Here is a 400,533-nt window from a genome sequence, read left to right as displayed (position 1 = left end):
TGACACGTGCAGCTGACGGATACTAATCAATCGAGGACTTAACTTATACGAAAAGCGCAGGCGACTGTTCAGGTCATGCGGGATAAGACGAAGACATGGAGTGGCATGGTTTTGGCCACGGAATGGCTTTGGCTTATATCCGCCTTGACCTAGGAGCCGGAGCTGGACAATACGAAAAGCGTAGACGGACTACTAGCCAATAACTGCTTACATGATTGCCTTTCTTATCTAGTTTTGAGGGTGCTAGTCACCAAAGCTAATAATGATAAGGAATTATAAGGAAGTTCTGCTAAGGGCGCTCACGTCCTCGAAAAAGCAAAGCTTTTTCTGCGAGGTAATGCTCCCGTAGTATTCCCTAGTGTGAGCAACGCAGAACGACCTACATCCTGTAGGCCCAGTGGCGATGGCGGAGAGGTCACACCTGTTCCCATTCCGAACACAGTAGTTAAGCTCTCCAGCGCCGATGGTAGTTGGGGTTCTTCCCCTGCGAGAGTAGGACGCTGCTGGGCAATTAAAGAAATCCTCAGATATCATTAATGATTCTGAGGATTTTTTATTTTTCACGCATTAACTGGCGGTAATACCGCAACTTCAATTCTTGAGGGTAACCCAAACAGGACTAAGTGGGGGATGAACGGCCAGTAATTTCCTCAAGGATACTCTTTTCTTCATAGCTGACAGACATAAAAAGGAGCGATACCATTGGCTAACACACACACTTTCAGTAAAGGTGAGGAAGCTGCAAATTCAATTACACATGCTATAGGGATTCTTTTTAGTATGGTGGCATTAGTATTATTGATTGTCTATTCTTCAATGTATGGATCCGTCTGGCATGTTGTAAGTTTCACTATATTTGGGTCTACAATGCTTCTAATGTATACATCCTCAACTCTTTTGCATGCATTTCCAGAAGGCACTAAGGTTAAAGATATTTTTGAAATCTTTGATCACTCATCAATCTACTTTTTTATCGCAGGGACTTACACTCCATATATGTTCACAGCAGTTCCCGGCTGGCTGGGGTGGACGATTTTCGGGATTGTGTGGGGAATGGCCATTGGTGGAACAGTTTTTAAATCTTTTTTCGTAAAAAGATTTTTATTTACATCTACCGGGTTATACGTTTTAATGGGTTGGCTCATTGTTTTGGCATGGGGACCACTAACGGATAATCTGGATCCAAAAGGTTTAAACTTCTTAATTATAGGTGGATTACTATATACATTAGGGTCTGTTTTCTACATTTGGAGGGGATTCAAATATCATCATGCAGTGTGGCATCTTTTTGTTATTGCCGGTAGTGTGATGCATTTTTTAAGTGTGCTGACCCTTTTGTAAACAAAACATATTGCTCTGATTATTCAGAGCAATTTTTTATATTAAAACATGGAAAATGAATAAATTACAAATTATGGTTAATGATATAGTTAAATCCCATGGAAAGGAGGTAAGGAGAATGGATGTAAATATGACTTCTTTCGAGGTGTTGTCAGAGATCAGACAATTAAGTGAAAGTGGACATAGTTTGAGTAAAAAGAAGGTAAAGAGTACCAATCCACAATTAATGAGAAGTGCATTACATTATTTTCCGAATTGGGATTCCGCTGTAGAAAAAAGTATTGTTGATTTATGAAGACTTTCCTTATCCAGTTACATAACCCCCTTCCTGAATTATAGGAAGGGGGATTTTTAATAGAAAAGATGTTTGGTTTTATGGATCTGTACGTTTTGCCAGGTTCTGTCTAAACCTGCATGTATTGAGTATACTCAGCTGCACTTTTTCCGGCTACATGGCCGGTTGAAAAAGCCGCGGTAATGTTAAATCCACCTGTATAGCCATGAATATCGAGAATTTCACCGCAGAAATAAAGGCCATGCATTTTTTTCGACGCCATTTCATTTGGAACGACTTCTTTTAATGAAACCCCGCCTCCTGTGATAAAGGCCTTTTCAATGGAGAGTGTTCCGTTTACTTTGACGGGGAATGCTTTTAGAAGCTGAGCCATTTTACGTACCTCTGTTTTTACCAGGTGGCTGTAGGTTTGTCCCGGGTCAATATCGGTTCTGGATAAAAGAAAGTAGAAGTAGCGTTCAGGTACCAGTCCACTCCAAACGTTTTTAATGGCCTTTTTTGGTGAATCCTTAGCCAGCATTATGAGCTTTTGAAAAACTTCCTCCTCATTCTGATCCGGAAAACAATCTATGGTTACATCGACAGCTTCCGTTTTGAATTTTTTTAATGCCTTAACCACAAATTGACTAAGTCTTAGGGCAGCCGGGCCGGATATTCCCTGATGGGTAAAAAGAATATCCCAACGATGTGTTTTAATGGCTTTCCCTTTAGGATTGTGTACAGTGATATTAATATCCCGTAATGAGAGGCCCTGCAGTGTACGATCTCCTATAAATTTTTCATTGGATGTGAGCGGGACTTCAGTTGGATAAAGGTCTGTAATAGTGTGGCCGGCTTGTTGTGCCCATGCATAGCCATCTCCAGTGCTTCCGGTTCTTGGTACGGATTTTCCCCCTGCAGCAAGAATAACAGCCTTTGTTTCAATGCCCTCGCCGTTTTTGAGAGCAATTTGATGGGTATGTTCTCCATAGTTAATGGTATCTACAGGCGTGTTCATTCTCACTTCAACATTAAGCCTTTTCAATTCATTAATCAGAACTTCTACTACCTGCTTTGCGGAATTGCTGACAGGAAACATTCTTCCTTTATCCTCTTCCTTTAATTTGACACCCAGATTTTCAAAAAACTCAATAATACTTTCGTTATTAAAAATCGAGAAGGCACTGTACAAAAAGCGACCGTTACCGGGAATATGCTCGATCAATTCGGATTCGGGCAGTCGATTGGTTACATTACATCTCCCACCGCCTGAAATAGCAAGCTTTCTTCCTAATTTATTTCCTTTATCAATGAGTAATGTTTTCGCTCCGTTTTTACTTGCAGTGATGGACGCCATTAATCCTGCAGGTCCACCACCAATGACAACAACATCATATGCCAAAATGAATTCCATCCTTTCCGTACTATTTCCCTGCTGTATCGACTATGAATAGAAATGTGATAAAATAAATTTGTCTATGTATACGAAATAAATACAGGGGAAGTCAAAACATGTCAAAAATACTACGCGGCACCTTGCTTATAACAGGTGCGAATTATTTATCAAAAATTTTAGGAATCTTATATGTCATCCCGTTTGAAGCATTAGTAGGCGGGACGGCATTTTCGTTATTTTCCTTTGCATATACACCCTACACTATTTTAATTAGTATATCCACTATGGGCATTCCACTTGCGATGTCCAAGTTTGTTTCCAAATATAATACGCTTGGTGATTATCAAACCGGACGCAGGATGTTCAGACTGGCGATTAAAGTGATGATGATTACGGGCATTTTAGCCTTTTTACTATTGTTTTTCAGCTCAGAGTTTATAGCAAAAATCGCTATATCAGGTGAGGGAACGAACTTTCCTTATTCCGTTGACCAGGTTTCCTTTGTTATTAAAATGGTCAGCTTTGCCTTGTTAATTATTCCAGCCATGAGTATTGTGCGTGGTTTTTTTCAGGGCTACGGATCTATGGGGCCTTCTGCTGTTTCAACCGTCATGGAGCAGATTGTCCGAATTATTTTCCTGCTTGGCAGTGTTTTTCTTTTACTTAAGGTTTTTGATGGGACCATTACGAATGCAATTGGTATGGCTACTTTTGCGACCTTTGTAGGTGCATTGGGTTCCCTGTTTGTATTAGGCTACTTCTGGAAGGTGAGGAAGCCCTATCTGGATCAGCAACTTCATACTCAAAAGGTAAAAACCAGACACTTTGATTCAAAGCAAATGTTTAAAGAGCTCATTAGTTATGCCGGCCCCTTTGTTCTGGTTGGGCTGGCAACGCCTGTTTATCAATTAATTGATCAGTTAACGTTTCCGCGAGCGATGTCAGCGATTGGTATGGGCGAGGATCATGTAGGTTTGGCCTATTCCGTTATCGTCATATTGGGACATAAATTAGTCATTATTCCTGTTACATTGGCCACAGGCTTATCCTTAGCATTGCTTCCGGTTATTACAAGTTCTTTTACTGCACAGAAAAGAGATTTATATATTCAGCAAATTAATCAGGCTCTGCAAATTATTATGCTTATCATTATTCCGGCTGGTGTTGGCTTATCCATACTGGGCTACGAAGCATATGGAACATTCTATGGCATTGATAAGTATTCGGAATTTACGGGACAGCTATTAAGCTGGTATGCCCCTGTTTCATTGTTTTTTGGCCTATTTACTGTCAGTGCTTCCATATTGCAGGGAATTAACAGACAAAATTTTGCACTGATATCATTAAGCGTCGGGGTTGGCATTAAGCTTGTGTTAAATATGCCTTTTATTTTCCTTTTTGAAGCTAAAGGTGCGATTTTTGCCACCGGCCTGGCAGTGCTTACTGCATCTTTCCTGAATGTATGGAAAATTAAACGGACAACCGAAATGCCATTTAAGGCTCTGTATAAGCGTACATTATTAATTTTAATCTTCACAGCCGTTATGGCATTGGTGGTACTGCTTATCAAATGGCTGCTTTCTTCCTTCATTTTTATGGAAGATAATCGGTTCTCATCCATTATGATTACGTTTATAAGTGCAGGTATTGGTGGATATTTATACTTATGGTTATGCTTCAAATCAACTCTTTTAGAAAGAGTCCTGGGCAGTCGTGCAAATAAGTTAAAACGCATATTTATATAAGAAAATGGCCTTTGGAGGTAAAAAACGATGCGACTAGACAAGGTTTTAGCAAATATGGGATTTGGCAGTCGAACAGACGTTAAAAAGCTGATGAAAAAGGGAGTCGTACAGGTTGATGGGACCACAGTCAAAGACGGAAAAACACAGGTCAACCCTGATCAGCAGGAGATTCTGATCAATGGAGAACTGGTGGAATATAAAGAATACATTTACTTAATGATGAATAAACCAAAGGGGGTGATATCTGCTACTGAGGATCATGTTGAAACAACGGTTGTCGATCTGCTGGAGATGGAAGACCAGATTTTTGATCCATTTCCAGTGGGCCGTTTAGATAAAGATACTGAGGGGTTATTGTTGATCACCAATGACGGCAAGCTGTCCCATGAACTTCTTTCTCCAAAGAAAAAAGTCGGTAAGAAATATTGGGCGAAAATTGACGGGAATGTATCAGAAGAGGATGTACAGGCCTTTGCAAATGGAGTGGAACTTGATGATGGATATATCACAAAGCCGGCAGAATTAAAAGTCCTGTCAGCTGGTGGGGTTTCGGAAATCGAATTAACCATTATGGAAGGAAAATTCCATCAGGTAAAGCGGATGTTTCTTTCGACAGGAAAAAAAGTGTTGGAGTTAAAGAGGCTGCAAATGGGGCGGCTGCACCTGGATGCTGACCTTGAGCCAGGGGAATATAGGGAGTTAACCGATGAAGAGCTCAGCCTGCTTGGAAGACAGGCTGATTCTAATTAAATATCTTTTATTATATAATTTAGGCATAAGCAAAATCTCCTCCATGGCCAAAAAGCGGCCACTCCGGAGATTCTGCTTATGCCGTCGGGTCTAAACGGTCGCCTGCGCTTTTCTGTCCAGCTACAGGGTCTAGACCCTCGCTGATGTAAGCAATCCCTATTGCGCGGCTAAAGTCAAGCCACTCCATAGGGCTTGCTTACACAGTCGGGTCTGAGCAAGGCCCTTCCGCTTTTCTGATTTTCTATGAAATTTTTACTTTCTTTTTTGTTGTGGTCCATTTTCCTCTACTTGGGCTTCTGACAAGGCCATTATAGGATAATACATGAAGGTCTCTTTGAACGGTTCGATCTGTTATGCCAAACTCCTCTGCTATATCTGTTGTTGTAACTGTCCCATTCTCCTTTATGTAAAGATAGACAGCTTTTACCCTCGCTAGCATTCGGGAGGTTGAACGATTCAAATAACCACTCCTTAAGGGATTTTAAGATCTTCTGTGCTGTTTAGGGATCGATGTTGTGTCCGTTTGTATTATTATTATACCAAAACACAAAAATTTTTCGTAATTTTTATCTAAATATTTATAAAAAATTTAGATAAGACGATAAAAAACGTTAGAAAGGAGGGAAGGAATAATGCTTATCTTGCGCAAGCTTTTTATCAAAATGGTAGATTTGAGTAATCGTCTGTTATTCCTGTTCAGCTTCTTACTGGTTGTCTTTAGTACGATTTTCATTATGAAATTAGATCCGGAAACCTTTACAAACTGGTTTGAAGCACTCTGGTGGGTGATGACAACCGTTACCACAGTCGGCTATGGGGACTATGCTCCCATAACGATGGAGGGAAGAGTTTTTGCTATGGTCCTCTATATATTGGGAATAGGCCTCATTGGAGTAGTGATAGGAAAAGTTGTGGATGGTCTGTCAACTTTCCGGATAAGAAGAGAGGAGGGAAAAATTATGTATAAAGGAAAAGGTCATTATATTATTATAGGATGGTCAAAGAAAGCTAATTATGCCCTTCAGGAAATGCTGAAAACGAATGAGGATATCGATATTGTAATCATTGATGAACAGGAAAAAGCCCCTGTTCTTAGTGAACATATTTATTTTGTTCGAGGATATGCTGCCTCAACAGAAACCTTGGATAAGGCGAATATAAAAGAAGCTGAATCCGTACTGATTTTCGCTGATGATTCGATTGAAGAGACTCAATTAGTAGATGGGAAGACGTTGTTAATTGCATCGACCGTTGAATCTATTGCTCCTGACGTACATACCGTGGTTGAAGTAATGGATGAATCTCATATTAAAAATTTCAAACATAATCAAGTGGATGATTTCATATTTTCTCATGAAACCATATCCTCATTAGCCGTTCGAAGTATATTCTCAAGGGGAATTTCCGAGGTATATGATCAATTGCTGCAAAGAAAGCATGGAGACGATTTATATCAAATCCCTAAAAAGCCAGAGTGGCATACTTATGGCGATGCTTTTCAGGAACTGTTAAAGGAAGGTGCAACGTTAATAGCGGATGGTAACAATTTAGGAATTAACCGTATGCTAGGATCACCAATCAGGGATCATGCCAAGTTATACGTAGTTTGTGATAAGACGACCTATGATAGATTAATTTCTAAGTCATAATGTAAAAATGCATATAGCTCAGAATGAACCGGTTTCTCTTAGGCAGGATAACTAAGGAGAAATACAATACAGAAAGGAATTTGATTATGGGACAACATCCGCATTATTTTATCGGAATCCCTATTCCAGAAGAACTAAGGAGCTGGCTGAGCAGCTGGCAGGAGGAAATCTCCAGTGCTGCAATGTATAAAACATGGACGAACGAAGAGGACTTTCACATTACCTTAAAGTTTTTAGGTGGGATGAATACGGCTCAATTCGATCGGGTGGCTGAGCTCATTGATAACCTTGAACCTCCTGAAGTATTTTTTACCGAAATTGGTGACCTGGGCTTCTTTGGAAAAAAGTCTCAGCCAAGAGTTGTCTGGGCAGGTGTTGATCCCTCTCCATCGTTACTGGGCCTGCAGAACCAAATTGAAGAAAAGCTATCCGAATTAGGAATTGAACAGGATCACCGGCCGTATAAGCCTCATATAACCCTGGCAAAAAAGTGGGCGGATCCTGATTCTTCTTTACCTTCTAGAGAAGAGTTGAAAGGAAATCTGCCAGGACCGATCACACAAAGGATGCTCATTGATGAATTTCACATCTATCAGATTGAACCACAAAAAGAAGTGAAATATAAGCCCATTTTGACGAAAAAATTAAAAGAATAAGGTCTGATAATCATGGCACAATTAATCAAACTTCAAGATTATATTTCAAGGTATGAAACAGATATATATCGATATCCTGGACAATTTATCCGGCTAAAGCAGGAGAACTGGAGGAAGCTTCTGGAAAGATGGGAACAGGAATATGCTGCCGGAACAGTGGATCTCCAACAGGAAAAAACAGAAGAGTCGAATCACACTAAAAAGCGATTTTCTATTAAAGATTTATTCAAAGGGAAAAAGGAAGAGAATGTCTTTACCCCATTCCCCGAAGAGCATCAGGATTTCTATCTTCCTCCTAAAGATAAAGAAACATTGAAGTATGATTTTCTGGATCATATCTTTAAATTTCAGCTTAAGTGGGCTTCAAGTACAATCCGGGAGTATTCCACAGTGGATGACAAGTTTAGAACAGATGCCAGCCTAAGGTATTTTTTGCAAAGGTTTCCTGATACGTTCCTCGTTATGTATAAACCAGTTTTTCAGCTTCAAAAAGCATCGGTAGAAGCGGATATCATTCTCATTACCCCTGTCCAGGTGATTTGTCTTACGGTTATCGAAGAAAATGATAAGGTTACATTTCTGCCTGAGGATGGAAGGACATGGTTCAAGGAGCTTGAGGGTGTTCAGACACGGATGTTAAGTCCGATGATTGGTCTGAAGCGTACGGAAAACATCGTGAAAAGTATACTAAAGAAATACAGCGTCGACATTCCTGTTTCAAAAGTCATTTTATCCAGAAATAATAAAATAAAATTTCAAAGTGAGCCCTATAAAACAGCATATATAGGCAGAGAACAATATCAGGAGTGGTTTGAGCAATTAAGATCATTTACATCTCCTTTAAAGCATATACAACTAAAAACAGCTGAAGCTTTATTAAAGGATTGTCATTCCGTATTTACCCAGCGGCCTGAATGGTTTTATGAGGATGACCCATCTGTATTTAATTTTTAACGGTTTTGCAGAATAATCGTGTTCCATTGTGAATGATTAAGGGGAATGGTTATGTATCTATTCATTGTAAACCCTGTGTCAGGAAGTGGCAGGGGAAGGAAAGTCTATGAAAAAATTAAGCAGGAACCTCTTTATATGAAAAAGGAATGCCGTGCATTTTTTACCGAATATGAAGGTCACGCCCGCTCTTTGGCCAGTCAGCTTGCAGAAATGTTTAAAGATCGCGTGAACGCTATTCTAGTCGTAGGCGGAGACGGTACCTTGCATGAAGTAGTTAATGGACTCCAGCGGTATCCAAATGTGAAATTAGCGTTTATCCCCGCTGGTTCAGGAAACGACTTTGCCAGGGGCTGTAAGCTGACTTTAAAAAATGAGTCCCTCTTTAAACAGATATTACAATCCCCATCATGGAGACCTTATTGGCTTGGCAAGATTAAAAATATCAGATCTGAAAACCAAGCCCTGTATTTTGCTAATAGTATCGGATTTGGCTTTGATGGTGAAGTGGCAAGCGCCACCAATAAGGCAGGCTATACAAAGCTTCTTAGTCTGTTAAAGCTGAGCAGGCTTCAATATGTGATTGCTCTATTGCAGGTTTTACTTTCCTATCAGCCTAAAAATTTAGAACTTGAATTAGATGGAAAAAAGAGAAAAGTAGAAAATGCTTTTATGGTGACGATTACCAACCATCCGTATTTTGGTGGTGGAATGAAAATTGTACCAGACGCGTCCATTCATCCCCATCATCTATACGTCATTATTATTGAAAACATATCCAAGTTAAAAGTACTCTTTTTATTCTTCACAGTCTTTTTTGGAAAACATTTGTCCTTTAAAGAAGTGAAAGTCTATCAAGCTGAAACGATTCGGGTACAAACAAATGAAAAGATTGATTATCAGGTTGACGGAAATTCAGGAAAATGCACGAACTGCACGGTTTCTAAAGAAAATTCGACAAGACAAATTCATAGATTTTTATAAATGGGTCTTGAAATCAGCTATGAATATGCGTTATTCTAAAAAAATTCGTCTATTTTTGAAATATGAATGAAATATATGTCACATCGTTGAAAATAATATCGATAAACATAAAAATTGCTCTAAAACAAAGCAAACGTATACAAGTCTGCACGATGATAGGTTTGCTGATAGAAGGTGAATGAGATTGGAACAAATACTAGGTAAAGAGTGGACAATAACACCAGCAGGAGGCTCAACAGGTGAAGCCTACTATGCCCAGCACCAGGAAAAACGACTATTCTTAAAGCGAAATTCTTCTCCTTTTATTGCAGTTTTATCTGCGGAAGGAATTGTTCCAAAACTCGTTTGGACAAAGCGTCTGGAAAATGGCGATGTCATTACAGCCCAGCACTGGCTTGAAGGCAGACATTTAGAGCAAACAGAAATGAAGCATGAACGGGTTGCCTCTTTGTTAAGCAAAATTCACCATTCTTCAGAGCTGCTTCACATGTTTATGCGAATGGGAAAAAAACCACTTGAACCTGAAAGTATTTTACAGCATTTAAAAGATATTCATCATGATCAGAGTAAGTTGGATACAAGTCTTGATATTCATAAGGGATTAAAGTTTTTACAGGAATATTTGCCTTATGTCCGGAATCAGAAAAAGGTGGTCTGTCATTGTGATGTCAATCATAACAACTGGTTACTGGCAAGAAATGATGAACTTTATTTGATTGACTGGGAAAATGCGATGATTGCTGATCCCGCCATGGACATAGGATTGTTATTACACAACTATGTACCTGAGGATGAGTGGCAGGAATGGCTGAATATATACGGTATTGAACTGGACGAACAATTACGATATCGTATGAATTGGTATGTTGTCGTCCAATCCATCTCATTTATTCAATGGCACTTTGAACGAAATGAATTCCAGGAAGTCAGTAACTGGATGAAAACTCTCCAGACTTTTTTCCGTAAAATAGGCTTTTAAAAATTATATGAAAAGCATCATAAATTCCTTATTGTTTGCTGCAAAATAATAGGGAATTTTTTTATCACGTATTAACTGGCCGTAATGCCCCCCACTTTATCACTTTTAAACATAATTAAAATCCGTCAGATTAGGATGTGAAGAAATGAGACTAAGAAATAAGCCCTGGGCAGATGACTTTATAAAGGAAAACCATCACATAACAGAATTATCACCTCTTTCTCATAAAGGAAGCTGGAAGGATCTATTTGAAAATCACCAGCCTATCCATTTGGAAATTGGCACTGGAAAGGGGCAATTTATTGCGAATATGGCGAAACAGCATCCTGATATTAACTTCATTGGCATGGAGCGGGTGAAAAATGTCATTGTTGGTGCTATCAGGAAAGTGGACGCCGCGTATGTGAGAAATGTGCGTCTTATTAATGAAAATGCGAAGGACTTAAGAGACTTTTTTGCCCAAAATGAAATCGACCAAATCTATTTGAATTTTTCTGATCCTTGGCCAAAGAACCGGCATGAAAAAAGACGGTTAACCTTCCATACGTTTTTAGAGCAATATGAGGATATCCTGAGACCTGATGGTGAGATTGTCTTAAAAACAGATAACCAGAAGTTCTTTGAGTATTCCCTCGTGTCTTTTTCCCAATATGGAATGAAACTTGAGGAGGTAACACTGGATTTACATGCTGTTGAAGATCCTTTAAATGTTATGACTGAATATGAAGAGAAGTTTTCGGAAAAAGGCCAAAGAATATACCGTTGTCGTGTGCGTTTTTCATGACGTTATGTACACATAGGAAGTATTCATTATTCTCAAAAAAACGAACAAGCAGTCATCTACTGCTTGTTCGATACACTATATGTTAAACTTAATCTGGGAGGGGATATTTTGGAAACGTTAGAGGTAGGTCGTGCTAAGTTAACGTGGTTAAATGGTGGTGTGAATCATCTTGATGGCGGAGCGATGTTTGGGGTGGTACCGAAGCCTTTATGGACCAGGAAGTATCCTGTAAATGAAAAAAACCAGATTGAATTGCGAACAGATCCGATTCTATTACAGATTGATGGGAAAAACTTTTTGATAGATTCAGGTATTGGTGTTCACAAATTTACTGAAAAACAAATTCGGAACTTTGGTGTTTTGGAACAGTCAAACGTTGAGCAGTCTTTACAGGAATTAGCCATGACAACACTGGATATTGATGGTGTACTCATGACTCATCTTCATTTTGACCATGCGAGTGGGTTAACGAAATGGCAGGAGGAGAATTTGGTGCCTGCCTTTGAAAACGCAACCATTTACACTACAGAGGTGGAATGGTATGAAATGAGAAACCCCAATTTACGTTCACAGAATACCTATTGGGAAGATAATTGGAAGCCCGTACAGCAACAAGTGGAAACATTCTCCGGTGAGTTGGAAGTTGTACCAGGTCTTATGATGATACATACAGGTGGACATAGTGATGGTCATGCCATACTTGTATTTGAAGAAGGGGAAGAGGTGTTTATCCATATGGCCGATATTATGCCGACCCATGCACACCAAAATCCATTATGGGTTTTAGCTTACGATGACTATCCAGTAACGTCCGTACATCAAAAAGAGAAGTGGATGAAGACTGGGTATGCTAAAAAGGCCTGGTATACGTTTTATCATGACGCACATTATCGGGCTTTAAAATTTGATACTAAAGGTGAATTGATAAATCAGGTACCCCGTCAACGGTATTCATATGAGTAGTCATGAACACCCCCTTGTTTATTCTTCTTCAGGCAAGGGGGTTTCTGTATTTAATTGAATTCTGGAAATATCAATAATAGAGCCTGTTCGCGCATCTGCGTAAAACTCATATTGAATCGTTTCTCCATCAATTTCCCGTGAGATCCCACCTCTGTAAACCTGGTCGTTTACATCTTCTCTGGTTAATCGTTCAGGCTTCATGTAAATCCAGGAACCTGAAATAGTACCTGCCTCTCTAAACTTTCTCTTCGTCATATTAAGGACTTTCTCAGGTGATAAAGAAGGATCAGGGATGGCTTTCCCCAGAGCAAATCCAATGGAAGTGCCGACTCCAAAGCCTATAAGTAAATTCCTGAAATTCATATATTTTCACTCCTTATCCATAACTGTAGTCAGTCATTCAGCCTAGCCGGTCGCCTTTGCTTTTCACTGTCCAGCTACGGCTCCCAGGCCAAGACGGATATAAGCCAAAGCCATTCCGCGGCAAAAGTCATGCCACTCCATGTCTTCGTCTTATCTCGCATGACCTAAACAGTCGCCTTCGCTTTTCTTCATTATAACGGATTTTTTCCGGTTTGATAAATTTGATTGGAAAGTTTGAATATGTTTCGTTAGAATATAGGGGACATGGTTTTTCTGTTAGGTTGTGGAATCGTTACATACTTATCACAGGATTTCATTTCATGATTTTTTGTAAACGTGAAAGTATATGCATAATTACGGATAATACGATCAACAAAGGGTTAATTTCTGATTGTATAGATTGATGAATTGGAGCTGATACATAATGAACCAAGAGACAATGGAATTATTTCGTACCTTAACTGAGCTTCCGGCAGCACCTGGAAATGAACATCAGGTACGTAAGTTTATGAGACAGGAACTTGGAAAGTACTCCGATGAAGTTATTCAGGACAATTTAGGAGGCGTATTTGGCGTCAAAAAAGCCAAAGGCCCGAAAGTGATGGTGGCCGGTCACATGGATGAAGTAGGATTCATGGTCACGCAAATCACCAAAAATGGTATGCTCCGTTTTCAAACCTTAGGAGGCTGGTGGAGCCAGGTTTTACTCGCTCAACGTGTTGAAGTGATCACGGAAAATGGTCCTGTTACAGGGGTGATTGGCTCAACTCCTCCACATAATCTGACACCGGAACAGCGGAAAAAACCTATGGATGTGAAAGACATGTTAATTGATATTGGTGCAGATGATGAAGAGGATGCCAAAATTATCGGAATCAAACCTGGGCAGCAAATTGTTCCCGTTAGCCCATTTACGCCAATGGCCAACGACAAAAAGATTTTAGCCAAGGCCTGGGATAACCGTTACGGGTGCGGACTTTCGATTGAATTATTAAAGGCATTGCAAAATGAGGATTTACCAAATGAATTGTATTCAGGTGCTACTGTGCAGGAAGAGGTGGGATTAAGAGGTTCAAAGGTTTCAGCAAATATGATTAACCCGGACCTTTTCTTTGCATTGGATGCTTCACCAGCGAATGATATGTCGGGGGATGACAGTAAATTTGGACATATTGGTAAGGGGGCACTATTACGAATTTATGACCGCTCGATGATTACGTTACCTGGTATGAAAGATTTTATCCTGGATACAGCAGAAACAAACAATATTCCTTATCAGTATTTTGTATCGAATGGTGGTACGGATGCAGGAAGTGTTCACTTGTCAAATAACGGGATACCTTCAGCTGTAATTGGAGTCTGCTCAAGATATATTCATACTCATTCATCCATTCTTCATGTAGATGACTATGCAGCTGCCAAAGAGTTAATTATTAAATTGGTGAAATCTGCTGACCAAAATACAGTGGATACGATAAGTAACAAATAACTTAGAATGATACTTCAGCTTAAAGGGATGATCTCATGAAAATCATTGTAGGCTCCACGAACCCGGCTAAATTAAATGCTGTAAAAAAAGCTTTTTCAGACATCGATGTTGAAGGGTTCGAAGTAGAAACCCGTGTATCTTCGCAGCCCTATTCAGATGAAGAAACTCTTGAAGGCGCGATCAACCGTGCTAAAGAATGTGTAAAAATTGAAAAGGGTGTCATAGGAATAGGTCTGGAAGGTGGTGTCATGGAATTTGAGGATCGTATTTATTTATGCAATTGGGGCTCCTTGATTGATGAACAGGGGAATGTATTTACAGCAGGTGGTGCACGAATCCCTCTTCCAGATGAAATAAGAAGAGGCCTTGAGAAGGGAAAAGAACTGGGCGATTTGATGGATGAATATACCCAGAAGCAGGAAATTCGTAAAAATGAAGGGGCAATCGGTATATTTACCCATCAGCAGGTTAGTCGAGGTGACATGTTTGCACATGTTGTAAGTCTGTTAAAAGGGCAGTATGAATTTTTTAATAATAAAACGGATGGGTAAACCATCCGTTTTGTTGTTTTATTGATAAATATAGTGTAATACGTCCAGGGCCTGATCAACGGTTTCTACAGTTACATTTGCACGATTGGATAATTCTTTAAGAGGGTGGACCAGTGACTCTGGCCGAATTAAGATTAAAGGTTTGTTTAATGTTAAGGCCATGCTGGCATCCATAGCTGTATTCCATTGTTTATACTTCTCACCGAAGAGGGCGATAACCAGATCTGCTTTTTGCATAAGAACCTGTGTACGCAGATTGTTAATACCGGAAGCGGCATCGTCTCTGGTAACGTTGTTGGGTTGACTTCCAATAATTTTTTCCCCAATAGCATCTGACAAGTCATGGTTTTCCTGGGGTCCTACAAAAGTTAAAGGAAGCCCGCTTTCCGCTGCTTTTGATTTTAATTGCTCACGCCAATCACTATGAATTTCCCCAGCTAAGTAGACAGTTAATTCCATCCTATACCTCCTCTTATATATATCTACTCATATCTTCCATTTATTACTACCACTTGTCAAATTTTATATCCATAGTATGATAATAAGAGAGAGATTTCGACATAAAAATGGTCAGGAGTGGAAAATCGTGAATTTAAGAAAGGTTAAACGTCAATTCTTAATTCTAGTAAGTCTGGGTTCCGTTTTATTTTTAAGTGGTTGTTTATTATCTGAAGAAAAAGCTCTTGAGAATGCTGCTCAGGCAGCAGAGGAATCCTTTAATTCTGAGTCTGCAGAACCGAATCAGAAAATCGACGTGATTTCATTACATTTACCAGATGATGTGAAAATTGAAGGCAGTTCTAATAATAATGTCTTTTTAAAGCAGGGAGATCAGCAATACTTATTATTTTATAATCAGTTTGAAGGAGCAGAAAGCCGGCATCTGTTTGATGGAATTAAAGCAAGAGAAGATAGCCTTCTGCAGGAGTCCTTTGAAGCTGACAGTCGTTTTGGTTACATTGCTGTTTTTCCGAATTCAAAAGAGGAACAATATGAATTACAGGTTGGTATTGGCGGCGTAAAAATTACCACAATGACAACAAAAGAAGAATTGGAGAATAAAGCCGCAGAAATGATGGACATTGTAAATTCCGTTGATATGAAGGTTCAGGAGACTCAAGAGTAAATAAGAGGGCTTTTGCATTAAGCAAAGGCCCTCTTTAATTTATCACGCATTAACTGGCCGTAATACCCCCACTTCAAGTTTTGAGGGTAATCCAACAAGACTAAGTGGGGGATAAACGGCCAGTAAATTCCTGATAAGTTCAACTAACCATCAGTGGGGGATGGAGAACCCCCACTGATGGAAGTTTCACTTTATACTTCACCATTTACGTTCTGATCTGATGACTCACTGAGTCCATGAAGATTTGTCTGAAGAGTTTCTCTTTGATACTGCTCCTCAATGGTTTCCTTTTCTTCCTGTTGATCGATGTCCTGTTCAAGCGGTTCATCATCTGTTTCCTGGTGGATTGAAAATTCATGGACTTCAGCTTTCAGCTCCTGCGACAGAGCGTGTAAATCAAGGGATGACTGATTTAGCTGATCAATGGTTTCTGCCTGGTTTTCACCCGATGCAGCGACTTCCTCAGCAGTAGCTACTGATTCTTCAGCAATCACACTAACCTCGTTAATTTTATGTCTCAAATCAGCGTTGGATTGACGGATATCACTGACAGACGAGGAAACCTCCTCCATTTTGTCATTTATGCCATATACCTGTTCGGTAATGCTTGTAAATGCTGTTTTTGTTTCATGCACAGATTGTGTCTGTTGCTTTTGATAGTCGCCAAACTGATTTGCCTCCTCAGAAAGATTGGCCATTTGTCTGTTCATATTGTTGATTAATTGGTAAATTTCCTCAGCTTCTTCCTTTGAACGCTCGGCCAGTTTTCGGACTTCATCTGCTACAACTGCAAAGCCTTGGCCGGATTCACCTGCTCTTGCAGATTCTATGGCAGCATTCAGGGCTAACAGATTGGTGTTATCTGCAATCTCCTGGATTGTAGAGACTATTTGGGTAATTTTTTGGGATTGTTCCGCAGCTTCACGTACTTCATCTGTTAAATGATTGGCCAGATCAATAAACGAAGATGAGGTTTCTTCCAGTGTTTTTACTTTTTCTATCCCCAATTGACTATCCTGCTCTGCTTTCTTTAGTTCTTTCAATATTTCACCATTTGCTATGTCAGTCTGATCAATAGCTTCTGTAACATGATTGATTAAGGTTGTGCTTTCTTCAATTTGACTTGCCTGTTCCTGTGCACCAACAGCCACCTGATTGATGGCTTCTGCTACCTCATTCGTCTGAACAGAGGATTTTTTTGAAATATCGGTTAGTTCTCCTGATGAATGACTTAGGATATTGGCTGCTTTTAATACTTTAACAAGGGATTGATTCATTTTATCGGCCATCTTATTAAAGGATTCAGCTAAATCAGCCATTTCGTCCTTGCCCTTTATGTCAACACGATAGGTTAAATCGCCATTTTCCATACGATTGGCTCCATATTTTAAATGATTGATAGATTGAATAATTGATCGATTTAAGATGTAGCCAGCGATTAGGATAATAAGAAGGATGAACACCCCTGTTAGGATAAATATCGTAGTAATCAGTTGCTGGGATTTTTGCTGCTGACGAATCATTTCCTGACTCTGCTGAACCGTTATATCATTAATGGCTTGTACCTCTTCATTAATGCTGCCAGTTAATTTACTCATTTCTTCTGTAATCTGCTCGCTCTGGTTCAGTGTATTTCTAACACTTTCAATCGATTCCTGATAATTGTTGAGGACTTCCTCAATATCCCCTATTGCGTTTGTTCCTGTGTTCTCATTGTTTAAATTTGCTAGAAGGCTATTTTTTTGTGATTCAAAATTTGAAAAGTTAATCACGTTTCCGGTTGAAAGATATTTACTTTCATTTAATCTCATGGATAAAGCTGTCTGTGTAAATTCTGGATTATTGAGTTCTCGTAACAGAGAATAAAGATTGCTATAATGAGAGGCTACGTCCTGCATTTGACCATCTGCCTCTGTAAAACCTATCCTTCTTTGTAACTCGATCCATGTTTCTAATTGATTTTGATATGTATCTATATTTTCCATGATGACACCAAAGCTTGCTGCAATATCTTCGTTCCCCTGATTTTCTTTTTCATATTGTGCTGCTTTGGAAGCTAAAGATTCAGCGGAAGAAAGCAGTATTTCAGCCTGTTCCTCCGATGGCTGATTGGAAAATACCTGCTGCTGATAGCGGGTATTGGCCATTTCAAATTTTAATTCCTCGCTTTGTGCGAGAGTGGCCTGTATGTCCTGCATATCAACAGTCATTTTGCTCTGTTCATTGAAGTAGTAAATAGAAAAAAGAATAAATGCAGATAAACTTAAAATCGATAAAATCAAAATAAAATAAACTTTCCCTTTAATTGTCTTCATCGTCCGTATAACCCCTTAAGTTTTAATAGTTAATAAAATAAGAAAAATGGTGAATTTTGTAGAAAATTATAACTTTATTATAGATTTATTTGGATATATTTACAATCACTATGCGTAAATTCCTGATAAGTTTCGCTGACAATCAGTGGGGGAAGGCCCCCACTGATGGAAGTCTCACTTTCATTAGGCAGATGATTCGTTTTATTCCATGAGATTTGGTAATATCTATGATTAGAGAAGATAAGTAAACGATATTGTCGTCAGTTACATGAAGGAGGAACAACCATGATTGAATTAAAATCAGAACAACAGTTAAATACAGACTTTGCAAATGACCATGTAATTTTGCTATTTTCCGCTGACTGGTGTCCGGATTGTCGTTATCTGGAGCCATTCATGCCAGAGCTGGAAGAAAAATATGAGAAGGACTTTATTTTTGTTTATGTCAATCGGGATGAATTTATCGACTTATGTGCCACTTACAATGTTTTTGGCATTCCAAGCTTTGTTGCCCTTGAGGATGGAAAGGTCGTTGACGACTTTGTAAGTAAGAATCGTAAAACAAAAGAAGAAGTGGAAGAGTTTCTGGAAGGTGTAAAGGAAAAAATGAAAGGAACCAGAGCTCAATAAACTAAGGAAACAGGTATTAGAAAAAGGTTGCTTATCTGAAAGCAGCCTTTTTCATTGTACTGCAGGAAATTAGGAGAAAGCTGATTTGCGGTTAAGAAGTCAGGAGAGGTATATCCGGCTCAGGGCTTGGACTATTTCCTGTCACACATGTTTCATGGTAAAATAAACGTTGGTTTGATTTTGTACGAATAAAAGATGACAGAAGCGAGCTGAGGCAGATTCAGATTTGTGTTTGCTTTAGGAGGATTAAATATGAAAATGACCAGTCTTAAAATGAAAAAGAAGCTTGAGGAAATATTCGCAAATCCTGAGTGGAATACTTCCTTTGATCGTGATAAAGATTTGTTCCGTGTTGAGTGGAAGGATAACAAAATGGGGGTGAATATCTCACTACCAGGGGTTATATCAAAATGGGAAGCGAAAAAAGATCAGGCCCTGGATGAGCTGTCCGGTCACATCCATGAGGCGTTACGAATTATGCATGAAGAACAGGATTTACAGGGGAAGGAAAAGAACATATTTCCTGTGATTCGTTCCGCTTCCTTCCCGACTGAAACCAAGAGTGGAAAAGCCATGATCTACGAGGAGCACACAGCAGAAACACGAATTTATTATGCATTGGATCTTGGTAAGTCCTATCGGCTGATTGATGAGGATTTAATGGAGACGGAAAATTGGTCAGCGGATCGCCTGAAGGAAATAGCAAGATTCAACCTTCGTTCACTTTCAACGGATTATAAAAAAGATGAGGTTGCCGGAAACACGTTTTATTTTATTGCAACTAACGATGGATACGATGCCAGTCGGATCCTGAATGAAGCCTTTCTTGAAGAAATGAAAGCAACTTCCAAAGGAGAATTGGCATTAGCTGTTCCGCACCAGGATGTGTTTATTTTAGCCGATATTCAAAATCCCACAGGCTATGATGTACTGGCACAAATGACAATGAAGTTTTTCACAGAAGGTCATATTCCGATTACTTCTTTATCATTTTTATATGAAGATAAGAAGCTCGAGCCGATATTTATTATGGCGAAAAATAAAAAGAAGGATGACCAATCTGGAAAGGAGTAATAAATGATGCAAATTTTTTATAATAAACAGGGTATTGGCGATGTACTTATGATTTCATTTAAGCCGGCAGGACTGAATCATCAGTTTTCCAAACATGGTGATGTTGTGAAAATTTATCAGCAAGAAACTAGTGAAGTTCTTGGTTATAATATTTTTCAGGCATCTCAATATATCACAATTGATGAACAGGGCTCTTTATCCGTCACACAGGAATGGGTGGATCAAATTCATGAGATTTTCCAAAATAATTCATTAGAGGATAAATTAGATGTGGATTTGTCTCCAAAGTTTGTCGTTGGATATGTGAAAGAAAAGCAGCCGCACAAAAATGCGGACAAACTTAGTGTCTGTCAGGTAGACGTTGGTGGCGAGGAATTGCAGATTGTTTGCGGGGCACCAAACGTTGATCAGGGTCAAAAAGTGGTTGTGGCCAAGCCTGGAGCAGTTATGCCTGGTGGGATGCTTATTAAAGAAACGGAATTAAGAGGAGTTCCATCTTCTGGTATGATATGCTCGGCAAAAGAACTGGAACTGCCTGATGCACCAAAAGAAAAAGGAATTCTGGTACTGGATAACGACTACAAAACCGGAGAACCATTTGAGTTTTAAGAAAAAACCGCTGCCAAGCGGTTTTTTTGTTAAATAAATATCTTTATTTCCCAATAAGGGTTATCGATTTCTATAAGTATCAAGTATAATGAATGATAGAATATCTATAAAGAATGTGAAACTATGAAAGAAAGAGTGATACATCAATGTTAGATCGATTGAAAAAATGGCTGAAGGAAATCTTTGCAGAGGATACCACAGCCACAGAATCAGATATGTCAGAAAATCGATTGCCTCATCAGGATATACATTCATCACCTTCATCATCTCAATCTGTAAGAACGAAAATGTCGTTCCAATATCCGGAGCAGACTTCTATTCAAATTCCGACGATTCCGGAACACTCTGGCCGGTCACCACGAAAGGAGAACCGGTCTGTACGAAAGCGGATGGATGAGAAGGAAGATAAGAATCACGAATTATATGAAACTCAGAATTATGAAACACCAAAAAAAGTACAGGAAAATTTCAGGGCTAATTTTCAGCCAACCGATGTACCATCACCGATTTATGGATTTCAAAAACGCAAATCAGAAGATACAAATGATCAGATAAATGAAATTCCGGCATACAAAAGAAGGAATGAAACAAATTATGAAAATGTTCATGAATTAAAAGCAGAGAAAAATAAGCATCGTTCTGATCATACGGATTTGAAAGAAGAAAAGGCTTCGGATAAGCAGTCGCCGCAGGGAACGTCAAATTCGGAAATACATAAAAATATAATTCCGTTTCAAGCCAGAAAAGATAGAGAAACGACAAGTTTAACAGATACAGAAGATGGACCAGGTACCAGACAGGAACAAAACAGGGAGGAACAACCCTGGGAACATACACGAAAACCTGAGGAAAAGAAAGAAGACATTGCACGAAAAGAAGAATCCGGTTCTTTTCAGTTCACTTCAAGACCAAAGTCAGCAAGGCCCTTTAATGTAATGATGACACCGAGTGACAAAAGAAATCTTCAGCGGCATCAGCAGAAGGAAGAGCAACAGGAAGAGCAACAGCATCAGGAGGAAGTGCAAGGTCCAGGGGCTCCTCCGCTCCATCTGTTAAATGATCTCCCAGTCAAAGCAGCTGATGATACAGAATGGCTGGAAAGTCAGCAGAAAAAGCTTGAAACGACTTTAAACCAGTTTAAAGTCAGGGCACAGGTCACGAATGTTAAAAAAGGACCTTCTGTTACGAGATTTGAAGTACAGCCCGATGTTGGCGTGAAAGTAAATAAGTTCACCAACTTAACCGATGATATTAAGCTGAACCTGGCTGCTCAGGATATTCGAATGGAAGCTCCAATCCCCGGGAAAAGTGCAATTGGAATTGAAGTCCCCAATCAACAGCCTAAGATGGTCAGTATGCTGGAAATTTTGCAGGATGACACTTTTCAGAATCATTCATCCCATTTAGCCGTTGGTTTGGGACAGGATATCGAAGGAGAGGCTGTAGTTACAGACCTGAAAAAAATGCCCCATGGTTTGATTGCCGGCGCTACTGGTTCGGGTAAAAGTGTATGTATTAATACTGTGCTGGTAAGCTTACTTTATAAAGCATCTTATGAGGATGTGAAATTTCTTCTCATTGATCCAAAAGTGGTTGAATTAGCACCTTATAACGATTTACCTCATCTTGTTGCACCGGTTATAACCGATGTAAAAGCAGCTACTGCCTCCCTGAAGTGGGCTGTGTCAGAGATGGAGGATCGGTATGAGAAGTTTGCTGCAGAAGGTGTACGTGATATTGACCGCTTTAATGAAAAAATAAAAAAAGACGATCGGCAATCAGAAAAAATGCCTTATATTATTATAGTCATCGACGAGCTCGCTGATTTAATGATGGTTTCACCACAGGATGTGGAGGATTCGATAAGTCGTATTGCACAAAAAGCAAGGGCGTGCGGAATTCACTTGCTTCTTGCAACACAGCGACCCTCTGTAGATGTTATTACAGGTTTGATTAAAGCAAATATTCCAACCCGTATTGCCTTTAGTGTATCCTCTCAGGTTGATTCGCGGACCATTATAGATTTAAGCGGTGCGGAAAAGCTATTAGGAAAAGGGGACATGCTTTTCCTGCCAAATGGATCAGGAAAAACGAGACGTATTCAAGGTGCCTTTGTTTCTGATGAAGAGGTGGAAAGAGTAACAAGTTATGTGAAAAAACAGGCATCCCCACAGTATTTGTTTGATCAGGAAGATTTAATACAGCACCACTCCCTGGAAGAGCATGAGGATGATCTGTTAAATGAAGCGATTGAATTGGTCGTGGAAGAAGGTCGCGCAAGCACATCCTTGTTACAGCGAAAAATGAGTATTGGATATAACCGGGCAGCACGAATGATCGATCGCATGGAAGAAATCGGTTTAATCTCCGCTCAGAATGGAAGCAAACCGAGAGAAGTATTGATGAACCAGGAGCAGGCTCAGGAAATGTTTTTAAATAAATAGACATATAGAAGCCCCCTGCTTATTCCCTGAGCCGGTTTGTGGTATAATAGTCGGGATGATGAAACCGATTAAGATAACAACCATATTTCGTGATAAAGAGGGATTTTATATGAAGGAAATCACACGTAAATTAAATGGGGAAATCAAAAGATTAACAAACAAAACCTTTAAATTCGATGAACGAGTCGGAGAAGGCTGGTTTTCAGCAGTATACTTTTTAAAAACGAGAGATATTGTCCAAAATGAAATGCCCGAGAACAGGGTTACCATGCAGTTTTTCCAAAAGCAGCATGCAGTTTTATGTGGAACGGATGAGGCCATTGCTCTTATACATACCTTTGCGGAAAATCCGGAAGAACTCGAAATCTATTCTTTGAAAGATGGCGATAAAATCAGCCCATTTGAAACAGTCATGACAATTTCAGGTCCATATCAGAGCTTTGGCTATCTGGAAGGAATCATTGATGGAATTCTAGCCAGAAGAACTTCCGTAGCTACGAATGTTTATAATGTTGTGAAAGCAGCAAGAACCTCAGGAAAACAAAAGCCTGTCATTTTTATGGGGGACCGTGATGATCATTATACGCAACAGGCCGGTGATGGCTACTCAGCGTATATTGGCGGTTCTACTGCACAGGCTACTCACGCCATGAATGAATGGTGGGGAAAAGAAGGGATGGGCACGATGCCACATGCACTCATTCAATTATTTAATGGGGATATTGTAAAAGCAACCTATGCTTATCAGAAGACCTTCCCGGATGATGAACTGATGGCTCTTGTTGACTATAATAATGACGTCATTACGGATGCCCTTAAAGTGGCCAGAGAATTTGGTGATGAACTTAAAGGTGTCCGGGTTGATACATCAGGAAATATGGTGGACCAGTACTTCTTCCGTAACTCAGATGTCATGGGAACCTTTGATCCAAGAGGTGTAAACCCCGAGTTGATTTTCGCCCTGAGAAGAGCTTTAGATGATGAAGGATTTAATCATGTAAAGATTATGGCTACAGGCGGATTTACACAAGATAAAATCACTAAATTTGAAGAAGCAAACGTACCTGTTGATATGTATGGAGTCGGCCGGAGCTTATTAAAAATGAAAATCGGATTTACCGGTGACAGCGTCATGTTAAACGGAGAACCAGAAGCAAAAGAGGGACGAAAGCTTCAGTACAACCCACGTTTGGAAAAAGTTGAATATATTCCACAGGACGAGTCATAATTTTTATTACGCATAAACTGGCCGTAAAACCCCCACTTCAGGTGGTGTCGAGAGTACCCCAACAAGACTAAGTGGGGGATAAACGGCCAGTAAATTCCTGATAAGTTCAACTAACCATCAGTGGATGGAGATATCCCCGACTGATGGAAGTTTCTCTTTATACGAACCCTTGTCTAATAAATAGAGATAAGGGTTTTTTCGTTCAAATGGTTTTACAGTCTGGATAGAAATCATACATTCACTCTCAGATTGGAATCTGTTATACTTTTAGAGGAGCTTAGGATCTTTTGTAACATGAATTTGGATTGTTACGATATAAATGAATAGCAAGTGAATAGGCAGATACATATAGTAAATTAGAATGACGTATGTGGAGGTTCAATTTATGACAACATACCACTTCATTGGTATAAAAGGAACAGGAATGAGTGCTTTAGCACAGATCCTTCATGATACAGGAGAGAATGTGCAGGGCTCAGACGTTGACAAACGTTTTTTTACTCAGGAAGCTTTAGAAAAGCGGAACATTGAAATTATGACATTTTCAGAGAATAATATTCATGAAGGCCTAACAATAATAGCTGGAAATGCGTTTTCGGATGATCATGAGGAAATTCAAAAAGCTAAAGAATTAGATTTACCTTTTTATCGTTACCATAATTTTTTAGGAGAATGGCTGAATAGTTATGTGAGTATTGCGGTAACCGGATCCCATGGCAAAACATCAACCACAGGGCTCCTGGCCCATGTACTGCAGCATGTTGAGCCTACATCTTATTTGATTGGGGACGGTTCCGGATCAGGTCATAAAGATAGTAAATACTTTGCTTTTGAAGCCTGCGAATACAGAAGACACTTTTTGTCTTATGAACCTGACTATGCAATCATGACGAATATCGACTTTGACCATCCGGATTATTTCACCAGTATAGATGATGTATTTGACGCCTTTCAGGAAATGGCGATGAAGGTTAAAAAAGGGATTATTGCCTGCGGAGACGATGAGGAACTTCAGCATATACAGCCAAAAGTTCCTGTTGTTTATTATGGACTTTCGGAAGGCAATGATTTTCAGGCGAAAAGTGTGGAAGAAACAGAAAATGGAACAAAATTTGATGTGTTTGTCCGTAACACTTTTTATGATACCTTTGAAATTCCCACTTATGGAACGCATAATGTTTTAAATGCACTATCAGTAATTGCTTTATGTCATTATGAAGATATTTCCTCTGAAAGAATTAAAGCAATAAAGACCTTTAAAGGTGTAAAAAGAAGATTTACGGAAAAGGAATGGAAGCATAAGCAGATATTAATCGATGACTATGCTCATCATCCAAAGGAGATTGAAGCGACCATCGATGCTGCACGAAAGAAATATCCTGATAAAAAAATTGTGGCCATCTTTCAGCCTCATACGTTTACAAGAACGAAAACATTTTTACAGGAGTTTGCGGACGCATTGGAACTTGCCGACTATGTATATTTGTGTGATATATTTGGTTCAGCACGGGAAAAGTCGGGCAATTTAACCATTAATGATTTACAGGCGAAAGTTAGTGAGAGTTCCATTCTGAATCTGGAAAATACAGATGGATTAGCCGACCATGAAAACAGCGTATTGATTTTCATGGGGGCCGGAGATGTTCAGAAATACCAGGGGAAATACGAAAATGTTTAAACAGGGAAGCTGCTCTTAAGGAAAAAATTTAAGAGCAGCTTTTTATCACGCATTAACTGGCCGTATTTCAAGACTTGAACGTAACCCAACAAGACTTAAGTGGGGGATAAACGGCTAGTAAATTCCTGATAAGTTCAACCACTAGTCATAAATCTTTAGTGAATTGTATATAATGGTAGGTAGGAATTTTGCTAATGTTTGACGAAATATTTATTGAGGTATAGATTAGATGTATAAGGAATCATTGGTAAATGAAGTTACATTTCCCAATTAACTTCCAAATAGTGAAAATACATAGTAAGGAGCTGTGCGGTAAGATGGAAATCCTACTTTATATTGCTGTACTAATAGCAGCGGTTGCTTTTGCTGTATTAGTCATTTATCTGGCGGGAACATTGAAAGAGACAAGAAGAACCTTGCACAATGTGGCAAATACGCTGGAGGGACTTGAACAGCAGATGCAGGGTATAACAACCGAGACGACAGCATTATTAAACAAAACGAATCAACTGGCTGAAGATGTTCAGGAAAAATCAAAAAAACTGAACAATTTAGTGGAAGGGATTCAGGGTGTTGGGGATTCCGTAAAACAATTTAATGGTTCATTGCAGAAGATATCAGACGAGATTGTAAAGGAATCTGAGGAGCATAAGCAAACAGCAGCCCAGACAGTTAAATGGGGACAAGCCATTTTAGACTTATGGAAAAGATATAAAAAATAAAGTCTATTGCTAAAATCTGAGGAGGTATGATTCATATGAGTAATCAGGAAGAAAACCAGAACATTAACAGTAAGGACTTTTTACTTGGAACATTAATTGGAGGAATTGTTGGCGCGTCTGTTGCATTATTATATGCCCCGAAGCCAGGGAAGGAATTGCGCCAGGATTTAAACGAGGGAGCAAGTATGGTAAGAGATCGTGCAGGAGAATGGAAGGATGCCGCTTATGAAAAAAGCTCTGAGTGGCGCCAGTTGGCACAGGAGAAGTCAGGTGAATTCTCCACAACACTTACGGATCGTACAAAAGATTTAACCGACCGTGTCCGAAACACAAAAGATCAAATTCAGGACAAGGTAACTGATTTCAGGAGTCAGAAAAATGCAGATGAAACCCTCGCCGATACAATAGAAGAAGCGGCCGACGCTATCGAAGAGGATACTAAAGAATAGAAAGGGAGGGCAGATGGTATGGAAATTTTGGAGGATAACAGGGACTTTCAAGAGGTTCTGCAAAAACAGGACCGTTTTTTCCTTCTTAAACATAGTCTTACGTGTCCAATCAGTGCTGAGGCTAAACAGCAATTTGAAGCATTTTCTGAGACGACTGAACTTCCTTTATATATATTACATGTGCAGGAAGCAAGGCCATTATCAAATGAAATTGCAGATACTTATGGAATAAAGCATGAATCTCCCCAGGCGCTGTATTTTAATCAAAATCAGGTGGTCTGGGATGCATCTCACTGGGATGTTACAAGAGAAGCTCTGACGGAAGCGGAAACTAAATATGCAAATAAAAAAGAGCCAAATTCATAATTTGGCTCTTTATCTTTTTGTATAACTTTCAATCCATTGAATTCGAACCTCATCATGGGGGGATAGCTGATCTGTAAAACTGGCTTCCTGATCGTTAATGTACAGCTTGAATTGTTTTCCCTTTACATTCGTGACATCAATGTCGATATAACGGAAAATATCCTGAAAAATAAAGGGTTCAGGTGTAAATTCCTTCATTGTTAAATGGTCACCGGCTGTTACCATACTGCTATCCTGCAGTTTTTCAGCATCTTTGAAGAATTCCCGTTTCTTTTTTTGTAACAGAATGGTTTTTGCATCAAAAGTAATCGGAATTTCTTCGTGCATCGTTAAATCTAATTTAATTAAAAGCTCTTTTAACGGGAGTTCCTCAGTTAACTCAATGGAAACATCATCTCCATCATGGAGCGTAGAAGTCGGGGTTGCCTTTTGACCGTTAATAAATAAAGTACAAACCTGTTCATCCGTCATATGTAATTGACCATTGATATAAACAGTAAAAGGAGTATTTTTATCTGTATATTCCATTTGATGAATGCTCTTCAGAAACTCACCCAGCGTCTCAACCCTCTGAATATCAATAGAATCCCCATCGTTAACGATGTAATCATGGTCTGCTTTCTTACCATTTAGGATAATCTCGGGATGGATTTTATAAGGCTGATTCTGAAAGGAAATGTTTTGGGTGCTGTATCCTTCTGTTAACTCCTTAATGCTTATTTCCGGTGATTTTCCGTCGTTTCCAGCTTCAACTGTCAGTTCATCTCCATGTTTGATCGGACTGTTTACATCCGCATGTTCATGATTCCGTTTAATCAAAGGCGGTTCTCCAAGAGTTCCCGGAATGGAAAGCTGTCGACCATTAACTTTTACCATAAGAGCCATTCCGGGTTTTCCATGAATTTTATTTACTCTGATCCCGGCAGCCAGCAGACAGTCTCCCACAGTCAGTTCTTTAAGATCAAACAGACGAACATTTCGTTCATTCACTTTAACGCTGATATACTGTATAGGAGATTGCTTGGCTGCAATGGCAATACCGATCGGCGTTACAAAGGAGGGACCTTTAATGAGATCATGTTCTTTTTTAAGGTTCTGTATGGCATCCGTCCCTCTCACGGCTACACGATTCTCCGGAAGCTTCAGATGATGAGCAATTCGTGATGTCAGTTCAGGGGTCAAACTTCCTCCCCCTACGAGCATAACAGCTTGTGGTGACTTATGGTTCAGAGTGAAAATTTCTTCACAAATGGAATTAGCTAAATGATTGATGGTATCTGAAATCCGCTCGACCAGTTCCTGATCATGAATTTCTGTCTCCATTCCTAAAATATCTTCTGCAACTGCTTTTTGGTGTTCAGTTATTTGGCGTTTCACTTCCTCCGCCTGTGGAAAATCAAGTAAATAAGCCTGGCTGATCGCATCGGTAATCTCGTCTCCGGCAATAGGAACCATGCCATAACCAGTAACAGTCCCATGGTTAGTAATGGCAATATCACTTGTTCCAGCACCCACATCAACGAGAGCAACATTTAATCGTCTCATAGAAGGAGGGATTAAAACATTGATGGCTGCAATGGGTTCAAGTGTTAATGCATCCATTTCCAAGTTGGCTCGTTGAAGGGCAGAAATTAAAGATTCGACGACTACTTCCGGGAGAAAAGTCGCAATGATTTTAACCTTGGCTGTGGTTCCCTGCTGATCAATTAAAGACCCAATTTCATCCCCGTCCAGTTGATAATGGAGAACGGAATATCCCACACAGTAATATTGGGTGGTTTCTTCCCCCTGTTCTGCTAATTCATACTGGGCCTGCTGAACGGCGCTTAATTCGAGATGGGAAACGTCATTATTCGTCAGGATGGGGTGCTGACGCAAATCTGTTTCAATCTCTGTCTGCTGTGTTTTTAATGCTCTTCCTGCAGCTGCCACACAGACCTTTTTAATGATTCCGTGCTTCTCTTCCAGCTTTTCCTTTACACTGTTGATGACATTGGAGACGGCAACAATATCATGGATTTGACCGTCCAGCATCGATCTTTTCTGATGCTCCTCCGTTACAATATCGATCACTTCAAAATGGTTCTCTTCCTTCTCCAGAATCATACCGACCACAGAGCGTGTCCCGATATCAAATGCAAAAATTCTCTCTCCCATAATAACCGTTCCTTTCCTTACTCTCTGGAAGCAAATATGTATAAAAATGCAAATTAATTATAAAAAATTCAAAAAACGGTGATGACAATCTCAAAAACATTCGTTATAATAATGCCTAATTATTTATATTCTATTTTAACAAAAAACCACCGAACTTGCGTATTTAAAGTAAAGAATGGGGGATTAATTATGAGTAATGAACAGTTGGACCAATTAAGAAACGAATTGGATAAGGTGAATCTGGATCTTTTGTCACTCATCAACAAGCGGGGAGAGCTTGTTCAGCAAATTGGTGAAGTCAAGGAAAAACACGGAATGAACCGTTTTGATCCAGTACGTGAACGGGAAATGCTTAACCATATATTACAGGAACATGATGGTCCTTTTGAATATTCAACAGTTGAGCATTTATTTAAAGAAATCTTTAAAATGGCTCTTGAACTCCAGGAAGATGACCATAGTAAGGCGCTCCTTGTGTCCAGGAAGAAAAAACCTGAGGATACCATTATTAACATCAAGGGTCAACATATTGGTAACGGTGAATTACAATATATTATGGGTCCATGTTCGGTTGAAAGCTACGAGCAAGTGGCAGAAGTCGCGGAAGCCGTTAAAAAGCAGGGTCTGTCATTGCTGAGAGGTGGAGCGTTTAAACCAAGAACCTCTCCTTACGATTTCCAGGGTTTAGGGATTGAAGGATTAAAGATTTTGAAGCAGGTTGCCGATGAATATGACTTAGCCGTAGTCAGTGAAATTGTAAATCCTGCCGATATTGAAACGGCCTGTGATTACGTTGACGTTATCCAGCTTGGGGCAAGAAACATGCAAAATTTTGAGCTGTTAAAGGCAGCAGGATCTGTGAATAAACCTGTATTACTAAAAAGAGGTTTAGCTGCACAAATTTCTGAGTTTATTAATGCGGCGGAATATATTATCTCCCAGGGCAATGAAAATATTATCCTTTGTGAACGCGGGATTCGAACCTATGAAAAGGCTACACGTAATACGCTGGACATCTCAGCCGTCCCTATTCTGAAAAAAGAAACCCACTTACCTGTATTTGTGGATGTCACTCATTCAACAGGTCGTCGTGATTTGCTTCTGCCAGCGGCTAAGGCAGCTGTAGCCATTGGAGCAGATGGAGTCATGGCCGAGGTTCATCCCGATCCAGCGGTGGCATTATCTGATTCTCAGCAGCAAATGGATATCCCTACATTCGAATCGTTTATGTCAGAATTGAAGAAAATGGAACAACGTTAATATACAATTCCTGATAAGTTCAACTAACTATCAGTGGGGGATGGAGAACCCCCCCACTGGAAGTTTCACTTTATCTGGATCTATTAAGAACCCTTCATTCTTAAATAAGAGAGTGAAGGGTTTTTATGCTGTTACACAATACTTTTTATGGTGCAAAGAGAATGTTTATGGAAAATTTTTGACAAAATAGATGATAAATAGGCATCTTTGTCCTTTCTTCATTGCTTGAAGCTTTAATCTGTCGTATGATATCTATATAATAAATGAGTATCGGTATTTTTAAGGAGGATAAATGAAATGAATGTGACGATATACGATGTAGCAAGAGAAGCGAATGTATCAATGGCTACAGTTTCCAGAGTTGTGAACGGGAACCCGAACGTAAAACCAGCAACAAGAACAAAGGTGTTAAATGCCATTGAAAGTTTAGGGTATCGTCCTAATGCGGTAGCACGTGGACTGGCAAGTAAAAAGACAACAACAGTTGGTGTCATAATTCCGGATATCTCAAGTATTTTCTTTGCTGAACTAGCCAGAGGAATAGAAGATATTGCTACGATGTATAAATATAATATTATATTAAGCAATTCAGACCAGAATAAAAATAAAGAACTCCATCTGATTAACACAATGCTGGGGAAACAGGTAGATGGAATTGTCTTTATGGGTGGAGATATTACGGAGGATCATATTAAAGAATTTCAATCAGCACCTGTCCCTGTAGTTTTGGCTGCAACCATTGATCCAACAAATACGGTTCCTTCTGTAAATATAAACTATGAGCAGGCCGCATTTGAAGCCATTTCCAGACTGATTGAAAATGGAAATCGGAGCATCGGTTTTGTATCTGGACCATTAGATACGGCGATGAACAATCAGAAAATGGAAGGCTATAAACGCGCATTACAAAAGGGTGGCCTTGAGGTAGACGAAGACCTTATTTTCCGGGGAGATTATACATATCAATCAGGTCATGATGGCTTTACCAAGCTTATAGAGCAGGACAAGCAGCCATCTGCTGTGTTTGTTGCTTCGGATGAAATGGCTCTGGGTGTAGTACATGGAGCTCAGGACAAAGGATTTAAAGTTCCGGATGATATAGAGGTTGTCGGCTTTGATAATACACGGCTTGCCACGATGGTTCGTCCAACCCTATCCACGGTTATTCAGCCGATGTATGATATTGGTGCAGTTTCTATGAGATTATTAACGAAATTTATGAACGAGGAAACTGTAGATGAACAAAATGTAATTCTTCCTCATCGATTGATTGAAAGAAACTCAACAAAATAAAAAAAATGCCGATAAAGAATATAAGAGAAGTTTTTGATTAGGGAGAGAATGATTTTATGAAGCGTAAGGATATTTTAACACCCATCGGTATTTTTTTAGGCCTGACAATGGTTCTTTTCGGTATATATACAAATGGAGGGATTGGAGGAGTCTCCTCATTTGTACAGGCGTCTTCAATACTTGTAGTATTAGGAGGTCTTTTAGGAGCCATTCTTATTAATTTCAGTTTGAAGGATTTGAAGCTGACACTAAGAGTATTTAAGGAAGCCTTTAACAATGAGAGCTATGATTTAAAAGAGTTAATCCGTTTATTTGTCGGTTTATCGGAAAAAGCCAGAAGAGAAGGTTTACTGGCACTTGAAAATGAAGTGGATAAAGTAGAAGATCCATATATTCGAAAAGGTGTGCTGTTAGCGATAGATGGATCTGAACCAGAAGTAATTAATGATATTATGAATGCAGAAATTGTTGCCATGGAAGAGCGGCATCAGCGGGGAAGAGCTATATTTCAAAAGGCGGGTGAGTATGCACCTGCCTGGGGAATGATTGGAACTTTAATTGGTCTTGTTTTGATGCTTAATAACTTATCCAATCCGGAAACGATTGGTCCAAGTATGGCTGTCGCATTACTTACGACTTTTTATGGGACTTTACTTGCTAACTTAGTCTTTAATCCATTAGCAGGAAAATTGGAAAATAAAACGGATGAGGAAACCTTTTTAAAGCAGGTAGTCATTGAAGGTGTGATTGGGGTTCAGTCCGGTCAGAATCCGAAAATACTGGAGGAAAAGCTCAGTGCATTCTTATCCAGTGAGGAAAGAAATGATCTTGAGAAGGACGAAGAGGAAGATGTAGAGGAAGAACAGCAATTTGCAGGTGAGTCTGTCAATGGACTATAAAAAATTTCAACGCAGAAAAAAGAACACGGGCCAAGGCAAAAGCAGCTGGTTAAATACCTATGCTGATATGATCACTTTAGTTTTAGTTTTCTTTATATTGCTGTTCTCTATGTCACAAATTGATGTGAAAAAATTTAAAGCTGTGGCTGACTCCTATCGTGAAAGAGCAATCTTTGACCTGCAGCCTTCCATTATCCCTGCAGATCAACCGGCTGAAAATGGTGACGACATGGATAATCAAAGTAATAACGGGGAACTTGAAGATATGCCAGCATCCGAGAAGGAGGATGAACGTGACGCTGGACAATCAGGCGAAAATGAGGATTCGCTTGATAAGGTTTTGAATGAAGTACAAAAATATCTGGAGAATGAAGGATTGACTGACGTCGTTTCTGCCAATCGAACGGACCGCGGGGTTGTATTAATCCTCCAGGAGAATGTTCTGTTTGAAACAGGTGAAGCAGAAATTATAGATGAGGGTAAACCATTTCTGGATAAAATAGGCGTACTGTTAAACCGTATCCCTAATCATGTAAGGGTAGAGGGACACACCGACAGTCGTCCCATTGCCACCTATCGATACCCTTCCAACTGGGAGCTTTCAGGAGCAAGAGCAAGCAGTGTCATTCGGTATATTATTGATCACAATAATGTTAAGCCTAATCGCTTTCAGGCTGTTGGCTATGCCGATACGAGACCGAAAGCAGAAAACACATCTCCTGAGAATTGGCAAAGAAATCGCAGGGTGGAAATGATTATATTGGAGCCAAAAAACAATTCATAACAACACGAAAGACTCAATGACAGGTAAACAGGTCATTGAGTCTTTTTGATAGTCTGGAAAATTATAAATAAGCGATTTGTGGATAAGAAAAACAGGAGAGGCCACGTCCGGCTCCAGCGCCCAGCGACTAGCGAGACTTCCTTCACCTCCGTCCGATAAGTCAACATCGACTCACGCTGTTCGTCGTGTTTCCTTTTCCGCGTGTTAACTGGCTGTAAGACCCCCTGTAAGAAATAAATGGGAGTCAAAAGCCAGTAAACACCCGATTTGTTCAACTAACAATCAGCGGGGGATGAACCCCCACTGATTGAAGTTTCAATTTATCTCCTCCGGCTCAGTCCAGTCCGTACGTCGCTAATAAGAAAAGCGGAGGCGACTGTTCAGGTCATGCGGGATAAGACGAAGTCATGTAGTGGCATGGGTTTGGCCACGGAATGGCTTTGGCTTATATCCGCCTTGACCTAGGAGCCGCAGCTGGACAAGAAAAGCGTAGGCGACCGTTTAGGCCTGGGAGCCGTAGCTGGACAAAAGGGCGCTTCCGCCTTTGTTCTTGAGTGATTATTGAAATAGACCATTCTTAAATTGTTTTTGGTTTTCAATAAACTGCAAGGCTTTTTTTAAGGTTTGATGGTTCTTTTCACTAATATCGTTTTTCCTTGGAATAGGCTGATAGATATCATTATCATCCTGCCATTTCTGTGGTAATGTGACAGGTGCCTCCTGTTGAACCTTTTCCAGCCATTTTTCCGGCAGCGGACCTTGACCGGTTTGATTGAAAGACATAACGTTCCATATTTGCGCCCATGCTCGTGGAACCACACGCCAAATGTCATAGCCTCCGCCACCCAGAGCAATCCATTTTCCATTACAATATTCATGAGCTAACTCATGAGCCAGGGCGGGGATCGATTCATAAATGTGCATGGTTCCGCATAAATGAGTTAAAGGATCAAACGCATGTGCATCAGCACCATTTTGAGTCACGATAATATCAGGTCTAAAATGCTCTGTGATTTCCTTCATGGCAGTTTCATAGATTTCAAGAAAGGATTCATCTTCCGTAAATGCGTCCAGGGGGATATTATAAGAATACCCATATCCTTCACGTAAACCTCTTTCGTTTACATTTCCAGTGCCTGGAAAGAGATACCTTCCTGTTTCATGTATCGAAAGGGTACAAACATTCGGATCATCATAGAAAGCCCATTGTACCCCATCCCCATGATGGGCATCGGTATCAACATAAAGAACCTTCAGATTATAATGCTTTCGAATATACTGAATCGTAATAGCTGCATCATTATAAATGCAAAACCCTGATGCTTTTCTCTGGAAGCCGTGATGGAGACCGCCACCTAAATTTAACGCATGCTTTGACTGGCGGCCTTCTAATACGGCGTCAACAGCTGAAAGCGATCCCCCAGCCATTAATGCAGCCGCCCGATGCATGCCCTTAAAGATAGGGGTATCCTCTGTGCCTAAACCGAATTCAACCGCTTTTTCTTCTGATAACTCTCCCTTTTCGGCAGCTTTTACAGCTTTTATATAAGCCTCGTCATGGATCATAGCTAACTCCTCATCCGTAGCGAGTCGCGGTTGGATTATTTGTTCATCCGTCAATGCATTTGCTTCCTTTAAGAGATCAAAGGTGAGCTGAACCCGTTTTTGATTAAAAGGATGATGAGTATGAAAATGATATTGTGTATATTCATCTGAATAGATAAAGGCAGCTGAACACTTCATTTTGTCACCCCTGGTATATTTGGCCATAGCACCTCGTACCCATGGTTTTTAAGAGATTCTATGACCGGGATTGGGTTCATCGTCTGGATACGGAAGACAATGATTTTTTTACCTGAATGACGTTTATCCGGATAGATGAATACCGATGAAATATTTACTTTATGTTCTCCAATAAGGTTGGTAATTTTTGGGAGAGTTCCGATTTTGTTCTCAACACGTAATTCAATCTGTGAGCTTTGTTCATGTATGCCGGTTAATTGAATAAGCGTATAGAGGACATCTTTTTCGGTTACAATTCCAATGAGTTTCTGGTTATCTGTAACAGGTACACAGGCAATCTCATTCTCATAAAAAATTCCTGCAACTTCTTCGACAAAATCTAGAGGGTGAACGGTGATTACAGGGCGGGACATAATGGTCTGGATTTCATTGGTGAGTTGTTCGGAATGGTTCTGATCAAAGATAGACGGACTGGCATCACGTACGTCCCGATCGGAGACGATGCCAAGCACTTCATAATGATCATTTACAATCGGAATGTGCCGAATATGATGTTTATTCAGCAGCTTTAAAGCGGTTTCAATTTTTGCATCTGGAGGAAGCGTAATAACTTCCTTTTTCATGACTTCTTCCACTAACATGAACAATCCTCCTTATAACCATCTTTGCTGGTACTTACCCAGAAATCTAAGCTTGTCAAATTTTTGAATCGATTCCTCTGGTACATTTTCACCAATATAAACTAATAAGCAGTTGGCCGGATGGGAATTGATTTCGGGATCGTCGGTAGGGTAAGGCTTAAGCCCGCCAGCACCCATCATTTTCTCCATTACATAACGATAATCCCAGACACTTAACCCCGTTTCTTTTAAATCCCAATGCCAGTAATACTCAGTTGTCAGGATGATATAGTTTTCCATATAGTCATCCATCATAGCTACCTTTAAAAGTGTTGAACCGATTTTGTAATTGCGAAATGGTGAGGCAACTTCAATGGCCCCCAGTTCCAGTAAATCTTCCATTTTAAATTCAGACCATCTTTCAAGTGGATCAGGATAAAGAAAGGTGACATAACCAATGATGGTATCCTGTGTTCGTGCAATAAGTATTCGTCCTTCTTCAAAATCTGCAATATCCAGCAATGCCTCAAATTGCCTCTGGGGAGGGCGAAATGCCTTTAATCCCTCATGGAATTTATATTCAGATAACTGATCACTTGAAATTGGCCCTTCTATTGTAATGGGTTCGTTTTCTGTTTCAATTTTAGTGGAATGATAAGTCTTTTCATGTTTCATTCCAACACCACCTAAGTCATAATAAATGTCTTTGCTTAGTTCCCATTATACAGAAAAGTGAGACGTTTTAAATGTGAAATATCATCAAATTTGTAACAGATAACGGACTTAGAGATAAAGTGAAACTTCCATCAGTGGGGGTTTTCTCCATCCCCCACTGATGGTTAGTTGAACTTATCAGGTTATTACTGGCCGTTTATCCCCCACTTCGTCTTGTTGGGGTACCCTCAAAACTTGAAGTGGGGGTATTAGGGCAAGTTAATACGTGACAAAAAACCAGCATACCAGTTGACGGAAGCTGGTATGCTGGTTCTCTTGCTTATTTAATGTTTTTCATAGAAGGAATAGGGAGCTTAAGGTCAGGTTCCTTCATTATTTTTATCCTTATCATTTCCGTTCCCGTTCCCATTGCCATTATTTCCATTATCATTATTGCCATTGTCTGAAGGTGGTTGGTCCACGGGTTTTGTCGTTACATTAATGCTTTTCCCCTGACTCTCATCTCCATCCTTATCAACAGCAATAACGGTGTAGGTATAGGATTTATCAGGCATAATATCTTTATCTACATAAGAATTCCCTGTAATTTGGTTCCCTGCAACTTTGGAATCTTTGGTAACCTTCACGTGTGAAAAATCGTCTGATTGAGGATTATTCCATGTCAGTCGCAGCACGTCCTTGCTTACGGATGCGGATAAATTATTGATATTTAATGGATTGTTGTTGATATCCCCGTGCACAGCTGGTTCTGAAATTGCTGATTCCTGACCAAAGTAATCGATAGCCGTAACATAATAAACCTGGTTCTTAGAAGGAAGAGTAAAATTCGTCTTCTTTGTATTTCCAATCGCTTCACCAGGTTCGCCTGGCTCTCCTGCCATGTGAACACGATAACCAATGACATCTTTTTCAGGTGATGCCTTCCAGCTTAATGTCTTTCCGGAAATCGAAACATTTGTTGGTGCTGATGGTACCTTCCCATCATTAGAAAGCTCTTCCATCTCAGGGATTTGTATTTTTTCCCACTTTTTATTATTAGGAATGATTTTTTCTAAATTAGATACATCATCCCAGCCCTTTTCTTCTAAAAATTCAGGGTTTAACATAAAGCCTTCCTCTGTAAATTCCTCTGGTGTACCTTCTGCAGCCGGATAAAACTTGCCATCGACCTTAACGTAATCACCTTTAATTAAGCTGTTGTCTTCTTCAGTCGGGACATATTTAGCATTAAATAGATCTGTTGTAATTAATCCTGCTTCTTCACAGGCCTCGCTAGGAAGTAATCCTGAAACTGCACAGACACTTCTGGTAACAATGCCTCCAGGATTTCCAAACCTTTGATCCGGTGCCATTAAGTCAGGACGGATTTCAGTGGCGGCATTGACAAGCTGTCCCCAGAAAAGAATGTTCCGATTACTATAACTTAACCCTGATCCTGTACTATAATTCAGATGAATCAGACGGTCAGGATCGTTCCATTTGTTATCATTTGGATGTCCGTACCCGTCTCCGTCACCGTCTTTGTCATAGGTGTCATAGCCTATACGGGTACCAATGGTTACATTAGGATTTGTAGCAACAAACCAGGCATCCTGAATATTTTCTGTAGAACCGGTTTTTCCGGCCCAATCAACACCAGGATTGTTTAGAACACTGTTTACGTATGTTCCTGTTCCTGATGAAATTACGTCACGCATAAGGTCCAGCGTTAAATAAGAGGTCTGAGGACTAAACACTTCCTCTTTTTCCGTTTCATGTTCATAAATGACTTCTCCGTCTTTGGTTTCAATTTTTTCGATCATATAGGCATCCACAAACGTTCCCATATTGGCAAAGGTAGCAAAGGCATTCACGTTTTCTTCTACAGAAACCCCGAGTGACATACTGCCAATAGACATAGATGGATTTTCATAATCGCTTGTGTATTCATTCTCAATAAGAGTTGAGAAGCCCATACGATCAAGATAGGTTGCTGGTGGTGGCTGATCGCCGAGCATTTTTTTGTAAATTCTTGCTGTTGGTATGTTCAGGGACTTTGTCAGTGCTGTACGTGCTGTTGTAATCCCTGATTCAGAGCTTGCCACATAGTTGCTTGGATACCAGCCATCCTCACCCTTTGCGTCCAGAACCGGTGAAGCGGGTTGAATCATTCCCTTTTCCATAGCAGGTGCAAAATCCAATAATGGTTTCATTGTACTACCATTTGGACGAGGGGTATCCAGCGCATGATTATTTTGATTTTGCTGGTAATCACTTCCGCCAACAAAGGAAAGAATACGTCCGGTTTTATTTTCTATTAATATTGCACCTGGCTGTACTTGAATTTTCTTCTGTTTCATCTCTCCTGTTTCCGGATCTTTCACAAGTATGGTGTGAGATGGTTTGAAGTGTTCATATTTCTTCGCTATTTCCTGATGAGCATCATAAATTTTCTTATCGACGGTCGTGTGAATTTTATAGCCTTCCTGCTGTAAATTTCTTTTGGCTATAATGTTGTATTGTTCCTTCAGTTGATCGTTATTTTCTAAGTCCTCTTTTGTATAGCCGTCCTCTTCAGCGAGTCGCTCAGCCAGAATACCTGCTGCTTTTTCTTCAATCTCAAAGGTTAAATGAGGATACTCCTGAACCGGAGAAGGCTGTGGATCAATAAAGTCTTTCGTTAAATCATAGTTTAATGCATCCTGGTATTCCTGCTCCGTTATATAGCCTGTTTCAAGCATCCGGCTTAACACGGTTTTCATTCTGTTAAACCCTGGCTCCAGACCTTCTTTACTCTTTAACTCCCCGCCGTTGGAAAATGGAGAATAACCGAATGGGCTTTGTGGGAGCCCGGCTAAAAATGCGGCTTGAGGAATATTTAAGTCCTTGGAGTCTACACCAAAAATTCCCTGTGCCGCTGTCTGAATACCCGCGATGTTCCGACCTGATGAATCACGGCCATAAGGTACAACATTTAAATAGGCTTCAAGGATTTCCTCTTTTTTAAAGAAGTTTTCAAGCCTTAAAGCAAGCAGAATTTCCTTAGCTTTACGCTCAAATGATACTTCATTCGTCAAAATCTGGTTTTTAATGAGCTGCTGTGTCAGCGTACTTCCACCCGATTGGGTCGTTGAGTTCGTGAATTCCTGGAATAATGCTCGTAAGATTGCTTTAGGAACGATTCCCTGATGATCTTTAAACAGTTGATCCTCAGTGGCAATCACAGCATTAATCACGTGATCGGATACATCTTCAACATCCACCTCTTCACGATGCAGATTCGAGCGCAGTTTACCTAAATAGTTATTATCAGCAAAATAAAGTTCGGTCGTCTCTTCGTAGTTATAAATGTCCTGTCTCATATCTGCATAGCTTCTGATAGGCTCATCTTTTACCAGTGAGGCAAAATATCCTACTCCTAATCCTCCGACAAAAAATGCCCCAATTAATCCAAAGACTAAAATGATCAATATAATATTCCAAGTTACATCACTGGTGATACGTGAAAACCGCTGCAGTTTTCCTGCTTGCCACCATGATTTAACTTTATGTACGAACTGGCTAAATTTCTCGTTCATAATACACCCCCTAAAATACCATGAATATTATATCATACTGTTGCTTTAATGAGGGAGGAAAAAATGGTGATTTTGTCGAGGTCGGAGCACGTATGAAGGAATGCTGTCATACAAAAAACAAATGGCATTTACTTGATTTTGAAAAAGCGCATATGTGAGTGATGTTTTGTGATTGGGTTTAAGTATAATATTTGTGGATGATTCGAATTTTACTAGTTCTGTTCGGTAAAGTTTTGCTCATTTCCGCTGCTTTTCTGTACTTGACATTATGTTTCCTATTGTGCTATATATTAATAATTAACAACAACTAAATGATCAATGCTGGGAAAGGATGCAGTAGTGGTCTGTTTCTGTTGCAGAGAGCTGGCGGCTGGTGTGAGTCAGTACAGGACAGGTTAACGAATTACGTCTGGGAGCATTTTTCTGTTAATAGCAGAAAACGGAGACCAAACCGTTATGATTTGGCAAAGTGGCAGTCTGTTGTACTGCAACTAGGGTGGTACCGCGGGAAACCTCGTCCCTGTCTATTGGATAGGAACGGGGTTTTTTTGTGCACACATTACTTAAAATATAATTTTGAGGAGGATTTGTATGGATATCATACAGGATTTGAAAGACCGGGGACTTGTAAACCAAATTACCGATGAAGAAGCCCTGAAAAAACATTTGGAGGAGAATACAGTAACCCTATACTGCGGCTTTGACCCAACAGCTGACAGTCTTCATATCGGACACCTCGTTCCATTACTGATGCTGAAAAGGTTTCAGAGGGCAGGTCACCGCCCTATTGCACTTGTAGGTGGCGGAACAGGAATGATTGGGGACCCAAGCGGTCGAAATACGGAAAGACAGTTGAATGAGGAAAATACAGTAAGGGCGTGGAGTGAAGGACTTAAAACGCAGGTGAAGCGGGTATTAAATACAAATGAAAAGGAAGCGGATGTCATTCCTGCTGATAACTATGACTGGTTATCCAGCATGAATATCATTGAATTTTTACGTGATATTGGGAAGCACTTTGGGGTTAATTACATGCTGGCCAAGGACTCCGTTGAATCCAGAATCGAAAACGGGATTTCGTTTACTGAATTCAGCTATATGATTCTTCAATCCCTTGACTTTTTAACTTTATATAAAGAAAAAGGGTGCACACTGCAAATTGGCGGCAGTGACCAATGGGGCAATATTACAGCAGGTCTGGAGTTAATTCGTCGAACCTCAGAGGATGGAGAAGATGCCAGGGCATTTGGTCTGACCGTACCTCTTATAACAAAGGCTGACGGAACTAAATTTGGGAAAACAGCAGGTGGGGCAGTTTGGTTAGATCCGGAAAAAACCTCTCCATATGAATTCTACCAGTTCTGGATTAATACTGACGATCGGGATGTCATTAAGTTTATTAAATACTTTACATTTATGGAGCAGGATGAAGTGTCTGAGCTGGAAAAAGAGGTGGAAACACAGCCGGAAAAACGTGTGGCACAAAAGCGGCTGGCAGAGGAAATGACCATCTTAATTCATGGCGAGGAAGCACTTGCTCAGGCTCAGAGAATTTCCCAGGCTCTCTTTAGTGGAGATATCAAGTCCCTGAATGGAGCAGAAATTGAACAGGGCTTTAAAGATGTACCTTCCTTTACGTTGGATGAACAGGAAAAAGGTTTAATTGACCTGCTTGTAGAAGCGAAAATCTCCTCATCCAAGCGTCAGGCACGAGAAGATATCAGTAATGGAGCTGTTTACATTAATGGAGAACGGGAGCAGGATCTAAAATATACGGTTACTTCAGAAGACAAAATTGACGGTAAATTTACCATTATTAGAAGAGGAAAGAAAAAATACTACCTTATCCGTCACAGTTCTTAATATAAAGCTTAAGTATTTCCATGATTGCAGCGCTGTTCTCCATTAAATCACAGCAAACAGGCGAATCTGGACTTGATGTTGTTTATGGTATTATTCTTACAAATATCGCCATAGTCATTATTTTGATGATTATTGGTGACAGTATCGGAAACCTGATGGAACAAATGAACCCAATGAATCAAATGCAACCAGGTTCAAACTTTTATAATGGATTTTAGATAGGTATCGTTTAGAGCAGGAGTCTTTATTAAGACTTCTGTTCTTTTTATTAGATTATAAAAATGGGCAGGGCGTGTAAATCTAAAAATATGTGTTTTTTTGTAATGTAGAAAATCAGGAAGGTGGTTTGATGCTTATCTTTATTGGTAAGGTAGTCTTTCTCTTTCTTCTATATATAGGTGCGATACGATTTCTGGGTAAGACTGCTTTAGCTCAATTGACCCCTCATGATTTTGGAGCCATATTCTTTTTAGCCTATATACTATTTGGTGCAATTAAAATAGACGGGATATTCGAGGGACTTATTGCAGGAATTATGATTGTTGCCGTTTACTTACTCATTGCCAAACTAACCCTTTGGAACAAATTAAATAAGCTATTAGTTGGACAACCTACATTCATCATTCAGAAAGGGGATATATTAGTCGAAAATTTAAAGCGGAGTCGTTATTCCCTGACAGAATTACTGTCAGCGATTCGTACGGCTGGCTATTTTGATATCAGTGAAATTGATTATGCTATCTTAGAACCGAATGGGGAAATCAGTATCCTATCGAAGCAAAATAATCATAAAGGACTCGCTGTCCCTGTGATCATTGAGGGGGAAATTCAACATCAGCATTTACATCTTGCTAATATAGATGAACAATGGTTAAAACGTGAATTGAATCATAAGGGCTATCGTCGCCTCAATGACATCTTTTTAGCTACCATTCGCGACAAGGATTTAATATTAAATGTTTATACATAAGGCTGTGGTCTAAAAAATCCATGAAATGATGCTAAACCAACTAAAAATTCATTCGACATTATTTTAACATCAAACGGTGAATGGAGAAGAGCGGAAAGGTGTACAACTCAAATAAGAATTGTATACCTTTTAGTTAGTTATTAGGTTAAATAGACTCGCTAATTGCTTGAAGAAGTGAGTACAACAATCTGGTCATTCTCTTCAATAATTGTATTTTTCGGTTTAATGATTACTTCCTGATTTTGTTTGATACCAATCATCTTTTTCCTTTTTTTTTAATAAATAATTGGAACAATATGTTTCCTAATAATTCATTAGGTACTTGAATGGCTTCACAATTTTGTTGTGTTATCTGTGATAGAATGTAATCCCTTGACCCTTGCTAATAAAGTTGATGGAATATAAGGAGTGTAAAAATGTCTGAAAACCCCGGCAACACATATTCGGTATAGACTAGCTACTTCCAGTGAATGGAAATTTTTTCGATTGTTTGGGAAGGTTCACTAATAAACAAAATTTTATGGAAAGTATCTGTCATAACGCAGGTTTGTTCGCTGGTATTGGAGATAATAGACCAAATGGCTTTGGACGTTTTAAAATTAGTTCCTTTAAAGTTCAGAGAGGAAGGAACGACAATAGTGCCTAAAAGTCGTCAACCTTATAATGTTTGGGTGAAAAAATTCGCCCTATTATATGGAAAAGGGATAAGAGAAGATGTGTTAAATGTCAGGAAAAGGTTGCTTTAACTGATTGCCATATAGATCATAAGAATGCAGGCATTATGGGTTCAAATAAGATTTCTGAACTAAGAACACTATGCAAGAGTTGTCATGCATTAAGAAGTTGCTATTTACATCGTGGTCTAACAGCAAGGGCGATTGAAGTAGGAATCATTCCACCTAATTAGAGAGAAATGACTTGGGAGGACGAAAGGGTATAAAATTCGAAACTAGGATTCCCCTAGTCTAATCAAGGAATATGTACCTCCTTGATCACTGATGAGAAACGGGTTCATGCAGGTTAAACCTGAATACGGTCAGGTTCAGAACGGTCTAGTGGGGTATAGTACTGTTCGGCAAGGTTTTGTTAGGTGTGGTTTGGAATAAATGATCTTGATGCTCAATTAGGTCATACAATTTTAGAGTGCAATTATAAAAAGAGGTATGCTACGTCATTTGTAAACTTGCATATCTCTTTTTTGTATTGACAGTCTTTTTCATATTTACCAAGTGAAGTCGTAATTTTAAAAGGGTTAAGTGTCTATTAGATTGAATAAATAAATAGATGAATAAATAAATGAGGTGAGTTATGTGAGGCGACAAGAACATATTAATGTAGAAACAATTAAGGACATTGTTTACAGAAAGGCAAATACTAATGACAAGGAATATTTATATGTGTTAGCGAAGAGTTTAGCAACAAGTTTTGATGTAAATGAATTTGATTTTTTAGATGTTTTCAAATCACTTTTAGATGATGAAAATGTTGATTTAATTGTTGCTGAAAAGGAACAAAAGCTTATTGGTTATGTATTGGTCTTTCACCATTCAGCTTTTTATGCAAACGGACTAATCAGCTGGGTTGAAGAACTTTTTGTGTTAGAACAATATAGAAGAATGCATATCGGAAAGCATTTAATGGAAGAAGTAGAGAAGCTATCTAAAGAACGTGTTTCTAAATTGGTTGCACTTGCTACAAGAAGAGCAGATAAGTTTTATAGGTCGATAGGTTATAGTGAATCCGCAACTTATTTTAAGAAAACATTTTAAAGGTACATTATCTTTAGTTTTATTCAATTAGGGAGGTTGTAATTATTCAAGAAGAACAGCGCTTCTGTGGAACGTTGGTAGTTTGTTGAATAATGGCTTTGAACAAGAAACGGTAGCTAAAATCATGTCCGGCAAGATGGACTACCACTCAAATACAGATCGATATTGAATTAGTAAGGAGGAATATTTTTGAGGAACTTTGAAAAGGAGTACCTTACATTAGCAACAGGGCAATTTAAACACTTTAAAGAACGTGCAGAAAAGGGCATACAGCAATTGACAGATGACGAAATACACTGGAAGCCAAGTGAAGAGTCCAATAGCGTTGCAATTATAATCAAGCATATAAGTGGGAATATGAATTCACGCTGGGTAGATTTTCTAACTAGTGATGGAGAAAAGTCTTATAGAAATAGAGACTTGGAATTCGTTGATCATAATGAATCAAAAGAACACCTAATGCAAATTTGGGAAGAAGGCTGGAATCTACTTTTTAATACAATTGAAAACCTTAATCAAGAGGATTTAAATAAAACTGTTTTTCTGAGACAGCAGCCATTAAGTGTACTTCAGGCAATTCAGACTGAAGTAGCCCATATAAGCTATCACTTAGGGCAAATTATTTATATTGGAAAACAAATAAAGGACAAAGATTGGACTGTTTTAAGTATCCCTAAGAACGGTTCGAGAGAATTTAATCGGAAGGTATCAGCCCAAAAAGATATGGAATAATTTATTGGAAATTTTAGGTGGATTGATAGAGGTTATCTATTCAACATCAAATGGCAAGCTTGTCAATATTGCACTTAAACTATTTGGGAGCATCTCTTTATTCACTCCCCCTTAAAGAGCGAGCACCTTCTTCAATATACATCAGACCATCCGGAAGGGATGTAAAGGCTGCCCTAATATATAGTTTTGATGATTTACATTCAGTTAAAATCAACCCCAACTCTTCGCTGTTAAGAATGTTCATAACTAAATAGTTAGTGAGCATTCCCCTGTATTAACTAATAAATAGATCTGAGGGTGATACTTCTGGATGTTTTTCTAGAAATTCTTGCTCGGCTTTATCCATTATTTCTTTATTATCTATATAAGTCCCTTGTTTTTCTTCTTTATTCTTCAATACCCACTCTTCATTTTGTTTATGTAAAGTCCATATCCGATAAGTTCCATCATGCTCCAAAAGTAATATGTATCCTTTATCCTCTTTTGTAAACCCTAACGGATAATAGTCACCAACATCACTAGATAAAGAAACAGCTTCCGCGACAAATTCACTAGGAAATGTATTTCCTATATCGCTATATTTAAAATCTTTCATGTCTACATTAAATAAGGATTCAAATTCTTTTCGTACAGTAGATTGTAAAACATTTTTTTTATAATCTTTGAGGTCCTCTAAATGATCTTCCACAGACACTTTTTTCTCGTTCTGTGCTGATTCGCTTTCATTCATGTTGTTTGTAGTAATATAGACAGTTAAACCAAAAGCAATTACCACTAATAAAACAATAATATTTTTTTTCATTCAAAATCATCCTTACTTTTGTATGATTATGTATGATAAATGCCCCAAAATACAGGGCATCTTAGAATTGTAAACGGCAGATATTAGAGATTTTAATATGAGTAAATAACCAATTCACCAGTTTCAGCTATTGGACTTTCAGAATCACTACCATCCTCGTATGATACATAGCCCGATATCAAAGTGTGTGAAAAAGATTAGCTTCATAAAACTCTTCTCGAACACCGAAATCAAGTTCAGATTGGCTAGAAGCTGAGTGATCATCAGAGCCAACAGAAGTTCCATCTTCATACAAAGTTAGTGTATTGCCAATCTTCAGCAGCAAATGCACTGGTAACAAATAACGTTGAGAGCTTTAAAATTGTTGTGGTCAAAGCTACAAGTTTATTAAAACATTTTAATCAACCTTTTCCCATAGATATTTAGATTTGGACAAATCTTTCGAGATATCTCTTATTCAAATTATATAATTTTTCCAATATTTTGTCTCCAGTTTAAAGGAAATACAAAAAAATAATCTGTTCAGCATTTGTTTAAATAAAGACAAGAATTATTTTGAGATTAGTCCATAAAATTAGATTAAATATTATTAGATTTTTATAAATTTTTGGAGAATAATGGTTAGAATATCCTGATATATTTTGGAAGTTAATATAGTCAAAATAGATTATTACTCAAGTTGATAGATGATAAAATGGCCATATTCATTCGGAACTAGTGTAAGCTTTTAGTTGCCTTATTCCTAATTATGAAATATTTAATTTTACAAAAGTGTATCTCAGAGTTTATTGTGTTAACGGGTGCGAGAGTTGAAGAAATGAAAAGTCAGGATTTGATAAAGAGGGCTTATTTAGAGACGCAAGAAAAATAGGTGATGAGTATTGGAATTTATGGGAAATGAGTATCTTAGAAACTGAATGGATTGAAAGAAATAAAGTTTAGCCTTATTGTGCTAAAAGGGGCTTATGTTGAACAAGAACTCCTATAAAAAGCAATTACACAGTACAAATATGATAATCTTCATCAAAGGTGTAATATATGTGATTTATTCTTTATAGTGGAGAAAAATGGGGAATAACTGAAAGGATATGAATGGATGAAGAGCAGTAAAGAAAATTGTCCGCATTGTAAAGCTGATCTGCAAGGAGTGCTCGTTTCGGTATTGAAATTGCTGGTGACCTCTATATGCCAAATGATGCCGATCTTACACAAAAGTATCCTGCATTAGTGATTGGTCCTCCATTTGGAGGCGTCAAGGAACAGAGCCCCGGCGTTTATGCGAATCAGTTGGCACAGCGTGGATTTATCGGCTAGCTTTTGATCCTTCTTATCATGGATATAGCGGTGGGGAGCCGCGTATGGTCGGTTCTACAGATATTTATGCGGAGGACTTCAGTGCCGGAGTGGACTTTCTTGGATCGCAAGCATATGTTGACAAAGAACGAATTGGTGCAGTCGGTATCTGTGGCAGTGGTGGTTTTGCCCTTTCTGCAGCGGCTATGGATTCACGAATTAAGGCAATTGCTACAAGTGTAATGTACGATATTAGTAGTATGGGGAATGATATGACAGGTGAGGCTCGTTTTGAGATGTTGGATCAACTGAGCCAGCAGAGATGGACGGACTTTGAAAATGGAAAGCCGGCATTTCAGCCTACTTTTCCAGAAAAGCCTGTAGATCAAATTCCAGAAGGACTTGATCCGGTTTCTGAGGAATTTTTTACCTTTTATGGAATGGACCGAGGCTGGCATCCTAATGCATTTGGCAATGTGACAAGTACATCTATGCTGTCTCTGATGAATTTTCCTTCTTTGGCACATATCAATGAAATCGCTCCACGTCCGATTTTGTTTATCGTGGGTGAGAATGCACATTCTACACATTTCAGTGAAACTGCCTACGATAATGCGGCAGAACCGAAAGAGATCTATGTCGTTCCAGATGTAAATCATGTTGACTTGTATGATCAGGTGGATAAAATTCCTTTTGATAAGCTCGAATCATTTTTCACGGAAAAAATGTAAAATGAATAACTTAATTGATGTTAAAGAGTTGATGGACAGTGAAAAGGCAATACTTATAAGATAACATGAATTAAAAGAACTATGTAAATCTTAGAGAACAAGATAAGTTTTGATTTTGTGGAATAACTGGTAAATGATATAACCTTAATTTGAATTAAAGGTGTCTTAAAAAGCTTGCTTTTAAGACACCCTTTTTTATACTATAAGAGTTTATAAGTCCATAATACTAGGCTTTCGCCGTAAGGACTTAGCGACAAATCCTGGTTTTATAACTTTAGGTATATGAGAAAATGATTAATCTTCTTGACTTATAGTTAACTATAATTAGTAAGTTTATTATAGAAAAGGTTATTTTTAGAAGTGTGAATTTCTTTAAAATATCTGAATATTAGAGGTGAATAGTAGTGAGAGAAATTCTGGGTATATATTTAGCAGTTAGTTTCATATTAGCTGGCTGTTCTTCAAGTAATCAACAAGATTCAATCAATAATGAAGAAAATAGTCGAAATGAACAAGGGAATGAAGAATTAGAAGTGATAGCTGAGGATCTTAATGTTCCCTGGTCGATTGAAAAACTTAACAACACATTCTACCTGACTGAACGCCCCGGAACCATGTCAAGATAGAAAATGGAGAAGTAGAGAGGCAAAGCGTAGAACTAGAAAAGGAAGTTTCGACGACTTCAGAGGATGGGGTATTGGGTTTTGTACTCGCGCCTTATTTCCAAGAATCAAATCTTGCATATGGGTATTATACATACGAGGACAACACCGGACAGTTTAACCGTGTCATAACACTTCGTTTAGAGGGTAACGTTTGGAGAGAGGAGAGCTTGCTTCTCGATAAGATTCCAGGTAACTCCTGGCATAATGGTGGAAGACTTAAAGTTGGACCTGACGAAAAACTTTATGTGACAACCGGGGATGCATATGAAAGCAGTATTTCTCAAGAACCTAATACATTAGCTGGAAAAATACTAAGAATGAATTTAGATGGAACGGTTCCGAGTGATAACCCGTTTCCGAATTCATACGTCTATAGTTATGGTCACCGAAATCCTCAAGGGATTACTTGGTTACCCGACGGAACGCTATACGCTAGTGAGCACGGGAACGATGCAAATGATGAAGTAAATAGGATTGAAGCCGGTCAAAATTACGGCTGGCCAGTTATTGAAGGCTATGAAGAACAAGATGGTATGGTTTCACCTCTATTCACTTCTGGAGATGCATCAACCTGGGCACCGTCCGGAATCGATTATTATAATGGCAAATTGTATGCTGCCGCTTTAAGGGGATCTGCTGTTTTAGAATTTGAACTTGAAACAGGTGAATACCGTGAAGTGATAACCGGACTTGGAAGAATTCGAGATGTACACATTGAGGATAACTATCTTTATTTCATTAGTAATAATAGAGATGGGCGAGGTAATCCACAGGAGAATGATGACAGGTTATACAGAATTTCGCTTTCTGAACTAGACTAGCTATGGGAGAACGAATTGTTATTACCATATTGAAACATTAGTAAACGGTAAGAAACTTACATGAAAACAGAACGGCTACTTGCCTAGAAGGTCTAATAAAAGAAAGAACCAAGATAATAAGATGAAATTAGGAGGAGAACCAAATGAAACGATTCATTATGACTCTTGGGTTACTGCTAGCCCTTACCCTTACTGCTTGCAACAACAATGATAATGAAACTATGGAAACTTCACAACAGATGCAAGAAGAAACGTCTGAACAAAACCAAGAATTCGCTGAGATTGGCTCTGGAGCTCATCTTGTTGAATTCCCAGAAAACCTTGAAGAAGGAATTGTGTTTGCAACATATGATCGAGGAAGTATTCATGAAGACATCTATATAAATAGTGAGGAATCTGCGCAGTACAACGATACTGGCTAACTTAGAGACGATTACCCCAAAAGTAATCGTCTTTTTCTTATTCAAAGGCTAAAAGTATAGAAATAAAGAAACCACCCATAATTAGTTGGTATCTTTGGTGTTTGAATAGGTAATCCTTAGTTTACAAATCAAAACTAAGGTGGAGATAATTGTTATGAACTTCGGATAATAAGCGGTAAAGAAAAGTTCATTATAGAGAAATAATTTTCTGAACATTTGAATCGTTTCGCATTGGAATCCTTCTCTTTTAAAGTAGTCAAAGTACCCTTCTTCGTTTTTGATAAAAAAATCCATTATCACTTTTATCCATGATACCTTGTTGCTAATTTTACTTTTCTTAGAGAAGCAAGGCTCAATTGCTATTATTCTCCCACCCGGATCAATTTCTACATATTTGCCAGGTTTACAAAGATTACAGTTCGCACCTGTTCCTGCTCCAAAATCAAGTACATTTTTGTCGTGTAGTTTTAGATGCTTTTGAATTCTATTATGAATATACATATGATTAATCCATTTAGGTCGAATTAATCGATGATATATCGCTGGAGAAAGCTCAAATTTAATCCCACTTCCTTTTTCTTTATTACGTGACATTTCATTTTCATGACATTTTAGAAAGTCCATAACTTCCCCTACCTTTAAAAAAATAAACCGATGGAAATTAACTAAAATTTAGTATGTGAACCATGTATTTTTCTTAATTGATTACAAATACTGAGGTTAAGATTTTGAGAAAAAGGGGGTACATCCTTGGGAATTGAGATGATGGATGAAAAAAATGAATATTATGACAAGGTGATAGATTTAAAAGGAATGGCAGAACTAAAGAACAAGCAATGGAATTATCAAACAACAACAATTCAGAAAAGAAGTAACTCGCCCTTAAAGCAATTAAAAGACCAAGTTATTGTTGTTACGGGGGCATCTAGTGGCGTTGGGCTGGTCACTGCAAGAATGGCGGCTTCTAAAGGAGCTAAGGTCGTATTGGCTGCTAGAAATGAAGAGGCATTAAAAAAAGTCACAGAAGAACTGAGAGAAAAAGGGTATCCAGCGACTTATGTAAAAGCGGACGTGGGACGTGAAGAGGATGTCCAAAAAATTGCCCAAAAGGCAATTGAACAATTCGGACGTTTTGACACATGGGTGAATAATGCTGGTGTTACGATCTATGGCTATGCGATGGATGTAACAATTGAAGACATGAAGCGGATGCTCGATACCAACTATTGGGGTGTCGTTTATGGGAGTAGAGTTGCTGTGAATCACTTTAAAGAAAGAGGAGTCACAGGTGCTTTAATCAATGTTGGTAGTCTTTTCGGCGATCGAGGGACAATCATTCAATCCACATATGCCCCTACTAAATTTGCTGTGCATGGATGGACAGAAAGTCTAAGAATGGAATTAGAAAAAGAAAATGTCCCTGTCTCCGTTACGTTGATCCATCCTGGAAGAATCGATACACCGTATAATGAGCATGCCACCAGTTATTTAAACGAGCACCCGGTACATAATGGGATGATTTATCCACCAGAAGCTGTTGCAGAAGCAATTCTATTCGCTGCGGAACACCCAAAAAGAGATATATACGTAGGCTCGCAAGCTAAACTTCTAGAACTGATGGGCACACTTCTTCCAAGACTCACTGATCGACTCATTGAATTTTTGATGCCACCTACTCAGTACGCAAACAGACCAGCTTTGAATAGAAATAGTGCCATATATCAAGCTGGTTACGGATTACATGAACGGGGAACGAATACCGGCTGGATTCGTTCAGAGAGTCTTTATGTGAAAGCTAGTAAACATCCGATCCTTTCTACCATGGCAGTTATTGGATTAGGGGCATTAGCATTAGCAGCAACTAAGCGAAGATCATGAATCATTACGATAACACGAAGGAGAGAACGAAAATATGGTAACGAATCAATCGCTTCCGCATGATGACAGTTTAGATAACAGTCTAGCGTTATTAAGAGAAGGCTATCTATTTATCGAGAATCGAGTAAAACGATATGAATCAGATATTTTTGAAGCTCGTGTACTAGGCAAAAATGCTATTTGTATGAGAGGGGAAGAAGCTGCAGAAGTGTTTTATGATCCAGAAAAGTTCCAACGAAAAGGAGCGGCTCCAAAACGCGTACAGGAAACGTTGTTTGGAAAAAATGGTATTCAAACGATGGATGGGGAAGCGCATCTACATCGGAAATTACTTTTTATGTCCTTATTAACTCCGCCTAACCAACAACAGCTTGCTAAGCTTACTCGTGAGCATTGGGAATCTGCCTTAGAACGATGGGAGAATGCGGAAAGGATTGTACTTTTTGAGGAAGCGAAGAATATCCTAACTAATGTCGTATGCCAGTGGGCTGGGGTTCCTCTAGCTGAGTCAGAAATAACGGACCGTGCCAATGACTTTATTTCGATGATTTATGCCTTTGGAAAAGTTGGGCCAGAACATTGGCAAGGTAGAAGAGCACGTAATCGAGCAGAGGTATGGATTAGAGGAGTCATCGATAACGTCCGAACTGGAAAATTACAATCGGAAAAAGGGACAGCCCTTTATGAAATGGCATTTTTTAAACAACCCGATGGAACACAATTGGATACCCAAATGGCAGCAGTAGAACTCATTAACGTGTTACGACCAATTGTGGCGAATGCAACGTTTATTACATTCGCTGCCTTAGCTCTTTATCAATATAGAGATGAAAAAGAAAAGCTTGAGACTAGTACCAGTGACGACATGGAAAGTTTTATTCACGAAGTTCGACGTTTTTATCCTTTTGGCCCATTTGTAGGTGCTAAGGTCCGAAATGATTTTACTTGGAAAAACTTTCAATTTAAAAAAGGAACAGTTGTATTTTTAGATATGTATGGAACAAACCATGATCCAAGGTTATGGGAAAAACCTAACGAGTTTAAACCAAGTCGGTTCAAAGATTGGAATGGCAGTCTTTATAATTTTATTCCACAGGGTGGGGGTGACCCTGCTAAAGGGCATCGTTGTCCTGGAGAAGGTGTTACGCTCGAGGTAATGAAAGCAACGTTAGAGTTTATAGTTAAAAGAATTAATTACGACATCCCGAACCAAGACTTAAACTATAGCTTAGATGAAATGCCAACCCTACCCAAAAGTGGATTTGAAATGAGCAATATCAGACGGAGATAGGCACATGTGGACGGTTCTTGCAGCACATTAAAAGTGAATCTGTTGACTTAATTTATTTAGATCCTGTAACTGGTATGTTATTTACAACAAGTAATATTCGATAATTCTTATTACAAACGGAGTGTAATAATACAAAGTCATTTGCTGCGCAGTTCAAGGATACTACGTAATTAACGACATCTATTTGTATATAACTATGTGAAAAAATGTACTTAAAGTAAAGATGAGCGTTTCTGAAACAAGTAGGAACGCTTGTTTCTTTTGCCTAAAAGGGGAGGATAGAAAAAAGCTATCTAAGCTTGAAAATGGAGAGTAAAGTATGCGTCATTAGCTGTAGCAATAGGTTGCTTATGTAGTGTTGTTGCCACTTTTGGAGAATATTGGTTTATGGCAACGTTATTAATAGTAAGTGTGATAATTTGTGGAACGATTACTTTCTTTGATTTAAAGCGTATCTTTAAAAAGAACACTTAGAGTTTGTTCAAGTTACGGGTAACGATTGTTGAAAATCGAACCGCATTTACCAATAGGGTATTATTTAAAATAACGGAAGGATTAAAAGTCTAATCTCCCCTTACTTTATTAGGCCGTAACAAGTGGCAATCACCGATAAGAAAAATGCCAGCAGTGGTATATTTTTATGGCCGTAATCTCAAGTAGTATTTGTTTTTCCTTCTTCCTTCCATTCCTTCACCCATGCTAGTAATTTTTGTTGGCCCCAGTTGGCCCCAAATCAGTGCATTGTCCTGCATTATTTTGCAAATTAAACAAAAATAAAAAACCCCTGAAAACGTTGATTTAACAACATTTCAAGGGTTTTTTGTGTGTTAACCTGCAAACTATATAGATTAACGAGAGTAGTACTCAACGATAAGAGCCTCGTTAATTTCAGATGGCAATTCTGAGCGGTCAGGGTAACGATTATAAGTTCCTTCAAATTTATTCTCATCAAAGGAAAGGTATTCCGGAACAAATGTGTTCACTTCCATAGCTTCTTCGATGATAGCCAAGTTTTGGGATTTTTCTCGGACACCAATTACTTGACCAGGTTTAACACGGTAGGATGGAATATCAACACGTCCACCATCTACAGTGATGTGACCATGGTTAACTAATTGACGAGCTTGAGCACGAGTTCTGGCTAAGCCCAGACGGTAAACAAGGTTGTCAAGGCGGGATTCAAGAAGAATCATGAAGTTCTCACCATGAACACCTTTCATTTTACCAGCTTGATCAAAAATGCTGCGGAATTGACGTTCATTCAATCCGTAAAGGAAACGAAGCTTTTGCTTTTCCTGCATTTGCAATCCATACTCTGATTGCTTCTTACGTTGATTTGGACCATGCTGTCCTGGTGCGTAAGGACGTTTTTCCAATTCCTTACCTGTACCGCTCAATGAAATGCCGTATCTACGAGACTTTTTCCAAGTTGGACCTGTGTATCTAGCCACTTGACATTCTCCTTTGATATAAAATTTTGCATAAAATAAAACTGTGTTCCTAAACGATGCTCATTTTGTTTTCATGTACCTTCGCCCCAGCAGCCGAGAGTTACGCGATACACCTCTTCGTTTAAGAGGAACAAAATGATAACAACGCCGGTTCACCTAAGCTACCTTTTATTTTACACAAAGAGTATTATAGAATTTATTTACAAATAAGTCAAGTAAATTCATCATCCTTCCGTTATTACTGTGGATTTTTTATTTTTTAATCCGATTTATGAACTTTTTTCATTTTTTAGCATGAGAATATGTTAGAATGATAATGGGTAAAATTTCCTAATGATATAAAAAGTTCAGGTGATGAGTAATGACGGGATTCCAATCTGTCAACGAACTTAGAGACATTCTTAAAGCAAAATTTTATGATCTAATGATTCATCATCAAAATAGATCTTTTCCATCCATGATGTTGGAAATATCTAAGCAGCTAAAAGACGTTTTGGCTGTTAATGAAAGCAATATTTATCTCTTGAATGAATCTTCACAGCAATATCAGTTATTTTCATCCAATGCTGATGCTCCAGCTAACACGGATGTCTTCACTATCGAAACGTTTAAAAAAATGACCGAGTCTGTACCCGTTTATTTCCAAAAGAACGGGGGTTCCATTTTAATGTCTTCGGATACTGCCATTTCGACTGTTATTATACCTTTACATATCAAAAAAGAAAATGATGGTTTTATCCTATTGATTGTCGATGATGATTCTTTTCCTGACTCAGACTTTTTCTTAGAAATAGCTGAGCAGACAGGCCCGGTTATCCATACGCTCATGAGCTATTGTCAATCCATTGATGAGGAAGTCAAATATGAACGACTGTATCAGGTCACGTCTAAATTTCATTCTACAATGAACATAGAAGACGTCCTTCGGGAAGTCATTAAGACCTTAACGGATCTCTATCCTGAGCTTGATTTTTATTTGCTTTTGATGCAGGACAACCTCCAGATTGAGGATTTACCCATTAAAGAGCTCATCTATGATCGGTATGAAAAGGATGCCGTAACAACAGCCTTTCTTACCGGGCAAATTCAGTTCGAGGATATTTCCGGTGATACTGCTTCTTTATATGCACCTTTAGTTGGCAGGCAGGCAACATATGGCGTCTTACAGGTACTGAAGCCTAATACGCTATTCTTCAGCGAGAATGATATTGAATTTATTTCGATCCTTGCCAAAACTGCCGGTAATGCCCTGGAAAATGCACGTCTGTATCAGCAATCCCAAAGATACATTACAGATTTGCAATTAATTAACCAATCGTCGCAGGCCCTTAACTCTAAAAGGACTTTATCCGCAACATTTACTTATCTGGAAGACTTAATGATAAGTAAATTTAATGCAGAAGAGGTAGGGTTTATTCTTTATGATGAGAGAAATAATCAACAGGATTTCCGTGAATATAAAGTGCTGAAAGAAAGCACATCCTTCTTCTCGACTAAAGAGGGAAAATGGTTCCTTTCCTTTTTAAACAGCAAAGTGAAACAAAACATCCATACGATTTTTATTGGTGATTTTAACAGCACTCATTCAGATCATGATATCCCTTATCAGTCCGTGATGGCAGTGCCGATGATTCATGATGAAAAAGTGATTGGATTCGTTGCAGTACTGCATCCAAATGAGTATTTTTTCTCATTTGAAACCTATAAGCTGCTTCAATCCCTTGTCCAGCATTCAGCTTTAACGGTTATTAATTACCGGTTAAAAGAGGAGTTAGAACAATTAGTTCGAACTGATTATTTAACAAAACTGTATTCCCGCAACTATTTGGATAAAATGATGAATAAACATCTGAAAGTAGGAAAGCACGGAACGTTTATTCTGATGGATATTGATAATTTTAAACAAATTAACGATCAATATGGGCATGATACCGGGGATGAAATTATATGTCAGGTTGCCGAAATTATCCGGAAAAATATTCGCGCAAATGACATAGCTGCAAGATGGGGTGGGGAAGAACTGGCAATCTATTTACCGAATACAACCATGAAGGAAGCTCAGCATGTGGCTGAACGGCTGGTGCATACAGTGTCGGAAAAAACATATCCAAAAGTGACCATATCCTGTGGTGTTTCTTATTGGGATGATAAAATACACGGGGAAACCAAAAGTCTCTTTTTAAGAGCAGATAAGGCTTTGTATCTGGCTAAAGAAAAAGGGAAAAATCGAGTTGTAAAAGAAAACGAAATCGTGCTTTAATAACGATTTCGTTTTCTTCAAATATTGGGTTAATTACAAATGATTGCTAAGAATACTGGCAAATTCTTCTAAACCTTTCTGATCTGTTTCATCAAAGCGATTCAGATTCGGACTGTCAATATCCAGTACACCTATAATTTCATCATTCTTATAAATAGGGGTGACAATTTCTGATTGACTGGCTGAATCACAGGCAATATGTCCGGGGAATTCATTAACATTTTCCACTCGAACGGTCTGTCTTTCTTTTAGTGATGTGCCGCATACTCCTTTGCCATATTCAATTCTTACACATGCCGGAAGACCCTGGAAAGGCCCAAGAACAAGCTCTCCATTTTTGTAAAGGTAAAAACCTGCCCAATTAACGTCATCTAAAAACTGAAAGAGGAGAGCAGATGCATTGGCTAAATTGGCAATAGTATCTGACTCATCTTCAATTAAGGCTTTCAATTGTTTATTGACTAACTCATAATCTTTTTCAACTTGCCCTGTATAAGCTTCTTTCTGGAACAAAACAATGACCTCCCCAAAATAATTTGTGATCTTATAAGAGATTCTGTCGGAATTTCTTTTAAACTCATAAAAGGAATTCCCCGGCAATAAAAAGAAAAAATAAAACAGGGGGGAATAGGATGAGTCAAAAAACCAAAGAAAAGGTTGCGAATGCCGCTGTGCACTTGTTTTATTTAAAAGGGTTTCATGGTACCTCTGTACGGGATATTGCCTCCAGTGCAAAGGTGAATGTTTCCATGATCAGTTACTACTTCAAAAATAAACAGGGACTCCTGGAGCACCTTATCATTGACTACTATGAAACCTATTTGCAGGAGCTGGAAGATACACAGGCAGAATTCGACACAACAGATTATCCCGAAGACCAGCTGAATCAATTAATTGATGTTATTATACATTACAAGTATGAACATCATCAATTTACAAGTTTTATACAAAGAGAACTATCTAAAGATAATATTTTAGTAAGAGAGTTATTGGTTACCTATCTTGCTAAAGAAAAGTTTATACTTGAGGAAGTCTTTCTTCGTTTATTCACCTCATCTTCCCGCTCAACTATAGAAAAAGAAATGTTATTCTTTCAATTGTATGGTCTGCTGCATATTCCTTTTAATATGTCATACGAATGGAAGAACGTAGTAGGGATGAACCGATCTACAGACGTATACATAGACACCTATAAACGATCCATAAAACAATGGCTGGAGACACTTATGGTATCTGAAAAAGATACATAAGTGTCTTTTTTCCGGCGTAAAAATTCGGCCGATGTTACGGGCAGCTTACACACCATCTCAGTTCATTTTACGGACACTTAAAAAGGGAAATCGTTCATTCATGACAAAATTGGATTTTATGGCAAAGAAATTTGAAAAAATTTAGCAAAAACAGGCGAAGACATGATATTATAGTAGCAACACAAAATTTTTAAACGGAACGGTAAATATAGAAAGTGGAACCTGAGATGGGAGGCTTTTTAATGGAATACATCATTGGAGCCATACTTTTAATCATCATATTCATTATAATAGGTCTCATCCTGCGAAAGAAAGTCTATGATCGTGTTGATGAGTTAGAAGAATGGAAATTGGCCGTTATAAATAAAGATGTGACTAAACAATTATCAAAGATTAAAGATCTGAATCTGTCAGGAGAAACCCAGACTCGATTTGAAAAATGGAGAGATGACTGGGATTATATCGTGACGAGAAAAATGCCTGACCTGGAAGAGGATCTGTTTGATGCTGAAGAGGCTGCTGACCGCTATTTGTTCCGTAAAGCAAAACGTATTTTAGACCATACTCAAAAAACCCTAGAAAAAACGGAACAATCAATAGACCAGATGTTTGATGAAGTGGAAGAATTAGTAAGCTCTAAGGAAGACAGCCATAAACAGGTAGAGGAAATCCGTCCGCGTATTAAAGAAACAAGAAAGTACCTTTTACAAAACCGTTATCAGTTTGGTAAGGCTGATATTGTATTTGATGTGGAATTAGATGAAATTGAAGAGGAAATTTCACAATTCGACGATTTAACGGTTGATGGGAATTACATAGAAGCCCAAAGCCTGGTGCAACAGGTGAGTGAACGGCTAAACCTTCTTAATGATAAAATGCAGAGTTTTCCTGCACTATATCACGCCTGTAAAATTAAGCTTCCCCAGCAGTTAGATGAGTTAACGAGTGGTTTAAAAGAAATGAAGGATTCAGGCCATGAATTGCAGCATTATGGGTTTGAAAAAGAAATCCAGGACTATCAGGAACGTCTTCTTTTATTATTGGATCGATTAAACCAGGGGAATCTTGAAGGTGTTGATCAGGAAATTCTTGAAGTGGAAGAACGCATTCAGGAAATATATGATCAATTAGAACAGGAAGCATTAGCCAAGCAGTTTACGGAGAAGAAATTAAAGGTTATGGAAAATGAACTTTTTCAAATGGACAAAAACCTGCAGGAAACCAAATCGGATGTGAAGACCCTGCAGGAGAATTATGAGTTTACTGAGGAAGAACAGGAAACACTGGTTTCATTGGAAAATCAAATGAATCAGCTGAAGCTCTTAGCGGATAAAATTCAAAGCGAAATGGAAAAGGATAAAAAGCCTTATGCAAATATTCGCGGGGATCTGGAAAACTGGTTATCTCAATGGGAAAACATTCGTCAGGAGCATGAGTCATTTGTTGTGAGAATTCAGTCCTTAAGGCATGATGAAATTCAGGCGAATAAGCAAATAAATCAGCTTCTGGGAGAAATGGGACAGATAAGGAGAAATCTGCAGAAAAATAACCTTCCTGGTGTCCCTGAATATATTTACGAAGCAATGAGTGAAGTGGCTGTAAACATAGATGAAACTTCAAAACAGTTAAACCAGCACCCTTTAAATATGGAAAAGATTAATCATCTATTGGGCAAAGCAGAAAAAGACACAGAAATGGTAAAGGAACAGACAGAATATTTAATTGAGCAGGCGAAGTTGTCTGAGTATGTTATTCAATATGCGAACCGGTACAGAAGTCAATATCCGCTGCTGGCCGCTAAATTATCAGAAGCAGAGTCTGCCTTCCGCAATTGGGACTATGAAGTGGCTCTGGAAACAGCCTCAACAGCACTTGAGGAAATTGAACCAGGTGCACTGCAACGCTTAGAAGGGTTCCTGAACGAGGAATTAACGGCTGCGAGGAATTGAATAAGATGAAAAGAATTCTTATGATCATCCTTTCCATTTTCGCTGTTAGCATATGGATATTTACCATAATGGTTATAGCTGCACCTGATCAGGAACCTAATCGTTTTGCTTCATTCCATGAAAAAGTTAAGATGAATCAATCTCATAAAATCATAACTGATCGTTTTCAAAATACCTTAAAATCGTCTGCTGCGGGTAGCGAAGATTCCTCTCCTGATAACCCTGCATTAACGTATGCTTGGGTTGAGGAGCAATCAGTAGACCGGGTGGCTTCTATCGATCAGGTGTTACGTCTTTTAGATGAGCGTAAATGAAAGAGTCTGACCTTGTAACATCACAGGTCAGCTTTTTTATGGCTTAGGGAATTGTAATATTGAAGCTCTGGGACAAATGAGTTTCAGCTTTTGTGCACTCCTTTTTTACTTTTATTGTTAACAAGGGTGTGGTAAGATTAATGATTGCAAAATTGGTTTAAAGGAGAAATGACTCATGATTTATTTAGATAATAGTGCGACAACAAGCCCTTATCCTGAAGTGCTGGAGAGTTTCAGAAAGGTTTCAGAAACTTACTATGGGAATCCGTCTTCCATTCACCAATTTGGAGGAGAGGCAGAAAAACTGCTGAAAACATCTAAAAAACAAGCGGCTGACCTTTTAAAAGTAAGTGAACAGGAACTGTTTTTTACATCAGGGGGTACAGAAAGTAATAATACGGCCATAAAAGGGATTGCGCTCAAGCATCAGAACCGTGGACGCCATATTATTACGTCCCAGGTGGAGCATCCTTCCGTCCTGGAGGCCTGCGCGGCATTGGAATCATTGGGCTTTCGTGTCACGTATCTATCTGTAAATCATGAGGGAAAGATAGATCTGGATGAACTGAAAAGAACCATAGATGGTGAAACGATTTTAATATCAATCATGCATGTAAACAATGAATTGGGTACCATTCAGCCGATTAAGGAAATTGCAGATTTGGCTGCTAAGTATCCTAAACTGTTTTTCCATGTAGACCACGTGCAGGGGTTAGGAAAGGTGCCTCTTGACCTGTCCCATCCCGGAATTGATTTATGTTCCATGTCCAGTCATAAAATTCATGGTTTAAAAGGGACCGGGGCACTATATATTCAAAAAGGAACGACGCTATTTCCACTATTACATGGAGGAGGACAGGAATCCTCCCAACGTCCAGGTACTGAAAACCTGGCGGGTATAGTGGCCATGGTAAAAGCAATGAGATTAACTATGGAAAAACAAAGACATTCTTATCAGCATCTTGAGAAATTGTCAGCTATCATTCGCACGGCTTTACATCAGGATCATCGAATTGTGATTAATTCCCCAGAGGATGGAGCGCCGCATATTTTAAACTTTTCGGTACCCAATTTTAAACCTGAAGTAGTGATCCATGCTTTGGGAAAGGAAAATATATTTATATCCACAAAGTCGGCCTGTTCTTCAAAGCACTCGGATGAAAGTGCAGTCCTGGCAGCATGTGGATGGGGAGAGGACCGTTCTCATTTCGGATTAAGAATCAGCCTGTCCTATCAAAATACAGAAGAAGAAGTCCGTGAATTCTGTAAAACATTTATTCATGTTTTGGATCAATTAAACAATGTAATGGGGTAGATAATAATGCAATATGATCATATCGTCATCCGTTATGGCGAATTATCCTTAAAAGGCAAAAACAAAAAGCAATTTATTGGCCAGCTTAGAGAAAATCTAAAGCAAAAGCTAAGGCCATTTTCCAATATAAAACTGTTTCAGACACGTGACCGAATGTATATAAAATTAAATGGGCAGGAACACGAGCCTGTGATTGAAAAGTGCCAGGAGGTTTTTGGTATTCAATCCCTGAACCTGGCGATTCGGGTCGAAAACTCCATAGACCAAATAAAAGAAGGCGCTTTGTGGGCTCTTAGGGAAGAAAAACAGGCTAAAACCTTTAAAATTACTACCAAACGTCCAAATAAAAACTTTGAAGTTTCTTCACAGGAAATGAATCAGATTCTGGGAGGTCATCTTTTATCCAATACAGATAACCTTACCGTTGATGTTCATAACCCTGATGTTGAAATACGTGTGGAAATTCGGCACGACGCTGCGTATATTATGGCTGGAAAAATTCCTGCTTCCGGTGGGTTACCAGTAGGCACAACAGGTAAGTCTCTTTTGCTGCTGTCAGGTGGAATTGACAGCCCTGTAGCTGGGTATCTTGCGATGAAACGAGGCGTACAAGTGGAGGCTATTCATTTTCATTCTCCACCTTATACCAGTGATCGGGCCAAGCAAAAGGTATTGGACCTGGCTAGGGAATTAACAAAGTTTGGCCATGAAATTCGTGTACATGTTGTACCGTTTACAGAACTTCAGCAAAAAATATTCCGTGAAGTTCCTGAAAATTACGGAATGACCGTTATGAGAAGGCAAATGATGAGAGTCAGTGAGCGACTGGCCGAGAGGGAAAACATTCTTTCATTAACAACAGGGGAAAGCTTAGGTCAGGTTGCCAGTCAGACAATGGAAAGCATGAATGCGATTAATGAAGTGACCAATTATCCGGTTATCAGGCCGCTGGTAACCATGGATAAAGTGGATATTATTGATATCTCCAGAAGGATTGGAACCTATGAAACGTCGATCCTTCCTTATGAAGATTGCTGTACCATTTTTGTTCCTAAACAGCCAAAAACAAGACCAAGCCGGGAGAAAATTCATCAGTTCGAGCATCATGTGGATTTCACTCCGGAGATTGAGAAGGCGTTAGATGGCATAGAGACCATTACATTAACTGAACACGACCAAACAAAATCAGAGTTTGAAGATTTATTATAAGGCGCCAAAGTAAGAAATAAATACCAGTACTTTTTTTGCATGAGGTTCACCTTACCTTCACATCATAATGGGTGACAAGGAGGTGATTCCATCATGGCAAATAACAATAGCCAAAACTCAAACCAACTTGTTGTACCTGGCGCTGAACAAGCACTTAACCAGATGAAAACAGAAATTGCACAGGAATTTGGTGTACAGCTGGGAGCTGATACAACCTCCCGTGCTAATGGTTCTGTAGGTGGTGAAATCACAAAGCGCCTTGTAAGTGTAGCTCAACAGCAATTTAGCGGACAACAACCACAATAAAATAGGATATAGCTACGAAAGGGGCAGGTTTACTGCCCTTTTCTTGTGTTTAAAATAAGAATATTATTTATCCGTAACAGCTAAAAGTTGCGACTTCTATGATTGTTTTACTATACTTTAACCAATGTTTTATCACTTTAAGCAGTTTAATGGATATTCAAGTGAAGGAGAGGAGAGACACGAATGGGAAAGTTATGGTTTGGTGGTACCATTTACACCATGCATGATCCAGGTGAAACCGTTGAGGCCGTTTTCACCCAGCAAGGTCAAATTGTTGATACAGGGACAAGGGAATATCTGGAGAAACTTTATAAAAATCAGATAACTGACAAGCATAACTTAAAAGGTCATGTGATGTATCCTGGTTTTACAGACAGTCATCTACATATTATTGGCCATGGTGAACGATTGCTTCAACTGGATTTAGCGTATGCAAAGTCACCTGAGGAGGTCCTGGAATTAGTACAGAGAAAATCTGAGGAACTTCCTGAAGATCAGTGGTTAATTGGTGAAGGATTTAATGAAAACAACTGGAGCGATCCCAGAATCATACATCGATATGAGTTGGATGAAATTTGCCCGGACCGGCCGGTTATGCTGACGAGGATTTGCCGACATGCGATTATTGCAAATACGAAAGCGATGGAGATAGCAGGTATTACATCTCAAACTCCAGAACCGGATGGTGGCATCATTGACCGTGATCAGCAGGGAGAGCTGACTGGATTTTTTAAGGACACGGCCCAGGAGTTAATAAAAAGCCATATTCCTGAAGTAACGACAGGATATCTGGAAAAAGCCATTCACGCAGCAGTAGAAGATTTGGTGAGGCATGGAATTGTCGGCGGACATAGCGAGGATTTGAATTATTACGGAGGCTTCAAACGAACCTATGATTCATTTGCAAGAACCATTGATGGAGAAAGACACAAGTTTCGGGCAAATTTATTAGTACATAATGGTGTTATTGAAGAAATGGATGAAAATCATTTGAGTTTTAACCAGGGGACAGACTGGATTGAATTGGGAGCCATGAAGATTTTTGCTGACGGAGCATTTGGCGGAAGAACGGCCTGGCTGTCAGAGCCATATGCTGATCAGCCTGATGAGTTTGGGGTTCAAATCTACTCCGAGGAGCATATGAAAAAACTGATGAAAAAAGCAAGGAAACGGGAGATGCCGGTTGCGGTCCATGCCATTGGCGATCATGCTGTTGAAATGGTTGTGGACATGATTGAACAGTTCCCGCCACCTGAAGGAGTTCGTGACCGTATTATTCATGCTCAGTTAGTCAATCCCGCATTAATTGAGCGAATGTCAGCTTTAAATATCATTATAGATATTCAGCCAACCTTTGTTGCCTCAGACTTTCCGTGGGTTCTGGAGAGAATTGGAGAAAATCGATTGCCTTTTGCATATCCATGGAAATCCTTTATAGATGCAGGAATTGTCTGTGCAGGGGGCTCCGATGCACCTATAGAAGAAATTGACCCATTAGAGGGGATGGCTGCGGCAGTAAACCGGGTTTCCACTTTAAATGGACAGGTTTATGGTGAACAGCAATGCTTAACACCATTCGAAGCTGTATCCTTATATACCACAGGGGCAGCTTATGCCATTGGAATGGAAAATCAGCAGGGGAAGATTGGGCCTGGTTTTAAGGCAGATTTTACTGTTCTGGATAAGGATCTGTTCTCTATTGATCCGAGGGAAATTCCAAACGCCAAGGTTCAGCAGACCATTATAGACGAAACCGTCGTTTATGAACGGCATGAATAATCACAGCGAAACAGTCCTTCACCCTCTGTGAAGGACTGTTTTGCTTCCAATAATATGCTATTGGGCCTTCATAACGTATGAAGGCCTTACAGAAACGTTCTTTTTACTCGATCCCAAAATGTGTTGTTTTTTAGCTTGATGGTCTTTATGTGTTTCTTGCTCAGGGACATATCCAGGGTTTTAATGTTGCGAATGGAATAGGCTTCATTGTCCAGGCCGATAATAGGGTAATCATTTCCGTCCTGGATAATTTCAAAACGTAACGTGCGGTCTCCGCTAAGAATAAAGGAAGCCCCCAAAGTACGGTAACGATTGTTGTTCAGTGAAGCGAGCTCTGTGACTTGAAAGCCCTGAAGCTTAGGGTCCATAACTGCTCCGTTTGAGGATTTGTTATAGCCTGTACTTCCTGTTGGAGTAGAAACAATTAACCCATCTCCCCGAAATGTTTCAAAGAATTGATGATCAATAAAAACATCCAGTACGAACGATTTTATGATGGAAGAACGAATACTTAATTCGTTTAAACAATTAAACTGTGACTCATCATTATTTACGGATACGTTCAGAATCGGGAATCTCCGTACCTCCAGATCCTCGTTCATCATGATATGCACCATTTCGTCAAAAGAATTCAAATCAAAATCACAGTAAAGTCCAGCTTCATCATCATTCTTTATGCCCATGTATAAACAATCCTGACGAAACCCGGTTTGACGAACAGCTTGTAAGAATGCGCCATCCCCGCCAATACTAATGATTATATTGGCATCCTCAGAATTTTTGACAATCTCAAATCCATTTTCTTCTGCAATCTGAACGAAGGGCACAAGCTTCTTTTCCACGGAACTGTCCTTTACATAAAATAAATAAATATTTTTTCGTGTATCCATAAATCTCCCTCCTGCTTCTATCTGTCCTATTTCCATGATACACCATAATAATGAAATAAAACCAAATAAAACGAGTATTCGTTTAAATCCGTCGTGAATGGAAAAGAATAGTAAAGAGGTGAGTATGGTGAACTGGTGGGTACTGATCCTGATTATCCTGGCTGTTTTGGTTTTATTGATGATTTTATTATTATGTACAAGGATTTACATTTCGATTAGCTACACCCATGAGAAGGATAATGACCTTTTAACGATACAACTGCAATTCTGGAGGTTCATCCGTATTCACCGTCAGATGTCTTTTGATGATGTGAAGGAACAGCCTGCTTCGTTTCAGAAAAGGAATCAGGATGAAGAGGAAAATGGTGAACAAAGCAAGGTATTTCATCGCTTTCAGAAAGTGAAGAACCGATTTGAATCCATTAAACAGGCTTTTCCCATTGCAAAAGAGTTTGTTCAGAAAATCAGGATTTCCGAATTTTACTGGAGTACTCATATAGGTATTGAAAATGATGCTGCCATAACTGGCGTGATTTCAGGGTTATTATGGAGTGTAAAAGGCAGTTTAGCCGGTTTAATGTATCAGCATATGAACGTATTAGCCCCGCCTCAAATTAATATTCAGCCGAATTTTCAAAGGGATTTAATCAATACTCACCTGCAATGCATGCTTTCCTTCCGAATTGGGCAAGCTATGTACGCCATACTGCAAATTGCCCGGAATCAAAATCAGAATGAACAAATGAAGGAATAGAATGTTCAGAAAGGAGTCGAAACAATGGCAGAACATCCAATTCAGGGACTCATGACAACTGCTATGGAAAATTTAAAAGAGATGGTCGATGTCAATACCATCATTGGCGACCCGATTCAAACTCCGGATGGGAAGACAGTCATTCTACCTGTTTCAAAAGTAGGCTTTGGATTTGCAGCGGGTGGCAGTGAATTTAATGCACAGTCATCTTCTCAATCTGACTCTGATGACGAGAGTGATAGTGAGAGTAGCAGCGGTGGAAGCAGCAGTGGCAGCCTTCCTTTTGGGGGTGGAAGTGGTGGAGGTGTTTCAATCACCCCAATCGCCTTTGTCATTGTAAATGAAAATGGTGCACAAATGGTTCATTTGGATCAGCAGACACATCTCTATGAACGTATTCTTGATTTAGCACCTCAAGCTGTTGACAAAATTCAGAGTTTATTAAAGTCTCAATTAGGCAGCTCTGATAAAAAACAGGGTGACAAAAAGAAGCAACAGAACAGTAAGCAAAAAGGCGAAGAGGATAAACAAAAAGATGAGGAAAAGAAACAAGGAGAAGAGGAAAAAAGCAAGGAGGACGGAGGCAGTAATACACCGCCAGATACGTTATAAGTTTATGATTAGACAAATGAGAACCATGCCTTCATAATAAATATTGAAAAGAAACTTTGATGAGGAGGAGAGACGAGATGGCAAATGTTACGTTTGGTGGAGACCCCGTTACTTTACTGGGGGAGGAAGTGAAAGTAGGAGATCAGGCCCCTGACTTTACAGTGTTAAACAATGATCTTGAGGAAAAATCTTTAAAGGATTTTGCCGGGAAAAAGATTATCACTGCAGTTCCTTCCCTGGACACGGGCGTATGTGATGCAGAGACCCGTCGTTTTAATGAAGAGGCAAATAACCTGGGCGATGTTACTATACTGACCATAAGTATGGACTTGCCTTTTGCTCAAAAACGCTGGTGTGGTGCTGCAGGAGTTGAAAATGTCATCACGCTGTCTGATCACCGGGATGCTTCTTTCGGTCAAGCTTATGGAGCATTAATCAAAGAGCTTCGGTTATTAGCAAGATCAGTATTTGTTGTGGACGAGAACAACAAAGTAACATATGTAGAATATGTTTCAGAAGTAACTGATCATCCAGACTATGAATCCGCTTTGAAAGCAGCAAAGGCATAATAAAGCATTAACATACATAGCTCCCGGCTCTTGGTTAAGGCCGGGAGTTGGTCTGTCATTATACATAGAATCAGAAGTGAATTGAGGGATAGGATATGGATCAGGAAAAAGTAGAGAAGCTGTTTAAATGGTTTGATGAAACAACCACGATCATTGAAAAAGAAGAGAACATTCCTTATTTAGATGGATTGGCTGAAGCATGCGGGCTGCTCTTTAGCGGGGATGTAGCTGAAGAGATCGAGGAGCCTTTTAAACAGACCCTGCTTAAACAAATTCAAGCTGAGAAGTTAGATGATTATTCTAAAGAGGAAATTCGAAAAGCACTGCAATTAGCGATTCTGAAGGGAATGAAAGGAGCAACACAGCAGCAGCATTATATTACACCGGATGCAGTGGCCATATTCATGGGCTATTTAGTGAACAAATTTATGGGCCATAAGAAAGAACTGAGAATTTTTGACCCTGCAAGTGGAAGCGGAAATCTGCTGACTGGTGTCATCAACCAGCTTTCACAAAAAATTGAGGCATATGGCAGTGAAGTGGACCCAACACTAACTGAACTTGCTTATATGAATGCAAATTTACAGGAACATGAAATTGAGCTGTTCCATCAGGACAGTCTGAGAGACCTGTTACTGGAACCTGTGGACGTCGTTGTTTCGGACTTGCCTGTAGGATATTATCCTGACGATGACAATGCTAAATCCTTTCAATTAAGAGCAGAAGATAACCAGCATTCCTATGCGCATCACCTGTTTATTGAACAGTCCTTACATTATACATTGGCCGGTGGGTATCTTTTCTTACTCATCCCTAATTTTCTGTTTGACAGTGATCAATCAGACAAGCTTCACGAATATTTAAATGAACAGGCACATATTCAGGGAATCATACAATTGCCTATGTCCATGTTCACCAGTGAAAAAAATGCAAAAAGTATTTTTATCCTGCAGAAGAAAGGAATTGAGACAAAAAATCCAGGCAAGGTTTTAATGGCTCAATTGCCGTCATTTAAAGATGTACATGCGATGGATCGTAAGCTAAATGAAATTGATCAATGGTTTAAAAATGACAGAAAATAAAAACATTCGGCTGAAAGCGTACTCAACAAAGGTTCTTTCTTGTGCTTAGAATATTAGTATTTTAAAGTATGTATGGTACCTGAATAGAATAGATTCCTTATTTAGCTTTTTCTTCCATCAATGGAAAAAGGTTAAATGGGAAAGGTAAAAGTGAATTTCTAATTACAAGAGGAGTTGAGTACTGTGAATAAGGTGTTAGCCATTAATGCTGGCAGCTCTTCGTTAAAGTTCCAATTAATCGAAATGCCAGATGAAACGGTTTTAACGAAAGGACTTGTGGAGAGAATCGGGCTGAACGATTCCGTCTTTACAATTGAAGTAGATGATGAGAAGGATACAGAAACAAAGGATATTGCAGACCATGAAGTAGCTGTAAAAACCTTATTAGAGAAGCTGCTCAATACTGGTGTCATTCAGTCCTATGATGAAATTGAGGCGATTGGGCACCGGATTGTACATGGTGGTGAAAAATTCAATGATTCCGTCCTTATTACGGAAGAAGTGATAAAGGAAATAGAAGAGGTATCTGAACTGGCTCCATTGCACAATCCTGCTAACTTAGTAGGAATTCGTGCCTTTCAGGAAATTTTACCGAATACGCCTGCAGTGGCTGTATTTGATACTGCTTTTCACCAGACTATGCCAGAACAGTCTTACCTGTATAGCTTACCTTATGAATATTATGAAAAATATGGAATCCGTAAATATGGCTTCCATGGTACATCCCATAAGTATGTATCACAACGAGCTTCAGAGCTATTAAATGTACCACTCGAAAATCTTCGTCTGATTTCCTGTCACTTGGGAAATGGTGCAAGTATAGCAGCTATTGAGGGTGGAAAATCCATCGATACTTCAATGGGCTTCACACCATTGGCAGGTGTAACTATGGGAACCCGTTCTGGTAATATTGACCCTGCTCTCATTCCATTTATCATGGAAAAGACAGGAAAAAGTGCGGATGAAGTCATTAATGTATTGAATAAAGAAAGTGGTATGCTTGCTTTATCCGGTTTTTCCAGTGATTTAAGAGATATTGAAGAAGCTCAGAAAGAAGGCGATCATCGCGCAGGTTTAGCCCTTGATGTCTTTGCAGGTCGTATCCATAAGTATCTCGGTTCTTATGCGGCTAGAATGTCCGGTGTGGATGCCATTATCTTCACTGCTGGAGTAGGTGAAAATAGTGTAAGCATAAGGGAGAAGGTCCTGAAAGGTTTAGAATTTATGGGTGTTTATTGGGATCCGAAATCAAATGATGTACGCGGCAAAGAAACGTTTATTAATTACCCTCATTCTCCAGTAAAAGTGATCGTCATTCCGACAAATGAAGAAGTGATGATTGCAAGAGATACAGTACGCTTGTCAAATCTTTAGGAAAGATGATAAATTTCCCCGGAAATAAAATTGGATTTACAGAAATAGGAATGGCTTACTCAGGGTAAGCCATTCCTTTTGTTTAAGGACGTACAACTAACACCAGAGGACAAAGGAGATCGAAAAGTGGACTGAGTAAAACAGACAGATAAATGTATCAGTTATCGTTCAATTTCCGTCCGTAAAACACTTTTCCCGGCCTCACTTGTTTTCTTCTGTTTCAATATAATGATAAAATAGTGATACAGAGTAAATTTTGGAATTAGAAATTGTAAGTGATGGAGGATGAGTATGAGACATGCCATTGTTACAGCGGGAACAAAGGGCTTAGGAAGAAAAGTAACAGAATCCCTATTGGAAAAGGGCTATTCTGTAACGGCAACATACCGCAATGATAAGGAAAAAGCTAATCAGTTAGCTCAGCAATATGAGTCATGTCAGGATCGATTGCAGATTGTGCAGACAGATGTTCAGAATCCTGATCAGTTATCCCTGCTGATACAGCATGCTATGGAGCGTTATGGAAGAATTGATTTTCTTATTAATAATGCGGGTCCTTACATATTTGAGCGAAAAAAGCTTGTTGACTATGAGATAGAAGAATGGAATCAGATGATCAGGGGAAATCTTGATGCTGTTTTTTATTTGTTAAAAGAGGTGTTGCCGATTATGAGAAGACAGCATTTTGGCCGCATCATCAATTATGGTTTCCAAGGGGCAGCTGATGCACCTGGCTGGATTTATCGGTCTGCATTCAGTGCGGCTAAAGTGGGCCTTGTTTCATTGACCAAAACGATTGCTTACGAAGAGGCTGAAAACGGAATTACATCGAATATGATTTGTCCGGGAAATATCATGGGTAAAATGAAAGAAGCCACTATTTCGGAGAGTCGTGAATCGTTTGATGAAAATACCCCGATTGGACGCTCCGGTACAGGCGAAGATATTGCCAGAGCCATTTTATTTTTGTGCGAGGATTCATCAGATATGATTACAGGCTCTGTTTTTGATATAACGGGCGGAAAGGACGTTATTCACCGGCATTTATAATCTATTTATTTTCAAAGAAATAAATGGTAGACTTCATATAGTGAAAAGGCTTACAAAACATAAACATTTTACGCTCCAAGTCATGATGGTAAGCTGAAAGGACTATAAGTAAGGGCTTAAGGAGGAAGAGGAAAAAATGAAAATTGCTGTACCAAAGGAAATAAAGAATAATGAAAATCGGGTAGCATTAACCCCGGCAGGTGTTTTAGCATTAAAGAATGCCGGCCATCAAGTATATATTGAAACGAATGCAGGCACAGGCTCCGGTTTTTCAGATGAGGAATATGAACAGGCAGGTGCGGTTATCGTATCTTCTGCAGAGGAAGCATGGAATAAACAGATGGTCATGAAAGTAAAGGAACCGTTACCGGAGGAATTTGACTATTTCCATGAAGGGCTCATTTTATTTACATACTTACATCTTGCGGCAGAGCCCGAGGTAACAAAGGCTCTTATTGATAAGAAAGTCGTGGGAATTGCATACGAAACGGTTCAATCCAAAAATGGGTCCCTGCCCCTTCTTACACCTATGAGTGAAGTTGCAGGACGTATGGCAGCACAGAGTGGTGTGCAATTTTTAGAAAAACCTAAAGGAGGAAAAGGAATTCTGTTAGGAGGAGTACCAGGTGTAAGCCGTGGAAAGGTGACCATTATCGGTGGTGGTGTTGTAGGTACGAATGCTGCGAAGATTTCCGCTGGTATGGGAGCCGATGTTACGATTCTTGACTTAGATCCTGAACGCTTACGTGAGTTGGATGACATTTTTGGCAGTTCTGTTCAGACCTTGATGTCTAATGAGCTTAACATTGAGGAAGCTGTAACAAAATCTGATTTAGTGATTGGTTCTGTCCTGATTCCAGGCGCAAAAGCACCTCAATTGATTTCAGAGGATACGGTGAAATCAATGAAAGACGGCTCAGTTATTGTTGATGTTGCTATTGATCAGGGAGGAAATGCTGAAACGTCTGACCGGATTACAACTCATGATGATCCTGTATTTGAGAAGCATGGGGTATTGCACTATACAGTGGCTAATATGCCGGGTGCAGTTCCAAGAACATCAACCATTGCTTTAACAAATGTTACTGTACCGTATGCTCTTCAAATTGCGAACAAAGGATATGTTCAGGCTTGCCAGGATAATCAGGCTTTACAAAAGGGGATTAATACATTAAAAGGATATGTAACCTATGAAGCCGTAGCACAGGCACATCAACTGGAATACTCTCATATTGATAATTTATTAAAGTAAGGGAAGGAAGTCACGGCTAGTTGCTGGGCGCTGGAGCCGGACGTGGCCTCTACTGATTACTTATTCACAAAACAGCTAATTTATAATTTGCTATACCAAATACAAAGGCTGACCTGGGGAACAGGTCAGTCTTTTTAACCTTCATATTTTGCTGAGTGTGCGCCTCCGCTTTTCTCTGTCCAGCTATGGGGCCTAGACCCTCGCTGATGTAAGCAAGCCCCACTACGCGGCTGGAGCCGCTCCATGGGGCTTGCTTACACAGTCGGGTCTGGACAAGGCCCCTCCGCTTTTCTACCTCTACCCAATAATTTGCAGGTCTTTTGGATAGGATGTTAGAATTTCGGGGCCTTTTTTTGTCATGAAAATATCATCTTCAATTCTTACGCCACCAACTTCGGGAATATAAATCCCTGGTTCTATGGTAAAGCACATGCCTTCCTTTAATGGAAGAGTGTTATTTCCGCTCATGGAAGGATGCTCATGTACATCAATTCCCAGTCCATGGCCAATACGGTGCATGAAGTACTTCCCATAACCTGCCTGCTCAATTAAATGTCTCGATGTTTTATCTATATCACCGACGGGTTTTCCAATTTCGCAGGCATCAATAGCTGCTTTTTCAGCCTTTAGAACGGTGTTGTAAATCTTTTCCTGTTCAGCAGTTGCATGCTTGTATGCGACCGTTCTGGTGATGTCCGAGCAGTAGCCTTCGTATACCACACCTAAGTCAAACAGGACAAAGTTGCCAGGCTCAATTTTTTGTTTGCCTGGATTTCCGTGAGGGGATGAGGTTTTGTCCCCCGCTAACACGAGTGTGGAAAAGGACATTTCTCTGACCCCTTCACGTTTTAAGGCATATTCAATCTCAGCCACAATTTCCATTTCAGACTTTCCTTCTTCAATGGCCTTAACTCCGGTTTTCACTCCAAAATCGGCAAGCTGTGCTGCCTGCTTCAATAACTGAAATTCCTTTTGATCTTTTTGTACACGCAGCTGATTCAGGAGTTCGGTTGCATCCTTTATTTCAGTATTCGGAAAGGATTGGGCAACAATTTCGCCACGGCTCAGGGACAGGTTCTCTTTTTCTACTGCTATACTTCCAGGTACATGCCCGGTTTTTTCTACATAGTTTTTTAAGAGTAACCATGGGTCTGTGTCATCGTTATAGGATAAAATATCTTTAGACCAGCCGGCTGCTATTGCATCCTTTTCCTCCATTTCAGGAAGGATAAGCAGAGTATGACCCTTTTGATCCACATATATGGCAACTAACCTTTCATGTGGGTCGGTTAAGTAATTGGAAAAATAATAAATGTTTGCTTTTGATGTAATCAATGTACTATCTATTTGCTCCTGATTCATTTGCTTCAATAGATGATCGATTCTGTTATTCATTGTGTATCCTCCTTCTTAATTAGACTTTATCAATGATTCCTTAAAAAATAAAGGCTGGCCGATTACGTTATGTTGCAATATGAACGATGGTGAACGAAAATTGTTACAGGATTTGTTACTCATCAGTGGGGGATGGAGAACCCCCCCACTGATGGAAGTTTCACTTTATAAAAAGTTTAGTTCTTTTGAAACCATGATGGATTTTAAACCGTATATGAATTGTACGACTGTTAAAGGTCCCCTGATCACAGTTAAGTGAGGTGAAAGGTTTGGGAATCTTTTCTAAGCTATTTGGAAAAAAAGATAATAAACCGGAAATTGAAGAAAGAACCGTCCTGAATATGAAGGTTGGTGATATTGTTACTTATGACCTGGAAGATTATGAGGTTACCGGTAAAATTGATTATCGGGATTCCGGCTATAAATGGACGGCTTACCAGCTCCTTAAGGGAAGAGATTCTATCTGGCTATCGGCTGAAATGGATGATGAACTTGAAGTAGGCATTTATAAAAAGATTCAGCTGCCTGTGACGGAACCTTTTCCAAAAACATTGGAGTATGAAGGAACGACTTATTATTTAAGTGAAGATGGTCAGGCACAGGTGACAGGTTTTGGCAGAAGCGAACCTTTAAGTGGTCGTCAGGTGCATTATGGGGACTATATTGACGATGAGGAGGAGAATTTTTTAAGTGTAGAGAATTGGGGACCGGAAATCGAAGTGAGTGCAGGCTATCCAATAAAGGAATACGAAATTAAAATTATTGCTGGTTCCCATTAGGAAAATGATCATGATTATATAGTCATATAAAGATTTTGAAGGAGGACTTGAAATGTTTAAATTTTTTAAGCGTATGAAAACCGTTGTTAGTTCAGAATTAAATTCCATGTTAGATAAGGCAGAGGATCCGGTTAAGATGCTGGATCAGTTTATGAGGGATATGGAAGAGGATATTCGGGAATCCGAAAGTGCCATTGCGAAACAGATTGCGAATGAGAAAATGCTGAAAAGAAAATATGATGATGCACAGGCAATGGTGGATAAACGCCAAAATCAGGCTGAAACGGCTATTGAGTCAGGAAATGAAGATTTAGCACGCCGGGCATTGGAGGATAAGAAGAATCATGAACAGCAGGCCGAACAGTTAAAGGCTTCCTGGGAAAGGGCCAAACAGGATTCCGACAATTTACGTTCCAAGCTTGACGAGATGAAAAGTGAGTATCGGGAAATGAAGCTTAAAAAGGATACCTTAAAAGCCCGTGCAGAATCAGCGAAAACTCGTACAAAGATGAACAGAACCATGTCTTCTGTGGGGAGTGATGAGTCGAGACAGGGCTTTGAGCGAATGGAAGAGAAGGTACTGAAATATGAAGCTGAAGCGGAAACAAGTGAGGACCTGTCCTCAGAAAGCCGCTCGCTGGATGATGAGTTCAAAGAGCTTGAAAAGAACAGTGATGTTGATGACGAGCTTTCCGCTTTAAAAAAGAAATTAGGCAAAGAATAAGACATCAGGTTTAATAGCCATGATCACTTTAAGTGGTCTGGCTATTCTGTTTTCAGTGTGATACGTTCTATTTAAGCAAAATTTTACTTAAGACCTGTCTCATGTGATGAAAGGACTTATTTCATAGAAAGGAGGGGATGTTTTGAAACGGTATGTGTTTTTAATTATCCTGAGTCTCCTTTTTCTTTCCGGATGTGGAAGCCTTGGACTTAATCGGGGAATGTCAGGAGCTGAACTGGATCAGCAGTCCAGGGAGCAGGTGGAAGAAAATATAGGAGGACAAACATATGCGGATATCGAAAGTTTGTTAGAGGATAACTTTACACTGGTAGATGTTATTTCGGAAGGCACAAATGAGAGTACAAGAATCTATGCGACCAAACAATTTACAATGGATGAACTTTCATCATTAGTACAGCAGGGATCAGATCCTGAAGAGGTCAGTGATGTACAGGATCAAAAACAGATTTTTATTTATCAGGATGATATACTCACCCTGCAAATGGATGAAAATGAAGATGGTTTATTACTTATGGAGCTTGCAACAACCGAATTTGTCCGTAATCATTATTCTCCTAATTTTTTCAACGGATTTTTTGCCTTATGGTTACTTGATGATGTTTTAGATGTGGATGATTGGGCGAAAAAACGTACCAGACGCTGTGCTGGGGGAGACTGCTATGGCGGATATATGAATTCGAAAAAATATCGTTCAGGAGATGTTGGATCATTCCGGGGCTTCTTTTCAAGAGGTGGAGGTCCGGGCGTAGGAAAATAAAAGGAGGAGCGTTCATTATGGAACCTTTTTTATACACTTTTTTATACTTTGTCATTGCAATTCTGGTTGTCATTGTTGGTCTTGTAATTTTTGAACTGGTCACAAAATATAAGGACTGGGAAGAAGTACAGCAGGGAAATAAAGCAGTTGCCTTATCTATATCAGGTAAAATCATAGGGATATGCATTATTTTAGCCTTTGCGATTTACGAAAGTATACATATAGGGGAGACAGTGATCTGGGGAGCCTATGGTGTGCTGCTTCAATTGATTGCTTACTTTATTTTTGAGGGATTAACACGTAAGTTTTCAGTTGAGGAAAAGCTGAAGGAAGGCAACGTGGCTGTAGGAATTGTTTCCTTAGCCGTTTCTATTGGACTAGGATTTACCATCGGAGCGTCAATTACGTAATAGTGTGGTGGAACAATTGAATGCAGAAAAAAAGAGCAAAATGATCTATTGGGCATCAGGTATCGTGTCGATTTGCGGGATTATATTTGAGGTTATATTTGGTGCCCTGGGTTCTTACATCATAGGAGATGGCGTAAAACAATACACCCTGACGATTTCATTGTTTTTAACAGGGATGGGGATTGGTGCAAGCTTAAGTGAACGACTGAATAAAAATTTAATTCTCTCCTTTGTATGGATAGAATTTATGGTAGCTGTATTTGGTGGCTTTTCCAGCTTCACAATGTTTGGAGTTACAGCCTTTCTTCCTAATGGAACGGAGTCGTTATATTTATATTTAATTACCCTGATTGTCGGAGGGTTAACAGGTGTCGAACTCCCTGTTTTAATTCGTAAAGCCAATCAATTGGGGGTAACATTAAATAAAAGTACCGCCCGAGTACTATTTTCCGATTATGCAGGAGGACTTATAGGCGGACTGCTATTTGTCTTCTGGTTACGCCCTGGATTAGGGATGGTAAAGAGTGCATTTTTCGTCGGCTGTATAAACTTAGGTGTAGCATTATATATTTTATGGATTTTCAGAAATGAAATCAAAGGCTGGAAAAAGCATGGATTCGTGGGTGTTTTTATCGGAGTACTGCTGGTTGGGGGCTTATTTTTTGGCGAAAAATTAGCTTTTTCGTTTGAGCAAAAGATGTATAAGGACCCGATTATTTATATGGAAAATACCCAGTATCAAAAAATTGTGTTAACCAAAGAGCAAGGAGATACCCGGTTATATCTTAATGGCAGTCTTCAGTTTAGTTCTGCAGATGAATATCGTTATCACGAGGTGCTGGTTCATCCGGTGATGTCCCAGGCAGATCGCCATGATGATATTCTCGTTTTAGGTGGTGGGGACGGATTAGCCATTAGAGAACTATTAAAGTATGAGGAGACAGGAGACATTACATTAGTAGATTTGGATCCGGCAGTCGTTGAATTAGCCAACAGCAGCTATCATCTGCTGGAGCTGAATAAAGGGGCATTAAAGGACGACAAAGTAACGGTCATGCATAGGGATGCGTTTGAGTACCTGGAAAAATCAAAGGAATTTTTTGATGTAATCATCGCTGATTTGCCGGATCCGAATAATGAGAGCTTAAATAAATTATATACCAAAGAGTTTTATTCACTCGTCCGGAATCATTTAAAGCCGGATGGAGCAATGATGGTTCAGGCTACAAGTCCTGTGTTTGCACCTGAAGTATATTGGACCATTTCAGAAACCCTGTCGGCTACAGGGCTGAATGTGGAAAACTTCCATGTGGATGTTCCAAGCTTTGGTAATTGGGGATTTGTCATGGCAAGCAGGGAAAATATAGATGTGAACCAGCTCCAGGTTAAGGCTGATACCCGCTTTTTAACAACGGATATGCTTTTAAGTCTTACCCGATTTGGCAAGGATGAAGATCAGGAAATCATTGAAAATGGAAAACCTGTTACATTGGAACCAAATACTCTGATTGATCCTCATTTACTTGAAAAATATGAAGAGGCATGGATAAACTATTAATAGGGAATGTTTTCCTTAGATATTAAAGAGAAGGAGTGGTAAAATGAAAGTTTCATATCATGGACATTCAGTCGTAAAACTGGAGGTTGGAAACAAAACCATTTTAATTGACCCATTCATCTCAGGAAATGACCAGTGTGATTTAAATGCAGATACTGTAAAAACCGATGTTATTTTACTTACCCACGGACATAATGACCATGTGGGAGATACCGTGTCTATTGCAAAGCGCAATGATGCCCTGGTTCTTGCTCCCGTAGAACTTGCGGATTATTTGAGTTCACAGGGGTTAAACACTCATCCTGCTAATTTAGGGGGAAGTCAAAGCTTTGATTTCGGAACTGTTAAATTAACGAAGGCCTTTCACAGTTCCAGCTATACGGATGAAAATGGAACCGTCCACTATACCGGAATGCCTGCAGGAATATTATTTTATGCAGAAGGAAAAACCATTTATCATGCCGGAGATACGGGCTTATTTTCCGATTTAAAATTAATAGGAGAATTAAACGATATTGATTTAGCCTTTTTACCTATTGGAGATAACTTTACAATGGGTCCTGATGATGCTGTTATCGCTGCAGAATGGATTCAGGCCAAACAGATCGTTCCAGTACATTACAACACCTTCCCGGTTATTCAGCAGGATCCAAACGCTTATGTAGAAAAACTCAAGTCGGGTACTGGTAAGGTAATGAATGCCGGAGACGCGCTGGAATTATAGGACTTTTCCCTCTTGCTAATAGCAGGAGGGATTTTTCTTACATTTTTTCAGTGCAGATGTACATATAATGAATTAACAAATGCAGAGGGAGGAGATGGATTATGGACAAGCGGAATGCGTTGTTAAAGCTGTTGATGGCCTTTTATTTTTTGTACCTGGCATTGCCTTCCATTCGTGAGATGACAACCCCTGCAAGCTCCATATTCTGGGCAGCATGGATCGTGTTTTTTCTGCTCGTGGCAGGTGCAAATATCGGGACTTTATTAGATATAAAGAAAAGACAATTTATAAATATAGAAGAATACAGTGAAAATAAGCGAATTTTTCTAAAACAAAATTGAAGGTCCCAGCTTTCACAGGTATAATAGGACTAGACGTCTAATTTGATAGTGAAAGTTTGGTGAACCCAATATGGCAACTAAACACGAGCAAATATTAGAGTATATCGAGTCATTATCCATTGGCAGTAAAATTTCAGTCAGAAGAATTGCAAAAGAACTGAATGTTAGTGAAGGTACAGCTTACCGTGCGATAAAAGAGGCTGAAAATATTGGGTATGTGAGTACCATTGAACGTGTTGGAACCATTCGAATTGAAACAAAGAAAAAGGATAATATTGAACAGTTAACGTTTGCGGAGATTATAAACATCGTTGATGGACAGGTCTTGGGCGGCAGAGAAGGCCTTTATAAAACGTTAAATAAGTTTGTTATAGGTGCGATGAAGTTAGAAGCCATGATGAGGTATACAGAGGCAGACTCTCTTTTAATTGTAGGAAATCGAATTCGGGCGCAGGAACTGGCTTTACAGGCAGGAGCAGCTGTGCTCATTACCGGGGGATTTGATACTGAAGATCATGTGAAAGAACTTGCAAATGAAAAGGATCTCCCGATTATCTCAACAACCTATGATACGTTCACCGTTGCCACTATGATTAACCGTGCCATTTACGATCAGCTTATCAAAAAAGAGATTATCATTGTCGATGATATCTTTACACCTCTCGATCAGGCCCACTTTCTAAGATCATCCGATTCTGTGAAACAATGGTATGAGTTGAATGAACAGACAGGCCACAGCCGTTATCCTGTGGTTGATGGAGAACAGCGTGTGGTGGGAATGGTAACCTCTAAGGATGTAATCGGAAAGGACCAGGATCTCCCTATACATAAGGTAATGACGAAAAATCCAATGACTGTACAAACCCAGACTTCTTTGGCTAATACAGCCCACTCTATGGTGTGGGAAGGGATTGAGTTAATTCCTGTCGTTGACTTTCAAGGACATTTTCAGGGAATTATTACCCGTCAGGATGTCATTAAAGGGTTACAGCAGCTCCAAAGACAGCCGCAAATTGGGGAGACCATCGATGACCTTGTGTCGAATCAAATGGAACTCCTGGAGGATGGAACGAATACAACCTACTTTTCTGAAGTCACCCCACAAATGACGAATCATCTGGGAACACTTTCTTATGGTGTGTTTACATCATTTGTAACAGAGGCCAGTACAAGAATGCTGAGACAGTATAAAAAAGGCGATCTGGTCGTAGAAAACTTATCGATTTATTATATGAAACCGGTGCAGCTGGGAAGTATGCTGGAAATTAAACCGAACCCGCTTGAAATCGGACGTAAATTTACGAAAATAGATGTAGAAATTTATTCGGATGAAGTCCTTATGGGAAAAGCACTTATGCTGGCACAATTTATTGATCGGTGATTAAGAAAAGCGGAGGCGACCGTTTAGGCCCGACGGCATAAGCAGAATATCCGGAATGGCCGCTTTTGGCCATGGAGGGTATTCTGCTTATGACCGCTTGGGCCTGGGAGCCGCAGCTGGACAGAGAAAAGCGGAGGCGACTGTTCAGGTCATGCGGGATAAGGCGAAGACATGGAGTGGCATGGGCTTGGCCACGGAATGGCTTTGACTTATATCCGCCTTGACCTAGGAGCCGCAGCTGGACAAAGAAAAGCGGAGGCGACTCGAAGCAAGAAAGTACACTTGCTTCTGCGATGATAATTCATTGGAGCATTCCTTAGTGTTCAGGTCAACAGCAGAGTGCAGTCTATCCGCAAATTAAAAAACGCTCGGAAATGAGCGTTTTTTAATGTCTTTGGGTTTATCCGGTCACTTCTCCTCTTCTAACTATTTCTTTACGGTAGTGTTTGAATAGTTTCACTCCGTATTGGGCCTGGATAAAGCCAAAGAAAAGGAAGATAATCCCTATAAATAAAGACAATCTTGTCTCATAAAATAAATATTGGTTAATACCGAAGAAAAATAAGAGTACCCCTAAAGAAATACGGGCTTTTGAATTTGTATACCGCATCAGCAGCTCATCTTTAAGGCTGAAGATTCGTACTTTAAAGAAAATGTACAGCACTAATGAAATGACGATTATGAATGGAAAAATAATCATATTCTACGCTCCTATGTTTATGTATATTCATTAAAACTTTCTTACCCTATTCATTTTAAAGGTTCAGCATAGATTTTGCTACTATCTTATAGTATGATATGGTAAAAATAAGAAAATTGAAGAAGTGAGGCATCCGTCATTGTCTAAAAAAGAAATTATTTCCGCCATTAAACAATATGATCAAATTATTATCCATCGTCATGTCCGTCCTGATCCTGATGCCTATGGATCCCAGGCAGGATTGGCAGAGCTGATTAAAGCCTCTTTTCCTGAAAAAACGGTTTATATTACCGGGAAAGAGGACCCTTCGTTACGTTTTTTAGCGGAGCTTGACGAAATTGAAGATGATCAATATAAAAATGCCCTCGTTATTGTATGTGATACGGCTAATCAGGAGCGCGTCTGTGATCAGCGTTATGCTCAAGGTGATAAACTGATAAAGATTGATCATCATCCCAAAACAGACTCCTATGGTGATGTGGAGTGGGTAGATACAGAGGCATCTTCAGCAAGTGAAATGATTTATGAATTATATCTAGAGGGGAAAGAGGATGGCTTTAAGATGACGGCCGAATCAGCACGGCTGATATATGCCGGGATTGTGGGAGATACAGGCAGATTTTTATTTCCCAGTGCATCCGCAAAAACTTTCCAGTATGTGTCTGAGCTTGTAAAGTATCCATTTGATCGTTCAAAGCTGTATGATGATCTTTATAATACGAAGCATAATATTGCGCGATTAAAGGGATTTATTCTGCAGAACTTTACGGTAACAGAAAATGGATTAAGTACTGTTAAAATTACAACGAATATTCTGGAAGAGTATGGGATAACTGTTGCTGAAACGTCCCAGTTAGTCGGACTGCTCGGTGATATAGAAGGAATCATTACCTGGGTGTTCTTTATTGAAGAGCCGGACGAAATTCGCGTAAGATTACGTTCCAGAGGACCAACCATTAATCATATAGCAGCAAGGTATAATGGGGGCGGGCATCCACTGGCTTCTGGTGCATCGGTCAATACTTGGGATGAAACGGCTGATGTTGTGCGTGAGTTGGAAGAGGTATGTAAGGAGTATCACCAGGGGAGCCATTCGGACAAATAAGGCTTTGCGTAAGCTTATTAATAAGGAGTGCCATTGGAGAAAATGGCCTCCTCATGCTCATTAAACGAGTTCATCATGATTTTTTGGAATAAACCAGCAGCCAATATCTGTTCTATCGCAAAATACATCAAGATTGTGACGTGAAATATTTCGTTCAAGCAGTCGGATGAGTTCATCATTGTCAGAATAAGCGGAATAGCCATTTAATAATTGATTTGTTTTTTCCTCAACAAGTTTTTTTCTGCTTAGGACCAGCATATCGTACTCACCCCTTCATAAAATGTCTTCTTATTATTATATTACCCAATATCAGCAAAAAATGAATAAAATGGCAGTTTTTTTCAGAAAAACGTCAATTTTAAAAGAAAAGCGGAGGCGACTGGTCAGGTCCTGCCGTATAAGCAAAAGACATGGAGTGGCGTGTTTTTTGCCACGTAATGGCTTTTGCTTATGTCGGCCTGGACCTAGGAGCCGCAGCTGGACAAGAAAAGCGAAGGCGACTGGTCAGGTCCTGCGGGATAAGACCAAGACATGGAGTGGCATGGGTTTGGCCACGTAATGGCTTTGGCTTATATCCGCCTTGACCTAGGAGCCGCAGCTTGACAAAGAAAAGCGAAGGCGACCGTTTAGGCCCGACGGCATAAGCAGAATATCCGGAGTGGCCGCTTTTTGGCCATGTAGGGTATTCAGCTTATGACCGCTTGGGCCTGGGAGCCGCAGCTGGACCAACGTGCGCCTCCGCCTTTGCTGCTAAAGAGCTTGCCATGCTTAGTTTTACTTTTACGTAAACGGTTTTGGAAATGATTAATCGTGTGATGGTTGCGCTATAGCTAAAGTCGGAAATATGGTAGGTTTTATTTTCTACCGAGGATTCAATTAATGACAGGTTTTCCTGCATGGTTTCAATGTTTCTGCCCTTTAGAGAACTCATTTCATCCTTTATATTTTCTTTTAACTCATGCTGGATAAACCGGTCGAGTTTCAATTTCTCAGCATTTTCCAATTCAACCTGAATTTCCTGAATGGTTAAATTTTGTTCATTTTGCTTCGATAAATTTTCTTTGTCTTCTGTAATATTTTCCAGGTCCTGTTCCAATTCAGCAATTTGATCTCGCAGGCGAATATTTTCCTCAATCCGCATCTCAGTGTATTCACCATAAAAAAACAGAAAGAGCAAGTATGCAATCACTGTGCCTGTAATCACACCTGCAAAAAAATATTGAAAGCCCCTGCGTTTATAATATGGTGGTATGTGCATTATGTGATATCCTCCTGAATCAGCCATTCAATACAGGTTACAGCCGTTTGTACCCCCGTCATAGCCGAAATAATATAGGCAACCTGTCTCACAATATCTATGGTTGATCCCTGGAGAAGCCCTTTTTCGAGCGTTTCAATCGTTGCAAAAGTACCTCCAATTGCCGCAACAATAGCCCAGATTCTCAGGCTTTTCGCCAATCTTGCCATAATGGTTAAAGGAGGTTCTCCAACGAAATAAGCGCCTATACTGCCAATTAGTGATCCTCCAGCTAACACCCCAAATGCAATAAAAAAACATTGAACCAAAGTTGGAATAAAGCGTTCTTCCATGTTTATCATCCCCATATTGATAGTAGAAGTCTATCTCTTATTCATTTTATGGACGAACTATTTGTAGTATGATTGGATTTATTGGTGAACACGTTTGGGATATAATAGAATGAGAATGTAAGAAGACATTAAAGGTGTGACGTTGAAATGGATATCATCCATCTTGAGGTACATAGTGGATATAGTTTTATGAACAGTCTTTTATCTATAGATAAACTTGTGAAAGCGGCAAAAGGAAAGGGTTTTGCTGCTGTTGCTTTAACGGATGATCATATTCTTCATGGAGCCGTTCAGTTCTATGAAAGATGTCGAAATGAAGGAATAAAACCGATTATAGGCATGAAAACGGATATCTTCTCTGAAGGAACCCTTTATGAAACGGTAGTCCTTGCTAAAAGTACAGAAGGCTATAAAAATCTCATTCATCTATCATCGGAATTGTCCAGGCAGGAGCAAAAATCGATATCCATGGAAGATTATCAGCACTATGCTGATGAGCTGATTACGATTTTACCTTCCAATCAGCCGGCATTTAATCATCTGCTGTTTGCTGAACAGTATGATGAATGGGCATTAATTGTAAAGAGTTTTTCGAATTCTCTCCCCGTTTCCTCATTTTTTATTGGCGTACGTCCACATCAAACAATCGATGAAAGACAAATGAACCGTGTATTAAAAAATATTTGTGACCAGAATCATCAGGCAGTTGTCGCTCTGCAGGATGTTCGTTATGAACAGTCAGAAGATTATATAGCTTTTGACTGTTTACAATCTATGAAAGCCGGAAAGAAATGGTCTCCCCAAACTGAACAATTTTCTAAGCAGAGAAAACATATGATGACCTCTGAAGAAATGATGATGGTCTTTGAAGAAGAATGGCCGGAAGCATTGGACAATATGAAGGTGATTGCTGATCAATGTGAGGTGGATATTGCCTCGGGACAGACGCTGCTGCCTCATTACCCGACACCGGATGGTCGAACTTCTGAAGAATATTTACGAAAACTTTGCTATGATCGAATTCCGGATAAATACGGTGAAAATTATGAGGATGTTCAGCATCGACTGGAGCATGAACTATCCATTATTGAACGGATGAAGTTCAGTGATTATTTTCTTATTGTTTGGGATTTTATTCAATTTGCCCGTTCACAGCAAATCATGGTAGGTCCTGGACGTGGGTCTGCAGCAGGATCGCTTGTAGCCTACTTACTTGATATAACACAGGTTGATCCCATACATTATGGGCTGTTATTCGAGCGGTTCCTGAATCCTGAACGAAGAAATATGCCGGATATTGATGTTGATTTTTCAGATCATCGAAGAGATGAAGTGATACAGTATGTACAGGAAAAATACGGCAGTCATCGTGTAGCACAGATTATTACGTTTGGAACTTTTGGACCAAGGTCTCTGTTACGGGAATTAATCAAAACGATGGGAATCGATGAACAGGATGCAGCTTTTCTAATAAAGCATATTCCCCAGCAGGCCTCCTCTTTAGCTAAAGCGCTAAAGGAGGCACCGGAGTTAACTGAATATGTAAAGCAATCAGATACATTAAAAAGGCTGTTTAAGATTGCCCATAAAATAGAAGGTCTTCCCCGCCATCACTCTACTCATGCAGCAGGGGTTGTCCTGAGTGACCGCAATCTTACAGAAATGGTGCCAATTTTGTCAGAGGATAATAAGGTGGCTTTAACACAGTATCCAATGGGGGACTTAGAACATATTGGACTACTAAAAATGGACTTTTTAGGCCTAAGGAATTTATCGCTGATGGAACAGATCATCAATCGCATTCGAAAAGGGGAAAACAGGTCGTTTACACTTGAGCAGATTCCTCTTCAGGATTCTGAAACCTTTACGTTGCTGCAATCCGGTCAGACATCAGGAATTTTTCAGCTTGAGTCATCCGGGATGCGCAATGTTCTGCAGGAGTTAAAGCCGACAGAATTTGAAGATGTTGTAGCGGTAAATGCTTTGTATCGTCCAGGGCCAATGGATTTTATTTCTACATTTATCAAACGGAAGCACGGAAAAGAAAAGGTAACGTATCCCCATGAAGATTTGAAGCCCATTTTGGAAAAAACGTATGGGGTTCTTGTTTATCAGGAGCAGATTATGCAAATCGCCCACCGTGCTGCAGGCTATTCCTTAGGAGAAGCAGACTTACTCAGAAGAGCAGTAAGTAAGAAGAAACGAGACATATTAGCTTCTGAGAGGGAAAAATTTATTGACGGATGCTTAAAAAATGGATACAGCCAGGACATTGCAGAGGAAATCTATCAGTGGATTGTTGCTTTTGCTAACTATGGATTTAACCGCAGTCATGCTGTAGCGTATAGTCTTATATCCTACCAGTTAGCTTATTTAAAGGCTCATTATCCATCGTACTTTTTTGCCAGTATCCTGAGCTCTGTATCCTTTGATCAGGATAAAGTTCAGCAATACATCCGTGAGGCAAAGAATTTTTCTATTCAAATTCTTCCTCCTTCTGTAAACCGAAGTTATGCTGGATTTTCAGTAGAAGGGAAAGATCGGATACGAATGGCGCTGACGGTTATTAAAGGGGTGGGGAAGCAGGCTGTTGATGCAATTTTAGATGCCAGAAAAAATGAGAAATTTCAATCCCTTTTTGATTTTTGCCAGCGTGTCCCACTAAGGGTATTGAACCGCTCTGTTATTGAAGCTCTTGTACTGGCAGGTGCCTTTGATGAAACAGGGAAACAACGATCAACATTACTTGCTTCCCTCGATCAGGCAATGGAGCAGGGCGAATTGTTTGGTGGCATGACAGGTCAGGAATCCTTTTTTGAAGATGGGCTGTTAGTTGAACCCTCTTATACTGAAACGGAGCCCTTCCCTATGTTAAAGCAATTATCCCTCGAAAAGGAAGTTCTGGGAATGTACGTTTCCAGTCACCCTTTGAATACATACAGGGAGCTGTTAAGAGCACAAGGTATGGTCCCAATTTCAAGGCTTAAAGAATTTCAGGCAGGGAAAAGGATGAAGGGGGTTGCAGCTGTCCAGTCACTGAAGGTTATTCGTACGAAACGGGGCGACCAAATGGCGTTTGCTACTTTTGGAGACGAAACCGATGAAATGGAAGCAGTCATTTTTCCAAATGTTTACCGGGAAATTAACCCGTGGCTTCAGGAAGAAATGCTGATTTATATTGAAGGAAAAATAGATACTCGTAATCATCAATTACAATGGATTGTTGAAAAGGCCGCTCCATTTGATCCTGATCTTCTGAAGACCGAAAAAGCGGACCAGCGTATTTATATTCAATTTAAAGACGAAGATGAACGTAAGCAGTTGAACTTTTTGCTGCAAGTGGCGAATGAGTTTCCTGGTCAGATTCCTATTTTGGTTTATTCCAGTCGAAAAAAGGAAACGTATCGATTAACGAGTCAATACCGTTTGAACCCTTCAAGTCCCTGTCTAAAGAAATTAAAGAATTTTTTTGGCTATTCATCCGTAGTTTTAAAACGTTAAACGGTCCAGCTTAGTTCTAAAATTCCATTCTTATGCTTTACACCCGTTTAGCATTTGTTATAATGTGAATATCCAGTGGTCAGACCATTTTGCATTTATAAGTTATCTTTTATTAAAGGAGCGATTCTGTTGGCTAATTTTAAGGAAGAAGCATTACATATGCACCGGGTAAATCAGGGGAAGCTTGCAACATACTCCAAAGTACCTATTAAAAACAAACAGGATTTAAGCTTAGCATATTCTCCATGGGTAGCAGAGCCATGTAAGTCTATCTATGATAAGAAAGAGGACGTCTACGAATATACAATGAAAGGCAATATGGTGGCTGTTGTTAGTGATGGTTCAGCCGTATTGGGGTTAGGGAACATTGGTCCAGAAGCATCTCTTCCCGTTATGGAGGGAAAAGCTGCTTTATTTAAAAGCTTTGCAGGAGTGGATGCCTTTCCGGTTTGTTTAGACACTCATGATATCAATGAGATTGTACGAACCGTAAAAACAATGGAACCAACCTTTGGCGGAGTCAACCTGGAGGATATCGCCGCACCTAATTGCTTTATTATAGAAGAAAGACTGAAAAAAGAAACCAACATTCCGATTTTTCACGATGATCAGCACGGAACAGCCATTGTAACGATCGCCGGATTAATCAATGCGTTAAAGCTGGTAAACAAATCGTTTTCTAATATTAAAGTTGTAGCAAATGGTGCTGGGGCTGCCGGTATTGCGATTATTAAGCTTCTTTATCATTTTGGTGTTCGTGATATTATCATGTGTGATTCCAAAGGTGCTATATATGAAGGACGAACAACTGGAATGAATGAAGTGAAGGATGATATTGCCAAGATTACCAATAAAGATAAAATCGATGGTTCTCTGGAAGAGGTTATCCAGGATGCTGATGTTTTCATAGGAGTATCGGTTGGAGGTCTGCTGTCTAAGGAAATGGTTGAGACTATGAAAGAAGACGCCATTATTTTTGCTATGGCTAACCCTGAGCCGGAAATTATGCCTGAGGATGCTAAAGAAGCTGGTGCACGTGTTATTGGGACAGGCCGTTCTGATTTTCCTAACCAGGTGAACAATGTTCTGGCATTTCCGGGCATTTTCAGAGGAGCTCTTGATATCCGGGCTACACGAATCAATGAACGAATGAAAATTGCAGCAGCTGAAGCTATCGCGAACCTGATTGAAGATCATGAACTTAACCCGGATTATGTGATTCCTGCACCTTTTGACCCGCGGGTAGCACCAGCAGTGGCTGCCAGTGTTGCAAAAGCGGGAATGGAATCCGGAGTGGCCAGAATAGAGCGAGATCCGGAAGAGGTAGCGGAAAAAACAAGACAATTATCGCTAATTAAGTAAAACAATAAGTCATCGTTATTGGACATAGTTGGAGGGGTATCCAGGTGACAAACTCAGAAAAGGCAAAAGTCTATCAGGAAGTGCTGGAGAAAATACGATTATTTATTGAGCAGCATCAGCTATCTCCCGGTGACCGCCTGCCTTCTGAACGTGATTTAACAGAGGAATTGAATGCAAGTCGATCCTCCATTCGCGAAGCACTCAGGGCTATTGAACTACTAGGTCTTATTGAAACCAGACATGGTGAAGGAACGTTTATAAAGACATATCGCCCCTATCACACGGTTTCACTTCTATCTACGTTTATATTAAATGGAACACGAACAAAAGAAGAATTACTTGAAGTGAAAATGCTGCTTGAACTGAATGCGGCCAAATTGGGAATGGAACACATTAATCAGACTTCTATTAAACGCTTACATGGAACCATTATGAAGTATTCAGGACATCATTGTTATTATTATTTCATACAGGAACTATTTCTATTATGCAAAAATGATTTACTGTTGAATATTTGGCAATTAATAGAGGGATTTTCCAAAACGGTTGATGTGGCAGACGAATTTCGTGACGGGATTTGTCAGGAGCTGTTAGCGGCGATTGAGAATAAAGATGAGCACGAAATCCAGTTAATTATAGGGAATTTATATCATTTATAAAATTTTATAGGAAAGATAGACAAGCTTTTACAAATTTCATCGAATGTTTTCTTTATGATAGAAGTAGTCTATTCTGTCTCATCGTCTACAATCGCCTGCGCTTTTCTATTGTCCAGTTGCAGGGCCTAGCTCCATGCCGTTATAGGCCAAACTCATTGCGTGGCAAAGAACGCCACTCCATGAGCTCGTCTTATCCGGTCGGAGCTGCCAAGGCCCTTCCGCTTTTCTATTGTCCAGCTCCGGCTCCCAGGCCCAAGCAGACATAAGCAAAATCCACTATGTGGCCAAAGACATGCCACTCCGTGAATTTTGCTTATGCTGTCGGGCCTAACCGGTCGCCTGCGCTTTTCTATTGTCCAGCTGCAGGGCCTAGCTCCAAGCCGTTATAAGCCAAACTCATTGCGTGGCAAAGAACGCCACTCCATGAGCTCGTCTTATCCGGTTGGAGCTGACCAAGGCCCTTCCGCTTTTCTACACACAAAAGGAGGTATTGGCTTGCTTGGGAATTTTTTTGGGAAGAAGAAGAGATACGCTACCATTCCCCGGGATGAAGCTAAGCAGGATATTCCTGAGGGGTTAATGAAGAAATGCCCACATTGTAAACAGATTTTTTATCGTAAGGAATTAGATAACCAATTGCAGGTATGTCCTAACTGTGGACACCATCATCAATTGAGTTCCCGGGAACGGATAGATATGTTATTTGATGCTGATTCTTTTGAAGAGTGGGATCACGACATGATTTCCGAAAACCCCTTGGACTTTCCGGATTATCTTGAAAAATTAGAGAAGGATCGGCTGAAAACAAATATTAATGAAGCTGTCGTTACAGGAAAAGGGAAAATAAACGGTTTTCCGACAGCGGTGGCTGTTATGGATGCCAGGTTTAGAATGGGAAGTATGGGCTCGGTAGTCGGAGAGAAAATCGCACGAGCAGTAGAGAATGCAAGAAAAGAAAATCTCCCGTTTATTATCTTTACCGCTTCGGGTGGTGCAAGAATGCAGGAAGGGGTTCTCAGTCTGATGCAAATGACGAAAACCTCTGTTGCAATTGAGCGTTTGAACAGAGCAGGTGGATTAATGATTTCGGTTATGACTCATCCTACAACTGGTGGTGTATCCGCAAGCTTTGCATCTCTGGGTGACTATAATTTTGCGGAGCCTCATGCACTGATTGGATTTGCCGGCAGACGTATCATTGAACAGACCATACGGGAAAAACTTCCGAATGACTTTCAGACAGCAGAATTTTTGCTAAAGCATGGTCAATTGGATCAAGTCATTCATCGTCACGATTTAAAAGATACATTAACCACCATTTTGGATATCCATCAGCCGGGAGGTGACACAGAATGAAAGACCAGGTACTCCCTTTTGAAGAGCCTGTAGTGGAACTGAAAAATAAGATAGCCGAATTAAAAAAATTCACAAATGAGAGTGAAGTGGACTTAACACAGGAGATTGAAAAGCTTGAAGGCCGACTGGAAAAGCTTGAGGCTGAAGTTTATGGCAACATGCAGCCCTGGGATCGTGTTCAAATGGCACGACATGCCAATCGCCCTACAACTTTAGATTATATTGCTGAAATTTTTGATGACTTTCTGGAAATGCACGGAGACAGAGCTTTTGGTGATGATGAAGCGATTGTAGGAGGCATTGCCAAGTATAAGGATAAGCCGGTAACGGTTATAGGACACCAGCGTGGGAAAGATACAAAGGAAAACATCCGCAGAAATTTTGGGATGCCTCATCCTGAAGGGTATCGCAAAGCACTGCGTCTGATGAAGCAAGCCGAAAAGTTTCATCGTCCCATCATTTCCTTCATTGATACAAAAGGTGCCTACCCTGGCAAAGCAGCTGAAGAACGGGGACAAAGTGAGGCGATTGCCAGGAACTTAACGGAAATGGCGGGACTTACGGTTCCCATCGTCTGTATCGTTATTGGAGAAGGGGGAAGTGGTGGTGCACTCGGGTTAGGAGTTGGAGATCGCATACATATGCTTGAGAATTCCACTTATTCCGTAATATCACCTGAAGGAGCTGCAGCGCTGTTATGGAAGGACTCCAACCTGGCTCAAAAGGCAGCTGAATCTATGAAAATTACTTCCTATGACCTCAAAGAGCTGGACATTATTGATGAAATTATTCCGGAAATCAGAGGCGGTGCACACCGTGATATTTCTGAACAGGCGAAAAAGATTGATATAGTCCTTCATCAATCCTTAGAAAACTTATCAAGATTATCCAAGGAGGAATTATTAGAAGGACGATGGGAAAAATATAAAAAGATTGGAACGTACACCTTTTCCTCTGATGAGAAAGGAAATAACGTGCAATCATAAGATTGCACGTTATTTTTTGAAGATAAAAACAGGAATTGACTGTGAAATCCTGAATATATGACAAAAATAAGTTTTTTAGCAGCTTTTCCTTCAAATTTACGAAAAAATTGTTTATAGTATCGGTTGGGACTAATTTAGTATAGTACAATTTACTCCTTAATTTATGCAGAGGTGATCAACATGAAAAAAATTGGAGTTTTAACAAGTGGTGGAGACGCACCAGGTATGAATGCTGCGATTCGTGCAGTGGCACGAAAAGCAATTTATCATGATATAGAAGTATATGGAGTTTATTATGGTTATCAGGGCTTAATTGATGGCAGTATCGAAAAGTTAGAGCTGGGTTCTGTTGGGGATATTATTCAGCGCGGCGGAACAAAGCTGTATACTTCCCGTTGTCCTGAATTTAAAACCAGCGAAGGTCAGCAAAAAGGAATCGATCAATTAAATAAATTAGGAATTGAAGGACTTGTCGTTATTGGTGGAGACGGATCCTTCCGTGGAGCAAAGAAACTTACAGAAAAAGGTTTTCCATGTATCGGAGTACCGGGTACAATAGATAATGACATTCCAGGAACAGATTTTACAATTGGTTTCGACACTGCATTAAATACAGTGATACAGGCAGTGGACAAAATCCGGGATACAGCTACTTCCCATGAACGTACATATGTTATTGAAGTTATGGGCCGGGATGCCGGGGACCTTGCACTTTGGGCCGGGGTTTCAGCCGGTGCTGAAAGTGTGTTAATTCCGGAAAAAAATGAAGATTTCCAGCAGGTTGTAGAGCGTATCAAACGTGGTCATGATCGTGGCAAACGTCATAGTATCATCCTTGTTGCTGAAGGTGTGGGCAGTGCTGTGGAATATAGTGAAAAAATCAAAAATGCCTTAAATATGGAAACACGGGTAACCGTCCTTGGCCATACACAAAGAGGAGGTACTCCAACGGCCAATGACCGAGTATTGGCCAGTCGTTTGGGAGCCAAAGCAGTTGATCTTCTAATGGAAGGTAAAGGTGGAAAGATGGTTGGGATTCAAAATAACCAGATTGTCGACCACGATATTATAGAAATACTGGATGCAAAGCGTACTCCTGAACTATCCATGTATCAGCTATCTAAAGAGCTTTCGATTTAATATAATTGTTAACAAGATAGTGATTTGGCTTCAATGAAAGAGGAGGATATTCATGAAGAAGACAAAAATTGTTTGTACAATAGGACCTGCATCAGAATCAGTAGAACAACTTGAACAGTTGATTGATGCAGGTATGAACGTTGCTCGTCTGAATTTTTCACACGGAGATCATGAGGAACACCGCCAGCGAATCAAAAATATTCGTCAGGCAGCAGCTAACAAAAATCAAACCGTAGCGATTCTCTTGGATACAAAGGGTCCGGAAATTCGAACAGGCAATATGAAAACAGAAGAAGTATATTTAGAGCAGGGTGAACAGGTGATTGTTTCAATGGATGAGACAGAAGGGGATAAGTCCCGTTTTTCTGTTACTTATCCAGGACTGATTAATGATGTTTATCCCGGATCAAAAATTCTTCTGGATGATGGACTTATTGAGCTTGAGGTAAAAGAAATCAGGATGGATTCAGGTGAAATTGTCACAGATATATTAAACTCCGGAGTTTTGAAAAATAAGAAGGGTGTAAACGTCCCTAACGTTAGTGTGAATCTGCCGGGAATAACAGAAAAGGATGCCCGGGATATCATCTTCGGAATTGAAGAAGGAATTGACTTCATCGCCGCTTCTTTTGTAAGAAGGACTTCAGATGTACTTGAAATCAGAGAATTGTTAGAGGAATATAAAGCCGAGAATATTCATATCATCCCGAAAATTGAAAACCGTGAAGGCGTGGACAATATTGGTGCCATCCTTGAAGTAAGTGATGGGTTAATGGTCGCCAGAGGGGACTTAGGTGTAGAGATTCCTGCAGAAGAGGTTCCTCTCGTACAGAAAAGCCTGATTGAACAGTGCAATAAAGCAGGTAAGCCAGTAATAACGGCTACGCAAATGCTGGACTCCATGCAGCGCAATCCACGTCCAACCCGGGCTGAAGCAAGCGATGTAGCTAATGCTATTTTTGATGGGACAGACGCGATTATGCTTTCTGGTGAAACAGCAGCAGGCCAGTATCCTGTAGAATCTGTTCAAACCATGTACAATATTGCTGTACATGTAGAGCGTTCTTTAGATAATGAACAAATTTCAGAAAAGCGGGCTAAAGAAGTAGAGGTTACCGTCACAGATGTCATCAGTCAGTCTGTATCCTTTGCCGCTGAGAATCTTAAGGCTGGGGCAATTATCACACCAACGGAAAGTGGTCATACGGCAAGAATGATTTCCAAGTATCGTCCTAAAGCCTCGATTATAGCTGTTACAGCTCATGAATCGGTTCAGCGCCAATTAGCCCTTGCCTGGGGTGTTCATGCTATACCTGGGCAAACCGTATCAAGTACGGATGAAATGCTGGATAGTGCAATTAATCGTGGACTTGAAACAGGACTGTTTAAACGTGGAGACAAGGTAATTATTACGGCAGGAGTACCTGTTGGTGAAAGTGGAACAACCAATCTCATGAAGGTTCATATCGTGGGAGATGTCATGGCAAAAGGACAGGGTGTAGGCAAGAAAAACAACTTTGGCAGAGCTTTTGTAACAAATAGTACGTCTGAAGGTAAAAACAGCCTTAGTGAAGGAGACATATTAGTTACAAACAGTACGGATAAAGAGATGATGCCGGCTATTGAAAAGGCAGGAGGTATTGTCACCGAAGAAGGTGGATTAACATCTCATGCTGCAGTTGTCGGGTTAAGCTTGGGGATTCCTGTGATTGTAGGTGTAAGTGAGGCAACCAAAATTATTCAAACCGGAGATGAAATTACAATCGATGCTTCACGCGGTGATATTTACCGAGGACATGCAAGTGTTTTATAATGCACTATAGAGGAGGGCTTTCCTCCTCTATTCTAAATAAAGGATGAGATGCCAATGTTCCGTTTTGTTTTCTTATTTATTGTCATAATGTCAGCCCTTGAAATTGGTGTCTTTATGTGGCTTGGCAATCTGTTCAGTGTGTGGTTTGTGGTTTTAGGTATTATTCTTACAGGGATTTTAGGTGCTCTATTAGCAAAGCAGCAGGGACTGGAAACCTTGGGAAGAGCCAGGGAACACCTTGAATATGGCCGATTTCCCACAGAAGAGATTTTTGATGGACTTGCTATTCTGATTGGTGCTGTCCTTCTTTTTACTCCAGGTTTTCTTACAGATACGATTGGATTTATCCTATTATTCCCTCTTACAAGAAAGCCGATCAAACGATGGATGAAGGATATATTCCGAACCATGCTTAATAAAGGAACCATAACTGTTTTTGGAAGGTGGAGGTAACTTCAGCATGAATCAGCTTCTCCACCTTGTCAATTACGTCTTTCCCCCCTTTATAAACTCCCAAAGCTCTCTGAAAACCCCTGTTTGATAAAAAGTATTAATAATGACCAGAGATACAGGCCCGATGATTAAACCAGCGAAGCCAAGTACCTGGAAACCGACAAATAAGGCGATTAATGTCGCCAATGGATCTAATCCTATGTTTGACGATAATACTTTTGGCTCCATTAGCTGCCGTTGCAGGATAACGACTCCGTATAAAATGGACAATCCGATTGTGAGAAAATAATTTCCGGTAAAAAACATATATAAAATCCAAGGAACAAACACTAAGCCCGTCCCTAAATATGGCAGCAGATCAACAGCTCCAATGATTAGGGCTAAAGTGATGGCGTAATCAATTTGCAGAATTAAAAATCCAATGAGAACGATAACGGCTGTGATGGAAATCAGAATAAACTGGGCCCGGATAAAACCGGTTAACGCCCGTTGCAGACCACTTGTGACATTTTTGGCAGAAACCGCTACACGCTCAGGTGTGACCTTTTTGATTACATCTGATAATTTATTCCAGTCTTTACTGATAAAGAATGTCCCTAACAATGAAAAAATCATGACTGTTGCCAAATTCGGGATCCCGGCAATCTGATTGGGAATCCATGTTAGTATACTCTTAATTATCTGCTGTCCGGTATTTGAAATGCTGGAACCCATATTACTAATCTGTGACATAATCTCAGCTCGATAAGATTCATCAAGGCTGTCCATCATTTCACTTAACCGCTCATAGATGGGAATGACCTGTGCTGTTATCAGCTCCTGGAAAAAGCTGATAAGCTCTTCAAAATATTTAGGAACTTCTTTAGCGAGATAGGCAAAGCCGCTGACAATTTCTACGATCAACACGGTAATGACAGAAATAATCATTGCCAGAATAATTAATATAACCAGAAAGACAGCCAATGGCCGGGGAAGTTTCATTCGTCTTTCCAAATAGTTCACAAAGGGATTCATAATAAAAGCAAATAAAATAGCAAACAGGAATGGATATGTATATTTGGATAAAACGATAAAAACAGCAACAATGGCGGTCAGAACTCCAATAACCGCAAAGATCCTGAGCAATCTTTGTACATAGATATTCTGGATCAAGCAATCACCTCCTTTTTTGTCAGGAACTTATGTCTTTCCTTTTCCTGTTGACGACTGTGTTAAAATCTTTTTGGAATGTGACAGTCATCGCGTTAAGTGAAAGGAAGGAAAAGACATGCTATCTCAATCTACTGTATTTTTATTTATATTATTGCTATTAGGATTTATTGCAAAAAATCAGGCAATTATGATTGCTGTATATATTTTGCTGGGGATTAAATTATTTAATGTTGAAGAAAAGGTACTCCCTTATCTGGAGGCAAAAGGAATTAGTATAGGGGTCATTGTGATTACGGTAGCTGTTTTAGCTCCCATAGCTTCAGGAGAGATAGGATTTAAGGAATTGCTGGAAAGCATCAAGGGCTATTATGCATGGATTTCTTTAGCTGCAGGAGTGTTTGTAGCCTATATTGCCAGAGATGGTCTTACACTCTTATCAAGTGACCCCCATTTAACAACTGCGCTGGTTATAGGAACCATTTTAGGAGTGGTTTTATTTAATGGCGTTGCTGTAGGACCACTAATTGGTGCGGGAATTTCATTTCTGGTTATAAAAGGGGTAGACTTTTTTATCCAATTATTAGCTTAGAAAAATAAGTGATCAATCTGTAAAGAAAAGAACGGATTCTGCTATTTATAAAAACAGAAGTCCGTTCTTTTTTGGTAAATGTTGCAAATATCCGTAACTTAAAAAATATTTGATTTAAAAAATTCTGATTCAAATGTACAAAATAATTTCACATTCTACTGAATTTTGTTTATAATTAGTTATAGATGCTGTTATAGTTTTATATGCATCTATGGATATATTTAAAAGCGTTTTCTTTTATTATACTTTTTTAAAATCTCTAAAGGTTTTAAAAGTATAGAAAAATGAACCTCCGTCATTTTTGTGACGTACTCATTTTATTTTTTGCTTTTCTCAAAACAAGTGGGGAAATTTTTACGTAAAGGAGAGAGTTTACATGGCAGGAACAAAGGGACTTGAGGGAATCGTCGCAACGGAATCTTCCATCAGTTCAATCATTAATGACCAGCTTACATACGTTGGTTACTCCATTGATGATTTGGCTGAAAATTCAAGTTTTGAAGAAGTAATCTTCCTTTTATGGAACAAACGTTTACCTATTTCAAATGAGTTAACGAATCTAAAAAAAGATTTAGCAGAGAATATGGCTATTCCAAATGAACTCATTAATCACTTAAAGTCCTATGATTTAAAATCTGTTCATCCAATGGCAGCTCTTCGTACATCCGTATCTATGCTTGGTTTATATGATGATGAAGCTGATGTAATGGATGAAGAAGCAAATCGCAGAAAAGCGGCTCGTATCCAGGCCAAAATGCCTGCAATTGTTGCAGCTTTTGCAAGAATACGTAAGGGTGAGGAACCTGTTGCACCACGTAAAGATTTGAATTTTGCAGCCAATTTTCTGTACATGGTCAATGGAAAAGTTCCAGAGGACATTGAAGAAGAAGCGATGAACAAGGCTTTAATTCTTCATGCAGACCATGAGTTAAATGCCTCAACCTTTACAGCTCGTGTCTGTGTAGCTACTTTGTCCGATATTTACTCTGGTATCACTTCAGCTATTGGTGCATTAAAAGGGCCTCTTCATGGCGGAGCAAATGAGCGAGTGATGAAGATGCTGACTGAAATTGGAGAACCGGAAAATGCGATCGATTACATTAAAGAGAAACTGGCAAATAAAGAAAAAATCATGGGAATGGGCCACCGGGTATATCGCCAGGGTGATCCCCGTGCTAAACACTTGCGTAAAATGTCAGAGCATTTAACGGAAATTACGGGTCAATCAAAGTGGTATGACATGTCCGTTTTAATTGAGAATTATATAAAGGAAGAGAAAGGCCTTCCAGCCAATGTAGACTTTTATTCAGCTTCTGTATACCATAGTCTGGGTATTGAACACGACTTATTCACACCTATTTTTGCTGTAAGCCGTGTATCTGGCTGGTTAGCTCATATTCTGGAACAATATGAAAATAACAGACTCATTCGTCCCCGTGCTGAATACGTGGGTCCTGAAAACCAGGTGTATGAGCCTATTGAACATCGATAAAGATTGATAGACAGGATTTATAAGAGTCTGACAAGAAGCCAAACACGTTTGGCTTCTTGTCATGAGCAAAGCTGGTCTATAGCAAAAGTCATGAGAAAATGGTGAATTCTGCTTCAGTGTTAAATAGGAAATAGAGTTCTTTTTGCATTGGAGCATGATGTAACATATTATAGAATTGGACATCAAGTATTCATTATAGGAGGTATAAACATGAGTGAAAAAATTACAGTAGAAAATGGAAAAATGAATGTACCGAATCAACCAGTAATTCCGTTTATTGAAGGGGATGGAACAGGCCCGGATATTTGGGCTTCAGCCTCCCGTGTTTTAGAAGCAGCAGTAGAAAAAGCCTATAATGGTGAGAAAAAGATTGAATGGAAAGAAGTATTGGCAGGACAGAAAGCCTATGATAAAACAGGAGAATGGCTCCCGGACGAAACATTGGAAACCATTCGTGAATATAAAATAGCTATTAAAGGTCCTCTGACAACGCCTATTGGTGGAGGTATTCGTTCTCTTAACGTTGCCCTTCGTCAGGAATTGGATTTGTTTACGTGTCTTCGTCCTGTACGTTACTTTGATGGGGTACCGTCACCAGTAAAGCGTCCTGAAGATACAGATATGGCTATTTTCCGTGAAAATACGGAGGATATTTATGCAGGTATTGAATGGCAGGAAGGCTCTCCTGAAGTGAAAAAAGTGATCGATTTTCTTCAAAATGAAATGGGGGTACATAACATTCGTTTCCCTGAAACCTCAGGTATCGGTGTTAAGCCCGTCTCGGAAGAAGGAACAAAACGTTTAGTCCGTGCTGCTATTGACTATGCTTTTAACGAAGGACGTAAGAGTGTTACTCTGGTTCATAAGGGTAATATTATGAAGTTTACAGAAGGTTCCTTTAAAAACTGGGGCTACGAGGTAGCTGAACAGGAATACGGAGATAAAGTATTTACCTGGGCTGAATACGATCGTATTGTAGAAGAAAAAGGGAAAGATGCTGCTAATCAGGCGCAGGATGAAGCAGAAAAAGCTGGTAAGCTTATTGTTAAGGATGCCATTGCTGATATTTTCCTTCAACAAATACTGACTCGTCCAAAAGAGTTTGATGTTGTGGCTACAATGAACTTAAATGGTGACTATATTTCAGATGCGCTAGCTGCACAAGTAGGCGGAATCGGTATTGCACCAGGAGCAAATATTAACTCTGAATCCGGTCATGCTATTTTCGAAGCTACACATGGTACAGCTCCAAAGTATGCGGGACTTGATAAAGTTAATCCTTCTTCAGTTATCCTGTCAGGTGTCTTAATGCTTGAGCATATTGGCTGGAGAGAAGCAGCTGACTTAGTAACAAAAGCTATGGAAAAGACCATTGCAAGTAAAGTTGTTACTTATGACTTTGCCCGTTTAATGGATGGTGCTACTGAAGTGAAATGTTCTGAATTTGGAGATGAGCTCATCAAGAATATGGATGAGTAATCAGGAGTAAGGAGGCATACGTCATGGCAATTAAGCGTAAAAAGGTTTCTGTAATAGGTGCTGGTTTTACTGGTGCTACAACGGCTCTTATGGTGGCTCAAAAGGAGCTTGCGGATGTCGTGCTTGTGGATATTCCGGATATGGAAGATCCAACAAAGGGGAAGGCATTGGATATGCTGGAGGCTGGCCCTGTTCAAGGTTTTGATGCCAATATCACCGGTACATCTAATTATGAGGATACAAAGGATTCAGATCTTGTCATTATTACGGCAGGGATTGCCCGTAAACCAGGGATGAGCCGTGATGACTTAGTGAGCACTAATGCAAAGATTATGAAGACTGTGACAAAGGAAATTGTAAAATACTCTCCTGATTGTCTGATTGTGGTATTAACGAATCCTGTAGACGCAATGACCTATGCAGTGTTTCAGGAATCAGGATTCCCTAAAAACCGTGTCATCGGCCAATCGGGTGTGTTGGATACAGCCCGTTTCCGAACATTCGTTGCTCAGGAGCTGAATCTTTCTGTAAAAGATATTACAGGCTTCGTATTAGGCGGACATGGCGACGACATGGTTCCGCTAATCAGATACTCTTATGCAGGAGGAATTCCTCTGGAGAAACTATTGCCACAGGATCGAATAAATGCAATTGTTGAGCGTACCCGAAAAGGTGGAGGGGAAATTGTAGGTTTATTAGGTAATGGCAGTGCCTACTATGCCCCTGCAGCCTCCTTAACTGAAATGACAGAGGCCATCTTGAAGGACCAGCGAAGAGTGTTGCCTTCCATCGCCTACCTTGAAGGAGAATACGGATACGAAGGTATTTACCTTGGCGTTCCAACCATTCTTGGCGGCAATGGAATTGAAAAGGTCATCGAATTAGACTTAACAGATGATGAAAAAGCCGATCTAGATAAATCAGCTGATTCGGTTAAAAATGTACTAAAAGTATTATCATAGCGTTAGAAAAAGAATTCGGGAAATACCCCGGATTCTTTTTACACCATTAAGGAAAACGCTTACATAGGAGGTGTTGAAATGTTCTTTAAAAAAAGAAAGCTGGGCCATTCAATCAATGACCTTAAAATAGGAGATAGCTATGAGACGAACGTTAAAATGGAGGATAAGGATTTATTGCTGTATTTAGGATTAACGAATGATTCTAATCCTTTATATATTCAGCATGATTACGCTTCGCAGACACCATACAAACGTCCTCTTGTTCCTTCCATCATGCTTAACGGATTTATTTCAACAGCAGTAACTAATCAGCTGCCCGGACCTGGCAGCCATATAACTGAACAACATCTTTCCTATCAGAAACCGGTCTATCATGATGATGAAATTCATCTGCAATTGGAAGTTATGGAAATTGATACAGGAAACCATCGTACCATCCTGCAAATCTATGCCACAGATTCAGAACAGGATATCGTTATAGAAGGTAGAATTGAAGTTTGTCCCCCTTATCAGCCGGAGTCGATCATCAGCCGTTCTTTGGAAAACTTTCACTAGGATAGGATGGATTTCTGAGTACAAACTAATCTTTATCGAACCAATGTAAATATCATGTAAATTTTTATTTAGACTTCTTTTTATTTTCTTTCGCACGGTATATGATGGAGGTAAATAGAAGTTGGGGTGGTTAAATGGGGAAACGAATTTTAATCGTAGACGATGAAGAATCTATTGTAACGCTCTTAAAGTATAATATTGAACAGGCAGGTTTTGAAGCAGAAGCCGTTTATGATGGAGAAGAAGCCTTGAATGCTGCTGATAAGGAAGATTTTGATCTGATTATCCTCGATTTAATGCTTCCTAAATTAGATGGGATGGAGGTGTGCCGCACTCTTCGTCAAAGAGGGCTGGAAGTACCGATTCTAATGCTGACAGCAAAGGATGAGGAGTTTGACAGAGTACTCGGACTTGAAATCGGAGCCGATGACTATTTAACAAAGCCCTTCAGTCCCCGTGAAGTAGTCGCACGTATTAAAGCGATTTTAAGACGTTTTAAGAAAAAGGATCATGATGACAGTTCTGATAAGATTGTTATCAGCGACCTCGTTATCTATCCTGATCAGTATGAAGCCTATATGAATCAGCAGTTGTTGGAATTCACACCTAAAGAGTTTGAATTGCTTTTATATCTTGCCCGGAATTTTGGAAAAGTCCTGTCGAGAGATCAGCTGTTAAGTGCTGTCTGGAATTATGATTTTGTTGGTGATACCAGGATTGTCGATGTGCATATCAGTCATTTGCGGGAAAAAATTGAACCTGATACAAAAAAACCTGCATATATTAAAACGATTAGAGGGCTTGGCTACAAATTGGAGGCTCCTAAATAAATGAATAAATCATCATCTCGTACGTTTATGATTTATGCTGTTTTAATTGTCGTCAGTATGGTCATTATTGGTTTTTTGCTTGTACAAATTACAAAGAAATTCACGCTGGATGCTGTTGATGAGAGAGTCAGCGCAGAAAGTGAATATATTGGTCAATTATTGGATGATACTGAACAGGCAGAAGGAAATAAAGCTAACTTGTTAAAAACGGTAAGTAATCAGCTGAAATTAGGCATTTTATGGTTTAATCATGAACAGGAATTGGTTCTGAATACTGCTGGACAGGTGACGGATAAAAATCCATCTGAGATTATTCAATTTCTGCAAGGCAACATGGCAGATTTAAAGAACGAGGATCACTCACTGCATGAAGGGCTGTATTATTCAAAAAAATCTCTGGATAATAACGAAGGCACGCTCATATTTGTGCTGCCCATAAAATCAGTGAGTGGGATTACAGCCAATATATGGCTGCTTATCGGTGTTGTTTTATTTATGGTACTTATTATTATTTTTATTATTGGCTATCACTTTATGGATAAATATGTTAGGCCTGTTCGGAGTGCATCCCATGTGGCTTACCAGCTTGCAGAGGGAAACTACAATGCCCGCACGTACGAAACGCAGTATGGGGAAACGGGAAAACTGACAAATTCAATCAACCTGCTGGCCAGAAATTTATATGAGATGAATTTGCAGCGAGAGATACAAAACGATCGTTTAATGGCTGTTGTTGAAAACATGGATAGCGGTTTGATTTTAATAAATGAGAAAGGGTATATTCAGTTAGTGAATCGTTCTTTTCTTAACACATTTAAAGGAGATTCTGCCTCTTATTTAGGCTATTTATATTATGAGGCTCTTTCCTATAATCAGGTACATGATACGGTAAGAGATGTATTTATGTTTGAAGAGAATATCCAGAGGACACTGGTTGTTCCTTTTGATATTGAACGACGCTTTTTTATGATTTCCGGGGCACCTATTTTCAACCACCAGAAAAGATGGAAGGGTGTTGTCCTTGTTTTTCATGATATTACTGATTTGAAGCGTCTTGAGGAAATGAGAAAGGACTTTGTTGCGAATGTTTCTCATGAACTGAAAACACCTATTACGTCCATAAGAGGATTTGCTGAAACTCTATTAGGCGGAGCACAGGAAGATCCTGAAGTACGAGAGAAATTTTTATCTATTATTCATAAGGAAAGTGGAAGGCTGCAATTATTAATCAGTGATTTGCTGGAGCTGTCAAAACTTGAAAAAGAGGATTTCCACTTAAATATAGACAGGATTAAACTAAAAAGTCTGATTGATGATGTCCTCTCCCTTGTACGTCATTCGGCTGAAGAAAAACAAATTCAAGTAAAAGTGGACGTTGCCCCTTCGCTGGAGCTTGAAGCAGACGCCACTCGTTTTACACAGCTATTATTAAATCTGCTGTCAAATGCAATTCACTATACACCAGAAGACGGTCAGATAAATATAGGAGCAGAAGAGAACAGGAATGAGGTCCAAATTAACATAACAGATACAGGTATTGGCATTCCACAGGAGCACCTTCCGAGAATTTTTGAACGGTTTTATCGTGTGGATAAGGCGAGAAGCAGGAACTCCGGAGGGACAGGATTAGGTCTAGCCATTGTTAAACATATAGCAGAGGCACACGATGGGAAAATTGAGGTAGAGAGTACAATTAATGAAGGAACAACATTTTCTGTCAGGGTTCCGAAGAAGTTTACAGAATCTTCATCTTAAATACATAGCAGCTAAATAATCGTCTGATAATCTATATAATAACCCTTTCATCCGAATTAACTGTTTGATAGAGATTAAAAGTCTCTATCTTTTTTTTGTTGTTATTGAAACCTTTTTGTACGTTAATCGTAATACAATTGTAAAAAAATATATAGGTACATAGGAGGGCACCACATGAGTTTACGTCGGATATATATGTGGATCGGAATAGTAATCATTATTATCATTCTAGGTTTGTCAGTTGCTACAAGCTGGTATACCGTTGACGAATCTGAGCAGGCAGTGGTCATCACTCTTGGGGAAGCAGAGGAAACGAACACGGAGCCTGGTCTGCATTTCAAATTGCCATGGCCGATTCAGACGGTAGAAACCCTGTCACAGGAAACCTTTAGCCTGGACTTCGGTTATGATCCTGACAGTGAAGAGGATGCTGATGTAATAAGGATGATTACCGGAGATGAAAATATTGTTCTGGCCGATCTGGTCGTTCAGTGGAGAATAATAGAACCTGAGAAATACTTGTTTAATTCAACCGACCCCAAAGGCGTCTTAGAGAACGCTACTTCAGCTTCTTTAAGAGGGATTATCGGAACATCTGAAATTGATGAAGCCTTAACTTCCGGAAAAGCGGAAATAGAAAATGACGTTCGGGATTTACTGACGAAGCTCATATCAGACTATGACATTGGGATATCCATACTTGATGTGAAGCTGCAGGAAGTAGACTTGCCCAATCAGGAAGTACGAAAAGCATTCACAAAAGTAACAGATGCCAGAGAAACGATGAATACAAAGATTAATGAGGCAAGGAAATATGAAAATCAACAGGTAGAAGAAGCATTAGGGGAAAAGGATGCAATCATTTCGCGCGCTGAAGGGGATAAAGTAGAAAGAATTGAAAAGGCCCGTGGGGATATTTCCCAGTTCAATGCCTTATATGAAGAATATGCAGACTCACCTGATGTAACCAGAGATCGCCTGGTCATTGAAACCCTTGAGGATGTATTGCCGAATGCACAGGTTTATATTCTGAATGAGGATGGAAATACACTTCAATATTTACCTTTAACGAATCAGGCAAATACCCAGACCATTCGTCCGGGCGATAGCGAGACATCGCAAAATACAGATGAGGCAGAAGGGAGCAATAGCAATGAGTGATGAAAATGTTTTTGACATGAAGACGTCAAAACCTGTGAACTTCAGAAAATATATGAAGGCTGGAATTTCCATCCTCATACTGATTATTCTGCTGATAACGATTTTAAACAGCATGATGATTACGAAAGAGGGAGAGTATAAAGTGGTCCGCCAGTTTGGAGAGGTTGTACATGTAGAAGGTGAACCCGGGCTTCACTTTAAGATTCCATTTATTCAGACGACAACAACATTGCCAAACAAAAATATGAGTTATGATATGGAAGAGCAGGAGATTAACACGCTTGATAAAAAGCGAATTATTATTGACAACTATGCAGTTTGGCGTATCACTGATCCAACCAGAATGATTAATACTGCAAAAACTGTCGTAGGGGCCCAGTCCAGAATGGGAGAATTTATTTTCTCCACGGTTCGAACGGAACTAGGACAAATGAATTATGAAGAAATCATTAATGATGAAAAGTCATCCAGAAGTGATTTGAATATCAGAATCACGGAGAGGGTTAATGAGTTATTAAGTGATTATGGTGCAGAAGTAAGGGATGTGCGAATTAAACGTACGGACTTACCAGAAGCCAATGAACAATCCGTGTATACGAGAATGATTTCTGAAAGAGAATCAACAGCACAGGAATACTTGTCAAGAGGTGAAGCGGAAAAGAGCCGTATCATGGCAGAAACCGACCGTGAGGTACAGGAAATGCTGTCCAAGGCAAGAGCAGATGCAGAACAAATTCGGGCGGAAGGAGAACAGGAAGCAGCTCAGATTTATAACGAAGCATTCTCCAAAGATCCTGAATTTTACCGTTTATATCGCACCCTTGAATCCTACAAGACAACGGTGGATGATCAGACGACCATCATTCTCCCTCACGACTCACCATATGCAAGGACATTGCTCGGTTATTTTGGGGAATAATGAATAAACAGACGTTTTTTTCCTTCTTATCCAATACGTGATAAAATAGAAGGAAAGAAACGTCTTTTTGATTGAATATGAGGAGTGGGAAGATGTCACAAAAATTAGTATTGATTGACGGGAACAGTATTTTGTATCGTGCCTTTTTTGCCTTGCCTTTACTGAACAATGAAAAAGGGGTTTACACAAATGCTGTGTACGGATTTACAACAATGCTTTTAAGGATTTTGGAGGAAGAAAAGCCGACCCATTTACTGGTGGCCTTTGATGCAGGGAAAACAACTTTTCGTCATAAAACCTATACAGAATACAAAGGTGGTCGTCAGAAAACTCCATCTGAGCTTTCTGAGCAGTTTCCACTAGTTAAAGAATTACTTGAATCCTTTGAGATTTCCCATTATGAAATAGATCAATTTGAAGCTGATGATATTATTGGCACCCTCTCTAAGTCTGCAAAGCAGGATGATATGGAGGTGAAAGTCATTTCAGGTGACCGGGACCTTTTACAATTAGTGGACAAGGATGTGAATGTTTCATTAACCAAAAAGGGAGTCACCAACATTGAAAATTACACACCGGATTTCTTAGAGGAAAAAATGGGGATTCGCCCTGATCAGGTCGTCGATATGAAGGCACTGATGGGGGATAGTTCAGACAACATTCCGGGTATACCAGGGGTTGGCGAAAAGACGGCAGTTAAACTGTTAAATCAGTTTGGTACTCTAGAATCGATTTATGAAAACATGGATGAAGTAAGCGGAAAGAAATTAAAGGAAAAGCTGGAAAACCATAAAGATGATGCATTTATGAGTAAGGAACTGGCTACGATTAATCGGGATTCTCCTGTAACTGTGAAATTGACGGATGTTACCTATGATGGCTATCCATCACAAAAGGTGCTGGGACTCTTTAAAGAACTGGGCTTCCATTCACTGCTGACCCGAATTGATGGAGGAGAAGCTGAGACAGAAGAGCAGGCCGACGCTCTTGAAGATATTGATTTTACAGTTATAGAAGACGTTAAGTCAGATATGTTTACAGGTGAAGATGCATTATTTGTTGAAATGCTTGAGGAACATTACTACTATGGGACGATTTTAGGTTTTGGTGTGGTAAATAACCAGGGCCATTATTTCATCCCGACCGTGGCAGCATTGGAATCCGACGTATTTAAAAACTGGGCTGAAAACAAGGATAAGAAAAAATTTGTATTTGATGCGAAACGGGTAACGGTAGCCCTTAAACGGAAAGGGATTGATATCAAGGGCTTAAGCTTTGATATGCTGCTGGCTTCCTATATTATTAACCCGGCAGAAAATCATCATGATGTTCCCTCCATCAGTCAGCGAATGAATTATCATAACCTTTCCTATGATGAGGAAGTATTTGGAAAGGGAGCAAAGCAGAAGGTTCCGGAGTCTGAGGTCTTGTCTGAACATGTGGTGAGAAAGGCGAACGCGATTTTTCATTTAAAAGACCAGATTGTAGAAAAGCTGAAAGAAAATGATCAGCAACGCTTATATACGGAGCTTGAGCTTCCGTTAGCTACCGTTCTGGGTGAAATGGAGTATTACGGGGTAAAGGTTGACACCAATCGTCTTAATGAAATGGGCGAGGAGTTAAAAGAGCGTTTGGACACCCTGGAACAGGAAATTTATGAATTAGCCGGCGAACGCTTTAATATAAACTCACCTAAACAGCTGGGCGTTATCCTATTTGAAAAACTGGAGCTCCCAGTGATTAAAAAGACAAAAACGGGCTATTCAACGGCAGCTGATGTACTGGAACAGCTGAAGGACAAACATGAGATTATGCCTAAGATCCTGCTATATCGCCAGTTGGGCAAATTACAGTCTACTTACATAGAGGGATTGTTAAAAGTCGTTGATGAAGATGAACAAAAAATTCATACAAGATTTAATCAGGCTTTAACACAAACTGGACGATTAAGCTCTACAGAACCAAACCTGCAAAATATACCGATTCGTCTTGAAGAAGGAAGAAAGATTCGCCAGGCCTTCGTTCCTTCAAATGAAAACTGGGTCATTTTTGCAGGAGATTATTCCCAAATTGAACTAAGAGTACTGGCGCATATAGCTGGTGATGAAAAACTGATTGATGCCTTCCGAAATAACCAGGATATTCATACAAAGACAGCGATGGATGTGTTTAACGTTAGCGAGGATGATGTGACGTCCAATATGAGGCGCCAGGCAAAGGCTGTAAACTTTGGAATTGTATATGGGATCAGTGATTACGGTTTAAGCCAAAGTCTTGGCATTACCAGAAAGGAAGCAAAGGCGTTTATTGAAGCCTACTTTGAGAGCTTTCCCGGCGTGAAGAAGTATATGGATGAAATTGTGAAGGAAGCAAAACAAAATGGTTATGTTCAAACCCTTATGAACAGACGCCGTTACTTACCTGAAATCAACAGCCGTAATTTTAACCGGAGAAGCTTTGCAGAACGTACAGCAATGAACACACCTATTCAGGGAAGTGCTGCTGATATTATTAAAAAAGCGATGATCGATTTAGCGGCTCGTCTGGAAGAGGAAAAGTTTGAGGCTAAATTACTGCTTCAGGTCCACGATGAGTTGATCTTAGAGGCACCTGAAAATGAGGTGGAACAGCTTCAGCAGACCGTGCTGGACGTTATGGTAAATACGGTTCAATTGGATGTTCCATTAAAAGTCGATTTTGCCCATGGTACAACATGGTTTGATGCGAAATAATCAGGGAGCGAAGCAAAATGCCAGAACTGCCAGAAGTAGAAACTGTAAAAAAAACACTGAAACAGATTGTGGTTGGTAAAAAAATACAGGATGTAACGATACGCTGGGAAAACATTGTACAATACCCAAAAGAACCTGAGGCGTTTCAGGAGGAAATCAAGGGTCAAACGATAGAGGGGCTGGGACGAAAAGGAAAGTTCCTGCTGTTTTATTTAGATCATCACGTGCTCATTTCCCATTTACGAATGGAAGGGAAGTACGCCATTTATGACCAGGGTGAGCCTGTAGATAAGCATACCCATGTCATCTTTCATTTTGCGGATGGAACCGAGCTGAGGTATAAAGATGTAAGGAAATTTGGAACGATGCACTTATACGAAAAGGGGAAGGAATGGTCACTTCCCCCTCTTAATAAGCTTGGTCCAGAACCGTTTGATGAAAATTTCAACTCTGACTACCTTTACCAGAAATGTCAGAGGACAACCCGGAACATAAAAAATACCTTGTTGGACCAGACCGTTGTTGCAGGACTGGGAAACATCTATGTAGATGAAGCCTTATTCAGAAGCAGAATCCATCCGCTAACCATTGCCTCAGAGCTCTCGAAAGAAGAATGCTCTGTATTAGCCGAGGAAATCGTTCATACGCTGAATGATGCTGTAGCTGCAGGAGGTACAACCATCCGATCCTATTTAAACAGTCTGGGTGAAATGGGTCTGTTTCAATTACAGCTCTTTGTCTATGGACGAGAAGGACAGGATTGTAAACGCCGTGGTCACTCCATTGAAAAAATAAAAGTTGGTGGCCGGGGGACTCATGTATGTCCCTATTGTCAGAAGCAAAAATAAACAGAATTGGCACGAAGAAGGGGCTCCCTCCATATAATAGTCTAGATATTTGCAGGAGGGAGCCGATCCTATGGCGGAATGGTTAACGTTAGGTTTGCTTAGTTTTGCCGTCAGTTTTGATAGTTTTGCTGCAGGATTTACGTTTGGTCTTCGTAAAGTAAGGATTCCTGTAAAATCACTGCTTTATATAGGGTTCGTTACAGCTATTGTTTTTACATTTGCAATGCTGATTGGAAAACAGGTCGTTGGGCTTTTTTCTCCTGCCATTGCAGATATTATTGGCGGAACGTTATTTATCGGGATAGGGATATGGGTTATTTATCAATTCTTTCGTGATCAAAAGGAAGCCAAAAGTCATTCTAAGGTATATCTGTTTAAGTGGGAAATAAAATCCCTTGGCATTGTCATCCAGATATTAAAGGATCCGAACCAGGCAGATATGGATTCTTCAGGAGATATTAAGGGGCTTGAGGCCTTTGTTTTAGGAACCGCATTATCATTAGATGCTTTCGGTGCCGGAATTGGTGCTGCTATATTTGGCTTTTCTCCTTTCTTAACGGCAGGCTGTATTGCCTTTATGTCCAGTCTGTTTCTGTTTATGGGTACCAAAAGCGGATACGTTTTATCGAAGTGGAAGTGGGTTGAGAAATTTGCGTTTCTTCCTGGTGTTATTTTAATTTTGCTTGGTTTTTTTAAATTATCATAATTAAAGGAGTTCGGAAAAGTGGCTATTGTTATCGGTTTAACAGGCAGTATTGCAACAGGAAAGAGCACAGTTTCCAGCATACTTAAAGAGCATGGATTGCCCATTGTCGATGCGGATCAGATATCCAGAATCGTTGTGGAGCCTGGTGAAAGGGCATATCAGGGGATTGTTGACACCTTTGGAGAGGAAGTTTTATATGAAGATGGGACGCTGAATCGAAAAAAATTAGGTTCGATTGTTTTTACTGATGAATCAAAAAGAGAGCAGCTCAATGCCATCGTACACCCGGAAGTACGCCGCAAAATGCTTGAACAGCGGGATGAGTATGTAAAGAAAGGATATAAGGCAGTTGTTATGGATATCCCTTTGCTGTTTGAAAGCAGACTTACCCATTTTGTCGATCGAACGATAGTAGTATACGTGGGAGAGGAAACACAGTTAAAGCGTCTTATGGAAAGAGATAATAGTTCAAGAGAAGAAGCCCTGCAGCGGATCCATTCGCAGCTATCTGCAGAGAAGAAGGCAGAAATGGCCGATGCTGTGATTCATAATGAAGGAACTATACAGGAGACGAATGAACAGGTTCATGAATTGCTGAGAAAATGGGAGATTATATAAAGAATGCTGACTCAATAAATAGGAGTCAGCATTTTTTCGTATAGAATGAACTTTTTATTTCATTATTTCTAACTAAATAGGAAGCTTCTCTAATTCTTTAATTAAGCTACATTTTCTTCACACTTTTTGAAATATTGTGTTATACTATTATTAAAAAGTGTAACATAAATAAAAGTCGGGGAGGAAAGGGTCCTATGGAAAAGCATCGGATAGCAATAAATGGATTTGGAAGAATCGGACGGATGGTGTTCCGGAATGCAATTATGGATAAAAGCTTTAAGGTTGTAGCTATAAATGCAAGTTATCCCCCTGAAACGATCGCTCATTTAATAAAATATGACAGCACCCATGGACGTTTTGATAAGGAAGTCAAAGCCCATGAGAATGGGATTGAAGTTGATGGAGAGTTCGTGAAGCTCATTGCTCAGCGTAATCCTGAATGGCTGCCATGGAAGGATCTTGAGGTAGATATTGTCATAGAGGCCACTGGAAAGTTTAAAACAAAGGAAACAGCCTCGTTACATTTAGATGCCGGAGCCAGAAAAGTAATCATTACGGCACCAGGAAAAGATATCGATGGCACATTTGTAATCGGTGTCAATGAAGAGGATTATCATCCTGATTATGACCACGTTATTTCGAATGCATCCTGTACAACAAACTGCTTAGCACCGGTAGTCAAGGTGCTGGATAACCATTTTGGGGTTGAAAATGGTTTAATGACAACTGTTCACGCTTTTACCAACGATCAGAATAATATTGATAATCCGCACAAAGATTTACGCAGGGCACGCTCCTGCACACAATCTATCATTCCTACTTCAACCGGTGCCGCTAAAGCCATTGGAGAGGTATTGCCACATTTAAACGGAAGGCTTCACGGAATGGCGTTGAGGGTTCCTACCCCAAACGTTTCACTGGTTGACCTGGTAGTGGATATCCGTAAGACGGCAACAGCTGAGGACATTAACAGAGCTTTTCAAATGGAAGCAGAAGGTCGTATGAAGGGAATTCTCGATTATAATGAAGAGCCCCTGGTGTCTATCGATTATACAACAACGTCCGCCTCTTCCATTATCGACGGTTTATCAACCATCGTCCTGGATGAAAATAAAGTGAAAGTGCTTGCGTGGTATGATAATGAATGGGGATATTCCTGCCGTGTTGTTGATTTAGCAAAATATGTAGGCAGCAGACTGGCAAATGAAACCATTCCTTCTGTGTAATCGTAAGAAATGGTAAGAACAAATAGTTACCCAGCTATTGCAATCTACCTTAGAACACTTTATACTATTTGATACTTTAAACATGCAAAACGTATGGAATCTATTTGTTTTAACTTTAATCTGCTGGTGGTTCGATTATTAAAAATAGATCCCGCAGCAGTTTGAAAATATGGTTTTGGTACAGGGGAATGGTAATGGATACAATAGGGACGCATGTGATCGCCGAGCTATGGGATTGCAGCATTGAAAAATTAAATAGTCTTGAGTTTAATGAGAAAATGCTTGTAGAAGCAGCTTTAATTGCCGGGGCAGAAGTACGCGAGGTAACCTTTCATAAATTTTCTCCACACGGGATTAGCGGCGTTGTGCTAATATCCGAGTCTCACTTAACCATACACAGCTTCCCTGAACATGGATATGCGAGCATAGATGTATATACCTGTGGAGAACGAATGCAGCCAAAAAGAGCCATTCAATTTATCACGCAGTCATTGGAAGCTAAGTCAGTTGAAAAGATAGAAATCCCCAGAGGCAAGGCGCCGATTCAGTTAAATTCAGAAGCTTATTAGATTTAGAGCACCTGGATGATTCGTCCAGGTGCTTCTGTTTGCTTATGCGGTCTCACCTAAGCGGTCGCCTCCGCTTTTCTACTTATGTTATAATATTGTAATAGATGTCGAATGAAATTTAATTCGGAGTTGATATAAATGAGATGTCCGACCTGCCATTATAAAAATACAAAAGTGCTGGATTCAAGGCCTATTGAAGAAGGTGGAGCGATTAGAAGACGCCGGGAGTGCGAAAAATGTCAATATCGCTTCACTACATTTGAACGAATTGAAGAAATTCCGTTAATTGTTGTCAAAAAGGAAGGTACACGCGAGGAGTTTAGCAGGGAAAAGCTTTTACGAGGGTTAATCAAGGCCTGTGAAAAAAGGCCGGTAGCACTGGAAAGAATCGAAAATGTTGTTACCGAAGTAGAGAACGAGTTGAGAAACCAGGGTGATTCCGAGGTTCAAAGTGAAGATATTGGCAGAATGGTTATGGACCGACTGAAAGAAATTGATGAAGTTGCATACGTTCGATTTGCATCGGTTTACCGTCAATTTAAAGATTTAAACGTATTTATGCAGGAATTAGAGGATTTGATAAAAAGGACAAATGGTCATGATAATTGAGATAAAGGAGCCTGTTCCTTATGAATGATCGTATAAAAAGTTTATTGCCCAATGATCGATATTACACCAAGCTTCAGGCATCTTGTCATGAGGACTATGTATTGGCTTTGACTCATTTGTATCAGCCGTTAATAGGTATACAAGCGGTTTCCATTTACCTTACGATGGTAAATGAAGCCAAGATGAATCGTGATTGTTCAACCCATCATCATATTATGAACATGGTAAACATTGATTTAGATGATTTTTACGAAGCCAGAATCAAATTAGAGGCCATTGGATTGTTGAAAACATATATGGCGGATACGGATGTACGCACTTATTATTATGTTTTAATCCCACCATTTTCTACTGCCGCCTTTTTTGAAGATTCCATGCTTTCTATTCTGCTGGAACATCATATTGGACAAAAACCGTACAATGATTTGAAACGAAAGCTCATCTCATCAACTATACCCGATCAGGTCTCTGATCAAACGAAGTCATTTAAAGATGTGTTTTCGACGGTACAAAAACCAGCTGCAGATTTGCCGGCATCTGATTCCACCCATGAACAGGAAAGCACTCCAGAACCTGCTTTAGAAGAAGAAATGAAAGTGGACTTTGAATGGCTCGAGCAAAGCCTGCGGAAAAATAATATGAATACCGCAAAAATATTTACCACTGAAAACCGGTCATTGATAAATAATCTTGCAGAAATCTATCAGGTTGATACAATTTATCTTGAGAAGGCCATTTTATGGTCTGTAAATGAAAATATGGAACTATTAAAAGATGAATTGCATGAAGTTTGCAAAGACTATTATGCTAAAACTTTCCATACAGAAAAACCAGAACTTCAACTCAAAATAAATAATAAAAAGGAACAAAGCAATGATCAAAAACCTGTTCCTCAATCTAAAGAGGGAAAATTAATTCAGCATTTTGAAAACATTACTCATCGTGAAATACTGGAGGATTTCTCCAGAACCGGTGTTGCATCCGAGCAGGAGGTTAAAATGATTACGAACGCCATGTTTCGCCATGGACTGCCTCAGAGCGTGATAAATGTTCTGGTTCATTATGTCCTTCAAAAATCAGACATGAAACTAACTCGGAATTATATAGAAAAAATAGCGACCCACTGGGCACGTAAAAATGTAAAAACCGCCAAACAGGCCATGCAGCTGGCTAAATCAGAAGCAAAGCTCTACCAGTCATGGGGAAAGAAAAGAAATACTCATAAGAAAAAAGAAGTTCTTCCTGAATGGTTCAAGAAAGAAAGTCAATCGGAGCAGCAAAAAACGAAACAGCCGGAGAAAAGTGAGCAGGACATCCAGAAGGAAAAACAGGAATTACAAGAAGCTTTAAAAAATATGTCAACGAAATCTTTTAATCATTAAGGGTGATCGGAAATGGAATCCATACAATCTGCTCTTCGAAGGTGGATGAGCGAAAGCAATAGCTTCCAGGAGTCCTATGAAAAAATGAAGAGCGAAATTTTACAGGCGCCTGAGATCAAGCAATTTTTAGATGAAAATCAGCATTTAACCCGAAGTGACATTGAACGTCAGCTGATTAAGCTTTATGAATATACATCCCAGTCAAAGGATTGTGAAAAGTGTTCTTCGTTAAATGAATGCTGTAATATCGTCCGGGGCTATGCACCCAAAATTTCTACGGAAGGGAATCAGATTAAGTTAACCTATGAAAAGTGTTCCCGTAAGATGCAGCAGGATGAGCAGCTTCGAAAAAAATCATTTGTACAAAGCTTATACATGCCTAAGCGATTATTGGAGGCACGACTGGACGAGGTTGAGCTGGATGACCCGGAGCGCTTCGAAGCTATTCGTAAAATTGAACGTTTTCTGCATGAAGCAGAGCATAATCCTTCAAAAGGCCTGTATTTATACGGTCCCTTTGGTGTGGGAAAAAGCTATTTATTAGGTGCACTTGCTAATGCGTTAGCTGAGCGCGAGATTAAAACTCTATTTATTTATATGCCGGAGTTTGTGAGAGAAATTAAATCCTCGATTAATGACTCGACCATTAATGAGAAAATTGACCGTTTTAAGCGGATACCAGTATTAATTCTTGATGATATTGGATCCGAGCATCAGTCACCCTGGTTCCGTGATGAAGTGCTGGGAGCTATATTACAGTATCGCATGATGGAGGAGCTGCCTGTTTTCTTTACTTCCAACTATAGTTTGAAGGAACTTGAAGTGGTGCTGGCCTCTGCCAGTAAGGTGGAAGCAGAGGAATTAAAGGCCCGTCGTATTATAGAGCGTATCAGGCAGGTAAGTGAGCCAGTGGCCATGCTGGGTCAGAATAGAAGATCATAATAAAAAAAATGAAATAACGAATGTTAGAAGTGAAACGGCTCATAGGAATCGGGGAAATTCCAATGATAGCTGTTTCACTTTTATTTTTTGTTCATTTTATCCTTGTTTGTCCCATATAATGTAACAGTTTGATGGGAAAGAGGGATGAAGTTCATGGGTTTGGTGATTCACTTTTTTAAAGAAGATGAAGCAGAAGCATATTTTCATAAGATCTACAGTGAAGATGAAATCAATCGTATTCAGTTTGAAAGGGGGGAAGGTCCATCTTATTTTATTAAAGCAGATGTTCAGCTGGACAGGAAAAGTGATATGTGGAGAAAGATGATTCATGCTCTTCTTTATGTGTTTATTCAGTACCGTTTACCGGTTCTGTCGAAGGATATTTTAAAAAAGGTCTACTACTTCTCGGATGAACACGAACTGATGCATATTATTCCTATATTACAATCTGTGATGCAAAATCCGAAAAGCTATGGTACACAGTCGGACCTTAAGGCAGCCGCTGAGTTTTATCAAATATTTGAGAACCATGTAAGCCGGAATCAGATTGTCTCGTTTGACTTTTTTATGGAAGATAATCAGCAGTTTTTTAGAGAGCAACTGATTGATATTACTGGATATGCCATTGAAGAGTGGAAGCGGGAGGAGGATTATCAGGATTTTATTCATCGATTAAGAGGGTACTTTAAAAGCAGAGAGCCGAGGACCGGCCTGCTTATTATTACATATCATCATGAATTTCAGTTTTTCAGAGAAACAGGAAAGCCATATACAACAAGTGAATTAAAGGCTTTGCAAAATAAGGAATCTTTACATTTTATTGATTTATTATCATCTGAATTTCCTTTATCCTGCCTGCTTGGTATTGCACCAGAGAAAATCGTCATTTACACATCAAAGCCTTCCGATCCGAAAGTGATTTTTCTGCAAAATATTTTTCAGGAGCATGCAAGCGTACAATCAATGGAAAAACTTCCTTTTATTATGAATTAACGTCCTTTACGAAAAAGACTTGACAAAGAAGGGAATTATCCATATAATTCATTCATAACTACAAAACAAGAAGATGATTGCGGTAAGGATAAGGACATGAACAATGTCAATCGGCTGAACAGAGAGGGAAGTCAAAGGCTGCGAGCTTCCTGAGTACGAGTCATTGTTTACCACCTTTGAACCCTGATTGTGAAAATAGAGTAATAATCAGCGCTGATCCACGTTACGGATCCCATTAAGTGCCGTTTTGAAAAGAACGGAACCAGGGTGGAACCACGGGTGAAGATAAGCTCGTCCCTTTTTGGAGGGACGGGCTTTTTTTAATGCCTTCCTTTTTATCACGCATTAACTGTCCGTAATACCCCACTGATGGAAGTTTCACTTTATCAGCATAAATAAACGATTTAGAAGGAGTGATTGCAGTGGCAGAACAAGTAAACATTACCTTTCCCGATGGTGCTGTAAAGGAGTTTCCCCAGGGCACAACGAGTGAGGATATTGCTCAGTCCATTAGTCCTGGTCTGAAAAAACAGGCAGTAGCAGGTAAAGTAAATGGAGAACTGTATGATTTACGCAGACCCATTGATAAGGATGCAAAGGTTGAAATTGTCACATTAAGAAATGAGGAAGGAATAGAAATTCTTCGTCATTCAACGGCACATCTAATGGCTCAAGCCATTAAACGATTATATAAAGATGTGAAGCTTGGTGTGGGACCTGTTATAGAAAATGGGTTTTATTACGACCTGGATATGGAGGAAAAAATTACTCCGGAAGAATTGGAAAAAATAGAAAAGGAAATGAAGAAAATTGTGGATGAAGCTCATGAGGTTCAAAGAGTGGAGGTTACCCGTGAGGAAGCTAAGGAAATGTACCGTGAAATTGGGGATGACCTAAAGCTGGAACTCATTGATGATATTCCCGAGGGTGATCCGATTACCATTTACAAACAGGGAGAATTCTTTGACTTGTGCCGTGGTCCCCACGTTCCCCATACAGGGAAAATTAAAGTGTTTAAGCTATTAAATATTTCCGGAGCTTACTGGCGCGGAGATAGTGATAATAAAATGCTTCAGCGTATCTATGGAACGGCCTTTGAGAAGAAGGGTCAGTTAGAAGAGCATTTGAAGATGCTGGAGGAAGCTAAAGAAAGGGATCACCGTAAGCTTGGAAAGGAACTCGATTTATTTACCGTTAATCAGAAGGTTGGACAAGGTCTTCCTCTATGGTTACCTAAAGGTGCTACCATCCGACGTACCATTGAGCGCTATATTGTAGACATTGAAGAAAGATTGGGCTATGACCATGTTTATACTCCAGTACTGGGCAGTGTAGATTTATACAAGACCAGTGGACACTGGGATCATTATCAGGATGATATGTTCCCGACATTGGAAATGGATAATGAGGATCTCGTATTACGCCCTATGAACTGTCCGCATCATATGATGGTTTATAAAAATGAACTCCACAGTTATCGGAATCTGCCTGTACGTATTGCAGAGTTAGGAACGATGCACCGCCATGAAATGTCAGGAGCACTGGCAGGCTTGCAGCGAGTGCGTGCCATGACTTTGAATGATGCTCATATTTTTGCCCGTCCGGATCAACTAAAAGATGAGTTTATCCGTGTGGTCAACTTGATTAAAACCGTCTATCAGGACTTCGGGATTAACGACTATTATTTCCGTTTATCCTATCGTGACCCTGAAGATAAAGAAAAATATGTGGATAATGATGAAATGTGGGAAAAGGCACAGGCACTTCTTAAGGAAACCATGGAGGAAATGGAACTTGAATATGTAGAAGCCGAGGGAGAAGCGGCTTTTTATGGTCCGAAGCTTGATGTACAGGTGAAAACAGCGATGGGTAAGGATGAAACCCTCTCAACTGTACAACTTGATTTCCATCTTCCAAATCGTTTTGACTTAACCTATATTGGTGAGGATGGTAAAGAGCATCGTCCCGTAGTTATTCACCGAGGTGTTGTATCCACCATGGAACGGTTTGTAGCCTTTCTTATTGAAGAATATAAAGGCGCCTTTCCAACCTGGCTTGCTCCTGAACAGGCAAGAATTATCCCGGTTTCTATGGATGCCCACTTTGATTATGCAAAAGAGGTAAAGGATCAGCTTCGCAAGGAAGGCTTCCGTGTAGAAGTCGATGAAAGAGATGAGAAAATCGGCTATAAAATTAGAGAAGCCCAAACCCAAAAAATCCCTTATGCGCTTGTCGTTGGGGATAAGGAAATTGAACAAAATGCCGTCAATGTACGTAAATACGGAGCGCAGGACTCCGAAACGAAAGAACTGCAGCAATTCGTTCAGGATATGAAAGAAGACGTCGAGCATATGTCTAAAAAATAATAGATGAGAGGGGGGGATTTCCCTCTCTCATTAAAAAGTGTTGACAAATACGTCTTGTCCGTCATATAATACTAAGAGTGAATTAAATAAGGTCTATGTGAAAGTAGAAGCACCCGCTTCTCGCCTGATCGACGCTTATTAGCAGTTGGCAGGCTAAAACAACTTTTCTTCTTTACCGAAGAATATGTGAAGTGTGGGTGCAGTATGTGTACCGACGCTTTTTTTATGGAAATAAAAATGTCGGATGCCGGACCTGATTTTCTCAAATATTTTTTGGAGGTGGCTTACGATTAGCAAAGGCGAAACATTAATTAATGAGCGAATTCGAGCACGCGAAGTCCGTTTAATTGGTGCAGATGGAGAACAGATTGGCGTAAAATCACGTCAGGAAGCTTTGAAGATTGCAGATCAGGCAAATCTTGACCTTGTATTAGTAGCTCCAAACGCAAAACCACCTGTTTGCCGAATTATGGATTATGGTAAATACCGTTTCGAGCAACAGAAGAAGGAAAAAGAAAAGCGTAAGAAGCAAAAGGTCATTAATGTTAAAGAGGTACGCTTAAGTCCTGCAATTGAAGAGCATGACTTCAACACCAAATTACGGAATGCCCGCAAATTCCTTCAAAAAGGTGATAAAGTGAAGGCGGCTGTTCGATTCCGCGGTCGTGCTATTACCCATAAAGAGCTTGGCCAAGAGGTTCTCGATCGTATGGCTGAGGAATGTAAAGATATTGCTACCCTTGAGACGAAGCCTAAAATGGAAGGTCGCAATATGTTTATGATGCTCGCACCTTTAAATGAAAAATAAGCTGGTCCAGCAGAGCAGTAATTAATCAAAGGAGGACACACATTATGCCTAAAATGAAAACCCATAAAGGTTCACAAAAACGTTTTAAGAAAACTGGTAATGGTAAAGTAAAACGTGCACATGCGTATACAAGTCACTTGTTTGCGAATAAATCCACAAAACAGAAGCGTAAATTGCGTAAATCCGCTCTTGTTTCTAGCAGTGATATGAAACGCATCAGCTCAATGCTACCTAAAAAGTAAGAAAAAACAACGATAGATAAGATTATTAGGAGGGAACAACTATGCCACGTGTAAAAGGCGGTACAGTAACACGCAGACGTCGTAAACGTGTTCTAAAGTTAGCGAAAGGTTATTATGGTTCAAAGCATGCACTATTCAAAACAGCAAAGCAGCAAGTAATGAAATCCGGTCAATATGCTTACCGTGACCGTAAACAAAGAAAACGTAATTTCCGTAAACTATGGATTGCCCGTATTAATGCTGCGGCTCGTATGAATGATATTTCTTATAGTCGCCTTATGCACGGTCTAAGAGAAGCTGGTATTGAAGTAAACCGTAAGATGCTTGCTGATCTTGCCGTAAATGATGAACAGGGCTTTGCTAACCTGGTTGCTAAAGCTAAAGACGCACTTAAATAATAACGGTTAAGAATGAGAAAGGCTGGCTTGATGCCAGTCTTTTTTCATGGTCTAGGAAATTATAAAATAAGCGATTTGTGGATAAGAAAAACAGGAGAGGCCACGTCCGGCTCCAGCGCCCAGCGACTAGCGAGACTTCCTTCACCTCCGTACGATAAGTCAACATCGACTCACAAGGTTCGTCGTGTTTCCTTTATCTCCTACGGCTCAGTCCAGTCCGTACGTCGCTAAACGGGCGCTTCCGCCTTTGTTCTGGTCCCAAATATCAGTTTTTGTTACAGCCTGGAAAGAAATTTTTTACGATTTTGAAAGAGGGAGAGAGCATTGCTTAAACAAGTTTTCATCATTTATCTGGTGTTGATGAATATTTTCGGATTTTTATCTATGGGTTGGGATAAACGGAAGTCCATGAAAGGAAAATGGCGTACCTCGGAGGCTAAGCTGTTTTTCATCGCCGTTATTGGTGGTGCGTTAGGAAGTACGATGGGGATGTATGTCTTTCGCCACAAAACAAAGAAATGGAGGTTCAGAGTGGGGTTCCCGCTTTTAACATTCTTAATAATAGCTGCACTTCTTTTTCTAACAACACTGTCATAAAGGCTCGTCTTATGTCATATACATAAAACAAACATCATCAGGGAAGGGGCTCCATCATGGAACAGCTTACTTCTTGGGTATTTACAATCGTAGAGTCCAGTGGAATGTTTGCTCCGGTACTATTTATTGGCATGCATTTATTAAGACCCCTTTTTTTCATGCCTGTAGCTTTCATTTGTATTTCTGGCGGGATATTGTTTGGAATGGTCTCGGGCACGATTTATTCGGTGATAGGCATTACTTTATCCAGTCTGTTCTTTTATCGTTTTCTCGTTTATATGCCCAAAACCTTTAAAAGGTTAATCAGATTGAAGGCTAAAATATTGGGAGAAAAAAGGCAGATTTCTAAAGGGCAGATTTTTCTGTTGCGTTTAATGCCCTTTATCCATTTTCATTTATTATCCCTTTGTATTTTGGAAATTTCACGGAATTATAAAGAGTATTTTAAGCTATCATTCCTATCTAATGTTCCGTTAGCCGTTGTCTATACAACGTTTGGTCAGTGGATTGCAAGCCTGTCTCCAATAATTATGGCAGCTGCTGTAATTGTTATTCTTCCGATGATTTACTTATTAAGACAAAAAGAGATTGTCGTCAGCTGGGAGGAATTTTTCCGTAAAGATCATCAAGTAAGCCAGGGATCCCCCTCCATGAACAGGGTTAGTTAGTATAAATAGAGAAATCCCCTTTGTCAGTGTTTGTTCTGAACAGGGGATTTCTGCTGTTTGCACAGTCACCTCCGCTTTTCGTTTAATCAAATATTTTTTTGATTGGGTGGCGCCATTCGACTTTTGCGTGGGGGTAGCGGATGAGAATTTCTTTTTCAATGAAATAGAGATCCTCCCGGGAAATCCCTACTAAACGATCAGGACTTCTGGTGCTTACCGATATGGTGACGACTTCAAAAGCATCCTCTGTGGTTCCTAAGTATTTCTCACCTTCAAATAAAGCTCCTTTATACGTAAGTAAAAAGTTCTTTTTTACATTTTCTTCATCATAGAAGTAAAAGGATTGATTTTCCTGAGCGATTTCAAGTTTACGTTTAGGATTTACGATATACTTATAAGCCGCATAGATAAAAAAGATAATAGCGAAAATGATCAATAAACGAAATAAAATGATGATCATGGTGAAATCGACTCCTACATATATAAATTTAGACCTGTTGATTATATTTGTTTACGACTGGTATGCAGATAAGGTTTCATTTTTGCTATAATTACATGAGAAATTTATCTTAAAAAGACTTAACCTCATCACTACATAAAAAGGAGATTGGAAGTATGAACTGGGATTTGTTATTTCAAATGCAAAATGAATTAGATCAGCGTATAAAAAAAGAACACAAGCTGGAAGATCAGAATATTGTTCAGGAAAAAATCCTGGCATTGCTTGTTGAAATTGGGGAGCTGGCCAATGAAACCAGATGCTTTAAGTTTTGGAGTAACAAAGGTCCGAATGATCAGGCGGTTATTCTTGAAGAGTATGTAGATGGCTTGCATTTTATCATTTCTCTTGGTCTTGAATTTGGATTTACCTATAATGGTCTACATGAAGGCGGACAAGCATTAGAATCCAGTACAACAGACCAGTTTCTTCTAGTTTACGAAAAGGCGATTACGTTTAAAAACGAGCAGAACCAGGAGCTTTATGACCAGTTGTTCGATTCCTTTCTGCGATTGGGAGAGGGTCTCGGCTTTGAGGAGGAAATGATTCAAAGGGCTTATGTTAATAAGAACGAAGTGAACCATCAGCGGCAGGATACAGGATATTAATCCTTCTATTTTGTTAAATGTATGAAAGACAGGTATAATAAGGAATGGATGTATACATATAAAGGAGGAGCAGACATATGGTAAAACTTGATGAAACACTGACCATGCTTAAAGATTTAACCGATGCAAAAGGGATTGCTGGTCATGAAAAAGAGCCAAGAGAAGTGATGCGTAAATACATAGCCCCATATGCTGACGAAGTATTCACCGATGGATTAGGCAGTCTGATCGCTAAAAAAACGGGCGATGAGAATGGCCCTAAAGTGATGGTTGCCGGCCACTTGGATGAAGTTGGTTTTATGGTTACCCGTATTGATGACGATGGATTTGTTTATTTCCAGACAGTGGGTGGCTGGTGGAGCCAGGTTATGCTTGCTCAACGCGTAACCATTTTAACGAAAAAAGGTGAAGTAACAGGCGTTATTGGTTCTAAACCTCCACATGTCCTTTCAGCTGAGGCAAGGAAAAAACCAATTGATATTAAGGATATGTTTATTGATATTGGAGCTTCCAGTAAAGAAGAAGCAGCTGAATTTGGTGTTGTCCCTGGTGATTCTGTAGTTCCATATTTTGATTTCACGGTTATGAACAATGAAAAGATGCTGCTGGCCAAGGCTTGGGATAATCGTATTGGTTTAGCTATTGCCATTGATGTATTAAAGCAGCTTAAAGAAGAAAAACACCCAAATGTAGTTTATGGTGTTGGAACGGTTCAGGAAGAAGTTGGACTTCGCGGAGCTAAAACTGCAACCCATGCTATTCAGCCTGATGTAGGCTTTGCAGTAGATGTGGGAATTGCTGGTGATACACCGGGTATTTCTGATAAAGATGCATCCAGTAAAATGGGGGATGGCCCGCAAATTATTTTATATGATGCATCGATGATTTCTCATAAGGGACTTCGTGATTTTGTTGTGGATACTGCTGATAAGAATAATATTCCTTATCAATTTGCTTCCATGGCAGGTGGCGGAACAGATTCAGGTTCCATTCATTTAACCGCTAACGGTGTCCCAGCCCTGTCCATTACCATTGCAACACGTTATATTCATACACATGCGGCCATGCTGCACCGTGATGATTTTGAAAATGCCGTGAAGCTGATTGTGGAGGTCATTAAAGGCCTAGACGCCGATACTGTAAAGGAAATCAAGTTTGACTAAGGATGTAAAAGCATGTGGTCTTTGTTTAAAAGATCATATGCTTTTTCCTTTTTGTTCTTCTTCAGGGTTAAGATGCTGAACAAATTATGATAGAAAGATGGTGGTTTGATTAGGAAATTATGGAAATGCGCTATATAAGGGGAGGCGAATATTTTGGAGGCAAAGGCAAAAACAAACAAAAGTTTATGGGGATGGATTGCTCCAATTAGGAGCACTTATTAATTTATTCACCTTATTTCCTGTTTGGATGGAGGACGTATTGTAACGGTTTTATCAACGAAAATCTGGCTGATTGGCCTGCTTATTCTGTTACCTGTTATTTTTATTTCGCCTGATCCGATTTTATTTTTAATTGTCATTTTCGGGGCTTTAAACTGGTGGGAGCGTTTTAAGGAAAGAGATCAAGTCAGTTTGTTATTGTCTGAACTCTCTATTTTAAATGAACTTGAGCATGATAGAAATCAGGCCTATGTACAGACAGATGAACGCAGTAATCAGATAAAAGTGCTGAGAATTCAGTTGTTAACCAAGCAGGAAGAAGTACAATCGTATTTTACAAAACAGCCGGAAAACGAAGAAAAATAAAATAAGCAAATTAAAGAAGTATGTGTTCAGCTTTCATGCACATACTTCTTTTTATAAGCCCAAACACCGACACTAGAACGTCCTGTTCGTCGTGGGAGGAAGGCCTAGCAAGGTGAGACCCTCAGTGCGATAGCATGAGGAGACTCACCAGCCGCCCGAACGCTCATTTTAGGTCATACTAATATTTATGGCACGACATACATCATAATTAAAGCGACAACTTATTACGAAACGAGGTTTCATTAAGATAAAATTTACTTTTATTGATTTTTCAACCCATCTTCAATTACCTGCAAAACATCCTCTTTTTCCGATTCATCGGCATTTTTCCAGTATACCTCAAAAATGACGCCCAGGCCTGGAAGGGTCTTTTCCTCTCCTCCCTGGATGGCATCAACAATGGTTGCCTCTAAATCATCAGCACTGTTACCTGAAATGTTGTGAAGGACAGCTTTTCGCAAATCTAAATCCATTTCGTAGTCACCTCATTTTTTTCAGCTTTGATAACCTTAGTTTGACCTTTTATTAGTAAAGTATGTATGATAAAGGGGATTCGTATGCAAAAGTACTGAAGATGCAGGTGAAAAATTCAATGATTGATTCTTTACAAAATAAAAAGGTGAAGTACTGGAACAAATTGAAAAGAAAAAAGGATCGCATGAAAAACGGTTCTTTTTTAATTGAAGGGGAGCATTTGCTGGAAGAGGCTATAAACAGCGATTGGACAGTTAAGGAAATCATTATCAAAAACGATTATGAGCGTTCTTTGCTTCAGACTGAGGCTATTCCTGTTACAGAAGTAAGTGAAAAAGTATTTACAACCCTGACAAGCACTGAAACCCCACAGGGAATTATGGCAGAAGTGGAAATGAAGCAATCCAAGGTACCTGAGAACGCCCGAAAGCTTGTGCTGCTGGATGCGATACAGGATCCAGGCAATCTGGGTACGATGATTCGAACGGCAGATGCCCTGGGATTCGATGGAATTATTTTAGGGAGAGGCTGTGTGGATCTGTTCAATGATAAGGTTATACGTTCCACCCAGGGTTCGTTTTTTCATCTTCCTATTTTGTTTAAGGACTTGTATTCAGAAATGGATGCTTTAAAAGAAGATGGATTTTCGATCTGGGCTACAGCATTACGGAATGCCGTGTCGATAGAAGAGCAGTCCGTACCGGAAAAGGTGGCAGTGATACTGGGCAATGAAGGGAATGGGGTACAGGCGAGCTTGTTGGAAAAGGCGGATCAAAGCGTCTACATTCCGATTAAAGGTGAAGCCGAATCTTTAAATGTTAGTATTGCTGCAGGAATTATGATGTACAAAATTCAACTCTAACTTGCAATTTTTTTGCTGATTTTCTATAATATCATCATAACTAAAGATGAGAAAAAGCGTGGAAAGAGTCCAGTAAATGATGACTAAGCGGCAGACAGGGAGAAATGCCACAGACTGAAAGCATTTTTGCCGCCTCATGATTGAAATTTCGCTCTGGAGCTGACACCAGGACCTTGCTTGATGCAAGTAAAGGTGTACCGGTTTATCCGTTATGAAAATGAAGTGGGCATACAGAATACGTATGTCAACGAGGGTGGTAACACGGAATGTAGAGTCTCGTCCCTTTTTAAAGGGGTGGGGCTTTTTTTAATGCGCTGGCCACGTCCGGCTCCAGCGCCCAGCGACTAGCGAGACTTCCTTCACCTCCGTACGATAAGTCAACATCGACTCACAAAGTTCGTCGTGTTTCCTTTATCTCCTACGGCTCAGTCCAGTCCGTACGTCGCTAAACGGGCGCTTCCGCCTTTGTTCACCGTCTCATTGTTTAAAGCAAATAAAGGAGGATGGAAAATGAAAGAACGTCTTGAGGAACTAAAACAGGAGGCTTTAACGAAGATTGCTGAAGCTGGCGATACCAGACAGCTGCAGGAAGTCCGCGTTTCCTATCTGGGAAAGAAGGGCCCAATCACTGAGGTACTACGAGGAATGGGAAAGCTGCCGAAAGAAGAGCGACCGGTGATTGGTCAGCTGGCAAATGAGGTTCGTGAAGTCATCTCCAAGGAATTAGATACAAAACAGGAGCAGTTGGAACAGAAGGCACTTGAAGCGCAGTTAGCAGAGGAATCCATCGATGTTACCCTGCCAGGCTATTCCCAGCCTACAGGAGGCCCTCATCTTCTGACAAAGCTGATTGAGGATATTGAGGATTTGTTTATTGGAATGGGCTTTGAAGTAGCAGAAGGCCCTGAAGTTGAACAGGATTATTATAACTTTGAGGCGCTTAATCTGCCTAAAGGACATCCGGCCCGTGATATGCAGGACTCCTTCTACATTACTGAGGAGCTGTTAATGCGCACCCATACGTCCCCTGTTCAGGCCAGAACAATGGAGAAGCATGAAGGCAGAGGACCCGTTAAGATTATTTGCCCTGGTAAGGTTTATCGACGGGATACGGATGATGCTACCCATTCCCACCAATTTACACAAATTGAAGGTTTGTATGTGGATGAAAATGTCCGAATGAGTGACTTGAAGGGTGTTCTAAATTCCTTTGCTAAGCAGGTGTTTGGCCAGAACCGCGAAATTCGTCTGCGTCCTAGCTTTTTCCCTTTCACAGAACCATCTGTAGAGATGGACATTTCCTGTAAAATGTGCCATGGAGAGGGATGCTCAGTCTGTAAGCATTCCGGATGGATTGAAATTTTAGGAGCAGGTATGGTTCATCCAAATGTTTTACGTATGGCTGGTTTCGATCCTGAGAAGTATTCCGGATTTGCATTCGGAATGGGACCTGAGCGAATTGCCATGTTGAAATATGGAATTGAGGATATCAGACATTTCTATACCAATGATGTTCGTTTCTTAAAACAATTCCATCAAGCATAAAGGAGGAAATGGAAAATGCTTTTATCATTAAATTGGTTAAAACAATATGTAGATCTTGATGATATATCTCCGGACGACCTGGCTGAGAAAATTACCAAAGGCGGAATTGAAGTCGATGGTGTTGAAAAGCTTGGGGAAGGGTTAAAAAATATCGTTGTTGGGTATGTGAAATCATGTGAACAGCATCCCGATGCAGATAAACTCAATGTGTGCCAGGTCGATGTTGGCGAAGAAGAATTACAAATCATCTGTGGTGCACCGAATGTTGCGGCAGGCCAGAAAGTAGTCGTTGCCAAGCCAGGTGCGAGACTTCCAGGCGGCATGAAAATTAAAAAGACGAAGCTTCGTGGAGAAGTATCCAATGGTATGATTTGTTCCCTGCAGGAGCTTGGAGTCGAGCAGAAATTTGTTCAAAAAGAATTTGAGGATGGTATTTTTGTCCTTCCTGAAGATGCGGAAACAGGTAGTGATGCTGTTGATTTGCTTAATCTAAACGATACCATTTTAGACTTAGATATTACACCGAATCGGGCAGACAGCTTCAGCATGATTGGGATGGCTTATGAAGTGGCAGCCATTTTAGATAAAGATCTGCATCTGCCGGACGTGAAAGCAGAGCGAACGGATGAAAGTGCTGCTGACTATGTACAGGTGAAGGTTGAGGACCCTGATTTGAACCCTTACTATGGGGCCTATGTAGTCAAAAATATACAGATTGGGCCTTCTCCATTATGGATGAGAAATCGCCTGATCGCTGCAGGAATCCGTCCGATAAATAACGTAGTCGATATTACTAACTATGTATTGATGGAATACGGGCAGCCGCTGCACGCTTTTGATTTGGACCGCTTCAATTCCAGTGAAGTAGTTGTCAGAAGAGCACGTAAAGGAGAAACCATGACTACCCTGGATGGTGAAGAGCGGGATTTACAGGAGGACCACCTTCTTATTACAAATGGTAAGGAAGGAATGGCCCTTGCCGGTGTTATGGGCGGTGCTGATTCTGAGGTGAAGGATGACACCACTACAGTCTTAGTAGAAGCGGCTTACTTCAACCCACTAACTGTACGAAAATCTTCTAAAGATCATGGTCTTCGCAGTGAATCAAGTATTCGATTTGAACGCGGGGTAGACCCTGAACGTGTAAAAGAAGCAGGACTTCGTGCGTGTCAGCTGATGGAGCAATATGCTGGCGGAGAAGTTTTATCAGGCATCGCAGAGTTTGATGAGCAGAAAATTGAACAATCCATTGTTGAATTTGATGCAGAAACCATCAATAGCCGGCTTGGAACGGATATTTCAGTGGATGAGATGAAGCATATCCTGCATCGTTTGCGTTTTTCATTTGAAGAAAAGGATGCCCATTTTACGGTTTACGCACCATCAAGACGTGGAGACATTCAGATTGTTGAAGATATGCTGGAGGAAATTGCCCGGATTTATGGCTATGATAATCTTCCTTATACACTCCCTGAAGGAGCGTCAAATGCAGGCGGCCTAACGAAAAAGCAGAAATTGAAACGTAGTATACATCGCTACATGCAAAGTGCCGGATTAAATGAAGCCATGACCTATTCCTTAACACGGGAAGAAAACACAGCTAAATTTATGGATCAAACCATTCGTGCACAAGAGCCAAAAGCTGTGAAGCTGGCGATGCCAATGAGTGAAGCCCATAGCCATCTACGGTTAAGTATTTTGCCTGAGCTGTTATCAAGTCTTCAATATAATTTAGCTCGACGTCAGCAGGATGTGGCCCTTTATGAATTAGGAGCCATTTATGTGAATACAGAAGAAAACCTTTCAAAGCAGCCAGATGAACAGCTTCGTCTGAGTGCTGCCATTACCGGTACATGGGTAAACCAGCAATGGCAAAAAGAAGTCAAAGCGGTAGACTTTTATGTGCTGAAAGGTGTAGCAGAAGGATTGCTGGACACCCTTCATATTCAGAATGCTTCATTTGAACCTCTGAAAATGGAGGAGATGCATCCGGGAAGAACTGCGGCGATATCGGTTAACGGTGAACATGTCGGCTTTATTGGTCAGATTCACCCTGCTGTGCAAAAAGAGATGGACCTGACAGACACGTATGTTTTTGATCTGGATGCTGATCGGTTATTAGAAATCACCATGGAGAATGAAGAATCCTATGAGCCTATTCCACGTTATCCATCCGTTACACAGGATCTGGCTTTTGTTGTTGATGAAGATACACTTGCAAGACATATGATGGATGTCATTGAACAGGCTGGTCAGCCATATTTGAAGGATATTCAGGTATTTGATATTTATCAGGGTGAACATATGGAAGAAGGAAAGAAATCCATTGCCTTTAACGTAAGGTTCCAGGACCCGGAGGCTACCCTGAAAGATGAACAAGTAGAGAAAGCGCGAAAACAAATTGTTGATGCCGTTGAAAATAGCTTCCAGGCAGAACTGAGAGGTTAGTCATAATTGAGAATGGTCCTGTTAAGGGGGAGATATCCCTTAACAGGACCATTTTTTTGATAGCTCATAAATTCACTTCATTCGTCAGATACTATCCTACATATAAAACATATAAAGAAACGATGGTGGATATGAAACGGAGCATGAGTCGGAATGCTGTGCCTTATCATATTTTAGTAACGATACATTTCATTCAGTTATTCTTTAGCTTCTACAAATATAAGAACAAAAAGCAACTTTTTATTCTCCTGCTTTCCAGTGCTGGTTTAGCCTGTTTATTTGAATTTTTGATCTTAAATTATTTGAGAGCTTATCAATATAAACCGAAACTTTTAAAGAATCCCTATCATGACAATGTTTTAGGCGGAATTCTCTCACAGGTGGTTTATATCCCATTTACCGCTGTTACTGGGAAAAGCCTTTACATGGCATAAACACTTCAAAGTGGAACCCTTATATTCAATGATTCTTTCCTTTATTTGTTCTGTATTCATTAAGTTCTTTAAAGGGACATTAACAGGCTATTTATCATCCTTCTTTGCTTTAAAAGTCCTGGATTACGGGATGAAGCAATTTCACATGTTTCAATTAATCAAAGATAAAGGATATCATCACATTTATCATCTGTTTGTTATTCTTATGACAAATTATTATTATCGCATGATATACAAGTAACCCAAAGATGATATATGCTTTAAAATTCACTGAAGAATGTTTGCAGGAGATTAATTCTGACTGATGAATAGACCCCATAGACTTGTCTGCAAAGCAGCTGTCATGGGGTTTCTTTCAATAGTCTTAACAGTTCACTTCCTTTTTCTTTGTTCATTTTTTAGTTTCAGTATTTGTTCTGCTTTTTGATAATTGGAAAAGTGAACTTTGGAATATTGATCAAGAGCCTGTTTTCCTCGACTTCGTATGATTTTCGCCGCCTGCTCATCTACTTTTTTACTGGCTCCTTTTTGAAGCTGGAAACCGACTTCACCGGATAGACGATCCATTTCCTTTACAAACTTGGCACGGGCAATAATCGATGCGGCTGCGACTGCGATGGAATGACTTTCAGCTTTGGTAATAAAATGAATTTTGTCAGGCATACGTTTTTGTTCAGACTTTAAATGGCGTTCAAACACGCTTGGCTGGCAAAACTGGTCAACGAGGATTCCATCCAGGGAGTTTGTACCTGTTCTATCTTTAACCTTCATGATTGCATGGTAGTGAAGCATAGCCTTCATTTTCCCCTGCGTCCATCCCTTTTGCTGCAGACGGTTATATTTCTCGTTATGTAAGACCATTAAACTATAAGGGATTTCAGCTAATTTGATTTGTTTGGCAATCTCCTGAATTTTATCATCGGACATGGCCTTTGAATCCTTAACCCCTAATTCCTTTAATAAGGGGATTTTTGACTCGGCTACATAAGCCGCAGCCGCTGTTAATGGACCAAAGAAGTCACCTGAGCCTGCTTCATCTGAGCCGATGTGACTCTGATTCACAAATGAAGGGGGCGTTGCATGGGATTGATTCTGGCTGTGCTGATTTTTATCAGGGGAATGCCCCCATTTCATAGCCTCAGATTCATGGCTTTTCCCTTGAAATAAAACTTTTCCGGATTTGTATGCAGTGATGGAACATCCGTTTACTTTGGCAGCAAAAAGGGTATGTACAGGGGGATTGGACTTTAACTGACCTTTATAATATTCTTCCATTTTCTTTAAAACCTCTTTGGAAGCTTTTATTACACTTTGTGACATATATTGAATCTCCTTTCGCTATCAGTCAGGGGTAACTTCCCTTGTTGAAGTCTCACTATATCACGTTAAAACGAACTGTATTTCTCCTCGAAGGCAATAGGGAGGAGAAACAGTTCGTAATGCCCTGATAAGTTTCGCTATCAATCAAGGGTTCCCCTTGATTGAAGTCTCACTATAGTATATCAAATGAAATCATTCTGCATATTCTTTTATTGTTTGATTTCCATCTATGAAAATTCGTGTTAATATAATTTTTAGGATGTTATATAAGGGGGCTTTGTAAGTGTCTCATTCAGATCAGAATAGAACAACCGTATACATTCTTAATAGAAAATATACAATTGTTGGTGATGAACCTCCTCATCACATAGAGCATGTAGCAGATTTAGTTGATCAGAAAATGAAGGAAATTCAGGAAAACAATCCGCGGCTGGATACAGCAAAACTGGCTGTGTTAACGGCGGTAAATACGATGAATGAATACATACAATTACAAGAGGAATATCGATTGCTAACGGAGCAAACGAGAAGAGGGGAACGGAGAAAAAATGGTTGACATCATACTTCTGGCTGTTTTGCTGGTTGGATTACTTGTAGGCCTCAAACGGGGATTTATCATGCAGGTGATGCATCTGACCGGTTTTATTATAGCCTTTATCATCGCTGCACTATACTATGACGAACTGGCACCAATTCTTACAATGTGGATTCCTTATCCTGATTTTGGACAGGAGGGCTTCGGGGCATTTTTTGACAATATGCCTTTGGAAACAGCCTTTTATAATGGAATAGCCTTTGTTATTTTGTTTTTTATTGTAAAAATTGTTTTACAGATTATCGCAAATATGCTCGATTTCATAGCCGAACTCCCTATTTTACATAGTGTTAATGGCCTTCTGGGAGCTGTACTGGGATTTTTCGAGACGTATTTTATTTTGTTTATACTTCTTTATTTTTCAGCACTTATTCCCATTGATTTTATTCAGCAATATGTGGGTGATTCATCTATTGCTCAATTTATGATCGAACATACACCGTTATTCTCTGAGCAGATTACGAATTTATGGGATAACCATATCTCTGAGGCTTTCTAAACTTCTCCTAATTTGAGAGAAGTTTTTTCTTTACTGGACACGATAAAAGTAGGTGATAAAAATGAATGTGAATAAAAAACAGGTTATTCAATTGCTTGAAAAGATTGCTGTGTATCTTGAATTAAAAGCAGAAAATCCGTTTAAAATTTCAGCCTATCGAAAAGCGGCACAGGCTTTAGAATCAGACGATCGTTCCCTATCAGAAATAGATGATTTTACAAAAATGAAAGGGATTGGCAAGGGAACGGCTGCAGTTATTCAGGAGTTCGTTGAAAATGGTCAATCTGAAACATTGAGGCAGCTTGAAGCGGATGTTCCTCCTGGCCTTATTCCGCTTTTGGATTTACAAGGGCTTGGAGGCAAAAAGCTTGCCAAGCTGTATCAGGAGCTGGACGTTGTCGATGCCCCATCCTTAAAAGAAGCATGTGAGAGTGGAAAAGTAGAAGGACTAAGTGGGTTTGGAAAGAAAACGGCAGAAAAAATACTGAAGGCTTTGGAGGATCACTCCAAAAGACCTGAAAGATTACCGATCGTGTTTATGCTTCCTATTGTGGAAAGGATAGAGGACGAGCTGGCGTCTTTCGGGCATATCATTCAATTTTCACGAGCCGGCAGTATTCGCAGATATAAAGAAACCATTAAAGATTTAGACTTTATCATCGCAACAAATCATCCTGAAAAAGTGAAGGAACAGCTGCTAAAGCTGGATCATATTGAGCATGTGGAGGCTGCGGGTACAACAAAGATAACCGTCATTTTAAATGAGGGCTATGAGGTATCTGTAGATTTCAGACTTGTTGAACCTCAGGAATTTGCAACCACTCTGCACCATTTCACCGGTTCTAAGGATCATAATGTTTCCATGCGTCAGTTAGCTAAGGAACAAAATGAAAAAATCAATGAATATGGCGTGGAGAATGTTGAAACAGGTGAGATTATCACCTTCGATAGTGAAGAGGAATTCTTCCATCATTTTGGTCTGGAATTCATACCCCCGGAGCTTCGTGAGAATACCGGTGAAATTGAAGAAGCCCGTGCGCCTCTTACCCTGATTTCCCAGGATGATATCCAGGGGGATTTGCATATGCACACAACCTGGAGCGACGGTGCCCAGTCCCTGGAGGAAATGGTAATCAGGGCGAGAGAAAAGGAGTATTCCTATATTGCTATTACCGACCACTCAAAATATTTGCGAGTTGCAAATGGACTAAACGAAGAACGGCTGCGGAAACAAAGAGAGGAAATCAATCGTGTGAATGAAAAATATGATGATATTCATGTGTTCGCAGGGATCGAAATGGATATTTTGCCGGACGGGACATTGGATTTTTCCGAGGATTTCCTGAAAGAAATGGATTTTGTTATTGCTTCCATTCACTCGAGCTTCACACAATCCAAAGACAGAATTATGCAGCGACTGAAAAATGCCATGGATTGCCCTTATGTAAATATAATTGCCCACCCAACAGGTAGATTGATTGGCAAAAGGTCCGGATATGAAGTAGACTATGAAGAGCTTATTCAATATGCAAAAAAGACAAATACAGCTTTGGAATTAAACGCGAATCCCAACCGGCTTGATCTGGCCTGGAACTGGCTGATGAAAGCACAGGAGGAGGGTGTCCGTATTGCAATTAATACAGATGCCCACAGCTATACTATGCTTGAGGATATGTCGATTGGAGTAAGCTTTGCAAGAAAAGGAAAACTAAAGCCGGAAACGGTATTAAATACATGGTCAACGGAAGAATTAGCTCAATTTCTTTCGGACGGAAAAACGTTAAAGGAGTAAATGGCAACATGAATGAAAGAGTCTTGAAAACACTTGAGTTCGATAAAATCAAAGAGCAGCTCATAGGCTTTGCCGGATCGTCCCTGGGAAAAGAAGAGGCATCGAAGCTTTACCCGTCGAATCAACTCCCGGAGGCTCAAAGATGGCAGGAGGAAACAGATGAAGCCAGACAGGTTTTACGGCTGAAAGGGCAAATCCCCCTGGGTGGAATTTTTGATATCCGCCCCCATGTGAAACGGGCAAATATCGGGGGTATTCTAACAGCTTTTGAATGTCTGGATGTCGCCAGTACGATGAGAGCCGGCAAAATCCTTAAGCAATTTATAGCAGATATTGAAGAGGAGGAGCTTGCCCTCCCAATTCTTAGAGAACGAACAGAGCAGATTGTTGTTTTGAACGAACTGGAGCGAAATATTAAGTCCTGTATTGATGATCATGGCCATGTCATGGATGGAGCAAGTGAAAAGCTGCGGTCAATCCGCTCCAAAATCCGCTCTCATGAAAACAGTGTCAGAGACCGCCTGGAACAATATACAAAATCAAAAAGTAAGATGCTGTCAGATGCTATCGTTACGATTCGTAATGATCGTTATGTGCTGCCGGTTAAACAGGAATATCGGGGTTCATTTGGCGGCATTGTCCACGACCAGTCATCTTCCGGTGCAACTTTATTTATTGAACCGCAATCAGTCGTAGAATCAAATAATAAATTGCAGGCGGCAAAGGTGGAAGAGAAACAGGAAATTGAAAAGATTCTCCAGGAATTATCAGCTCAGATTGCAGAGGACCAGGGATTTATCTTACAGAATACCGAGGTTTTACAGAAAATGGACTTCCTGGCAGCAAAGGCGAAGTTCAGTAAAGAAATGGATGCGGCTAAACCCGCGATGAATGATCAGGGTTATATAAAAATGAGGCAGGCACGCCATCCCCTCATTGATTCGGATGAAGTTGTTCCAAATGATGTGGAAATTGGCAAGGAATACACCTCCATAGTTATTACAGGCCCTAATACGGGAGGAAAAACCGTTACTTTAAAAATGATTGGCCTATGTACCCTTATGGCTCAATCGGGTTTACAGGTCCCTGCTTTAGATGGCTGTGAATTGGCTGTGTTTGATGATGTATTTGCGGATATCGGCGATGAACAATCCATAGAGCAGAGCTTAAGTACCTTCTCCTCTCATATGACCAATATTGTTGAGATACTAAAAGGTGTGCATGAAAAGACTCTTGTCCTGTTTGATGAGCTTGGAGCCGGGACTGACCCGCAGGAAGGGGCGGGACTGGCAATGGCTATTTTAGATGAAGTAATCTCCAGAAGAGCAAGAGTCATAGCAACTACTCACTATCCTGAATTAAAGGCGTACGGATTTAATCGGGAAGGAGTTATGAATGCGTCTGTCGAATTTGATGTAAAAACCCTGCGTCCTACCTACCGATTATTATTAGGTGTTCCAGGACGAAGCAATGCGTTTGAAATTTCCAGACGACTTGGTTTAGAAGAAAAGGTCATTAACCAGGCTAAATCTCTGACTGGACAGGATTCACAGAGTGTGGAAAATATGATTGCCTCACTTGAAGAAGCTCGTAAAAAAGCGGATGAAGACTATGAACAGGCAGAAGAAATCCTGAAAGAATCCTATCAGCTCAGAAAAGAGTTAGAAGAAAAATGGCGTCAATTTGAACAGCGAAAAGAAAAGCTCCTGGAAAAGGCGGAACAAAAAGCAGAAAAGGAAGTAAAGAGGGCAAGAAAAGAAGCCGAAGAAATCATAGATAAATTACAAAATATGAAAAACAGTGCTGAAATTAAAGAGCATGAATTAATTGATGCGAAAAAGCAGCTATCAGAAGCGAATGTGAATTTAACAGGCAGTCATCAGAAGCAGGAAATCGAACAGAAGGATACGAAAGAGCTTGAGCCGGGAGATGAGGTAAAGGTTAAATCCTTGAACCAGCAGGGATCCATTGTTGAAAAGATCAGTGAAAAGGAATATCAGGTTCAGCTTGGAATGATGAAGGTGAAGGCAAAACGGGAGAACCTTGTGTTCATTAAACGTCCGGAGCCACCTAAAGAGGAAAAGCCGACAACCAGTGTGAAGGGCCGAACCTACCACGTAAAAACAGAGCTTGATTTACGCGGAAAACGCTATGAGGATGCCTTACAGGAATTAGAGAAATATGTAGATAACGCCTTGCTGGCAGGCTATCCCCGGGTTTCCATTATTCATGGTAAAGGGACAGGTGCCTTACGTAAGGGTGTACAGAAATTTGCAGAACGCCATCCATCCATTACAGACCAGCGTTTAGGCGGAATGAGTGAAGGTGGATCAGGTGTTACCGTGCTGGAACTTGGATAGCGAGGGATGAGGAGGACACCTATTATGTTTTGGGAAAATCCATTAGTGGAAACAGCAGCCAGCTACAGTGTAGTCATACTATGTTTAATTGTTTTCATGGCTGTTTTTGAGTTAGTAACCCAATATAATAACTGGAAAGAAATCAAACAAGGGAATTTTTCGGTTGCCATGGCAACTGGAGGGAAGATGTTCGGGATTGTAAATATCTTTCGCTTTTCAATTGAACATAATGACTCCCTGGCTGAAAGTATCGGCTGGGGAATCTACGGTTTTGTTCTGCTATTAATCGGATATTTTATTTATGAGTTTTTAACCCCAACATTTAAAATCGATGAAGAAATTAAAAATGACAATCGGGCCGTCGGATTTATTTCCCTAATTATATCAGTCGGTTTATCTTTTGTTGTGGGAGCAAATATCATTTAAGGAGAGGCAAGGATGAAACAATTAGCCATCGTATTAATGATTGTGGGGATAATCTTTCTTGCAGTAGGTGTTGTATACCTCGTAACTGCCTAAAGATCTGTCAGTTAAAAATAGGTATAAGGAGATGAGATACCAAACGCGGGTTTGTGTATCTCTTTTTTAATGAAAATATTTTAAATTATCTTGCAATTTGTATATAATAGGAGTTGGAGATTAAAAAAGGAGGTTTTTAAATGGGGAAGGATACTAAGTTATGGTATCAGCATTATCCGGAGGAAATAGCTCCATCTATTGATTATGACGAAAAACCACTCCATGAATTTCTTCAGAACACCACGGAAAAGTACCCAAATCTGCAAGCGCTTCATTTTATGGGGAAAGAATTAACCTTCCATCAGCTATTGTTTCAGACAGAAAAAACAGCGAATTATTTACAGGGATTAGGGTTACAAAAAGGGGATCGTGTAGCCATTATGCTGCCGAATACACCCCAGTCAGTCATTGGCTATTATGCAGCGATGATGGCCGGAGCAATTGTTGTTCAGACGAATCCGCTTTATACGGAAAGAGAGCTCGAATACCAGTTAAAAGATTCCGGAGCCAAGATGATTATCTGTCTGGACGTTCTGTTCCCAAGAGTAAAAAAGGTGAAGGATAAAACAGATGTAGAGCATATCATTGTAACAGGAATAAAAGACTATCTTCCATTTCCTAAGAACATGGCTTATCCATTTATCCAGAAAAAAGAGTATGGAAAATTTGAAAAGCCTGCTCATAACAGCTATGGAGGTCATGTACATCAATGGGGAAATATATTAAAAGAGGCAGGACGCGATGTCAAAAAAGTGGAGATAGATCCAAAAGAGGATATTGCCCTGCTCCAATATACTGGAGGAACCACCGGATATCCTAAAGGTGTAATGCTTACCCACTTTAATTTAGTTGCTAATACACAAATGTCACAGCAATGGATGTATAAAATTAAGGAGGGTGAAGATATAACCCTGGGCGTGCTTCCATTTTTCCATGTCTACGGGATGACTGCCGTTATGAACTTATCCATCATGATGGCAACAAAAATGATTTTAATCCCGCAATTTAAAGCTGAGGAAATTTTGAAGACGATTGAAAAAGAAAAACCAACCTTGTTTCCAGGTGCGCCAACCATATACATTGGTCTGTTGAATCATCCCAAGCTTAAGGATTATGATGTATCATCGATCAAAGCCTGCATTAGTGGTTCAGCCCCTTTACCTGTAGAAGTACAGGAGCAATTTGAAAAAGAAACAGGCGGAAAACTGGTAGAAGGCTATGGGTTAACGGAATCCTCCCCTGTTACTCACGCAAATCTTCTTTGGGATAAGCGTGTCAATGGAAGTATTGGACTCCCGTGGCCTGATACGGATGCGAAAATTTTTGACAGTGCAGACAATATGGAAGAAATGAAGATAAATGAAGTTGGCGAACTGGCTGTAAAAGGTCCTCAGGTTATGAAGGGCTATTGGAATCGTCCGGAAGAAACCAATCAGGTATTAAAGGATGGCTGGCTGTTCACTGGAGATATGGGCTATATGGATGAAGAAGGCTTTTTCTATATCGTTGACCGTAAGAAGGATATGATTATCGCGGGCGGTTATAACATTTATCCACGTGAGGTTGAGGAAGTGTTATATGAACATGAAGCCGTACAGGAAGCTACCGTTGCAGGGATTCCTGATCCATACCGGGGAGAAACGGTAAAAGCTTATGTTGTCATAAAAGAAGGAAGCGGGGTAACCGAAGAGGAATTGGATAAGTTCTGCCGGAAAAACCTTGCTGCCTATAAAGTGCCGCGAATATATGAGTTCAGGGATGAATTGCCAAAAACTGCAGTTGGAAAAATCTTAAGGAGACAATTAGTTGAAGAAGATAAAGCAAAAGCAAAGCAGGAAAAACAACAGTCCATTTAGAATGAACCATACCTTTACAGAAATATTCCCCTTATTATTGACATGGAAATCAAATGCAATTAAAATGTAGTTAAAATGAATGACTATTCATTCAGTTTTTTGAAAAGTGTTTGTAATTCTAGTAATATTACGTTGAAATCACATGCACTTTTCTTAAATGAAGGAGAACATTATGAAAAAAAACAAACCAAAGTACAAACAAATCATTGATGCAGCAGTAGAAGTTATAGCTGAAAATGGCTATCATGCTTCACAGGTTTCCAAAATCGCTAAAAAAGCAGGAGTAGCCGATGGAACAATCTACTTATATTTTCGAAACAAGGAAGATATTTTGGTTTCCTTGTTTCAGGAGAAAATGGGAAATTTCATTGAAAGGATTAAAGAGGATACGGAGCAAAAGTCTAATGCTGATGAAAAGCTTCGTACCCTTATTGAAATGCATTTCAGCCGCTTAGCTAATAATTATCATCTGGCTGTTGTAACGCAGCTGGAGCTAAGGCAATCCAATAAAGACCTTCGTCAGAAAATTAATGAAGTTTTAAAAGGATATCTGGCTGTCATTGACGAAATACTTAAAGAAGGCATTGAAGAAGGCCTCTTTCATCCCGAATTAAATATTAAGCTCGTACGCCAGATGATTTTTGGCACATTAGACGAGGTTGTTACGAATTGGGTGATGAAGGAAGAGAAATATGATCTTATTTCACAGGCAGATGCTGTACACTATCTAATTACGAATGGATTAAAAAAATAGCAAGAGGGGGCGGAAATGGTGGATTATTTATCTTATCAGAAAGATGGGAATAAAGGATTTATTACCTTTAATAGTCCACCTGCAAATGCCCTTTCCTCAAAGCTTTTGGAGGAGCTGTCACAGACTTTGGATCAGATTGAGGAAGATCCAAAAGTAAAGGCAGTTATCATTCGTGGGGAAGGGAAATTCTTTTCTGCAGGTGCTGACATTAAAGAATTTACACAAGTAAAAACAGCAGAGGACCATGCTTCATTAGCCAGAAATGGTCAAAGTATCTTTCATCGAATTGAACACTTTCACGTTCCGGTTATTGCCTCGATTCATGGGGCAGCCTTAGGGGGAGGTCTGGAATTAGCCATGGCCTGTCATCTCCGGGTTGTTACGAAAAATGCAAAATTAGGGCTGCCGGAAACAACGCTTGGCATTATTCCTGGTTTTGCAGGAACCCAGCGCTTACCACGCTATGTTGGTTTACCTAAAGCTTATGAAATGATTTTAACAGGTACACCAATTAGTGGCGAAGAAGCGGTTCAGTGGCAGCTGGCCAATGATGCGGTTTCTGAAGAGGAATTAGAGTCATATACAGAGAACCTGGTTAATAGAATGGTAGACAAAAGTAGGCCATCTGTTCAGGCTGTCATGAAATTATTACCTTACGCACATACCTCTCAATTTCAGGGAGGGGTTGAAGAAGAAGCGAAGCAATTTGGACAGATTTTCGGAACAGATGATGCTCAAGAAGGAATTCAGGCCTTTATTGAAAAAAGGAAGCCCAATTTTAAAGATTAATAGATTAGAGGAGGTAATCATATGAACATTTATGTATTAATGAAAAGAACTTTTGACACAGAAGAGAAAATCATTATTGAGGATGGACGAATCGATGATGAAGGTGCTGAATACATTATCAATCCTTATGATGAGTATGCCATTGAAGAGGCCATCCAGCTGCGTGATGAACATGATGGAGAAGTCACCGTAGTAACGATTGGTGGCGAAGATGCAGAAAAGCAGCTGCGTACTGCACTTGCTATGGGCGCAGATAAAGCTGTTCTTATTAATACAGAAGAAGATGTTGAGGAAAGTGACCAGTACACAACAGTTAAGGTTCTGGAAGCATTTTTTGATGACAAAGATGCTGACATTATACTTGCCGGTAATGTCGCTATCGATCAGGCAAGTGGTCAGGTTGGCCCACGCTTAGCAGAACGTTTGGATATCCCATATGTGACAACGATTACAAATCTGGAAATTGACGGAGAAACCGCTCATATAGAACGGGATGTTGAAGGAGATGTGGAAAAAGTAGATGCACCGGTTCCATTGCTTGTCACCTGCCAGCAGGGGTTAAATGAACCACGATACCCATCTCTGCCTGGTATTATGAAAGCAAAGAAAAAGCCTTTAGAGGAATTGGAGCTTGATGATTTAGACCTGGATGAAGATGATGTAGAAGCGAAAACAAAAACTATTGAAGTATTTCTCCCTCCTGAAAAGGAAGCAGGCAGAATACTTGAGGGTGAAATAGATGACCAGGTGAAAGAATTAGTAGATCTGTTAAGTAATGACGCGAAAGTGATATAAGAGAATTGAAAACTGAACATCTTCGGAAAGGGGAATAAATAATGAGTAAAAATATCCTTGTATTTGGTGAAGTTCGTGATGGTGAGCTTCGTAATGTTTCGTTTGAAGCGATTGCATTCGCCCGTAAAATCAGTGAAGACGGTGAAATTACAGCCGCTGTTTTTGGCAAAGATGGTTTAGATGAAGCTGCGAATGAAATGATTTACCATGGTGCAGATCGTGCTGTAACGGTGCAAGATGAAAAATTAGAAACGTATACTTCTGAAGGATATGCCCAGGCTGCTTTGGCAGTCATTGACGACGAGAATCCAGATGGTATTGTAATGGGTCATACATCTGCAGGAAAGGATTTAACACCAAAGTTGGCAAGCAAGCTTGAAAGCGGTTTAGTATCAGATGTAACAGATATCGAAGTAACTGGGGATAATGTTGTTTTTACCAGACCTATTTATTCAGGGAAGGCTTTTGAGAAGAAAATTGTGACAGATGGTATGATTTTTGCTACCATCCGTCCTAATAATATTGCAGCGCTTGACCGGGATGACAGCAGAAGCGGAGATGTGTCAAGCAAGGACGTGGAAATTAAAGATCTCCGTACTGTAATAAAAGAAGTGTTGCGTAAAACGACAGATGGAGTCGACCTTTCTGAGGCCAAAGTAGTTGTATCAGGTGGACGTGGCGTAAAAAGTAAAGAAGGCTTTGAACCGCTGCAGGAGCTTGCAGATGTACTGGGCGGTGCAGTAGGTGCTTCTCGTGGTGCATGTGATGCAGATTATTGTGATTACTCCCTGCAAATTGGTCAGACAGGAAAAGTTGTAACCCCGGATTTATATATCGCATGTGGAATTTCCGGAGCTATTCAGCATCTGGCCGGGATGTCCAACTCCAAAGTTATTGTAGCGATTAACAAGGATCCGGAAGCCAACATTTTTAACGTAGCTGACTATGGAATCGTAGGCGATCTGTTCGATGTGGTTCCTAAATTAACAGAGGAAATCAAAAATCTAAAAGTGAATGCATAATTTGTATGCCAGGAGCCTTTCTTAAAGGTTTCTGGCATTGTAATATGATTTTTACCTGACAAAAAACAATGGAAAAACAGAAAAACAGCTGTCATAAAAAGGTGTATGAGCAATATTTTTATGGAAATAGTAATAACAAACAAACCATTGGCAATGATTAGTTACTAGGTGATATACTTACAAATGAATGAAATAAGCTTCACTAGGAGGAATGAAAAATGGCAATTGCACATGCAAATGACCAGAGCTTCGGTCAGGAAACTTCAGAAGGGCTCGTACTCGCAGATTTTTGGGCAACCTGGTGCGGACCTTGCAAAATGATTGCACCTGTCTTGGAGGAATTGGACAGTGAAATGTCTGAAAAAGTAAAAATCGTAAAATTAGATGTAGATGAAAACCAGGAAACTGCTCAGAAATATGGAGTAATGAGTATTCCTACTTTGCTTCTTTTTAAAGATGGAGAAGTTGTTGACCAGGTTGTAGGCTATCAACCTAAAGAAGCACTAGTTGAACTTGTAAATAAACATGCATCTTAATCTGATATAAACAGAGAACTGTCCCTTGTCATTTTTGTGAATGACAGGGGATTTTGTTTTGGCGGCTTTATAGTATATTAATGTGTATTCCAGAGTATGAATGAGTAGGTTATTTTTCAAACATCTCCCATTAGAATATAATAGGAACTGTAGTGAATGATTAGGAGTGTACGAAAATGAATAAAGCCATTCAGGATAAATTAGCGGTTCTCCCTGATCAGCCAGGGTGTTATTTAATGAAAAATAAGAATGAAGAAGTTATCTATGTTGGGAAATCCAAAAAGCTTAAAAATCGTGTTCGTTCCTATTTTACCGGGGCTCATGATACGAAGACCCAACGGCTTGTTCAGGAAATTGACCATTTTGATTATATTGTAACGTCATCAGAAATTGAAGCACTTATCCTTGAAATGAATTTAATCAAAAAATATGATCCCAAGTATAATGTACTTTTAAAGGATGATAAAAGCTATCCTTACCTAAAAATAACAGCTGAAAAACAGCCAAGACTTATAATTACACGACAGGTGAAAAAGGACAAAGGGAAGTATTTTGGCCCTTATCCAAACGTTTCCGCTGCCCGTGAAACAAAAAAGCTGCTGGATCGACTCTACCCTTTACGAAAATGCAATAAAATGCCGGATCGGGTATGTCTTTATTATCACATCCATCAATGTTTAGGCCCTTGTGAATTCCATGTATCAGATGAAACCAATGAAGAAATTGTCCGGAGCATAACCAGATTCCTGGGTGGAGGACATGGTGAAATTAAGAAGGATCTTCAAAATAAAATGCAGGAAGCCTCAGAAAGCCTTGAATTTGAAAGAGCTAAGGAATACAGGGATTTAATTGAGCATATTGAGGCTGTTATGGAGCAGCAGAAAATGACGCTTAATGATAAGCAGGACCGGGACATCTTTGGTTATGATTATGATAAGGGATGGATGTGTATACAGGTATTCTTTATTCGGCAGGGGAAGTTAATCGAGCGGGACGTAGCCTTATTCCCGTTTTTTGATGACCCTGAGGATACTTTTTTGAGCTATATTGGCCGTTTTTATCTTCACCAGAATCATCCAAAGCCTAAGGAAATTCTTGTTCCGCTTGGGACGAATAGAGAATTACTGGAAGATTTGCTGAAGATTCATGTAAAAATTCCAATGCGCGGAAGAAAAAAAGAACTTGTAGAATTAAGTATGCAAAATGCCAAAATTGCCTTGAAAGAGAAATTTTCTATTATTGAACAGGACGAAGAGAGAACGATTAAGGCGGTGGAAGGACTTAGCGAGCTGTTAAATATAGAAACTCCCCATCGAATTGAAGCATTTGATAATTCCAATATCCAAGGGACAGACCCTGTATCAGCTATGGTTGTCTTTATCGACGGCCGCCCCAGCAAGAAGAACTACCGGAAATATAAGATTAAGGAAGTAGAGGGTCCTGACGATTACGATACGATGCGAGAAGTTGTGAGAAGAAGATATAAACGGGTTTTAAAGGAAAATCTCCCCTTACCGGACTTAATTCTGATTGACGGGGGTAAAGGGCAAATGAGTGCTGCTCTCGATGTTCTGGAGAATGAGCTTGGTCTGGATATACCTTTATGCGGGCTTGCCAAGGATGAAAAACATCGTACGAGTGAGCTGTTGTATGGAGATCCTCCTGAAGTCGTGAATATGGACAGAAAATCTCAGCCGTTTTATTTAATACAAAGAATTCAGGATGAGGTACATCGATTTGCCATTTCGTTCCACCGTCAATTAAGAGGAAAGAGCTCTTTCCAATCCAAATTGGATGAAGTAGAAGGAGTTGGACAAAAGAGAAAGCGCCTGTTGCTCCGTCATTTTAAGTCTATTGATGATATAAGTCAGGCAGACATTGAGGAATTAACAAAATTAGGGATACCTCACCCTGTTGCAGAAAAAATTCTGGATGCACTGCAGGCGGGAGAAGCAGACTCAACAGAATAATATATGAATTTATTTCCAGTATCCGCTTGATCGGATACTTTTTTCTTGGTATAAGATGCGGACATTACTCGTAAAATGTAATCATTACCATTTACAAATCGTAATGATTACGATAAAATAAATAAGTATTCCTTCATGAAGCATTTATATGAAATAGCATAGATCTTTTTTTATGAGTTCACTGCAGGTAATGATTAAATATAAAGGAGGTAACCTGATTGGCTAAAAAGTCAAAGATTGTTAAGGAAAAGAAACGGGAAGAGATGGTGCAAAAATATGCTGACCTTAGAAGAGAGTTGAAAGCTAAGGGGGATTATGAGGCACTGCGTAAGCTTCCGAGGGATTCTTCCCCAACACGTGTCAATCGTCGTTGTGAAGTCACCGGTCGTCCTAAAGGCTATATGAGAAAGTTTGGTATGTCGCGTATAGCTTTCAGGGAATATGCTCATAAAGGACAGGTTCCTGGTGTAAGAAAAGCAAGCTGGTAAATCTTTAGGCGGAAAAAGGCTGATTCAATGGTTCCATTTGAATCAGCCTTTTAAAATGGATTTTTTATTCAGGTGAAAGCGTCCGAAAAATCCCACTTAGTGAAGGTTCACTTCATATCGTTTCAACAGCATAAAAAGAAATCAGCTTCTTTCGTCTGTTTTCTTCATCAATACACTCGATTTCATCATTAAAGATTAAGGATAGCTGCTGGGCAATAAACCCGGCTTCTAACCGATAGGAAACAGGCTCCTCATAGGAAAAGCGCTCTTCAATTAATGGTCCTGTCAATTCAAATTCCAGCTTTTTCTTCTTTTGCTTCACCAGATTTAAGTGACCAAAACCTGCATTATGAAAAAAGACCTGAATATCCTCTATTTTCTGTAATGGATATTGTCTGGCTAACTTTTTCCCCAAATAATACAATACAAAACTGGTATCCTCGCCTAAAACTTCAGGTATGGTAAGCTGCCTCATCATTTCAAACCCAAGTGCGGGAATTTGGATGTCTCTGAGGCTTTCATTTTGAAGTAAAGATTTCTCTTTTCCCACTGTGCTCATCCCTTTCTATTATCATTATCATAGGGATTCATGAATATTGCAATACTTATATTTTCGTAAAAAAACATTACAATTATGGAAAGGATTTCCGGAAATTAATCACGCTTTAACTGGCCGTAATACCCCCACTTCAAGACTTGAGCGTAACCCAACAAGACTAAGTGGGGGATAAACGGCCAGTAAATTTCTGATAAGTTCAACTAACAAGAAAAGCGGAGGCGACCGGTTAGGTCATGCGGGATAAGACGAAGACATGGAGTGGCATGGGTTTGGCCACGGAATGGCTTTGGCTTATATCCGCCTTGACCTGGGAGCCGCAGCCGGCCAAATCAGTGGGGGATGGAGAAAACTCCCACTGATGGAAGTTTCACTTTATAAAATTTGCTGGAAAATTAGAATAAATTTGACTTTACCCAGAAGTTTCCTTGACGCTATGAATGGGTAGGAGTAAAATATTAAATGTTATGAAAGGATTTTTTAAAGCGAGAAGGGGGACTTTCCAGAAAATATATTTTTTTTGGAAAAATAAAAGCGCTTTACTTACTATTTTTGATCCAAACAATACTTTCATCAATTGAGGGGGGTTAAGATGGCGCAGGATCGTGAGTTTTTTAATCGGAGACTACATTCATTATTAGGGGTTATCCCAATAGGTTTATTTTTGGTTCAGCATTTAATGGTAAACCAGTTTGCCAGATGGGGTCCTGAATCCTTTAACACAGCAGCTGGAATTATGGGAAACCTTCCATTTGTTCTTGTTCTGGAAATTTTCGTTATTTACCTTCCGCTCATTTTCCATGCGGTTTACGGTGTCTATATTGCTTTTACAGCAAAAAACAACGTATCAAGGTATGGATATTTTCGTAACTGGATGTTTTATTTACAGCGTATAACCGGGATTATTACTTTAATCTTTATTGTATGGCATGTTTGGGAAACCAGAATTGCGCATGCGATTTATGGTACCGAAGTTAACTTTGACATGATGGTTAATATATTGGATCATCCTTTCATGTTCTGGTTCTATATTATTGGTGTAATTTCAGCAGTATTCCATTTTGCTAATGGTTTATGGTCCTTCTTTGTAAGCTGGGGACTTACCATTACACCACGTTCACAGCGTATTGTTACATACGTGACCATGATTATATTCGTAGCTTTATCCTATGTTGGTGTAAGTACATTATTTGCTTTCGTAAGTTAAGGAAAGAATCTTTATTGAACAGGGAGTGAATTTTATGAGTAACCGTAATATCGTTGTTGTTGGCGGCGGACTAGCTGGACTAATGGCAACAGTAAAGGCAGCAGAAGCTGGTGTACACGTTGACCTCCTTTCACTTGTACCCGTGAAACGCTCCCACTCTGTATGTGCACAAGGTGGAATCAATGGTGCCGTTGATACAAAGGGGGAAGGCGATTCTCCTTGGATTCATTTTGACGATACCGTATATGGTGGCGACTTTTTAGCAAACCAGACTCCTGTTAAAGCGATGTGTGAGGCCGCGCCAGGAATTATTCATATGTTTGATCGTATGGGAGTTATGTTTAACCGTACATCAGAAGGATTGCTTGATTTCCGTCGTTTCGGTGGAACTCAGCATCACCGTACAGCTTTTGCTGGAGCAACCACAGGTCAGCAGCTGCTTTATGCGTTAGATGAGCAGGTTCGCCGTCATGAAGTAAACGGTTTAGTAACAAAGCATGAAAATTGGGAATTCTTATCAGCTATGGTTGATGATGAAGGCGTAGCCCGAGGTGTGATTGGCCAGGACTTACATTCCCATGAAATTAAAGCCTTCAAAGGTGATGCCGTCATTATGGCTACTGGCGGACCGGGAATTATCTTTGGTAAATCTACCAATTCTATTATTAATACTGGTTCAGCTGCTTCTGCTCTATATCAGCAGGGTGCGATTTATGCAAATGGAGAGTTTATTCAAATTCATCCAACAGCTATTCCTGGTGATGATAAATTACGACTCATGAGTGAATCCGCAAGAGGTGAAGGTGGACGTGTCTGGACTTATAAAGACGGAAAACCTTGGTATTTCTTAGAAGAAAAATACCCTGCTTATGGTAACCTGGTTCCTCGTGATATCGCTACCCGTGAGATTTTTGATGTATGTGTAAACCAGAAGCTCGGTATTAATGGGGAAAATATGGTTTATCTGGATCTGTCTCATAAGGATCCTAAGGAATTAGATGTTAAGCTTGGTGGAATCATTGAAATTTATGAGAAGTTTGTTGGTGACGATCCAAGAAAAGTTCCAATGAAGATTTTTCCTGCTGTTCATTACTCTATGGGTGGTCTGTGGGTTGACAACAACCAAATGACGAATATCCCTGGTGTATTTGCTGCAGGTGAATGTGACTTTACTCAGCATGGAGCCAACCGTCTTGGTGCAAATTCCCTGTTATCATCTATTTATGGTGGACTTGTTGCCGGTCCAAATGCTGTGGAATACACTGAAGGTCTGGATAAGACAGCAGACGAAATTTCTTCTCAATTCTTTGAACAGAAGGTAAAAGAAGAGGAAGAGAACTTTGAAAAAATTATGGGAATGAACAGCGGTAATGAAAATGCCTATCAGATTCATAAAGAGCTGGGTGAATGGATGACGGATAATGTTACGGTTGTTCGTGAAAATAAAAAACTGTTAGAAACAGATGAAAAAATCCAGGAATTGCTGGAACGCTATGAGAATATTAATATCAATGATACATCCCGTTGGAGCAACCAGGGTGCAATGTTTACCAGACAGCTTAAGAACATGCTGCAGCTGGCCCGAGTGATTACACAGGGTGCCTATCATCGTAATGAAAGCCGTGGGGCACACTATAAGCCTGAATTCCCTGAGCGTAATGACGAGGAATTCCTGAAAACCACCATGGCAAAATATGATGCGGAAAACAATCAACCTGACTTATATTATGAAGATGTTGATGTTTCCTTCATCGAGCCAAGAAAGAGAGACTATACGAAAAAACATTAAGCATAAGTTAGGGGGAGGAGAACCATGAGTGATACAAAGAAGATTGATCTGATTATAACTCGTCAGGATAGCCCCGATTCTAAGCCATATGAAGAAAAATTCAGTATTCCATATAGAAAAAATCTAAATGTGATATCGGCTTTAATGGAAATCCGCCGAAATCCGGTAAATGCAGAAGGGGAAAAAACAACACCGGTATTTTGGGAAATGGGTTGTTTAGAAGAAGTATGCGGTGCCTGTTCCATGGTAATTAACGGCAAACCACAACAGGCTTGTACAGCATTGGTCGATCAATTGGAACAGCCAATCCGTCTGGAACCAATGACGACATTCCCGGTTGTAAGAGATTTGGCTGTTGACCGCAGTCGTATGTTTGATTCACTGAAGAAGGTAAAGGCCTGGATTCCTATCGATGGAACCTATGACTTAGGACCTGGACCACGTATGGCTGAGAGCAAACGTCAATGGGCCTATGAATTATCCAAGTGTATGACATGCGGAGTTTGTCTGGAGGCTTGCCCGAACGTTAACAGTGATTCAAACTTTATTGGTCCTGCACCATTGTCCCAGGTTCGCCTGTTTAACTCCCATCCAACTGGTGAGTTCCACAAGAGTGAACGTATGGAAACGATTATGGGTGATGGAGGACTGGCCAACTGCGGGAACTCCCAAAACTGTGTTCAGTCCTGTCCTAAAGGTATTCCATTAACGACATCCATTGCGGCCCTTAACCGTGAGGCAACTCTGCAGTCATTCAAGAGCTTTTTTGGCAGTGACAACATCAACTAATAGATTTGAGCCTCTTCTATTATTAAGAAGAGGCTCAATTTGTATACACGTACGAACTATTAGTAATAGGAGGAAGGAATGTGAAGACGGTTAATTATATATCAGTTAAGGAAACGTGGCAGAGGGAGTTCTCTTTTTATATTCCGGTAAAAATTCGCTTTTCTGAAACAGATATGTTCGGGCATGTGAATAATGTGTCCCCATTTATTTATTTTGAGGAAGCCCGTATTGCTTTTTTTAGTCATATTGGAGTATTCCAGGACTTGAGTGATCCACAGGACGGAATCCCGGTTGTAGCGGATCTGCAATGTGATTATCATAAACAAATTTATTTTACGGATTCACTGAAATTGTATGTGAAGGCCAATCATGTGGGAAATACTTCTGTCGACATTCATTACTTAGGAATCAACCAGGATAAAGACGTGTGTTTCACCGGACGTGGACGTATTGTCAAGATTCATCCGGATTCAGGAACGCCAGTACCTTTCACGGAAAAGGAACTGGAAAAGTTAAACAAATAAAATCCAGCTCTCATGGCCATTTAAACATATGACCATTTTTCTGAATATACGTGGTTTTATGCTCAAATGAGGGCACGGCAGTTTTGCGATATACATACTATACAGTGACTAAATAATTCCCCTTATTCCTTGTGGCTCATGTACAGCAAGGAGGGGTTCCCGATTGAATAATGAGGATTATAACACGAAGCAGCTACTAACAAAACGGGAAAAAGAAGTTTTTGAATTGCTGGTTCAGGACCGAACAACGAAAGAAATAGCTGAAGAGCTGTTTATTTCGGAAAAAACGGTTCGGAACCATATATCCAATGCAATGCAAAAACTTGGTGTAAAGGGGCGTTCACAAGCAGTTGTCGAGCTCCTTCGCATGGGGGAGTTAAAGCTTTAAACTTTGAGGCTGATCCAGGGACACCTTGGCATCAGCCTCTTTTTCTACCTGCAACAAAAACGTAACTTGATATTTTCAAAAAAAACATAGAAAATAGAATAGAAAAGCGGAGGCGACCGTTTAGGGTGACAGCATAAGCACGTCGACGAATATGTAGGGGGAAAAGAAGTGGCTAAAACTATAGATGCAGAAACGATTGCACATTTAGAAAAGGATTTGCGCAATATTTCCTATATCCTTAAACAAAAGGGAAGGGAAATTCTGACACATTATCCAATCACAACCCCACAGTTTATTGCATTACAATGGTTATTAGATGAAGGAGATTTAACCATTGGCGAGTTATCGAAAAAATTATTTTCAGCTTTTAGTACGACGACTGACTTAGTCGATCGTCTGGAAAAAAGTGAGCTTGTTAAACGTGTTCCTGATCCAAATGACCGTCGAGTTGTCCGGATTCATTTACTGGAAAAAGGAAGAACGATCATTGATGAAGTTATTTCTAAACGCCAGCAATATTTACAAGAGGTTTTACAAAGCTATGACCAGAATCAGGTTCATACATTAAAAAATGTGTTAAGTCAATTAAATAATGACATTTCTGATTACCAGAATAAATCTTAGCATTATCTTAAATCCAGAACAGAAAGGCGATTCACTGTGAAACAACCAATTGGAATTATAGACTCTGGGGTTGGAGGATTAACGGTTGCAAAGGAATTAATCCGTCAATTGCCTAAAGAAGAATTTATCTATCTTGGAGATACATTAAGGTGTCCCTATGGCCCGAGACCGGAAGAACAGGTCAGACAATATACGTGGGAAATGGTTCAGTACTTAATTCATTCAGATATAAAAATGTTAGTTGTGGCATGCAATACGGCTACGGCATTTGTGTTAGAGGAACTAAGAGTGGAGCTTGAGGTCCCCGTTATTGGCGTTATTCAGCCAGGGGCCAGAGCCGCTATTAAAACGACCAATAATTTAAACGTCGGAATTATTGGTACAGTAGGAACAATTGAAAGTGGAGCTTATCCAGATGTGCTGAAACAGATTAATTCATCCATTTATGTATACAGCTTAGCATGTCCAGCTCTGGTACCTCTTGTAGAAAGCGGGGTATTGGAGGGGGACAATGCCCGCCAGACTGTTTATGATTCTATATCACCGCTGTTAAACACGAATATTGATACGTTAATCCTGGGCTGTACCCATTATCCTCTTTTGAAGCCACTCATTCAGGAAGTGATGGGAGAAAAGGTGTCTGTGATTTCTTCAGGGGATGAAACTGCCAGAGAAGTGAGTACGATTCTGTCCTACAACAATCTTTTATATCAGGGGGAACGCATTCCTCAGCATAAATTTTACACAACTGGTAATTTAAAACTTTTTGAACAGATCGCTAAAGTATGGTTCGGGTATCCCCTTGCGTTTGTGCAAAGTATTAAATTATAAGAATAAGCCAACTTCCTCATACCATTGGGGAAGTTTTTTGATTATCCAAAGCTTTTCCCTATATTTTTTGGTCTAAATTTAAAAATAGCTCGTATAAATAATAGTACAAACCATCATGGGAGGGAAAAGCATGCAAAAACGATCAATCTGGATAGGAACGGCATTGGCATCCAGTATTGTACTGCTATCAGGCTGTTTGCAGGGAGAACAATCATTGGAGGAACTGATGGATCCACCTCAAAATGTTCAGACAGTCAATGATTTAGATAATGCAGAGAACAAAAAGGAAGCGTCGGAAAATAAGAAGGAAAGTGAGGAAACAACAAATAATAAAGATGCAAAAACCACTGAAACAACAAACAGAGAACTATATTTAATAGATGAGAACGGTATGGTGGTTTCGCAGACATTACCACTTCCTCAGGCAGATTCAAAGGAAGTTGCAAAACAGACCCTGGAATACTTAGTAAAGGATGGGCCGGTCTCTGATATTCTGCCTAATGGTTTTCAGGCTGTCATACCAGCTGGTACCAACATCAACAGTCTGAATTTACAGGATAATGGTACATTAGTTGTAGACGTTTCAAAAGAGTTCAAAGAGTATAAGGCAGAAAATGAACTGAAAATTATTCAGGCAATGACGTTTACCCTGACACAATTTGATTCGGTCGATCGGATTAAACTTCAAATAGATGGAGTCGAACAGAATGTCATGCCTGTCAATGGTACTCCGATTGGTAATGGGTATGCACGTTCAGATGGGATTAATTTACACGTTGGGGACGTTGCGGATTTAATGAATAGTGAGTCTGTGACGGTTTATTACCCTGCCCAGCAGGAAGAGCATTATTATTATGTTCCTGTTACAACAAGAGTAGAAGGCGAAAGTGATAGCAAATATGAGAGTGTAATTAATCAGCTTGTTGAAGGCCCTGACTATGAACTTACAGGTCTCGTAAATGTGTTCCAGAATGACGTAGAGCTGACGAAGAAGCCGGTGAATCAGGATGGGGTATTAGCGCTAACCTTTAATAAGTCGATCTTTAATGATGAGAAGAACCAGACGATTTCTGATCCGGTACTGAGTTCTATTGTGCTGACATTAACCGAGCATCCCAACGTAGAATCTGTACAAATCAAGGTGGAGGGAACAGAGCAGGTATTCAATGAAAACGGTGAAGCCTATTCTCAGCCGGTAACCAGGGAGGATGTTTCTGAACCTAGTGGTATTTAATCCAAAAGATGTATATAATAACATATGTCAGATAGGGGCTGGTCATCAGCCTCTTTTTTGTGGCCGGTGAAATGATTAAATAAATGATTTGTGGATAAGAAAACCAGAAGAAGCATGGCCCATTTAAGATTTGTTATTATAAGAGTAAAATGATAAGGTAAAGTCTCAGAAGGAGGATAATTCAATGAGAACAGATGGCAGAGAAGCAAATGAACTACGAAAAATACATATTGAAACCAATTTTACAAAGCATCCGGAAGGTTCCGTTCTTATTAGTGTAGGAGATACCAAGGTCATTTGTAATGCAAGTATAGAAGATCGTGTTCCTCCCTTTTTACGCGGTCAGGGAAAGGGCTGGATTACAGCAGAATACGCCATGTTGCCCAGAGCAACTGAACAAAGGAATATCAGGGAGTCATCCAAAGGAAAGGTTTCCGGTCGTACAATGGAAATCCAGCGTTTAATCGGTCGTTCACTGAGGGCTGTCGTTGACCTGGATAAAATCGGTGAGCGTACCGTCTGGATTGATTGTGATGTAATACAGGCAGATGGTGGTACACGTACAGCCTCCATTACCGGAGCTTTTGTAGCGATGGTTCAGGCCTTTGGAAAATTAATCGAAACGAAATCCATCAAGGAATTTCCGATTAACAATTATTTAGCAGCTATTTCTGTTGGAATTTTACCAGGTGGATCAGAAATTCTTGACCTTTGTTATCGTGAGGATTCAGAGGCTAAAGTTGATTTAAACATCGTCATGAATGGCAGTCGTGAGTTTGTTGAAATTCAGGGAACAGGTGAAGAGGACACATTTACATATGAGGAACTGAATAAAATGCTTCAGCTGGCCGATGACGGCTTAAAAGAGATTTTTGAAATTCAACGGGTAGCGGTTGGAAAATGGCATGAAGAACTTTTGAAAAAACAAAAATCGCCTCAGGAGGAAAAGAAGGAATGAAAAAGGTCATTCTTGCTACCAGGAACCAGGGTAAAGCTGCTGAGTTTAAGGACATTTTTTCAAGCATCGGGATCGAAATTGTCAGTTTACCTGAATTAGACGAAACCATTCCGGAAATTGAGGAAACAGGGGATACGTTTGAAGCCAATGCCAGAATTAAAGCCGAAGAAATCTCAAAGCGCTTTTCACTGCCTGTGATGAGTGATGATTCCGGTCTTGAGGTAGATGCCTTAAATGGGAGTCCTGGTGTATATTCTGCCCGTTATGCCGGACTCGAAAAAAATGATCAGAAGAATCTTGAAAAAGTCTTGGAGGAGTTAAAAGGAGTGGAGATGCCAGAACGTTCCGCCCGCTTTGTTTGTGTACTTGCGTTAGCCCGGCCTGAAAAAGAAACCATTGCAAAACGGGGTACTTGTGAAGGATACATTGGATTTGAAGAAAAAGGGGAGAACGGCTTTGGTTATGATCCTATTTTCTATCCTGAAAATATGGATCGAACCCTTGCTGAACTTTCTCCAGATGAAAAAAACCGTATTAGTCATCGTCGTCATGCGATTGACAGGATGCTGGATTACATGAAAACGAATGAAATAATGGAGTGATTGACGTTGTCTGTTGTTATCATTACCAGTGATAGTCACGGCTTAACCGAAGAATTGAATGTGATTAAAGAACGTCATCAGCATGAAGCAGATGCTTTTGTGCATTGCGGGGATTCAGAACTTGATTATCATTCAGAGGAAATGAGTTCCTTTTATAAAGTTCGAGGGAATTGTGACTTTGATCAGAATTATCCTGAAGACACGCAATTATCGGTGGATGGTCAGAAGATTTTCGTAACCCATGGACACCTTTATCAGGTTAAGACTAGTTTAATGCCACTCTCGTACAGAGCAGAAGAAACAGGTTCCAATATCGCCTGCTTTGGACACTCTCATCTGGCAGGGGCTGAAAAAGTAAAGGATACGTTATTTATTAATCCTGGAAGTATTCGTGAGCCTCGGGGCGGGGCTGCAGGTACAACGCCCACTTATGTACGCTTAGGATGGGAGAGACAGAATGAGCTTCAGGTTGAATTTTTAAATCTCCAGGGAGAAGTTGAAGCCACAACAGCTATTCATTTATAATATAAACCGATCTATCACCAGGAGAGAAATTTCTCCGGTGATAGAGGGTTTTTAAAATTTTTTTCGTAAAACTTATTGACATAAACATCAAATCTTCTTATAATAGGTTTTGTCTGTTGCGGGTGTAGTTTAGTGGTAAAACCTCAGCCTTCCAAGCTGATGTCGTGGGTTCGATTCCCATCACCCGCTCCATGTCCCAGTAGCTCAGCAGGATAGAGCAACAGCCTTCTAAGCTGTGGGTCGGGAGTTCGAATCTCTCCTGGGACGTTATCGAAAAAGACCTCAATCTCTTAAAGTGCTTGTTAGGAGATTGAGGTTTTTTTATTCTGAACCTGGATCACATGTCTGATAGGACTTCACTGTAAGCATGAGACATAAAACGGCCTCACAGGATAACCTGTTGAGGCCGTTTTAGGATAGTATTAATAGTTAACAGCGGCGTAAGAATCGATGAGGCCATGTTCAAAATAGTAGCCGGTTCCACTAATAGGGGCTGCTGTGTTTTCAATGGCCGAACGAATTTCATAGTGGCTTCGATTTTGTCCTGCCAATAGTCCTGCCAGACCTGCAACATGTGGCGAGGCCATGGATGTACCAGACATATAGGCATAGCCATCACGCTGGACTGTAGAGGCAATGTCAACACCTGGTGCAGCTACATCGACCCATGATCCATAGTTCGAGAAACTTGCCAGCTGGTTACTGCTATCCACAGCGGCTACTGAAATTACATTTTCGTAGGAAGCAGGTTCAAATGTCGTGGATACGCCATCATTTCCAGCTGCTGCGATAACTACTGAACCTTGATTCCAGGCATAATTGACAGCATCCTCTAAAGCCTGGGTATCACAGTTACATCCCAGGGATAAATTGATGACTTCAGCGCCATAGTCTGCCGCATAACGAATACCATCCACAATGTCAGCCAGCGAACCACTGCCTCTTGAATCGAGTACACGAACGGCTAAAATATTAGTTTCCGGTGCCATACCAGCAACACCAGTTCCATTATTGGTTTCCGCTGCTGCAGTTCCAGCTACATGAGTGCCATGTCCATTACGATCCATTGGGTCATAATCGTTTTGAACGAAGTCATAGCCCAAGATTGTTTTGTTATTTAGATCTTCATGCTGATAATCTACACCAGTATCGATAACCGCAATTTCCTGGTTACTGCTTCCACGGGCAATATCCCAGGCATGATCTGTATTTGTTGTAAATAGTCCATATTGATAGGAAGGGTTTGCATAGGTATCATCGGGAGTCCACGTAGCACTCATTTTATAATTGGGCTCTGCATACTCGACATTGGGATTTTTGTTTAATGCTCTGACTACCGCTTCTACATTGCCAACTTTAAGTACTTTAAAAGGAGATTTTACAATATCCTCTTCTTTGGCGACTTTTGCACCTGCTTTTTTTGCAACTTGCTTCAGTCTTTCTTTCGTTGTGTTTTCCTTAAATTTAACAACGACTTCCCCTTTGACATAATCGCCTGCATTTCCTACTGGCTGGACAGAATTTTGACTATCCTTAATAGGGGTCTCTGCACTTGCAGCTGCGGCTCCCATAACGGGAAAAGCTGTTAAAACAAAAATCGCAGCTACTGCATACCAAATTACCTTTTTCATATTATTCCTCCTTTTCAGAATATACATAACTATTTCTGAAAAAGAGGTGTTGATTCCTTTGGGAAAAAGGGTTCAAAATTTCACGTGCCGAATGAGAAACTTTTGCACTATATTATTATATTTCTGGGCTTGAAGTTTGATTTAATAAATGGTGAGTATTTTATTGGGTTCTGGTCATACTAAAAAGGCTACCGTATATTGTGAAACGATATGAAAGATTATTTTGGTAACCTTGAAGGAGAAGCGGACAGCATTTTAACAAAGACTATTCAGCATGATAATTTGCTTGTGGTGCTGAATGAAAACCTGACTGATGAAGAATTTAATCAGTTTAAAGAGACGCTTCAAACATTAGAATGAAATGAAATGGGCATTAAGCTGATTGACGCTTAATGCTTTTGTTTGCTTATGAGGGTGAAAGGTACAGAAAGGGGAATTAGATGAAACCTCGTTTTTACTCCAACATTTACTGGCACTTCACCGGGGGTCCTGTTTCAAAGGATGGTTCCGAGGTATGGCATCACTTCCGTTGTTTAAGAGAAGTGAAGGAAAATACTACGTTAAGACATCCCGAAAGAGCAATGGGAAATTTAAAAAATATCCTTCAAAGTAAGGTTTTACAGGCAACGACGACCGAAAAGGTTCTGGAAAAGGTAGAAACCGATGAATTTTGCTGTGTCTGTGACATCCCATTAAAGGATCTAGTATTCCACCGTCAGTATTATGGTGATTATGCCATCGGATTTAATGCCAGGAAAATTCATGAAAATTTCCATCCTGTATTATATTTTGAGCCTTATCCGACTAAAATGTTAAAAATGCAGCCGAAACAAGTTCAGAGAGAAGTAAAAGAGAAAGGCACTGAAAATCAGATGGATTTCCTGGAGTTATTGGGAATCAATCAAAATAATCCACTCGTAAACTTCCTGAAACTGACACATTTTGATTCTGATTATGATGATTCCTTTTATGGCGAAAGAGAGTGGAGGTGTCTGGATGATTTTTCATTTACAAATGAGGATGTCGAAGCGGTTATTGTACCGAAAGATCATGTGAATGAAATAAGTGAATATCTAAAAGGAGAAGGGTTTCTTAATATTAGTGTTCTAAGCTGGGATCTTATTGAAAATATTTAGTCATATAGATTTGCGGTGGTCAAGCAAATTTTATTGCTCGACCGCACCAAAATCCACTTTTATATTAAAAGTACTGGTGTGTTGTTTAAGATTCCGTTTTTGAAGCTCCTCCTCCAGAATTTGAATAAATTGGCTGGATAATTGTAACTCTATTGCTTTTTGATAAGCATCCAATAATTTTTCATCTGTTAAAAATGCAAAACGAATAAGTATCACTCCTACGAATAGCGGTAAAATTTATAAGACTTCCCCGTATATTCGCGGCTCTTTTAACAGAAAGAAATTTCTTAATTGTATTCAGCCTAAATACTTATTAAAGTTCTTCCCGTTCAAAATAATTTTAAACTTAAGAAAGGAAGGCTCGTAGCAGGGAGTTATCAAAAAGGTTTCATTATGGTATATTGTGGGAAGTCATCATAAAATGGACATACAATGAAGTTTTAAATCGTTGTTACAGGGTATGAATAATAAATACAACAACCTCAGCATAAAAGAACAGGAAGGTGTTTATGAAAAAGAAACATCAAGATGTTGTCATATTTCCTGGATGGAAAAGACAATTAGAGCAGGACGGTCTTGAGGCATTAAAGGAGAAAAGATATGAAGATGCATTAGAGAAAATTTTGCTTCTGGAGGAATTTGAAGCTGCATCCTATGAAATTTTAACAGGAAAGGTGATTTGTTATATAGAGTTAGGCCGTTTTGATGAAGCAATCGCCCTATGCCGAAAGCTCATGAAGGAAGATGAGGATAACTATTATAAATACTTACATATTTATATAACGGTTTTATTTCAAACCAGTCAGTATGGGGAAATCACCAGTTTGTTAGATGAGATTTTTGCGACTGAGGATGTCCCTTATACATATCGGGAACAATTTCAGCAGATTTACGACTTAAGTCAAAATTTCAACCAGGATCAGGATCATAATAAGTACAATGATAAGGAAATTGAATATTTTCTTCATAATTTAGATGGGGGAAGCTTTCAGGAACAATGGCGTCTATTATCCTTATTAAGAAAGAAGCCTCTGAAGGATTATGTGGATGATTTCATTCCCTTTTTTGGTGATTCAGAGTTAAACCCGGTCATGAAGACTGGACTTTTACAATGGTTTATGGAACAGGAAATCAATAAAGATATAGAAGTGGATAAATTTAATCAGATAAAGATTGTAAACCCGACAGAACTGGACGATATTATGGACCAGACGTTTGCAAAGGAAGTTATGAATTCCCTGGATTGGGTGGAACAGCAGGATCCTACTTTGTTTGAATTTACCAGACAGATACTCTTCCGCTTTCTTTATATTTATTTTCCATTTGTACCGGGGCAAAAGGATCAGACAGTCATTACAGAAGCAATATTATCGCTGGCTTTAGAGTACCTGCAAATGGATGATGAATATTCGATGGAGAACGAAGACAGTGAGGAACGGGAATATTGGAAAAATGAGATACAGGAGTTAGAAAAAAAGTACTTTTCCCAAATTGAATAGCGGTTCGAAGTGTTGGTAAATTTGTTGAAAGGTGTAAAGAATATGTTATAATATAATGGTTGCATTATGCATTCGTACTTATATAATTGAACTACTATCTTAAAATTAAATTTTAGTTCATTAAAGTTCATTAATTGAATAATAGATGTTGGAGGGAATTCTATGTCAGTAAAATGGGAAAAACAAGAAGGCAATGAAGGAGTACTAACCTTTGAAGTAGATGCGAAAGAATTTGATTCTGCTTTAGATCAAGCCTTCAAAAAAGTTGTAAAAGATGTACAAATTCCAGGATTCAGAAAGGGAAGAGTACCACGTCCAATTTTTGAAAAGCGTTTCGGAGTAGAGGCTCTTTACCAGGATGCTGTAGACCTGGTTCTTCCTGAGGCTTATACAAAAGCGATTGATGAAGCGGGAATTGAACCTGTTGATCAGCCGGACGTTGACATTGAGCAGATTGAAAAAGGAAAAGATCTTATTTTCACTGCTAAAGTAACGGTTAAGCCTGAAGTAAAACTTGGAGACTATAAAGGTCTTGAAGTAGAAGAGCAGGATACCAGCGTTACCGACGAAGATGTTGAAAATGAAATTAAACAGCTTCAGGAACGTCATGCCGAGCTCGTTGTTAAAGAAGACGGTAAAATTGAGGAAGGCGATACAGTAGTGTTCGACTTTGAAGGATTTATGGATGGCGAACCATTCGAAGGCGGCAGTGCTGAAAACCATTCCCTTGAAGTTGGCTCCGGTCAATTTATTCCAGGCTTTGAAGATCAGCTAATTGGTAAGGAAGCAGGAGAAGAAAGTGAAATTGAAGTAACGTTCCCGGAAGATTATCATGCTGAGGATCTTGCAGGTAAACCGGCAACCTTTAAAGTGAAAATTCATGAAGTAAAAGGTAAGGAACTTCCTGAGCTTGATGATGAATTTGCAAAGGACGCAGATGATGAAGCAGAATCTCTTGATGAATTGAAGGAAAAAACTAAGAAACGCCTTCAAGAGCAAAAGGAACAGGATGCTGACAATCAAAAACGTGAAAGCTTAGTGGAACAAGCCAGTGAAAATGCTGAAGTGGATATTCCTAATGCAATGGTTGAATCCGAGCTTGATCGTATGCTTCAGGAGTTTGAACAGCGCCTGCAAATGCAGGGAATGACGCTGGATATGTATCAGCAGTTCTCCGGCCAGGGTCAGGATGAGCTAAAAGAACAAATGAGAGAAGATGCGAAAAAACGTGTTCAGACCAACCTGACATTAGAAGCCATTGCAGAAACGGAAAACCTTCAAGCAACTGAGGAAGACATAAATGAAGAGCTTGAGAATATGGCTAAATCCTATCAAATGGAAGTAGAACAGATTAAACAGGCTCTTGGCGGAAACACAGACATGCTTAAGGATGAACTGAAGCTTAGAAAAGCAATTGATTTCTTAGTCGATCAAAGTAAAACCGCATAATTATTGAAGACAAGGTGCGAGAAATCGTACCTTGTTTTATACATACATAAAATGATTGAACAGGTTTAGTATATGCTGCATACATATAGGCTATACTGTATCTCCTGAGACCGAAATAAACATAAGGGTTTCATTATCATTGACTTATAAAGACATGACGTACATAATGATTACATATCTTTATAAAAAGGTAATCAAATGTAGATGTTTATTACTTTCTTCCACACACACATATTTGATATGATGTGCTAAAGACTAACAAGAGAAGAACTGAATTTATGGTAAAGAGATACAGATTTATTGGTGAGGTGATTGAATGCTTAAATTTAATGATGAAAAGGGACGCTTGAAATGCTCTTTCTGTGGGAAAACACAGGAGCAGGTTCGGAAATTAGTAGCAGGCCCTGGTGTTTATATATGTGATGAATGTATTGAACTTTGTACGGAAATTGTGGAGGAAGAATTAGGGAACGAAGAAGAAGTTGAATTTAAAGAGGTTCCTAAGCCAAAGGAAATTAACGAAATTTTAAGTGATTATGTGATCGGACAGGAAAATGCTAAAAAATCCCTATCGGTTGCTGTATATAATCATTATAAGCGAATTAATTCCAGCCAGAATAGTGATGATATTGAACTATCTAAAAGTAATATTGTACTTATGGGACCTACAGGAAGCGGTAAGACATTATTGGCTCAAACCCTTGCACGCATTCTGAATGTTCCATTTGCAATTGCGGATGCTACATCCTTAACGGAAGCCGGATATGTAGGGGAAGATGTGGAAAATATTCTGCTCAAACTGATCCAGGCTGCCGATTACGATGTAGAGAAAGCCGAAAAAGGAATTATTTATATTGATGAAATTGATAAAGTGGCCAGAAAGTCTGAAAACCCATCGATTACACGGGATGTTTCTGGTGAAGGGGTACAGCAGGCCCTGTTAAAGATTCTTGAAGGAACAGTAGCAAGTGTACCGCCACAAGGTGGTCGTAAGCATCCACATCAGGAATTTATTCAAATTGATACCAGTAATGTATTATTTATTGTGGGCGGAGCCTTTGATGGCATCGAGCAGATTATTAAACGCCGTTTAGGTAAACGTGTCATCGGCTTTGGTGCAGACAATTACGGTGAAGATTTAGATAAAGCGGAATTATTATCCAAAGTATTACCTGAAGACCTGCTTCGTTACGGATTAATTCCTGAATTTATCGGACGTCTTCCTGTTATTGGAGCATTGGAACCGTTAGATGAAGATGCATTAGTGGAAATCCTGACAAAACCGAAAAACGCACTAGTTAAGCAGTATAAGAAGTTATTTGAAATTGACGATGTAGAGCTTGAAATTGAAGATGAAGGACTGCAGGCCATTGCTCAAAAAGCGATTGAACGTAAAACAGGAGCACGTGGTTTACGTTCAATCATAGAAGGAATTATGATGGATGTTATGTATGAGCTTCCTTCCCGTGATGATGTTGATAAGTGTATTATCACCAAGGATACTGTTCAACTCGAAAACGGTAAACCAAAACTGGTCATGACAGACGGTTCTGTTGTGGATCAGAATGATGAATCACCGAAAGAAAGTGCATAAGCTTAGCAGAAGAAAGCCCCGAATGTTACCAGTAAGGTGACATTCGGGGCTTTTTTCGTTTAGGGCCTATCCGCTCGCCTCCGCTTTTCTCTGTCCAGCTGCGGCTCCTAGGTCAAGGCGGATATAAGCCAAAGCCATTCCGTGGCCAAACCCATGCCACTCCATGTCTTCGTCTTATCCCGCATGACCTAATCAGTCGCCTCCGCTTTTCTTTGTCCAGCTGCGGCTCCCAGGCCCAAGCGGTCATAAGCAGAATACCCTCCATGGCCAAAAGCGGCCACTCCGGATATTCTGCTTATGTCGTCGGGCCTAAGCGGTCGCCTCCGCTTTTCTGCGTTTATTCCATGTTTTTTCAGGAAATACTAGGGATAATGTAATTTGTATATGGGAGGATTTAGGATGAGTGGAATTGCCGGAGTAGCAATATTTATCCAGCTGCTGGTCGGAATAGTGGTTGGATTATATTTTTGGAATATGTTAAAGAATAACAGAACGAGTAAAGTTACTATTGAAAAGGAATCAAAGAAAGAATTGGAGGATTTAAGAAGATTGCGTTCGGTTTCTTTATCAGAACCTCTATCTGAGAGGGTACGGCCAAATAAAATGGAGGAAGTCATTGGACAGGAGGATGGCATCGAATCACTGAGGGCAGCGCTTTGCAGTTCGAATCCGCAGCATGTCATTTTGTATGGTCCGCCTGGAGTGGGAAAAACTGCAGCAGCCCGATTGGTCCTTGAAGAAGCAAAAAAGAGACCGGAAACTCCTTTTCGTGAAGGATCTGCATTTGTAGAGGTGGATGCGACAACCGCCAGATTTGATGAGCGTAGTATTGCGGATCCATTAATTGGTTCTGTTCATGATCCGATTTATCAAGGTGCAGGCGCCATGGGGCAGGCCGGGATTCCTCAGCCGAAAAGAGGAGCTGTCACAAATGCCCATGGAGGAATATTATTCCTAGATGAAATTGGTGAATTGCATCCGCTCCAAATGAATAAGTTATTAAAAGTATTAGAAGATCGAAAAGTATTTTTTGACAGCGCATATTACAGTGAGGAAAATGATAAAATTCCTTTGCATATTCATGAAATTTTCCAGCAGGGGTTGCCGGCTGATTTTCGCCTGATTGGCGCAACCACCAGAAACCCGGAGGAGATACCTCCAGCGATTCGGTCCAGATGTCTGGAAATCTTTTTTAAAGATTTGGAGGCAGAACATTTAATAGAAGTAGCCAAAAAAGCAGCGGATAAAGTCAATGTGAGCATTGATCGTGAAGCATTGGATCGTATTGCTGTTTACTCCAGAAATGGACGGGAAGCCGTAAATATTGTTCAAATTTGTGTCGGTATTGTTAAGAAGCAGCAAAAAGATAAAATAGAAATTAAGGATATTGAGTGGGTAGCTGAATCCAGTCAGCTGACACCGAAGTTAACGCCAAAGGTACCAGAGCATCCAGGAGTCGGTGTTGTTAACGGTTTAGCCGTCTTTGGCCCCAATACAGGCTCTTTACTGGAAATCGAGGTAACGGCCTTACCCGTAACAGACGGGGACGAAGGCGATGTAAGTATATCCGGTATTGTGGATGAGGAGGAGTTTAATCAGGGAAGTAAGACCATACGCAGAAAAAGTATGGCTAACCATTCCGTAAAAAATGTCTTAACCATGCTTAAAACCATCGGGGTACCTGTTCATCAATATGATCTGCATATTAACTATCCTGGTGGAATGCCTGTAGATGGGCCATCTGCTGGAGTCGCTATGGCTATTGGGATTTTCTCTGCCATTCATAAAGTACCGGTAAAAAACGATGTTGCTCTTACTGGTGAAGTCAGCATTCATGGAAAAATTAAACCGGTAGGAGGAATATTGCCGAAGATTAAGGGTGCCAAAAAGGCCGGGGCGACAAAGGTATTCATTCCTTATCAGAATCGCCAGGCGGGACTTGATCAGATTGATGGAATTGAGGTTATACCAGTACAGGAATTTGCCGAAGTACTGGATCATGTGCTAACAGGTGAGTTTCGTTCGATTACCCAGAATCAGGAATATACCTATCCTCAACGAAAATCCATTTAAACGTTGCTCCTCGGATTTTCCGGGGTGCTTTTCATTTTCCGGCCGGGCAGCATTCGTAGTAATTTGTTTACAAACGAAATGGATTTCTTTATGATGATAGTACAATATGGAAGTACTGGAGGTGTACAGATTATGGCAAAAGATACGATTACACAGCTTCCCCTCCTGCCTTTGCGCGGTTTAATTGTTTATCCTTCAATGGTGCTGCATTTAGATGTTGGCCGTGATAAATCAGTTAAGGCACTGGAGCAGTCAATGGTGGAAGATAACAGAATATTTTTGGCTTCACAAAAAGAAGTGAATATCGATGAGCCTGGGAAAGACGATATTTACCAAATCGGTACCATCGCTAATGTAAAACAAATGCTGAAGCTTCCCAATGGTACGATTCGGGTACTGGTGGAAGGACTGGAACGGGCTGAATTACTTCAGTTTAAAGATGAGGAAGAGGACTATTTTCTCGTGGATGTGGAGGAAATAGAGGAAACGCACGAGGACAAAGTAGAAGAAGAGGCATTAATGCGAACCCTTCTGGAATACTTTGAGCAATACATAAAAGCGTCAAAAAAGACAAGCAAGGAGGCGCTTTCCAGTGTCTCGGATATTGATGAGCCTGGCCGTCTGGCGGACATTGTAGCCTCCCATCTTTCATTAAAAATGAAAGATAAACAAAACATACTGGAAATGATCAATGTTAAAGAACGTCTTGATCATCTCATTGAATTAATTCATAACGAAAAAGAAGTCCTGAACCTCGAAAAGAAAATCGGTCAGCGTGTCAAAAAGTCGATGGAGCGTACACAAAAGGAATACTATTTAAGGGAACAGATGAAGGCTATCCAGAAAGAATTAGGTGATAAGGATGGCAAAACAGGTGAGGTCGCTCAATTACGTGAAAAAATTGAGGAAGCCAACATGCCTGAGCGAATTGAAAAGGTTGCGAATAAAGAACTTGACCGATATGAAAGGGTACCGAATAATTCAGCAGAGAGCTCTGTGATTCGCAATTATATTGAATGGCTAATCGCTCTTCCGTGGACCGAGGAAACAGAGGATATTTTAGACATCATAAGAGCTGAACGAACTCTGAATGAAGATCACTATGGTTTAGACAAGGTGAAGGAACGTATTTTGGAATACTTAGCCGTACAGCAATTAACGGAAAGTATCAAAGGCCCTATTTTATGTTTAGTGGGACCGCCTGGAGTAGGGAAAACCTCTCTCGCCCAGTCCATAGCTAAATCCATTGACCGGAAATTCGTGCGTGCTTCACTTGGTGGTGTTCGTGATGAAGCAGAAATAAGAGGGCATCGCAGAACGTATGTGGGCGCAATGCCTGGTCGGATCATTCAGGGAATGAAGAAAGCGGGAACCATCAACCCGGTATTTTTACTTGATGAAATTGATAAAATGTCCAATGATTTCCGAGGAGATCCATCTTCAGCTATGTTAGAGGTACTGGATCCTGAACAAAACAGCACATTCAGTGACCACTTTATAGAAGAAACCTATGATTTATCCAATGTAATGTTTATTGCTACAGCCAATACGCTGCAGACGGTACCAGGACCACTGCTGGATCGAATGGAAGTCATTTCGATTGCAGGGTATACAGAGATTGAAAAACTTCATATTGCCAAAGAGCATCTGTTACCGAAGCAAATTAAGGAGCATGGGTTAACAAAAGGTAAAATTCAAGTGCGGGATGAAGCCCTGCTCAAAATCATTCGTATGTATACAAGAGAAGCAGGTGTAAGAAACCTTGAACGCACACTGGCTTCGATTTGCCGTAAAGGTGCAAAAATGATTGTCTCAGATGAGAAAAAGCGTGTCATTGTAACAGAAAAAATGCTTGAGGAAATGCTGGGTAAGCCACGTTTTCGTTATGGTCAGGCAGAAGAGGAAGATCAAATTGGTGCAGCCACCGGACTTGCATATACCACTGCAGGTGGGGATACGCTATCCATCGAAGTGTCGATTTATCCAGGCAAAGGAAAGCTTACCCTAACAGGTAAATTGGGAGATGTCATGAAAGAATCTGCTCAGGCAGCATTCAGTTATATCCGTTCACGTGCGGAGGAATTAAATATTGACCCTGAGTTTCATGATAAAAATGATATCCATATTCACGTACCAGAAGGAGCAACACCTAAGGATGGACCGTCAGCAGGAATTACCATGGCTACGGCACTCGTATCCGCATTAACTGGACGTCCAGTACGTAAAGAGGTAGGTATGACAGGAGAGATTACCTTAAGAGGACGGGTGTTACCAATAGGCGGCTTGAAAGAAAAATCCTTAAGTGCCCACCGCGCCGGGCTGAAGACGATCCTTATTCCAGCAGAAAATGAAAAAGATCTGGAAAATGTGCCTGATAGTGTACGGAAGGATTTGAACTTTATTAAAGTCGATCATCTGGATCAAGTGTTGGAGCATGCACTAATGGAGGAGCCGGAAAATGAAAGTAAATAGTGTAGAACTTGTGATTAGTGCGGTTAAGGAGCAGCAATATCCTAATGATCCATTCCCGGAGATTGCTCTTGCAGGTCGTTCTAATGTGGGGAAATCGTCATTTATTAACCGGATGATTCAAAGGAAAAGTATGGCCAGAACCTCTGCAAAACCAGGGAAGACCCAGACCTTAAATTTCTATTTTATTAATGAAAATTTTTATTTTGTTGATGTGCCTGGATACGGCTATGCAAAGGTTTCTAAAAAGGAAAGAGAGAAATGGGGCACGATGATGGAAACCTATTTCTCCAGTCGTGAGGAATTAAAGCTTACGGTGCTCATCGTTGATTTAAGGCATAAGCCGACCGAAGATGATTTTCTCATGTATGATTTTCTTAAATACTATGACATCCCTGTGCTTATCATTGCCACGAAAATGGACAAGGTACCGAAGTCCAAGCGACAAAAGCAATTAAAGGTTATTTCTGAAACGCTGGATATTGAACCTGAAGATCGAATCGTTCCATTTTCAGCTGAAAGTGGAGAAGGGAAAGAGGAAGCATGGAAGGCCATACGTTCGTACATGAATGTATAAAGGGTTGTCCGGGACCAATCCATTCGCTTTAGAAATAAAAGGGGGGACTGCGTATACAAGCAGTCCCCCCTTTTATGACAAACTATTTACTGAAAAACAAAAGATATAGCCCAAACCCAATTAAAAGTAGTGGCAGCAGTGTAATTCCGTCTAATGAGAAGGATGGCAGGCTTTGAAACCAGGCAGGCTGCCATTGCAGGAGAATAAACAGCCCGGAAATAATCAATAATAAGATGCCAAGCTTGCGTCCACCCTGATTCTTGAAGAAAAAAGCCAGACCAATAATCAATAAATAAATACTCCAGTGTTGAAACCAGAATTCATACGTTAATAAACCATGATAATGTATACCAAAACCGAGAATCAGAACACCCGGGAAGATATGATCTTTTTTTCGGCCAATGAATGCTTCGGCCAAAAAGGATGCCCCTAAAATCATCAATATGGTCGGCCAGCTGCGGAAAGAGGACAGCATAGGTACAGAGTGACTCTGTAATAAAAAGTAGAGTCCCATCCCAATTAAAAATGTACTGATAAAAAGATTTTGCTTTTTCAAACGTTATCTCTCCCTTTCATGCTGAAAACAGTACTTTTCTTTACTTAAAAGTTTGAAATATGGTAAGGTACAAAAGGTAGTAAAATTTGACTAATAAATCTATGTAACACGAAGTCGCTGTTCTTTCCCGGCAATTGAGTATACCATTTTTGAAGGTTATTTGTATCGTATCATATATTTCAAAATATGTTCATTTTTACTTAAAAATTTTATGGGATGTTTCGTGTTATACTAATAAATAGTAGGCATTTTTAAATGTGACTGGATGATGGAGGGTGAGTTCCATGCACACACTAGTCATTAGTGTAAATTATAAAACAGCACCTGTTGAAATACGTGAGAAAATGACATTTTCTGAGGAGAAACTCCCTAAGGCTATGACGATGCTTAAGGATGAAAAAAGCATATTGGAGAATGTTATTATTTCTACTTGTAATCGAACGGAAATTTATGCAGTTGTGGATCAGCTCCATACTGGACGTTATTATATAAAACGCTTTTTAGCAGAATGGTTTTCACTGGAGCTGGATGAAGTTGCTTCCTATATTGAAATCAGGGAGGCAGATGAAGCCATTGATCATCTCTTCCGGCTGACTTGTGGGCTTGAATCCATGGTCCTTGGTGAAACGCAGATTCTGGGACAAGTGAAACAATCCTTTTTAACTGCACAGAAATACGGGACAACAGGTACCATCTTTAATCAACTATTTAAACAGGCAGTAACTGTGGCTAAGCGTTCCCATAAAGAAACAGAAATCGGCGAAAATGCTGTTTCTGTCAGTTATGCTGCTGTTGAACTGGCAAAGAAGATTTTTGGTGATCTGCAGAAGAAAAAAGTTGCTATTCTCGGTGCAGGCAGAATGGGAGAATTAGCCGTAAAAAATCTTCGGGGTTCCGGCGTTGATTCTATAGCGGTTGTGAATCGTACGAAAGAAAAAGCAGAGGATTTGGCAAGAACGGTTAAAGGTGAGTCCTATACTTTAGATGAATTAGATCAAGTCATTCAATCTGCTGATATTCTAATCAGTTCCACAGGTGCAGATGGATATGTTCTTACTCATCAAAACATGCAGGGAATGCTGAAAAATCGGAAGGCAGGACCGCTGTTTCTCATGGATATAGCTGTACCTCGTGATATTGATCCTGCTTTACATGATTTAGAGGACGTATTCCTTTATGACATCGATGATTTACAGGGAATTGTCGATGCCAACCTTGAAGCTAGAAAAGAGACTGCCGCAGAGATTGAAGCTATGATTGCCGGTGAAATGGATGAGTATGAGGAGTGGCTGCAGACGCTCGGAGTCGTTCCTGTTATCTCAGCCTTGAGACAAAAGGCCTTATCGATTCAATCCGAGACGATGAAATCGATTGAACGAAAAATGCCGGATTTAACTGACAGAGAACGAAAAGTGCTGAATAAACATACAAAGAGCATTATTAACCAATTGCTCAAACAGCCAATTTCTCAGGCGAAAGAACTTGCAGGTGAAGAAGATCGTGAAGAGTCCCTGGATTTATTTGTGAAAATTTTCGGGATAGAAGATGAAGTGGAAAAGGAAATAGAAGAGAAAAGTGCGAAGTTAAACCAACATTTATCAAAGGACCAAAAGACGAAATTTTCTTTTCCTGCAATAGGAAGGAGATCGTCGGATCACTCATAATATGAGAGGACTTGAGAGATATGGTTCAGTTTGATGTAAAATGGATGTATGAACTGATAACAGGAATTTATGCCTTAAGCATTATTGGCTATTTTTTTGATTTTATACAGCATAACCGGAGGGTCAATCGTGTGGCCTTCTGGTTGCTCACTACGGTTTGGGTATTACAAACCTTTTTTTTGTTTAGTAGGGCTTTATCAAATAACCGGTTCCCGATTTTATCGATTTATGATGGTCTTTATTTTTATACATGGATTTTGATTACGTTTTCTTTAATCATAAATCGTTTGTTTCGTGTCGATTTTTTTGTCCTTTTTACCAATGTATTGGGTTTCTTTTTCATGATGATGTATATTTTTTCAAAATCCCAGAATCAGTATGCAGCGGAACCGATTGATCTGGTAAGTGAAATGCTTATTACTCATATTACCCTGGCTATGATTTCTTATGGATTTTTTGCTTTGTCATTTATTTTTTCATGTATGTATCTTTTGCAGTATCGATTGTTAAAAAGAAAAAAATGGACCTTACGCCTGAAACGATTAGGGAATCTTGACCAACTGGAAAGACTCTCATTTTATTCTATTTTATTTGGTGTTCCTACTTTGTTAATTGCTATAATCCTGGGTATAATCTGGGGGTACTCATCCAGTGAACTTTTTCTTTGGCAGGATACAAAAACTGTAGGGTCTTTTATTGTTTTAATGGTATATGCCGTTATTTTATTTTTTAGAACAGTAAGAGGATTAAAGGGACGAAAGCTTGCAAATTTTAACGTTTATGCATTCCTGTTTTTGCTTGTGAACTACTTTTTATTTAGTACACTATCGGACTTTCACTTTTAGTATTGGAGGCTTAATGAATGAGGAATATTGTTATTGGCTCAAGAAAGAGTAACCTGGCTTTAACTCAGACGGAATGGGTGGTTGAACAATTAAAGCAACTGAATCTTCCTTACACATTTGAAGTCAAAAAAATTATGACAAAAGGAGATAAAATTCTTGATGTCACTCTTTCAAAAGTAGGGGGAAAAGGGTTATTTGTAAAAGAAATTGAGAAAGAAATGTATGATGGAGACATCGATTTGGCCGTACATAGCATGAAAGATATGCCTTCTGAAATGCCAGGTGGTTTGGTTATTGCTTCTGTTCCTGAAAGAGAGGATCATCGTGATGCATTCATTTCAGAGGACGGAAAAACGGGCTTAAAAGATTTGGCAGATGGCGCGATAGTCGGGACCAGAAGTTTAAGAAGAGCCGCTCAGATAAAGGCTGTCCGTCCGGATGTAAAGATCAAGTCAGTCCGGGGAAATATTGAAACAAGATTACGTAAGCTGAAAGAGGAAGACTATAACGCTATTGTACTGGCTGCCGCCGGGTTGAAGCGAATGGGATGGTCGGGAGAGATTGTTACAGAGTACCTGGAGCCGGATGTCTGTGTGCCTGCGGTAGGACAAGGGGCATTGGCCATTGAATGCAGAGAAGATGATACGGAGCTTAGAGAGTTACTGGAAAAAATTAATGATGAGAAGACAGCATTTACTGTCAAAGCAGAGCGCACTTTTTTAAACCGTATGGAGGGAAGCTGTTCGGTTCCAATTGCTGGATATGCTTATCTTGAAGGTGGAGAAGTCGTACTAAGTGCCTTAATTGCTAAATCAGATGGATCAACCGTTCTTCACGAAATGGTGAGAGGAAAAGATCCAGTATCAGTAGGGAATGAAGCTGCTGAACGCATGTTTGCTAAAGGAGGAAAAGAGCTGATTGATGAAGCAAAGGAAGAGCTTGATCAATGATGGCTGATCCATTAGAGGGAATGAATATATTAGTAACAAGGGAGCGGAGTAAGGCAGGTTTTTTATCACAATTGATCAGGGAATCAGGCGGGACTCCGATTGAAGTTCCTTTGTTAACTTTTGAATGGTCCCATGCTGATAACCATGATCAAATCTTCCGTCATTTAGGGCAATTTGACTGGATTTTTTTCACCAGTGGGAATGGGGTGCGATTCTTTATGAAAAGCCTTCATCAATATCCGGAGGCTTTTGATAACTTAAAGAAAGCATCCATTGGTTCAGTGGGGAAAAAAACAAGTGAATCATTAGAGCGGTATCAACTATCCGCTGACTTTGAACCTGGTCACTATACAGCTGAAGCAATGGCGGAAGAATTCCTGAAAGATTATCATCCGGAAAAGGTTCTCCTGGTAAGAGGAAATCGGTCCAGAGATGTTCTTCCTGAATTTTTTACTCAAAATGACATTCCTTTTGAATCCATCACGGTTTATACGACCAAAGTTAAAGCAGATGAGCAGAAGAATTTAAAAGTTCATTTAAAGGAGACGCGACTGGACGCGATTACATTTACAAGTCCATCAACCATCGGTGCTTTTTTCTCCCTTGGAGGAGAGGCAATCAGAAAAGATCATCTTGAAGACAGTATTTGTGTATGTATAGGTTCTACTACGGAAGCAGAAGCGAAAAACAGAGGCTTCAGAAACATTATCACACCAGAAGAGTATACAGCAGCTAATATGATTAAAAAGCTGAATACGTATGTTGAGAAAGGAAGGAAGACTCATGAATGATTTAGAGTTTAAGCGTCACCGCAGACTCCGCGTCAACGAAAGTATGCGCAGCCTGGTAAGAGAAACCCGTTTACATAAAGAAGATTTGATTTATCCTTTATTTGTAGTTGAAGAAGAAAACGTAAAAAAAGAAATTCCTTCTATGCCCGGTATCTATCAATTGTCTCTTGATCATTTAGTTGAAGAGATGAAAGAGGTAGAAGCCCTGGGAATTAAATCTGTTCTCTTGTTTGGTGTTCCTAATGAAAAGGACGAACAGGGGACAGGCGCTTTTCATAATCACGGTATTGTTCAGGAAGCGATACGTGTGATTAAAAAAGAAACCCCATCGATTATGGTTATTGCAGATACCTGCCTGTGTGAATATACCTCACATGGACATTGCGGAGTATTAGAAAATGGCTATGTTCAAAATGACCCATCTTTAGGTCTTTTAGTTGATACCGCTGTAAGTCAGGCGAAAGCAGGTGCTGATATCATCGCCCCATCCAATATGATGGATGGCTTTGTTACTGCAATTCGAAAAGGTTTGGATGAAGCAGGCTATGAAAACATTCCGATTATGTCCTATGCTGTTAAATATGCGTCTGCATTCTATGGTCCATTCCGTGATGCCGCTCAGAGTGCACCTCAGGAAGGGGATCGCAAGGCTTATCAGATGGATCCGGCCAATCGTCTTGAGGCGTTCCGTGAAGCCGATTCCGATGTGGAAGAAGGAGCTGACTTTCTCATTGTAAAACCGGCTCTATCTTACCTGGATATTGTAAGAGATATTCGGAATCGTCACGATGTACCAGTCGTCGCCTATAACGTTAGCGGAGAATACTCTCTTGTTAAAGGAGCTGCCCAGCATGGATGGGTAGATGAAAAAGCAATCGTCATGGAAAAACTCCTCTCCATGAAACGCGCAGGTGCAGACCTGATTATGACCTACTTCGCTAAAGATGTAGCCAAATGGCTGAGTGAATAGAAAATAATAGAAAGGATGATTAACATGCGTGAGAACGAGAAATCGGTTCAGGCTTATAAAGAAGCTGTTGAGTTAATGCCAGGCGGAGTGAATTCTCCTGTACGGGCGTTTAAATCAGTGGATATGAATCCGGTTTATATGGAAAAAGGGAACGGGTCAAAGATTTATGACATCGATGGCAATGAGTACATTGATTATGTCCTGAGCTGGGGACCATTAATCCTGGGACATGCCCATGAGAAAGTGGTTGAGTCCTTAAAAAGTGTGGTCGAAAACGGAACAAGTCTAGGCTCTCCAACTGAGATTGAGAACAAACTGGCCCAATTGATTATTGACCGGGTACCTTCCATTGAAATGGTTCGAATGGTGAATTCAGGTACCGAAGCAACGATGAGTGCGTTACGCCTTGCCCGGGGATATACAGGACGTAACAAAATCCTGAAATTTGAAGGGAACTATCATGGACATGGCGATTCCTTATTGATCAAAGCTGGTTCTGGTGTAGCTACACTTGGTCTGCCGGATAGCCCGGGAGTACCGGAATCTATCGCTAAAAATACAATTACGGTCCCTTACAATGATGTTGAGAGTGTCGAATATGTATTTGAACAGTACGGAGATGATTTAGCTGCCGTCATAGTGGAACCTGTATCCGGTAATATGGGTGTCGTACCTCCACGGAACAACTTTTTACAGAAGCTTCGTGATATAACGGAACAAAATGATACTTTGTTAATTTTTGATGAAGTGATGACAGGTTTCCGTGTGGGTTATCATTCCGCTCAGGGGCACTTTGGGGTTACACCCGATTTAACTTGTTTAGGAAAGGTGATTGGCGGTGGTCTCCCTGTAGGTGCGTATGGTGGTAAACGGGAAATCATAGAGCAAATTGCGCCTTCTGGACCGATTTATCAGGCAGGTACATTATCAGGAAACCCTCTTGCAATGACAGCAGGCTATGAAACCTTAAAACAGATGACTGAAAGTGCCTACGAAGAGTTAAACCAAAAAGTAGATCGCTTAGCTGAAGGAATCGAACAGCTGGCCAATGAATTTAACATCCCGCATACGATTAACCGTGCAGGTGCAATGATGGGCTTATTCTTTACAAATGAAGACGTTGTAAATTTTGAAACAGCCAAATCAGCGGACCTTGATTTGTTTGCCAAATATTATCGTTCGATGGCAGAAGAAGGAGTTTTCCTGGCTCCATCTCAATTTGAAGGAATTTTCCTATCAACGGCTCATACAGATGAAGATATCGATAAAACTCTGGAAGCATTCAGAAAGACATTTGAAAAAATTTCTAAATAACTGAATAACAGCAAGCACATGAATTTCGTTGTGCTTGCTGTTTTTTTGTGGGCCTAACCGGTCGCCTTCGCTTTTCTCTGTCCAGCTACGGCTCCCAGGCCCAAGCGGTCATAAGCAGAATTTCCTCCGTGACCAAAAAGCGGCCACTCCGAATATTCTGCTTATGCCGTCGGGCCTAACCGGTCGCCTTCGCTTTTCTATTGTCCAGCTACGGGGCCTAGACCCTCGCTGATGTAAGCAAGCCCCACTACGCGGCTGGAGCCGCTCCATGGGGCTTGCTTACACAGTCGGGTCTGGACGAGGCCCCTTCGCTTTTCTGGTTATAATTCTTTTCTTTTTTTCATATATTTTAGGGATAGATTTGATTGGAACTTTTTTGGGAAGGAGGAGTTTTTTTGAATCAGGATGATGAAAATGTACTTCGGTTTGAATTAAATGAGCAGCTATGGTTTCAAAAGGGACAGGAATTGCAAGAGTTAATCGGAATTTCCCTTGAACCGAATATTTCAATTCAGGATTCTGGTGAGTATGTATCGGTCAGGGGGGTTATAGAACTAACCGGTGAATACATGCCTTCAGTAGACAGTAAAGAGGACAAACAAGAAGATATATTAAATTTTCAGGATCGTACATCCCAAAACATTATCAATGACGTTCGTTCCTTTGAAGATGGCTTAAATGAATTTTATTATAATATTCCGGTTGAAATTACCATTCCGAAACATCGAATCACGGATTTAGATGACGTTATGGTTGAGATTGATTATTTTGACTATGAAATTCCTGATCCATCACAAATTAAACTTCAGTCCAATGTCTCGATTTCAGGCATTGCCGAGGAGGAGGAGGTTTTAACACAGGAACCTCAGGAAAATCGAAATGAAACGGAGGAGTCAACAACGGATAAGAACAGCTGGGAAGAAATGAATGAGCCGTTTTCGTTTGATGTGAAATTTGATGAAGAAGAGGAAGAGTCTGAAGCTTCAAGCTATCAGTCCGAGTCGTCTGTTGTAATAAATGAAGAAGACGAAGAAGACGAAGAAGACGAAGAAGACCGTCCGGAAACAGAATCCTATTCTTCCTACGAGGAACCAGTTACAGAACAGCCTCAGCCGGAAGAGGAGGAAGAAACCGAATCCGGAGAAGAGGAGAAAGGCCGGGATTTATGGTTTAAGAAAAAAACACAATCCTTTGATGAGTTCTTTGGTCAAAACCAACAGGAGGAACAAAACACAGAGCAGGAGGAAAGCTCCTACGAGGATAGTCCATATGAAGAAGCTCATAATGAAAGCCCTCAGGTGGAATATAATGTGGATGCACAGGCTGAGTCTTCAAACGAAGAAAGTCGTGAAGATGCTGGTTATTTAGTAAATATGTTTAGTCACAAAGAGGAAGATTCTTATACAAAACTTCGCATGTGTATTGTACAGGAAGTGGATACGATTGAATCCATTGCAGAACGGTATGAGACATCAACCGCCCAATTAATCCGTTATAACCGTCTTGAGGAACAGGAATTAAATGCAGGCGACATTCTTTATATTCCTGTCAGAAAAAAACAGATTGATCCATCCACAACATAAGTTAAGGATGAGCGACATTGGCTAAAATCAGTCGAATTTTACATCCATATGGGATGTATCCTTATCAGGGTGAAAAGATAACAAAAAAGGTTATCAAGGTTTTTACAGGAAGCAGGTATATTGCCGTCAAACAGTCCAGGGAAAAACATCTGACTCAAAGGTTCGGTTTTGTATATCATGAAGCAAAGGAGAAAAATTTAACCTCCATCGCTCCCCTCTATTTAACAGAGAAGGGCAGGCCGTACATAGAGGGGAGGCACCATTTTTATTATGTAGTTCCCTGGTTTAAAGAGAAAGAGGGGAGTTCATTAACATCATCCCTTCATCCTTTTTTAGGGGAATTAGCCCATATTCATAGAAAAACGTCCGTCACAAAACCAATTGAAATTCAGCAATTAAATGAGTGGTCCCAAAATCAAAAGGAAAAAATTAAGAAAAACTTTTATCAGTTTGAAAATTGGATTGATTTGTTCGAGGCCCAGCATTTTATGTCTCCCACTGCTTTATTAATCTGTCATTCCTATCGTATGGTCAGACAAATGTCTCACCTTCTGGAATACTGGTATGATGAGTGGCGGGCTCATATGGAAGAGGAAAAAGAGATGAAATATTGCTTATGTCATGGGAATTTATCACCTTCCCATTTTGTTTTGACTTCAAACGGTGTGATGTTCATAAATTGGGAACAAGCCTTTTATGGTCATCCTTCCAGAGACCTTTCCATGTTTTTTTCAACGATTTGTCAGGAGCATGATACACCACTGAGTCTTATCAAAGAAGGCTTACCTGTTTATTTTAAAGATGCAGGCTATACGAAAAGCGATATGGCTTTGTTAGCGATACATCTGCTGAATGTAAAAGATTTTCTGCTTGACGTTCAGCAATATGTGAAAGCCCCAAATCATCTTACAGAAGTAGAATGGATTCAAGTTTTCCAGCGCTATCAGTTTTATTTTGAACATGTCCTGGACATTCAGGAGTTTATCAAAAATGATCTGATGCTTACGGATGATTAAAATCTGACTTAAATCCATTCTAAATAAAAGGCAAAGAACAACCCGACAAATACACCGGTTAATAACACATCGAGCGTTGTTGGAATGATAAGCGTTCGTACAATTTGATAAATCATAAGCGGTAATGTACATTTTTCAATTGTAAAAATAATGTGTCTCAGCCACGGTGGAAGCTTGTAACGATAAAACCTTGCCATATGGATCCTCCTTCACTTTTTTACCGTTTGTTCGTATAATATGAATAGATATTGGAAAAAGTGTTAAAAGACATTTGACTTTTTACGTTTTGAATGGCTAAAATATATACTATAAAATGAATACTCGAAATGCTTGGATAGGGAGGAGTACAAGGATAAGACCTTCAGAGAGGAAAGCGATAGGCTGAGACGCTTTCCAGGATCCTTACCTTGGAATGTCGCCCTGGATGCAGCTTCTTTGAATCATGAGTAGAAGAAGCCGGTTGAACCGTTATTCTGATGAAGTGTACAGTCAGACAATGATGCTCTGCTGTAAATAAAGGTGGTACCGCGAAAGTAACCCTTTTCGTCCTTTTGACAGGATGAAAAGGGTTTTTTATTATCCTTTAAGAAAGTATAAGCTTGCCCTCTTAAAGGAAAAGAAAAAGCATCGATTTTCTCTATTGCCGGGGAAATTCGGGCTTTCCAAACTGACGGATGCCCTTTTATGTTCATGATGATAAAAAGTAAGGAGGAAGTGAAATGGAGAAGAAAGAGGTTTCAATGCCGCCAAAGTACGATCCGAATGAGGTGGAGAAAGGCCGGTATGATTACTGGGTAAATGGGAAGTTCTTTGAAGCAAAGGATGATGAGAGCAAAAATCCATTTACTGTGGTTATCCCGCCGCCAAACGTTACAGGTAAGCTCCACCTGGGTCATGCCTGGGACACAACTTTACAGGATATTATTACACGTTATAAGCGTATGCAGGGCTACGATGTTTTATGGCTGCCGGGAATGGACCACGCCGGAATTGCCACACAGGCAAAGGTTGAAGCAAAATTAAAGGAAGAAGGAAAAAACCGGTACGATCTTGGTCGGGAAAAGTTTATTGACCAGGTATGGGACTGGAAGGAAGAATATGCCTCCTTTATTCGAAAGCAATGGGAAAAGCTTGGTTTAGGACTGGATTATTCCCGGGAGCGTTTTACCCTTGATGAGGGTCTTTCCAATGCTGTTCGGGAAGTATTTGTTTCCTTATATGAAAAAGGGCTGATATACCGCGGACAATATATCATTAACTGGGACCCAGATACTCAGACAGCCCTTTCTGATATCGAGGTTATCTACAAGGAGGTTCAGGGTGCCTTCTATCATATGAAATATCCGTTAAAGGATGGTTCAGGCCACATTGAAATTGCTACCACTCGACCTGAGACGATGCTGGGCGATACGGCAGTAGCTGTCCATCCGGAAGATGAAAGATATAAGCATTTAATTGGGAAAAAGGTTATTTTACCAATTACTGAGCGGGAAATCGAAATTGTTGCAGATGACTATGTAGATATGGAATTCGGCTCTGGTGCGGTTAAAATCACCCCTGCACATGATCCAAATGATTTTGAAATCGGCAACCGTCATGATTTAGAGCGAATTCTCGTAATGAACGAAGATGGTACCATGAATGAAAACGCCATGAAATATCAGGGGATGGACCGCTTCGAATGCCGGAAACAGCTGGTAAAAGATCTTCAGGAAGAAGGGGTATTGTTTAACATTGAAGAACATACACATTCAGTTGGGCATTCCGAGCGAAGCGGAGCGGTTGTTGAGCCTTATTTATCCACTCAATGGTTTGTTCATATGGAGCCGCTGGCCAAAGGTGCGATTGATTTACAGGAGACTGATGACAAAGTCAATTTTGTTCCTGGCCGCTTTGAGAAAACTTATTTAAATTGGATGGAAAATATTCGAGATTGGTGTATTTCACGCCAGCTTTGGTGGGGGCACCGCATTCCTGCATGGTATCATAAAAAAACAGGAGAAGTTTATGTTGGAAAGGAAGCACCCGAGGATGCAGAAAACTGGGAGCAGGATGAAGATGTTCTCGATACATGGTTCTCTTCAGCTTTATGGCCATTTTCAACCTTAGGCTGGCCGGATGAAAACAATAAAGACCTGAACCGTTATTTTCCGACGGATGCACTTGTAACAGGATATGACATTATTTTCTTCTGGGTATCCCGTATGATTTTCCAATCCAAGCAATTCATGAACCGCAGACCATTTAAAGATGTCCTCATTCATGGACTCGTACGTGATGCGGAAGGAAGGAAAATGAGTAAGTCCTTGGGTAATGGTGTGGATCCAATGGATGTTGTAGAAAAATATGGTGCGGACTCTCTGCGTTATTTCTTAGCAACCGGCTCTTCACCCGGACAGGATTTACGCTTCCATTGGGAAAAAATTGAGGCTACCTGGAATTTTGCGAACAAAATCTGGAATGCTTCCCGTTTTGTGCTGATGAATCTGGATGATATGCAGTATGAAGATGTTGATTTAACCGGAGAAAAATCGGTTGCAGATCAATGGATTCTTACCCGTCTGAATGAAACCATTGAGCAGGTAACCCGGCATATTGATAAATATGATTTTGGGGAAGCGGGTCGTCATTTGTATAACTTTATCTGGGATGAATTTTGTGACTGGTATATTGAAATGGCCAAGCTACCTTTATATGGAGAGGATGAACAGGCAAAGCATACTACAAAATCGGTTTTAGTTTATGTTCTTGATCAGACGATGCGTATGCTTCATCCATTCATGCCATTTATTACCGAGGAAATATGGCAGCATTTACCACATGAAGGGGAATCCATCACAGTTGCAGATTGGCCATCTGTAAAACCTGAATTTACAAATCAACAGGCATCCTCAGAAATGAAGCTGCTTGTGGATATTATTCGTTCCATTCGAAATATCAGAGCTGAAGTAAATACTCCAATGTCCAAAGAAATCCAAATGCTCATTAAAGCAAGTGATGAAAACATTATGGATGGGCTGAAAAAGAACCGTCATTATCTTGAACGTTTTTGTAACCCGAGTGACCTGACGATTGATACAGACGTTGATGTGCCGGAAAAAGCCATGAGTGCAGTTGTAACAGGGGCTGAGGTTTATCTTCCTTTAGAAGGTTTAATTAATATTGAAGAAGAAATCGATCGGCTGAAGAAGGAATGGGAAAAGTGGAATTCTGAAGTTGAACGGGTTGAAAAGAAACTGGCGAATGACAAATTTGTTCAAAACGCACCAGCGGATATTGTGGACCAGGAAAGAGAAAAGGGCAGAGATTATAAAGAAAAACGAGAAAAGGTTGAACAAAGACTAAAGGACTTGCAATCCTGATTATTCTTCAGTGGGAGCCGATTATTGGGGCTCCCGCTTTCTATTTATTTTTTTTGCAGTTACTGAATCCACATAAAGTGAGGGAATGACCATGGAGTATAATGAGGCAATTGAATGGATCCGTGAACGTACAAAGTTTGGAATCAGACCTGGTCTTGAACGAATGGAGTGGCTGATGGAGAAATTGGGTCATCCTGAACAGCACATCAATAGTATTCATATCGCTGGAACGAACGGTAAAGGATCGACGCTGTCATTTTTGCGAAATTTATTTGAAGCACATCATTTTTCAGTAGGAACCTTCACCTCACCCTATCTGATAAAATTTAATGAACGTATAAGTGTAAACGGAATCCCGATAACCGATAAGGAAATGGTTAAGCTCGTTGAGAAAATAAAGCCACTTTGTGAAGACCTGGAAAAGACGCAATGGGGTCCTCCCACCGAATTTGAAGTGATTACGGCAATGGCATTTAGTTATTTTTCAGACCAATCCCTCGACTTCGTAATATGGGAAACGGGCTTGGGAGGAAGACTGGATTCGACCAATATTGTGCAACCAATTGCTACGGTTATAACGAATATAGGACTTGATCATACGCATATCCTTGGTGATACCTATAAACAAATCGCCGCTGAAAAAGCAGGGATTATAAAAAGGAATGTCCCCCTGATATCTTCTGTTGATCAAACAGAAGCACTTAAGGTTATTAAAGAAAAGGCTGAAAGTATGAATGCACCAATAAGTCAGCTTGGAGAGGCATTCACCTATATAGGAAATGATCATGTACATAAGGAAGGAGAAGTGTTCACCTTTCAGTCAGAACAACACAGCTTTCCTGAGCTAATGATTCAGATGAAAGGTCATCATCAGGTTCAAAATGCAGTCCTTGCTTTACAGACGTTTTTAAACGTATGTTCCAGGAATTCCATTAAACCGGATATTGCCTTAATTAGAGAGGGTTTAAAGAGAACAAAATGGCCAGGAAGATTTGAAGTTCTGGTCAGTAAACCTCCTGTTATTATTGATGGGGCACACAATAGGGAAGGGGTGGTTTCACTCATCCAGACGCTTCAGCGGTTTTATCCCAACCATAAGAAAAATCTGATCTTTTCCATGATGAAGGATAAATCCCTGGATGCTGTCATGCCTTTATTGGATAAAAGTTTTGAGAAAATCGTGTTTACATCCTTTTCTTTTGATCGTGCTTCAGAAGCAGACCATTTATATCATCTGAGTCAGCACCCCAAAAAGGAATATAGAGCAGATTGGAAGGAAGCGATCAGACAGGAAATCGGCCGTATTGATCCGGCTCATGAATTGATCATTATCTCAGGCTCTTTATATTTTATTTCAAAAGTTAGACAACATTTTGAACATTTTTCAAAAAATATGATAAAATAATTTTAATATTTGAAAACATTGAATTCAGGATTTTTGATTATTTAAAGGATCGAATTCGGGGTTTTGTTAGCAAGGTTTTGTAAAAAAGGGTCTGGGAGATGCTGTATATGACAAAACAGAAAAAATTATTGATTTGGATTCTTTGGCTCCTTATCTGGCCATCTCTGATTTTCTACATTTATCAAGTAACTGCCCCCATAATGAACCTGGATGGCAGATGGTTTGATATTGTTTCATTTGGCATTCTAATGTGTATCGTATCCCTTTTTCCCATCATTGTTGGAGGCACTCCCATATTCTTCATTCATGGAATAAGCTTTGCGGTTTTCTTACACTTTGGTTTATTTGCAGAAATTGTATTAACACAAATAGCCGTATGTGTCCTGCTCACTAAGCTTAGACCTGGTAAGGATCAATTATTTCGTATACCTGCCAACTTAACTCTGTTTCTATTAACCTCTATTATTGGGGCGGCCATATATTATTTATTAGGCGGAACTCATCAAAAAATAGTGGATTTTACTTTTGAGCAGCAGTTTCCTATCATTGGATATATTTTAGCGATTATTTTTGCGAATCAGGTATTATTGCACCTGCTCAAAATGTATATGACATCACAGCGGGAAAGGTTTTTTTCCAAGTCCTTATTTTGGGACATGCTGACTTCCGGATTAACGATACCTGTTGGATATGTACTGTATTTGCTGTATATCGAACTGGGAGCTGGAGCCATCTATTTTGTTGGAATTCCCTTTGTCACGTTTTCTGTCATTATTCAGAACTATTTCTCTTCCCAAAGAATGAATAATTATATGAGAAGAACGAGTCAAATTGGGCATAAGTTAACGGGGAAACTGAATGTAAAAGAGGTCTTGGATATATTTGTAGAGGAAGTAAGTAAGCTGTTGTATGTTGATTATGCTTACATTTATGATGTATTGAACTCAAATGAAAGTTTAACTCTCATTCGGGTAATGGGGGATACCCCGCAAGGACACCATACTTCATTCCATTTGAAAAAGTTTCAGGGAATCAGTGGAACCGTTTATGGTGGAGGAGAAGGTTTATATTATAAAAATCGGGCCAAGTGGGATATGATTCTTCCTGATCCTTCTTTGCCACATGACGCTGAAAGTATCATTTCCGTCCCTATCTGGAGAAATGAGAAAGTTGTAGGAGTCATTACAGTTGCTTCAAAGCGGAAAAGAGCTTATGAAAAATATCAGTATATGTTAGTAGAAATATTGGCCAATTATCTTGCTGTAGCCATTGAAAATGCCCGTCATTATGAAACGACAAAACAGAAGAGTGAACGGTGTCCATTAACAAAGCTTTATAATTACCGATATTTTGAGGAATATATTCAGCAGCTGTTTGAGGATATGGAAGCGAAAGGTCTGCATGAGGACCAATCTTTAATCCTGCTGGACCTGGATCATTTCAAACAGGTAAATGATACATACGGTCATGAAAGTGGAAATGAGGTTCTCCGGGAACTTGCTGCACGCTTGGAAAATACCTTTCCGAATGAAATTGTTGCCAGATACGGCGGAGAAGAATTTGTCATTCTTTTGAGAGGAAAGGGTAAGGATGAAGCACTCTTTCATGCTGAAAATATCCGGCGCGTGATCAGTGAGGAACCTTTTGAACTTAAGCAGCATATTTCAGACATTGGAAAGCCTATCAAGATTGAAGTTACAGCGAGTATTGGAGTTGCAACATTTCCAAATGATTGTGATGATCCACGTGAATTGATCCGTCATGCTGATCGTGCCATGTATGTCGGAGCGAAAAATAATGGACGAAACAGAGTGGCTACCTATGAGAAAGTCATTCAAATGTAACACCTGGTGCAGATACCAGGTGTTTTTTTGTCCATAAAAATAAGGTCTGTTCTTCAGAGTATTAGTAAGATGAATGAGGGAGGTGGGTGAACATCTCGTAAGGCCCTGGTAAGTTTCGCTAACAATCCGCGGGGGGATAAGGAACCCCCCACGAATTGAAGTCTCACTTTATGTAGATTTTTCAGGAAAATCTTTGATGAAATTCTAATCGGATTAGACAATCACCGACAACGTTTTTTTCATAGACGTGGTAAGGTAATAGATGCATAAAAAGATAACTCATCAGAGAAGAACTTTGATGAGTTTTGTATGCTGTATAATTTTGCTAGTCAAGGTGGGGAAAAAATGGACAAGAAACAGAACCATATTTCAATAAGAATTAATGGAAAAGAAAAAGAAGACCAAGATCAAGAGCATTTATCCTCCGTTGACGAGAACGTAAAAGAAGAAATGGCTGCCGCTTTAGATAAAACAAGTGAAACAGACTCCTTTAATGAAGGTCAAAAAACGGCCTATGACTTTGAACCGCCAAAAATAGAAGTTTTAAAAAGAAATTACAAAGGAAAGAAATCCGTTTTCTCAATGATTCCGAGCGTGAAACGGCTCTTAATTGCCGGCGCATCAGCGATTGTTGTAGGATCGCTTTTAGGATTTATTATGTTACGAGTTCTTTCAGGCGTTGGAGTTGATGAAAACGAGGAGGCTGGCGGTACACAAAATACAGATAATCCTTCAGCCGAAGAAACATCAGCTGCTGCTAATGATGCTGAAACTTCACAGGGGACAGTCGTCCAATTTAATGGCTATGAACCACAGGTTGTTCAGGTCGGCGTTTATTCAACACAGGCTAAAGCTGAGGAAAGACAGACAATATTTAAGGAATCAGGTGTACATCCATACATTTGGCAAAGAGAAGATCAGTATTATTTATTTGCAGGCGTAGCTATGACAGATGATGATATTAAAAACGTGGAGGCAAGCATGGACAGCCTTGGATTTGATCCGGAGAAGGATACGTACGTAAAGGCCTGGAACGTAGCCGGCGGTGAACATGAGACTGCTGAAGCGGAGGGTGCCTGGGTAAAAGAAGGAATGGGTTACTGGGAAGAAGCTCTTCCGCTTTTTTCACAACCTGATAGTAATCTCTCAGAATTAAAAACTAAAATGGAACAATGGTATCAAAAGAAGCCTGAGTCCATATCCAAAGAGGCTGAAGCATTATCCGTTTCCATTCAGTCACTGCTGAACCTTTCACAAGATGAAAAATGGCAGCAACAGCATCAGCTGATTCGCATCCTTCACGATTATGAGAAGTATTTGAATAAATAAGAAATGGCTGAATCAAATCCCTGATTCAGCCATTTCTCAATTTAACGTTCGACAAAATTCGGGTCGTGACAGACACCGCTAAAAACTCCCCGAAATTAAAAAACTCTTCTATATCTCAATAAATAAATGAATTTTTGAATCCGGTTTGATCGTTTTATTTATATCTAATCAGCTGATATGGGATTTTACCTTTTTGTAATGCTGAGCAAAATTGATTAAACTATATTTATCATCAAGTTCATTCGTTTTCCGGAGGTTTTAATTATGTCATTTCAACTTGTCTTAGCATCATCTTCACCAAGACGGCAGGAATTACTTAAACAGGTGAATATTCCTTTTATAATCCGAAAGCCGGAAGTCGATGAGTCTTCCATTCATTCCGTTTTGCCAGAGGAAAAAGTAAAGCAGCTCGCTCGCCTAAAAGGCAGAGAAACTGTACTAAAGGATGAGAAGGAAGTGATTTTATCAGCTGATACAGTTGTATCCTGTAATAAGCAGATTTTTGAAAAACCAAACGATACAGATGAAGCACACCATATGCTGTCCTTATTAAGCGGGAAACGTCACGAGGTGTGGACAGGCTTTATGATTCGGACGGGTAAGCATGAAGAGGTTTTTACCCAAAAGACGGAGGTCGAGTTCTGGCCACTTTCAAAAGAAGAGATTGAGTCCTATTTATCTACAGGGGAACCCTTCGATAAGGCTGGTGCCTATGGAATTCAGGGACCTGGATCCATACTTGTAAAAAGAATTATCGGTGATTATTACAATGTCGTTGGCCTTCCTATTTCGCTTGTTGTTAAAGAACTGAGAAAATACGATATTCTCCCTGTATTTCAATAATTTATTATTTATATAAAAATGTGAGAGGAGTTTGTTTATTGTCTAATGAAATGGTTTTTGTCAAGGATGTCCCTAAAAATGACCGGCCAAGAGAACGGCTCATGCAATTAGGGTCTGATCATCTATCAAATCAGGACTTACTGGCCATTATATTGGGTACAGGTACAAAAAATGAATCTGTGATGTCTCTATCCCATCGGTTACTTATACACTTTGAAGGCCTCCCGTTACTCAAAGACGCAACTGTAGAAGAATTGACAGCTATCAAAGGAATTGGAAAAGCAAAGGCAGTTGTGCTGATGGCTGCTCTTGAAATCGGTAAAAGGGTATATTCCTATAAGCCATCTGAACGATATGCTATCAGAAGTCCTGAAGATGGAGCAGATTTTGTCATGGAAGAACTTAGACATCTGAATCAGGAGCATTTCCTTGTTTTGTTTTTAAACACGAAAAATCAGGTAGTTCATCAGCAAACCGTTTTTATAGGGAGTTTAAACGCCTCCATAGTTCATCCCCGGGAAATCTATCGGGAAGCAGTTAAACGCTCCGCTGCATCTATTATCTGTGCCCACAATCACCCCTCGGGAGACCCCAGCCCTTCACAGGAAGATATTCATGTGACAAAAAGACTTTCAGAGTGTGGAAAAATGATCGGAATTGAGCTGTTGGATCATTTAGTTATAGGTGATCGAAAATATGTTTCTATGAAGGAAAAAGGCTACTTATAACACTATCTATTTTCTGGTTTTTTTCGTATAATTGAATAATAAAGAAAAAAGGGCGCCATTTGTACAAGTTAATTCTTGGATGGCGCTTATTAAGTGTATTTTTTGTAATACACTATACATAAGAGGTTATGTTTTATCCTAGACCATTACAGAGAGGAAGATTCAGGTGGCACGATTTGGGTTTGCACAGGACCTTGGGATTGATTTGGGTACAGCAAATACATTAGTATTCGTTAAGGGAAAGGGAATTGTATTACGTGAACCTTCCGTAGTGGCTAAAAATGTAACAACCGGGGAGACTGAGGCAGTAGGAAACAGTGCCAAGACGATGATTGGAAGGACGCCGGGCAATATTTCCGTAATAAGACCTATGAAAGATGGTGTCATAGCTGATTATGAAACAACAGCCATGATGATGAAATATTATATGGGAAAAACCCTTCGCAGGCGCTCCCCTTTTGCAAGAAAGCCAAATGTGATGGTATGTGTGCCATCAGGTATAACGATGGTTGAAGAAAGGGCCGTTATTGATGCGACAAGACAGGCGGGTGCAAAGGAAGCCTATCCAATAGCGGAACCTTTTGCTGCTGCTATAGGTGCGGGTTTACCTGTATGGGAACCTACTGGTAGTATGATAGTAGATATTGGTGGAGGTACGACGGAAGTAGCCATTATTTCCTTAGGTGGCATTGTCACAAGTGAGTCTATTCGTATTGCTGGGGATGAAATGGATGATGCGATTATTCAGTACATTAAAAAGAAGTATAAGTTATTAATTGGTGAGCATTCAGCAGAAGTTATAAAAATGGAACTGGGAACAGCTATGCGAGTGGATGAGGCTGTTGAAATAGAAATACGAGGACGCGATTTGGTTACTGGCCTGCCGCAGACCATAAAAATCTCAAATACTGAAATTGAAGAAGCTTTAAGGGATACGGTAGATTCCATTGTTGAGGTCGTAAAGAGTACATTGGAAAAAACACCACCGGAATTATCAGCTGATATTATGGAAAAAGGTGTTGTTCTGGCTGGTGGTGGTGCATTGTTATCTAACCTGGATAAAAGAATCAGTGAGGAAACGGAAATGCCTGTTTTTGTGGCAGAAGATCCGCTTGATTGTGTAGCCATCGGAACAGGTAAATCATTGGATTTTCTTCATCACTTTCGTAAAATTTCAAACAGGAAACGTTAATATTTAGAATTTATTGAAGTAGGTGTCATAGATGTGGTCCTTTTTAAGGAAAAGAGCCTTAATTATTATACTTATCAGCATTATTCTTTTAGTTTCACTAATTGGATTTTCAATCAGAGACAGAGACGATGTCAGTTTACCTGAGGAGCTGTTAAAGGATACAATTGGAGCGGTACAATCCATTTTTCAGGTTCCCATCGACTTTGTTGGTGGAATCTTTGAAGATGTGAGTGAATTAACCAATACTTTCGAGGAAAATCAGGTCCTGAAGTCACGTTTATCAGAGTATAAGGATTTGCTTTATGATGTTAAGGCTTTGGAAAAGGAAAATAAAGAATTACGCGCGTTACTGGAGAAAAAAGATTCAGATATACTTGAAAGCTATAATCTAATCGATGCAACAGTGAATGCTAGAAGCCCTGAACCAATGTGGATGCAGCAGTTGTCTATTAATAAAGGGAAACAGCACGGGGTTCGTGCAAATATGGCTGTTATAACAGCAAATGGAATGATTGGTAAGGTGAAAACCGCCTATCAATTTACTTCTGATGTTCAACTGCTTAGTGGGTTTGATCGGAATAATCGGATTTCTGCACTCGTCCAGAGTAATGGTGAAAAGGAGAATCAGCAGGATGTATTCGGCCTTATAGAGGGTTATGATGAGGAAAAGGAAGCTCTTATTCTGACCATTCAATCAACCGATAAGGAAATTAGTAAGGGGCAGTTAGTGGTAAGCTCTGGTATGGGCGGAGTGTTTCCCAGGGGATTAATTATTGGTGAAATTGAATCGGTTGAAATGGATTCCTATGGCCTTACGAAGGTTGCCTATGTCAAGTCTGCAGCTGATTTGTATGATATCAATCATGTAATGGTTGTGGACAGGAATATGAACTCACCGGAATCGGATCAATCTGAGGAGGAGGAATCATGAAGCATTTATTTCTTCCTCTTATATTATTAATATTGTTGGTGTTGGAAAGTACGGCAACCAGTTTGATTCCAGTACAGTGGTTATTAGCTGATATTCAGCCGATTCCCCACTGGATTCTGATATTCAGTATCATAATAACCATCTTTTTTGATCAGGATCATACCATTTATGGTTTAGTATATGCTGTTATTTTCGGGTTTCTAATTGATTTCACATATACCGATATTTTAGGTGTGTATATGTTCACTTATGGTTTGACGCTGTTTATCATTCTGGGACTGAAAAAGCTCCTGCACCCAAACTTTATTGTCACGCTTCTATTAACGGTTGTGGGGATTTGTTTTGCTGATCATCTCATTTACGTAATGTATTTTATGATTGGCTATGCAGATATGACATGGATGTCTTACCTGAATGATCGATTAATTCCAACACTCCTGACCAATATGTTATTTTTATTAATTACTTATCCAATATTTCGCCAAAGATTGGAAAAATGGGCTGATGAACAATTTTCAACATAGTTAAGAGGATTTTAAGCAGTGCCTATCGAAAAAGTAGTATTGAGGTGAACCTCTGTGAAAAACAAAAAACAAGCAGTTACAATAAAGGGAACAAAGGATGGACTAACGTTTACCATTGATGAGACAAGTTCAATGGAGCACATTCTTCAGGAATTAAAATCTAAGCTTTCCTCAAAGGTAATCGATCAGGATCAGCCGGTGATTAAAGTTAATATAGATGCAGGAAACCGATATTTAACGAGTGAAATGAAGGAACAGATGCAGGAAATTGTCAGGAGTAAGCCCAACCTTGTTATTAACGAAATCTATTCCAATGTTATAACCAAAGAGGAAGCAAAAGACTGGTATAAAGATTTAGAAATCTCTGCGATTACTAAAATTGTACGAGCAGGCCAGCAGTTACATGTACATGGAGATTTGTTGTTGATTGGTGATGTAAATCCCGGAGGCACGGTGTCAGCCACAGGAAACGTCTACATACTTGGAAAGTTGAACGGGATTGCCCATGCAGGTATTGAAGGTGATCCTAAAGCAATTATTGCAGCTGCGTATATGAATCCTACCCAGTTGAGAATATCCGGCTTTTTAAGTCGATCACCCGACTTTGAAACAGAAGGTCTTTATATGGAATGCGCTTATGTTAATCAGGATACAGATAAAATTTTAATTGATAGATTGCAGTCATTATCTACCATTCGACCTGATTTAGGTTCAATAGAGAGGAGAATGATCAATGGGTGAGGCAATTGTAATAACGTCTGGTAAAGGCGGTGTAGGAAAAACGACAACAACGGCAAATGTTGGTACAAGTCTTGCCTTATTAGGAAAAAAAGTATGTCTGCTTGATACCGATATTGGTCTGCGAAATCTTGATGTAGTCATGGGCTTGGAAAATAGAATTGTTTATGATGTGGTCGACGTTGTTCAGGAGCGCTGTCGTGTAAAACAGGCACTAGTAAGAGATAAAAGGTTTGATTGCCTTCATCTCCTTCCGGCATCACAAACGAGTGACAAATCGGCAGTAACACCTGAGGGTATTCAGAGAATCGTAGCTGAGCTTAAGCAGGACTACGATTATATACTTATTGACTGTCCAGCCGGTATCGAACAGGGATATAAAAATGCAATTGCCGGGGCTGACAAAGCTGTTGTTGTAACCACTCCGGAAAAATCCAGTGTGCGTGATGCGGATCGTATCATCGGATTATTGGAAAAAGAAGAGGGAATTGGATCTCCTCATCTTATCATTAATCGTATACGTACCCATATGGTCAAATCAGGTGATATGCTGGATATAAGCGATATAGTAGAGATACTGGCCGTAGATTTGCTGGGTATTGTGGCTGATGATGATGAGGTGATTAAATCGTCTCATCATGGAGAGCCAGTAGCGTTTCAACCAGATACAAAAGCATCTATTTCCTATCGTAATATAGCACGAAGAATTCTTGGTGAATCAGTACCCTTGATGTCCTTAGAGGATGATAAAGGCATCATGGCAAAAGTGAAGAAATTTTTCGGAGTGAAATCGTAATTGAGGATTGGCCCTGCCAGTCCTCTTTTTTCTTCATAAAATGAAAGCGCTTTATATAAAATATTAGGTTATCGAAAAGGAATATGATGTAATTTCAAATCATAGAATAGTTTTATAACAGTATAACGAGTTGTAATATTATCACCTCTAATTATTGGTAGAACAAATGTTGAGGGTGGGGGATCAACAGCTCGTAAATGGCTTGATAAGTTTCGCTGCCCATCAGGGTGCCAGATTGAAGTCTTGTTTTATACAGAAATAATATTTATGCATCTTGGGAAGGATGAAACTCTTATGTGTGGAATTACAGGAATGATTGACTGGAAAAAGGATTTAGAATCAGAGCGGTTCTGGTTGAAAAAAATGACAGATACGCTAAGCTTACGAGGACCAGATGACTCAAATGTGTGGATTAACAGACATGTTGCACTTGGTCATAAAAGACTGGCAGTTGTGGATCTTGAAGGTGGAAAACAGCCAATGATTAAGCAATTTAAAGAGAATCTTTATACGCTTGTTTATAATGGGGAGCTTTATAATACCGAAGATTTAAGAAGGATATTAGTAAAAAAGGGTTACTCATTTCAAACAACTTCTGACACAGAAGTGCTGCTTACAGCCTATATAGAATGGAAAGAAGATTGTGTGGAGTATCTTAATGGCATTTATGCATTTGGAATTTGGGACGAAGAAAAAGAACAACTTTTTCTGGCAAGAGATCGTCTGGGTGTAAAGCCCTTGTTTTTCTTAAATGAAAATAGTAAGTTTTTGTTTGGTTCTGAATTAAAGGCTCTATTGGCCCATCCAAACGTGAAAACTGAAGTTGATCGAGATGGGTTGAGTGAAATTTTTGGCTTAGGCCCTTCGAGAACACCAGGTCATGGCATCTTTAAAAATATACAGGAATTACGTCCTGGCCATGCGCTGATATTTACTAAAGATGGTGTGAAGATTACCCGTTATTGGAATGTCAAAAGCTATGAACATCATGATTCCGTTGAAGAAACGGCTCAAAGGGTAAGAGAACTATTTATCGATGCTGTGACGAGACAATTAATCGCCGATGTCCCTGTGTCTACATTTCTTTCTGGAGGAGTGGATTCCAGTGCAATTACTGCCATTGCCTCACAGTATTTTGAACGTAAAGGAAATGGACCTTTAACCACCTTTTCTGTGGATTATGAAGGGAATGATCAACATTTCCAATCTAGTCGTTTCCAGCCTTCCAGTGACGGACCGTGGATTAAAAAGATGGTCAGCCATTTCTCTACAGACCATCATAATGAGATCATAAGCGGTTATGAGTTGGCCAGTCTACTGAAACAAGCGGTAGAATTAAGAGATCAGCCAGGCATGGCGGATATTGATTCCTCGTTATTATGGTTTTGTAAACAAATAAAGAAACATACGACTGTAAGTTTATCAGGAGAGTGTGCGGATGAAATTTTTGGAGGATATCCATGGTTCCACCATCCAGAAACAAATGAAAATGCAGGATTTCCGTGGATGACTTCGCTGGATTCAAGGATTTCCTTGTTACATCCTGAATGGCAAAGAAAATTAGACCTCAAAACCTACGTTAACGATCGATATCAGGAAACGATAGAAGAAACCCCTTATTTAGAAGGGGAAAGACCGGAAGATACTAAACGCCGGGAATTGTTTTATTTAAATATGCAATGGTTCATGCAGCAACTGTTGGACCGAAAAGATCGAATGAGTATGGGAGCTAGTCTGGAAGTACGCGTTCCATTTGCTGACCATAAATTGGTGGAGTATGTGTGGAATATCCCATGGGATTTAAAAATGTATGGAAATCGTGAAAAAGGAATTTTACGTAAAGCGTTAGAAGGATTATTGCCAAACGAAATTCTTTATCGTAAAAAAAGTCCATATCCTAAAACGTTTCAGCCGGAATATACCAAAGCAGTTACAGAGTGGATGAAGGAAATTTTAGAGGATTCAGATGCTCCGTTATTTGAGTTTATACAAAGAAGAAAAATAGAAGACATTATAAGAAGTGAGGGGGCAGATTTTAAAGATCCGTGGTTTGGTCAGTTAATGAAGGGACCACAATTAATTGCACATCTATGTCAGATTAATTATTGGTTACGGACTTATGATGTAAAAGTAATTTGAATCATTTGCTTACCTGGATGGCTTTTAAACAAGAATTATTAAATATGACCGACAAAAGGCCCAGTGAATGTTCACTGGGCCTATATTTTTTCAATGATTTTATAAAGTTTCTTTAATTTTTAAGCGGATTTAATCCATTTTGATTGATTTTCCATGCAATTGATCCAGCCTTTCAACTAAGGTAGCTCCGGTAGGCCCCGTATTAGATTGTCTGGCTGGAGGAGTTGTAACCATGATATCCTTCAGTTCATACGCCTGCGATCCGTGCTCAGCAAAATCAAGTCCCGATATTTCCTCTTCTTCGGATACTCTTATACCGGCTACTGCTTTTATCACACCAAACACGATGAAAGTCATAATAAACGTCCATGCAAAAGTAGCAACAACTCCCAGAGCCTGGATCCCTAATAGAGTGGCACCACCACCATAGAACAGTCCACCATCAGTAGCGAAGAATCCAACGGCAATTGTACCCCAAATTCCGCATGCACCATGAACAGCTATAGCCCCAACAGGATCATCAAGCTTTAAGTTTCTGTCAACAAAAGCAACTCCCTCAACTAAAACGATACCTGATATAAGCCCAATGATTATCGAACCAGTTAACGATACAGCAGCGGTACCTGCAGTAATCCCCACTAGACCGCCAAGGGCACCATTTAGGGTTAATGATGCATCAATCTTCTTATATCTTAGTGATGAGTAGTAGGCAGATGCTATAACAGCGGCTGATGCGGATAGCATGGTTGTGGAAATAACGTGAGGTACTACAGTTACGTCAGCTGCTAAAGCACTGCCTCCATTAAATCCAAACCAGCCAAACCATAGTAAGAAGACACCCAATGCCCCTAATGGAACATTACTGGCTGGTATAACATTGCTCTTGCCATCTTTGGAATATTTACCAATACGGGCACCCAACAGCATGACTGCAGCGATGGCACCTGCAGCACCAGTAAAGTGAACAACAGTAGAACCGGCAAAATCAACAAAACCTAATTCAGAAAGCCAGCCTCCTCCCCATACCCAGTGACCTACAACTGGATAAATAAAAGCAGTCATAACGATAGTTAGTAAAATATAACTATTTAATTTGATGCGTTCTGCAACTGCACCAGAGATAATCGTTGCACATGTAGCTGCAAACATTGACTGGAAGATAAAAAATCCGATATCTTCCACGCCGTTTAATACGAATCCATCTGTACCAATAAATCCAAATGCATCGGTACCAAACATGAAGCCATATCCGACAATAAAGTATAATACAGCTCCAATGGATATCGTCAGGAAGTTTTTCATCAGGATATTTAAAGAGTTCTTAGAGCGGGTAAAACCCGTCTCTACCATAGAGAAACCAGCATGCATGAAAAAGACTAAAATTGTTCCGAGCATGACCCATGACATATCAACAGATTCCATTCCATTCATCTCCTTTTATTCTTTATATCCAAAGTCACTTTAAGAGCTTATTGCCCCAACGCCATTTTCACCTGTTCGAATACGAATCACATCTTCTACAGGCATGACAAAAATCTTTCCGTCTCCTACATTTCCCTCACCGCAAATTTCTTTAATTAATGTAATGACTTCACCTGTCATGTCTTCTGTAAGGACCATTTCAATTTTGATCTTCGGAAATAAATTAATCTCGTATTCATTCCCCCTGTACACACCTGTTTTTCCTTCCTGTAGTCCACATCCTGCTGCTTCCGTTACTGTAAGACCGTAAATACCAAAATCACCCAGTTTTTGACGTAGTTCAGAGAATTTTTCAGGTCGAATAATGCATTCAATTTTCTTCATATTTTTTCACCCCCACTTAATGTTAGGAAAATTAACATCTTGTGTAATATGATATAACGTAATTTTAGGAATTGCAAGATTATTTATGAAAATTATTTTTTTTAGTGCTAAAAAACGCACATTTTGAACATTTATCACCTGATATAGTCAAAGCGCCTCCGCTTTTCTATCTCCAAGTCATAATTTGCAAGGAATTGAATAGACTTGTACAAACACTTAATGTAAGGGATGAGGTAAATTGAGCCGTAAAAGTATTCGTGAAGTCCGTCAGAATATTGCTAAACGGAAAAATCTGAAAAAGAGAAATGGGACAAGCTCCCACTGGAGTGCTTCCATGGTTCAAGAAGAAGAGAAGCACGGTTATTTTCCTTCTATTCATTCAAATAGAAATCCTGATCATAGAAATGGGAAACAGCAGACAGAAAAAAATTGGATCCCATCTTTTGTTTTTAAGGCACTTCTGGCAGCTATCATCTTTTTTTCTACTGCTATTATTTTGAGAGTGGATTCAGAGGCATTCCAAAGACCAAAAGCCTTTCTTGTGAATGCTTTGACAGATGAATTTCCATTTGCAAAGGTTCAGGGCTGGTATCGGGAGAATTTAGGTACCCCTTTTGCATTTATGGAAAATGAAAAAAATGTTGAGCGGGCTGCAGGTGAAAATGGTCTGATTTTGCCCGTAAATGGTGTTATTAGTCAGTCCTTTCAGCAAAATGGAGAGGGGGTACTTATTGAAGTAGGAAATACAGATAACATGGAAGTTACCTCCATGAAGGCAGGCTCGGTGATATTCGCGGGCAATAAACGGGATACGGGGAAAACGATTGTTATCCAGCATGCAGATGGTACGAATTCCATCTATGGACACTTGAATGAAATTGACGTCTTTCAATATCAGTTTGTTTCCCAGAATGAAGTAATCGGCAGTTTGGATTCACAATCAAGTGAGGGACAGCCGACTTTATATTTCGCAATTCAGGAGGATCAGCGTTTTATAGATCCTGTGAAGGTGATGCAAGTTGATGACCAGGCCTAAATTTCTATCACAATTTCATATCCATCCTTTACTTTGGCTGGTCCTGTTTTTAGGGGTAATAACAGGATCTTTTGTTGAAATTGCCATTATTTTTTGTTTGATTTTCATTCATGAAATGGGCCATGTAGGAATGGCTCTTTTTTTTCGCTGGAGGATTACTAATGTCATGTTCTGGCCCTTTGGCGGCGTGATGGATACAGAAGAATATTTTACTCGTTCCTATAAAGAAGAGTTCCTGGTTGTTCTTGCAGGGCCTATTCAGCATATCTGGATTCATGTTTTATTAACACAATTGATGGCAGTAGAGCTGTTTCCGGTATATCTTCTAGAGTACGCGATCGTATATAATCTGCAGCTGTTATTTTTTAATCTCCTTCCCATTTATCCGTTAGATGGGGGTAGAATTCTATTATTGCTCTTATCCTATAAACTGCCTTTTAAAAAGGTATTGGGATATACAATTTATCTATCTGTTCTGTGTATTCTGATTGGATTATCGATTGCCACGGTAAATCATTGGCTGACCTTTCACACGTTGCTTCTGGCTGGTTTTCTTTTTATTGAAAATCGTCTAGAATGGAAACGAAAACACTATGTTTTTATTCGTCATTTAATGGCACGCTATCATCAGCCCCAATCTCATAGCAATCGAAACCTGCTGGTACCAGCTTCCTCTTCAGAAACCGTAAATGAGGTGCTACAGAAATTTTATAAAGGAAGACACCATCAAATTAATGTGCAATTTGATACCGACTCATCAGCTACTGTAGAAGAGGATCAATGTCTGCGGGCGTTTTTTGAACGAAAGTCTCCCCATATACAAATGAAGGAGCTTGCAAAGATTGGGTACACATAATTGGAGCGATCAACGTGAAAAAGCTGTACATTCAAACCGGAACAACTGAAAAAACAGCCCTGCTTATGGATGGTCATCAACTGGAGCATTTTTTTATTGACCGATCTGATCAGACATCGTTAGTGGGAAACATCTATGCTGGAAGGATAAGAAGAGTCGATCATGGTCTTCAGGCGGCATTTGTTGATATCGGACAGAAAAAGCTTTCCTTTTTACCGAAAAAAGAGATACCTGCTGCACGAAAAGACACAGGACAACCGATTGAGCACTATGTTCATGAAGGCATGAATATTATTGTTCAGGTGACAAAGGATGCTTATGATCAGAAGGGCCCAAGGGTAACCGCAAATGTAACCGTTCCCGGGCACTATTTCATTTATATGCCGTATAGCAGCTATTGGGCAGCCTCCAAACGAATCAATCAAGAGGAAAAACTTCGAGTGCAGTCAAGCGTTGAAGATTCGTCTGCTTCAAGTGAAGGAGCGATTATTCGAACATCAGCATTGCAGGCTGATCAAGACGACCTGGAAAAGGAATGGAAGCGACTGCAGGAAAAGTGGGAGAAACTATACCATCAGGCTAAGTCTGTTAAAAAGCCGGGTCTTTTATTCGCAGACAGGGAAATCCCTGAACGTGTGATTCGAAAATATGCAACCGTGTCAGTTGAGGAGATTATTTTTGATGACATTGAGGCTGCCCGCTCTATCAAACAGGAATACCCTTATGTAGCAGACCAAGTGCGCTGGACAGATAACCTGGATAAGGAAATGCCTCTCTCTGTTAATCAGGCAATCAATAATCTTACACAAAGGACGGTAAAATTAACATCAGGTATTGAGCTTATTATTGAAAGAACTGAGGCACTGACAGTGATTGATGTAAACACAGCAAAGTTTAAGGGCAGGTGGACAAAGGAGCGAACGGTTTTAGGTGCAAATCTAGAAGCGGCTAAAGAAGCGGCCAGACAGATAAAGCTCCGAAACCTGTCCGGGATGATTTTTATTGATTTTATCAGTATGAAAAACAAACAGGATGAGCAGCGGGTACTCGCAGAAATGAAGAAGCAGGCAAAACAGGATTCTGTCTATTGCGAAGTTTTGGGATTTACAAGACTGGGGATACTTGAACTGACCCGAAAAAGGGAAGGGATGGATGTCCCCTCATTGGTTTGTGAGCGGCAGGAAATAACATGGACAGCCCGAACGCATGCCTATCAATTAGAAAGAGAGTTATGTTCATACCGCAAAAAGGATTGTGAGGCCTTTCTGGTTGAAGTGAGGCCGGATGTGTTCGATGCATTTATTAAGCATGTTCATATCAAGGACCTGTCTAAACGAATGAAAATCCCGATTTATCTTGAAAAAAACCCTTTAGAAACTCGTGAATTTGTGATAAAGTTTATTGGTGACCTTAAATGGTTGGAACGTAGTCATACAATGGCAATCGCTATTGACAAATTCATATAAATGATGCTAATATTTTAATGTTGTATTTGTCGTAGCACCTGTATGCTACAACCGCTCAGAACAGGTTTTAAAACTCAGGTCAGCCTTGAGTACCTGAATGGCGAGTCTTAGTCTAAGAGGAGGTGCAAGTATGTACGCTATTATTGAAACAGGCGGAAAGCAGCTGAAAGTAGAGGAAGGTCAGGAAATCTTCGTTGAAAAATTAGGTGCTGATGCCGGCGAAACCGTTACGTTTGATAAAGTTCTTTTCGTTGGTGGAGAGGACACAAAAGTTGGCACACCATATGTAGATGGTGCAAGTGTTACAGCTAAAGTGGATAAAGAAGGCCGTGGCAAGAAAATTACGGTGTTCAAATATAAGCCAAAGAAAAACTATCAGCGTAAACAGGGTCATCGTCAACCGTATACAAAAGTGGTTATTGATAAAATTAATGCATAAGGAATTTTCTATATGATTCATGTTCACATTGATCGTAATGATCAAAATGAAATTCAATCGTTTGAATTAAAGGGTCATGCTGAGAGTGGACCATATGGACACGATCTAGTCTGTGCGGCGGTTTCAGCTGTATCCTTTGGTGCAGTCAATTCAGTCATTCAACTTTGTGATGTGGAACCCCGGATTGAGCAGGATGTAGAAGAAGGGGGCTATTTAAGAATGGAGCTTCCGCTGAATATCAATCAGGAAGCCTATCATAAAGCCCAGCACCTGCTTGAAGGCATGGTGGTTTCATTGCAGACGATTGAACGTGATTATCATGAACACATATCCATTAAATAAGGAGGTGCAGGACATGCTACGTTTAGATTTACAATTTTTCTCACAGAAAAAAGGTCAGGGTAGTACTAAAAACGGTCGTGACTCTGAGTCCAAACGTCTTGGTACAAAGCGTGCTGACGGCCAGGTTGTAACTGGTGGTTCCATCCTTTACCGTCAACGCGGTACAAAGGTTTACCCAGGTGTGAACGTTGGTATCGGAGGAGACGACACCCTTTTTGCAAAAATTGATGGTGTTGTTAAATTCGAGCGTTACGGACGTGACCGTAAAAAAGTAAGTGTGTACCCTGTTGCACAAGAAGCATAATACACACTTTTAAAAAGACTTCATCCTCATAATGAGGCTGAAGTCTTTTTTTATGGTAAACCAGCCTGGTCTGACTGGTCTTCTTCATCCATTCGTCTCCATCTTTATTTGCTACTGATTTGGTCAATCCACATCCCGTAACAGAATCTGTCCACTCCATGTGGCTATGCTATCCTTCATCCCCAAAATTTGCTATAATTTTCATTGATATGCTATTTTACGAAGGTGTATGAAAGGGGGAGTTCGATGAGAGACGAAGAGGTTGTTGATATGATTCGGCATTACAGACATGATTTATTGAATCATCTGCAGTTAATACAGGGCTATGCTCAAATGGATAAACTGGATAAAGTGAAGGAAAAAACAACGGAATTATTGGATGATTTATTGCAGGAACGAAAGCTTTCCAATTTGAATGGGCCCAATTTCACATTATGGATGATGAATTTTAATTCTACATATGACTCGTTTCGGTTATCCTATGAAATAGACCTTGATCATGCAGATTTTTCATCCATTGATCGAACTCTTACACATCATTGTGAAGAAATAATAAAGGAGCTACATAAACATATTTTGGACGAGCAAATCTATAATGGAAAACTGTCCATTTATAAACAAAATCATTCGGTTAGGATGATGATAAGATTTGAAGGGGAGTTTTTAAACCAGCAGGAATTAAAAAGCTCTCTGGTGAACAAACCGTTTATACAGGATGTTGACATGAATGAACAAGGCTGCAGCATAAGATTACGGCTAATGTAGAGGTGAGAGTATGTTTGTTGATCAGGTTAAAGTTTATGTAAAAGCAGGAGATGGTGGGAATGGCAGTGTAGCCTTCCGCCGTGAAATATACGAACCTAAAGGAGGCCCCGCTGGCGGGGATGGCGGAAACGGCGGTGATGTTGTATTTGAAGTTGACGAAGGTCTCAATACCTTGATGGATTTCCGCTATCAGCGCCATTTCAAAGCAAAACGTGGTGAAAATGGCATGGGGAAAGGAATGCATGGCAGAAATGCGGATCCTTTAAAAGTTTCCGTGCCTCCTGGAACAACGGTTAAAAATGCAGATACAGGAGAGGTTATAGCCGATTTAGTGACTCATAAACAGACGGCTGTCATTGCCAATGGTGGCCGCGGCGGTCGGGGAAATATACGATTTACCAGCGCAAGAAACCGTGCCCCGGAGATTGCCGAAAACGGGGAGCCGGGTGAAGAGTTTGAAGTACAGCTTGAATTAAAATTACTGGCAGATGTTGGATTGGTCGGATTTCCAAGTGTAGGGAAATCAACGCTGTTATCTGTCGTCAGTGCTGCCCGGCCGAAAATTGCCGATTATCATTTTACCACTTTGGCACCTAATTTGGGGGTTGTTGAGACAAGTGATCACCGAAGCTTTGTCATGGCTGATCTCCCTGGATTAATTGAAGGGGCTCACGAGGGAGTAGGTCTTGGCTATCAGTTTTTAAAGCACGTTGAGCGAACACGTGTGATTGTTCACGTAATTGACATGTCTTCCTTTGAGGGGAGAGATCCTTATGATGATTATGTCACCATTAACCGGGAGCTGGCCCAGTATGATCAGCGTTTAGAAGAAAAACCACAGATTGTGGTTGCGAATAAAATGGATATGCCTGAAGCAGATCAGCATTTGAACGCATTTAAAGAAAAAATAGATGATAAAATTCAAATTTATCCAGTATCAGCCTTTACAAAAGAGGGACTTCATGATTTACTATTTGCAATTGCTGATTTATTAGACAGGACACCGAAATTTGAGATGCAGGAAGAACAGGAAGAAGAGCGTGTGGTTTACCGTCATAAGCAGAAGGACGATGACTTCAAAATTACCAGGGATCCGGACGGTGCATTTGTTGTTTCAGGCAGTAAAATTGAAAGATTGTTTAAAATGACGGACTTTTCCCATGATGAGTCGGTGCAAAGATTTTCCAGACAGCTTCGAAAAATGGGAGTGGACAGCGCTCTCCGTAAAAGAGGAGCAAGTGACGGGGATACCGTGCGCTTATTGGATTTTGAATTTGAATTTATCGAGTAATACAGTAATTCTGTGAATAGGACTGTTTGAAAACGTTCGGTTTCTCAGATGGACAGCCTTTACAAAAGCCATAAAAAAGGGGAAGAAATTATGGCACAAATGGATGAGAAATTTTATTTAGTAAGAAGCGACGTTTTACCGGAATCTATGAAAAAAACGCTTGAAGTAAAGGAACTCCTCGAACGGGAAAAGGTTACTTCTATTCATGAAGCGGTTAAACAAGTGGATTTAAGCAGAAGTGCTTTTTATAAGTACCGGGATACGGTATTTCCTTTTCAGGCTATGGTAAAAGAGAGAATGATTACATTATTCTTTTACCTGGAGGACCGGGCAGGTACACTCTCAAACTTACTCCGTATCGTAGCGAATGCCGGATGTAATGTTTTAACTATACATCAGACCATACCACTACAGGGAAAAGCCAATGTAACGTTGTCAATTAATACGTCATTAATGAGTATAGAGATTGATCAATTGCTGCAGCAGCTTAAAAAGCTTGATTTTGTCATTCGGGTTGAAATATTAAGTTCAGGAGCTTAAGAATCAGGGGGAAAAACAGTGAATACAGTCGGTTATTTAGGTCCAAAAGGTACATTTACGGAGATGGCTGTAAATGGCCTGTTTGAGGATAAAGTTCAAAGTGTTAGTTATAAAACCATACCAGCTTGTATTGACGCAGTAGATAAGGGTGAAATAGACCTTGGAGTGGTCCCTATAGAAAATGCAATCGAGGGATCTGTACATTTAACATTGGATTATTTAATTCACCAGGTACCCTTGCCGATTGTTGCAGAAGCGATAGTCCCAATTAGGCAGCATTTATTAGTCCATCCTTCCTTTGAAGGTGATATGAAGGAAATTGATCAAATTTATTCCCATGCACAAGCGATTGCCCAATGTCATCAGTTCATACATCAAAATATCCCTCAGGCTGATTTAGATTATACAACTTCTACAGGTGAAGCGGCACTGGTCGTATATAAGCAGGGGGGGAATCTGGCTGCTATTGGGAATGAAAGGGCAGCAAATGAATATGGCTTAAAAATTCTGCAATCTGATGTTCATGACTATGCGAACAATCATACCCGCTTTGTCGTGCTGAGGAAAAGGGATGAAGCCGTGGATATTCCGGATATGGAAAAGCAGGGGGTTAAAACAACGATTATGGTCACCCTGCCCCGAGACTACGCTGGAGCCCTTCATCAGGTATTATCGGCCTTTTCATGGCGGAAAATGAATTTGTCCAAAATTGAATCCCGTCCGATGAAAACAGGTCTGGGTAATTACTTTTTTATCATTGATGTAGATCAGGAATATGACGATGTATTGTTCCCTGGAGTCCAAGCAGAATTACAGGCCCTGGGGTGTGAGGTAACGGTTTTAGGTACTTATCCTAAATACATGATCACAACAGAAAAAATAAAATCACTTAATAAGTAACAAAAGACTGTTCCAGATTTGGAGCAGTCTTTTGTTTTCTATGAGTTAGTTGTCTTTCACTGCGGTAGGATTGGCAATACCCCTTGGGAAAGCAGCCGTTTAAAAAATTTCCTCATAAATATAGACCAATGCCTCAACATTTTTCAATCTGTGCATATGTTGGTATTGATATGGGATTCGTGTAAGAGATTGTAAATTGAAAGAAAGGAGCCATTCAATTGAAAATTCATGTTGTACAAAAAGGCGAAACCTTAAGGGAGATTGCTCAAAAATATGATGTTAATCTTGAAACATTAAAAGAATTTAATACACAACTATCAAACCCGGAAGAAATTTTGCCGGGGATGAAAATTAAAGTACCTTCAGCAACAAAACCGGTTAAAATGGAACGTGCGGAAGAAAACGAAAGAGCAGAGAAACAGCCGGCCAAAAAGCCCGTTCAGCAGGCTAAGCCTAAGCCTGACACCCAGCCTGCCAAGCAACAGCCGGCAAAGCATCCTTACATTGATAAATCACCAGAAATGTCACCAGTCATCAAAGAGGATGAAAAGCCAATGGATAAGGTGATGATGCCATATGAGCAGAAGCCTCAAAAAGCTGAACAAAAGGAAATGCCGTTACCTTCGATGCCAAAAATGCCGATGATTGAAAATAACGAAGAGGAAAGTATCAGCGTGGAGACTTATCATTATAGCCCACAAACTTATATGCATCAGCAGGTTCACTATCCACAGGTACCACAGCAGCAATACATGGGTTATCATCATGTTCCAAAAAAGCCATGCGGCTGCGGAGGTGGTATGAACACCTATTATATGCCTGTGTATCCAACGTACTATCCCCAGCAGCAGATGAGTGGAATGAATCCTATGCAGATGCCATCTAATATGCAAATGCCGGGTTATATGCCGGGTCAAATGCCAGCACCTAGCCAGAATGTCCATCATACCGCAAATTATCAGGAAATGAATCTGGATATGAACGAGGAATCCTCTTCATTGGAAATACCGGAGTTGCCAGATGAATGGAACACAAATCAGTGGGTAACGAGCAATCAACAGCCAACCCCATATGGCCAGCAGCAGTGGAATAGTCAGCCGGGTTATCAGCAGCAACAGCCATGGGGATCAGGTATGAATCAGCCGGCACAACAGTGGGGTGCACCATATCAAGCACAAGGTCAAAGCCCTTTTCCGGGAGGAGCACCGTATGGCTACCCTTCCCCATATAGCCAGCAGGCTCCATACCAGCAAAACATGAGCCAAAATCCTTATGGCCAGGGGCAGTTTCCTCAGTCCTACGATTGGGGTCGGGATCATGAGGGGGACAAATGAAAGTAAACTCCTGGAGAGACGATTCATTTATGGATCGTCTCCATTATTTTTTAAAGGAAAAGGGCGATCTTGATTGTCAGGAAATGATTCCTGTAAAGAAAAACGTATTCAAGGTATATGCGGAGAGTCAATGGTGGATTGTAAAGTGTTATCACTCTCATGCGATAAAAATATGGTCATTATTTTTACAAATCGAGGATCAGAAAAATTTTGTCAGTTTTGTCCCCTTTCCTAATGGCGAAAGGTGGATTAAGGATTCGTTAGGACAATACTGGTGTTTAAGTCCATTTATAGAGGGCCGGAAGTTAAATTATACGTATCATGAAGATCGGTTAGCTGCTATAAATCTTTTACAGGACTTTCACGACACTGCAAAAGGATTACCGATCAAACAGACAAAAACGAAGCCCTTCCTGCAAAAATCCACGGAAAGATACCGGCGTTTTTTACGTACAAAGGATATTTTCACCCAGCATCAGGCAACGCTTTTTTACCAGAATATTGTTAAGCAGACCCGGGATATATTAGAGCGAATGGAAAAATTAAAGTGGAGAAAAATAGAGGAAAAGGCAAATAGAAAACGGTTTATTATTCACGGAGACAATGCGGGTCATAATTTTATCCGTAATCAGGATGGAATTTATCTGTTTGATTTTGATTTGATACAGTATGCGCCTTACGAATATGAATGGATTCAGTTAGCTCAGCGTTTCTTATTTGAAGGTTTGGACCAGTTTGAAGATTTATTTCAGTATCCAGTCTTTCAATCCTTTAAGGGACAGTCCTACTTTTATTACGGTACGATATTTCCAAGTGACCTGTTTCGGGAATGGCTTCATTTTTTGCGTAAAAATCCTTCTCAAGCTCAGGTTTCAAGTTATTTGCAGAAATTCCAGCAGCAGTGGCATCAACGTCAGAAATTTTTTGAACTGGCAACAAAATATGGTAAAATAAATCATTATAGCATTAAAGAGAGGAATCAGGATATGAAGAAACAGGTGGAGCATTTAACACAATGGTTGCAGAATCAGGTGAAAGAGGCAGGCGTTAATGGCCTGTTGGTAGGTATTAGTGGGGGAATTGATTCCGCTGTCGTAGCTCACTTGATTAAGCGTGCTTTTCCAGATGATTCACTAGGGGTTATTATGCCGTGTAAAAGTCATTCTGATGATCAGAAAGCAGCTGAAAAAGTAGTGGAAAGTTCAGGAATTAAGAGTATGACCATCGATCTGACCGAGACACATGAGGTTCTCTTTTCAACTGTTCAAAGCCAATTAAACGAGGCCAACGAATGGAATGAAGCTCAGGATCGTCTTGCAGATGCAAATTTAAGAGCCCGACTTCGAATGAGTACATTATATACGTTGGCTACAAATTATGGCTATTTAGTTACGGGTACAGACAATGCCGCAGAATGGTATACCGGCTATTTTACAAAATTTGGTGACGGTGGTGTTGATCTCGTCCCACTTCTTCACTTTACAAAAGGCGAAGTACGTGAACTTGCCAAAGAGCTTGGAGTACCTGATGAAATTATTCACAAAGCTCCAAGTGCCGGATTATGGGAAGGTCAGACCGATGAAAACGAAATGGGTACCACTTATGCCAAAATAGATCAGTATATACAGGGAGAACCCGTCCCGGAGCAGGATAGGAATACGATCGAAAATATGCATAAGCGAACAGCTCATAAACGTGAGCTGCCAAAATCCCCGCCAAAATTTTAGGAAATTCAGTCATGCAGTGAGTAAAAAGCACCTCCTTTTTGCACAATAAGAAGGAAAAGGAGGTGCTTTTTCTGGTGAAAAGAGTCCTATTTCTTATTTTAATGACAGGCGTCATGTTTTTAGCAGCATGTGGAGGAAACCAGGAAGAAAACGCTCAAAATAACACCATGAATACACAGCCGATGCAATACCGCAGTAATGATACAACTCAGCAGAACGATCCAAAGAGACAGGATAGTGTACGTGAATATACCAATATAGATGCACCTGACCGTAATATGAAGAAGGCAGATAATGAGACCTCGAAACGGTTAAAAGAGGAAATTATGAAGGTGGATGGAGTTAACCAGGCAGAAGTCGTATTCGAGGATGACCGTTTGGTTGTGGCTCTTGATATCGTAAACCGCCAAAGAGCCAATCCTGTTATCCCGAATCGCGTGCGTGATATTATTGAAAGATATGAACTGGATGACAAAAATGTTTCGGTTTACACTGACGAAGCTTATTTCAACCGCGTAAGAAATATGCTGACAAGACCATAAACTGGCTAATTAAGAAGCAGAGTCCCGGCACTCTGCTTCTTTTTCGATTTTAAGGAATATGATATAGTATTAATGAAAGTATGCATGAAGTGGAGAGGTGAGATGAACAATGGCTGGTCATTCAAAATGGAAAAATATTCAACGTAGAAAGAATGCACAGGATGCTAAAAAAGGTAAAATCTTTATGAAATATGCCAAGGATTTATACGTTGCAGCTAAAGAAGGTGGGGGAGACCCGGAAACCAACCCAAATCTTCGTACCGTGATTGAAAAAGCAAAGGCTAATAATATGCCGAATGATAATATAGATCGTGCGATTAAAAAAGCAACAGGTGGACTTGATGGTGTTCATTATGAGGAAACTGTCTATGAAGGCTACGGTCCTGGCGGTATTGCTGTTATGGTTGAGGTTCTGACCGATAATAAAAATCGTACCGCATCAGAAGTCCGTCATGCTTTTTCTAAAAATGGTGGAAATTTAGGGGAAAATGGCTGTGTTTCCTTTATGTTTGATCGGAAGGGATACCTGGTGGTCGACCGAAGTGAACATGATGTTGATGAGGACGATCTTATGATGGATGTACTGGAAGCTGGAGGAGACGAAATGGAAACTTCTGAGGAAGCCTTTGAAATTTATACAGATGCTGAGGCCTTTACAGAGGTTAGAGATACATTGCTGGAAAAAGGCTATCAATTTGATACAGCAGAAGTCACCATGTTTCCACAAACCACATCGGCCGTGTCTGAGGATCAGCAGCATAAAATGAATAAATTAATTGATATGCTTGAAGACAGTGAAGATGTTCAGGATATCTATCATAATATGGACGCTTAATATCTATAAATCCTAAGAAAATGATTAAAAGCTCTATTTCTGGAAAAAATGGAAATAGAGCTTTTTTCATTTTCCAGTAACTGATGTAACCATTAATGGTTAGCATCAGATATATTTTATGAAGAAGGGGTGATGGACATGAAATGGAAAAGTTCCATATTCCCTATGGTTGTATGTTTATTATTTTTCTTTACATTAAATGGATTAGCCGCCTCTGGCACAAGTGAAAACGTTACTTCTGCAGGTAAGCAGGAGAGTGCCGAAGAGAAGAAAGCCTGGGAGCAGGAACCTTTGGAACTGGAAGTCGTGTTAAAAAGAAAGTATCTTGATGGAAACATAGAAAAAGAAGTGAAAAATGAAACCATCTGGTCACTTCAGGATTTTTGGGCAAATTATAAAACGTGGAATCTTCAAAAACAACAGGAGGGGCGTGTTGTTTTCGAAAAAGAGATTGAAGATTTGTCACCAGAAGTTAAGAAGAATGGCTACTTTGGGTTAAATGAGGATAATGTCCTCTCTATTTTTAATGGGAAGCCTGAGAATAGTGAAGTGATTAAAGCGTTTTACCAAATTGATGTAGAGAAATTGGAAAGCTTTCGTAAAGACGAATTAAAATCCGGAATCAAAGTAGATAAGAAATCAACCTTTCAAACGGTTATTCAGACATACAAGGAATATGCAAGTTCAGAGCCTGTTGATGATTCGGTTGACTCATGAGATTTCAGATCTCCTGGGTCAGCCTTTTTGAACGTGTAGGAACAGCCACTGGAATCAGAGTTTTCCTTCTTTAATAAGCAATAATTATGATAAAATAAGAGGAGGCGTTTAGTATAGAGAGAAGGGAAAATAACGATGATTGCTTTTTTAGAGGGAAAAATTGATGCAATAGATGAAAGCTCGGTTTTTGTCGTTGTGAATGGTTTAGGTTACGAAGTGGTTTGTGCAAACCCCTTTCAGTTCCAGCATCTGCAAAATGAATTTGTCCGCATTTATACATATCATTATATACGGGAAGATCAACAGATATTATATGGGTTTAAACAATATGAAGAAAAGCAATTGTTTGCTAAACTATTGAATGTTTCAGGTATTGGACCAAAAGGAGCTCTGAGTATTTTAGCATCAACAAGTGTTCACGATATTGCTGTAGCTATTGAACAAGAGGATGAAAAGCTCCTGACACAATTTCCCGGCGTAGGTAAAAAAACAGCCAGACAAATGATTTTGGACTTAAAAGGAAAAGTGGCTGAATGGATGAATGGTTCGGCAGACATACCTCAAAATGCAAATGCCAAGGGCGAAGATAAACCATCAGATTCCAACCAGGAGGTATTAAATGAAGCCCTGGAAGCATTAAAAGCATTAGGGTATTCGGATCGGGAAATTAAGCGAATCACACCGCAATTAAGACAGTCAGACAGCACAACCATCGATGAGTATGTAAAAACCGGCTTATCGTTAATGGTACAGAAGAATTCGTAATTAAAGGAATAAGGAGAGGTCAATTTTATGGAGGAACGGATGATTTCCGGGGAACTTCAGGAGGAAGATTCATCAATTGAGTACAGCTTAAGACCTGAGACGTTAAGTCAATATATTGGCCAGGAAAAAATTAAAGAAAATTTAAGTATATTTATTGAAGCGGCTAAGTTACGGGATGAGGCTTTGGACCATGTTTTGCTTTATGGCCCGCCTGGTTTAGGGAAAACCACACTGGCTACCATTATTGCGAATGAAATGGGGGTGCAATTTCGTACTACCTCAGGTCCTGCGATTGAGAAAGCGGGAGATTTAGCAGCCATCTTAACCTCACTTGAGCCTGGGGATGTTCTCTTTATTGATGAGATCCATCGACTTCCCCGCTCCGTAGAAGAGGTGTTATACCCTGCGATGGAGGATTTTTGCCTGGACATTGTTTTAGGGCAGGGATCAAGTGCCAGGTCTGTCCGGCTTGACTTACCCCCCTTTACTCTGGTTGGAGCGACGACAAGAGCAGGGCTTCTGACAGCTCCATTAAGAGATCGGTTTGGCGTTTTAAGCCGCCTGGATTTTTACGAAACCAAGGATTTGCGAAATATTGTAGAACGAACTGCAGATATTTTTCACATCGGTATCGAATATGATGCGGCAACAGAAGTAGCCAGACGTTCAAGAGGTACACCGCGAATTGCCAACCGTCTGCTGAAGAGGGTCCGTGATATTGCTCAGGTTAGCGGTGAATCCACCATTTCGATGGAAACGACGAAAAAGGCCCTGAAAATGCTGCAAGTGGATGAACAAGGTCTCGACCACATTGATCATAAGCTATTATTAGGCATTATCGATCATTTCCAGGGCGGGCCTGTTGGTCTGGACACGATTTCAGCTACGATTGGTGAGGAATCCCAGACCATTGAAGATGTATATGAGCCATTTTTACTGCAAATTGGATTTATCCAGCGTACTCCAAGAGGACGAGTTGTGACGCCAAATGCTTACCATCATTTCAATCGGGAGGTTCCTGGTGTTGAATGATTTTGGGAAAATAATGATTGTGATTGGCATTGTTTTCGTGGTGATTGGCTTGATTTGGAATCTGATTGGGAAGCTTCCAGGTGATATTACCTTTAAAAAAGGCAATGTGACCTTTTCCTTTCCCATTATGACTTCCATCGTTGTCAGCATTGTTCTATCTCTCATCTTTTATATTATAAGTAAATTTCGTTAGAGGAGTTTGAATACATCATGAAAGTAGAAGACTTTGATTTTGATTTACCAGAATCTCTTATCGCCCAGACACCATTGGAAAACCGGGCAGAGTCCAGATTAATGGTTTTGAATCGTGAAAAACAGAGTATGGAGCATCGTCATTTTTACAATATTACAGAATATCTGAATCCAGGTGATTGTCTGGTATTAAATAATACAAAGGTGTTACCTGCACGTCTGTTTGGTACGAAAAAGGATACAGGGGCAAAGATTGAATTATTATTGCTGCACCAGATCGAAGGAGATCAATGGGAGGTTTTGTTGAAGCCGGCCAAAAAGATCAAAGAAGGGACCACCGTGGAGTTTGGAAATGGCCTTATGTCCTGCGTCTGCAAGGAAAAGAAGGAGCATGGCGGAGCGGTTGTTCAATTTCATTATGAGGGTATTTTTTACGAGCAGCTGGACAAGCTTGGCGAAATGCCTCTTCCGCCATATATTAAGGAACAGCTTGATAACCAGGACCGGTATCAGACGGTTTATGCAAAAGAGAAAGGCTCTGCAGCCGCACCCACAGCAGGTCTGCATTTCACGAAGGAATTGCTGGATGATATTGAAAAGCGCGGCATACATATTGCCTATGTGACTTTACATGTAGGGCTGGGTACATTCCGTCCTGTAAGTGTGGAGGATATTGAGAATCATGACATGCATGCCGAGTTTTACCATATGGATGAAAAAACGGCGGCGCTTCTGAATAAGGTTAAGCAGGAAGGAAATCGAGTGATCACGGTTGGAACAACATCTACTCGCACGTTAGAAACGATAGCCAGGGATCAGGATGGGGATTTTAAAGCCCAATCAGGCTGGACAGATATTTTCATTTATCCCCCCTACCAATTCCGTGCGGTCGATGCATTAATTACAAATTTCCATTTGCCAAAGTCAACGCTAATTATGATGATCAGTGCCTTTGCAGGTCGGGAATTTATTTTAAATGCCTATAAAGAAGCGGTAAATGAGCAATATCGGTTCTTCAGCTTTGGGGATGCGATGTACATCGAATAAACATAGGAGTGTATTGAATGGCAATCAAATATGAACTAATTAAAGAAGATAAACAGACTGGAGCACGTTTAGGACGGGTGACGACCCCGCATGGATCCTTTGAAACTCCTGTATTTATGCCGGTTGGGACGCTGGCAACAGTAAAAACGATGAGTCCAGAGGAATTGAAGGAAATGGGTGCTAATATCATTCTTTCCAATACGTATCACTTGTGGCTGCGTCCTGGAGAGGATATTATTAAGGAAGCTGGAGGTCTCCATTCGTTTATGAATTGGGATGGTTCCATCCTTACAGATTCGGGCGGTTTTCAGGTGTTCAGCCTCAGTGATATGAGGGATATAACAGAGGAAGGCGTACATTTTCGAAATCATTTAAGCGGAGAAAAGCTTTTCCTGTCTCCGGAAAAAGCGATGGAAATTCAAAATGCTTTAGGTTCAGATATTATGATGGCCTTTGATGAATGTCCGCCATATCCAGCTGAATATGATTATATGAAGGCGTCAGTGGAACGGACGAGCCGGTGGGCTGAAAAGTGTCTTAGAGCTCACAAGCGTCCTGATGAACAAGGTCTGTTTGGAATTGTACAGGGCGGGGAATATGAGGATTTACGGCGGCAAAGTGCCAAAGATTTAGTATCGCTTGATTTACCAGGATATGCGATTGGTGGCTTGTCGGTTGGTGAACCGAAGCATGTTATGAATGAAGTGCTATCTTATACGGCACCACTGTTACCAAAAAATAAACCGAGATATTTAATGGGGGTAGGATCACCTGATTCTCTTATTGACGGTGTGATAAGAGGGGTTGATATGTTTGATTGTGTGTTACCTACCCGAATTGCCCGTAATGGAACATGTATGACCTCCAATGGACGTCTTGTTGTGCGCAATGCGAAATTTGCCAGAGACTTTTCACCGATTGATGAACATTGTGACTGTTATACATGCCGTAATTATTCAAGAGCCTACATTCGTCATCTGGTCAAAACCAATGAAACTTTTGGATTTAGACTTACTACTTATCATAATCTATATTTTTTGGTAAAATTGATGGGACAAGTACGTCAAGCAATTAAAGATGATTGTCTTGGGGACTTTCGCGAACAATTTTTTGAACAATATGGTTTTAACAAGCCAAATGCCAAAAACTTCTAAGCCGAAAGGGGTGAAACAAACATGGAACCATTAATTATGCTTGTATTGTTCTTCGTTATCTTTTATTTCCTTTTAATTCGTCCACAGCAGAAACGACAAAAGAAAGTACAGGAAATGCAAAATAACTTACAAAAAGAAGATAAGATTGTTACCATTGGCGGAATGCATGGAACGATTCATGCATTGGATGAAGGTACTATTGTTGTAAGAGTGGATGATGGTACAAAGCTTACATATGATCGTTCAGCAGTTCGTGAAGTAGTAAGCAGTGAAGAAAAAGAAAATAACGAATAAAGAAAAAAGAGGATGGACCATAACTGGATGGCATCCTCTTTTTTATGTGCGCTTCCGCCTTTGTTTCATTCCTGATTTCCCTGAAAGTTGACTCCTGTAATGCCTCCTAAGATGGCGGCGGTTAAAAAGAGGCCGTGATAAAGCCATTGCTGTCCATCAAATAGCTGGTTGTAGGCTAAGAACTGATAAAGAAAGATAAATAGACTATAGCCTAATCCGGTTAGTGCTCCTAACATCCAGCCCTTTTCTTTTCCCTTAATACCAGCAAAAATTCCACCTGCAAAAACATATACAATACCTAATCCGAATGTCAGCCAATGCAGGGTTGATTCTCCCATTTCCGAAAAGCGTATGATTAACGCGAGAATAAAGCTGCTTACCAGCATCAATAGGAAAATGGTAATCCACCCATACAGTAAGGCCGTAAATCTTCTCATTACCATTTTACACTCCCCCTTGTTTGTCCACTTATTAAATGATTGTATTCATGAATATTTAAAATAGAATGAAAATATTTTGTATAAGGACAAGAATATATATAGATTTAAGGAATGATTTTCAGGAAGTAAATGTTCCAATTGTCAGAAAAGGGAAAAAGGAGAAATGGTATGGATGCTATATTTTCAATTGCGATATTTTTGATCAGTTATCTTTTTATCATTTTAGAAAAGGTTAACCGTGCATTGGTTGCTTTGACAGGTGGCATATTAATGCTGTGTGCAGGCCTGTTCACGTGGGATGATGCCTTTACGTCCTACATTGACTGGCACACAATTTCGCTGCTATTTTCCATGATGGTCCTTGTTTCCATCACGCAAAAGACAGGGTTTTTTGAATATATTGCTTTATTGCTGGCACAGAGGGTACAGGGGGAGCCTGTGAAACTGCTAATGGTGGTAGCCGTTCTTACAGCTTTGGGTTCCGCTTTATTGGATAATGTGACAACGGTATTATTATTTGTTCCTGTTATTCTGAATTTGACTTCTATGTTGGCACAACCCGCATTTCCTTATCTGGTTACGATTATTTTCAGCTCAAATATTGGGGGTACTGCCACGTTAATCGGGGATCCGCCAAACATTATGATTGGTCAAGCTGTTGAGCATTTAACGTTTGTATCCTTTTTAACCAACCTTGCACCGATTGTCATCATTATTTTTATAGGTACACTATTTTTAATGGTGATGCTGTTTCGAAAATCATTACTGTCAAATCCTGAAAACATCAGGAAGGTTCAACAGCTAAATCCGGAAGAATATTTAGTGAAATCCCCCCTGTTATATAAATCATTATCTGTGATGTCCTTAACTGTGGTGGGCTTTTTGCTTCATCCCATTTTACATGTGGATTTAACGACGATTGCTGTCAGTGGCGCTTTATTATTACTCCTGCTTACGGATCAGGACTTAAATGCAGAAGTGGTTTTTAAGGAAGTGGAATGGCTGACCTTATTTTTCTTTATGGGATTGTTTATTTTGGTTGGAGGGTTGCAGGCAACAGGTGTCATTGACGAAATATCGAAAGGCATTATCGATATAACAGAAGGGGATTTGCCCACAACCGCCTTACTGATCTTATGGATCGCCGGTTTATTTTCAGGGGTAGTTGATAATATTCCATTTGTTGCAGCTACCATTCCTGTAATAGAAGAGTTCAAAGATTTTGGGATGCTTAATTTGGATCCATTATGGTGGGCCTTAGCTTTGGGTGCCTGCCTGGGTGGAAATGGATCATTAGTAGGTGCATCGGCCAATGTCGTTGTTGCAGGAATCGCAGCCAGCTATGGGAAAGGAATTTCCTTTCTCCGTTTTATGAAGTATGGAGTCCCAATTGTTCTGTTTTCCCTGGTTATTGCAACCATTTATTTATTCTTGCGCTATCTTCTCCCTTATTTACATGGATCTATTGTATAAATAGCTGCATGATATCAAAACATAAAGGAAGTGTTATGTAAAGGGATGTGGGAAGTGTGGAATCTTTAGGAATTGTTGTGCTTAGAACCATAGGGATGTACTTTGTGATTTTTATTATTTTACGCTCCATGGGAAAAAGAGAACTTGCCGAGATTAGCATTTTTGATTTAGTCATTTTCGTGATGCTGGCTGAAATGGCCGTTATTTCGATAGAGGATTTAGAAAAAGGATTTTTTTCAAGTATCTTACCAATGATTATTCTGCTCATTATTCAAAGGATCTCTGCCAGGATTTCGTTAAAAAGTCAGAAAGTCAGGGAGCTTCTTGACGGAAAACCATCCATAATTATTCAAAATGGGAAAATTGATGAAAAAGAAATGAAATACCAGCGTTACAATATGGATGATTTGCTTATTAATCTCCATGAAAAGGGGATTCAGCTCGTTCAGGATGTGGAACTGGCCATTCTGGAGCCAAACGGCAAGCTATCGGTTTTTGAGAAAAAAGATAATCCTGTAAAAATTTATTCACCACTAATCTCGGATGGAATTATCCAGCACCATGTTCTGGAACAGATGGGGAAGGATGAGAAATGGTTAAGGGAGAAATTAAAGGAATCAGGTTATCATGAATTAGATTCCATATCCTACTGTTCGTTGAATAAAGATGGAACGCTTCACATTGATGAATCAAACCTTGATAAGTAGTCAAACAGCTTTTTAATGTGAACAATCCTGTGCAGCAATAACCCCGTACTGATAAACAGTACGGGGTTTATTTTGAATTTATTGATTTTTTAAGTCCGCAGGCAATGTTACTCTCATCTGCAAAATTTACCACTAAACTCGAAAGATTTTTCATTTATTTAAGCTTATTGAAAACAGGTAGCTGAGCTAATTCATCCTTTGTGATAAAGCGGAAAATAAATAACAGAATGATATAGAATACAGCTAAGATGATAAGAACTATGAATAGGGGAAGCAAATTCTGCTCTGCACCTGGGAATAGATTGTAAAGCATGTTTCCCATGTAATAGGTAATAAGAAGCAGACTCATCATCTTAACAATATCGCCAAATGGAAGTCTGAATTGAATATGTTTGAATAAAACAGCAAAATGTAAAAGAGTGACAAGGATTACTCCTACGATGATAGCCAGGACAACGCCCATGATTCCAAACTGCGGCTGTGAAGCCAGAATGATCAGCGTAGACAGCTTCACAACAGAGCCGATAATGCTGTTGTACATTGCCTGTTTGGCCAGATCCAAGGCCTGCAGAGCAGCCTGAAGCGGTGCCTGAAAGTATAACAGAATAAAGAACGGTGCCATTAATGTTACAAATCGACTAGCATCAGGATCATTGTACATAAAAGCAAGTATTGGTTTGGCGAAAATAAAGAGAATGATGGTTGCAAATGCGCCTGATGCAAAGGATAGCCGAATGGACTGGTGAATTCTGAAGTGAATCAGCTTTACTTGATTTTTGGCATCAGCTTCACTAATTGATGGAACAAGAGCAGTTGATAAGGATGTTGTAATGAACGTTGGCAGAAACAGCAATGGGAGCACATAACCAGTTAACTCTCCATATAATTTAGTGCTTTGAGTGACGGTATAACCAGCAATGGCCAGGCTTTGTGACACGAGAATCGGCTCGAGGAAGTGTGAAAGTCTTCCAACAATGCCACTGCCTGTTGTCGGGAGCGCAATTGACATTAATTCTCTTAAAGTTCCTTTGGCTTTTTGCAGAGATTGTCCAATGTTTCGTCTTAATTTGATTCGCTTTTTATTTTTAAATTGATAAATGATGAACATCAAAGAACAAAATTCGCCTATGATGACTGAAATCATGGCTCCACTGGCAGCGAATTCAACGCCGTATGGCAATAATAGCTTGGTCAAAAAAGCCACAAGTGTTATACGTACAATTTGTTCAATCACCTGGGAAATGGCCTGAGGCTTCATATTCTGCAGTCCCTGAAAATAGCCTCGCAGCACAGCTGATATCGCTACAATAGGTATAATAGGACTGATAGCGAGTAAAGGATATAAGGTTCGATGATCAGTTAACAGGTATTGGGCTACAACTGGTGATATGAGAATAAATATAATGGTAAATATTGTGCTTAGTATAAAGGTTAATGAAAAAGAGACGAGTAAAATCTTTTTTATTTTTTGCCGATCCCCATTAGCATCAGCTTCTGCAACTCTTTTAGAAATGGCCACAGGTAAACCGAAATGGGTAATGGTTATAACCAGAAATAGAGTAGGTAGGGCCATCATATAGAGACCCACGCCTTCTTCACCCATAATTCGTGCAACAACGATACGATTAATAAATCCTAAAAACCTTGTTATTAATCCAGCAATGATTAACACAAGAGTACCCTGTATGAATGTTTGTTTTGCCATATGTTTGCCCTGCCTTCTCAAAAATGTAAAAATCATATACAATGAATGTATATGCATGAAGGGTGGTCAAGCATGACAAGCCCGATGAAGCTTTTCGGTTTTATCATGATGCGTGAACATACGATATTTAACCATAACCAGTTCGTGGTGGTAATGAAGCCGTGGGGCAAAATTTTGGCTTAATGGTATAAATGAGCATAAACGCTATACACACGATTAAATTAGGGGGCAGGTTTATGAAAGAGGTCAGAAATGTAAAGGAATGGCGGCCTTTTGTCACACCCGTATTAACGAGTAAAGTTGATGAACTTCATGTATTAGGTTATGACAAAGCAACGGAACAGCAGGTGTGGGATTGCCTGGAAAAGAAAGTTTGGAAAAAAGAAGTCGAAAAAAGACTGTATGAGATCGTCCAGGATATTCTTCATTTAGATTCAGGTGTTTTTATGAGCTATTTAGCTCGGGAAATTTATCAGGAACGAAATGATGATTTAATGGCACAGATTGAGGCACTAACTGGAAAAGGAAATGCAGAATAGTCATTTATTTGTACATAATCATAGTTTTGTTTTTAGGTGTAATAGAAGGAGGAGCACGACACCATGGTAAAAAAAGGTAGAATTATTGCTTTTTTCCTGATCACATTTATACTGGCAGGAGTGATCGGGACAACGACAACAGATATTTCAAAAGGCATTCCATTGGGGCTTGATCTGCAGGGTGGATTTGAAATTTTATATGAAGTTGAACCTGTAGATGAAGACCAGAATATAACTGGTGATGATTTAAAAGCCACAGTAAAGGCGCTGCGTGAAAGGGTCGACGTACTCGGGATTAGTGAAACTCAAATCGATATTGAAGGGGATAACCGGATACGTGTTCAATTAGCTGGCATTCAGGATCAGACTGAAGCTCGTGAGCTGCTATCCACACAGGCACGCTTATCCTTTCGTGGTGTGAATGATAAAGAGTTTTTAGATGGCTCTAATGTGGTGGAGCAGAGTGCGAAACAGGATTTCCACCCAAGAACGAAACAGCCGATTGTTACCCTGGAAATGAAAAGTGCTGAAAGAGTTAAAGAGGTCACAACCAAGCTTTATGAACGGGGTGCCCCTAACGATAAACTAGTCATCTGGATGGATTATGAGGAAGGGGATTCTTATAAAGAAGAGGCCAAAAAAGAGGATCCAAAATATATCTCAGCACCAGGCTTATCAGAAGGTCCCATTAACAGTAAGAATATCATGATCACAGGTGAATTTACCGTTGATGAAGCACAAAGGCTTGCGGATATTATTAATGCCGGCTCCTTGCCTGTGAATATGACAGAACTATATTCAGTTTCTGTAGGTGCGCAATTCGGGGAGCAATCATTGGATAAGACCATTCTTGCCAGTGCAATTGGCGTTGGTTTAATTTTCCTATATATGATTGGCTATTACCGATTCCCAGGTGTAGTGTCTGTGATTACCATTAGTGCTTACATCTTCTTAATCTTACTCATTTTTAATCTTATGAATGGGGTTTTAACGCTTCCGGGACTGGCAGCATTAGTACTCGGAGTTGGTATGGCTGTCGATGCAAATATTATTACCTTTGAGCGGATTAAAGAGGAGTTGAAAGCCGGAAAAAGTATGCTGTCGGCGTATCGTTCCGGGAATAAACAATCCCTATCAGCCATTTTTGACGCCAATATTACAACATTAATCGCCGCGGCTGTATTATTCATGTATGGTACAAGCTCTGTAAAAGGGTTTGCGACCATGTTAATTGTAAGTATTTTAGTCAGCTTTATTACGGCCGTGTATGGAACCCGTTTGTTAATGGGGCTTTGGGTGAACAGTAAAGCCTTGAATAAACGACCGGGATGGTTTGGTGTTAAGAATGATGAAATAAAAGATATTAAAAAAGGTGAGGAAGTTGAACCGAGATTCCTCGGCAGGTTCTTTGATATTGTAAAACACCGGAAGAAATTCATTATGGCTTCAACCATATTAGTCGTAATAGGGATTATATTCCTTGCTGCTTTCCGGTTAAACCTGGGGATTGATTTCACTCATGGTTCCCGTATACAGGTGCTTGCCGATCAAACGATAACCGTTGAAGAAGTCGAAAATGGATTTGATGAATTAGGACTTGAACCTGTGGAATATACACGGGCTGGTGACCAGAACGAAATTGTAATGGTTCGTTTTGATTCGGTATTGTCTGAGGATACCATTGCAGATGTAAAAGCTCATTTTAATGATAAGTATGGAAATGAACCAAGTGTAAGTACCGTATCACCTGAGGTTAGTCAGGAGCTGGCCCAGAATGCCGTACTCGCTGTCTTATTTGCATCCATCGGAATTATTATTTATGTCACCATAAGATTTGAGTTTTTCTTTGCGATTACAGCAATTATTGCATTGCTCCATGATGCTTTCTTTGTACTCGCGCTGTTTAGCATCTTCCAGCTGGAATTTGATATTACCATCATTGCAGCCATTCTGACCATTGTGGGTTACTCAATCAATGATACGATTGTCACCTTTGACCGGATCAGAGAGAATTTGCGTTTGAAGAGACGAGTCAGGTCCTTTAAAGAGCTGGCGACTGTCGTTAATAAGAGTTTAATGCAAACCCTGACCCGAAGTGTAAATACTACAATTACAACCATGGCCGCTGCACTGATGCTGCTAATCTTCGGTGCAACAGCGATTACAAACTTCTCCTTTGCCCTTGTAGTCGGGTTACTTGTCGGAATGTATTCCTCCCTATTCCTTGCTGCCCAAATCTGGCTTGTATGGAGAGGGAAAATGCTTGATAAGAAGCCTATTCAATTTGAAAAGAAAAAACAAACCGGCGGCCCGCAGGTATAAAGAAAAGCGGAGGCGACCGTTTAGGTCCGACAGCATAAGCAGAATACACGGAGTGACACAGTTTTTGTCACGCAGTGGATTCCGCTTATGACTGCCTGGACCTGGGAGCCGCAGCTGGACATAGAAAAGCGGAAGGGCCTTGGTTAGCCCCGGTCGTATAAGCAAACCTCATGGAGTGGCGCTTTTTGCCACGTAATGAGGTTTGCTTATATCGACTAGGGGCTAGGCCCTGCAGCTGGACATAGAAAAGCGGAGGCGACTCGAGCCGCAAAGCACTATGAGCTGATATTTTTGCGTTCAAATAAACCCTTGTCCAATTGATTCGGACAAGGGTTTATATTATGTATGAACGGGGAAAAACAATAACAGTCTAATATATGAGGTGAACATGAATGAAAGCACAAACTTCTATTATACTTGCCATCATTTTTGCATTACTTGTTGCAACTTTTGCTGTTATTAATGTAAATGCTGTCCCTGTTAATTTTCTGTTTTTTACGAGAGAGGCCCCTTTAATTCTAATCATTTTAATTTCTGTTTTAATGGGAAGTATGATTACGGCATCTTTCGGATTCGTAAAAATTTACCAGTTGCAGAGAACCATTAGACAGTTGAAACAGGAGAAGCAGGAAAATACAGCTTATGGTGAACAGGAACTATTGGACTCTAATGAAGAAAGCAATGAAGATGAGGCAGACACGAACCATTCAAAACAATAGCAAGGAAAAATTCAATTTGCTACCCCTGACAACCTCTAGTATAATAGGTTCGTTAGGGGTGAATTTATGATTGATAGTAAAGCACAATGGCAGGTCATTGAAGAACAGAATGATGATGGTGTCATTGACTTACCTATATCAGACTTTACAAAGGATCTTTTAAAGAATAGAGGCATTAAGGATACAAATACAGCAAAAAGATTTTTATCACCTACCTTAGAGGATCTCCATGATCCCTTTTTATTTTCAGATATGAATAAAGCGATAGAAAGAATTGAAAATGCTATACTGAACAATGAAAACATATTGGTTTTTGGAGATTATGATGCAGATGGTGTAACCTCTACGACGGTTTTAGTGGAAGCCTTAAGAGAAAAAGGAGCGATTGTGGATTTTTACATACCCAACCGTTTCACAGAAGGCTATGGACCGAACGAAGAAGCCTTTCGTCAGGCAAAAGAAGCCAATGTTTCCGTAATCATTACTGTTGATACAGGAATCGCTGCGGTTCATGAAGCAAATATAGCGAAAGAGCTTGGCATGGATTTGATCATTACAGACCACCATGAAGCACAGGAGGAATTACCTGAAGCAGTGGCCACGATTCATCCAAAAGTGTCCGACACTTATCCCTTTGATGAACTGGCGGGAGTTGGAGTTGCCTTCAAGCTTGCCCATGCACTATTAGGTAAGCTTCCTCGGCATTTTTTAGAGCTTGCGGCCATCGGAACAATAGCGGATCTTGTTCCGTTGCAAAATGAAAATCGTGTTCTTGTTCATTATGGTCTTAAAGCGTTAACTTCTTCCACGCGACCCGGAATTAAGATGTTAAAAGAAGTATGTGGAATCGAAGGGAATGTAACAGAAGAGAATGTTGGTTTTGGGATTGGTCCGCGATTAAATGCTGTTGGCCGCTTACAGGATGCGAAACTTGCCGTAGACTTATTGCTGGAGCAGGATCTGGACGTTGCGCGGGAATTAGCTGAGGAAGTGCAAAACCTCAACCAGCAACGGCAGCAATTAGTGTCTGATATCACAAAGGAAGCAGAAAAGATGATTGAAGAGAGTCAGTTTCATGAGGACTCTGTTGTTGTTTTAGCCGGTGAAGGTTGGAATCCCGGTGTTTTGGGAATTGTGGCCTCTCGTCTCGTTCAGTCCTATTCAAAACCGGCCATCGTACTCGGTATAGACCATGATCAAAAGCAGGCAAAGGGATCCGCCAGAAGTATTGAGACCTTTAACCTTTTTGAAAATTGCATGGAAATAAAGGATCGTTTTATCAGTTTTGGTGGACATGCCCAGGCAGCTGGCATGACGGTTTCACTGGATGACATATCACTGCTTCGTCAGGATCTTAATGAATTAGCCAATCAAAAACTGTCCAGTGAGGATTTTCAGCCCGTACTAAGGATCGATAAGCAACTGGATATGGAGGATATCAGCCTTGAATTTATTCAGGAAATAGAGAAGCTGGCTCCATTTGGAATGGGCAATCCCAAACCTCTTTTTCAACTTGCGGAACATGACGCAAGTGAAATTCGTTTAATTGGATCCAAACAGAATCATTTGAAAATGAATTTTCAGAAGGATACAAAGTCCATCGACGCAGTTGGCTTTGGTATGGGGCACCTTTATCCGGGAATTTCCCCACATGCGAAAATGTCCATTGTAGGAGAACTGGGCATTAATGAATGGAATGGACGTAAAAAGCTCCAGATTATGATGAAGGATTTAAGCATCAAAGAATGGCAGTTGTTTGACTTTAGAGGCTCCAGGCATTTGCAGAAGCAGATTCAGGGGCTGGACACAGAAAAACATGTTGCCCTTTACTTTGATTCTTCAACTGAGATTGAAGATTGGATGGATGATCAATTACAAGTTATCCATATTGATCAATGGAAAAATCTCTCATCTGAAGATGTGTCCCATTTATGGTTTGTTGATCTTCCTCTATCTTTGGAACAGTTGTCAAATGTTTTAAATGAAGTGAAGCCAAAAAACATTTATGCGTATTTTAAGATGAATGAAGAAAACTACTTTAGTCAAATTCCCAACAGGGATCATTTTAAATGGTTTTATGGGATGATGATGAAAAGGGGAAGGCTGAATCTGGATAAAGATAGAGCTGCACTTGCCCGGTCACGCGGCTGGTCCTTAAATTTTGTGGACTTTATGATAAAAGTGTTTTTAGAGCTGCAATTTGTTAAAATGGAGGATAGAGAACTCATATATGTGACGAAACCGGCAAAAAAAGATTTAACAGAATCAGCAACCTATCAGCTAAAGATGAACCAAATTGAGGTTGAAAAGACACTCTATTATTCAACTTATATTGAACTGAAAAAGTGGTTGAACTCAAAGATGGGGGAAGGCCGCTTGAAGGAGGAAGTTGTACATGGATTATAAGAAATATATTACGGTTGTAAACGATTGGCCTAAGGAAGGAATCGAATTTAAAGATATCACCACTTTAATGGATAATGGGAAAGCATTTAAATCAGCCGTTGATGAAATCGTTGACTATGCAGATCGATTAAATATTGATGTGGTTGTTGGCCCTGAGGCACGCGGATTTATTATAGGCTGTCCTGTTTCCTATGCGCTTGAAGTGGGATTTGCACCGGTGCGTAAAGAAGGGAAACTTCCACGCGAGGTTATAAAGGTGGATTATGGTCTTGAATATGGAAAGGACGTTTTGACCATTCATAAAGATGCCATAAAACCGGGACAAAGAGTTCTGATTACGGACGACCTGCTGGCCACAGGTGGAACGATTGAAGCAACGATAAATCTCGTTGAGCAATTGGGCGGAGTTGTCGTTGGCTGTGCATTTTTAATCGAGCTCTCCTATTTACACGGCCGGGATAAGTTGCAGGGCTATGATGTCCTGACATTAATGGAATATTAGGGAAGAGTGCTCAGACAGAGTACTCTTCTTTAACTTGTTTTAAGGTTTTTGCTTTACAAAGTGTACGATATCAATAATAATGTATAAAACATCAAAAATTTTATTTTTTTGAAATATAAGGTGATTTCATGTCTACTGATAAGTTATTAAAAGCAGACGAAGTGATTAAAGGCGCTTCTGAATATATGTCCGAAATGGATGTTGAATTTGTCCGGCATGCCTACCAGTTTGCTGAGAATGCTCACAAAGAGCAGTTTCGCAAATCCGGGGAACCCTATATTCATCATCCGATTCAGGTTGCAGGTATCTTAGTTGAACTGGAAATGGATGTAGATACGGTTTCTTGCGGCTTCCTCCATGATGTAGTCGAGGATACGGATGTGACCATTGAAGACCTGGAAAATGAGTTTAATGCAGAAGTGGCTATGCTTGTTGACGGTGTCACAAAATTAGGGAAAATTAAATATAAATCAAAAGAAGCACAGCAGGCTGAAAATCACCGGAAAATGTTCGTAGCTATGGCGAAGGATATTCGAGTGATTTTAATCAAACTTGCCGATCGTCTTCATAATATGCGTACACTTAAGCATTTACCACCACAGAAGCAACGGAGAATCGCTAATGAGACGCTGGAAGTTTTTGCGCCAATTGCTCATCGATTAGGCATATCTACCATTAAATGGGAGCTGGAGGATACCGCATTACGTTATCTCAATCCACAGCAGTACTATCGGATTGTGAACCTGATGAAGCAAAAACGTAATGAGCGGGAATATTACATTCACGATGTCGTGGATGAAATACAGGAACAGTTAAAAGATGTACAAATAGAGGCGGAAATTTCCGGGCGCCCCAAGCACTTATATAGTATTTATCGAAAAATGGTTATGCAAAATAAACAGTTTAATGAGATTTATGACTTATTAGCTGTACGTGTCATTGTAAACAGCATAAAGGACTGCTATGCTGTTCTGGGGATTATTCATACCTGCTGGAAGCCGATGCCGGGGCGTTTTAAAGATTATATTGCCATGCCAAAACCGAATTTATATCAATCCCTTCACACCACAGTCATTGGACCAAAAGGGGATCCTTTGGAAGTTCAGATACGAACGAAAGACATGCATGATATTGCCGAATATGGGATTGCCGCTCATTGGGCTTATAAGGAGGAAAAGCAACCGGATAAACCCAAACGCTCCTTTGAAGATAAGTTAACATGGTTCAGAGAAATTCTCGAATGGCAGAATGATACACATGATGCCGAAGAATTTATGGAAACCCTGAAGATGGATTTATTTTCAGACATGGTTTATGTATTCACCCCAAAAGGCGATGTAATTGAGTTGCCTTCAGGTTCTGTCCCTATTGATTTTGCTTATCGCATTCATACGGAAATAGGGAATAAAACCATTGGTTCCAAGGTGAATGGCAAAATGGAGCCGCTTGATTATAAGCTGAAGACCGGCGACATCGTTGAAATTATGACCTCGAAGCATTCTTATGGTCCGTCAAGGGATTGGCTGACCATCACGAAGACATCACAGGCGAAGAATAAAATTAAACAATTCTTCAAGCGACAGCAAAGAGATGAAAACATCGCTAAAGGGAAAGAACAGGTTGAAAAGGAACTCCACAATCTGAATGTCAATTTAAAAGACGTTCTTACTCAGGAAAACCTGCGTAAAGTCGGGGAAAAATTCAACTTTAATAATGAAGAAGATATGTATGCTGCGGTTGGATATCAGGGAATTACCGCTGCTCAAATAGCCAATCGTTTAGCTGATAAAGTGCGGGAGCAAAAGAAAACTCAGGATTTTGAAGAAGCATTGGAAGAGGTTAAACAGGAGGTAGGGACTCAAAAGAAGCATAAAGCGGATTCAGGCGTTAAAGTAAAAGGAGTCGATAATCTATTAATCCGCCTTTCCAAATGCTGCAACCCTGTCCCTGGTGATGAAATTGTCGGGTACATTACCAAGGGGAGAGGTGTATCTGTTCACCGCGCTGACTGCCCGAATGTAAAAACCGAAGAAATTCAAGGAAGACTGCTGGAGGTAGAGTGGGAAGGTGCTGGTGAAAACAGCAAACAATTCAGTGTGGATATCGAGATTACAGGCTACGATCGCCACGGTCTGTTAAATGAAGTATTACAAGTGATTAATGAAACGAAAACAAGTATAACGGCTGTGACTGGTAAATCTGACCAGAAGCAAATGGCAACCATTAATATTACCATTATGATTCACAATATTAGTCACCTGCGAAAAATTGTGGACAGGATAAAACAAATTCATGATGTTTATACTGTACGGAGAAAGATTCAGTAAGGAGATTAATGATGAAAGCTGTTATTCAAAAAGTCAATCAGGCAAATGTAAAAGTAGATGAAGAAATAACCGGACAAATTGAGAATGGACTTGTGGTCCTCCTGGGTGTAACCCATGAGGATGATGAATCAGATTGTGAATATATTGCGGATAAATGTGTGAACCTGCGAATTTTCGAGGACGAAAATGAGAAAATGAACCTGTCTTTAAAGGATGTTAAAGGGTCCGTATTATCTATCTCTCAGTTCACATTATACGGAGATACCAGAAAAGGTAGAAGACCTAATTTTATGAAAGCAGCAAAGCCTGAGCCGGCTGAACAGTTGTATAATAAGTTTAATGCTCTTGTTGAATCTAAAGGTATTCCTGTAGAAACCGGTGAGTTTGGAGCAATGATGGATGTCAGCTTAACGAATGAGGGGCCTGTGACATTGATTATCGACAGTGATGACCGTAAATAAGCAGGAACATATAAAAGTAGCTTAATGAGCATCGAATTGGCTTGCAATTCGATGCTCATTTTTTTCGTAAATATTATAGAAATGTGGAGATAGTAAAGGGTAAAAGGATGGTGGAAAACATGCAGCCTTTTACTCACTACAAATTAAACGAAACCCAAAAATGGAATCGAGGTTGTCTCATTTGAAATACTTCCTTAATCCGCGGATAATCCCATTTGTTGCTTTTTCCTGAAAGGATTTCGTATTAACTTTTGCTTCCTCCTGTTGATTTGATAAGAATCCTAATTCGATTAATACCGCGGGCCTTTGATTTTCTCTGATGACCATATAGTTGCCAAACTTAACCTTCCGATCACTGGATCCTGTCGTTTTGAGAACCTCCTGGTGTATACTGGTTGCCAGGGGTTTTTGTCGATCGTGATAATAATAAGTTCCGATTCCGTTTACACTCGGGAACTGGGGTGAGCTGTTATAGTGTATGCTTATAAAAGCATGTGCCTGGTATGTCTGTGCGTGAGCCACTCGGTTTTCCAAAGGTAAAAATGTATCATTTGTTCTTGTCAGAACCGGACGGGCACCCAATGTTTCCAATTTATTTGCAAGCGTCCTGGCTGTAACAGTTGTAACAAACTTTTCGTAATCTCCTGAGGCACTGATTGTTCCTGTATCTGCTCCTCCGTGTCCGGCATCAACAATAATCACCTTGCCTTTTAACGGGTTCGTCTGCTCTTCATCCTGACGGTCTGAACTGGATTCAACAAGCCATTTTGCTACCCATCCACGATCCCCATTTGTGAATTGAATCTGATACCAATTCTTCTTTTTATCAGTAATAGGATAGGTTTGACCGGAACTGATTTTTTTAATAGTTGGACTGGTGATGGAAGGTTCGGTATGTACGACAATTTCCGTATCCTTTACTGAAATATGCAAAGTCTCCAGTGATTGAGATTGCTCAGGACTTTGACGAACATAATCCCCTGAAACCCAGCCTGCGAAATTCTGAAATTGCACCTTAAACCAATTCCCGGATTGTTCCAGAATTTGCACTGATGTATTTTGACTGGCTTGTCCGATAACGTCATATTCCAATCCTGGGCCACTTCTGACATTTAAATCATCTGCGGTAATTATTCCTTCCTCAGCGTATACATGAGACTCCCGGGAAGAAGGAGCAAGCTGCAAAACGGTACTGAGAACCACAATTATAACTAAGCTAAGTAGTATCATTCTTTTTTTCATCATTTTTCCCCTCACTATATGACGTATATTGTAAAACCACTTACTGATAGAAGTCTCACTAAGTATAAATCCTGTTTAAGGCTTGAATCACCTGGAAAAATTCCTAAATTTATTGTAAATAAATTCTCCTTATTGAACAAGCTAAGAACAAAACCAAAGAGTGGAGGTTCCTCACATGAGAACAAGCGGAAACCGTAATGCACTATCTTATTCAGATCAGGGAATTTTTCAAATCGATTTCCATCACTTTATGAACTCGGAAAAGGAACAGTCTTCAATGGAATTGGCGCAGGAATTTGGTTTATCCTTAAAAGATGTAAAAAACTTAAAAGAAAGGCTAACTCGTTCTTGACATTTAGTCTTCACAACATTATAGTTATAATCAATTCAAAAATTATAGTACGGAAATCCTGTGAAGGAAAGAGTAATTAAGGAAGAGGTGGCCAGAGAGGAAATGCCCCGGGCTGTGAGCATTTCTCCATACTCCCTTAATGAAAGACATTCTGGAGGTTCTGTATCGAACGGTGAGTCTTATTAGATGCAGACGTTACCCATGCGTTAATGGAAATTAAGGGGAAGCAATGATCCCAAGGATTATACTGCTTCAACTTAGGGTGGCAACGCGGGTGAAATCCCGTCCCTTTTCTTTGAAAGGGACGGGATTTTTTTATTTCTTCTAAAAGGATTCCAGCAGTTGATGTTTATACGACATTTTATGGTATGTATTTTACATATAACGAAGGAGGAGCAAGGATGATTAACGTACCAAGAGGGACAGAAGACATCTTACCAGAACAGTCCAAAAAATGGCAGTATGTCGAACAAAAGCTTCAGGAATTAGCGAGTTTGTATAACTACCATGAGATTCGAACCCCTATATTTGAACGCACAGAATTATTTCAAAGAGGGGTAGGTGACACGACAGACATTGTCCAAAAGGAAATGTACACTTTTACTGATCGGGGAGGAAGAAGCCTTACCTTGAGACCTGAGGGAACAGCGTCTGTAGTACGTTCTTACGTTGAAAATAAAATGCATGGCGCACCCCAGCAGCCAACTAAATTATTCTATTTTGGACCTATGTTTCGTTATGAACGTCCGCAAAAAGGGCGTACACGTCAGTTTGTACAGTTTGGAATCGAAGCTTTAGGAAGTGCTGACCCTGCGATTGATGCTGAAGTGCTGGCTTTCGCTCTGGACTGCTACAAATCCTTAGGGTTAAAATCATTAAAATTAGTGATCAATAGTCTTGGTGATATGGAGAGCCGGACCAACCATCGTAATGCTTTAATCGAGCACTTCACACCACATAAAGAGGAGCTATGTCAGGATTGCCAAAATCGTCTCGAAAAAAATCCTTTACGGGTTTTAGATTGTAAGGTGGACCGAAACCACCCGGCGATGGAAACAGCCCCTTCCATTATGGATTATTTGAATGAGTATTCCCATACCTATTTTGAACAGGTGAAAACCTATCTGGAGCAAATGGGAATTGATTATGTGGTAGACCCTAATCTGGTAAGAGGTCTGGACTACTATAATCATACTGCATTTGAAATCATGAGTGATGCTGAAGGATTTGGCGCGATTACTACATTATCCGGCGGCGGTCGTTATAACGGACTTGTTGAGGAACTGGGCGGTCCTGAAACCCCTGGTATAGGATTTGCTTTGAGTATCGAACGTTTATTGCTCGCTTTAGATGCTGAAAACATTAATCTTCCATTTGATGAAGCCATTGATTGCTATATTGCAGCGATGGGAGATCTGGCTAAGAAAGAAGCTGTGAAATTGCAGCTTTCCTTAAGACATCAGGGGATAAAAACGGATATGGACTATATGGATAAAAAGATGAAGGCACAATTCAAAGCTGCAGATCGGTTAAAAGCCCGTTATGTGATTGTTATGGGCGAAGACGAATTAAATGAAGGCAAAGTAGCCATTAAAAATATGGAAACAGGAGAGCAGAGTGATCAGCCATTAGATCAGGTTGCCTCCTACTTAAAAAAGGCTGTACAAGGAGGAACAGAGAATGAGTGAACGCTTTTATTGTGGAAATTTAACGAAAGCAAACATTGGTGAAGAGGTCCTGTTAAAAGGATGGGTACAGAAGCGTCGTGATCTTGGTGGATTAATTTTTATTGACCTGCGTGATGTTTCAGGATTGGTGCAGATTGTGTTTAATCCTTCCATCAGCCCAGACGCCTTGGCAAAAGCAGACTCAGTACGCAGCGAGTTTGTCATTGAAGTAACAGGGAAAGTGGTTGCGAGAGAAGAAGACACCATTAATGAGAATATGCCAACCGGTGCACTTGAAGTGGAAGCGAAGGAATTAACGATCCTGAATAAATCAAAAACACCACCGTTTACTTTAGAGGAAGAATCAGATACAACAGAGGAAGTTCGTCTGAAGTATCGTTATCTGGATCTTAGAAGGAAACCGATGCAGGAAACGTTTAAGCTCCGTCATCAGACCACACAGGCAATCCGGAATTTCCTGAACAATGAGGACTTCCTGGAGATGGAAACGCCTATGTTAACGAAAAGCACACCAGAAGGGGCAAGAGACTATTTAGTACCCAGCCGTGTACACCCGGGAGAATTTTATGCATTGCCACAGTCCCCTCAGTTGTTTAAACAGCTGATTATGATATCCGGCTTTGAAAAATATTATCAAATTGCCCGCTGCTTCCGTGATGAAGACCTGCGCGCAGACCGTCAGCCGGAATTTACTCAGGTCGATATTGAAACCTCCTTTATGTCTAAAGAGGATATTATGGACATGATGGAACGCATGATGAAGAAGGTAATGAAGGAAGTTAAAGGACTGGATATTTCAACACCATTTCCAAGAATGAAATATGATGAAGCTATGGAACGTTATGGTTCTGATAAACCTGATACCCGTTTTGGCCTAGAGCTCAATAGCGTATCTGAAGTCGTGCAGAACTCTGATTTCAAAGTATTCCGCACGGCTGTTGAATCCGGTGGAAAAGTCAGTGGAATCAATGTGAAAGGGCAGGCTTCTGCGTATTCAAGAAAAAATATTGACCAATTAACGGACTTTGTGAAAATTTACGGTGCTCAAGGTCTGGCCTGGTTAAAAGCGGAAGATAACGGGTTAACAGGACCTATCTCAAAATTCCTGTCTGAAGAGGAAGTAAACGGTATAAAGGAAACCATGGATGTCGAAAATGGCGATCTTCTTTTATTCGTTGCTGATAAAACAACGGTGGTTTATGAAAGTCTGGGCGCCCTTCGTCTGAAGCTGGGCCGTGAGCTCAACTTAATTGATAAAGCGAAATTTAATTTCCTGTGGGTAACCGACTGGCCATTACTTGAATATGATGAAGACTCTGAACGATATTTTGCGGCTCATCATCCATTTACAATGCCTGCCCCTGGCGCACTGGAAAAGTTTAATGACGCTCCTGAAGAAATGAAAGCAGAGGCCTATGATTTAGTTCTTAATGGGTATGAATTAGGAGGCGGTTCCCTTCGTATTCATGATTACGAGCTTCAGGAGAAGATGTTTGAAGCCCTTGGATTTACAAAAGATGAAGCCAATGAACAGTTTGGTTTTCTAATGGAAGCATTACAGTATGGAGCTCCGCCACATGGAGGAATTGCTCTTGGCTTTGATCGTTTTATCATGCTATTGGCTGGAAGAGATAATTTAAGAGATACTATTCTCTTTCCTAAAACGGCATCTGCATCCGATTTATTAACGGAAGCACCTTCTGAAGTGGATGAGAATCAGTTACAGGAGTTAAAGTTAAAGCTTTCTAATCGGGAAGTGAAATAAAATTGTTAAAAACTTGTAATCTTACCATAATATAATGCCTTGAAATAAACAGGGGTATTATGCTAAGATTCAATTGCAATAGAAATTAGATAGCAATCCTGATGTGTTCGTCACAACCAACCAGTTTTGACCGAACAACAACGTAAAAGGGAGCCTGGAGTTTCTGTGTGGCGTACATGCCTCCAACATGTGTGGAAGTACAAAGCATGGAACAGGGCACCCACCTGCCGAGAGCGGGTTCAAAACGTTACAGGGTGACGGCACGATTGGGATTGTAATACATAATACAGTGCTAACAAAAGCGTATGTTTTGTTATCTACAGACATCTTTTTTATAACTGACTGCACCAGGAAAAAAATTCCTCAGGGTATATACCCTGAGGAATTTTAACATGTGTGAAACTTAATGATTGCTCATGAGTGCGACCATCAATGCTTTTTGTGCATGGAGACGATTCTCTGCTTCTTCAAATACTACAGATTGCTCTCCATCAATCACCCTGGCCGTAACTTCTTCGCCCCGGTGCGCAGGCAGACAGTGCATAAAGATAGCCTCTGGCTTAGCCTTGGCCATCAGACTGTCATTGACCTGATAGACCTTGAAGATTTCAGCACGCTCCTTCTGTTCATTTTCCTGTCCCATACTTGCCCATACATCCGTATAGATAATATCTGTATCCTGTACAGCTTTTTGGATATCCTGAGTGACCATAACCGAGCTATTATTTTGTTTAGCTATTGCCTGAGCCTGATCTGTAATAGCAGAGTTTGGCTGGAACTCCTTTGGGCTTACAATGTGAACATTCATTCCCATTATTGCACTCCCAATCATAAGCGAGTGAGCCATATTATTTCCATCCCCGATGTAGGTTAACGTTAATCCACTCAGGCTTCCTTTTTGTTCCTGAATCGTCAGAAGATCTGCAAGCACCTGACAGGGATGATACAAATCCGTCAGTCCATTTATGACGGGAATGGCTGCATGCTCTGCCAACTGTTCAACAGCTGACTGGCTATAGGTACGGATCATAATCCCATCGAGATAAGAGGAAAGAACCTTTGCCGTGTCAGCTATTGTTTCTCCACGTCCCAGCTGAATATCCTGAGTGTTTAAAAACAGCCCTGATCCTCCTAATTGATAAATTCCTGCTTCAAAAGACACCCGTGTTCTGGTATAAGCTTTTTCGAATATCATTCCTAATGTTTTTCCTTCTAACATTTGAGGTCGTATATCCTGCTTTTGCAGTTGCTTTAATTCACTGGCTAATTTTAGTAAACTGTTTATCTCCTGTTTGGAGTAATCCTTTAATGTCAGGAAATCTTTATTCTTCATAGATTGAATCGTATTATCCAGGGCTATATCCAAAATTAAACACTCTCCTTCTCCGTTTGATTGTAATCTATCAGGTTATTATAGTTCTGTATCGAAAATGGCGGGTGAAGGGACTCGACTGATGCCATAAGAAAGGCTGTTAGGGTTTCCGGTGCTGTAAAACTCTTTATTCCTTTTTTTAAAGCATATTCCCGTAGCTCCCGCTGAAATGAGTCCTCCATTTGATTTGTAAAGAGAAGGGTAAAGGTTTTTTTCGAGAATCGATCTTTCGCTTCTTCTTTTGTCAGAATTTCAGCAACCTCAACTCCATAGTGTTTTAGTGTCTGTTCAGTTTCATGTGTTGCAGCAATATTGATGCCTGCCTTTCTTAAAAACGTACAGAGCTGACTGCTGTTGTTATCATCAGCCAGGCTGCCAGTCATGAGTATCCAGTCCTTTTCATCGGGAGCAGTTCCCTTGTTTTCTGACCAATGAAAGGCCTTGGCCATGGCCTGTGGGACGGTTTTTCCAATACCAATGGCTTCTCCGGTGGATTTCATTTCAGGCCCTGTAATTGGATCGACACCACTCAGTTTTTCCGTTGAAAAGATTGGCATTTTAACGGTGTAATAAGGTATATCATCGTGCAGCCCCAATGTGTAAGATTGTGATTGAAGAGGTTCTCCCAATTGAACCTTTGTTGCTAAATCAATAAGGGGAATCCCCGTAATTTTGCATACAATCGGAACAGTTCTTGAAGCTCGTGGATTTACCTCGAGTACAAAGATGTCCTTCGTGGCTTCATCCATGACAAACTGAATGTTCATCAACCCTTTGGCATTAAGCCTTGAGGAGATTTTTTGTGTATAGTTGAAAATGGTTTCCTTCTCCTTTTCCGTTAATGATGGAGCGGGAAAGATGGCCATACTGTCACCTGAATGAATACCTGCTTTTTCCACATGTTCAAAAATGCCGGGAATAATGATGTCAGAACCATCACAAACGGCATCCACTTCGAATTCCTTGCCTGTAATAAAACGATCCATGAGCAGCGGATAAATGGAATTTGCGGATAATTCATGTTCGAGCTCATGTACATATTCATCTAATTGATTTTCATTTTGGATAACTTTCATTCCTTTTCCACCAATAACATAAGAAGGGCGGACAAGCATGGGAAAACCAATCGTTTGCGCTGCATCATGTGCATTCTGAAAGGCATAAATGGTCTCGCCAGGTATATGTGGAATATTCAGTTCGGTAAGCATTTGATAAAACTGATCTCTGTCTTCCACCTTTTGAATGGAAGAAAGGGAGGTACCGGCAATATGGAAACCAGCGTTCTTCAAGTCCTCTGCCAGATTAATGGCTGTTTGACCACCGAATTGAACCATTACATGATCTGCTTGTTCTTTCTGCAGAATGTGAATGACATCTTCGGCGGTTAAAGGCTCAAAGTATAAATGATCAGCCGTATGAAAGTCAGTACTGACCGTTTCAGGATTGTTATTAATTACAATGGAATCGATTCCCTGATCTCTTAAAGACATAGCAGCCTGGACAGAGCAGTAATCGAATTCAATGCCCTGACCGATTCGAATTGGACCGGAACCAATCACAACGGTTTTTTGACTCCCATCTAATTCTTCAACCTCATCCATTTCATTCCAGGAACTGTAATAATAAGGAGTGTCCGCAGAAAATTCTGCAGCACACGTATCTACCATTTTATAGGCAGGGAGGTGAGAGATTTCAGCTGCTATTTCATGCTCGCTGACTTTGAATAGTTTGGCTAACGTTTTATTCGTGAAGCCAAGCTGTTTTGCTTTTAACCAATCCTTTTCCTCCATTTCTTCCCATACCCTATCGGAAAGATCATTTTCATGCTTGATGATGGCTGATATCTCATATAGAAAGTATGGATGAATGTCTGTTATCCCATGGATGGTTTCAATCGAAAAGCCCCGACGTAACGCTTCTCCAATGACAAATAAGCGTTCATCAGATGCCTCGGCTAACTGCAATTGCAGCTGTTCATTGGATAAGTGATGAACAGAGGGCAAATGCAATTGGTCTACATCAATTTCCAGCGAGCGTATGGCTTTTTGAATAGCTGCAGGAAGGTTCCGTGCAATTGCCATCACTTCACCGGTTGCCTGCATCTGTGTACCGAGCTTTCGGTCAGCATCCGTAAACTTATCAAAAGGCAACCGGGGAAGCTTCACGGCAATATAATCAATGGCTGGCTCGAAGCTTGCGTACGTATTTGCTGTAATCGGGTTCAGGACTTCATCCAGATGATAGCCCAGGGCCAGCTTGGCAGCAATTCTTGCAATTGGATAACCTGTAGCTTTTGAAGCAAGTGCACTTGATCTGCTCACTCGCGGATTTACCTCAATAATGACATATTCATCACGTTCAGGGTGAACTGCAAATTGGATATTACAGCCTCCCACTACACCAAGCTCCCTGATAACCTTACAGGAGGTTGTTCGAAGCATTTGGTACTGACGATCAGTCAATGTTTGGACAGGGGCCACTACCATACTGTCTCCTGTGTGGACTCCAACAGGATCAATATTTTCCATGCTGCAGACAATAATGCAGGTATCATTGGCATCACGCATAACCTCGAATTCAATTTCCTTCCAGCCTTTTACACTCTGTTCAATTAAGACCTGATGAATAGGACTTAATTGAAGACCGTTCATGACGATTGATTCTAATTCCTTTTGATTGGCTGCAACGCCACCGCCTGATCCACCCAGGGTATAGGCGGGTCGAATCATAATGGGATAGCCGGTCTGATCAGCAAACTCAATGGCTTCCTTCGTTGACGTTGCGGGAACACTGTGAGCAATAGGCTCATCTATATCTATCATCATAGATTTGAACCGCTCCCGGTCTTCTCCTTTTTGAATAGAGTTCAGAGGTGTTCCGAGTAACTCCACTTCATATTGGTCCAGAACCCCAGCCTCCGTTAAAGAAAGGGCCAGGTTTAAACCTGTCTGACCTCCAAGGGTAGGGAGGAGTCCGTCAGGTTTTTCCTGCTTAATAATTTTCGTTACAGATTCGCAGGTCAACGGCTCTAAATAAATATGATCGGCAAACTGTGGGTCTGTCATTATTGTTGCGGGATTATTATTCACCAACACAACCTCAATACCTTCTTCTTTCAGGGCTAAACAGGCCTGTGTACCTGCATAGTCAAATTCAGCTGCCTGACCAATAACAATAGGGCCGGAACCTATGACCAGAACTTTTTTAATAGATGGCAGTTTAGGCATGCTGCTTCTCTCCTTTAGTATGAGTCAAAGCTAAAAAATGTTTAAAAATATAAAAGGAATCCATGGGTCCCGGATGTGCTTCGGGGTGAAACTGTACAGACATAATCGGCTTATAGCGATGCATCATTCCTTCGACGGACTGATCATTAACATTGAGATGTGTCACCTTCCACTCATGCTTATGAAGCGATTTCTCATCTACTGTATAGCCATGATTTTGAGAGGTAATGAGAACTTTCCCTGTTGTTAAATCCTTGACTGGATGATTGCTGCCCCGATGACCGAATGGCAGACGCTTGGTTTGTGCTCCGTTTGCTAGAGCTATAATTTGCTGTCCCAGGCAAATCCCAAGAGTTGGGTAATGATTAATGATTGGTTTAAGGTTATCAAATAGATACATGAGGTCTTTTGGATTTCCTGGACCATTGGATAATACAACTGCATCAGGATTTATTTCCTTGATCTGCTCCCAGGTAACATGGAAGGGGACTACGTGAATTTCACAGTCTAATTTCCGGAATGTTTCTACGATGGAATGCTTGTAACCAAAATCAATCACAGCTATTTTTTGAGTACTGGATGAAGGATTTTCAGGTTTGACAATCAATGATTTTTTTATGGCTACCTTACGAACAATGTCCGATTCGATTTCTTTCATTGCCGGGAAATCGTTTGGGTCTGATGTGAACTTTCCATATACTTCTCCATGCTTTCGGATTATACGGGTTAAGGCACGGGTATCCATATCGTACAGCGTGGGAATATTATGTCTGTTCACCATTTCCTGTAAAGAGTGTTTCGTTTCTTCATGAATCGGATTTAAAAAGGGACATGCAATAATTAAGCCGGCCAATGAGGGCTTCCAGCTTTCATTATCCCAGTCATTACATCCATAGTTCCCGATTAAAGGGTAGGTCATGGTCACGATCTGCCCCGCATAGGATGGATCAGTCATGACCTCCTGATATCCGGTCATTGCTGTGTTAAATACCATTTCCCCCTCTGTCTGATCATCTTTATATAACCATTTCCCTTCAAAAACATGCCCCGTATTTAACGTTAGATAGCCCGTATGCTCATCCATAGACATCATCTCCTCTCCAAGCAAAATTCACAAGAATGGTATGAATATACATTTTGGTACATTTTTATACATTAAAACGATAAAAAATTAGAGTTCTCGGCACTCTGTTCATAACTCTGAATCCAGCTTTTATTACCATCGATAAAATGATACGCATGATGAAATTGCTCTTTGACTTGATCTCTGGATGTTGCTCCCTTAACATTTCTTGCATTTACAACGGATTCAGGTTTTAAAGCTTCATAAATATCTTCACCAATTGAACTTGAAAACTGCTGAAACTCATCTAATGTCAGCTGTAATAAGTATTTATTCTGCTCGATGCTGTAAAGTACAATTTGACCGACAATTGCATGGGCTTCACGGAAAGGAATATCCTGCTGTACTAAGTAATCTGCTAAATCTGTAGCATTGGAATAGTCCTTCTGTACCGCATCATACATTTCGTCCTTTTTCACTTGCATACTGGATATCATAGGGGCAAAGAGAGACAAAGCCCCTTTTAGAGTGTCCACCGTGTCAAACATCCCTTCTTTGTCCTCCTGCATATCCTTGTTATAAGCTAATGGCAGTGCTTTTAAAGTCGTTAGCATCCCCATTAAATGTCCGTACACCCTGCCTGTTTTCCCACGGACCAGTTCAGCCACATCCGGATTTTTCTTTTGGGGCATCATACTGCTTCCCGTAGAAAAGGCATCATCCAGTTCTATGAAATTAAACTCCGCACTTGACCATTGAACAAGCTCCTCGCATAACCTTGACAGATGCATGGAGATTAAAGAGGCATTCGACAAAAATTCAACAACAAAATCACGATCACTGACAGCGTCCAGACTATTTTCACATATTCCATCAAAATTCAGGCTGTCAGCTACCTGCTCACGATTAATCGGAAATGTAGTCCCGGCTAAGGCACCTGCACCTAATGGGGATTGATTTACGCGTTTATAGCTGTCTTTCAGCCGATCCGCATCGCGCTGAAGCATAAATACATAAGCCATTAGATGATGGGCAAAACGAACGGGCTGGGCACGCTGTAAATGGGTATAGCCTGGAAGAATGGTGTCAATGTTTTTTTCTGCCTGCCCAATCAGTGATTCCTGGACTTGAACGAGTAAATCAGTAAGCACAACAATGGATTCTCTTAAATACAGTCTCATATCCAATGCGACCTGGTCATTACGGCTTCTGCCCGTATGCAGTTTTCCTCCCACAGGGCCAACTTCTTCAATAAGCAGCTTTTCAATGTTCATATGAATATCTTCGTGATCCTCCGATAATTCAGCATCTCCGTTTTGTATCTTTTCTGCAACAGCAGTTAATCCCTTAGAAATGGTAGCTGCTTCTTCCTTTGATATAATCTGACAGCTCGCAAGCATGCCGACATGGGCAAGACTTCCTTTTATGTCCTGCTGTGCAAGCTTTTGATCAAACTGAATAGAGGAGGTATATTCATCTACAAGTTCATTGGTAGGTTTGGTAAATCTCCCGCCCCATAGTTTCATGGTTTAATCGCTTCTTTCTTTTCCATTTTTATATTGCTATTTTGAAATTCTGTATTTTGATATTCATTGGTTACAGATGAGTGGACTTTTGTTGGAAGCCCCCATAGCTGTATGAACCCTAAAGCTGCATTATGATCGAATTCATCGTCCGGCTTATAAGTTGCTAATCCGAAATCATAGAGTGAGTAATCAGACGAGCGTCCTGTTACCTGTGCCTGCCCCTTGTAGAGTTTTACTGTCACATTTCCTGAAACATAGATCTGAGTCTGGTCAATAAAGGCATGTAGAGCATTGGTTAATGGAGAATACCACAATCCGTCATAAATCGTCTGGGTAAGCTTCTGTTCAATTGTCGGTTTAAACTGGGCAACCTCTCTTGGTAATGTTAAGGCTTCTAATTCCTGATGAGCTGCAATAAGAGTCAGGGCTGCAGGGCACTCATAGACCTCGCGTGATTTTATCCCAACTAAACGACTTTCAATGTGGTCAATACGTCCGACCCCATGCTTACCGGCAATTTTATTCAGTTTTAAAATCAGATCATCTAAAGGTAACTTTTCATTATTGATTGCAACAGGCTCTCCTTTATCAAACTCAATGTCCACATATTGAGGTTCATCTGGTGCATCAACAGGATCAACTGTTAATTCATAAGCATCCTGAGGGGGTTCAACCGCAGGGTCTTCGAGAATCCCGCATTCATTACTGCGGCCCCACAGATTCTGGTCCACACTATAGGGACTTTCCAAGTCAACAGGGATAGGGATTCCGTTTTCTTTTGCATAGGCAATTTCTTCATCTCTAGACATGGCCCATTCACGTACAGGGGCTACTACATCCAGTTCAGGAGCCAGTGCTGTAAAGGATACGTCAAATCTTACCTGGTCATTTCCTTTTCCTGTACATCCATGGGCAACAGCTACTGCGCCTTCCTGTTTGGCAATATCAACAAGAATCTTTGCAATAAGCGGACGGGATAGTGCAGAGACAAGAGGATATTTCCCTTCATATAAAAGATTTGCTTTTAAAGCCTTCGCTACATATTCTTTTGCAAAGGCTGACTTGGCATCAACCACATAGGATTTAACCGCGCCAACATCAAGGGCTTTATTTTTAACAAATTCCAGATCTTTTCCTTCACCTACATCCAGAGCAACGGCAATCACATCATAATTGTATTTATCCTGAAGCCATTTGATTGCAACTGAAGTATCCAATCCACCGGAATAAGCTAAAACGATTCTTTTTTTCTCCATGAACAATCTCTCCCTTTATGACGAAATAGTGAAAAAATTAAAATGTTTATGAATTATTATGCATTATTAAGTATAAAAATTCAATGGTAAAAATGTCATTTTCCATAAAAAAAGATACTGTCTATGATAAAGACAGCATCTTTTATTTATCACGCATTAACTGGCCGTAATACCCCCACTTCAAGTCTTGAGGGTATCCCAACCCAGGATTAAGCGGGGGATAAACGGCCAGTAAATTCCTGATAAGTTCAACGAACCATCAGTGGGGGATGGAGAAAACCCCCACTGATGGAAGTTTCACTTTATCGGGCCACCTGCTCCAGGTTTCCGTTTTTATCCATTCGGAAGGCTTGAGATGGTTCGGCATCGTCGTCGAATACCACCATTTTTCTCGCCTTATCCATAATGGACATTAATACTTGATAGTCTTCCTGCATGGATTCGTATTCTTTTTCCACTTTTTTCAGTCGTTTTTCAAGCTCCTCGTTTTCTGCTCTTAATGTTTCATTTTCCTGCTGTAGTTGATCAATATTCGCATGCTTTTGATAGTTATGTTCAAAATTAGATTTAAATTCTTGTAAGCTTACTATAATATCATCAATAGACGGAACCGATTGCTGATTTGCAATAGACTGAGTTTGTTGCTTCTGCTCCATTGGTTCTGGTTGGGCCGTTGTTTCTGACTGCTGCGGCTGTAAATCCTGCTGTGCTGGAACAGTTCCAGCAGCCGGCTGGTACGCTGGTACGGATGGAGACTGAGTTTGCTGCTGCAGTTTTTGCTGCTGCGCAATTGCACGTTTTCTTTCCTTTCTCTGACGCTTGGCAATTTCAATCGCTTTCTCATACCGTCTTCTTACCTCAGCATTCCAGCGAAAACCACATGCTGCTGCAGTTCTATTTAATTGATCTCCTACTTCCTCAAAGGCATTTAGCTGGGTACTGCCTTCGCGTATATGCCGCAGAACGGTTTCTGCGAGCAGGAGGTCATCTTCATGGGACCATGCATCTTGTCTGACTTTCGCCATTGTATTTCACTCCTCTTTTATTCTTTTCATTTTTTAATAGTTATCATAATAGTTATTCATCACTGTTTTGTTTCTAGTCTGTTCAATAAAAGAGGAGTTTATACTCTATTTATTGGGAATTTCTATTTATTCCCTGAATTTTTTCATATACTTGTTTAAGAGATGCTTCAAATTTACTCGTTTTTTTCGGCTGATAATATTCCCTGTTTTTAATAGAATCCGGTAAATATTGCTGAGCTACCCAGCCCTGTTCATAGTTATGAGGATATTTGTACTCTACTCCCCGACCTAAAGATTTTGCACCACTGTAATGAGCATCTTTTAAATGCTTGGGGATGTCTCCGCTTTTTCCATTACGAATATCCTGGAGCGCTTCATCCAGAGCTTTATAAGCAGAATTTGACTTAGGGGAAAGACAGAGCTCTACAACAGATACAGCCAAGGGAATTCGGGCTTCGGGAAAACCAAGTCTTTCTGCAGCCTGTACAGCTGCAAGTGCTCTTTGTCCCGCCTGAGGGCTGGCAATACCAATGTCCTCATAGGCACATACCACCAGGCGTCTGCCAATGCTATCAAGGTCACCTGCTTCTATTAAACGTCCCAAATAGTGAAGGGCTGCATTGACATCGCTCCCTCTAATGGACTTTTGAAAGGCGGATAGAACATCATAATGACCATCACCGTCCTTATCATGTGAAAAGCTTTTTTTCTGCATGCATTCTTCGGCAGTAGCCAGGTCGATGGAGATAACACCTTCTTCATTTTTTTCTGTAGAGGTTACAGCAAGCTCCAAGCCATTAAGTGCCGCGCGCAGATCGCCGTTGGATGCGAAAGCAAAATGCTCCAGAGCCTCGTCTGTTAATGAAGTTTTATATCCGCCCATTCCCAGCTCCTTGTCTTCCAGAGCATGTACGATTCCATTTTTTATATCCTCCAGACCTAATCTCTCCAGCTCAAATAAATGACATCTGCTCCGTATAGCCGGGTTAATAGAATGGTATGGATTACTCGTCGTACAGCCGATAAGGGTGATTAGATTACTCTCTAAATGGGGAAGAAGAAAATCCTGTTTCCCTTTATCAAGTCGGTGTACTTCATCTAAAATTAAAATCATCTTGCCTGAAAATTTGGCTTCTTCCACAACGATTTCCATATCTTTTTTCTTATCTACTACCGCATTTAACTGTTTAAAAGGGTAATCCATGCTTTTGGCGATAGCCATAGCCATACTAGTTTTTCCAGTTCCTGGAGGGCCAAAAAGAATCATAGAAGATAATTTGCCTGCTTCAACCATTCTTCTAATCATTTTTCCTTGTCCGACTAAATGTTCCTGCCCTATAATATCGTCTATACTCTTCGGTCGCATTCGGTAAGCTAAGGGTTGTAAGCTCATATTTTCTCTTCTCCTTTAAAAACAAACATTGAAAGCGTGCTAATTTAATTCTACCGTAATCCTCGTGTGTTTAAAATGCAAGGGTGGAGGGTTTCATGCTATAATATCAATGGTTTACAGAAAAGCGGAGGCGACCGGTTAGGTCCGACCGCATAAGCAGAATCTTCGGAGTGGCCGCTTTTTGGCCATGGAGGAGATTTTGCTTATGACCGCTAGGGCCTGGGAGCCGCAGTTGGACAGAGAAAAGCGGAGGCGACTGGACATCAGTGAGAGGGAGTGGAGAATGAGTAAGCTTTCATACGAAGACCGGCAGCATTTATGGATGAGATGGTTCGTCTATTTTGTCGGGATTATCATATTGGCATTTGGGATATCATTAACGATAAAGGCAAAAGATCTCGGAATTAGTCCCTGGGATGTACTGCACTATGGACTCTACACACAATTCGGATTAACTGTCGGCTCCTGGAGTATTATTGTCGGTATTTTTATTGTAAGTCTGTCATGTGCTGCAAGAAAAACATGGCCAAAAATTGGTACGATTTTAAATATGGTCTTTATAGGAATATTTATCGATTTCTTTTTATTTATACTACCCGATCCGGGTGCTTTGTGGATGGATTTTCTTACGTTAATGGTGGGACTTCTGATTGCCGGCTACGGTATAGGCCTATATGTAGCGGCTAAATTAGGAGCCGGCCCAAGAGATACACTGATGCTTTTATTAACGGAAAAAACAGGCTGGAAAGTGCAATGGGTTCGTATCGGACTTGAGGTCATTGTTTTAATCCTGGGATATCTCCTTGGAGGACCGGTTGGAATTGGTACGGTGATTGCATCTGTATTATTAGGATCCATTGTCGGCTTTTCGCTGCCACAGTCTGAACGTTTATTGGAGTATTTGATTTGGAGGAGGAAATCTAGTGAAAATTTCAACGAAGGGACGGTACGGCTTAACGATCATGATTGATTTGGCAAAAAATTTTGGTGATAAAAAGCCGTTGTCGTTAAAGGCTATTGCAAGAGATCATGATCTCTCTGAACATTATTTGGAGCAATTAATCCCGCCCTTACGAAATGCAGGATTTGTCAGAAGTATCCGTGGGGCATACGGTGGATATCTGCTAACCAAGGCACCTGAAGATATAACTGCAGGTGATATAATTCGTATTTTGGAGGGTCCAATCTTCATCGTTGAAGGCATTGAAGAGGAAGAGCCAGCGAAAAAGGAACTGTGGGTACGTATTCGTAATGCTGTAAAGGATGTACTGGATACAACAACCCTTGCAGATTTGGCAAACTTTGAAGACAGCGGAGACCAGCATGGCTACATGTTTTATATTTAACTGTAATAAGGCAATTTTAAGATAGAAAAGAAGGTGAAACGATGGAACCGATATATCTGGATCATGCGGCAACCACACCTGTTCACCCTAAGGTCGTTAAGGAAATGGTTCCGGTTTTGGAAAATACCTATGGGAATCCGTCCAGTGTCCATCACTATGGCAGACAAGCGAGGAAAATCATGGATCAGTCCCGTTATACCGTTGCACGGAGTATTGGGGCAACTGAAAAAGAGATTGTATTCACAAGTGGTGGTACAGAAGCGGATAATATGGCGCTTATTGGTGTGGCCCGGAAGAGAGAGAACGAGGGTAAACATATTATTACAACTTCCATTGAACATCATGCTACACTACGTACGGCCGAATATTTAGAAAATGAAGGCTTTGAAGTTACCTACTTGCCTGTTGATGAGACCGGAATGGTGGCTGTAAGTGATGTTCAAAAGCACCTGCGCGAGGATACCATTCTCGTTTCGATGATGTATGTAAATAATGAAGTAGGTACCGTTCAACCCATCAAAGAAATCGGAGAACTGTTACAGGAGCATCCGGCTTATTTTCATACAGATGCGGTTCAGGCCTTTGGCACCCTTCCGATAGATGTGAAAGAACTTGGTGTGGATCTGTTAAGTGCCTCGGCACATAAAATATACGGACCTAAAGGGATTGGGTTTTTGTATATTCGTGAAGGTGTTAAACTTCAATCCTTGCAGCATGGAGGAGAACAGGAGCGTAAACGCCGGGCCGGAACAGAAAACACTGCGGCTGTAAAAGGCCTTCAGAAGGCTGTTGAACTGGTTGAACAGGAAAGAACAGATCGAAATCAAAGGTATCTTGCTTTTAAAAAACGTTTTTTGCAGATACTAGAAGAAGAGCAAGTGGAATTTTCTATTAATGGAAATAAAGATCATTGTGTATCATCCATTGTAAACATCAGTTTTCCTGGCACGAATGTGGAAATTTTATTAACCAATTTTGATTTATCCGGTATTGCCGCTTCAAGCGGATCGGCATGTACAGCAGGTTCTGTGGAGCCATCGCATGTATTGTCGGAAATGTTCGGCTCTGAAGATGAACGGACAACCAATTCCATTCGTTTCAGCTTCGGAAATGCAAATGATGAACAGCAAATAGAGACCAGTGCAAAGAAGGTTTCAGAAATTATCCATCGCTTAACTTAAGAGGGAGTGAAAACATGAAAAAGGAACCAAAAGATACAAGAGTAGTGGTCGGAATGTCAGGTGGTGTGGATTCCTCTGTAGCCGCTCTCTTGTTGAAAGAGCAAGGATATGATGTTGTCGGTATTTTTATGAAAAATTGGGATGATACAGACGAGTTTGGCGTCTGTACGGCAACGGAAGATTTTGAAGATGTGGTACGTGTCTGTAACCAATTGGATATTCCTTATTACTCAGTAAACTTTGAGAAGCAATACTGGGACAAAGTCTTTACGTACTTCCTGGATGAATATAAAGCCGGCCGGACACCAAACCCTGATGTGATGTGCAACAAAGAGATCAAATTTAAAGCCTTTTTGGACCATGCCTTATCATTAGGGGCCGATTATCTGGCTACCGGACACTACGCAAGAGTCCGTGAACGTAACGGCCGATATGAAATGCTTCGAGGTGTTGATGAAAATAAAGATCAGACCTATTTCTTAAATCAATTATCCCAGGACGTACTCTCAAAAGTTATGTTTCCGCTTGGTGAAATTGATAAAAAAGAAGTACGTGAAATTGCAAAGAAGCATAATCTGGCTACAGCAACCAAAAAGGACAGTACAGGCATTTGTTTTATAGGGGAGCGTAATTTCAAGGAATTTTTAAGTGAGTATCTGCCTGCCCAGCCAGGGAAAATGAAAACACTGGCTGGCGAAGTAAAAGGAGATCACGATGGTTTAATGTACTATACCATTGGTCAAAGACATGGATTAGGCATAGGTGGTTCAGGTGACCCATGGTTTGTGATTGGTAAAAATCTCGAGGAAAATGTGTTATATGTAGGTCAGGGCTTCCATAATGACCATTTATATTCTGATGCACTTGAGGCTACCGACAGCAATTGGATTATACCGATAGAATCCAATGAGCCTTTTACCTGTACGGCTAAATTCCGCTATCGTCAACAGGACAGTAAAGTTACGGTTTATCCGCGGGAAAATGGTGAGGTGCGGGTTGAATTTGCTGAACCAGAACGCGCCATTACACCAGGTCAGGCCGTGGTTTTCTATGATGGTGAAGTCTGTCTTGGTGGAGCAACCATCGACCGAGTCATCAAAAACGAAAAATATATTCAGCATTTGGCTTAAAATACAATAGGAAAAACTGAGGTCAGAATGGAAAACAAGGATGAACCCTGTTAATTCTGACCTTCCTTTTTTGAAACTTTTAGGGGGAAAGATTTATGGGTAAAATGGAAGAAGGAATTGAATATTTGAAAAATCAAAAATTTGAAGATGCTGCAAAAGCCTTTACAGAGGCCATTGATGAAGATCCCGGCAATCCGGTAGGTTATATTAATTTTGGTAATCTGTTGCTTCATCTTCAGGACTTTGAGCGGGCCAAAAACTTTTTTGAAAAGGCTATTGAACTGGATGAGAATGCGATGACAGCCTACTATGGCCTGGGTAATATGTATTTTGAACAGGAACAGTTTGGTAAAGCACAACAGAACTTTGAGGCCGCACTGCAAAAAGGGCTGGAGAATGGTGATGTTTACTTTATGCTGGGTATGACTTTGGTACAACAGGACAAGTCAAGATTTGCCCTCCCATATTTACAGCGTGCTGCAGAGCTTAATACAGAAGATGTCGATGCACAATTTCAGTATGGACTTGCCCTGGCCCAATCACAGCAAATTGATTTAGCTATGGACCAGATGAAAGAAGTGCTAAAATTAGAGACAGAACATAGTGATGCCCATTATAATTTAGGTGTGGCTCATTTATATTATGCAGATACCGATAAGGCACTGCATCACTTCGATGAAGCCTTGCGTATTCAGCCTGATCATGTACTTGCCGGGAATGGAAAGGAAAAAGTACTTGAAATGTTGAAACAGAATAATAACGAGAATGAGTAAAAAGGGAGTATATTCACATGGCAATGGATTTGGTAAATGAGGAAAAAGGTTATATAAAGGGGATACTGCTCCGTACAATTTTTCATAATGCGGAGGAGAAGTTTTCCATTGCCTTAATCCGGATTGTGGATACGAACGAACCATTTCAGGATAAAGAAATTGTTGTGAAAGGTCATTTTCCACCACTTGAACAGGAGCAGGAATATATTTTCTATGGGAATCTTTATCAGCACAACAGATTTGGACAGCAATATCAGGTTTTTACATATACAAGGGAAATCCCCAAAACAAAGGATAGTCTCGTACGTTATTTGTCCAGTGACATCTTTTATGGTGTAGGGAAAAAAAGCGCCCAAAAGATCGTGGATGTTCTTGGCGAAACAGCCATCGATCAAATTTTAAAAGATGAAAATGTATTAGCTGGAATCCCTGGATTTCCTAAAAATGTGATTTCATCCTTTAGTCAGACCCTTCGTGAAAATCAAGGGTTTGAGCGAGTGGTGATGGCCTTAGCTGATTATGGGATTGGGCTTCAGCTTACACAAAAAATTTATGCTGTTTATAAAGAGGATACACTGAAGCTGCTGGAGGAAAATCCCTATCAGTTTGTGTTTGAAGTTGAGGGATTTGGATTCAGAAGAGCGGATAACATTGCTAAGATGATTGGCATTGCGGGTGATCATCCTGCCAGAATACAAGCTGGCTGTATCCATATCTTACAGAAGCAATCCCAATTTGGTCATGTTTATGAATATCTTGAGCAGCTCTGTGATGACGTGCGGAAATTACTGAATGAAACGGAACCGTCTGTAACTAATGATCTGGTAGAACAGAAGATGATAGAGTTGTCAGAAGAACGGTACCTCATCATAGAAGATGACCGAGTCTACCTTCCTTCCCTTTATTTCTCGGAAGAAGGGGTAAGCTCTCAATTAAAAAGGATTATGGATATTGAATTGGACTCGGAATTCGTACAAGCTGATATTTTAAAAGCATTAGGCGAAATAGAAGAAAAGGAAACCATAAGCTATGGACGGGAACAATATGAAGCTATTGAGCAGGCCTTAAACTCAAAGGCTGTGATTTTAACCGGGGGTCCCGGCACAGGGAAAACGACGGTTATCAAAGGAATTATCGGAGTTTTTGAACGACTGAATCCGAAAAACAATAATGAGGAAAAAGATGAGTCTCCGATTGTTCTGGCAGCACCAACAGGCAGGGCAGCGAAGCGTATGACAGAAGCAACCGGTCATAAAGCACAAACCATCCATCGGTTGCTGGGCTGGTCAGGAAGTGAAGAATTCGAGTTTAATCAAAGTCACCAGTTGGATGCCAATCTGATCATTATAGATGAGTTTTCTATGGTAGATATATGGCTTGCCAATCAACTCTTTCGGGCAATCCCCAGTAAGGCACAGATTGTGTTGGTAGGTGATGAAGATCAGTTGCCCTCTGTAGGCCCTGGACAGGTGTTAACGGATTTGCTATCTTCAGGGGTTATTCCGACTTGCAAGCTTACCGAAATATATCGGCAAAAAGAGGGCTCGAGAATTGTAGAGCTGGCTCATGAAATAAAAAATCATCAATGTGATCAGCAATCCTTAAAAAGAGGTGAGGATTTTTCCTTTTTCCGGTCACAGGGAACAAATACACTGTCCTTATTACAGGATATAGTAAAAAAGGCTGTCGATAAGGGATATTCTATAAGGGATATTCAGGTACTGGCACCGATGTATCGTTCCAATGTCGGAATTAATAAATTAAATGAATCATTACAGGAGCTCCTTAATCCGGCGAATAGCCGGAAAAGAACGCTGAAATTTAATGAACAGGTGTTTCGCTCCGGTGATAAAGTGATACAGCTTGTCAATCAACCAGAGAAGGGTGTCTATAATGGGGACATTGGCCATGCGGTAACGATTCTGAAGGCAGATGAAACAGAGGAAAATCAGGAACAGCTGGTCGTTGATTTTGATGGTAAAGAAGTCCGTTATGTTCGTTCTGAGCTTCATCAGCTCATGCATGCATACTGTATATCTATTCACAAATCGCAGGGTAGCGAATTTCCGATTGTGGTCATGCCTGTAGTTCCGGAATTCCGGCGTATGCTTAAGAAAAACCTTTTATATACGGCGATTACGAGAAGTAAGCAGTCACTAATTATATGTGGAGATCAGCGAGCGTTTTTAGAGGGTGTAAGCACAGAGGACCAGAATGTACGGAATACAACTCTATCCCAACGTATTAAACAGATGTTTGCCGGTGAACCAATAGCGGGTGACGAAAAGGTAGAAGATGTGGAGGATGCAGACCAAGAAGAACTGTCTCCGTATGATTTTATGTGAAGTATGTATATTTAAGAAACACGTGGGGAACTCTTATACTAGATTATCTTCAAAGGAGTTGCCCGAAAAGTGAACTGTCCAAATTGTCAAGGTCAAAATTTAGGGAAAATAGGACATAACCAATTTTATTGCTGGAATTGCTTTATCGAACTTTCCTTGGACAATGATCGAATTAAAGTTCATGAAGTAGAAGAGGATGGAACTTTATCCTCTTTAGATGATTTGTTCAATGATGAAGAGCTTACGCCAAAATCTTATACATAGGTAAGATCTTTATCAGTTAAAAATGAAAAAGTCAGAAGAAAGGGCAGCTGCATATGCTGTCCTCCTTTCATTTTCGCGTAAATTAGTCCCGATTGAGGGGGTTATGGATGACGAATAGAGAGAAAAGACTGTTATATATACTCGGGATTGCGGTTATTGTTTCGATTCTGTTTTATTTATTATTAAAAACCTATCCTTTTTATCAATTTGCTTTTTCTTTTTTAATGACGATTTTAACTCCGATTTTAATTGCCGCGATCATTGCCTACTTACTCTATCCCCTGATCAATTGGCTTGATGGCTTTATGCCAAGGTGGACAGCCATTCTGGTCATTTATATTGTCATCTTTGGTGGGATTGGGGCTGCCATTTATAAAGCGATTCCCACATTTGTCAAACAATTAAAGGGTTTAATTCATTCATTGCCCCAATTGTTTGACACTTACCAGGAATGGATTTACAACCTTTATGTCAGTACTTCAGAATTCCCTGAAGATGTCCACGATAAAATGGACGAAGCATTTTTGAAGCTGGAAGAGGGACTTATAGATTTATTAACCAATATTGCCTATTCCCTTACCGGAATCACGGATGTAATCGTTATGATTGCGGTGATTCCCATCCTTGTTTTTTATTTTTTAAAAGACTTTCCAAAATTCAGAGCATCCTTTTTAGCGATTGGTCCAGAAAATAAAAAGGGACATTATCAATCGGTACTAAAAGATATTGACCGGAATCTTGGCGGCTATCTTCGGGGGCAATTTTTAGTCTGTTTATTTGTTGGAGTGATTTCCTTTTTATTGATGTGGCTGATCAATATGAAATATCCCTTATTGCTTGGTACCTTCATGGGAATCACCAATATTATTCCCTATTTTGGTCCGGTATTAGGCGCCATCCCAGCTGTTTTAATTGCTTTCACGATATCAGCCAATAAGGTGCTGTATGTGATTCTGGCCGTCGTCAGTGTCCAGCTGATTGAAGGAAATCTTCTGTCGCCGTATATCGTCGGAAGATCTCTGCATGTGCACCCTGTTTTAATCATTCTTGCTCTGTTAATAGGGGGAGAATCATTTGGTATTGCTGGAATGATTCTAGCTGTTCCTGTACTAACGGTCATTAAAGTTTTTGCAGAACCAACTCCAATTGTGAAAAATATGAAAGAAGCATGGAGGTCTAAGAAGGCCAATCGATAATCTTATAAGTCCCGCATGACCTTAACAGTCGCCTTCGCTTTTCTTTGTCCAGCTGCGGCTCCTAGGTCAAGGCGGATATAAGCCAAAGCCATTCCGTGGACAAACCCATGCCACTCCATGTCTTCGTCTTATACCGCATGACCTTAACAGTCGCCTTCGCTTTTCTATTGTCCAGCTGCGGCTCCCAGGCCCAAGCGGTCATAAGCAGAATACCCTCCATGGCCAGAAAGCGGCCACTACGGATATTCTGCTTATGCCGTCGGGCCTAACCGGTCGCCTCCGCTTTTCGTTCCATTTGACATGTTTTTGAAAGTTGTCTATAATATCGGCATAATCATACGAGTATAGGAAATCGTTGAAGGATCTGAGTACAGGATACTATCTAATGTTATGGGGATGATCCCATAATTAGAGAGAGATTCCCATTGGCTGGAAGGAATTTCAGATATAAGGTCCTGGAAAGCTAATCCGGAGTGCGGCTAATCCCCGCCGGCAGCGTGCCGTTAGAACGCAAAAGGTGATGGATGATAATCCATAATCAGGGTGGTACCGCGACCTCAGCTCTCGTCCCTGCATTTATTGCAGAGATGGGAGTTTTTTTATACTTGATGTTTTTTAAGTCCTTTTCAGAAAGTTTGCTGTTTCTTTTGAACACTTTTGTGGACGCACATATGAATTGGAATCGGATTTGCAACGAATGATGGAAACACAATCTTTATGGATAAAATTGAAGGAGGAAAAGAAAATGAAGCATTTAAAATCAGCTGAAGTAAGACAGATGTTTCTGGACTATTTTAAAGAAAAAGGTCACAGTATAGAGCCAAGTGCATCATTGGTGCCGGTTGAAGATCCAACGTTGCTTTGGATTAACAGCGGTGTCGCGACATTAAAGAAGTATTTTGATGGATCTGTTGTTCCGGAAAATCCAAGAATCTGTAATGCACAAAAATCAATTCGTACCAATGATATTGAGAATGTCGGGAAAACAGCTCGTCACCATACCTTTTTTGAAATGCTGGGTAACTTTTCTATCGGGGATTATTTTAAAAAAGAAGCTATTGAGTTTGCCTGGGAGTTTCTGACCAGTGAAAAATGGATAGGGTTCGATCCTGAACGTTTATCCGTTACGGTCCATCCTGAAGATGATGAGGCATATGAAATCTGGCTGAATGATGTCAAACTGCCGGAGGAGCGTATTATTCGTTTAGAGGAAAACTTCTGGGATATTGGAGAAGGTCCCAGTGGTCCAAATACGGAAATATTCTACGACCGTGGAGAGGCATATGGAAATAACCCAAAGGACCCGGAACTCTATCCTGGTGGGGAAAATGAACGTTATTTAGAAATCTGGAATCTTGTGTTCTCACAATTTAACCATAATCCGGATCATACATATACACCACTTCCTAAAAAAAACATTGATACAGGTATGGGACTCGAACGCATGGTAAGTGTGATCCAGGATACAAAAACAAATTTTGAAACCGACTTGTTTATGCCAATTATTGACCATACGTCTGATATTGCTGGGATAAAATATGGAACGAAGGATGAATACGACACAGCATTTAAAGTGATTGCAGACCATATTCGTACGGTAACCTTTGCGGTGGGGGATGGAGCCTTGCCATCCAATGAAGGTCGCGGCTACGTACTACGAAGACTATTACGCCGCGCCGTACGTTATGCGAAATACTTAGGTATAGAAGATCCGTTTATGTATCAGTTAGTGAAAGATGTAGCTGACATTATGATTGATTTCTATCCAAAGGTGACGGAAAAGCAATCCTTCATAGCCAACGTGATAAAGACAGAGGAAGAGCGATTCCATGAAACCTTAAATGATGGTTTAGCTATTCTGAAGGAAGTCATTGAAAAAGAGAAAACAAAGGGAAGCTCTGTATTTCCGGGTACAGAAGTCTTCAGGCTTTATGATACGTACGGATTTCCTAAAGAGCTAACCGAAGAATACGTAGAGGATGAAGGTTTCACCATTGATGAAGAAGGCTTTAATCAGGAAATGGAAAAACAACGCTCCCGTGCACGGCAGGCGAGACAAAAGGTTGAGTCCATGAAGGTACAAAGTGGTGTTCTTCGTGACCTGACCTTTGATAGTGAATTTACAGGATATTCCCAGCTGAAAACCCAGTCCACTATTGTGGAAATGGTTAAGAATGATGAACGGACAGACAAAGCTGAATCAGGCGAAGAAATTTATCTGTTCATGAACCAGACTCCTTTTTATGCGGAAAGTGGAGGTCAGGTTGCCGACAAGGGGACGATTAAAACCAGCGATGCTTCAGCACGTGTTGAAGATGTGCAAAAAGCTCCAAATGGACAAAACATGCACCGAGTCATCATTGAGGAGGGCACTTTACAAAAAGGTGATCAGGTTGAAGCAGAAGTGGATCAAAGCTTAAGGGGTCATACGATTAAAAACCATACGGCCACTCATCTTCTGCATCAGGCACTTAAAGATGTCATCGGTGACCACGTAAATCAGGCAGGATCGCTGGTAGCACCGGACCGTTTACGCTTTGATTTTTCCCATTTTAACGCTGTAACCGAAGATGAATTAAAGGAAATTGAACAAAAAGTTAATGAGAAAATATGGGAGTCAATCGCTGTTAATATCAATATCAAATCCTTTAAAGAAGCAAAAGAAATGGGAGCCATGGCTCTGTTTGGTGAAAAATACGGGGATACAGTCCGTGTTGTATCCGTTGGCGATTACAGCATCGAACTATGCGGAGGCTGTCACGTTTCCAATACTGCTGAAATTGGAATGTTCAAAATTACCTCTGAATCAGGAATTGGCGCAGGTACTCGGCGTGTAGAAGCATTAACAGGAAAAGGTGCTTATGAATGGGTGCAAGGCCGTGAACAGCTTCTTCAGGAAACAAGTTCAAAACTGAAAACAACCATTGAACAGATTCCGGTTCGTATTGACACATTATTTGCAGAAATGAAAGATGTTGAACGGGAAAATGAGTCACTGAAAGCCAAACTTTCCAGCTTAGAGGCCAAGAGTATTACCGATTCTGTTGAGGAAATTAACGGTGTCTCTGTGCTTGCTGCCAAAGTTGATGTTTCCGATATGAATGCTCTCAGAAACATGGTGGATGAAATGAAACAGACACTGGGTTCAGCAGTTATTTTACTGGGAGCGGTAAGCAATGGTAAGGTACAATTAGCTGCAGGCGTATCCAAAGATCTAATGGATCAGGGTTATCATGCAGGTAATCTGATTAAAGAAGCTGCATCCCGCTGTGGTGGAGGCGGTGGCGGCCGTCCGGATATGGCTCAGGCAGGCGGAAAACAGCCTGAAAAGATTGATGAGGCCATAGAATATGCAAAAGAATATGTTCAAACGGTTTCCTGATTGACCCTAAAAGCTTTATAATGAATATAAATGAATTTCTTTCCAATAAGGAGTGTCAATCGGCATGAGCTCAAATGATCAAACAATGAAGTTTAATTTTTCGGAAGAACCTTTTGAGCAGGATGTTAATGAAATATTATTGACGGTACATTCTGCTTTACAGGATAAAGGCTACAATCCCATAAACCAAATTGTCGGATACCTGTTATCAGGGGATCCGGCCTATATTCCTCGACACAAGGATGCCAGGAAGTTAATCCGCAGAATTGAGCGGGATGAGTTAATTGAGGAGTTAGTAAAATATTACCTGGAACAACATGAAGAGGCGAATAAATGAAAATATTAGGATTGGATGTAGGTGAAAAAACAATTGGCGTAGCTGTCAGCGATGAGCTTGGCTGGACAGCTCAGGGTATTAAAACCATACGCTGGACAGAAGAGTTTCATCAGGTAGTGGACGAGCTTCGTCAAATCATTACTCAGCATCAAATAAAAAAGGTAGTCGTGGGTCATCCTAAAAATATGAACGGTACAATTGGTGAGCGAGGAAAAGCCTGTGAAGATTTTGCCGGTAAAATGGAGGAAGAGTTCCAATTACCCGTTGAACTATGGGATGAGCGGTTAACAACAATGGCTGCAGAACGTATATTACTATCGGCTGATATGAGTCGGGCAAAACGAAAAAAGGTCATCGATAAAATGGCTGCCGTGATGATTTTACAGAGTTATTTAGATGCAAAAAGCTAAGGAGGACATTGGAATGGCTTTAGATGAGAAAGAGCGTATTATTATCCCTGATGAAGCAGGTGAAGAACATCTCTTTGAGGTACTATTCACATTCGATGTGGATCAGACAGAAAAATCTTATATGGTTGTTGTCCCGGTAGAACAGGCACAGGCAGAAGAGCAGGAGGTATTCGCTTTTCGATTTGAAGAGGATGAAAAGGATAATGATCTGACGCTCTATCAAATTGAGACTGATGAAGAGTGGGATATGATTGAAGAGATGTTAAATACATTTACAGAGGAAGATGAGGAAGAATCCTGAAAAAGAGTGTGAGAAGAAAAACTGCCTTTTAAGAGGCAGTTTTTTTTTGATCTTAGGAACCCATAATTTGATGAAAAGGGAATATGAGAATTTTATTAAAAAAATAGAATCATGCTATATTTTGTAGTATAATGTACCAGATGAAAGGAGGAGACAAGTGTCTACTTCGGATAATGATTTCAAAAAGAAGAAAAAAACTCAATATGAAGAGGCCAGAACGGTTCGGAAAATCGTTTTCACTGTATTAACTATAGCCGTTATTGTTATAGCTGCAATTGGATTTTCAGGATACTTCTATGTAAAATCCGCGTTACAACCAGTCGATCCTTCAAGTGATAAAACTAAAAAAGTGGAAATTCCATTAGGATCAACCGTTTCAACAATTGCAAGTACCCTGGAAGAAGCGGACATTATCAAAAATGATACCATTTTTCGTTATTATGTAAAGTTTAAAAATGAACATGATTTTCAGGCCGGGGAGTATGAGCTATCACCATCGATGACCCTGGATGAGATTATAGATAACCTGAAGACAGGAACAGTGCAGAAAGATCCTGTTATTACGGTAACCATTCCAGAAGGTAAAACCGTTGAAGAGATTGCAAATATCTACTCGAAACGTTCATCAGTATCAGAAAAAGAATTTCTGGAGAAGGTGAATGATAAAGAATTCGTTAAGGATCTGATTGATGCATATCCTGTTATACTAAGTGATGCAATTTTAAAAGAAGGCATTAAAGCGCCACTGGAAGGATACTTATTTGCCGCTACATACAATTTTTACACTGAGGATCCTTCTGTAGACCAGATTGTTCATAAGATGCTGGATAAAACGAGAGAGGTAGTGGTTCAATATATGGACCAATTTGAGGCTCATAATTTTTCTGTACATGAAGCCATAACCATGGCATCTCTTGTAGAAAATGAGGCCACTACTTTTGAAGATCGTCAAAAAATTGCCGGCGTATTTTATAATCGTATGGATGAAGGCATGCCATTGCAAACGGATCCTACTGTTCTCTATGCACTTGGAGAACACAAAGAAAAAGTTATCTATGATTATTTGGAAATTGATTCCCCATATAATACTTATATGTATGCAGATTTACCTATTGGTCCTATATCCAATTTTGCCGAGACCTCATTAGAAGCAGTGGTAAAGCCTGTTGAATCTGACTGGTTATACTTCCTTGCTGCAACAGACAATGGAAAAATTCACTATTCCAAATCCCTGGAAGAACATAATAGGAAAAAAGCTCAATATATCGATTAAATGTCGTTACATGAGCAAAACTTTTAAGTAGGGTCATGTGAATTTCATTCGCATACCCTACTTTTCTTATGATAAACTAATATCGTTATTAGCACTGCTCTTAGGAGGTCTTAGTGTGAGAGATGATTCTCTGGAAAGTTATTTGCAAGGGACGTTACCAGTAAAAAGTAATTTAACTAAAGAGATGGAAGCCTATGCGAAAGAACATCAGGTTCCCATCATGGAACCGTTAAGCATGGAATTTGTAAAGCAGATGATTCGTATAAAACAGCCGGAAAACATCTTAGAGATTGGTACGGCCATTGGTTATTCTGCGTTACGTATGCTTGAAGCTGCACCGTCAGCACATATTGTAACGATTGAAAGAGACAAAGATCGTTATGAGGATGCACTGTCAAATATACATAAGGCTCAGGAAGAGAACCATGTGGATGTTATTTTTGGAGATGCCCTGGAGGTAACGAACCTTGTTGAGAAAAAGGGACCCTATGATGTCCTTTTTATAGATGCGGCCAAAGGTCAATATCAGAAATTCTTCACCCTATATGAAAAATTTGTCCCTAAGGGTGGTATGATTATTTCAGATAACGTCCTTTTTAAGGGATATGTTGCTTCAACACCCGGAGAAAACACCCGAATGAAGAAAATTGGTGAGAAAATTCGTGTGTATAACGATTGGCTGATACAGCAGCCGAGTTTTTCCACAACGATTGTTCCTGTGGGAGACGGAGTTGCGGTGAGTGTGAAAGAAGATGAATGAAAAATTAGCTTATTGGGCGAGAAAGGAGCTTATACGGCATGTCAGAAAAACCAGTTGTGATCGGGGTTGCTGGAGGTACAGGGTCTGGTAAAACTACTGTCACAAGATCAATACACCAGCATTTTGTCGATAAGTCCATTTTAATCATTGAACAGGATTATTACTATAAAGATCAAAGTCATATACCGCTGGAAGAGCGACTAAATACAAACTATGACCATCCGCTGGCATTTGATAATAATCTGTTAATTGAACATCTTAAGAAGCTGATAAATGGTGAGTCGATTGAAAAACCTGTCTATGACTATAAACTTCATACAAGATCGGACAAGGTTATTCCGGTTGAACCAAGAGATGTTATTATCATTGAAGGGATTTTAGTTCTTGAAGATAAGGCCCTTAGAGATTTAATGGATATTAAGGTCTTTGTAGATACGGATGCTGATATTCGGATTATTCGTCGGTTAATGCGTGATATTAAAGAAAGAGGAAGATCCATTGAATCGGTTATTGAACAATATGAAAATGTTGTCAGACCTATGCATTTGCAATTTGTTGAGCCGACAAAACGCTATGCCGATATTATTATACCTGAAGGCGGTCAAAATCTGGTCGCCATCGATTTGATGACAACCAAAGTTCGTAGTATACTTGAAAAACGTTCGATTATATGAACATAGGTATTGAAAAAATCAAAAAAATCTGCCATAGTATAGAAGAGTAACTATAATTTGGTAATGAATTTGGAATACATTCATAAATGTTGATTGAATGGTTAATGATGAAGGAGTGTTTTGGGGTATGGCAACAGAAAAAAGTTATTACATGACAGAAGAAGGAAAAGAAAAAATAGAACAGGAACTTCATGAATTAAAAACGGAAAAGCGTCAGGAAGTCGTAGAGCGAATCAAGATTGCACGGGGATTTGGTGATTTATCCGAGAACTCTGAGTACGATGCAGCTAAAGACGAACAAGCTTTTGTTGAGTCCAGGATTGCCCAGCTTGAAAAAATGATTCGTAACGCTGTGATTATAGAAAATGATACCGAAAATCAGAATGTTGTTCAGTTAGGGAAGTCTGTCACATTTCAGGAACTCCCTGATGGAGATGAAGAGACATACACCATTGTAGGAAGTGCAGAGTCTGATCCTTTTGAAGGAAAGATTTCCAATGACTCTCCAATGGCGAAAAGCCTTCTTGGCCGCGAAGTGGGTGAAGAAGTTCCCGTAGCCACTCCAGCCGGGGAAATCAATGTAAAAATTATTAAAGTGGATTAGAGAAAAAAAGAGCAAGTGCGTAAACGCATTTTGCTCTTTTTTTGTTTTAATTGCAGTCCGCATGGGTACACTTTTACTGGGTGACAGCAATGAAAAAAAGACTCTATATTTTATTATCAATCGTCCTCATTCTATTTGGTATTCTTATATATCGTTTGGCAGATATTCAGCTGTTTTCAACGAAGAGTTTTGGTCCGGATAATGTTAATCTGTTAGAAAGAAGTGTAGCTCAGCGCTCTCATCAAATGGTTTTATCGACCGGCAGGGGACAAATACTATCCAGACAGGGAGAACCGCTAACCAATAAAAAAATATTTGATATCATCCTGTTTCCAAAGTTAAACGCTGAACAAACCTATAAAAAGATTTCCGGGGTATTAAATATTTCCGCCCAATCACTGCAAAAGAAGATACATAACCTGGATCAGCCTGCTTTTTTAACAAGTCTGATGGATACAAGCATAAAGTCCGAACAGTTTAATGAGTTAAAGAAAATGGACTTAAAAGGAATTCGCCTGATGGAACGTTTTAAAAATGAAGATCCTCAATTAGCTCAGCATCTGCTGGGATTTGTCAGGCAAAATCCCGCTCTTTATCAGAAAAGGTATGATGAAAATTCTCAAAAGGAAACCGTACCTGTTGGAATTTCAGGGCTTCAAGAGGCATTTGATCCTTTTTTGGTCGCGCAGGAACAGGAAAAGCTTTTGTTTCATGTTGATGGTCATGGAAGGCCGATGTTTGGTTTTGATTTAAAGTATGCCGGAGATAATAATCATTTTTATCCGGCTAAAATTAAAACAACCTTAGATGTACCACTACAGAAAAAAGCTGAGGATTTATTTAATCAGTATGAAGTGAATCAGGGCGGCCTTGTTCTGCTGGATGTTCAGTCCAGAGATGTGCTGGCGATGGTTAGTCGCCCGAATGTAGATACAGAGAATCCATACGGAAATGATAGTATACGAAACCACACGATTACGGCAGATTTTCCTGGCTCCGTATTCAAAACAGTGATTGCCGCTGCTGCTATAGAAAAGGGACTTGTTGATGAACCAAGAAGTTTTAACTGTTCCAAAGGTGTCTATGGAGAAGAAGAGGCTGACCGTGATTTAGGAAGGTTGAATTTTAAACAGAGCTTTGCTCAGAGCTGCAATCGTACATTTGCAAAGCTGGCACTGGAATTAATGGAGTCTGATAGACAGATTATTGATAAGTATGCGAAAAAATTAGGAATCATAGGTCCGGTTGGTTGGTCAGGTGATGTGTTTCGTTATGAGGATTTTACCCAGATTCCTGATGAAGAACAAGGAACAATCTGGGCAGATGAATCTGACCGTCATGTAAAAGACGCCATCTTTCAAACAGCTATTGGACAAAAAAATGTGAAGGTGACTCCTTTAGCAGCAGCCAATATGATGGCGAACATTGCAAACAATGGAAAAAGACAGGACGCACGCATAGCTGATCAGATTTTATATCAAAATGGTGCCGAAATGGCTTCATTCTCACAAAAAAATAATAAGGATAAGGAACAGCAAATTAGTCCCCTGACAGCTAAACGTCTACGCTCCTTATTAAAGCTGGTTACTGGAAATTCCGGAACAGCAAGTACACTAGGAGAATTGCCCATTGCAGGAAAAACCGGCACAGCCGAATTGAATATCGATGACGATGAAAAGATTGAATTTGAGAATTCATGGTTTGTCGGTTATTTTCCTGAGAAAAAACCGAAATATGCCATGGCAGTAGTAGATCTAAGACATAAACCTGGAGCACAAACACACCATTTACAAATTTATAAGAAAATGGCTGACGCTATTTTAAAGAAGAATGAATAACCTAATAACCTGTCACGTCCCTTTTCATGGAAACCTGCAGCCATGAAAAGGGAGTTTTTTATGACAATTTTCATTTTATCCTGAAAGTGCTGCCTGACTTTGATGGTGGACAAAAGGGAAACATTTCTTAAAGGCGTTTTCAACCAAGTCTTCCTTATTAGGGGAAGTAATGATTTTAAAGACATCCTCTTCTGTTACCTCCTGAAATTCGAGGATTGTTCCAGAAAAGTAAAAGATAAATAATTTACCCTGACATTTATCATAACCAATTTCATTAAATTGAGTGAGTCCCCACAAGTCCTGGTCAAAACTTGTTTTTTTCATAGTAAAGCCCCCTTTTCTCATAGAATATTAGATGTATATGTGGCAAGTCCTTCTCTTATGTCAAAACTAGAAGAATTTAGACATAAAAAAATGAAAATCGACGGACATTTGTCCATATGTCATGGAGTAAGGACTATAATACCCCTGCGAAAAGCGGTTGGTTACAAGCCAAAACCGTTGTATAATAAGGAAGAAGGGAGAGAGATACGGTGTCAAATTCATTTTTTGATGACGGTTCAAGAGTTGATCGTTTTAGTAAACGAAGAAAAAATACCAAACTGATGAATACTTTAATTGTACTAGCTGTACTGCTTAGTGTATTTTTAGTCTTTACGTTTGTCTTTAATGATGATGAAGAGCAGGCCAATAAGAGTGAGTCTGATACCAGGCAGCAGACAGAGTCAGAAGAAACAGGAGCTGATACTGGTAATGAAAATGATTCATCAGAGCAATCTGAAGCAGGAACCGAAAACGGGACGAGTGATGAAGGTCAGGAAAATGCTGACGATGAATCCTCTTCACAGACAGAAGAGAATTCAGATTTGAACACAGAAGAAGCTACTGTAACTGAAAGCGAAGATCCGAATGTATTAAAGGTCATTGAAAAGGACTGGGAACCTATTGGAACCGAGCAGGAGGAACCCCACGAAACAACATACGAAAAAGGTACAGCTGACTGGGAAGAAATGTGGAGTGCAGCGGCTTATGCAACCGGCCTTGGATCAGATTATATTTCCTGGTGGGTAACCAATGGAGGCGGTCCGCAAAGGGTGAAGATAACTATTTCAGATAAAGCTGAGACTCAAACCTACCGAGTCTATTTGCAATGGGTCCCAAATGAAGGATGGAAACCGGAAAAAGTCGAAGTATTAAAGGAAAATGATATCAAACAAAAGCATTTTAGTGATGACATTGAAGGGGAAGATACAGACCAGGAGGAAAGCGAAAAAGAGGAAGGTCAACAACAGGAAAGTGGTGAATGAACATGATGATCGGTATTATAGGAGCAATGGATGAAGAAATTGAACTTTTAAAGAGTCGTATGACAGTTGAACATGAAGAAAAGATAGCTGGTTCTTTATTTTATAAAGGTACTTTAGAGGGACATGGTGTCGTTCTGTTAAAATCAGGCATTGGAAAGGTTAATGCCGCAATGTCTGCAACCATTTTATTGGAACGCTACCAGCCTGATTATGTCATCAATACAGGTTCCGCCGGAGGGTTTGCCGAAGCATTGGATGTGGGAGATCTGGTCATCTCAGATCGCATTGTCCACCATGATGTAGATGTTACGGCCTTTAACTATGAATATGGACAAGTTCCTCAAATGCCTGCTTCTTTTAAGGCAGATGAGACACTTATTTCCCTGGCAGTTAATGCTGTTTCTAATTTGCAGGATGTAGAGTCTGTCAGAGGATTAATTGCAACTGGGGATTCATTTATGGATAAGCCTGAGCGAGTGGAGTTTGTTCGTCGTCAGTTTCCGGAAATTCAGGCATCTGAAATGGAAGCGGCAGCGATCGCCCAGGTATGCTATCAGTATGGAACACCCTTTGTGATCATTCGTGCATTGTCTGATATCGCTGGTAAGGAATCCTCTGTTTCCTTTGATCAGTTTTTAGATAAAGCTGCAAAAAACGCGGCAACGTTAATTATGAGTATGCTGAACAAATTATAAAATCAGGAGGGTGCTATGTTGGCACCCTCCTGATTAGTAATTGTAGTAGTAATATCCACCGAAAATGATTAACAGGATTAAAAGGACAACGGCTAAAGCCAGCCAGTATCCTCCACCGCTGTATCCGTATCCTCCGTAACTGCCATAACCGTACGGAGAGCCATATCCAAATGGGTATCCATAGGGATAGAACCCACCATAGAACATTTGCCCATCACCTCTAGTCCCTGGGTTTATTATAAATTATTCACGGGACAAACAAACTGTACAGGACATTCCCCCAATTGGTGAAAAATTACTTTGTATTACGGCTTTCCCGGTGAAAGGCATGGTAGATCTTCATTAATGCACGTTTTTCTATCCTCGAAACATAGCTTCTTGAAATCCCTAAGTTCCTTGCAATTTCCCGTTGAGTCAGTTCCTTATAACGGCCTAATCCGTAACGCTTCATTATAACCTCTTTTTCCCGTTCATCTAATAAGTTTAAGAATTCATGGACCTTTTGAATTTCCATGTTCGTCTGAATTTGTTCAACCATATCTGGATTATCCATTTTTAAAATATCCATTAATGAAATTTCGTTTCCTTCTTTATCCTGACCTATGGGATCGTGCAAGGACACATCCTTTCGTGTTTTCTTCAGAGATCTTAAAAACATAAGAATTTCATTGTCAATACAACGAGCTGCATACGTTGCCAGCTTTGTACCCTTATCAGGAGAATAACTTTCAATACCTTTAATTAATCCGACGGTTCCAATCGAAATAAGATCTTCCTGATCCTCACGGGAATTTTCATACTTTTTCACGATGTGTGCAACAAGTCTCAGGTTATGCTCAATCAGCATATTTCTGGCATGCTCATCTCCCTGCTTCATTAATTTTAAGTATTTTGCTTCTTCCTCCGAAGACAGTGGCTGAGGAAAAGCATTGTTTTTAATGTAGGAGGCAAAAAAGAACATTTCTTTTAAAAATACAGCGAGTGTTTTCAAGATACTTAACAAGCAAGACACCTCCATGAGACATTTAGGCAAAAGCCTATATTGTAAAGCCTATGAGGAGGTGTGCAATATTGTGTCTGTCCGACCTTTAATTATTTTTAACAATAGGTGAAAGTACCTGTTTTGTTTTGCCAGTGCTGAAGTATGAGCAATCAACTTCTATTTTTAATTAATCAAAAAAAAAGAGGCCGTGACATAACTAATTCGCCTTGTCATAAACCGAATTATAGAGTATAGGGTACCTTAGCGGAGGAAATATACGTAGACTCCTGGTCGGTTAAAACGGCACGTCCTGTGCCAACACCGACACTAGAACGTCCTGTTCGTCGTGGGAGGAAGGCCTAGGTGAGACTTCGCAATGAAAAGTGAAGGCGACCGTTTAGGCCCGACAGCATAAGCAATCCATGGAGTGACACGCTATCTGTCACGTAGTGGATTCTGCTTATGACTGCTTGGGCCTGAGAGAGCCGTAACAGGACAAGCGCGATAGCGCGAGGAGGCTCACCAGCCGCCCACGGCAAAGAAGACACTATGAAAACGACCTTTGGGAGTTTGAATAGATGTCGCACTTGTGCCCTTGGGTGAAAGCGAAGTATATTTCTGTAGCGGTGGTCCCTGCACCTATCATAATTCGAATTTACTTCAGCGAAAACTTTTATGTTCCAGCCTCATGTTCATTATTTCTTCTGATCTTGTTTCTCTTCACTGTAAGCATCTTTAATACTTCCATCCCAAAGCTCTACACCTGTATTATGGGCTGCCCTGGAAATCATATGCCCTGAGACAGGAGCAGTAAGTAAAATAAAGATAATACCCAGGATCAATTTTCCGCTGATGATTTCAACATCAAAGTACATAAATAAAAACGCACCGATGAGAATGCCGGCCACTCCTAATGTAGAAGCCTTGGTGGATGCATGTAGTCTTGTATAGACATCAGGAAAGCGTAAAATACCTAAAGAACCAGATAATGTTATAAAGGTACCGATAATCAGAAAGACACTAATCACGATCTCTGTCAATGATAACACCCTTTTCTAAAAATTTCGCTATTGCTATGGTACCAATAAATAATAAAATTCCAATGAGCAGAATAACATCATTAAATTGAGTAGTAACCAATAATATGGCCAGTAAACCAGCCAGAGCCATTAAATTAATACCAATAGCGTCCAGTGCAACAGCACGGTCAGGGTTAGTAGGCCCTTTTAGAACCCGATAAATTAAAATAAAAATGGAAACCGAAATACCAACTATACATATGATCGTTACCGCTCGTAACATTGGGGATAAAAATGCTTCCTCTCCCATTTATCTTGTCACCTCCAATATAGCCTTCTCAAACGTATCCTTAATTGACCGGATTTCTTTTTCTACATCTGGTATGTCCATAGCATGTATGTAGAGGTGTGAATAATCATGAGACACAGCAATTGTCAAGGTTCCCGGGGTTAAGGAAATTAAATTTGCAAGCAATGTTATCTCCCATTGGCTTTTTAATTCTGTAGGAAGAGCAAAAATCCCGGGCTTAACGTTGAATTTTGGCTTATAAACATGCTTTAGAATGTTAAAGTTTGATAAAATCAGTTCCTTAACAAACAAGAGAATTAAACGAATGACTTTAAAAACACGTTTCAGATAGAAGGCATCGGGAATAAAACGTCTTAAGAGAAACAATAGTAAAATCCCGACCAGATAACCTGAGAAAAACGTTGAAAATTGATATTGTTCCTCCAAAAACATCCACATAAAGGCAATAATTAAGTTAAAAAGAATTTGCAATGCCATAGTCGGTTACTCCTTTAACACAGAATCAATATAGATTTCAGGATTCATCAATTGGGTGGTTATCGTTTCTATGTGAGGCATAAACCACTCCGCGCCGACTCCTAAAATGACAGTAACGGACAATAATCCCAAGGCAGGAATCGTAAGTCGACGTGCCTTATTCAGCTGTATATTCGGATTCGTAAGCTCTGTTTTTTCTCCCCAGAAAGCTCTTGTAAAGATTCTCATGATGGATAGCAAAATGAGCAGACTTGAAAGTAAACCAATGATCACTATTCCATATCGACCTTCCTGAATACCTCCTTGTAATAAGAGCAGTTTTCCAATAAAACCGCTGAATGGTGGTACGCCTGCCAGGACAAGTCCCCCAATAAAGAACATCCATCCTAACAGGGGGTAATGATGGATCAGTCCTTTCATCTTCTTAAGATCAGAAGTTCCAGCTACATAAACAAGGGCTCCAACCATTAAAAAGAGGCCAGCCTTTATGATAATATCCTGTAACAGATAATAGACAGATCCTGCAAGTCCATCATGATTCAATAATCCGATTCCCATTAGCATCCATCCGACAGCCGGAATAATGTTGTATACGATAATCAACTTTACATTGTCTGTTGAAAGGGCACCAATCACACCAAAAATCATCGTAAGTGCAGCTAACCATAGGAACAGCTCATGAGTGATTTCAGGATTATGAGAAAATATTAATGTAAAGGTACGGAGAATGGAATAAATCCCCACCTTGGTCAGTAAGGCACCGAATAAAGCGGACACCACAGCATTTGGGACGATATAGGACTTGGGCATCCAGAAATAAAGTGGGAAAATTGCTCCCTTGGTCGCAAAAACAAAGAACAGCACTACCCCGATAGTCGTTAAAATTCCGGTTTGCTCAACCTCCTGGATGCGTTCTCCCAGCTGTGCCATATTAACCGTCCCCGTAACGGAATAAATGAAGGCGATAGCTGTGACAAACAGCATGGAGGAAAATAAATTCAGCAATACATATTTAAGCGACTCACGTAACTGAACTTTTTCTCCACCTAAGACAATTAAGCCATAGGAAGCCATTAGTAATACTTCATAAAACACGAACAGGTTAAATAAATCCCCTGTAAGAAATGCTCCTGATACACCACTTATCAATAAAAAGTAAAAGGTGTAAAAATAAAACTGCTCCTGCTTTTGGGACAAGGAATTTGGCGCAAAAAACACACTTGCTGTTGCAATAATATTTGTTGTGACCACCAAAAAGATGGCCAGTGGGTCAGCGACCAGAATGATCCCAAAGGGGGCTGACCAACCACCTGTTTCCAGAGTGACAGTTCCGTTTTGTATAACGTAAAGCGCAATTCCGACAGAAACGGCTAAATTGACAATTGTAAGTACCTGTGCAAAGACCCGGACAGCTATCGTTTTTTTGGCAAAAAATATAGCCAGAATTCCGGATATTAATGGAATGATAATTGGTAAAACGGCTAGATTACTCATGTTCACTTCCCCTTAATTCTTCCATATTGTCTGATCCGTTAAGCTTGGATGCCCGATAGCTCAGTACTAATAATAGGCTGGTTACACCAAAGCTGATAACGATGGATGTTAAAATAAGTGCTTGTGGCAAGGGATCGGTATATTGTTCAACCCCTTCCACAATAATAGGCGGTTTCCCTGCCTTTAGCTGTCCCATGGTAAGGATGAATAAGTGGGCACCATGAGACAGAAGAAGGGTTCCTATGATAATTCGCAGCATTTGTTTTTGTAACAGGTTATAAATAGCGGTTGCGAAAAGAATACCAGCTAAAATAGACATTAATATTTCCATGTTTATTTCGCCCCCTTGTCATGCCGTAATTTAATAAGTCCATATATGGCAAGGGCTGCTATACCTAAAACGGTAATTTCAAATAGTGTATCAAGCCCACGCATATCAACGAGGATCACATTGACGACGTTGTGTCCTCCGCCCTGAGGAACAGACTGTTCTAAGAAATAGTCGGAAATAGGACTAAACAGTTTTGTACTGTGTGCACTAATTCCAATTAATGTCATTAAACCTCCAAAACCAATGGCAATCAGGCTGTTTACAGATTTAACACCAGGGTGACTTGGAAGTTTTTTGAACTCAGGTAAATGCTTGAAACAGAGCAGAAATAATGCCATTGAAACCGTTTCTACGATCAATTGGGTAAGGGCTAAATCAGGTGCCCGATAAAGTACAAATAAAATGGATAATCCATAGCCAACAACTCCAGCCGTAATAATGGCAGCTAAACGATTGGTTGTAAAAATGGTAGCTATGGCAGCAATCGCCATGACTAGCCCAACCAGGATTTCCGGAATGGTAATAGCAGCTGTCTGGCTGAAATCAATGGCAAAACCATCTGACATAAGCATTATGATAAAGCTGATTACGAAAATTGTGCCTAAAATATAGGCCATATAGTGGCGTAAGGATCCTGTCATGTAGGTATTGGTGATCTTCTTTGATCCACTTTCAATCGAATCCACGATAAAGTTATAGAGCTCATTAAATCCTTTTCGCGGAAAGATGTTATAAACGGTGGACCATTTCTTCCGTGTTACAGCAAGAATGGTTCCGACACCCACGATAATCAACGACATAATAAAGGCTGGAGAGAACCCATGCCAGAATTTCAATTCATGCGTATGGATATCCCCGCCTAACACGGCTTCAGCAGTATGGACCAGGAAAGGCTGGTTCACTGCATTTGGGAATAAACCAATCAGGATAACTCCTAATACAAGTATAGCAGGAGGAATCAGCATGCCAACAGGTGCCTCATGTGGTTTCTTTTCCAACTCCTGTTCTTTATATTTGCCTCTGAAGGTTCCAAAGAAGAAATACATAGAATAAACAAACGTAAAAATACTTCCGATGACTGCTATGTAAGGTACGGCTTCCTGCAAGAATCCGAGAAATCCGCCTGTATATTCATTTAAGTCTACTGTGGCCCCTAAAAATTCTTCCTTACTGTAAAAACCGTTCAGGAATGGGAGAGGAAAACCGGCCATTGAAAAGATCCCAAATACAGCAAGTGTTGCTGAAATCGGCATAAAGGTCATAAGTCCACCTAACTTACGAATATCTCTCGTTCCGGTTTCATGATCTACAATTCCGGCAATCATAAATAAGCTTCCTTTAAAAGTGGCATGGTTTAAAATATGGAAGACAGCGGCAAATATCGCTGCTTCCGTTCCAAAGCCTAGCATAGCCATAATCATACCGAGCTGACTGACTGTAGAAAAGGCCAGAATCCCCTTCAAATCCGTCTGGCGTACAGCCATAAAGGAAGCCCAGAACAGAGTAATCAGGCCGACCGTAGTAATAACACCAAAGAATAATGGCTCCTGGCCCAGGATTGGTGAGAAACGGGCAATTAGAAATATACCAGCCTTAACCATTGTAGCGGAATGCAGATAAGCACTCACTGGAGTAGGAGCTTCCATTGCATCCGGAAGCCAGATATGGAATGGGAATTGAGCTGATTTGGTAAAAGCACCAAGAACAAGAAACACAAATAAAAGTGGAAAGAACGGATGGTTCACAATCACATCGGTCTGTGCAATCATTTCCTGAATGCTTGTCGTACCTGTTATAACGGATAACATAATGATTCCGGCCAATAGACTAAATCCGCCTAACACCGTAATTAGCATAGATTTGAGTGCTCCATACCTTGACCCTTCACGATGGTGCCAAAACCCGATTAAAAGGAAAGATGAAAGGGATGTAAATTCCCAGAATGTATAAAGAACAAAAACATTATCGGAAAGAACGACACCGAGCATGGAGAACATGAACAAGAATAAATAGATATAGAATTGCTTCAGTTGTTCTGACTTATGTAAGTAGTAAATGGAATAAAGTACAACAAGAGTGCCAATACCGCTGATCAATAAAACAAATAATAGACTTAAACCATCAAGATAAAAGTCAATGGAAATATCTAAAGAAGGAATCCATGGATAGACTTCAGATACAGGTGTAAAGTTTTCACCGGCGAATCGAATGAAATAAAGGAAAATGAAAAACGGTACAGGAAGAAGGAACCACCCTGTATGTATTTTTTCTTTCCATTTACTGAATAAAGGTATAAGTAATGTAATGATTAATGGGGCAAAAACTGCATAAATCATTGAATCGAAATCCTCCCTGCCAAAGATTGAACACACATATCTTTCTCATTTTATCATGAATCTATGACTCATATACCATTTATTCTACAAACAAAACCTGCAGGGTAGCAAATAAAATCCCCTGGGACAAAGTTATTTGTACCAGGGGATGAATATATAAACGGAGCATCCATATTAACTGGTTTGTCTAATTTTATGAGTAAGGGATCTCCTTTTTATTTCTTTTTCAATTAATGCAATAAACTCCTTGCTTAAGTCTAATTCACATGCCTTATAATAGGACTCAACTAATAGCTCGTCAGATAAATGTTCCATATGGGAAGCCAATAAAAGGCAGGTCACCTCCTAACATAAACTCCTGACATCCCTTGTAATAATATAAAAAACCAGGGACAAACGCTGTCACAGAGCGGTTTTCATGTGCTTGTCAATTTTATATTTTTACTTTATCACGAAAGAAAAGATTGCACAATCATTCACCTATCCACACAAAGATGTGTATAAGTTGTGTGTGAATGATAAAAAGTGCTGGTTTATAGCTGTTGATTGTGTGAATAAAGTTATCCACACTCGAATTTTTGTGGAAAATGTCGAAAGGTTTTTGGCAAAACTAAAACCGAACAGCATATAAATAGTTAGGTTAAATAGACGAATTTTCTTTGAACAATATGTATAAATTGTATATGATGTTATTGTTACTAGAGTAGAATCAGAGGTGAAGGTGTTGCTAAAGAAGTTCCTGCCGAATGAACATGTGAAAACGGTGTTTGAAATCACACCGGAAAATCTCAAGGAAAAGAACATTAAAGGGATTATTACAGATCTGGATAATACATTGGTAGCCTGGGATCAAAAGGATGCCACAGAAGAGATTGTCGCGTGGTTTAAGTTAATGAAAGATCATGGTATTCAGGTTACTGTGATATCTAATAATAATGAAGAAAGGGTTCGTCATTTTTCTACACCCTTAAATGTCCCTTTTGTATATAAAGCCAGAAAGCCATTATCCCGAGCTTTTAAAAAAGCACAAAAAGAAATGAACTTAAAAAAAGAGGAAATCGTGGTTGTTGGTGATCAATTATTAACAGATGTGTTAGGCGGTAATTCCTCACGTTTCTATACCATTTTAGTCGTACCGGTTGTAGAAACAGATGGAGCGATGACAAAGGTGAATCGTAAAATAGAGCGACTGATTTTAAATTGGTTCCGCAAAAAAGGCCTAATCACCTGGGAGGAATAACATATGGAAGAGATCATTTGTCAGGGATGCGGGGCAAAGATACAAACAGAGGATCCCAATGAGGTAGGATATGCCCCTGCATCCGCATTAAATCGTGAAGATATAACCTGTAAACGCTGCTTTCGATTAAGGCATTATAACGAGGTTCAAGATGTGTCTTTAACGGATGATGACTTTTTAAGAATGCTGAATGAAATCGGTCAATCCGATGCTTTAATTGTAAATATCGTGGACATTTTTGATTTTAATGGAAGCTTTATTCCAGGTCTGCCTCGTTTTACAGGAAATAATCCAATTTTATTAGTAGGAAACAAAGCGGATTTGTTACCGAAATCGACAAATCCGAATAAAATTAAGCAGTGGATGCGTAAAGAGGCCAAAGATTTGGGGCTTAAGGTTCAGGATGTTTTCTTAATTTCCGCAAAAAAAGGAATGGGGATTGAGGAAGTCAAAGAAGGAATGGAAGATCTCGGACGTGGACGGGACGTATATGTTGTAGGGGCTACAAACACAGGAAAATCCACCTTTATTAATTATCTGATACAGGATACCACAGGAGAAAAAGAGGCCATTACAACGTCCTATTTTCCAGGTACAACTTTAGGGTTTATCGATATTCCTCTTGATGACCAGGCATCCTTGTATGATACACCAGGTGTTATCAATCGATATCAGATGGCTCATTATATATCGGAACAGGATTTGAAGACGATAACACCGAAAAAGGAAATTAAAGCACGTGTGTATCAATTAAATGAACAGCAGACTTTATATTTTGGAGGGTTGGCCCGACTGGATATTGAAAAGGGGAATAACGGATCCTATGTCTGTTATTTTTCAAATGAATTAATGATTCACCGGACCAAAACGGAGAAGGCTGATCAACTGTATGCCGATCACGTGGGAGATATGCTGTCTCCACCCAATAACGAGACGTTGCAACATCTGCCGGAATTAAAACCGAAAACCTTTCATATTAAAGAAAAATCCGATATTGTATTCTCCGGGCTGGGCTGGGTCACTGTTACAGAAGGAAATACGACAGTTACGGCCTATATTCCGGATGGAGTACGGGTATCTGTACGTAAGGCATTAATTTAGAATGGATCGATGAATATTGCCTGCTGGCCCGGTAATAAAAGGGGAATCATGAACATAGGAAAAGTGAAACTTCAATCATAGGGAGAGTTTTATAGTGGGATACTTGTTAGGTGTGATTGGGAATCCGATAAAACATACGCTGTCTCCGTGGATCCATCAGCAATTTATGAAAGAAACCGGAATCAATGGAATTTATCGCCCTTATGAAATTAAGGAAGAAGAACTTAAGGAGAGCTTTGATACTTTCAGAAGGATGAATGTGGATGGGTTTAATGTTACGATCCCGTATAAGGAAACGATCACCCGGTTTACTGATATCCTGGATCCTCGTGCCAGAGCCATTGGTGCAGTCAATACAGTTGTAAATCAGGATGGGACATGGAAAGGGTATAATACCGATGGAAGAGGCTACATCAGGTCTTTAAAGCAAAGCTTCCCTGAGTTGGATACAAGTGTGAAATCTGTATTACTAATTGGTGCAGGGGGAGCTGCCAGAGGGATATACGATGCTTTAAATCAGGAGGCGTTTCCGGTTATCGATATAGCAAATCGAACAAGGGAACGTGCAGAAGGATTGCTTGATATCAGAGAAGCTCATGTAAAAACCAGCCTATACACCCTGATAGAAGCAGAGCAGAATCTTCATCAATATGATTTGATTATACAAACCACCAGTATTGGAATGGCTCCAAATGATGGAATGATGCCGCTTCAATTACAAACCCTAAAACAGAACACAATAGTTAGTGATATTATTTACAATCCAATCGAAACCTGTTTTTTAAAAACAGCAAAGGAAAAGGGTGCAAGGATTCATTATGGTCATGGAATGCTTCTATACCAGGCAGCCCTTGCATTTGAACTCTGGACAGGCAGAAGCATTCATCCAGCGCATATACTTCAGGAATTAGAGCAGAAATTGAAAGGTGGTTCACCATGTTAACCGGAAAACAGAAAAGATATTTACGTTCTCAGGCCCATCATTTAAAGCCAATATTTCAAATTGGAAAGGCCGGGATTAACGACAATTTAATTATTCAGGTAAAGGAAGCTTTGGAAAAACGGGAATTAATAAAGGTCAGTATTTTGCAAAACAATTTTGAGGATAAAAATGATGTTGCCAGGGAAATAGCCCAAAAATCTGAAAGTGAGCTCGTCCAGCTTATCGGCCATACGATTGTCCTTTACAAGGAATCATCGGAAAACAAACAAATTGAATTACCATAGAAAAGGTAGATGAACATGAGAAGAATCGGATTATTTGGTGGTACATTTGATCCCCCGCATATTGGGCACTTAATTATCGCTGAGGAAATTTATGAACAGCTTCAACTGGATGAAATCTGGTTTATTCCGACCTATGTTCCACCTCATAAGGACACAAAAACAACGGATTCAAACCATCGCAAAAATATGGTTGAACGATCAATACGCGGGAACCCTCATTTTCGCCTGGAAACGATTGAGCTTGAACGGGCAGGGATTTCTTACACTCTTGATACCATCAAAGCTCTAAAAGAGGATTACCCGGATGATGATTTTTATTTTATCATCGGTGGAGACATGGTGGAATATCTGCCTCATTGGCATAAAATTGATGAATTAGTTTCCCTTGTTCAATTTGTCGGGGTTGAGCGACAGGGCTATCCTTTATCGAGTCCCTATCCGATTAAATTTGTAAATGTACCCATTGTTGAAATATCTTCATCCCGGCTACGAGAACGACTGGAAGCTGGCAGGCCGGTTTATTACTGGATGAAAGAAGATGTATTAGACTATATAAGGGAGAAGGGTTTATATGGATTTGAATGATGCTTTGGAACAGGTTCGGCCGTATTTAAAACAGGAACGATTTGATCATACGAAGAGGGTAGTAGATACAGCTGTCAAGCTTGCACAGATTTATAAGGCTGATCAATATCAGACAGAAATAGCGGCAGCCTTTCACGATCTTGCCAAATACTGGCCTAAAGAAGAAATGAAACAAATCATTCAGACAGTAAGCTATCTGCCGAAAGATTTACTGGATTACCATCATGAATTATGGCATGGGCCTGCCGGGGCTTATTTAGTCAAGCAAAAGTACGGAATAGAAGACCAGGAAATCCTTGATGCCATCAGGTACCATACAACAGGAAGGGCTCATATGGGTAAATTAGAAAAAATCGTGTTTTTAGCGGATTATATTGAGCCTGGAAGGAGTTTTCCCGGAGTTCATGAAGTAAGAGAAATGGCATGGAAGGACCTGGATGAGGCTTGTCAAATGTCCCTGCATAATACAATTGAGTTCTTAATGAGTAAAGGGGCAACGATTTATCCTGATACATTCTATGCTTATAATCATTTTACAAAAATCTTGAGTTCATAATTGGAGGAATGGAAGGAATGGAGAGTAAAGATCTATTACAGATCGTAGCAGCAGCATGTGAAGATAAACAGGGCAAAGACATTGTGGCTCTGGATATGAAGGACGTTTCCCTCATTGCTGATTATTTTCTGATATGTCATGGGAATAATGAACGTCAGGTTCAGTCCATAGCCCGTGCAATCAAGGATAAAGTAGAAGAAAGTGGATTGGATGTTAAAAAGCTTGAAGGCTATGAGCAGGCTCGTTGGGTTTTAGTCGATCTGGATGATGTTGTTTGTCATATTTTCCATAAAGAGGAGCGTAATTACTATAACTTGGAACGTTTATGGGGCGATGCACAGAGGGTACCTGAAGAAACTTTATTTGTGAAGAGTGAAGAGTAGCCGATGTCTTATCAAAAATTTGCGTACGTTTACGATGAATTAATGAGTGAGGCCCCTTATGATTTGTGGATTCAATTTATCATGAGTACACTTAAAAAATATCGACCTGAAGCTCTTTCCATTGTGGATATTGGGTGTGGTACAGGGGAGATCTCCGTTCGTCTGGACGCTCTGAATTATGAGGTGACAGGGATGGATTTATCTGAGGAGATGCTTTCGATAGCTCAAAATAAAAGTACCGACGTGACCTGGGTCCACCAGGATATCCGGTCGTTTGAAAGTCCTGTGCAATATGATGTGGCGATAAGTTTTTGCGATGTACTGAATTATATTACAGAAGAAGAAGAGATCCAAAAGAGTTTTATGCAGGTCTATAAGCAGCTTCAAAAGGATGGATTATTTGTATTTGATGTACATTCGGAATTTTACATGAATGAAGTTCTTGCTAATGAGACCTTTGCCGAGGTACGGGAAGAGGTATCCTATATCTGGTTTTGTGATGAAGGTGAATATCCTTCATCCGTAGAGCATGATTTAACGTTTTTTATCAGGGATGATCATAATTCTTACAGCAGATTTGATGAGTATCACGTTCAGCGGACTTTCCCTATTGAATTTTATAAATCAAAAGCAGAGGAAGCAGGATTTAAAGTGCTCGGTATTTATAGTGATTTTTCGACTGAAGAATTGGATGAACAGGGAGACCGGATCTTTTTTGTCTGCAGGAAGTAGAAAGAGAGGCCTTTTATGACAGCAGCAATTACATATCGAAACGCCAGGGCGGAGGATTTGCCAGCCATTATTGATATTTATAATTCAACCATACCTGGCAGAATGGCAACAGCGGATACGGAGCCTGTGACTGTTAGTGACAGTTTGCCCTGGTTTGAGGAGCACACCCCTGACCGCAGACCATTGTGGGTGGCTGAATATGAAGGACAATTATGCGGATGGATAAGCTTTCAATCTTTCTATGGAAGACCAGCATATGATGCTACCGCCGAGATAAGTATTTATATTCACCAGGCATTTCGCGGAAAAGGACTAGGAAAGGATATGCTGAAGAAAGTTATCCGTACATCTCCAGAACTTAATATTGATGTTTTGATTGCTTTTATATTTGCTCATAATCAACGGAGTTTACGATTGTTTTCCCATTTTGATTTTGAAAAATGGGGACACTTATCAGGTGTTGCAGAGATGGACGGAACAAAAAGAGACTTAATGATTCTTGGTCGAAATATATAAACACAAAGGCACTTAGCAGCTCTTTTGCTAAGTGCCTTTGTACTGATATGGGAGATGATTTGAAAAAATAAAAGGATTTCCTCAGGTTATGTCGAATTATGATTTAGTAACCTGTTGTTCAACTTCTTTTCGGTCATGAGAATACTTAGTATGGGTTGCCTCATAAATATGATGAAATAAGTCCCCGACTTCTTTTTCCAGCACTTTAAGACCTTCGCCGGTAACTCCACCTTTTACAGTTACTTTTTCCTGCAGACTTTTTAGTGAATAGTGACCTTCTTCAATCAACTTTCCAAACCCTACAATCATTTGTTCAGCAAAAATCATTCCCCGTTCTTTGTCTAAATGAGCGTAGTCATTTGCGGCCTGAATAAACGTCTGGATTAAATAGCTAAGGAATGCTGGGCCGCATGACACAATATCAGAAGAAACTCTCGTTATGGATTCATCTATTTCAACCGGAACTGAAAATAATTTACAGCTTTGAATAAGATAGGCCTTCATGGTCGGCTGAATATCTTCAGGAAAGGTCAGTAAAGTTGCTCCTTGTAAGGCTCTGTTCGTAATACTTGGAATAATTCTGGCAGTCTGACATGGAACGGTATTATTCAGTTCTTCAACTGAAATTGGACTGGTAATGGACACAATACATTGTTCAGGGCGTAAATATTTATGGATTTGCTCCAGTAAAGGAATCACTTGTAATGGCTTTACACAGATAAAAATAATATCCGACTGCTTAACAACTTTTTCTGCAGTGGTCGATACATGAATGGAAGGATACTGGTCTGCAATGTCAAAGGCTCTGGATAATGTTCGATTATGAATCCACAAATCATCCTGTTCAATTACCCCGCTTGTTAACCATGCGTCAATGAGCACACTTCCCATGTTTCCTGTTCCGATGACTCCCCATTTCATTCCGCACCCTCCTTTACAGCCTATTGTCTTTTCTATTTGTATGATTATAAATCTTTATTTATGAAAAGAGGTCATGAAAATAAAAATGAAAGTGAATAAGCAAATTTTATTTAAAATATGGTTAGGTAGTATCATCGTCACTTTTATGCTGATTTTGATTTTTACAAGTAACAATCAGGATGATATGAAAGTCGTGAAGGAAGATACGGGTGTGGCTGATTCTGACAGCAATCTGGTGGAAGAAAAAGATTTGAATGCAGAAGAGAAAAAGAAGAATTCTGCTATAGTCGTAGATATAAAAGGAGCGGTTAAGAACCCGGGTGTTTATGAGCTGACTGCTAATGCCAGAGTAGATGATGCCATAACGATGGCAGGAGGACTATCTGAAACAGCAGATCCATTATCGGTGAATTTAGCAGAAAAAGTTTATGATGAGATGGCGATTGTCGTCCTGGAGGCCAATCAATACAGAGAGGCTGAAGAAAAAAGCGACGGTAGCAGTAAAATCCGTATAAACGATGCATCTGCGGAGGAACTGATGGAGTTAAGGGGAATTGGTGAGGCCAAAGCACAGGCAATTATTCAATATCGGGAAGAAAATGGCCGATTCCGTAATACCGAAGAATTAGTTAATGTTTCAGGCATTGGTGAAAAAACGGTTGAAAATTTTAAAGATGAAATTCTCATTCCGTAATTGCACGAATGATACAGAATAGGTAAACTTGTAAAAGAACATTAATCGACAAAAGGTGGGATACAAATGGAACGAATAGCATGGGATCAATATTTCATGGCTCAAAGTCATCTGCTTGCTATGCGAAGTACCTGTGAGCGATTAGCTGTCGGGGCCACGATTGTAAGAGATAAACGAATTATTGCAGGCGGATACAATGGGAGTGTGACAGGCAGTGTCCATTGTATAGATGAAGGATGCTATGTTATTGATGGCCACTGTGTCCGAACGGTTCATGCTGAAGTTAATGCTTTGTTACAATGTGCGAAATTTGGTGTACCGACAGAAGGTGCTGAGCTCTATGTTACTCATTTCCCATGCCTTCAGTGCTCGAAGGCTATTATACAAGGCGGGATTAAACGACTATTTTATGCAACAGATTATCATAACCATCCTTATGCTATCGAGCTTTTTAAAGAAGCTGGAGTTGAAGTAAAAAAAGTAGAGCTTGAATACTTAAATATTGATACAAAAGCACAGGAAAAGGTGAAGTTTTTATCCAGGATGCTGGACAAACTGGAGGCCTCAGGTGCCGGTAAAGAAGAGATGAAGGAACTGCGTGAAGAGGCCCATCACCTATTTACCACCCTTAATTAAGAAACCAGGTGAAGTTATTGAAAGGAAAATGGCATTATCTTTTGTTGATAGCCTTGTTTTCAATTTGGAATGAGTACTTATTATTATGGCTGGGATTGTGGGTTTTTTTATTTATTTCGTACATTCTGTATAAGAATAGACCTGGATCCTGGCTGTTTTTCTTTTTCTCCTCTGTTCTTTTGATCTACTTCTCCCTCTTGCCTCCCTTTGAATCCTCATTATGGAAAGACCATTCACATGAGGAATCCACCCTCATTCAGGGAACGATCACATCCAATCCAAGCATAAAGGAAGGCTACATCTCCTTAACTCTTGAAGAAACGAATACGTCTGAAAAGCTGCTAATTAACATCTATAGTGAGCAATCGGAATCCCTCCAAAAGTCTTCTTACCAGCACGGGGCCAAGTGTACGGTAACAGGAAAAATGAAGGTACCTGAAGAAGCACGAAATCCAGGGGCATTTGACTATCGTTCCTACTTAAAAAGTATGGGGATTTATCTGCAAATGAATATTCAGCAAAAGGATATCCATTGTGTGGGAAAGGACTGGATGGCCTATCCATTACAAGTCAAAAATCATCTTTTACAGTTCTTAAAGGAGCAGTACACGGATGAGAGCTATCATTGGATACAGGCTTTGATTTTCGGTGATAAGGATTTTCTTTCCGAGGAGATCATACAGGAGTTTCAGCACTGGAATTTGTCCCACTTGTTAGCCATCTCCGGCCTTCATGCAGGATTAATCATACTTTTTATCTATACAATCCTTAATCGAGTGTGTAAACTTTCCATCGAAACGAGCAGATATATCATCATGATTTTTCTTCCTGTCTATGCTGTTTTTGCAAGTGGAAACCCGCCTGTATTAAGAGCGGTAATGATGGCTGAGTTATTGTTTATTTTCTCAATCCTGGGACGCAGATGGCCAGTCACGGATGTTGTGAGTATAACCGCTATTTTATTATTACTGCAGAATCCACTGCTTATCTATCAGTTAGGATTTCAATTTTCTTTTCTGGTTACCTTCAGTCTAATCATGTCCGGAAATATTCTCCGCAGACTTCCTTCATACCTCTGGACGATGATTTATATCAGCTTTATCAGCCAAATGGTCTTAATCCCACTTCAAATACTCAACTTTTATTACATCAGCCCCTTGTCCATTTTTGCCAATTTGTTTTTTGTTCCTTACTTTTCCGCCCTGGTCATCCCTGTGTCTTTAATCGCTGTTTTATTTTCATGGCTTCCACCTCCTTTTACAGATGTGATTGATTTTTATTTCTCCAGGTTCCATGAGCCAATGCTGGTTTGGCTTTTGAATGAAGTTAAAGAAATTCAGCTTTTATGGGTGATTGGAGAAATATCAGTGATTGCAATAATAGCTTACTTTGCCGGTTTGTTTCTGTTTATGAAGCTGCTTGAGGTCAATCAGAAAATGAAAGCACTTTTTACAGCCACGTTGCTTATTGTTCTATTGATCGTGGTTCAGCTTCAGCCTTATCTGGACAGTAAAGGGACGGTTACCATGCTGGATGTAGGGCAGGGAGATACAATTGTGATTGAACTGCCTTATCGAGAGGGGGTTGTCATGATTGATGCAGCAAAGGAAATGTCTTTGAATAAAAGCGATGAAAAGAATCCTGGCAATCCAACGGCAGAATATGCGATAAAGCCTTACTTATGGTCAAAAGGAATCACAACCATTGATCATCTTATTGTTACTCATTTTGATCAGGATCACTTTGGCAGTTACACTTATTTGCAAAAGCATTTCAATATTGACCAATTGTATACAAACCCTGATTTTGAAGAATTTTTGCCTGCTCAGCCATCGTTGAACCCACACATACTCACAAAAGGGATGAAATTAATGATTGATGATTATATTTTTCATGTTTTATCTCCGCATGATGAGGGTACTTCACCATTAGATCAAAACAACCGCTCCATCGTTTTATATACCAAATTAGGAGATCGGACCTGGCTGTTTACCGGCGATATCGGCTCGGAGACAGAAAGAGAAATCATTGCAGACTATCCTGAGTTACAGGTGGATATTCTGAAAGTTCCTCATCATGGCAGTAAATATTCTTCATCTCAGTTATTTCTGGAGGCATTAAGACCTGATTTTGCCCTGATTTCAGCAGGTGAACATAATTTATATGGTCATCCCGCTCCTGAAACCCTTGCCCGACTTCAGCAAAATCATACGAAAATTCTGCGCACAGACATTCACGGAGCGATTCAGTATCGGTTTCATAAAATGGGTAGCACATTCCGGACCATGAATCCATAAAATATAATAGAACAAAGGCGGAAGCGCCCGTTTAGCGACGTACGGACTGGACTGAGCCGGAGGAGATAACGGAAACACGACGAACAGCGTGAGTCGATGTTGACTTATCGGACGGAAGTGAAGGAAGTCTCGCTAGTCGCTGGGCGCTGGAGCCGGACGTGGCCTCTCATGATTTCTTAGCCATAAATGGTTTACTTAATGAGGCCATAAAAAAAGAGAGACTGTAAAAACAGTCTCTCTTCTTAACCGCCTATAACTTGAAAAACAACACCAATAAAGAAAATTATCATAAAGAATAAAAATGAAAAGGTGAATCCTTTGATTGAGTCAATCACATCGTGGTTTTTAGATTGAACATTTTTTTCAAACTCGTTCACGATTACCCCTCCTATATCATTTCCTAGTATAAGCAAAATGCTCTGAAAAATCTATATGATTTAAAAAAAGTTCACAAATGATTTTCCAATTCCTGCTTTGTCAACACTTAACACCTATAAAACCATACTTAAAAACACATTCTAATTATGTAAGCAAACATCGTCTGAATGTCAGTTTCCCGGGACTGTGATTCAGACGTTCATATAGATTTTGGGGGAAATGGCCACCACCGTTTCCCTCTTTATCATATCACAAAGCGAGAGCTCTTGAAAATTTTTTCTCATCTCGGATTATAGTCATATAAATAAAAATTCTTTATACTTAAAGGACAAGCATAATATGAGGTGAGAGAGATGTCTTATGTAGAAGCTGTAAAATCCCTGAAAGAGTCAAAATATATTCCTCTTTATTTATTATTTGGTAATGAATCCTATTTAATACAGGATTTACAACATAAAATTATCCAGTCTGTTTTAGATGAAGAGCCTGAACAAGGTATGAATTTTAATGCCTTTGATATGGAGGAAACCCCGATACAGGAAGCAATTCTTGATGCCGAAACCTTTCCCTTTTTCGGCGATCGAAAGGTATTGCTATTAAAAAACGCTTCATTCTTTAAGGCTAAACTGGATAAAATCAAGGTGGAACATGATTTGAGTGTCCTGGAAAAGTATCTGGACCATCCGGTGGATCACACGGTTATCATTATCATTGCCCCATATGAAAAAATTGATGAACGAAAAAAAATCGTAAAGAAACTGAAAAAAACCGGACGTGTGGTAAAATGTGAGTCCCCAAGAGAATATGATTTGAAAACCTGGATTGATATGCTAGCCAAAGATTTAGGTATACATATTGAACCTCAGGCAACACAAAAGCTCATAGAGGAAATTGGTACTGACTTAATGTCTGTTCAAAAGGAATTGGAGAAGTTTTCTCTTTATGTAGATGAGGGAGAGCCCATTACAATTGAAGTGGTCGAAAAATTAGTGTCACGGCACACGGAATCATCTGCCTTTAAGATGATTGATGCTTTAATGAAAAAAGATATTACGGAGGCTATTGCGGTTTTTAAAGATTTGTCGAAGCGAAATGAAGAGCCGATAGCCCTCGTGGCTTTGCTTGCTTCCCAAATACGCTTAATTCTGCAATGTAAACTGATGAAGAATAAAGGCTATACCAAACAGCAAATGGATAAACAGATTAAGGCACATCCATACGCAATAAAGATGGCCCTTGATCGGGAGCGATATTTTAGTGTGGAGCAGTTATACGAAATGATGTCACTGCTGACCAATACGGATGAACAAATGAAAAGAGGAGAAATGGAGAAAGAGCTGGCATTCGAATTGCTGTTGTATCGTTTTGTCGAGAAAAGATCAGCGAAATAAGGAGATAATAAAAAGGAGCATTTCCCTTAAGGGAATGCTCCTTTTTTTATGACCATGTCCAGCCCGGCCCCCGATTGCTGAACAAACGGGCGCTTGTGCTTTGGAGACGGTTACGCTCCAAGCTCATTAATTTTTTTCGCTAGGTTGGCTTTCTTACGGTCTCCATTGTTTTTATGGATAATGCCTTTTTGAACGGCTTTATCAATGTTACGTGTTGCTTCTTTTAATGCAGCCTTTGCATCCTCTGCATTTTTCTGGTTAACAAGCTGTTCAACACGTTTAATGGAAGAACGCATTTCTGTTTTAAATGCCTGATTATGGTTACGTGATTCTTCATTAATTCTTACACGTTTAATAGCGGATTTAATATTTGCCAATTGATTCACCTCCTGAAGAAATATACGTTATTTCAGTTACTTTGTGAAGTAAACCTATCATCCTTTACCTATGAAATTCTGATAGTTGAACAAAAGCCATTTTACCAAAGCGAAGACAAGTTTTCAATAGATCAGTAAAGAAATTATGCTTGTCACATCAGAGGTCATGAAGTCTATCGTATAAGAAAGATTTCAGTTGGAAATCATGAGTTAATGAATGGAGGGACGTTGGATGGAAAAGAATGAAAAATTATATAAAGTTCGTACAGACCTTGCCATTGAAGCACGGGAAATGGTCGTCGAGCAGGAGGATAAAGAACAGGAAACGGAAGAGATCAAAGGGGTAAAGGTTAAGGAACGGGAAGAAGGCGACATGAAAATTACTTATGTGGAAATAGATGAAGAAGGCTCTGAAGCCATCGGTAAAAAAGCGGGCTCGTATTTAACCCTGGAAACACAGAGTATACGTACACAGGATACCCAAATGCAGACAGATACAGCGAATATCGTGGCACGTGAGCTTGAAAGGTATTTAGCCAAGCGAAATATAGACGATAGCGCTTCCTGTTTAATTGTTGGTCTGGGAAATCGAAATGTCACACCAGACGCCCTTGGCCCTTATACGGTAGATGATCTTCTTATAACCAGACATCTTTTTAAACTCCAGCCTGAGTATGTAGCAGACGGGTATCGCCCTGTTTCAGCTCTGTCCCCTGGTGTTATGGGATTAACAGGAATTGAAACGAGCGACATTATTTTTGGAGTCATCAATAAAGTTAAACCTGATTTTGTTATTGCTATTGATGCACTGGCTTCAAGGTCAATTGAGCGCGTAAATGCAACCATTCAGATTTCGGATACAGGTATTCACCCTGGTTCCGGGGTAGGGAATAAGCGAAAGGATTTAAGTGAAGAAACATTGGGCATTCCTGTCATTTCTATTGGAATTCCTACCGTTGTTGATGCTGTAACGATTACGAGTGACACCATTGATTTTATTCTGAAGCATTTTGGCCGGGAGATGAATGAACAGGGAAAACCTTCTAAGGCATTAACCCCTGCAGGTTTGAATTTTGGAGAAAAGAAAAAATTCACAGATGAAGATTTACCTGATGAAGAAAAAAGACAAACCTTCATGGGAGTTGTTGGAGGCCTGTCAGTAGACGAAAAACGCCAGCTAATTAAGGAAGTTCTTTCCCCATTAGGACACAATCTAATGGTTACACCAAAAGAAATTGATGGTTTTATCGAAGACACCGCCCATTTATTAGCATCCGGAATTAATGGAGCCCTCCACGAAGCCGTCCAAAAAGAAAACAAAGAAAACTTTACAAGGTAAATAGAAAAGCGGAGGCGACTGTTCAGGTCATGCGGGATAAGACAAAGACATGAAGTGGCATGTTTTTGGCCACGGAATAGCTTTGGCTTATATCCGCCTTGACCTAGGAGCCGCAGCTGGACAAAGAAAAGCGGAGGCGACTGTTCAGGTCATGCGGGATAAGACGAAGACATGGAGTGGCATGTATTTGGCCACGGAATGGCTTTGGCTTATCCCCGTACCTACCTGAAACCAAAAACATCCCACAACTGTAACCGCAATTTCCTTAGCATGACCTGGTAAATGTCTTTTCTATATTTTCAGGTTCTAGCATTTATCTCACTTACATATAGTCTTAATAGAGTTCATAGAATAGTTTTTTCGGATGATGAAGGAAATGGGGAGCTGATAGAATGATTCGGTTTACGTTAATCTTCTTTTTCATGATTATTTTGTTTTTAACAGGTGTCATTGTTGGTTTTGATCAGGCTGGAACAGGAATGAATAAATTAAGTGGGAATGAAACGGAAAACTATGATGCTCTGGTTGTTAATAACAATGAAGAACCCTACGAAGTTGAAGTGATGGGACAATCACTGGATAAAAAATCAATAGAGGAAAAAAAAGAATCTTATCAGGAGATTCAAGGAGGATCATTAACGGGAAAAATAGCTTCTGCCATAGAAACTGGGGTAAAATGGTTTTATAACCTGCTCGTCACAGGTGCTTATCAGATATCTGATTTGATTTACCGATTGTAACGCAGGTGGAAAAAGAAAAATCCTCCCGTATATGATGTTTGATTGAATGATTTTCCTCCTATTGCTATAATCAACATAGCATTGTGGTTGCAAAAAACAGGAGTGAGGATTTTGACTAACGTAAACCAGAAGAACATACGAAACTTTTCGATCATTGCTCATATTGACCATGGAAAGTCTACTTTGGCTGATCGAATTTTGGAAAAAACAAAAGCTCTGTCTCAAAGAGAGATGAAGGAACAGTTTCTTGATGGTATGGATTTAGAACGTGAACGGGGAATTACCATCAAGCTGAATGCTGTTCAATTGCAATACACCTCAAAATCAGGTGAAGATTATGTGTTTCATTTAATTGATACCCCAGGGCATGTGGATTTTACATATGAAGTATCTCGTAGTTTGGCAGCCTGTGAGGGTGCAATTTTAGTTGTGGATGCCGCGCAGGGAATTGAGGCACAAACGCTTGCCAACGTTTATTTGGCGATGGATAATGATCTGGAAATCATTCCGGTTATTAATAAAATTGACCTGCCAAGTGCGGATACAGAGAGGGTTAAACAGGAAATAGAGGATGTAATAGGAATTGATGCTGATGATGCTGTTTTAGCGTCTGCCAAGTCAGGTATAGGAATTGATGAAATCCTGGATCGTATCGTTGAAGATATTCCTGCCCCTCAAGGCAATCCGGACGAACCACTTAAAGGACTTATTTTTGATTCCTTATATGACTCCTATCGAGGTGTAATTTGTTATATCACGGTAAAAGAAGGCAGTATCAAGGTTGGCGATAAAATTCAAATGATGGCCAATGGGAAAGAATTTGAAGTAAATGAACTTGGTGTATTCAATCCCAATCCTGTTCCAAAAGATGAGCTGTCCGTTGGGGATGTAGGTTTCTTAACGGCATCTATCAAAAATGTAGGAGATTCCAGAGTAGGGGATACCATTACACTGGCGAATAACCCGGCTAAGGAGCCTTTGCCGGGCTATAAGCGGCTGAACCCAATGGTTTACTGCGGATTATTCCCGGTTGATTCGAATGCCTATAATGATTTGAGGGAAGCATTAGAGCGCCTGGAATTAAACGATTCATCCCTTCAGTATGAGCCTGAGACTTCACAGGCACTTGGGTTTGGCTTCCGCTGTGGATTTCTGGGGCTTTTACACATGGAAATCATTCAGGAAAGAATTGAACGGGAATTTAATATTGATTTAATCACGACTGCTCCAAGTGTTATCTATGAAGTAGAGGTAGAGAATGAAGAAGTAAAAACCATTGAGAATCCTTCTTTAATGCCTGATTCTCAAATAATTTCTGAAATTCGTGAGCCCTTTGTAAATGCTACAATCATGGTGCCGAACGATTTTGTCGGACCGGTGATGGAGATTTGTCAGGGTAAACGTGGTGAATTTATGGATATGCAATACTTAGATGAAAATCGTGTAAATATTGTTTATGATATCCCGCTGTCGGAAATTGTTTATGACTTTTTTGATCAGCTTAAATCACAAACGAAGGGTTATGCATCCTTTGATTATGAATTAAAAGGATATAAACCATCCAATCTTGTAAAAATGGATATTCTTCTAAATGGAGAACAAATTGATGCATTATCCTTCATTGTCCATCGGGATTTCGCTTATGAACGGGGAAAAAGTATTGTGGAAAAGCTGAAAAACATTATACCAAGACAGCAATTTGAAGTTCCTGTTCAGGCGGCGATTGGAAATAGCATTGTTGCACGTTCGACCATTAAAGCAATGCGGAAAAATGTGCTTTCCAAATGTTATGGTGGTGATATCTCCAGAAAGAGAAAGCTGCTTGAGAAGCAAAAAGAAGGTAAAAAACGCATGAAGATGGTGGGGAAAGTAGAAATTCCGCAAGAAGCATTTATGTCAGTCCTCAAAATGGATGATGATGATTAATGATAAGCGAAAGGAGCTGCCGCAGGATATATTCTTGCGGTTTTCCTATTAGAATAAATTATAACGAAGGGTGAGAGGCCAGTGGTCCAATCAGTTTATATTCACATCCCTTTTTGTCATGAGATTTGTCATTATTGTGATTTCACAAAAATTTACTATAATGAATCTCTGGCCAGCCAATATCTGGATGCCCTGCAAAAAGAGATTGAACTTTATATAGGGGAAAACAAACGAAAAGTCAAAACCATTTATATTGGAGGAGGGACCCCGACAAGTCTATCCAATGCTCAATTTGAAAGGCTCCTGCAAATCGTTAACAAATACTTTGATGTGAGCAGCAGTGAATTTACGCTTGAAGCAAACCCGGGTGAATTCTCCCTGGAAAAAGCAAAAATGCTTTCACATTATGGTGTGAATCGCATTTCCCTGGGTGTTCAAGTATTAGATGATGATTTCTTGAAAATGCTAAACCGAAATCATCAGGTAAAAGACGTTGATCAGACCGTACATGCGCTGCAATCGAATGGTTTGACAAATATTAGCATGGACTTTATTTATGCTTTGCCAAATCAGACCCGGGAGCATTTCGATCGTACTTTACAAGCGGCATTGGACTATCAATTGCCGCATTACTCGGCGTATGCTCTCCAAATTGAACCGAAGACGATTTTTTATATTCGATACAAAAAAGGGAAATTAAGCAAACCGCCTGAAGAGGTTGAAGCAGATATGTATGAAAGTCTAGTGAACAAAATGGAACGTCACGGTCTCTTCCACTATGAGATCAGTAACTTCGGGAAACCCGGCTATGAAAGCCAGCACAACCTCGTATACTGGGATAATGCATACTACTTTGGTTTTGGAGCCGGCGCCCATGGCTATATCGAAGGGAAACGGCTGGTTAATCTTCGTCCAGTTAACCATTACATTGATTCTTTAATGGAAAATAAAAAACCTGTTTTACATGAAGAGGTCATAACGAAAAAAGAACAAATTGAAGAGGAAATGTTTCTGGGATTACGAAAAGCCAGTGGTGTATCCAAAGCAGACTTCTATAAAAAATATGGAACAAGGATGAACAACCTTTATCACAAAGAAATGACGGAGCTAAAGGAGAAGGGCTGGTTAATAGAAGAAGAGGGTGCTGTAAAACTTACACCTCAGGGCAGGCTTTTCGGAAATGATGTCTTCGCAGCCTTTCTGCTTGATGATGACGTCATCTTCAGTTAACTTTATCACGCATTAACATCACTTTATGATGTTTCCTGCTATCAGCTTTATTATTGACAATCCTATATCCGTTTGATAAGTTATTATTAGAATTAGCACTCAATAAGAAAGAGTGCTAACAGAGGTGATCATCTTGCTTACAGAACGTCAATTGCTTATCTTACAAGTGATAATTGATGACTTTATCCAGAGTGCTCAGCCGATAGGTTCAAGAGCCATCGCCAAAAGAGATGATGTAAAGTATAGTTCCGCAACCATTCGAAATGAAATGGCTGATTTGGAGGATCTTGGATTTTTGGAGAAAACCCATTCCTCATCCGGCCGGGTACCTTCTGAACGAGGGTATCGGTTTTATGTTGATCACTTAATGTCACCATTCTCGTTATCAAATAAGGACATCAGACGAATTCATACGATGTTTGGCGAACAGCTGATGGAATTTGAACGAGTGGTAAATAAGTCTGCCCAAATTCTTTCTGATCTGACCAACTATACGTCGATTATTTTAGGACCGGAAGTATTTGAGACAGAACTCAAACAACTGCAAATTCTGCCATTAAATAAACATTCAGCTGTTGCGATTCTGGTTACCAATACTGGACATGTAGAACATCGCTCCTTTACAATTCCGGTTGAACTGGATCCATCTGAGATTGAAAAAACGGTTCGTATTTTAAATGAGAAGCTACAGGGTGTACCTATTTATAAATTAAACCAGAAGATTGAGAGTGAAGTGGTGACATTACTGAGGAAGCATACGAACAATTTTAAGAATACCTATGACTATATTCAGGCTGCACTATTCAGTGAGCAGCCCGCCAAGCTTTATGTGAGCGGCCGGACAAATATTATGAATCAGCCGGAGTTTAAAGATATCGATAAGGTGCGGGATTTATTTTCAGCGATTGATGAAGAAGGAGAAATTGCTCCTTTGCTCAGGTCCCACAATCAGGGAGTCAATGTTGTCATTGGCCATGAGAATGAACTGGAGGCTATGAAGGATTGCAGTTTAATTACTGCTTCGTATACATTAGGTGATGAGCACATGGGAACCATTGCTTTATTAGGTCCGACCCGTATGGACTATTCCAAAGTGGTGTCACTGTTAAATGTTCTTTCTGGACAAATGAGTAAAACCTTCAGAGCATGGTATCAAAACTCTTAGAATAGGCAATAGATAATAGATGGGGATGGCAGTTTTGCCCCATCCATCTTTTTGGTTTAACTAACTTGGTATATTACTTAGTATATTTTTATAATCAAGACTTACATCTCTATATGCTTTGTTCTTTAAATCTTTAATGTTTCATGATATATTCTAAAACGGTTATTTTGTTTGAGGGAAAGAGAGGTGACAGTAATGAGCGAGGAAAACAAAGAAGAAGCAGTGGAAAACATGGATGAACAGGAAGAACTCAGAACTGAAGATGACACTCAGGAGAACACTGCAGAAGAAGTGACAGTTGAAGATGCAGAAGTGGAAATACAGCAGGATGATACACAAGATAACAATTCTCAGGCACATGAGGAAGAGCTTGAAGCTGTAAAGAAAGAGAAAGATGAGATGCAAAATAAACTATTAAGAGTACAAGCTGATTTTGATAACTTTAAGCGTCGTGCAAAAAAAGATCGGGAAAATGACCTTAAGTATAAATCTCAGGAAGTGGTTACAGAACTTCTGCCAATATTAGATAACTTTGAGCGTGCCCTGCAGGTGGATGTTGATGGGGAATCAATGGAAAACTTCGTTGATGGCATGAATATGATCTATCGCCAGCTCGTTTCAACTATGGAAAAGGCTGGAGTTGAAGAAATAGAGGCAGAAGGAAAAACCTTTGATCCGAATATACACCAGGCTGTTATGCAGGACTCAAATGAGGAAAAAGAATCGAACACCGTTACGGAAGTTTTGCAAAAAGGTTATATGTTAAAGGACCGTGTCATTCGTCCGGCAATGGTGAAAGTAAACCAGTAACCTGTCTACATAAATAGAATTAAAGGAGGAAGAAGGATTATGAGTAAGATTATTGGAATCGACTTAGGTACAACAAACTCTTGTGTTGCTGTTATGGAAGGCGACGAATCAAAAGTAATTCCAAACCCTGAAGGAAACCGTACAACACCATCTGTTGTAGCGTTTAAAAATGGTGAACGTCAAGTAGGAGAAGTGGCTAAGCGTCAGGCCATCACCAATGAAAATACGATTATTTCTATTAAACGTCATATGGGAACAGACTATAAGGTAGAAATTGAAGGTAAAGAATATACGCCTCAGGAGATTTCTGCGATTATCCTTCAGCATCTAAAGTCCTATGCTGAAGATTACTTAGGTGAAACGGTAGAAAAAGCGGTTATTACTGTACCTGCCTATTTCAACGATGCAGAGCGTCAGGCAACTAAAGATGCAGGTAAAATTGCCGGTCTGGAAGTAGAGCGAATTATTAACGAACCTACTGCTGCCGCTTTAGCTTACGGAATCGATCAGGATAAAGACCAGACTGTATTAGTATATGACCTTGGTGGAGGTACTTTTGACGTATCTATTCTGGATATTGGTGACGGTACCTTTGAAGTTGTTTCCACTGCAGGTGATAACCGTCTTGGTGGTGACGATTTTGACCAGGTGATTATTGATCACATGGTTTCTGAATTTAAGAAAGAAAATGGTATTGACCTTTCCAAAGATAAAATGGCTCAGCAGCGCCTGAAAGATGCCGCGGAAAAAGCGAAGAAAGAGTTATCTGGTGTAAGTCAGACCCAAATTTCCCTGCCATTTATTACAGCAGGAGATGCAGGCCCATTACACCTGGAAATGAATTTAACCCGTGCTAAGTTTGAAGAGCTATCCAATGACTTAGTCGAACGTACCATGGGACCTACTCGCCGTGCGCTTCAGGATGCAGACTTAAGTTCAAGTGATATTGATGAAGTTATTCTTGTAGGTGGATCTACCCGTATTCCAGCTGTTCAGGAAGTTCTACGTAAGGAAATCGGAAAAGATCCTTCTAAAGGCGTAAACCCGGACGAAGTAGTAGCTCTTGGTGCAGCTATTCAAGGTGGAGTGCTGCAAGGTGACGTTAATGATGTTGTACTATTAGACGTAACCCCACTATCTCTTGGTATCGAGACGATGGGTGGCGTAACAACCAAACTGATTGAACGGAATACAACCATCCCAACAAGTGAATCTCAAGTATTCTCAACTGCCGCTGACAATCAGACTGCTGTTGATATTCACGTACTGCAGGGCGAAAGAGAAATGGCACAAGACAATAAAACTCTTGGCCGTTTCCAATTAACCGATATTCCACCAGCACCACGTGGTGTACCACAAATTGAAGTAACCTTTGACATTGATGCGAACGGTATTGTAAATGTTCGTGCGAAGGATAAGGGTACAAATAAAGAACAGTCTATTACCATTAAATCTTCTTCCGGTCTTTCCGATGATGAAGTAGAGCGTATGGTTAAAGAAGCGGAAGAAAATGCCGAGGAAGATAAAAAGCGTCGTGAAGAAATTGATCTTCGTAATGAAGCTGATCAGCTCGTCTTTACAACAGATAAAACCATCAAGGATTTAGGTGAACAAGTAACAGACGAAGAAAAGCAAAAGGCTGAAGATGCAAAAGAAGCATTGAAGAAAGCACTTGAAGGCGAAGATATGGAAGAGATTAAAGCGAAGAAGGAAGCATTGGAAGAACAGGTTCAAGCTCTTTCTGTAAAACTTTACGAGCAGGCTCAACAGCAAGCTGATCAGGCTCAGGGAGCAGAGCAGGGTGCTGCAGAAGGTTCAAACGATGATGTAGTAGATGCAGACTATGAAGAAGTAAACGACGATAATCAAAATAAGTAAGCTGAAAATGATAAAGCTTCCATTTAACTGATCTATTTATTGAAAAAGTCAAAGTCAGGGGATATCTTGGCTTTGGCTTTTTTACACGTTAAGTTCAGTAACTGTAAATCGCTGTTAGATTGCACATCATTAACCAGTAATGTTATGATAAACTTTATGTGAGAAGAGTCGGGAGAGTGATTGGCAAGTGAGTAAACGAGACTATTATGAAGTACTTGGAGTATCCCAGGATGCTTCAAAAGACGAAATTAAGAAAGCATACCGGAAGCTTGCAAGAAAATACCACCCGGATGTAAGTAAAGAAGAAGATGCAGCGGACAAATTTAAAGAAGTAAAAGAAGCATATGAAGTATTAAGTAACGAGCAGAAACGGGCTCAGTATGACCAATTCGGTCATGCAGGTGCCAATGGTGGTGCCGGTCAGGGTGGATTCGGTGGCTTTGGTGCCGAAGACTTTGGCGGATTTGGTGATATTTTTGATATGTTCTTCGGCGGTGGCAGACGTCGTGATCCAAATGCACCAAGACAGGGTGCAGATCTTCAGTACACCATGGATTTAACATTTGAAGAAGCTATATTTGGAAAAGAAACTGATATCCAAATACCAAAAGAGGAAAACTGTGATACGTGTAACGGAACAGGAGCAAAGGCTGGAAGTCATCCGGAAACATGTTCTCACTGTGGCGGTTCAGGCCAACTAAATCAGGAGCAGAATACTCCGTTTGGTCGCGTGGTTAACCGTCGTGTTTGTCATTATTGTCAGGGAACTGGAAAAATTATTAAAGACAAATGTAATACTTGCGGTGGATCTGGTAAAGTGAAAACCCACAAAAAGATTCACATTTCCATTCCAGCTGGTATCGATAATGGTCAGCAAATTCGTGTAGCGGGTCACGGAGAACCTGGTGTGAATGGTGGACCTGCGGGTGATCTGTTTGTCGTAGCAAGAGTACAGCCTCATGAGTTCTTTGAGCGTGATGGCGATGATATTCGCTGTGAGCTTCCTCTGACATTTACACAAGCAGCCTTAGGCGACGAGCTTGAGGTACCAACTGTCCATGGGAAAGTGAAATTAAAGGTTCCAGCTGGTACGCAAACAGGCACCTTTTTCAGGCTGAGAGGCAAAGGAGCACCGAATGTCCATGGACGTGGTCAAGGTGATCAGCATATTAAAGTTCGCGTGATCACACCGAAAAACCTTAGTGACCGTCAGAAAGAATTGCTTCGTGAATTTAATGAAATCAGCGGCAATGAAGCAACTGATGAGCAGCAGGACAATATTTTTCAACGTATGAAACGGGCTTTCAAAGGTGAGGCATAATACCGGTGGAAAAGGGTATAGTTAGTAAAATTAAAATAAAGTGAGTTGATTACCTGTGAAATGGTCTGAAATCTGCATCCATACGACAAATGAGGCAATCGAGCCCATCTCGAATATTTTACATGAGATCGGGGCTAGTGGTGTGGTCATTGAAGATGCGTATGATTTAGTGAAGGATCATGACTCGATGTATGGTGAAGTGTTTGAACTTGACCCGGAAGATTATCCGGAAGAGGGTGTTTACGTAAAAGCCTATTTGCCTGTCAACAGTTTCCTGGGTGAGACCGTGGATCAAATTAAACAGGCCATTAATAATTTGATTCAGTTTGACATTGACATTGGTGCAAATAAAGTAACCATCAGTGAAATTCATGAAGAGGAATGGGCAACCGCCTGGAAAAAATACTACAAGCCTGTAAAAATTTCAGAAAAAGTAACGATTATTCCTACCTGGGAGGACTATGAGCCGGTGGAAAGTGATGAAATTATTATTGAACTTGACCCGGGAATGGCTTTTGGTACCGGAACTCACCCAACAACGGTCCTCAGCCTGCAGGCGCTTGAACAATACGTTCAAAAGGATGACACGGTTCTGGACGTGGGTTCCGGCTCCGGTGTTCTAAGTATTTCATCGGTACTCTTCGGTGCTGAACAGGTTTACGCCTATGATTTAGACGATATAGCAGTAAAAAGCACAACCATTAATGCCAAGCTGAATAAAGTACATGAACAAATCGAAGCGAAGCAGAACGATCTGCTAAAAGGTGTAGATGTGCAGGCAGATGTTATTGTTTCCAATATTTTAGCTGAAATCATTGTTCAATTTACCGAGGAAGCCTTTAATCTTCTGAAGCCAGGTGGTGTCTTTATCACATCAGGTATTATACAAGGCAAAAAAGAAGAGGTTAGAAACAATTTAGAGTCGATTGGTTTTGAAATTATTGAAACCAATCAAATGGAGGATTGGATTTCATTTGTAGCAAAAAAACCTTCTGAATGAAAGTAGGTACGGTACTGTGCAGCGATATTTTGTTCCAGAGTCTGGATGGACAGACAGCAAAGTCGTTTTAAGAGATGATGATGCACACCATATATCCAATGTCATGCGGATGACAGCAGAAGACCAGATTATATGTAATCATCCAAAGGGAAGAGCAGCTTTATGTCAAATTGAAGACGTTTCACCAGAAGAGGTTTCTGCACGAATTTTGGACTGGCTGAATGAGCATAAAGAGATGCCTGTTAAAGTTACGATCGCCCAGGCTCTGCCTAAAGGGGATAAACTCGATTTAATTGTTCAAAAAGGAACAGAGTTGGGGGCACATGCTTTTATCCCTTTTAAAGGTGATCGTTCCATTGTAAAATGGGATCAGAAGAAAGCTGATAAAAAAATCAGACGCCTGGAAAAAATAGCAAAGGAAGCGGGTGAGCAATCACACCGGACTTCTATTCCATCGATTCACCATATGAAAAGTTTTAAAGAACTTTTGCTGGCTGCGGATCAATTTGATCACCTGATTGTTGCCAGTGAAGTAGAAGCAAAAAAGGAATCACCGACTCTTTTGGGGAATATTATCAGTACCATTCAACCTGATGAGCATGTTCTCATCGTGGTAGGCCCTGAAGGAGGATTCTCACAGCAGGAATTGGAACAGCTTATGAAAGAGAATTTTTATTTTACACGCTTTGGACCGAGAATTTTAAGAACGGAAACAGCTCCATTGTATTTTCTTTCTGTAATGTCGTACCAATTTGAGGAATTGAGGTGATGGTCGTGCCAACTGTAGCTTTTCATACGCTGGGCTGTAAAGTAAATCATTATGAAACGGAAGGTATTTGGAATTTTTTCAAGGAACACGGCTACGAACGAGTGGATTTTGATCGAAAATCAGATGTATATGTCATTAATACGTGTACAGTGACGAATACAGGTGATAAAAAGAGTCGTCAAACGATTCGTCGTGCAGTTCGTAAAAATCCGGATGCTGTAGTATGTGTCACCGGCTGCTATGCACAAACATCTCCCGGTGAAATTATGGAAATACCGGGTGTGGACGTTATTGTAGGTACACAGGATCGCAAAAAAATGATTGAATACATAGAGGAATATAAGAAAACCCGTCAGCCGATTAATGGCGTACAAAAAATTATGAAAACCCGAGAATTTGAAGAGATGGATGTACCCGCATTTACGGACCGGACACGAGCATCTCTTAAAATTCAGGAGGGCTGCAATAATTTCTGTACGTTCTGTATTATTCCGTGGGCCCGTGGTCTGCTCCGTTCCCGTAATCCGGAAGATGTTTTAACACAGGCGCAGCAGCTGGTGGATGCAGGCTATAAAGAGATTGTGTTAACGGGTATTCATACAGCAGGCTATGGTGAGGATATGAAGGATTATAACTTCGCCCAGCTCTTACGTGATCTGGAAAGCAAGGTGGATGGACTGAAACGAATCCGGATTTCTTCCATTGAAGCAAGTCAGATTACCGATGAAGTGATTGATGTGTTGGATAAATCCAGGAAAATTGTCCGTCACCTGCATATTCCATTACAAGCAGGTTCAGATACAGTCTTAAAGAGAATGCGCAGAAAATATACAACCGATTTTTATAAGCAGAGAATTGACAAAATCAAAAAAGCTCTTCCGGGGCTTGCGATTACTTCTGACGTCATTGTAGGATTCCCGGGGGAAACAGAAGAAGAATTTATGGATACCTATAACTTTGTTAAAGAAATCGGTTATTCAGAGTTGCACGTATTTCCATATTCAAAGCGTACAGGTACACCTGCAGCGCGTATGAAGGATCAGGTAGATGATGAAACAAAGCATGACCGTGTTCATCGCTTAATTGAGCTTTCCAATCAATTAGCTAAAGAATACGCATCCAAATATGAAGGGGAAGTACTGGAGGTTATTCCGGAAGAACACTCCAAAGAAGATCCCGACAGCAATATCTATGTTGGATATACAGATAATTATCTGAAAGTAAAAGTGGAAGCAACAGAGGACATGATTGGAAAACTTGTCAGAGTGAAGATTACCAAATCAGGCTATCCATATAATGAAGGACAGTTTGTCAGGGTAATGGATGATGCACCAGTTGATGATGAGGTTTCTTTATCTTCTTAAAAATTGTGGAGGTTAACTTTATAGTTAACCTCTTTTTTGTGATTTAGAAAGAACTACTCACTTAGCCGTCGTCTATTAAAGATGAACCAGGATCCCCCTAATAAAATCAACAAACTTCCTGAAATATAGTAAATCGCTGTTAATGAGTATAATTCAAGTATTAAATAGGAAACAAATGGTCCTAAAGCGGCACCTACATCAACCACAACGGTGTGGGCTGTAATCATTTTTACCCGATCAGTTCGTGCAGCGGCACTTGTAGCCAAGGTATCTGTTGTTGTAACAAACATCGTGGATATGAGTTGAAAAACCAATAGACCAACAATTAGTATAATGATAGATTCGATATTTCCCAAAAAGATGAGCAGTATTCCACCACCAAATAAGGGAATAAACAAAATGCTGACCATAGACTTGGCTGAATCCAGTATTTTTCCAACTAATGGAGCTATAAACGGATCCCATCCCCAGCGTATAGCTTGAATCATACCTGCAAGCGTAGCTGCCCCAAGGGTGATTTGTAAGATCGTCCATTCATCTGTATAAACTCGCTCAATAAGAGGACTTAATGTGGAAGCGAACAGTCCGAATACGATAAAACCCATGCTCATTCCTGTTAGTAAGACCATTCCAATATAAGGCGTAAACCAATTTGCTCTTTCGTAATCTTTTTCTTTTTCTTCCTCGTTTTTTGTGTGTTTTATCCCTGGTACTAAAAATGAAATCGCTGGTAACACCAATAATCCAACAAGAGCAAACAATGATGTAACAAAAACAACTGATGTTTGATCAACAAGGAGTCCGCCTGCGAGCATACCTACTAAGCCACCAAGGCCCCACAATCCATTATACAAACCAACATAATTTCCTCTATTTTGATGATTGGCCACATCAATGACGGTCAGATATCCACCTAAGCGAAGAAGGGACCAGGCCACTCCCCACAGAGCACGCATGATGACCAGTAGCCAAAATTGATGTAATAGTCCGTAAGACATAGTAGTAAGTACAGCTAATATTACAGCGAAGAACATACCTGTCCTGATCTGATAATGTTGATAAAATAGGCCAACTAAAGGGTTGATAGGTAACCGGATAAATCGGTTAATAGATAAAAGAATTCCGATTTGCCAGAGAGCGGTTAAGCCAAACTCTTCCCAGTAGATAGGGAGAACAACAAATAACATGGAGTCGCCCATTACTCCAATGGCTGTTATTAATGCAATACCGACAACTCTACTCTTTTGGGAAACCATCATTTGTCGCTCATGAAGTTCATTTGCTGTTTCTTATGGACTTTTACGGGTAATTGTACAAAATTCATAACATCATCCTCCTATGTGTTATTCTACGTTTTTAAAAGAGGAAAAAAAGTGTATAATTATTTTAATTCTATTTCACCTTTTTTTAAATGGAGGATTTTACGTTTATGAATTTGTTGGAACATTATGAAGTTTTAACTTACCATTTAAAAGAAATGAATAAAGATATCCCCATTACCATGAATACTCTGGCTAATGTATTATCATGCACACTTCGCAATGCTAAAGTTATTGTTCGAAACCTTGAAGGGGCGGGGTGGATTATGTGGAAACCAGGCCAGGGGAGAGGGCATTATTCTAAAATTCGATTATTAGCGAATCTGGATGATTTAGTTATGAATAAAGCGAAAGAGATTGCTTTAAAGTCAATTGATGAATCCATAACTTACATACGTAAGTTTAGTTACTACCCAAAAATACAACAAGAATTTATAGATTGGATTTTTTACTCCTTTTTAGATGAGAGTAACGATTATAAAGAGGGTGAAATCGACCGATTGCAGTTCCCCTCTTATCGAACGTTACCAGTACTGGATCCGGCTTTAATAAACCGTCGTACGGAAAACCATTTTATGAGGCATATTTTTAATCAACTAGTAACCTATGATGAGGAAAAGAATCAACATCTTCCTCAGTTGGCACACCATTGGCGGCATGATCATAACTATACTACGTGGATTTTTTATTTAAGAAAAAATGTTTATTTTCACCACGGTAAAGAAATGACAGCTGATGATGTTTGTTACAGTATTGAAAGACATCGAAATAATTTTTCAGGCTATCAATGGATGACCGATTTTATACATAATGTACTTCCTCTTAACAGGTATACAGTAAAATTTGAACTCGAATCCTCTGTTCCATATTTCCTGCATTTAGTAGCTTCCTTAGGAGGAAGTGTTGTTCCAAATGAAAAAATAAGGAACTTTAAACGTATTCCTATTGGTACAGGCCCATTCCAAGTAAGAGAAAATAATAAAGAAAAGCTTATATTGCAAGCATTCAAAAATTATTATGATATTCGACCGTTATTAGATGAAGTATCAATCTATTTTTTTCCATGGCTTTATGAAAATAAAGATACGAGCCCTTTTACAAATGAGAATGAATTGAACTTTTATCATTATCCATATAAACAAAAGAAGTTAGAGTATTTCGAACAATATAAAGTCATTGATCGGGGTAGCAAACAGTTGATTTTAAATATGAATCGGGGAATACTTGCTTATGATCCACTACTTCGAAAAGCAATCTTTCATTCTCTCTTACCTGAAAAGTTGATTCGTGATTTAAAGGGAAATCGATTTATTCCAGCTTCCCGAATGGTATCCCAATTTGAAGACGAAAGGTCTATAGACCGTGACTTTTCGATTGCAAAGATTTGCCTTAAAAGAAGCAGTTACAATGGAGAGCAATTAAATCTCTTCACTTATAATGGTGCCGGGAATGAAAGTGATGTAAAATGGATTCAAAAAGAACTGCAGCAATTAGGGATTAAAGTATCCCTTCACTTTTTACCTTATGAAGAATTACACAAGCAGCATTTAGTTGAACATGCAGATATGTTATTAGAAGAACAGCTTACTGATGAAAGCCTGCTCTATACTTATCTATCAACTTTCAAAGGGAATCAAAGTTTATTAAGGAAACACCTGCCTGATTGCTTTCTAAAAGAAATAGATTTATTGCTGCAATCAAGGAGAGAATATGATCTTTTAAACTCTTTAAAGGATTTAGAAGATCGAGTTCACAAACAAAACGGACTGAATCAATTATATCGCTTACAACAATTTGCTATATATCCCAGGAATCTAAAAGGCATACACATAAATGCGTTAGGATGGGTTGATTATACAAATCTTTGGTACCTAAATTCCTAGATTCCACATCCTTTAGAATTATAAAACATCCAAATGAATCGCGATGTTAACAGATATTGCTTAATGAAGTAAAGAAAAATAGCACAGGGGTAGGATAAAATGATTCATATTTTGTACATAGAAGATGAAGTTGAGATAGGTAGATGGGTCACCCGGAATTTAATGGAAAAAGGGTATGAAGTGAAGTGGCTCAAATCAGGGGAAGAGATTGATTTCTATATGATCAATGCCGATTTAGTCATTCTGGATGTAATGCTCCCTGGATTAGATGGCTTCTCCATTGGTAAGCGGATAAAAAATACGAGCAGGGATTTGCCCGTCTTAATGCTTTCCGCACGTACAGCCATTGAGGATAAAGTGGAAGGACTCAGCTTTGCAGATGATTATATAACCAAACCCTTTCATCCGGATGAACTAGCGGCACGAATTAAAGTGCTGTTAAGGCGCTTTAACAAAAGTGATGAGCATATCCATCTTCACCACCTAACGATTCATACAAAGGATTTACAAATTATAAATCGGGATTCGGATGAAGAAATTTTATTAACAGGTAAGCAATACCAGCTCTTTCAGTATTTTCTCCGTCACTTAAATCAGATTTTAACAAAAGAGCAATTGTATGAAGCGGTATGGGGCGAGGAGTTCTTAGAAGGGGATAAAACATTAATGGTACATATACGGTATTTAAGAGAAAAGCTTGAGAAGGACCCGGCCAAGCCTCAAATTATTGAAACCATTCGTGGCATTGGGTACAGGGTAAAACAATGAAAAAATTCTTTAAATCCTTACTGGCAAAGTATATATTAATCATCCTTACCGCTTTATTTATTATACAGATTGGCTTTTTTGTACCTGCCTTCCTGTTCATTTTTACCAGTAATCAAGAGGAAACGGAAAGGCAGGCAGCGTCAATCGAGGAACAGTGGCATAATGAAGCAAGTGATATAGAACGGATGACAAAGGGAACAATTCTGGACCATTTTAAACAATGGAAACAGCAGTATCCTCAATCATCCATGTTCTGGGTGGATAACCATGGTAATTTGTCTGCTCAACTCGACGTAACAGCAGAGTTGCCGGATGAATGGACACCTGCATTTACAGCGCAATTTATCAAGGAACGGTATGATGAGGATCCCTTTACAGTCATTGCTTTTGCAGGGAATAACCAGAATCATGGGTTTATTGTTTTTGAACTGCCCCGGTCAGCTTTATCTCAGGATACGAACCAATTCAGCCAATTAGGAGGCCGGACATTTTCCATCATTGCTTTAACGATTATTCTATTCTTTATAATGATCTCTCTACTATTTTTCAGAGGTATAAGAAAGCGGTTAGTTGCCTTGCAGGAAGCCATGGAGATTAGGGACACAGACCGGCTTCCTGTTTCGATTGATGTAAAAAAGAATGATGAAATCGGTCAGCTGGAATCAACCTTTAATCAAATGGTGAGTGAATTAAGGGAGAGTAAACAGCGGGAACAGGAGGAAGAGCAGCTTCGAAGGGAATTGATTGCGAATTTATCCCATGACTTAAGAACCCCATTAACGAAAATGAGGGCTCATCTATATTCAATTTCCAAGGAAACATTATCAGCGAATGGAGTACAGGCGGTACAGGTTATGGAGGAAGCCATGGAAAAGCTTGACCGGTTAATTGAAAATCTTATGTCTTACACGCTACTGACAGCGAGGAAAATGAATTATAAACCTGAAAGCATTGATATCATTCGTCATTTGCGAACTTCTATGGCATCCTGGTACTCTATTTTCGAAAAAGAAGGTTTTGAAATTGATGTAGAACTGAAACCATTTAATGAAACCGAGTGGAATGTGGATCCATTATGGCTGGATCGAATCATCGACAATTTACTCCAGAATGTTTTAAGGCACGCCAAAAGCGGTAAGTTTCTGTCGGTCAGAACCGAAGCCGGGAAAGATTATGAAGCCATCATCATAGCCGATCAAGGAAACGGAATGTCGGTTCATTCAAATGGAAAAGGAGCAGGGATTGGGTTAACGATTGTAGACTTAATGGTCAGGAAAATGGATCTTGAATGGGAAGTGGAATCAGGTCATCGGGGTACCGTAATTAAAATAAAACGCCCTAAAAAGCTGTCATGATAGCAATGATAGCAAAGCCGGTTGAACAGAGAATTCAATCGGCTTTTTTAAACGAATTTTAACCTTTGGTGATACCGGATTTTAACCTTTGTTATTTATGATAGATGTGAGGTGAGGTTAATGGATTATATTTTGGAGACAAAAGGGTTAACGAAACGGTTTAGCAGTGAAACCGCCGTAGAGAATTTGGAAATGAAAATACCAAAGGGGGAAATTTACGGCTTTTTAGGACCAAATGGAGCAGGAAAAACAACCACGATACGGATGCTGTTGGGACTAATGAAACCTTCATCAGGATCTGTGAAGATTTTTGGTCAGGACTTAAACAAGGAGAAAATAAATATTCTAAAAGGAATAGGTTCGCTGGTAGAAAGCCCTTCTTATTATCCCCATTTAACAGGTTATGAAAATTTAGAGGCTCTTCGGAAAATTGTAGGCGTTCCGAAATATCGAATGAATGAAGTTTTGGAGATTGTTAAATTAAAAGATGTTGCTCATAAAAAAGTGAAAGGTTATTCACTCGGGATGAAGCAGAGACTTGGAATTGCAGCTGCTCTATTGAACCACCCGAAGCTGTTAATTTTAGATGAACCTACTAATGGGCTTGATCCATCCGGAATTATTGAAATGAGGGATTTAATTAAACGATTACCAGCTGAGTATGGAATGACCGTTCTTATATCCAGTCATTTGCTGTCAGAAATTGATCAGATTGCAACTTCTGCAGGAATTATCTCTAAAGGAAAAATGATCTTTCAGGATACGATCGAAGCGATGAGGGAGCATGCTCAACAGAGGATTAGCCTGAAAGTAAATGATAGTCATCATGCCTATCAATTTTTAGCGGCCAAAGGAGAAAAGGCTGATTTCCAGGACGGTATCATCTATCTGGATGACCATACTGATAAACAAGTTGCCCGTGTGGTTCATTCCCTCGTACAGGAAGGTTATTCGCTTTATCGTGTGGAAGAGGAAAAACGATCATTAGAGGATATTTTCCTTCAGATGACGTCAAAGGAGGATGCCTAATGATCGGTAAGCTGTTGATGGTTGATTTCATGAAGATAAGAAGAAAAGGATTCTGGTTTTTAACCTTTTTAGGCCCCTTTGGTGTTGTAGCCTTACAGATGGTGAACTATGGGTTGCGCAAGGATTATTTATTAAAGCAGAGTGAGAATGATTGGCTCTACTATATGGGCAATGTTAGCGTGTTTACCCCGCTGGCACTTGTGTTAGGGATTGCGATTCTAACGTCTTTTACGGCCAGTGTCGAAAATGAAACCAATGCATGGAAACAACTGCTTGCTTTACCTGTTTCAAAAATGAGTGTTTATTTATCAAAATTCACAGTGCTGGCCACACTATTGTTTCTATCAACGTTTCTGCTAGCTGTATTTACATTGGCTTATGGGCTGTTTCTGGACTTGGGTGATCAGGTTCCATGGGTGGAAATATTAAAGTCCAGCTTCTTGCCTTTTTTTGCAGCATTACCCGTTCTTGCCCTGCATCTTTGGATTGCAACGGTCAGTACCAATCAGGGACTGCCGATTACTGCAGGTGTTTTAGGAACGATTTTAGCTTATTCTGCCTATGTGCTCCCGGACTGGGTGATCTGGAAATGGCCTTCTTTAAATAACCATTGGAATGATCCGATGATAAATGTCTGGCTTGGAATAAGCGTTGGATTTCTGCTTTATATGGCAGGAATGATGGATTTTGCCAGAAGGGATGTGAAGTAATATGCTCTATTCGATTCTCCGGTCTGAATGGTATAAGCTCAGAAAATCCAAAATAGGTTTTATTATATTGGCAGCTCCCTTAGTTGGATTGTTTGCTGGATTGTCGTCAGGTCTGGCTGATGGAATGGGGGAAATAAACGGATGGTATGCCAGTTTAATGGCGATGACACTGACGTATGCATTGCTGTTTCTTCCATTAGTTACGGGTGTACTTGCCGGATTTATTTGCAGATACGAACATCAGGAAGGTGGATGGAAGCAGCTGTTATCATTGCCTGTAACAAGAGGCCGTGTCTATATTGCTAAATTTTTACTGATCATGAGTCTTGTATTTTTTATTCAATTGTTATTTCTGGGTTCTCTTTATTTGGTTGGAACAATTAAGGGAATTACGGATCCATTTCCAATGACGATTGTATGGAAAAGTATATTGGGCGGTTGGGTTGCTACTTTTCCATTAGTTGCTTTGCAGCTCTGGATGTCCATGATGTGGAAAAGCTTTGCAGCTCCTTTTACCGTGAATGTTATTTTTACTTTACCGGCGATTTTAGCGGTGAATTCAAAAACATTTGGGCCTGTCTATCCATGGGGACAGCCATTTCTGATGATGTATGCCGGCGGGGGAACAGATGCTGTATTTTTTGTCCCGTGGGAACAGGTTCTCACTATAGTAGGGGGAAGCTTCTTACTGTTTTTCGTTGGAGGCCTGATTTACTTTCAGAGAAAAGTTGTATAAAAAATCTTACTTATGCCAGTATTTTTATTCTATGAAAAGAAATTGTAATGAACATGTTACGATTGCTTCATAGACATTTATCTCAATCATGGTAAAATAAAAGAAGGATCTGATAAAGGGGAAATTTACTATGAAACCCGAGATAAAGAAATTTCTATTAATTGCGATAACGATATTAACGTTAGGAATGTACACTCCGCCCGCCTTGCTGGAAGCCGATGCAGCGGAGAGTGAAGAGGTTGATTCCTCAAAGACGAAATCAAATAATGATACTCAGACAGAAAACGATACGATCACCCATGAAATCAATGACTACTTCGATTTAAGCAAGATCCCTGTTCCCCAAGCAGATGATCACCATACAACGCAATCAGCACTTACTGAAATTGCCAAGGAACAAACGAAAGCCAAGCTTGGGCCGAAAATTATGGATCAGGTTGAGGATGAGTTTATTACGGAAATTCTCCCAAACATAGAGAGGGCTATTCATACTCTATTAAAAAACATAAATGAACAGGATATTCGTTATTATGGAGTTTCCGAGGAAGCTGTGAGTGGCTATGGTGAGAAGATATTTGTTTTATATGATGTTCGGACAAACACTGAGATTGCCCGGTTTGATGTGAGAAGGGAAAATCGCCCTCATGAAGGATATTGGTTTAATTTTCACTATCATTTAAAAGAGGACCAATTTGAAAAGCATCATAACATCGGTGAAATCTATTATGATAAGAATACTCCTCCAAGATGGATGTCTTAAAACAGGCATCCATTTTTTTCGTTAAAGTGTTAAATAGCATTCATATACAGGGAATGTTATCATAAGAGGCAGATAAAATTTTATTTAAGCAGGTGAAAGATATGAACAAGGAATTAGCAAAAAAAATTGATCACACACAATTGAAGCCGGAAACACAGCAGGAGAAAATTGATCAGATTTGTGAAGAAGCTGCCACCTATGAATTTGCTTCTGTTTGTGTGAATCCATATTGGGTATCTTATTGCTATGAAAAATTAAAGGATACACCAGTTAAAGTATGTACAGTTATTGGGTTCCCTTTAGGGGCAACAACCACAGCAGTAAAGACTTTTGAATCAAAAAATGCCATTGAAAATGGGGCTGAAGAAGTTGATATGGTCATCAATGTAGGAGCCCTTAAAGATGGTGATCGTGAGACTGTTAAAAAGGATATCGAAGCGGTTGTAAACGAGGCGAAAGGAAAAGCGCTTGTTAAAGTAATTATTGAAACATCCCTATTAACCAACGATGAAAAAGTGCTGGCCTGTGAGATTGCCAAACAAGCTGGTGCTGACTTTGTTAAAACATCCACCGGCTTTTCAGGCGGAGGAGCAACGGTTGAAGATGTAGCATTAATGCGGAAAACCGTTGGCCCGGATATGGGAGTAAAAGCTTCAGGTGGTGTCCGTGATGGGAAAGCCACAAATGATATGATTGAAGCAGGCGCCACCCGTATCGGTGCAAGTGCAGGTGTAGCTATTGTGTCAGGTGAAGAAGGAACCGAAGCTTATTAACATTGTTGGAGAAAAGCCCTTGTATAGTAGACAGGGGCTTTTTTTAATGGCTTTTCTCCTACTCCACGTATCATTGAGGCTACGGCGGATGGATTGGTAGATTAGACGGATGGCTTAGTAATTTCGAGGGATTGAATAAGGAATTTAATTGATAAACGGAAGCTTTTGACGGATATATCCTGACTTGGTGGATAACATTTGCAATTTGACCGATAGAATATGATTACTGATGGATATATGGATCAAACAGCCTGATATCCGATAAAAAACGACAGATTCATCGCTCCCGCAGACAGATACTCTCCTCCCCCGAACTCCGCCAGTTGATAAAATCCTTCATTTGATTGATTCCGGCCAAAAACAGACGGATAAATCCGCCAAACAGACGGATTAAACACAAAATTCGTCTTTTATGTTAACAAAACAAGACTCCCACTCTAAAAATCTGCTTCAACATTAAGCTTTTCTGCTTGTCATTTTAATAAAGGCAGACAATGGCTTAATGAACAGCAGGAAGAAACTGCTTATAATAAGATTAAAAATAACCGAGGCATGCGCCAGTTGTCTTCCTGGTATTGCCGACAGGTGGCTGACGAAATCGCCTAACCAATTTATAAACGGGATGAAAAATAGAACGCCCAGAATATTGACCCATAAATGAGCATAGGCTGTCCATTTCCCTTCCATTTTACTTCCAATCGCTGCAAGCAGCGCAGTAAAGCATGTCCCAATATTTGCTCCCAGTACCATGGCAATAGCACTTGGCAGTGACAATAACTCCTGATTCATAAAACTCATGATCATACCGGTAAATGCACTTGATGACTGAGTAATTCCGGTTACAACCATGCCGAACAGAATACTATAGGTTGTCTCTCTGCTAATGTCGTACAAGCCCTCTTCCATGTAAGGAGTCTGACGGATGGGCTCTGCTAAACTTTCAAATCCATATAAGGCAGTGAATATTGTTCCTAATCCAAATAACATGCATCCGATGGAAAAGATTCGTTGTTTATGAATGCATAAAAGAATAAAACCACTGATTAATAGAATCCACATGAGCCAGAAGTTTGAAAAAGACAGAAGCTCGGCTGTGAGGGTTGTGCCAACGTTGGCCCCAAGTATAATGGCGATCGCATTTGGAAAATACAGCAGCCCTAGTGATGTAAGACTGACAATAATAACAATGGTTGTGGAACTGCTTTGTAAAATAGCTGTTATTACTACACCAATCAAAAATCCTTTTATTGGATTTGAGGTATATTTTTTAATCCACATTTTCATTTTATGGTAGGAAATTTGCTGGATACCTGTTTTTAAGATAAATAGTCCAAATAAAAAGATCCATATATAGACAATAAACATGGTCACGATACTTTCCACATCTGTTCACCTCAATACATTTTATGGACAAGTTGAACTTTCATGCCCGATTTTTATTTTATACGGAGTAAAATCATGAATTTAGGAAAGATAAAGTTGACCATAATCCTATATTCTAATATAATACAAGGAGATGTGTATCACCCTGGTACATATCATGATCTGTTTGTGTAGTTGGAGGGAGGGAAAAAAGCATGTCAAATACTCGCGTACGTAAAAATGAGTCTCTTGAAGATGCACTTCGTCGCTTTAAACGCTCGGTTTCTAAAAGCGGAACTTTATCAGAGTACCGCAAGCGTGAATTCTACGAGAAGCCAAGTGTAAGAAGAAAAAAGAAATCAGAGGCTGCCAGGAAGCGTAAAAAATAAAGAGGGTGTAAATAAGTGACTTTGCTTGATCGTCTTAATAATGATATGAAAGAAGCAATGAAAAGCAAGGATAAACAAGCTTTAAGTGTTATCCGCATGGTAAAAGCTTCCATTCAGAATGAAGCGATAAAATTGGGAAAAGACCAATTGACAGAAGAAGAAGAAATGTCTGTTTTATCGCGCGAGTTAAAGCAAAGAAATGATTCCCTCCAGGAATTCAAGAACGCCGGCCGTGAAGACTTAGTTGAAAAGATAAATGATGAGCTGAGTGTTTTACAAAAATACATGCCTGAACAGTTATCTGATGAAGAATTGACTGAGTTAGTGAAAGATACAATAAAGACTGTCGGAGCAGAATCAAAATCCGACATGGGAAAAGTAATGGGAGCTTTGATGCCGAAAGTGAAAGGAAAAGCTGACGGCTCAAAAGTGAATCAACTCGTTATGAAATATTTATCTTAAATCAGAAAGTATATAAAAATTTCTGTCTCAGAAAAATGAGGTCGGATAAAAAAGGTTGCCTATGGCAACCTTTTTTTATAGGCTGAGTATGAAGCTGAAATGGATTCTGATATTGTTGTTACAGCTTCAGTTTATGGAGGAACAATACATATACGTTCGTTATCATTCGAGCAGAAAAGCAAGTTTTCGATGATCTAAAGAATTTCCTGTATCTTTTTTGAAACCAATTTTTAAGTCAATCGTAAATCTTTTATAAGGCAAAGAAAGGAGGGCAAGAGTTGGCCAATTTTAAAAGAAGAAAGGGCTTACTCTTTTTCATAGGACTCATCCTTCTTCTGGTTCCCTTGCAAGCATCATTTGCAGAAGAAACCGGACAAGGGGATCTGGTATACGTGGTACCGGTAGAAAATGAAGTTGAGCGGGGCCTGGCAGCATTTCTGGAAAGAAGTATAACAGAGGCAAAGGAAAATGGAGCCGACCATATTATTTTTGAAATTAATACACCAGGCGGTGCTGTTGATGCAGCAGGTGAGATAGCTGATCTTTTATTAAACCTCGAAATCCCGAATACAGCTTATGTATTAAATGAAGCCTTATCAGCGGGTTCTTATATTGCTTTGAATGCTGGGCAAATTTATATGAAGCCTACAGCTACAATGGGTGCATCCGGAGTGATTAACTCGGATGGTACGGCTGCTGATAAAAAGGCACAATCAGCCTGGATAGCTGATATAACAGCTGCTGCTGAACATAATAACCGAAACCCTCTCTATGCAAGAGCCATGGCTGATGCTTCCATTGATTTACCAGAGTATCGTGCACCTGAAGGAGAATTTTTAACGTTAAGGGCGGATGAAGCCGTAGAGGTTGAGTATGCGGAAGGAATTGCAGAAGATCGTACGGAGCTTCTGAGTCAGTTAAATTTGGAAAAAGCAAAAGTGGAAACGATTGAACCGACGTTTGCGGAAAATGTAGCCCGGTTTATCACAAATCCTGTTGTTGTACCCATCCTCCTTTCGCTGGCCAGCTTAGGACTAATTGTTGAATTATATTCCCCGGGCTTTGGTATCCCGGGATCCATTGGGCTTCTATCCCTTATTCTGTTCTTTTATGGTCATATGATCGCAGGTTTAGCAGGTATGGAAGCCATCATCTTACTGGTGGCAGGTCTGATTTGTATCGTACTGGAGCTGTTTGTTCCGGGAGGCGTTTTAGGGATCGCCGGAACAGTGGCCATCATAGCCGCGTTATTTATGTCCGGTGCAGATCCGGGTCATATGGGAATGAGTATAGCCATTGCTTTGCTTGTCTCCATGATTGTGTCCGTCATTTTGTTTAAGCGGGTAGGCCTTGAGAAAGGAATATTCAGAAACATCATTTTAAGTGATGCTACAACGAAAGAGCAGGGATATGTATCCACTGAAAACCGGCTTGAACTAATCGGTCTTATAGGGAAAGCTTTGACCCCGCTTCGGCCATCGGGCACAGCCGTTTTTGAGGATGAAAGGTTAGATGTTGTTTCGGAGGGGGGGTATATTGAAAAGGATAAAAATGTTAAAATTGTGAAAGTAGAAGGCTCACGAATTGTCGTAAGAGAAAATGAATAGATACAAGGAGGAACTATTTATGGATATGGCAACTTTAATGCCGATACTAGGTGTAGGTATTGTAATTATTGCTATTATCGTATTATTTACATTTATTCCAGTTACGCTCTGGATTAGTGCGATAGCAGCAGGTGTGAGGATTAACATCTTTTCACTGGTTGGTATGCGGTTACGTCGCGTTGTACCAAGAATGGTAATTAATCCGTTAATTAAAGCGCATAAAGCGGGCGTAGATGTGAATACAAACCAGCTGGAAAGTCACTATTTAGCTGGTGGTAATGTGGACCGTGTTGTCAACGCACTCATCGCGGCCCAAAGAGCTAATATTGAATTAAGCTTTGAGCGTTGTGCCGCTATTGATTTAGCCGGTCGTGACGTACTTGATGCGGTTCAAATGAGTGTAAATCCTAAGGTTATCGAAACGCCATTTATTGCCGGTATTGCAATGGATGGAATTGAAGTAAAAGCAAAAGCAAGAATTACAGTCAGAGCTAATATCGATCGCCTGGTTGGTGGTGCCGGAGAAGATACGGTAATCGCCCGTGTAGGTGAAGGTATTGTTTCCACCATTGGTAGTTCAGATAAACATACAGAAGTATTGGAAAATCCGGATTCCATCTCTCAGACCGTTTTAACCAAGGGACTGGATGCCGGTACTGCATTTGAAATTCTGTCGATTGATATTGCAGATATTGACATCGGGAAAAACATCGGTGCTTCCTTACAAACGGATCAGGCAGAAGCTGATAAGAACATTGCACAGGCGAAAGCTGAGGAACGCCGTGCTATGGCTGTTGCACAAGAGCAGGAAATGGTTGCCCGCGTACAGGAAATGCAGGCGAAAGTTGTGGAAGCTGAAGCAGAAGTTCCACAGGCGATGGCAGAAGCTCTGCGTTCAGGAAATATTGGTGTGATGGATTACCAGAACCTGAAGAATATTATGGCTGATACAGATATGCGTGATATGATCGGAAAATTAAGCGAACAGGAAGATGAGGACCCTGGAAAGAATAAGAAGGAGTAATCATCGGTTAGGGGGGATATTATGGATTTAATCGCGATTATTGGTGCCATTATCTTTGGTGTCATTAGCTTTCTTACAGGACGGGATGAACAGAAATCAAAGCCGGTGGCAAAACCTTCTCCGACTCCATCCGGACCTGAGCCGACAGTTAGCAGTCATCCCTCACCAGAGAAGGAAATCAGGGAAGAACAATCTCCACGGGCAGAGGATATTCGTGAACAGAATCAACATCCTGATCCCAGTGAAGGTCGTCCTGTTTTTATGGATGATGATATTACGAAAGGAAATCCTGTCAATAGACCTCAGACCCGGCCACGTTCACCGGGAAAGGGGAAAAAATCTCTCCCAATAAAAAGTCCGATTTCCATGAAAGAGCAATTGAATCAGAAAAGGCTGGCTGAAAGTATCATTATGAGTGAGGTTCTGGGTTCGCCCCGGGCGCATAAGCCATACCGGCCTAATCAATATCGAAAATAACAGTTTCCTTTACTTAAAGCACGGAATGTAGTGATACATTCCGTGCTTTTTTCATACATATATATTCAGGGAGGGGGCTGTTTAGATGAAAAAGTGGCGAGGTCAATTAAAACAATGGGTCGTTAACTATTTTAATCTCCCGGAGGATGTTTTGCTGGACTTACCAAGAATCACAACGATAGGCCAAATCCATGCTTATATTGAAAATCATCATGGCCTCGTAACATTTTCTGAAAATGAAATCCTTTTGAGAATGAAGCAAGGCTATGTACGAGTGATAGGAGATAATTTTGTGCTGAAGACAATGCTTCAGGAGGAAATTATCGTTGAAGGTAAAATTAGGGAAGTTCAGTATCTGGAGGATAGCTGATTCAGTTTCTTTATTTATGAAAAGTGATGAAAAGATTTAAGGGGCGATAACATGAAGGAGAAAGAAGGTCTATTTCTAAAAGGATACATAACCTTGCAGGTGAGGGGAAAAAAGCCTGAACTATTTTTAAATCGATGTATGCGCGAGCATATCCCCATGTGGGATATTCGAAAGTTGGACGAGGATACCTATGAGTTCAAGGTTTATTTAAAAAGTCTGTCCATAATCAGAAAGATCCGCAGGCAAATGGGATTTAAAATATCCTTCAAAGAAAAATTCGGTCTGCCTTTTTGGCTTGCTCATCTCAAAATTCGTAAACCTCTTGTTATTGGTTTATTTTTAGGATTATTTTGCATCATGGTTCTTTCAAATATGGTGTGGCAGGTAAAAATTGTTGGAGTTTCACCGGAAGTTGAATACAAGATTCAGGAGAGACTCGATGACTACGGTTTAAAACGCGGAGTTTTTAAATTCAGCTTTCAATCTGTTGATGACATTGAGCGTACCATCACTAATGAACTTAAGGATGTTATGTGGATTGGTATCGAACAAAAAGGGACAACTTATATTGTACAAGGGGTGGAGAATTCACAGGCAAATGAAGAACAGGAAAAAGGCCCTCAGCATCTGGTAGCGAGTAAAGATGGTACTATATTGGAAATGCTAATTGAAAAGGGGGATCCCCAGGTCTCTGTGTATGAAAAAGTGCAAAAAGGGGATATCCTCGTTTCCGGCTTAATTAGAGAAGGGATAGGAAATGAAGATAATGAGAGTGACGAAGAGGAACAAGAGAGCAAACAACATGGTATTCATGCGGAAGGGTCTGTTATTGCTGAAACCTGGTACACTACGGAAACAACCGTCCCATTAAGCTATCAGCATCAGACGCTAACCGGAGAAAAAGATCAGCATTACAAGTTGAAGATTGGAAATTTTGCGCTTCCGATTTGGGAATTCATTCCACCTGACTATGATGATACCCATGTGGAAAAAAATGAGAAGCCATTATATTTTTTAAATTATAAATTACCATTTTCCATTGAGCAGAAAACCATTCATGAGAAAGAAAAAATCAGAGGAGAAAGAAGTAAGCATGAAGCAATCTCAGAAGGAATCGCTCAGGCTAAAAGAGAAATTAAAAGACATACCAATCATGATGCTGAAATCATTGACGAAGAAATTTTGCACCAATCTGTAGAGAATGGTAAAGTTAAACTAGAGTTATTATTTACAGTAAGGGAAAATATTGCTAAACCTCAACCAATAGATCAAGGAGAATAGATATGCAAGAAGATTTGAAAACCATTGATATAGAATTAGCTTCCCCTGATGAAGCTCTGTCATTGTTTGGGACAGAGGATCGAAACTTAAAACAGATTGAAGAATTCCTTCCTGTGACTATCGTTACACGTGGTCAAACGGTACAGGTATCAGGAAATGAAGATCATGTAAAAATCGTTGAAGAAGTACTTCATGCTGTTCTTCACATTATTCGGAAAGGGATTACCATTTCCGAGCGGGATATTATTTATGGAATTGAATTAGCAAAGTCTGGAGAAATACAAAATTTTGAGGCATTGTTTGAGGACGTTTTAACAAAAAATGCCAAGGGGAAGCCCATCCGTGTGAAAACACTGGGTCAACGGGAATATATATCTTCTATTAAAACCAATGATATGGTATTTGGTATTGGTCCTGCAGGTACGGGAAAAACGTATTTAGCTGTGGTAATGGCTGTACAAGCCTTACGTAACGGTGAGGTGAAACGTGTCATTTTAACCCGTCCCGCTGTTGAAGCCGGGGAAAGCCTTGGTTTTCTGCCAGGTGATTTGAAGGAGAAGGTGGATCCATATTTAAGACCCTTATATGATGCATTACATGATGTGATGGGAACCGAGCATACAGTGCGGTTAATGGAAAGAGGAACCATTGAAGTGGCTCCACTCGCTTATATGCGCGGAAGAACACTTGATGATGCCTTTGTTATCCTTGATGAGGCGCAAAATACTACACCGGAACAGATGAAAATGTTTTTAACCCGGTTAGGCTTTGGCTCTAAGATGATTATTAATGGCGACATTACACAAATTGATCTGCCTAAAGGGGTTCGTTCCGGATTAAAAGTGGCTGAGGATCGTTTGAATGCTGTGAGGGGAATTGCCTTTACGCACTTGAAACAATCGGATGTAGTAAGGCATCCTTTGGTACAGAAAATTATTGATGCATATGATGAGCAGGATAAATCCGGCAGGTAAGACCCATTTTCAGGGTCTTATTTCTATATAAATAAAGCTTTCACATACGGGAGTAGGGGAATATGAAAAGAAAGTTCTTAAGAAGTATCCAAGATCAAACCTTAATGAAGAGTCCGCTTGTCTGGATGGTCTTATGTGTCCTTTTGACAGGTGTATGTTTCTTTGTCATGGCTTCATCGAATGTTCAGCCTCAATCCTATGAAATAGAGCGATTTACAGAAGCGAAGGATACCATTTATTCTCCAGTAACCGTGGAAGATCAAAAGGAAACGGAAGCGAAAATTCAGCGCTCTGTGCAGGCAGTTGAAGAACAATACACAATCTCAGATAATGTAACTGAAGAACGGCTGGAATACATTAATGAAATCTTTGATGCAGCCGCTCGTGTTAATCAAAATGCAGCCGAAGAGCAAACAGATGGGGGAAAAGGTACATCTGAAGACAGTGAAAATCTTTTGATGGAATATGAATCTTTGCTTTCGGACACGATTCTGAAAAATATTAATTCGACCAGTCTGGCTGCGATTATAGGGATGGAAACTGATCAGCGTAAGAAAGCACAGGAATTTTTGAACAAACAGGTCCGCAGCATTTTGGAGTCCGGTGTAAGGAGCTCGAATCTAAATCAGAAGCAAATTGAGATGAACCGGCAAATTATGTATGAGGAATTTTCCAATTCAATCAAAACAGCTCTAAATGAAATTGCTGAATTTGCTATTGTTGAAAATTCTTTTTTTGACGCCGAAAAAACCGCAGAACAGAGGCAAAAGGCCGCAAGTAATGTCGAACCGGTAATGATTCGTGCTGGAGAGAAGCTGGTGGAAAAGGGTGAAATCATTACCAATGAGATTTACGATGATTTAATGCTTGTAGGCGTCCTGAAAAATGATCGTAATCTTCTTCCGTATATAGGTCTTGCATTGCTTATTTTGATATTGTGCAGCTTGTTATTCATGGAATGGTATAGGCAAAACGTTTGGCGCCGGAATGACGTTTTTATCATTTTTCTCATTAGCATAGGGACCGTAGCCATGATGAAGGTGTTTAGTCTGTTTGATTCAAATGATACACAATTATTTTTGGCTATACCGGCAGCTGTGGGCGTTATGATCGTGAAATGGTTAATCAGTGACCGTATGGCCATTATGCTGGCAGTTATCTTCGCTATTTTAGGGTCGATCCTGTTTAACTTTCATATGCCGGGTTACCTAAATGTAAAAGCTGGATTATATCTGCTTATATCACAATTAACAGGTATTTATTTATTTCAGAACTTTAAGGAAAAGGGCGAAATATTAAAAACAGGACTGGGTTTATTAGTCGCTAATGTCTTTGTCATTTCATTTTTCCAGTTCATTTCATTCAATCCAATAGAGTGGAAATCCTTCTTAACATTGATTGGCTTTGGGTTTTCATCAGCATTCCTATCCACAGTCCTGACTTTGGGACTTATGCCGATTTTTGAAACAGGACTGAATATATTAACGGAATCCAAGCTGTTGCAGCTATCGAACCCTAATCATCCATTGTTACGTAAAATATTGATTGAGGCTCCAGGAACGTATCACCACAGTGTTATGGTGGCCAACTTAAGTGAAGCTGCCTGTGAAGCGGTTGGGGCCAATGGTTTACTGGCGAGAGTTGCTTCCTATTATCATGATCTTGGCAAGACGGTAAATCCAAGCTATTTTATTGAGAATCAAATGGGAGAAAGGAACCCGCATGATTACCTGAAACCAGAGGATAGTGCGCATATTATCATTCGTCATCCTTATGATGGAGCCCATCTGTTAAGAAAGCAGAAAATGCCTGAGGAAATCATTCATATCGCTGAGCAGCACCATGGAAAAAGTTTGTTAAAATATTTTTATTATAAAGCTAAAGAGATGGATGAGGATACGAAAGAATCGGATTATCGTTATCCAGGACCAAAGCCTCAAACAAAGGAAGCAGCAATTATTTGTATATGTGATTCTGTTGAAGCAGCCGTTCGTTCAATAAATGAGCCTTCAATGGTTAAAATAGAAGAAATCGTAAAATCCATTATTCAGGATAAGCTCATGGATAATCAGTTAAACGACAGTCCACTGACATTTAAAGATTTACATAGGATTGAAATTGCCATTTATGAAGTTTTAAAGGGAATTTTTCACTCACGCATAAAATATCCGGAAGTAGCAGCAAGGGAGGACAAGTAGATGCAACTTGATTTATTTGATAAAACGAATACGATAAAAGAAGACCATAAGAATTTAGTGACTCGTCTTTTGGAGTTTTCAGCTAAACAGGAGGAGATTTCCGAACAGGCAGAGATGTCCGTTACATTCGTCGATAATGAAAATATCAGGGAGATTAATCGTGATTACAGGGGAAATGATTATGCAACAGATGTCATTTCTTTTGCTATGCAGGATGAGGGGGAGGATGAAATCGAAATTGTAGGAGATGACGCTCCTCTTATTCTGGGAGATATCATCATATCAGTCGATAAGATTACCGAACAGGCTGGGGAGTATGGACATTCATTTGAGAGGGAGCTTGGCTTTCTCGCTGTTCATGGCTTTTTACACCTGCTTGGCTATGATCACATGGAGCCCGAGGATGAAAAGGAAATGTTCGGAAAACAAGAGGATTATTTGAATGAATTCGGACTTAAACGGAAATAAGCGTAAAAAAGGAATAGGATTCAAGTATGCTTTTATGGGACTGAGACGGGTCTGGACATCAGAAAAAAATTTCCGTATCCATATATTTATATCCGGACTGGTTGTCTTCTTTGGGATTCTGCTTAATCTTTCTATGTCTGAATGGCTATGGACAGGTGTATGTATTGGTCTGGTTTTAATACTTGAGACCCTGAATTCTGCCATAGAAGCTATTGTGGATTATTTATTTCCCCACTATCATGATGTGGCGGCCAAAGCAAAAGACATATCAGCAGCTGCCGTTCTTTTATCCGCTCTGTTTGCCGTTTTTGTTGGATTGTTCATCTTTGTGCCTAAAATCATAAACCTGTTTTAAAACATGTCTGTTTGCAACCCAGGCATGTTTTTGTTCTTTGTCGAATTTTTTTATTTCAGTTTATTATACCGCTAGTTTCGAGAGATTTTGTCGTTTGTATGAAATTCACATCAATTTGTTGTAGAATGAAGATAAGAAAAAGGAATTTCGGCGATTCGTAAAGATACAGTAAATCGTATAAGCTAATCTTGTACAAGCAAATACACCTATGGAGGAAACAGTATATGGACAATCAATCCTTTCGTTCTGGTTTTATTGCTATTGTAGGAAGACCGAATGTTGGAAAATCAACTTTTATGAATCACGTCATTGGTCAAAAAATTGCAATAATGAGTGATAAACCACAGACAACACGAAATAAAATTCAGGGAGTACTTACAGATCATGATGCTCAAATGATTTTTATTGATACGCCAGGAATTCATAAACCGAAGCATAAGCTCGGTGATTTCATGGTAAAAACAGCCGAACAGACGTTAAATGAAGTAGATATGGTTATGTTTATGATTAATGCTGAAGAAGGCTATGGTGCAGGTGATCAATATATTCTGGACAGACTCCAGTCAATCAAACAGCCAGTATTTCTGGTCATCAACAAAATTGATCAGATTCACCCTGATCATTTGCTGCCATTAATTGAAGAATATCGAACCAAACTGGATTTTGCTGAAATTATTCCCATTTCGGCTTTAGAGGGGAATAATGTGGATCATTTAATGAATGTAATGAAGACGTACCTGCCTGAAGGACCACAGTATTACCCGGAAGATCAAATCACCGATCACCCGGAACGCTTTATTATTAGTGAATTAATCAGGGAAAAGGTTCTGCAGCTGACAAGAGAGGAAGTGCCTCATTCTATTGCGGTGATACTGGATAATATGGAAGTGAGAGATCAAAATAAAGCGGTTTATGTTCAGGCTTCCATTATTACTGAGCGTCCTTCTCAAAAAGGGATTATTATTGGAAAGCAGGGCAAGATGCTCAAGGAAATCGGACAATTAGCCAGGAAAGACATAGAATCCTTACTTGGATCCAAAATTTATCTGGATTTGTGGGTGAAGGTGCAAAAGGACTGGAGAAATCGTATGACACAATTACGTGAATATGGTTTCAATGAAGATGACTATTAATGATATGCATGGAAAATATTAAAACTCATGAACCTTTAGGACGTGGTCAACCTATAAGTAAAGCAGTTTTTTCAATTTTATATTGAGAAAACAGAAAGGTGGGTTTCGAATGATTGATCTTACATGGAAACTATTCAGTCAGACAGGTAATATTGAAACCTATTTACTTATGAAGGAGTTGGAAAATACCTATAAGGAAATACCGGAATCCGAAGAAGAACAGGATGCTATGGAATTTGACTCAAATTTATAGTTAACGCTCGTTTATAAAAGATAAGGTGAAAGATATGGAAAAAATAGAGGGTATCGTCATTCGTACGCAGGATTATGGAGAATCACATAAAATTGTAACCCTTTTTACCAGAGAAAAAGGAAAAATTGGATTGATGGCAAAAGGGGCAAAAAAGCCAAAAAGTCAAATGGCTGCTATTACGCAGCCATTTGTTTATGGTGAGTTTCTTATTCAGCCCGGAAGGAATCTGGGGACGCTTTATCAGGGGGAAATCACTCATTTTATGCGGCAGATACGTGAGAATATTGTTAAGACCGCATATGCCGCTTATTTAGCTGAATTGACAGATAAGGTTTTAGAAAATCATTCTCCTGATCTGTTTCTTTATGATCAGTTCATACATACTTTTGAACGCCTCCAAACTGAAGAGAATCCTGAAGTTATTGCCATGATTTATGAATTAAAGGTATTTGAAAAAGGTGGTTTTGCCCCTGAACTTAATCAGTGTGTGAGTTGCGGAAGAACAGAGGGAATCACCCATTTTTCTGTTGCTGAAGGCGGGTTTCTTTGTACTGCATGTGCCCATATAGATGGTCACGCGTTACATTTAAATGAAGCATTGTTTAAACTTTTACGCACCATCCGGTATGTTAAGGTGGAAAGGATTGGTAAGATTTCCATTAAAGAAGAGAATCGGAGAAAATTGCGACAAATTTTAGATGATTATTATGATTACTATGGTGGCTTCTATATAAAGTCGAGAAAATTTTTGAAACAGCTGGACAAATTTTAAATTGTCCCTGTTTCATTATTTTTGTCGTGAAATGTAAAATAAGATATAATATTCTCAAAGTGACACACTAATTTTTTATTGTGGTAACATCATAATCCGGAGCTGTATTTCCTTAATGGAGAAAGCTTCTTTGTTTTAGGCAAAGGTGGTGAGAGGATGGAGCTATCCGATCGTCAGGAACAAATTATCGAAATTGTAAAAGAAAATGGACCTATAACGGGAGAAAATATTGCTGATCGGCTGAGTTTAACGAGAGCTACGCTAAGACCGGACCTGGCTATATTAACGATGGCCGGCTTTCTGGATGCAAGGCCGAGAGTTGGTTATTTTTACACAGGAAAAACAGGCTCAGAGCTGTTAACGGAGAAGCTGAAAAAATTCAAGGTGAAGGAATTTCAATCCATTCCCGTTGTCGTGACGGAAGATGTTTCTGTCTATGACGCAATTACAACGATGTTCCTTGAGGATGTAGGAACGTTATTTGTCGTAAATAATCAATCTTATCTTGTCGGCGTTTTATCACGAAAAGATTTAATTCGGGCAAGTATGGGAAATCAGGATCTATCGGAAATTCCTGTACATATCATTATGACGCGTATGCCAAATATAACGGTTTGTACAAAAGAGGATTTGTTGCTTGAAGCAGCACAGCAATTAATCGAAAAACAAATTGACAGTTTACCTGTTGTCCAGGAAAAGGAAAACGGACTGGAAGTTGTAGGGCGGATTACAAAGACAAATATGACGAAGGTGCTGGTCGGATTAGTCCGGGATGATCTATAAAGGTAACCATGATGGTAGGGAGGAGTTATTGTGCAGAAACCGATTGTATATGTAGTATCTGATTCCGTTGGTGAAACAGCAGAGTTAGTCGTCAAAGCCAGTTTAAGTCAGTTTAATAATGGGAATTTTAGAATTCAGCGCATTCCTTATGTTGACGATGAGGGCACAATTCTGGAGACCATTGAACTGGCAAAGTCAAATCAGTCCATGATGGCCTATACACTTGTGAAACCGGAATATCGCGAATTTATCCGAAAGAAAACAGAAGAAGCCGGGATTACCGCTGTTGATATTATGGGGCCTATGATCGATGCGATGAAAAAGCATTTAAGCCGTGAGCCGAAATTGGAGCCGGGTCTTGTACATAAACTGGACGAGGACTATTTTAAGCGGATTGAAGCTGTTGAATTCGCAGTTAAATATGATGATGGCCGCGATCCACGGGGGATTCTATTAGCCGATATCGTATTAATTGGTGTTTCACGAACTTCCAAAACACCACTATCTCAGTTTCTGGCCCATAAAAAATTTAAAGTAGCCAATGTTCCTATCGTCCCGGAAGTAGAACCGCCTGAAGAACTATTTCGTATTAATCCTTCTAAATGTATTGCACTTAAAATTAATCCCGAAAAACTGAACCATATTCGCAAGGAGCGGTTAAAAGCATTAGGCTTAAACTCTACTGCCAATTACGCAAATATGGAAAGAATTAAACAGGAATTAAATTACTTTAATAATATTGTTGAAAAACTTGGCTGCAGGACGATTGACGTCTCAAGTAAAGCAGTAGAGGAAACAGCTAATTTAGTCCAAAATTTAATGAAGAATCAATCCACCGAAGGCTTGTAAGATCTCAATCTTACAGGCTTTTTTATTAGAAAAGCGGAGGCGACTGTTCAGGTCATGCGGGATAAGACGAAGACATGAAGTGGCATGGGTTCGGCCACGGAATGGCTTCGGCTTATATCCGCCTTGACCTAAGAGCCGCAGCTGGACAGAGAAAAGCGGAGGCGACTGTTCAGGCCCGACGGCATTACTGAGAATTGCGGAGAGTAGGCTTCTTTTTTCCAATCACTGGCATAGGTTGGATTGTGTAAAAATAGGATAAAATAATAGCAATTTTACACATTATGTATTATAATGTTCTATCTGTGGTAAAAATGGAAGTAGGTTTAGAATATCAGGTCAAAAATAAAAATAACTTTTTGTTCTTTTAAAAGAAGGAATGAACGTCATTTTGTCGAAGTATAATTTGGTATGAACGTCTTCTTTTTTACCAATATGAATCAATACATAAACCATATTCCTTATTTTACCCACTTGTTCAATTTATAACAAAACAGACTTTTTACGGATTTTTATAAAATTCCTGTCGATTTATGAAGGATTTTTATAAAATATCCAGAATCTAAAAAAATGGTGATGGAAATGCCAGAACAAATTCCAGAAGAATTTATTGAAGAAATAAAATCCGAAACCGATGTAGTTGAAATCGTCAGCGAGTTTGTCCAGCTAAAAAGAAGAGGACGTAACTATTTAGGGTTATGTCCTTTTCATAGTGAAAAAACACCATCCTTTACCGTATCACCTGATAAACAGATTTTTCGTTGCTTTGGTTGTGGTAAAGGTGGAAATGTCATCACCTTTTTAATGGAATTGGAAGGTATTTCATTTTTTGATGCAATTTCCAGGTTAGCTGAAAATACAGGGAAACCTGTTCCGAATCAGATATCAGCTAATCAGAATTCATCTTTAAGTCATGAAGACCAGAATATGCTTGAGGCTCATGAATGGTTAATGAAATTATACCATCATTTGCTTAAGCATACAAAAGAAGGAAAGGATGGGCTTGAATATCTAAAAAAACGCGGGATTAGTGATGAAACCATCGACCAATTTCAACTTGGATTTGCACCTGATATCGAAAACTTTACAGCCTCATTTCTTGAGAAAAAAGGTTTTTCTTTACAATCCATGATAAAAGCAGGGTTATTGGCCGATCATCGAGAAAATAAATATATAGACAAATTTCATGGAAGAGTAATTTTTCCTATCCGGAATCATCAGGGAAAGACGGTTGCATTTGGTGGAAGAATGATTTACCAGGGTGAACCGAAATATTTAAATAGTCCTGAGACCGGTATTTTTCATAAAGGGAATGTATTTTACAATTTTGATTTAGCCCGTCATGCGATCCGGAAATCCGGGGAAGCTGTTCTATTTGAAGGCTATATGGATGTAATTTCAGCATCCCAGGCCGGGATAGATAATGGCATCGCATCTTTAGGGACTTCCTTAACCGAGTCCCAGGCAAGACTTCTACGGAGATATGCTGATCGTGTGGTGATTTGCTATGATGCAGACTCTGCAGGTATAGAAGCCACCAGAAAAGCAGCAAATATCTTACAAAACGCAGGATGTTATGTTAAAATTGCACAGTTAAAACAGGGAATGGACCCGGATGACTATATAAAAAAATATGGCGGTGATTCATTCCGTGACCATGTAATTGGGGCAAGTATAACATACATGACGTTTTATCTGGATTATCTGAAAAGAGATTACAACCTTCAGATCGAAAGCGAAAGTATGCAATATATTGAAAGAGCATTAGATGAGATTGCAAAACTGCGAAAGCCGTTTGAAATCGACCATTACTTAAATGAATTAGGAGATCGATTTGATATTTCCAAAGAGGCATTGCAGCAGGAAATTGCATATCGACGAAGGAAGTTCGATAAATATAAGGATAATCAACAAACGAAAAGCCATACTAACAATAGGAAAAATACCTATAAGGAGAGTAAACTGCTTCCTGCATTTCAAAATGCTGAACGTCATTTGATTTCGCTGATGCTTAACAATCGGAATATTGCCGAAAAAGTTCAACAGGAGCTTGGGGGTACCTTCTTAATCACTGAGCACCAGGTATTAGTCACATACCTTTATGCCTTCTATGAGGAAGGTCATGAACCTGATGTAAGTTTATTCATGGAATATCTCCCTGAGTCAAATTTGAAGGATTTGACAGCACAGCTGGCCATGCAGACAGTTCCTGATGAGGTTACTGACATGGAAATAGAGGATTATATTTATACAATTAAGAGTGAGAGGCATAAAAAGAATACCATACAGACGCTCGAGTTAGAGCAAAAAGAAGCGGAACGGAGAAATGATCCGGTTACCGCCGCAAAGATTGCCATGAACATTCTTAATTTGAAAAAGGAATGGAAAAAAGCTAAGCATAGGTGAAGTTGTTTGTAAGGAGGGGTACTATGGCAGAGAAGCCATCTCGTGCAAAAGATACAGAGCAGGACCTGACCCTTGACCAAGTGAAAGAACAATTGGTGGACATGGGTAAAAAACGCGGCGTCCTTGCTTATGAGGAAGTAGCGGATCGTCTATCTTCCTTCGAATTAGATTCAAATCAAATGGATGAATTTTATGAGCATTTAAATGACCAGGGCGTAGAGGTCATTGGTGATAATGAAGAAGATCCAAATATGCAGCAGATTGCAAAGGAAGAAGAATTTGACTTAAATGATTTAAGTGTACCGCCTGGGGTGAAAATTAATGATCCTGTCAGGATGTACTTAAAAGAAATTGGACGTGTAGACTTGCTGTCTGCTGAAGACGAGATTGACCTTGCCACGAGAATAGAACAAGGTGAATTTGAAGCGAAACGCCGTCTTGCCGAGGCGAACCTGCGACTTGTTGTAAGTATTGCAAAGAGATATGTAGGCCGGGGCATGCTTTTCCTTGACTTAATCCAGGAAGGAAACATGGGTCTTATTAAGGCTGTTGAAAAATTTGATTATCGTAAAGGCTTTAAATTCAGTACGTATGCTACGTGGTGGATTCGTCAGGCTATTACAAGAGCAATTGCCGATCAGGCGCGAACCATTAGAATCCCAGTGCACATGGTTGAAACGATAAACAAATTAATTCGTGTCCAAAGGCAATTGCTACAGGATCTTGGTCGTGAGCCAACTCCGGAAGAAATTGCAGAAGAGATGGATTTAACACCGGATAAAGTACGTGAAATTCTGAAGATAGCCCAGGAACCTGTTTCATTAGAGACTCCAATTGGTGAGGAAGATGATTCACATTTAGGAGACTTTATTGAAGATCAGGAGGCCCAATCCCCATCCGATCACGCTGCATATGAATTGTTAAAAGAACAATTAGAGGATGTCCTGGATACACTGACAGATCGTGAAGAAAATGTACTGCGTCTTCGTTTCGGACTTGACGATGGCCGTACACGGACCCTTGAAGAAGTAGGTAAGGTGTTTGGTGTAACACGCGAGCGCATTCGTCAAATTGAGGCCAAAGCATTACGTAAGCTGCGTCATCCAAGTCGCAGTAAGCGTCTGAAGGATTTCCTTGATTAACAAATTATGATATGAGCCATGGTGTATATGTTCAGTCGTTATTTCCACTGCGTGATAGCGACTGTTCATGTTTTGTTTTTTCGACTAAGAGGTGGGGCTATGAATACTGAACGTAAATCTGTCATTGTAAAAGAGATTCAATACTGGAAAGATAAACGTCTATTACCGAGTGTCTACTGTGATTTTCTTCTCGCATTGTATACAGAAGGAAATGGATTTGAAAATGAGTCATCTAAAGCTGGCAATAAGAAAAAATTATGGCTTACGATTGACTCTGTTTTTTTACTTTCTCTGATACCGTTTTCAATTCTTATCACTCATTTTACTGAATTTGTGCTTGTATTGCAAATAGGTATAGCTCTTTTGTTTATTCTTATTGGACTATTTCACTTTACAGCTTTTAAAACCAGGAACTTGGAATATGCCCATGTGGCCTTAGTCTCCAGTCTCCTTATTCTTCTGATAATATCTGTATCCATAATCAGTGAACTAGCCATTTCTGACTTTTGGGTATATTTAACGATTTTTTTAAATGGCCTGATTTGGCTTAAGGCTGGTTTAATTTATAAATATAAATATCTTATCGTCTGCAGTCTTGTGAATGTCATGTTTGTCGGATTCTCTATATTTCAATAAATTTTCATTTTTACCCCTTTCCTATAAAGGGTTTTTCAAGTAAAATATGTATAGTCTGTATATACTTAACAATATTAACGAGCAGAGGGGATTACATAAGGAGGAAATAAATAATGAAAAAAAATCCAGTAATACCTTTTGGGATTATTGCAGCTTTAGGAATTGTGGCTATGATTATTTTATCGGGTGTAGGTGTAAACCAGATGGATGAAGCTGGTAAAGGTGAAAAAGGAGATTCAACCGAACAACAGGCTGAAGGCGGCGGAGAAACGACAGATGCGAAACCGGAAGATATTTTTCAAAACACATGCGCATCCTGTCATGGTGCTGATCTTGCCGGAACGGGTGCTGCCCCTTCTTTACAAACTGTAGGCAGCAAATATTCAGCGTCTGAGATAGAGGAAATTATTAATGATGGTACAGATGGTGGAATGCCTGGAGGATTAGTTGAACCTGAAGAGGCAACTAAAATTTCTGAATGGTTAGCTGAAAAGAAATAATAGTTCATCCAGGTGATTTTTACTGGGTGATGGAAGAAAAGCTTTCTAACTTGTAGAAAGCTTTTCTTATTGGATAAAATACATAAAGTGAAACTTCCATCAGTGGGGGGGTTCACATCCCCCACTGATGGTTAGTTGAACTTATCAGTAATTTACTTGCGGTTTAACCCTACTTAGTCTTGTTGGGTTACCCTCAAGACTTGAGTGGGGGTATTACGTCCAGTTAATGCGTGATAAATAACAAAAACATCACACGAAAAGTGAGGATAAATCTTAATGGCTGAGCTTCAATTATCAAATCGTTTAAAATCAATCACAAATTATTTACCGGAACAGCCCTTATTTGCTGATATTGGTTCAGATCATGCCTATTTACCCTGCTATGTCTGCTTACATGATTCAAAGGCGAGAGCTATAGCCGGGGAAATTAATCAGGGACCTTATCAGAGGGCCTATGAACAGGTGGAAAAGTGGAATTTATCGGACCGAATACACGTACGTCAGGGCGATGGTTTATCGGTTCTGGAGCCCAATGAAGCAGAACAGATTGTGATTGCTGGAATGGGGGGGACTCTAATCACGAATATTTTGGAAAATGGAAAAGAAAAACTTGCCGGTGTTAACCGAATTATTGCTCAGCCCAATATTAATGCGAGGTATATCCGAAAATGGTTTCATGCTCATTCATTTGTTCTGTCGGCTGAGGAGGTTATGGAAGAGGATGGGCGTTTCTATGAGATATTAATTGCCGATTATCAGCCTGATCTGGTAACAAAGGAAATAACTGAAAAGGAATATTATTTTGGTCCATTTAATTTGCAGGACAAAAATCAGGCCTTTATCAAAAAGTGGGAGCATGTACTGGAAAGAAAAAAGCAGATTATTGCTCAAATGAAAAATGCTTCACAGCCTGATGAAGAGAAGATAGCTGAATTTGAACAACAAATGAACTGGTTAAAGGAGGTTTTAAAAAATGAATAAAACGCTAACGGCTCAGGAATTGGTGAAAATGTTTGAACACTGGGCACCTAAGTCTTTAGCCATGGAAGGTGATAAAATTGGTCTGCATGTGGGGACATTGAATAAGAAGATCCGTAAAGTGATGGTCACGCTTGATGTCCTGGAAAATGTAGTGGATGAAGCTATTGAAAAAAATGTAGATTTTATTTTTGCTCATCATCCTTTTATTTTTAAGCCATTGAAAAAGGTAACCCAGGATGATGAAAAGGGACGGATACTTGGAAAATTAATGAAACACGATATTACGGTCTATGTTGCCCATACTAATCTTGATATCGCCAATGGTGGCATGAATGACATGCTTATGGACGAACTTGGGATAAAGGAACGTGACGTATTGATTGAAATGGGGAAAGAGGAATTGTATAAATTTGTTGTATTTGTTCCTGAATCTCATCAGGAAGAAGTCCGGGAGGCTCTGGGAAACAGTGGGGCAGGTCATATTGGCCTATACAGCCACTGTACATTCCAGACTCAGGGACAGGGTACCTTTAAACCTCTTGAAGGAACCAATCCATACATAGGCAGCCAGGGTGAGCTTGAGAAGGTTGATGAAGTTCGGATGGAGACGATTGTTCCGAAGCATTTGCTCACTCAAGTCCTGCGAGAGGCTGAAGAAGCACATCCTTATGAAGAAATGGCTTATGATCTATATCCATTGGAAAACGAAGGGTCATCATTTGGCTTAGGAAGAATCGGAACCTTAGACGAGAAGATGACTTTAAAAGAATTTGCTGAACATGTAAAAAAATCCTTTGATGTTCCAGCTTTACGGGTGGTTGGTGATCTGAATAAATCAATCCGGACCGTGGGAATCATTGGCGGGGACGGAAATAAATTTCTTACCCAGGTAAAAAGAAAAGGTGCTGACGTTTTTATAACAGGAGACCTTTATTATCATACCGCCCATGATGCAATGGGGATAGGACTTAATGTGATTGACCCGGGTCATCATGTGGAAAAGGTTATGAAAAATGGTGTGAAAAATTATTTGGAAGAGCAATGTCAGAAGGATAATAAGGATGTGGAAATTATTGCTTCTACAGCAAATACAGAACCCTTCCAATTTTTATAAATTATATGAATGAGGCCGGGTCATAACTAATTTGCTTGTCCATAAACCGAATTATATAATAGCCTAGCGGAGGAAATATACGTAGACTCCTGTTCGGTTAAGAGCGGCACGTCCTGTGCCGACACCGACACTTGAACGCCTGTTCGTCGTGGGAGGAAGGCCTAGGTGAGACCCCGCAAAGAAAAAGTGAAGGCGACCGTTTAGGCCCGACAGCATAAGCAGAATCCATGAAGTGACACGCTTTTTGTCACGTAGTGGATTCTGCTTATGACTGCTTGGGCCTGGGAGCCGTAACTGGACAAGCGCGATAGCGCGAGGAGGCTCACCAGCCGCTCACGGCAAAGAAGACACTACGAAAACTACCTTTGGGAGCTTGAGTAGATGTCGCACTTGTGCCCTTGGGTGAAAGCGAAGTATATTTCCGTAGCGATGGGTGCTACACCTAACATAATTCGGATTTATTTTTAGCAAAAGCACTTTTTTCCCAGCCTCGTTTTTGGTTTTGTATTTGCTAGGCTTTCTTTTCCTTTACTTTAGGAAGGATTTTTTGTTTCTCCACATTAGAAGAGGTGTCCCAGGTGTCCGGGTTAGCTGGGTTATATCCTTCAATAAATTTAATAACCTCTTTTGTAATCGGTGTTGGTGTGGAGGCACCTGCTGTTACTGCTACTGTGGATCTGCCTTCCAGCCATTCCAGTTTTAACTCGGATAAATCAGCAATACGGTAGGCTTTTGTGCCGGCAATTTCCTCAGATACCTGTGCAAGTCTATTGGAATTATTAGACCTTGGATCTCCGACAACAATTGTAAGGTCTGCTTCTTTAGCCTGTTCAGCGACAGCCTCCTGTCTCACCTGTGTTGCCATACAAATTTCCTGAACCATATCTGTCTGTGGATATTTTTCCTTTACTCTCTGCATGACATCATAAACATCCCACTGACTCATGGTGGTTTGGTTAGTCACTAGAATTTTGTCTGCATGAATGTCCAGCTGTTCTACATCCTCTTCTGTTTGGACCACATATACATGCTCAGGAGCCACACCGGCAGCACCTTCAGGCTCAGGATGTCCTTTTTTTCCGATATAAACGATTTCATATCCTTCCTTCACCTTATCTCGAATGAGGTTATGGGTTTTGGTCACATCCGGACAGGTCGCATCTAAAACGGTTAATCCCTTCTGTTTAGCACGTTCTTTAACTTCCGGTGACACTCCATGGGCTGTAAAAATAACGGTACCTTCGTTTATGTCTTCCAGCAAATCCGCACGATTTTTTCCGTCGAGAGTGATGACGCCTTCTTCTTTGAAAGCATCCGTGACGTGATTATTATGGACAATCATACCGAGAATATAAATAGGGCGAGGCAGGTTTTTATCTCTTGTTGCATTCTTGGCAATGACCATAGCATCAACAACACCATAGCAGTACCCACGCGGAGCAATTTTTATAACTTCCATAGATTGATTCCCCCTCAAAAATCTATTTGAAATCATGTATGTATCGTTTTAACCTGTTTCTTTCATTATAAAGGTTAGGAGTCATTAAGACAAAAGAATTCACGGGACATTGGCAAATTTATGTATACTTTAATATAATATATATGCACGAATGAAAAAGGAGACCACTTATATGAGTCAACGTACTTTTAAAGATTTTACATTTCAGCCGTTTTTGTATGAAGTTATTGATAAGCTTAACTTCAGAGAACCTACGCCTATACAGGGGGAGGTTATCCCTTATGCGTTAAAAAAGCAGAGTTTAATTGGCCAGTCACATACAGGTTCAGGAAAGACACATGCATACCTTTTGCCTCTGTTTAATCAAATAGATGTTACGCATAATCATGTACAAGCTGTGATCACAGTTCCAACTCGTGAGCTGGCCATGCAGATTTATGATGAGGTCAGGAAAATGATTGAGTATGCAGACGAGGAAGAAAGCATCCGGGCCAAACTGATCATCGGTGGAACAGATAAGCAGAAAATGATGGATAAGCTCAAGCGTCCGCCTCACATTATCGTTGGCACACCAGGACGTATTCTGGACTTAGTTATGGAGGGGGCATTGGATTTATATACAGCCTCATCCATGGTTATTGATGAAGCCGATTTGCTTATTGATTTAGGATTAATTGAAGAGACAGACCAGATTTTAGTCCGAATGCCTGAAAAGCTGCAAATAATGGTGTTTTCGGCCACATTCCCGGTTCAGCTTCAACATTTCCTGAAAAAATATATTGAAAATCCAAAGCATATTACCATTACGGGTCAGAGTCTTGTCCCGGAAACGATGGAACACCGGTTAATTCCATTAAGGCACAGGGAAAAGGCTGACTTAATGGTGGAAATAACAAACGTTATTCACCCATATCTTGCCTTAATTTTTGTCAACAAAAAAGAGCATGCAGACGAATTGGCGAATCAGCTGATTCAAAAAGGACTGGAAACCGGAATTATGCATGGAGGACTTACTCCCCGTGAACGAAAGCGGACGCTAAAGAATATTAAAAATCTGGAATACCAGTATATTGTCGCTACAGATCTGGCTGCACGCGGAATCGATATACCTGGGATCAGTCATATCTTTAATGCTGAATTACCCAAAGAACCAGAAGATTATATCCATCGTGTGGGCAGGACAGCTAGAGCAGGCCTGGAGGGGACAGCCGTCAGCTTCTATAAGGATAAGGATGAAAAGCTGATTGAAAAACTCGAAAGTAAAGGTATTGATTTTACCCATTATGATATTAAGAACAATGAATGGGTTGAAATTAAAGATTGGGATCAGCGCAGAAAAAGAGAAAAGTCTGAGAATGATCAGTTAGAAGCTGAGGCCTGGAAAAAAGTCCGGAAAAAGAAAAAAGTAAAGCCCGGTTATAAAAAGAAAATGAAAAAAGAAGCTGAGCAGGTGAAAAAGCAGCTGAAGAAAAAGCAGCAACAGCAAAATAAAAACAGAGGAAACAGGGGGAGGAGATAAGTATGCTTAAAATAGGGTCTCATGTATCCATGAAAGGAAAAAAGATGCTGGAAGGTGCAAGTGAGGAAGCCGTTTCCTATAATGCGAACACATTTATGATTTATACGGGTGCACCACAGAACACGAGGCGTAAGGCGATTGATGAACTTAATATAGAAGCTGGAAAAGCCCACATGAAAGAGAATGGAATAGAAGAAATTGTTGTTCATGCACCATATATCATCAATATTGGCAATACTACAAAGCCGGCGACGTTTCAGCTTGGTGTTGATTTCTTAAAATCAGAAATCGATCGGACAGAGGCTATTGGTGCGAAACAGATTGTTCTACATCCAGGGTCCCATGTTGGAGAGGGAGCTGAAAAGGGAATTGCCAAAATCATTGAAGGTCTGAATGAAGTCATTGATCCAAAACAGGATGTACAAATTGCATTGGAAACCATGGCTGGTAAAGGATCCGAATGTGGACGTACATTTGAAGAGCTCGCTCGAATTATTGATGGTGTAACTCATAATGAGAAATTGTCCGTTTGTATGGATACCTGTCATATCCATGATGCCGGCTATGATGTGATTCATGATTTCGATGGAGTGCTGGAAGAGTTTGATAAGGTCGTTGGACTCGACCGAATTAAAGTGCTGCACATAAATGACAGTAAAAATGTCAGAGGAGCACAAAAAGACCGACATCAAAATATAGGTTTTGGTGAGATTGGTTTTGAACCCTTAACTTATGTGGTCCATCATCCAGAATTCACACACTTACCAAAAATACTGGAAACTCCATATGTAGGAGAAGACAAGAAAAACAAAAAGCCACCATATAAGCATGAAATTCAAATGCTCCGCACCAAAGAATTCGATGAAGACATGAAAAATAAAATTATGGGTGATTAAGAAAAGCGGAGGCGACTGTTCAGGTCATGCGGGATAAGCACGCCCCATTGCGCACATTACTTGTGTTCAATGGGGCGTGCTTTATATAAAGCTAAAACAAATGATCAACTCCATATTTTTTAATTAAGTCGTTAAATAATCGGTTTGCTTTTTTGGCAGTCTCTTCATCTTTAATTTGTGCTATCTTTTTCAGGATTTTAATCCGATCCTTTTCGTTAAAGGGATCAAAGGATGTGTTCTTTATATATTTCGTCATTTGGTCTGCTTCACTGTGTGTCAGCGAAAATCCGTACTGTTTTCCATACTGAATCATTTCATTGGCAGTTAAACCTGCTAATTTTTCACGTATAATTTGACGAATAATATGTTTCACAGTTATCAACCTCAATTTTTTTTATTTCTGTATATTATATGTGAGCAGATTTGAATGTGAACACAAAAGATTGGTTAATAATGACACGTAAGATTTTTACCCATCTGCACATGATAAGATTGTACCTCTTCATTGGAAAGTGAGGGATAATCATGACTTCACATGACAATAAAAATAATCAACACAGATCCTATGCAGATGACAGCTGGCGTCCGGACGAAAGAAATACCAATTATTATTCTCAGGGTCAGCTGGGTGCAAATACCAATTTTGAATCGGCAGAAGACCGAAACTTTGACGAGCAGAAGCGTGAAGAAGAGTTTGCAGCTGAGACAGCTATCAGTCCCAATGAACTTGATGATCGCACGCAAATGGCTGAACGTGAAACACACATGGAGGAAACGGCAGAAGCCGGATGGGGATGGGCTGCAATTATCCTGTCCTTATTAGCCTTCTTCATGTGGCCGCTTGTCATGGGTATTGCAGGTATCGTGGTTGGTGTAATGGCAAAAAGAAGAGGTGCAGATACACTGGGTAATATCGCGATTGTTGCAGGTATAGCTGCTATCGTGATTAACTTATTCTTAGCTCCATTTGTCTGACGACTGGAGCCGGAAATATATCCACTACACAAAAGCCCCCGATTATCGGGGGCTTTTGTACTTTGTTTTAAACTTCTACCTTGTTCTGTTTTTGTTCCCTGGCATATTCTTCTGCAAGCTTATCAACTTCTTTTTTCAGCTCTTCAACCATGATGTCTTCAGGTACCTTTCGAATGATTTCTCCATGTCTGAAGAGCAGACCTTCACCTCTTGCCCCTGCGATGCCAATATCGGCTTCCCGGGCTTCACCTGGACCATTTACGGCGCAGCCAAGTACAGCAACCTTAATAGGTGCCCGTATTTCTGAAATATATTCTTCAACTTCATTGGCTATAGATATTAAGTCAATTTCAATGCGGCCACAGGTCGGACAGGAAATGAGTGTAGCTGCATTGGAAGCCAAACCAAAGGATTTTAGCAATTCACGGGCAACCTTCACCTCTTCAACAGGATCGGCACTTAATGAAATTCTTAAGGTGCTTCCTATTCCTTTGCTTAATATAGCCCCTAAACCAGCAGCGCTTTTTACTGTACCTGCGAATAAGGTTCCTGATTCAGTAATCCCCAGATGAAGTGGATAAGGAATCACTTTGGCGGCTTTTTCATAAGCCTCAATAGCAAGAGATACATCAGAAGCCTTTAGTGACACTATGATGTCATGAAAATCCAGGTCTTCTAAAATTTTTATATGATGCAATGCACTCTCGACCATGCCATCTGCGGTAGGATAACCGTATTTTTTCAGAATATGCTTTTCCAGTGAACCTGCGTTAACCCCAATACGGATAGGAACCCCTTTTTCCTTGGCTGCATTCACTACAGCTTCCACCTTGTCTCTTTTTCCAATATTACCGGGGTTAATGCGAATTTTATCCGCTCCACCTTCAATCGCTTTCAGAGCTAATCGATAATCAAAATGAATATCTACTACGAGTGGAATATTAATTCTTTTTTTGATTTCAGGAATGGCGTTGGCTGCTCTTTCATCCGGGCATGCTACTCTCACAACCTGACAGCCAGCTTGAACTAATTGACCAATTTGATTCACTGTAGCATCAACATCATGTGTTTTTGTTGTAGTCATGGATTGGATGACCACTTCATTTTTACCACCAATGGTTAAATCTCCAACTCGAACCTGTCTTGTATCCTGACGATGTATGACTTCGGACATAATAACGCTCCTTTACGTCTTACAATTAAAAATTTTTAAACAAACATCTACCATTATTATATCGGTTTATCCTGAACTTGAGAAGTAAATATGCCGGAAAAGTGTTTTTAAAATCATTAGTTACTCGTTGCTGTATTTAGGGAAAAAGTAGGTTTCGCCGATCTGAATCTCATTTGGATTGACTTCAGGATTCAATGTCTGAAAATCATCCAATAATGTCCGTATCTCTACCGGCTCTTCATTAAGGTTTTCAGATATGGAAAGGACGGTTTCACCAGGTTTGACAGTGTGTGTAACAGGTCTATATTCGGGCTCGTTTTCCTGGTCGATCTCACGGTCTGTGGATGCATTGGCTGGAGTATCCTCTTTGTTGTTCATTTCTGCAGCCGGGTTCTCCTGAAATTGAGACTTCGTAGCGGTACCTACAGTTATATCGTGAATAATACTCCTTATAAATAACAGGACAATGATAATAAGTACGAGCTTCTTTAAAAGCTTCAAGCTGTTCCCTCCTTTACTTAGACACTAAAAAATCATCCATAGAAATGAAACATTTTCGGCATTTATTCCGTATGTAAAGTAAGAAATCTGGTCGTTGATAATGGGGTGACTGGTTATGTTTTTAAGCTCAACGTTTGCTGGACTAATCTTAACTTTTTTTGGCTTTATGCTACTCATGGGTGAGTTTCTGGTTAAATTACGAGGGATTTCAGGTCTTTTAGGTTTCGGTTTTATATTCGTGTATTTTCAGGCTCATTTAGAAAGTATGAACACTTTTTTAGTTACGTTTATCTTTTTGCTGGCTCTTGCCTTATTGATGATTGACGGGAACATAACCAATGACGGAACATTGTCAGTGATCGCCATACTAATGATGGTGTTGATCATTGGACTAATTCCCGGACATTGGTTAACAGGTGCTTATGGTATTACAGGTTTAATTCTAGGCATAAGCTCCAGTTTCCTTTTTTTGAAGGTGTTCCCGTCAAGAAATATGTGGAATAAAATAACTCTGTTTGACCGTCTGACAAATGAAGCCGGGTATCATACTATGAAAAAATCCTATCGTAATCTTGTTCATGAGAAGGGAGTAACGGTTACACAATTGAGACCCGCAGGAACCATCCGTATAGGTGAAAATGAATATAGTGCAGTCTCCAATGGGAAATGGATTGATCGAAATACAGAGGTCTTGGTTACACAAGTGGATGGGACAAAAATAATGGTGGAACTGGCGGAATTGGTGGAAAATTAAGAGAGCATTAACAAAAACTTCATATCCCCTTAACAAAAGCATGTCATACTTGTGTTGGATAAAAGGGGGAACATAGGTGAACTGGAGATATTTACTAAAAAAGCAATCAAAAAATAAGAAAAAGATGACCTTTTTACTTCGAATTATTATTACGGTTTTTATTTTAATTATTATTTCTTTATCTACAATAGGTTTTTTATCTTATTCAAAAGTTAAAGAGAGTCATTATACTCTGGTACAGGAACGTGTGGAACGGGAAATCTTTATCATAAGGCAAACGGCCCGAAATTTAAAGTATGCTTATATCTCAAATAACCAATCTTTTGAAGAGCAGATGATAAATGCAATTGAGGATCAAAAGATTAAACTTATGCAAAATGATTTCCATGCAAGATTCTTTTTCATAAATAATAATGGGGAAAACCGGGAACTGGAAAACAGAAACCTTGAAGATGTGGAAATTAATAAAGCTATTATAGAAAATGTAAGGTCTCAGGAAGATAACTCCTTTATAGGGGAGATGAACAATCAAAACTGGTTATTTGCTTTTGCAGAAGTCCAGGAATTACAGGGTACAGTTTTAATTGCGATACCTGAACGGGACATACTGGCTTCTGCTAACTCATTAGCTAAATATTTTTTAACCGTTGGACTTATAAGTGTAATTGTCATTTCCATTGTACTTGCTCTGGTGATGAAGAAAATCACACATCCGCTCAGAGAATTGAGAAATGAAATGAGAAGAGCGCGTGATGGCAAATTCAATGAAGTACAACCGGTTAATAGCAATATTCCGGAAATTCGTTCGTTAAACAAAAGTTTTCAAATGTTAATTCATACGATTTCGAGTATGTTCCAAAATATTGAGAGTGCGGTTGCCCAACTTAATCATACAGGAGAGGAATTATCATCATCATCAGATAACTTAGCTGCGACCCAATTATCTATGAAAGATGACTTACTAAATGTTAAAGATAATGCCAAAAATATACAAGGGAACTTTTCAAACTATAAAGAAAGCTTCCAAAAATTGCAGGAATCCATGAGTATGCTCTTAAGTGAGTTTCATACCATGCGTAAAAAACAAGAAAAAATGAATGATGCAGTAGATGATGGAACGAGTAGTGTTCGGTCCATAATTCAAGTGTTGGAATCGTTCCATGACAGCATTGAAATTATGGGGCATAAAATTGAGGAATTTCAGGACTATACAAATAATATAAAGATAGCAGGTAGTATGATTCAGGACATATCAGAAAAAACAAGGCTTTTATCTTTGAATGCAACGATTGAAGCAGCAAAGGCAGGTGAACACGGAAGAGGTTTTGCCGTCGTTGCTAAAGAAGTGCGAAAGCTTGCAGAAAGTTCAAGGGAAGCAGCAATGGAAATTGATCAAAAGGTGATGGATACACTAAATATGGGTCAATTCTTTATGTCACAGTTTCATACGTTATCTAAGGAACTGTCAACACAATTAATAAATGCCAAAAATTCTAGTTATACGTTCAATGAATTGGCAAAGCAAATTGAGGAATTAAATGTACATATCAACCGTAGTGCTGAAGAAGTAGAAAAAACGGAAGTTGTTATTCCTGAATTAGAACAAGCTTTTGAGAATTTTAATCATAATACGTTTGAAACAATACGTTCAGTAAGTAAACTTTATCAAACGGCTGAACAGCAACAGGCTGTTATGAATGAGAGCGATGAAATCAGAATGCAGCTGCTGGTCCTTGGAAAATCATTATCCACAGTAATTACAAGTAAAAAGTAAAACAATAAAAAATCCAGGTCCATTTACGGACCTGGATTTTTTATATTTAAACGATAATGGGCAGGATAAGTGGAATAAAATGATTTTTATAACCTAATGTTAAGATAGTGTAAATTTTTTCGAAAATCCTTTACAAACCTCTGCGGTTTCATTAATAATGATATAGGCATTTTAAAGAAATAGACAACTTTGATTTTGGATAAGGAGTGTACAAACGTTGGAACTGGATGTACAAACATTAATATTTCAATTTATCGGTGGTTTAGGTATCTTTCTTTTTGGTATTAAATACATGGGGGATGGTCTTCAAAGATCAGCTGGAGATCGCCTTAGAGATATATTAGATCGTTTTACAACAAACCCTTTTATGGGCGTTTTAACAGGTATTATTGTTACCATTTTAATTCAATCAAGCTCCGGGACTACCGTTCTTGTTGTTGGTCTCGTAAACGCTGGGTTCATGACATTAAGACAGGCTATCGGAGTTATTATGGGGGCAAATATTGGTACGACGGTTACAGCATTTATCATTGGTATTGATATTGATCAGTATTCCCTTCCTATGATAGCTCTTGGTGCATTTTTAATCTTCTTCTTTAAAAATAAACGACTTACCTACGCAGGACAGGTATTCTTTGGTCTGGGTTCACTATTCTATGGTTTAGACTTAATGTCAGGAGCAATGTCTCCATTGCGGAGTTTGCAAGCATTTCAGGATTTGACAGTAAGCATGAGTGAAATTCCTCTGCTTGGGGTTGTGATTGGGGCAGTCTTTACGTTTATTGTACAAAGCTCAAGTGCAACGATTGGCATTCTGCAGGGACTGGCAGAACAGGGGGCAATTGGTCTTGATGCGGCATTACCAGTATTATTTGGTGATAATATTGGTACAACCATTACGGCTATCCTGGCTGCACTGGGAGCAAGTGTTGCGGCAAAACGTGCTGCACTTTCCCACGTTTTCTTTAACCTGGTAGGTACAGCATTATTCTTAATTTTGTTAACGCCTTTTACTCATTTTGTGGATTATTTACAGACACAGCTGAACTTAAATCCAAGATCTACAATTGCATTCGCTCACGGTACATTTAACATAACCAATACACTCCTTCAAATTTGGTTTGTTGGATTTATCGCGTATTTAGTAACCAAAGTTATCCCAGGCGAAGATGCAGTTATAGATTCCAAACCGATGCATCTGGATCCACTTATTATTCAGCAATCCCCATCGATTGCTATCGGACAGGCAAAGGATGAATCGATTCGTATGGGAGATCTTGCCCTGAAAGGACTGGAAGAAACAAGACTTTACTTGAACAATAATCATCAGAAGCATTCTGAACTTGCCCTATCCATGGAAGATGCTATCAATAATCTTGATAGGAAAATCACGGATTATTTAGGTAAGATATCAACATCTTCATTATCTACACCTGAAAGTAATCTGCATTCATCTGTAGTGGATAATGTAAGAGATATTGAACGTATTGGTGATCATTTTGAAAACATTGTAGAGCTTGTGGATTATAAAATCTCCAATAAGGTCCATTTAACGGAACAGGCACTGGAAGATGTGAATGAAATGTATAACCTTACACTGGTAACTGTAAAACAGGCATTAAAAGCATTTGAAGAACAGGATCATCAGGCAGCAATGGATGTGATTCAAAAAGAAGAACAAATCGACCAAATGGAGCGATCATACCGTAAAAAGCATATTTTGCGTTTGAATGAAGGAATTTGTTCCGGATCTGCAGGTATTGTCTTTGTAGATATCCTGAGTAACCTGGAACGAATAGGGGACCATGCCGTTAACATTGCTCAGGAACTAGTAGGAAAAGAAAATAAAATGAATGAGTAATACCCTTTTAAGAAAATATCCCGTTTTATGAATATACGGGATATTTTCTATTTTATAAAGAAAATCTTTAAAAACCCCTTGAAACATAAAGGGGGACATGCTATATTTACATATGTTCTTGAAATTAATCACGAAATAAATGTTGACACATTAAGCTAAACATGTTAAATTGTATCTTGTCGCTGAAATTCAATATTTATTTCAATCCATTATTATTATTCCACCGTAGCTCAGTGGTAGAGCAATCGGCTGTTAACCGATCGGTCGCAGGTTCGAATCCTGCCGGTGGAGCCATATGGCGGCGTAGCTCAGCTGGCGAGAGCGTACGGTTCATACCCGTGAGGTCGGGGGTTCGATCCCCTCCGCCGCTACCAATTACATATGGCGGCTGTGGCGAAGTGGTTAACGCACCGGATTGTGGCTCCGGCATCCGTGGGTTCGATTCCCACCAGTCGCCCCATTTAGAAAAGAATGATTCATAAGGACCCTTAGCTCAGCTGGTCAGAGCTATCGGCTCATAACCGATCGGTCGCAGGTTCGAATCCTGCAGGGTCCACCAAATTACGGAGGAGTACCCAAGTCCGGCTGAAGGGAGCGGTCTTGAAAACCGCCAGGGGCTTCACGGCCCGCGGGGGTTCGAATCCCTCCTCCTCCGCCATAAGGCTCGGTAGCTCAGTCGGTAGAGCAACGGACTGAAAATCCGTGTGTCGGCGGTTCGATTCCGTCCCGAGCCACCATATAAAAATGAATGTCTCCTTTCCGATAGAGTAATATAAAGCAAGCAGATTAAAATCTGCTTGCTTTTTTACGTTATTTAATATTTACGGTACTGAGCCGTTGGATTTTTGGTCATAATTAACATGTGTGGGAAAATATACAGCAAAATTGTTGCATCATGTGAATACGATTGTTAATCTTAATATAAAGGAATAACACTATATGGATGATGTTTTCCTTTGCATTACATATAATAAAAGGAGGAATTTATAATGGCTAATTTTGAACTTCCAGAATTACCTTATGCATACGATGCTTTAGAACCACACATCGATAAAGAAACGATGAACATTCATCACACAAAACACCATAATACTTATGTAACAAAACTTAATGCAGCACTTGAAGGACATGCAAATCTGCAGGACAAGTCTCTTGAAGACCTTCTTGGTAATTTTGATGCTGTTCCAGAGGATATCCGTACAGCTGTACGTAACAATGGTGGTGGCCATGCGAACCACAGTCTTTTCTGGACAGTAATGTCACCAAATGGTGGCGGACAACCAAAAGGTGAAGTTGCGGAGAAAATTAATGCTAAGTTTGGCAGCTACGATAAATTTAAAGAAGAATTTAAAGCTGCTGCAGCTGGACGTTTCGGTTCAGGCTGGGCTTGGTTAGTTGTGAACAATGGAGATGTTGAAATCACAAGTACGCCTAACCAGGATACTCCTCTAATGGAAGGCAAAACACCAATCTTAGGACTGGACGTTTGGGAGCATGCTTATTATCTTAAGTACCAGAATAAGCGTCCTGACTATATTGCAGCTTTCTGGAATGTTGTAAATTGGGATGAAGTTGAAAAGCGCTATCAGGCAGCAAAATAATAAAACTGTATAAAAAAAGCAGGGCATTGTGCCCTGCTTTTTTTATGACCTCTTTTCTCTGTAACCTGAATATCGTTATTGTTTCTGAAGAAAATAAGGTGTAGAGAAAAGGGGTTTGAAATATGAGCGAAAAACTAAAAGCGATTGTTGGTCATGTAGATGTTAATCGTGATTTGATTTTGCTGCTTACTATTGGTGGTTTATATTCCATTAGTATCTTTCTCTCCAACACATTTGTAAATATTTTTCTTTGGAAGCAGGCTGGTGATTATGCAACCATTGCCTTTTATAATTTGGCTGTTTATATAATGCAGCCGCTAACCTTTATTCTGGCAGGAAGATGGGCTAAAAAAGTCGACCGTGTAATTGTTTTACGACTGGGAGTAACTTTTTTATCCCTATTTTTTTTGACTGTATTAATTATGGGGGATTATGCGGAAAAGTACAACGTAATATTAGGAGGTATATTAGGCATTGGGTATGGTTTTTATTGGCTGGCCTTTCATGTGTTAACCTTTGAAATTACAGAACCGGAAACCAGAGACTTTTTTAACGGTTTTTTTGGATTGCTTCAGTCTTTGGGAGGAATGATTGGTCCCATTTCTGCCGGTTTCATCATTTCAAAAATGGAGGCTAACACAGGCTATACCACTATATTTACCATTTCTTTAGTTTTATTTGTCGTAGCCGTTATCTGCAGCTTCTTCCTTAATCGCAGAAGTGCAGAGGGAGAGTATAATTTTCGAATTATCTTAAAAGAAAGAAATAATAATAACAACTGGAAGCGGGTATTACAGGCTAATTATTCTCAGGGATTAAGAGAGGGGATCTTTTTATTTGTCATCTCTATCTGGGTCTTTTTAATAACCGACAGTGAATTTGCATTGGGAACATTTAACCTGATATTTTCCGGCTTTTCCTTTTTTGTCTATTACCTTGCGACCCGATTAATAAAACCTAAGTTCCGTAAAACCTCAATCTTAATTGGCGGGCTGATACTGTATACGTCCATTTACCTGATTATTTTCTTCAAAAGCTATACCGTTTTACTCATCTATGCAGCGATTATAGGTTTTGCCTATCCAATCATTTATGTACCTTATTTTTCGATTTCCTATGATGTCATAGGGACTTCATGGATGGCAAAAGAGAAGCGGATTGAATATATCGTAGTCCGTGAGTTGTTTCTGAATTCAGGGAGGGTAAGCTCTATTCTCCTGTTTCTTATTGTCACCTATCTGTTTGACACTGATAAAAGTATTCCTTACCTGCTCGCTACAATGGGTATCGGGCACTTAGCGATTTCTTATTTCTTTCGGGATATTCACCTCCCAGGGAAAAAACCGAATGAAGAAAATGTAGAAAAGGAAAATAAACCTTTAATTAATAAAGAGGTTGCAGAGGATGAGAATCGTTAATCAGGATAGAGAATGATTAGCCGATATAGGAAGGAATATTCATGTCAAAATCGCTCAAGTCATGCTATAATATAGAAAAACAACAGGAATAGGGGGAGGGGAACCCTTTGACTCCAAAGAAATCAAAATCACACTTACCATTACGTTTAAATATACTGTTTTTCTTAATCTTTTTGCTGTTTGCTTTTTTAATTATACAGCTTGGTGTTGTTCAAATTTTGCATGGGGATGCAGCACAGAGTGAAGTCAACCGGACGGAAGACACAACGATTTCTAATCCTGTACCAAGAGGAGAAATTTATGATCGTTATGGTCGTCTGCTGGTTGAAAATGAACCAAGATACGCCATTACCTATACCCCTCCAAAAAATGTTCAGCCAAAGGATAGACTGGAACTTGCAGAAAAACTGTCAAAATATATACAAAAGAAACCGGATAAGGTTACTAAAAGAGACAAACAGGACTACTGGATTATGAAAAATAGAAATGAAGCATACAGTCGTCTATCTTCCAAGGAAGAGGATTTAAGTGATGAGGAACAATACTATGCAGTCCTCGACAAGGTTACGGAAGAAGACTTACAGCAATTAAGTGAAGAAGATTTGGAAATTATTGCGATTAAACGGGAACTGGATCAGGCGCCCGCTTTAACACCGCATGTCGTTAAAAATAGTAATATTTCAGAAAAAGAATATGCAACGGTTGCCGAGCATTTAAGTGAACTGCCTGGAATAAATGTAACGACCGACTGGAAACGAAACAAAATATTTCATCCGACTTTCTCGAATTTTATTGGAGGTATGACCTCATTGGAAGAGGGACTTCCTAAAGAAAAACTGGATTATTATCTTTCCCGGCAATATGGTCGAAATGAAAGGGTTGGGGAAAGCTTTCTGGAAGAAGAATACGAATCCACCTTAGCCGGTCAAAAAGAATTGGTGGAATATGTTACGGATAAAGAAGGAAATATCATTGATTCAAAGCTTATACGCGAAGGCAAGCAGGGAAAAAGCCTGAAACTCACTATTGATATCGAGCTGCAGAATCGGGTCGATGAAATTGTAAGAGAAGAAATGAAAAAAATTATTGATAAATATCCAGGTAAGAATCAACACTTTAAGGACGCTTTAGTTGTCATGTCTGATCCTAATACAGGCGAAATTTTAGCGATGTCCGGTCAGCACTATGATCACAAGAAGGATGAGTTTTCAGATCAGTCCTATCGAACCGTCTATGATGCACACCGTCCTGGATCAGCTATTAAGGGGGCAACGGTACTTGCCGGTTTTGAATCAGGAGTCATTCGTCCCGGCACAACTTTTTACGATTCCCCGATTAAAATTGCAAGTACACCTGAAAAAAGTTCCTATCGTACACTGGGATATGTAAATGATTTGGATGCCCTTGCTAAATCTTCAAACGTTTATATGTATTATATAGCTCTCAGAATGGGTGGAGATTATACCAACTACCGATATGTAAAAAATGAATCATCTAAAGTTAAGAACAGTTCTAAAACTCTGCAGGATTTGCGTTATTATTTTAATCAATTTGGACTTGGTGTAAGTACAGGCATTGATCTTCCCTATGAAGCAACAGGCTACAAAGGTGATAATCCAGGTCCGGGATTGCTTATGGACTATGCTATTGGGCAATTTGATACCTACACAGCGTTACAATTAAACCAGTATGTTTCAACCATTGCCAATGGCGGATATCGACTTCAGCCACAATTAGTACAGGGAATATATAATTCAACCGCTAATGGTGAACTAAATCAATTGTATAAAGGGATTCAGCCAAAAGTCTTAAATCGAATTGATATGAATGACAAGTATCTGGATCGAGTTCAGGAAGGCTTCAGGAGAGTCTTTCAGCATCCGGACGGGACTGCAGATCATGTTTTTGCGAATAAGTCTTACAACCCGGCAGGAAAAACGGGAACAGCAGAAAATGAAATCTACGGCGAGAACGAAAAAGGTGAAATTGAAAAGGTTGCCGATGTGGAAAACCATAATCTTGTAGGTTATGCACCTTACGATGATCCTGAAGTGGCCTTTTCCATTATTGTTCCGAATGTCGGACTGGATGCCAGTGATGGTATAAACTCCAAAATTGGAAGCCGTATTTTAGATGCTTATTTTGAATTAAAAGAACAGAGAGAGAATAAAGGGATCAATATGGAACTGAATCAAATGATAAATGAAAACAGCAGTGAAACCGAGCAGAATGGCTAATGGCCATTCTGCTTTTTTTGTGCAGAGAACAAACAGACCTGTGGTTAAGAATTCAGGCATAATCACGTCTCGAACAACACTCAGCGATTAACGTTTTGCCTTATCCCGCATGACCTGAACACTAAGGAATGCTCCTAAGAATTAGCATCGCAGAAGCAAGTGTACTTTCTTGCTTCGAGTTGCCTCCGCTTTCCTATGTCCAGCTGCGGGGCCTAGACCCTCGCTGATGTAAGCAAGCCCCACTACGCGGCTGGAGCCGCTCCATGGGGCTTGCTTACACAGTCGGGTCTGGACAAGTCCCCTACGCTTTTCTTGTCCAGCTGCGGCTCCCGGGCCCTAGCGGTCATAAGCATAATCTCCTACATGGCCAAAAGGCGGCCACTCCGGATATTTTGTCGGGCCTAAACAGTCGCCTCCGCTTTTCTATTACCTTTACGTTTTTTTTACATTAGGTTTATATGAGGTTAATAGTTTTGGATTATTATTAGTTTTGTAGTTAGGAAATGAACTCAACAAATGAGGGGGAAGAGGAAATGTGGAAGCAAAAGAAGTTGGTTATTTTGATGATGATGGTTTTGACCATTGGGATTTTAGCAGCCTGTGGGGATAGTGGAGAACCAGACGAAGAAGCCAATGACACACAAAGTGCAAATGCAAATGAAGAAAATAGTGATGGAGAGGATAGTTCCCTGTCCGGTACTGTAAAATTAGCAGGATCTTCAACCGTATTTCCTATCATGGAATATGTAACTTATGAATTTACGAAGGAATATCCAGAAGTTGATACTCCGCTTGAGAGCATTGGTTCAGGTGGGGGATTTGAAAGGTCAACTAAAGGTGAAATTGACTTTAGTAATGCTTCCCGTCCAATTAAGGAAGAAGAAAAGGCAATTGCTGAAGAAAATGGAATTGAACTAATCGAAACGGTGTTAGCCTATGATGGTTTGTCCGTCGTTGTGAGTCAGCAAAATGACTTTTTGGATGAACTAACGGTTGAACAGTTAAGAGATATTTTCCTTGCAGAACGCGGAAATAAAAAATGGTCTGATATTGATCCTTCCTGGCCTGACGAAGAAATTGTGATTTATTCTCCAGGGCATGATTCAGGAACATTTGATTACTTTAATGAAGCGATTCTTGAAGAAAAACCAATGCGTGAAGGGGAAGGAGTAACCCTTTCAGAGGATGACAATCTACTGGTAAGAGGTATTCAAAATGATCCATATGCCATTGGATACTTTGGTTATGCTTACTATGTTGAAAACAAAGATACACTTAAAGCTCTAGCTATCGATAATGGAAATGGGGCCGTTAAGCCAACCCCTGAGACGATTCAGGATGGAAGTTACAGTCCTTTATCCCGTCCGCTGTTTACGTACATCAACCGTGCATCTTTAGAGGATAAGGAAACAGTACAAGCATTCACGGAATTCTTACTTTCAGGTGCAGCAGCGTCTGGTGCCGAAGAAGTTGGATATGTGGCGCTTCCTGAAGAGAAATATCAGTCACAATTAGAAGAGTTACAGTCCATTTACGAATAAGTAAGGGTATATAAAGAACAAGTGAGGACAGGAAGTTACTGTCCTCTATTCCGCTTTTAAAAGGATGAAAGGATGAAAGGGGTTCAAGTATGGCTATTCAGCAGACAGAATCAAACACGTGGACCATTCAGGATAAAATGAATGCCAGAAAAGAAAGACAAAAAAAGCTAAGAAAACTTGAAAAACTTGTTCCTGTATTTTTGTTTTTATGTGCAATTGTTTCCATTTTAACGACATTAGGTATTTTATATACGTTAATTAGTTCAGCTGTTACTTTTTTTAGTGAAGTATCGTTCTCTGAATTTTTTCTGAATACAGATTGGAAGCCGTGGTCAGGTTCATTTGGAATTTTACCTTTGATTACCGGAACACTCCTGATTACTGGAATTGCTATTCTGGTTGCTGTTCCATTGGGGCTGGCATCAGCTATTTTTCTGAGTGAGTATGCAAGTGATCGAACAAGAAGAATTGTAAAGCCTCTTATTGAAATCCTGGCAGGTATTCCTACTGTTGTTTACGGGTTTTTTGCTCTGACATTTGTTACGCCGTTGTTACAGAATGTGATTCCGGAACTTAAAATTTTTAATGCTTTAAGTGGGGGGATTGTAGTAGGAATTATGATTATTCCCATGATTGCATCCCTGTCTGAGGATGCAATGAGTGCAGTGCCGAATAGCATTCGTGAAGGAGCTTATGCACTTGGAGCTACACGGTTTGAAGTAGCCATGAAGGTTGTGGTTCCTGCTGCTTTATCAGGAATCATCGCTTCATTCGTGTTAGGAATTTCAAGAGCTATTGGGGAGACAATGATTGTTACCATCGCAGCCGGTCAGTCTCCAAATTTGACGCTTGATCCGACTCAATCCATCCAAACCTTAACATCGTTTATTGTGCAGGGTACCTCAGGGGATACAGCTTATGGTTCAACGATCTATTATAGTGTGTATGCAGTAGGAATTACACTATTTGTCTTTACGCTAGCCATGAATTTTCTGTCACAATATATTTCCCGTAAATTCAGGGAGGAATACTAATGTCTATACCAAATCAAGTGGATATGTACAAAAGAAGAAAGCGAAGAACAGCAAAAAATAAGTTATTTCATGCCCTGTTTTTTGCAGCGACTACTATTGGATTGATAGTTTTAGTGATGTTAATTTACCGAGTACTCTCACAAGGTATGGGGAGTTTATCGTGGGACTTTATTCGTAATTTTGCAGCACCTTACCCGGAAGAGGCCGGACTTTTGGCCGGCATCATCGGCTCTCTTTATCTAATGGTCATTGTTGCATTATGTTCGATTATCATAGGAATTGCTACAGCTATTTATTTAGAAGAATACGCAAAAAAAGGAAGGCTGACATCTTTCATTCAGATGAATATTCAGAACCTGGCAGGAGTACCGTCTGTTGTATTTGGCTTACTTGGGCTTACCTTTTTTGTCTATGTGCTGGACTTTGGCTATTCTCTATTAACCGGAGGACTTACGATGAGTCTTCTCGTTCTTCCTATTATAGTCGTTGCATCTCAGGAAGCTTTACGTTCAGTACCTGGTGAGTTAAAAGAGGCATCAGCGGCTATGGGAGCATCTAAATGGCAGACGATTTTCAGGGTTATTTTGCCTGCTGCCTTACCTGGAATGGTTACAGGCTCTATTTTAGCTTTGTCAAGAGCGATCGGAGAAACAGCTCCTCTTCTAATTGTAGGAGCGGCAACAGCTATCTACTCACTCCCGGATTCAGCGCTGGACTCGTATACGGTTATGCCTATACAGATATACAGCTGGATTAGTAAACCAGGAGATGAATGGCCTTTACTAGCGGCAGCCGGAATTATTATATTGTTAATCATTTTGTTAATCATGAACGCTATCGCTGTCTATATTCGAAATAAATTTCAACGTCGTTATTAATTACTAAGGAGGTACAGGATAAATGACTACGCTGGCAAAACCGGTAGTAAATAAACAAGTTGAAAAGAAGCCAATGGAGAAAAATTCTGTTTTTGAAGTGACAAATCTTAATTTATGGTATGGAGCAGACCAGGCTTTATATGATATTACGATGAATATAGCTGAAAATGAAATCACAGCTATTATTGGTCCGTCTGGATGCGGGAAATCAACATTTATAAAGACGTTAAATCGCATGGTTGAAATGGTTCCGATTGTGAAAACATCGGGCTCGATAAAATACAATGAGGAAAATATTTTTGACTCAGGATATAGTGTAGAAGACCTCCGAACAAAGGTAGGTATGGTGTTTCAAAAGCCGAATCCATTTCCAAAATCAATCTATGATAATGTTGCCTATGGACCACGAATTCATGGGATTAAAAAGAAAAAAGATCTGGATATCATCGTAGAGAAGAGTCTTAAAGATGCCGCACTGTGGGAGGAAGTAAAGGACCGTCTGGGTGAAAACGCCTATGGCTTATCAGGTGGACAGCAGCAGCGGTTGTGTATCGCCAGGTGTCTCGCTATCGAGCCTGATGTGATTTTAATGGATGAGCCGACCTCTGCATTGGACCCGATCTCTACACTGAAGGTTGAAGAGCTTGTTCAAAATTTACGAGAAAAATACAGTATCGTCATTGTCACCCATAACATGCAGCAGGCAGCGCGAATTTCAGATAAAACAGCCTTTTTCCTAAATGGTGAGTTAGTGGAGTTTTCTGATACCAATCATTTGTTTTCCAATCCGGACGATAAACGCACAGAGGATTATATAACAGGCAGGTTTGGATAATAGAGGAGGCTAATCAATGGCAATACGCGAGAACTTTGAAGGGGATGTCCTGAAAGTAAACGAGTTAATTCAGGAACTGGCTGAAATGAGTGATTCAGCATTAAAGAAAGCGGTTGAAAGCTTATATCAAAAGGATGTTAGTAAAGCTCAGGCAATCATTGAAGAGGATGATAAAATCGATCAAAAAGAAATGGAAATTAATGAAAAAACCATATTATTAATTGCGAAACAGCAGCCCTTTGCAAAGGACCTAAGAAGGCTTATTATTTCCCTCAAAATTTCATCGGATATAGAAAGAATGGCTGATCATGCTGTTAATATTGCCAAGTCTGCCATCCATCTGGGGGATGATCATCCATTGAGCATTCATTCAATGATTGCTGTGATGGCCGAGAAAGCAAGGGAAATGTCAGCGTTAGCCATAAAAGCCTTTAAAAATGAGGATATTTCACTTGCCAGAAAGCTTGCTGAAATGGATGATGAAATCGATGAAATGTACGGTACTGTTGTCAGGGAAATGCTTGATGAATCCGCATCTAATCCGCAAATCAACCAGTATATGATGCAAATGGCTTTTAGTGCAAGGTTTATTGAACGCTACGCAGACCATATTACGAATATTGGAGAAAATATCTTTTATTTAGTAAAGGGCGAAACCTATGATTTAAACGAATAATAGTAAAAACCACAGTCCTGCATACGGGACTGTGGTTTTTAGAGTTTAGTTTGTAATGGTTTCAGCAATCTGATAAAAGTCCATATCCGAATGAACCTCAAAACTGCCAATTTGGACGGCCTTTTCATAGCCGTGTTCAGCTAAGTAAGACTCAAATTCTCCAGCATTATCGATCATTTGCTTTTCTTTAAGTAAATTGGCTACCTCACTTGTCGCCATTCCTGATTCGATATCAATAGTAACGGTTATTCTGTTCTTGTTCTTTTCTTTACTGTCTTTATTCGTTTTCTCATCATCTTTTGCAGGATTGTCTATATTATTGACAATTTCCAGTTGTTCCTGTTGATCAGCTAAAGTCTGATTTAATTGTTTCCATTTTTTTTGCTCCACAACATGGAGCCCTTCATTTTCCAGGTAGGTTGTGGCCTTTTCTGTGGTCAGGGCAGCCTCTTCATTAGCAGAGCTGGAATCCCCCGCAAAATAAATAACCCCTATCAAAACGGTCGCAGTAAGAATTCCCAGAGCAAATGAGCGTAAAATATATTTCATTTTAAGCCTCTCCTTCCTGCTGGCCCAGTTCAACAGGATATAGCTGATGAATGATGGCTCGAACATCATGAACTTTTAAGTCTGTACTTTTGGCAATTTGATCGATGGAAAAGCCTACATCGTACAGTTTTTTAATTTGCTGATAAATGGCCGGCTGGTCATCATCATCAGAGGAAGGAGAAGGGATATCAGTATTTTCTGTAAATGCTGAATCTGTGAGCAATTCTTCTTCCAAAACTTTTATTTTGTTTTTTAAACGATAGGATTCCTGCAAAGACGTAATTGATATGTCTTCAATTTGATCCTCAAGATCCTTAATTTTATCATTTGTAAAAAAGGAGAGGATAAATAGTACAAGACTTACTGCTCCTAATGTAATTAATGCTATGATCATGATAGACACTCCTTTAGTTTATTTATACCATAGAATAATAGAATAGGGAATAAGGGATTATTACCAATTTTCCATGTAGAAAAATAGGACTTTTCCACGTTGTAATGGCAGTTATCACCTCTGCTTTAAAAAAATGGAATTGAAACTGCTTAACTAGGATAAAGAAGAATGAAGGGAAATTTTCTGACGTCCATACCTTGAATACCCGAGAAAGATTTGGTATTATAAATTAGTCTTATGATTATTATGACTTATGCACGAAGATGAATTGACAGATAGGAATGGAGGGAAAGAACCATGCGAGTACAAGTGACTTTGGCGTGCACTGAATCCAGTGACCGTAACTATATTACAACAAAAAACAAACGAAACAATGCAGAGCGTATTGAAATGAAAAAATTCTGCCCTCGTTGCAACAAACATACATTGCATCGTGAGACTAAATAAGTAAAAAAGAGTGTTGATGTCCTTTTGAGGATTTCAAACACTCTTTTTTTTCATGAACTGGCCGTAATACCTCCACTGACGGAAGTTTCACTTAATAAAAATGCATGTATTTAATAAAGGTGGTTCATATGGATAAAAAGGAGTTGCGCAGACAGGGAATTCAAAACCTGAAGAGTCTCAGTGAAACTCAGCGTGCACATTTATCAAAGAAAATTTCAAATCATGTCATCGATACCGAATGGTTTCACAAAGCTGATATTATAGGCGTAACTGTATCCAAATCCTTTGAACTGGACACGTCTTATCTTATACATAAAGCCTGGGAAACAGGGAAAAAGGTCTGTGTACCGAAATGCTATCCAAATCAGAATCATCATATGAAGTTCTTTATCATCACCAGCTTTGATCAATTGGAAAGGGTGTATGCAGGTCTTTTAGAGCCTGATCCTGATCAAACAGTAAAAATCCCAGGGGATCAGATTGATCTTCTTATTGTTCCCGGCATCTGGTTTGATCGGGAAGGCTATCGAACAGGCTTTGGCGGAGGGTATTATGATCGATTCTTAAAAGATTTTAAACATGTGACGATATCACTCGCTGCCAATAGCCAAATTCTCCCTGCTGTTCCAAGAGATGACTATGATATGCCTGTGCAGCATTTGGTTACAGAGGATGGTGTCCTGTTTTAATTATAGTCCCCGTTCATACCGAATAAACGAAAGGGAAAAACACATCCTAAACATAACGATTATGAAGGGGTGAAGGATGTGCGTTACTTAATCATCTTTTTATTACTGGGAGTACTGGGCGTTGGCATCTTCTTTATTTATCAAAACCGGATGAAAGTTATGAGGTTTATCATTTCCGTCGATGTACTACGAAAAATCTCCACACGTATATTTATGAAGTTACCGGGAATCAGGGAAAAATTTCTGGCTTCAGCCTTCTCACGTTCAGCAACCTAAGCTGAACGTGTTATTTTTTTATTTTTCTATTGTATTCATGGTATGATGGGCTTAAGGAGTGTGGGAGATGTATATTCACGATGAATATTATTTTTGGCGAATTGCTCAGCAGCTGATGATGAAGCATCAATTTGAGCTGCTGCAGGCAAATGAACAAACCCATGAAATCTGGTTTCATAAAACGATAGATAAAAAGACCGTGGTTGTTCGTTTGTTTTTGCAGAACTTTGATTGGGCCAATCACTTAAAACGGGATATTACTTCTGTATTAGGAAGAGTAAAAAATATTCAAAGTTCCCTCAGAAAAAAAGAGGTTATCATTCATAATCTGTACATATCTGAACTTGAGCCCGTTGATGATTGGGAATTTCTAAAAAAGCCGATGCAATTAAAAGATAAGAAAGGTCTTATCATACATACCTACTATCTTGATGAGCAGAATCGGATGGAAGAATTAAATCGATTTTTTACGGGTATAAATGCTGAATCACCGGAAGTTATTCTCCCTGAGGATGAAGAGACCACCGTTAATCAGATTCAGGAAATAAAAAGGCAGATGATGAACAATCATCGCCAACAGCAGAAAGAAATCGCCTCTCTTTTCAACCATGGCAAGCCGGTTCTAACCTATCTACTGCTGGTCATAAATGTACTGGTATTTTTCTTTCTTGAAATGCAGCCTGGCGGTTCACAGAATACACAGAACCTTATTGAATGGGGAGCAAAATTTAATCCTTATATGGTAGAAGGGGAATGGTGGAGAATCCTTTCCTCCATGTTTCTGCACATTGGTTTTGCCCATATTATTATGAATATGCTGGCCCTTTATTATCTTGGTAATACCGTAGAACGCATGTATGGATCACTTAAATTCTTTTTAATTTATTTTCTGGCAGGTATTTTTGGCGGTTTAGCAAGCTTTGCTTTTAATGATTCCGTAGCAGCCGGAGCATCTGGTGCTATTTTTGGTTTGTTCGGTGCTTTGCTGTATTTTGGATTTGAACATAAGAAGCTATTCTTTCAAACAATGGGGACGAATTTATTATTTATCATCGGCTTAAATATCGCTATGGGATTGTCTGTTCCCGGCATTGATAATGGAGCTCATATGGGTGGATTGGCAGGAGGATTTCTGGCTGCAGCCCTTGTACAAATGCCTGAACGAAGAAGAACGATGATTCGAATTGCATCCTTCATTGTATATGTGACAGTTGCATCCGGACTGCTCATTTATGGAGCTGAGCGGACGAATGCTTCCACCAATCCGCAGACGGCTATTATTAAGGCCAGTGAATATTTTGAAAACGAAAAATATGAAAAGGTCATTGAAGTACTGGATCCGGTTATTGAGAATGGCGAAACATCCAATGAAATTCTGTATTTTAATCGGGCGAATGCTCACTATTTATTGAATCATTTAGAGCAGGCAAGAAAAGATTTTGAGTCTGCCATTCAGATAAATCCCGAGCTTGCCAATGCTCATTTTAATTTAGCCTTGGTCTATAGTGATCTGGAACAGTACGATAAAGCCCGGGAGCATGCCGGAAAAGCTGCTAGTTTAAAGCCAAATAACCAGGATTTTCAAAACTTAAAGGACCGTTTAGGAGAATTCCGGAACTCTTTGAATTAAACGATGATTTTGTCCGCTTTCATCTCTGAATAAAACATAAATGAACTTTCCTTTTTTATCGACTAAAATTAGCGGCATATAGGTATTGATTGCATTATATTCCTGATCCTGGTGACTTTTAATACCGATAATATAATTCTGATAAAGGCCTTCCCACAATTGACCAATGACTTGATCTGTCTGTTTTCTGGTTAATGTCGGGAGGGTCTTTTGCTGATATTGCCACAGATCAGCAAGTGGAATTTCCAGATAATCCTCACTCGATAATTCGTAATGCCGCATCAATTCATTCCAATAGTGATTTAATGCCTGTGATTTGGTCCGGTTTAGTGTTTTTTTCCACTCTTTTTCATTTGAATTGCCCGGTTCTTTAAATGACTCCAGCGGTGAATGGGGGGAATCAATAACATAAAGTTCATCATGACTCATCTTCTGGATACTTTTTATTACATCATCGGGATAGTGGAGCTCGCCATGATGAAGGGTAATGGCTTCATAGTGACTGCTGTCTTCCCCGTTTAGCAAAGTTTCCTGTTTAAGCTCATTGGCTTTTTCCTTCCATTGATTCAAAATTCCTTTTAACTTTCCATCTACAAATAATAAGGAAACATCCTGACGCAAATAGATGTCCTGCTCCAGATTAGATTGAATATCCCACTGAAGCTTATAGGAATCTTCATCTGTCTGGGAAATCAGAGATAAATTTGTGGAGTGATCCGTGAATTTTATATCCTCATCAAAAGGAAAATATTTAATGACTTTTTGCTTAGGATCATCAAAATTCACAATAAGTAAGGAAAGAATCAGAATAATAAGGAAAAAATTACTGATTTTTTTCATAAAAAGTACCTTCCTTCTGAAAGCTTGTCTTCACTTAAATGTATGACAGACCGGTTTTTAATATGAAATGTATGTTAGGACAAATTTTACGAAGACTATATAAGGGCAGAATTTATTATATAGATTAGATAGGTGAGATTATGTCTGAAAAACAACCAATGATGAAGAGCTATGATCGCAATGTTAATTATCTGAAGGACCGATTAGCTGTTAACAAAAGCTTTGACATCATTAATTTGGATTTGGAATATGCAGATCGTCGAATGGCCATGTTTATGGTAGATGGATTTGTTAAAGATGAAATTTTACATTATATTATGAAGCTTCTATCCAGACTTGAACCCGAACAGCTGGAACCGGATCCTTTTGAAAAGCTCTTTAAAAAACATTTGCCATATATTGAAATTGACTACGAAGAGGATTTAAATAAGGTAGGCGATTTAGTTCTATCAGGCCCGACGGCATTAGTCGTGGAAGGCATGTCAAAAATTATCATGATTGATGCACGTACCTATCCAGTACGTGGACCGGCTGAGCCTGATCTGGAGCGGGTTGTGCGTGGGGCCCGGGATGGATATGTGGAGACAATCGTTTTTAATACAGCTTTAACAAGAAGACGTGTACGTGATCGCTCCCTAAGAATGGAATACATGCAAATTGGCAGACGTTCAAAAACAGACATTTGTTTATGCTATCTGGAGGATATTGCTGATGACAGAAATGTTCAGCATTTAAAAAAGACTCTGGGCAGTATTGATACAGACGGTCTCCCTATGGCAGAAAAAACCGTTGAGGAATATATAGGAGGCAGGCACTGGAACCCTTATCCTACGATTCGCTATACAGAAAGGCCGGATACTGCATCTGCTCACTTGTATGAAGGGCATGTGCTCATCATTATTGACGGATCTCCAAGTGTGATTATTACACCGGCGACCTATTGGCATCATCTTCAGCATGCCGAGGAGTACCGCCAGAAACCATTTGTCGGTTCTTATCTGAGATTAGTCCGGTTTGTTTCTGTTTGGCTATCATTGTTTGTTTTACCCTTATATTATCTTTTATCGACCTATCCTTCACTCTTACCAGAGGGTCTTGAGTTTATTGGCCCCAGTGAGAAAGGAGCCTTACCATTACTGGTGCAGTTTATTATAGCTGAACTGGGAATTGATATGCTCCGGATGGCTGCTATTCATACACCTTCCGCACTGGCTACTGCATTAGGTCTGGTCGCAGCTATTATGATTGGACAGGTAGCAGTGGAAGTTGGATTGTTTTCGAATGAAGTTGTGCTTTATTTGGCGGTAGCTGTTATGGGAACCTATGCCACCCCAAGCTATGAGATGAGTCTCGCTAATCGCCTGTCCAGATTGCTTTTTCTCATCATAGCGAGTATCTTTGGTCCGACAGGCTTTGTCGTAGGGATAACCATTTACCTTCTATATTTAGTTCAAATCAAGGCTTTCGATGTACCTTATCTCTGGCCGTTTATTCCGTTTGATTATCGGGCTATCCGGGATATTGTTCTCCGGGCACCTATGCCCCTTAAAAATCGCAGACCTACCTTTCTGCATCCTAAAGATCCTGACCGCTAATGAAAAGCGGTCTCTTTTTTTATTTCATTTTATCCCTGTCGTTGCTATAATAAAGTCAGGTGATTTTATGAATAGCATTTATGATGTAAGACAATTATTAAAAAGGTTTGGTACCATTATCTATATTGGGGATCGATTAGCCGATTTAGAATTAATGGAAGAAGAAATTAAAGAATTATATCAGGCAAAATGTATTACGACCAAGGAATATCAGATGGCTATCCTGTTACTTCGGCAAGAAATGGCTGAACTGAAGCAACCTGAATAATTACAGCATATAAAAGGATGAAGGAATATGCAGGAAACTTATATTATTGGTGTTGATATTGGAGGCACAGCAATAAAATTTGCACTTATTGAAGAAGATGGGAAAATCAATCATAAGTGGGAGATCCCTACAGAAAGAAAAGACCAGGGTTCCTATATCCCTGAACAAATTGCCAAGTCAGTAAAAGAAAAACTGGCAGAGTTACATATAACAGAACAGCAGATTTTGGGGATTGGAGCCGGTGCCCCAGGATATGTAGATGTACAAAATGGTGTAGTGTATGAAGCCATCAATCTAGGGTGGAAAGATTTTCACCTAAAGCAGCGGTTGGAAGAATTTTTAAACATGGAAGCCTACATTCTGAATGATGCCAATTTAGCTGCCTTAGGAGAACATTGGACAGGTGCTGGCCGTGATTCTGACCAGCTGATTGCTGTCACGCTTGGAACGGGTGTAGGTGGAGGAATTATTGTCAACGGTGAAGTGATTAATGGGGTTAATGGGACCGGCGGTGAAATAGGTCATATTACAGCAACCCCTCACGAAGGACCAAAGTGTAATTGTGGCAGGCAAGGCTGTATTGAAACCTATGCTTCCGCAACGGGGATTACCAGACAAGCTCTTCACGTAATAGAAACAGACCAGAACACAACTCTTAAAGATGAATATCAAGCGAAAGGAAAGCTTTCCTCAAAGGATGTATTTGAACAGGCGGCTAAAGGGGATCAGGCTGCACAGTCGATTATTGATTATACAGCAGATGTACTGGGAAAAATGCTGGCCGATCTTGCTGTATCTATTAATCCGTCCAAAATAATTATCGGCGGCGGTGTTTCCCAAGCGGGAGAACAGTTGTTACAGCCAGTCCGGAAGTCCTTTCACTCTTATGCATTGAAGCGAGTTGCAGATGTCTGTCAGATTGTTCAGGCTGAGCTTGGAAATGATGCAGGAGTTGCAGGTGCAGCCTACTATGTAAAACAACGGAAACAATTTTGAAAACATATAACAAAGACTTAATATTTGAATAACAAAGATGTGTCGTTCCAACATGGGACTACACATTTTTTTTAAGAGTGAATATCGTATTGGATGTTCATAACGTGATGAATGGATAAGAAAGTCATGAATTCTTAATCAAAGTGTAAAGGAATATAATGGAAAATATCCTTGACTTCAACACATAAAACGTTAAAATATAGTAGTTGAATTGTTGGTTAAAATTTTGCGGAAAAAATTCAATTCATAACGTAGGGCTTGATGAATTAAAAATCGTTTATAAGCTGGAAAGAGAATTCGGCAATAATATAAAAATTGATGAAACATTTTCTGTGCCTGTATCGTCATAATATACAGATAGAAAAACTAGGAATATATGAAATATATCAACTATAAATTGGGATATGAGGAGGGCAGTACCTATATGTTACAGCGTTTACGAGTGCCACTGTTTTTGATAGCGGCTTTAATGTTTGGCTTTAAATCGTACATTGTTTATAGATTTGTGTTTGATTTATCGATAGAAAATATGATGCAGGAAATTATTTTATTTATAAATCCGTTTGCAACAGCTATCGTGCTTTTTTCATTTGCGGTAATCATGAAGCCTAAGCGTCAGAAGAAGTATATTAAGTATCTTTCGCTTTTTGGAGCATTTCTCCTGTTTGCAAATCTGGTTTATTATCGTAACTTCACCGACTTTATAACCTTACCAAGTATTTTACAATTTAAAAACTTCGGTGATCTTGGAGCCAGTACAGCCAGTTCCATGAAGATATGGGATATCCTCCTGTTTGTTGACACGGTTTTAATCTTCTATCTCGCTAAGAAAAAAGGGGATGACCTGGTATTCTCTTATAACCGTAAGAGTAAATTAGCGATGATTGCATTATCCTTTTCGATATTATTAACAAACCTGGTGTTGGCAGAAATCGAACGTCCGATGCTCTTCAAACGCGGATTTGACCGTGAATATCTCGTGAAAAATGTGGGGCTGGTCAATTATCATATTTATGATGCTATTATAAATTCAAAAACAAAGGTTCAAAAAGTAATGGCAGATGGCAGCAAGCTGCATGAAATCAAGAAGTATACCGAAGAGAATATTAATGACAAGACCTCATCTGAAATGAAAGGAATCGCAAAAGGAAAAAATATCATTTATATCTCTGCCGAATCCGTGCAAAACCTTGTGATTAATCGTAAAGTAAACGGAGAGGAAGTTACACCTTTTCTAAACGATCTGATCAAGGACAGTTATTATTTTAACAACTTTTACCATCAGGTGAACCTGGGAAGAACCTCTGATTCCGAATTTTTAGTGGAGAATTCATTATATCCGCTTCCTAATGGTTCCGTTTTCTTCACTCATGGACAGAATGAATTTAATGCTGTTCCTGAAATCATAAAAGACCATGGGTATTATTCATCCGTATTTCATGCGAATAATAAAAGCTTTTGGAATCGGGATGTAGCTTATGAGAGTCTGGGCTATGATCAATTTTACTCTGAACGGTATTTTAATGTGACGGAGGATAATACAATCGGATGGGGATTAAATGATAAAGCCTTTTTCGATCAGTCCATGAAGTATCTGGAGTCAATGCCAGAGCCGTTTTATACGAAATTTATAACGTTAACGAATCACCATCCGTACGAATTAGACGAAAAATATGCATCAATAGATAAATTTGATTCCAATTCAAAAACCCTTAATCAGTACTTTCCAACAGTACGTTATACAGATGAAGCCATTGAACGGTTCTTTAAAAACTTAAAAGAAAGTGGCTTATATAAGGATTCCATCATCATTATATATGGGGATCACTTTGGTATCAGTGAAAATCATAATAAGGCAATGGGACAGTATTTAAATAAAGAAATCACACCTTATGATTCAGTTCAATTACAACGGGTACCGTTAATTATTCATATTCCTGGACATGAAGATGATCGTGTTATTGAAAAAGTCTCCGGTCAAATTGATCTTAAACCAACCGTTCTAAATATGCTCGGTATAGAAAATGAAGAGGATATTATGTTTGGGAATGATTTATTTGCTAATCAGTCAAAACGCTTTGTTGCGTTCCGTGATGGCGATTATGTGACCGAGGATTATGTATATACGAAGGACACGTGCTATGATCGAGAAACGGGAGAAAAACTGGAGAAATCTGCATGTGAGCCGATCAAGGATAAGGTGCTAAAAGAATTAAACTATTCTGATCAGTTGATCTATGAGGATCTCTTCAGGTTCCAAGATACAGCTTCCTCAGGAAAAGGAAAAGGGAAAGAGGAATAATAAAAAGCCTCGAATCATCTGGATTCGAGGCTTTTTTAAAACAAATTTTTAATTGTCTTACGCATCAGGAAACATTTCTGAGTAAATGGTCATCACAGAAAACCATCCAAAAACAAGGACAGATATTCCGGCAAAACCTGCTGCGAAGAGATTACGTTCTTTTAATCCGCGGATTACCGCAATTGCACATATTATTGTAACGACTAAGAGCATAATACCTAAAACCATTACAATAACCCCCTTTTTATAAATGAATAATGTGCGCTAAAATATACATGGATATGTTTAATATGTATGATATTGCCTACTCTCATACATTTTATATAATTATCGAAGCTTTGTCGAGTCATTTCATAAAATTTTAGGAGGATAAAGGATGAATGTCAAACAATTTTCACTGGGACCGTTAGGAACGAACTGTTATATCTTACATCAGGATGGAAAGGGCTTAATTATTGATCCGGGTGCAGAAGCAAACAAGGTAACACAGTATTTGAATGAGGAAAACATTCAGCCACTCGCTATTCTGCTTACCCATGCTCATTTTGATCATATAGGTGCTGTAGAGGATTTACGCAGACAATTCAAACTTGAGGTTTATTTACATGAAGCAGAACATAACTGGCTTAAAGACCCAATGCTGAACGGCTCACAGCTTTTTGGTGTTACGGAGCCTATCCGTGCAAATGCGGCAGAAAAGGCGCTAGTTCCTGGTGTTTTATCCATTGGAGATTTTACTCTTGCCGTACGTCATACTCCAGGTCACTCCCCGGGTAGTGTATCCTTTTTATTTGAAGATGAGGGGTTGGTTATAGCCGGAGATACATTATTCCAAGGAGGCATTGGCAGGACTGACCTGCCACATGGAAATGGAGAAGAGCTGCTAACCAGTATAAAAACTCATTTGTTATCTTTGCCAGGAGACACGATTGTTTATCCAGGTCATGGACCTCAGACAACTGTCGAAAGGGAGAAACAGACCAATCCGTTTTTTTAGAAAGGGTAAAAAGTCCGAAATGTATCACAGATAATGCGGAGAAATAGATTAAACCCCCTTCTTTTAAGAAGGGGGTTTGGGGGGATGTGCTCTGCTCATTTAAATTTGGTTAGGGATTAGTTAAGCTACTATTAAAACTATAAAGGTTAATTAACACTATGTCAATAGTGAAAACCTAAAAAGGAGCTAATAATGACAGGGATTTTTCAGGAAATCAGGGAAAAGGCCCGGCATGGTGTGATTCCGTATGATACTTACATAGAACTGGCATTATATCACAATAAATATGGATACTATCAGAAAAATGTCCGGATGCTGGGAAAAGAGGGTGACTTTTACACAGCTAATCATGTCGGCGGAATTTTCAGTGAGCTTATGGCAACGATATTTATAAAGGCGGCAAGGCAGTTAAAGCTTCCTTTACAAATCATGGAGCTTGGAGGAGGGGACGGACGTTTTTTCTTACAGCTGATGGACGCATTCAGGGAAATGGGTCTAAAACCTGACAAGTATGTCTTTGTTGAACATAATCCATACGTTAGAAAACAGCTGGAGAGGAAAGTCCCAGCAGATGTGAATGTTGACGTTTATGAATCACTTGAACACTATATGGAGCAAGGAGACAGGTTTACAGGTTTTATCTTTTCTAATGAATTTTTGGATGCTCAACCAGTTCGGGTTGTCGTTAATCGTGGGAAGGGACTTAAAGAGGTCATGGTAGCCGTTAATGACAAAGGAGAGCTTACAGAAATCGAGATGCCATGCTCCACTAATTTAATCAATTGGCTGGAAAAATGGAATTTACTCCCTTTGAAGAATGATCAAAGAATAGAAGTACCCGTATATATGGATACCATCACATCCCTGATTAATCAGTCTTTTATAAAAGGTTTGATATTTACATTTGATTACGGATATACAAATGAAGAGCGACTCCATTATTATCGGAGAAAGGGAAGTCTGCGGGGATACATGCAGCATCGGATGGTCAATAATCCATTACTGCATCCTGGAGATATGGATATCACTCATCATGTACCGTGGGATACATGGATAAAAAAAGGGCAGGAGAAACAATGGAAGCAGCATTTATTAACGAGGCAGAATCAATTTTTTGATCAGATTGGGGAACTGTTTCATTTATTCGCCGAGGTCGATCCGGGAGACCCTTTTTCGAAGGCGGCCAGACGAAATCGGGCGATTAGAACCCTGTTAAGCGATGACTGGATGGGTAGTATGTTTGATGTATGTATACAATCCAAAAATATGAACGAAAAAGATGTGGATCAGTTTTTGAACATATAGGAGGATTAAACGAGTAGAGGTGGAAGCACCCTTTCCTGATTTCTTATCCATTACAATTTCCCAGCCAAAAGAAAAAGGATTGGCGCCAATGCCAATCCTTTTTCTTTTACCTTCATTCCCCGTTTTTTTAATGTCCAAAAGATGGGACTAAGAGGAAGGTCGTATAGTACGTAAATCCAATGAAAAATACTGTACAATAAGCACCAAATATGTACATATACAAGCGTTCTGAAAGCTTTAAGTAACCTAATGTTAAAAAGAACACCGTTTGTGCTAAAAATAAAATGGAGGTATTATACATTTCCCCAACATAAAACATTACAGTAAATATACCAGTCCAGAAAGAAAGAACACGAAACATACGATCCATAATATCCCCCTCCTTTTCCGGGAAAGTCATCAAAATTTATTATAAACTACCTAAAATAGAAAGTAAATGAACTTTTTGGCACTTTTAGAATATACAGGGTGTATGACTCACTATGCATCGTCTTATACAGATAGCTTCGTTTTGTACATACAGGCCTCACAGCCATCAACCATGTTTGCTTCTTCTTCGAGTGTAACAGAAGGAAATAGCTGCTCAAACATTCCTCTTATAAAAAAGCGGTGCATTTCGCAAATATTGTCATTCTGTTCTGAAAATGCCAATTCCTTAAATGGACAATTAAAGATTTTAAAAGAAATCACCTGTGCTGTTTCATCATAGGTAAATTCAGGCTCAAGTCCCAGCGTAACTGAAGTTTCTCTCAGTATGTTTATTTTTTGTTCACTGGTCTGTTGATGAACGGTTACATTTCGATATTTAGAATTCAAAAAGTGTGAGCCGAATTTTTTTCCTGTTTCATAAAGAGCCTGTTTTCCGGCTTCTCCTAAACCTTGTGGAATCATTCAAAACATTTGTTATCTTTAATGTATCGTTCATGGTATGTTCCTTCCTGCTATTAGAGGTGGTACATACCTATCATACAAGAAGTTCTATGAATTGGGAATTGACTTAAGTAAAAATATTTGACATAAATATGAAAACTGGGCTAGCTGGATTCGAACCAGCGCATCACGAGATCAAAACCCGTTGCCTTACCGCTTGGCTATAGCCCAATTTACATTTATATATTTGCCGGATGATCTTTTTATTATTCATTGGATTCAGGATTTATTTTTGAAACGATCTCCTGAGTTAACCTTGAGTCATCCTTCGTTGTTACTCGAAATTGTGCTTCCAGTTCTGTGCTGCTCGAGAGAAAATGTGTAACTTTGACTTGTCCATCAGGATAACTATAGGTAAGAGTTTGTTTTTCAGAGGTTGGTTGAAGGGATGGCAAGTCAGCCTGAAAATCTCTATAGGCACTTAAGAGCAGTGTTTCCAAATGAATGTTCTCCTCCTGATTATATACATGCCCTGCTTCCAGTGTAAGTGCCTGCAGTGCATGGTGTGTAATAAGAAACAGAATCATAAAAAGAAAAAGCATATAAGGAAACATATATCCTCGTTCATTCTTTAACGGACTGAAGCTTATAAAGCGTCCGTTCATAGTTGTTCCCTCCAATCATCTGTAAGGAAACCTGAATGGTTCTCGGGTTATTTTGAAAGTGGATATCCTTTACATTAAACAAAAGAATTTCATGTCCAGTTAAATTCATTCGTCGTCTCACATTTTCCTTGTATTGCTCAATAAGAATGGATCTGTTGCTGCTTTCATGTATATATATTCCGGTAGCTGAAGATTTCAGACGATAGTCCTTCCCCTGATTCAGCTCCAGCTGCAGCAGGTGAAAAAATGTTGAAACGGAGGCTTGTTCATTCTCCGGATATTCCCTGATATGACTAATCTGTACCAGAAGCGGTGCAAGAGCAGGTAAAATCGTTAATAAAATCGTAAGGGAGATTAAAACAGAGACCAGTGTGAATCCTCGGCTAGAATCCTTTTTTAACATATATACACTTACTTTCCTGTTTTCTTTTGATATTTTCCCATGTTATACACCCGGAGGCAGATGAATCTGCGAGATTTATCTCAATCGATGCCGGAGTATGATTGATTTTAACTTGTTTATAAATTGGATATTCCTCCTGATCGTTAAGCATTTCATTATAAAGCTCCGTCATCATCTGCGAGCGGGTAGAAAGCAGATGATGTTCATCACGTGTGTATTGAATGATAGGGAGAAAGATCAGAATCATTGCGAGCAAGAAGGTCAGTGTTACCAGCATATCCATGAAAGCAAATCCATCAGGTTGAAGTTTTCGTGACATAAAATCGCCCTTTCCCAAGTGGAAATGTGACTTGAAAGGTATCCTCTTCCGTATGGATAAGCAGTACACCAGGCTGGTTTGGTGCCCCGGAAGGATAAAAGGAGAACGGAAGCTGAAAAGATTTTAATTCGACATCGATTTCAGAGCTGTACTTTCGTCTTACCACTAACTTTCCAAGTCCACTATGCCGGATTTCATATTTATGGGAATCCGGATGCCAGTGCAGTCTGTATATTTCATTCCTTGTAATCGCCTGATTTTGCATCCATAATACATCCTGTTCAAACAGACTGAAAAACTGCTGAACTTTTAATTCCTTCTGTACGTTTGTATTCACTGGAGCTGTAATAAAAACAAGGGTCATGAATATCGTTAGTACAACAAGCATTTCTATTAAGGTAAAGCCAGCTTCTTTCTGTTTTAATTGACACATTTCATTTTTCACCAAGCTTTTTTTCATTACTGTACTTTTGTAACATTGCCTTCAGCGTCTATTTCAACCCCGTTTGGACATGCGGAATCATCCTCCTTTATATAATCCCCTTCCAGGAGTGATAATTCTGTTGGATATGAATCATTTTCCAGCTTATAGACCTGTACCTGGGACTGAACCAGCTCCACATACGCTTCACATCCCTTATTATCAATGAGTGTATTGTGTTTTCCAATATTAGGGATGGTCAGGATTAATAGAACAGATATAACCATTAAAACAATGAGCATTTCGATAAGAGTGAAACCATTTTCATTTTTCATTAGATCACCTCCTTAAATTTGATCGATCAGCCCAAACATAGGCATTAGGATTGAAAGGTAAACAAAAATGATGATAACGCCAAACAGGATAAAGAACATGGGTTGAATGTACGTAATGGATTTAGACATTTTTTCAAGGAATGTTTCAACAAGTAAGTGAGCATAATTGTCTAAATCTTTTTCTAACGTTCCATCCTGCATGCTTCTTTTGAAAATCAATCCTAATTCTTTTTCAACCAGTGGAAACTTTTCAACGGCGGAATGAAGAGGCTGTCCGGCATAAACAGAACGCATCAGCATCACCGAATAACGTTTCAGTACGGGTAAATGGGTTTGTTCCGAAATGATCTGGAGAGCATTTTTCACGGACAGCCCACTTTGAAGTAATGAACTGAAGTGAAAGCTGAATAAAAAAGAGGTTTCCAGACTTTTTATTTTTCTGACCAAGGGAATATATGCGTATAATCGAATTTTTAAGTCTGTGGATAATTTTGATTTAATCACCGACCAGATTGCTGAAATGAGAAGAATGATTAAACAGGTAATAAAAAAGAGGTTAATAAAAAATTCAATGGATGTGAAGATTTTAGGTGAAAGGTTCGGGTCTGAGCTTTGAATACCCACGTATAATTCGCTTAATGAGGGTAAGAGAAAAAACTTCAAGCCGGCCATTAGTACAATTAAAAACATAAGAATTAATAAAGGATACTGCAGCACTTTTTTCAGCTGATCCTGAAACTGTTTTAACCGACCGAGCAAAGCACTGCCATTTGCTAAGCTGTCTCCTAATTGCCCTGTAGAACGCGAGAAATAAAGATAAGAGGTGACAATAGGGGAAAAACCAAGTCCCTGAAAGATTTTGTCAATATGTTTTCCTTTCATTAACTTATTTTGAATGTGCTCAGCTACAGCTCCCTGTTTAGGATCTAACGAAATCAACTGTAAAGCTTTATTTAAAGAGTACCCATTTTGCAAAAGGGCAGAAAGACGGCTGGTTAACAGAATCTGATCAGCTAATGTTACCTTGCTTTCCCTCGTGAAAAGGTTTCTACTGCGTATTTTCATTAGTAAAACCAAGAGCATAGGCCTTCCTCCTCAGATATTCAAATGAATTGAAACGATCATACTGACCAGGAGCAATTCCCTGTATGGCATTAGTGAGAACGTCTCCATCAATCAGTTCCAGGATAGCTGCACGCTTTTGATCTGTTATCAGACCATCTTCCAAAGGCAATAGCTGCTGAGAGGCAATGCCAATTAAGGCCTGATTAAGATCAGCTTTCGATATACCCAGATCCTGAAGACGAAAAATGGTACCAAAAGCATTTTTGGCATGAATTGTACTTAATACAAGGTGACCTGTGAAGGCAGCTTGAAGGGCAAAACGGGCTGTATGCCGGTCCCTGATTTCACCAATCATTAAGATATCCGGGTCATGTCTTAACACCGCTTTTAACCCGGCATCATAGCTCATGCCAGCTTTTTCATTAACCTGCACCTGTAAAATATTGTCTAATTCTCTTTCGATGGGATCCTCGAGTGTAATTGCCTGAAAGGGTCGGTTTTCAACAATGGACTGCAGCAAGGCATACATGGTGGTTGTTTTTCCGCTGCCTGTTGGTCCGGTAAAGAGAATCATTCCAAACCTTTGCTGTATCCAATTCTGGAGGATTTTTGCCTGGGAAGGAAAGAGAAATAGTTGCTCTAATTGTGGAACCATCTGTCGCGGTAAAATACGAATAGCGAGGCTTTCTGAAGATTCAACAGGTAAGATGGAAAACCGCAAATCATAAATGAGCTGGTGGTGATGATGGGTTAAGGTGCCATTTTGGGGCTTACGTGTTTCAGCTATATCCATCCCTGTTAAGAACTTATAATACGACACCAATGACTGATATTCCGTCTGAGAAATGGAAAACATGAAATTCCGTCTACCTCCTAATCGGAAGTAAATGTCCGTTCCATTCTCAGAAGGGGAAAAATGGATATCAGAAGCTGATTTTGAAATAGCACTTCTTAGTATTTTCTGTGACAACACTTCACATGCTTCCATTTAGATCCCTGCCTTATTTCATTTTTGTGAATTTAAAGGTATTCTACAATCATCTGACGAAAATGTCATATATTTAAAATGGCTGAATGCACCTGGTTGAGTGCAGTAAAAATGCAACTTACTAAAGGAAAATGGGATAATGAATAACTGATGTGAGAAAAAATTCAGGAGTGTACAAAATGAAAAGTATTTGTTTGATTGGATTTATGGGCAGTGGGAAAACCACATTAGGGAAAGAACTTGCTAAAAAATTGGATGCTGTTTTTTTGGATACAGATGAGGAAATTATAAAATGGAGGGAAATGGACATCCCGGAAATTTTTCAACTGGAGGGCGAAAAGCGCTTTCGGGAGTATGAAACAGAAGTGCTTAAAGGTCTTCCTCAAAAGAATACGGTTATAGCTACTGGGGGAGGAATCATTGAAGCCAAAATGAACCGGGATATATTGAAAAATGATTTTTTTACGGTGTATTTAAAAACATCTTTTGAAGAAATCAAGCAGCGGCTTGCTTCTAACAAGAACCGGCCTTTGTGGAATCAGGAAATGGAGAAAAAGGAGCAGTTATACGACAGCCGGCAGTACATTTATGAAGAGTGTGCAGATCAAATCATTCAAACAGATGATTATAGTGCAGAAAGAATCGTGCAAATGATTATGAAGAGTATAGTTCAGCAATAAACGGGAAATGCTATTATAAAACATAAAGTTTATGGGAGTGACCCCCATGTCTGGAAACGAAATTGTTAAATATATGACTCAGGAATTGACAAAGTACATGCAATTACCTAAAGATGAACGGGAACAAAGGAAGTCAAGAAGGAAAAATGAAAAAAGCAGCCGGTCCAGTCGATATTTTGGCATGCTCCCTGCGGCATTTAAAATGTTCTGGGATGGGAAGAGGAAGAAACAATAATCCTCTTCCTTTTTTATGCCCTCAAAGCTTTTTCGGTTTCTTCACTCATGTAAAATAGACCACCGTTTATCGGTTCAATATGAATCTTTGGCAGCAATCGTTTCTTGAGATGATCTAATTCGTTATCATACCTCTCTGTAAGCTGTTCCTGCTCTTCTTCATCCGCTGCCTGAAGATAGGATTCATAGAAGTGGGTTAAAATTTCCTTTTCCTGCTGAAATTTATTGTAGGAATGCTCGGCCCATTGGTGCTCCATTGAATCCAGGTACTGACGGATATAGCCTTCGATACGCCTATAGCCACTTTGAATTTTTATGATAGGAGAAATCGTAAAGCAATAATCGGGGATAATCGTATGAAAATGAATGGATTTGATCTTTTCCATAAGATCGAATACCATCACACCACTTATTAAGTGTAAACCAATGGACAAAATCTCATCCTTCTTCTGCTGACCAATGTAGCTTATTTTGATATTCGCCACAAGCCATGGATTTAGTGCTGCCTGACTGGCCTGTTCATAAAGCATTGTAAACTTGCCGTGTTTCAGCTGGTATTGAAAGATCTGGTGAAGTCTTGGTGACCCAAAATGAATCCATTCTCCTTTTTCCTCCCGTTTATCCGGGTTTGTGATAAATGTAAGGGTGGCGGGTTCTCCTTCCTGACCAATTTTCTTTATATATTCCCAATAAAAGGGACGGTTAAGAAGCAAACGATCCAGTTCCTCATTTAGCTTCACAGTTAAAACACCTGAATCATTTCCTTTCAGTTCGCATTCATTAAGCTCAAAGAATTTTTGAAGATAACTATGAATAGTCTGTTGCTCCATCCTCTGTCACCTCACCTTCTGCAGTATCCTGGAATGCTGCTGTTAGGTTTTCCAGCTTAATTCTGGCTTCCCCGGGAGTTTCTGATTCTGCATAGATATCCTTAATTTCATCCTCGAGATTCGGTATGTTTAATTGCTGCAAAATGATGTCAAGATCACCAATGACTCGTTCAAATAAATTTATTTTCTCATAAAGTAAGGACACTAAATGCTCATCAATTGTATTTTTAATGGCTAAATAATAAATATTGACATCATCCTTCTGACCAAAACGATGGACCCTTCCAATACGCTGTTCCAGTCTCATCGGGTTCCAGGGCAAGTCGTAATGGATCATATTACGGCAAAACTGCAGGTTAATCCCTTCTCCACCAGCCTCAGTCGCAACTAATACCTGAGCATGGTTTTCAAATAATTGAGTCATCCACTCTTTCTTGCTTCGCTTAAATCCACCTCTGAATGGAACGGACGAAATTCCATGCTGCTGAAGAAACCATTGGAGGTAATACTGGGTCGAACGATATTCCGTAAATACAATGAATTTCTCTGATGACTGCTGAATAATTTCTACCATTTGTTTTGCCTTGGAATGATGGGGGAGCTGTTCAATTTTTTCAATAATCTCCTTACTCCAGGAGTGACCGTCGTATTTTTCCTGATGTTCCTCAAACATTTTCTTTAAGGAAAGATAACAGGCTTCACGGCTCGAGCATAACTCTCTTTTCAAGGTAATCGATGTAAATGGGTCACTGGAGACCAGATCATGATCCAACTCATTATATACCTTTTGTTCCTCATCATTAAAATCAATCCACACCGTTTCGACGTTACGCTTTGTCCATTCTACACCTGTATCCTCTCTGCGATTCCGGACCATAACATTCTGGATAAGCTCTTTTAATTTATCATCCTGTTTAAGGGCAGTACGTTTATTCCCAAAGGTTTTAGTAAACTCGTCATAGCTTCCCAGATAACCAGGTTTAAGAATGGTGACAAGATTGAAAATGTCGGACAACTGATTTTGAACGGGTGTTGCGGTTAAAAGAAGACAATACGTTTTCTTTAAACTGTTGACAAACTGATAATTTTTCGTTTTATGATTCTTTAGTTTATGGGCCTCATCGATAATTATAAAATCATATTGCTGATCCAGTACAATATCCCGATGGGGGGGTCGTTTTGCTGTATCAAGGGAAGATACTACGACATCACATTGCTCCCACACGTACGTTTTTTTCTGGGAAACCGCTGGAATATAAAATTTTTCATTCAATTCCTTTACCCATTGATTTACGAGTGATGCCGGGACTAAAATTAAAATTTTCTTCGCTAATCCACGAATCATGTACTCTTTTAGAATTAATCCAGCTTCAATGGTTTTTCCAAGTCCAACTTCATCTGCGAGGATAGCCCGGCCATTCATGTTTTCAACTACTTGCTTTGCACAATCAAGCTGATGGTTCAAAAAGTCCATATGCGGCAAATGCTGAGGTGACTGAAGCCCTTTGAAATCGGGGACGGCCAGCCTTTTCGCAGATTCATAGGCCATTTCAAACATGTCATAACTGCAAAATGGACCGTGATTTTCGATTCGGTGATCAAATTCTTTTATAAATGGCTGATCGAAGTTATAATCTATATTCATGATCTCTCCCCCCAAAACTCCAATAATTTGTCTTACCATTATGAAAATTCATATGATATAATATCTTTGAATCGTTACGTATACATTTCAGTTATGTTAGTTTGTCCTATTTTATTTAAATCAAAACCATGAACATGAAAAAATCATAATCAAAGCGAATGATTGCAGGAGGAGAGACTGCAGTATATGCAGCGCCGAAGGAGCAAGCAATGGGAAGATTGTGAATCTCTCAGGCAAAAAGACTCCTGCATGACGCAGCTCTGGAGAGTGTTCACATAAGTGAGCCACCCAAGAGGCAAGTGACGTAGTCGTCATTAAACTTTCGGGTTCATTGACAGAGAATTCTCTTTTCATAATAAGGGGAATTCTCTTTTTTTGTTTGCTCATGGAAAGCAGTTCCAGATGAATGATAGCAGCAATAGAAGAAATCTAAGTTTATAGAAGAAACTAAAAATGTTGAGGAGGCTTTATATGTCGGAATTAAAGAAAACTCCCTTATTTCCGCTCTACAAGGAGTATGGGGCTAAAACCGTGGATTTTGGCGGGTGGGCGCTTCCGGTTCAATTCACTGGTATAAAAAAGGAACATGAAGCGACCAGAACAAAGGCGGGGCTTTTTGATGTTTCACATATGGGTGAAATCCTCGTAGAAGGGCCTGAAAGTGAATTATTCCTTCAAAAGATGCTGACTAATGACCTCTCAAAACTCACTGTAAATCGTGCCCAGTATACGTTTATGTGCTATGAAAACGGTGGAACTGTTGATGATTTACTCGTCTATAAAAAAGATGAAGATCAATTTTTATTAGTCGTGAATGCGGCCAATACAACGAACGACTACGAGTGGTTAAAGCAGCATGTAATCGATGGTGCCACGGTTAAAAATGTTTCAGATGAATATGCACAGCTTGCTATACAAGGCCCCAAAGCAGAACAAATTGTACAAAAGCTTACCCAAACAGATCTTTCGGAAATTAAATTTTTCAGGTTTCAGGATGATGTACACTTCGAAGGTTTGCAGGCTAAGGCGCTTGTTTCCCGAACAGGCTATACCGGAGAAGACGGCTTTGAAATCTATCTTGCTCAATCAGACGGACCTGTTCTCTGGGAAAAAATCTTACAGGCGGGTGTAGAAGAGGGAATTGAGCCTGTAGGACTTGGTGCCAGGGATACACTTCGATTTGAAGCGAATCTAGCTTTATATGGCCAGGAATTAACAAAGGACATTACCCCAATAGAGGCTGGATTAGGTTTTGCAGTAAAACCTCAAAAAGATGTGGATTTCATTGGAAAGGACGTATTAAGCAAACAAAAGGAAGAGGGACCTGAACGAAAATTAACAGGAATTGAAATGATTGATAAAGGAATCCCTCGTCATAGTTATGATGTGTTTAAAGGGGAAACAAAAATTGGTACGGTAACTTCAGGTACTCAATCACCTACGCTTGGGAAAAATGTGGGTCTTGCTTTGATTCATCATTCTTTTACTGAAGAAGGTGAAGAACTGGAAATACAAGTAAGAAAGCGTCGTCTAAAAGCAAAAGTTGTGCCAATACCGTTTTATAAACGTAAGTAAAAGGAGGGAATCTCATGAGTTTTCGTTATCTGCCTATGACTGAACAGGATAAACAGGAGATGCTTCATACAATAGGAATTGATTCCACAGAAGAGTTATTTCAGGATATTCCGGAAAATGTCCGGTATAAAGAAAGATTGAACATAAAAGAAGCCAAAAATGAATCACAGTTAAAGAAGGAACTTAAAGATTTATCTGAACAAAATGTAAATCTTAAGACCCATACATCATTCTTAGGTGCAGGGGTATATGATCATTACATTCCATCTGTAGTTGATCATGTCATTTCACGCTCGGAATTTTATACAGCCTATACACCTTACCAGCCGGAGGTCTCTCAAGGGGAGCTTCAGGCTATTTTTGAATTTCAAACCATGATCTGTGAATTAACCGGAATGGAAGTGGCAAATTCCTCTATGTACGATGGAGGAACGGCCCTGGCTGAAGCGGTGAATTTAAGTGCCGGTCAGACGAAAAAGAAGAAAGTGATTGTTTCCGGGGCTATTCATCCTGAATCCCTTGATGTCATTAAAACTTATGCTAAAGGGCCTGGTTTAGACATTGTTGAAGTAGACAGCAAGGATGGGATTACGGATTTAGATCAATTAAAAGAGGAACTTGATGAAGATACAGCGGGAGTCGTCGTACAATATACGAACTTTTTCGGACAAATTGAACCCCTTAAAGAAATCCAGAGCCTTGTCGATGGGTTCAGGAAAACGATGCTGATTGTTTCAACGAATCCGCTTGCTTTAGGATATTTAACTCCACCAGGAGAGTTTGGCGCCGATATCGTGGTGGGGGATACTCAGGTGTTCGGGATTCCTGCCCAGTTTGGTGGTCCTCATTGCGGGTTTTTCGCCACAAATAAAAAACTGATGCGTAAAGTACCGGGACGACTGGTTGGTCAGACCGTGGATGAAGAAGGAAAGCGCGGGTTTGTTTTAACTCTGCAAGCCCGGGAACAGCATATTAGACGGGATAAAGCAACCTCTAATATATGCTCAAACCAGGCACTGAATGCTCTTGGATCCTCCGTAGCCATGAGCGCCCTGGGTAAACAGGGATTGAAGGAAATGGCTGTAATGAATATGCAAAAAGCGCGCTATGCCAAAAGGAGGCTGGAAGAAGCCGGCTTTGCCGTACGCTATAAGGGTCCGTTTTTTAATGAATTTGTCATTGAGTGCAAACGTAATGTATCAGATATTAATCGGGAGTTGGCAGAACGCGGATTTATTGGTGGGCTTAATCTGGAAAATATGGATTCCAGCCGTAAAAACCAGATGCTGGTTGCTGTTACAGAGGTGCGCACTAAAGAAGAAGTGGATCAATTTGTAAAAGAATTGGGTGATATCAATGGCTGACCAAAAGGACTTTCCGGTAATTTTTGAACTTAGTAAGGAAGGACGTAAAGGCTGCAGCTTGCCTGACTTAGATGTTCCAGAAGTGGATCTTGCAAGCGAGTTTGGGGATGATTACATTCGTACAGATGAACCGGATCTGCCTGAACTGAGTGAACTGCAGCTCATCAGACATTATACAGCGTTATCAAGGCGTAATTATGGTGTCGATACAGGTTTTTACCCATTAGGATCCTGTACGATGAAATATAATCCGAAAATGAATGAGGATGTGGCGAGATTTGAGGGATTCAGTCACGTCCACCCATTACAGGAAACAGAAACGGTTCAGGGCTCACTGGAATTAATGTATGATTTACAGACATCTCTTGAAGAAATTAGCGGAATGAATACCGTTACTCTCCAGCCCGCAGCAGGTGCACATGGAGAATGGACCGGGTTAATGATGATTCGTGCCTATCATGAACAGAATGGGGATACGGAACGAACGGAGGTCATTGTCCCTGATTCTGCCCATGGAACGAATCCGGCTTCAGCTACAGTAGCTGGTTTTAAGGCCGTAACAGTAAAAACCGATGAAAATGGTCTCGTAGACTTGGAGGATTTAAAACGTGTTGTGGGGCCGAAAACAGCCGCTTTCATGTTAACAAACCCGAACACACTTGGCTTATTTGAAGAACATATTCTCGAGATGGCAGAAATCGTTCATGACGCAGGTGGCAAGCTTTATTATGACGGGGCCAACCTTAATGCAATTATGGGGTATGTCCGGCCAGGTGACATGGGATTTGATGTGGTTCACTTAAATTTACACAAAACCTTCACAGGTCCCCATGGTGGTGGTGGTCCAGGTTCAGGTCCAATTGGCATAACAGCGGAACTGGCTCCATTTCTGCCAAAACCTGTTCTTGTTAAAAACGGTGACTTTTTTGAATTTGACTATAATCGTCCGCACTCAATCGGACGTGTAAAACCTTATTATGGTAACTTTGGTATAAATGTTCGTGCCTATACGTACATTCGTACCATGGGGCCTGATGGCTTGAAAAAGGTCAGTGAATACGCAGTTTTAAATGCTAATTATGTTATGCGAAGGCTTCAAGAAAAATATGCCTTGCCTTTTGACCAGCATTGTAAACATGAATTTGTTCTTTCAGGAAAGAATCAGAAAAAGCTTGGTGTACGTACATTAGATATTGCAAAAAGACTGCTGGATTACGGCTTCCATCCACCAACCATCTATTTCCCGCTAAATGTGGAGGAAGCGATGATGATGGAGCCTACGGAAACAGAATCAAAAGAGACACTGGATGAGTTTATAGATGCAATGCTTGAGATTGCAAAAGAGACAGAAGACCAGCCGGAACTGGTTCAGGATGCACCACATACGACAGTTGTCAGCCGGTTAGATGAAACCCTGGCAGCAAGAAAACCTGTACTAAGATACATGAAAGAGGATTAAATAAAAAATGGATTGCCAGAATTGCTGGCAATCCATTTTATTTTTTGGTTTTAATTTTTCCTGTCCACTTTTTGAAGCCACCCTTAAGCTGGCTAATATCCCTGCATCCATTTTTATAAAGAATGTTCGCTGCTCTTCTTGACCTTGAACCACTTTGACAATATAAATAAACCGGTTTATCTTCACGAACCTCAATGAGCCGTTGCTTCAACTGGGATAAAGGAATGTTTCGGGCACCTAATATATGACCTCTGTCAAATTCGTTAGGTTCTCTTACATCAATTAATTGAGCTTTACGATATCCTTGTTTGAATTCTTCCTCGGTTAAGATTTTTAAAAATCGCCTTTGCAGTAGATATTTAGTAAGTGAATATACAATAATGGCTACGACTAGTATAAATATTATTTCCATCCTGATCCCCTTTCATTGCTTAAACCATTTACATCTATTATATGGTTGATTCAAAAAAGATTCAAAGAATTTTCTTCTATAAAATTCTGGAACAACTATTGAATGTTAAAGGAATAAAAAGCTGCTATATATTGATAAATTCAAAATTCCCCAGAAGATTTAATTTTGCAAGTAACAAAATTCGTCAATGTTTTCATTTACTTTATGCTATATCCATATATCTCTAATTCACGCAGGTTTTTACACAAATTCTAAGTTGACAAAAAAATACCTATTCGTTCTAAAATACAAGATGTTGTGCACTTTCATGAATTATTATACAATATCTTGAGTTTTTTATTGCGCTTTAACGGCTGGATATGATAAGTTAATTATAACATCAAAGAATAGATTACTAGATATGTTTCCTATCGTTTGTTACACTTTGTCGAACTAAGACGTTTATGCGACAAAGTGTCTTACTTTGTTGTAACGAACTCATTTATTTTAACTCAAATCTTAAAAATATGCACATCTTAATATCAGGAAAGGATGAGAAAGTTTGCAAAAAGTAAAAGAAGTAAATCTTCCAATGAATGTGGAGCGTCTGAATCAGGATATCAGGCTGTTTCCTCAGGTACATCCGGTAACGTCAGATATGAAAATCTTACATAAGGGTGTATCTAGACTTGTGATGCTGGACCGGTATGCTTTTAAGGATACAGAGAAGGTAACCTTAACAGATGGAGATTTTGTTGTCCTGACTGTAAAGGAAGATCCAAAATTTCCAGCGCGTGGACTGGGCGTTATTCAATCGATTGATTGGGAGAACAAGACTGCAAAGGTTCTTGTGGATGAAGAATTTCAGTCTGTTCTGGATAATGAAACAGAAGCAGAAACAGGGATCGTTACCAGATCATTGGATGTTATTGAGAAACCACTTGAAGTGTTTTATGAGCAAATTGCTTTACGAAATGCAACAGGGCTGTCCGCTGTAGAAGAAACTGAGGAGAAGCAGAAAGAATGGTTTGAAAAATATTATGAACAGCTGTCGAATCTGAACTTTGTCCCTGCAGGAAGGGTTCTGTATGGTGCCGGTGCAAATACCGATGTTACTTATTTTAACTGTTATGTGATGCCTTATATTCAGGACTCAAGAGAAGGGATTTCCGAACACCGGAAACAGGTTATGGAAATTATGAGCCGTGGCGGTGGTGTTGGTACGAACGGTTCCACGCTGCGTCCACGAAACACACTGGCTCGAGGGGTTAATGGAAAATCATCAGGATCAGTCTCCTGGCTGGATGATATTGCAAAGCTCACTCACCTTGTAGAGCAAGGAGGATCAAGACGGGGAGCACAAATGATTATGCTTGTGGATTCACATCCTGATATCATCGAATTTATTATTTCCAAGATGCAGAATCCAAGAATTCTTAGATATTTAATCGAAAATACGAACGATGATTTAATTAAAAAACATGCTGAGAATAAGCTGAAATTTACCCCGCTGACGGAACAGGAAGAAATGATGTACCAGGGAATAGCTAATTATAAAAATATCCCCGGTCTTGGTGGTTTTAATGAGAAGATTATCAGGGATGCAGAGCAAAAGCTGCGTGATGGTGGTACATTCTCAGTCAATCATCCCGAATTTTTATCAGGTGCAAACATTTCGGTGTGCCTGACAAGAGAATTCATGCAGGCTGTTGAAGAAGACGGCTATTACGAGCTTAAATTCCCTGATGTGGAAAATTATAATGAAGAAGAAATGGCCATTTATAATGAGAAATGGGCTGAAGTTGGAGATGTCCGTGAATGGGAAAAGCAAGGTCACAAAGTTCGTGTACATCGCAGAATAAAGGCAAGTGAATTGTGGGACCTGATTAATATTTGTGCAACCTATTCAGCTGAACCTGGCATTTTCTTTATTGATAACGCTAATGATATGACAAATGCGAAAAGCTATGGCCAAAAAGTAGTGGCAACGAATCCGTGCGGAGAACAGCCACTTGCGCCATACTCTGTTTGCAACTTAGCTGCTGTGAATCTTGCAGAAATGGCGGATAAAGAAAATAAAACTGTCAATTTTGATAAACTGAAGCGTACAGTAGAAGTTGGTGTACGTATGCAGGATGATGTTATTGACGCGACCCCATACTTCCTGGAAGAAAACCGTAAGCAGGCATTAGGTGAGCGCCGTGTCGGTTTAGGTGTGATGGGGCTTCATGACTTACTCATTTATACAGAGACGGAGTATGGTTCTGAAGAAGGAAACCAGGTCGTTGATCAGGTCTTTGAAACCATTGCGACAACGGCTTATCGTACGTCAATTGAACTGGCAAAAGAAAAAGGAAGCTTTCCATTCCTAGTGGGGAACACAGATGAGGAAACAGCAGAGCTGCGTAAACGGTTTACAGAAACAGGATATATGCAGAAAATGCCTGAGGATATCCGTCAGGGAGTTCTTGAGCACGGCATTCGCAATTCCCATTTATTAACCGTAGCTCCTACAGGGTCTACAGGGACAATGGCCGGGGTTTCTACAGGACTGGAACCGTACTTCTCCTTTACGTACTATCGCAGTGGCCGCTTAGGTAAGTTTATCGAAGTCAAAGCTGATATTGTACAGGAATACTTAGAGGAGAATCCGGATCAGGATCCAGACCAATTGCCAAAATGGTTTGTTACAGCTATGTCCTTATCACCTGAGGCTCATGCAGATACCCAATGCGTGATTCAAAAATGGGTGGATTCATCTATTTCTAAAACCGTAAATGCACCAAAAGGCTATACGGTCGACCAGGTCCAAAAGGTTTATGAACGCTTATATCGTGGCGGAGCAAAAGGTGGTACGGTTTATGTAGATGGAAGCCGTGATACTCAGGTTCTAACTTTAAAGGCAGAGGAAAATACTCGTGATGATATGGAAGCAGAAAGAGAAACAGAGAAAAGCAGTGAAGAGCCAATGGTTGTGTTGATGGATACAGTGCAGGAACTGGACAAAACAAGTGTCAATGTCGGTTCTGAGGTAGGAAATACATGTCCGGTGTGCCGTCAGGGTACCGTAGAAGACATTGGCGGATGCAATACATGTACAAACTGTGGTGCACAGCTTAAGTGCGGCCTGTAATAAAAGTTATGTTCAATAAGGACGATCTCACATAAGAGGTCGTTCTTTTATTGTGCAAAAAGATAGAACTGCTTGAATTCCGGTGTTCTAATGTACACCCTCTTCTGCTTATACATCTTATAGATACCCTTAAAAAGGTAAGGATGATTACTTTGAAGGTAGATGGTGTTTTTTCGGGTGGGGGTGTGAAAGCAATTGCTTTTATTGGTGCGCTGGAAGTTGCGGATGAAAAAGGATTCACTTTTGAAAGTGTAGCGGGAACGTCAGCTGGTGCCATATTAGCCACATTGATTGCAGCCGGATATAAAACCTCGGAGATAAAAGAATCATTTATGGAATTAAACCTAAAGTCTTTTATGCAGGAAAGTACTCTTGAAAAAATTTTTCCATTCTTAAAATGGCTGCTTATTTATCATCGGCTCGGGTTATATAAAGGGGATGCATTAGAAAAGTGGATCCAAGAGAAATTATCAGCAAAGGGAATTTACACGTTTCAGGATTTACCTCCGGGGGATCTGAGGATTATCGGCTCTGATTTATCTCTTGGCAGAATGGTTGTATTTCCGGATGACCTGGAAAGGTTATACGGTATCGATGGATTATCCTTTCCCGTTGCAAGAGCCGTTCGGATTAGCGCGTCCATTCCTTTCTTTTTTATTCCTGTAAAAAGAATAAGAGACAAAAGGCATAAAAATATTCTTGTTGATGGGGGATTATTAAGTAACTTTCCCATTTGGTTGTTTCAAACAGGAACAACTAAGCCAAAACGTCCTATTTTAGGGATGAAGCTTAGCTCTTCCTTTGATCAGCTGCCCAGACGAAACATAAAAAATGCCATTTCAATGTTTCAGGCTCTATTTTCCACAATGATACATGCTCATGATGCCAGGTATATTTCAAAATCTGTTACAGCCAATGTCATGTTTATCCCGACAAAGGATATTGATGCTACAGATTTCTCTTTATCAGATGAGGAAAAGTACAGACTTATGGAACTAGGCAGAAAAAGTGCTATCAAATATCTGAAAACCTGGACTTATTAAGAACTAAGTCAAAAACGCCTGTTTACTATAAAAAAACCGACCGTTTTAAAAAGACGCTCGGTTTTTTTTCTTATCCTTTTTTCCATCAATGACTCGCAGATGAGCTGCGTTTCTTTTGCTTTTGGATTTGCCGGGCTGTGCGTTTTGTTTTCGCTGTTTGCGTGCAGTTGCCTGATACATCCGTTTATTCGGTACGGCATTTCCGTATTTACGCCGGGACTGCTTCACTGCCTTACGATACTCTTTGGAAATGCCTCCAGTGCCTCTTTTTCTCATGAAAACATAGAATATACCGAACAAGATGGCTGCAAATCCAGCGGTCATAAGAATATATGTAAAGAGCTGGGCAGTATCAAATAGTAGCTGATAGAAAATACCGAAAACAGCAAGAGCCATTATGATATAAACAAATAGATTTCTTGCACGGAATCGCATGACACAGGCCTCCTTTCTCATTCGCAATTATCCCGAACTGAACATAAGAAAAGCGGATCACCTATAATTTCATTTATATTCTATGTAAAAAGAACCTGTTAAAAATTTTGCCCATTGGAAGGAAAAATATTCATATATTTTTGTTGTTTTGAGGAAATCAGGCATTTTTCCATCCATTATATCTATATATAGTTATGCTGAACATTCTATATTTATTTTTATTTTACTAGAAAATACCGTTAACGTATACATTTTATCAATGATTAGGCATGTCTTTTCGCAAATTGGTTAGGATAACAAAACGGAGGTGGAAAATATGGCAGAAATGAACCAGGAAAAATTGGAGCAAAATCAGCAGGAAGAACCGATGTCTTTGTTGCAGAAAGCCTTATTAACAGGTTTTATCGGCGGAATTTTTTGGGGTCTTTTAGGCTCTTTGGCTTATTATTTTAATTTCTCTGAAGTTTCCCATGCAAGTTTTATTTTACGCTCGTTCTGGCAGGCTGATTGGATTGATGGGTTTACAGGCGAAATGTTAAGCGTTCTGATAGTTGGCGTTATTTCCATTTTGGTTGCGTATGTTTACTATCTTTTATTAAGGAAGCGGGAAGGAATGTTGCCAGGAATTTTATACGGACTAGTTATCTGGTTTATTTTTTTATATTTTCTTAATCCGATGTTCTCAGCGGTTCCCGGTCTGGCCGATATGACGGTTGATACAGTGGTCACAACGATTTGCCTCTTAATTTTATATGGTACATTTATTGGCTATTCGATTTCATTTGAATATAAAAGCCTGCAGGAGATGAAGCAGCAAAGAAAGGAAAATGACTCCCAAAATGCATAAGTAGTATGGTACACTATTCTTTAGACAACATTCTGGGAACAAGGATGGGGAGAGGTATGAAACAATTGCTCCTGTTAAATGGACCTAATTTGAATTTATTAGGGACTAGAGAGCCCCATATTTACGGTAAGAGTGGGCTCGAGGAAATTGAGAGTGAATTAGCAGCGTTTTTAAAGGAGGAAGGCTGGGGGTTAAAAAGCTTTCAGTCCAACCATGAAGGCGCTCTGGTCGATGCCATTCATGAGGCAAATCAGCATTATGAAGGGATTATTTTTAACCCTGCTGCTTATACACATACAAGCGTTGCCTTGAGGGATGCAATTAGCGCAGTGGAAATCCCTGTTATCGAAGTACATATTTCAAATGTACACAACCGGGAGGCATTCAGGAGAGAGTCGTTACTTGCACCTGTTTGCTGGGGACAGATTGCCGGCCTTGGTACGCTTGGCTATAAAGCAGCAGCCCTGGCATTTCTGGAAGAAGATAAGAGAAAGGATGATAAGAGTGGAGAAACTGGACAAGTTTAGATCAGCATTAGCCGACCAGGAATTTGATGGTTTGCTAATCACAAGTGAAAAAAACCGCAGATATATAACAGGATTTACCGGTACAGCTGGCGTTGCTCTTATAACAGAACAAGCTGCTCTTTTTATTACTGATTTTCGCTATACAGAACAGGCAAAGGAGCAGGCTAAAGGATTTGAAATCATTGAACATAAAACCCCGATTCATAAGGAGGTAGCCAACCAGATCAAAAAGCTTGGCATTCAATCCTTAGGCTTTGAAAAAGATCACATGACCTATAGTACATATGAAAGATATAAAAATGAGCTGTCTGCTGAGTTGATTCCCTCATCAGGCCTAATTGAAAAGCTGCGCCTGGTTAAAACCAATGATGAATTGAAACTGATTAAACAGGCATGTGAAATTGCAGATGATGCCTTTGATCATATTCTTGACTATATTAAGCCAGGTGTTAAAGAAATTGATGTATCAAATGAACTTGAATTTTTCATGAGAAGAAATGGGGCGGAATCTTCCTCCTTTGATATCATCGTAGCCTCCGGCTATCGATCTGCACTGCCGCACGGGGTTGCCTCGGAAAAGACGATTGAAAGCGGCGAGCTCGTCACTCTTGACTTTGGAGCATACTACAAGGGCTACTGTTCAGATATGACGAGAACCGTGGCTGTAGGACGGATTAGTGACGAACTAAAGGAAATTTATGATACAGTTCTTCAGGCCCAGCTAAAAGGCGTAGAAGGAATTAAACCGGGCATAACCGGGATTGAAGCAGATGCTCTAACACGGGATTATATTAAAGCTAAAGGATATGGAGACTATTTTGGCCACTCAACAGGTCATGGAATTGGTCTGGATGTTCATGAAGGTCCGGGGCTTTCCTTCCGATCTGAGCAGAAGCTGGAGCCGGGCATGGTTGTAACCGTAGAACCTGGAATCTATATATCCAATGTAGGCGGCTGCCGTATTGAAGATGATATAGTGGTAACTGAAAATGGATATGAAAAACTGACATTTGCGAAAAAAGAACTTATAACTTTGTAGTGTGTGTTTAGAAAGGGGATAACATATGATTTCAGTAAATGATTTTCGTACAGGACAAACCATTGAGCTGGATGGAGATATCTGGCAGGTTGTAGAATTTCAGCATGTAAAGCCAGGGAAAGGTGCAGCGTTTGTTCGTTCAAAGCTGCGTAACCTTCGAAATGGAAACATACAGGAGCGAACCTTTCGGGCAGGGGAAAAGGTAAATACGGCTCATCTTGAGCGTAGAAACATGCAGTATTTATACGCCTCAGGTGATGTTCATACATTTATGGATCAGGAAACTTTTGATCAGATTGAACTTCAATCCTCTCAATTAGAGAAGGAACTAAACTACCTAAAGGAAAATATGCAAATTACCATGCTTATTTATGAAGGAGAAACGATTGGTCTTGAACTTCCAAATACAGTAGAATTGGAAGTCACTGAAACAGAACCGGGAATTAAGGGTGATACAGCCAGTGGAGGTACTAAACCTGCAACACTGGAAACAGGATTGGTCGTACAGGTGCCTTTCTTTGTAAACAATGGGGATGTACTTGTTGTTAATACAAGTGATGGAAAATATGTTTCCAGAGCATAACAATGAATATTAAACATAAGAATGCAAGGAGCTATCCGTTAGGGTAGCTCTTTTTTTGTAGTATAGGAAATTATAAAATAAGCGATTTGTGGATAAGAAAAACAGGAGAGGCCACGTCCGGCTCCAGCGCCCAGCGAGACTTCCTTCACCTCCGTACGATAAGTCAACATCGACTCACAAGGTTCGTCGTGTTTCCTTTATCTCCTACAGCTCAGTCCAGTCCGTACGTCGCTAAATGGGCGCTTCCGCCTTTGTTCTTTTTATGAATAGTCATAAATCTCTTTATACCGCATAGATTTAGAGTAGCAACTATTAGTAGAAGGAGATCTTCACATTGGAAGAAATTTTAAAGTTATTTCCTGAATCGATTGAAGACAAGCTTCGCAGGGAAATCATGAACTGGAACCAGCTGGAGGAAATAAGAATTCGTATCGGAAAACCTATAGAACTCGTTTTTACTGCCTATTCCAGAATGATTGGTCATCTATTGCCGGATAAACAGGATGGATTGTTTATTTTAAATCAATTAAGTGAACATTCGATTTATCGATTTGAGGACGAGCTTCGGGAAGGCTACATTACCATTGAAGGAGGTCATCGGGTTGGTATTTCCGGCAAAGTCAACACAGAAAGAGGGTATGTGAAGGCTATTCGGCATCTTACCTTCTTTAATATACGTATAGCCAGGCAGGTAAAGGACATTAGTAAGCCTTATCTTCCGCTTTTATATCAGAAACGTTATCTTAACACACTGTTGATTGGTCCGCCTAAATGCGGCAAGACCACATTCTTAAGAGATATCGTTCGCTATATGAGTAATGGTTATAATCATTATCCGGCTAAAAAGGTTGGGGTGATTGATGAACGATCGGAAATTGCTGCCTGCAGGAACGGAATTCCACAGCATGATGTAGGACTTCGAACCGATGTAATGGATGCCTGTCCAAAAGCTGAAGGGATGATGATGATGATCAGGTCCATGTCTCCGGATGTGATTGCTGTGGATGAAATAGGGTCGGAAGAAGATGTAAAGGCCTTAATGGAAGCAGTTTATGCAGGAGTAACCGTGATCTGCAGTGTTCATGGACAAAATTTGGATGAGGTACGAAGCCGTCCTTCATTACAGCCCTTATTCCGGCAGAATGCTTTTCAACGCTATGTCACTTTTTCCAATCACCCTAAACCTGGCACGGTGATTTCCGTGACGGATGAAAATGGACAAACCCAAAATCATCACGTAAGGAGCAAAGATTATGAAATGGATTGGAGCCATGTTGTTCCTGCTGGCGACAACTCAAATAGGCTTTGATATAGCAAAGCGGCTTTCGGACCGACCGCAGCAAATCCGGCAATTAAAAAATGCTTTGCAAATTCTGGAAGCTGAAATTGTTTATGGTCAAACACCTATTCATGAAGTTTTTTATCAGTTATCGAAACAAATCCCGGCACCATTGAGCCGTTTCTTTTCTGAACTGCATGATCGATTATCCGTTAGTCAGACAACCTTATATGATATTTGGAACCCCACATTAAAGGAATTCTGGAAACAATCAGCCATGAAGAAAGCAGAACGGGATATCATGGACCAGTTTGGCAAAACATTAGGCCAGCATGATTTTACACAGCAGCAAAAACACATCCAGCTTGCATTAACCCATTTGGAAAGGGAGTTGGCAAATGCTGAAGAGGAAAAATACAGATATGGAAGAATGGCGAAAAGCTTAGGGGTGTTGACAGGATTATTTGTGATCCTGTTACTGATTTAGTGGAAAGGAGTCGGCATTCAAAATGATGAATGAAGTTTATCTTTTATTCCAAATTGCAGGAATCGGTTTGATTGTTGCCATCATTCATACACTACTGAAACAGGCTGGAAAAGAGGACTTAGCCCATTGGGCAACATTAGTAGGATTTATCATCGTTTTACTAGTGGTTATTGATAACTTAGCCGAATTATTCCAGCAAATCCGCTCGGTTTTTCTCTTTCAGATCATCCTGGGAGGATTCTGAATTTATGGGGATCTTTGAAATTGTTTCCCTGGGAATGCTGGCTGCTATATTAGCCATTATTGTTCGTGATCAAAGCCCTTCAATTTCGTTCTTTATCGTCATGTTAACAGGTATCATTATCTTTTTAGTCCTCATTCAGCACATAGCCGAAATTTTCCGGCTGATTTCAACTTTGACTACGAAAGCCAATATTAATTTTATGTATGTAGAAACCATTCTGAAAATTATTGGTATTGCCTATATTTCCGAATTTGGTGCACAAATTATACGGGATGCAGGTCTGAATTCGATTGCTTCCAAGATTGAACTGGCTGGGAAAATATTCATTCTCGTACTTGCCATACCTATCCTGACAGCTGTTATTGAAACCATTCTTAGCTTTATTCCTGTTTAGGGATTGAAGGGAGCAATTATTGTGAATGTGTACTTTAAAAGATTCATAGTGGCTCTTCTTTTAGTCTTTTTCTATTTTTTACTCCCTGAAGAAGTACAAGCTGCTGAACCGAATCCACAGCAAAATGCGGAGCGCTGGGCAAACCAGCAAATACAGGATCAATCCTATGAAAAAATAGGAGATTACTGGTCAAATCTAAAGGAAAATTATGGGGAGTTTTTACCTGATTTATCTAATAAAGATTTGACGGATTTTATGAAGGAAGACGCATCTGTATCCATCAAAAGCTGGATCAATGGTCTATTAAAGTATCTTTTTCATGAATTATTGGCGAATGGGAAATTACTGGGGTCACTGATTCTATTAACGCTGTTTTCAGTTATTTTGCAAACGCTGCAAAATGCTTTTGAATCCAAAACCGTAAATAAAGTTGCATATGCCGTCGTCTATCTCGTTTTAATTACTCTTGCCTTGAGCAGCTTTCAGTTAGCTGTGTCCTATACCAATAATGCCATCGATGCAATGTCAAATTTTATGTGGGCTCTATTGCCGTTAATTTTGAGCATTATGGCATCAGTGGGAAGTATAACCTCTATTACTTTTTTTCAGCCGATTATACTCTTTTTAATCAATGTCAGTGGTTTCTTAATTTCAACCTTTGTTATTCCGCTGATTTTTCTATCGGCTCTTCTCCATATTGTAAGCTCATTAAATGAAAACTATCAGGCAACCAAGCTGGCCAATCTACTTAGAAATGTTGGTCTTTCTGTTTTGGGCGTATTTTTTACGATCTTTGTAGGTGTCATTTCTGTGCAGGGGGCAACGACTGCTATTACAGATGGACTGGCTGTCAGAACAGCAAAATTTGTGACGGGTAATTTTATCCCTGTCATTGGAAGAATGTTTACGGATGCAGCGGATACAATGTTATCAGCCTCTATGCTGTTAAAAAATACCATTGGAATCGTCGGAGTGATCATTGTTCTTGGAGTGGCTCTTTTTCCTGCCATCAAGGTTTTTGTCATTTCGGTTATCTATAAATTAGCTGCTGCCATCCTGCAACCGGTAGGAGGAGGACCGGTAATCAATACGATGGATTTAATAAGTAAACACATCATGTATATTTTTGCAGCCTTGCTCGTTGTAACGATGATGTTCTTTTTTTCCATTGTCATTCTGGTAGCTGCCAGCAATTTGACCTTAATGGTACGTTAGGAGGCTGAAAACGATGTCTTATATACAGGACTGGGTTACCGAAATCATTATTTTTATATTAATTGCTATGATTGTAGATTTATTAATGCCCCAATCATCAATGCAAAAATACGTACGGTTTGCAGTAGGGATGATTCTCGTATTAATTTTTCTTCAGCCCTTATTTCATGTGTTTAATGCCAATCCATCAAAATTCCTGCAGAATGAGCTTCTCTCTGGGTCAAACGAATCAGAACAACTGGAAAAAGAGATAGAAAATCAAAAAATAGATATACAAGCCTCACAACGTGCATATATATTAAATCAGATAGCTCAACAATTAAAAACAATAGCTGAAGAGGAGTTGATGAAAAAATATGGAGTCATGATTCAAGATATTAAATTTACATTTCCAGATCAATCAGAGGAGGTTAATTGGGAGAATATCGAAATGCTTTCAGTAGCCATTAAACGATCTGAAGAAACAGCAAATCAGGAAATACGCGAAGTAGATGTTGACATTGATGAAGAACCAGCAACTGAAGAAAAGCTTCCCATAGAGGACATCAAAAATGATTTATCCTCCTTCTGGGAAATATCCAAAGATAAAATCTCAATCATTGGGGAAGGAGGGAATCAAACATGAAAAATTTTTGGTCTCTTTTTAAATTGAGAAAGGATGAAAATGGAAAGCCTACTAAACTCTCATATGTGATGATTCTTGGATTAGTAGGGATCCTGCTTGTACTTACGAGTAATATTTTTCAGGATGATTCAAATGAACCAGCCCCTTATTTAGAACAAAACCAGAGTACCCCAAAAAATAGCGGGGTTGAAACCCATAAGAGCGAGCCAGACAAAGCAAGTATCATAGCTGAAATGGAAAAACAATATGAAACAGAACTAAAAGAAATGCTGAAGAGTATGGAGGGGATTTCAGGTGTTGATGTGATGGTAAACTTAGACGCTACTTCGCTTAAAATCTATGAAAAAAATACAACCACAAACGAACAGACAACAGAAGAGGAAGATTCAAATGGGGGGGATCGTACAATAGAGGAGTTTTCAGAGGATAAGCAGACCGTTATTGTGCGAAGTCAAAATGATGAGTCACCGATACTGATTCAAACGAAAAAACCTAAAGTACGCGGGGTATTAATCGTGGGCAACGGTCTGGGAAATGTCCAGACAGAGGAAATGGTGATTGAAGCTGTTTCCCGTGTGCTGGATGTACCGACACATCGTATATCTGTAGCACCCAAAAAAAATTAATTAAGGAGGAATTATAAATGATGCTAAAGAAACAAACTGTGTGGTTATTAACCATGTTAAGTCTGCTTATTGTGCTGAGTGTTTACTACATGACCTCACCGGGAGGCGATCAGGTAGCTCTTATTAATGATGATAATAAAGAAAACTCAGAGGAAACGTCGAATGAAGATTCAACGATTGAAACAAATGTGACTGAAGGAGAGGCTACTGAAGTTGATGCAAATGGCAATCCGATTTCATCCACTTCTACGGATGATCTGTTTACCCAGCTTAGACTCGAAATTCAGGACATGCGTAGCCAGCAAAAGGAACAGTTTAATGAAGTACTGACATCCAGTAGCGCTACAGCAGCAGAAAAGAATGAGGCAATGGAGAAGAAAAATCGATTAGAAGAAGTTCAAACAAAGGAAGCCATTTTGGAAAAAGTCATTCAATCGGAAAAGAACTACTCTGATGTGTTAGTCAGAGCTGAAGAAAATGTTGTAAAAGTTACCGTAAAAGCGGACGAACATTCAGGAACAGAGGCCAATCATATTATGCAAATGGTAAGGGATGAATTTGGAGAGATCAGAGTGGAAGTTGATTTCCAACCGTCGAATACGTAAATAAGAAGTGCCTTGTCGTATAAACGGCAAGGTTCTTTAACTTCACGGCTGATTTCAGATAAAAAAAGGGTTTTCACAAATGTATGTTGAACTATTATCTATAACGTTTTCTTGCAGGTTAGCAGGTAAATATAATAGAATATTAACAGGTATTATTAGTACCAGTTGCTAATAAAAACAAAAACCTGTATAAAGATTGCTAACAGCTATGCATTAAAAAGATAAAGGAGTGCCAGTCATGTTAAAAGTTCAGGAAATCAGGGAACTCATTAAATTAATCGATGAATCATCTATTAATGAATTAAATTATGAATCCGATGGAACGAAACTTAACCTTAAAAAGCAGGAGAGTGCTGAGCAGGGAAGCCAGCCAGTAGTGATTCAAAAGGATCCGGGAGTACTTGAACAAGTGAAACCAACCGTTGATGAGCAATCGAAAGCTGAAGCAAAGGCGGAAGCAAAAGTTGTTGAAAACCTGGCGCCTGCAGAAGAAAAGCAGGGAGAAACGAAGGACTACGATGAAGAAATTACTTCACCAATGGTAGGAACCTTTTATTGTTCCCCTTCTCCCGATAAAGATCCGTATGTTCAGGTAGGAGATCGTGTAACCAATGATTCTATCGTATGTATTGTAGAAGCGATGAAGCTGTTTAATGAAATTGAAGCAGAAATAAATGGTGAAATTGTTGATATTCTTGTGGAAGATGGAGAACTTGTGGAATATGGACAACCGTTATTCAGAGTGAAGAGCAAGTAAGGGGTTGACTTCGTTGATAAAAAAATTATTAGTTGCAAATCGAGGCGAGATTGCTGTACGTATTATTCGCGCCTGTAAGGAGTTAGGAATTCGTACGGTGGCTGTTTATTCAGAGCCTGACCAGGAGTCGCTACATGTACAACTCGCAGATGAGGCTTATTGTATAGGCCCTGCGTTAAGTAAGGACAGCTACCTTAATATTACAAATATAATGACGTTAGCTACTTTAACAGAAGTGGATGCTATTCATCCAGGTTATGGCTTTTTGTCAGAGAATCCGGACTTCGCAGAAATTTGCGAAGAGTGTAATATTACCTTTGTTGGTCCAAGCGCGTACTCTATTCAAAAGATGGGAACAAAGGATGTGGCAAGAGACACCATGAAACAGGCTGGTGTACCTATAGTCCCTGGTTCTGATGGAATTATCGAGAATGAAGAAGAAGGGCTGAAAGTGGCCAATGAAATCGGATTCCCGGTAATCATTAAGGCTACCGCAGGAGGCGGCGGTAAAGGAATCCGTGTTGCCCGTACTGAAGATGAATTGATTAATGGGATACGTATGACCCAAAATGAAGCAGAAACAGCCTTTGGCAATCCTGGAGTCTATCTGGAAAAGTTTATTGAGGATTTCCGTCATGTTGAAATTCAGGTATTAGCTGATGAATATGGGAATACTATACATTTGGGTGAAAGAGATTGCACCATTCAGCGTCGCATGCAAAAATTAATTGAAGAAGCTCCTTCCCCGGCTCTTACCGAAAGTATTCGCCAGGAAATGGGACAGGCTGCGGTAAAGGCTGCGCGGGCAGTAAATTATAGAGGGGCCGGTACAATCGAATTTATATTCGATCGTACAGATAAGAAGTTTTATTTTATGGAGATGAATACGCGTATCCAAGTGGAACATCCAGTAACAGAACAAATTACCGGAGTGGATTTGATTAAAGAACAGATTAGAGTAGCAAATGGCAAACAGCTTACTCTAAGTCAGGAGGATGTTACGTTTACAGGCTGGGCGATTGAGTGTAGAATAAATGCAGAGGATCCCGTGAAAAACTTCATGCCATCCGCCGGAGATATTCGTATGTACCTTCCTCCAGGTGGGTTAGGTGTCCGAGTGGATTCGGCTGCCTATTCAGGATGGAGAATACCTCCTTATTATGATTCCATGATAGCTAAGCTGATTACGTTCGGAAAAACACGGGAAGAAGCCATCAACCGAATGAGCAGGGCGCTTGATGAATTTGTTGTAGATGGCATCCATTCAACAATTCTTTTCCATGAGCGGATGATGAAGCATGATGTATTTAAAGATGGGGATTTTAATACAAAGTTCCTTGAAACCTATCATATAATGGAAGATGAGGAATGAATTGAGCTTCACCATTTAGAAAGGGGTGACTTTTGTTGCAGGATAACAACTTGTTAAATGTTAGTGAAGATACATCCTTAGGAAATGTTCAAATTGCACCTGAAGTTATAGAAGTAATTGCCGGAATTGCAGCCAATGAAGTAAAAGGTGTTGTACAAATGCGCGGGAACTTTGCTTCTAATGTCACAGAGAGATTTGGTAAAAAGAATCATGGAAAAGGAATAAAAGTTGAACTAACGGATAATGGCATTAAAATTGATACATATTCGGTACTGGAATATGGTGTATCCATACCGACTGTTGCACAGCAGATTCAGGATAACATCCGTCAGACACTAAAAAATATGACAGCCCTTGAAATTGAAGAAGTAAATGTGCACATTGTTGCCGTTCAAATTGATGCTAAAGAAGATGAAGTCGGTACCGGTGAAGCATGATTACAAAGATTGTTGACCATGGAGGAGAGTCTTCCATGGTCAATTTATTTTTGAATAACCTCCATGGACCATTAGGGCTTTATGGTAGGTACACTGCTTTTCTTTTCCATGCTAAAATGTTATGATTTTAGGGATAATAGATGTTACAGGCTAGCATAATGGTCAATAAAGGAGAACAAACATGAATCGTAGAGAAGCCAGAATAAAAGCATTTCAGGTACTATTTCAAATGGAAAATCATGACATTACCTTTGAGGATGCAGCAGATTTTGCATTGGAGGGTGCAGCTATTCATGAATTTACCAGTGAGTTAGTACGTGGTGTGATTACATACAAAGATGAAATTGATAAGGCTATTTCGGAACAACTCGTGAATTGGAGTTTGAACCGAATTGCCTCAGTTGAACGTACGCTTCTAAGATTAGCCGTTTATGAAATTAAATATAATGAAACGATTCCGTTAAAAGTTTCCATTAATGAGGCTGTAGAGATTGCCAAAGAATATGGAGAGGAAAATTCAGGCAAATTCATTAATGGTGTTCTTTCAAAAATTGTATCTGATGAATGAAGGGGAATTGGAATGACTGCAGAAATTATATATGGAAGCAAAATTGCAGAGGAAATAAGAGAAAAACTAAAAGCAGATGTAAAGGAACTTGAAAAGAAAAATATCCACCCGGGTTTGACCGTTGTTATTGTCGGGGATAATCCTGCCTCAAAATCATATGTGAAGTTTAAACAGCGTGCATGTGAAAAAGCAGGTATTCGTTCAAGCGTAATCGAACTTCCGGAAGAGACAACACAGGGACAACTCCTACAGCATGTAAATCAATTAAATGAAGATTCAAGTGTTCATGGGATCCTTGTCCAATTACCACTTCCTGCGCAGATAGACGAAAAGGTAATTATTGAGAGTATTGCTCCGGAAAAAGATGTAGATGGTTTTCATCCTTATAATATAGGTCGTCTTCAGACAAATCAGGATGCCTTTGTTCCCTGTACACCCCTGGGAATACTTGAGATGATTAAAAAAAGCAATATTCCAATCAAAGGGAAACATGTGGTTGTTGTGGGAAGAAGTAATATTGTCGGTAAGCCGGTCGGACAGTTATTCCTAAACGAAAATGCGACGGTAACTTACTGTCATTCCGCAACAGAAAATTTAGTTCATATCACAAGACAGGCGGATATTTTAATTGTTGCAGTAGGTAAAGCTAAAATGATAGGTAAAGATGCTGTTAAAGAAGGTGCAGTGGTGGTTGATGTTGGAAATAATTATCTGTCAGATGGCTCCCTGGCAGGTGATGTGGATTTTGAATCTGTGAAAGAAACAGCTTCCTATATTACACCTGTACCCAAGGGAGTAGGCCCAATGACCATCACGATGCTTCTCCAGAACACCCTGAAAGCAGCCAAACAAATATCATCATAAAAGGGGATCAATTACTGTGAAAGATCGGTACTTAACAGTGACGGCTTTAACCAGGTATGTGAAACGAAAAATTGAAACGGACCGTAATTTAAAGCAGGTTTATTTACGGGGAGAGATATCTAATTTTAAACGTCACTCCCGTGGGCACATGTATTTAACAATCAAGGATGATCGGTCGAGAATACAGGCCGTGATGTTCGCCAGCTACAACCGATTCATTAAATTTACTCCTGAGGACGGGATGAATGTCCTTATAAAAGGGGAAATTGGTGTATATGAACCATATGGCCAATACCAGCTGTATATCCATGAGATGCAGCCAGATGGAATTGGCTCTCTATATTTAGCTTATGAACAGTTAAAGAAAAAACTTGGAGCTGAAGGACTGTTTGATCCACGTTTAAAAAAGCCGATTCCTGCATATCCGGAACATATTGGGGTCATTACTTCCCCGACAGGAGCGGCTATCCGCGATATTTTCTCCACATTAAATCGCCGATATCCAATCGCGAAAAAAACATTAATACCCGTACTCGTCCAGGGGAAAAATGGAGCAGATTCAATTGTTCAAGCCATCAAAAAGGCGAATTCATTAGACCAGTTTGATGTTTTAATTGTAGGACGAGGGGGAGGTTCTATTGAGGAATTATGGAATTTTAATGAAGAACGCGTGGCCCGTGCCATTGTGGATTCCAGCATCCCGGTGATTTCAGCGGTAGGTCACGAAACCGATTATACCATCAGTGATTTTGCCGCAGATTTACGGGCACCTACCCCGACAGGAGCCGCTGAACTGGCAGTACCTTCTTTAAAAGAAGTGGCAGATCGTATGACTGTTATGAGAAATCGTATAGTACGAGCCCTGCAAACGAAGACACAGGCCAATCGTGACCGGCTAATCTCACTGAGGGAATCCTATGCATTTCGCTATCCTGTACATATGCTAAGACAAAAGGAACAGGATCTGGACCGGATGTTTGAACAAATGCAAAGGGCCTCGAGGCAATATATACAGCGTAAAAAGGAAAATAATGAGCATTTAAATAAAAGGCTCTTACAGCATCATCCGGACCGGAAAATCGGAGAAATGCAGAAAAATGTCACTCAAATCAGAAGCAGACTCCATAAGCAAATGAAATATGTGCTGCAGCAAAAAATGACCAGCTTTCAGAAGGATGTAGAAAAGTTATCATTATTAAACCCTATGGAAGTTATTCGACGCGGATATGCTATTCCCTATGATCAACAGAAAAATGTGGTCAGAACCGTCTCGCAGGTTCAGCCTGGAGACAAAATGTATGTAAGATTGAAAGATGGTTTAGTAGATTGCCAAGTATTGGGATTAGAAGAGGAGGATCAAAAAAATGAGTGAAAATGAAAAACAGGAAATTAGCTTTGAAGAGGCCGTTGAAAAGCTGGAAAATATCGTAGAAAAGCTGGAAGAAGGCGATGTACCCCTTGAAAAAGCTATTGAATACTATCAGGAAGGCATGAAGCTATCAAAATTCTGTAATGATAAACTGACAAAAGTTGAGAAACAAATGGAACAAATTTTAAATGATCAAGGTGAATTTGAGCCCTTTTCTATCCAGGAGGATTAAATAACGAAATGGTTTCCCAATATATTAACCGATATCAAGCGATATTTAACGAGAAATTGAGTGAAAAACTAAAATCTCTTCAAGCACCAGAGAAATTAAAAGAGTCGATGCTGTACTCTATTGAAGCCGGTGGAAAAAGATTAAGGCCGTTTTTGATGATGGCGGCATTTGAAGCTTATTCTGAACTCGATGAAAAAGTATATGATCCTGCTATTGCTCTGGAGATGGTACATACCTATTCCTTAGTTCATGACGATCTCCCGGCTATGGACGATGATAATTACCGACGTGGACAGCTTACTAATCACAGAAAATTTGATGAGGCAACTGCGATATTAGCTGGAGATGCCCTGTTGACAACAGCCTTTCAAATGATCATTGGCTCAGCGAATTTAAGTGCAGAAGAGAAAGTGTTTTTATCTGCAGAATTATCTGAGGCTGCAGGAGCTGAAGGTATGGTAGGCGGACAAATCCTTGATCTTGATGCAGAGGATAAATCCCTTACTCTGGATGAAATAAACCAGATTCATTTATTCAAAACAGGCAGACTTATTCGTTTCGCTGTTCGAAGTGGAGCTTATTTAGCGGGTGCAACTCCTCCACAGCTCGAATCACTAGATGAATATGCAACCTACTTAGGACTTATTTTTCAAATACAGGATGATATACTCGATATAATTGGGGATGAAAAGAAACTGGGTAAGCCTGTGGGAAGTGATGAGAAAAGCAAAAAGAGTACGTACCCCGGCATTTTAGGTTTGGATGGTGCGATTAAAAAGAAGGAAGAATTGATGGAAAAAGCTGAACAGGCTTTAAAACAGGCGAATGTAAAAGATCGATTGCTATTTGACTTTGTTGAGTTCTTAGGAAACAGGGAAATGTAATCTGGAAAATGTTCATCTATTTTCCTTTTGGTTTAGGAATTAAAAAATGAAGTCATTATCGACGTGAGATCAGGAAAGGGCGCTTCCCCTTTTTCTCTATGAAAAACTGATAATAATTGTCATTGAGCAAGACAATGAAAATATGATATTATAAAGATACAAAATAGGGATGGTGCAGTATTCTAGTCGGTCCTCCGTTCCTGAAGGCGGGCCTAAAAATCCGCCAAAGGGCACATCGATGAAGTTCCTTGTGCCGGCTTGAGGCGCCCAGCCTTGGGTCGGTGCTGGGAGTTAAGGTTGCAGGCCGATCCACAAAGGCATGTGGGCGTTGACCCTGCTTCCGCGGAGGCCCATTGCTGTGATGCTTTGATAGCTCAAAGTATTATGGGATGGGGTATGAACCTGTGAGATAGGGATGGGGAAACTCTATCCACAGCGTAGCCTGCCTTGAGTGGTGTTGAGGGGATATTGGTTTAAAAAGTGACAAAATAGCAGGCCACTATTTTGTTCACCTATCACCAATTGAAATCAATACTGCAAAAGAGGCTAGGGAACGGTTAAAGACTGTCGAGGAAAACTCCTAGACTGTTCCGGTGGACATTTAAAGGAGATTATAGTGCAGACTAAGTGGTAATCCAGTCTAGCTTTCCGGAAACGGGGCTAAGATGAGTTTAAAGGGGAACCGCCATTGAGGCAACTCATGGTATTCATCTGGGAAAACCTACTGGACCTAAGCTGCAATTTTTATCCTTTAAATGGCCATCCCTACTTGTTATAATCAATAATAATTTATACATATAGAGGTATTTAAATGAACGAAGATTACAGGAAATCACTCCGATTTAGTATAAGTATTGCCGTTATCACATTTGTGTTAGCGGCACTTTTTTCAGTTATCTCAAGTGTCCTTTTACAGGGTGTAGGCTGGTTTGCCGGCTTATTAATTGTCCTGGGAATAGTGTTAGTGGGTGTCATTTTTGATATGTTCGGTATTGCTGCTACGGCTGCAGATGAGGTGCCTTTTCATTCCATGGCTGCCGAAAAAATATATGGAGCCAGACAATCCATTGTAATTGTAAGAAACAGGGACCGGTTTGCGAGCTTTTGTAATGATGTAATAGGGGACATAGCAGGCATTGTAAGCGGTACCGCATCTGCTACAGTTGTACTCCAAATTGCCTTTGGTTTCGGCTTCCCGGAGGAGTCATCCCAGCATATGGTGATATCGATTGTTTTTACAAGTGTTGTTGCAGCCCTGACAGTTGGTGGAAAAGCGTTAGGAAAATTTTTTGGTGTCCATGCGTCAACAAAGATTATTTTATTTGCGGGCCGGGCGATAGCTTTTATTGAACAGAACCTGAGAATAAAAATTCTTCCGTCCCTTAAGAAGAAAAATAAACGAAATTCCCAATGAAGGTGAGTGATCCGCGATGGATCTGAACTTTATTAAAGATCCTGCTTTTTTAAAACAATATTCTGTTGAGCAACTGGAATCATTTGCAGATGAGATCAGGGAGTTCTTAATCCAAACTCTGTCAAAAACTGGAGGGCATTTAGGGCCTAACCTAGGTGTAGTAGAATTAACCCTAGCCCTTCATAAAGAATTCAACAGTCCAGAGGATAAATTTATCTGGGATGTCGGGCATCAGTCGTATATACATAAGATACTCACAGGCAGAACGAATCAATTTAATACCTTAAAAAAATATAAAGGGTTGTCTGGTTTTCCTAAGCGTATGGAAAGTGAACATGATCATTGGGAAACAGGGCATAGTTCCACCTCCCTATCAGCGGCAATGGGTATGGCAATTGCCCGGGATTTAAAGGGACAGGACCATTATGTGGTTCCTATTATCGGTGACGGTGCGTTAACTGGTGGTATGGCTCTTGAAGCTCTCAACCATATAGGCCATGAAAAGAAGAACCTGACTGTCATTTTAAATGATAATGAAATGTCCATCGCACCAAATGTTGGTGCACTGCACAATGTACTTGGCCGTTTGCGCAGTGCCAATAAATACCACTGGTTTAAAGATGAACTGGAGAGCTTTATGAAAAGGATACCTGCATTTGGCGGGAAGCTCGCCCAAACAGCCGAGCACCTTAAAGATGGTATGAAATCATTTATTCTGCCCGGTATGTTTTTTGAGGAGTTAGGCTTTACTTATTATGGACCCGTGGATGGTCATAATTTTGAAAACCTGATTGAAAATATTCGTTATGCGAAAAAAACAGAAGGTCCGGTCATTGTCCATGTGATTACCAAGAAGGGGAAAGGTTATCACCCTGCTGAACAGGATAAGGTTGGAACCTGGCATGGGGTAGGACCATATAAGATTGAATCCGGTGAATCATTAAAGAAAAAAGGAAAAGGCCCTGCCTGGAGTCAGGTGATCAGTGATGCCTTAAGCAAAATTGCCCGTAAGAATGAAAAGGTTGTGGCGATTACCCCCGCCATGACAGTAGGATCTAAGCTTGAAAAATTCAAAAAGGAATTTCCGGATCGCCTTTATGATGTCGGAATTGCAGAACAGCATGCAACCACACTTTCCGGCGGATTGGCCACACAGGGTATGAAGCCTTTTCTCTCCATTTATTCGACCTTCCTGCAGCGAGGGTATGATCAAGTGGTCCATGATGTATGCAGACAAAACTTAAATGTAGTATTTGGAATTGACCGGGCTGGATTAGTTGGAGCTGACGGAGAAACCCATCAGGGAGTTTTTGATATATCCTTTATGCGTCATATACCGAATATGGTTGTTATGATGCCAAAGGATGAAAATGAAGGCCAGCATATGGTCTATACCGCAATTGAATATAATGAGGGTCCTATTGCTATTCGCTACCCAAGAGGGAATGCAAAAGGGATTGAGGTCGACGAAACGTTTAAATCCATTCCTATTGGTTCCTGGGAGGTACTTAAGGAAGGCCATGATGGTGTCATTTTAACCTTTGGGACGACCATTGATATGGCATTAAAAGCAAGCGAGCAGCTGGAGCAATCCGGAATTAGCATAAGAGTAGTCAATGCCCGCTTTATTAAGCCTTTAGATGAAAAAATGCTAAAAGAGATTTTTTCAGAAAATATCCCGGTATTAACCCTCGAGGAACATGTACTGCAGGGAGGATTCGGCAGCGCTGTTGTTGAATTTGCTGAAGAGAGAAATTTATTAGGAAAGATATGCATGAAAAGAATGGGAATTCCTGACCAATTTATTGAACATGGAAGTGTCAGTGAATTGTGGGATGAAATTGGCTTAACAACAAATGAAGTGGTAAACTCTTTAAAGGAATTAATCCCAAATAAGTTAGGACTTGAGCAAGGATGAAGAAAACGAGACTAGATGTACTTTTAGTGGACAGAGGCTATTTTGAAACAAGAGAAAAGGCTAAACGTACAATTATGGCGGGTTTAGTCTTTTCCGAGCAAGTAAGATTGGACAAGCCAGGTATGAAGGTTGAGACTGAAATTCCCATTGAAATTAAAGGGAAAACACATAATTATGTAAGTCGTGGAGGCTTGAAACTGGAAAAAGCCTTAAAAGCCTTTGAATTAACCGTGAAGGAAAAACAGATGATTGATATTGGTTCGTCTACGGGTGGCTTTACGGATTGCGCACTGCAAAATGGAGCAAAATTAAGCTATGCTATTGATGTTGGACAGAATCAACTGGACTGGAAATTGAGAAATGATGACAGGGTTATAGTTAGGGAAAAAACGAATTTCAGGTATGTAAAGCCTGAGCATCTGACTTCAGGTCGTCCAAATTTCGCTACGATTGATGTTTCGTTTATTTCTCTGCGTGTAATTTTACCCGTTTTAAAAGAGCTTTTACTTGACGAAAGTGATATCGTTGCTCTTGTAAAACCCCAATTTGAAGCAGGAAGGGAGCAAGTGGGAAAGAAAGGAATTATTAAAGATCCCGCTGTTCATAAAGAGGTTATCACGAACATGATTGAGTTTAGTGTGAAGGAAGGCTATACTGTGGAAAATTTGACCTTTTCGCCGATTACAGGTGGCGAAGGGAATGTTGAATTCTTACTTCACCTTAAGTGGAATCAGCAGGACGGAAGCATTAAGGATACAATTGACATCAATCAGACTATCAAAGATGCACATCAGGAATTGCGAAAGTAAGGAAACCAGCCAAAAGAGACTCATCCTTTGTAGATGTAGTCTCTCTTTTCCCTCCATATGTTACATATCCCCTGATAATCCCTCTATTGCCACTTTTCGTTTTTCTTGTTAACTTAGAGACAGAGCATAAGAAAACGCTTTGATAGAATATCATGGAAATGAGGAGAAGCAATGAACAAGGGACAAAGGCATATAAAAATTCGTGAAATTATAACCGAAAATGAGATTGAAACTCAGGACGAATTAGTCGATGAGCTGAAAAGTCTGGGTTTAAATGTTACACAGGCAACAGTATCCCGTGATATAAAAGAACTTCATCTCGTGAAAGTACCCTCAGCTAATGGAAAATATAAATACAGTCTGCCAGCCGATCAGCGCTTTAATCCATTAAATAAGTTAAGAAGGCTAATGATGGATGCCTTTGTTAAGATTGATAAGGCTGGACATTTTATTGTGCTTAAAACGTTACCCGGGAATGCGCATGCGATTGGGGCACTTATTGATAACTTAGAATGGGAAGAAATTATGGGGACCATATGCGGAGATGATACTTGTCTGATTATTTGCCGTTCAGCGGATCAAATCGATCACATTGAAGCCCAGCTTTTAGATATGCTTTAAAAATCCACAAAAATTAGAGGTGGAAACCGTGTTAGCAGAATTATCGATAAAAGATTTTGCCATTATTGATGAAATTAAAATTAATTTTAGAGATGGATTAACCGTATTAACTGGGGAAACGGGTGCCGGAAAATCCATTATCATTGATGCTATCCAGCTTCTTGCAGGTGGCAGGGGCTCTGTGGAATTTGTCCGCCATGGCTCCAAAAAAGCTGAAATCGAAGGGCTGTTTTTTCTGGATTCACAGGAGCATTCCGCCTACCGGAAAGCAGAAGAGTTTGGAGTCGAAATGGACGAAGAGGGGATGCTTGTCTTAAATCGGACCATTACAGCTTCCGGTAAAAGCATCTGCCGTGTAAATGGAAAACTGGTTACCCTGGCTATTTTGCGTGAGTTTGGACAAACCTTAATTGATATCCATAGCCAGCATGAAACACAATCCCTAATGGATACTGAAAAACATTTGGCATTATTAGATTTATACGGTCAGAAAGAAATTATGCATGCCAAACAGGAATATAAGGAAATCTATGAAGAGTACAAAAAATTGAAACGCAGGTACCATGAACTAAGTGAAAATGAACAGGAAATTGCTCAGAGACTGGATTTGCTCAAATTTCAGCAACAGGAACTGGAAGAGGCAGAATTAACCCTTGATGAAGATGTGCAGCTCGAACAGGAGCGAAACACGCTGCAAAATTACGAGAAGATTTATCAAAATATATCTGATGCCTATCATGCCCTGTATGGAGAACAAAAGGCACTGGATTGGCTGGCTCTTAGCATGTCATCCCTGGAAAATATTAAAGAATTTGATGAGGAGCTGGGAACGAAGGCCAGTGACATTTCTAATTATTACTATACAATTGAAGAGCTTTCCTTTGATTTGCGTAATAAATTAGAGGAAATGGAATACAACCCGGAAAGGCTGAATGAAATCGAAGGACGTTTAAATGAAATCAACCGTTTGAAGCGTAAATATGGCCAATCTGTAGAGGAAATACTGAACTATGCAGCGAAGATTGATGAGGAAATTGAGCAATTAGAAAACAAGGACGTCCATTTAAGTAAGTTAGAACAGGACCTTAAAAATAAAGGACGTGACGTATTACTGGCTGCAGAACAGCTTCATGAACTAAGAAAGAAAGCGGCAGAAAAATTAAAAGAAGCCATTCTATCTGAGCTAAAGGACCTGTATCTGGAAAAGGCTGATTTTGATGTTCATTTTTCAATACAGGAAGGATCAGCATCTGATCCGGAATGGAAAGGGCGAAAAGTCAAACTGCATGAAAATGGCTTTGATAAAGTTCAGTTTTTAATCAGTACAAATGTTGGCGAGCCGCTTAAAGAGGTTCACAAAATTGCTTCCGGCGGAGAGCTTTCCAGAATTATGCTTGCGATTAAAAAGAACTTTGCCCGCCACCAGGGTGTGACCAGTGTGATATTTGATGAAGTAGACACAGGTGTAAGTGGCAGAGTCGCACAGGCAATTGCAGAAAAGATTTATTCAATATCGAATAGCTCTCAGGTATTATGTATTTCCCATCTTCCTCAAGTAGCCTCTATGGCAGATATTCATTTATTAATTGAAAAAGAAATAAGGCAGGATCGCACCATTACGAAAGTAAATGAGCTTAATCATAAAGATAAAATTAATGAAATTGGCCGTATGATTTCAGGTACAGAATTGACAGAAACCACGAAAGAGCACGCGGAAGAACTTATAAGCCTCGCTAATGATTTAAAGTAAGCCTCGCAGTCGGCTTTTTTCTGTCCAGCTGCGGCTCCCAGGCCCAAGCGGTCATAAGCAGAATACCCTCCATGGCCAAACTACGGCCACCCCGGATATTCTGCTTATGCCGCCGGGCCTAAACGGTCGCCTCTGCTTTTCTATGTCCAGCTCCGGCTCCCAGGCCCAAGCGGTCATAAGCAGAATACCCTCCATGGCCAAAATACGGCCACTCCGGATATTCTGCTTATGCCGTCGGGCCTAAACGGTCGCCTCCGCTTTTCTATGTCCAGCTGCGGCTCCCAGGTCTGTG

At 39.8% G+C, this 400,533-nt stretch carries 393 protein-coding genes, 9 tRNA genes, 1 rRNA gene, 1 other RNA gene, 3 pseudogenes, 1 riboswitch and 6 other annotated features; of the genes and pseudogenes, 328 read left to right on the top strand and 79 right to left on the bottom strand.

Going from position 1 to position 400,533, the window contains the following annotated elements; all coding sequences use genetic code 11:
- Positions 1-393: 393 nt before the first annotated feature.
- The 3 genes from rrf (at position 394) to ABD006_RS03790 (ending at position 1,636) form a co-directional block, all read left to right on the top strand.
- A 5S ribosomal RNA gene (gene rrf / locus ABD006_RS03800) occupies positions 394-509 on the top strand.
- Positions 510-702: 193 nt separating this feature from the next.
- Positions 703-1,341 (top strand): PAQR family membrane homeostasis protein TrhA, encoded by a 639-nt coding sequence (trhA, locus tag ABD006_RS03795; RefSeq protein ID WP_343837702.1) that lies wholly within the window; start codon positions 703-705, stop codon positions 1,339-1,341.
- Positions 1,342-1,459: 118 nt separating this feature from the next.
- Positions 1,460-1,636, top strand: coding sequence for a hypothetical protein (locus ABD006_RS03790; RefSeq protein WP_343837700.1), 177 nt, complete (start codon positions 1,460-1,462; stop codon positions 1,634-1,636).
- A 109-nt stretch (positions 1,637-1,745) separates the two neighbouring features.
- On the opposite strand, the gene ABD006_RS03785 is transcribed toward ABD006_RS03790, so the two are convergent.
- On the bottom strand, positions 1,746-3,017 hold the full coding sequence (locus ABD006_RS03785; protein WP_343837698.1) for a BaiN/RdsA family NAD(P)/FAD-dependent oxidoreductase: 1,272 nt from the start codon (positions 3,015-3,017) through the stop codon (positions 1,746-1,748).
- 110 nt (positions 3,018-3,127) lie between these two features.
- Here ABD006_RS03785 and ABD006_RS03780 point away from each other — a divergent pair, with 110 nt between their 5' ends.
- Positions 3,128-4,756: a putative polysaccharide biosynthesis protein gene (locus ABD006_RS03780; RefSeq protein WP_343837695.1), complete on the top strand. Its 1,629-nt coding sequence runs from the start codon at positions 3,128-3,130 to the stop codon at positions 4,754-4,756.
- Between the two features lie 27 nt (positions 4,757-4,783).
- Positions 4,784-5,506, top strand: a complete 723-nt coding sequence (locus tag ABD006_RS03775; protein ID WP_343837693.1) for a pseudouridine synthase — start codon at positions 4,784-4,786, stop codon at positions 5,504-5,506.
- 241 nt (positions 5,507-5,747) lie between these two features.
- Here the strand turns inward: ABD006_RS03775 and ABD006_RS03770 are convergent, their stop codons facing one another.
- Complete coding sequence (locus ABD006_RS03770) at positions 5,748-5,966, bottom strand: DeoR family transcriptional regulator (RefSeq protein WP_044158685.1); 219 nt, start codon at positions 5,964-5,966, stop codon at positions 5,748-5,750.
- Between the two features lie 172 nt (positions 5,967-6,138).
- Here ABD006_RS03770 and ABD006_RS03765 point away from each other — a divergent pair, with 172 nt between their 5' ends.
- From ABD006_RS03765 to ABD006_RS03735, 7 genes are all read left to right on the top strand, one after another.
- The gene (locus ABD006_RS03765; protein WP_343837689.1) at positions 6,139-7,155 is read left to right on the top strand and encodes a potassium channel family protein; all 1,017 of its coding nucleotides are present in this window, start codon (positions 6,139-6,141) and stop codon (positions 7,153-7,155) included.
- Positions 7,156-7,241: 86 nt separating this feature from the next.
- Positions 7,242-7,811, top strand: coding sequence for an RNA 2',3'-cyclic phosphodiesterase (gene thpR / locus ABD006_RS03760; RefSeq protein WP_343837686.1), 570 nt, complete (start codon positions 7,242-7,244; stop codon positions 7,809-7,811).
- 12 nt (positions 7,812-7,823) lie between these two features.
- Positions 7,824-8,765, top strand: a complete 942-nt coding sequence (locus ABD006_RS03755; RefSeq protein WP_343837684.1) for an NERD domain-containing protein — start codon at positions 7,824-7,826, stop codon at positions 8,763-8,765.
- A gap of 51 nt (positions 8,766-8,816) precedes the next feature.
- Positions 8,817-9,746 carry a diacylglycerol/lipid kinase family protein gene (locus tag ABD006_RS03750; protein ID WP_343837683.1) on the top strand — a complete coding sequence of 310 codons (930 nt, stop codon included), beginning with the start codon at positions 8,817-8,819 and terminating at the stop codon, positions 9,744-9,746.
- A 184-nt stretch (positions 9,747-9,930) separates the two neighbouring features.
- Positions 9,931-10,725 (top strand): phosphotransferase family protein, encoded by a 795-nt coding sequence (locus ABD006_RS03745; protein WP_343837681.1) that lies wholly within the window; start codon positions 9,931-9,933, stop codon positions 10,723-10,725.
- A gap of 145 nt (positions 10,726-10,870) precedes the next feature.
- Positions 10,871-11,509: a tRNA (guanosine(46)-N7)-methyltransferase TrmB gene (gene trmB / locus ABD006_RS03740; RefSeq protein ID WP_343837679.1), complete on the top strand. Its 639-nt coding sequence runs from the start codon at positions 10,871-10,873 to the stop codon at positions 11,507-11,509.
- A 108-nt stretch (positions 11,510-11,617) separates the two neighbouring features.
- Positions 11,618-12,472: a YtnP family quorum-quenching lactonase gene (locus ABD006_RS03735; RefSeq protein WP_343837676.1), complete on the top strand. Its 855-nt coding sequence runs from the start codon at positions 11,618-11,620 to the stop codon at positions 12,470-12,472.
- Between the two features lie 18 nt (positions 12,473-12,490).
- Here the strand turns inward: ABD006_RS03735 and ABD006_RS03730 are convergent, their stop codons facing one another.
- The gene (locus tag ABD006_RS03730) at positions 12,491-12,835 is read right to left on the bottom strand and encodes a PepSY domain-containing protein (RefSeq protein ID WP_343837673.1); all 345 of its coding nucleotides are present in this window, start codon (positions 12,833-12,835) and stop codon (positions 12,491-12,493) included.
- 424 nt (positions 12,836-13,259) lie between these two features.
- Here ABD006_RS03730 and ABD006_RS03725 point away from each other — a divergent pair, with 424 nt between their 5' ends.
- Positions 13,260-14,324: a M42 family metallopeptidase gene (locus ABD006_RS03725; RefSeq protein ID WP_343837671.1), complete on the top strand. Its 1,065-nt coding sequence runs from the start codon at positions 13,260-13,262 to the stop codon at positions 14,322-14,324.
- A 35-nt stretch (positions 14,325-14,359) separates the two neighbouring features.
- A complete protein-coding gene (locus ABD006_RS03720) occupies positions 14,360-14,875 on the top strand; it encodes a DUF84 family protein (RefSeq protein WP_343837668.1) in 516 nt (171 codons plus the stop codon).
- An 18-nt stretch (positions 14,876-14,893) separates the two neighbouring features.
- Here the strand turns inward: ABD006_RS03720 and ABD006_RS03715 are convergent, their stop codons facing one another.
- Positions 14,894-15,334: a YtoQ family protein gene (locus ABD006_RS03715; RefSeq protein WP_343837666.1), complete on the bottom strand. Its 441-nt coding sequence runs from the start codon at positions 15,332-15,334 to the stop codon at positions 14,894-14,896.
- A 127-nt stretch (positions 15,335-15,461) separates the two neighbouring features.
- Here ABD006_RS03715 and ABD006_RS03710 point away from each other — a divergent pair, with 127 nt between their 5' ends.
- The gene (locus tag ABD006_RS03710) at positions 15,462-16,001 is read left to right on the top strand and encodes a hypothetical protein (RefSeq protein ID WP_343837664.1); all 540 of its coding nucleotides are present in this window, start codon (positions 15,462-15,464) and stop codon (positions 15,999-16,001) included.
- A 191-nt stretch (positions 16,002-16,192) separates the two neighbouring features.
- Here ABD006_RS03710 and ABD006_RS03705 read toward each other — a convergent pair whose 3' ends face one another.
- Positions 16,193-18,316 (bottom strand): methyl-accepting chemotaxis protein, encoded by a 2,124-nt coding sequence (locus tag ABD006_RS03705; protein WP_343837662.1) that lies wholly within the window; start codon positions 18,314-18,316, stop codon positions 16,193-16,195.
- A gap of 285 nt (positions 18,317-18,601) precedes the next feature.
- Here ABD006_RS03705 and ABD006_RS03700 point away from each other — a divergent pair, with 285 nt between their 5' ends.
- The 9 genes from ABD006_RS03700 to ytxJ all read left to right on the top strand — a co-directional run bounded on the left by ABD006_RS03700 (position 18,602) and on the right by ytxJ (position 27,516).
- Entirely contained in the window at positions 18,602-18,946 is a 345-nt protein-coding gene (locus ABD006_RS03700; protein WP_343837659.1) for a thioredoxin family protein, read from the top strand.
- 252 nt (positions 18,947-19,198) lie between these two features.
- Complete coding sequence (locus ABD006_RS03695; RefSeq protein ID WP_343837657.1) at positions 19,199-20,020, top strand: DUF1444 domain-containing protein; 822 nt, start codon at positions 19,199-19,201, stop codon at positions 20,018-20,020.
- 6 nt (positions 20,021-20,026) lie between these two features.
- The gene (gene ytpR / locus ABD006_RS03690) at positions 20,027-20,629 is read left to right on the top strand and encodes a YtpR family tRNA-binding protein (protein ID WP_343837653.1); all 603 of its coding nucleotides are present in this window, start codon (positions 20,027-20,029) and stop codon (positions 20,627-20,629) included.
- A 146-nt stretch (positions 20,630-20,775) separates the two neighbouring features.
- The gene (locus ABD006_RS03685; RefSeq protein ID WP_343837651.1) at positions 20,776-23,073 is read left to right on the top strand and encodes a DNA translocase FtsK; all 2,298 of its coding nucleotides are present in this window, start codon (positions 20,776-20,778) and stop codon (positions 23,071-23,073) included.
- A 109-nt stretch (positions 23,074-23,182) separates the two neighbouring features.
- Complete coding sequence (locus ABD006_RS03680) at positions 23,183-24,301, top strand: nicotinate phosphoribosyltransferase (RefSeq protein ID WP_343837648.1); 1,119 nt, start codon at positions 23,183-23,185, stop codon at positions 24,299-24,301.
- 385 nt (positions 24,302-24,686) lie between these two features.
- Positions 24,687-25,979: a UDP-N-acetylmuramate--L-alanine ligase gene (gene murC / locus ABD006_RS03675; RefSeq protein ID WP_343837646.1), complete on the top strand. Its 1,293-nt coding sequence runs from the start codon at positions 24,687-24,689 to the stop codon at positions 25,977-25,979.
- Between the two features lie 317 nt (positions 25,980-26,296).
- Positions 26,297-26,701, top strand: a complete 405-nt coding sequence (locus tag ABD006_RS03670; RefSeq protein WP_343837644.1) for a DUF948 domain-containing protein — start codon at positions 26,297-26,299, stop codon at positions 26,699-26,701.
- A gap of 35 nt (positions 26,702-26,736) precedes the next feature.
- Positions 26,737-27,150, top strand: coding sequence for a YtxH domain-containing protein (locus ABD006_RS03665; RefSeq protein WP_343837642.1), 414 nt, complete (start codon positions 26,737-26,739; stop codon positions 27,148-27,150).
- An 18-nt stretch (positions 27,151-27,168) separates the two neighbouring features.
- A complete protein-coding gene (gene ytxJ / locus ABD006_RS03660; RefSeq protein WP_343837640.1) occupies positions 27,169-27,516 on the top strand; it encodes a bacillithiol system redox-active protein YtxJ in 348 nt (115 codons plus the stop codon).
- 9 nt (positions 27,517-27,525) lie between these two features.
- Here ytxJ and ABD006_RS03655 read toward each other — a convergent pair whose 3' ends face one another.
- The gene (locus ABD006_RS03655) at positions 27,526-29,673 is read right to left on the bottom strand and encodes a cell division protein FtsA (protein WP_343837638.1); all 2,148 of its coding nucleotides are present in this window, start codon (positions 29,671-29,673) and stop codon (positions 27,526-27,528) included.
- Positions 29,674-29,862: 189 nt separating this feature from the next.
- On the opposite strand from ABD006_RS03655, the gene ABD006_RS03650 reads away from it, so the two are divergent.
- From ABD006_RS03650 to motS, 4 genes are all read left to right on the top strand, one after another.
- Entirely contained in the window at positions 29,863-30,933 is a 1,071-nt protein-coding gene (locus tag ABD006_RS03650; protein WP_343837636.1) for a bifunctional 3-deoxy-7-phosphoheptulonate synthase/chorismate mutase, read from the top strand.
- 297 nt (positions 30,934-31,230) lie between these two features.
- Entirely contained in the window at positions 31,231-32,226 is a 996-nt protein-coding gene (ccpA, locus tag ABD006_RS03645; RefSeq protein WP_343837634.1) for a catabolite control protein A, read from the top strand.
- Positions 32,227-32,282: 56 nt separating this feature from the next.
- Positions 32,283-33,125: a flagellar motor protein MotP gene (motP, locus tag ABD006_RS03640; RefSeq protein ID WP_343837632.1), complete on the top strand. Its 843-nt coding sequence runs from the start codon at positions 32,283-32,285 to the stop codon at positions 33,123-33,125.
- Positions 33,115-33,909 (top strand): flagellar motor protein MotS, encoded by a 795-nt coding sequence (motS, locus tag ABD006_RS03635; RefSeq protein ID WP_343837629.1) that lies wholly within the window; start codon positions 33,115-33,117, stop codon positions 33,907-33,909. The genes motP and motS overlap by 11 nt, the downstream gene beginning before the upstream one ends.
- Before the next feature lie 558 nt (positions 33,910-34,467).
- On the opposite strand, the gene ABD006_RS03630 is transcribed toward motS, so the two are convergent.
- The 4 genes from ABD006_RS03630 to ABD006_RS03615 all read right to left on the bottom strand — a co-directional run bounded on the left by ABD006_RS03630 (position 34,468) and on the right by ABD006_RS03615 (position 40,504).
- Entirely contained in the window at positions 34,468-35,652 is a 1,185-nt protein-coding gene (locus ABD006_RS03630) for an acetoin utilization protein AcuC (protein WP_343837627.1), read from the bottom strand.
- Positions 35,649-36,293: an acetoin utilization AcuB family protein gene (locus ABD006_RS03625; RefSeq protein WP_343837625.1), complete on the bottom strand. Its 645-nt coding sequence runs from the start codon at positions 36,291-36,293 to the stop codon at positions 35,649-35,651. The genes ABD006_RS03630 and ABD006_RS03625 overlap by 4 nt, the downstream gene beginning before the upstream one ends.
- A 12-nt stretch (positions 36,294-36,305) precedes the next feature.
- Positions 36,306-36,947, bottom strand: coding sequence for a GNAT family N-acetyltransferase (locus ABD006_RS03620; protein WP_343837623.1), 642 nt, complete (start codon positions 36,945-36,947; stop codon positions 36,306-36,308).
- A gap of 359 nt (positions 36,948-37,306) precedes the next feature.
- Positions 37,307-40,504 (bottom strand): transglycosylase domain-containing protein, encoded by a 3,198-nt coding sequence (locus tag ABD006_RS03615; RefSeq protein WP_343837620.1) that lies wholly within the window; start codon positions 40,502-40,504, stop codon positions 37,307-37,309.
- 314 nt (positions 40,505-40,818) lie between these two features.
- Positions 40,819-41,029: a binding site (T-box leader), on the top strand.
- A 66-nt stretch (positions 41,030-41,095) separates the two neighbouring features.
- Here ABD006_RS03615 and tyrS point away from each other — a divergent pair.
- From tyrS to ABD006_RS03585, 6 genes are all read left to right on the top strand, one after another.
- Positions 41,096-42,367 carry a tyrosine--tRNA ligase gene (gene tyrS / locus ABD006_RS03610; protein WP_343837618.1) on the top strand — a complete coding sequence of 424 codons (1,272 nt, stop codon included), beginning with the start codon at positions 41,096-41,098 and terminating at the stop codon, positions 42,365-42,367.
- Positions 42,368-42,387: 20 nt separating this feature from the next.
- Positions 42,388-42,585, top strand: coding sequence for a hypothetical protein (locus ABD006_RS03605; protein ID WP_343837616.1), 198 nt, complete (start codon positions 42,388-42,390; stop codon positions 42,583-42,585).
- 131 nt (positions 42,586-42,716) lie between these two features.
- Complete coding sequence (locus ABD006_RS03600; RefSeq protein WP_343837613.1) at positions 42,717-43,337, top strand: DUF421 domain-containing protein; 621 nt, start codon at positions 42,717-42,719, stop codon at positions 43,335-43,337.
- Between the two features lie 667 nt (positions 43,338-44,004).
- The gene (locus ABD006_RS03595; protein WP_343837611.1) at positions 44,005-44,244 is read left to right on the top strand and encodes an HNH endonuclease; all 240 of its coding nucleotides are present in this window, start codon (positions 44,005-44,007) and stop codon (positions 44,242-44,244) included.
- Positions 44,245-44,647: 403 nt separating this feature from the next.
- Entirely contained in the window at positions 44,648-45,106 is a 459-nt protein-coding gene (locus ABD006_RS03590; RefSeq protein WP_343837609.1) for a GNAT family N-acetyltransferase, read from the top strand.
- 189 nt (positions 45,107-45,295) lie between these two features.
- On the top strand, positions 45,296-45,838 hold the full coding sequence (locus tag ABD006_RS03585; protein ID WP_343837605.1) for a DUF1572 family protein: 543 nt from the start codon (positions 45,296-45,298) through the stop codon (positions 45,836-45,838).
- Between the two features lie 274 nt (positions 45,839-46,112).
- On the opposite strand, the gene ABD006_RS03580 is transcribed toward ABD006_RS03585, so the two are convergent.
- Positions 46,113-46,640 (bottom strand): hypothetical protein, encoded by a 528-nt coding sequence (locus ABD006_RS03580; RefSeq protein WP_343837603.1) that lies wholly within the window; start codon positions 46,638-46,640, stop codon positions 46,113-46,115.
- An 819-nt stretch (positions 46,641-47,459) separates the two neighbouring features.
- Between ABD006_RS03580 and ABD006_RS03575 the strand changes: the two are divergent.
- The 5 genes and pseudogenes from ABD006_RS03575 to ABD006_RS03555 all read left to right on the top strand — a co-directional run.
- Positions 47,460-47,582 (top strand): annotated as a pseudogene (locus tag ABD006_RS03575) (GNAT family N-acetyltransferase); the annotation flags it as partial.
- Between the two features lie 243 nt (positions 47,583-47,825).
- Positions 47,826-47,954, top strand: a complete 129-nt coding sequence (locus ABD006_RS03570) for a hypothetical protein (RefSeq protein WP_343837601.1) — start codon at positions 47,826-47,828, stop codon at positions 47,952-47,954.
- Positions 47,955-47,998: 44 nt separating this feature from the next.
- A complete protein-coding gene (locus tag ABD006_RS03565; protein ID WP_343837598.1) occupies positions 47,999-48,664 on the top strand; it encodes an alpha/beta hydrolase in 666 nt (221 codons plus the stop codon).
- A gap of 404 nt (positions 48,665-49,068) precedes the next feature.
- Positions 49,069-50,150 (top strand): annotated as a pseudogene (locus tag ABD006_RS03560) (PQQ-dependent sugar dehydrogenase).
- 143 nt (positions 50,151-50,293) lie between these two features.
- On the top strand, positions 50,294-50,572 hold the full coding sequence (locus ABD006_RS03555) for a hypothetical protein (RefSeq protein ID WP_343837596.1): 279 nt from the start codon (positions 50,294-50,296) through the stop codon (positions 50,570-50,572).
- Between the two features lie 81 nt (positions 50,573-50,653).
- Here ABD006_RS03555 and ABD006_RS03550 read toward each other — a convergent pair whose 3' ends face one another.
- Positions 50,654-51,196 carry a hypothetical protein gene (locus ABD006_RS03550; protein WP_343837593.1) on the bottom strand — a complete coding sequence of 181 codons (543 nt, stop codon included), beginning with the start codon at positions 51,194-51,196 and terminating at the stop codon, positions 50,654-50,656.
- 126 nt (positions 51,197-51,322) lie between these two features.
- Here ABD006_RS03550 and ABD006_RS03545 point away from each other — a divergent pair, with 126 nt between their 5' ends.
- Both ABD006_RS03545 and cypC read left to right on the top strand, forming a co-directional pair.
- Complete coding sequence (locus ABD006_RS03545) at positions 51,323-52,450, top strand: SDR family oxidoreductase (RefSeq protein ID WP_343837591.1); 1,128 nt, start codon at positions 51,323-51,325, stop codon at positions 52,448-52,450.
- 34 nt (positions 52,451-52,484) lie between these two features.
- A complete protein-coding gene (gene cypC / locus ABD006_RS03540; protein ID WP_343837589.1) occupies positions 52,485-53,741 on the top strand; it encodes a CYP152 family fatty-acid peroxygenase CypC in 1,257 nt (418 codons plus the stop codon).
- An 848-nt stretch (positions 53,742-54,589) separates the two neighbouring features.
- Here the strand turns inward: cypC and rpsD are convergent.
- Positions 54,590-55,192, bottom strand: coding sequence for a 30S ribosomal protein S4 (rpsD, locus tag ABD006_RS03535; RefSeq protein WP_343837586.1), 603 nt, complete (start codon positions 55,190-55,192; stop codon positions 54,590-54,592).
- A 361-nt stretch (positions 55,193-55,553) separates the two neighbouring features.
- On the opposite strand from rpsD, the gene ABD006_RS03530 reads away from it, so the two are divergent.
- On the top strand, positions 55,554-57,452 hold the full coding sequence (locus ABD006_RS03530; RefSeq protein WP_343837584.1) for a sensor domain-containing diguanylate cyclase: 1,899 nt from the start codon (positions 55,554-55,556) through the stop codon (positions 57,450-57,452).
- 33 nt (positions 57,453-57,485) lie between these two features.
- Here ABD006_RS03530 and ABD006_RS03525 read toward each other — a convergent pair whose 3' ends face one another.
- A complete protein-coding gene (locus tag ABD006_RS03525; protein ID WP_343837582.1) occupies positions 57,486-57,965 on the bottom strand; it encodes a GAF domain-containing protein in 480 nt (159 codons plus the stop codon).
- Between the two features lie 119 nt (positions 57,966-58,084).
- On the opposite strand from ABD006_RS03525, the gene refZ reads away from it, so the two are divergent.
- The 7 genes from refZ (at position 58,085) to ABD006_RS03490 (ending at position 65,574) form a co-directional block, all read left to right on the top strand.
- Positions 58,085-58,702 carry a forespore capture DNA-binding protein RefZ gene (gene refZ / locus ABD006_RS03520; RefSeq protein ID WP_343837579.1) on the top strand — a complete coding sequence of 206 codons (618 nt, stop codon included), beginning with the start codon at positions 58,085-58,087 and terminating at the stop codon, positions 58,700-58,702.
- A gap of 242 nt (positions 58,703-58,944) precedes the next feature.
- The gene (gene ezrA / locus ABD006_RS03515; protein WP_343837577.1) at positions 58,945-60,651 is read left to right on the top strand and encodes a septation ring formation regulator EzrA; all 1,707 of its coding nucleotides are present in this window, start codon (positions 58,945-58,947) and stop codon (positions 60,649-60,651) included.
- Between the two features lie 5 nt (positions 60,652-60,656).
- A complete protein-coding gene (locus ABD006_RS03510) occupies positions 60,657-60,965 on the top strand; it encodes a hypothetical protein (protein WP_343837575.1) in 309 nt (102 codons plus the stop codon).
- A 175-nt stretch (positions 60,966-61,140) separates the two neighbouring features.
- A complete protein-coding gene (locus ABD006_RS03505; RefSeq protein WP_343837573.1) occupies positions 61,141-62,280 on the top strand; it encodes a cysteine desulfurase family protein in 1,140 nt (379 codons plus the stop codon).
- A gap of 6 nt (positions 62,281-62,286) precedes the next feature.
- Positions 62,287-63,489, top strand: a complete 1,203-nt coding sequence (thiI, locus tag ABD006_RS03500; protein WP_343837571.1) for a tRNA uracil 4-sulfurtransferase ThiI — start codon at positions 62,287-62,289, stop codon at positions 63,487-63,489.
- 93 nt (positions 63,490-63,582) lie between these two features.
- Entirely contained in the window at positions 63,583-63,795 is a 213-nt protein-coding gene (locus ABD006_RS03495) for an alpha/beta-type small acid-soluble spore protein (protein ID WP_093136201.1), read from the top strand.
- A gap of 183 nt (positions 63,796-63,978) precedes the next feature.
- Positions 63,979-65,574: an amidohydrolase gene (locus ABD006_RS03490; protein WP_343837567.1), complete on the top strand. Its 1,596-nt coding sequence runs from the start codon at positions 63,979-63,981 to the stop codon at positions 65,572-65,574.
- A gap of 86 nt (positions 65,575-65,660) precedes the next feature.
- Here the strand turns inward: ABD006_RS03490 and ABD006_RS03485 are convergent, their stop codons facing one another.
- Positions 65,661-66,464, bottom strand: a complete 804-nt coding sequence (locus ABD006_RS03485) for an NAD kinase (RefSeq protein ID WP_343837565.1) — start codon at positions 66,462-66,464, stop codon at positions 65,661-65,663.
- A gap of 97 nt (positions 66,465-66,561) precedes the next feature.
- Between ABD006_RS03485 and ABD006_RS03480 the strand changes: the two genes are divergently transcribed.
- The 7 genes from ABD006_RS03480 (at position 66,562) to ald (ending at position 73,157) form a co-directional block, all read left to right on the top strand.
- Entirely contained in the window at positions 66,562-67,218 is a 657-nt protein-coding gene (locus tag ABD006_RS03480; protein ID WP_343837562.1) for a DUF2953 domain-containing protein, read from the top strand.
- A 24-nt stretch (positions 67,219-67,242) separates the two neighbouring features.
- Positions 67,243-67,830: a GerW family sporulation protein gene (gene ytfJ, locus ABD006_RS03475; RefSeq protein ID WP_343837559.1), complete on the top strand. Its 588-nt coding sequence runs from the start codon at positions 67,243-67,245 to the stop codon at positions 67,828-67,830.
- Positions 67,831-67,907: 77 nt separating this feature from the next.
- The gene (gene tpx / locus ABD006_RS03470) at positions 67,908-68,399 is read left to right on the top strand and encodes a thiol peroxidase (RefSeq protein WP_343837557.1); all 492 of its coding nucleotides are present in this window, start codon (positions 67,908-67,910) and stop codon (positions 68,397-68,399) included.
- A 95-nt stretch (positions 68,400-68,494) separates the two neighbouring features.
- Positions 68,495-69,481: a class I SAM-dependent methyltransferase gene (locus ABD006_RS03465; protein WP_343837555.1), complete on the top strand. Its 987-nt coding sequence runs from the start codon at positions 68,495-68,497 to the stop codon at positions 69,479-69,481.
- Between the two features lie 183 nt (positions 69,482-69,664).
- Positions 69,665-70,855, top strand: coding sequence for an acetate kinase (locus tag ABD006_RS03460; protein ID WP_343837553.1), 1,191 nt, complete (start codon positions 69,665-69,667; stop codon positions 70,853-70,855).
- 291 nt (positions 70,856-71,146) lie between these two features.
- Complete coding sequence (locus ABD006_RS03455) at positions 71,147-71,905, top strand: SDR family oxidoreductase (RefSeq protein ID WP_343837550.1); 759 nt, start codon at positions 71,147-71,149, stop codon at positions 71,903-71,905.
- Between the two features lie 136 nt (positions 71,906-72,041).
- The gene (gene ald, locus ABD006_RS03450; protein ID WP_343837548.1) at positions 72,042-73,157 is read left to right on the top strand and encodes an alanine dehydrogenase; all 1,116 of its coding nucleotides are present in this window, start codon (positions 72,042-72,044) and stop codon (positions 73,155-73,157) included.
- Between the two features lie 297 nt (positions 73,158-73,454).
- Here the strand turns inward: ald and ABD006_RS03445 are convergent, their stop codons facing one another.
- Complete coding sequence (locus tag ABD006_RS03445) at positions 73,455-74,552, bottom strand: M24 family metallopeptidase (RefSeq protein WP_343837546.1); 1,098 nt, start codon at positions 74,550-74,552, stop codon at positions 73,455-73,457.
- 269 nt (positions 74,553-74,821) lie between these two features.
- Here ABD006_RS03445 and ABD006_RS03440 point away from each other — a divergent pair, with 269 nt between their 5' ends.
- From ABD006_RS03440 to ABD006_RS03405, 8 genes are all read left to right on the top strand, one after another.
- Positions 74,822-75,331: a DUF4178 domain-containing protein gene (locus ABD006_RS03440; RefSeq protein WP_343837543.1), complete on the top strand. Its 510-nt coding sequence runs from the start codon at positions 74,822-74,824 to the stop codon at positions 75,329-75,331.
- A gap of 52 nt (positions 75,332-75,383) precedes the next feature.
- A complete protein-coding gene (locus ABD006_RS03435) occupies positions 75,384-76,055 on the top strand; it encodes a PspA/IM30 family protein (RefSeq protein WP_343837541.1) in 672 nt (223 codons plus the stop codon).
- A gap of 142 nt (positions 76,056-76,197) precedes the next feature.
- The gene (locus ABD006_RS03430) at positions 76,198-76,833 is read left to right on the top strand and encodes a DUF4247 domain-containing protein (protein WP_343837539.1); all 636 of its coding nucleotides are present in this window, start codon (positions 76,198-76,200) and stop codon (positions 76,831-76,833) included.
- Between the two features lie 17 nt (positions 76,834-76,850).
- A complete protein-coding gene (locus ABD006_RS03425; RefSeq protein ID WP_343837536.1) occupies positions 76,851-77,243 on the top strand; it encodes a DUF350 domain-containing protein in 393 nt (130 codons plus the stop codon).
- A gap of 7 nt (positions 77,244-77,250) precedes the next feature.
- A complete protein-coding gene (locus tag ABD006_RS03420) occupies positions 77,251-78,801 on the top strand; it encodes a polyamine aminopropyltransferase (RefSeq protein ID WP_343837534.1) in 1,551 nt (516 codons plus the stop codon).
- 43 nt (positions 78,802-78,844) lie between these two features.
- Positions 78,845-79,525, top strand: coding sequence for a metal-dependent hydrolase (locus ABD006_RS03415; protein ID WP_343837532.1), 681 nt, complete (start codon positions 78,845-78,847; stop codon positions 79,523-79,525).
- A gap of 101 nt (positions 79,526-79,626) precedes the next feature.
- The gene (locus ABD006_RS03410; protein ID WP_343837530.1) at positions 79,627-79,866 is read left to right on the top strand and encodes a hypothetical protein; all 240 of its coding nucleotides are present in this window, start codon (positions 79,627-79,629) and stop codon (positions 79,864-79,866) included.
- A gap of 70 nt (positions 79,867-79,936) precedes the next feature.
- Positions 79,937-81,247: a DRTGG domain-containing protein gene (locus ABD006_RS03405; protein WP_343837528.1), complete on the top strand. Its 1,311-nt coding sequence runs from the start codon at positions 79,937-79,939 to the stop codon at positions 81,245-81,247.
- A gap of 400 nt (positions 81,248-81,647) precedes the next feature.
- On the opposite strand, the gene ABD006_RS03400 is transcribed toward ABD006_RS03405, so the two are convergent.
- Complete coding sequence (locus ABD006_RS03400; RefSeq protein ID WP_343837527.1) at positions 81,648-81,947, bottom strand: YtpI family protein; 300 nt, start codon at positions 81,945-81,947, stop codon at positions 81,648-81,650.
- Between the two features lie 139 nt (positions 81,948-82,086).
- Here ABD006_RS03400 and ABD006_RS03395 point away from each other — a divergent pair, with 139 nt between their 5' ends.
- Positions 82,087-83,052 (top strand): DHH family phosphoesterase, encoded by a 966-nt coding sequence (locus tag ABD006_RS03395; protein WP_343837525.1) that lies wholly within the window; start codon positions 82,087-82,089, stop codon positions 83,050-83,052.
- A 60-nt stretch (positions 83,053-83,112) separates the two neighbouring features.
- Here the strand turns inward: ABD006_RS03395 and ABD006_RS03390 are convergent, their stop codons facing one another.
- The 3 genes from ABD006_RS03390 to ytrH all read right to left on the bottom strand — a co-directional run bounded on the left by ABD006_RS03390 (position 83,113) and on the right by ytrH (position 84,642).
- A complete protein-coding gene (locus tag ABD006_RS03390) occupies positions 83,113-83,310 on the bottom strand; it encodes a YtzJ family protein (RefSeq protein WP_343837523.1) in 198 nt (65 codons plus the stop codon).
- Positions 83,311-83,743: 433 nt separating this feature from the next.
- On the bottom strand, positions 83,744-84,310 hold the full coding sequence (gene ytrI, locus ABD006_RS03385; RefSeq protein ID WP_343837521.1) for a sporulation membrane protein YtrI: 567 nt from the start codon (positions 84,308-84,310) through the stop codon (positions 83,744-83,746).
- Positions 84,310-84,642, bottom strand: coding sequence for a sporulation membrane protein YtrH (ytrH, locus tag ABD006_RS03380; RefSeq protein ID WP_343837519.1), 333 nt, complete (start codon positions 84,640-84,642; stop codon positions 84,310-84,312). Before ytrH ends, ytrI begins: the two co-directional genes overlap by 1 nt.
- Positions 84,643-84,789: 147 nt before the next feature.
- On the opposite strand from ytrH, the gene dnaE reads away from it, so the two are divergent.
- The 8 genes from dnaE (at position 84,790) to ABD006_RS03340 (ending at position 95,912) form a co-directional block, all read left to right on the top strand.
- The gene (dnaE, locus tag ABD006_RS03375; protein ID WP_343837516.1) at positions 84,790-88,143 is read left to right on the top strand and encodes a DNA polymerase III subunit alpha; all 3,354 of its coding nucleotides are present in this window, start codon (positions 84,790-84,792) and stop codon (positions 88,141-88,143) included.
- A 159-nt stretch (positions 88,144-88,302) separates the two neighbouring features.
- A complete protein-coding gene (ystJ, locus tag ABD006_RS03370) occupies positions 88,303-89,505 on the top strand; it encodes an NADP-dependent malic enzyme (protein WP_202925693.1) in 1,203 nt (400 codons plus the stop codon).
- Between the two features lie 44 nt (positions 89,506-89,549).
- Positions 89,550-90,164: a FadR/GntR family transcriptional regulator gene (locus tag ABD006_RS03365; RefSeq protein ID WP_343837513.1), complete on the top strand. Its 615-nt coding sequence runs from the start codon at positions 89,550-89,552 to the stop codon at positions 90,162-90,164.
- A gap of 495 nt (positions 90,165-90,659) precedes the next feature.
- Positions 90,660-91,520 carry an acetyl-CoA carboxylase, carboxyltransferase subunit beta gene (gene accD / locus ABD006_RS03360; protein ID WP_343837512.1) on the top strand — a complete coding sequence of 287 codons (861 nt, stop codon included), beginning with the start codon at positions 90,660-90,662 and terminating at the stop codon, positions 91,518-91,520.
- Positions 91,517-92,506 carry an acetyl-CoA carboxylase carboxyl transferase subunit alpha gene (gene accA, locus ABD006_RS03355; protein ID WP_343837509.1) on the top strand — a complete coding sequence of 330 codons (990 nt, stop codon included), beginning with the start codon at positions 91,517-91,519 and terminating at the stop codon, positions 92,504-92,506. The genes accD and accA overlap by 4 nt, the downstream gene beginning before the upstream one ends.
- 180 nt (positions 92,507-92,686) lie before the next feature.
- The gene (gene pfkA / locus ABD006_RS03350) at positions 92,687-93,646 is read left to right on the top strand and encodes a 6-phosphofructokinase (RefSeq protein ID WP_343837507.1); all 960 of its coding nucleotides are present in this window, start codon (positions 92,687-92,689) and stop codon (positions 93,644-93,646) included.
- 52 nt (positions 93,647-93,698) lie between these two features.
- Positions 93,699-95,459 (top strand): pyruvate kinase, encoded by a 1,761-nt coding sequence (gene pyk, locus ABD006_RS03345; protein ID WP_343837505.1) that lies wholly within the window; start codon positions 93,699-93,701, stop codon positions 95,457-95,459.
- Positions 95,460-95,513: 54 nt separating this feature from the next.
- On the top strand, positions 95,514-95,912 hold the full coding sequence (locus tag ABD006_RS03340) for an FxsA family protein (RefSeq protein WP_343837503.1): 399 nt from the start codon (positions 95,514-95,516) through the stop codon (positions 95,910-95,912).
- Positions 95,913-95,945: 33 nt separating this feature from the next.
- Here ABD006_RS03340 and ytvI read toward each other — a convergent pair whose 3' ends face one another.
- On the bottom strand, positions 95,946-97,064 hold the full coding sequence (gene ytvI, locus ABD006_RS03335) for a sporulation integral membrane protein YtvI (RefSeq protein WP_343837501.1): 1,119 nt from the start codon (positions 97,062-97,064) through the stop codon (positions 95,946-95,948).
- 115 nt (positions 97,065-97,179) lie between these two features.
- On the opposite strand from ytvI, the gene ABD006_RS03330 reads away from it, so the two are divergent.
- The 25 genes from ABD006_RS03330 to ABD006_RS03210 all read left to right on the top strand — a co-directional run bounded on the left by ABD006_RS03330 (position 97,180) and on the right by ABD006_RS03210 (position 122,510).
- On the top strand, positions 97,180-97,653 hold the full coding sequence (locus ABD006_RS03330) for a DUF441 domain-containing protein (RefSeq protein WP_044158532.1): 474 nt from the start codon (positions 97,180-97,182) through the stop codon (positions 97,651-97,653).
- A gap of 376 nt (positions 97,654-98,029) precedes the next feature.
- A complete protein-coding gene (gene citZ / locus ABD006_RS03325; protein ID WP_343837497.1) occupies positions 98,030-99,145 on the top strand; it encodes a citrate synthase in 1,116 nt (371 codons plus the stop codon).
- Between the two features lie 204 nt (positions 99,146-99,349).
- Positions 99,350-100,624 carry an NADP-dependent isocitrate dehydrogenase gene (icd, locus tag ABD006_RS03320; RefSeq protein WP_343837773.1) on the top strand — a complete coding sequence of 425 codons (1,275 nt, stop codon included), beginning with the start codon at positions 99,350-99,352 and terminating at the stop codon, positions 100,622-100,624.
- Positions 100,625-100,647: 23 nt separating this feature from the next.
- Entirely contained in the window at positions 100,648-101,586 is a 939-nt protein-coding gene (gene mdh / locus ABD006_RS03315; RefSeq protein WP_343837494.1) for a malate dehydrogenase, read from the top strand.
- A gap of 78 nt (positions 101,587-101,664) precedes the next feature.
- The gene (locus tag ABD006_RS03310; RefSeq protein WP_343837492.1) at positions 101,665-102,141 is read left to right on the top strand and encodes a MaoC/PaaZ C-terminal domain-containing protein; all 477 of its coding nucleotides are present in this window, start codon (positions 101,665-101,667) and stop codon (positions 102,139-102,141) included.
- Between the two features lie 134 nt (positions 102,142-102,275).
- Positions 102,276-102,971, top strand: a complete 696-nt coding sequence (locus tag ABD006_RS03305) for a response regulator transcription factor (RefSeq protein ID WP_343837489.1) — start codon at positions 102,276-102,278, stop codon at positions 102,969-102,971.
- Complete coding sequence (gene pnpS / locus ABD006_RS03300) at positions 102,972-104,726, top strand: two-component system histidine kinase PnpS (protein WP_343837487.1); 1,755 nt, start codon at positions 102,972-102,974, stop codon at positions 104,724-104,726. It begins immediately after the preceding gene.
- Positions 104,727-104,900: 174 nt separating this feature from the next.
- On the top strand, positions 104,901-105,887 hold the full coding sequence (gene hflK / locus ABD006_RS03295; protein WP_343837485.1) for an FtsH protease activity modulator HflK: 987 nt from the start codon (positions 104,901-104,903) through the stop codon (positions 105,885-105,887).
- Positions 105,880-106,806, top strand: a complete 927-nt coding sequence (gene hflC / locus ABD006_RS03290; protein ID WP_343837483.1) for a protease modulator HflC — start codon at positions 105,880-105,882, stop codon at positions 106,804-106,806. Before hflK ends, hflC begins: the two co-directional genes overlap by 8 nt.
- A 92-nt stretch (positions 106,807-106,898) precedes the next feature.
- Complete coding sequence (gene polA, locus ABD006_RS03285) at positions 106,899-109,538, top strand: DNA polymerase I (RefSeq protein ID WP_343837481.1); 2,640 nt, start codon at positions 106,899-106,901, stop codon at positions 109,536-109,538.
- 17 nt (positions 109,539-109,555) lie between these two features.
- Positions 109,556-110,386: a DNA-formamidopyrimidine glycosylase gene (gene mutM / locus ABD006_RS03280; RefSeq protein ID WP_343837479.1), complete on the top strand. Its 831-nt coding sequence runs from the start codon at positions 109,556-109,558 to the stop codon at positions 110,384-110,386.
- Positions 110,387-110,456: 70 nt separating this feature from the next.
- A complete protein-coding gene (ytaF, locus tag ABD006_RS03275; RefSeq protein ID WP_343837477.1) occupies positions 110,457-111,092 on the top strand; it encodes a sporulation membrane protein YtaF in 636 nt (211 codons plus the stop codon).
- 18 nt (positions 111,093-111,110) lie between these two features.
- Positions 111,111-111,710: a dephospho-CoA kinase gene (gene coaE, locus ABD006_RS03270; protein ID WP_343837475.1), complete on the top strand. Its 600-nt coding sequence runs from the start codon at positions 111,111-111,113 to the stop codon at positions 111,708-111,710.
- A 194-nt stretch (positions 111,711-111,904) separates the two neighbouring features.
- Positions 111,905-112,936: a glyceraldehyde-3-phosphate dehydrogenase gene (locus ABD006_RS03265; RefSeq protein ID WP_343837472.1), complete on the top strand. Its 1,032-nt coding sequence runs from the start codon at positions 111,905-111,907 to the stop codon at positions 112,934-112,936.
- 194 nt (positions 112,937-113,130) lie between these two features.
- Positions 113,131-113,505 carry an adenosylmethionine decarboxylase gene (gene speD, locus ABD006_RS03260; protein ID WP_343837470.1) on the top strand — a complete coding sequence of 125 codons (375 nt, stop codon included), beginning with the start codon at positions 113,131-113,133 and terminating at the stop codon, positions 113,503-113,505.
- A gap of 138 nt (positions 113,506-113,643) precedes the next feature.
- On the top strand, positions 113,644-114,114 hold the full coding sequence (nrdR, locus tag ABD006_RS03255) for a transcriptional regulator NrdR (protein WP_343837468.1): 471 nt from the start codon (positions 113,644-113,646) through the stop codon (positions 114,112-114,114).
- Between the two features lie 20 nt (positions 114,115-114,134).
- Positions 114,135-115,496 carry a replication initiation and membrane attachment family protein gene (locus tag ABD006_RS03250; RefSeq protein WP_343837465.1) on the top strand — a complete coding sequence of 454 codons (1,362 nt, stop codon included), beginning with the start codon at positions 114,135-114,137 and terminating at the stop codon, positions 115,494-115,496.
- A 12-nt stretch (positions 115,497-115,508) separates the two neighbouring features.
- Entirely contained in the window at positions 115,509-116,438 is a 930-nt protein-coding gene (gene dnaI, locus ABD006_RS03245; RefSeq protein WP_343837463.1) for a primosomal protein DnaI, read from the top strand.
- Positions 116,439-116,591: 153 nt separating this feature from the next.
- Complete coding sequence (gene ytxC / locus ABD006_RS03240) at positions 116,592-117,431, top strand: sporulation protein YtxC (protein ID WP_343837462.1); 840 nt, start codon at positions 116,592-116,594, stop codon at positions 117,429-117,431.
- A 422-nt stretch (positions 117,432-117,853) separates the two neighbouring features.
- Positions 117,854-119,797, top strand: coding sequence for a threonine--tRNA ligase (gene thrS, locus ABD006_RS03235; protein ID WP_343837460.1), 1,944 nt, complete (start codon positions 117,854-117,856; stop codon positions 119,795-119,797).
- 95 nt (positions 119,798-119,892) lie between these two features.
- Positions 119,893-120,027, top strand: a sequence feature (ribosomal protein L20 leader region).
- Between the two features lie 14 nt (positions 120,028-120,041).
- Positions 120,042-120,605, top strand: coding sequence for a translation initiation factor IF-3 (gene infC / locus ABD006_RS03230; RefSeq protein ID WP_343837458.1), 564 nt, complete (start codon positions 120,042-120,044; stop codon positions 120,603-120,605).
- Between the two features lie 44 nt (positions 120,606-120,649).
- Positions 120,650-120,847, top strand: a complete 198-nt coding sequence (rpmI, locus tag ABD006_RS03225) for a 50S ribosomal protein L35 (protein WP_044158495.1) — start codon at positions 120,650-120,652, stop codon at positions 120,845-120,847.
- Positions 120,848-120,888: 41 nt separating this feature from the next.
- The gene (gene rplT / locus ABD006_RS03220; protein WP_044158494.1) at positions 120,889-121,245 is read left to right on the top strand and encodes a 50S ribosomal protein L20; all 357 of its coding nucleotides are present in this window, start codon (positions 120,889-120,891) and stop codon (positions 121,243-121,245) included.
- Positions 121,246-121,569: 324 nt separating this feature from the next.
- Complete coding sequence (locus ABD006_RS03215) at positions 121,570-121,842, top strand: DUF1294 domain-containing protein (RefSeq protein ID WP_425542179.1); 273 nt, start codon at positions 121,570-121,572, stop codon at positions 121,840-121,842.
- Between the two features lie 56 nt (positions 121,843-121,898).
- Positions 121,899-122,510 (top strand): TVP38/TMEM64 family protein, encoded by a 612-nt coding sequence (locus ABD006_RS03210; protein ID WP_343837455.1) that lies wholly within the window; start codon positions 121,899-121,901, stop codon positions 122,508-122,510.
- An 82-nt stretch (positions 122,511-122,592) separates the two neighbouring features.
- Here the strand turns inward: ABD006_RS03210 and ABD006_RS03205 are convergent, their stop codons facing one another.
- Positions 122,593-122,970, bottom strand: coding sequence for a sigma-w pathway protein ysdB (locus ABD006_RS03205; RefSeq protein ID WP_343837453.1), 378 nt, complete (start codon positions 122,968-122,970; stop codon positions 122,593-122,595).
- 155 nt (positions 122,971-123,125) lie between these two features.
- On the opposite strand from ABD006_RS03205, the gene ABD006_RS03200 reads away from it, so the two are divergent.
- The 3 genes from ABD006_RS03200 (at position 123,126) to ABD006_RS03190 (ending at position 125,365) form a co-directional block, all read left to right on the top strand.
- A complete protein-coding gene (locus ABD006_RS03200) occupies positions 123,126-123,617 on the top strand; it encodes a dUTP diphosphatase (RefSeq protein WP_343837451.1) in 492 nt (163 codons plus the stop codon).
- A 77-nt stretch (positions 123,618-123,694) separates the two neighbouring features.
- The gene (locus ABD006_RS03195; RefSeq protein ID WP_343837449.1) at positions 123,695-124,780 is read left to right on the top strand and encodes a M42 family metallopeptidase; all 1,086 of its coding nucleotides are present in this window, start codon (positions 123,695-123,697) and stop codon (positions 124,778-124,780) included.
- A gap of 243 nt (positions 124,781-125,023) precedes the next feature.
- Positions 125,024-125,365 carry a hypothetical protein gene (locus ABD006_RS03190; RefSeq protein ID WP_343837446.1) on the top strand — a complete coding sequence of 114 codons (342 nt, stop codon included), beginning with the start codon at positions 125,024-125,026 and terminating at the stop codon, positions 125,363-125,365.
- Positions 125,366-125,625: 260 nt separating this feature from the next.
- Here the strand turns inward: ABD006_RS03190 and sspI are convergent, their stop codons facing one another.
- Positions 125,626-125,838: a small acid-soluble spore protein SspI gene (gene sspI, locus ABD006_RS03185; protein ID WP_343837444.1), complete on the bottom strand. Its 213-nt coding sequence runs from the start codon at positions 125,836-125,838 to the stop codon at positions 125,626-125,628.
- A 119-nt stretch (positions 125,839-125,957) separates the two neighbouring features.
- Here sspI and ABD006_RS03180 point away from each other — a divergent pair, with 119 nt between their 5' ends.
- From ABD006_RS03180 to pheT, 3 genes are all read left to right on the top strand, one after another.
- Positions 125,958-126,701 (top strand): TrmH family RNA methyltransferase, encoded by a 744-nt coding sequence (locus ABD006_RS03180; RefSeq protein WP_343837441.1) that lies wholly within the window; start codon positions 125,958-125,960, stop codon positions 126,699-126,701.
- 50 nt (positions 126,702-126,751) lie between these two features.
- Positions 126,752-126,988: a binding site (T-box leader), on the top strand.
- Between the two features lie 223 nt (positions 126,989-127,211).
- Positions 127,212-128,246 carry a phenylalanine--tRNA ligase subunit alpha gene (gene pheS / locus ABD006_RS03175; protein WP_343837439.1) on the top strand — a complete coding sequence of 345 codons (1,035 nt, stop codon included), beginning with the start codon at positions 127,212-127,214 and terminating at the stop codon, positions 128,244-128,246.
- A 15-nt stretch (positions 128,247-128,261) separates the two neighbouring features.
- Entirely contained in the window at positions 128,262-130,694 is a 2,433-nt protein-coding gene (gene pheT / locus ABD006_RS03170) for a phenylalanine--tRNA ligase subunit beta (RefSeq protein ID WP_343837437.1), read from the top strand.
- Positions 130,695-131,500: 806 nt separating this feature from the next.
- Here pheT and rnhC read toward each other — a convergent pair.
- Positions 131,501-132,448, bottom strand: a complete 948-nt coding sequence (gene rnhC / locus ABD006_RS03165; protein ID WP_343837434.1) for a ribonuclease HIII — start codon at positions 132,446-132,448, stop codon at positions 131,501-131,503.
- Positions 132,449-132,731: 283 nt separating this feature from the next.
- On the opposite strand from rnhC, the gene zapA reads away from it, so the two are divergent.
- From zapA to rpsN, 13 genes are all read left to right on the top strand, one after another.
- Positions 132,732-133,004: a cell division protein ZapA gene (gene zapA / locus ABD006_RS03160; RefSeq protein WP_044158476.1), complete on the top strand. Its 273-nt coding sequence runs from the start codon at positions 132,732-132,734 to the stop codon at positions 133,002-133,004.
- Complete coding sequence (locus ABD006_RS03155) at positions 132,997-133,542, top strand: CvpA family protein (RefSeq protein WP_343837430.1); 546 nt, start codon at positions 132,997-132,999, stop codon at positions 133,540-133,542. Before zapA ends, ABD006_RS03155 begins: the two co-directional genes overlap by 8 nt.
- Before the next feature lie 61 nt (positions 133,543-133,603).
- On the top strand, positions 133,604-135,334 hold the full coding sequence (gene polX / locus ABD006_RS03150; protein ID WP_343837428.1) for a DNA polymerase/3'-5' exonuclease PolX: 1,731 nt from the start codon (positions 133,604-133,606) through the stop codon (positions 135,332-135,334).
- 8 nt (positions 135,335-135,342) lie between these two features.
- Complete coding sequence (locus tag ABD006_RS03145) at positions 135,343-137,694, top strand: endonuclease MutS2 (RefSeq protein WP_343837424.1); 2,352 nt, start codon at positions 135,343-135,345, stop codon at positions 137,692-137,694.
- A gap of 24 nt (positions 137,695-137,718) precedes the next feature.
- On the top strand, positions 137,719-138,120 hold the full coding sequence (locus tag ABD006_RS03140; RefSeq protein WP_343837422.1) for a DUF350 domain-containing protein: 402 nt from the start codon (positions 137,719-137,721) through the stop codon (positions 138,118-138,120).
- 233 nt (positions 138,121-138,353) lie between these two features.
- Positions 138,354-140,069: a long-chain-fatty-acid--CoA ligase gene (locus ABD006_RS03135; RefSeq protein ID WP_343837420.1), complete on the top strand. Its 1,716-nt coding sequence runs from the start codon at positions 138,354-138,356 to the stop codon at positions 140,067-140,069.
- A gap of 172 nt (positions 140,070-140,241) precedes the next feature.
- Positions 140,242-140,823, top strand: a complete 582-nt coding sequence (gene fadR / locus ABD006_RS03130) for a fatty acid metabolism transcriptional regulator FadR (RefSeq protein ID WP_343837418.1) — start codon at positions 140,242-140,244, stop codon at positions 140,821-140,823.
- Between the two features lie 18 nt (positions 140,824-140,841).
- Positions 140,842-141,612: an enoyl-CoA hydratase gene (locus tag ABD006_RS03125; protein WP_425542178.1), complete on the top strand. Its 771-nt coding sequence runs from the start codon at positions 140,842-140,844 to the stop codon at positions 141,610-141,612.
- Between the two features lie 21 nt (positions 141,613-141,633).
- Positions 141,634-142,407: an electron transfer flavoprotein subunit beta/FixA family protein gene (locus ABD006_RS03120; protein WP_343837414.1), complete on the top strand. Its 774-nt coding sequence runs from the start codon at positions 141,634-141,636 to the stop codon at positions 142,405-142,407.
- A 41-nt stretch (positions 142,408-142,448) separates the two neighbouring features.
- Positions 142,449-143,429 (top strand): electron transfer flavoprotein subunit alpha/FixB family protein, encoded by a 981-nt coding sequence (locus tag ABD006_RS03115; RefSeq protein ID WP_343837412.1) that lies wholly within the window; start codon positions 142,449-142,451, stop codon positions 143,427-143,429.
- A gap of 218 nt (positions 143,430-143,647) precedes the next feature.
- Positions 143,648-143,965, top strand: a complete 318-nt coding sequence (gene trxA, locus ABD006_RS03110) for a thioredoxin (RefSeq protein ID WP_044158457.1) — start codon at positions 143,648-143,650, stop codon at positions 143,963-143,965.
- 176 nt (positions 143,966-144,141) lie between these two features.
- A complete protein-coding gene (gene uvrC, locus ABD006_RS03105; RefSeq protein WP_343837408.1) occupies positions 144,142-145,935 on the top strand; it encodes an excinuclease ABC subunit UvrC in 1,794 nt (597 codons plus the stop codon).
- A gap of 218 nt (positions 145,936-146,153) precedes the next feature.
- Positions 146,154-146,423 carry a 30S ribosomal protein S14 gene (gene rpsN / locus ABD006_RS03100; RefSeq protein WP_343837406.1) on the top strand — a complete coding sequence of 90 codons (270 nt, stop codon included), beginning with the start codon at positions 146,154-146,156 and terminating at the stop codon, positions 146,421-146,423.
- Positions 146,424-146,535: 112 nt separating this feature from the next.
- On the opposite strand, the gene ABD006_RS03095 is transcribed toward rpsN, so the two are convergent.
- Positions 146,536-146,973, bottom strand: a complete 438-nt coding sequence (locus ABD006_RS03095; RefSeq protein ID WP_343837403.1) for a DUF2507 domain-containing protein — start codon at positions 146,971-146,973, stop codon at positions 146,536-146,538.
- A gap of 598 nt (positions 146,974-147,571) precedes the next feature.
- Here ABD006_RS03095 and ABD006_RS03090 point away from each other — a divergent pair.
- The 13 genes from ABD006_RS03090 (at position 147,572) to ABD006_RS03030 (ending at position 156,717) form a co-directional block, all read left to right on the top strand.
- Positions 147,572-148,186 carry a succinate dehydrogenase cytochrome b558 subunit gene (locus tag ABD006_RS03090; protein WP_343837400.1) on the top strand — a complete coding sequence of 205 codons (615 nt, stop codon included), beginning with the start codon at positions 147,572-147,574 and terminating at the stop codon, positions 148,184-148,186.
- Positions 148,187-148,220: 34 nt separating this feature from the next.
- Entirely contained in the window at positions 148,221-149,975 is a 1,755-nt protein-coding gene (sdhA, locus tag ABD006_RS03085) for a succinate dehydrogenase flavoprotein subunit (RefSeq protein ID WP_343837398.1), read from the top strand.
- Positions 149,976-149,999: 24 nt separating this feature from the next.
- Positions 150,000-150,764, top strand: a complete 765-nt coding sequence (gene sdhB, locus ABD006_RS03080; protein WP_343837396.1) for a succinate dehydrogenase iron-sulfur subunit — start codon at positions 150,000-150,002, stop codon at positions 150,762-150,764.
- Positions 150,765-150,844: 80 nt separating this feature from the next.
- Positions 150,845-151,288, top strand: a complete 444-nt coding sequence (locus ABD006_RS03075) for an acyl-CoA thioesterase (RefSeq protein WP_343837394.1) — start codon at positions 150,845-150,847, stop codon at positions 151,286-151,288.
- Between the two features lie 163 nt (positions 151,289-151,451).
- Positions 151,452-151,676, top strand: a complete 225-nt coding sequence (locus ABD006_RS03070; protein ID WP_044158440.1) for a helix-turn-helix domain-containing protein — start codon at positions 151,452-151,454, stop codon at positions 151,674-151,676.
- 168 nt (positions 151,677-151,844) lie between these two features.
- Positions 151,845-152,300 carry a MarR family winged helix-turn-helix transcriptional regulator gene (locus ABD006_RS03065; RefSeq protein WP_343837391.1) on the top strand — a complete coding sequence of 152 codons (456 nt, stop codon included), beginning with the start codon at positions 151,845-151,847 and terminating at the stop codon, positions 152,298-152,300.
- A gap of 36 nt (positions 152,301-152,336) precedes the next feature.
- Positions 152,337-153,131, top strand: coding sequence for a glutamate racemase (gene racE, locus ABD006_RS03060; RefSeq protein ID WP_343837389.1), 795 nt, complete (start codon positions 152,337-152,339; stop codon positions 153,129-153,131).
- Positions 153,132-153,261: 130 nt separating this feature from the next.
- Entirely contained in the window at positions 153,262-154,365 is a 1,104-nt protein-coding gene (locus ABD006_RS03055) for a GerMN domain-containing protein (protein ID WP_343837387.1), read from the top strand.
- Between the two features lie 184 nt (positions 154,366-154,549).
- The gene (gene rph, locus ABD006_RS03050; protein WP_343837385.1) at positions 154,550-155,323 is read left to right on the top strand and encodes a ribonuclease PH; all 774 of its coding nucleotides are present in this window, start codon (positions 154,550-154,552) and stop codon (positions 155,321-155,323) included.
- A complete protein-coding gene (locus ABD006_RS03045; protein ID WP_343837383.1) occupies positions 155,320-155,925 on the top strand; it encodes an XTP/dITP diphosphatase in 606 nt (201 codons plus the stop codon). Before rph ends, ABD006_RS03045 begins: the two co-directional genes overlap by 4 nt.
- 6 nt (positions 155,926-155,931) lie before the next feature.
- Positions 155,932-156,450: a metallophosphoesterase family protein gene (locus tag ABD006_RS03040; RefSeq protein WP_343837381.1), complete on the top strand. Its 519-nt coding sequence runs from the start codon at positions 155,932-155,934 to the stop codon at positions 156,448-156,450.
- A 118-nt stretch (positions 156,451-156,568) separates the two neighbouring features.
- Positions 156,569-156,642: transfer RNA gene (locus ABD006_RS03035), tRNA-Gly, on the top strand.
- 1 nt (position 156,643) lies between these two features.
- Positions 156,644-156,717 (top strand) — tRNA-Arg (locus ABD006_RS03030).
- A 155-nt stretch (positions 156,718-156,872) separates the two neighbouring features.
- Here the strand turns inward: ABD006_RS03030 and ABD006_RS03025 are convergent.
- Positions 156,873-158,081: a S8 family peptidase gene (locus ABD006_RS03025; protein ID WP_343837378.1), complete on the bottom strand. Its 1,209-nt coding sequence runs from the start codon at positions 158,079-158,081 to the stop codon at positions 156,873-156,875.
- A 210-nt stretch (positions 158,082-158,291) separates the two neighbouring features.
- Between ABD006_RS03025 and ABD006_RS03020 the strand changes: the two genes are divergently transcribed.
- Positions 158,292-158,441 (top strand): hypothetical protein, encoded by a 150-nt coding sequence (locus ABD006_RS03020; RefSeq protein WP_343837376.1) that lies wholly within the window; start codon positions 158,292-158,294, stop codon positions 158,439-158,441.
- 80 nt (positions 158,442-158,521) lie between these two features.
- Positions 158,522-159,217 carry an abortive infection system antitoxin AbiGi family protein gene (locus ABD006_RS03015; RefSeq protein WP_343837374.1) on the top strand — a complete coding sequence of 232 codons (696 nt, stop codon included), beginning with the start codon at positions 158,522-158,524 and terminating at the stop codon, positions 159,215-159,217.
- Between the two features lie 30 nt (positions 159,218-159,247).
- Here the strand turns inward: ABD006_RS03015 and sda (ABD006_RS03010) are convergent, their stop codons facing one another.
- Positions 159,248-159,433 (bottom strand): sporulation histidine kinase inhibitor Sda, encoded by a 186-nt coding sequence (gene sda, locus ABD006_RS03010; protein WP_343837372.1) that lies wholly within the window; start codon positions 159,431-159,433, stop codon positions 159,248-159,250.
- 293 nt (positions 159,434-159,726) lie between these two features.
- Here sda (ABD006_RS03010) and ABD006_RS03005 point away from each other — a divergent pair, with 293 nt between their 5' ends.
- The 6 genes from ABD006_RS03005 (at position 159,727) to yihA (ending at position 168,878) form a co-directional block, all read left to right on the top strand.
- Positions 159,727-160,716, top strand: coding sequence for a tetratricopeptide repeat protein (locus ABD006_RS03005; RefSeq protein WP_343837370.1), 990 nt, complete (start codon positions 159,727-159,729; stop codon positions 160,714-160,716).
- A 162-nt stretch (positions 160,717-160,878) separates the two neighbouring features.
- A complete protein-coding gene (gene tig, locus ABD006_RS03000; RefSeq protein WP_343837368.1) occupies positions 160,879-162,165 on the top strand; it encodes a trigger factor in 1,287 nt (428 codons plus the stop codon).
- Positions 162,166-162,481: 316 nt separating this feature from the next.
- Positions 162,482-163,759 carry an ATP-dependent protease ATP-binding subunit ClpX gene (gene clpX, locus ABD006_RS02995; RefSeq protein WP_343837365.1) on the top strand — a complete coding sequence of 426 codons (1,278 nt, stop codon included), beginning with the start codon at positions 162,482-162,484 and terminating at the stop codon, positions 163,757-163,759.
- A gap of 399 nt (positions 163,760-164,158) precedes the next feature.
- On the top strand, positions 164,159-165,832 hold the full coding sequence (gene lonB, locus ABD006_RS02990; protein ID WP_343837362.1) for an ATP-dependent protease LonB: 1,674 nt from the start codon (positions 164,159-164,161) through the stop codon (positions 165,830-165,832).
- Between the two features lie 132 nt (positions 165,833-165,964).
- Entirely contained in the window at positions 165,965-168,304 is a 2,340-nt protein-coding gene (gene lon, locus ABD006_RS02985) for an endopeptidase La (RefSeq protein ID WP_343837770.1), read from the top strand.
- Positions 168,291-168,878: a ribosome biogenesis GTP-binding protein YihA/YsxC gene (gene yihA / locus ABD006_RS02980; protein ID WP_343837360.1), complete on the top strand. Its 588-nt coding sequence runs from the start codon at positions 168,291-168,293 to the stop codon at positions 168,876-168,878. The genes lon and yihA overlap by 14 nt, the downstream gene beginning before the upstream one ends.
- 82 nt (positions 168,879-168,960) lie before the next feature.
- Here yihA and ABD006_RS02975 read toward each other — a convergent pair whose 3' ends face one another.
- On the bottom strand, positions 168,961-169,434 hold the full coding sequence (locus tag ABD006_RS02975; RefSeq protein WP_343837357.1) for a LiaI-LiaF-like domain-containing protein: 474 nt from the start codon (positions 169,432-169,434) through the stop codon (positions 168,961-168,963).
- 284 nt (positions 169,435-169,718) lie between these two features.
- Here ABD006_RS02975 and hemA point away from each other — a divergent pair, with 284 nt between their 5' ends.
- From hemA to ABD006_RS02935, 8 genes are all read left to right on the top strand, one after another.
- Positions 169,719-171,098, top strand: coding sequence for a glutamyl-tRNA reductase (gene hemA / locus ABD006_RS02970; RefSeq protein WP_343837354.1), 1,380 nt, complete (start codon positions 169,719-169,721; stop codon positions 171,096-171,098).
- A gap of 20 nt (positions 171,099-171,118) precedes the next feature.
- A complete protein-coding gene (locus tag ABD006_RS02965) occupies positions 171,119-171,943 on the top strand; it encodes a cytochrome C assembly family protein (RefSeq protein ID WP_343837769.1) in 825 nt (274 codons plus the stop codon).
- Positions 171,944-171,960: 17 nt separating this feature from the next.
- Complete coding sequence (hemC, locus tag ABD006_RS02960; protein ID WP_343837352.1) at positions 171,961-172,893, top strand: hydroxymethylbilane synthase; 933 nt, start codon at positions 171,961-171,963, stop codon at positions 172,891-172,893.
- Entirely contained in the window at positions 172,893-173,684 is a 792-nt protein-coding gene (locus ABD006_RS02955) for a uroporphyrinogen-III synthase (RefSeq protein WP_343837350.1), read from the top strand. The genes hemC and ABD006_RS02955 overlap by 1 nt, the downstream gene beginning before the upstream one ends.
- Complete coding sequence (gene hemB / locus ABD006_RS02950; protein ID WP_343837347.1) at positions 173,677-174,654, top strand: porphobilinogen synthase; 978 nt, start codon at positions 173,677-173,679, stop codon at positions 174,652-174,654. The genes ABD006_RS02955 and hemB overlap by 8 nt, the downstream gene beginning before the upstream one ends.
- 24 nt (positions 174,655-174,678) lie before the next feature.
- Complete coding sequence (hemL, locus tag ABD006_RS02945) at positions 174,679-175,968, top strand: glutamate-1-semialdehyde 2,1-aminomutase (RefSeq protein WP_343837345.1); 1,290 nt, start codon at positions 174,679-174,681, stop codon at positions 175,966-175,968.
- A gap of 395 nt (positions 175,969-176,363) precedes the next feature.
- Entirely contained in the window at positions 176,364-177,551 is a 1,188-nt protein-coding gene (gene spoVID, locus ABD006_RS02940) for a stage VI sporulation protein D (protein WP_343837342.1), read from the top strand.
- Positions 177,552-177,568: 17 nt separating this feature from the next.
- Complete coding sequence (locus tag ABD006_RS02935) at positions 177,569-178,567, top strand: phosphotransferase (protein ID WP_343837340.1); 999 nt, start codon at positions 177,569-177,571, stop codon at positions 178,565-178,567.
- Positions 178,568-178,575: 8 nt separating this feature from the next.
- Here ABD006_RS02935 and ABD006_RS02930 read toward each other — a convergent pair whose 3' ends face one another.
- Positions 178,576-178,764 (bottom strand): hypothetical protein, encoded by a 189-nt coding sequence (locus tag ABD006_RS02930; protein WP_044158395.1) that lies wholly within the window; start codon positions 178,762-178,764, stop codon positions 178,576-178,578.
- Positions 178,765-178,889: 125 nt separating this feature from the next.
- Positions 178,890-179,121 (top strand) — a binding site (T-box leader).
- Between the two features lie 165 nt (positions 179,122-179,286).
- Here ABD006_RS02930 and ABD006_RS02925 point away from each other — a divergent pair.
- The 12 genes from ABD006_RS02925 to asnB all read left to right on the top strand — a co-directional run bounded on the left by ABD006_RS02925 (position 179,287) and on the right by asnB (position 194,398).
- Positions 179,287-181,929 (top strand): valine--tRNA ligase, encoded by a 2,643-nt coding sequence (locus ABD006_RS02925; RefSeq protein ID WP_343837336.1) that lies wholly within the window; start codon positions 179,287-179,289, stop codon positions 181,927-181,929.
- Positions 181,930-182,020: 91 nt separating this feature from the next.
- Positions 182,021-183,334: a bifunctional folylpolyglutamate synthase/dihydrofolate synthase gene (locus ABD006_RS02920; protein ID WP_343837334.1), complete on the top strand. Its 1,314-nt coding sequence runs from the start codon at positions 182,021-182,023 to the stop codon at positions 183,332-183,334.
- Positions 183,335-183,441: 107 nt separating this feature from the next.
- The gene (locus ABD006_RS02915; RefSeq protein WP_343837332.1) at positions 183,442-185,178 is read left to right on the top strand and encodes a sensor domain-containing diguanylate cyclase; all 1,737 of its coding nucleotides are present in this window, start codon (positions 183,442-183,444) and stop codon (positions 185,176-185,178) included.
- 345 nt (positions 185,179-185,523) lie between these two features.
- Positions 185,524-186,507, top strand: a complete 984-nt coding sequence (locus ABD006_RS02910; protein WP_343837330.1) for a hypothetical protein — start codon at positions 185,524-185,526, stop codon at positions 186,505-186,507.
- A gap of 264 nt (positions 186,508-186,771) precedes the next feature.
- On the top strand, positions 186,772-187,350 hold the full coding sequence (locus ABD006_RS02905) for a Maf family protein (RefSeq protein ID WP_343837328.1): 579 nt from the start codon (positions 186,772-186,774) through the stop codon (positions 187,348-187,350).
- Between the two features lie 50 nt (positions 187,351-187,400).
- Positions 187,401-188,078 (top strand): RadC family protein, encoded by a 678-nt coding sequence (gene radC, locus ABD006_RS02900; RefSeq protein WP_343837767.1) that lies wholly within the window; start codon positions 187,401-187,403, stop codon positions 188,076-188,078.
- Between the two features lie 166 nt (positions 188,079-188,244).
- Positions 188,245-189,270, top strand: coding sequence for a rod shape-determining protein (locus ABD006_RS02895; RefSeq protein ID WP_343837325.1), 1,026 nt, complete (start codon positions 188,245-188,247; stop codon positions 189,268-189,270).
- Between the two features lie 31 nt (positions 189,271-189,301).
- Entirely contained in the window at positions 189,302-190,201 is a 900-nt protein-coding gene (gene mreC, locus ABD006_RS02890) for a rod shape-determining protein MreC (protein WP_343837323.1), read from the top strand.
- Positions 190,198-190,725 (top strand): rod shape-determining protein MreD, encoded by a 528-nt coding sequence (gene mreD / locus ABD006_RS02885; protein WP_343837322.1) that lies wholly within the window; start codon positions 190,198-190,200, stop codon positions 190,723-190,725. The genes mreC and mreD overlap by 4 nt, the downstream gene beginning before the upstream one ends.
- Positions 190,726-190,779: 54 nt before the next feature.
- Positions 190,780-191,466 (top strand): septum site-determining protein MinC, encoded by a 687-nt coding sequence (gene minC, locus ABD006_RS02880; protein ID WP_343837320.1) that lies wholly within the window; start codon positions 190,780-190,782, stop codon positions 191,464-191,466.
- Entirely contained in the window at positions 191,459-192,259 is an 801-nt protein-coding gene (minD, locus tag ABD006_RS02875; protein ID WP_343837317.1) for a septum site-determining protein MinD, read from the top strand. The genes minC and minD overlap by 8 nt, the downstream gene beginning before the upstream one ends.
- Positions 192,260-192,553: 294 nt before the next feature.
- The gene (asnB, locus tag ABD006_RS02870; RefSeq protein ID WP_343837316.1) at positions 192,554-194,398 is read left to right on the top strand and encodes an asparagine synthase (glutamine-hydrolyzing); all 1,845 of its coding nucleotides are present in this window, start codon (positions 192,554-192,556) and stop codon (positions 194,396-194,398) included.
- Between the two features lie 129 nt (positions 194,399-194,527).
- On the opposite strand, the gene ABD006_RS02865 is transcribed toward asnB, so the two are convergent.
- The gene (locus tag ABD006_RS02865; RefSeq protein WP_425542177.1) at positions 194,528-195,820 is read right to left on the bottom strand and encodes an ammonium transporter; all 1,293 of its coding nucleotides are present in this window, start codon (positions 195,818-195,820) and stop codon (positions 194,528-194,530) included.
- Between the two features lie 39 nt (positions 195,821-195,859).
- The gene (locus ABD006_RS02860; RefSeq protein ID WP_343837310.1) at positions 195,860-196,204 is read right to left on the bottom strand and encodes a P-II family nitrogen regulator; all 345 of its coding nucleotides are present in this window, start codon (positions 196,202-196,204) and stop codon (positions 195,860-195,862) included.
- A 238-nt stretch (positions 196,205-196,442) separates the two neighbouring features.
- Between ABD006_RS02860 and ABD006_RS02855 the strand changes: the two genes are divergently transcribed.
- The 22 genes and pseudogenes from ABD006_RS02855 to yajC all read left to right on the top strand — a co-directional run bounded on the left by ABD006_RS02855 (position 196,443) and on the right by yajC (position 213,782).
- A complete protein-coding gene (locus ABD006_RS02855; RefSeq protein WP_343837308.1) occupies positions 196,443-197,240 on the top strand; it encodes a peptidoglycan DD-metalloendopeptidase family protein in 798 nt (265 codons plus the stop codon).
- Positions 197,227-198,096, top strand: a complete 870-nt coding sequence (locus tag ABD006_RS02850; RefSeq protein ID WP_343837305.1) for a site-2 protease family protein — start codon at positions 197,227-197,229, stop codon at positions 198,094-198,096. The genes ABD006_RS02855 and ABD006_RS02850 overlap by 14 nt, the downstream gene beginning before the upstream one ends.
- Positions 198,097-198,110: 14 nt before the next feature.
- A complete protein-coding gene (locus ABD006_RS02845) occupies positions 198,111-199,562 on the top strand; it encodes an Rne/Rng family ribonuclease (RefSeq protein ID WP_343837302.1) in 1,452 nt (483 codons plus the stop codon).
- A 39-nt stretch (positions 199,563-199,601) separates the two neighbouring features.
- Positions 199,602-199,680: a sequence feature (ribosomal protein L21 leader region), on the top strand.
- 12 nt (positions 199,681-199,692) lie between these two features.
- Complete coding sequence (gene rplU, locus ABD006_RS02840) at positions 199,693-200,001, top strand: 50S ribosomal protein L21 (protein WP_343837300.1); 309 nt, start codon at positions 199,693-199,695, stop codon at positions 199,999-200,001.
- A gap of 12 nt (positions 200,002-200,013) precedes the next feature.
- The gene (locus ABD006_RS02835; protein WP_343837298.1) at positions 200,014-200,343 is read left to right on the top strand and encodes a ribosomal-processing cysteine protease Prp; all 330 of its coding nucleotides are present in this window, start codon (positions 200,014-200,016) and stop codon (positions 200,341-200,343) included.
- 13 nt (positions 200,344-200,356) lie between these two features.
- Positions 200,357-200,647, top strand: coding sequence for a 50S ribosomal protein L27 (gene rpmA / locus ABD006_RS02830; RefSeq protein ID WP_093137801.1), 291 nt, complete (start codon positions 200,357-200,359; stop codon positions 200,645-200,647).
- Positions 200,648-200,893: 246 nt separating this feature from the next.
- A complete protein-coding gene (locus ABD006_RS02825) occupies positions 200,894-201,412 on the top strand; it encodes a Spo0B domain-containing protein (RefSeq protein WP_343837293.1) in 519 nt (172 codons plus the stop codon).
- Between the two features lie 10 nt (positions 201,413-201,422).
- Positions 201,423-202,703 (top strand): GTPase ObgE, encoded by a 1,281-nt coding sequence (gene obgE / locus ABD006_RS02820; RefSeq protein WP_343837290.1) that lies wholly within the window; start codon positions 201,423-201,425, stop codon positions 202,701-202,703.
- Positions 202,704-202,793: 90 nt separating this feature from the next.
- Positions 202,794-203,243 carry an ACT domain-containing protein gene (locus tag ABD006_RS02815; protein WP_343837287.1) on the top strand — a complete coding sequence of 150 codons (450 nt, stop codon included), beginning with the start codon at positions 202,794-202,796 and terminating at the stop codon, positions 203,241-203,243.
- Between the two features lie 18 nt (positions 203,244-203,261).
- Positions 203,262-204,143 carry a prephenate dehydratase gene (gene pheA, locus ABD006_RS02810; RefSeq protein ID WP_343837284.1) on the top strand — a complete coding sequence of 294 codons (882 nt, stop codon included), beginning with the start codon at positions 203,262-203,264 and terminating at the stop codon, positions 204,141-204,143.
- A gap of 218 nt (positions 204,144-204,361) precedes the next feature.
- Positions 204,362-205,477, top strand: coding sequence for a LysM peptidoglycan-binding domain-containing protein (locus ABD006_RS02805; protein WP_343837282.1), 1,116 nt, complete (start codon positions 204,362-204,364; stop codon positions 205,475-205,477).
- A pseudogene (locus tag ABD006_RS02800) lies at positions 205,474-206,175 on the top strand (phosphotransferase); the annotation flags it as partial. The gene ABD006_RS02805 and the pseudogene ABD006_RS02800, both read left to right, overlap by 4 nt.
- A 288-nt stretch (positions 206,176-206,463) precedes the next feature.
- Positions 206,464-207,204 carry an NAD(+) synthase gene (gene nadE, locus ABD006_RS02795; protein WP_343837764.1) on the top strand — a complete coding sequence of 247 codons (741 nt, stop codon included), beginning with the start codon at positions 206,464-206,466 and terminating at the stop codon, positions 207,202-207,204.
- Positions 207,205-207,278: 74 nt separating this feature from the next.
- The gene (locus tag ABD006_RS02790) at positions 207,279-207,746 is read left to right on the top strand and encodes a YhcN/YlaJ family sporulation lipoprotein (RefSeq protein ID WP_343837279.1); all 468 of its coding nucleotides are present in this window, start codon (positions 207,279-207,281) and stop codon (positions 207,744-207,746) included.
- A gap of 109 nt (positions 207,747-207,855) precedes the next feature.
- Positions 207,856-208,581: a YebC/PmpR family DNA-binding transcriptional regulator gene (locus ABD006_RS02785; protein ID WP_343837277.1), complete on the top strand. Its 726-nt coding sequence runs from the start codon at positions 207,856-207,858 to the stop codon at positions 208,579-208,581.
- Between the two features lie 138 nt (positions 208,582-208,719).
- Positions 208,720-209,298, top strand: coding sequence for a BofC C-terminal domain-containing protein (locus tag ABD006_RS02780; RefSeq protein WP_343837275.1), 579 nt, complete (start codon positions 208,720-208,722; stop codon positions 209,296-209,298).
- Between the two features lie 135 nt (positions 209,299-209,433).
- Entirely contained in the window at positions 209,434-210,063 is a 630-nt protein-coding gene (ruvA, locus tag ABD006_RS02775) for a Holliday junction branch migration protein RuvA (protein WP_343837272.1), read from the top strand.
- 27 nt (positions 210,064-210,090) lie between these two features.
- Positions 210,091-211,095: a Holliday junction branch migration DNA helicase RuvB gene (ruvB, locus tag ABD006_RS02770; protein ID WP_343837270.1), complete on the top strand. Its 1,005-nt coding sequence runs from the start codon at positions 210,091-210,093 to the stop codon at positions 211,093-211,095.
- Positions 211,088-211,288, top strand: a complete 201-nt coding sequence (locus tag ABD006_RS02765) for a DUF2905 domain-containing protein (RefSeq protein ID WP_343837267.1) — start codon at positions 211,088-211,090, stop codon at positions 211,286-211,288. Before ruvB ends, ABD006_RS02765 begins: the two co-directional genes overlap by 8 nt.
- Before the next feature lie 17 nt (positions 211,289-211,305).
- Positions 211,306-212,334 (top strand): tRNA preQ1(34) S-adenosylmethionine ribosyltransferase-isomerase QueA, encoded by a 1,029-nt coding sequence (gene queA / locus ABD006_RS02760; RefSeq protein ID WP_343837265.1) that lies wholly within the window; start codon positions 211,306-211,308, stop codon positions 212,332-212,334.
- A gap of 17 nt (positions 212,335-212,351) precedes the next feature.
- A complete protein-coding gene (tgt, locus tag ABD006_RS02755; protein WP_343837262.1) occupies positions 212,352-213,488 on the top strand; it encodes a tRNA guanosine(34) transglycosylase Tgt in 1,137 nt (378 codons plus the stop codon).
- Between the two features lie 21 nt (positions 213,489-213,509).
- On the top strand, positions 213,510-213,782 hold the full coding sequence (gene yajC, locus ABD006_RS02750) for a preprotein translocase subunit YajC (protein WP_343837259.1): 273 nt from the start codon (positions 213,510-213,512) through the stop codon (positions 213,780-213,782).
- Between the two features lie 65 nt (positions 213,783-213,847).
- Here the strand turns inward: yajC and ABD006_RS02745 are convergent, their stop codons facing one another.
- On the bottom strand, positions 213,848-214,225 hold the full coding sequence (locus ABD006_RS02745; RefSeq protein WP_044158336.1) for a TIGR04086 family membrane protein: 378 nt from the start codon (positions 214,223-214,225) through the stop codon (positions 213,848-213,850).
- A 165-nt stretch (positions 214,226-214,390) separates the two neighbouring features.
- Between ABD006_RS02745 and ABD006_RS02740 the strand changes: the two genes are divergently transcribed.
- Both ABD006_RS02740 and ABD006_RS02735 read left to right on the top strand, forming a co-directional pair.
- Positions 214,391-215,695 carry an ArsB/NhaD family transporter gene (locus ABD006_RS02740; RefSeq protein WP_343837257.1) on the top strand — a complete coding sequence of 435 codons (1,305 nt, stop codon included), beginning with the start codon at positions 214,391-214,393 and terminating at the stop codon, positions 215,693-215,695.
- Positions 215,696-215,751: 56 nt separating this feature from the next.
- Positions 215,752-216,402: a DUF421 domain-containing protein gene (locus ABD006_RS02735; protein WP_425542176.1), complete on the top strand. Its 651-nt coding sequence runs from the start codon at positions 215,752-215,754 to the stop codon at positions 216,400-216,402.
- 154 nt (positions 216,403-216,556) lie between these two features.
- On the opposite strand, the gene spoVB is transcribed toward ABD006_RS02735, so the two are convergent.
- Positions 216,557-218,107 carry a stage V sporulation protein B gene (spoVB, locus tag ABD006_RS02730; RefSeq protein WP_343837255.1) on the bottom strand — a complete coding sequence of 517 codons (1,551 nt, stop codon included), beginning with the start codon at positions 218,105-218,107 and terminating at the stop codon, positions 216,557-216,559.
- Positions 218,108-218,343: 236 nt separating this feature from the next.
- On the opposite strand from spoVB, the gene ABD006_RS02725 reads away from it, so the two are divergent.
- From ABD006_RS02725 to dtd, 7 genes are all read left to right on the top strand, one after another.
- Positions 218,344-218,646 (top strand): post-transcriptional regulator, encoded by a 303-nt coding sequence (locus ABD006_RS02725; RefSeq protein ID WP_343837253.1) that lies wholly within the window; start codon positions 218,344-218,346, stop codon positions 218,644-218,646.
- A gap of 63 nt (positions 218,647-218,709) precedes the next feature.
- Positions 218,710-220,968, top strand: coding sequence for a protein translocase subunit SecDF (gene secDF / locus ABD006_RS02720; RefSeq protein ID WP_343837251.1), 2,259 nt, complete (start codon positions 218,710-218,712; stop codon positions 220,966-220,968).
- 392 nt (positions 220,969-221,360) lie between these two features.
- Positions 221,361-221,687, top strand: coding sequence for a LapA family protein (locus ABD006_RS02715; protein WP_343837249.1), 327 nt, complete (start codon positions 221,361-221,363; stop codon positions 221,685-221,687).
- 66 nt (positions 221,688-221,753) lie between these two features.
- Positions 221,754-224,093: a single-stranded-DNA-specific exonuclease RecJ gene (gene recJ / locus ABD006_RS02710; protein WP_343837247.1), complete on the top strand. Its 2,340-nt coding sequence runs from the start codon at positions 221,754-221,756 to the stop codon at positions 224,091-224,093.
- Positions 224,083-224,595 (top strand): adenine phosphoribosyltransferase, encoded by a 513-nt coding sequence (locus tag ABD006_RS02705; protein WP_343837244.1) that lies wholly within the window; start codon positions 224,083-224,085, stop codon positions 224,593-224,595. Before recJ ends, ABD006_RS02705 begins: the two co-directional genes overlap by 11 nt.
- A 128-nt stretch (positions 224,596-224,723) precedes the next feature.
- Positions 224,724-226,922 carry a RelA/SpoT family protein gene (locus ABD006_RS02700; RefSeq protein WP_343837241.1) on the top strand — a complete coding sequence of 733 codons (2,199 nt, stop codon included), beginning with the start codon at positions 224,724-224,726 and terminating at the stop codon, positions 226,920-226,922.
- Between the two features lie 11 nt (positions 226,923-226,933).
- Positions 226,934-227,383, top strand: coding sequence for a D-aminoacyl-tRNA deacylase (gene dtd, locus ABD006_RS02695; protein ID WP_343837239.1), 450 nt, complete (start codon positions 226,934-226,936; stop codon positions 227,381-227,383).
- Positions 227,384-227,560: 177 nt separating this feature from the next.
- On the opposite strand, the gene ABD006_RS02690 is transcribed toward dtd, so the two are convergent.
- Positions 227,561-228,625 (bottom strand): N-acetylmuramoyl-L-alanine amidase family protein, encoded by a 1,065-nt coding sequence (locus ABD006_RS02690; RefSeq protein WP_343837237.1) that lies wholly within the window; start codon positions 228,623-228,625, stop codon positions 227,561-227,563.
- Between the two features lie 175 nt (positions 228,626-228,800).
- On the opposite strand from ABD006_RS02690, the gene ABD006_RS02685 reads away from it, so the two are divergent.
- The 4 genes from ABD006_RS02685 to ssrS all read left to right on the top strand — a co-directional run bounded on the left by ABD006_RS02685 (position 228,801) and on the right by ssrS (position 232,707).
- Positions 228,801-228,977 carry an RNA polymerase subunit sigma-70 gene (locus tag ABD006_RS02685; protein ID WP_162038827.1) on the top strand — a complete coding sequence of 59 codons (177 nt, stop codon included), beginning with the start codon at positions 228,801-228,803 and terminating at the stop codon, positions 228,975-228,977.
- Positions 228,978-229,028: 51 nt separating this feature from the next.
- Positions 229,029-229,270, top strand: a binding site (T-box leader).
- Positions 229,271-229,378: 108 nt separating this feature from the next.
- Positions 229,379-230,665, top strand: coding sequence for a histidine--tRNA ligase (gene hisS / locus ABD006_RS02680; RefSeq protein ID WP_343837234.1), 1,287 nt, complete (start codon positions 229,379-229,381; stop codon positions 230,663-230,665).
- Positions 230,658-232,430: an aspartate--tRNA ligase gene (aspS, locus tag ABD006_RS02675; RefSeq protein ID WP_343837231.1), complete on the top strand. Its 1,773-nt coding sequence runs from the start codon at positions 230,658-230,660 to the stop codon at positions 232,428-232,430. The genes hisS and aspS overlap by 8 nt, the downstream gene beginning before the upstream one ends.
- A 92-nt stretch (positions 232,431-232,522) precedes the next feature.
- Positions 232,523-232,707: non-coding RNA, 6S RNA (ssrS, locus tag ABD006_RS02670), on the top strand.
- 126 nt (positions 232,708-232,833) lie between these two features.
- On the opposite strand, the gene argF is transcribed toward ssrS, so the two are convergent.
- From argF to ABD006_RS02635, 7 genes are all read right to left on the bottom strand, one after another.
- Positions 232,834-233,763 (bottom strand): ornithine carbamoyltransferase, encoded by a 930-nt coding sequence (gene argF / locus ABD006_RS02665; RefSeq protein WP_343837759.1) that lies wholly within the window; start codon positions 233,761-233,763, stop codon positions 232,834-232,836.
- Positions 233,764-233,798: 35 nt separating this feature from the next.
- Positions 233,799-237,029 (bottom strand): carbamoyl-phosphate synthase (glutamine-hydrolyzing) large subunit, encoded by a 3,231-nt coding sequence (carB, locus tag ABD006_RS02660; protein WP_343837229.1) that lies wholly within the window; start codon positions 237,027-237,029, stop codon positions 233,799-233,801.
- Positions 237,022-238,113, bottom strand: coding sequence for a carbamoyl phosphate synthase small subunit (locus ABD006_RS02655; protein ID WP_343837227.1), 1,092 nt, complete (start codon positions 238,111-238,113; stop codon positions 237,022-237,024). The genes carB and ABD006_RS02655 overlap by 8 nt, the downstream gene beginning before the upstream one ends.
- A 71-nt stretch (positions 238,114-238,184) precedes the next feature.
- Positions 238,185-239,618: an argininosuccinate lyase gene (gene argH, locus ABD006_RS02650; protein ID WP_343837225.1), complete on the bottom strand. Its 1,434-nt coding sequence runs from the start codon at positions 239,616-239,618 to the stop codon at positions 238,185-238,187.
- Complete coding sequence (locus ABD006_RS02645; RefSeq protein ID WP_343837223.1) at positions 239,615-240,874, bottom strand: argininosuccinate synthase; 1,260 nt, start codon at positions 240,872-240,874, stop codon at positions 239,615-239,617. The genes argH and ABD006_RS02645 overlap by 4 nt, the downstream gene beginning before the upstream one ends.
- Before the next feature lie 302 nt (positions 240,875-241,176).
- Positions 241,177-241,899 (bottom strand): RsfA family transcriptional regulator, encoded by a 723-nt coding sequence (locus ABD006_RS02640; RefSeq protein ID WP_343837221.1) that lies wholly within the window; start codon positions 241,897-241,899, stop codon positions 241,177-241,179.
- 109 nt (positions 241,900-242,008) lie between these two features.
- Positions 242,009-243,292 (bottom strand): replication-associated recombination protein A, encoded by a 1,284-nt coding sequence (locus ABD006_RS02635; protein WP_343837219.1) that lies wholly within the window; start codon positions 243,290-243,292, stop codon positions 242,009-242,011.
- Positions 243,293-243,575: 283 nt separating this feature from the next.
- Between ABD006_RS02635 and ABD006_RS02630 the strand changes: the two genes are divergently transcribed.
- From ABD006_RS02630 to ABD006_RS02550, 17 genes are all read left to right on the top strand, one after another.
- Entirely contained in the window at positions 243,576-244,262 is a 687-nt protein-coding gene (locus ABD006_RS02630; protein ID WP_464758792.1) for a YczE/YyaS/YitT family protein, read from the top strand.
- On the top strand, positions 244,216-244,638 hold the full coding sequence (gene cymR, locus ABD006_RS02625) for a cysteine metabolism transcriptional regulator CymR (RefSeq protein ID WP_343837217.1): 423 nt from the start codon (positions 244,216-244,218) through the stop codon (positions 244,636-244,638). The genes ABD006_RS02630 and cymR overlap by 47 nt, the downstream gene beginning before the upstream one ends.
- A 41-nt stretch (positions 244,639-244,679) precedes the next feature.
- Entirely contained in the window at positions 244,680-245,819 is a 1,140-nt protein-coding gene (locus ABD006_RS02620; protein ID WP_343837215.1) for a cysteine desulfurase family protein, read from the top strand.
- Between the two features lie 14 nt (positions 245,820-245,833).
- Positions 245,834-246,949 (top strand): tRNA 2-thiouridine(34) synthase MnmA, encoded by a 1,116-nt coding sequence (gene mnmA / locus ABD006_RS02615; protein WP_343837213.1) that lies wholly within the window; start codon positions 245,834-245,836, stop codon positions 246,947-246,949.
- Between the two features lie 95 nt (positions 246,950-247,044).
- Positions 247,045-247,722, top strand: coding sequence for a tetratricopeptide repeat protein (locus tag ABD006_RS02610; protein WP_343837211.1), 678 nt, complete (start codon positions 247,045-247,047; stop codon positions 247,720-247,722).
- A gap of 17 nt (positions 247,723-247,739) precedes the next feature.
- The gene (gene recD2, locus ABD006_RS02605; RefSeq protein WP_343837209.1) at positions 247,740-250,067 is read left to right on the top strand and encodes an SF1B family DNA helicase RecD2; all 2,328 of its coding nucleotides are present in this window, start codon (positions 247,740-247,742) and stop codon (positions 250,065-250,067) included.
- Between the two features lie 69 nt (positions 250,068-250,136).
- On the top strand, positions 250,137-250,331 hold the full coding sequence (locus ABD006_RS02600; RefSeq protein ID WP_343837207.1) for a hypothetical protein: 195 nt from the start codon (positions 250,137-250,139) through the stop codon (positions 250,329-250,331).
- A gap of 107 nt (positions 250,332-250,438) precedes the next feature.
- The gene (locus ABD006_RS02595) at positions 250,439-251,527 is read left to right on the top strand and encodes an AI-2E family transporter (RefSeq protein ID WP_343837205.1); all 1,089 of its coding nucleotides are present in this window, start codon (positions 250,439-250,441) and stop codon (positions 251,525-251,527) included.
- Positions 251,528-252,272: 745 nt separating this feature from the next.
- Positions 252,273-254,909 (top strand): alanine--tRNA ligase, encoded by a 2,637-nt coding sequence (alaS, locus tag ABD006_RS02590; RefSeq protein ID WP_343837203.1) that lies wholly within the window; start codon positions 252,273-252,275, stop codon positions 254,907-254,909.
- Between the two features lie 64 nt (positions 254,910-254,973).
- On the top strand, positions 254,974-255,246 hold the full coding sequence (locus tag ABD006_RS02585; protein ID WP_044158278.1) for an IreB family regulatory phosphoprotein: 273 nt from the start codon (positions 254,974-254,976) through the stop codon (positions 255,244-255,246).
- Positions 255,243-255,656: a Holliday junction resolvase RuvX gene (gene ruvX / locus ABD006_RS02580; RefSeq protein ID WP_343837201.1), complete on the top strand. Its 414-nt coding sequence runs from the start codon at positions 255,243-255,245 to the stop codon at positions 255,654-255,656. Before ABD006_RS02585 ends, ruvX begins: the two co-directional genes overlap by 4 nt.
- Positions 255,657-255,669: 13 nt before the next feature.
- Positions 255,670-255,957 (top strand): DUF1292 domain-containing protein, encoded by a 288-nt coding sequence (locus tag ABD006_RS02575; protein WP_044158276.1) that lies wholly within the window; start codon positions 255,670-255,672, stop codon positions 255,955-255,957.
- A gap of 157 nt (positions 255,958-256,114) precedes the next feature.
- Positions 256,115-257,230 carry an endolytic transglycosylase MltG gene (gene mltG / locus ABD006_RS02570; RefSeq protein WP_343837199.1) on the top strand — a complete coding sequence of 372 codons (1,116 nt, stop codon included), beginning with the start codon at positions 256,115-256,117 and terminating at the stop codon, positions 257,228-257,230.
- A gap of 115 nt (positions 257,231-257,345) precedes the next feature.
- Positions 257,346-257,990 carry an O-methyltransferase gene (locus ABD006_RS02565; protein ID WP_343837197.1) on the top strand — a complete coding sequence of 215 codons (645 nt, stop codon included), beginning with the start codon at positions 257,346-257,348 and terminating at the stop codon, positions 257,988-257,990.
- 38 nt (positions 257,991-258,028) lie between these two features.
- Complete coding sequence (gene udk, locus ABD006_RS02560; protein ID WP_343837195.1) at positions 258,029-258,664, top strand: uridine kinase; 636 nt, start codon at positions 258,029-258,031, stop codon at positions 258,662-258,664.
- A 127-nt stretch (positions 258,665-258,791) separates the two neighbouring features.
- Positions 258,792-259,268 (top strand): transcription elongation factor GreA, encoded by a 477-nt coding sequence (greA, locus tag ABD006_RS02555; RefSeq protein ID WP_343837193.1) that lies wholly within the window; start codon positions 258,792-258,794, stop codon positions 259,266-259,268.
- Between the two features lie 89 nt (positions 259,269-259,357).
- Positions 259,358-261,106: a peptidoglycan D,D-transpeptidase FtsI family protein gene (locus tag ABD006_RS02550; RefSeq protein ID WP_343837191.1), complete on the top strand. Its 1,749-nt coding sequence runs from the start codon at positions 259,358-259,360 to the stop codon at positions 261,104-261,106.
- A gap of 75 nt (positions 261,107-261,181) precedes the next feature.
- Here ABD006_RS02550 and ABD006_RS02545 read toward each other — a convergent pair whose 3' ends face one another.
- The gene (locus ABD006_RS02545) at positions 261,182-261,430 is read right to left on the bottom strand and encodes a hypothetical protein (RefSeq protein WP_343837190.1); all 249 of its coding nucleotides are present in this window, start codon (positions 261,428-261,430) and stop codon (positions 261,182-261,184) included.
- Between the two features lie 209 nt (positions 261,431-261,639).
- Between ABD006_RS02545 and ABD006_RS02540 the strand changes: the two genes are divergently transcribed.
- Both ABD006_RS02540 and mtnN read left to right on the top strand, forming a co-directional pair.
- Entirely contained in the window at positions 261,640-262,413 is a 774-nt protein-coding gene (locus tag ABD006_RS02540; RefSeq protein WP_343837189.1) for a YrrS family protein, read from the top strand.
- Between the two features lie 2 nt (positions 262,414-262,415).
- Positions 262,416-263,108 carry a 5'-methylthioadenosine/S-adenosylhomocysteine nucleosidase gene (mtnN, locus tag ABD006_RS02535; RefSeq protein WP_343837754.1) on the top strand — a complete coding sequence of 231 codons (693 nt, stop codon included), beginning with the start codon at positions 262,416-262,418 and terminating at the stop codon, positions 263,106-263,108.
- A 33-nt stretch (positions 263,109-263,141) separates the two neighbouring features.
- On the opposite strand, the gene ABD006_RS02530 is transcribed toward mtnN, so the two are convergent.
- From ABD006_RS02530 to sda (ABD006_RS02490), 9 genes are all read right to left on the bottom strand, one after another.
- Positions 263,142-263,315: a hypothetical protein gene (locus ABD006_RS02530; RefSeq protein WP_343837187.1), complete on the bottom strand. Its 174-nt coding sequence runs from the start codon at positions 263,313-263,315 to the stop codon at positions 263,142-263,144.
- A gap of 88 nt (positions 263,316-263,403) precedes the next feature.
- Complete coding sequence (gene sigK / locus ABD006_RS02525) at positions 263,404-264,126, bottom strand: RNA polymerase sporulation sigma factor SigK (protein WP_425542175.1); 723 nt, start codon at positions 264,124-264,126, stop codon at positions 263,404-263,406.
- Between the two features lie 659 nt (positions 264,127-264,785).
- Complete coding sequence (mnhG, locus tag ABD006_RS02520; protein ID WP_425542174.1) at positions 264,786-265,118, bottom strand: monovalent cation/H(+) antiporter subunit G; 333 nt, start codon at positions 265,116-265,118, stop codon at positions 264,786-264,788.
- Positions 265,111-265,419, bottom strand: a complete 309-nt coding sequence (locus ABD006_RS02515) for a Na(+)/H(+) antiporter subunit F1 (RefSeq protein ID WP_343837185.1) — start codon at positions 265,417-265,419, stop codon at positions 265,111-265,113. The genes mnhG and ABD006_RS02515 overlap by 8 nt, the downstream gene beginning before the upstream one ends.
- Positions 265,420-265,896: a Na+/H+ antiporter subunit E gene (locus ABD006_RS02510; protein WP_343837183.1), complete on the bottom strand. Its 477-nt coding sequence runs from the start codon at positions 265,894-265,896 to the stop codon at positions 265,420-265,422.
- 6 nt (positions 265,897-265,902) lie between these two features.
- Positions 265,903-267,390 carry a Na+/H+ antiporter subunit D gene (locus tag ABD006_RS02505; protein ID WP_343837182.1) on the bottom strand — a complete coding sequence of 496 codons (1,488 nt, stop codon included), beginning with the start codon at positions 267,388-267,390 and terminating at the stop codon, positions 265,903-265,905.
- Positions 267,383-267,721, bottom strand: coding sequence for a Na(+)/H(+) antiporter subunit C (locus ABD006_RS02500; RefSeq protein ID WP_343837180.1), 339 nt, complete (start codon positions 267,719-267,721; stop codon positions 267,383-267,385). Before ABD006_RS02500 ends, ABD006_RS02505 begins: the two co-directional genes overlap by 8 nt.
- Before the next feature lie 2 nt (positions 267,722-267,723).
- Positions 267,724-270,057, bottom strand: coding sequence for a Na+/H+ antiporter subunit A (locus ABD006_RS02495; protein ID WP_343837178.1), 2,334 nt, complete (start codon positions 270,055-270,057; stop codon positions 267,724-267,726).
- 174 nt (positions 270,058-270,231) lie between these two features.
- Complete coding sequence (gene sda, locus ABD006_RS02490) at positions 270,232-270,372, bottom strand: sporulation histidine kinase inhibitor Sda (protein ID WP_343837175.1); 141 nt, start codon at positions 270,370-270,372, stop codon at positions 270,232-270,234.
- 409 nt (positions 270,373-270,781) lie between these two features.
- Between sda (ABD006_RS02490) and ABD006_RS02485 the strand changes: the two genes are divergently transcribed.
- The 9 genes from ABD006_RS02485 (at position 270,782) to ABD006_RS02445 (ending at position 276,397) form a co-directional block, all read left to right on the top strand.
- Entirely contained in the window at positions 270,782-271,297 is a 516-nt protein-coding gene (locus ABD006_RS02485; protein ID WP_343837173.1) for a YqeG family HAD IIIA-type phosphatase, read from the top strand.
- A gap of 3 nt (positions 271,298-271,300) precedes the next feature.
- A complete protein-coding gene (yqeH, locus tag ABD006_RS02480) occupies positions 271,301-272,398 on the top strand; it encodes a ribosome biogenesis GTPase YqeH (RefSeq protein WP_343837170.1) in 1,098 nt (365 codons plus the stop codon).
- A 94-nt stretch (positions 272,399-272,492) separates the two neighbouring features.
- A complete protein-coding gene (aroE, locus tag ABD006_RS02475; protein WP_343837169.1) occupies positions 272,493-273,341 on the top strand; it encodes a shikimate dehydrogenase in 849 nt (282 codons plus the stop codon).
- Complete coding sequence (gene yhbY / locus ABD006_RS02470; protein ID WP_343837166.1) at positions 273,335-273,625, top strand: ribosome assembly RNA-binding protein YhbY; 291 nt, start codon at positions 273,335-273,337, stop codon at positions 273,623-273,625. The genes aroE and yhbY overlap by 7 nt, the downstream gene beginning before the upstream one ends.
- 15 nt (positions 273,626-273,640) lie before the next feature.
- Entirely contained in the window at positions 273,641-274,210 is a 570-nt protein-coding gene (locus ABD006_RS02465) for a nicotinate-nucleotide adenylyltransferase (RefSeq protein ID WP_343837164.1), read from the top strand.
- Entirely contained in the window at positions 274,197-274,766 is a 570-nt protein-coding gene (gene yqeK / locus ABD006_RS02460) for a bis(5'-nucleosyl)-tetraphosphatase (symmetrical) YqeK (protein ID WP_343837161.1), read from the top strand. The genes ABD006_RS02465 and yqeK overlap by 14 nt, the downstream gene beginning before the upstream one ends.
- Positions 274,767-274,783: 17 nt before the next feature.
- Positions 274,784-275,149 carry a ribosome silencing factor gene (rsfS, locus tag ABD006_RS02455; protein ID WP_343837159.1) on the top strand — a complete coding sequence of 122 codons (366 nt, stop codon included), beginning with the start codon at positions 274,784-274,786 and terminating at the stop codon, positions 275,147-275,149.
- Between the two features lie 3 nt (positions 275,150-275,152).
- Positions 275,153-275,881 carry a class I SAM-dependent DNA methyltransferase gene (locus ABD006_RS02450; RefSeq protein ID WP_343837157.1) on the top strand — a complete coding sequence of 243 codons (729 nt, stop codon included), beginning with the start codon at positions 275,153-275,155 and terminating at the stop codon, positions 275,879-275,881.
- A 15-nt stretch (positions 275,882-275,896) separates the two neighbouring features.
- Positions 275,897-276,397, top strand: coding sequence for a GNAT family N-acetyltransferase (locus ABD006_RS02445; protein WP_343837155.1), 501 nt, complete (start codon positions 275,897-275,899; stop codon positions 276,395-276,397).
- Between the two features lie 96 nt (positions 276,398-276,493).
- On the opposite strand, the gene comER is transcribed toward ABD006_RS02445, so the two are convergent.
- Positions 276,494-277,318: a late competence protein ComER gene (comER, locus tag ABD006_RS02440; protein WP_343837153.1), complete on the bottom strand. Its 825-nt coding sequence runs from the start codon at positions 277,316-277,318 to the stop codon at positions 276,494-276,496.
- Positions 277,319-277,409: 91 nt separating this feature from the next.
- Here comER and ABD006_RS02435 point away from each other — a divergent pair, with 91 nt between their 5' ends.
- The 3 genes from ABD006_RS02435 to ABD006_RS02425 all read left to right on the top strand — a co-directional run bounded on the left by ABD006_RS02435 (position 277,410) and on the right by ABD006_RS02425 (position 280,945).
- A complete protein-coding gene (locus ABD006_RS02435; protein WP_343837151.1) occupies positions 277,410-278,012 on the top strand; it encodes a helix-hairpin-helix domain-containing protein in 603 nt (200 codons plus the stop codon).
- A 66-nt stretch (positions 278,013-278,078) separates the two neighbouring features.
- Positions 278,079-278,648, top strand: a complete 570-nt coding sequence (locus ABD006_RS02430; RefSeq protein WP_343837149.1) for a ComE operon protein 2 — start codon at positions 278,079-278,081, stop codon at positions 278,646-278,648.
- 53 nt (positions 278,649-278,701) lie between these two features.
- Positions 278,702-280,945 carry a DNA internalization-related competence protein ComEC/Rec2 gene (locus ABD006_RS02425; RefSeq protein WP_343837147.1) on the top strand — a complete coding sequence of 748 codons (2,244 nt, stop codon included), beginning with the start codon at positions 278,702-278,704 and terminating at the stop codon, positions 280,943-280,945.
- A 242-nt stretch (positions 280,946-281,187) separates the two neighbouring features.
- On the opposite strand, the gene ABD006_RS02420 is transcribed toward ABD006_RS02425, so the two are convergent.
- Positions 281,188-281,322: a YqzM family protein gene (locus ABD006_RS02420; protein WP_044158225.1), complete on the bottom strand. Its 135-nt coding sequence runs from the start codon at positions 281,320-281,322 to the stop codon at positions 281,188-281,190.
- A gap of 354 nt (positions 281,323-281,676) precedes the next feature.
- On the opposite strand from ABD006_RS02420, the gene holA reads away from it, so the two are divergent.
- Positions 281,677-282,714: a DNA polymerase III subunit delta gene (gene holA, locus ABD006_RS02415; protein WP_343837144.1), complete on the top strand. Its 1,038-nt coding sequence runs from the start codon at positions 281,677-281,679 to the stop codon at positions 282,712-282,714.
- 110 nt (positions 282,715-282,824) lie between these two features.
- Here holA and rpsT read toward each other — a convergent pair whose 3' ends face one another.
- Complete coding sequence (rpsT, locus tag ABD006_RS02410; protein WP_343837141.1) at positions 282,825-283,091, bottom strand: 30S ribosomal protein S20; 267 nt, start codon at positions 283,089-283,091, stop codon at positions 282,825-282,827.
- A gap of 232 nt (positions 283,092-283,323) precedes the next feature.
- Here rpsT and gpr point away from each other — a divergent pair, with 232 nt between their 5' ends.
- The 11 genes from gpr (at position 283,324) to mtaB (ending at position 296,633) form a co-directional block, all read left to right on the top strand.
- Entirely contained in the window at positions 283,324-284,430 is a 1,107-nt protein-coding gene (gene gpr, locus ABD006_RS02405; protein ID WP_343837139.1) for a GPR endopeptidase, read from the top strand.
- A 392-nt stretch (positions 284,431-284,822) separates the two neighbouring features.
- The gene (locus ABD006_RS02400; protein ID WP_343837136.1) at positions 284,823-285,170 is read left to right on the top strand and encodes a DUF3679 domain-containing protein; all 348 of its coding nucleotides are present in this window, start codon (positions 284,823-284,825) and stop codon (positions 285,168-285,170) included.
- Between the two features lie 111 nt (positions 285,171-285,281).
- A complete protein-coding gene (lepA, locus tag ABD006_RS02395; protein WP_343837135.1) occupies positions 285,282-287,096 on the top strand; it encodes a translation elongation factor 4 in 1,815 nt (604 codons plus the stop codon).
- Between the two features lie 81 nt (positions 287,097-287,177).
- A complete protein-coding gene (gene hemW, locus ABD006_RS02390; RefSeq protein ID WP_343837133.1) occupies positions 287,178-288,326 on the top strand; it encodes a radical SAM family heme chaperone HemW in 1,149 nt (382 codons plus the stop codon).
- Between the two features lie 133 nt (positions 288,327-288,459).
- Positions 288,460-289,491, top strand: coding sequence for a heat-inducible transcriptional repressor HrcA (gene hrcA / locus ABD006_RS02385; protein WP_343837131.1), 1,032 nt, complete (start codon positions 288,460-288,462; stop codon positions 289,489-289,491).
- A 195-nt stretch (positions 289,492-289,686) separates the two neighbouring features.
- Positions 289,687-290,301, top strand: a complete 615-nt coding sequence (gene grpE / locus ABD006_RS02380) for a nucleotide exchange factor GrpE (protein WP_343837128.1) — start codon at positions 289,687-289,689, stop codon at positions 290,299-290,301.
- A gap of 39 nt (positions 290,302-290,340) precedes the next feature.
- A complete protein-coding gene (gene dnaK / locus ABD006_RS02375) occupies positions 290,341-292,179 on the top strand; it encodes a molecular chaperone DnaK (protein ID WP_343837125.1) in 1,839 nt (612 codons plus the stop codon).
- Positions 292,180-292,366: 187 nt separating this feature from the next.
- A complete protein-coding gene (gene dnaJ / locus ABD006_RS02370) occupies positions 292,367-293,500 on the top strand; it encodes a molecular chaperone DnaJ (protein ID WP_343837123.1) in 1,134 nt (377 codons plus the stop codon).
- A 55-nt stretch (positions 293,501-293,555) separates the two neighbouring features.
- A complete protein-coding gene (prmA, locus tag ABD006_RS02365) occupies positions 293,556-294,500 on the top strand; it encodes a 50S ribosomal protein L11 methyltransferase (protein ID WP_343837121.1) in 945 nt (314 codons plus the stop codon).
- Positions 294,501-294,516: 16 nt separating this feature from the next.
- Complete coding sequence (locus ABD006_RS02360) at positions 294,517-295,269, top strand: 16S rRNA (uracil(1498)-N(3))-methyltransferase (RefSeq protein ID WP_343837119.1); 753 nt, start codon at positions 294,517-294,519, stop codon at positions 295,267-295,269.
- A gap of 5 nt (positions 295,270-295,274) precedes the next feature.
- Positions 295,275-296,633, top strand: coding sequence for a tRNA (N(6)-L-threonylcarbamoyladenosine(37)-C(2))-methylthiotransferase MtaB (gene mtaB / locus ABD006_RS02355; RefSeq protein WP_343837748.1), 1,359 nt, complete (start codon positions 295,275-295,277; stop codon positions 296,631-296,633).
- Positions 296,634-296,686: 53 nt separating this feature from the next.
- Here the strand turns inward: mtaB and ABD006_RS02350 are convergent, their stop codons facing one another.
- Positions 296,687-297,889 carry an MFS transporter gene (locus tag ABD006_RS02350; protein ID WP_343837117.1) on the bottom strand — a complete coding sequence of 401 codons (1,203 nt, stop codon included), beginning with the start codon at positions 297,887-297,889 and terminating at the stop codon, positions 296,687-296,689.
- Between the two features lie 173 nt (positions 297,890-298,062).
- Between ABD006_RS02350 and ABD006_RS02345 the strand changes: the two genes are divergently transcribed.
- The 8 genes from ABD006_RS02345 (at position 298,063) to deoC (ending at position 305,966) form a co-directional block, all read left to right on the top strand.
- Positions 298,063-299,835 (top strand): ABC transporter substrate-binding protein, encoded by a 1,773-nt coding sequence (locus ABD006_RS02345; protein WP_343837115.1) that lies wholly within the window; start codon positions 298,063-298,065, stop codon positions 299,833-299,835.
- A gap of 99 nt (positions 299,836-299,934) precedes the next feature.
- Positions 299,935-300,603: a response regulator transcription factor gene (locus tag ABD006_RS02340; protein ID WP_343837112.1), complete on the top strand. Its 669-nt coding sequence runs from the start codon at positions 299,935-299,937 to the stop codon at positions 300,601-300,603.
- On the top strand, positions 300,600-301,958 hold the full coding sequence (locus ABD006_RS02335) for a histidine kinase dimerization/phospho-acceptor domain-containing protein (protein WP_343837110.1): 1,359 nt from the start codon (positions 300,600-300,602) through the stop codon (positions 301,956-301,958). Before ABD006_RS02340 ends, ABD006_RS02335 begins: the two co-directional genes overlap by 4 nt.
- Positions 301,959-302,078: 120 nt before the next feature.
- Positions 302,079-302,987: an ABC transporter ATP-binding protein gene (locus ABD006_RS02330; RefSeq protein WP_343837108.1), complete on the top strand. Its 909-nt coding sequence runs from the start codon at positions 302,079-302,081 to the stop codon at positions 302,985-302,987.
- On the top strand, positions 302,987-303,697 hold the full coding sequence (locus tag ABD006_RS02325; RefSeq protein ID WP_343837105.1) for an ABC transporter permease: 711 nt from the start codon (positions 302,987-302,989) through the stop codon (positions 303,695-303,697). The genes ABD006_RS02330 and ABD006_RS02325 overlap by 1 nt, the downstream gene beginning before the upstream one ends.
- Position 303,698: 1 nt before the next feature.
- The gene (locus ABD006_RS02320; RefSeq protein ID WP_343837102.1) at positions 303,699-304,433 is read left to right on the top strand and encodes an ABC transporter permease; all 735 of its coding nucleotides are present in this window, start codon (positions 303,699-303,701) and stop codon (positions 304,431-304,433) included.
- Between the two features lie 130 nt (positions 304,434-304,563).
- Positions 304,564-305,193, top strand: a complete 630-nt coding sequence (locus ABD006_RS02315) for a YpjP family protein (protein ID WP_343837099.1) — start codon at positions 304,564-304,566, stop codon at positions 305,191-305,193.
- Between the two features lie 101 nt (positions 305,194-305,294).
- The gene (gene deoC / locus ABD006_RS02310; protein ID WP_343837097.1) at positions 305,295-305,966 is read left to right on the top strand and encodes a deoxyribose-phosphate aldolase; all 672 of its coding nucleotides are present in this window, start codon (positions 305,295-305,297) and stop codon (positions 305,964-305,966) included.
- 242 nt (positions 305,967-306,208) lie between these two features.
- Here deoC and ABD006_RS02305 read toward each other — a convergent pair whose 3' ends face one another.
- Both ABD006_RS02305 and ABD006_RS02300 read right to left on the bottom strand, forming a co-directional pair.
- The gene (locus ABD006_RS02305) at positions 306,209-306,364 is read right to left on the bottom strand and encodes a hypothetical protein (protein ID WP_343837095.1); all 156 of its coding nucleotides are present in this window, start codon (positions 306,362-306,364) and stop codon (positions 306,209-306,211) included.
- A gap of 58 nt (positions 306,365-306,422) precedes the next feature.
- Positions 306,423-307,349 (bottom strand): Na/Pi symporter, encoded by a 927-nt coding sequence (locus ABD006_RS02300; RefSeq protein WP_343837093.1) that lies wholly within the window; start codon positions 307,347-307,349, stop codon positions 306,423-306,425.
- A 194-nt stretch (positions 307,350-307,543) separates the two neighbouring features.
- On the opposite strand from ABD006_RS02300, the gene rpsU reads away from it, so the two are divergent.
- From rpsU to ABD006_RS02190, 22 genes are all read left to right on the top strand, one after another.
- On the top strand, positions 307,544-307,717 hold the full coding sequence (gene rpsU, locus ABD006_RS02295; RefSeq protein ID WP_343837090.1) for a 30S ribosomal protein S21: 174 nt from the start codon (positions 307,544-307,546) through the stop codon (positions 307,715-307,717).
- Positions 307,718-307,732: 15 nt separating this feature from the next.
- On the top strand, positions 307,733-308,179 hold the full coding sequence (locus ABD006_RS02290; RefSeq protein WP_343837088.1) for a GatB/YqeY domain-containing protein: 447 nt from the start codon (positions 307,733-307,735) through the stop codon (positions 308,177-308,179).
- A 278-nt stretch (positions 308,180-308,457) separates the two neighbouring features.
- Positions 308,458-309,786, top strand: coding sequence for an NfeD family protein (locus tag ABD006_RS02285; RefSeq protein WP_425542172.1), 1,329 nt, complete (start codon positions 308,458-308,460; stop codon positions 309,784-309,786).
- Positions 309,787-309,805: 19 nt separating this feature from the next.
- The gene (gene floA, locus ABD006_RS02280; protein WP_343837086.1) at positions 309,806-310,810 is read left to right on the top strand and encodes a flotillin-like protein FloA; all 1,005 of its coding nucleotides are present in this window, start codon (positions 309,806-309,808) and stop codon (positions 310,808-310,810) included.
- 21 nt (positions 310,811-310,831) lie between these two features.
- Entirely contained in the window at positions 310,832-311,287 is a 456-nt protein-coding gene (locus tag ABD006_RS02275; RefSeq protein ID WP_343837084.1) for a hypothetical protein, read from the top strand.
- 85 nt (positions 311,288-311,372) lie between these two features.
- Positions 311,373-311,657 (top strand): sporulation protein YqfC, encoded by a 285-nt coding sequence (gene yqfC / locus ABD006_RS02270; protein ID WP_343837082.1) that lies wholly within the window; start codon positions 311,373-311,375, stop codon positions 311,655-311,657.
- 51 nt (positions 311,658-311,708) lie between these two features.
- Entirely contained in the window at positions 311,709-312,938 is a 1,230-nt protein-coding gene (gene yqfD / locus ABD006_RS02265) for a sporulation protein YqfD (RefSeq protein WP_343837080.1), read from the top strand.
- Positions 312,939-312,940: 2 nt separating this feature from the next.
- Complete coding sequence (locus ABD006_RS02260) at positions 312,941-313,912, top strand: PhoH family protein (protein WP_343837078.1); 972 nt, start codon at positions 312,941-312,943, stop codon at positions 313,910-313,912.
- Positions 313,913-313,974: 62 nt separating this feature from the next.
- A complete protein-coding gene (locus ABD006_RS02255; protein ID WP_343837075.1) occupies positions 313,975-316,110 on the top strand; it encodes an HD family phosphohydrolase in 2,136 nt (711 codons plus the stop codon).
- On the top strand, positions 316,111-316,578 hold the full coding sequence (ybeY, locus tag ABD006_RS02250) for an rRNA maturation RNase YbeY (RefSeq protein WP_343837073.1): 468 nt from the start codon (positions 316,111-316,113) through the stop codon (positions 316,576-316,578).
- Entirely contained in the window at positions 316,553-316,933 is a 381-nt protein-coding gene (locus ABD006_RS02245) for a diacylglycerol kinase family protein (RefSeq protein ID WP_343837071.1), read from the top strand. Before ybeY ends, ABD006_RS02245 begins: the two co-directional genes overlap by 26 nt.
- A 224-nt stretch (positions 316,934-317,157) precedes the next feature.
- Complete coding sequence (gene era / locus ABD006_RS02240; protein WP_343837068.1) at positions 317,158-318,066, top strand: GTPase Era; 909 nt, start codon at positions 317,158-317,160, stop codon at positions 318,064-318,066.
- A gap of 109 nt (positions 318,067-318,175) precedes the next feature.
- Positions 318,176-318,319, top strand: a complete 144-nt coding sequence (locus ABD006_RS02235) for a YqzL family protein (RefSeq protein ID WP_343837066.1) — start codon at positions 318,176-318,178, stop codon at positions 318,317-318,319.
- A 34-nt stretch (positions 318,320-318,353) separates the two neighbouring features.
- The gene (gene recO, locus ABD006_RS02230; protein WP_343837063.1) at positions 318,354-319,091 is read left to right on the top strand and encodes a DNA repair protein RecO; all 738 of its coding nucleotides are present in this window, start codon (positions 318,354-318,356) and stop codon (positions 319,089-319,091) included.
- Between the two features lie 156 nt (positions 319,092-319,247).
- Positions 319,248-319,874 carry a transcriptional regulator CcpN gene (gene ccpN / locus ABD006_RS02225; protein WP_343837061.1) on the top strand — a complete coding sequence of 209 codons (627 nt, stop codon included), beginning with the start codon at positions 319,248-319,250 and terminating at the stop codon, positions 319,872-319,874.
- Between the two features lie 30 nt (positions 319,875-319,904).
- Positions 319,905-320,723, top strand: a complete 819-nt coding sequence (locus tag ABD006_RS02220) for a pyruvate, water dikinase regulatory protein (RefSeq protein ID WP_425542171.1) — start codon at positions 319,905-319,907, stop codon at positions 320,721-320,723.
- 579 nt (positions 320,724-321,302) lie between these two features.
- Entirely contained in the window at positions 321,303-323,126 is a 1,824-nt protein-coding gene (gene dnaG, locus ABD006_RS02215) for a DNA primase (RefSeq protein WP_343837059.1), read from the top strand.
- A 23-nt stretch (positions 323,127-323,149) separates the two neighbouring features.
- Entirely contained in the window at positions 323,150-324,268 is a 1,119-nt protein-coding gene (rpoD, locus tag ABD006_RS02210) for an RNA polymerase sigma factor RpoD (RefSeq protein ID WP_343837056.1), read from the top strand.
- Between the two features lie 99 nt (positions 324,269-324,367).
- Positions 324,368-324,904: a hypothetical protein gene (locus ABD006_RS02205; RefSeq protein ID WP_343837054.1), complete on the top strand. Its 537-nt coding sequence runs from the start codon at positions 324,368-324,370 to the stop codon at positions 324,902-324,904.
- A 113-nt stretch (positions 324,905-325,017) separates the two neighbouring features.
- Entirely contained in the window at positions 325,018-325,404 is a 387-nt protein-coding gene (gene cccA, locus ABD006_RS02200; protein ID WP_343837052.1) for a cytochrome c550, read from the top strand.
- Positions 325,405-325,680: 276 nt separating this feature from the next.
- Complete coding sequence (locus tag ABD006_RS02195) at positions 325,681-326,385, top strand: tRNA (adenine(22)-N(1))-methyltransferase (RefSeq protein WP_343837050.1); 705 nt, start codon at positions 325,681-325,683, stop codon at positions 326,383-326,385.
- Complete coding sequence (locus ABD006_RS02190; RefSeq protein ID WP_343837048.1) at positions 326,378-327,499, top strand: Nif3-like dinuclear metal center hexameric protein; 1,122 nt, start codon at positions 326,378-326,380, stop codon at positions 327,497-327,499. The genes ABD006_RS02195 and ABD006_RS02190 overlap by 8 nt, the downstream gene beginning before the upstream one ends.
- 511 nt (positions 327,500-328,010) lie before the next feature.
- Here the strand turns inward: ABD006_RS02190 and ABD006_RS02185 are convergent.
- A complete protein-coding gene (locus ABD006_RS02185; protein ID WP_343837046.1) occupies positions 328,011-328,958 on the bottom strand; it encodes a 4-hydroxy-3-methylbut-2-enyl diphosphate reductase in 948 nt (315 codons plus the stop codon).
- A 172-nt stretch (positions 328,959-329,130) separates the two neighbouring features.
- Between ABD006_RS02185 and ABD006_RS02180 the strand changes: the two genes are divergently transcribed.
- Both ABD006_RS02180 and ABD006_RS02175 read left to right on the top strand, forming a co-directional pair.
- Positions 329,131-330,477, top strand: a complete 1,347-nt coding sequence (locus ABD006_RS02180; protein WP_343837043.1) for a DEAD/DEAH box helicase — start codon at positions 329,131-329,133, stop codon at positions 330,475-330,477.
- 2 nt (positions 330,478-330,479) lie between these two features.
- The gene (locus ABD006_RS02175; RefSeq protein WP_343837041.1) at positions 330,480-331,373 is read left to right on the top strand and encodes a deoxyribonuclease IV; all 894 of its coding nucleotides are present in this window, start codon (positions 330,480-330,482) and stop codon (positions 331,371-331,373) included.
- A gap of 91 nt (positions 331,374-331,464) precedes the next feature.
- On the opposite strand, the gene ABD006_RS02170 is transcribed toward ABD006_RS02175, so the two are convergent.
- Complete coding sequence (locus ABD006_RS02170) at positions 331,465-331,746, bottom strand: DUF2624 family protein (protein WP_343837038.1); 282 nt, start codon at positions 331,744-331,746, stop codon at positions 331,465-331,467.
- A gap of 152 nt (positions 331,747-331,898) precedes the next feature.
- Between ABD006_RS02170 and ABD006_RS02165 the strand changes: the two genes are divergently transcribed.
- Positions 331,899-332,348 (top strand): DUF4190 domain-containing protein, encoded by a 450-nt coding sequence (locus ABD006_RS02165; protein ID WP_343837036.1) that lies wholly within the window; start codon positions 331,899-331,901, stop codon positions 332,346-332,348.
- Between the two features lie 67 nt (positions 332,349-332,415).
- Here the strand turns inward: ABD006_RS02165 and ispG are convergent, their stop codons facing one another.
- Positions 332,416-333,522, bottom strand: a complete 1,107-nt coding sequence (gene ispG, locus ABD006_RS02160; protein WP_343837034.1) for a flavodoxin-dependent (E)-4-hydroxy-3-methylbut-2-enyl-diphosphate synthase — start codon at positions 333,520-333,522, stop codon at positions 332,416-332,418.
- Positions 333,523-333,642: 120 nt separating this feature from the next.
- Positions 333,643-334,023 carry a LysM peptidoglycan-binding domain-containing protein gene (locus ABD006_RS02155; RefSeq protein ID WP_343837031.1) on the bottom strand — a complete coding sequence of 127 codons (381 nt, stop codon included), beginning with the start codon at positions 334,021-334,023 and terminating at the stop codon, positions 333,643-333,645.
- 115 nt (positions 334,024-334,138) lie between these two features.
- Here ABD006_RS02155 and ABD006_RS02150 point away from each other — a divergent pair, with 115 nt between their 5' ends.
- The 17 genes from ABD006_RS02150 to phoU all read left to right on the top strand — a co-directional run bounded on the left by ABD006_RS02150 (position 334,139) and on the right by phoU (position 348,632).
- On the top strand, positions 334,139-334,777 hold the full coding sequence (locus tag ABD006_RS02150; protein WP_343837028.1) for an NfeD family protein: 639 nt from the start codon (positions 334,139-334,141) through the stop codon (positions 334,775-334,777).
- A gap of 76 nt (positions 334,778-334,853) precedes the next feature.
- Positions 334,854-336,551 (top strand): methyl-accepting chemotaxis protein, encoded by a 1,698-nt coding sequence (locus tag ABD006_RS02145; protein ID WP_343837026.1) that lies wholly within the window; start codon positions 334,854-334,856, stop codon positions 336,549-336,551.
- A 217-nt stretch (positions 336,552-336,768) separates the two neighbouring features.
- Positions 336,769-338,412 (top strand): Na/Pi cotransporter family protein, encoded by a 1,644-nt coding sequence (locus ABD006_RS02140; RefSeq protein ID WP_343837024.1) that lies wholly within the window; start codon positions 336,769-336,771, stop codon positions 338,410-338,412.
- 219 nt (positions 338,413-338,631) lie between these two features.
- Positions 338,632-338,706 (top strand) — tRNA-Asn (locus tag ABD006_RS02135).
- A 3-nt stretch (positions 338,707-338,709) separates the two neighbouring features.
- A tRNA-Met gene (locus tag ABD006_RS02130) sits at positions 338,710-338,786 on the top strand.
- 10 nt (positions 338,787-338,796) lie between these two features.
- Positions 338,797-338,872, top strand: a tRNA-His gene (locus tag ABD006_RS02125).
- A gap of 22 nt (positions 338,873-338,894) precedes the next feature.
- A tRNA-Ile gene (locus ABD006_RS02120) sits at positions 338,895-338,971 on the top strand.
- Between the two features lie 6 nt (positions 338,972-338,977).
- Positions 338,978-339,070, top strand: a tRNA-Ser gene (locus ABD006_RS02115).
- A gap of 3 nt (positions 339,071-339,073) precedes the next feature.
- Positions 339,074-339,149: transfer RNA gene (locus ABD006_RS02110), tRNA-Phe, on the top strand.
- Positions 339,150-339,401: 252 nt separating this feature from the next.
- Positions 339,402-340,013, top strand: a complete 612-nt coding sequence (locus ABD006_RS02105; protein WP_343837022.1) for a superoxide dismutase — start codon at positions 339,402-339,404, stop codon at positions 340,011-340,013.
- Positions 340,014-340,135: 122 nt separating this feature from the next.
- A complete protein-coding gene (locus ABD006_RS02100) occupies positions 340,136-341,431 on the top strand; it encodes an MFS transporter (RefSeq protein ID WP_343837019.1) in 1,296 nt (431 codons plus the stop codon).
- A 107-nt stretch (positions 341,432-341,538) separates the two neighbouring features.
- Positions 341,539-343,668 carry a peptidoglycan D,D-transpeptidase FtsI family protein gene (locus ABD006_RS02095; protein ID WP_343837017.1) on the top strand — a complete coding sequence of 710 codons (2,130 nt, stop codon included), beginning with the start codon at positions 341,539-341,541 and terminating at the stop codon, positions 343,666-343,668.
- Positions 343,669-344,201: 533 nt separating this feature from the next.
- The gene (locus tag ABD006_RS02090) at positions 344,202-345,209 is read left to right on the top strand and encodes a PstS family phosphate ABC transporter substrate-binding protein (protein ID WP_343837014.1); all 1,008 of its coding nucleotides are present in this window, start codon (positions 344,202-344,204) and stop codon (positions 345,207-345,209) included.
- Between the two features lie 89 nt (positions 345,210-345,298).
- Positions 345,299-346,243, top strand: coding sequence for a phosphate ABC transporter permease subunit PstC (pstC, locus tag ABD006_RS02085; RefSeq protein WP_343837011.1), 945 nt, complete (start codon positions 345,299-345,301; stop codon positions 346,241-346,243).
- Complete coding sequence (gene pstA, locus ABD006_RS02080) at positions 346,243-347,121, top strand: phosphate ABC transporter permease PstA (protein WP_425542170.1); 879 nt, start codon at positions 346,243-346,245, stop codon at positions 347,119-347,121. Before pstC ends, pstA begins: the two co-directional genes overlap by 1 nt.
- Positions 347,122-347,143: 22 nt before the next feature.
- Entirely contained in the window at positions 347,144-347,956 is an 813-nt protein-coding gene (gene pstB, locus ABD006_RS02075; protein ID WP_343837009.1) for a phosphate ABC transporter ATP-binding protein PstB, read from the top strand.
- A gap of 16 nt (positions 347,957-347,972) precedes the next feature.
- Positions 347,973-348,632: a phosphate signaling complex protein PhoU gene (phoU, locus tag ABD006_RS02070; protein WP_343837006.1), complete on the top strand. Its 660-nt coding sequence runs from the start codon at positions 347,973-347,975 to the stop codon at positions 348,630-348,632.
- Positions 348,633-348,677: 45 nt separating this feature from the next.
- Here the strand turns inward: phoU and ABD006_RS02065 are convergent, their stop codons facing one another.
- Together ABD006_RS02065 and ABD006_RS02060 are read right to left on the bottom strand one after the other, a co-directional pair.
- Positions 348,678-349,181 (bottom strand): hypothetical protein, encoded by a 504-nt coding sequence (locus tag ABD006_RS02065; RefSeq protein WP_343837004.1) that lies wholly within the window; start codon positions 349,179-349,181, stop codon positions 348,678-348,680.
- Position 349,182: 1 nt separating this feature from the next.
- The gene (locus ABD006_RS02060; protein ID WP_343837002.1) at positions 349,183-349,575 is read right to left on the bottom strand and encodes a hypothetical protein; all 393 of its coding nucleotides are present in this window, start codon (positions 349,573-349,575) and stop codon (positions 349,183-349,185) included.
- Positions 349,576-349,872: 297 nt separating this feature from the next.
- Here ABD006_RS02060 and rpmG point away from each other — a divergent pair, with 297 nt between their 5' ends.
- The 4 genes from rpmG (at position 349,873) to ABD006_RS02040 (ending at position 352,617) form a co-directional block, all read left to right on the top strand.
- Entirely contained in the window at positions 349,873-350,022 is a 150-nt protein-coding gene (rpmG, locus tag ABD006_RS02055) for a 50S ribosomal protein L33 (RefSeq protein WP_162038818.1), read from the top strand.
- A 128-nt stretch (positions 350,023-350,150) separates the two neighbouring features.
- Positions 350,151-350,711 carry a 5-formyltetrahydrofolate cyclo-ligase gene (locus ABD006_RS02050; RefSeq protein WP_343836999.1) on the top strand — a complete coding sequence of 187 codons (561 nt, stop codon included), beginning with the start codon at positions 350,151-350,153 and terminating at the stop codon, positions 350,709-350,711.
- A gap of 78 nt (positions 350,712-350,789) precedes the next feature.
- The gene (locus tag ABD006_RS02045; protein ID WP_343836997.1) at positions 350,790-350,987 is read left to right on the top strand and encodes a hypothetical protein; all 198 of its coding nucleotides are present in this window, start codon (positions 350,790-350,792) and stop codon (positions 350,985-350,987) included.
- 67 nt (positions 350,988-351,054) lie between these two features.
- Positions 351,055-352,617, top strand: coding sequence for a rhomboid family intramembrane serine protease (locus tag ABD006_RS02040; protein ID WP_343836993.1), 1,563 nt, complete (start codon positions 351,055-351,057; stop codon positions 352,615-352,617).
- Here the strand turns inward: ABD006_RS02040 and ABD006_RS02035 are convergent.
- Positions 352,588-353,457: a hypothetical protein gene (locus ABD006_RS02035; RefSeq protein WP_343836991.1), complete on the bottom strand. Its 870-nt coding sequence runs from the start codon at positions 353,455-353,457 to the stop codon at positions 352,588-352,590. The two genes, ABD006_RS02040 and ABD006_RS02035, sit on opposite strands and share 30 nt — an antisense overlap.
- Before the next feature lie 140 nt (positions 353,458-353,597).
- On the opposite strand from ABD006_RS02035, the gene ABD006_RS02030 reads away from it, so the two are divergent.
- The 4 genes from ABD006_RS02030 (at position 353,598) to ABD006_RS02015 (ending at position 358,618) form a co-directional block, all read left to right on the top strand.
- Positions 353,598-355,052, top strand: coding sequence for a spore germination protein (locus tag ABD006_RS02030; protein WP_343836989.1), 1,455 nt, complete (start codon positions 353,598-353,600; stop codon positions 355,050-355,052).
- Positions 355,053-355,119: 67 nt separating this feature from the next.
- Positions 355,120-355,320 (top strand): YqgQ family protein, encoded by a 201-nt coding sequence (locus ABD006_RS02025; protein WP_343836986.1) that lies wholly within the window; start codon positions 355,120-355,122, stop codon positions 355,318-355,320.
- A gap of 27 nt (positions 355,321-355,347) precedes the next feature.
- Entirely contained in the window at positions 355,348-356,316 is a 969-nt protein-coding gene (locus ABD006_RS02020; RefSeq protein ID WP_343836982.1) for an ROK family glucokinase, read from the top strand.
- Positions 356,317-356,740: 424 nt separating this feature from the next.
- Positions 356,741-358,618, top strand: a complete 1,878-nt coding sequence (locus ABD006_RS02015; RefSeq protein ID WP_343836979.1) for an LTA synthase family protein — start codon at positions 356,741-356,743, stop codon at positions 358,616-358,618.
- Between the two features lie 57 nt (positions 358,619-358,675).
- On the opposite strand, the gene ABD006_RS02010 is transcribed toward ABD006_RS02015, so the two are convergent.
- Complete coding sequence (locus ABD006_RS02010) at positions 358,676-358,846, bottom strand: DUF2759 domain-containing protein (RefSeq protein WP_343836977.1); 171 nt, start codon at positions 358,844-358,846, stop codon at positions 358,676-358,678.
- Between the two features lie 148 nt (positions 358,847-358,994).
- Between ABD006_RS02010 and ABD006_RS02005 the strand changes: the two genes are divergently transcribed.
- Together ABD006_RS02005 and ABD006_RS02000 are read left to right on the top strand one after the other, a co-directional pair.
- Positions 358,995-359,615: an MBL fold metallo-hydrolase gene (locus tag ABD006_RS02005; RefSeq protein WP_343836974.1), complete on the top strand. Its 621-nt coding sequence runs from the start codon at positions 358,995-358,997 to the stop codon at positions 359,613-359,615.
- A 192-nt stretch (positions 359,616-359,807) separates the two neighbouring features.
- Positions 359,808-360,920: an SAM-dependent methyltransferase gene (locus tag ABD006_RS02000; RefSeq protein WP_343836972.1), complete on the top strand. Its 1,113-nt coding sequence runs from the start codon at positions 359,808-359,810 to the stop codon at positions 360,918-360,920.
- A 127-nt stretch (positions 360,921-361,047) separates the two neighbouring features.
- Here ABD006_RS02000 and ABD006_RS01995 read toward each other — a convergent pair whose 3' ends face one another.
- From ABD006_RS01995 to comGA, 10 genes are all read right to left on the bottom strand, one after another.
- The gene (locus ABD006_RS01995; RefSeq protein ID WP_044158103.1) at positions 361,048-361,290 is read right to left on the bottom strand and encodes a DUF2626 domain-containing protein; all 243 of its coding nucleotides are present in this window, start codon (positions 361,288-361,290) and stop codon (positions 361,048-361,050) included.
- 122 nt (positions 361,291-361,412) lie between these two features.
- A complete protein-coding gene (locus ABD006_RS01990; protein WP_343836968.1) occupies positions 361,413-361,811 on the bottom strand; it encodes a helix-turn-helix domain-containing protein in 399 nt (132 codons plus the stop codon).
- 138 nt (positions 361,812-361,949) lie between these two features.
- A tRNA-Gln gene (locus ABD006_RS01985) sits at positions 361,950-362,021 on the bottom strand.
- A 35-nt stretch (positions 362,022-362,056) separates the two neighbouring features.
- Entirely contained in the window at positions 362,057-362,455 is a 399-nt protein-coding gene (gene comGG / locus ABD006_RS01980; protein WP_343836965.1) for a competence type IV pilus minor pilin ComGG, read from the bottom strand.
- On the bottom strand, positions 362,415-362,858 hold the full coding sequence (comGF, locus tag ABD006_RS01975; protein ID WP_343836962.1) for a competence type IV pilus minor pilin ComGF: 444 nt from the start codon (positions 362,856-362,858) through the stop codon (positions 362,415-362,417). The genes comGG and comGF overlap by 41 nt, the downstream gene beginning before the upstream one ends.
- Positions 362,839-363,177 carry a hypothetical protein gene (locus ABD006_RS01970; protein ID WP_343836960.1) on the bottom strand — a complete coding sequence of 113 codons (339 nt, stop codon included), beginning with the start codon at positions 363,175-363,177 and terminating at the stop codon, positions 362,839-362,841. Before ABD006_RS01970 ends, comGF begins: the two co-directional genes overlap by 20 nt.
- On the bottom strand, positions 363,155-363,637 hold the full coding sequence (comGD, locus tag ABD006_RS01965) for a competence type IV pilus minor pilin ComGD (RefSeq protein WP_343836958.1): 483 nt from the start codon (positions 363,635-363,637) through the stop codon (positions 363,155-363,157). Before comGD ends, ABD006_RS01970 begins: the two co-directional genes overlap by 23 nt.
- Positions 363,637-363,933 carry a competence type IV pilus major pilin ComGC gene (gene comGC / locus ABD006_RS01960; protein WP_343836955.1) on the bottom strand — a complete coding sequence of 99 codons (297 nt, stop codon included), beginning with the start codon at positions 363,931-363,933 and terminating at the stop codon, positions 363,637-363,639. Before comGC ends, comGD begins: the two co-directional genes overlap by 1 nt.
- Positions 363,934-363,945: 12 nt before the next feature.
- On the bottom strand, positions 363,946-365,016 hold the full coding sequence (gene comGB, locus ABD006_RS01955) for a competence type IV pilus assembly protein ComGB (RefSeq protein ID WP_343836953.1): 1,071 nt from the start codon (positions 365,014-365,016) through the stop codon (positions 363,946-363,948).
- Complete coding sequence (comGA, locus tag ABD006_RS01950) at positions 364,982-365,986, bottom strand: competence type IV pilus ATPase ComGA (protein WP_343836951.1); 1,005 nt, start codon at positions 365,984-365,986, stop codon at positions 364,982-364,984. Before comGA ends, comGB begins: the two co-directional genes overlap by 35 nt.
- Before the next feature lie 179 nt (positions 365,987-366,165).
- Between comGA and ABD006_RS01945 the strand changes: the two genes are divergently transcribed.
- Together ABD006_RS01945 and ABD006_RS01940 are read left to right on the top strand one after the other, a co-directional pair.
- Positions 366,166-366,666 (top strand): shikimate kinase, encoded by a 501-nt coding sequence (locus ABD006_RS01945; RefSeq protein ID WP_343836949.1) that lies wholly within the window; start codon positions 366,166-366,168, stop codon positions 366,664-366,666.
- A gap of 46 nt (positions 366,667-366,712) precedes the next feature.
- Positions 366,713-366,901 carry a YqzE family protein gene (locus ABD006_RS01940; protein ID WP_343836947.1) on the top strand — a complete coding sequence of 63 codons (189 nt, stop codon included), beginning with the start codon at positions 366,713-366,715 and terminating at the stop codon, positions 366,899-366,901.
- 13 nt (positions 366,902-366,914) lie between these two features.
- Here ABD006_RS01940 and ABD006_RS01935 read toward each other — a convergent pair whose 3' ends face one another.
- Both ABD006_RS01935 and ABD006_RS01930 read right to left on the bottom strand, forming a co-directional pair.
- Positions 366,915-367,730: a YqhG family protein gene (locus ABD006_RS01935; protein ID WP_343836945.1), complete on the bottom strand. Its 816-nt coding sequence runs from the start codon at positions 367,728-367,730 to the stop codon at positions 366,915-366,917.
- The gene (locus tag ABD006_RS01930) at positions 367,708-369,375 is read right to left on the bottom strand and encodes a DEAD/DEAH box helicase (RefSeq protein ID WP_343836944.1); all 1,668 of its coding nucleotides are present in this window, start codon (positions 369,373-369,375) and stop codon (positions 367,708-367,710) included. The genes ABD006_RS01935 and ABD006_RS01930 overlap by 23 nt, the downstream gene beginning before the upstream one ends.
- 158 nt (positions 369,376-369,533) lie before the next feature.
- Positions 369,534-369,630: riboswitch (glycine riboswitch) on the top strand.
- A gap of 216 nt (positions 369,631-369,846) precedes the next feature.
- On the opposite strand from ABD006_RS01930, the gene gcvT reads away from it, so the two are divergent.
- From gcvT to gcvPB, 3 genes are read left to right on the top strand one after another with little or no spacing between them, the layout of a single operon-like run.
- Positions 369,847-370,950: a glycine cleavage system aminomethyltransferase GcvT gene (gene gcvT / locus ABD006_RS01925; protein ID WP_343836942.1), complete on the top strand. Its 1,104-nt coding sequence runs from the start codon at positions 369,847-369,849 to the stop codon at positions 370,948-370,950.
- A gap of 14 nt (positions 370,951-370,964) precedes the next feature.
- Entirely contained in the window at positions 370,965-372,314 is a 1,350-nt protein-coding gene (gene gcvPA / locus ABD006_RS01920; protein WP_343836939.1) for an aminomethyl-transferring glycine dehydrogenase subunit GcvPA, read from the top strand.
- Positions 372,307-373,773, top strand: a complete 1,467-nt coding sequence (gene gcvPB / locus ABD006_RS01915; protein WP_343836937.1) for an aminomethyl-transferring glycine dehydrogenase subunit GcvPB — start codon at positions 372,307-372,309, stop codon at positions 373,771-373,773. The genes gcvPA and gcvPB overlap by 8 nt, the downstream gene beginning before the upstream one ends.
- A gap of 37 nt (positions 373,774-373,810) precedes the next feature.
- Here gcvPB and ABD006_RS01910 read toward each other — a convergent pair whose 3' ends face one another.
- Complete coding sequence (locus ABD006_RS01910; protein WP_343836935.1) at positions 373,811-374,185, bottom strand: rhodanese-like domain-containing protein; 375 nt, start codon at positions 374,183-374,185, stop codon at positions 373,811-373,813.
- 571 nt (positions 374,186-374,756) lie between these two features.
- Between ABD006_RS01910 and ABD006_RS01905 the strand changes: the two genes are divergently transcribed.
- Together ABD006_RS01905 and ABD006_RS01900 are read left to right on the top strand one after the other, a co-directional pair.
- Entirely contained in the window at positions 374,757-377,297 is a 2,541-nt protein-coding gene (locus ABD006_RS01905; RefSeq protein ID WP_343837739.1) for a vitamin B12-dependent ribonucleotide reductase, read from the top strand.
- A 143-nt stretch (positions 377,298-377,440) separates the two neighbouring features.
- On the top strand, positions 377,441-378,340 hold the full coding sequence (locus ABD006_RS01900; RefSeq protein WP_343836933.1) for a patatin-like phospholipase family protein: 900 nt from the start codon (positions 377,441-377,443) through the stop codon (positions 378,338-378,340).
- A 45-nt stretch (positions 378,341-378,385) separates the two neighbouring features.
- Here ABD006_RS01900 and ABD006_RS01895 read toward each other — a convergent pair whose 3' ends face one another.
- Complete coding sequence (locus tag ABD006_RS01895; RefSeq protein ID WP_343836929.1) at positions 378,386-378,775, bottom strand: SA1362 family protein; 390 nt, start codon at positions 378,773-378,775, stop codon at positions 378,386-378,388.
- 316 nt (positions 378,776-379,091) lie between these two features.
- Between ABD006_RS01895 and ABD006_RS01890 the strand changes: the two genes are divergently transcribed.
- The 25 genes from ABD006_RS01890 to recN all read left to right on the top strand — a co-directional run bounded on the left by ABD006_RS01890 (position 379,092) and on the right by recN (position 400,241).
- Positions 379,092-379,622, top strand: a complete 531-nt coding sequence (locus ABD006_RS01890) for a YqhR family membrane protein (RefSeq protein WP_343836927.1) — start codon at positions 379,092-379,094, stop codon at positions 379,620-379,622.
- A gap of 56 nt (positions 379,623-379,678) precedes the next feature.
- A complete protein-coding gene (gene aroQ, locus ABD006_RS01885; RefSeq protein WP_343836924.1) occupies positions 379,679-380,149 on the top strand; it encodes a type II 3-dehydroquinate dehydratase in 471 nt (156 codons plus the stop codon).
- Positions 380,127-381,188, top strand: coding sequence for a M24 family metallopeptidase (locus ABD006_RS01880; protein ID WP_343836922.1), 1,062 nt, complete (start codon positions 380,127-380,129; stop codon positions 381,186-381,188). The genes aroQ and ABD006_RS01880 overlap by 23 nt, the downstream gene beginning before the upstream one ends.
- Before the next feature lie 25 nt (positions 381,189-381,213).
- Positions 381,214-381,771 carry an elongation factor P gene (gene efp / locus ABD006_RS01875; protein WP_044158052.1) on the top strand — a complete coding sequence of 186 codons (558 nt, stop codon included), beginning with the start codon at positions 381,214-381,216 and terminating at the stop codon, positions 381,769-381,771.
- Positions 381,772-382,105: 334 nt separating this feature from the next.
- Complete coding sequence (gene spoIIIAA / locus ABD006_RS01870; protein WP_343836919.1) at positions 382,106-383,080, top strand: stage III sporulation protein AA; 975 nt, start codon at positions 382,106-382,108, stop codon at positions 383,078-383,080.
- A complete protein-coding gene (spoIIIAB, locus tag ABD006_RS01865; protein ID WP_343836916.1) occupies positions 383,025-383,537 on the top strand; it encodes a stage III sporulation protein SpoIIIAB in 513 nt (170 codons plus the stop codon). The genes spoIIIAA and spoIIIAB overlap by 56 nt, the downstream gene beginning before the upstream one ends.
- Before the next feature lie 25 nt (positions 383,538-383,562).
- Positions 383,563-383,781, top strand: a complete 219-nt coding sequence (gene spoIIIAC, locus ABD006_RS01860) for a stage III sporulation protein AC (protein WP_370521845.1) — start codon at positions 383,563-383,565, stop codon at positions 383,779-383,781.
- 4 nt (positions 383,782-383,785) lie between these two features.
- A complete protein-coding gene (gene spoIIIAD / locus ABD006_RS01855) occupies positions 383,786-384,175 on the top strand; it encodes a stage III sporulation protein AD (protein ID WP_343836912.1) in 390 nt (129 codons plus the stop codon).
- Between the two features lie 21 nt (positions 384,176-384,196).
- The gene (gene spoIIIAE, locus ABD006_RS01850) at positions 384,197-385,390 is read left to right on the top strand and encodes a stage III sporulation protein AE (protein WP_343836910.1); all 1,194 of its coding nucleotides are present in this window, start codon (positions 384,197-384,199) and stop codon (positions 385,388-385,390) included.
- Positions 385,391-385,403: 13 nt separating this feature from the next.
- Positions 385,404-386,015 (top strand): stage III sporulation protein AF, encoded by a 612-nt coding sequence (spoIIIAF, locus tag ABD006_RS01845; RefSeq protein WP_343836908.1) that lies wholly within the window; start codon positions 385,404-385,406, stop codon positions 386,013-386,015.
- On the top strand, positions 386,012-386,641 hold the full coding sequence (spoIIIAG, locus tag ABD006_RS01840; protein WP_343836905.1) for a stage III sporulation protein AG: 630 nt from the start codon (positions 386,012-386,014) through the stop codon (positions 386,639-386,641). Before spoIIIAF ends, spoIIIAG begins: the two co-directional genes overlap by 4 nt.
- Before the next feature lie 17 nt (positions 386,642-386,658).
- A complete protein-coding gene (locus ABD006_RS01835) occupies positions 386,659-387,246 on the top strand; it encodes a SpoIIIAH-like family protein (protein WP_343836903.1) in 588 nt (195 codons plus the stop codon).
- Between the two features lie 238 nt (positions 387,247-387,484).
- Complete coding sequence (accB, locus tag ABD006_RS01830) at positions 387,485-388,003, top strand: acetyl-CoA carboxylase biotin carboxyl carrier protein (RefSeq protein ID WP_343836901.1); 519 nt, start codon at positions 387,485-387,487, stop codon at positions 388,001-388,003.
- 13 nt (positions 388,004-388,016) lie between these two features.
- Complete coding sequence (accC, locus tag ABD006_RS01825; RefSeq protein WP_343836899.1) at positions 388,017-389,375, top strand: acetyl-CoA carboxylase biotin carboxylase subunit; 1,359 nt, start codon at positions 388,017-388,019, stop codon at positions 389,373-389,375.
- Positions 389,376-389,407: 32 nt separating this feature from the next.
- Entirely contained in the window at positions 389,408-389,812 is a 405-nt protein-coding gene (locus ABD006_RS01820) for an Asp23/Gls24 family envelope stress response protein (protein WP_425542169.1), read from the top strand.
- Positions 389,813-389,993: 181 nt separating this feature from the next.
- Positions 389,994-390,380 carry a transcription antitermination factor NusB gene (nusB, locus tag ABD006_RS01815; protein WP_343836895.1) on the top strand — a complete coding sequence of 129 codons (387 nt, stop codon included), beginning with the start codon at positions 389,994-389,996 and terminating at the stop codon, positions 390,378-390,380.
- A gap of 12 nt (positions 390,381-390,392) precedes the next feature.
- On the top strand, positions 390,393-391,244 hold the full coding sequence (gene folD, locus ABD006_RS01810) for a bifunctional methylenetetrahydrofolate dehydrogenase/methenyltetrahydrofolate cyclohydrolase FolD (RefSeq protein ID WP_343836892.1): 852 nt from the start codon (positions 390,393-390,395) through the stop codon (positions 391,242-391,244).
- 16 nt (positions 391,245-391,260) lie between these two features.
- The gene (xseA, locus tag ABD006_RS01805) at positions 391,261-392,616 is read left to right on the top strand and encodes an exodeoxyribonuclease VII large subunit (RefSeq protein WP_343836890.1); all 1,356 of its coding nucleotides are present in this window, start codon (positions 391,261-391,263) and stop codon (positions 392,614-392,616) included.
- Entirely contained in the window at positions 392,609-392,845 is a 237-nt protein-coding gene (locus ABD006_RS01800; RefSeq protein ID WP_343836888.1) for an exodeoxyribonuclease VII small subunit, read from the top strand. Before xseA ends, ABD006_RS01800 begins: the two co-directional genes overlap by 8 nt.
- 8 nt (positions 392,846-392,853) lie before the next feature.
- On the top strand, positions 392,854-393,729 hold the full coding sequence (locus tag ABD006_RS01795) for a polyprenyl synthetase family protein (protein ID WP_343836886.1): 876 nt from the start codon (positions 392,854-392,856) through the stop codon (positions 393,727-393,729).
- A gap of 811 nt (positions 393,730-394,540) precedes the next feature.
- Positions 394,541-395,143, top strand: a complete 603-nt coding sequence (locus tag ABD006_RS01790; protein WP_343836884.1) for a CNNM metal transporter family protein — start codon at positions 394,541-394,543, stop codon at positions 395,141-395,143.
- A 16-nt stretch (positions 395,144-395,159) separates the two neighbouring features.
- A complete protein-coding gene (gene dxs / locus ABD006_RS01785; protein WP_343836882.1) occupies positions 395,160-397,061 on the top strand; it encodes a 1-deoxy-D-xylulose-5-phosphate synthase in 1,902 nt (633 codons plus the stop codon).
- Complete coding sequence (locus tag ABD006_RS01780) at positions 397,058-397,870, top strand: TlyA family RNA methyltransferase (protein ID WP_343836880.1); 813 nt, start codon at positions 397,058-397,060, stop codon at positions 397,868-397,870. The genes dxs and ABD006_RS01780 overlap by 4 nt, the downstream gene beginning before the upstream one ends.
- A 171-nt stretch (positions 397,871-398,041) precedes the next feature.
- The gene (gene ahrC, locus ABD006_RS01775) at positions 398,042-398,491 is read left to right on the top strand and encodes a transcriptional regulator AhrC/ArgR (protein ID WP_343836878.1); all 450 of its coding nucleotides are present in this window, start codon (positions 398,042-398,044) and stop codon (positions 398,489-398,491) included.
- Positions 398,492-398,519: 28 nt separating this feature from the next.
- Positions 398,520-400,241, top strand: a complete 1,722-nt coding sequence (recN, locus tag ABD006_RS01770) for a DNA repair protein RecN (protein ID WP_343836875.1) — start codon at positions 398,520-398,522, stop codon at positions 400,239-400,241.
- Positions 400,242-400,533: the final 292 nt, after the last annotated feature.

This window comes from Salinibacillus aidingensis (assembly GCF_039522525.1).
Lineage (GTDB): Bacteria > Bacillota > Bacilli > Bacillales > Alkalibacillaceae > Salinibacillus > Salinibacillus aidingensis.
Note: the sequence above shows the minus strand (reverse complement) of the source record. Positions and strands in the feature narration are given on the sequence as shown.

Coding starts and splice junctions, on each gene's coding strand:
- ytrH (WP_343837519.1), bottom strand. CDS start 84,642: ATGGAAGAACGCTTTATTCCAACTTTGGTTCAATGTTTTTTTATTGCA.
- ABD006_RS02860 (WP_343837310.1), bottom strand. CDS start 196,204: ATGAAGAAAATTGAATGCATTATTCGACCTGAAAAATTCTCTGAACTA.
- efp (WP_044158052.1), top strand. CDS start 381,214: ATGATTTCAGTAAATGATTTTCGTACAGGACAAACCATTGAGCTGGAT.
- ABD006_RS03415 (WP_343837532.1), top strand. CDS start 78,845: ATGAAAGTTTCATATCATGGACATTCAGTCGTAAAACTGGAGGTTGGA.
- folD (WP_343836892.1), top strand. CDS start 390,393: ATGACTGCAGAAATTATATATGGAAGCAAAATTGCAGAGGAAATAAGA.
- ABD006_RS02185 (WP_343837046.1), bottom strand. CDS start 328,958: ATGGAAGTTATAAAAATTGCTCCGCGTGGGTACTGCTATGGTGTTGTT.
- ABD006_RS02235 (WP_343837066.1), top strand. CDS start 318,176: ATGATTGATCTTACATGGAAACTATTCAGTCAGACAGGTAATATTGAA.
- sigK (WP_425542175.1), bottom strand. CDS start 264,126: ATGGAGGTGTCTTGCTTGTTAAGTATCTTGAAAACACTCGCTGTATTT.
- ABD006_RS03705 (WP_343837662.1), bottom strand. CDS start 18,316: ATGAAGACAATTAAAGGGAAAGTTTATTTTATTTTGATTTTATCGATT.
- pnpS (WP_343837487.1), top strand. CDS start 102,972: ATGAATAAATCATCATCTCGTACGTTTATGATTTATGCTGTTTTAATT.
- ABD006_RS02920 (WP_343837334.1), top strand. CDS start 182,021: ATGGAGTATAATGAGGCAATTGAATGGATCCGTGAACGTACAAAGTTT.
- rsfS (WP_343837159.1), top strand. CDS start 274,784: ATGGAGAGTAAAGATCTATTACAGATCGTAGCAGCAGCATGTGAAGAT.
- ABD006_RS02740 (WP_343837257.1), top strand. CDS start 214,391: ATGGATGCTATATTTTCAATTGCGATATTTTTGATCAGTTATCTTTTT.
- aspS (WP_343837231.1), top strand. CDS start 230,658: ATGAGTGAACGCTTTTATTGTGGAAATTTAACGAAAGCAAACATTGGT.
- accB (WP_343836901.1), top strand. CDS start 387,485: ATGTTAAAAGTTCAGGAAATCAGGGAACTCATTAAATTAATCGATGAA.
- ABD006_RS02500 (WP_343837180.1), bottom strand. CDS start 267,721: ATGGAAATATTAATGTCTATTTTAGCTGGTATTCTTTTCGCAACCGCT.
- ABD006_RS03755 (WP_343837684.1), top strand. CDS start 7,824: ATGGCACAATTAATCAAACTTCAAGATTATATTTCAAGGTATGAAACA.
- ABD006_RS02635 (WP_343837219.1), bottom strand. CDS start 243,292: ATGAGCTTACAACCCTTAGCTTACCGAATGCGACCGAAGAGTATAGAC.
- ABD006_RS02100 (WP_343837019.1), top strand. CDS start 340,136: ATGAGCGAAAAACTAAAAGCGATTGTTGGTCATGTAGATGTTAATCGT.
- ABD006_RS02725 (WP_343837253.1), top strand. CDS start 218,344: ATGAAAGAGGTCAGAAATGTAAAGGAATGGCGGCCTTTTGTCACACCC.
- mutM (WP_343837479.1), top strand. CDS start 109,556: ATGCCAGAACTGCCAGAAGTAGAAACTGTAAAAAAAACACTGAAACAG.
- ABD006_RS02040 (WP_343836993.1), top strand. CDS start 351,055: ATGTATATTCACGATGAATATTATTTTTGGCGAATTGCTCAGCAGCTG.
- ABD006_RS02430 (WP_343837149.1), top strand. CDS start 278,079: ATGGAACGAATAGCATGGGATCAATATTTCATGGCTCAAAGTCATCTG.
- ald (WP_343837548.1), top strand. CDS start 72,042: ATGAAAATTGCTGTACCAAAGGAAATAAAGAATAATGAAAATCGGGTA.
- comER (WP_343837153.1), bottom strand. CDS start 277,318: ATGAAATGGGGAGTCATCGGAACAGGAAACATGGGAAGTGTGCTCATT.
- ccpA (WP_343837634.1), top strand. CDS start 31,231: ATGAATGTGACGATATACGATGTAGCAAGAGAAGCGAATGTATCAATG.
- ruvX (WP_343837201.1), top strand. CDS start 255,243: ATGAAAATATTAGGATTGGATGTAGGTGAAAAAACAATTGGCGTAGCT.
- ABD006_RS03765 (WP_343837689.1), top strand. CDS start 6,139: ATGCTTATCTTGCGCAAGCTTTTTATCAAAATGGTAGATTTGAGTAAT.
- ABD006_RS03550 (WP_343837593.1), bottom strand. CDS start 51,196: ATGGACTTTCTAAAATGTCATGAAAATGAAATGTCACGTAATAAAGAA.
- dtd (WP_343837239.1), top strand. CDS start 226,934: ATGAAAGCTGTTATTCAAAAAGTCAATCAGGCAAATGTAAAAGTAGAT.
- ABD006_RS02180 (WP_343837043.1), top strand. CDS start 329,131: ATGAGTCAACGTACTTTTAAAGATTTTACATTTCAGCCGTTTTTGTAT.
- ABD006_RS02450 (WP_343837157.1), top strand. CDS start 275,153: ATGTCTTATCAAAAATTTGCGTACGTTTACGATGAATTAATGAGTGAG.
- ABD006_RS03480 (WP_343837562.1), top strand. CDS start 66,562: ATGGAAAAGAATAGTAAAGAGGTGAGTATGGTGAACTGGTGGGTACTG.
- ABD006_RS02195 (WP_343837050.1), top strand. CDS start 325,681: ATGGCTGAGCTTCAATTATCAAATCGTTTAAAATCAATCACAAATTAT.
- ABD006_RS03115 (WP_343837412.1), top strand. CDS start 142,449: ATGAGTAAAAATATCCTTGTATTTGGTGAAGTTCGTGATGGTGAGCTT.
- cypC (WP_343837589.1), top strand. CDS start 52,485: ATGGTAACGAATCAATCGCTTCCGCATGATGACAGTTTAGATAACAGT.
- ABD006_RS03465 (WP_343837555.1), top strand. CDS start 68,495: ATGGATCAGGAAAAAGTAGAGAAGCTGTTTAAATGGTTTGATGAAACA.
- ABD006_RS02050 (WP_343836999.1), top strand. CDS start 350,151: ATGGATAAAAAGGAGTTGCGCAGACAGGGAATTCAAAACCTGAAGAGT.
- rplU (WP_343837300.1), top strand. CDS start 199,693: ATGTACGCTATTATTGAAACAGGCGGAAAGCAGCTGAAAGTAGAGGAA.
- ABD006_RS03390 (WP_343837523.1), bottom strand. CDS start 83,310: ATGCTGGTCCTAAGCAGAAAAAAACTTGTTGAGGAAAAAACAAATCAA.
- ABD006_RS02715 (WP_343837249.1), top strand. CDS start 221,361: ATGAAAGCACAAACTTCTATTATACTTGCCATCATTTTTGCATTACTT.
- ABD006_RS02825 (WP_343837293.1), top strand. CDS start 200,894: ATGAGAGACGAAGAGGTTGTTGATATGATTCGGCATTACAGACATGAT.
- ytaF (WP_343837477.1), top strand. CDS start 110,457: ATGGCGGAATGGTTAACGTTAGGTTTGCTTAGTTTTGCCGTCAGTTTT.
- yajC (WP_343837259.1), top strand. CDS start 213,510: ATGGAACCATTAATTATGCTTGTATTGTTCTTCGTTATCTTTTATTTC.
- ABD006_RS02325 (WP_343837105.1), top strand. CDS start 302,987: ATGATCGGTAAGCTGTTGATGGTTGATTTCATGAAGATAAGAAGAAAA.
- mnmA (WP_343837213.1), top strand. CDS start 245,834: ATGAAAAAGGAACCAAAAGATACAAGAGTAGTGGTCGGAATGTCAGGT.
- ABD006_RS02910 (WP_343837330.1), top strand. CDS start 185,524: ATGGACAAGAAACAGAACCATATTTCAATAAGAATTAATGGAAAAGAA.
- ABD006_RS03180 (WP_343837441.1), top strand. CDS start 125,958: ATGATTGATTCTTTACAAAATAAAAAGGTGAAGTACTGGAACAAATTG.
- pheS (WP_343837439.1), top strand. CDS start 127,212: ATGAAAGAACGTCTTGAGGAACTAAAACAGGAGGCTTTAACGAAGATT.
- ezrA (WP_343837577.1), top strand. CDS start 58,945: ATGGAATACATCATTGGAGCCATACTTTTAATCATCATATTCATTATA.
- gcvT (WP_343836942.1), top strand. CDS start 369,847: ATGTCGGAATTAAAGAAAACTCCCTTATTTCCGCTCTACAAGGAGTAT.
- greA (WP_343837193.1), top strand. CDS start 258,792: ATGGCAACAGAAAAAAGTTATTACATGACAGAAGAAGGAAAAGAAAAA.
- ystJ (WP_202925693.1), top strand. CDS start 88,303: ATGCACCGGGTAAATCAGGGGAAGCTTGCAACATACTCCAAAGTACCT.
- yqfC (WP_343837082.1), top strand. CDS start 311,373: ATGAAAAAGTGGCGAGGTCAATTAAAACAATGGGTCGTTAACTATTTT.
- ABD006_RS03650 (WP_343837636.1), top strand. CDS start 29,863: ATGAGTAATGAACAGTTGGACCAATTAAGAAACGAATTGGATAAGGTG.
- comGF (WP_343836962.1), bottom strand. CDS start 362,858: ATGTTAAAAAAGGATTCTAGCCGAGGATTCACACTGGTCTCTGTTTTA.
- ABD006_RS01935 (WP_343836945.1), bottom strand. CDS start 367,730: ATGGAGCAACAGACTATTCATAGTTATCTTCAAAAATTCTTTGAGCTT.
- rpsU (WP_343837090.1), top strand. CDS start 307,544: ATGTCAAATACTCGCGTACGTAAAAATGAGTCTCTTGAAGATGCACTT.
- ABD006_RS01795 (WP_343836886.1), top strand. CDS start 392,854: ATGGTTTCCCAATATATTAACCGATATCAAGCGATATTTAACGAGAAA.
- ispG (WP_343837034.1), bottom strand. CDS start 333,522: ATGTCCGAAGTCATACATCGTCAGGATACAAGACAGGTTCGAGTTGGA.
- ABD006_RS03455 (WP_343837550.1), top strand. CDS start 71,147: ATGAGACATGCCATTGTTACAGCGGGAACAAAGGGCTTAGGAAGAAAA.
- hemC (WP_343837352.1), top strand. CDS start 171,961: ATGAGGAATATTGTTATTGGCTCAAGAAAGAGTAACCTGGCTTTAACT.
- ABD006_RS03665 (WP_343837642.1), top strand. CDS start 26,737: ATGAGTAATCAGGAAGAAAACCAGAACATTAACAGTAAGGACTTTTTA.
- ytfJ (WP_343837559.1), top strand. CDS start 67,243: ATGGCAGAACATCCAATTCAGGGACTCATGACAACTGCTATGGAAAAT.
- ABD006_RS03310 (WP_343837492.1), top strand. CDS start 101,665: ATGTTCTTTAAAAAAAGAAAGCTGGGCCATTCAATCAATGACCTTAAA.
- mreC (WP_343837323.1), top strand. CDS start 189,302: ATGTGGTCCTTTTTAAGGAAAAGAGCCTTAATTATTATACTTATCAGC.
- rpmA (WP_093137801.1), top strand. CDS start 200,357: ATGCTACGTTTAGATTTACAATTTTTCTCACAGAAAAAAGGTCAGGGT.
- ABD006_RS02175 (WP_343837041.1), top strand. CDS start 330,480: ATGCTTAAAATAGGGTCTCATGTATCCATGAAAGGAAAAAAGATGCTG.
- gcvPB (WP_343836937.1), top strand. CDS start 372,307: ATGGCTGACCAAAAGGACTTTCCGGTAATTTTTGAACTTAGTAAGGAA.
- ABD006_RS03565 (WP_343837598.1), top strand. CDS start 47,999: ATGGTCGGTTCTACAGATATTTATGCGGAGGACTTCAGTGCCGGAGTG.
- spoVB (WP_343837255.1), bottom strand. CDS start 218,107: ATGGCAAAACAAACATTCATACAGGGTACTCTTGTGTTAATCATTGCT.
- rpoD (WP_343837056.1), top strand. CDS start 323,150: ATGGCAGAGAAGCCATCTCGTGCAAAAGATACAGAGCAGGACCTGACC.
- alaS (WP_343837203.1), top strand. CDS start 252,273: ATGAAGCATTTAAAATCAGCTGAAGTAAGACAGATGTTTCTGGACTAT.
- ytpR (WP_343837653.1), top strand. CDS start 20,027: ATGCAAATTTTTTATAATAAACAGGGTATTGGCGATGTACTTATGATT.
- ABD006_RS02955 (WP_343837350.1), top strand. CDS start 172,893: ATGGCTGATCCATTAGAGGGAATGAATATATTAGTAACAAGGGAGCGG.
- aroQ (WP_343836924.1), top strand. CDS start 379,679: ATGAAACAATTGCTCCTGTTAAATGGACCTAATTTGAATTTATTAGGG.
- phoU (WP_343837006.1), top strand. CDS start 347,973: ATGGCAATACGCGAGAACTTTGAAGGGGATGTCCTGAAAGTAAACGAG.
- ABD006_RS01970 (WP_343836960.1), bottom strand. CDS start 363,177: ATGTCACGAAAACTTCAACCTGATGGATTTGCTTTCATGGATATGCTG.
- ABD006_RS02515 (WP_343837185.1), bottom strand. CDS start 265,419: ATGGGAGAGGAAGCATTTTTATCCCCAATGTTACGAGCGGTAACGATC.
- tig (WP_343837368.1), top strand. CDS start 160,879: ATGTCAGTAAAATGGGAAAAACAAGAAGGCAATGAAGGAGTACTAACC.
- ABD006_RS02105 (WP_343837022.1), top strand. CDS start 339,402: ATGGCTAATTTTGAACTTCCAGAATTACCTTATGCATACGATGCTTTA.
- spoIIIAG (WP_343836905.1), top strand. CDS start 386,012: ATGAAAAATTTTTGGTCTCTTTTTAAATTGAGAAAGGATGAAAATGGA.
- ABD006_RS02655 (WP_343837227.1), bottom strand. CDS start 238,113: ATGGATGAGCATACGGGCTATCTAACGTTAAATACGGGGCATGTTTTT.
- ABD006_RS01995 (WP_044158103.1), bottom strand. CDS start 361,290: ATGGATCGTATGTTTCGTGTTCTTTCTTTCTGGACTGGTATATTTACT.
- ABD006_RS02575 (WP_044158276.1), top strand. CDS start 255,670: ATGGCTTTAGATGAGAAAGAGCGTATTATTATCCCTGATGAAGCAGGT.
- comGB (WP_343836953.1), bottom strand. CDS start 365,016: ATGCTCTTGGTTTTACTAATGAAAATACGCAGTAGAAACCTTTTCACG.
- ABD006_RS01900 (WP_343836933.1), top strand. CDS start 377,441: ATGATTACTTTGAAGGTAGATGGTGTTTTTTCGGGTGGGGGTGTGAAA.
- ABD006_RS02350 (WP_343837117.1), bottom strand. CDS start 297,889: ATGGTTTCCCAAAAGAGTAGAGTTGTCGGTATTGCATTAATAACAGCC.
- sspI (WP_343837444.1), bottom strand. CDS start 125,838: ATGGATTTAGATTTGCGAAAAGCTGTCCTTCACAACATTTCAGGTAAC.
- radC (WP_343837767.1), top strand. CDS start 187,401: ATGGTTTTTGTCAAGGATGTCCCTAAAAATGACCGGCCAAGAGAACGG.
- polX (WP_343837428.1), top strand. CDS start 133,604: ATGAATGTGAATAAAAAACAGGTTATTCAATTGCTTGAAAAGATTGCT.
- murC (WP_343837646.1), top strand. CDS start 24,687: ATGACAACATACCACTTCATTGGTATAAAAGGAACAGGAATGAGTGCT.
- ABD006_RS03400 (WP_343837527.1), bottom strand. CDS start 81,947: ATGATTATTTTTCCATTCATAATCGTCATTTCATTAGTGCTGTACATT.
- ABD006_RS02610 (WP_343837211.1), top strand. CDS start 247,045: ATGGGTAAAATGGAAGAAGGAATTGAATATTTGAAAAATCAAAAATTT.
- ABD006_RS03055 (WP_343837387.1), top strand. CDS start 153,262: ATGCAAAAACGATCAATCTGGATAGGAACGGCATTGGCATCCAGTATT.
- ABD006_RS03145 (WP_343837424.1), top strand. CDS start 135,343: ATGAATGAAAGAGTCTTGAAAACACTTGAGTTCGATAAAATCAAAGAG.
- ABD006_RS03330 (WP_044158532.1), top strand. CDS start 97,180: ATGCTATCTCAATCTACTGTATTTTTATTTATATTATTGCTATTAGGA.
- cccA (WP_343837052.1), top strand. CDS start 325,018: ATGAAAAAAAATCCAGTAATACCTTTTGGGATTATTGCAGCTTTAGGA.
- ABD006_RS03730 (WP_343837673.1), bottom strand. CDS start 12,835: ATGAATTTCAGGAATTTACTTATAGGCTTTGGAGTCGGCACTTCCATT.
- ABD006_RS01895 (WP_343836929.1), bottom strand. CDS start 378,775: ATGCGATTCCGTGCAAGAAATCTATTTGTTTATATCATAATGGCTCTT.
- nusB (WP_343836895.1), top strand. CDS start 389,994: ATGAATCGTAGAGAAGCCAGAATAAAAGCATTTCAGGTACTATTTCAA.
- ABD006_RS02505 (WP_343837182.1), bottom strand. CDS start 267,390: ATGAGTAATCTAGCCGTTTTACCAATTATCATTCCATTAATATCCGGA.
- ABD006_RS02255 (WP_343837075.1), top strand. CDS start 313,975: ATGAAAAGAAAGTTCTTAAGAAGTATCCAAGATCAAACCTTAATGAAG.
- ytxC (WP_343837462.1), top strand. CDS start 116,592: ATGGGTTTGGTGATTCACTTTTTTAAAGAAGATGAAGCAGAAGCATAT.
- ABD006_RS02025 (WP_343836986.1), top strand. CDS start 355,120: ATGAATAGCATTTATGATGTAAGACAATTATTAAAAAGGTTTGGTACC.
- ABD006_RS03720 (WP_343837668.1), top strand. CDS start 14,360: ATGAAAATCATTGTAGGCTCCACGAACCCGGCTAAATTAAATGCTGTA.
- ABD006_RS03685 (WP_343837651.1), top strand. CDS start 20,776: ATGTTAGATCGATTGAAAAAATGGCTGAAGGAAATCTTTGCAGAGGAT.
- ABD006_RS02165 (WP_343837036.1), top strand. CDS start 331,899: ATGACTTCACATGACAATAAAAATAATCAACACAGATCCTATGCAGAT.
- ABD006_RS02545 (WP_343837190.1), bottom strand. CDS start 261,430: ATGAAAAAAACAAGTTTTGACCAGGACTTGTGGGGACTCACTCAATTT.
- ABD006_RS03020 (WP_343837376.1), top strand. CDS start 158,292: ATGAAAGATTATTTTGGTAACCTTGAAGGAGAAGCGGACAGCATTTTA.
- spoIIIAB (WP_343836916.1), top strand. CDS start 383,025: ATGAAATGGATTGGAGCCATGTTGTTCCTGCTGGCGACAACTCAAATA.
- ABD006_RS03205 (WP_343837453.1), bottom strand. CDS start 122,970: ATGATCATCATTTTATTTCGTTTATTGATCATTTTCGCTATTATCTTT.
- dnaE (WP_343837516.1), top strand. CDS start 84,790: ATGGATATCATCCATCTTGAGGTACATAGTGGATATAGTTTTATGAAC.
- lon (WP_343837770.1), top strand. CDS start 165,965: ATGGCAAAAGATACGATTACACAGCTTCCCCTCCTGCCTTTGCGCGGT.
- ABD006_RS03405 (WP_343837528.1), top strand. CDS start 79,937: ATGGCAACTAAACACGAGCAAATATTAGAGTATATCGAGTCATTATCC.
- polA (WP_343837481.1), top strand. CDS start 106,899: ATGTCACAAAAATTAGTATTGATTGACGGGAACAGTATTTTGTATCGT.
- gcvPA (WP_343836939.1), top strand. CDS start 370,965: ATGAGTTTTCGTTATCTGCCTATGACTGAACAGGATAAACAGGAGATG.
- ABD006_RS02645 (WP_343837223.1), bottom strand. CDS start 240,874: ATGGAGAAAAAAAGAATCGTTTTAGCTTATTCCGGTGGATTGGATACT.
- era (WP_343837068.1), top strand. CDS start 317,158: ATGGACAATCAATCCTTTCGTTCTGGTTTTATTGCTATTGTAGGAAGA.
- ABD006_RS03490 (WP_343837567.1), top strand. CDS start 63,979: ATGGGAAAGTTATGGTTTGGTGGTACCATTTACACCATGCATGATCCA.
- ABD006_RS02915 (WP_343837332.1), top strand. CDS start 183,442: ATGACAAAACAGAAAAAATTATTGATTTGGATTCTTTGGCTCCTTATC.
- sda (WP_343837175.1), bottom strand. CDS start 270,372: ATGGAACATTTATCTGACGAGCTATTAGTTGAGTCCTATTATAAGGCA.
- ABD006_RS01890 (WP_343836927.1), top strand. CDS start 379,092: ATGGCAGAAATGAACCAGGAAAAATTGGAGCAAAATCAGCAGGAAGAA.
- ABD006_RS02020 (WP_343836982.1), top strand. CDS start 355,348: ATGCAGGAAACTTATATTATTGGTGTTGATATTGGAGGCACAGCAATA.
- ABD006_RS03155 (WP_343837430.1), top strand. CDS start 132,997: ATGGTTGACATCATACTTCTGGCTGTTTTGCTGGTTGGATTACTTGTA.
- ABD006_RS02620 (WP_343837215.1), top strand. CDS start 244,680: ATGGAACCGATATATCTGGATCATGCGGCAACCACACCTGTTCACCCT.
- minD (WP_343837317.1), top strand. CDS start 191,459: ATGGGTGAGGCAATTGTAATAACGTCTGGTAAAGGCGGTGTAGGAAAA.
- refZ (WP_343837579.1), top strand. CDS start 58,085: ATGAGTCAAAAAACCAAAGAAAAGGTTGCGAATGCCGCTGTGCACTTG.
- ABD006_RS03435 (WP_343837541.1), top strand. CDS start 75,384: ATGTTTAAATTTTTTAAGCGTATGAAAACCGTTGTTAGTTCAGAATTA.
- rnhC (WP_343837434.1), bottom strand. CDS start 132,448: ATGTCACAAAGTGTAATAAAAGCTTCCAAAGAGGTTTTAAAGAAAATG.
- tgt (WP_343837262.1), top strand. CDS start 212,352: ATGGCAATCAAATATGAACTAATTAAAGAAGATAAACAGACTGGAGCA.
- citZ (WP_343837497.1), top strand. CDS start 98,030: ATGGCAGGAACAAAGGGACTTGAGGGAATCGTCGCAACGGAATCTTCC.
- ABD006_RS02190 (WP_343837048.1), top strand. CDS start 326,378: ATGAATAAAACGCTAACGGCTCAGGAATTGGTGAAAATGTTTGAACAC.
- ABD006_RS02320 (WP_343837102.1), top strand. CDS start 303,699: ATGCTCTATTCGATTCTCCGGTCTGAATGGTATAAGCTCAGAAAATCC.
- ABD006_RS03250 (WP_343837465.1), top strand. CDS start 114,135: ATGAATGATCGTATAAAAAGTTTATTGCCCAATGATCGATATTACACC.
- trxA (WP_044158457.1), top strand. CDS start 143,648: ATGGCAATTGCACATGCAAATGACCAGAGCTTCGGTCAGGAAACTTCA.
- ABD006_RS02700 (WP_343837241.1), top strand. CDS start 224,724: ATGTCTACTGATAAGTTATTAAAAGCAGACGAAGTGATTAAAGGCGCT.
- ABD006_RS02930 (WP_044158395.1), bottom strand. CDS start 178,764: ATGGCAAGGTTTTATCGTTACAAGCTTCCACCGTGGCTGAGACACATT.
- ABD006_RS03630 (WP_343837627.1), bottom strand. CDS start 35,652: ATGAAGTGTTCAGCTGCCTTTATCTATTCAGATGAATATACACAATAT.
- accA (WP_343837509.1), top strand. CDS start 91,517: ATGAAAGACCAGGTACTCCCTTTTGAAGAGCCTGTAGTGGAACTGAAA.
- dnaG (WP_343837059.1), top strand. CDS start 321,303: ATGCCAGAACAAATTCCAGAAGAATTTATTGAAGAAATAAAATCCGAA.
- ABD006_RS03680 (WP_343837648.1), top strand. CDS start 23,183: ATGAAGGAAATCACACGTAAATTAAATGGGGAAATCAAAAGATTAACA.
- comGG (WP_343836965.1), bottom strand. CDS start 362,455: ATGAACGGACGCTTTATAAGCTTCAGTCCGTTAAAGAATGAACGAGGA.
- clpX (WP_343837365.1), top strand. CDS start 162,482: ATGCTTAAATTTAATGATGAAAAGGGACGCTTGAAATGCTCTTTCTGT.
- ABD006_RS02690 (WP_343837237.1), bottom strand. CDS start 228,625: ATGAAAAAAAGAATGATACTACTTAGCTTAGTTATAATTGTGGTTCTC.
- trmB (WP_343837679.1), top strand. CDS start 10,871: ATGAGACTAAGAAATAAGCCCTGGGCAGATGACTTTATAAAGGAAAAC.
- hflK (WP_343837485.1), top strand. CDS start 104,901: ATGAGTTTACGTCGGATATATATGTGGATCGGAATAGTAATCATTATT.
- ABD006_RS03555 (WP_343837596.1), top strand. CDS start 50,294: ATGAAACGATTCATTATGACTCTTGGGTTACTGCTAGCCCTTACCCTT.
- ABD006_RS03025 (WP_343837378.1), bottom strand. CDS start 158,081: ATGAAAAAGGTAATTTGGTATGCAGTAGCTGCGATTTTTGTTTTAACA.
- yqfD (WP_343837080.1), top strand. CDS start 311,709: ATGAAGGAGAAAGAAGGTCTATTTCTAAAAGGATACATAACCTTGCAG.
- ABD006_RS03530 (WP_343837584.1), top strand. CDS start 55,554: ATGACGGGATTCCAATCTGTCAACGAACTTAGAGACATTCTTAAAGCA.
- ABD006_RS03600 (WP_343837613.1), top strand. CDS start 42,717: ATGCTTATCTTTATTGGTAAGGTAGTCTTTCTCTTTCTTCTATATATA.
- ABD006_RS02640 (WP_343837221.1), bottom strand. CDS start 241,899: ATGGCGAAAGTCAGACAAGATGCATGGTCCCATGAAGATGACCTCCTG.
- ABD006_RS03750 (WP_343837683.1), top strand. CDS start 8,817: ATGTATCTATTCATTGTAAACCCTGTGTCAGGAAGTGGCAGGGGAAGG.
- hflC (WP_343837483.1), top strand. CDS start 105,880: ATGAGTGATGAAAATGTTTTTGACATGAAGACGTCAAAACCTGTGAAC.
- lonB (WP_343837362.1), top strand. CDS start 164,159: ATGAGTGGAATTGCCGGAGTAGCAATATTTATCCAGCTGCTGGTCGGA.
- thpR (WP_343837686.1), top strand. CDS start 7,242: ATGGGACAACATCCGCATTATTTTATCGGAATCCCTATTCCAGAAGAA.
- ABD006_RS03715 (WP_343837666.1), bottom strand. CDS start 15,334: ATGGAATTAACTGTCTACTTAGCTGGGGAAATTCATAGTGATTGGCGT.
- tyrS (WP_343837618.1), top strand. CDS start 41,096: ATGGATATCATACAGGATTTGAAAGACCGGGGACTTGTAAACCAAATT.
- spoIIIAF (WP_343836908.1), top strand. CDS start 385,404: ATGTCTTATATACAGGACTGGGTTACCGAAATCATTATTTTTATATTA.
- ABD006_RS02835 (WP_343837298.1), top strand. CDS start 200,014: ATGATTCATGTTCACATTGATCGTAATGATCAAAATGAAATTCAATCG.
- thiI (WP_343837571.1), top strand. CDS start 62,287: ATGCAATATGATCATATCGTCATCCGTTATGGCGAATTATCCTTAAAA.
- ABD006_RS02015 (WP_343836979.1), top strand. CDS start 356,741: ATGTTACAGCGTTTACGAGTGCCACTGTTTTTGATAGCGGCTTTAATG.
- ABD006_RS03485 (WP_343837565.1), bottom strand. CDS start 66,464: ATGGATACACGAAAAAATATTTATTTATTTTATGTAAAGGACAGTTCC.
- tpx (WP_343837557.1), top strand. CDS start 67,908: ATGGCAAATGTTACGTTTGGTGGAGACCCCGTTACTTTACTGGGGGAG.
- rph (WP_343837385.1), top strand. CDS start 154,550: ATGAGAACAGATGGCAGAGAAGCAAATGAACTACGAAAAATACATATT.
- grpE (WP_343837128.1), top strand. CDS start 289,687: ATGAGCGAGGAAAACAAAGAAGAAGCAGTGGAAAACATGGATGAACAG.
- ABD006_RS03090 (WP_343837400.1), top strand. CDS start 147,572: ATGGCGCAGGATCGTGAGTTTTTTAATCGGAGACTACATTCATTATTA.
- secDF (WP_343837251.1), top strand. CDS start 218,710: ATGGTAAAAAAAGGTAGAATTATTGCTTTTTTCCTGATCACATTTATA.
- ABD006_RS03140 (WP_343837422.1), top strand. CDS start 137,719: ATGTTTTGGGAAAATCCATTAGTGGAAACAGCAGCCAGCTACAGTGTA.
- ABD006_RS03135 (WP_343837420.1), top strand. CDS start 138,354: ATGGGGAAGGATACTAAGTTATGGTATCAGCATTATCCGGAGGAAATA.
- nadE (WP_343837764.1), top strand. CDS start 206,464: ATGAAGAAACAGGTGGAGCATTTAACACAATGGTTGCAGAATCAGGTG.
- udk (WP_343837195.1), top strand. CDS start 258,029: ATGTCAGAAAAACCAGTTGTGATCGGGGTTGCTGGAGGTACAGGGTCT.
- mreD (WP_343837322.1), top strand. CDS start 190,198: ATGAAGCATTTATTTCTTCCTCTTATATTATTAATATTGTTGGTGTTG.
- ABD006_RS03605 (WP_343837616.1), top strand. CDS start 42,388: ATGATTGCAGCGCTGTTCTCCATTAAATCACAGCAAACAGGCGAATCT.
- ccpN (WP_343837061.1), top strand. CDS start 319,248: ATGGAGCTATCCGATCGTCAGGAACAAATTATCGAAATTGTAAAAGAA.
- ABD006_RS02245 (WP_343837071.1), top strand. CDS start 316,553: ATGAATTCGGACTTAAACGGAAATAAGCGTAAAAAAGGAATAGGATTC.
- ABD006_RS02150 (WP_343837028.1), top strand. CDS start 334,139: ATGTTTTTAAGCTCAACGTTTGCTGGACTAATCTTAACTTTTTTTGGC.
- obgE (WP_343837290.1), top strand. CDS start 201,423: ATGTTTGTTGATCAGGTTAAAGTTTATGTAAAAGCAGGAGATGGTGGG.
- pfkA (WP_343837507.1), top strand. CDS start 92,687: ATGAAAAAAATTGGAGTTTTAACAAGTGGTGGAGACGCACCAGGTATG.
- holA (WP_343837144.1), top strand. CDS start 281,677: ATGTCTTATGTAGAAGCTGTAAAATCCCTGAAAGAGTCAAAATATATT.
- ABD006_RS03510 (WP_343837575.1), top strand. CDS start 60,657: ATGAAAAGAATTCTTATGATCATCCTTTCCATTTTCGCTGTTAGCATA.
- ABD006_RS02785 (WP_343837277.1), top strand. CDS start 207,856: ATGGCTGGTCATTCAAAATGGAAAAATATTCAACGTAGAAAGAATGCA.
- dnaI (WP_343837463.1), top strand. CDS start 115,509: ATGGAATCCATACAATCTGCTCTTCGAAGGTGGATGAGCGAAAGCAAT.
- ABD006_RS01930 (WP_343836944.1), bottom strand. CDS start 369,375: ATGAATATAGATTATAACTTCGATCAGCCATTTATAAAAGAATTTGAT.
- dxs (WP_343836882.1), top strand. CDS start 395,160: ATGGATCTGAACTTTATTAAAGATCCTGCTTTTTTAAAACAATATTCT.
- ABD006_RS01910 (WP_343836935.1), bottom strand. CDS start 374,185: ATGGAAATAATATTTATACTAGTCGTAGCCATTATTGTATATTCACTT.
- recO (WP_343837063.1), top strand. CDS start 318,354: ATGGAAAAAATAGAGGGTATCGTCATTCGTACGCAGGATTATGGAGAA.
- argF (WP_343837759.1), bottom strand. CDS start 233,763: ATGAAGAATAAAGATTTCCTGACATTAAAGGATTACTCCAAACAGGAG.
- yihA (WP_343837360.1), top strand. CDS start 168,291: ATGAAAGTAAATAGTGTAGAACTTGTGATTAGTGCGGTTAAGGAGCAG.
- ABD006_RS03615 (WP_343837620.1), bottom strand. CDS start 40,504: ATGAACGAGAAATTTAGCCAGTTCGTACATAAAGTTAAATCATGGTGG.
- ABD006_RS02340 (WP_343837112.1), top strand. CDS start 299,935: ATGATTCATATTTTGTACATAGAAGATGAAGTTGAGATAGGTAGATGG.
- ABD006_RS01835 (WP_343836903.1), top strand. CDS start 386,659: ATGATGCTAAAGAAACAAACTGTGTGGTTATTAACCATGTTAAGTCTG.
- ABD006_RS03670 (WP_343837644.1), top strand. CDS start 26,297: ATGGAAATCCTACTTTATATTGCTGTACTAATAGCAGCGGTTGCTTTT.
- asnB (WP_343837316.1), top strand. CDS start 192,554: ATGTGTGGAATTACAGGAATGATTGACTGGAAAAAGGATTTAGAATCA.
- ABD006_RS01940 (WP_343836947.1), top strand. CDS start 366,713: ATGTCTGGAAACGAAATTGTTAAATATATGACTCAGGAATTGACAAAG.
- comGD (WP_343836958.1), bottom strand. CDS start 363,637: ATGAAAAAAAGCTTGGTGAAAAATGAAATGTGTCAATTAAAACAGAAA.
- ABD006_RS03725 (WP_343837671.1), top strand. CDS start 13,260: ATGAACCAAGAGACAATGGAATTATTTCGTACCTTAACTGAGCTTCCG.
- carB (WP_343837229.1), bottom strand. CDS start 237,029: ATGCCTAAACTGCCATCTATTAAAAAAGTTCTGGTCATAGGTTCCGGC.
- ABD006_RS01780 (WP_343836880.1), top strand. CDS start 397,058: ATGAAGAAAACGAGACTAGATGTACTTTTAGTGGACAGAGGCTATTTT.
- ABD006_RS03620 (WP_343837623.1), bottom strand. CDS start 36,947: ATGAAACATGAAAAGACTTATCATTCCACTAAAATTGAAACAGAAAAC.
- comGC (WP_343836955.1), bottom strand. CDS start 363,933: ATGAAAAATGAAAATGGTTTCACTCTTATCGAAATGCTCATTGTTTTA.
- ABD006_RS02965 (WP_343837769.1), top strand. CDS start 171,119: ATGGTTCAGTTTGATGTAAAATGGATGTATGAACTGATAACAGGAATT.
- recD2 (WP_343837209.1), top strand. CDS start 247,740: ATGGCAATGGATTTGGTAAATGAGGAAAAAGGTTATATAAAGGGGATA.
- ABD006_RS02445 (WP_343837155.1), top strand. CDS start 275,897: ATGACAGCAGCAATTACATATCGAAACGCCAGGGCGGAGGATTTGCCA.
- yhbY (WP_343837166.1), top strand. CDS start 273,335: ATGTTAACCGGAAAACAGAAAAGATATTTACGTTCTCAGGCCCATCAT.
- ABD006_RS02400 (WP_343837136.1), top strand. CDS start 284,823: ATGATTCGGTTTACGTTAATCTTCTTTTTCATGATTATTTTGTTTTTA.
- ABD006_RS03305 (WP_343837489.1), top strand. CDS start 102,276: ATGGGGAAACGAATTTTAATCGTAGACGATGAAGAATCTATTGTAACG.
- pstC (WP_343837011.1), top strand. CDS start 345,299: ATGGCTATTCAGCAGACAGAATCAAACACGTGGACCATTCAGGATAAA.
- rpmI (WP_044158495.1), top strand. CDS start 120,650: ATGCCTAAAATGAAAACCCATAAAGGTTCACAAAAACGTTTTAAGAAA.
- ABD006_RS03775 (WP_343837693.1), top strand. CDS start 4,784: ATGCGACTAGACAAGGTTTTAGCAAATATGGGATTTGGCAGTCGAACA.
- infC (WP_343837458.1), top strand. CDS start 120,042: ATGCCGGACCTGATTTTCTCAAATATTTTTTGGAGGTGGCTTACGATT.
- ABD006_RS02495 (WP_343837178.1), bottom strand. CDS start 270,057: ATGATTTATGCAGTTTTTGCCCCATTAATCATTACATTACTTATACCT.
- ABD006_RS02090 (WP_343837014.1), top strand. CDS start 344,202: ATGTGGAAGCAAAAGAAGTTGGTTATTTTGATGATGATGGTTTTGACC.
- spoIIIAC (WP_370521845.1), top strand. CDS start 383,563: ATGAATGAAGTTTATCTTTTATTCCAAATTGCAGGAATCGGTTTGATT.
- recJ (WP_343837247.1), top strand. CDS start 221,754: ATGATTGATAGTAAAGCACAATGGCAGGTCATTGAAGAACAGAATGAT.
- comGA (WP_343836951.1), bottom strand. CDS start 365,986: ATGGAAGCATGTGAAGTGTTGTCACAGAAAATACTAAGAAGTGCTATT.
- floA (WP_343837086.1), top strand. CDS start 309,806: ATGGATATGGCAACTTTAATGCCGATACTAGGTGTAGGTATTGTAATT.
- ABD006_RS03790 (WP_343837700.1), top strand. CDS start 1,460: ATGGATGTAAATATGACTTCTTTCGAGGTGTTGTCAGAGATCAGACAA.
- ABD006_RS03505 (WP_343837573.1), top strand. CDS start 61,141: ATGATTTATTTAGATAATAGTGCGACAACAAGCCCTTATCCTGAAGTG.
- ABD006_RS01800 (WP_343836888.1), top strand. CDS start 392,609: ATGAGTGAAAATGAAAAACAGGAAATTAGCTTTGAAGAGGCCGTTGAA.
- ABD006_RS02035 (WP_343836991.1), bottom strand. CDS start 353,457: ATGAAAAAAATCAGTAATTTTTTCCTTATTATTCTGATTCTTTCCTTA.
- hemA (WP_343837354.1), top strand. CDS start 169,719: ATGCACACACTAGTCATTAGTGTAAATTATAAAACAGCACCTGTTGAA.
- ABD006_RS02585 (WP_044158278.1), top strand. CDS start 254,974: ATGAGCTCAAATGATCAAACAATGAAGTTTAATTTTTCGGAAGAACCT.
- ABD006_RS02595 (WP_343837205.1), top strand. CDS start 250,439: ATGACGAATAGAGAGAAAAGACTGTTATATATACTCGGGATTGCGGTT.
- ABD006_RS03700 (WP_343837659.1), top strand. CDS start 18,602: ATGATTGAATTAAAATCAGAACAACAGTTAAATACAGACTTTGCAAAT.
- ABD006_RS02510 (WP_343837183.1), bottom strand. CDS start 265,896: ATGGCATTGCAAATTCTTTTTAACTTAATTATTGCCTTTATGTGGATG.
- motP (WP_343837632.1), top strand. CDS start 32,283: ATGAAGCGTAAGGATATTTTAACACCCATCGGTATTTTTTTAGGCCTG.
- ABD006_RS02345 (WP_343837115.1), top strand. CDS start 298,063: ATGAATTTGTTGGAACATTATGAAGTTTTAACTTACCATTTAAAAGAA.
- fadR (WP_343837418.1), top strand. CDS start 140,242: ATGAAAAAAAACAAACCAAAGTACAAACAAATCATTGATGCAGCAGTA.
- pheT (WP_343837437.1), top strand. CDS start 128,262: ATGCTTTTATCATTAAATTGGTTAAAACAATATGTAGATCTTGATGAT.
- argH (WP_343837225.1), bottom strand. CDS start 239,618: ATGAAACTATGGGGCGGGAGATTTACCAAACCTACCAATGAACTTGTA.
- ABD006_RS03410 (WP_343837530.1), top strand. CDS start 79,627: ATGGACAAGCGGAATGCGTTGTTAAAGCTGTTGATGGCCTTTTATTTT.
- ABD006_RS03580 (WP_343837603.1), bottom strand. CDS start 46,640: ATGAAAAAAAATATTATTGTTTTATTAGTGGTAATTGCTTTTGGTTTA.
- ABD006_RS03780 (WP_343837695.1), top strand. CDS start 3,128: ATGTCAAAAATACTACGCGGCACCTTGCTTATAACAGGTGCGAATTAT.
- ABD006_RS03265 (WP_343837472.1), top strand. CDS start 111,905: ATGGAAAAGCATCGGATAGCAATAAATGGATTTGGAAGAATCGGACGG.
- speD (WP_343837470.1), top strand. CDS start 113,131: ATGGATACAATAGGGACGCATGTGATCGCCGAGCTATGGGATTGCAGC.
- ABD006_RS03015 (WP_343837374.1), top strand. CDS start 158,522: ATGAAACCTCGTTTTTACTCCAACATTTACTGGCACTTCACCGGGGGT.
- hemL (WP_343837345.1), top strand. CDS start 174,679: ATGCGTGAGAACGAGAAATCGGTTCAGGCTTATAAAGAAGCTGTTGAG.
- ytxJ (WP_343837640.1), top strand. CDS start 27,169: ATGGAAATTTTGGAGGATAACAGGGACTTTCAAGAGGTTCTGCAAAAA.
- ABD006_RS02005 (WP_343836974.1), top strand. CDS start 358,995: ATGAATGTCAAACAATTTTCACTGGGACCGTTAGGAACGAACTGTTAT.
- ABD006_RS03340 (WP_343837503.1), top strand. CDS start 95,514: ATGTTCCGTTTTGTTTTCTTATTTATTGTCATAATGTCAGCCCTTGAA.
- ABD006_RS02815 (WP_343837287.1), top strand. CDS start 202,794: ATGGCACAAATGGATGAGAAATTTTATTTAGTAAGAAGCGACGTTTTA.
- ABD006_RS02335 (WP_343837110.1), top strand. CDS start 300,600: ATGAAAAAATTCTTTAAATCCTTACTGGCAAAGTATATATTAATCATC.
- ytrI (WP_343837521.1), bottom strand. CDS start 84,310: ATGCACATACCACCATATTATAAACGCAGGGGCTTTCAATATTTTTTT.
- ruvA (WP_343837272.1), top strand. CDS start 209,434: ATGATTGCTTTTTTAGAGGGAAAAATTGATGCAATAGATGAAAGCTCG.
- ABD006_RS03570 (WP_343837601.1), top strand. CDS start 47,826: ATGCCAAATGATGCCGATCTTACACAAAAGTATCCTGCATTAGTGATT.
- spoIIIAD (WP_343836912.1), top strand. CDS start 383,786: ATGGGGATCTTTGAAATTGTTTCCCTGGGAATGCTGGCTGCTATATTA.
- gpr (WP_343837139.1), top strand. CDS start 283,324: ATGGAAAAGAATGAAAAATTATATAAAGTTCGTACAGACCTTGCCATT.
- yqeK (WP_343837161.1), top strand. CDS start 274,197: ATGGATTTGAATGATGCTTTGGAACAGGTTCGGCCGTATTTAAAACAG.
- ABD006_RS02065 (WP_343837004.1), bottom strand. CDS start 349,181: ATGAAATATATTTTACGCTCATTTGCTCTGGGAATTCTTACTGCGACC.
- ABD006_RS03495 (WP_093136201.1), top strand. CDS start 63,583: ATGGCAAATAACAATAGCCAAAACTCAAACCAACTTGTTGTACCTGGC.
- ABD006_RS03200 (WP_343837451.1), top strand. CDS start 123,126: ATGAACTGGGATTTGTTATTTCAAATGCAAAATGAATTAGATCAGCGT.
- ABD006_RS02705 (WP_343837244.1), top strand. CDS start 224,083: ATGGATTATAAGAAATATATTACGGTTGTAAACGATTGGCCTAAGGAA.
- uvrC (WP_343837408.1), top strand. CDS start 144,142: ATGAATAAAGCCATTCAGGATAAATTAGCGGTTCTCCCTGATCAGCCA.
- ABD006_RS02000 (WP_343836972.1), top strand. CDS start 359,808: ATGACAGGGATTTTTCAGGAAATCAGGGAAAAGGCCCGGCATGGTGTG.
- ABD006_RS02465 (WP_343837164.1), top strand. CDS start 273,641: ATGAGAAGAATCGGATTATTTGGTGGTACATTTGATCCCCCGCATATT.
- rpmG (WP_162038818.1), top strand. CDS start 349,873: ATGCGAGTACAAGTGACTTTGGCGTGCACTGAATCCAGTGACCGTAAC.
- ybeY (WP_343837073.1), top strand. CDS start 316,111: ATGCAACTTGATTTATTTGATAAAACGAATACGATAAAAGAAGACCAT.
- ABD006_RS02630 (WP_464758792.1), top strand. CDS start 243,576: ATGAGTAAGCTTTCATACGAAGACCGGCAGCATTTATGGATGAGATGG.
- ABD006_RS01990 (WP_343836968.1), bottom strand. CDS start 361,811: ATGATTCCACAAGGTTTAGGAGAAGCCGGAAAACAGGCTCTTTATGAA.
- sdhB (WP_343837396.1), top strand. CDS start 150,000: ATGAGTGATACAAAGAAGATTGATCTGATTATAACTCGTCAGGATAGC.
- ruvB (WP_343837270.1), top strand. CDS start 210,091: ATGGAGGAACGGATGATTTCCGGGGAACTTCAGGAGGAAGATTCATCA.
- ABD006_RS02780 (WP_343837275.1), top strand. CDS start 208,720: ATGAAATGGAAAAGTTCCATATTCCCTATGGTTGTATGTTTATTATTT.
- ABD006_RS03445 (WP_343837546.1), bottom strand. CDS start 74,552: ATGAATAACAGAATCGATCATCTATTGAAGCAAATGAATCAGGAGCAA.
- ABD006_RS01945 (WP_343836949.1), top strand. CDS start 366,166: ATGAAAAGTATTTGTTTGATTGGATTTATGGGCAGTGGGAAAACCACA.
- yqeH (WP_343837170.1), top strand. CDS start 271,301: ATGGAAGAGATCATTTGTCAGGGATGCGGGGCAAAGATACAAACAGAG.
- ABD006_RS03695 (WP_343837657.1), top strand. CDS start 19,199: ATGAAAATGACCAGTCTTAAAATGAAAAAGAAGCTTGAGGAAATATTC.
- ABD006_RS02060 (WP_343837002.1), bottom strand. CDS start 349,575: ATGATCATAGCATTAATTACATTAGGAGCAGTAAGTCTTGTACTATTT.
- motS (WP_343837629.1), top strand. CDS start 33,115: ATGGACTATAAAAAATTTCAACGCAGAAAAAAGAACACGGGCCAAGGC.
- ABD006_RS02315 (WP_343837099.1), top strand. CDS start 304,564: ATGAAACCCGAGATAAAGAAATTTCTATTAATTGCGATAACGATATTA.
- ABD006_RS03625 (WP_343837625.1), bottom strand. CDS start 36,293: ATGTTAGTGGAAGAAGTCATGAAAAAGGAAGTTATTACGCTTCCTCCA.
- ABD006_RS03210 (WP_343837455.1), top strand. CDS start 121,899: ATGGAACAGCTTACTTCTTGGGTATTTACAATCGTAGAGTCCAGTGGA.
- ABD006_RS02205 (WP_343837054.1), top strand. CDS start 324,368: ATGAATACTGAACGTAAATCTGTCATTGTAAAAGAGATTCAATACTGG.
- ABD006_RS02905 (WP_343837328.1), top strand. CDS start 186,772: ATGTCATTTCAACTTGTCTTAGCATCATCTTCACCAAGACGGCAGGAA.
- ABD006_RS02925 (WP_343837336.1), top strand. CDS start 179,287: ATGGAGAAGAAAGAGGTTTCAATGCCGCCAAAGTACGATCCGAATGAG.
- ahrC (WP_343836878.1), top strand. CDS start 398,042: ATGAACAAGGGACAAAGGCATATAAAAATTCGTGAAATTATAACCGAA.
- ABD006_RS02865 (WP_425542177.1), bottom strand. CDS start 195,820: ATGGAATCTGTTGATATGTCATGGGTCATGCTCGGAACAATTTTAGTC.
- ABD006_RS02530 (WP_343837187.1), bottom strand. CDS start 263,315: ATGTTCTATGGTGGGTTCTATCCCTATGGATACCCATTTGGATATGGC.
- ABD006_RS03655 (WP_343837638.1), bottom strand. CDS start 29,673: ATGGGAGAGAGAATTTTTGCATTTGATATCGGGACACGCTCTGTGGTC.
- ABD006_RS02030 (WP_343836989.1), top strand. CDS start 353,598: ATGTCTGAAAAACAACCAATGATGAAGAGCTATGATCGCAATGTTAAT.
- pyk (WP_343837505.1), top strand. CDS start 93,699: ATGAAGAAGACAAAAATTGTTTGTACAATAGGACCTGCATCAGAATCA.
- mtnN (WP_343837754.1), top strand. CDS start 262,416: ATGATGATCGGTATTATAGGAGCAATGGATGAAGAAATTGAACTTTTA.
- dnaK (WP_343837125.1), top strand. CDS start 290,341: ATGAGTAAGATTATTGGAATCGACTTAGGTACAACAAACTCTTGTGTT.
- ABD006_RS01905 (WP_343837739.1), top strand. CDS start 374,757: ATGAATGTGGAGCGTCTGAATCAGGATATCAGGCTGTTTCCTCAGGTA.
- rplT (WP_044158494.1), top strand. CDS start 120,889: ATGCCACGTGTAAAAGGCGGTACAGTAACACGCAGACGTCGTAAACGT.
- ABD006_RS02850 (WP_343837305.1), top strand. CDS start 197,227: ATGACCAGGCCTAAATTTCTATCACAATTTCATATCCATCCTTTACTT.
- nrdR (WP_343837468.1), top strand. CDS start 113,644: ATGAGATGTCCGACCTGCCATTATAAAAATACAAAAGTGCTGGATTCA.
- pstB (WP_343837009.1), top strand. CDS start 347,144: ATGACTACGCTGGCAAAACCGGTAGTAAATAAACAAGTTGAAAAGAAG.
- pstA (WP_425542170.1), top strand. CDS start 346,243: ATGTCTATACCAAATCAAGTGGATATGTACAAAAGAAGAAAGCGAAGA.
- deoC (WP_343837097.1), top strand. CDS start 305,295: ATGAACAAGGAATTAGCAAAAAAAATTGATCACACACAATTGAAGCCG.
- ABD006_RS02275 (WP_343837084.1), top strand. CDS start 310,832: ATGGATTTAATCGCGATTATTGGTGCCATTATCTTTGGTGTCATTAGC.
- ABD006_RS03425 (WP_343837536.1), top strand. CDS start 76,851: ATGGAACCTTTTTTATACACTTTTTTATACTTTGTCATTGCAATTCTG.
- ABD006_RS02685 (WP_162038827.1), top strand. CDS start 228,801: ATGAGAACAAGCGGAAACCGTAATGCACTATCTTATTCAGATCAGGGA.
- hisS (WP_343837234.1), top strand. CDS start 229,379: ATGATTAACGTACCAAGAGGGACAGAAGACATCTTACCAGAACAGTCC.
- ABD006_RS03195 (WP_343837449.1), top strand. CDS start 123,695: ATGGTAAAACTTGATGAAACACTGACCATGCTTAAAGATTTAACCGAT.
- ABD006_RS03045 (WP_343837383.1), top strand. CDS start 155,320: ATGAAAAAGGTCATTCTTGCTACCAGGAACCAGGGTAAAGCTGCTGAG.
- sdhA (WP_343837398.1), top strand. CDS start 148,221: ATGAGTAACCGTAATATCGTTGTTGTTGGCGGCGGACTAGCTGGACTA.
- hemB (WP_343837347.1), top strand. CDS start 173,677: ATGAATGATTTAGAGTTTAAGCGTCACCGCAGACTCCGCGTCAACGAA.
- ABD006_RS02330 (WP_343837108.1), top strand. CDS start 302,079: ATGGATTATATTTTGGAGACAAAAGGGTTAACGAAACGGTTTAGCAGT.
- ABD006_RS02010 (WP_343836977.1), bottom strand. CDS start 358,846: ATGGTTTTAGGTATTATGCTCTTAGTCGTTACAATAATATGTGCAATT.
- ABD006_RS02745 (WP_044158336.1), bottom strand. CDS start 214,225: ATGGTAATGAGAAGATTTACGGCCTTACTGTATGGGTGGATTACCATT.
- mdh (WP_343837494.1), top strand. CDS start 100,648: ATGGCAATTAAGCGTAAAAAGGTTTCTGTAATAGGTGCTGGTTTTACT.
- ABD006_RS02260 (WP_343837078.1), top strand. CDS start 312,941: ATGCAAGAAGATTTGAAAACCATTGATATAGAATTAGCTTCCCCTGAT.
- ABD006_RS02550 (WP_343837191.1), top strand. CDS start 259,358: ATGAAAAAAAGACTCTATATTTTATTATCAATCGTCCTCATTCTATTT.
- ABD006_RS03120 (WP_343837414.1), top strand. CDS start 141,634: ATGAACATTTATGTATTAATGAAAAGAACTTTTGACACAGAAGAGAAA.
- ABD006_RS01790 (WP_343836884.1), top strand. CDS start 394,541: ATGAACGAAGATTACAGGAAATCACTCCGATTTAGTATAAGTATTGCC.
- ABD006_RS03005 (WP_343837370.1), top strand. CDS start 159,727: ATGAAAAAGAAACATCAAGATGTTGTCATATTTCCTGGATGGAAAAGA.
- queA (WP_343837265.1), top strand. CDS start 211,306: ATGAAAGTAGAAGACTTTGATTTTGATTTACCAGAATCTCTTATCGCC.